Source organism: Bacillus sp. FSL W8-1141 (genome assembly GCF_038593205.1).
Taxonomy (GTDB): domain Bacteria; phylum Bacillota; class Bacilli; order Bacillales; family Bacillaceae; genus Bacillus; species Bacillus altitudinis.
Map to the genome: position 1 here is coordinate 1,596,324 of NZ_CP151973.1, position 461,373 is coordinate 2,057,696.

A 461,373-nucleotide genomic window follows, 5' to 3' on the forward strand; every position below is an offset into this window, starting at 1 on the left:
CACGGGATTGAATCACCAGAAGAACGTGTGAAAAAAGGCAAACCAGAAAAAGGAACTGTTCTTTTAAAAGCATATCATAGCGGAAACCATGTCTTCATTGAAGTAGAAGATGATGGCGGCGGGATTAACCGTAAAAAGGTCCTTGAAAAAGCATTAGAGCGCGGAGTTATTACAGAAAGAGAAGCGGAAACGCTTGAAGATCACCAAATTGATTCATTGATCTTTGCAGCAGGGTTCTCTACAGCGGATACGATTTCTGATATCTCGGGCCGGGGTGTAGGTCTTGACGTTGTGAAAAACAAGCTGGAATCATTAGGTGGTTCTGTGAGTATTAACTCAACAGAAGGTCAAGGCTCACTGTTCTCAATTCAGCTTCCACTCACATTATCGATCATTTCCGTACTTCTTGTGAAACTAGAGGAAGAAACATTTGCTATTCCGATTTCTTCTATTATAGAAACAGCTGTCATTAAGAAGAGTGACATCCTTCAAACGCATGATCGTGAAGTCATTGATTTCCGTGGATTTATCGTACCGGTTGTGTACTTGAAGAAACAGTTCAACGTACCAAATGCGAATGATTTAGAAGAAGAACTGCACATTATTGTTGTCCGTAAAGGAGACAAGCTAACAGCATTTGTGGTCGATTCGTTTATCGGTCAGCAAGAGGTTGTATTGAAATCACTTGGAGATTACCTACCAAACGTATTTGCGATATCAGGCGCAACAATCTTAGGTGACGGTCAGGTTGCACTCATCGTTGACTGTAATGCACTGATTAAGTAAAAAACAATAGAGGAGCGGTCTGAAATGAGTACAGATATCAAAACTGGCGAAAAGATGATTGTGTTTATCGTAAACAAAAAAGAATACGCCATTTCAGTATCAGAAGTAAAGTCCATTGAAAAATGGCAGCAGCCGACAAGAGTTCCTGGCGTTGCCCCTTATATATGCGGTGTCATTAATCTACGTGGTGTCGTGACACCTGTCATTGACCTTAGAGTGAGACTTGGATCAACTGACAACGAGATTACAGACGAAACAAGAATGATTATTGTACAAGTTGGTGACATTGAAGTCGGCTGGATTGTTGATGAAGCAAATGATGTCATTACTGTTCATCAGGAAGAGGTAGAAACTTCTACTGATTCAGCTGAAAAAGAAGGACTGTCATGGGTGACAGGAATTATTAAGCATGATCAGCGTCTATTCAATATCATTCATGCTGGTGCGGTCCTCGACAAGAGCGTGCAAGATGCACCTGTTCATTAAGGGGGATGTGAGATGAGCATTTTCAATGAAATTAAAGATGAACAGCTAGATATATTAAGTGAGGTTGGGAATATCGGAGCAGGCCATGCAGCGTCTGCTCTTGCCAGCCTATTGAATCGCAAAATTGATATGGCTGTTCCTTTTGTCAAAGTTCTCTCGTTTGAAGATTTAATGGATTTCTTTGGTGGAGCAGACCTTCCAGTTGCCAGTATCTTTTTGCGAATGGAGGGTGACCTTACCGGTTCAATCTTTTTCATTATGCCGTTTGAACAAGCTGAACAATTTGTAAGAGAGCTTGTTCAGGACCCAGCATTTGATATTGATACGATTCATGAACACATGCTAGGAACATCAGCGCTTCATGAGCTAGGAAATATTTTAGCAGGCTCTTATTTATCAGCACTTGCCGATTTAACAAAACTGCAGCTTCATCCAAGTGTTCCAGATGTCACGCTCGACATGTTCGGGGCTGTCATTAGTGAAGGATTAATGCAGTTTAGCCCTCTCGGCGATCAGGCGATTGTGATTGATACATCGATTTTTGATGATCAAAATCAGCAAGAGCTGAAAGGAAATATGTTTCTATTACCAGACTTTGAATCGTTTGAAAAACTGTTCAAAGCATTAGGTAACCTATAATGAACGTGCAGATTCCGGCAGTTGTAAAGGTTGGTATAGCGGATGTTCAGCTTGTGAAAACACCGGACCGTATACGGACATCCGGTCTCGGTTCTTGCGTAGGACTTGTCCTTTTTGACCAAGAAAAAAAACTGGCAGGACTTGTCCATGTCATGCTTCCAGACTCCTCTCTTTCAAAAGGAGCGGTAGAGAACTTGGCTAAGTATGCAGATACAGGTGTCAAGCATACAATTGATCTGCTCTTAAAAGAAGGAGCGCGCAAACATGCGCTAAAAGCGAAGCTTGCTGGCGGCGCAGAAATGTTTAAATTTAAGTCAACCAATGATCTGATGAGAATTGGACCTAGAAATGTATCAGCTGTGAAAGAACATCTGTCTCTTCATCATATCCCGATCATTAGTGAGGACACGGGCGGAAACAATGGACGCACGATTGAATTCGATCCGCTTACAACAGAACTTGAGATCCGCACTGTGAAACAAGGCATTATGAAGATATAACTAAGGAAGTATAGGGGGAGAAAGATGCAATCCTTAAATTACGAAGATCAGGCGCTATGGGCTAGATGGAAAGAGTGGAAGGACCCAGCTGCTGGAGATGATCTTATGCGCCGCTATATGCCGCTCGTCACATATCATGTTGGAAGAATTTCCATCGGTCTCCCGAAGTCAGTGCACAAAGAAGACTTGATCAGTCTAGGGATGCTCGGTTTATATGATGCCCTTGAAAAATTTGACCCCGGAAGAGATCTGAAGTTTGATACATATGCATCCTTCAGAATTCGCGGGGCCATCATCGACGGTCTTCGTAAAGAGGACTGGCTGCCTCGTACATCAAGAGAAAAAACAAAAAAAGTAGAAGCGGCAATTGAAAAGCTTGAACAGCGATATTTACGAAATGTGACACCAACAGAGGTTGCTGAAGAACTCGGCATGAGTGAACAAGATGTGGTCACAACGATGAATGAAGGGTTCTTTGCGAATTTGCTCTCGATTGATGAGAAGCTGCATGATCAAGAAGACGGAGAAAACGTTCAAGTCATGATTCGCGACGAAAAGACTGTGACACCTGAAGAGAAAATGCTGAAAGATGAATTAATTGAACAGCTTGCTGAAAAAATGACAGAGCTTTCGGAAAAAGAAAAGCTTGTGATTAGTCTTTTCTATAAAGAGGAATTGACGTTAACGGAAATTGGTCAAGTGCTTAATTTATCGACCTCCCGCATTTCGCAAATTCATTCAAAGGCATTGTTCAAGCTTAAGCATCTGCTTGATAAAGCCATTCAATCTTAAAGAGTTAGTGAGTGAAAAAATATGCTATGGCTGATTAGCTTTATGCTTCATGCTGCACTTATTTATTTTGTGATCATTTTATACACGAGAATGAATTCGCTGAAGGCAACAGAACAAAAGCAGCGAGAGCTTTTAGAAGAAACGGAAAATACCCTGGCTGCATTTTTGATGGAAGTCAAAGAAGAGAATGAAAAACTATCAAAAGCTGCAGCCACTTCCCCTGATTTTTCTGCTGAAGAGCTGAAATCGGATCTTCAGACACCAAAGCAGCCACAACCACCAATTGAATCCCAGCAATCGGTAGAAAGTGAAGATCCAGTTCCAGAGCACCTGTCGGCTCTCCTTAGCGAAGTTGAGGTGCAGGAAGAGAAGGTAAACGAACCCGTTTCAAGTCTCGAAACAGAAGCTTCTGCGCCTTCTGAAAGTGAAAGAGAAGAAACATTCGAGGATCAAGTAAAGGCCTTATATGATCAAGGGCTATCATTAGAAGAAATAGCGAAAGAATTAAAAACGGGCAAGACAGAAATCGAGCTTTTATTAAAATTTAGCGGAAAGCTGTAAAGGATTCTTGATTGTCAGTCCATCATGTGTTATATTATTTCTTGGTGTTAAATACACACGCTTAATGATTCGTATGAAGGTGCTGCCGTGGCGCAGTTTTATGTGAACATGACTTAAGCGGAGGAAAAAAAACCATTATATTAGGAGGCAACAACATGTCAGTTATTTCTATGAAACAATTGCTAGAAGCTGGTGTTCACTTCGGTCACCAAACACGCCGTTGGAACCCAAAAATGAAGCGTTACATCTTTACAGAGCGTAACGGTATCTACATCATCGATCTTCAAAAAACGGTGAAAAAAGTAGAGGAAGCTTACAACTTCACGAAAAACCTTGCTGCTGACGGAGGAAAAATCCTTTTCGTTGGTACGAAAAAGCAAGCACAAGATTCAGTGAAAGAAGAAGCAATCCGTTCTGGTATGTTCTATGTAAACCAACGCTGGCTTGGTGGAACGTTAACAAACTTTGAAACAATCCAAAAACGTATCAAACGTTTAAAAGATATCGAAAAAATGCAAGAAAACGGTACGTTCGAAGTTCTTCCTAAGAAAGAAGTCGTTCAACTGAAAAAAGAATTAGAACGTCTTGAAAAATTCCTAGGCGGAATCAAAGACATGAAGGGTCTTCCAGATGCACTTTTCATTATCGACCCTCGTAAAGAGCGTATTGCAGTTGCAGAAGCTCGTAAATTGAATATCCCAATTATCGGTATCGTTGACACAAACTGTGATCCAGACGAAATTGATGTTGTGATCCCTGCAAACGATGATGCAATCCGTGCTGTAAAACTTCTAACTGCTAAAATGGCAGATGCGATTCTTGAGTCTAAACAAGGCGAAGAAGAAGCTGTTGTAGAAGAAACGACAGAAACTGAAACAACAACTGCGTAACCTATTCAAAAGGTGATAAGAGGGAACTGCCTTTTATCACCTTTTTTTCACCTAGTAATCCGTGTTTTAACATAGAAGGAGGAAATGTAAAATGGCAATTACTGCTCAATTAGTAAAAGAACTGCGTCAAAAAACTGGTGCAGGTATGATGGACTGTAAAAAAGCGTTAACAGAAACTGATGGTGACATCGACAAAGCAATCGATCTTCTAAGAGAAAAAGGGATCGCAAAAGCTGCGAAAAAAGCAGACCGTATTGCGGCAGAAGGATTAACTCTTATTAAAACTGACGGCAACACTGGTGTTATCCTAGAAGTGAACTCTGAGACTGATTTCGTTGCGAAAAACGAAGGATTCCAAAATCTTCTTAACGAACTTGCTGATCATTTACTTGCTGCGAAACCTGCAACAATTGAAGAAGCACATGCTTCTAAAATGGAAAATGGTTCAACAGTTGAAGAACATATTACTTCTGCAATTGCGAAAATCGGAGAAAAAATTACACTGCGCCGTTTCTCAGTCATCACAAAAGAAGATAACGCTGCATTCGGTTCTTACTTACACATGGGCGGACGCATCGGTGTATTAGCGGTTCTTAACGGAACAACTGATGAAGAGCTTGCGAGAGACATCGCAATGCACGTTGCTGCTGTAAACCCTAAATACATTTCTCGTGACCAAGTGTCTGAAGAAGAAGCAAACCGTGAGCGTGAAGTATTAACACAACAAGCGCTTCAAGAAGGAAAGCCTGAAAATATCGTTGCTAAAATGGTAGAAGGCCGTCTAAACAAATTCTTCGAAGAAATTTGCTTACTTGACCAAGCATTCGTTAAAAACCCAGATGAAAAAGTGAAACAAGTTGTAGGTGCGAAAAACGCAACTGTTCAAACTTATGTTCGCTATGAAGTGGGCGAAGGTATCGAAAAACGTCAAGACAACTTTGCTGAAGAAGTCATGAGCCAAGTGAAAAAATAATGTTTGAAAAGCTCTCTGGGGCTTTTTTAGGGAGCACAAGCACTGTGTTCCCTATTTTTTAGAGGATATTGATTTACAAAAGACGGTTTCTTACGCATAATAAGAGACGGTATAGTTTACACTTGGAGGTTATCATGAGCAAACCGAAATATAATCGCATTGTACTGAAGCTAAGTGGAGAAGCACTAGCTGGTGATGCTGGAAATGGAATTAACCCAACTGTCATTCAATCAATTGCAAAGCAAGTAAAAGAAATTGCAGAACTTGATGTTGAAGTTGCAGTCGTTGTAGGCGGAGGAAACCTTTGGCGTGGTAAGACAGGCAGTGACTTAGGAATGGACCGGGCAACAGCAGACTATATGGGAATGCTTGCAACAGTGATGAATTCATTGGCATTACAAGACAGCCTAGAAACGCTTGGCATTCAGTCTAGAGTACAAACCTCTATCGAAATGAGACAGGTTGCAGAGCCATACATAAGAAGAAAAGCGATCCGTCACCTTGAGAAGAAACGTGTCGTGATTTTTGCTGCAGGTACTGGTAACCCTTATTTCTCTACTGATACAACAGCAGCACTTCGTGCAGCTGAAATTGAAGCAGATGTCATTTTAATGGCGAAAAACAATGTAGATGGTGTCTACAGTGCTGATCCTCGTACAGATGCGGATGCAGTAAAATATGATAAGCTTTCATATCTTGATGTACTAAAAGAAGGGCTTGCTGTAATGGATTCTACTGCGTCCTCATTATGTATGGACAATGACATTCCATTAATCGTCTTCTCTATTATGGAAGAAGGAAATATTAAACGTGCCGTCAATGGCGAATCAATCGGAACGATCGTGAGGGGGAAATAACGTGTCAAAAGAAGTGTTGAACCAAACAAAAGAAAAAATGGAAAAAGCCGTTCAAGCATACGGACGTGAACTAGCAACTGTCCGTGCGGGCAGAGCTAATGCTTCCCTTTTAGACAAAGTAACAGTGGATTACTATGGTGCGCAAACACCACTAAACCAAATTGCGTCAATTACAGTGCCAGAAGCACGTATGCTGATTATCACACCTTACGATAAAACAGCGATCGGTGATATCGAAAAGGCGATCCAAAAGTCTGATCTTGGTATCACACCAACAAGTGACGGGAACGTGATCCGTATTGCGATCCCAGCACTAACAGAAGAAAGACGTAAAGAACTTGTAAAAGTTGTGAGAAAATACTCAGAAGAAGCAAAAGTAGCTGTTCGTAACGTTCGTCGTGATGCAAACGATGAATTGAAAAAGCTAGAGAAAAATGGGGAGATCACTGAAGATGAATTAAGATCATCTACAGAGGATGTTCAAAAATTGACAGATGAATATGTCGCTAAAATTGATGAAGTGACAAAAGATAAAGAAAAAGAAATCATGGAAGTTTAAGAAAAAACTATGTACAATAGATAATAGTGAAAAGACCCTCTTCATGTTTACAGGGGGTTTTTTTGTTAATACTGTTGAGGACTATATTATTAGCGGGAACGCAACCTTTTTGGGTGATGGAGGAATCTCATGCTCAATATACTCAAAAATTGGAAGAATCAGCAAACAGCAGCTTCCAACTTAGAAAGCCTGACAAAAGAAGACATATTAAATGGAGAAATTCCTGAACATATCGCCATTATCATGGATGGGAATGGAAGATGGGCGAAGAAACGTGCACTTCCACGGGTAGCAGGACATCATGAAGGAATGAAAGTTGTCAAGCGCATGACCAAGCTTGCAAATGAGCTGAATGTCAAAGTGCTGACTTTGTATGCTTTCTCTACAGAAAATTGGAAACGTCCAAAACTAGAAGTAGACTTTTTAATGAAGCTTCCTGAAGAGTTTCTAAACATCTATCTGCCTGAACTCATCGAGGAAAATGTCCGTGTACGTTTAACAGGTGATCCAGACGGCCTCCCGCAGCATACGAAAAAAGCGGTAGAGAACGCAGTGAAGAGTACGGCGAATAATGACGGACTCATTTTAAATTTTGCGCTCAATTATGGAGGACGGACAGAAATTATTTCTGCATGCAGACAAATTTCTGAAAAAGTCAAAGAAGGCAAGCTTCGAGCAGAAGACATCACAGAAGAGATGTTTTCAGCGTATTTAATGACAGAATCTCTTCAAGATCCGGATTTGCTTATTCGCACGAGTGGAGAAATTAGATTAAGCAACTTTATGCTTTGGCAAATTGCGTACAGTGAGTTTGTCTTTACGGATGTGCTTTGGCCTGACTTTTCTGATGAGCATCTCATAGGCGCTATCGGAGAGTACCAGCGCCGCGGCCGGAGGTTCGGTGGAATTTAGAGGGTGGTGCAGATGAAACAAAGAATTTTGACGGGTGTTCTGGCAGCTGCAGTGTTTTTACTTGCAGTGATTTATGGACAAATGCCGTTTACCCTGCTGATTTATTTAATGGGAAGTGTCGCTCTCTTTGAGCTTCTTAGAATGAAAAAGATTTCGATTTTCAGCTTTCCTGGCATTGTCAGCTTAATATTGCTTTGGCTTTTAATGGGCGGAGAAAATAGCTTCTTCCCGAACGTAGACGCATCAAAAATGCAGATTGCTTTATTTGCAGTCTTAATCCTTTTAACTTATACAGTTCTGAGCAAAAACTCTTTCACATTCGATGAGGTTGCTTTTGTTATATTAGCCACATTATATATTGGCGTTAGTTTCTATTATTTTATTCAAATTAGAGGCTTGTATGGCATGAGTGCGATCTTCTTCGCAGCGGTGATTATTTGGTCCACTGACTCAGGTGCCTATTTTATTGGGAAATCTATGGGGAAACGAAAGCTTTGGCCAGAGATCAGCCCAAACAAAACAGTAGAAGGATTTATCGGCGGAATCGTCACAGCGGTCGTGCTGTCACTTGTGTTCCAGGCGGTTACAGGATTTTTGCCATCATATCTGCTTGTTATGTTTATTACTCTTTTGCTCAGTATTTTTGGACAGCTTGGCGACCTTGTGGAATCTGCTTTAAAGCGTCATTACCATGTGAAGGATTCAGGGACAATACTCCCAGGTCATGGCGGAATTTTGGACAGGTTTGACAGCTTTTTATTCGTTCTGCCGTTTTTATATTTATTGCTGGCCACGTTTGCTAGCTAACCTCATAGAAACTAATTGAACGAGAGAAGGAGTGGCAATTTGAAATATATTTCGCTATTAGGCGCAACAGGATCAATTGGAGAACAAACATTAGATGTGATCAGGCAGCATCCAGACAAATTCAAGTTGAAAGCGATGACGTTTGGCAGAAATATAGACAAGGCCATCCCTATCATTGAACAATTTCAGCCTGAATTTGTTGGATGTGTAGACGAAGCGACCTATCGCACGTTAAAAGGTCATTCATTTCAATACGATGTCAAAATGGCTGCGGGTGATGAAGCAAACATCGAAGCAGCGACCTATGATGCAGTGGATGTTGTGGTCAATGCACTAGTAGGAAGTGTCGGACTTGTGCCGACATTAAAAGCCATTGAACAAAAAAAGACGATCGCACTTGCAAATAAGGAAACACTTGTGACAGCTGGTCATATAGTAAAAGAGTACGCCAAAAAGTATGACGTGCCTTTACTTCCTGTCGATAGTGAACACTCCGCTATTTTTCAATCCCTGCAAGGTGAACAAGCTAAAAACATTGAACGCTTAATCGTCACAGCTTCAGGCGGCAGTTTCCGAGATAAAAAACGCACGGAGCTTGAAGGTGTAACGGTAGAAGAAGCGCTGAATCATCCGAACTGGTCCATGGGCGCAAAAATCACGATCGATTCAGCGACCATGATGAATAAGGGGCTTGAGGTGATTGAGGCGCATTGGCTGTTTGATATCCCATACGATCAAATTGATGTGCTGTTACATAAAGAGAGCATCATCCATTCCATGGTGGAATTCCATGATAAAAGTGTCATGGCTCAGTTAGGTACACCTGACATGAGGGTTCCGATTCAATACGCGCTCACTTATCCTGATAGAGCGCCATTAAAAGAAGCGAAATCATTAAACCTTTGGGAGATTGGACAATTAAATTTCCAAAAAGCGGATTTTGACAGGTATCGCTGCTTACATTTTGCTTATGAATCAGGTAAAATAGGAGGGACAATGCCTACTGTGCTTAATGCAGCCAATGAAATAGCTGTTGATGCATTTTTAAAAGGCAAAGTAACGTTCCTGCAAATTGAAGAATTGATTGAAAAGGCACTGAACAGACATCATGTGATTTCAACGCCTAGTTTGCAAGATATCCATGAAGTGGACAAAGATACACGAGACTTTGTTCAATCAATCCTCGCATAAGGTGGTATGTTCGTGAATACAGTGATTGCGTTTATTATTATTTTTGGAACGCTCGTTTTTTTCCACGAGCTTGGCCATTTAATTATGGCGCAGCGCGCAGGCATTTTATGCCGCGAGTTCGCAATTGGTTTTGGACCGAAGATTTTCTCCTTTAAACGAAAAGAAACCGTCTATACCATCAGACTTCTGCCAATCGGCGGATTTGTTAAAATGGCTGGAGAAGACCCTGAAGTCATTGAAATTAAACCGGGTCATACAGTGGGGCTCTTATTCAATGAGCAAAATGAAGTAGAAAAAATCATTTTAAATGATAAAGAGAAATATCCTGATGCACTTGTCATTGAAGTTGAACAAATTGATTTAGATCATGCGATGAGAATTTCAGGATATGAGGCTGGAAATGAAGACATTCTGACTGGCTACAATGTAAGCCAAACAAGCTTCTATATTGCAGATGGTGAAGAAATTCAAATTGCGCCATACAACCGTCAGTTTGGTTCAAAAACAGTATGGCAGCGTATTAAAGCCATTGCAGCTGGACCGATTATGAACTTTATCCTGGCATATGTGATTCTAGTGGCTTTAGGATTTATTCAAGGTGTAACCGTGGATGATCCTGTACTTGGTAAGCTGACAAAAGACGGCCGGGCAGCGCAAGCTGGGCTTATGCAGGGAGATCATATCGTTTCAATTAATGGGGATAAAATGAATTCTTGGACAGACGTTGTTCAAACGGTTCAAAAGAACCCAGATAAAAAAATGAATGTCGTCATTGACCGAGATGGTAAAGAAAGCACCATTCAAGTTGTACCGGAAGCTGTGAAGGCCGAAGGAAAAACCATTGGCCGTTTTGGCTCTTACCCGCCAACAGAAAATGGCTTTCTCAAAGTCATCTCATCCTCAGGAACGACAGTGATATCTACAGCAGGTCTTATCTTAACGAACTTGCAAAAGATTGTCACAGGACAATTTTCATTAGATATGCTTGCAGGTCCTGTTGGAATATATGACATGACAGGAGAAGTAGCGAAACAAGGTGTGTTAACATTAATGCAGTTTGCTGCGTTTCTTAGTATCAACTTAGGGATCGTGAATTTATTACCGATTCCTGCATTAGACGGAGGAAGATTACTTTTCCTATTCGTTGAAGCCATTCGCGGCAAACCAATTAATCGTGAGAAAGAGGCACTTGTTGTCTTCATTGGTGTTGCGTTCCTCATGCTATTAATGCTAGTAGTGACATGGAATGACATCCAGCGATTATTTTTATAAAAACCAATGTCTCTTGTTTCTCATTCTGGGAAACAAGAGTTTTTGTGAGAAGTCCTATTTCTTAAATGAGGTGTAACGACATGAGACAATCCCTGACTTTCATTCCAACTCTTCGAGAGGTGCCGGCAGATGCTGAGGCAAAAAGTCATCAGCTATTAGTAAGAGCTGGATTTATTAGACAAAACACGAGCGGTATCTATCATTATCTGCCGCTAGCACATAAAGTGATTCAGCACATTCAATCCATTGTTCGCAAGGAAATGGAAAAGGCGGGTGCAGCTGAGCTGTTAATGCCAGTGCTGCAGCAAGCAGAAATGTGGCAAGAGTCAGGAAGATGGTATACATACGGTCCAGAACTCATGCGTATGAAAGATCGCCACGGCCGCGAGTTTGCACTTGGCCCAACACACGAAGAAGTGATCACATCACTCGTACGCAGTGAAGTCAAATCGTATAAAAAGCTTCCTTTGACACTTTATCAAATCCAATCTAAATTCCGTGATGAACAAAGACCTCGCTTTGGGTTATTGCGCGGACGTGAATTTATTATGAAGGACGCCTATTCATTCCACTCTTCACCAGAGAGCCTTGATGACACATACAACAAAATGTTTACAGCTTACTCGAATGTCTTTTCAAAAGTAGGTCTTAACTTTAGACCCGTCATTGCCGATTCTGGGGCAATGGGAGGAAAAGATACACATGAGTTTATGGCACTGTCAGAAGTAGGAGAAGATACAATCGCATACTCTGACACATCTTCCTACGCTGCGAACATTGAAATGGCTGAGGCTGTGTATCACGGAGAAGAAGCAAACCCTGCGGACTTCAAAGAACTCGAGAAAGTACACACGCCGCAGGTGAAGACGATACAAGATGTTGCGTCATTCTTAGAAGTGGATCCTTCTACATGTATCAAATCTGTCTTGTTTAAAGCGGACGATGCGTATGTACTTGTCCTGACAAGAGGCGATCATGAAGTAAATGATGTGAAAGTGAAAAACTTAGTTGGAGCACAGCTTGTAGAGCTTGCTTCACGTGAGGAAGTACTAGACGTGATCGGAACAGAACCAGGATTTGTTGGACCAGTGAAGCTTGAAGCGGAAGTAACGATTTATGCAGACCACGCTGTAAAAGGAATGACAAATGCAGTTGCAGGTGCAAATGAATCGGATTATCACTATGTCAATGTTAATCCTGCTCGTGATCTATCAGTGAAGGAATATACAGATCTTCGCTTGATTCAAGAAGGAGACGTTTCTCCAGATGGTGAAGGTACAATCCAGTTCGCAAAAGGAATTGAAGTAGGACAAGTCTTTAAGCTAGGCACACGTTATTCAGAGGCAATGGATGCAACATACCTCGATGAAAATGGACGTGCGCAGCCAATGATCATGGGCTGCTATGGCATCGGAATTTCTAGAACCCTTTCTGCGATTGTTGAACAACATCATGATGACAAGGGGATTATTTGGCCAGAAACAGTTGCGCCATATGATCTTCATCTACTTGCCTTAAATATGAAAAACGATGCACAAAAGGAACTGGCTGAAACGCTGTATGAGCGTTTACAGGAAGAGGGCTATGAAGTCCTTTTCGATGACCGCCAAGAGCGTGCAGGCGTCAAATTTGCCGACAGTGACTTAATTGGACTGCCAATTCGCATTAGCTGCGGGAAACGTTCAGAAGAAGGAATTGTCGAAGTGAAATTCAGAAAATCAGGTGAATCACACGAAGTATCTGTTGATGAACTGATTTCATTTATACGCCAAGCATAAAAAACGAACAAAAAAATGAAGGTACCTCCTGCAAAAAAGAGGTACCTTTCTGATTTGCAAAAGGAGGGTCCTGTCTTGGATGAACAATTACCGATTACCCGGCGGCAATTTCATATATTACTCAATCAGATTCAAATGACAGATGATGACCTCAGCCGTTACTTTGAAGAAGGCGAGATCGTCAAATTGACGGTGCATAAGGCGGCAAAAACGTGGCATTTTCTTTTTAAATTTAAGGCACTTTTGCCTTACAAAGTATATGCAATGTTTTTAAGCAGGCTGACAAATGCATTTTCTCATATCGCACAAGTCACTTGTACGATTGAAGTCAATGATCCGCACATATCTGAAGAGCTCGTTCAATCGTATTGGTCACATTGTGTGGAAGAGCTTCAAGGAATTTCTCCCCCAATCATCAGCTTGCTTCAACAGCAAAAACCAGTGCTGTCTGGACATAAGATCATCATCAAAACAAAAAGCGAAACTGAGGCTCTGGCCATCAAGAAGAAATATAGCCCAATGCTTCAGGCTGCATTTAAACAAGTCGGTTTTCCAGAACTTCAATTTGATACAGAAATTTTTGTATCAGATCAAGAGATTCAGAAGTTCAGAGAACAAAAACTTGCTGAAGATCAAGAAAGAGCCATGCAAGCCCTTGTTGAGATGGAGAAGAAGGAAAGTGAGGATCAAGAGGAAGCTCCTTCTGGCCCACTGATGATTGGCTATCAAATCAAAGACAATGAAGAAATACGTACGCTTGATAGTATTATGGACGAAGAAAGACGAATCACCGTCCAAGGATACGTGTTTGATGCAGAAACGCGCGAACTAAAAAGCGGCAGAACCCTTTGTATCTTTAAAATTACCGATTATACGAATAGTATTTTGATCAAAATGTTTGCGAGAGAAAAAGAAGATGCTCAGCTCATGAAATCCTTGAAAAAAGGGATGTGGGTCAAAGCAAGAGGAAGCATTCAAAACGATACGTTTGTGAGAGATCTTGTCATGATCGCAAATGACGTCAATGAAATGAAACCTCAGCTGAAAGAAGATACTGCACCAGAGGGAGAAAAGCGTGTTGAGCTTCATTTGCATTCGCCAATGAGCCAGATGGATGCTGTCACTGGCATCGGTAGACTTGTTGAACAAGCAAAAAAATGGGGGCATGAGGCCATTGCCCTGACAGATCACGCCGTTGTACAATCCTTTCCAGATGCGTATGCAGCAAGTAAAAAGCATGGCATCAAAATGATGTACGGGGTGGAAATCAATTTAGTCGATGACGGGGTGCCGATTGCGTATAATCCAGAGCACCGCTTGTTAGAAGATGCGACGTTTGTCGTATTTGATGTTGAGACAACGGGACTCTCTGCTGTGTATGATACGATCATTGAGCTTGCAGCTGTGAAAATCAAAGGCGGGGAAATCATTGACCGCTTTGAGGCATTTGCAAACCCTCATCATCCGTTATCAGCAACAACCATTGAACTAACCGGTATCACGGATGACATGGTGAGAGATGCACCAGATGTGGTCGATGTTGTTCGAGATTTCAAAGAGTGGATTGGACAAGATATCCTTGTTGCTCACAATGCGAGCTTTGATATGGGCTTTTTAAATGCAGCATATAAGCGCCTGTTAAAAACAGATAAAGCGTCAAACCCTGTCATTGATACACTAGAACTCGGCCGATTCCTTTATCCTGAATTTAAAAATCACCGGCTGAACACGCTGTGTAAAAAGTTTGATATTGAACTCACGCAGCATCACCGGGCGATTTATGATGCAGAAGCAACTGGTTACCTCATGCTGAAGATGCTAAAAGATGCGGCTGAAAAAGAGATTGCTTACCACGATCAATTGAATGAAAACATGGGACAGTCCAATGCGTATCAGCGCTCACGTCCTTACCATGCAACCGTGATTGCACAAAATGAGACGGGTCTAAAGAATTTATTTAAGCTTGTTTCACTTTCTCATATTCATTATTTCTACCGCGTGCCGCGTATCCCTCGCTCACAGCTTGAGAAATATCGAGAAGGTTTAATTGTTGGGTCTGCTTGTGATAAGGGTGAAGTGTTTGAAGGGATGATGCAGAAGTCACCTGATGAGGTAGAAGACATTGCCGCATTTTACGACTATTTAGAAGTTCATCCGCCAGAAGTGTATCAGCATTTACTCCAGCTGGAGCTTGTTCGGGATGAACGTGCATTAAAAGAGATCATCACAAACATTGTGAAACTTGGTGAAAAACTGAATAAACCAGTCGTGGCGACTGGAAATGTGCACTACCTGCATCCAGAAGACAAAATTTATCGCAAAATCTTAATTTCATCACAAGGCGGGGCGAATCCGCTGAATCGTCATGAACTGCCAAAAGTTCATTTTAGAACAACTGATGAAATGCTAGAAGCATTCTCTTTCCTTGGAGACGAGAAGGCGAAAGAGATTGTCGTGACGAATACGCAAAAAGTATCTGAGATGGTCGAAAGTATTAAACCAATCAAAGACGATCTTTATACACCAAAAATCGAAGGTGCAGATGAAGAAATTCGGGAAATGAGCTATAACATGGCTCGTAGCATCTACGGTGACGATTTACCGAAAATTGTAGAAGACCGGATTGAGAAAGAATTAAAGAGTATTATTGGTCACGGTTTCGCTGTTATTTATTTAATTTCTCATAAGCTTGTTAAGAAATCACTTGATGATGGATATCTAGTTGGTTCAAGGGGATCAGTTGGTTCATCTCTCGTTGCGACATTAACAGAGATTACAGAAGTAAACCCGCTTGCGCCGCACTATGTATGTCCAAGTTGCAAGCACTCTGAGTTCTTTAATGACGGATCGGTTGGCTCAGGATTTGACCTTCCTGATAAAGACTGTCCTGAATGCGGGACGCCGTATAAAAAAGACGGACACGATATTCCGTTTGAAACGTTCTTAGGTTTTAAAGGAGATAAAGTGCCTGATATCGACTTGAACTTCTCAGGAGAATATCAGCCGATTGCCCATAACTATACGAAAGAGTTGTTTGGTGAAGAGTATGTATACCGCGCAGGTACAATCGGTACCGTTGCAGAAAAAACGGCATATGGTTATGTGAAAGGCTACGCAGGAGATCATAACCTTCATATGAGAGGTGCTGAAATTGACCGGCTCGTACAGGGCTGTACGGGCGTCAAACGGACAACAGGCCAACATCCAGGCGGTATTATCGTCGTGCCGGATTATATGGACATTTACGATTTCTCACCAATACAATATCCAGCAGATGCGACAGGTTCTGATTGGAAAACGACGCATTTTGATTTCCATTCAATCCATGATAACTTGCTGAAACTAGATATTCTTGGACACGATGATCCAACGGTCATTCGGATGCTTCAGGACTTGAGCGGAATTGATCCAAAAACGATTCCGACAGATGATCCTGAGGTCATGAAAATCTTCCAAGGAACGGAACCTCTCGGTGTCACAGAAGAACAAATTGGATGTAAAACGGGAACACTTGGGATCCCAGAGTTTGGCACAAGGTTTGTTCGTCAGATGCTTGAGGATACAAAACCGACCACCTTCTCGGAGCTTGTTCAGATCTCTGGTCTATCTCACGGTACAGATGTATGGCTCGGCAACGCCCAAGAGCTGATTCATAATAAAACGTGTGAACTAAGCGAAGTGATTGGCTGTCGTGATGATATTATGGTCTATCTGATTTATCAAGGTTTAGAGCCGTCACTTGCCTTTAAAATCATGGAATCTGTTCGTAAAGGGAAGGGACTTCCTCCTGAATGGGAAGAAGAAATGAAGAATAATAACGTACCGAACTGGTACATTGATTCTTGTAAAAAGATTAAATACATGTTCCCTAAAGCCCACGCGGCTGCTTATGTATTAATGGCCGTTCGGATTGCTTATTTCAAGGTGCACCATGCACTTCTGTACTATGCGGCTTATTTTACCGTTCGTGCTGATGATTTTGATATCGAAACGATGACAAAAGGATCGAATGCGATTCGAGCGGTCATGGACGATATTAACTCAAAAGGTCTTGATGCATCACCGAAAGAGAAGAACCTATTAACTGTACTAGAGCTTGCACTTGAAATGTGTGAAAGAGGCTATCACTTTAAAAAAGTAGACCTATACCGGTCAAGTGCCACTGAGTTTATCATTGATGGAGACGGGCTAATCCCGCCATTCAACTCCATCCCTGGACTCGGAACAAACGTTGCGTTAAATATTGTACGCGCACGCCAAGATGGTGAATTCCTTTCAAAAGAAGATTTACAAAAACGAGGAAAAGTGTCTAAGACCATCCTTGAGTATTTGGATCGTCAAGGTTGCTTAGAAGCACTTCCTGATCAAAACCAGCTTTCTTTGTTCTAATGTGAAAAATGAGGAGCGCCCTTAAAGGGCGTTCTTTTTTGTATATACAATAATATTATTATGTTAACTAAATATTTTAACTGGAATTATTTTCTTGTTGTTTCATATATCTTGATTTAACGTCGTGTTTTGAGAGAAGAGATTGTATGTCATTCTTTCTACCCAAATAGAGCAAAAAAGAGAATTTAGCCGTCTGAAATGTTCTCATACGACATATGATCATTTTGGGTACAGTCACATGAAGAATCAGGAGAAAACCACCCTCGGTGAGCGTCAAGCTGATGGCTGTTTACTATGCACATTTTTGAAACACGCTTGATTCTTTTCAACACTGTACAAAACACGAACGGAATAAAAAGGAGGTGGTCATTTCTTGTTCAATGTTTCACGTTTAAGAAAAAAGAAGGGGTGAGAAGTAGGTACATGTCAGATTACAACTATGTAGAGGTGCTTCAAAAATCCATTTTGTTTTACGAAGCCCAGCGTTCCGGAAAGCTTCCTGAAAGCAATCGTCTTAACTGGCGAGGGGATTCTGGACTAGAGGATGGGAAAGATGTTGGTCATGATTTAACAGGCGGCTGGTACGATGCTGGTGATCATGTGAAGTTCGGGCTTCCGATGGCTTACTCTGCAACCGTGCTTGCATGGACAGTCTATGAGTACCGAGAAGCTTACGAAGAGGCAGAGCTGCTTGATGATATGTTAGATCAAATCAAGTGGGCAACCGATTATTTTTTGAAAGCCCATACAGGTCCAAATGAATTTTGGGCACAAGTAGGCGATGGGAATGCGGATCATGGCTGGTGGGGTCCAGCAGAAGTGATGCCGATGAACCGGCCGGCATTTAAAATTGATGAACATTGTCCAGGAACAGAAGTAGCCGCCCAAACCGCAGCCGCTTTAGCAGCAGGTTCAATTATTTTTAAAGAAACTGATGCGCCTTATGCAGCAAAACTTCTCACCCATGCAAAGCAGCTTTATGCATTTGCTGACCAATATCGCGGTGAGTATACAGATTGTGTCACCAATGCGCAGCCATTTTATAACTCTTGGAGCGGCTATATTGATGAGCTCATTTGGGGTGGAATATGGCTGTACTTGGCGACAAATGACCAGACCTATTTAAACAAAGCACTAAAAGCAGTAGAAGAATGGCCGAAGGATTGGGACTATACGTTTACGATGTCGTGGGACAATACCTTTTTTGCTTCGCAAATTTTACTTGCGAGAATCACAAAGGAGAAAAGGTTTATCGAATCGACGGAGCGTAATCTCGATTACTGGTCGACGGGTTTTGTTCAAAATGGAAAAGTAGAAAGAATCACTTATACGCCTGGCGGACTAGCGTGGTTAGATCAATGGGGTTCACTTCGTTATACAGCAAATGCTGCATTTTTAGCGTTTGTTTACGCAGATTGGGTCTCTGATCAAGAAAAAAAGAATCGATACCAAACATTTGCGATCAGGCAAACACACTATATGTTAGGGGATAATCCGCAAAATAGAAGCTATGTCGTTGGGTTTGGCAAAAATCCGCCGATGCATCCACACCATCGAACTGCACATGGCTCATGGTCTAATCAGCTGACAACTCCTTCTTCTCATCGGCACACGCTTTATGGAGCGCTTGTTGGGGGGCCTAATGCACAGGATCAGTATACCGATGACATCTCTGACTATGTATCAAACGAGGTAGCAACAGACTATAATGCCGCCTTTACTGGAAATGTAGCCAAAATGGTGCAGCTGTTTGGTCAGGGGCAGTCAAAGCTGCCGAATTTTCCGCCTAAAGAAAAAGTGGAAGATGAGTTTTTTGTAGAGGCAGCTGTCATGAGTAACGATACAACATCTACTCAGATCAAAGCCATTCTATACAATCGATCAGGCTGGCCGGCCAGAAGTAGTCAATCACTTTCTTTTAGATATTATGTCAATCTAAGCGAGATATTTGCGAAGGGATTCACTGATAAAGATATTCAAGTGACAGCTGTCTACAATGAAGGCGCTTCCTTATCTCCGTTAACGGTGTATGACGCATCATCCCATATCTATTTTACAGAAATCGATTTTACTGGCGTAGCTATTTTTCCAGGAGGCGAATCGCTTCATAAGAAGGAAATACAGTTCCGGTTATCTGCGCCAAATGGTGCGAATATATGGGATGCCTCAAATGATTATTCCTTTCAAGGATTAACATCCAATATGCAAAAAACAGCGAGAATTCCTGTTTTTGATCAAGGTGATTTAGTATTTGGTACGCTTCCGAATAAATAAATATAAAGGGTGAGGACATGACAAATAAAGAACGGTTTTTAACACTTTATCATCAAATGAAAAACGAGACGAATGGATATTTTTCAAAAGAAGGCATTCCGTATCATTCCGTTGAGACACTCATTTGCGAGGCACCTGATTACGGACATATGACAACTTCAGAAGCTTACAGCTATTGGTTATGGCTTGAAGCATTGTATGGTCATTACACAGGCGATTGGAGCAAACTAGAAGCGGCTTGGGATAATATGGAGAAGTTTATCATTCCAGTAAACGAAGATGGACATGACGAACAGCCGCATATGAGTTCTTACAATCCATCCAGCCCAGCCACATACGCTTCAGAAAAACCATATCCAGATCAATATCCGAGTCAGTTGACGGGTGCTCGCCCTGCTGGTCAAGATCCAATTGATCATGAGCTGAGGTCAACTTACGGAACGAATGAAACGTATTTAATGCATTGGCTTCTTGATGTAGACAACTGGTATGAATATGGGAATTTGCTCAACCCATCACATACAGCCGCATATGTAAACACATTTCAGCGGGGTCCGCAAGAATCCGTATGGGAGGCCATCCCTCATCCATCACAAGATGATAAAACAGCCGGAAAGCCCAATGAAGGTTTCATGAGCTTGTTCACAAAAGAAAATCAAGCGCCCGCCGCCCAGTGGCGCTATACAAATGCGACGGATGCTGATGCGCGTGCAATACAGGCGATGTATTGGGCAAAGGAACTTGGCTATAATGGGTCAGTCTATCTTGATAAAGCGAAAAAGATGGGTGATTTCCTTCGTTACGGAATGTACGATAAATATTTTCAAACAATTGGAAGCGGCAAGCAAGGTAATCCGTATCCTGGAAATGGAAAAAGTGCATGTCATCACTTAATGGCATGGTACACCTCTTGGGGCGGGGGACTTGGAGAATATGCGAATTGGTCATGGCGTATCGGAGCGAGCCATTGTCATCAAGGGTATCAAAACCCAGTCGCTGCCTACGCTTTATCCTCAGATAAGGGAGGCTTAAAGCCATCGTCACCGACTGCTGCAAGTGATTGGGAAAAGACGTTAAAGAGACAGCTTGAATTTTACGTCTGGCTTCAATCAAAAGAGGGAGCGATTGCAGGAGGTGCTACCAACAGCTGGAATGGAGACTATAGCGCTTATCCAGCAGGAAGAAGCACATTTTATGATATGGCTTATGAAGATGCGCCTGTTTACCATGATCCTCCGTCCAATAATTGGTTTGGAATGCAAGCATGGCCGATTGAGCGTGTAGCAGAGCTTTATTATATCTTTGCAAAAGATGGCGACAAAACATCTGAAAATTTCCAAATGGCCAAATCTGTCATCACAAAATGGGTCAACTATTCACTAGATTATATTTTTATTGGCACGCGTCCTGTGTCGGATCAAGATGGGTATTTTTTAGATGGTCAGGGTCAAAGGATTCTAGGGGGGACAAATGTTGCTGTTGCTACGACGAGTGCACCTGGAGAGTTTTGGATTCCTGGGAATATAGAATGGAGCGGCCAGCCTGACACTTGGAGCGGGTTCCAATCTGCAACAGGTAATCCAAATTTAACGGCAGTTACAAAAGATCCTACTCAAGATACTGGTGTACTGGGCAGTCTAATCAAAGCACTCACATTCTTTGCTGCTGCAACAAAGAAAGAGACAGGAAACTACACAGCGCTTGGCATAAGAGCAAAAGAGACAGCGGCACAGCTCCTTGAGGTCGCTTGGAATTACAATGATGGTGTAGGGATTGTGACAGAGGAAGACAGAGAAGACTACCACCGTTTCTTTAAAAAAGAAGTGTACTTCCCAAATGGCTGGAATGGAACATTTGGTCAAGGAAATCAGATTCCTGGTTCCAGCACCATTCCTTCTGACCCGCAGCGAGGAGGTAACGGAGTGTATACGAGCTTTGCAGATCTTCGTCCTAAAATCAAGCAAGACCCAGCTTGGTCAGCTCTGGAGAGTAAATATCAAGCATCTTTTAATGAAGCGACAGGTAAATGGGAAAACGGAGCGCCAAGTTTCACCTATCATCGTTTCTGGTCGCAAGTTGATATGGCTACCGCTTATGCAGAATACCATCGTCTCATAAACGAATAGAACCTAGTGCAGCTGCCGGCTTTTTTAGCCGGCGGTTTCCTAATAAGATAAATGAAATGAAAGCAAAGGTGATGTCATCATGGTTAATAAGAAAGAATTTATGAATCATTCATCGAATGGCGGATCACAGGAACAAGAAAATCAAAGCTGGAGAAAAGAAGCAAATAATCGAATCTTACAACATAGACAAAGAGAGCTTGTCATAAACGTCATCAATAAGGAACAAAAGCCAGTTGCAGGAATAGAGGTAGAAATAAAACAAATCAGACATGAATTTGCATTTGGTTCAGCAATGAATGACCAAGTACTATTCAATCAAACGTATGCTGATTTTTTTGTTCAACATTTTAATTGGGCTGTGTTTGAAAATGAGGCAAAATGGTATGCAAATGAGCCTGAAAGAGGGAAAATAACCTACGAAAAAGCAGATGCCATGCTGAATTTTGCCAATAGACACCAAATTCCAGTGAGGGGGCACGCCTTATTTTGGGAGGTAGAGGATGCCAATCCAAACTGGCTGAAATCATTACCGAATCATGAAGTATATGAAGCCATGAAAAGGCGGCTTGAGCATGCAGGCAATCATTTCAAAGGGAAATTCCGTCATTGGGATGTAAACAACGAAATGATGCATGGTTCATTTTTTAAAGACCGGTTTGGGAAACAGATTTGGAAATGGATGTATGAAGAAACGAAAAAAATTGATCCTCAAGCCTTGCTGTTTGTCAATGATTATAATGTAATCTCATACGGCGAACATCACGCATATAAAGCACATATCAATGAACTTCGTCAGTTGGGGGCACCAGTTGAGGCCATTGGAGTTCAAGGTCACTTTGAAGATCGAGTGGATCCAGTCGTTGTAAAACAAAGACTAGATGTGCTTGCTGAGCTTGGTCTACCGATATGGGTGACAGAGTATGACTCTGTTCATCCGGATGCCAATAGACGAGCGGATAACTTAGAAGCTTTATATCGGGTTGCCTTTAGTCATCCAGCCGTAAAAGGTGTGCTGATGTGGGGATTTTGGGCGGGTGCTCATTGGAGAGGTGAGCACGCAGCCATCGTGAATCATGATTGGTCGTTAAATGAAGCAGGCAGGCGTTATGAAAAGCTTCTACAGGAGTGGACGACACAAAGAGTGGAAAAAACAGATGCGAATGGCCAAGTGACATGTCCAGCGTTTCACGGGACGTATGAGGTTCGAATTGGTGAAGAAAGTAAAATGTTGCAGCAGCAGACGATTGAACTTGATTCAACTAAACAAACACCGCTTCAATTAGATATCATCGTACCAGTAGAATAAGAGATTGTGAGGAGGAGAATGGAATGAAAAAATGGGTTCAACGGGTGGCTTGTTTTATGCTGCTGATCACTTTATGGGCGGGTTGGTTCACTCTGACTGTAAAGGCCTCCTCCTATGTGCAAACATCTGGTACACATTTTGTATTGAACAACCACCCATTTTACTTTGCTGGCACAAATAATTATTATTTCCATTACAAATCAAAAAAGATGGTAGATGCTGTTTTTGACGATATGAAGGCAATGGATTTAAAAGTTATTCGTATTTGGGGATTTCACGATGGTACCCCTCAAGAAAACTCAGTCTTACAATCTCGTCCAGGTGTTTATGAAGAATCCGGTTTTCAAAAACTAGACTATGCGATTTATAAAGCAGGGCAGGAAGGAATCAAGCTGGTCATCCCGCTCGTGAACAATTGGGATGACTTTGGCGGGATGAATCAATATGTGAAGTGGTTTCAGGCAGGATCACATGATCACTTTTATACAGATTCTCGGATTAAAACAGCTTACAAAAACTATGTGCGCTATGTATTAGAGAGAACCAATACGTACTCAGGTGTTCAATATAAAGATGATCCTGCTATTATGACATGGGAGCTCGCCAATGAGCCGCGCGCTCAGTCAGACCCTTCGGGAGATATACTAGTAAACTGGGCAGATGAAATGAGTGCATGGATCAAATCAATTGACTCGAATCACCTTGTTGCAGTAGGAGACGAAGGGTTCTTTCGCATGACAGGTCATGACGATTGGTTTTACAGTGGGGGAGAAGGTGTTGATTGGGATCGTTTGACTGCTCTCCCTCATATTGATTATGGAACCTATCATTTATACCCTGATCACTGGAATCAGTCTGCTGCATGGGGAGTGAAATGGATAAAAGATCATATCACCCGAGGAAACGCAATTGGAAAACCTGTTGTATTAGAAGAGTTTGGCTATCAAAATCAAGCAGCCCGTCCTGATGTATATGATAGCTGGCTGAAGACAATTGAACAGCTCGGAGGCGCAGGTAGCCAATTTTGGATTTTAACAAGCATTCAAGACGATGATTCCCTCTACCCGGATTATGACGGTTTTCGAGTTTTAAAGGAGAGCCGGGAGGCAGGAATCATTCGTGAACACGCCAAAAGAATGAATGAAAAGAACTGATCAAGAATGCCTGTTTATAAGGAACTTCATTTGCATAAAAAAATTGGATATGGTATAGTTTTTATGGAAATGCTAACGATTACCGAGACAAGAGTGGGGAAACCCGCTCTTTTGTATTGAACAGGCAATTTTTGTCTCGACATTATTCATCCGTTTTCTGCTCCCCCTGCTCACAATAAAGCAGGGTTTTTATGCAGAATGATTGATAAGAGCGTTTATCGAAAGCACAAGGAGGAAGAGAATGAGCAAAAAAGTAGTGGACATCGTAAGCGACATGGTACAGCCAATTTTAGATGGCTTACAGCTTGAACTCGTTGATGTTGAATTTGTCAAAGAGGGTCAAAACTGGTTCCTTCGCGTATTTATTGACTCTGACAAAGGCGTCGATATCGAGGAGTGTGCCAAAGTGAGCGAAGCCTTGAGCGAAAAGCTTGATGAGGCAGATCCAATTAGCCAAAACTACTTTCTTGAAGTGTCCTCTCCTGGAGCGGAGCGCCCATTAAAGAAAAAAGCTGATTTTGAAAAAGCACTTGGAAAAAATGTTTTCATGAAAACATACGAACCAATTGATGGTGAAAAGGCATTTGAAGGTGAGCTTACAAGCTTTGATGGTGAGATTGCAACAGTGACAGTGAAGATCAAGACAAGAAAGAAAGAGATCAATATTCCATACGAAAAAATTGCTAACGCAAGATTAGCAGTTTCGTTCAATTAACCTTTTCATTGATATAAGGGGGAACCATAAAAATGAGTAGTGAGTTGTTAGATGCCCTGACTGTTCTTGAGAAAGAGAAGGGCATTAGTAAAGAAATTATTATTGAAGCGATAGAAGCTGCACTCATTTCTGCATACAAGCGTAATTTTAACCAAGCACAAAATGTGCGTGTTGATTTAAACCGTGAAACGGGAACGATTCGCGTATTCGCAAGAAAAGATGTTGTAGATGAAGTGTATGATTCTCGCCTTGAAATCTCAGTAGATGATGCAGCAAATATCAACCCGAATTACATGGTTGGTGACGTGGTTGAAATTGAAGTCACACCAAAAGATTTCGGACGCATTGCAGCTCAGACAGCGAAACAAGTCGTGACGCAGCGAGTGAGAGAAGCAGAGCGAGGTGTGATTTACACTGAGTTTATCGATCGTGAGGAAGACATCATGACGGGAATCGTTCAGCGAATTGACAGTAAATTCATTTACGTGTCACTTGGCAAAATCGAAGCCCTTCTTCCGGTCAATGAACAAATGCCAAATGAGGACTATAAACCACATGACCGCATTAAAGTGTTCATTACGAAAGTAGAAAAAACAACAAAAGGACCACAAATTTATGTATCAAGAACACACCCAGGTCTTTTAAAGCGTTTATTTGAAATCGAAGTGCCAGAAATTTATGATGGTACTGTAGAGCTTAAATCTGTCGCTAGAGAAGCAGGGGACCGTTCTAAAATATCTGTTCGTACAGATGATCCTGATGTTGATCCAGTTGGTTCTTGTGTAGGACCTAAAGGTCAGCGTGTACAAGCAATTGTCAATGAGCTGAAAGGCGAAAAAATTGACATTGTTCATTGGTCTAATGACCCGGTTGAATTTGTTGCCAATGCGTTAAGTCCATCAAAAGTTCTTGATGTCATTGTAAATGAAGAAGATAAGGCGACAACTGTCATTGTCCCTGATTATCAGCTGTCATTAGCCATTGGTAAAAGAGGTCAAAATGCGCGTCTTGCAGCGAAACTAACGAGCTGGAAGATTGACATTAAAAGCGAAACAGATGCAAGAGAACTCGGTATTTTCCCAAGAACTGAAGACTCTGAATCTCTTTTCTTAGAGGCTGAACCAGTAGCTGAGGAATCTGACGAATAAGAGGTGATATAAAAGGTGAAAAGCCGAAAAAAAATCCCGCTTAGAAAATGCGTCGTGACGGGAGAAATGAAACCAAAGAAAGAACTGATTCGCGTTGTTCGTTCAAAAGAAGGTGAAGTGTCTGTTGACGCAACCGGAAAAATGAACGGGCGCGGCGCTTACCTTTCTCTCGATAAAGAAACCATTCTTGCGGCGAAGAACAAACGTAGTTTACAGCAGCAATTTCAGACACAGATTGACGAACACATTTTTGAAGAATTACTAGAACTAGCTGAAAAGGTGAAAAAACCTAATGACTGAATCTGAATGGTATCCTTTGCTTGGTCTAGCAAATCGAGCTCGTAAAGTCGTGTCAGGAGAAGATCTGGTGATCAAAGAAATTAGACATGCGCGTGCTAAGCTGGTTCTTCTTGCAGCAGATGCCTCATCCAACACAGAGAAAAAGGTATCTGACAAATGCAAATTTTACAATGTTCCGGTTAGAAAAGTTGAAGATCGTTCCGTTCTCGGACGTTCTATAGGGAAGGAAGCTCGCGTAGTTGTCGCTGTCACTGACCAAGGCTTCGCTAAGAAGCTCATAAGCTTGCTCGATTAATTTATTTGGGGGTGAACGAATGGCTAAAGTGAGAGTATATGAATACGCAAAAGCCATAGATGTTTCAAGTAAAGATATTATAGCAGCGCTTAAGGATATGAACGTGGAAGTGAACAACCACATGGCGACGCTTGAAGACGACACTGTGAAAAAGCTAGACGCTATCTATAAAAAAGCCAAAGCAAAAGAGACAGCTAACGAGAAACCCGCAGAACAAAAAAAACAATCATCTAACAAAAACAATGATAGAAAGAAGAATGACGTGCAGAATAATCAATTTAATAAAAACAAAAAAAACAACAACCAAAACAAAAACAAAAATAAACGTGGCGGCAACAACAAGGCGCAGCATCAGCAAGCAAGACCTGTGAAGCCGAAAAAAGAGCTTCCTGAAAAAATTGAATTTACAAATTCAATGACAGTCGGCCAGCTTGCTGACGAGCTTGGCAAAGAAACTGCTGAAATCATCAAAAAACTGATGATGCTTGGTGTCATGGCTACGATCAACCAAGAGCTCGACAAAGATACAGTTGAATTAATTGCTTCTGAATATGGTGTTCCAGTAGAAGAAGTGATCATTTTAGAAGAAACTGAACTTGAAAAGTATGAAGTTGAAGATAAAGAAGAAGATATGCAAGTACGCCCTCCAGTAGTAACGATCATGGGACACGTTGACCACGGGAAAACAACGCTTCTTGACAGCATTCGTAAAACGAAAGTTGTTGAAGGCGAAGCGGGTGGAATTACGCAGCATATTGGTGCATACCAAATTGAAGAAAACGGCAAGAAAATCACGTTCCTTGATACACCAGGACACGCAGCTTTCACTACGATGCGAGCACGCGGTGCTGAAGTAACAGATACGACGATCTTGGTCGTTGCAGCAGATGACGGTGTCATGCCGCAAACGATTGAAGCGATCAACCACGCAAAAGCGGCAGAGGTGCCAATCATTGTGGCTGTCAATAAAATTGACAAACCAACAGCGAACCCTGACCGTGTGATGCAGGAGTTAACTGAGCATGGTCTTGTACCTGAGGCTTGGGGCGGCGAAACGATTTTCGTTCCACTATCTGCAAAAACAGGTGAAGGCATTGACGAATTGATCGAAATGATCCTTCTTGTCAGCGAAGTAGCAGAACTAAAAGCCAACCCAAATCGTGCGGCAAAAGGAACTGTGATCGAGGCTGAGCTTGATAAAGGAAGAGGTTCTGTTGCAACCCTTCTCGTTCAAACTGGTACACTTCAAGTAGGTGATCCAATCGTTGTCGGAAATACATTTGGCCGTGTACGTGCAATGGTCAATGACATCGGACGCCGCGTGAAAACAGCAGGACCATCTACACCTGTTGAAATCACTGGTTTAAATGATGTACCGCATGCAGGGGATCAGTTCCTCGTATTCAAAGATGAAAAAACAGCTCGTCAAGTCGGTGAGGCGCGTGCGTCTAAACAACTTGATGAACAGCGTTCAGACAAAGCGAAATTATCTCTCGATGACCTATTTGAGCAAATCAAACAAGGTGATGTGAAAGATATCAACTTAATCGTAAAAGCAGATGTACAAGGTTCTGCTGAAGCACTGACGGCAGCTCTTCAAAAAATTGAAGTAGAAGGCGTCAAAGTGAAAATCATCCATACGGGTGTTGGAGCGATTACAGAATCTGATATCATTTTAGCAAGTGCTTCTAATGCGATTGTGATTGGATTTAACGTACGTCCTGATGGCAATGCGAAGAGCACAGCTGAAACAGAAAACGTAGATATCCGCTTACACCGCATCATCTACAAAGTCATCGATGAAATTGAAGCTGCGATGAAAGGGATGCTTGACCCTGAATATGAAGAAAAAGTCATCGGTCAAGTTGAAGTTCGTCAAACGTTCAAAGTATCAAAAATCGGTACAATTGCTGGTGGCTATGTCACTGAAGGTACCATTACTAGAGACAGTGGTATCCGCTTAATTCGTGATGGCGTCGTTATCTTTGAAGGTGAAGTCGACGTATTAAAACGATTCAAAGACGATGTGAAAGAAGTTTCACAAGGCTATGAATGTGGTATTACCATTAAGAAATACAATGATATCCGTGAAGGTGATGTCATGGAATCATTCGTTATGCAAGAAATCGAAAGAAAATGATCGGTTATACCGAGTGTGAGTGTATGATCTATGATGCATCCTCACTGAAGGAAAAACGTGCGGTTCTGCAGCGTATCATGACAAGAACACGCCATAAATTCAATGTGACCATTGCTGAAATGGATTATCAGGATACATGGCAGCGTACTTCGATCGGAATCGCCGTCATTTCCTCCTCCCGGGTTCAAGTGGAAAAGGAACTTCAGCGTGTGTTAAGCTTTATTGATTCTTTTCCGGAAATTGAACGAACGATCACGAAAACTGAGTGGTTTTAACTAGAGGTGATAAGATCATGAGTATGAGAGCAACCCGTGTGGGTGAGCAAATGAAAAAAGAATTAGGCGACATCCTTGGCAGAAAGCTAAAAGATCCAAGAATCGGCTTTTTGACTGTAACGGATGTTGAAGTATCCGGTGATTTGCAAATTGCCAAAGTCTACATTTCTGTTCTTGGCGACGAGAAGAAAAGAGAGGAAACCTTAAAAGGCCTTGCAAAGGCGAAAGGGTATATCCGCTCTGAAATTGGCAATCGAATCAGACTTCGCAAAACACCAGAGCTTCACTTTGAATTCGATGAGTCTGTAGATTACGGTAACCGAATTGAAAGCCTGATTGCTGAACTAAACACAAAAGATCACGAATAAGACGTTGAAATAAGGATAGGCGATGATCGTCTGTCCTTTTTCATCGTTTATGAAAGGAGAGAACGCAGGTGCAAAACGGTGTTCTTTTATTACATAAAGAAAGAGGCATGACCTCTCACGACTGTGTGTTTAAAGTGAGAAAGATTTTACACACAAAAAAAGTGGGACATACAGGGACACTCGATCCAGAGGTTTCAGGTGTTCTGCCTATTTGTATTGGACGAGCGACAAAAATTGTGGAGTACTTAACAGATAAATCGAAAACGTATGATGCGGAAATCACCATTGGATTTTCTACAACGACAGAAGACCAAACAGGTGAAGTAGTAGAAGAAAAAAAGGTGCCGGTACCGATGTCAGAAGATGACATTGATGCTGCGTTGAAACAATTTGAAGGAACCATTGAACAGATCCCCCCCATGTTTTCTGCTGTGAAAATTGGCGGAAAAAAGCTCTATGAATATGCAAGGCAAGGCATTGAAATTGAACGTCCAAGCCGTGAAATTACCATTCATCGTATCGAACGGACAACACCTGTCACATTTGAAAATGGAAAGGTATCCTTTAGATTCACCGTCCTGTGTTCAAAAGGCACATATGTGAGAACGTTAGCCGTCGATATTGGAAAAAAACTTGGGTTTCCAGCCCACATGTCTCACCTCATTCGCATAGGATCTGGTGACTTTACGTTAGATGAATGTATCACTCTTGATGAGTTGCGGGAGATCAGCGAGGAAGGAACGGTTGAGGAACATCTTGTGCCGATCGAGCGTGCGCTCAATCATTTGCCGAAATGGGAGATAAATGATACATTAGCAAGTAAAGTGGAAAACGGTGCAGTCCTACCTATGCCTGATGAATTTGCTCATTTTGCAGAGGAAGATCGTGTCGCTGTCTTTGCTCCTTCAGGCCGTTGTATGGCGATTTATATGAAGCACCCGACCAAACAGAACCTGATGAAGCCGGCGAAGATTTTATCACAGGACAAGCAATCTTAAAGAAAAGGTGACCATCTCGTGAAGACTATACATATTTCACACCCACATACATTGAATCAAAAGGATCAAGTCCCGTCTGTGATGGCTTTAGGGTATTTTGACGGTGTTCACCTCGGACACCAAAAAGTGATTGATGCAGCGAAAAACATTGCGGAAAAAGAGGGTTTAGCTCTAGCTGTCATGACTTTTCATCCGCATCCATCACATGTTCTGCAAAAAGCACGTGAACCAAAAGACTTAATCACACCGCTTGAGGATAAGATTGATTTTATCGAACAATTAGGTGCTGACTACTTATACATTGTGCAATTCAGCGAAAACTTTGCAGCACTGTCTCCTCAAGAGTTTGTCGATCAATATTTGGACGAACTGAATGTGAAGCATGCAGTCGCTGGTTTCGATTTTACCTTCGGCCGGTTTGGTGCAGGCACAATGGAAACGTTTGACGAATACGGGAAAGGGCGGATTGCTGCGACCATTGTACCTAAGCTTTCCAACCAAGACCGAAAAGTCAGCTCGACCCTTATACGTTCCGCATTGAAAAATGGAGACGTTGAATATGTGAGTGAGCTTTTAGGGAAACCGTATCAGCTGCGCGGCATTGTGATTCATGGAGATAAACGAGGACGCACGATTGGCTTTCCAACCGCCAATGTTGGTTTATCTGCTGAATACATCATCCCGCCAACAGGCGTATATGCAGTGAGAGCGGAAGTGAAAGGCAAGGTGTATGACGGTGTTTGTAACGTTGGCTACAAACCAACATTTTATGAAAAACGTCCTGATCAGCCTGCGATTGAAGTGAACCTTTTTGATTTTAACGAAGAAATTTATGGTGAACCGATTAAATTACAGTGGTACAAACGGATTCGCAGTGAACAAAAATTTAACGGTATCCAAGAATTAACGGCTCAAATTAGTCAAGATAAAGAAGAAGCGATTCAGTTTTTTCAAGATCATCTTCATTAAACAAAAAAATCGCAGAAAAACCGCTCTATCATTTGCAAAATCGGCATATTTTTAGTATGATAATTCCTGTAGCTTTAAAACCACTTACTTGGCAGGCCGACTTCACCGACGGTTGCGAGGTAGATGGGGCTAACATGATTTGGAGGTGAAACAGGATGGCTATTACTCAAGAGCGTAAAACTCAATTAATTAATGAGTTCAAAACACACGAATCTGATACTGGATCTCCAGAAGTTCAGATCGCTGTCCTAACAGAATCAATTAACAACTTGAACGAGCATTTACGTACTCATAAGAAAGATCACCACTCACGTCGCGGTCTTTTGAAAATGGTAGGTAGACGTCGTAATCTTCTTACGTATCTACGTAATAAAGACGTAACTCGTTACCGTGAGTTAATTAACAAACTAGGCTTACGTCGATAATCGTAAAAAGCGGGAGGATTCCCGCTTTTTTATCGTATAATCACTAATATTTTATGGTTAAAATGTTGAAAGAATGGCAAAAACCCTTCTACATACAGCTTTCACATTGATATGTGAAAATCATTTTGTTCATAATAAGAAATAACCTAAAAACTTTACGACAAGAGAGGAGTTTATCTCAGAATGGGACAAGAGAAACAAGTCTTCACCATAGACTGGGCTGGACGTCAACTGACAGTTGAAACTGGCCAGCTTGCAAAGCAAGCAAACGGAGCGGTTCTCGTACGCTACGGAGATACGGCTGTGCTTAGCTCAGCAACAGCTTCTAAAGAACCAAAACCACTTGATTTTTTCCCGCTCACTGTAAACTACGAAGAAAGATTATATGCAGTTGGTAAAATTCCTGGTGGTTTCATTAAAAGAGAAGGCCGCCCAAGTGAAAAAGCAATCCTTGCGAGCCGCTTAATTGACAGACCGATCCGTCCACTATTTGCAGACGGATTTAGAAATGAAGTACAAGTCATTAGTATTGTCATGAGTGTGGATCAAGATTGTTCATCTGAAATGGCTGCAATGTTTGGCTCATCTTTAGCTTTATGTGTGTCTGACATTCCATTTGAGGGACCAATCGCTGGCGTGACAGTAGGACGAGTAGATGGAAAACTCATCATCAACCCAAATGTTGAGCAGCTTGAACAAAGCGATATCAACCTTGTTGTAGCTGGAACAAAAGATGCAATCAACATGGTAGAGGCTGGTGCTGATGAAGTACCAGAAGAAACAATGCTTGAAGCCATCATGTACGGCCATCAAGAGATCAAACGCTTAATCGAATTCCAAGAAGAAATTGTGAAAGCTGTCGGTAAAGAAAAAATCGATATTCCTTTATATGAAGTCGATCAAGCATTAGCAGAGGAAGTAAAACAACTTGCTGAAGCGGATTTACTGAAAGCGATTCAAGTACATGAGAAGCATGCTCGTGAAGATGCCATCAGTGCTGTGAAAAAAGCTGTTGTTCAAAAATTTGAAGAAGAAGAGCGTGACGAAGCAACGATTAAACAAGCGAAGGATGTCTTAAATAAGCTTGTGAAAAACGAAGTTCGCCGCCTTATTACTGAAGAGAAAGTACGTCCAGATGGACGCGGCGTCGATCAAATCCGTCCACTTTCTTCAGAAGTAGGACTTCTTCCAAGAACGCACGGTTCAGGATTGTTTACAAGAGGCCAAACACAGGCACTCAGTATTTGTACATTAGGTGCACTTGGTGATGTACAGATTCTTGATGGTCTTGGTGTTGAAGAGTCTAAGCGATTCATGCACCATTATAACTTCCCGCAATTCAGTGTTGGTGAGACCGGCCCAATGCGTGGTCCAGGCCGTCGTGAGATTGGACATGGTGCGCTAGGCGAACGTGCATTAGAGCCAGTCATTCCATCTGAAAAAGATTTCCCTTATACGGTTCGTCTTGTGTCTGAGGTGTTAGAATCAAACGGTTCTACTTCACAAGCAAGTATTTGTGCGAGCACACTTGCGATGATGGATGCAGGTGTTCCAATTAAAGCACCAGTTGCAGGGATTGCAATGGGACTTGTTAAATCTGGTGAATACTACACAGTGCTGACAGACATTCAAGGAATGGAAGATGCACTTGGAGATATGGACTTTAAAGTAGCAGGTACATCTAAAGGTGTAACAGCGCTTCAAATGGACATCAAAATCGATGGTCTATCAAAAGACATTTTAGAAGAAGCACTTCAACAAGCGAAAAAAGGAAGAATGGAAATTTTAGATAGCATGCTGTCAACGATTCCAGCTTCTAGAGGAGAATTGTCACGTTATGCACCAAAAATCTTAACGATGACAATCAATCCAGATAAAATTCGCGATGTCATTGGACCAAGCGGTAAACAAATCAATAAAATCATTGAAGATACCGGTGTGAAAATTGATATTGAACAAGACGGTACAATCTTTATCTCTTCTACTGAAGAAGACATGAACCAAAAAGCGAAGAAAATCATTGAAGATCTTGTCAGAGAAGTTGAAGTTGGCCAACTTTACTTAGGCAAAGTGAAACGAATTGAAAAATTCGGTGCCTTCCTTGAAATCTTCAGCGGCAAAGATGGACTTGTTCATATTTCTGAGCTTGCACTTGAACGTGTTGGCAAAGTAGAAGATGTCGTGAAGATTGGTGACGAGCTACTCGTCAAAGTCACTGAGATCGATAAACAAGGCCGTGTAAACCTTTCTCGTAAAGCTGTTTTACGTGAAGAAAAGGAAAAAGAAGAAAAGCAGTCTTAATGAGAACAAATAAAATGTGTTAGAAGCCAGGTATCCGTGCCAGGCTTCTTTCTTTTCTTGCGCTTAACAATAGTTCTAGCTTGTTTCCCCCCATCATAATTTGTGGTAAAGGGGAGGGACAACCATTGAAAAAAACGATACCATTCTTTGTGTTTGTATTTTTACTGCTCGTGTCATATCAAACGATGAAGCAGCCGGCTGCTGTTACATATATGAATTCAATGAAAGAGCACGCCGAGGTAGCATCTGTTTCAAAAGATATTCTGTATCAAGAGATCGAATCGAAGTCTTCTGACTATGAAGAGAAGCCGCAAAATGCTAAGATTGATAAAGTGTGGAAAAAGATGCCTGGTTTAAATGGACAGACAGTCGATATCGATGCTTCTTACGAAAAAATGAAAAAACAGGGCTCTTTCGATGAAAAGCTGCTTGTTTTTAAAGAAACAAAACCATCTGTCCATTTACATGAACTTGGTGCTGAACCTATCTATAAGGGACATCCAGACAAAAAGATGAATGCATTCCTGATCAATGTAGCTTGGGGCGACGAGCATTTAACAAAGATGTTGAATACACTAGAAAAGCATCAAGTGAAGGCAACCTTTTTCTTAGAAGGCAAATGGGTGAAAAACAGTCCAGACCTTGCTAAAAAAATCGTGGCAGATGGTCATGAAATTGGAAATCATTCATACAATCACCCGGATATGCGCACACTGACAAGAGAACGAGCATTAGAGCAGATGATTAAAACAAATCGCCAAATTGAAGAATCCCTTGGGAAAAAACCGATATGGTTTGCCCCTCCAAGTGGCAGCTTTAAAGAAGAAACAGTAAAGCTTGCGAAACAAGAAGGAATGGAAACCATTATGTGGACAGTAGACACGATCGACTGGCAAAAACCATCACCAGCTGTATTACAAAAACGAGTGCTTGGGAAAATTCACAATGGGGCGATGATATTAATGCATCCAACAGACGCAACAGCGAGAAGTCTTGACGCACTTATCACTCAAATCAAAGAAAGAGGATATGAATTAGGAACGGTTTCTGACCTCCTAAGTGAAAAAAGACATCCGTGATGCGATCTGTTTGTTGAATAGGAGGAGCAAAACTTGGTCAAAACGTATACATGCCAAAACGGAGTAAGAATTGTACTTGAAAACAATCCCACTGTAAGGTCTGTCGCAATTGGCGTCTGGATTGGAACAGGTTCTAGACATGAGACACCAGAAGTAAATGGGATCTCACACTTTTTAGAGCATATGTTCTTTAAAGGAACAAAGACGAGATCTGCACGTGATATCGCAGAATCCTTTGACCGCATTGGTGGTCAAGTGAATGCCTTTACGTCAAAAGAATATACTTGCTATTATGCAAAGGTACTTGATTCACATGCTGGCTATGCCCTCGATGTATTGAGTGACATGTTTTTCAACTCTGCTTTTGACGAAGAAGAGCTGAAGAAAGAAAAAAATGTGGTCTATGAAGAAATTAAAATGTATGAAGATACTCCTGATGACATCGTTCATGATTTGTTAAGCAAAGCCATTTACGGTGATCATTCATTAGGTTATCCGATTTTAGGGACAGAGGAAACACTCTCTACTTTTAACGGTGATTCCCTTAGAAAATATATGGACGAATTCTATACGCCGGATCGCGTCGTCATCTCTGTAGCAGGGAACGTCGATGACACCTTCATTCGTGAGGTCGAAACATTATTTGGCTCGTATGAAGGAAAGGGGAAAAAGCAGCCTGTCGAAGCCCCGCAATTCCACTATGACAAACTGACACGCAAAAAGGAAACAGAGCAGGCGCATCTTTGCATGGGCTTTAACGGACTTCCTGCTGGAGATCAGGGCATCTATGACTTAATCGTCTTAAATAATGTTCTAGGCGGTAGCATGAGCAGCCGGTTGTTCCAAGACGTAAGAGAAGATAAAGGACTTGCGTATTCTGTATTCAGCTATCATAGTTCATTTGCAGATAACGGAATGCTGACGATCTATGGTGGAACTGGAGCGAAACAGCTGAATCTGCTATCTGAAACCATCTTACAAACATTAGACGTCTTAAAACGTGAGGGAATTACGCAGAAAGAACTTGAAAACTCTAAGGAGCAAATGAAAGGCAACCTCATGCTTAGTCTTGAAAGCACAAACAGCAAGATGAGCCGAAATGGTAAAAATGAATTACTCCTTGGCAAACATCGTACGCTTGATGAAATTATTGATGAAATCAATCGCGTCTCATTAGACGGCGTGAACAATTTATCGAAAAGAATCTTTACAGAAGATTATGCCCTCTCGCTTATTAGTCCAACGGGTGATGTACCTTCTGCTTAATCAAAAAAAGGCATGTCTTTTAAAAGAGATGCCTTTTTTTCATGTCTAAAGATTAATCAGCTAACTTGTTTTGCAGCTGATGAACAATTTTATTGATTGTCGAAAAGTGCTCGGTCAATAGTTCCTCATCTGCAAATTGAATATCAAAAACCTCTTCTAATTCCAAAATGAGTGAAACTGCTTTAATTGAATCGAGACCGTGATTTGTTAACTCTTCATCTGCACCAATAGAAATCTTGCTATCATCGTCCAAAGAACGCAGGACCAAATCCTTTACTTGACTTGATAGTGAAAGGGCATCCGTCGTTTCATTCATCTGCAACGCTCCTCTTTACAAATTTTCTATTCTTTACATAAATTAACTATATTAGAATGGAAAAACATTGTAAAGTAGTTTCGATATAAATAGGAATTGTTGATCATTCTCTTCAAATGAAAAATTTGGTAGAGTGAGAAGAAAAGAGACTGGGAAGGATGGATCAATCCATGAATAAAACAGACCTTGTGCAGCACATTCCCTTATTAAAAAAAGCGATCTCCACAGACCAGATTGATAAAGGCTATTCTCGAGATGAAAAATGGGTCGTGACGATGTCATCAGGTGAAAAGTATGTCCTTCGAATCACAGATCAAGACCAATATGACAAAATAAAGACGCAATTTGAGCTCCTTTCCCAATTAAGACGTCACGGTGTTCAGTGTGCTGATCCAGTGAAAATGGGCGTTCTAGATGAAACACAGCAAGTGTACTATATTTTATCGTTTGTAGAAGGTCAAGAAGCAAAAGAAATCATGAGTCATTTAACAGAAGAACAGCAGTATGCGATCGGGGTAAGTGCAGGACGGGATTTACGAAACATGCATACATATCCAGCGCCATCACATATCGAACCTTGGGAAGAGCGTGTTGTGAAAAAGCATCATCGATATTTAACTGCTTATCGGGAAAGCGGTATCTCCATAGAAGGGGATGAAAAAGTTGCGCAGTTTATCGCACAGCACATCGATAAGGTGAAGGGAAGGCCTAACCAATTTCAGCACGATGACTTTCATTTAGGGAATATTATTATAAAGAATGATAAATATGCAGGCGTTATTGATTTTAATAATTTTGATTGGGGAGACCCCATTCATGATTTTTATAAAGTAGCTCTTTTCAGTAGAGAAACAAGTGAAGCCTTTGCGGCTGGTCAAATAAATGGGTATTTTGATGGTGAAATACCAGCTGATTTTTGGCAGCTTTACTCTGTATATGTCGCAATGAGCATCTTTTCATCGATTATGTGGGTCATTAAATTTGATCCAGGTCAAATGGATGAGATGATTGAAAGACTAGAAAATGTATTAAAAGACCATGATTATTTTCGTCAAATAGAACCTCATTGGTATACGCGTATCACTAGATAACAGTGAAATATAGGACGATTAGGCGGTGATGGAAGTCACTGCCTTTTCTGTTATAATGATACAAATTACACATTGTCATGAGTAGAAACATTTTATATAATCCTAACAAGGATCGAAAAAGTTGTAAAAAAATTCCGTTTTTTGTTGAAAAAGAGCAAAAGGCTGGTGATGGATTGAAACAAATCGACAAAGATTCAAAGCAGTTATGGCGTGTATATTTATGGACACTCTCATTTTTAAAGCCTTATACAGGTAAAGTGATTCTAGTCATTATGAGTGGATTCGTTATTACCTTGAGCGAACTCATTATACCTAAATTTATTCAATATTTTATTGAAACTATTTTGCCAGCAAAAGACTTTTCTAAAATGAATGGATTATTGTTAGGTCTGACTGGCTTGATAGCACTTGGTATTATACTGACAGCTGCACGAAATTTATGGCAAAGAAAATTAATCGAACAAGCCTCAAGAGATTCACAATTTGCTGCCTTCCAGCAAATCCGTCAACTCGGTTTCTCATACTACGAACAACATTCTGTTAGTGAAACACTCTCCTTTGTTAACACACAAACACGAGCTGTACAAGAAATTTACAGACGATACTTCCCACAATTTATCAATCAGACACTATTTATCGCCATCTCACTATACTTTATGATACAAATTTCTATCTTACTCACTCTCATCATCATTCCAAGTTTTATTCTCTACTATATCTTTGGACCTTGGCTTGAAAAGAAGGCAACGATCTACGGAAGACAAAGTGCAGAAGGTTTTCGTGCGTTGCAAACAAAATTATACGAAAGTCTTGCTTCAATGGAAGAGCTTAGAATTTTAGGTTATATGAATTGGGACATGGAGCGGATTCAAAAGCTGCATGAACAGGTCCGCCAAGATCATGAAAAAAATGTTTTTTTCGCTTACTTACGAGGAAGCAACCGCAGGCTCACTTATTATATTGGTGCTCTAGCTACATTTGCTCTCGGCATCTACCTTGTAAATAATGGCCAGCTGACGACAGGCGGTTTTGTGGCATATATACTATATTATTTTTCAGCAATGCATATGCTTACTTCTATTGTCACACTTCTAACAGAACAACGAATCTTAACCTTTCAAATTGAACCTTTATATCATTTTATGAAAAAAACACCCGATATTAGAGAGCCTCGTCAGCCTATGTTGCTTGATCAAGTCGAAGGCGATATCGTGTTTCATGACGTTGATTTTCATTATCCCAATCATCCTCCTTTATTAAAAGGGATGAATCTACATATTCGGCGTGGTGAAAAAGTGGCGCTTGTCGGTACGAGCGGTGGAGGGAAAACATCGCTTCTTAAATTAATTGGACGCTTTTATGACCCCTCATCTGGGATGATTACACTTGATGGAGTTGATTTGCGCTGTTTATCTACTAGTCAAATAAGAGGTGCGATGGGGTTTGTTTTTCAAGAAACGTTTTTATTTAATATGAGTGTAAAGGACAATATTCGTTTTGGAGATACAAGTCTTTCAGATCAACAGATCATTGAAGCCGCTAAAAAAGCTGATTGCGACTCATTTATAAGAGAACTAGAAAACGGATACGACACCATACTTGGGGAAAGAGGATTAAAACTATCTGGTGGTCAAAAGCAAAAGATCGCCATTGCCCGGCTATTTGCTAAGAATCCAAGTGTTGTATTACTCGATGAAGCAACAGCATCTCTTGACAGTGTCAGCGAGCAAAAAGTCCAGCAGGCATTACATCAAACATTTAAGGAATCTACTGTTATTGCAGTCGCTCATCGTTTATCTACTGTAAGACATTTTGACAGAATTATTTTGATAGAAGACGGTCGTATGTTAGAAACTGGACATTTTAATGAATTGATGAGAAAAAAGGGACATTTTTATCAATTGGCGTCTGACCGCTCAGAAAAGGAGGCAGGTGTAACATGAGGAAAAATTGGCTGTTTCTTTTGATCACAAAGCAAAAATGGATGCTCATCCTCGCTCTTTTACTCGTTTTGATTGAAGCAGCAGCTAATTTAGCCATGATTGGGCTGCAAAAGTGGCTCATTGACGATGTTCTTTTGAATAGCGGAAATCAACATTTCCCCCATATCTTGATGCTGTTTGCCATCATTTTTCTTGTCTATGTTGTCATGTTTGTCGCCAGCCCATATGTGATGCACAAAAACTACCTTACCATCCACCATTCATTACAGAAAATGATGTTAGATCAGCTTCAGCAAGTATCGATGAGATCATATAAAATTCATCCAGTCAGTTATTATCTACACAAGCTTAACCAAGATGTAAAGACAGTCGCTGTCACAGCTGCTTTACATATACCGAAGATTGTACAAACCATTTTTATGGCCGTTGTTTTATCGATCATTTTACTATCTGTGAGTCCTGTATTATTTTTCTTGCTTATTTTTGCAAGTACGTGTTATTTCATTGTCGGTAAAAAAATGGCGGAAACGGCAACAAACATCGCAAAAGAAGTGCAAGAGAGAAAGTCAGATCTATTCGTGCATGTCGAAGAAGGAATTTCTTCTACAAGAGAAGTGGTTGCATTTGATCGACGTAAATGGGAAATCGGTTTGTATGAAAAGCTATTTAACAACATGATGGATCGTGTCATAAAAGAAGGTAAGTTTCAAAATAAGCTTCTATTTTTAACAGAACCATTGAAATGGTTTGGAATACTATCTGTGCTTGTGTTTGGCACATATCAAGTAGCAGCAGGAAACATGTCAATCGGCTTGTTTGTCGTCATTTACCAATATGCTTCTCAATTAATGAAAAGTTATCAGGAGTTATTCCAGTATGTATTTGAATTTTTCCAGCAGCGTGCATCTGTTCATCGAATTGCAGAAGTACTGCAAATAGAAAACGAAGAAAAAGGAACGAAGCGAATACATTCTGTGGAAGATGTGGTGTTTGAAGATGTTTGTTTTTCTTATGAACAAACATCTAAAGGGGCTTTAAACGACTTGAATCTTCATATTCAAAAAGGAAAAAAAGTGGCCATTGTTGGAGCGAGCGGCAGCGGGAAATCGACTATCTCAAAGCTGGCACTGGGACTTTATCAACCGGATAGCGGAAACATTTTAGTAAATGGCGTTGAACGATCAGAGATAGAGCCATCTCATTTCTTAAAAAAGGTAGCCGTTGTCCCGCAAGAACCCTATTTCTTCCCAGACACCATACGCCTCAATCTCATCATGGGATTAACTGATATTACTGAAGAACAACTTGAACAGGTTTGTGAGATTGCACAAATTCTTCCCTTCATTAAAGGACTTGAAAAAGGATTTGATACAGTCATTGGAGAGAGGGGAATCTCCTTGTCAGGGGGACAACGACAGCGTTTAGCTATCGCTAGAGCGCTTTTAAAACAGGCTGATTTCTTGATATTGGATGAGGCGACATCGGCCCTTGACCGGCAGACAGAAAGGCAGGTTCAAAAAGGGATAGACGATACAAAAGGAGGAAGCACATTGCTTGTGATTGCACACAGATTATCGACCATACAAAATGCAGATATGATCTATGTACTTGCAGACGGTGCCGTTCAAAGCTGCGGTACTCATGAGGAGCTGATGGAAGCCTCCTCGCATTACCGCTCTTTATTTATGGCGCAGGTCATCACAGCGTCTTAGTCAGTTTGGTTTTGACCAAAGTAAAAAGTCGATCTAAGGTGCGGAAGTGGTCAGGGTGTAATTCTTCGTCTTCAAACGCAATGTGAAAGGTGTCCTCTAATGAAATAACAAAAGAGACAATTTGGACAGAATTTAATCCTAAAGCTTTTAAACTATCATCAAGGCCTGGCTGCTCAGTGAGCGACAACTTATTCATCACAAGTTGGACAATTTTTTCTTCAACTTCTGTTCGTGTCAGTTCATTCATGTCGTGGCTCCTTTCTAAAAGATTAATATGTGTTATATTTTGGTGGATTAAGGAGAAAATTGCAATTGTTTTTATCAATCTATCATAAGGGGTGGCATTCATTGTCATATGTAAGCTATCAAAAAAATAATGTTCGTGTGGTATTAGGGGCAGATGAATCAGTTCAGAATTTAGTCATCAGTAAAGTACATCCCTATGTTGAGTGCAGCAAAATAACAGACAGACTTGAAGGAGACGTTTGGACGATTTTAACCAGCAAATATGCACAAGACATTCAAACAGAAGTGCCACTTGAAGAAGTCTTTTATCAAACCAAGATGGAACCTCGCTGCCGCTACCTGTATCACGGAGAGAAGAAAATCGTTGTAATAGATGAACCAAAAGATGTCAGATGGACAGCCCAACACGCACTGCGTTTAATAAGAGTATTGCTTCGCCTTTTGTGTTATCAGGATGGACTTGTTTATTTGCATGGCGGCATGATGGAGATGAATCAAAAAGGGATTGCACTAGTAGGCGGATCAAGAGCGGGCAAAACATCTACCATTTTATCCTTGTTATCATTAACCGATGCAACGTACATCACAAACGATGATATAGGGATTTCATATACGAACAACGAGTATAAAGGAACTGGTTGGCCGAGATCTATGAGTATTCGGAAAGATTCTTTTGAAGCCATTGAAAAGCTTGGTTCACCATATAGGCTTCAAACATCGAGTCACCCATTTAATGAAGATGATAAGAACTACCATTTCGTCTATCCGGAGGAATTAGAAAAATGGTTTTCACGTGAAGTCAAAACAATGGGGAAAATCGATGTCATGGTGTTTCCTGAGTTCTTACCTCATGGGCAAACGGGCGCCACACTTTCGAAAATCAGTCCACATGAAGCAGCGGAACGTCTAAAGGAGCACACAGTCATCAATCCTGGAAGACATAATGAATTCCTCTTACCATATTTCACATTACCGACACCCGAAGCGCTAGAACCATTTCTTGAACATCTAGCGGAAAAGATCCCTTGTTATTCATTAAAACAGGCATTTACTTCTTTAGAGAAAGGAACCTTTCTCATTCAAGAGCTTCTTGAACAATCCGATATGGTCGTGTAAGACGTTTTGGAGGTGAGTCATGGTTGAGCAGGAATATAAATATTTGTTGTCACAAACAGATTTTCAACACATCTACAACATGTTAAGTCAAAATCATCAACCTACTTATTTAATGAACTTCAATTACTATTACGACACCTCAGATTTTTTATTAAAACGATATGGCTATACCGTACGGGTCCGTCAAACCAGCGGCAAACGAACACTTGAGATCAAATGTCCCAGTCAAACGTCTGGTTATAAAAGAGTAAGAGAAGAAAAGTCATTTCCTATTGAGGATCTACCGCAAAAGCTAGATGTACAGAACATCGTAACGTCTTTACCTTTTACAATGACTGAACAGCCAGAGTTGTTAGGACTATTGGTTACTGAACGAACTACCTTTTATATCGAGACAGGCATCAAAGTGGATTTGGATCAAAGCAGCTATCTTGGCATCACAGATCATGAATTAGAAATTGAATATGACAGTGAAAAAGCATATGAGGCAGCTCAATGGTTTCATAGACTAACGGATGATTTGGACATACCAGTCAATCGAAAAGGGAAACGCTCTCGATTTATCACTAGATTTAAATCACTATACGGGAAGGAGTAATCCACATGCGGGCTGTTTTGGATCAATCCACTCTCTCAAATGAAGAGAGGCTACTATTACTTGGCTCACGTATTCAATTAAATGAAAAAGAAGAAGAGTTGATGAGAGATGTATTAAAAGATGGCATCGATGTACCTCAATTGATTGGACTTGCATCAAGACATAAGGTACTTCAACTGATGACGCCTCATTTGATTCGCCTTGATGATGAAAAAAAAATTACGACAACCTACAAATTTTTACTTCATTATCATTATATCGGGAATCGTCAAAAAAATATGGAGAGATTCAAGGAATTAAAGCGTCTTTTACAAACATTTCGAAAAGCAAAGCTGAAAGCAGTCCCTCTTAAAGGAGCCATTTTAACGCCTCTTGTTTACAAAGATTATGGACTCCGAATGATGTCAGACATTGATTTCTTAATTCATCCAGATGATCGAAAAAGAGCTTCTTCATTGCTCAAGGAGGAAGGGTTTATCATCGGGAAATATGACTGGGCAACCGATCAAGAAATACCGATTTCCCGAGAAGAAGAAATGATGTGGAGAATGAATGCCGGGAATCTTTATTCACATATTAAACGGAGCGGAGAAGACTTTTTGAAGGTTCACCGTGTTGATTTTTCATACGATGTTGAGCTGAAAAAAAACTACGACGCGACAAATGCCTTGCTAGATGCTGCTAATGAAAAGTCATTTTTGCAAACGGATACTTATATGCTTGAACCTTTAGATTTTCTCATTCATCTTGCTTTCCATTTATACAAGGAAGCAACAAATGTGCAGTATGTCTATTTACATGCAGATCTCAATTTGATTAAGTTTTGCGATGTAAGAGAGTACGTCAAGTTTGCTGAAGAGCAAAACCAACTTGATTGGCATGCTTTGCAAGCAAGAGCGAAGGAATTAGGGGCCGAGAAAGCACTTTTTTACACGTTTACGTTTGTAGATTTATTGTATCAAACGAACTATATCGATCAATTGCAGCAGTTAGACATGAGTGACCAATCGTTCTTAGAAACCTATGGAGAAAATGATTTTGGTTCTTCGAAAATGTGGAAGAAATCTTTTGTTGAGCGTTTTTTCAGCTTGGATAATCGTGATGAGCTTGAAGAGGAGCCTGTCGTACAGCTGTTCCCTGAAAGGCAGTAGCAAAATGAAGAGGAGGATTCTATATGGAGATAAAAGCGCTTTTTGAAAAGCCAAAGAACGATTTTCCTTTTGAAAAATCATTTGTGTTTGCAGGTATTCATTTTCACATTTTATCAACCGAATCGCTGGCAATTGAAGATATCGAACATTATATCCCGAAAGAACCAGACAGCCATGTGGGGGATATGCCTTCACAGATTGATATACGGTTCATCATTGATCCCGACCTTGAACAGTCCGTTCGCAATGCGTGCTTTCAAAAGGGTGAAACGATTACAGCAAAAAGGAAGTTTACTTACAAACGATTGAAATTAGACGATCAAGTATTGTTTGCCTCGCATGAAGGTGACGAGCCGCACAGTGTGGCGGTCTTTAAAGGGCGTTACGCTGTGATTGGAAAAAACAATAATGAATCTGCGATACGCTGTCCACTGCGAATCGTTCGAGAAATTGCCCTTAGAACATTAGAAAACCAAGGTGGATGCTTTACGCATGCAGCGGCTGTCTCTTTTGAAGATGGCCAAAAAGGAGCGCTCATTATTGGCGATAAAGGTGCCGGGAAGTCAACCACTATGTGGCAGTTTTTGCATCATGGAGGAGCAGATTTTATCACAAATGATCGTTCCATTTCAGTGCTTGAAGATCAGGAGCTTACTGTGTATGGATGGCCGATGTGCTTAGCGCTTGGAGTAGGAACCGTCCAAGCCACAACAAATATACAGGAATTGAAAAACAAAAAATTCAGCCGGTCTCAAGATCAAAGAATATGGGATGAAACCATATCAACAGAGGAAGAAGCAAAAGAAAAATGGGCGAGCGGCTGTAAGTTTGAAATTACACCAAAAGAAGCTGCTGACATGACAGGAACAACGATTCGGAGCTCTACGAAAGTAAATATGGTGATTTTCCCTTCACTCAAAATAGGATCAGGTGAGATCAGGCTTGTACCAGTAAAAAAAGATGATCAGAGAGCAAAAGATATCATGGTCGCCAATATAAGAGAACCAGAAGATCCTGACTATTTAAAAGGCTGGCTCGGCCTTCGGCATGTGTCAGATACCTTTCTGGAACAAAAGGCATCTGAGCTGATCCATCATTTATTCAATATGCCATGTTTTTATTTAGAGGGTGATCCACGGTATCTGCAGGACGCGATTCCAGATTTATTAAACAAAAAAGTGAGTTCCATTTAAAGAGACGATTGTCTAAACATTCGTTTGAGCCGGTCTTCACGCTTTTTCATCAGTTCGTGATCTGCTGGCAGCATGATTTGAAAGAGCATGTCGGCAATCGGCCGAGCGAGCCTTTCGTCAGAGTTTAAGAGAATACAAACACCTAATTTACGCTTTGGAATGAAGCCAATATAGGAGGTGAAGCCTTTAATTTCTCCGCTATGTTCAGCTAAGGTGAATCCGTTAAAAGGTCTCAAAAACCATGAAAGACCAACACCTCTAGTGAAATCTTCTTCAACCATAACGGGGCTTTGCATTTCTTTTAGCGAATGCTGATGAAGCAGACGGTTTCCGTCGTATTGAGCTTGAATGAATCGAATCAAATCGTCTGCTGTAGAGAATAGTCCGCTTGAACCGTCCTCCCAAGATGGTGTTTCAGCACTTGGATAAGATATGCCGGAAAGACCAGAGGAAGAAAGGGTATACCCTTTGGCTGTGGATGCTGTTTCAATAAATCCAGTTTGCTGCAAATCGAGCGGTTCTAGTATGTGGGTATGCACTAATTCTCTAAATGGCTGTTGACTCACTTTTTCTAGTACTTTACTTAAGATTGAATAGCCAAGACTGGAATAATTGATGATAGACCAAGGCGGTGTAAAAATAGTCAGTATTTCCATGCACTGAGCTAATGTCATATCTCGCAGATGAGTTGTTTTATCGAGTGTTTTGGGCAGGCCTGAGATATGAGAGGCAATCATTCGGAAAGTGAGTGGAATTGGTTCAGATATGTGACTTTTTATGAAAGAAAGTAAAGGTTCGTAAGTATGAATAGGCTCATCGAGTTGAATCAATCCTTCCTCTCGTATTTTCATCATGACCATTGCAGTAAAAGGCTTAGTCACAGAACCAATTCGAAAGGTTGTGTCTTTTGTAACAGGGGTGCCGCTTTCAATATCAGCTAGGCCCTCATGCCACGACCAAATGTGCTTATCTTCATGAGAAATACAAATAGAGCAGCCAGGAATTTGATGTTGATTCAATAACTTCTTAATATCAGTGGTTGTATCTTGCAAGCGTTGTAGGATCGATTCATTGATCAAAATAGACACCTCTTTCATACAGAATATATATATATTACCAAATGTTTCATGTTGTTTTAAGGTAAAGGATCAATATTTTTATATTTTAAAAGAGAGCGGGCGATTGATAATGAAAACAATTCAAAAAACCATTCTTGATATTTTAAAAGGTGATGGCCAGGATATCGAACAAATTCCATATGAGCTTGTAGAACGTAAAGGAGTAGGGCATCCAGATACGATGTGTGACGCCATCGCAGAAAGAGCTTCTCAATATTATTCTCAATATTGCATGGAGCATTTCGGCAGAGTAGCACACCACTGGTTTGACAAAGTGATGCTTCTTGGCGGAGATGCTGATGTATCGTACGGAAAAGGAACAATGGTCAAACCTTATCAAGTTGTGTTTGCTGGAAAAGGGGCATATGCATACGGTGATGAGCCGATTCCTCTTAAAAAGATTCTTTTCGATGCAGCCAAAGATGTGTTATCAGAGGTGACGACCGGATTTGATGCTGACGAACATCTCATCATTGATTGCCGGATTGTTGATCATCAAGGGGCAGGCCGTAAAAATTCAAGATATCGTCCGATGGTTGAAACAGACATGATCGAAATCGGGGATCCAAAGCTTGTTTCAAATGACTGTAATTTACTGCATGCTCATGCCCCGTTAAGCCGTCTTGAGAAACTCGTTCTCTATACAGAGCGTTATGTGAATGGACCAGAATTTAAAAAGGTGAACCCAGATACCGGCTGGGATGTGAAAATATTTGGAAGCAGACGTCATGAAGATTTCAAACTCATAGTAAACATGCCTTTTCTAGCAAAAGATATTCATAGTCTTGAGGAATATTTTTCCCGTAAAAAAGAATGTCAGGATCAAATTGCTCGCTATATTCATGAAACGTTAGGACTTACGCCTGATCTTATGCTGAACGCAACAGATCGCAATGGTCGCCCGTACTTAACAGCACTTGGTTCTGTAGCAGATACAGGCGATGTAGGTGTTGTTGGAAGAGGAAATCGATTAAATGGATTGATCACCCCAATGCGGTCTATGAGTATTGAAGCGCCGGCTGGTAAAAACCCGCTTGATCATACAGGGAAATTGTATGGAGTGCTCGCACAACGATTGGCAGATCAAATTTTTGAGACCATTCAAAAGCCAACAGAAGTGCATATCTTTACTTCAAAAGAAGCACCGCTCCACAACCCTGATGAAATTGCCGTCCGTATTGAACAGTGGGATGGAAATGAAGTGGATAGAAAGAGAATTGAAGACATTGTCATGAATGCGGTCCATTCGATGGGCGATGTGACAAAAGATTTAATTTTTAAAGGCGTGACAATGTGGTAATAAGGATGAAAGAAAAAGTCATTGATGCCGTTCATGCATGTATTCATACAAAAGAACCCATGGCAGTGACCATTCATCCATATGAAATTGAAAAACACCAACAATTGAATCAACATCATCTTCTATTGATGCTAAAGCCTGAATTAACGAGTATCCACAAAGGTGTACAGCTTGATCGAATACTAGATGAACTTCTCCTACGCTTAGATAATCATGATGTAGAAATAGGAGCCGTGCGCGTTGTATCATCCTTATATTTGAAAGAAAAGAAAATAATAGAAAAACAATATGGGATGCTGAACAAAATCTCTAAAAACGGTCTGAGTGAATTGTCAGATACGGCAAAAAAGATGCTGTTCTTTAAATATCCAGAGTTTAAACAGAAGGAACATTTCATATATGGAGGCCATCAATTTTTACAAAAGTACGAAGAGCTTACGCCATATGGTTTAGAGCTTCTTACACGGAACATGAAGGTGGACAAGCTAGGTGCGGGCACATACGCCATAAAGGCCGAGGTGGATGGAGAACAGATGCTTCTGCTCAATTCATTCCACCCTTGTCAAATTGAGTGGTTCACTGCACCTGCAAAGTCTATTATCGTCATGGAATGTTTTTCAAAGAAGCCTATGAGGATGTTAAGAGAAGATTTTATCGGTGCAACGGACCCTAAAGAGGCAAAAGCAGGTTCTTTTAAACACATGCTGCTGTCGGAGCAAAAGCGGTTTGGTTTAACGAACGTGTGTACTCGATTTAATGGCATTCACTTGTCACCAGGACCTGTAGAAGCAATGGCGGGAATGATTCACTATTTTCGTACACCTGAAACAAGGCTGACTCCGGCACATACACTTTTTGGCCAGTTGTTAAAGAAAAATGGCTTTTCGGAGGAATCACTAGATCTGTTATGTGAAGATGTGTCCATTCATTCAAGCGAAGTACCAGTATTTGAATTAACTGAAAACCTCAATTGGGATGAATCATTAGATCTGTTAACAAAAGTGAGAAACGACATTCAAAAGCATGAACGTGTTCTGTAACAGGGGGGGAACCACTTGAATAATGAAGGAGCTAGCCAGCGAATATGGATTGTTGGTCCACCTGGATCTGGAAAAACGACCCTTGCCCATCACTTGAAACAGGAATTCATGTTACCTCACTATGAGCTCGATGCCCTATTTTGGCAAGCGAACTGGAAAAAAACAGATCGGAAGTTGTTTATCGATAACGTCCATGAAGTTGTTAAACAAAAGAAATGGGTGATTGATGGTCAATATTCATCTGTTCACCATATCTTGACTGAATATGCTGATACGATCATATGGCTTGATGTGAAGAGAAGGAAGACATTCCCCCGTCTCATGAAAAGGACGTTCAAGCGGCTCATGACAAGGGAAAAACTTTGGAATGGAAATAAGGAGCGACTAGGGAATGCGCTCCAATTTTTCTCATATGCCTTTCATGTGTATCCAGAGGTGCTCCATCAAAACGAGAAGCTTTTTCATAAATTAAAAAAAGAATCACGTGTGAAATGCCTGCGCATAGACAAGCAGGAAGCAGCAGATCTGGTACTTAGGAAAATCAAAAACCTTGAGAAAAAGGGGTGAGGACATGATGAAATCTGATGATGCTGATAATGTCTTGAAATATTGGTTTTCGGAACAGCAAATCCGCTTAACACCTTTAAACGGAAGAAGCCCTAATGAAGGCTGGCTTGTAGAGGATGCTAAAAACCGCTTTGTCTTAAAAAAATGTGCGAGAAATCATGATGCAAAGTGGCTTCAATATTTAGAAGATTTAACAGATGCTTTGCTTGATCATGGTTTCCCGATTCAACCAATGATAGAGGCAGAGAACGGTCGTAAAACCATTTTATTCAAAGAACATTTTTGGCAGTTGCGGCCCTATTTTGAAGGAAGGCCATATGAAATGGGAAATCGTTCAGATGAACAAGAAGCCATTCGGGTATTAAGACAACTTCATTCATTAAAGAACTTACCGAAAGGGCCTGTGAACCCAAACTGTGAATTGAAAAACTGGATAACTTCACCGGACGAAACACTGGATAAGACGGCAAGTGTATTAAAGAAAGTCGTTTCTTCTAAAAAGGCTGCTTCTTTGCTTAAAGTGTATGAACAGGAGCTGATGAATGTACTCACGCTGCTAAATCCTAGTCTGTATGAGGCATTACCACATGCTGTCACACATGGTGATTTTCATTCTGGCAACCTGCTCATCCGTCATAAGAAGCTCGCCATGGTTCTTGATTTTGATACAGCAGGTTATAGACCACGAATTTATGATGCAGCCATATCTGCTTTTTTGTTAACGAGAATCAAGCGGGGAACATTTCAACTAGATATTGTGAAAACGATTCAATTTTTAAAGGCATATGCCGATGACCTATCTGAAAACGAGTGGCGTTCTATATCTGGTTTTATCAGACTATTATATATTCCGACAGGGCGGTATTTAACACTTCTGCATACTTACACACCTCACTTATTGAACTGGTATATTGATTGGTCCTTGGAAGCACTAGAATCTGCATCAAGCCAGCTGAAAGAAGAATGGTATCTCCAAAAGGAGATGAGGATTTGAAGGTTGCTGTTGTCACTGGTGGAAATAGAGGCATTGGAAAAGAAGTGTGCAGACAGCTTGCGCAAGATGGCATGCTTGTCATTTTAACAGCACGGCAGATTGAAAATGCTGAATTAGCTGCTTCTGATATAAATGAGCAGGTTGTGCCATACCAGCTGGATGTGACAAACGAAGAGTCGGTTGAACGTCTGTCGGCTTTTATAAAGGATTCGTACGGAAGAGTGGATGTGCTGATTAATAATGCGGGAGTCTTTCTTGACAACATAATGGATGACGCCTTTCCATCTTTTTTAGATCTTCCTGTATCGACACTTCAAGAAACGATGAATGTCAATGTGTATGGCGCAGCCAGAATGACCAAGGCGGTTTTCCCTTACATGAAAGAGGCTGGATATGGACGAATCGTCAATGTATCTAGCGGCATGGGAAGGCTCTCCGCCATCTCCGCTTCAAACGATGTTAGGCGTGACGGAAAAAGCGGTCCTTACTACAGGATGTCAAAAGCGGCTCTGCACGTTCTGACAAAAGTCACGGCTTTAGAGGGGGCGCCATTTTCTATTCTTGCGAATGCGGTTTGTCCTGGCTGGGTACAAACGGACATGGGGACATCAGAGGCTGTTAAAACTGTTCAGGAAGGTGCATCAGGAATCGTATGGGCGGCACAGCTCCCCCGAGATGGACCAACAGGAGAGCTACTAAGAGACGGTAAAAGACTTCAGTGGTAAGAGGAGGCAGCTACATGCGAGGGATGAAAGAAAAGACAGTGATTGTGACAGGCGGGGCGCAGGGGATTGGATATGCGGTCGCAGAACGAGCAGCACAAGAAGGGGCGCAAGTCGTCATTGCTGATCACCATGTAGATTACGGATTAGCAGCAGAAAAAAGGCTCAAAGAAATTGGATATGATGTGTTGTTTATAGAAGCTGATATTGCTGATGAGGCAGCCATTGTCTCAATGGTAGAAAGAACAGTCGATCATTTTGGGAAAATTGACATGCTTGTGAATTGTGCAGCCGTTTTTATCATGCGTGGCCTTGAAGCTACTGTTGAAGAATGGCGGCGCATCATGGACTTAAATATTATGGGGCAAGCCCTATGTGTCAAACACACGTCACCTTACATGGAGAAAATAGGAAAAGGATCCATTGTAAATATTGCCTCCATTTCAGGTCATATTGCCCAGCCGAAATATTTAACATACAACGCGACAAAAGCAGCCGTTGTGAATATGACGCGATGCATGGCAATGGATTTGGCGGATGCAGGTATTCGTGTGAATGCAGTGAATCCCGGTACGGTGTGGAACAAAAATAACGAACGATTTCACTTGGAAGAACTTGGGTTGACAAGAGAGCAAGCAAATCAGCACCCTGATATTGGAGGGATGCACATGTTAAAACGAACAGCTGATCCAGAAGAGATCGCATCTGCTGTCATCTTTCTTCTCTCTGATGAAGCGAGTTTTATCACAGGAGAAAATTTAATGGTTGACGGCGGCTATACTGCCATGTAGAGGAGTAAACATTTTGATGAAATTTGATCTGCACACACATCATCAGCGCTGTGGTCATGCGGAGGGAAACATCAGAGAATATATCGATGAGGCTGTCAAACTAGGTCTAGAATGTATCGGAATATCGGATCATTCCCCGTTTTTTGGTGAAGAGGCTGATCATTTTAAACCATGGGTAGCGATGGCGAAGAGTGAATTTCAATCATATGTAGAGGAAGTCCAGCAATTGAAAAAGGAATATGAGGGGAAAATTCACGTGCTATTAGGTGTTGAATCTGATTATTTTCCAGAACACGAAGCCCTCTACCGAGACGTGTATCGACATTATCCATTTGATTATATCATTGGCTCGGTTCATGTCAGTAATGGATACGATCTATTCAACCGGAAACGCTGGGAACGAATCACAGAGCAACAAGCCATCATTGAAAAAGAGACATATTACCAGTTGATTAAGATGTCTGCTGAGAGTCAAATGTTCGACGTTTTAGGGCATATTGACGCCTTAAAAGGTTTTTATCCAGAAATTGCTCATCTCAAAACAGAAGCTGTCGATGATGCGCTAAAAGTCATTGCGGAGAGTGGTTCTGTGATTGAAGTGAATACCTCTGGCAAAACAAAAGACTGCGGCGGCTGGTATCCATCAATGGATCTATTAGAGCGAGCCAAATTTTATGGTGTGGAAGTCACGTTTGGCTCAGATGCTCATCAGCCCGCCCGCGTGGCAGATGATTGGCTGAAAGTGAAACAAACGCTAAAGGAATTAGGTTACCAGGAATGGTGTATTTTTCAATCTCGTCAAAAGCGAAAATTGGCTCTATAAATTCATAAAAAAGGGGTTATGAAAATGACAAAAGTTCGTGTAGCAATTGCAGGAGTAGGATCATGTGCGTCAAGTATCGTTCAATTTGTTGAGTTGGCTAAGGAAAAGAAGGATACGCTCTCTGGTGTTATGCATGACGTCATTGGAGGCTATCAGTTATCTGATGTCGAATTTGTTGCAGCTTTTGAAGTAGATCAAAATAAAGTCGGAAAAGACTTATCAGAGGCCATTTTTACTAAACCAACAGCTGCAGTGAAACATATCGATGTTCCGTTTTTCCAAGTAACCGTCGAAGCAGGTCCTTTATGTGATGGACTTGAAGGAGATTTGTCCAACTGCATTCAACCACATGAACATTCACTGAATATGAAAACACATGAAGTAACGCAAAGGTTAAAAGATGTTCAGGCAGATGTACTCGTCTGCTTCTTACCAACAGGTTCGTTTGAAGCAGTTCGTGTGTACGCAGAGGCGTGTGCACACGCTCAAACAGCCTTTATTAATGCGACACCTGAACCGGTGGCAAATGATCCTGAGTTTGTCAAAATGTTTGAAGAGTCGGAGACCCCGCTCCTTGGAGACGATTTAAGAAGTCACTTAGGTGCAACCACACTGCATACAGCCTTAATTGAACTATTAAAATCCCGCGGGATTGATATCACCAATACGTACCAACTAAATGTTGGAGGGAATACGGACTTTTTAAACCTAGCCAACCCTATGAGATCAACGAGTAAGCAAAAATCGAAGAGAAAAGCATTGTTCGCTTCGGGGATTGATGCCAGTGAAGTGGCAGCAGGTCCAAATGGTTATGTCAGCTACTTAGGGGATCATAAAGTCTGCTTCTTGCGATTAGAAGGGAATTCGGTTTTAGATTCTGACATTTCACTTGAAATTCGTTTACAAGTAGAGGATAGTCCGAATTCAGCTGGTGTCATTGCGAATGCGATGCGTGTTGCAAAAGCAGCTAAAGATATGAATCATAGCGGTGTCATACATGACGTCTGCCCATTCTTATTTAAGAGTCCACCAGTTGGACAAGTCGATTCAGAATCATTACGTCTGTTCAATGAATATGTGGCAAATGCTGAGCTGAAAAAGGTGTAACCAGTGGAAGCGGAACTCAATCTTCGCAAGATAAAATTTGCCGCTTTTGACTTGGATGGAACATTAATTGATGACAGAGGCGAGCTTATTGGTGATGTCCATGGCGCAGTGAACATGCTGCGCCAGAGAGGCATTATACCCATTATTGTGACAGGAAGAACCTATGATTCTTTCTTCTCTCTGGATTTAGATCGATCTCTACTCGCCTTATTTCATCATGATGTTTTGCTGAATGATGGGAATGTCATTTGTCATCATGAAAAGAAAACATTTGAGGTTAAGCGGTATGTAGATGCAGCTTTATGCCAACAGATCATCACATCACTTGATGGAAAAGCTGAATTTGTCATGGAATCTCATGGGAAGCACGTGGCATCAAGTAAAAGTGCTAAGTTGAAATACTGCATGCTATATAGCTTTCCACGAGAAAAAATAGAGGTTGGTCACAAGAAAGAATTCAACTTTGACCATGTAACTAAACTATTTATTTTACCAAAAGAAAAAGTGGATCTTGCTCAACAATTAAAAAATTGTCATTGCGACGTAGCAGATGCCCAGTTTTTAAATGCTCAAGTCATATCTCCAAAAGGGATTTGTAAGGCAGACATGCTTGAGCACTATTTATACGATTGTTTTGGAGAAAGAGATTTAGATCGTGTGATTGCCTTTGGAAATGGTCATAATGACAGGCTGATGCTGAAGAAGGCCAAGTGGGGGCTAGCCGTTCAAGATAGTCATCCGTCGGCGATTGAGTTAAGTGATGTTCATTTACAGGAGCCTATTTCTGATTATCTATTTAAAGTTTTACAATCATTTGAAACGCCGCACGTTATCAATGAAAAGGGAGGTATTTAGTTGAGGACCCTTCAACTGCCTTTACCAGAAGCATTAGAAGATACAATGATATCGGATTTTATGGAAAGAGTTTCATTTTTATCTGCTCATATTGTGCACGTGGCTCTTAACGAAGAGGAATCTATGATTGAAGTAACCGTAGATAAAATGGGAGACAAAGAGGCAATATCAACTGCGTTTTCGAATCTATCGTCAAATATCGCACAGCTGCGGAGATTTCGTGAAAAAGAAATAAAATCAAATATTCATTTATCTAGTGAGCCTGTTCATTCGAAACTAAGCGAGGAAGATCAGAAAAGAACTTTCTATGATGAAGTTGAATTGGAACTTTCAAACTACTTTGATCAATTATTTTTAAATATAGGGATTTCACTTGGAGCGAAAGTAAGGCGATACCCTTCGACGATCAGTAAAGATTTAATGGAAAAATGTAAGTATCATACGAATTTTCCGCAAAATATTTATTCTGTTTTTGAGATCCCTCATGATTATCAAATCATTGATGATATTCGAGAAAAGCATCATGGTTTTCAGCATGAACACTTCCAGCAGGCAGGCCGTTTTTTACAGCCGTGTATTTGTTATCACTGCTATGAGGAATGGGAAGGGAAGACGTATACAGACAATCAAATGATGACAGCAGCGGGGCAATGTTTTAGACATGAAATCTCTTGGAAAGTGGACCCTCTCAGGAAAATAGAATTTAGTATGCGCGAAATTGTCTTTATTGGTCATCAAGAATTTATCAATGAAACGAGAAAAGCACTCCTTGAGAACACATGGGAATGCTTTCATCAACTTGGTCTAAGTGGAAAGGTCACGACCGCAAATGACCCTTTTTTCTTTTATGATGATATAGATAAAGCGAATTATCAATTAATGGCTAATAGCAAATATGAATTAGTCGCTGTGACAGAAAAGAAAGACGTTTCAATCGCTTCTTTTAACGACTGCGGAGAGATGCTTTGTGAAAGGTTCCATATTAGCGGAGAAGATGGTCTGCCGCTTTATTCAGGTTGTGCGGCATTTGGGATCGATCGTTGGGTTCAAGTGTTTTTACAAACATACGGTCGAAATCGAAAGGATTGGCCGAAAGACATGCTTCATTTAAAGGAGGAGCGCTATGCTGCAAAGTAATCTGACTCAAGAAGAACATACAGCTCTCACTTTATCCACTCCTTTTTTAAAAGCGAGTCAAATTGAAGAGATGCAGGAGCTTTTGTATAAGCAGCAAGACTGGAATGTCATTCTCGGAATGCTGCATGTTCACCGGACAGCAGGAATTGCGTGGAAGAATATTAAACGTTATGCCATTCATTTAAGAAAAGAGTTTAAAGCGACTTATTTTTTAAAGTCATTAGAGATTATGTATAAGGGTCAATTAGAAACGGCTCGAGACAATATCAAGTTAAATGATCAGTTATTTCAAGCACTTGATCAAAAAGGAATTGAATATGCCATTGTAAAAGGAAGTGTGATTGGCCAGTGGGCATACGGTGATGTTGGGCTTCGCTTGTTTGGGGACAACGATCTCTTTATCTCACAAGATCAGCTGCAAGAAACTGGACACGTATTAAACGAATTAGGCTATATTCAAGGTTCTTGGAACTATGAAACGGAGACAGTCACACCTGCCAAACGCAAAGACATCCTTTACCTCATCATGAACTCACATCAAACCTACACCTATATGAAACCTACACCAGATTGCCGCTTTATTGATTGTCATAAAATTGATGTTCAGTTTTCAGTTGACCTCATGACAGGGAACCGAACGGATTCAATCGTCAAAGAAATGCTGTCTAGACGAATTCAAACGTCTGTTGACGAACACCTTGTATGGTCTTTAAAAGAAGAGGATATGCTTCTTTTCCTATGTATTCATTTTTATAAAGAAGCGATTTATTTAAATGAAGTGGAGTCAATGAAAGATTTACTGCTTTATAAACTGCTAGATATATATGGCATGTTTATGAAGGAAGACCTACTCGATGTGGATTTGTTTGTCCGCCAGACGAAAGCGTATGGCTTTGAAAAGATGGTCTATTTTGCTTTTCATTATGTGAATGAGGTCTTTCCTCAAACGATTCCTGAACTTGTCATGGATGCACTTCAGCCTGAATCGCTTACTTATTTATCCGAAGTGCTGGATGCAAATGATGTCGTTCATACTTGGAATCAACCAATTCGTAAACGATTCTTTCATATTAATCGATCTTTAGATATTAACAAGCATTCTGTGCATAAGGAGTAGTGTCATGAAAGATCCGGCCTCGCTATTTGATTTTAAGGGAAGAAATGACGTGATATGGTATGGAAATATGAATCAAGAACAAAGCTGGGATCAAACAAGAGCTTTACCAGTCATGACAGACCATGTTCAAAATGATCTGGTTCTTCAGCAAGAACAACAACTGCTTTTGATTGCATCTAAAGAGCATCATGTCATCTTGCATCATCAGCCTGATAAAGCTTTTTTAGCCTATTTGGAAAATCAAGGTGTCCAGCTTCCGCATATGACTCAACTAGACCAAGCATTTAAATTAAATGGACTGATTGTACCGTATCTTTTAGATGAATCCCTTGAAAAAGAAGCATTGATTGAAAAAAGAACGATATACGGCTCAAATGCTACACTCGTAAAGCGGTTCAATCATAAGATTTCTACTAGAAGATGGGCAGAAGAACATCTGTTTAACGTCACATGCGGCGCTATCTGTCATCATGCTGACGAATTAAAACAGACGTATGAAGAATTAAAGGCGAAGAATTTCTCCAAAATGGTTCTGAAAATACCTTATGGATCATCTGGGAAGGGGCTGCGTATTTTAAAAAATGACCGAGAATTTATGCAGCTGCTGACCTTTATTGAAAGAAGGAATATCGAAACGGATTTGCTCTTAGAGGGATGGCATCCGATTAAACGGTCCTTAAATGCCCAATTGCTCATTCAAGAGGAGGGGTCACACTTACTCTCCATTACAGAGCAGAAAATCAATGAGGACGGCATTTACTTAGGGACGGATTTTGCGCCTGTGTATGAATTGGACAAAAAACGTGAATACGAAGCAAGCATGCATCGAATCATAGAGCTTCTTTATGATGAAGGGTATCGTGGTGTGGTTGGTGTCGATTCAATTATTGATGAAAATGAACAGCTCATACCGATCATTGAAATAAATGCCCGGTTCACACAGGTCACTTATTTACTCCCACTGATTTGTCGTTTTTTTTCAACCTACGAATATATCGAAAGCCGCTTTAAACGATTCTCATGCCGCGCTGACCTGCCATTTGAAGATGTCCTAACGGAGGTAACAGAAGCACTCAATCCGGGAGAAGATGGCGGGTTCTTTATTTATACTTTTGGTAAGACGAGATCTGATGATACGTGGCACTATCGATTGTTTATCTTGTTTTACCATATGAAGAAGGACAAGCAGATTCATATGCTGACCATGTTTGATGAGATGGAATTTTCATCAGAAAGGAGGAGGAGTAGTGCTGGAAAATGACTTTACGCTCTTAGAGAAAGCGAATCGTTATGGGACGCCGATGTATGTATACGATGGAGATGCATTGAAAGAGCACTATGAGCACATTACATCATGGCTCCATCAAACAGCTGAGGTGTTCTTTTCATTTAAGTCCAATGGAAATGTCTCGATTGCATCATTGTTACGGTCTTTTGGAGCTGGTATAGAAGTGGCTTCTGAAGGAGAGCTTTTCATGGCGATAAAAGCAGGTTATTCACCGCAGCAAATCATTTTTTCTGGACCGGGTAAGCAGAAGGAAGAGATTGATACCGCTGTTCAGCATGAGATCTATTGTATTATCGCCGAATCTAAGGAAGAACTGACCTACATCGCTGAGTCTGCAAAACGTCAAGACAAGCAGGCATCAGTAGGCATTCGGATCAATCCAGAATCAATTGAATCACGAGCCAAAATAAAAATGGGCGGAGTTCCAAGTCCGTTTGGAATAGATGAATCTAAACTGAATGATGTATTTGATCTGTTTCAGAAGTATGTTCATTCGCTGCTATTTAAAGGTATCCATATGTATCTGGGGACTCAAGTTCTTGATGAAACATCGCTTTTATCATCGTTTGAATACACACTTAACACAGCTGTTCGAATCAAGAATGAATATGGACGAACATGCCAGATGGTTGATTTAGGTGGCGGTTTTGGCATTCCGTATTTTCAGCATGAAACCCCGCTTCATGCTGAAAGGCTATTTCAACACGTAGCGGATTTGATTAGATCATATGAAACTGAGCTTGAATTTCCGAGGTTTATTATAGAAATGGGGAGATTTCTTTTAGCAGAATGTGGTGTTTATTTAACAACCATACAATATGTAAAAGAATCAAAAGGGCAGCCGTTTTTAATAGCAGATGGCGGGATGCATCATCATCAAGCGATGACGTTTAGAGGCAGACTGCTCCGCAATAATTACCCTATGCGGCTTATTAAACATTCCAGCAACACCGCAGACGTAGTGAAACAATCAATTGTTGGTCCGCTTTGTACACCAGAAGACTTAATTGGCAGGCAGGTGGAGCTTCCGCAAGGGGAAGTAGGGGATCTTCTTTGTATTGAGAAATCTGGTGCATATGGACTGAGCTACAGCCCTACCTTATTTTTAGGTCATTCTTCTCCGCTTGAGCTACTGTTGTTTGAGGGGAACGATTATGTTGTGCGAGATAGAGGGACCCCGGAAGATCTCTTATGGAAACAAAATAGATCACTCTTTAGACAAAGGAGGGGTGGAAATGAAACTGACAGAGCTTCGACAAGAAACGATTGATCGTCTCATTCTCCAATTTTCAGAAAGAGCAGGGCAGCTGGATGCCGAATCTCGGTTCCCACATCAGAATCTAGACGAGCTGATTGATTGTGGATTACATGTCGCCAATATGCCAAAACAAGACGGAGGTCTTGGATATGGATTTGAAGAAACGATCACCTTGTTGTCACACATATCTAAAGGGTGTGCGTCAACAGGCCTCATTATGGCGATGCATTACTATTCGCTCGGCGCATTTTCTGAAGTGCTGACAAGTGAGCAGCAGGCTTCGGTATTTGACGATATTCGGCATTCAGGAGAGTTCATCGCTTCTGTCAGCGACCCGAATGTGATTTTTATTTATCAGCGAAAGCAAATGGAGGGAATTCCAACCATCACCGCCGAAAAAACAGATGGCGGATATCTTGTGAGTGGAACTAAGTTTACTGTGACAGGTGCACCGCGCATTAAATATTTGCCAATCTATTGTGAGTATGCCCCGTCGTCATGTACATCTCAATATGGAATGACGGCGCTTTTAATGACATTACCGAGTGAAGGTGCTGCGGTGGAGGAATCGTGGAATTATTCGGGAATGAGAGCATCGATGAGTCATCACATTCATTTTGATCAAGTGTTTATACCCGATCATCAGCTCATCGGGCGGGAAGGCTACGCAATAGAAGATACTGAACATTTAATCTATTGGTTTCGTTTAGCTGTTACCGCTGTTTATTACGGGATTGCAAAGGCAGCATATGAACATGCCCTCGGTATGGCATATAAAAGGAATGATCGAATTTCTAAGAAAAAATCAGCCTTTTTACCAGGTCAACAATTTCGTATTGCAGATATGAAAATGAAATTAGATGTAGCACATTCTCAGCTCATAGCCTGTGCCCAGCAAGCAGATCGAGAAAAGAAACAAACTCATTACTCGAGTGAGTTGTATACGAAGACGCTGATTACTAAACACTTTGTGACGCAGGCGGCAGAAGAAATCGTGGAACTGGCTTCTCAGGTCGAGGGTTTTTCTTCATTACAGCAAGGATCTTTGCTCGAGCGCTTAAGCCGAGATGTGAAAGCGGCAAAATTTCATCCGCCTTCAGAAGATGTATTAAAAGAAGTGATTGCGAAAAAAGAGCTGGGCATTATCCCGTTAAAAAATCGCTGGGTATGATGGCGTAAAAAAGGAGGAGACAGATGTGGCTACTGCAGCACCTATTTACCGAAACAATTATTTAAACTGTTCTCAATTAACGATTGCAGCCATGCTTCTTAGACAAGGAATTCAAATCGACAGGATTTGGAGGCAAGCTGGTCTTGTTTATAGATCTCAAGACCAAGGATTTGTTTTGATCGGTTCCTTTAAACATTTTCGTGAAGATATTCTGCATCATAATGGCATTCATTTAGAAGAAATTTTTTACACCGAAGAGGAATTAGACCTCTATATGAATCGGGTATTTAAACAGCATCCTGAGAGAGGCACTGTGTCTGTTTCTTTAGATATATTTGAATTACCGTACTGTCCATTTTTTGAAAGAGAACATGGATATCATACATTGGAAGTACTTGAGGTGAATGATGATCATGTAGTGATCAGTGACCATGCTTATTCCTATCATGGCACATTGAGTAAAGATCATTTGATGAAAGCCGCACGCTCTGTCTACGAACATACGCCTCGAACCGAAAATCGTTATAAATGGATCAAACAGGTTGATCTTGAGAAAGAACCGGATGTAATGAAAGTTTTAAAAGAGCATGTCGCCATATTAGAAGGTGCACCGCCACATTTTGAATTGCCTGGAGCTATCACAGGACTTGACGCAATTTCAGTCATTCAAAGAGATTATATAGATAGTATCAAAGGTGATGAAAATGGTAATTTATTAGACAATGTTTATTTTGAAGGACTAAAGGATGTCGCCAACTCCAGAAAACATATGGTGACATTTTTATCATCATATGAAAATGAGCATTTACAACCCCTTATTCAAGCATTTGAAGATGCTTATCAAAGCTGGACAGTGCTTGCTAATTTTACAGCTAGAGTCGGCCTCAGCAAAAATCCTCGCAGTATGATTGAAAGAACGTCGAATCGGTTTCAAAAAACATTAGAAGTGGAGACAAGCCTTCTCACGCAACTAAAAGAGGTGATTCAAAATGAAAACCTATCAACCCCTCACTCTTCATGATTATGTCAATAACAGAGGCATCACATATCAAAATGAATATGAAAAAGGCCAATTAACCATTGGCGGGGCTTCTTTGCCGGCTGAGTTGGTCATGAACGTGAAAGACTCTTTGGTCGAAGGCATTCCTTTTCAGTTCATTTATCAAGATCAAGGAGACAATATTGAATTAGAAGGTCAGTCTATTCAACTTCAGGCAGTTGAAGCAGAAGCGCTCCATGTCGTTGGCTGTTCATCTAATGGTAATCTCTACGAAAAGATGACATTATTACGAGAGGGGACCGTTGTCTTGGAATCTCGTCTTTCATTAACCGATGTGATTGAACGTGAACCTGCATTTGATGATCGATTGGCTTATGCATTTGATTATATTCATACGGTAGCCGGCATCAATCATCATTTGACATCAAACCTATGGATTGATTCGCTTTCCTTCTCGCAAAAAATCGTTTTTGATGAAATCCGCTTTCAAGATAATCCATTTATGCATATTTTCGCAATGACGATCCAGCAGTCAGATCAGTGATGGAAGGGAGCCATGTCTATGTGCGGCATTGCAGGTTATTGTCATTTTAACAAAGCACCACTTGATCCACACATCTTACTGAAGATGAAAAACGTACTTAGTGTGCGTGGACCTGATGATAGTGGTGTATATCAAGACGACTCAGTTGGTTTGGTTCATACGCGGCTTTCCATTATCGATATTCAATCTGGGCCGCAGCCAATAACAAATGAAGATGAGTCTATTTGTGTGATTTTAAATGGCGAGATATATAATTTCCAAGAACTAAGAGAGGACTTATGGAATAAAGGTCATACGTTTCGTACGCTGACAGATACAGAAGTACTTGTTCATGGCTATGAAGAATATGGTATTTCTTTTATTGAGCAATTAAATGGAATGTTTGCAGCTGCGATATGGGATCAAAAGAAGAAAGAATTCTTTTTATTTAGAGACCGGTCTGGGATTAAGCCGCTTTATGTTTCAGAATGTAGAGGAGGGCTTATTTTCGGATCGGAAATGAAGGCTCTTCTTCAGCATCCAGATATACAAATTGCCATTCAGCCTGAAGCTGTCCTTAGTTATTTATCCTTCCGTTATGCGATCGGCGAGCAAACTTTCTTTCAAGGAATTCAAACATTACCCCCAGGGGTCATCTTGAAAATAGATGAAACAGGAATGACAAAAGAGGCCTATTGGCAATATCCTTTCCCATCTGATGGAATTGACAGGGGAGAACGTTATTATCAAAAGGGATTGTTTGAATTACTTCAAGATAGTGTCCAAAAACAAATGATGTCTGATGTACCTGTAGGAGCTTTTTTGAGTGGAGGAGTGGATTCGACTTCCATTGTTGCTTTGATGTCCAAATATGCGAACGAGAATATTCACTGTTTTTCGACCAGCTTTGAAGAGGAAGGTTTTTCTGAAGAAAGCTATGCCAAGCTCGCAGCAGAACAATACAACGTCAAGCTTCACTCGCATCGAATGAGTGAAGAAGAGTACTTTCAATTATTGCCAGAAGTTGTGAAGCGAAGAGATCATCCTCTTTCCATTCCTCATGAAGTCGCTTTTTACCATATGTCACGTGAAGCAAAAAAGCATGTAACGGTTGTTTTGTGTGGTGAAGGAGCGGACGAATTGTTTGCAGGGTATGGACGTGTGTTTAGGAGTCCTTCAGATTGGCGTAAAATTTTATGGCTTCAAAAAAACCGAAAGCTGTCATCCATCCTTTCAAAGGTATTATTTGAACCGTCCTTTCAGCAACAGGTGCATCAATTTATCCATCTTGATGGGGAAATGGAACATTATAAAAAAAGATATGCTTGGTTTACGGATAGCGAAAAAGAGCAGCTCTTAGGTCAGCACGCTCATTCAATTGATTCTGCTGATTTGCACATGAATCAGTTGATCGCCCATTGCTTTAAAGAGATGGAAGGGGCGTCGTATGAAAACAAACTGCTCTATTTATTTCAACAAATCCATTTACCCAACTTGTTAGACCGGCTTGATATAATGACGATGTCACACGGACTAGAAGCACGTGTACCGTTTCTTGATCATCGCATCATCCAATTTGTCAACGATATGCCTTTCAAGTACAAACTTCCTTATAAAGGGCTACCTAGCAAAGTGCAAGCATTTTTCCAATCGAGCCTTAAAACAAGTGAGGTCCAAGATATTCCGAAATATATGTTGAAAAAGACAATGGAGCAAACGGTGGATAAGCGTATATTATATAGAAGAAAAATGGGTTTTCCTGTTCCGGTGTATCATTGGATGAACAAAAGAATGGGAGAAATCGAAGAGAAACTTCTGGATCAACAAAGCTTTGCAACACAATTATTTCAAAAGGAGCCGCTAGAACAATTTTTGCGACATCATTCGAATCAGAAGAACAAAAATGGAGCGGACCAAAAAGTGTGGATGCTTTACAACTTGGAATTATGGCATGATCACTATATCAAAGGGGCGCGTCTTCCGCTCCAAACTAGTCATTAAGAGGCCCGGTCTATTCACCATCCCTGCTGCATATATGATATGGAAGGGGAGTGATGCGATTTTGAGGCTGAGTGAGCTGTCAGGAAAAGAGATCGTCGATATTAAAAGAGCGGAGCGGCTTGGCGTGCTTGGACAAACCGACCTTGAAATAAATGAACAGGACGGTCAAATTACAGCACTCATCATACCTTCCGTCAAATGGTTTGGCTTTCGAAAACAAGGAAATGACATCCGCGTTCCGTGGAATCACATTCAAAAAATAGGATCAGATATGATCATTCTCGATGTGCCTGAAGAACTTCAGCCGCACGGAGAAAAAGAGCACCCATCATAAAAGGGTGCTCTTTTTCTTTTCTCTCTCCGATTTGTTCACAGGCTGAATCCTCTCCTCATATGCTGAAAGGGAGATTCGGAAAATATTACAGACTTTTTTAAATAAAGAAGGTGAACGGTCAGTATGTTGAGCGGTTTAACGGTTGCGGTGATCGGGGGAGATGCTAGGCAGCTTGAAATCATTCGCAAGCTGTCACAGCAGCATGCCAAAGTGTTTTTGGTCGGATTTGATCAGCTGGATCATGGATTTATTGGTGCTGAAAAGCTGAAAATGTCAGAGCTTCCATTTGAACAAGTGGATAGTATGATTCTTCCGGTATCAGGTGCTACAGACGAAGGGGTCGTTGCTACCGTTTTTTCAAATGAGAAGGTCGTGCTAGAAGCTAAATATTTAGAAAGAACCCCTGCACATTGTACCTTGTACTCAGGTATTTCTAATATGTACTTAGACAATATGGCAAAGCAGGTGAACCGGAAGCTTGTGAAGCTGTTTGAGCGAGATGATATTGCCATATATAACTCTATTCCAACAGTTGAAGGGATTATCATGATGGCCATTCAGCAAACGGACTATACGATTCATGGGTCACATGTCGCTGTTCTCGGACTTGGTCGAACAGGGCTCACCATTGCCCGCACATTTCGGGCGCTAGGTGCGGAAGTGAAAGTTGGTGCTGCGGATACAGCCCATTTAGCGCGAGCCTTTGAGATGGGACTTGATCCATTTTCAATGGACCGTTTAAAAGATGAAGTAACGGATGTCGACATCATCATCAATACGATTCCAAGCTTAGTATTAGATTCATCTGTCATCGTCAGCATGACACCAAAGACACTCATTTTGGATATCGCCTCCCGCCCAGGTGGAACAGACTTTGACTTTGCACAAAAGCATGGAGTGAAGGCGCTTCTTGCACCAGGACTTCCAGGGATTGTGGCACCAAAGACAGCCGGGCAGATCATTGCAAAAGTGCTATCTGGTCTCTTATGTGAACTTGCGGAGGAAAAAAGGGGGATGGAATCATGACTACACTAAAAGGGAAAAGAATCGGTTTTGGTTTAACAGGTTCTCACTGCACGTACGAAGCTGTTTTTCCGCAAATCGAATCACTCGTGAAAGAAGGGGCAGAAGTGCGTCCTGTCGTGTCATATACGGTGCAAAATACGAATACGAGATTCGGAGAAGGAGCGGACTGGATTGAGCGGATTGAGAAGCTGACAGGATTTCAAGCGATTGACTCAATCGTCAAAGCAGAGCCGCTTGGACCAAAACTTCCACTTGATTGTATGGTCATTGCGCCTTTAACAGGCAATTCAATGGCGAAATTTGCAAATGCACTAACAGACAGTCCAGTCTTAATGGCTGCTAAGGCGACCATTCGTAATCATCGCCCTGTCGTTTTAGGCATTTCCACCAATGATGCATTAGGTTTAAATGGTACAAATCTCATGAGACTCATGTCGACAAAGAACATTTTCTTTATTCCATTCGGCCAAGATGATCCATTCAAAAAACCGACTTCCATGGTAGCGCATATGGATCTACTGACGAAAACAGTAGAAGAGGCGCTCCAGCATAGACAAATTCAGCCCATTTTAATTGGATCAAACGAATAATAGATTCACTAGAAAATCATGAAAGATTCAAAAAAGGTACTTCAAGCCTTGCTTTTCTATGGTAAAATAAAATGTAAAAAGTCATAGGATGGCCATCCGAAAGAAAAGAATCATGGATGGGTCGGAAGGAGTTTTACTGATGGGAAGAGGATTGCATGTAGCTGTAGTTGGAGCGACTGGAGCTGTCGGTCAACAAATGTTAAAAACACTAGCTGACAGAGATTTTGAAATGGATACACTTACTCTACTATCCTCAAAACGTTCTGCTGGAACAAAAGTGACATTCAGAGGTCAAGAGTATACCGTTCAAGAAGCAACACCTGAAAGCTTTGAAGGGGTCAATATTGCACTATTCAGTGCGGGAGGAAATGTTTCCAAAGCGCTAGCTCCTGAAGCAGTCAAACGAGGTGCAATTGTTGTCGATAATACAAGTGCTTTTCGTATGGACGAAAATACCCCTCTTGTCGTACCAGAGGTAAACGAAAAAGATTTACATGATCATCAAGGGATCATTGCAAACCCTAACTGTTCAACGATTCAAATGGTGGCGGCGCTAGAACCGCTTCGTCAAGCGTATGGCATGAAAAAAGTCATTGTGTCTACTTACCAAGCAGTATCAGGTGCAGGACATGAAGCCATTGACGAACTGTACAGCCAGTCGCAAGCCATTTTAAATAAAGAAGATGTGAAACCAGAAGTCATGCCTTATCAAATTGCCTTCAATGCGATTCCGCAAATTGATAAATTCCAAGACAATGGCTATACATTTGAAGAAATGAAAATGATCAATGAAACGAAAAAAATCATGCACTTGCCAGAGCTGGAAGTAGCGGCAACATGTGTGAGACTACCAATTGAAACGGGTCATTCAGAATCGGTTTACGTTGAACTTGAATCAAATGACGCAACGGTTGATGACGTCAAGTCCATCCTAAAAGATGCACCAGGCATCACATTACAAGATGATCCGTCTCAGCAAATTTATCCAATGCCTGCAGATGCTGTTGGTAAAAACGACGTATTTGTCGGCCGCATTCGGAAGGATTTGGATCGTCCAAATGGCTTCCATATGTGGATTGTATCTGATAACCTGCTAAAAGGCGCTGCATGGAACTCCGTTCAAATTGCAGAAAGCTTACGAGCATTAAAATTAGTTTAACATTCAATGGATGATGAGGACGAATAGAAGAGAGTTAGGCATCTTTCGCCTGCTCTCTTCTGTTACGTCAGAATGAACTTGGAGTGAAAACAGTGAAAATAATTGTCCAAAAATTTGGCGGTACATCTGTCAAAGATGATCAAGGGAGAAAAAGGGCACTTGCACATATCTTATCTGCAAAAGAGAAAGGCTATAAATCGGTCGTTGTCGTGTCTGCGATGGGACGAAAAGGCGATCCTTATGCGACAGATACGCTGCTTGGTCTGCTTTACGGCAGTGCGCAGCATATGACAAACCGAGAAAAAGATTTACTCGTGTCTTGCGGAGAAAATATTTCAGCTGTTGTTTTTTCAAGTATGCTGAATGAAAACGGGCTAAAGGCTGTAGCGATGACTGGATCACAGGCAGGCTTTGTGACAGATAAAGAACATACAAATGCGAAAATTATTGACATGAAGTGTGAACGTCTTGAGGCGGCACTTTCAGAGCATGACGTGGTTGTCGTTGCTGGATTCCAAGGCGCTGCAAAAAATGGAGACGTGACAACAATCGGACGAGGCGGCAGTGATACGTCAGCTGCTGCGTTAGGCGCTGCATTGCAGGCAGATTTCATCGATATTTTTACAGATGTAGAAGGGGTCATGACAGCAGATCCACGTATCGTAGAAAATGCAAAACCACTGAGAGTCGTGACATACACAGAAATTTGTAACCTCGCATACCAAGGGGCAAAAGTCATTCACCCTAGAGCTGTTGAAATTGCCATGCAAGCAAAAGTACCAATGAGGGTCCGTTCAACATACTCTGATGATGAGGGCACACTCGTGACATCACACTACTCAGATAAAATGAGTCATGATGTGTATGACCGCCTGATTACGGGTATTGCACATGTCAATGATGTCACACAAATCAAAGTCCCAGCTAAAGAGGGACAGTACAGCGTACAAACAGAAGTCTTTAAAGCAATGGCAAATGCCCAAATCAGTGTCGATTTCTTCAACATTACACCAAGCGAAATCGTCTATACGGTGACAGGTGCAATGACTGAAAAAGCAACGGCGATCCTAAAAGATCTAGGCTATACGCCGATTGTCACGACAAACTGTGCAAAGGTATCAGCTGTTGGAGCAGGCATTATGGGTGTACCAGGTGTCACATCTAAAATTGTATCTGCACTATCTGAGCAAAATATTCCGATCTTACAGTCCGCTGACAGTCATACGACGATTTGGGTGTTAGTGAACGAAGAAAACATGAGAGCGGCTGTTAATGCCCTTCATGAAGTGTTTGAACTTTCAAGATAAATGTGATTGAATCATGATGAGGTGAAAAAAATGAATTTCGGAAATATCGCAACAGCTATGATTACACCTTTTGATAAAAAGGGCAACATTGATTTCCAAAAGCTATCAATTCTCATTGATTACTTGTTAAAAAACGGCAGTGACTCTTTAGTCGTTGCAGGGACAACAGGCGAATCGCCAACTTTATCGACTGAAGAAAAAGTCGCTCTTTTTCAGCAATCGGTGAAATTAGCAAATGGTCGTTGTAAAATCATTGCAGGAACAGGCAGTAATAACACAAATGCGTCTATTAAACTAACGAAAAAAGCAGAAGAAGCGGGCGTTGATGCAGTGATGCTTGTCGTACCTTACTACAACAAGCCATCACAGGAAGGCATGTATGCACACTTTAAAGCAATTGCCGAGTCTACATCTCTTCCTGTCATGCTTTACAATGTACCAGGAAGAACGGTTGCTTCATTAGCACCAGAAACAACGATTAAACTTGCGCAAATACCGAATATTGTCGCAATCAAAGAAGCAAGCGGTGATCTAGATGCCATGACAAAAATCATTGCAGAGACACCAGAAGATTTTGACGTTTATTCTGGTGACGACAGCTTAACGCTTCCTGCGGTTGCGGTTGGTGCAAAAGGAGTCGTCTCAGTGGCTTCTCATATCGTAGGCCTTGATATGCAGCAAATGCTAAAAAGCTACGCCTCAGGACAAACAGCGAATGCGGCATTGATTCATCAAAAGCTGGTGCCGATCATGAACCAGCTGTTCTCAGCGCCAAATCCAACGCCTGTCAAAACAGCTCTTCAGCTGAAAGGATTAGATGTCGGATCTGTTCGACTCCCGCTTTTACCTTTATCAGAAGAAGAGAGACTGAATTTAAGCAGCGTATTAAACAGCTGATCAAAACAAAAAAATTCGTAAGCGGTCATTCTCAGATGTCCCTGAGTATGACCGTTTTTTATACATAAACACTTTCTTAAAATGTGACTTCATCTTGTTTTCTAAAATTAGATTCAGTTATAATAGCATTAAGCGATGATGGACGGGCTTGAGACTAGGAGGATAAGAATTTTGAAAAAGAAAAATACAGAGAACGTAAGAATTATTGCACTGGGAGGCGTTGGAGAAATCGGGAAAAACTTATATGTCATTGAGATTGATTCCGACATATATGTTGTAGATGCAGGACTCATGCATCCAGAAAACGAAATGCTAGGCATTGACGTGGTCATTCCTGATATCTCTTATTTAACAGAACGAGCTGATCGGGTGAAAGCAATTTTTCTTACCCACGGACATGATGAAGCAATCGGAGGCGTATTCCATTGCTTAAGCAAATTGTCTGTACCAGTTTACGGCACGAAGCTGACCCTTGCGTTACTTCGAGAAAAGTTAAAGCAATACGGCTTCAATCAAAAAGCTGATTTGCGAGAGGTTCATGCAAAGTCAGTCATTACATTTGAAACAACAAAGGTATCGTTCTTTAGAACGAATCACAGTATTCCTGATTCAGTCGGAATCAGCTTCAAAACATCTCTTGGTTCAATCGTATGCACAGGTGATTTTAAATTTGATCAAACCCCAGCGCTTAACCAAGCCTGTGACATCGGAGAGATTGCGAAAATTGGAAACAATGGCGTTTTAGCACTTCTTTCAGACAGTGCAAATGCTGAAAAACCAGGCTATACACCTTCTGAGGCGCTCGTCCAAGACGAAATCTCAAATGCGATGTACAATGCTGAAAATCGTGTGATTGTCGCTGTATCTTCATCAAATATTAACCGTGTACAGCAAATCATTAATGCCACAAACCAAAATGGCCGTAAGCTTGCAGTAGCAGGGAAAAATATGATGACAACTCTTCAGCTTGCGATCAAACTTGGTTATGTGACAGCAGACGAAGAATTATTTGTTCCAGTCCAAGAAGTGAAAAAAATGGCGAAAAACAGTGTGGTCATTCTCACAGCAGGAAGCCACGGTGAGCCTCTCGCTGCTTTAACAAAAATGGCGAAACAAAATCACAAACAGCTTCATATTGAAAAAGATGACACGGTTGTGATTGCGTCTACACCTCTTCCAGGACAAGAACTCACCTATTCAAAAACGGTGGATTTCCTTACAAGAAGCGGAGCACAAGTGATTTTTGCTCAAAAACGTGTGCATGTATCTGGACATGGCTGTCAAGAAGAGTTAAAGCTCATGCTGAACTTACTGAAGCCAAAGTATTTAATTCCAGTAAACGGCGAATATCGCATGCAAAAAGCACATTCTCGTATTGCTGAAGAAGTGGGCATGAAACGAAGCGACATTTTCTTAATTGATAAAGGGGATGTTGTGGAATTTAGAGGTCAAAACGTCAAAATCGGTGAAAAAGTACATCAAGGGAACATTTTGATCGACGGTCTTGGTGTTGGTGATATTGGGAATATTGTCTTACGTGATAGACGCCTATTGTCTCAAGATGGCATCTTAATTGTGGTCATTACGCTCGATAAACAAAAGAAACAATTAATTTCTGGACCTGAGATCATCACAAGAGGATTTGTTTATGTAAGAGAATCCGAAGAGCTGATTGTGAAAGCAACAGAAATGGTCAAAGGGATTGTGAAAGAGCAAACGGAAAACTCAATTGTTGAATGGTCAACACTGAAACAATCCATGCGCGATGTACTAAATCAATTCCTATATGAAAAAACAAAACGTAAGCCAATGATCATTCCAATTATTATGGAAGTGTGATGAGAAAAGTCCAAAGAGCACAAGCTCTTTGGGCTTTTTTGATGTGACATGATGAATGCGGATGGAATGTGACGATCTTGTTCATAATAGGAGGAGAGTTTTTAGGAAAGGATGGAGACAAATGGACGAACAGAATGAACAGCAGCCTGAGCGAAAACCAGAAGAAAAAGATAGCATTATGAGCAAAATACAACAGCTTGGTGAAACAGCCGTCCCGCAGTTGTCACAAGATACAAACATACATTGCCTGACTATTATTGGACAAATTGAAGGGCACATGCAGCTGCCGCCACAAAATAAAACAACCAAATACGAACATGTCATTCCACAAATCGTAGCAGTTGAACAAAACCCAAAAATTGAAGGGCTTCTAATCATTTTAAATACAGTGGGCGGCGATGTAGAAGCAGGACTAGCCATTGCGGAAATGCTCGCTTCTTTATCCAAACCGACTGTATCCATTGTGCTTGGCGGCGGCCACTCTATTGGGGTCCCAATCGCCGTATCGTGTGATTATTCATACATTGCCGAAACAGCAACGATGACCATTCACCCTGTACGCTTAACCGGTCTAGTCATCGGTGTTCCGCAAACCTTTGAATACTTAGATAAAATGCAGGAAAGAGTCATTAACTTTGTCACGAGTCACTCAAACATTACAGAAGAGAAATTTAAAGAGCTTATGTTCTCTAAAGGCAATCTAACAAGAGACATCGGGACAAATGTCGTTGGCCATGAGGCGGCGGAATACGGGCTGATGCATGAAGTCGGCGGCGTTGGACAAGCGATTAAAAAGCTGAACGAGCTTATTGGAGAACGGGCTGCACAAAACGAGGGGCTGATCCAATGATTTTATATACACCTATGCCTTATGAAGCCATTTACGCTGAGGAACAAGGAGAACGCAAACTCCAGCAGGTAAACATTCAGGGCGTGCCAGTGATGGTTGAAATGAAAGAAGATGAAGCGGAAATCGTTCAAGTAATGAGTACGAATCCAATGGACTTTTTGAATCAGGAGCTTGCACCAGGTAAGCGATTGAAGTTACATTTAGGCACCAATCAAACCGACTCATATGAATGATTCTATGCTATAATAAAGGGAAAACTTACAACAAGATGCAGCCAAAACCAGGCTGCTTTCTTTCTGATCTTTTCGTAGGTTATATTTTCTTTTGTAGTAAGGTGATGAGTATGGCGAAAAAGAGAAAACGTAAAACAAGAAAAAAACAAAATAAACAGCTAAAACTGAAATATGAATTAAATGGGTTAGTCTGTATTGCCATAGCGATCATTGCCATTTTACAGCTAGGTGTAGTTGGACAAACCTTTGTACATCTATTCCGATTCTTTGCAGGTGAATGGTTTATTCTCTGCCTTATCGGATTATTTCTTTTTGGTGTAACGATTTTTTGGAAAAAACAAATTCCTGATTTACTGACAAGAAGAAAAGCAGGTTTATACTGCATCATTGCGAGTATCTTGCTTTTGTCCCATGTGAAGCTTTTTCAGCATCTTTCAGCTGCAGGCGTGATAGGCTCTCAAAGTGTAATCAGAAATACGTTTGAGTTATTCTTAATGGATATGAAAGGTGAGACAGGCTCGCCCGATTTAGGAGGCGGTATGATCGGTGCTGTATTATTTGCGGCCTCCTATTTCTTGTTTGCACAAGCAGGATCTCAAATCATGGCCATTGTGCTAATGCTGATCGGCATTGTTCTGATCACTAACCGGTCACTGCAAGAAATGGTCAAAAAAGTGACGCTACCTGTATCACAATTTTTGGTGAAGCAGTGGAAAGCATTTATTGAAGATATGAAAGGCATAAGGCAGGCGAAAAAGAATGCACCTGCGCAGAGAACAAGTGAAAAGAAAAAACGTTCACGCTTGCAAGAAGAGGCCGAAGAAGATCATGATCAAATCTTGATCGAGGAAGAAGAGCAGGCTTCTGACAATCGTCAGCCGATTATCTCAAGTTTTGCTGATCGAGATGACATGCTCACACCGCCGGTTCAAAAAGATCAGCCGGTCAATGAGCCAGATCCTCTTCAAGAAACTGTACAAGGCACTCCGTCTCATGATACAGGGGATGAACCGAAAGAAGCTCCGCCTATGACGTTTACGGAGCTTGAAAATAAGGATTATGAGCTGCCATCGCTTGATATTTTAGCTGAGCCGCAGCATTCAGGTCAGCAAACAGATAAGAAGAATATTTATGAAAATGCAAGAAAGCTTGAAAAGACCTTCCAAAGCTTCGGTGTAAAAGCAAAAGTGACACAAGTTCATTTAGGGCCGGCCGTCACAAAATATGAAGTATACCCTGATGTCGGCGTGAAGGTAAGTAAGATCGTCAACTTGAGTGATGATTTAGCCCTTGCATTAGCAGCAAAAGACATTCGAATTGAGGCGCCGATTCCTGGTAAATCCGCCATCGGAATTGAAGTTCCCAACGCAGAAATTGCGATGGTTTCTTTAAAAGAGGTTTTAGAATCGAAACAAAATGACCGCCCAAATGCCAAGCTACTCATCGGACTGGGCCGAAATATTTCTGGTGAAGCTGTGCTGGCTGAAATGAACAAAATGCCGCATTTACTTGTGGCTGGCTCGACAGGAAGCGGAAAAAGCGTATGTATCAATGGCATTATCACAAGTATTCTCATGAGAGCAAAACCTCATGAAGTAAAGATGATGATGATTGACCCGAAAATGGTTGAATTAAATGTTTATAACGGCATCCCGCATCTGTTGGCTCCAGTTGTGACCGATCCTAAAAAAGCCTCACAGGCACTTAAAAAAGTGGTTAGTGAAATGGAGCGCCGTTATGAATTGTTTTCTCATACGGGCACAAGAAATATTGAAGGGTACAATGATTACATTAAACGAATGAATCAATCAGAAGAGGCGAAGCAGCCAGAACTACCTTATATTGTCGTCATTGTAGACGAGCTTGCTGATTTAATGATGGTTGCTTCCTCTGATGTGGAAGATTCCATTACAAGGCTTTCTCAAATGGCACGTGCTGCAGGGATTCATTTAATTATCGCCACACAGAGACCTTCGGTTGATGTCATTACTGGTGTCATTAAAGCCAATATTCCATCCCGTATTGCATTTAGCGTATCGTCACAAACCGATTCAAGGACCATTCTTGATATGGGAGGCGCAGAAAAATTGCTGGGCAGAGGGGATATGTTGTTCTTACCGGTCGGTGCGAACAAACCAGTTCGTGTACAAGGCGCCTTTTTATCAGATGAAGAAGTGGAACATGTCGTTGATCATGTCATCACACAGCAAAAAGCACAATATCAAGAAGAAATGATCCCAAGTGAAGAAACGCAAGATCAGCTTGGGGCTGTGGACGACGACTTATATGATGAAGCAGTTGAACTGATCATTGGTATGCAGACGGCCTCTGTTTCTATGCTGCAAAGGAGGTTCCGCATCGGTTATACTCGAGCTGCACGTCTTATTGACGCAATGGAAGAGCGCGGGGTTGTCGGACCATATGAAGGAAGTAAACCGAGAGAAGTCCTCCTCTCAAAAGAACAACATGACGAGCTCTCTTCATAATTCGAAGAGAGCTTTCCTAACATAAAGTTAACGATATATTGATTATGTTAACTGGATGTCAGACTATTTATTTATTTGCAAAAACATGATATAGTTATGTTCATCTTATCTCGGAATAGAGATTTCTCATCTTATCATTTGCATTGATTAGACGGAGGGAAAACATGTCGACCAAAACAGACAATCGCCATTTATATTTGAAAGTGATTGACCGTATTAAAGAAGATATTCAAACAGGCGTATATGCCGAAAAGGAAAAGCTGCCTTCTGAATTTGAGCTCTCAAAGCTTTTAGGCGTGAGCAGAGCGACCCTTCGTGAAGCCCTTCGTATATTAGAAGAAGAGAAGTATTTAATTCGAAGGCATGGTGTGGGAACTTTCGTCAACTCAAGACCGCTTTTTTCTACTGGCATTGAACAGCTGACAAGTGTCACAAAAATGATTGAACAGGTCAATATGACGCCAGGTACCATCTTTTTGTCCTCACAAGAAGGGGAGCCGACGGAGAATGATGTCATTCGTTTTCAGTGTGATGAATCCGAGAAGGTTTTTTCAATGGAACGCGTTCGAACAGCAGATGGACAGCCAGTCGTCTATTGTTTAGATAAAATTCCGGTCAAACATCTTCCCGCTTCTTTTACTCACGAGGAAGAGTCGCTTTTTGAGCTGTTTGGGAGAGAACCGCACAGCGGAATTAAATATGCCGTGGCAGACATCGAACCGATTGGTTATCACGATCAGGTTTCACCGATACTAGAATGTGACCCAGAAACAGCGTTACTATTACTGAAACAAATGCACTATGATCAAGACGATCAGCCGGTCTTATACTCGCTCAATTATTTTCGAGCGGATAAATTCAGCTTTCATGTCATACGTAAACGATTTTAAAAAGCAGTCGCTTCCATAGGCGGTTGCTTTTTGTTTGTCTATACATAAAACCCGTGAAACGTGCCACACTAATACGTAACAGTATATAGAATTGGGTGAATGATGTTGGGCGAGAAAACAGTCAGTAAAAAGAATATTATTGCATTATCATCAGTGCCTCTAATCATGACGCTTGGGAACTCGATGCTAATACCCGTATTACCAGAGATAGAAAAGAAACTCTCAATCACTTCCTTTCAAGTGTCACTCATTATTACGGTATACTCCGTTGTGGCGATTTTGTGTATTCCGATTGCCGGTTATTTATCTGACCGAATTGGGCGGAAAAAGGTACTTTTACCGTGTCTTTTAATCGCAGGGCTTGGAGGAGCTGTGGCAGCTGTTGCCTCAACCATCATGAAAGAACCGTACATGTGGATTCTATTTGGCAGGGTCCTTCAAGGTGTTGGTTCAGCTGGAGCAGCACCTGTCGTTATGCCGTTTATTGGCGATTTGTTTCACGATGATGAAGAGGTAAGTGCGGGACTTGGAGCAATCGAAACCTCTAACACAGCTGGAAAGGTACTCAGTCCTATTATTGGGGCACTTCTCGCTTCTTGGTTTTGGTTTGTGCCGTTTTGGTTCATTCCATTCTTTTCAATCATCAGTTTTGTGATGGTTCTGTTTATGGTTGAATCCGCAAAGAAAGAGGAAGATCCGCCTACATTTAAAGAGTTTTTAAAAGCAACAAAGACGATTTTTAAACATGAGGGACGCTGGCTTTATGCCATTTTTGCTATTGGCGGTTTTATTATGTTTCTTCTTTTTGGCGTGCTCTTTTATTTATCAGATAACCTAGAGGCAGCGTATCAAATAACGGGTGTCAAAAAAGGCTTGCTGCTAAGTATCCCGCTCCTTTTCTTATCAATCAGCTCGTATATTGCGGGGAAAACAATCGGGAAAGAAAAGGGGAAAATGAGGATATTTCTCATCGTTGGTATGGCTCTTTTATCACTTTCGTATATATTTTTATGGTGGAATCACAGTTTTTACGTGTTGTTTGTCTGCTTAAGTATTGGCGGCGTAGGGATCGGCATTGTGCTTCCAGCACTTGATGCGTTGATAACAGAAGGGATTGAAAAAGAGCAGTGCGGAACCATTACGTCATTTTATAGCAGTATGCGGTTTATCGGTGTTGCTTTAGGACCTCCAATTTACGCATTTCTTATGGATAAAGGAGACGCCATCGTTTTTATTCTATCGACCATATGTAGTCTCATTTCATTATTTTTGGTCCTCTTTTTCATCCAGCCAGATGAAAAGGATGAAAGTGAACAATTGAAAACGGTTTAAACATAGAAAAAAGACGGTATTTTGCCATCTTTTTTCTTTTTTATAAATTGACATGTAAAATTTTGATAGTTAAACTAATGTATAGTAATATCTTTTAAATTATCCCAAATAGGAGGTGTTCAAAAACATTCATTTTCTGTCTTTGTTTTAAGGCAGAAATTGAGCTCGTGGCTGATGATGGATATGCGTTTCTTCAACACGAAAGGACAATTGAATAGGTCATCCTGCCATTAGCACGTTGAAGGAGACGAAGTCAGCACTTCAGACACGCTCAAAAACAGCAAATTGATTGATGAACTAGAAGGAGCTTGAAGCAGCTATGTTGCAAATAATTAAAGCAAGATGGATTGTATTAATGGTGTGGATGATAACAGCTGTGATTCTGTTTATTACTGCGCCCGATTTAGAGGAATTAACAAGAGAAAAAGGGCAGTTAAAGGTTCCAGAGGGGACACCAACAGCTGAGGCACTTCACTTATTGGATAAGCTTTCAGATCATAATGGGAAAAAAGATACTGGTGTGATTGTATTCTCCGAACAACATTTGTTCCCTGCCAAAGAGCAGGAATTAAAAAAGGCTTTAGCTGCACTCATGACACATGCCCCAGAACTCCACATTGACGGAATTACTTCGTATTTTCATGTAGATCGTGACATTCAAAAACAACTTTTATCAAAGGATAAAAGTACACTTCTTGTTCCATTCAAATTCGACCACTACGAAACAAAAGCTGTGAAGGTTAAAGAACGAATTGAGGAAGTTTTAAAGCCCTACAACGTCTCATATGAAATGACAGGTCAAAAATTTGTGGACTCAGATGTCATTAAAAGCTCTCAACAAGGTCTGAAGAAAACTGAACTTATCACGATGATTTTTATTTTCTTTATTTTAATAATTGTATTCAGATCGATACTGGCACCTGTTGTTCCGCTTATTACGATTGGCATTTCTTATGCTGTCAGCCGGTGTATTGTGGCTTTTCTCGTAGAATATACACCATTTCCTATTTCTAATTTCACTCAGATTTTTATGGTAGCTATTATGTTCGGTATAGGAACGGATTATTGTATATTACTTTTAAGCCGTTTTAAAGAGGAGATTGGTCAAGGGCGTGATGTCAAAGAATCGATTATCATCACGTATCAATGTGCAGGGAAAACAGTCTTTTTCAGCGGCTTAGCTGTGTTAGTCGGCTTCTCAAGTATTGGTTTCGCAAAATTCCAATTGTACCAATCAGCCGTCAGCGTTGCCGTAGGCGTTGGCATCCTGCTCATTGCACTTGTCACAATCGTTCCCTTTTTTATGTCGGTTTTCGGAAAATCCCTTTTTTGGCCGTCTAAAAGAGAAAACATTCGTCATCCACAAAGTAAGATTTGGGAATGGGCTGGGCGCTTTTCATTTAAAAGACCGCTCATCAGCTTAGGTGTAGTTGCACTCATCACTGTTCCTCCGATTCTGATGTATGACGGCACTCTTTCTTATAATAGTTTAAATGAGATTGGGACAAAGTATGAGTCAGTGTCTGCATTTAATACGATATCTGAGCAATTTGGCTTTGGTGAAGCGCTGCCGCTGAATGTGCTTGTCGAAAGTGACAATGAGCTCGATAATCAAGAAAAGATTGTCATGATTGAAAAACTGACCCGTAAGTTAAATGACATTGAGGAAGTGAAAGCGGTTCGCAGTGTCACTCGCCCAGTTGGAGACGGGTTAAGTCAGCTCTACGTTACCTCTCAAGCGAAAGAGCTGGGAGGAGAGCTTGGGAAAGGTCACGAGGGCATCGGGAAAATTACAGATGGCTTGACCGAAACAAACTTAGCACTACTCAAACAAAAACCAAAAATTGAAGAATCCGCTAAAGGGATTGATCAATTGATAGATGGGACAAAAGCCATCAAAGGCGGTATCGGAGAAGTGAGGAAATCACTCATTTCTTTAGAGGATGGTGTGAGGCGCAGTAAAGAGGGCGTAGGAACCATTCGCACTGAAATCAAACAAGCGAAAAAAGAATTAGAGCAAGAATACCGCAGAAGTGAAACCATGATTCAAGATCTTGAACGAGTCGTAAGCACACTGGAAGGTCACGCAACATCAAATGAGCAACTGATGACAACGATTAAAAAAGTGAAACAATCCTATGAAAACGTATCATTTGAAGGGCTTGAAAACCGGCTTCCAGAAATCAAAGACATGAATGAATATAAAGAAATCAAAAAAGTATTCAAAGACACAAAAGGAATGCTCGATCAAGCTGGAGAGCAAATGAGTGTCTATGAAGAGGAAGCATCTGCCTTTAAACAAAAGATCAAGAAAGCAGATCAAGTCATTCAAACGTTCTCAAGCAAGCAAAAAGAAATCAAACAAGAAGTAAAGGCGCTGATGACAGGTCTAGATCAAATTTATGATGGTCTTGATGAAACGAATAAAGGCCAAAAACAGCTCATCAAAGAAATGCCTAAAATTGAAGATGGCGCAGATCAGCTGACAGATGGCCAAAAAGCCGTGAAAAAAGGGTTTAACCAGCTATCATCTAAACTCTCACTATTAACAGATGGATTAGATGAAAGTATTTCCGGACTTGAGCAAGTAAAAAGCGGCTTTACCGAGGCAGACAGCTACTTAAAACAGCTTCAGGAAGCACCAGATGAAGAAGTAACGGGCTGGTTTATACCAGAAGAAGTATTGAAACGCCATGAGTTTAAGAAAATATTTAATACGTATATGTCCCCAGATCGCAAATTAACAACCTTTGAAGTAATTTTAAATGTAAATCCATACAGCAATGAAGCAATGAAAGGTGTAGCAAAAATCGAAGAAACCCTTGATCAATATTTACCTGTAAGTGGTTTGAAAAATGCCAATTACGGTGTATCTGGTATCTCCAGTTTAAATGTTGACTTAAAAGAAACGTCAGACGGTGACTTTATCAGAACGGTTATTTTCATGTTAATTGGTATCTTTATTATTTTAGTTTTATTACTAAGGTCAATCGTCATGCCGATATACTTAACACTTTCACTCATATTAACGTATTTTACATCCATTGGCTTAACAGAATGGATTTTCAAAACATTCTTTGGCTACGATGGTGTCAGCTGGGCTGTTCCATTTTTCAGCTTTGTGATCCTTGTGACCCTTGGCATTGATTATTCGATCTTCCTGATGGATCGCTTTAATGAATGGAAGGGAGAGCATGTTCAAGCATCCATGATATCAGCGATGAGAAATATGGGGTCCGTCATTATTTCAGCAGTTGCTATTTTAGCGGGTACTTTTGCTGCGATGCTGCCATCGGGTGTATTATCATTAGTTGAAATTGCAACGGTCGTACTCATTGGACTTTTATTATATGCTTTTGTTGTTCTACCACTCTTTATCCCGGTCATGGTTCGCATCTTTGGAAAATGGAATTGGTGGCCGTTTAGAATGAAATAACAACCTGCGTCTCTGCTTTTAGCAGAGGCGTTTTTATTTCCTATCCTTTCCTCTGATTGATATAATGACTATTAAATGGCTGTTTCACGTATATATCAGCTATGTTCTAATACATAATAAATAGGATGAACAAAGGAGGTTTCTCATGACGTACTTACAAGAGAAGACATTTGATACACCTGGTCTTCATACTCATATTGTCAAAACAGAAAAATTTAAAACCGTGACGATCCTTTTTAAAATGCTTGCGCCTTTATCCAAAGATGACGTCACCATGCGTTCCCTTTTCCCGCATGTGCTTTTAAGAGGAACAGAAAAAATGCCGAAAACGGGAGAGCTTCGTGCATATTTCGACGAGCTCTATGGGGCGACCGTTTCCGCAGACATGGCGAAAAAAGGTGAAAATCACATCATTACCTTCCGTCTAGAAATGGCGAATGAAAAATATTTAAAGGATCAAACCCCTTTACTAGAAAAAGGGATTGCCTTACTTTCTGAACTATTATTCCACCCGTACGTGGAAAACGGGGTATTTCATGAATTGTACGTTGAGCAAGAAAAACGAACATTGAAACAGCGCATTCAAGCCGTTTATGATGACAAAATGCGCTATTCAAACTTAAGACTTGTACAGGAAATGTGTAAAGGTGAGCCATATGCACTGCACGTTAATGGTGAAATGGAAGACGTCCAAGCGATTACGTCAGAAGCGCTCTTTAAAGCATACGAGCATGCACTTCAGTCCAACCAGCTGGATCTCTATGTTGTGGGAGACGTTGATGAACAAGATATCAATCGAATGGTCTCGCAATACTTTAAAACAAGTGAAAGAGATCCGGTCAAACAAAATACCGAATCATCAAGATCACAAATAGAGCCAAAAGAAGTCATTGATGAAGAGGACGTAAAACAAGGAAAGCTGAACATTGGCTTTCGCACACATACAACGATAGCTGATGAAGATTATCCGGCGCTGCATTTGTTTAATGGCATATTCGGCGGCTTCTCTCATTCAAAGCTATTTATCAATGTGCGGGAAAAAGCAAGTCTTGCGTACTATGCTGTCTCTAGACTTGAGAGCTTTAAAGGTTTGATGATGGTCATGTCAGGAATTGAAGTCGGTAACTATCAGCAGGCAGTAGACATCATCAAAGAACAATTTGATGCCATGCAAAAAGGCGATTTTTCTGATGAAGCAATTGAACAGACAAAGGCTGTCGTCAAAAATCAGCTGCTCGAAACCATTGATACGTCTTATGGAACAGCGGAATACTTATATCAGCATGCCGTCGTGCCAACAGGGGAGAGCCTCGATTCCTTTTTAGAAGCGTTAGACAGAGTGACAAAAGAGGACATCATCAAAGTGGGTCAAAAAATCGAATGGGATACGACCTATTTTCTTAAAGGAACGGAGGGTGCTTCATGACAGTGAAAACAATTCAATTCGATCAGCTGCAAGAAACGGTCTATCACGAAAAAATGGAGAGCGGACTTGACGTCTATGTACTGCCAAAGCAAGGGTTTAACAAAACATATGCAACCTTCACAACAAAATACGGTTCTGTCGACAATGAATTTGTGCCGCTTGGCAAAGAAGACATGATCCGAGTGCCTGATGGAATTGCCCATTTCTTAGAGCACAAGCTGTTTGAAAAAGAAGATGGAGATGTGTTTCATACATTTAGTAAACAAGGAGCATCCGCAAATGCTTTTACGACATTTACGAGAACAGCTTACTTATTCTCAAGCACCTCAAATGTCGAACAAAACCTTGAGACACTCATTGATTTTGTGCAAGAACCTTATTTTACTGAAAAAACAGTCGAAAAAGAAAAGGGCATCATTGGTCAAGAGATTAACATGTATGATGACAATCCCGACTGGCGTTTATTCTTCGGTTTGATTGAAAATCTATATCAAGAGCATCCTGTGAGAATTGATATAGCTGGAACAGTAGAAAGCATCGCTCCGATTACAAAAGATCATTTGTATGAATGCTATGAAACGTTCTATCACCCAAGCAATATGCTTCTATTTGTTGTCGGTCCCGTTGATCCGAAGCAAATATTAGATCAAGTTCGAGCGAATCAGGCGAAAAAGCCATTTACAGACCAGCCAGAGATCAAACGAAAAGACATCAATGAGCCTGAAGGTGTGTACCGAAAAGAATACGAACTTCCAATGAACGTACAAGGCTCAAAATGTATGTTTGGATTAAAAACAAAGAATCCTCATAAAAAAGGCAATGAACTGTTAAAACATGAGCTCGGAATGAATCTCATTTTAGAGACGCTGTTTGGTAAAAGCTCCTTACAATATGAACAGATGTATGAAAAAGGCTTAATTGATGAGACCTTCAGCTACGATTATACGGAAGAAGGCGGTTTTGGCTTCACTTCAGTTGGTGGAGATACAAATGACCCTGATCAACTCGCAGATGAATTAAAAGAAACGCTTCTTCAAGCAAAAAGCCTGATCACAGAAGAAAAGATTGAACTTGCTCGCAAGAAAAAAATTGGCAGCTTTTTAAAAGCAATGAACTCCCCGGAGTACATCGCCAATCAATTCACTCGATACGCATTCTTAGAAATGAGCTTATTTGATGTCGTGCCAGTACTGGAGCAAATCCAATTAACAGATATTCAGCAAATCTTAGACGAAGAAATTGATGAAGAACGAATGTCAGTTTTTAAAGTCGTACCGAAAACAAAATAAATGAAAAAAAGACAAACTCAACGTATAAGAGTTTGTCTTTTTTGTGTCCAATGGAAGAAAGCGCTTTATATGCGAAGATATTGATTGACAATTGTTTCGGTAATTAGTTAAACTCTTTAATAGTTAAACAATCAAACTAAAGGAGCAGCATATGGTACAAAATAAAATTGCCCAGCTCATCCAGAGATATGCGGACGTCTATCTCATGATGGAGAAAAAAGTATCGAGTATGATCACGGAAAAGCTCGATAAAGAACTGACACTTGATCAATATTACTCGCTTCGATACATCAATTTACACCCAGGATGTACATCAACAGACCTAGCCATCGAATGTAATGTCAATAAAAGTGCTGTGACATCCATGACCAATCGTCTTTTTAATAAAGATTATATTTATCGAGAGCATGATCAAGCTGATCGAAGAAACGTTCATCTTTATGTGACACCCGAAGGAAAAGAAGTGGTCAGCCGAATGGAAAAGCAGCTTCAGGATCTTGTTCGGTCATATTTAGAAAAATTTGATGAAAAAGAAATCGAATCATTTATTCAAACATATGAAAAGATTTATCAAATTATCATCGAAGAGGAGGCACAACATAGTAATGAGAGCAATCATAAAGGGTAGATGGCTGATTACGATCCTTTGGGTCGTACTAGCGGCTGTATTATTAATCACCGCTCCTAATATGGCGCAATTAACAAAAGAAAAAGGGCAGATTTCTGTTCCAGATGGTTATCCTTCTTCCTACGCCGATCAATTATTAAAGAACATGTCTGAAAATGGGGATACGGAAAAATCGATCGTCATTGTCTTTCAAGGAAAGGATATCGTCAAAGAAAGAGAAGCCTCTTTAAAGAAAGCGATGGAGATTTTAGAAAAGGATCAAGATCTCCATGTTGAAGACATCACTTCTTATTTTGATGCAAACAAAGATATTAAAAAACAGATGCTCTCTAAAGATCAAACAACACTTCTTGTTCCAGTTACATACGACTCGAACAAAATCAAAGCATCCGATTTTAAAGAAAGAGTCAATGAAAAGCTTAAGAGCCTGAACCTGAAATTTGAAATGACAGGTCAGCCGCTAATCGACGATGATGTCATCACAAGCTCACAAGAAGGTCTGAAAAAAACGGAATTCATTACAATTGGGTTTATTTTAATTGTTCTTGTGCTTGTCTTTAGATCCGCAGTGGCACCGTTCGTTCCTTTAGTGGCTGTGGCGCTTTCCTATTTGGTCAGCCAATCCATTGTGGCTTACCTAGTAAAGTATGTTGATTTTCCGCTCTCAACCTTTACCCAAATTTTTATGGTCGCCATCATGTTTGGGATTGGAACCGACTACTGCATCCTGTTGCTAAGCCGGTTTAAAGAAGAACTATCTCACGGAAAAGATAAGATTGAGGCGATTATTACAACATATAAGACGGCAGGTAAAACCGTTTTATTCAGCGGAATTGCTGTTCTCATTGGTTTTACGTGTATCGGTTTAGCCCAATTCCAACTGTATAAATCAGCTGTAGCCGTGGCGGTTGGTGTCGCCGTGTTAATTGTGGCACTGCTCACTGTCGTTCCATTCTTTATGGCGGTTTTAGGAAAAGTGTTATTTTGGCCGATCAAAGGCGATATTGCCCACCCGCAATCGAAAATGTGGGAAACAGCCGGTCGTTTTTCATTTAAGAAACCACTTCTCAGCTTGCTAATCGTTGCAATTATTACCCTTCCAGCGATTCTTATGTATAAAGGAACACTTTCATATAACAACCTAGACGAAATCGGCAATAAATACGAATCCGTCAATGCATTTAATACGATCTCTGACAAATTTGGACCAGGTGAAGCCCTTCCAGCAACCGTTGTCGTGAAATCATCCGATCTTTTAGACAATAACGAAGGTCTGATTGCTGTTGAAAAACTAAGCCGCGCCATTGAACAAACAGATGGCGTGAGTAAAGTAAGAAGTGCGACACGCCCTGTTGGAAAAGGACTGAATGATCTGTACGTGAAATCTCAAGCCAAAGAGCTAAATAGCGGGCTTGATAAAAGTAACGAAGGGTTGAAAAAGATCCAAGATGCTCTTACAACCATGAGTAAGTCCATCGAGGATCAAACACCACAAATTAAATCATCTGGAAAAGGCATTAACAAATTGATTTCTGGAACCGAATCCGTAAAATCAGGTATTCAAAACGTCGAAAAAAAGATGAGAGATCTGCAAAACGGAATTGATCAAAACAAAAAAGGTGTTTCTGAAATTAAAGAAAGAATAAAGGGTGCGAAAAAGGAATTAACAGATCAAGTCGCACAAGTGAATCAGCAAGTGGCACTTTATAAAAGCATTTCCAAAGAATTAAAAGCCGCATTGGCACAAGTCGATACTTCATCCTCTGCCGCAGCGGATGTGAAAGCTTTGATCAGTCAAGCGAATAAACAGTTCAGTACACTTGAAGAGCAAATTCCGCAAGTGAAAGAAAATCAATCATATCAAGCCATCAAAGCTTCATATAAGGAACTTTCTACTACCTTGCAAGAAGGAGCCAAACAGGCTGACAGCTATGCAAAACAAGCAAAAGAAGCAAAAAAACAGCTTGAAGCAGCAGATGCTTTTATCGCAAAAGCTTCAGAGCAGCAAAAAGTGTTTACAAATCAAATTGATGAGCTGATTGCTGGCTTAGAAGCCATTGAAAACGGGCTAGATCAAACGTCTAAAGGCCAAGGACAGCTAGCTGATAGTATGCCTAAACTTGCAAATGGAGCCGGCGACATCATTAATGGTCAAAAACAAATGAAAGAAAAAATTGGCGGCTTTGGTGACGATCTGACCAAGCTGACAGATGGTCTAAACAAAAGTGTCGACGGTCTTGAGAAAATTTCAAACGGCTTAATGGGTGCAGGAGACTACTTAGATGAACTGAAAAACGCACCAGATCAAGACATGGCCGGTTGGTTTATTCCAAAAGATGTCCTAAAAAATAAAGCTTTCAAGCAAGTGTTCGATTCCTATATGTCGGATGACCGCAAGATGACAAAGATTGACGTCATCTTAGAAGACAATCCATATGGAAACGACGCCATGAAAACGATTAAACAAGTAGAGGCTTCCGTCAAACGTGCACTTCCTGAAACAAACTTAAAAGATGTTTCATTTGGCGTATCTGGTGTATCAAGTATGAACGCTGATTTAAAACAGCTGTCAGACCAAGACTTCAATAAGACGGTTTTTTACATGATGATCGGTATTTTCTTAATACTAGTGATTCTCTTCCGTTCTCTCGTGATGCCGCTTTACTTAGTTGGATCGCTGATTTTAACGTACTTTACCGCCATTGGTGTAACAGAATTTATTTTCACCCATTTCTTCGGATATCCGGGCATCAACTGGGCTGTTCCATTCTTTGGCTTTGTCATCTTAATGGCGCTTGGAGTCGATTATTCGATTTTCTTAATGGAACGTTTCAATGAATACAAAACGAAAGACATTCAGTTTGCCATGACTGAATCAATGAAAAATATGGGATCTGTTATTATGTCTGCTGCCGTCATTTTGGCAGGAACATTTGCAGCGATGCTGCCATCAGGTGTATTGTCACTCCTACAGATTGCAACACTTGTTCTCACAGGGCTTTTATTGTATGCACTCGTTGTGCTACCATTGTTCGTACCTGTGATGGTCAAATTGTTCGGATCAGCGAATTGGTTCCCATTTAAACGAAAAGAATAAGGATTCCATAAAGAAAGTAGGAACAAAGTATGAGTCGTTGGGCACTGATTACTGGTGCCAGTGGCGGAATTGGGCAGGCGACAGCCAAAAAGCTTGCCCAAGAAGGCTGCCATCTGATGCTCCATTATCATCAAAATGAACAAGCGGCTAGCCGTCTTTCCGCTGATCTCAAAGAAACATATCAAGTAGAAACGTACGTCATCCAAGCTGATTTAGCGAAAACAGGCGGAGCAGCAGAGCTTGTCAGCCGCCTGCCGCTTGATCCAGATATTCTTGTTTTAAATAGCGGAAAGAGTCATGTTGGTTTAGTGACAGATACTGAAAAAGAAGATCTAGCCAGCATGGTGCAGCTTCATGTGACAAGTCCATATGAGCTTACCCAATCTATTTTGCCTGCCATGATCCAAAAAAAGTCAGGCCATATTATTGCAGTTAGCTCGATATGGGGGGAAACGGGTGCCTCGTGTGAAGTACTGTATAGTATGGTCAAGGGTGCTCAAAATGCTTTCATTAAAGGGCTTGCCAAAGAGCTTGCCCCAAGTGGAATTAGAGCAAATGCAGTCTCACCAGGTGCGGTTCAAACTGATATGATGAAAAGCTTCACACAAGAAGACCTTGCGATGATGGAAGAGGAGATTCCACTCGGCCGTCTTGCCGCACCTGAAGAGATAGCCGATGTCATTTGGTTTCTCGCCTCAAAGCAGTCAAGTTATATGACAGGTCAAATTTTATCCGTTAATGGCGGCTGGTACTGTTAAAAACGTGTATAATTCGTCACTCCATGACAAAAGCTATGGCTGTAATTCATCTTTTCGAATGGAGGAATCGACATGTCAGTACTTGAGAACTGGGACCATTGGAAAAACTTTTTAGGAGACCGTTTAAATCATGCGCAGGATAAAGGCTTAAAAGATGATACTATCAATAACCTTGCGTATGAAATTGGCGGATACCTGGCTAATGAAGTTGAAGCAAAGAATGAGCAAGAAAGAGTACTTGCTGACCTTTGGAGCGTCGCATCAGAAGATGAGCAGCGCGCAATTGCCAATATGATGGTCAAACTGGTTGAAAATAATAGCTCGCACTAAACAAAAAGAGGGGTCGTTTGTGCCTCTCTTTTTATTTTAACTGTTTCACAACATTGTGCTTTCTAAAAATGTGAAAATGCTTTATGATAAAGGAAGGTAAAAATTTGCCACAATGAAGGGGGTAATATCATTTGGCAAAGCTCGAATGGTATTTTGAATATGAGATACAGGTGAACCGTCCCGGACTTTTAGGAGACATTTCTTCTTTAATGGGGATGCTTTCAATTAATATTGTGACAATTAATGGTGTTGATGTATCAAGACGCGGCATGCTTCTTCGATGTGACCACACAGATCAAATTAAGCGGCTTGAATCAATTTTAAATACAATGGAAACGATAAAAGTAACGAAACTAAGACAGCCAAAACTTCGTGACCGTTTAGCTGTTCGTCATGGAAGATACATTCAGCGTGATGCGGATGACAAAAAGACGTTCCGTTTTGAAAGGGACGAGCTTGGTCTACTTGTTGATTTTATGGCTGAATTATTTAAAAAAGAAGGACATAAATTGATTGGAATTCGCGGAATGCCGCGGGTTGGAAAAACAGAATCAATTGTTGCTTCAAGTGTATGTGCAAGTAAGAGATGGCTGTTTGTATCGTCGACTCTTTTGAAACAGACCATTCGCAGTCAGCTGATTGCAGATGAATACAGCCCGGATAACGTCTTTATTATTGATGGGATTGTGTCGACAAGAAGAGGTTCTGAGAAGCACTTGCAGCTTTTAAGAGAAATTATGAGACTGCCTGCTACAAAGGTTGTAGAGCATCCAGATATCTTTATTCAAAATTCAGAATATACAATGGATGATTTCGACTACATCATTGAATTGCGTAATAGTGCAGACGAAGAAATTACATACGAGCACGCTGAAGAACCACAAGTGTTTGATCATTCTGGTTTTTCTGGCTTCGATTTTTAATATGGTAATGGTAGGTGTTTGTTTTGACTGAATTGGGAAAACGGCTCGTTGAGGCCAGAGAGGAAAAAGGGATGTCGCTGGAGGATCTGATGGCGGCTACCAAAATCCAAAAGCGCTATTTGCTAGCAATAGAACAAGGAAATTATGATATCATTCCAGGTAAATTTTACGTCAGAGCGTTTATTAAACAATATGCCGAAGCCGTTGGACTGAATCCTGAACAATTGTTCGAAGAGTTTCGTAAAGATGTACCAAGCACGTATAACGATGAAGTGTCTGATAAATTATCAAATATTAAACCGCAAAGAGAGCTGCCAAAGCCTGCCTCAAAGGTACTGGAGCTGCTTCCGACGATTTTAATCATTGGAGGGATCCTTGTGGTGATCGCTATCATTTATGTGATCGTTCAAGCGGTTAATCATGATAGCGGACAAAAAAATAATCAGGCGGCTCCTCAGCAATCAGAATCAAAATACGAAGTGTCTGAGGATTCATCGCTTGCAAAGGATCAAAAGAAAAAGGAAAAAGCTTCGTCAGATGATCAAGAAAAATCATCTGAAAAAGACGATTCCTCAAAGGATTCATCTAAAGACGATGAAGATGTTTCTTTGAAGGCGACGAATACAGAGGGTTCTACGACAACGTATGAAGTATCAGGTGCAGAAAAGATGGAGCTAACCATTTCTGCCTCACAAGCTTCATGGCTTCGTGTGAGAGACGAATCTGGAAAAGTGCTGAAGATGGGTGAATTGAAAGATGGCGAATCGTTTAAAACAGACTTAACTGATCTTTCCCAAGTCGATATCCGCTTAGGAAATGCATCGGGAATCGATATCAAAGTCAATGACGAAACGCTGAAGTACGAATTAGACCCTAAAAACACCATGACACAAAACATTGTGATTGTGAATAAAGGAAAGGAAAAGTCATCTTAAGCAAGTAGATGACTTTTCTTTTGTTCCTACTATTATATATACATAAAAAAATGGCTTATTGGAGGATTGAAATTCATGTTTAACTTACCGAATAAAATAACTCTTTCTAGGATCGCCTTGATCCCTGTTTTTATGATCATTATGCTTGCTCCATTAGATTGGGGTGTTGCGCGCTTTGGTGACGTCAGCATTGAAGTCACTCACCTTGTTGGAGCGATCTTGTTTATTATCGCTTCGACAACCGACTGGATTGATGGTTACTATGCACGTAAGCTCAATTTAGTCACAAACTTTGGTAAATTTTTAGATCCGCTTGCAGATAAATTGCTTGTTTCAGCGGCTTTAATTATACTTGTTCAATACAATCTCACACCGGCATGGATGGCAATTGTGATCATTAGCCGTGAATTTGCTGTAACGGGCCTAAGGCTTGTCTTAGCTGGAGGCGGTGAAGTGGTCGCAGCCAATATGCTTGGAAAAGTGAAGACGTGGGCGCAAATCATTGCGATTTCGGCACTTCTTTTGCATAACCTGCCGTTTGAACTTGTATCATTCCCTTTTGGTGATCTTGCCATGTGGGTAGCGGTGTTCTTCACTGTTGTCTCAGGCTGGGATTACTTTGCGAAAAACTGGGAAGCCTTAAAGAATTCTAACTAAAAAGGACGTGTACGCTTTGAAGTCAGAGAGAAAAGCAGAAATTATTGCAGTCGGTTCCGAACTTTTGCTAGGGCAAATTACGAATACGAATGCACAATTCATCAGCAAACAACTAGCTGAAATTGGTGTGAATGTTTATTACCACACAGCTGTTGGTGACAATCCAGAGCGTTTAAAAAGGGCCATTCAAGTGGCACAGGAAAGATCGAATTTTATTATCTTCTCAGGTGGTCTTGGACCAACGAAAGACGATTTAACAAAAGAAACCATTGCGAGTACGCTCGGTAAAGAGCTTGTGCTAAATGAAGAAGCATTTGAGTCTATTCAAGAATACTTCCGTAAAACCGGACGTGATATGTCGCCGAACAACCGTAAACAGGCGCTCGTTCTAGAGGGATCTGATGTGCTCGTAAACCGTTTCGGAATGGCACCTGGTATGTTTATACAAGAGGGAGATACGTTTTACATTCTGCTCCCTGGACCGCCAAGTGAATTGCACCCGATGTTTGAAAACGAAGCGAAGCCGCTTATTTCTGAAAAACTCGGCCTAAAGGAAAAAATCGTGTCTGTTGTCTTGCGTTTCTTTGGCATCGGTGAATCTCAGCTGGAAACAGATCTTGAAGATTTAATTGATGCACAGACCAATCCAACGATTGCACCGCTTGCAGCTGACGGGGAAGTGACGCTAAGGCTGACAGCCAAGCATGAGGATGAAAAAGAAACAGAGCGTCTGTTAAAAGAAACAGAAGCACAAATTTTAGAACGGGTCGGCGAGTACTTTTACGGATATGGTGATACATCTCTTGCCTTTGAAGCTTCAAAGGCCTTGCATGAACACGGGAAAACAGTAGCAGCGGCTGAAAGCCTGACTGGTGGTATGTTTTCAGAGTGGCTGACAGATCTCGAGGGGGCATCATCCATTTTAAACGGCAGTGTGGTTTGTTACACAAATCAAGTCAAGCAGCAAGTGCTGGGCTGCCGTGAAGAAACATTGTCTTCTCATGGTGCTGTCAGCAAAGAGTGTGCGTTAGAGCTCGCCGAAGGCGTTAGAAAACTGACGGGAAGCGATATCGGTATTAGCTTTACAGGTGTGGCAGGTCCTGAACCACACGAAGGACAGCCGGTTGGAAAAGTATTTATCGGGCTATCGACAAAAGACCAGACAGACGTGTTTGAATGGATGTTTACTGGCAGTCGATCAGGCATTCGCAAGCGTGCTGTGAAATATGGTTTGCACCACCTTCTCAAATTATTAAAAGAAAGTTAATTTTGTTTTTTATGAGGTTTACTCCTTTATAAAAGAGCGTTTTTTCTAATAGAAACAGCTCTTTTCTTAAATAATCTGCCAAGAAAAAATCGAATATGTGTTCGTTTTTTTCTTGGCAAATGACGTGAAACAAGGTATAGTATAGATAGTGGAATTGATAAAGGAGGAAACAATAGAATGAGTGATCGTCAAGCAGCCTTAGATATGGCTCTTAAACAAATAGAAAAACAGTTTGGTAAAGGCTCTATTATGAAACTAGGAGAGCAAACAGATACACGTATTTCAACAGTACCTAGTGGTTCGTTAGCACTTGATACTGCGCTTGGAATAGGTGGGTACCCTCGCGGCCGTATTATTGAAGTATATGGTCCAGAGAGTTCTGGTAAAACGACAGTAGCACTTCATGCGATTGCTGAGGTTCAGCAGCAGGGAGGACAAGCTGCATTTATCGATGCGGAGCATGCGCTAGATCCAGTTTACGCTCAAAAATTAGGTGTCAACATTGATGAGTTGTTACTTTCTCAGCCGGATACAGGAGAACAAGCACTTGAAATTGCAGAAGCACTTGTTCGTAGTGGTGCAGTTGATATTGTTGTCATTGACTCAGTAGCTGCTCTTGTACCAAAAGCAGAGATCGAAGGAGACATGGGAGATTCACACGTTGGTCTTCAAGCACGTTTGATGTCTCAAGCACTTCGTAAACTATCTGGTGCTATCAACAAATCAAAAACAATTGCGATCTTTATTAACCAAATTCGTGAAAAAGTAGGGGTTATGTTTGGTAATCCTGAAACAACGCCTGGTGGACGTGCACTTAAGTTCTATTCATCTGTTCGTTTAGAAGTACGCCGTGCTGAACAGTTGAAACAAGGGAACGACATCATGGGGAACAAAACGAGAATTAAAGTTGTGAAAAACAAGGTGGCACCGCCATTCCGTATTGCCGAAGTAGACATTATGTACGGTGAAGGTATCTCGAAAGAGGGAGAAATCATTGACCTTGGAAGCGAACTAGATATCGTACAAAAGAGCGGGGCTTGGTATTCTTATCAAGAGGAACGTCTTGGACAAGGACGTGAAAATGCGAAGCAATTCCTAAAAGAGAATAAAGACATTCTTCTTATGATTCAAGAGCAAATCAGGGAGCACTACGGTTTGGATACAAACGGAGTGAAATCAACTGACGAAGAAGGACAAGAAGAATTGGAATTGAATGACTAAAAAGACGCTGAAAAGCGTCTTTTTTTTACAATTACATAACAGCTAGCGGGTCAAAAGTTCTGTCTTTGCTTGAAATAACGACTTACGCCTTAGTCTGACTAGCTTGACAAGTATTTCCGACACAATTACAATGGGAATGTATCACTTGTTTTTCTTAACATGATTGATAACTAATTTAAACTTGACAAGGGCAGTGAGGATCTCATTCCCTGTGAAGGCCCTGTATGTTGAGACACAAAACAATGTACATGCCGACACTTTATTTGTAAAACCAAGTTCATAGCAAGAGGAGGTGAAAATATGTCGCCTACGATGTTTACGATCATCTCCATTTTGCTGAGCCTAATCTGTTTAGTTGTTGGCTACTTTGTTCGTAAAACCATTGCAGAAGCAAAAATATCCGGCGCAAGAAACATGGCCGAACAAATTGTTGAGGATGCAAAGCGTGATGCGGAAGCATTGAAGAAAGAAGCGCTCTTAGAAGCGAAAGATGAAATTCATTCGTTTCGTGTAGAGGCGGAGCAAGAAGTTCGTGAAAGACGTAATGAGCTTCAAAGACAAGAAAACCGTTTACTTCAAAAAGAGGAAAACCTTGATCGCAAGGACGAATCTTTAGATAAACGGGAGTCCCTGTTGGAGAAGAGAGATCATTCTCTGAATGAACGACAACAACATATTGAAGAGATGGAAAGCAAAGTGGATGATATGATTCGTTTGCAGAAAGCTGAGTTGGAGCGTATTTCTAGTCTAACTCGAGATGAAGCGAAACAAATCATTCTGGATCAAGTTGAAAATGAGCTTTCCCACGACATTGCAGTCATGACGAAAGAATCTGAAAACCGGGCGAAAGAAGAGGCTGATAAAAAAGCGAAAAACATTCTTTCACTTGCGTTACAGCGTTGTGCAGCTGATCATGTAGCTGAAACAACAGTATCTGTAGTCAATCTTCCAAATGATGAGATGAAAGGTCGTATTATCGGGCGTGAGGGACGAAATATCCGTACGTTAGAAACGTTAACAGGTATTGACCTGATCATTGATGATACACCTGAAGCTGTCATCTTATCGGGCTTTGATCCGATAAGACGTGAAACAGCGAGGATAGCTCTGGACAAGCTAGTCCAGGATGGACGTATTCATCCTGCACGAATTGAAGAAATGGTGGAAAAATCACGCCGTGAAGTCGATGATTATATCCGCGAGATGGGTGAGCAAACGACATTTGAAGTCGGAGTTCACGGTTTGCATCCGGATCTCATCAAAATTCTCGGTCGCTTAAAATTCCGTACAAGTTATGGACAAAATGTCCTGAAGCATTCAATTGAGGTTGCACATCTTGCAGGTCTCATGGCTTCAGAGCTTGGAGAAGATGCAAAGCTTGCAAAACGAGCAGGTCTTCTGCATGACATTGGAAAAGCCATTGATCATGAAGTAGAAGGAAGCCACGTGGAAATTGGCGTTGAGCTTGCGACGAAATATAAAGAGCATCCTGTTGTCATCAACAGTATTGCATCTCACCATGGTGACCAAGAACCGACATCTATTATCGCTGTTCTTGTTGCGGCAGCCGATGCATTATCTGCAGCACGCCCTGGTGCAAGAAGTGAGACGCTTGAAAATTACATTCGGAGACTTGAGAAATTAGAAGACATCTCTGAATCTTATGAAGGTGTTGAAAAATCGTTTGCGATACAAGCTGGACGTGAAGTGCGTATTATGGTGAAGCCAGATTCAATTAATGATCTTGAAGCTCACCGTCTAGCAAGGGATATTCGTAAGCGGATTGAGGACGAGCTCGATTACCCTGGTCACATTAAAGTGACAGTTATTCGAGAAACTCGCGCAGTAGAGTATGCAAAATAGAGCGGTGCGCTTAGCGCCGCTTTATTTTTTTGTGTAAATATGCAACACTGATAAGAAGATCATTTTATAAGAGAAAGGGTTCAAAACGTATGAAAATATTATTTGTTGGAGATATCGTTGGTTCACCTGGCAGAGATACACTGAAAGAATACTTGCCAAAGCTAAAGAAAAAATATCAGCCACACTTTACGATTGTCAATGGAGAAAATGCGGCTCATGGGAAAGGGCTTACTGAAAAAATCTATCACGAGCTGCTTCAAGCTGGGGCTGATGTGCTCACGATGGGGAACCATACATGGGATAAAAGAGACATTTTCGATTTCATCGATGATGCACCCCATATTGTTCGTCCGGCAAACTTCCCGCAAGGTACACCAGGGAAAGGTCTCACTTTTATTAAAAAACAAGGTAAAGAACTAGCTGTCATCAACTTGCAAGGCCGCACATTTTTACCTCCGATTGACTGCCCATTTCAAAAAGTAGATGAGCTCATAGCAGAAGCTTCAAAACGTACACCGTTTATTTTTATTGATTTTCATGGTGAAGCCACAAGTGAAAAGCAAGCAATGGGTTGGTATACTGATGGCCGTGCATCGTGTGTCGTTGGAACGCATACACATGTTCAAACAGCAGATAACCGTGTCTTGCCAAAAGGAACTGCTTATATTTCGGATGTTGGCATGACTGGTCCTTATGACGGTATTTTAGGTGTTGATCGGGAAACGATTATTAAACGATTTAAAACGAGCCTCCCTGTCCGTTTTGAAATTGCAGAAGGCCGCACGACATTAAGTGCAGTGATCGTAGAAATTGACGAACCGTCGAAAAAAGCTGTCAAAATTGATCGAATTTTGATAAATGATGACCATATTTTCTTTGAATAAATATTCACATATTTATTTCAGAAAAATATTAATCAGAAAGAAGGAATATGCGCCCTCTATCGTGAATATAGTAAAAATGGTAGGTAGCCTGCTATTTTTGAAAAACATTTTGGGGATGGATTTTCAAAAAAATAGCAACATCTAACAAAGATTGTTCTAATGAACACTCACTTATCCATTGTAAATTTAAGGGGGAGCAAAAATGGAAATTTTAAAAGTTTCAGCAAAGTCAAATCCAAATTCAGTAGCAGGAGCATTAGCCGGCGTTTTACGTGAACGCGGTGCAGCGGAAATACAGGCTATCGGCGCTGGAGCACTGAATCAGGCGGTCAAGGCTGTCGCCATTGCAAGGGGATTTGTTGCGCCTAGCGGAGTGGATTTGATATGCATTCCAGCCTTTACTGACATTCTTATCGATGGAGAAGAAAGAACAGCAATCAAACTGATTGTTGAACCACGATAATTCTAATTTTATTATTTTCAACCTGCTTACATCATGTAAGCAGGTTGTTTTTGTTTACCGCTATACATTTCTCATATAACATATTTCTTTCACAAAATAGATAGAAAATGACATATTAGAGCTTGCATTTTTTCACCATGATGATAAATTAAGATTAAGTTGAAAATACTTCATCAAAAATAAATATTTAAGTAGGTGAAATAATGATCGAAGCTTTTTTAAAAAGAGGAAAGCTTGTTTTTATTTTATTTTTTATCGTTCTCATTGCTGGAGGTTATTTGTTTACACAGCTTCCTAAACGAGAACTGCCAGAGTTTCAAGCAAATATTGTAACCATTTCGACTGTTTTCCCTGGTGCTGATGCAAAACAGGTAGAAAGTGATGTCACCAATAAGCTCGAGTCGGCCATTTCTGATATCAATGGTGTAGAGAAGACAAGCTCTGTTTCTGCTATTGGTTTCTCAAATATTGTGCTTGAAATTGATGATCAAGCCGATTTTCAAAAGGTGGCAAGTCAAATCAAGAGTGAAACCACAAATGCCGCCTCTTCTTTTCCAGATGGTGTGATGGAGCCAGATGTAAAGGATGAGTTTGGCAATGTGCCAGTTGGTTCTTATATGATTGTAGCAAGTAACTCATCTGATTTAGCAAAAAGTCAGGAATCGCTGCGTGCATTAAAAGAAAAAGTGGAGGACATCAAAGGTGTTGATGGTGTCGTCATCAAAGGGTTCAATGACAAACAAGCAATATTGAACTTGGATTCAAGTAAACTGGAGGATAACGGGTTAAAAGTGACCGATGTCACAAATGCCATCAATCAAGAATTTGACACATCCCCTCTAGGTGACGTCCAGGCAGATGGAGAAAAGGTCAAGCTGTCCATTGATGCCTATGATCGTTTAGATCAAATGAAAAAGATTGAGATTTTCTCAAAAACGAGCCGAGAGCCTGTTACAATCGGTGAGCTTGGTCGTTTAAAAGAAGTAGAAAAAGAGAAAAGTGATATCGTTTCATATAACGGAAAGCCAGCCTATTCATTTACAGTCAATATTAAGCCAGGACTGGATATTCCTAAAATGTATGACAAAGTCAGTGCGGTCATTGAAAAAGAGAAAGAGCTGCCAAATGGTGTGGATTGGATAGACTACTATTCACAAAAAAGTGAAGTAGATGCCATTTTTAACGATTTAATCAAAGAAGCGATCGTGGCCGTCATCGCCGTCATTGTCGTCACCACACTTGGTCTAACTATTGGTGGTGCGTTTATCGTTTCACTTGCGATTCCGCTATCCATAACGATCGGAACCATCCCGCTGCCGTTTTTACAAGTGGACCTTAATCAAATTTCAATTATTGGCTTTATCATTGCGCTAGGGATACTTGTAGATGACGCCATTGTCGTCAACGATAATATTTTGAGGCAGATGAAAAAATACGAAAGTCCGCTTAAAGGAACAATTGCAGGTGTAAAAGAAGTGGCTGGATCCATTTTGACGTCAACACTAGCTGTTGTCTTTGCCTTCTTGCCGCTTGTTTTCCTTTCTGGTGCGAACGGTTCATTTATTCGAGCGTTACCGTCTGTTCTAGTCACAACTGTACTTGCGTCAATGGTCATTTCATTGACACTTGTGCCAGTGTACCAATATACAGCAAACCGAAAAAGAAAGAACAAGAAGATTCAAAAAGAACCGGGCTTTTTAGGCAAACCATTAAAAAGGTTAGCCGATTTTTATGCAGATCGAGTACTGACAAACATCGTGAAGCGACCACTTCTCATTGGATTAAGTGGTTTGCTCGTTGCCACACTTGCCTTTTTGCTTATTTTCGCCACACCATTTGAGTTTTTCCCTGCGGCGAATAAGAAAGAGGTGGTTGTCACTGTGACACTGCCAAGTGAAACAACCTTAGATAAAACGAATGACACATTAGAGAAAATAGAACAAGAGATCAAACAGCAAAAAGGCATTGAAGAGACGGCCATTTTTGCAGGCGGCGGTGTGCCGAACTTGTTTAATGAAAGTATCTCAAACGCAAGTGATCATACGGGTCAGGTTGTTGTCAGAGTAGACAATGAACAGATGACAAGCAAAGCATTGATCGATCGTATGACAGAGCCATTGCGAAAGAAATTTAAAGATGCTGATATCTTTATGAAAACCATTGTTCAAGGACCGCCAATTGGGGCGCCTGTGACCGTAACCATTGCAGGAGAACAATTTTCAAAGCTCGTGGATGTGAAAGAGAAGCTCACAAAAGAAATGAAAGAAAGCGGAGCAAGTCTGATCACAGACGATGTCAATCAACCGGTGAAAACCATCTCATTTGAATTGAATCGTGACCGAATGGCAGAGGACGGGCTCACTGCTCAGTTTGTCAGCAGACAGCTTGGTCTTGTCACAGAAGGAATTCCATTAGGCACCTTTAAACAAGGAACAGATGACATCGACCTCGTAGTGAAACAAGACATGACCACACATCAAAACGGACTGAAGTTAAAAGACATCAAGGTGCCTGTGAGTACAAATGAGGGGGGAATGCCTCAACTTGAGCCGCTTAGCCGATATGTAAAGGAAAAAGAAACAGAGCAGTATGAAAGCATTCCGCATGAAAACGGGATGCCGACGATCACGCTAAAGGCATATCCTGGTACATCAGATACGTTTAAAGACGATATGACAGAAGTCATAAATGAAGTTGGGAAAAGCGATGCAACGAAGAATTTGACCATTTCTCAGGGCGGAGAAAATGAAGATCAAACCCAATTCTTTATTGAAATTAGTCTCTTATTTGGGGTAGTCCTGCTGCTCATTTATGTGACCATCGCTTTCCAGTTCAATTCACTCATGCTGCCGCTTTTAGTTCTTGGAACGGTTTACTTAGCGATATCCGGAGCCATTATTGGACTATTTGTCACTCAAACGCCATTTAGCTTTATGGCCACAATGGGGATTGTCTCATTGGCAGGTATTGTTGTCCGAAATGCGGTCGTTTTGTTTGAATTTATTGAACAGAGGCGCAAGCAAGGTCTCGATCAACAGGCAGCTGTGATTGAAGCGGGGAGGGCAAGGATTAGACCTATTTTGCTGACAGCATTTACAGCACTTGTCGCTCTTATGCCCGTTGCTTTAAGTAATGACCCACTCTTTAAGCCGCTAGCGATCTGCATCGTATCAGGTGTCTTTTTCTCAACGATTCTGACACTACTGATTGTGCCGGCTTTATATGTAGCCGTTTCAAAAAAACGCTGACAACTTAAAAGCAAATCTCCGAATAAAAGGAGATTTGTTCTTTTTTTTTTAGAAAAATATCTAAAAAAATATGTGGAGTGTTCATTTGTCTTTTCCTGAAAGACAGTGGTATTTACGTCTAAAATAAGACATGATAAGATCGGATTGGGAGAAGTTTTTTAACAAAGGGGTTGTACGTCATGTGTGGAACGATGAAAGCGATTGTTAAAAAAGAAAGCGCTTACGGAGCGACGATGATGGAAATGCCGATTCCAGAAATAAGTGATCATGAAGTGCTCATCCAGGTAAAGGCTACATCGATATGCGGAACGGATGTGCATATTTATAATTGGGATGATTGGGCGAAGGGGAGAGTCCAAGCACCGTACATTTTTGGTCATGAATTCACAGGGGAAGTTGTCAAAACGGGGAACCAAGTCTCACGAGCAAAAGTAGGGGATTTTGTATCGGCTGAGACGCATATTGTCTGTAATCAGTGTTATATGTGTTTAACAGGTCAGCAGCATTTGTGCAGCGATACGAAAATTTTAGGGGTAGACATTGATGGCTGTTTTGCTGAATATGTCAAAGTACCAGAACAAAATGTGTGGCATAATCCAGCTCAAATGCCAGTGGAACTTGCATCTATTCAAGAACCGCTTGGAAATGCTGTTCATACAGTTCTGCATACACCTGTTTCAGGAAAGTCAGTGGCGATTTTTGGCTGTGGTCCCATTGGTTTAATGGCGATTGCGGTTGCAAAAGCCTCCGGGGCTGTCCAAGTGTTCGCTGTTGATAAAAATGAATACAGACTGGATCTTGCCCGTAAAATGGGTGCAGATCATATCGTGGATATCGGAAAAGATGATCCTGTTGCCATGATTAAGCAGCTCACGCGGATGGAAGGGGCAGACGTGATGTGTGAGATGTCAGGACATCCCGTTGCAATTAATCAAGCACTCGAAGCTTGTGCAAATGGAGGGAAAGTGAATATACTAAGTTTGCCAGAGCGGCCAGTAACCATTGACATTACGAATCAAATTGTTTTTAGGGGATTAACCGTGCAAGGGATCACGGGAAGAAAAATGTTTGAGACGTGGCGTCAAGTATCCGAACTTTTAAGAACGAATACCATTGATGTACAGCCGGTTGTCACCCATACGCTGCCATTTGAAGATTTTGAAAAGGGATTTGAACTCATGAGAAATGGTACGTGCGGGAAGGTCGTACTGATCATGCCATCATATCAAAGGGGGACGAAATGATGAAAGAATTTACGTATTTACAAGATGAATTGGACACAATGAAGCAGCAAGGCACCCATCAAACACTGAAAGAAATCGATTCCAAACAATCTTCCACGGTGACATTAAATGAACAATCCGTCATACAACTCTCTTCAAATAACTACTTAGGTCTCACCTCACATCCAAGGCTGATGAAAGCGGCAAAAGAGGCGATTGATGAATTCGGTGCTGGAACAGGATCTGTACGAACCATTGCTGGAACGATGACAATGCATGAACGGCTTGAAAAAAAGCTCGCAGCTTTTAAAAAGACAGAGGCAGCCCTCGTATTCCAATCAGGCTTTACGACCAACCAAGGGGTCTTATCCAGTATTCTCACAAAAGATGATATTGTCATTTCAGATGAGCTGAACCATGCCTCAATCATCGATGGGATTCGCTTAACAAAGGCAGATAAAAAAGTATATGCTCATTCTAATATGGAAGAGCTTGAGAAAATTTTAAAGAAATCGATGAATTACCGCGTCCGTCTTATCGTGACAGATGGTGTGTTCTCAATGGATGGAGATATTGCACCGCTTCCTGAGATTGTAAGACTTGCAGAAGCATATGATGCCTTTGTGATGGTAGACGATGCCCATGCGTCTGGAGTACTTGGTGAAAATGGGCGCGGAACAGTGAATCATTTTCAACTTGACGGCAGAGTGCATATTCAGGTTGGCACACTTAGTAAGGCAGTTGGTGTGCTAGGCGGTTACGTCGCCGGTTCTGCCGTTTTAATCGACTATTTAAAGCATAAAGCAAGACCGTTTTTATTCAGCACCTCACATCCGCCGGCTGTCACAAGAGCCTGTGAAGAAGCCATTGAAGTGCTGTTAGACGAACCGGGGCGCATTGCAACACTTTGGGAGAACGCGGCCTATTTTAAAGAAAAAGTCATCGGTCTTGGATTTGAGGTGGCACCAACAGAAACGCCTATTATTCCGATGATGATTGGAGACGAGGCACTCACTTTCCGTTTTTCAAAAGCATTAATCGAGCGCGGCGTTTTCGCTCAAGGCATTGCTTTCCCAACTGTAGCGAAAGGAAAAGCGAGAATTAGAGCCATCATCACAGCAGAGCACACAAAAGAAGAGCTTGACCGTGCACTGACAATCATCGAAGAAGAAGCAAAAAAACTGAATATACTTGATTGAGAGAGCTGAGGCTCTCTTTTCTTTTGATCAAGAGTATTGATGACTGTCCAGATGAATAGACATTTTTCATAGAAAAAACACATATGAATTTATTTTCAATTCACGACAAAATAGTCTATACTGTAGGGTGGAGCTTGGTTTGAAAGGAGTACAAATTCATGAATGAAGAGCAGAGAAAAGCGAGCGGACAAGTAAGTTCATCGGACAAAAAATCCGAGAAGGACTACAGCCAATATTTTGAAGCTGTGTACATTCCGCCTTCCTTAAAAGATGCAAAAAAACGGGGTAAAGAAGAAGTCGAATACAATCAATTTCAAATTGACGAGCGGTTTCAAGGATTAGGGAACGGCCGCAAGTTTTATATTCGCACATATGGCTGTCAAATGAATGAGCATGACACAGAAGTGATGGCTGGTATTTTTATGGCGCTTGGTTATGAACCAACAAATTCGACTGAAGATGCGAATGTCATCTTATTAAACACTTGTGCCATTCGTGAGAATGCAGAAAACAAAGTGTTTGGAGAGCTTGGTCATTTAAAAGCATTAAAGCGTGAAAAGCCAGATTTAATCTTAGGCGTCTGCGGATGCATGTCGCAAGAAGAATCTGTTGTTAACCGTATTTTAAAGAAACACCCATTTGTTGACTTGATTTTCGGTACCCACAACATTCACCGCCTGCCAGAGCTATTATCTGAATGCTACCTTTCAAAAGAAATGGTCATTGAGGTTTGGTCTAAAGAAGGCGATGTGATTGAAAATCTTCCGAGAGCCCGCCAAGGAAAAATTAAGGGCTGGGTGAATATTATGTACGGCTGTGATAAATTCTGTACATACTGTATCGTCCCTTACACGCGCGGTAAGGAAAGAAGCCGCCGTCCGGATGAAATTATTCAAGAGGTCAGACGCTTAGCAGCAGAAGGATATAAAGAAATTACCCTTCTTGGTCAAAACGTGAATGCGTATGGAAAAGATTTTGAGGACATGGAATATGGTCTTGGTCACCTAATGGATGAGCTGCGTAAAATCGATATTCCACGTATCCGTTTTACAACAAGCCACCCGCGTGACTTTGATGATCACTTAATTGAAGTGCTTGCCAAAGGCGGAAACCTTCTCGACCATATTCATTTGCCGGTTCAATCAGGAAGTTCTTCTGTGCTGAAACTCATGGCAAGAAAATACGACCGTGAACGTTACCTTGACTTAGTGCGTAAAATCAAAGAGGCAATGCCAAATGCTTCATTAACAACGGACATTATCGTTGGGTTCCCAAATGAAACAGATGAGCAGTTTGAAGAGACGCTTTCCCTCTATCGTGAGGTTGAGTTTGATGCGGCTTATACGTTCATTTACTCTCCAAGAGAAGGAACACCAGCAGCCAATATGAAAGACAACGTGCCAATGCGTGTAAAAAAAGAACGTCTGCAGCGCCTGAATGCACTCGTAAATGAAATTTCTGCGAAAAAAATGAAGGAATATGAAGGGCAGACTGTCGAAGTATTAGTAGAGGGTGAAAGTAAAAACAACCCTGAGATCCTAGCCGGATATACAAGTAAAAGCAAGCTTGTGAATTTTAAAGCACCAAAAGAAGCGATTGGCAACATCGTCAAAGTGAAAATCACACAAGCCAAAACTTGGTCTCTTGACGGAGAAATGGTTGGAGAAGCTATCGAGGTGAATTAAAATGACGCTTTATTCAAAGAAAGAGATTGTCGAGCGCGCAAGAGAGCTCGCAAAAATGATTTCTGAAACAGAAGAAGTTGATTTCTTCAAAAAAGCAGAAGCGCAAATCAATGAAAATACAAAAATTGCAGCGATCATTAATCAAATTAAGGCGCTTCAAAAGCAAGCTGTGAATTTAAAGCATTATGGCAAACATGAAGCCTTAAAACAAGTGGAAGAAAAAATTGATGCCCTGCAAGAAGAACTGGATGAGATCCCAGTGATTCAAGAATTCAAAGAATCACAAACAGAGGTTAATTCCCTGCTTCAGCTTGTAGCGCACACAATTTCTAATCAAGTAACGGATGAAATCATTCTTTCAACCGGCGGTGACCTCTTATTAGGAGAAACCGGTTCAAAAGTGAAAAACTCATCCCCAAGTTGCTCCATTAAATGAGAAAACCCCGCAGATGCGGGGTTTTTTGTTTTCTGATGTAAGAATTGCATACCTTCTTTCTCCTTCAGCTTCCATCAACCCCAATCTCTCACTCTCCAACTTTTCCAATTTTCAAGGCAAGTTTATGGGCGACCATGCATACACTGAAACAGAAATGAATTTAATTGAACATGAGACTCAAAATCGTGACACACTAGACGAATGCCCAGCATAAGATAAAACGATCAAGAACAAGGAGGCATGCCGGAATGTCTGAATACAGAGAAATTATTACAAAAGCGGTGGTTGCAAAAGGGAGGAAATTTACCCAAAGCACACACACCATTTCTCCATCGCAAAAACCAACCAGCATCCTAGGCGGTTGGATCATTAATCATAAGTATGATGCTGAAAAGGTCGGTAAAACAGTTGAGATTGAAGGTACATTTGATATTAACGTGTGGTATTCTTACGCAGACAACACGAAAACCGAAGTGGTCACAGAACGTGTAAAATACGTAGATATCATCAAACTGAGATATAAAGATAAAAACTTCCTTGATGATGAGCACGAAGTGATTGCGAAAGTCTTACAGCAGCCCAATTGCTTAGAAGTCACCATTTCTCCAAATGGCAATAAAATTGTCGTTCAAGCAGAGCGTGAATTCATTGCTGAAGTAGTAGGGGAAACCAAAATTGTTGTAGAAGTCAATTCAAGCTGGAAAGAAAAAGATGATCACGAGTGGGAAGAAGAAGTGGATGAGGAATTAGAAGATATTCATCCAGAATTCCTCGCGGGTGATCCAGAAGAGTAATTGATGACTAGGGCGCATATCCCCCTAGTTTTTTTGTGCCTTGATCTAGGGAAAAAAGGTGAATTTTTATGCTATAATGAAAGATGGTATGAATTCGAAAGTAATATAGTGAGGGATTAGAAATATGGCAAGTTATACGCCCATGATACAGCAATATTTAAAGATCAAGGCAGATTACCAAGATGCCTTTTTATTTTTTCGCTTAGGCGATTTTTATGAAATGTTTTTTGATGATGCAAAAGAAGCAGCACAAGAATTAGAAATTACGTTAACAAGCAGGGATGGCGGCACGATTCCAATGTGTGGAGTTCCATATCATTCTGCGTCTGCATACATAGAACAACTGATAGAAAAAGGCTATAAAGTCGCCATTTGTGAGCAGGTGGAAGACCCTAAAACGGCAAAAGGTGTGGTCAAAAGAGAGGTCGTTCAACTGATTACACCAGGTACGGTCATGGATGGCAAAGGACTGAATGAAAACGAAAATAACTTTATCGCGTCTGTTTCCAGCTTTCAAAATGGCTACGGTCTTGCGCTTTCCGATTTATCAACAGGTGAAAACATGGCGGCTTTCATTGAACGGTTAGATGAAGTTGTGTCTGAAATTTATTCTGTCGGTGCAAAAGAGATTGTGGTATCAAAGAAGCTCGATGAAGAAACGGTGAAAACCCTGAAGGAACGCTGCCAAGCGACCATCTCATACGAAGATAGCGATGAATTAATAGATGAAGCTGAACGACTCGTTTCTCATCTTGACGAGCATCTGAAAATAGCATTTTTAACACTCTATGCATACTTAAGAAGAACGCAAAAAAGGAGTCTTGATCATCTTCAGCAAGTTCAAGTATTTGAGCTTGAACAAACGATGAAAATTGATCTTTACTCAAAAAGAAACCTTGAATTAACAGAAACCATCCGTTCAAAAAGCAAGAAGGGTTCTTTATTATGGCTCTTAGATGAAACAAAAACGGCAATGGGCGGAAGATTGCTGAAGCAATGGATTGATCGTCCGCTCATCCGCCTTTCACAAATCAAAGAACGCCAGGAAATGGTGCAAATTCTGATGGAACATTTCTTTGAACGAGAGGATCTGCGAGAACGTTTAAAGCAAGTGTATGATCTTGAACGTCTAGCGGGCCGTGTGGCATTTGGAAATGTGAATGCCCGTGATCTTATTCAATTGAAAGAATCTCTCAAGCAAGTGCCGGCTATTAAAGAGCTTATCCATTCTCTCCCAGAGGATATGGCGAAATCTAGAGCAAATAACATTGACCCATGCGGTGATTTACTGGATTTATTAGAAGATGCTCTTTATGAGAATCCGCCGATGACGTTAAAAGAAGGCAATTTGATTAAAGACGGCTACAATGCAAAATTAGATGAATATCGTGATGCGAGCCGAAACGGAAAAGATTGGATCGCTCGTCTTGAACAGCAAGAAAGAGAATATACAGGCATTCGATCGTTGAAAGTCGGCTTTAATAAAGTGTTTGGCTACTATATCGAAGTGACCCGTGCAAATACGCATTTATTAGAAGAAGGCCGTTATGAAAGAAAACAAACCCTTGCCAATGCAGAGCGGTATATTACACCTGAATTGAAAGAAAAAGAAGCCCTTATTCTTGAGGCGGAATCAAATATTAGTGAATTGGAATATGAACTATTTTCTGCGCTTCGGGAACAAGTAAAAGCCTATATTCCTAGATTACAGTTGCTCGCAAAACAAATGAGTGAGCTTGATGCGCTGCAATGCTTTGCGACTGTGAGTGAAAAGCGGCGTTATGTCCGCCCTGAATTTTCATCAGATGAAGTGGAAGTCATTGATGGTCGTCATCCTGTTGTTGAAAAAGTGATGGATCATCAAGAGTATGTGCCGAATGACTGCCAAATGGGCAAAGGGAGACAAACCTTGCTCATTACTGGTCCGAATATGTCAGGGAAAAGCACATATATGAGGCAAATGGCATTGATCTCGATTCTTGCGCAAATTGGCTGTTTTGTGCCAGCATCAAAGGCAACCCTTCCAATTTTTGATCAAATCTTTACACGTATTGGGGCGGCAGATGATTTGATTTCTGGTCAAAGTACTTTTATGGTAGAGATGCTCGAAGCAAAAAATGCGATGGTGCATGCGACAAAGAACAGCTTGATTTTATTTGATGAAATTGGACGCGGGACAAGCACTTATGATGGAATGGCTCTTGCACAGGCTATCATTGAATTTGTGCATGATCATATTGGAGCCAAAACGCTTTTCTCTACCCATTATCATGAACTGACGGTACTGGAATCCCAATTAAGCGAACTGAAAAATGTCCACGTACGAGCAGAAGAACATGAAGGGACAGTTGTTTTCTTACATCAAATCAAAGAAGGAGCAGCGGATAAAAGCTACGGCATCCATGTAGCGCAGCTTGCTGAACTGCCTGATGCGATCATTGATCGAGCCCAGACCATCTTAACAGAGCTTGAGAGCGGATCACATGAAGTGATTCCGCGCGTCTCTAAAGCTCCGAAAAAAGAAATGGCTGAGGAAAAACAGCAGCTTTCTTTCTTTGAAGTGGAAGAAAAACCGCAAACAAAACCTGTGCTGAAAAACAAAGATCAAGCAGTGATCGAAGAATTGAAGTCATTTAATTTAATGGATATGACACCGCTTGAAGCGATGACAAAGCTATATGAATTGCAAAAGAAATTATAATGTAAGGTGAGGTGAGCAAGAAATGGCAAAGATTATTCAGTTATCCGATGACCTATCAAATAAAATTGCAGCTGGTGAAGTGGTCGAACGTCCGGCTTCTGTTGTGAAGGAGCTCGTGGAAAATGCAATCGATGCTAGTAGTACTGTCATTGAAATCGATGTAGAAGAAGCAGGACTTTCTTCTATTAGAATTATTGATAATGGGGTGGGAATCGATGCTGAAGATTGTAAGCTCGCCTTTCAGCGTCATGCGACGAGTAAAATCAAAGATGAAAATGATCTGTTTCGTGTCAGGACGCTCGGTTTCAGGGGGGAGGCGCTGCCAAGTATTGCCTCCGTCTCTCACTTAGAAATGAAGACAAGTACCGGTGAAGGTGCTGGAACACACTTAGCTCTCCAAGGCGGGAAGATCATTTCGGAGAAAAAAACCTCTGGCCGTCGCGGCACGGAAATTGTGGTCACCAATTTATTTTATAATACGCCAGCCCGTCTAAAATACATGAAAACTGTTCATACGGAGCTTGGCAACATTTCTGATGTTGTGAACCGAATTGCACTTGCTCATCCAGAAGTGTCGATTCGTTTGCGACATCAAGGAAAAGTGCTGCTTCAAACAAATGGAAACGGAGATGTGCGGCATGTGCTTGCGGCCATTTATGGAACGGCAGTGGCCAAAAAAATGCTGCCACTACATGTACAATCACTTGATTTTGAAGTAAAAGGCTATATTTCCTTACCAGAAGTGACAAGGGCATCACGTAATTATATGTCTTCTGTTGTCAACGGTAGATATGTCAAGCATTTCCCACTGGTGAAAGCCGTTCATGAAGGATACCATACACTGCTCCCGATCGGACGCCATCCGATTACATTTATTGAGATGAAGATGGACCCAATTTTAGTCGATGTGAACGTACATCCTTCTAAACTTGAAGTAAGACTAAGTAAAGAGCAGGAACTTCATGAATTGATCAAACAAGGGATTAAGGACGTCTTTCAAAAGCAGCAGCTCATTCCAAGTGCTACAGTGCCAAAAAAAGCACCAATGCCAGCAGTGAAAAATGAGCAGCAGTCCTTATCTTTTGATTCTAAACAAACAATGAATAGCCGAATGGAAACACCTGTTTCCTATGAGCCGGACTCGCTCGAATCGGCTGTATACGAGACCAGTCAGAACGACACATACGGGGTGCGTGAACCGGAAAGTACGGAAGCGACTTTACCAGCATCGTCTGAAGAAACGTTTGACCATGTATATGTAGAGGAATCTGCAGTTTCGCATGAACAACATGACGAAGGGATACTGGAAGAGAGTGAAGCCCAGCATCAGGCTGAAAGTGAACGTGTCCCTGTGATGTATCCGATTGGACAAATGCACGGAACGTATATTTTGGCTCAAAATGAACGCGGTCTTTATATCATCGATCAGCACGCTGCCCAAGAGCGAATCAAGTATGAGTACTTTCGTGAAAAGGTAGGAGATATTGAACAGGAAGTGCAAGAAATGCTTGTTCCATTAACCTTTCACTACTCAAAAAATGATATGTTGATTATTGAAGAGCATATCGATATTTTAGCAAAAGTAGGGGTCTTCTTAGAGCCATTCGGATCAGGCAGCTATATCGTTCGATCGCATCCGCAATGGTTTCCTAAAGGAGAAGAGGCTGAACTCATCGAAGAAATCATTCAGCAAGTACTTGATGAAAAGCGTGTGGATATCAAGAAACTGAGAGAAGAAGCGGCGATCATGATGAGCTGTAAAGGCTCGATTAAAGCAAATCGTCATTTGCGTCACGATGAAATCAAAGCCTTATTAGATGAACTCCGGCAAACACAAGACCCATTTACATGTCCGCATGGCAGGCCGATTATGATTCATCATTCCACATATGAAATGGAGAAGATGTTTAAGCGGGTGATGTAGCTAGGTTTGAGATGGTGGGTGAATCGGTTTGCCCACCAATTAATTTTTCAATCCGATAGTCTGTTTCGTGTTGTTGTGATGTGAAGATAAACATCCGCTGTCATGTTGTAAGGATAACCCCTTTCCTCAAATGGATAGGGGTTTTTGTTATTTGGTTATACGATTAGGTGAAGCGTGATATGATTGTAAAAAGGAGGGAATATGATGACATTTAAAAAAGCGTTCAATATAGGTTACTTTGTTTTGCTTTTATCTTTTTTTGTCGTATATTTTTTGCTTCCAGTCGATCAACTATTTACCGCAATTATGATCCTAACCTTACTATTTGGCGTATATCAATTTGTGATTTTTAAAAAACTAAAAGAGCAAAAATAACAATAAAAAACGCCATATATGGATTTGCCAACTAAATGATGACAGACCATCATGAGATATGGTGTAACAATTATATAAAATGCAGTAAGCACAGCGGCAAGACATGTGATAAATGAGAAAAAGCGCTCTAAGAGCGCTTTTTTGTTTAGCATCCGCAAGGATTTGGCGGTGTGACGACAACTGGCCGTTTATTAATATCAATCGTATCCTCTGCATAAAATGTGGAACCGATGCTGATCGCACGATTTTCTGCGCGGAACGTATATGTACCTGCAGCAGGAAGTACTTTATGAGAAAGTTGTAATGTATATTGGGAACTTCCGAATAAATCGAAACGAGCTGGAATGCGGACAGTTTTTCCATTGTTCAAAATGTAACTGTCTTTTAAAGCTTTTCCATTGATAATATCCTTTGTTGTGGCTTGAAAACCTGCTGGTAAAGTAAATTCAACTGCACCAATACTTAGAACAGAATTTGGACGGTAAGTCAGGTCAATGTCAGAAAAAGACCATTCTTGTTTACTTGCTCCTGTGATTTTTGCATAAAGGGCAGCTGGCCTTGCATTCGTTGAAGCTTTGCTTTCCTCTGTTTTAGCCCCTTCAGCTGATGCGGCTAGCGGTACTGAGAGTGCCATGACCAATGTAAGCATCCCCATCATAATCATTGTCCATGTTTTCTTCATTTCTTCCTTCCCCCTTGGTTGATTATAGGTAAATAATAGATGATTACATCCATTATTTACCTATAAGGTTACCATATTCCTATATGTCATTAAATGGTATTTTATACCCTTATTTTGCTTGTTTTTTAGTAATAACGGGGTAGGAATGCATTTGGTTGGTTCATTCCGTAAGCATTTCCTGTCATATGATGATTTGCAGGCATCATTATATGCATATCATGATAGCCGTTTGGATGGTAGGGAGCCATACCATAACCGCCGTAGTGACCGAAGTGATGGTGATCGTTCATTTGTACGTTTGAATAGGGTTCATACTGCTTCGTAAAAGGGGAATAGGCTGAATGATGATGCGGATGGTGTCCGCTATAAGCATCTTTTTTACCGGTATGATAATGATTTGGCATATTCATATGGTCATGCATGTTTGGTGCAATCATATGCTCATGATTGGCTGTATACACATTTTCAAACGTGTGATAGGGATTTCCTTGATGGTAATGGTTGGTTTGGTTATTCATATTATTCATTTTGTATCTCATCCTTTTTTTCAGGTTGCCATATCTTATGAGCTGCACCTGTTTCATGAGCCTATCCATATGAAAGAAAAGAACGACATGTAACAAAAAAACCGGCTTTTCAGCCGGGAAAACAAAAAGCAGGTGCAGCGTCAAACACTAAAATGAGAAGCTATGTCTTTTTCTGCGACGCTTCTTACATCTGCTGCAGACACTTTTAGGAAAATAATGGGGGTCGTAGCTTCTTGACGTATCCCAAAAATCGCTCTCAAACCAATCATCTTTTTTATGATAAAACTTCTTTTTTTCACACGGATCAATATGGTGATGATCGTCATGCTTTTTATAGCATTTTGAGTGGGAATGTTTGCTCTTGCATTTGCACATTGTCATCCCTCCTAAATGTGACTCAATGCTAGTATATGCAAGAAAGGTGTACGAGGACTGGATGGTGGCGCTCCTTTTGTAAAAAAAGGCTAATTCTTTAAAAACTCAAATAAAAAGAATTGACTAGTGCTAAATTAACATGATAAAATATAAATTTTTATCCTCTGCTGAAATGTGTTATAATGATATTGTGAATACTTTCGGAGGTGGCGGATTTGTTTCAAATAGGTGATAAAATTGTTTATCCAATGCATGGAGCCGGTGTGATTGAAGGAATGGAAGAAAAAGAGATTTTAGGTAAGACGCAGGAATATTTTCTGATTCAAATGCCGAATATGCAGATGATGGTCCCAAAAGGCAGAATCAATCAACTAGGTATACGTCCGGTAGCTGATCAAGCTACGCTGAAAGTTGTGATGAACAATTTTGCAGAAGAAACAAACGACGACACGCTTACTTGGAAGCAAAGATATGATGAAAATCTGAAAAAGCTAAAAACAGGTTCGATTGAAGATGGTGCAGACGTTGTCAAAGATCTGATGAGACGTAATCAGAAAAAAGCCTTAAATTCTAGTGAAAAGAAGATGCTTGAAGATGCACGGGGCATGTTAGTGAGCGAAATTTCACTTGCACAAGGCATGTCGCAAGATGAAGTGCTGACAGCATTAGAGAATGAATTAAGAGTTTAATGCTGGATATACAGAGACTGGCTGTAAACAGAAGGAGATATTCCTTTTGTTTACAGCTTTTTTATTTAAAAAGATGAAAATTCCCAATTTTGTAGGTGTTTTTGACTAAAACAAAAATGAGGTCATAGGATTTAGTTTTTACTTGCACATGAACCGTTTTAAAGAAGCCGAAAATACCTAGGGCAACATAAAAAAACAGGTAAGTTCTCCTGATTCATGAAAAGGAGCCGGACATTCTTTGAATTCTTTTAGCGATTGATAGTAAAATAATGCGATAAGATGACATCGAAGAGAACGAAAAGGAGCGATGAAATGAAAAGACTACTCATAAGTGGATTCATCTTTCTCATCCTGTGTGCTCTTTTAATGGTGAAATGCAGCCATTCTATCCAAGAAAATAAAGAGCAAAAACAACATCATGAAGAAGTAGAAAAGTATAAGAAAGAGCGAAAAAAAGGGGATCAATATGAAAGTTTTAAACAGCTTATACGGCATGAAAGAGACGGCTATGAGATAGAGTTTCATGAAAAAGGGGGAAGTGACTTACTTGTCTTTTCTCCTCACGGCGGCGAAATTGAACCAGGAACAAGTGAAATTGTAGAAGCATTTGAAAAGAAGTACTCTACGTATTTATTTGAAGGGACAAAACAAGACAACAATCGTGACTTGCATATCACTAGTACAAAATTCGATGAACCGATTTTGGTTCAAATGATTAAAACATATCCCTTTTCTATATCTATCCACGGCTATAAAAGTGATAGAAGACATACACTTGTGGGCGGGACAAACGAAAAAATGCAAGAAGCGGTTGTGCGAGAACTAAAAGACCGGGGCTTCTCCGCAGAGCTCGTGCAAAAAGGCGAGCGCCTCTCCGGAACGGATCCAAACAACATTAATAATCAAAATGCCAGTGGCGAAAGCGTCCAGTTAGAAATTAGTACGGCGCAGAGAAAAGCCTTTTTTGACAACTTTGATACGAGAAAAGGAAAGAAAAAAGCATTTAGTCGCTATGTCAGTGGTTTAAAAGAAGTGCTTAGAGAATTCGACCCTTCTTCGTAGAAAAAAGGTTTTGATGGGCAAAAGTACTCTCTTTAAACTTGGTAAAAAAGATAGAAATGTGCAAAATCAACATAAAATATGAAATAAATGACAATTTGCCTTAAAATCATAAATTATGTAAAATAATAGTTATCAGTTTGATATGATAGAATGGGGCTGAAGTGGATGGCACACAAAATACCATCTTCCGAAGTAGGTGTAAAAATCAATCAATGGTACACACATATTTGCAAATTTGAAGTTGATCAGGCAAACGATATGAAGCGCCTTGTTGAAGAAGACATTCATGAGATGGAAGAAGATCAAGATTTATTACTCTATTATTCTCTCATGGATTTTCGCCATCAAATGATGCTTCAGCACTTAACGCCAGTCCATGCAGGGAATGAATCGCTTCAAGCGGTTTCTTTTCCAAAAGAAATTGAAGAGGCAGAAGATGAGATGACGGGTTTATTGGGCTATTACTTTCATTTTTTCCATGGAATGTATGCATTTACCCAGCACCGGTATATCGAAGCCATTTCCTATTATAAGCATGCGGAACATCAGCTGATCTTAGTGACAGATGAGATCGAAAAAGCGGAATTTTATTATAAAATTGCTGAAGTATACTATCATATGAAACAAACCTATTTTTCTATGCATTATGCGAAAAAAGCGAGAGACATCTATAAGAAACATCAGCTTTATGGAAAAAGAAGCATTCAATGCGATTTTGTGATGGCAGGTAATTGGATTGATGTAAATCAGCATCAAAAAGCGCTCCCGTATTTAGAAAAAGCTTTAAAAGTGTGTGAAGCAATGGAAAGAAAAGAATGCACATCTTATTTTAAGGCGATGGCCCTCAATAACTTAGGAACTTGTCATTATAGTATGGGAACCTATCATACAGCGACTGTCTTCTTTGAACAAGCCATTTCACTTTATCAAAAAGATCAAGCTGCAACGATGATCAAATCATTGTTTTCACTGGCTCTTACTTGTTTTAAACTCGAAGATATGGAGCGAGCGAGTGAGGCTATAAAGGAAGGCATGAATCAGGCCTCTATATTGGGAGATGAAATTTATCAATTGAAATTCCAATTTTTACAGGCACTCTATATAGAAACAGACAGCTCTGAACAATTGAGATCAGCCCTTTTGGGACTACGAAACAAAAAAATGTTTGCTGATTTAGAGGAATTGGCACTTGATGCGGCTAATTATTATAAGGAACGCGACATGTACAAGGAATCTTCCACTTTTTTTGAAATTGTGATCGAAGCGCGTACGCACATTCAAAAAGGAGATGAGATGTATGAGAACGAAGCATAACATGTCAGCTGCTCAAGTAGAAGAAAGACTTCACACATAAAAACAGACAAAACAACACCCTTTACGAAAAACGTAAAGGGCTTTTTTATTTATTCTTGGATTGCTTTTTCTGCGTCGATGGCACCTGCTCCGTAAATCATTGGGTCCTCTCCAGACCACTTGCTTGTATTTTCTTTTAATAAGGCTTTGACTTCATCAGGTGTTAAATCTGGTGAATGCTCTAATAATAGTGCGCAGATACCGGCACAAATGGGTGTCGCCATCGAAGTGCCAGATAACGTCGTATAATCATCATCGACTCTACTTGATTTATCTAGTTTATCTAGGAATGATCTTGGTGATCTAAGAGAGACGATATTGACTCCTGGTGCGAGGAGGTCGGGCTTTGTTTCACCGTAGACCGTTGGACCTCTGCTCGAAAATGGTGCCACGACATCGTCACTTGATTCTGGCGTATTTCGATCATCATAGGCTCCGACTGTAATGACTTTTTGACTCACGGCAGGGCTTGCGATCGTTTGACTGTTAGGACCGGAGTTACCAGCAGCAACGCATACGACAATCCCTTGATCCCAAGCTGCATTGACAGCGCGCACCATCGGATCGTCTTGTTCGTCATCATAACGCTGCGCATCGCCGCCAAGCGACATACTGATAATGTGAATTGGGTCATCAGGATGGTCTTCGTTGAATTGTATGCACCACTCAACACCTTCTATAATAGTAGAAAGTGATCCAGCGCCTTGTTTATTTAACACTTTTACCCCAATGATATTGGCTTTTGGAGCGGGTCCTTTGTATAAGCCGTCTGAAGCAGCTCCGTCTCCAGCCACATCCCCAGCGCAATGCGTTCCATGACCGTTATCATCATAAGGTTTCGTTTTTTGTTTGACTAAATCTACAAAGTCGCGAATTCTTCCATCTAAGTCCTCATGTGGGTATACGCCTGTGTCAACGACCGCAACCGTAATGCCTTCACCGGTTAAGGTCGTGCCATTTCGGACGACTTCATCCGCATGACTTGATTGTGTTGCCACATCCAGCAGTGCATGTACCTGTCTGTCTAAATATATTTTGCGAATATGCTCCCCATTTGCTAAGAGTTCCTCTAAAGCAGCAGGGGTAAGATCAGCAGCGCAGCAGTTAATATGTGAAAAATGTTTTTTGATGTTTGTTTTTCTGCTTTTTTTCATTAGCTGCTTTGTGCTTTGAATACCTGCTTCAACTGCATCTTCTTTAAATTCAATGATGACCCGAAGCTTCTTGCTCTTCTTTAACCTTCCTTCAAAAAAACGATGAAGAAAACAAGGCGTCCACTTAAAAGGCTTATAGAGGTGAAGGACGGTCTCTCTTAAAGGCTGATCCAATTTACTAGCATGTGTTCTGACCATTTGTACCATGGAAAATCCAAACATGTGATGCCCTCCATTCTAGCTATCCATTCTCGTACACTCTTACGTTATGAACATGACAGCATCTTTGTTCGGATTCTTGTCCCTTCTTTTGTTCATATTGGCGGCTGACTCATTTCCTTTAAAAAGAAAAGCGCTTACATTTTGTAAAATAATAGAAAAAGGTGGAAATCATATCAAAACTGCCGATGATAGGTGGGAGAGTTCTTCTTAGAGAACCAGTAAAACAGAGGATTCTGCAGAAAAAAGGGGGTTCTAGACAGGGTCAATGCTCATACAAATGTGATTCATTCCAGATGAAAAAAATCAAATTCGCATAAAAAAAAGACGAATTAAAGAAAACAGACTGGGTAGGACTAGGTCATTTTAAACATAACTTCATTTGTTTGTCATACTATTCTAACTCTGTTTTCAATCAGGAGAGGCGTTTCTGTGTATATAAATGCAATTATCTTATTTTTGAGGAATCTCATGATCTAGAGTGTTATGATCAAATTTGAAGAGAAAATGTGGAAAAAATGAAAAGAAATGATGATTCAATATTAATCATAGAAACGGCTTAGAAATCTGTTAAAGGAGAACGGGAATGAAGAAGTTTTTTGCTTTGCTTCTCCTGCTTGTCATCGGATGGGGCGTCTATTATACCATGCAAGCACAGGAACATGATGAGCCAGTGTCATCAGGTGGAGAAGACGAAAGCGGTTCAAATGATATGTATCGCAATTTTAAAGAACTGGAAGAGAATGAATCAACAGATCATTATCAAATTACATCCAATCCAGTGCCCGGCAGCCGTCTTCTAGTGATGTCGCCTCATGGCGGGAGAATCGAAGGCGGCGTTAGTGAGATTGTCCATTTTTTTGATAACGATTTTTCTACGTACTTATTTGAAGGTTTGAGAGAAAATGCATCAGAACTTCATATTACAAGTACAAACTTCGATGAACCAATCGGAGTCGCACAGGCAAAAGCACATGATTATGTCTTAGCTGTTCATGGTTATAAAGGGGAGCCGGGAATTGATCACACCCTTGTTGGCGGAACAGACTATAACCGTGCTGAGAAAATTGTGAACTCATTAGAGCGCAACGGTTTTTCTGCTGAACTTGCAGTTGCACACGCAACCCTAAGCGGAACAAGCAATCATAATATTAATAATCTTACAAAAACAGGGCAAAGTGTACAGCTTGAGATTAGTAGAAGTCAACGGGAAGCGTTATTTGACAGTTTCGATTTTCGGCAGCGGTCGAGTACAAAAAACGAGAGGTTCTACCGGTATGTCAGGGCGATTCGAACGGTGCTGGATGAAGAATATACGTAAGGATGGTGCACATCTTAAGACAGCAAGATGAATTCTTGTTACACTATAAAAAGTGATAACAAAAGGAGAGACAGATATGGCGCGTCATCATTTTCATCTTCAGGCAAACTGGCCTGGTCTGCGTAACGATGTGGGGACAATCGAATGTGAACAGTTAAAGACGGAGATTTCCATTCCAAAAGAAATGGATGGACCGGGTATTGGAACAAATCCAGATGAGATGCTCCTAGGTGCAGCGGCCACATGTTATATCATTACACTTGCAGCCATGATGGAGCGGAGTCAATTAGAGAAAGAGGATTTATCGATGAGCTCTGAGGCAGTTGTCGATGTGACAAACGGTGTGTTTACATATGAGAAAATCATTCACCGTCCTGTCATCATTCTCAAAGAGTCGGCTACAGCACAGGACATAGAACGAGCTCGTAAGCTTGCACATAAAGCTGAAAGCTCATGTATGATCTCTAGAGCTGTGCAAGGGAATGTCCATATTTCCTTAGAAGAAACCATCAAAGCTGGTTATTAAGTAAAAAAGTCATTTTCTCTTGATTAATGGAGAAAATGACTTTTTTTATGACGTCCATTCGGTTTGATCGAATGGTTCTTTCTTTTCTTCCTTTTGTTTTTTGGATTGATTTAAGACAATGACGCCGCATATGACAAGTGCAAGACCAATGAATCCTTTCATATGAATGGTTTCGTTAAATAGCACGAGGCCCACAAGAGCAGTAAGTGCTGTACCGACCCCAGACCAAGTGGCATATGCAGATGACAACTCAATTGTTTTGAGTGCCAAACTGAGAAAGGTAAAGGCACACCCAAATCCGATCAGCACTCCCATACTCGGCAGCACCTGTGTAAAACCTTGCGAAAGCTTCAGCATCGTACTGCCAAAAACCTCTGTCAAAATGGCTCCTGTTAAATAAAGCATTCCTTTCATATCACTTCACATCCTTTAAGACATATTTAATAGTACGACCCCTGAAACAAGCATTGCCATTCCAATAAGTGCTTGACGGTTCAAGGTTTCTTTGAAAAAGAGCACGCCAAAAAAAGCCGTGAGGACGGTACCGACCCCAGACCAAGTGGCGTAAGACATGCTAAGTGGAATGATATTAAGGGTCAATGACAACATGTAAAAAGCAAGTGTGTAGCCAGCGACAACGACAGCGCTAGGTTTAAAGCGTGTGAAACCATTTGATAGTTTCAGCATCGCTGCCCCGATTGCTTCTGAAAAAATGGCGATAGCCAAAAAAAGATATCCGAGGATCATCATCATCCCTCCTCTAAAATGTGTAAAATCCGATGAAGTAAAAGGGTTTTTTCCTCTCGATTCAATGGTTCAAGCTGAAACATTTCTGAAAACCATATACCATCACAGGCAAGACGGATCAGCTGGCTAAGTGCAGGGTCATTGATTTCCTCGGTTGCTTTTTCTTTAAATTCCGCATAAAAATGACGCCAAGGATTTAATAATGCTTCATCAAATGACATGGTAGCCAGCATGCTTGTACATAGCTGTGTGGTGTTTTGTCTATCAAGGTCATTTAATGTGGCCAATATATAGGCACGTACATAAGGTGCCTTTTCGTTTTTGTATGTTTCCTGATACGTGTCAAGCTGCTGACGAAAAGAGGCAACCGCATGCTCATTCATTTGCTGGATCAGGTCTTCCTTGCTCGAAAAATGATACAGTAGCCCGGCTTTGGTCATATTTGCATGTTCTGCCACCTGCTGAAGGGTGAGCTGACTCAATCCTTCTTTTAGAATGGTGTGAGCTGCTGCCTCAAAAATTTGTTCTTTTTTCGTTTTAGACATAAAAAAAACACCTACTTTACTGAACGGTCGGTAAAGTAAATGTTAACCTATGAAAAACAAATGTGTCAATCGATTCATTTTATAAGAGGATGTTTTCACTAAATCGTCATATTTAATAATAAGGGTATGGTCCATATGGCGGGTATGGCGGTGGATAAGGATAACCATAGCCATATCCTGGAGCAAGAAGCGACCCAGCTAAAAGCCCTCCAGCAAAACCACCTAAAAATGGCGGTCCAAAAAATCCAGGTCTCCCATAGCCAAAACCAGGGCGCCCAAACCCAAACCCAGGTCTTCCAAAACCAAATCCAGGGCGTCCAAATCCAAAAGGTCTTCTCATCTCATCTTGAACAAACGGTGCGTCAAAATAATTCATAAAAAAAGACTCCTTTCACATAAAATCACTGTAACTGACATCAGTGTATTCGAGTGGCCCACTTGTGTTTGGGTGAATGCCTAAAATAAGGAGGAATGTAAAAAATGGGCCTGTATCCGTCTGATTGGGCTAAATGTCCACCTCATGCACATGCTTATAAAGCGCGAACGGATGTAACAGAAGAACATTATCATTTAATAGAAGGTATTTCTCAGCCTGTGAATGGAAGCAGTACCGACAGACATACTCATTATTACCGGGGGATCACGTCATTTGAAAGAGGGCATTTTCATAGATATTATGGCGTCACTGGACCTGCTATCCCAAGAGTGGACGGGACGCACTACCATGAAATTGAGGAAGTCACGTTTTCTGCCTATACCGACTCTGTCCCGATTCCATACGGGGGAGTCGTTTACAGTCCAGATGAAGAAAGGCCAACGCATAAGCACCGTTTAAAAGGAAAGACATATGAAGTGGTCGGGAATGAACCACTTGGCTGGTGACAAGGAGTATATAGGAGAGAAAGAGAAGTTATGCTATACTGTAGGCAGTTTGTAAAAGAGAGTGATGTTATGAAAAAACAACCAGTGATTGTATTAGTAGGTCCGACGGCTGTCGGAAAAACAAAGCTGAGCATTGATATAGCGAAAGCATTTAATGGAGAAATTATCAGCGGAGATTCCATGCAGATCTATAAAGGGATGGATATTGGCACAGCGAAAATCACCCCTGAAGAAATGGATGGCGTACCGCACCATTTAATCGATATTAAACAACCGGATGAATCGTTTTCTACAGCTGAATTTCAGCAGCTTGTCCGCTTAAAAATCAAAGAGATTGCTGCGAGAGGGAAAACGCCCATGATTGTTGGTGGAACTGGGCTATATATTCAGTCTGTTTTATATGATTACACGTTTACTGATGAGAAAAGTGATCCTGCTTTTAGAGAAGAGATGACGCTGTTTAAGCAGCAACATGGACCGATCAAGCTGTATGAAAAGCTAAAAGAAGCCGATCCTGACGCTGCAAAAGCGATTCATCCGAATAACGTCCGCCGCGTGATCAGAGCGCTTGAAATCATCCATACAACAGGTCAGAAAATGTCTGATATGCAAAACGGGCATCAAGAAGTTCCTCTTTATGACACTGCCTTCATTGGGCTGAAAATGGACCGAGAGCTTTTGTACGAGCGCATTCATCAAAGAATTGATATGATGTTAGATGAAGGCTTAATTGAAGAAGTGAGCGCACTTTATCAATCTGGTTTGAAAGATTGTCAGTCTGTTCAAGCGATTGGTTATAAAGAGTTGTATGCCTATTTTCAAGGCGATTGCTCACTTGATGAAGCCATCCAGCAATTAAAACAAAATTCCCGCAGATATGCGAAGCGTCAGTTTACGTGGTTCCGTAATAAAATGGATGTCACCTGGTTTGATATGACACCACCTTGCCACTTTTCGGACAAAAAAGAGGAAATTTTCGCATATATAGCAGGAAAGCTTGGACTTAAAGCGAAACTGTAGTTATCAGAATCAAGGAGGACGAAACATGAAACCGATTAATATTCAGGACCAATTTTTGAATCAGATCCGCAAAGACAATACATTTGTCACAGTATTTTTACTGAATGGCTTTCAGCTTCGCGGTCAAGTAAAGGGATTTGACAATTTCACGGTGCTGCTTGAGACAGAAGGGAAGCAGCAACTTATTTATAAACATGCGATTTCAACATTTGCTCCTCAAAAAAATGTAAATCTTGAATTAGAATAAACACCCGTTTTCACCAATAGCCCCATGCAGCTGCGAATAAACCGGCCGAAACCCGCTACGTTTTTTGTCAGTGCAGAGGGGCTATTTTGTATGCCATGAAACTTTTCTGTCCAAGTTGCGTATAAATCCTTATTGGACATTTAAAAGGTGAGGGGATTTATATGGAAAATGCAGAGCTTGAATTGAGAAGGATTCGAGTGATCCTTCTTTTGATTGGAATCGTTGTCTTATTTGGATCATGCGCCATCTCGAACATCGAAACGAGACAAGAAAGTTGGCATAACCATTCTAGTGAGCATGATGGGAGCCATGTTGATGGTCTTTTACCATCATCTGTTGCGCTAAAAAATAATCACATTGCTGTTGTGAAAGATGATGAAGTACATGTATACCGGTTTGATGAAAAAGAAGGAGAGCTGACGCTCATTACGACAAAGTACATAGATGAATGGGATGAAGGTGATGGTGATAGTGAAGACTTTGATGAAGAGTAAGCACGTAAATTTACAAATGAATGTGAAGTCGCTACACTATAAACATGCATTAGACATCTAGGCAGAAAAGGATGAGTTCATGACACACAAAATTAAAATTAATCATTGGGAACAAACTTGTGAAGATGACTCCTGTTTCGAATATGGAACAAGCGTTTCTGTAAACGGGAAAGAGTTAGTAAGAGAAGCTTCGATCGTCTCTGCGCTTGAAGCGGTGCTCAAAGAATTAGGTGTTGAAGTGGAAATAACAGAAGTGTCAGAAGATTTACAGTGCGATGCCTACAAAAAATAAAACAAAAAGTCTAGTCTACTAAGCGATTTTTTTTCGTGTTATGATAGATTTCGGTTTCAGTTGAATAGGGAGTAGGGCAGTCTATTTTTAGAACCTGCTCTGCTCTATTTATTTGAACGTACGAGTTCGGCTATGAATGTTCGGCCGGGTTGGTTGATTTTTTTCGTTTCGAGTATCTATATGTTGTGTTTTGAAAAAACATAGTATACTATATATAGTGAATAACGGAATGATCAACAATACTAAAAACTAGGTCGTGATGGAATTGATTCAAATCGTATTTGATTCAAAAACAGGAAATGTTCAACGCTTTTTGGACAAGACCCCTTTTACAGACAAACGAAAATTGACTGGAGAAGAGTTTTTGGATACGCCGTTTATTCTCGTCACCTTTACGACAGGATTTGGACAAGTCCCTGGTACCACTCAGTCATTTTTAGAGAAAAATGCGCACCTTTTACTAGGTGTAGCGGTGAGTGGGAACAAAGTGTGGGGAGATAACTTTGCCAAAAGCGCCGATACGATTTCTAAACAATATCAAGTTCCTATTTTGCACACCTTTGAACTAAGCGGAACAAAAAGGGATGTTGAATTGTTTACACAGGAGGTAGAAAGAATTGTCACAAAATCAGGTTCCAAAGTGGATACAATTAAATAACGAGATTATGATTCAAAAAGAAGGAAAGTTTCAGTTCGACAAGGACAAAGAAGCTGTACATAGTTATTTCGTAGATTATATTAATCAAAACACGGTCTTCTTTCATAATCTAGAAGAGAAGATTGATTACTTAATAGAAAACGACTACTATGAGGAAGAATTTTTAAGACAATACAGCATGTCAGATATTAAAGAAGTATTTGAAGCTGCATATGCCAAGAAATTTAGATTCCCATCATTTATGAGTGCGTTTAAGTTTTACAATGACTATGCACTGAAAACAAATGACAAAAAGAAAATCCTTGAACGCTATGAAGACCGCATTTCAGTTGTGGCTCTTTTCTTTGCGGGCGGAGACAAAAAGAAAGCACTTGAGTTTGTGGAACTGATGATCAACCAAGAGTATCAGCCAAGTACACCAACATTCTTAAACGCAGGCCGTAAAAGACGTGGTGAGCTGGTGAGCTGCTTCTTGCTTGAAGTGAATGACTCATTAAACGATATCTCAAGAGCCATTGATATTTCCATGCAGCTGTCTAAATTAGGCGGCGGAGTCAGCTTGAACCTTTCAAAGCTTCGTGCGAAAGGTGAAGCAATCAAAGATGTTGAAAATGCGACCAAAGGTGTCGTAGGCGTCATGAAACTTCTTGATAATGCATTCCGATATGCAGATCAAATGGGACAAAGACAAGGTTCAGGCAGTGCCTACCTGAATATTTTCCACAGAGATATTAATGATTTCTTAGATACGAAAAAAATCTCTGCGGATGAAGATGTTCGTGTAAAAACACTTTCGATCGGTGTCGTCATCCCAGATAAATTTATCGAGCTTGCTAGAGAAGATAAAACAGCTTACACATTCTATCCTCATACAGTTTATAAAGCTTATGGACAGCATCTTGATGAGATGGATATGGAAGAAATGTATGACGAGCTTGTAGAAAACCCGAAAGTCAAAAAAGAAAAAGTCAATCCGAGAAAACTTCTTGAAAAATTAGCTGTTCTGCGCTCAGAATCAGGCTATCCATATATCATGTTCCAAGATAATGTGAATAGAGAGCACGCTCTGAACCATATTTCACGTGTGAAATTCTCAAACCTTTGCTCAGAAGTACTTCAAGCTTCAGAAGTCTCTTCTTACACGGACTATGATCAAGATGATGAGATCGGACTTGATATTTCTTGTAACCTTGGTTCTTTAAATATCATGAACGTGATGAAAAACAAATCCATTGAAAAAACAGTCAAGCTTGCAACGGACTCACTTACACTTGTGTCTGAAACAACAGATATCCGCAATGCACCAGCTGTTAGAAAAGCGAACAAAGCGATGAAGTCAATTGGACTTGGTGCGATGAACCTTCACGGGTATTTAGCTCAAAATCAAATCGCTTATGAAAGTGAAGAAGCAAGAGATTTCGCTAATACGTTCTTTATGATGGTGAACTATTACTCCATTAAGCGTTCAAGTGAGCTTGCAAAAGAAAAAGGGGAAACATTCCACCGTTATGAGGGCTCTGGTTATGCAACAGGAGAGTACTTCAATAAATACGTAGAAAATGATTTCACTCCAAAAACAGAAAAAGCTGCTGCGCTATTTGAAGGGATGCACATTCCAACAAAAGAAGATTGGGCAGCACTTAAAGATTTTGTAGCGGAAAATGGCATGTATCATAGCTATCGATTATGTATTGCGCCAACAGGTTCTATTTCGTATGTTCAATCGGCAACAGCGTCTGTGATGCCAATTATGGAACGTATCGAAGAAAGAACATACGGAAACAGCAAAACGTATTATCCAATGCCAGGACTTTCAGCACAAAACTGGTTCTTCTATAAAGAAGCATACGATATGGACATGTTTAAAGTGGTCGATATGATCGCAACCATTCAGCAGCACGTCGATCAAGGAATCAGCTTTACATTATTCCTAAAAGATACGATGACAACGCGTGACTTAAATCGCATCGATCTTTATGCACACCATAAAGGCATTAAGACACTTTATTATGCAAGAACGAAGGATACAGGGCAGGAAGGCTGTCTTTCTTGTGTTGTTTGATTAAAGGAGAGTTTAACGTGACAAAAATTTATGATGCAGCCAACTGGTCAAAACACGAAGACGATTTTACACAAATGTTTTACAACCAAAACGTCAAGCAATTCTGGCTTCCAGAGGAGATTTCCTTAAACGGGGATCTCTTAACATGGAAATATTTAGGTGAAAAAGAGCAGGATACGTACATGAAGGTACTGGCTGGACTGACGTTACTTGATACAGAACAAGGAAATACAGGAATGCCGATAGTGGCTGAACATGTGGACGGTCATCAGCGTAAAGCCGTGTTAAACTTTATGGCCATGATGGAAAATGCAGTGCATGCAAAATCATACTCAAATATCTTCATGACGCTAGCACCGACTGAAACGATTAGTGAAGTATTTGAATGGGTCAAGAAAAATAAATTCTTGCAAAAGAAAGCAGATATGATTGTAGGTCTGTACCGTTCCATTCAAAAGGATGACCCAATTTCCTTATTTAAAGCAATGGTTGCTTCAGTGTATTTAGAAAGCTTCCTATTCTATAGCGGCTTTTACTACCCGCTATATTTCTACGGTCAAGGAAAGCTCATGCAAAGTGGTGAAATCATTAACTTGATTTTGCGCGATGAAGCGATTCACGGTGTGTATGTTGGATTGTTAGCACAAGAAATTTACAACAAACAAACACCTGACGTGCAAAAAGAGCTTTATGATTTCTCTATCGATCTGCTTAATGAGCTTTATGAAAATGAACTTCATTACACTGAGGATATTTATGACCAAGTCAATTTATCGCATGATGTGAAAAAGTTCATTCGTTACAATGCCAATAAAGCGTTAATGAACCTTGGATTTGCCCCTTACTTTGAAGAAGAAGAGATCAACCCAATTGTATTGAACGGACTCAATACAAAAACAAAGTCACATGACTTCTTCTCAATGAAAGGGAACGGCTACAAAAAGGCAACAGTTGAGCCGTTAAAAGATGACGATTTCTTCTTTGGAGATGAATCATAAGGAAAGCATAAAAGTCAAAACGCATCACTCGTTTTGGCTTTTTGCCATTTCTAACAATGTGTTACATACTGGAGGTTACCGAACATGGGAAAAATGGACGAAATGATTTTAGTTGCACCGCGCGCACGCGTGTTCCAAAACGAAACACTTGCGTTTAATGGTGTGAATAGTGAAGAGAAAACAATCAGCACCATTATGAAAGAAATCGAAGAGCACTTCGAGCAGATGCGAAGAGGCGATGCAGAAGAAAATCCTGACTTCAAACAGCCGATACCTTATGTCGTGATTAAGCGTGAGGACGAAGTGTATGTATATGAAAGACTTCAAGGCGGGGGAGAGACGCGCTTACATCATAAGTTATCTCTTGGCTTTGGGGGTCATATGAATTTCATTGAAGGAAAAAAATTTGCTGAGATTCTAAAAGAAAATACCGATCGTGAACTGGACGAGGAACTTTCAATCCAAGAAGAAGACAAACTTGAGATGAAAACCCTTGGACTCATTAATGATGATGACAACAGTGTCGGCCGTGTGCACATCGGACTGTTATCAGCCCTTGAATTATCGCCGGGTGCTCATGTAGAAGTAAAAGAAACAGATCAAATCTCAGGTAAATGGATGAAAGTAACAGATTTGAAAAAGCCTGAGTATTTCGATCGTCTTGAAACATGGTCTCAATTTGTCGTGAACATTTTGGCATAATTGGATAGACAACAAACCGGCTCTAAAGATGACTTGAGCCGGTTTGTTTTTTAAATTATTGAAAAACGAATGCGTCGTGACCGGCCTGCTTTAATCGAGCGACGAGGTCATCTGCATTTTGCTTTGAACGGAAAGCGCCAGCTTGGACTCGGTACATGCCGCTATCCAGTACGACCAGCGCTTCAAATCCTTTGGATCTGAGTGTAGCTGCTAGTTCATCCGCATTGGCTTTGACCTTGAAAGCCCCTGCTTGCACTTTATATAGGTTACTTGCTTTTTTTTTCAATTGAAGGGCTTTTTCTAATCCAGTGGCATGAGCACGAGCGATCCCTTGAAGGAAAGTAGCGTTACGGAGCTTATTTGCATCAGCTACCGTATCAATGAAACCGTTTTCAGTTAAAATGGCAGACATAGAAGTTTCCCGCAGAACGTGGAAGTTCGCCGTTTTCTTGCCGCGGTCGGCAAAATCAACAGAGCGGACAATCTCATCATGAAGGGCATTGCGATACGTGGTGGTTGGTGCTGAAACGCCAGGGTACACATAACTTTCAAAACCTGTGCCTCCGCCAGCATTAATATGAATAGACACGAAATAGTCAGCTCCCCAGCTGTTTGCCGCATTCGTACGCTGGGATAACGTGACGGATTGGTCAATTGAACGACTTAAGCGGACGGAAACCCCATCATATTCACTAATCAACATATCTCTCAGAAAAAGCGCAATTTGCAGTGTGATATTTTTCTCCAAAAGTCCATTAGCAGCAGCTCCAGAATCTGTTCCTCCGTGGCCAGGATCAATAAAAATTTTCACCATCTATTCATCACCTCGTCTTTATTTTATGAGGAAATAGAAAAATTGCCTGTACAAAATGCGGAAATCATTGAGACTCTTTTCTGCACAATTTGGGAAGAAAAAGCGCCATTTTTCTAAGAAAAAACAAATTGTTGGTTTGTCCGCCCGAAATGGATGAATACAATGGAAATAGCACATCATTTCCTGGGAAACCGCACAATCCCCTACAATAACCGGTATCTCGGGTCATTTTGACAGTAAACCGATGCTAGTGCGGGCGATTGTCACGATTACAGCTCCACCCGAATAGATTAAAGAGAGAAGAGCGAGAGGTGAATACGTTGGAGCGAGCTGTCACATATAAAAATAACGGCCAAATCAACATTATACTTAATGGACAGAAGCAAGTATTGGTTGATGCAGATTCAGAGGCAGAATACTTAGAGGCCTTGCAAAAAAATGAGGCCAAACACAGCATCTTACGAGAAATAGAACGAGAAATGAACAGCCTTGTCGGGATGGAAGAAATGAAACGAAACATAAAAGAAATTTATGCTTGGATTTTTGTCAATCAAAAAAGACAAGAACAAGGATTAAAGGTAGGAAAACAAGCGCTTCATATGATGTTTAAAGGAAATCCTGGCACAGGGAAAACAACGGTTGCACGGCTTGTCGGGAAGCTTTTCTTTGAAATGAATGTTCTTTCAAAGGGGCACTTAATTGAAGCAGAACGAGGAGATCTGGTTGGAGAGTACATTGGACATACAGCTCAAAAAACAAGAGATTTGATTAAAAAATCACTAGGCGGCATTTTGTTCATCGATGAAGCCTATTCTCTTGCCCGCGGAGGAGAAAAAGATTTCGGGAAAGAAGCCATTGATACCCTTGTAAAACATATGGAGGATAAGCAGCATGAATTCATCCTCATCTTAGCTGGATACTCCAAGGAAATGGATCATTTTCTTTCTCTAAACCCTGGTCTGCAATCGAGATTTCCGATCAATATCAACTTCCCTGATTATACGGTCGATCAGCTGATGGATATTGCAAAACGAATGATGGCTGATCGGGAATATGTCTTTACCCAAGAGGCAGAATGGAAACTGCGAGACTATTTAATGCACATCAAGAGCACAACGAGTCCTGCCAAATTCAGCAACGGCCGTTTTGTGCGAAACACCATTGAAAAAGCGATTCGAACTCAGGCGATGAGGCTGCTTCTTGTGGATCATTATGATAAAAAAGACTTACTTACGATTAAAAGCCATGATCTGCAAATGAAAGAGGATACGCCTTCTTGAAATGGCGTATCCTTTTTGTAAAGAGACAAGAAATTAAACCTTCCGAATGGTGGTATACGTGTGGTGTGTTTGGTATGATGGTACTACTGAAACTTAAGTACAGAAAGGAAACAACTGACGTTGAATGAACATGAAATGATCGAAAAAGCGATCCTTGTCGGCTGTCAACTGCCGCATATAACGGATGAACGCTTTCAATATTCTATGGAAGAATTAGCTTCCTTAACCAAAACAGCTGGCGGTGAAGCTGTCAGCATCATGACGCAAAAAAGAAATAGACAAGACAGCGCGACTTACATCGGGAAAGGGAAAGTGGAAGAGCTTGAAGTGCTTTGCGACGAGTTAGACTGTGATGTTATTATTTTTAACGACGAGCTTTCGCCTAGCCAGTTAAAAGCTTTGGCGACTGCCTTAGATGTGAAAATCATTGACCGTACGCAATTGATTCTAGACATCTTTGCCAAAAGAGCCCGTACAAGAGAGGGGAAGCTGCAAATAGAGCTTGCCCAGCTTCAGTATGCCTTGCCAAGACTAAGTGGACAAGGGATCAGTCTTTCAAGACAAGGCGGCGGAATTGGCGCAAGAGGTCCAGGTGAAACAAAACTTGAAACAGACAGACGTCATATTCGAAACCGCATACACGAAATTCATGGACAACTGTCTGCAGTCAAAGAACATCGCACGAGATACCGGGAACGACGGAAGAAAAATGGCGTATTCCAAATCGCTATTGTCGGGTACACAAATGCCGGGAAATCAACATTGTTTAACCAGTTAACAGAAGCGGATAGCCATGAAGAAGATTTGCTGTTTGCCACACTTGACCCAATGACGCGTAAAATGACACTTGAATCTGGCTACAGTGTACTGATTTCCGATACAGTTGGTTTTATTCAAGACCTTCCAACCACACTGATTGCAGCATTTCGTTCCACTCTTGAAGAAGTAAAAGAAGCAGACTATTTGCTTCATGTGATCGATTCTTCGAATGAGGATTATGAAGGGCATGAACGAACGGTTCATAAGCTTTTAGAAGAATTAGAAGCTGACCGTATTCCGATGCTGACAGTCTATAACAAAAAAGACCAAATCCGGCCGGATTTTATCCCTTCTTCAAAGCAGCGCCACATTTTAATCAGTGCTAGGCGCGAGGAAGATGTGAAGCGGTTAAAAGCGGATATCATGGCTGAACTGAAAAAAGATTTTTTAAAGCCATATCATGTAAGGATTCCGGCATATGAAGGGAAACTCATATCTACCTTAAAGTCAGAAACCTTGGTGGAATCACTGGAATTTCAAAAGGAAGCAGAGCTTTATGACATCACTGGATTTAGTGGTGAGGAGCAAACCGTATTAGGACAAATCAAGAAGTATATGTTGTAGGAAAGGAATTAAATCACGATGTTTCACACTTTAAAACATGGCACCATTTTAGAAAAAATAGCAGCAGAAGCAGAACAAGACATTTCACAAATACATCAGCAAATTGATCGAAAGAGCGAACGAAATGAGTGGCGGGTTCTTGAAAGCTACCGGAAACATAAAGTCAGTGACTCTCATTTTAACCCGACAACTGGTTATGGTTACGATGATATGGGAAGAGACACGTTAGAAAAGATCTATGCGGATGTATTTGGAGGGGAAAGCGGTCTTGTACGCCCGCAGATCATTTCTGGAACACATGCCATTTCCATCGCATTATTTGGTGTGCTAAGACCTGGTGATGAATTGATCTACATGACGGGGAAACCTTACGATACCCTAGAAGAGATTGTCGGGATTCGCGGCAAAGAAGGGACAGGCTCATTAAAAGATTTTCAGATCGATTACAAAGCCATTGATTTGCGTCAAGATGGATCTGTCGATTTCGACAAAGTCAAAGAATCTATTTCCCCAAAAACAAAAGTCATCGGGATTCAGCGTTCTAAAGGCTATGCGTCAAGACCATCTTTTACAATAGAAGAAATTGAACAAATGATTTCATTTGTGAAAGACATCAATGAGGAAATCATTGTGTTTGTTGACAACTGTTATGGTGAATTTACTGAATTACAAGAGCCGTGTCATGTGGGTGCAGACCTTATGGCAGGTTCGCTAATTAAAAACCCAGGCGGCGGCCTTGCCAAAACGGGCGGCTACATTGTTGGAAAAGAAAAATGGGTAGAAGCTTGTTCTTATCGAATGACATCTCCAGGCATCGGCAGTGAAGCGGGTGCATCGCTGTATGCGCTCCAGGAAATGTATCAAGGATTTTTCTTAGCACCGCATGTTGTTGCACAAAGTTTAAAAGGCGCCGTGTTTACAGCGCGTTTTCTTGAAAAACTCGGGTTCCAAACAAACCCGGCGTGGAATGCGAAAAGAACCGACTTGATTCAATCTGTAGAATTTGGAGACCCTAAAAAAATGATTGCATTTTGTCAGGCCATTCAATATGCATCACCGATTAACAGTCATGTCACACCGCATGCGAGCTATATGCCGGGATACGAGGACGATGTTATTATGGCAGCGGGCACATTTGTCCAAGGAGCCAGCATTGAATTATCTGCCGATGGTCCGATCAGACCGCCGTACACAGCCTATGTTCAGGGCGGTCTCACGTATGCCCATGTGAAAAATGCCATTTGCAGTGCTGTAGACGCCTTAATAGAGCAAGGTTTTATTGAAGTGCCTGCTCGATAAAAAATCCATGTTAATATTCCTAACATTTCGTTGACACATAATATAACATGACATATAATAAATTTAAGCAAAGAGGAGGAGACAGTTGAGATGAGTGATAACATTCGCCGCTCAATGCCTTTATTCCCAATTGGGATTGTCATGCAGCTAACAGAATTATCTGCAAGACAAATTCGCTATTATGAGGAAAATGGTTTAGTATTTCCAGCTAGAAGTGATGGGAATCGCCGATTATTTTCTTTCCATGATGTTGATAAATTACTAGAAATCAAAAACCTCATCGAACAAGGTGTAAACATGGCAGGAATCAAAAAACTTTTTGCCAAAGCTGAGGCAGAAAATCCATCGTCTGAAACAAAGACAGAGGAGAAAACCACAGCGAAGCACAACTTGACAGATGATGAACTCAGGAAGCTACTGAAGAAGGAACTCATTCAGGCTGGACGTTTCCAACAAGGAACGACCTTTAGGCAGGGGGACATGTCAAGGTTCTTCCGTTAACCAATTAGCAAAAGCATTGCTATACACATTTTACCTTTTGTAGGGGAGGAGTTTTACGAAATGGCAAAGTACACAAGAGAAGATATCGTAAAATTAGTAAATGAGGAAAACGTAAAGTACATCCGTCTGCAATTTACAGACATTCTCGGAACAATTAAAAATGTTGAGATTCCTGTGAGCCAGTTAGAAAAAGCTCTCGATAACAAATGTATGTTTGATGGTTCATCTATTGAAGGGTTTGTACGTATCGAAGAATCAGATATGTACCTATATCCAGATCTAAACACGTTTGTTATTTTCCCTTGGACAGCAGAAAAAGGTAAAGTTGCACGCTTTATTTGTGATATTTATAAGCCAGACGGAACACCATTTGATGGAGACCCTCGTAACAACTTAAAGCGTATCTTAAAGGAAATGGAAGAACTAGGATTTAGTGATTTCAACCTTGGACCTGAGCCAGAATTCTTCTTATTTAAATTAGACGAAAAAGGCGAGCCAACGCTCGAACTAAACGATAAAGGTGGATACTTTGACCTTGCACCAACAGATTTAGGTGAAAACTGCCGCCGTGACATCGTGCTTGAGCTTGAAGAAATGGGCTTTGAAATTGAAGCTTCTCACCACGAAGTAGCACCTGGTCAGCATGAAATTGATTTCAAATATGCAGGCGCCATCCGTTCTTGTGATGACATTCAAACGTTCAAGCTTGTTGTGAAAACAATCGCTAGAAAGCACGGTCTTCATGCGACATTCATGCCAAAACCATTGTTCGGTGTAAACGGATCTGGTATGCACTGTAACCTATCATTATTTAAAAATGGTAAAAACGCATTCTTTGATGAGAAAGCAGACTTACAATTAAGCGAGACGGCTAGACACTTTATCGCAGGTATTGTGAAGCACGCAACAAGCTTCACAGCGGTCACAAACCCGACGGTGAACTCTTACAAACGTCTTGTTCCTGGCTATGAAGCACCTTGCTACGTAGCATGGAGTGCACAAAACCGCAGCCCATTGATTCGTATTCCAGCATCACGCGGCATTAGCACACGTGTAGAAGTACGCAGTGTAGACCCATCTGCAAACCCATACCTTGCACTAAGCGTATTACTTGCAGCAGGTCTAGACGGAATCAAAAACAAACTAGACGCACCAGCGCCAATCGACAGAAACATCTATGTCATGGACAAAGAAGAGCGCCTTGAAAACGGCATCGCTGACTTACCTGCAACACTTGCAGAAGCACTTGAGCTGCTCAAGTCAAACGAAGTCATGATCAACGCACTAGGCGACCACTTATTCGAGCACTTCATCGAATCAAAAGAAATCGAATGGGATATGTTTAGAACCCAAGTACACCCATGGGAACGCGATCAGTATATGTCTCAGTATTAATAAAGAAAACCCCTTGGAGCCATTGGCTTCAGGGGGTTTTTATTTAATTAGTTGGTCTTGTGATATTTTCATGCATATTTCACTTTTAATAATCGAAAGAGCCACTTCTTATGCAGAAGTGGCTCTATGTTATTTATGACTAAAATAACTCAAGGTACTATTAATAATTAAGGTGATCACAGATGCAATCAGTAAAGATATACTGATTGCACCCAGTCCTAAACCTTCCCACTTTCCTACGAAAAAACTTATTAATAATAAGATAATACTGATGAGAATGAGAATCGATGGTATTCCATACTGTAAAGGTGCATTCTTTCTTTTAAAGATCAAAGAAACACCCAATATAACAATCGTAAGGATAACTGTTAGCAGCCAAAATGATGACATTTATTGACCTTCCTTCTTTTAAAAATATATGAAATTATTTTATTTCCTCATCCATTACTTTCTTATACTTTTCAAATTCAGCATCTTTCATTTCACCGTTCATTTGTAATAAAAAGTTTCCTTTTGAATAGGTGTGAGAGAAGAACATAGATCCAGCATTGCCTAACTCATCATAATAAGATTTCGCCTGCTGTAAATCAGTTTCATTTCCAAATTTAAAAATCCGTCCACCAGCATTTTCACCTAAGGAAGGAACGAGAATTCTTTTTCCTTCTTCTCTTATATTTCCAAACTCTTTTTGTTTAAGATCAGATGGTTTTTCTGCTTCAAGCCCAGCACTTTTAAAAGCTTCAATAATATTGGCTGTCGTGAGCTGTTTTTCATTTGATGCTGTGCTACTGCAAGCTGTTAGCATCATTAAACAAATAAAAATGAATATAGATAATTTCTTCATATTGGATCCTCCTGATTTTTAGGTGCAAAGGAAATTTTACATGAAGTACCTTCTTTTTACTATCGTTTCGACAAAAATAGACATTGCGAATGACTAAGTAACAAATATTCTTCTTTTATTTTGACTAAATTGTCAAATATACTCATCAAGATGGTATACTTATGTGCATATTTTACTAGGAGGCATCACCTTGAAATTATTTTGGGAAATAGACGAGGAAGGTTACTATACGTTAAAAAAGATCAACGAAGCAGAAATAGCTAAAGCTGAAAAGAAACTTGGAATCACTTTGCCAGATACATATAAAAAGCTCATATTAGAACAGAATGGTGGTTATACCATTCATAATGCTTTTCCAACCACTCACTCTAATTCATGGGCTGAGGATCATATTCAATTTAATCACCTGCTGGGAATTGCTGAAGATGAAGGAATTATGGAGAGTGCCTATTTGATAAAAGAGTGGGAGCTGCCAGAAGGGCTTGTTTTGATCAACGGGGATGGCCATACTTGGGTAGCGATGGATTATCGAAAAACGAAAGAGAATCCTACAATTCATTATTTTGATGTTGAGATGGAAGAAGACTTTAAGTTAGCAGATTCCTTTGATGAATTCATTGAGGGGCTTTATACAGCTGAGTACAGTGTTGATGAGGAAGCAGCAGAGGGTGAATACGAAGAAGAAGAGGAGGAATATATAACTAAAGCAGAACTTGAAGCGATCTTAGAGAAAGAAGCAGCTAATCCAGCCGATATTCATCAAATTACTAAATATCCGTTACAAGATTTAGAAGAAGTAGAGTGGTTCTTTAAAAGAATAAAAAGTTACATTGAATCTGTTAAAGATGAAGACGTTCTTTTTGAAGTAGCTAGAAGCATTGAAACAATCCTTATATTAAGAGTATATACAATGCCAAGTAACGATATTATAAAAAAGACATTATTTGAAATTGTAGACATTTTTGAAAAAACTAAAATTCCTCAGATAACTGTAACAGCTGGAAATTTCGCTGTTAATATTGATTTTTTAGATTAAGGCAAAATTAGAGCATGTAGAGTATACTGTATAGGTTGAATTTTCAAAGAGTGAATGAGAACGGATGTTTAATTATCTGTTTTGATTTCATTATAATATAATTTAGATTGACCCCTTCATGAACCTGGCTGAAACTCAGTCAGGTCTTTTTATATCAATTTCAAAACAATATTTTGTGAATTTCTTTTTAAAAAATGAAGGTGGTCAATAAAAGAAATAAGTATCAAGTCCTTTCTGGCTACTCTCTCTTTTAACCAACTCTTATAATTGCATACCATTCAATTATTATCATATTTGCGGGATACCGAAAATTTCTATTATGAGCAGATTCACTTTACATATGTTGTAAAATGCGTGTTAGAATTATACTAGGGATTTGTTTAGAAGGGGGTAAAGGAATGTCAGGATTAATTGCCTCTCAGGAGGTAGGGAACATGTTAAACACTTGGAATCTTGCGATACAAAAAGGGGATTTATCGGCAGCTATAGAAATGCAAGATGACATAGACAGGGCAATTGATTTAATGGAAGAAAATCAAGATATTCTTTTGTACTATCAACTTTTGAGCTTTAGGCTTAAGCTGAAACTTCAGAATATTAGCAGAAATTTAGATAAGCCATTCTTTCAGCGGAATGCTCCAGACGAAAAAGAAGAAAAAACAAATAAACTCATGTCATATTACTTCTACTTTTATAATGGGATCTATCATGACTACTTGCAAGATTATGATAAGGCATTAAGTTACTTCAGAATAGCTGAAAAAAAGTTGGCTTATGTTGATGATGAAATAGAAAAAGCTGAATTTCATTATAAAATCGCAGTTCTATTTTATGATTTGAAAATGACCTTTTTATCAAAATATCATGCACAAATTGCGTGTGACACATTTAATGCGCATGAAACATATATCAAAAGACAGATTAACTGTAGGATGCTACATGCGTTAAACTTAATTGATCAATTTGAATATGATAAAGCAAGAGCTCTTTTTAGTGAAGCTGAGAATATGATCGAAAGTATTAATGACAATCATTTAATCATTCATCTATATTACAATATGGGTTTTCTAGAAAGCAAAAAAGAAAATTTAGAAGAAGCATCAGCACTATTTAGGCGCACGTTGAGTTATAAAGAGATCGAAAATCAAGATTTATTGAAGATGAGATGTTTATATGAACTTTCTAGAATAGAAATCTCCAGTAAAAGTAATGACGCGATTGAATGGATTGATCTAGGCATTTCTTTATCAGAACAAGTCAACCATAACGTTTTTCAAATAAAATTTAAATTGTTAAAAGAACTATTGTATGAAAAAAATCAATCTCAATTGAACAATATAAACAATCTGTGTTTAGAGCTTGAAGAGAAAAGAGTATGGGTTGATTTAGAGGAGATTCTGGTTGATGTGGCGAAATATTTAGAGGGGAGAGGCTTGCTGAAACAGTCATTAAATTACTATAAAAGAGCCTTACTCGCAAGCCAGTATGTAGGAAAAGGAGTGAATTAATTGAAGAAGTCGGTTTTTATTACATTTTCACTAGCTGTGGTAGCTCTAGGTACACTTTTCTTTACAAACGGTTTGACTCAACCTCTACATGAAGATGTCCAAACAGTTGCATCAAGAGGTAGCTCTGGAGGTTAATTGGTTAAAAAACAATAAAGTGGATTAAAGTGTCAGGCTCCTTATGGTATTCTGGTAAAAGAATATGCCATAAAGGAGTCTATTTTATATTAGGTGCTCCATTTGCTTTGATGGCAGCGTATAGAGATACTAAAAAAACAAATGAATTAATTAAGATTTTTGAAGAGGAAACTTTCAGTGTCCGTTAGAGGAACTCTGGGTATTACCCAATTTCACTGTATATATTTATGCGAGAGCTGTATAAAGCATGGGATTCTGAAAAAACGAAAAAAATTTATGAAGAATTTCAGGATGTTTTTATGAAGAAAGAGAAGAAAACAATTTGAGATAAAAATAAATATAGTACATACTTTCAATTTTGTTACTTAAATCCTAAATATGGAACTGACTGTAGAATGTTAAGACTGATTGTTTTATAATTTCACGGTAACATAACGTAATTAAAAGTATAAAACGTAAGTGAAAGTATATCGGGGGATTTGGATGATAAAAAAAGAAGTTTTTCAAATAGTTTTGTTTACAGTCCTTTTGGCAATTTTTCTTTATCAAGGTGTACAAAGAGATTTTCCTTTTGAATATCTGATTACCTTAGTTGTGTGCTATGTTGCTGTAATAGTTTATAGAATTATAAAAGTAATGAAATATAAAAAGGAGCAAAGTACAGTTAAGTAGTTTGAGCTATTTTTGTTTGCGGTGTCCGCAATCACTATTTGGATCAGACGTTTGAGGTCATGGCTCTTTGGCATGTTGACATTAAGAATTATATAATGAACTAAATTTAACTTCGGAGGTGCTTTTATATGTCTATTCAAGTGGAGGATGATGATGTTTTAGAGATGTGTAATATATATGCTCAAGAAACTCATCACAGAGAAGCATTGATTTTAGGAAACAGGAAGGGTCTATTGGAATTAAAAAATGCGATAGATCAGGCTTTAAAAAACGGCAGTGCTGTTGCAAATTTATACCCATCTGATTTTGAAGGGTATGAAACTTGTATTGCTCTAGTGGATGATGAAAAGCAGTTTGAGAAATTAATTACTCCTTATGTAGAGGAATATACACAAGATGATGATGCGATTGATCCAATTGATATTATTAAAGAGTACGATTCCAAAAAAGAAAAACCCTTATAATAGGGTTTTTCTTTTATTATTTATTGGAGTATAGTTTCACCTTTCTTAGCTTTGTGTCTACTTGGAGTAAGGTGTGGAGAAAGTTCTTTCTTCACATGTAGGTGTGAAAATAAATGAATGGTAAACAGAATATTACAGGGTGGCATTACAACCCCAAGTGATTTGAGATGCAAAATATTAATAAGTGTCTTAATGATTGCTATCATAATTTGATGAAGTTGTGATGGAATTTGAACGTGAAAGTAATCTATTTGAGTACTGTCTACCGAAGTGTAGACTATAAGAGCAACTTTGCTAAATCATTTTTGAAAGGTCTTAAAAAATATGATATCGTTGAGAAAAAATTGTTGGGGGGATGTATATGAAAAGCACATTATACATGTTGTTAGGAGCCATCATTTTAACATATTTTACTTTGATTTTACCTTTTTCAAAAATATACAACAGTGGACTGTTTGAAGTATTGTCTTTTTGGTTCATTCTAATCTTTGTATTTTCTTATAATAATAAAAACCATACTTGAGATATTTACTGGTTTTTCTTTATATGGTAGTGTGTGGGCGGAGGTGTTTGGGATGAAAATCAGGTTCATACTCATTTTACTAGCTTTCGTATTCTCATTGACAATGTTTGGGGGTATTTCAAGTGCAAAAAGTAAGGAAACTAAAAATAATACAAGCCAAGAACATTCAGTCAAACTTGAAGTTGTCAAGTCTACTACATATTATAATTCACTAGATGGAGAACGAATTGAATATAATTCTGAGAATGAAAAGCGGATTGCAAAAACAAAATTAGAGGACATAAAGAAGTATAAAAAGCTCACAGGAAAAAGTATTTCATACGAAGATGTAGGGTTGAAAGATAATGGTGATTTAGGAGAATCTGATAAAATACATACCTTATCATCTTTACCGCCAACCGATCCGGCAACAAATAGCAAACTGCTTATTTCTCAACAAGTTTTTTATAAAGGTACATCTGGAACTAATTATAAATATCAATATCATTCTTATGCCGAATGGTTTAAAAAGCCTGTTAACCATAAAAAAGATGCGTTTGCAGTAGCTTGGGATACATCTGCAGTCCCTTTATCAGGTACTTTTGAGGGGTATTGGCAGCAACAAAAGGCCGTTGCCGACGGTAAAGGTGGCCTCACACATGTAACAGAAGATAAACAACTATCAGCTGATACAGACTCATACAAAAATTATGGTCATGGAGTTATTCTTTCACCTGGCTATGGAGATACTCAATTTATAACAATGGATAGAGATGTACTCGTTCCAACGTCTAAAAAAGGAGATCCTGCAAATATTATCACAAAATATCATCACACTTATGCAACGATAAATGGTATTTCGATTAGTGTTGGCCCAGCTTCAATAAGTTTTAGCGATAGTTGGGGAGATGATTTAGTTACAGAATATAGCTTTGTATATGGAGATAGATAAGAGAAGAGTGAAGCCCTTCTCCTTATTAGGATTCCTTATTAGGATTCCTTATTAATTCCTATTGATAACAGCATCTCATTCAATGAGTATGTTCAAACCCTTCAAAATTGGTTAAAAAACGATAAAGTGGATTAAAGTGTAAGACTCCTTATGGTATTCTAGTAAAAGAATATGCCATAAAGGAGTCTTTTTTATATGAAAATATTAGATGCTCCATCTTTACTATCAGCTGTAGAACAGAGATCAAAGGCCTATCATGAGCTTCAAGAAGAAATGAAAATTGTGAAAAAAGCATTAAAAAGTGTGTCGGGATTAGGTGATGAATTTACTGGAAAAGGTGCAGACAATATCAAATCTTTTTATGAGGATCTTGCGCTGTACACAGACACTTATCTTGATTTTATCGATATGCAGAAAGCTTTTTTAGATGGAGTGAAAGGAAAGCTGGATGATGAATCATTAGGCGGGAGTACATTTATTGATGAGCACTTCCTAGATGCTCAATTGAAGCAAGGCATTCAGAACAATAAAGATATGGTCAAAGAACAAAAAGAGACACTTTCCACTATTTTTGACGATATCAGTGATTTAATTGAATTACATACATTTTCAAGTAAAGAGGTCAATGAACATTTAGACGATGCGAACAAAAAAAGAAAAGAGACCATTGAAGTTTTACATCAAATAGACAATGATTTAAAAACGGAATACGCAAAGTCAGAAGCGGTTGAGAACCACCTCAACACTTTTTATGCAAAGATGATGGCTGCTACTGGAAAAGGAAAGAATGCTCAGCCAATGTATTATGATGCAAAAGCATTTCATGAGACAGATGTGTACAAGAACCATGATAAAATCGATGCACAGGTGAAAGCCTATTTAAAGGTGAAAAAAGAAGAAAAAGAAAAACGAAGAATCAAAGAATTGAAAGAAAAGCTCAATGATCCTTCGTGTCTATCAGAAACGAAGTACTTTGAGATTGTAGATGAGATCGGTTATGAGAATCTCACATATGATCAAAAAATGTATTACAGCCAGCTTCTCCAAATCAAAGCACAGGAAGAAGCATCGGAGGTATTCGTTGATAGTGTAAAAGGTGCTGCAGTGGGTCTATATGATGTAGCAAAAGATACAGTAGTTGGTATCTACGATCTTGTGACAGATCCTGGAGGTGCCGTTGAATCGGTCGTAACGGCTGTTTCACATCCAATTGAAACATCGAAAGCGATTGGAAAATCGATTTCAGACTCATTCCAAAAAGAAGTCATAAATGGTGACGCGTATTCACGGTCACACTGGTTCGCCTATGCGACTGGTTCTCTTGCAGAAATTGTCTTTGGTTCTAAAGGGGCAGGAGCCATCACAAAAACAGGGACAACAGCGGCCAAAACAACAGTGAAGAAAAGCCTTGAACAAGGAGCAAAATCATTAGATAGAGTCTCTATTCCGAATCTAATGCCATATTCACCAAAGTTTCAACTAGCAGGTGGAGGGAAACTCCCTTATAACGTGTTTGACGGAGAAAACCTCAAAAATAAACTCCTCTCCATGGCAAAGCGTCTAGACAACAACTCAGGATACGGTATCTCTCAGACAGGCAGAAGATTACCAGCACCCAAATCACCACCGACCGTTGTCAGTTACGGAGATCATTATGTGAGATGGAAACGTAAAAAAGTGCTAAAGCCTAATGTTGTCTATTCAACCAAACAAGGTTACACCTACACAACAGATCACTATGGCCGCATTGTCAAAGTCGAAGCAAGTGATTTAAAATATGGAGAGATGAAAAGAAACCAATATGCTCAATCCAATTCAGGAAAGCCGGATCGATTGCTGGATGATGATGGTGGTCATTTAATTGCGACTATTTTCAAAGGTTCTGGTGATATTGATAATCTGGTGCCGATGAATTCGCAGATTAATCGTAGTGGCGGGAAATGGTATGAGATGGAACAGAAATGGAGAAAAGCATTAGCATCTGATCCCCCAAAGCGTGTAGAAGTTATAATTGAGCCGAAATATTTAAATGATTCAATTAGACCCTCTGAGTTTGGTGTGTTTTATAGCATAGAAGGAAAAGAAAAGTATCTAATTATTGAAAATAAAATCGGAGGGTGAATAATATGGAAAACATAACAATAGATTCTATCTATCAAAAAATAGCTGAACTTATTCATGATAACATTCCAGTTGAATGGGAAAAAATACGAATGTATACGGAAGTGGTCAAACACGAAGCAGAAATAACTTTTTACTTTAGAAAAAAGGGGGATAAGGAGTTTATTTACGGGCACAATATACCTAAATTATTTAATATCAGTAGATCAATATATATGGATTTTTTAGTTGAATTAACACGATTATTTAGACAGTTAAAAACATTTTATGAAAAAAATAATTATGGTTCATGGACTAATCTCACGCTTGAGATGGAGCATTCAGGTAAATTCTCGATTGAATATGGGTATGAAGATATTTTCTCATTAGGTATTGATGGTGATCAAAGAATAGCTGTTTGGGAATACGAAACGTTCGGATTTCTACCTGAAGATGAGGAAGATAAAGAAGCTGTGCTAGATTATTTGAAAAATAAAGAAGAAAATAGAAAATAGCAAATGACCCTCCAAATAAATGAAGGAGGGTTTTTGTAATTCATCAGAATTTCTCATTTTACCTATTTAAACCGATAAACCGTCACTTCACACTCACCAAGGACCTCTTCTATCATCTCTTGAACAATCGTCCAATCGCCACCTGCCAAGCCGCAGCCGATCCCATAAGGAATGGCGATAGAATGAAGGGGATTCTCTTCATTTAGATTTGTCACTGTCTGTTTTAGATGTTCAAAGCAGCTGCGTAATGCGTCGTCATCTGTTTGTTTTGTTTTTCTTCCGTATCCAACTTGGGCGAATAAGTTGGCAATGGTTTTTCCGTCGCTCGTTGTGATGAACTGGACGGAGCTTAATAAATCATCTCCTTGTTCTGCGCATAAACGTTTATAGTCTTTATACACATTTGGGTATTTGCTTTTGATTTGCTTTGCTAATCCTGCTCCCATGACACCCTTACAGTTCACCTGATGACAGATGATGTCTTCTTTTGCCTCTAAGATGTTGCCTTCTACCGTTTTAATCATTTTAAGTCATCCCTTTTTGATAAAATAGAAACTTATGTTCTATTATAGCAGTTTTGATGACGTTATTTCATTGCAAAATGCACTTGGACTTTTAAAAATAAGTACGGTCAGAGTGTCAAAAACAGTGCATGCCATCTAAAAGAGTCAAAGATAAAGAACAAACAGTCAGGAGAGCCTTGTGGATAAGATAGAAACAAATTGGTTAATTCTTAGACGGTTTATTGGCCGCTATCACAAAAGGGCGTTAGACTGCTTCTGTCAGGCTATGAATGGGTGGAGCAGAAATGGACAGGAGAGAGAACCAAATAATATGTAAGTCCATGAAAAAACACCCCAATCTGTTATGAAATCAGATCGGGGTGTTTATTATTTTCGCCAAAATGTGGAACAATCTGCTTTGTCTTCAATGTTAAATTCGATGATTTTTTTTAACAGAGGATAGTCAATCGGTAAGCTTTCCTTCATCCGAAACATCTTTTTTCCATGGTCATAACCAGCTTGTACAATATCTGCTGAAAAGTGATCAATCCCTTTTCCTTCTGGTGCGACAGAAATGTGGTGTTTTGCGACGCTAAATCCGATAATAAATGTGCCATGATCTGTGAACATGGGCTGATTCCAAGCAATTCTTGGCTCTAATTGAGGGAATGTGTCTGAAATCCATTGTAAGATGTCTTGCATGCGCTGTTTCAGCTCTGGATGACCGATATTGCTTACATATTCTTCAAAAACCTGCATTGTTTTCATCCTCCATATTCATCAAGCCTCAGACGGGATTCGAACCCGCACTCCTTTCGTAAGCATAGGCTAGGGGGCAACACGCTTCCCTACGGAATTTCACCGACAGGAGTTTCACCTGTCTCAGCTCATTTGCTTTTCGGTGCTTCTGAAACCCTTGCCTTGCGACCCGCTAGCTACAATTGTTTTACGGCGCTCTTCCCTTCTAGAGCTACTGAGGCACGGAAGTTCTTGTTCATATTATATAAAGAAACTTGAAAAATGAAAAGCTATGCTCATCATCTAATTCAATCGCACAAAATAGTCAAAGGCACATATGATAAAAGACCATATAGTTATGTATACAGCATGGAATTGGGCTGATTGTAAGTGACAAACCTGTTGATGAGTAAACTAAAAGAGATAAACAATCAAACAAAATTAGAAGGCTTTACTCACAAACGTTCGATGAGTTCTCCCTTTTTGCTCACCATGGAAGATGGGGAACCTTTTTACTCATGGGTGTTTTTTGAAAGAAGTGTGTTTAAGACTTGCTATTTTTCTTTGAGCTCTATCAATGAAAAGCAGAATTGTGTGGTGTTGGAACTTCTTGTACCGTGCTGCAATAGATCAACATGCTGTCAAAAAGTTTTGTATCGATCCAGTTCGAAAATTCTTGTAGATCTTTCTTTTTTATGTGGAATCATTGAAGTAGAGCTTCCTGTATATGATGCGCTTATTTTAAAAAACATAGAATCTCACCACATCTTTCTTTGTTTTTCCACAACGCCCAGTTCGGTGGAAGTATGGCGGAATGGAACAAAATTTCTCAATACGGCAACTGTTGTGTTGCATCATCAAGATCATCAGGATGTACCAGTCGCAATTAGGATTCAAACTGGTACATTTTGTTATGATCTTCTTGTCCAAAAAGGAGAAAGTCGTGCGATTACTGTGAAAGATGTGAAATTTATCTTGAAATCTCCATCAACTGAAAATGTGCAAGCACGATTAGACATGCAAATCAACATGGTGCAAAGAAGAAAAATAAAGCTTTGAAGCTGTGATAATCGCACAATCATCCAATATCAATGGATCATAGTCTATCAAGACTAGGTTGAAGGAGGGTTAAAATGGCTATTTTAGGCGGATGTAGTAATGAACAAGCGGGCTTTGTAAATGATGCAGTATGCTTCACACTTGATTTAGCAGCAGCAGCTGATGCAGTTGTCGTCTGGACAGATGGAACACCTTATGTCATAAACGGAACCATCATGGTGGAAAACAATGGGATTGTGGCTGTAGCACCTACTGTGGCTTTAGAGGTAAACGGTACAGCAGTTCCTGATTTCACGGTACCGCCAGGAGAGAGTCGATCCATTACGCTCAGTGATCTGAACTCGATTGGGATTTTAGCTACTGGTGGAACCTCGACTGGAAGTATTGTCGTTTCGTTTTCTCTCAATTATCAGTATTAGTGTGTATGTCTTGAAGATTCCACAGTTTGAAAGTAGTGAGAGACATGTGCGCCCAACTTAATATGTGTGGAGGAATAACCGGCCCGACTGGAGCCACTGGTCCAACGGGAGTAACTGGCGCGACCGGTGCAACTGGAGCCACTGGTCCAACGGGAGTAACTGGCGCGACCGGTGCAACTGGAGCCACTGGTCCAACGGGAGTAACTGGCGCGACCGGTGCAACTGGAGCCACTGGTCCAACGGGAGTAACTGGCGCGACCGGTGCAACTGGAGCCACTGGTCCAACGGGAGTAACTGGCGCGACCGGTGCAACTGGAGCCACTGGTCCAACGGGAGTAACTGGCTCAACAGGAGTAACTGGTCCAACGGGAGCCACGGGTTCAACTGGAGTAACTGGCCCAACGGGAGCCACAGGTTCAACAGGAGTAACTGGCCCAACGGGAGCCACAGGTTCAACAGGAGTAACTGGTTCAACAGGAGTAACCGGCGCAACCGGCTCGACGGGTCCAACAGGAGTAACTGGCCCAACGGGAGCCACAGGTTCAACAGGAGTAACTGGCCCGACTGGAGCCACAGGTCCAACGGGAGCCACGGGTTCAACCGGAGTAACTGGCCCAACGGGAGCCACAGGTTCAACAGGAGTAACTGGCCCAACGGGAGCCACAGGTTCAACAGGAGTAACTGGCTCAACGGGAGTCACGGGTTCAACAGGAGTAACCGGCCCAACGGGAGCCACAGGTTCAACAGGAGTAACCGGCCCAACGGGAGCCACAGGTTCAACAGGAGTAACTGGCCCGACTGGAGCCACAGGTCCAACGGGAGTAACTGGCCCGACTGGAGCCACAGGTCCAACGGGAGTAACTGGCGCAACCGGCTCGACGGGTCCAACGGGAGCCACGGGTTCAACGGGAGTAACCGGTCCAACCGGCTCAACAGGAGTAACTGGTCCAACGGGAGCCACGGGTTCAACCGGAGTAACCGGGGCAACAGGAGCCACGGGTTCAACCGGAGTAACTGGCCCAACGGGAGCCACAGGTCCAACGGGAGTAACTGGCTCAACCGGAGCAACAGGTGACACAGGTCCAACCGGTACTAGTTTAACAACTAACTCGATGTACGCATCCAATACGTCGGGAAGTACGGTGCTGGTTGTTTTAGGCGGAACGGCAGTGACGCTGCCTAATAACCAAAGTTTAGATGGATTTACCGTAAGTGGTGGTAATACGGTGTTTACTGTACCTGTTTCAGGGCGGTATTTTATCACGTATCAAGTAAATACAAGCGCTGCACTTCTGGCAGGAACAAGGGTGATTAACAACGGAACACCCATAGCAGGGTCTATTTTAACACCTGCTTTATCTACATCTACCTACAATGTATCTCTCATTACAACACTTGCAGCAGGGAATCAAATTTCTCTTCAAATATTCGGTTTAGTCGCAACCGTAGTATTACTTGGCGGGGGATCTGTTGGAGCGGCATTAACCATTATCAGATTGGAATAAATCCAAAAAGCCCAATAAGGGCTTTTTTTCAATTCAACCGTGTCCTTTAGTAGAAAAAAGACGGAATTTTTAGTGTATACATCATTGACTAGGAGAAAGAAACGCAATAACAAAGGAATCGGTTATTGAAGATTCAAGTGATTCATATTAAAATGATGTCAAATGGACGAATTAGCAATTGCTAATAGAAGTTCCATATTTAGTGAAATCATGTGGTGTAGCTGAAGGTGATTGGGGGTGTAGAATGAGCAAAGTTCCTGTGGCGGAATTGGCATCACTATTAAATGACTGGAACATGGAAATCAAAAAAGATCATGCAGATGAGGCAGAACGGCTATTTGCTAAAGCGAAACAGGCAGTAGAGGAAATTGATGATGCTGACATCCTCATGTATTATTCTCTTCTAGAGAAAAGGCATCATATTCTGATGTACAATTTAAGAGGGCAAAAGGGCAATGTTTCAACGAAAAGTATAGAAGGCCATTATGGGAAAAAAGATGATGATTTGTCTAATCGCCTTGCTTATTATTTTGATTTTTATGAGGGTGTGTATGAACAGCATCAGGGGAATTATGAGGTTGCATTACAGATGTATCAAAGTGCGGAAAAGCTCTTAGATAAAATTCCAAGTGAAATCGAACGCGCTGATTTCGATTTTAAGGTCGCGTGGCTTTACTATCGCCTGAGTCATATTATGCTTTCATTAAGTTATATTCGTAGGGCTCTACACGTCTATAAACGTCACAAGCAATATGAAAGAAGAACTGCACTTTCATATTCTCTTATTGCAGCCAACCTTACAGAGATTGGCAGGTACGAAGAAGCGCTTGAGAATTATCGTTTAGCGGAAGAGGTGTTGACTAGCGAACAGGATGATTTTATGCTGGCTCAGCACCACCATAATGTGGCCATTTTATATTCATTTTGGAATAAACCGAAAGAATCTATACGACATCTTGAAAAAGCATTGTCTCATCAAGAGTATTATGATTCAGATTTCTTTTTCCATTCTACGTATCTGATCAGCCGGGAACTCTGTGTGATTGGTGAAAAGCAGCGTGCAAGTCAGTATATAGAGGCTGCATATGCCCGAATGAAAGAAGCTACTCATGAAGTGTTTCAGCTCAAAATAGGCATCGTACATGATCTTTACTTAACGAATGTGCCACAAAGATTTCAGCAAATTAATGAGAAATTAAGAAAGTTAGAAGAAAAGAATGAATATCATGAAGTGAAAGAGCTTTCTCACTTTGCTGGAAAGTATTGTGAAAAGCAAGCACTTTATGAGCAGTCTGTTTTTTACTTGAATAAAAGTTTAGAAGCGGATTTACATATGAAAAGAATGGGGTTGATATAAGATGAAAACAGGATTAAAAGTATTATTCGTTGTAGGTTTAGCGGTCGCTGCGGCTGTTTTAACTGAAAATGTAGCGGGTTCTTTCGAAGTAGCAGAAAAAATCATTGGTGGTTAATCACCCAATCATATCCTCGCCCTTGTTGAGAATCATCAGCAAGGGTTTTTTATATGGCTGAAAATAGGCTCTTCTTATTAAACGCTGCAAGAACGTTTAATAAGAAGAATTCGCAACAAAGGGGGTGTGCAAATTTGTTACCTGCTCCATTATTCTAAATAAACATGGGGCAGAGCAACAAGTTAAAAAGGTCACCTTTCTTTGCTTAATTTAATTTTTTGCAGGACTTTTCATTCAAATTTCATCAAATTGGTCTATTGTACATAGAAATTGTTACAAAAGAGGGAACACCGCTCCATTTGTCACGCATATGATGAGATGAGGTGTAAGTTGAAGGCAGGTGATTGTATGGATTCACGGGTGTATGGAGGCTTTCATGGCGGCGGTTTTAGCGGCGGAGCAGTGGGACCTCATATTGGCTTTGGCGGGTATTATGTGAGCCCTGGCGTGTTCTCGGGCTTAGGAGGTTACCCTGGATATGGGGGGTTCGGGACGTTTTCTGGATATTCTCCATATGGCTCCACATTCATTATGGGGCGTCCTCCTGGTTTTTATGTAAGAAGTTATTAATGTTTCATCACAGTGATTGAAATAGCCATCTAAGATTGGCTATTTCAATTGGTGAAAGTGCTTAAATGTAGCTGTGATCACAATAACCCCTAGGATGCAAATAGGCAGCCAAATGATGATAAACGGATCGTAAGCATCTGTATACGCAGCTAAAGCAGCTCCTAGGCAGTAAAAGACAATAGAACCGATTCGCAGCAAGCTCACATGTTGAATAGGGGCTTTTCTTTTTTCCCGATTTGATAAGCGCTGCGCCAAATCTTCAAATAAGTTAGCAAGTGTACTCGTTAAAACTGTTGTAGAAATGCCAGCGACATTTAATTTGCGTGCGGCCGCCGTTTGCATGCCCATCGCCATACTTAAAAGGATAATCAGCATAAAATAAGCACCTTGCGTATAAGGAAAAATGGTCATAAGAGCAAATAGAAGCAAGATGATGACTTCTATGATAAAGATGCGTGTAACGGCTTTTGGCCAAAATGTTTTTTCTTGTTTTCCACCTATGACAACAGCTAGTAAAACACCTAGAACAAATCCACTAAGTGCCGTGATGGAATGAAGAGCGGTTAACTGCAATGAACTGCCTGCTGCAATGCCAAGCAGTACAATATTTCCCGTCATATTTGCTGTAAACACATGCCCTAGGCTTAAATAGCCGATAACATCCACTATTCCTGCGGTAAGACATAAGAACATCAGGGCAATGTTTCGTATTGAGTGTGCGGTCAAAATGGTCATCCCTTTCTTTCTCTCTAATGAATAAGTGTAACGCTTAATGACCGCTTATGTCCATTTTATGAGCTGGTAACATGTCCTGCAGCTGATATAAAACTTGTCGAAAAGAATCATCATTCACATGGTGCCTCATTTGCCGGAATGGGTCGCCTTTTTCCTTTAGACGTTTCATAACAGCCGGCATCGTAAATAAAGAAGGGTGACATTCTTCGCTGTTTAATTCTTCCCATTCGATCGGTGTTGCAACAAGTCCGAGCTCGTTTCCTCTCGGGGAATACGGGGCGATGATTGTTTTTCCAGCATCATGTTGAAGGTAGTCTAAATATAAACGGTTGCCGCGGTTTTTCTTTAGACGCTCTAGCGTAAACAGCTCGGGTGCTTGTTCACATAAAAATTGGCAGATGAACGCAGTGAATTGTCTAGTTTGTTCATATGTGAAGGCATTTTTCTTCAATGGGATATAAACTTGCAGCCCTTTCCCACCACTTGTTTTAATAAATGCGGTGAGAAAGAGTCCGTCTAAAATGACCTTGATTCGTTTGGCTGCTTCTATTGCTAGGTGAAACTCTTTAACAGAAGGCGGATCTAAATCAAATACAATTTCTACAGGCCGATCTGTATCTCGCGTTTCAAAAGGAATATGAAACTCCATCGCCAGCTGGTTACCAAGCCAAAGCAACGTGTCAGGATCATTACAGATTGTGTAAGTAATATCGTGCGCTTGATCTGTCTCAACAAAATCAGGCGCATAATCGGGCGTTGCCTTTTGATAAAAAGATTCTCCACCAGTGCCATGAGGAAAGCGTATTAACGTAAGACGTCTTTCACGTAAAAAGGGTAATAAATAGGGAGCGGCTTGCCTCAAATAAAGTAAGTAATCTGCCTTTGTGATATGAAGGGCAGGTACAACCGGTTTCTCTGGGTGGGTGACGTCAATCATAGCTGGGAGCGGATAAAGCTGTTTGAGCATGTGTTGAAAGGTACACGTTGATGGGTCTGCATCGAATAAAAACGAAGAAAACCGGGGCTCTCGTAAGGCTGATCCATCAAAAGAGATACAGGCAATCTTTGCGACAATGGATGGTGGGATTTCATAATGTGATGCTCCAGTCATTTGACCTTTGGTTAGAAATAAGGTGCGCAGGGTTTGTTCTTCTTCTTTAGAAAAACCATGCTTAAATTGGACAACCTCTATGAGATTCGTTTCTTGATAAAGGCATCCTTGAAAATAGCCATTGTCTTTATCAAAACGAGTCACGATGACAGATACATACCGCCAATTTTTGATTTTGAGCCATTCTTTCGAGCGGGTATGCTCCTGCCATTTACTCATCTTCTTTTTAGCAACTAATCCTTCCGCTAAATAGGTCAGCATGATTTTTTTCATGTCATCAGGGCTGCTATCGGTTTGGATGATTTGAAGAAGAGAGGGGTGATTCAGCTGAACGGAGGGAGGAAGATTTGCTTCTTGGAACACCTCATGCAGCTCAGCTTTTCTTTCAATCAGCGGTAAATCAACGAGGGATTTCCCTTTAAATCTCAATAGATCAAATGCAATCAAATGACATGGAAACCGCTTAGCCTGGCGTTGAATGGTTTCTGTGTTTTTCAGGCGGCCTCTTTGCTGAACCTTTGTAAAGTCGCTTTCTTGTTCACTCAGTAAAAAGACCAATTCTCCATCTAGGGTCAGCGGTAAAAAAGGTGCAAGCTGCTTTGTTAGTTGCTGGCACTGATCAATGACTTCAGGGAATTGTTCATTTAATCGCTTTCCGGCTCTGCTCACTAAATGGATGGTGTCTTTTTCCCAAATAAGAATGACCCTGAAGCCGTCATATTTTAATTCATACAGCCAGTCTGCTCCAACAGGAATATCATGTGCAGACGTTAAACGCATCGGTTTCATTGTGTTTTTCACTTCCTTACATCATGTGTTCTTAGAGTGGGATGAAATTTTCATAAACATACATAACTCTGATGAAAACATTACATAGTAAGGAGAAAAGAACGGAGGCGTTACGATGCATACAGTGTGGAAGGGTGGCATTAGCTTCGGACTGGTGAATATTCCAGTCAAGCTGTTTACCGCTACAGAAAACAAAGATATTAAATTAAGACAGCTTCATAAAGAATGCCATACGCCGATTAACTACAAAAAGGTTTGTGCTAACTGCGGCGAGGAGGTAGCGCCAGAGCAAATTGTAAAAGCGTACGAGTACGCCAAAAATAAATTCATTGAATTGGATGAGGAAGAACTCGAAAGGCTGAGAAAAGAAAATGAAGAAAAAGCCGTCGAAATTATTGATTTTGTGAAGATAGAAGAAATCGATCCCATCTATTATGAAAGAAGTTATTTTCTATCTCCAGATACTGGCGGAGCAAAGGCTTATTCATTATTAAGAAAAGCGTTGCAAGAATCAGGGAAAATCGGTGTAGCCAAGATCATGATTCGCTCAAAGGAGCAATTAGCGATTGTTAGGTGCTACGAACATATTTTACTAATGGAAACCATTCATTTCCCTGACGAAATTAGGCAAGTGTCAGACGTCCCAAATATCCCGCAAGAGGAAAACATCGTGAAGAAAGAGTTAGATACGGCACTCCTTTTAATTGAGCAGCTGACCACCACATTCGATCCAGCCGCTTATCGCGATGAATACAGAGAGCAGCTGATGAATGTAATTGGAGACAAAATCTCTGGAGAACATACCGTTCAACCAGCAACGACAGGTAAAAAAGAGGCTTCATCCAATGTCACCGATTTGATGGCCGCTTTGCAGGCTTCTATCGATCGATCAAAACCAGAAAAAACGAAAAAAGCAGCACCTAAGAAAAGAAAAGCACCCGCTAAAAAAGAAAAGAATGCATAAAGAAAAGACCGCTCGCCAAAGGGCGGTCTTATTTTGGCTTCACCACATCCTGAATCGTCCCGTCTGTTCGGTGGATGACAACTGCTGTTCCTTTTTTAGATGAAATCTCTTTCGCGCGGTCGATGGCTTCCTGTTTCGTTTCTTTTACCTCACTTGCACGCTTCGCTTTTTCAGTTTGAACCGCCCAGCCTTCATCATGTTTCACGACATGCTGCGCATGATCCATGAGCTCAGGTCGTGCAGAGCTGCTTTTCTTAGAAGGAGTCACAGAACCATGAGAGTGAAAGTCCTCCATTTCTTTTTCCGTCGCATTCTTTTTCCACTCTTTTGCTTGATTGATCGCAATTGGAATCGCTCTACCTTCTTCATAGCCTTCCTGCACCATTTTGTTGGCAATCTCAAGTGCTTTTTTTCGAATGACTTTGTCTAGTGATTGGAATGAAGCTGGATAATCTTCCATTGTCCAAGGCATATTGAACGCTCCTTTCTTTTATTTGAACACCTTCCCCCATATGCAATGGATCAAACATTTCACCATCTCAATCCAATGGCTTGGTTGAAATACATCGTTTTGCTGAGGAAGAATGTTTTCAATTCCTGCACAATAGAAGATAGTAAAGGAGTGATTGAAATGATGATGAAAGGCTTGTATGAAGCACATTTACCTGTGAGTGATTTGAAGGCATCCATTTCTTTTTTTGAAAAATTGGAATTAACGCTTGCTCATGAAAATGAACGAGTGGCCTTTTTATGGATTGAGAAAGGAAAGAGCTGGCTCGGCCTTTGGAAGGTTGATATGTCCACTGTTCCATATCACCCAGCGACGCGACATGTGGCCTTCCAAATAGAAACATCCAGCATTGACCAGATCAAAGAATGGCTGATAGAAAAAGGGATCAGCATACATCCGATGTTTGGCTTTTCGGAAGAGCAACAGCCTTTAGTACTTGATAATCCACCACAATTTCATGCCGCCATTTATTTTCTTGATCCCGATGGGAATCTGCTTGAATGTATTGCACCGCTAGAAATTGATGCAGCAAAACATCATGAGATGATGACATTTGAAGATTGGGAAAGAAAGAAAAATCCGTTTATTGATTGACAAATCCATTCATTGTAACTATATTGATTACAACGGTGGTGAAGGAATGTGAAACAAATTAGCAGCAGGTATACCATTGCTGTTCATATCTTGTCTTTTATTGCGGGTGTTTCAAAAGAGTGCACAGGGGATTTTATTGCAGAAAGTGTCAATTCAAATCCAGTCATTATCAGAAAAATGATGGCTATGCTCAAAAAGGCGGATCTCATTGAGATTCGCCGAGGAGTTGGCGGTGCTTCCTTAAAAAGGCCGGCAGAGGACATTACTCTACTAGATGTGTACCGGGCTGTGGATGTAAGCGCAGATGAAGAGTTATTTAACTTTCATCAACCAGTCATTGCATGTCCAATTGGTCAAGCCATGGATACGAGACTGCGGCAAGAACTTAAAGAAGCACAGTCCGCACTTGAGCATCACCTTAAACAAGTGACAATTAAGCAATTATTAATCGAGGCAGAGTAGAAAAAGCTCATACATAGAGCTTTTTTTACCCCTTCGTTGTAACCGTTTTGATTATAACGGATGATCTGATGTAAGAAACCAGCTGCTTCATACATGAAACATCACCGTTGAACGAAAAATGAGGAGGTCAAATCAATGACATTATTAGTGACAGGTGCAACAGGACAACTTGGATCGCTCGTCGTCAAACATTTGCTCGCAAAAGTACCAGCTGAACAAATTGCGGTCAGTGTTCGAGATCCACAAAAAGCAGTACATTTGAAGGAAGCTGGGGTGGATGTGCGCAAAGGAGACTTCACACAGCCGGATACACTTCAATCAGCGTTTCAAGGGATTGACCGTCTTTTGATCATTTCGTCTGGGGATGGAGAACGAGTGAAGCAGCATCTAAATGCCATCGAAGCAGCGAAAGCAGCGAATGTGTCATTTATTGCTTATACAAGTGTTGCCAATGCAAGGGAAAGTCAGCTTAACCTAGCACATGACCATGCAAAAACAGAAGAAGCGATTTTGGCCTCTGGCATCCCCCATGTTTTTTTAAGAAACAATTGGTATGTGGAAAATGAAAAAGATACGATTCTGGCATCAGTCAACGGAGCGCCGTTTATCAGTCCGATTGGTGAAGGTAAAGTCGGCTGGGCAACAAGAGATGACTATGCAGAAGCAGCAGCAAATGCGTTAACAATGCCGGCACATGATCAGGAAATCTATGAATTGTCAGGACCGCTTCGCACACACACTGAACTTGCACAAATGGTTAGCAACGTGAGCGGGAAAGAAATCAAAGTAGAACACATGGATGTAGATACATTTGGAGAATTTTTAGCGTCAAATGGTGTACCGAAAGAAGCTGTTCCATTTGTCAAAGCGATGCAAAGCGGAATTCGCGATGGGGCATTAGCAGTCGAAAGCCATGATTTCGAAAAACTATTAGGCCGTTCTTTAACACCTATTGAAGATAGAATACGAGAAATGATATCAAACTAAACAATTAAAAACGCCCTGTAAAAGGGCGTTTTTTCTATCCTTGTTGATCCGTTATTTTGAAAAAATAGGTGTAATGTCCATTTTGTCGTACATATTCTTGTATGTAGATGTTAGAATTTTATGAGATGATTCCAGCAAATGAATGACGCTTACTTTATTATGAAATACATTATTCAAGATATTCATTTTGTTTTAATCCTATTAAACAGCAGGATGTGATGACATGTTACGCAAAGCCTTCCTCTCTTATTTGACTGCCAGTATGATCACAATCATCGTCATTATGATTGAACTCGGTTTTCGTTCAGCCGTTGTTTCACCATTTGTTTTACTTGATTCGAACGAAGAAAGCAACCCAAAAGTATTCGTCGCTCATTCGCTATATCAGGGTGACGTTTTATTAACCTATCAAGACGGTTCTTTCAATGGCCCTTCAGAAGCATCCCTTCAATTAAGTGGAAAGAACATAAATCTCACACAGATCCCATCTGCGAATGGAATCAGTATGATTGAAACAGACAAAATAATGAATGATAAGGCATTGGTTTTTCTAAGAAAAGGTTTTGTACCTATCCATGATGAGACGATCATGATGGAACAGGTAACGCAAAATCCCTTCTTTTCTACATACAATCTAACAAATCTAACAGAAACAACTAAGATCAACACAAACTTTAAGTATAGCATCACATTTGTTACATTCATGACTTTAATGGGAATTCTTTTGCCCGCTTTTTTATTTTTCCTTTTTAACCTTCATGAATCGATGAAAAACCTATTCACATTATTCATTCCCTTTGTTCTAGCCATTTTTCTTCCCTTGGGATTAAATTATTATTTTTTAATGGGATACGTGCTATCAGTTACAGGATCTTATGTATTGAGTATGATTTTCTCTATACTTGTGCCTAGTTTCCTGTCAGTCTTATTGACAGCTTATTCATTTGAGTACGTGACAAAAGATTCTTTTGATGTATTAGGAGAAAATGATGACACTTTAGGAAATTCATTCTTCCTAAACGTTAGGGAGCAAGCCGTTTTATTTGGTGCTATCACATTATCCTTGATATATTTCGGCTCTTATTTAGCCATGCCTTTGGCGTTTCAAGCGAAGGTTATGGATCATCTTTTTCTATTTTGTGCTTGGTATTTCGCCCTAGTCATCTTATTTATTATGGGTTACTCATTCATTCAAAAAATGATAAATAAGTATGAAGTCTTACGGACGGACGAATTCATAAATATTTGCACAGATATTGAGCATCAAACGAACCAAAAGGTAAAAATATGGGTAAAAAAAGACTCACGACATGATGTGAATGCCTGGATATATTCATTTCAACTTCCATTTAGAAGAAAAGTCAATCTATATGTGACGGAAGGGTTATTAGATAAGTTTGATACAGAGGAAATTCGTGCGATCTTATTCCATGAAATGGGACATGTGAAATTAAAACATGCGCATTTCACCATTTACCTCACTGTGATTGTCACCTTACTTATGGGAATCAGTATGTATAATGCCAGACAGGTGATGCTTTCCAATGGTTGGTGGCAATATATTTTGTTGTTCCCAGCAGGGATATTGATCATGATATTTATGACGGAGTGGCTGCCAAAGAAAATGAGTCGGTTATTTGAGATTCAGGCGGATCGCTTTGCTGTTCACCATCTTGAGAATCAAACTCTATATCTCAATACTTTGATAAAATTAAGTCATTTGATTGAAGAAGATGGAGATGACGGAAGAAAATCTGAATGGCGTGAAAGTCATCCTTCTTTTGAAAAACGAATTCATCACATAAAGAAAATCAAGAAGTGAAGGCGGTTTGTGTGAAAGACGACACTTCCTTCGGTAGTATGAAGAAATAAAAACATGAATGTTCTCAAACGCCCTGTAAAAAGGGCGTTTTTTTCATGTACCTTCACAAGCACAATATCCAAATTTTAAACAAATCCGTTCGTTGAAATTTCAGAAATTTGGGATTAAAATGAAATGAAGGTCCATTATTTAGTCATCAGATGACCAGATATAAATCAAGGTGCAGCAAAAGAAAGGAAGTTCGCCGATGAGAGTCAGTTTATTTGTCACCTGTATCATTGATACGATGCAGCCACATGTAGGAAAGGCGACTGTCGAGGTGTTAGAGCGGCTCGGTGTTGAAGTGGAATTCCCTGAGGCACAAGTGTGCTGCGGGCAGCCCGCCTTTAACAGCGGCTATACAAAAGAAACAATCAAAGCGGCCAAAAATATGATGAAAGCCTTTGAATCAGCTGAATATGTCGTCACACCATCAGGTTCTTGTAAGGCCATGTTTTTAGAATATCCGCACCTTTTTAAAGAAGACCGAGCGTGGTTCGCCCGTGCTCAGGCACTTGCTGCGAAAACATATGAATTAACGGAATTTATTGTTGATATATTACATGTAACAGATGTAGGAGCGAGTTTGAAAGGAAAAGCCACCTATCATACCTCCTGCCATATGACGAGACTGCTTAGAATTAAGGAAGCGCCTTTCACACTGTTGTCAAATGTCAAAGATTTGGTGATGGAACCATTGCCTCGCGCTGAAAATTGCTGCGGATTTGGAGGAACTTTTTCAATCAAAATGACACCCATTTCTGAGCAGATGGTCGATGAAAAAGTACAAAGCATAGAGGAGGCAGGCGCTGAATATATCATCGGTGCTGACTGTGGATGTCTGCTCAATATCGGAGGAAGGCTGAATCGTCTTCATAAGCCAGTTAAAGTGATGCATATCGCAGAAGTGTTGAATAGCCGCTGAAGCTAAGAGGGGGAACGGCACATGAGTATGAAAATTGGAGAGAAGGCTTTTAAAGAGCGGATCGGCGAAGGATTAGAAGACGCTGTGATGAGAGGAGCTGTTTCCTCGGCACAGGAGCGTCTGTATAAAAGGCGGATGACCGCAAGTGAAGAGCTTGGAAACTGGGAAAAGTGGCGGGAACTTGGAGAGGACATCAGGCAGCATACACTTGCCCATCTTGATGACTACTTATATCAATTAAGTGAGAGCGTGAGTAGACGTGGAGGTCATGTGTTTTTTGCAAAAACAAAGGAAGAGGCATCGGCGTACATCCAAGATGTAGCACAAAAAAAAGCAGCAAAAAAAATCGTGAAATCAAAATCAATGGTCACAGAAGAAATTGAAATGAATGAAGCGCTAGAAGAGATTGGCTGCGAGGTAGTTGAAAGCGATCTTGGAGAATATATTCTTCAAGTTGATGACCATGAACCACCTTCACATATCGTGGCACCAGCCCTTCATATGACGAAAGAACAAATACGGGAAGTTTTTCACGAAAAGCTTGGATATGATATGTCAGAGACTCCTGAAGAAATGACCAAATTTGTAAGAGCTTTGTTACGAGAAAAATTTCTTGAAGCGGATATTGGTGTGACGGGCTGTAACTTTGCTGTGGCTGACACAGGATCGATTTGTCTTGTGACGAATGAAGGGAATGCGGATCTTGTCACGTCTATTCCAAAGACACATATCGCAGTCATGGGGATGGAGCGGCTTGTACCAACGATGGAGGAGCTCGATGTTCTTGTCGGTCTATTGTGCAGAAGCGCAGTCGGTCAAAAGTTAACAAGCTATATCTCTGTCGTGGGACCAAAAGGAGAAGGAGAGGTCGATGGACCAGAAGAGTTTCATTTGGTCATTGTGGATAACGGACGGTCAAATATATTAGGGACGGAATTTCAGCCAGTTTTGCAATGTATTCGGTGTGCAGCCTGTATCAATGTGTGCCCCGTTTACCGGCATGTTGGCGGTCATTCGTACGGATCAATTTACCCGGGTCCGATTGGCGCTGTTCTTTCGCCGCTACTTGGAGGATATGACGACTACCAAGAGCTTCCTTTCGCCTCAAGTTTATGCGCAGCCTGTACAGATGCTTGTCCAGTGAAAATTCCACTTCACGAATTATTAATCAAACATCGACAAGCCATCGTTGAAAAAGAGGGGAGAGCGCCTAAAGCGGAAATGATGGCAATGAAAATGTTCGGAATGGGCGCATCCACTCCTAGAATGTATCGATTTGGAACAAAAGCAGCCCCTGTGCTCTTGAAACGTATGGCTTCAAACGGACAGATTTCAAAAGGTGCGGGTCCTTTAAAGAATTGGACAGAAATTCGTGACCTCCCAGCGCCAAGCAAAGAAAGGTTTCGGGATTGGTTTAAAAAGAAACAAAAGGAGGAGCGGCAATGAAAGGAACCATTTCTCATCGAGATCCATTTTTAGCACATATCCAGCAACAATTAGGCAAAAGCTCCTCCAAGCCTGCATCTATTCGGCGTCCGGCTTGGAAGAATCGAGTCAATTGGGAAACAAATGAAGGTCTGTCGAAAGAAGAATTGGTAGAGCAATTGAAGATGCAATGTCAGCAAATTCATACGAGAGTGGTAGAAACAACGCCAAAAGAAGCACCCTCAACGTTACGATTATTGATGAAAGAGTATGGAGAAGGTCCTGTGATGACTTCGAGCGATAGACGTTTTGTACAATATGAATGTCATCCTATGTTTCAAGCCTTGCGGAAAGAAGGAATCTCAGTCACTAGCTGGAAGGCAGATACATCAAGAGAAGAAAATATAAGGCAGGCAGAACAAGCGAAATATGCAGTGGTATTCAGTGATTACACACTTGCAGAATCCGGAACGGTTGTTCTTTCCTCCCATCAAGGTCAAGGGAGAGCACTTCATTTTTTACCGATGATGTATATCGTATGTATTGAAAAAAGCACAATTGTCCCGCGGATGATTCATGCTGCTTCAGCTCTTCATCGCTTAGTAGAAGAAGGAGAGCAGACGAAAGGCGCCATTCATTTTATATCAGGTCCAAGTAATTCTGCCGATATTGAAATGAATTTAGTGGTTGGTGTTCATGGGCCGGTGCGGGCTGTTTATGTATTAATAGATGATGAATGAGGCTTTCGTGAAGAAAGCCTTTTTTATGTAAACATTCTTAAAATTCATCTTGCTTCTAGGCGAATAGTCATAGTAAGATGACGTCATACAAGATGAGAAGCTCATCTACTGCTGATGTAAAGGAAGCTGCTAATGGAAATGAAGACAAATGCTCCAAAGAAGTCGATTGCGGTGCCGCTTGTGATCTCAATCATTGCGATTTCGTTTTCGGCCATTATTGTGAAGTGGTCAAGTGCGCCTGCTGCTATTTTAAGTATGTATCGAATGATATTTGCGGCGGTTTTGATGCTTCCGTTTATTCTGCCGCGTCAAAAAGAGCTTGTCTCGTTAAAGTGGAGAGACTGGTTTTTCTTATGTATGTCAGGTTTCTTTTTAGGGCTCCATTTTGTTTTGTGGTTCGGCTCATTGAAGCTCACCACAGTGGCGAGCTCTACAATCATCATTGCACTTCAACCGATGGTGTCATTATTAGGCGGATTTCTCATTTTTCGTGAACGAACAACGAAGTCAGCCATTTTCACAATGTGTGCGGCGATTGTTGGTGCGCTCATGATCGGATGGGGGGATATCGGACATAGCCAAGACGCCATTATAGGAGACATTTTATCCTTTTTCAGTGTAATCGCTGTTGTTTGTTATTTATTAATCGGTCAACAAGCTGTGAGAAAGATATCTCATTGGATTTATAGTTTTTGTGTATTTGGTTTTGCCGGCTTTTTTTTAATTTTATTTAACCTTATACAGCAAACGCCTTTTGTAGGCTATTCGGGTAAAGAATGGGGGATTTTCTTACTGCTCGCCATTATCCCTACCATGTCCCATGTCATTAACAACTGGCTGTTAACCTATGTGAATGCGACAACTATTTCAATGAGTATTCTAGGCGAACCTGTTGGGGCAACGATACTCGCTGTTTTACTGCTTGGAGAGAAAGTCACGCTGCTGCAAATGTTCGGTGGTCTTCTTGTCCTTTTAGGTGTCTTTTTCTTTTTGATGCAGCAGCGACAAGGAATCGTGATGAAAACAAAAAAATCCGGTTAACTCCCGGATTTTTTTACTCTTTTAAATGATTTTTTTCAATTACTTTGTTTAATCTAGCCTCGACTTTCTTCAATTCCACTTGTTTTCTTCTTATCATTCGAATTCCGATGACAACGATGGTCACGATCAATGCAATGAATAGAAGAGAAAATGCTTGGAATACGATATCCCCAATGTTGAATGCAGTATTCGCTTCTTTAGGCATGTGTAACCCTCCTTATATCTATATATTACCATAATCAATAAAAGATTGAGATTTATCCATAATTTATCTATAATAGGTAAAATATCACTCATTAAAGGAGAACCATTATGAGAACTTTAGTCCTTTTACGAGGTCTCCCAGGTGCAGGTAAATCAACTTGGATCAAAGAACAAGGCTTAGAACCATATACATTATCAGCGGATCAGATCCGTCTGTTAACCCAGCCTCCGCAGTTATCAGTCAATGGGAAACCGGAAATTTCAAGCAAACATGATCATAAAGTCTGGTCTTTATTATTTGAACTCCTCACAGCCCGAATGGAACGAGGAGACTTTACTGTCATTGATGCAACACATGTCACAAGTAAGTCCATTTCGCAGTATAAATCATTAGCTACTTCATACCGCTATAGAGTGTATGTCGTCGATTTTACGCAAGTGCCTCTTGAAACAGCCCTGCTGCAAAATCGCGGTCGAGAGCCGCACAAAGTAGTGAAGGAATCTGTGTTATATCAAATGAATGAACGGTTAAAGACAGAGAAGGTGCCTTCATGGGTAACCGTTTTGACGCCTGAGGAATATCCAGCCATTATGACTTATCAGCCCAGGTCTTTTGATCAGTATGAGGCCATTCATGTATTCGGTGATATTCACGGCTGTTACACAGCTCTAAATACTTATTTGCAAGGAGACTTGAAAGAAAACGAGCTTTATATCTTTGCAGGTGATTTGCTTGATAGAGGAATAGAAAACAAGGAAGTTTTAGAATGGATGCTGGCACATAGAGAATGCCGCAATGTGATCGTCATTGAAGGAAATCATGATCAGCATCTTTACAAATATGCACATGAAGAAAAAGTGAGAAGTAATATGTTTAACCGTCATACTGCGCCTGAAATTGCGGAAGCAGGTTTTGACCTAAAAGAGTTAAGGAAGTTTGTCAGAACATTTCATCAGCTCACCTATTTTACGTATCATGGTCAGACATTTCTTGTCACCCATGGTGGGCTTGCCCATTTGCCAGAAGAGCTTCTGCATGTCTCAGCGCAGCAGCTTATTCACGGAGTAGGTGAATATTCAGATGACATTGACCACTTATTTGTCCAAAACACTTCTGGATTAGATATCATTCAAATTCATGGTCATCGCAATTTATATAGACTGCCTATCCAAGCGGCGGAAAGATCTTATAATCTCGAAGGTCAGGTTGAATTTGGCGGACAGCTGCGTGTGTTAAAAATCACAGCAGGCGGGATTGAGACACATGAAATTGACAATCCTGTCTACAGAGCTTCTGAAAACAAGCAACCGGTCTTTGTTCAGCCCAATGTGACGCTGGATGATTTTTTAGCCCATTTAGATCAGCATGAATATGTACAGGAATTAAAGCTGCCACACGATATTTCATCTTTTAATTTCACGAAAAAAGCATTTAGTGAAAGACAATGGGATGAAATAAATGTCAAAGCAAGAGGGTTGTTTATCAATATGACTTCAAAGCAGATTGTGTCTAGAAGTTATAATAAGTTTTTTAATATTGATGAACGTCCTGAAACCAGAATGCAGCATTTAGTGAATCATCTTCAATTTCCTGTGACGGTCTATGATAAAGCAAATGGATACTTAGGTACGGTTGGGTTTAACGACATAAAAGATGAGCTGGTGTTTACGTCCAAATCGTATACGTCACATGTGAAGCAAAATCAGCATGCTGCTTGGGTCGAAGAGCTATTTTATGCGACCTTTGACGATGTGCAGGTCGATTACATCAAATCATATGTACGCGACAACCATGTATCCCTTGTATTTGAAGTCATTTTGCCAGAGAAAGACCCGCATATTATCACATATGATCATGATCAACTCATTTTACTTGATATCGTGAAGCGTCAGCTGAACTATGAAAAAGAACCATTTGCTGAAGTAAAAAGGCTCAGTGAACAGCTTGGCATGCGGTGCAAACAGCAAGTGGCAGTGTTTCATGATTGGACCTCTTTCTATAAATGGTATCAATCTGTATCACATGATGACACAATCAAAGAAGAAGGCTATGTCATTGAGGATAACAGTGGCTTTATGACCAAGTTAAAGCTTCCTTATTATCAATTTTGGAAGCAGATGCGATCCATTAAACAGCGTGTTGCAGATAAGCGCTCCACCCAAAAATATATGCAGGCTTTGCAAACAGCAGAGCAAGCAAGATTTTATACATGGCTGCTCGAGCAAGATCCAGTAAACGTGAGAAACTGCTCAATCATTGAGCTGCGTTCACAATTTGAGCAAACGGAAGCGGGCCATTTGAATAATGACGGAATAAATGCATAGTCTAACAAAGAGTCTTTTCTAAAGAAAAGGCTTTTTTTCATGAAATCGAAAGGTGGAAGCTGAAATGCCAGATCATATTGAAGTCATTCTTCGAACCATATTTGCTTTTGCTATTTTATTCGGCGGTGCCCGTCTTCTTGGAAAGCAAACCATTGCGCAAATGAATATTTTTGATTTCATTGCAGCGATTAGTCTAGGTTCAATTGCGGCGAACCTGGCGTTTAATACTACGCTTCCGCTTCATCACACAACCATTTCTTTTGTGACACTTGTGATCATTATTTATGTGATTTCTTTACTTGCTTTAAGAAGCCGGAAGGTGAGAGGATTTATGGCCGGTAAACCAACGCTTGTGATTCAAAATGGCAAAATCCTTGAAGAGAATATGAAAGGAATGAGGTATACACTAGATTATTTAAATCAACAGCTCAGAGAAAAGAATGTGTTTGACATTAGTGAAGTTGAATTTGCAATGATTGAAACAGATGGACATATGTCAGTGAAAAAATACCCTTCATTTGATTATGTCACGCGAAAAGATCTTAACCTGTGGATGCAGGCAGAGCGTTACATGCCCATTGAAGTCATTATGGACGGAAAGCTCATTTTGAAAAACCTTCATGAAAACCAATTAACGGAGCAGTGGATATATGAAGAAATTCAAAAAAGGCAGCTGTCTTTAAAAGACATTGTTTATGCGGTTCGTTCAAGTAATGGCAGTTTATACATTGATACATATGACGATCACATCCATTCTCCAATTGACCAAGAATGAACATATAGTTCAGACGACACCTACGCGTCACAGAACTGCCAATATTTATAAGTCGTTTGGATGTCATGTGACTAGGTATCATTTCTCAATTATTATTATTTTCAGAAAATGTGATGACGGAGAAAAATAAGTATGTTTAAGTATAAATAGATGAATTTAAAATATTAATATAATATACACCAAGCGGAATGAACATTCATTCCTAATAAATCGAAAGGAGAGGATGAAATGCCCGCAGCAACTACTGATAAACAGGAGCAGATTATGAAGGCTTCTCTGGACTTATTTATTGAACGGGGTTTTGACGGTACAACGATGCCGATGATTTCGAAAAGAGCCAATGTTGGAGCAGGAACCATTTATCGTTATTTTGATAGTAAAGAGGCTCTTGTGAACATTTTATACCAGCGAAGCCTGACTGCATTTATCGACAAGGTGAATACAAACAGTCCAGACCCTAAAGCAAGTATCAGGGCTTATTTCAAACATGTCTTTTATTGCTTAGTGCTCTTTACAAAAGAGAATCCAAGTGGTCTGTACTTCTTAGAAATTGACAAACGCTCACACTATTTAGATGAGACAAGTAAAGAGAAGATGCAGCAGCTATTAAATGAGCTATTTCATATTTTTGAAGAAGGCAAAAAGGATGGAATTCATCCAAATCTTTCAGGGAGAACGATTTTATCCATTGTATTTGGAGCGTTCGTTCAGCTTCATAAACAGATTTTAGCAGAGGAAATTGAGCCAACGATTGAATTTTTAGAAGATATTGAGCAATGTTTATGGCGTGCCATTAGCGTTGCATCATAAAGAAATAAAGGGAGTGGGCACATGCAACAAACATCAATCATTCCAAAACCAAAAACATACGGACCTTTAAAAAATATTCCTCATATCAAAAAAGGAGAGCTTTCTCAAACCTTTTGGCGGCTGGCAGATGAATTAGGGCCGATCTTTCAGTTTGAATTTTCAAAAGCAACAAGTATTTTTGTTTCCAACCATGAACTTGCCAAAGAAGTATTTGATGAGAGACGTTTTGATAAATTCATTGGAAGCAGTCTCAATAAAGTGAGAACATTTTCAGGGGATGGGTTATTCACAAGTTGGACAGAAGAGCCGAATTGGAGAAAGGCTCATCACATCTTGATGCCGGCGTTTAGCCAGCAGGCCATGAAGGGCTATCATGAGATGATGCTCGATATTGCCACACAGCTTGTACAAAAATGGCAAAGAACGGGCCGTGATGAAGAAATTGAAGTAGCAGAGGATATGACAAAGCTCACTTTAGATACGATCGGGCTATGCGGTTTTGATTTTCGATTTAACAGCTTTTACAAAGAAAATCAACATCCATTTATTGAAAGCATGCTGAATGGCTTAAATGAAGCGATGGATCAAGCAAGCAGATTGCCGGTCGCAGATAAATTAATGATCAAAAGAAGAAAAGAATTTGAACAAGATGTTGAATTTATGAAGAAATTAGTAGATGACATTATTCAAGAACGGAAAAAACAAGATAAAACGGGCAATGATTTACTTTCTCTCATGCTACATGCAAAGGATCCTGAAACAGGTGAACGCCTGTCAGATGAAAATATCCGTTATCAAATCATTACCTTCTTAATAGCAGGTCATGAAACAACAAGTGGATTGTTGTCATTTGCGATTTATTTTTTACTAAAGAATCCAGACAAATTAAAAAAAGCCGTACAAGAAGCAGACGACGTGCTACAAGGCGGACTGCCGACATTTAAACAGGTTCAAAAACTAAGTTATACGCGTATGGTCTTAAATGAAGCACTTCGCCTCTGGCCGACGGCGCCTACGTTCTCTCTTTATGCGAAAGAGGATACAGTCATTGGAGGGAAATATCCGATCAAAAAAAACCAAAGTGTCAGTGTGTTGCTTCCTAAAATACATCGGGATCAAGCGGTTTGGGGGAAGGATGCAGAAGAATTCAAGCCTGAACGTTTTATGCATCCTGAAAAGATTCCACAGCATGCCTATAAACCGTTCGGAAATGGCCAGCGTGCATGTATTGGGATGCAATTTGCCCTTCATGAAGCCACGATGGTTCTGGCGATGGTTCTGCACAACCTTGAACTGATTGACCATACGTCGTATGAACTGGATTTAAAAGAATCCCTGACGATTAAGCCGAATGATTTTAAAATCAAAGTGCGGCCAAGAAAGCAGCAATTCTTTATGACGCCTCCGAAAGAAGAAGTGAAGAAAAGCACGGCATCTGATGAAGTGAAAATAGCGAGTCATGGAACACCGCTATTGGTCTTGTATGGATCAAATCTGGGCACAGCAAAGCAGATGGCAAACGAATTTGCTGAAGACGGGAAAGCAAAAGGGTTTGACGTGACAACGGCACCGCTTGATGATTATACTCGAAAGTTACCAGAGTCAGGCGCAGTTTTAATTGTAACGGCTTCATACAACGGTCATCCGCCTGATCATGCGAAACAGTTTGTGGATTGGGTAACGCAGGATGAGGAGCAGGATCTATCAAATGTGACATTTGCAGTCTTTGGGTGCGGGGATCGAAATTGGGCGAGCACGTATCAGCGTATTCCTCGTCTGATTGATGAAGCACTTGAAAGAAAAGGGGCGAAGCGTGTAACGGATATTGGTGAAGGCGATGCGGGCGGTGATATGGATGAAGATAAAGAAACATTCCAGAAGACAGTCTTCAATGAGCTTGCAAAAGAATTCAAATTAACCTTGCAGGAGAAACGTCAAGAAAAGCCAAACCTATCCATTGCATATACGAATGAGCTAGTGGAACGTCCTGTTGCTAAAACATACGGTGCCTTTTCAGCTGTTGTATTGAAAAATCAAGAATTACAATCTGAAAAAAGTACCCGCCAAACAAGGCATATCGAACTTCAATTACCTGAAGGCAAGCACTATAAAGAAGGAGATCATATCGGAATCGTGCCAAAAAATAGTGCAACACTCGTTCAGCGAGTGACCGATCGTTTTAAGCTGGATCCAGAGCAGCATATGATACTCTCTTCGGAAAAAGAAGCAAGTCATTTACCATTAAATCAGCCAATTCAAGTCGGAGAATTGCTGGCGTCACATGTAGAGCTACAAGAGCCTGTGACACGTACTCAGCTAAGAGATCTTGCAAAATATACGGTATGCCCACCTCATCGTATTGAACTTGAACAAATGGCGGGAGAAATTTATCAAGAAGCTGTATTAAAGAAGCGTGTGACCATGCTTGATTTACTAGAACAGTACGAAGCATGTGAACTGCCATTTGATCATTTCTTAGCCCTTTTACCAGGATTGAAGCCTCGTTATTACTCGATCTCCAGTTCGCCAAAGGTGGATGAAAAGAGGCTTAGTATCACAGTAGCTGTTGTGAAAGGAAAATCATGGAGCGGACGCGGTGAATACGCAGGCGTCGCATCAAACTATTTATGCGGACTGCAAGAAGGAGATGAAGTGGCCTGCTTCCTTCATGAAGCTCAAGCAGGATTCGAATTGCCGCCTTCTCCTGAAATACCAATGATCATGATTGGACCAGGAACAGGTATCGCCCCGTTTAGAGGGTTCATTCAGGCAAGGGAAGCATGGCAAAATGAAGGGAAGTCGTTAGGTGAAGCCCATCTTTATTTTGGCTGCCGCCACCCGCATGAAGATGATCTGTATTATGACGAAATGCAGCTTGCACAAGAAAAAGGAGTCGTCACCATCCACCGTGCTTACTCTCGCTACGAGGAGCAAAAAGTGTATGTCCAGCACTTCATTAAAAATGATGGAGCCAAGCTCATTGAATTGCTCGACAAAGGCGCCTACCTGTATATTTGCGGGGATGGAAAGGTCATGGCACCAGATGTCGAGGCAACACTTATTGAACTGTATCAGACTGAGAAACAGTGTGCGAAAGAAACAGCTGAACAATGGCTGACATCTTTAGCCAATGACAACAGATATGTAAAAGATGTATGGAGCTGATCATGTTGAAAAGAAGACAAAGGGCTAAAATAAATCACATTTTAGCCCTTCGTCAACAATCTTGAAACCGCCAAAATGGCGGTTTTTTCTTTTTTCATAGAGAGATCGCTAGAATAAATATTTGGAAGATACGAAACACCTAATTTACAAATGAAATATTTTGTAAAAAATAAGAATATTCTCTCATTTACTCCAATATGAAACAATCGTATCATTTTTGATATAGGACATAAAGGAGGAATATGATGAAAAAGGTGAAAAAATTAATCCCTTCTCTACTCGTTTTTGGTGCTTTAAGTGTGCCTAGTTTTGCCCATGCAGCATCTGATTCAGTACTTACGTCTGATTATGACATGGTGACTTCTGACGGAAAGGTGATTTCTTCAGCTGACTTCCACAACGATATGAAAACCCCCTCATCCTTTGACAAAGTGGATGATCTCTCTTCTACTATTGGCGAAAAAGTAAAACCACTCACAACATATTTAAAAGACTTTCAAACAAAAGTAGTCATTGGAGACGATGGTAGAACAAAAGTGACGAATACAAGAGTAGCACCCTATAATTCTATTGCTTATATTACATTTGGTGGATCTAGCTGCACTGGAACACTCATTGCTCCAAACAAAATATTGACAAACGGACACTGCGTCTACAATACAGCCACAAGAAGTTATAGTGCAAAAGGGTCTGTCTACCCAGGCATGAATGACAGCACGGCTGTAAACGGCTCAGCAAACATGACCGAATTCTATGTACCAAGCGGATATATCAACACGGGGGCGAGTCAATATGATTTTGCCGTCATTAAAACAGATACGAACATTGGAAATACGGTCGGCTACCGCTCTATTCGTCAAGTGACAAATCTAACAGGTACAACGATTAAAATTTCTGGATATCCAGGTGATAAAATGAGATCGACTGGCAAAGTGTCACAATGGGAAATGTCAGGTCCAGTCACGAGAGAAGATACGAATCTCGCATACTATACGATCGATACATTTAGCGGAAACTCAGGCTCTGCGATGCTAGATCAGAACCAACAAATCGTCGGGGTCCATAATGCGGGTTATTCAAACGGAACGATCAACGGCGGACCAAAAGCGACGGCTGCCTTTGTTGAATTTATCAACTATGCGAAGGCGCAATAAAAAATAGAACAATCAGCTTGTTTCCTTTACAGGGGACAGGCTTTTTTTATCGTCAAATGCAGAAAAGTTTCTTTTTTTGTTCATCACTATTTCATATTTACAAGCTATGCTGAATGAAATAAATGAAAAAGAAAGAAGAGATATGAGTGAAAAATAAAAAAATAGATATGATATTGTTGTTGATTTTACTGATTGCAGCTTTTCTCTACACTTATCAAATTTGGCAGAATGACAGTGCCAATCAATATTATTTAGCTGCAGTCAAAAGTATGTCCAAAAGCTTCCATCACTTTTTTTATGCCTCATTTGATGCAGCTGGATTCGTATCAATTGATAAACCACCCGTCGTTTTATGGATTCAAACCATCAGTGCACTTATTTTTGGCTTTCATACATGGAGTGTGATATTGCCGCAGGCACTTGCTGGAGTGGGGTCTGTTCTTCTTCTTTATCTCATAATAAAACCGGCTTTCGGTCAAGGTGCTGCAAGGGTGTCAGCGGCCGTTATGGCTCTCACGCCAATTGCCGCAGCTGTGAGCAGAACAAACAATATAGACAGTATGCTCGTCTTCACATTACTTGCGGGTACGTATTTCTTAATGCGTGCTGTAAAAAGCGGAAAGATGCGCTGGCTTCTTATGGCCTTCGCTTTGGTAGCGGTAGGATTTAATATGAAGATGCTGCAAGCGTTTATGGTCGTTCCAGCATTTATTTTCTACTATTTCATTGCTGCTCGCGTACCGTTAAAAAAGAAAATTTTCTCTCTCTTATGCTCGATCGTCGTATTAGTCTGCTTATCTCTATCGTGGGCAGTTGCTGTAGATATGACAGCTGAAAGTGAGCGTCCTTATGTGGGAAGCAGCCAAACAAATTCAGTGTTAGAACTTGCCTTCGGGTATAACGGCACGGAACGGCTGCTTGGTCAGACGACAGGGAAATCCTTTGGTGACATGAACCAGCAAGCAGGTATGATGATGCCAGACAATTCTGGATTAGGGAATTCGTCAGAGGATCAGTCAAACAGAAATCAGCCGCCTCCATCCCAAAATCAAATGATGCCACCTCAACATGGTCCAGGTGGTGGTTCTCCGCCTGGAAGTGCTGTAGGTCAACAAAGTATGAATATGTATGGCACTGGGAATCCCGGTATATTTCGTTTATTTCAATCTGCATTGTCAGGTCAAATCAGCTGGATGTTGCCGTTTGCTTTGTTTGGGCTTTTAGGGATGATCATCAGCTGGTGGAAGGAGAGAAAAGCTCAATTAAATGAATGGAAACAAACGATGTTTTGGACAGCATGGTTGATTCCTGCTGCCGGATTCTTTAGTATTGCGGGTTTCTTTCACCATTACTATCTCATTATGCTTGCCCCGCCTATTGCAGCACTATGCGGCATAGGAGCTAAGAAGATGGGAGAGTTATTTAAGGCAAACAAAGGAATATCTGCGTATTTGCTTCCAGCAGCAATCGCTGTTACAGCCATCTTCCAAGGGTATATTTTGAGTAACTATACGACTCAAATCAGTAGTATTTGGATGTATGCCATTGCCATTGCGGGAACAAGTATCGCTATCCTATTGCTGATGTACAGAGAAAAACAATTGATCATGAAACGACTGCTCATCACTGCTTTGACAACGCTGTTACTGTTTCCAGGTTTTTGGTCCGCCACCCCAATCATATATGGTGGAAATGCTGTTCTTCCAGAGGCAGGTGTACAGCTGGCTAGTTCACGAGGTGGGAACATGTTTACATCTAGTGTCGATCAAGGCTTACTCACTTATTTAAAGGCTCATCAAACAGGTGAAACGTATTTATTTGCAACGCTTACAACTGTTACCGCAGCGCCATATATCATTGATGAAGATGAGAATGTCATGGCTTTAGGCGGTTTTAATGGGACAGATCCTATTTTGAATGTCAACAAATTAAAAGCACTTATTCAACAAGGAAAGGTGAAATACTTTTTATTACCAGACAATCAGTCATCAGCTAACAGCAAATTGGTTAGCTGGATTAAATCACATAGTACAGTCATCTCATCTGAAGAATATAAACGATCCACATCAGCTGAAGAGGGGATGCCATCCGAGATGTCTTCACAAAACGAAACATTATATAGAGTAGATGAAATATCTTAAGTAGAACAAGGCGAATGATGAAGAGATCATTCGTTTTTTCTTATGGATCAGTATCCAGGAAGATTCAGCTCATGTTTTTCACATGTCATCACTCAGCCACTCATACATTAAAAATGACTCATTCCCTTCAAGTCAACATCATTTCATCAAAAGTATGAGGAGGTCACGAGCTTTTGAAGATGAGAAAAGGCTGGATCGCTGCTGTCGTTCTTTGTTTTGTCATTTGGATGGGTGTGTTATTAGGTGGTTTTGGAGAGGATCGTTCCGCAAAAGGAGCAGATCGTTATGATCATGTGATTCAATTTCCTAAGGAACGGTATCCTGAAACAGGCAGTCATATTCAAGAAGCTATTCGAAAAGGGCACTCAGACGTGTGTACCATTGACCGAAATGGGGCAGATGCCCGCAGGCAAGAATCATTAAAAGGAATTCCCACAAAACCTGGTTTTGACCGGGATGAATGGCCGATGGCGGTGTGTCTTGAAGGAGGAAAGGGGGCGAGCGTTCAATATGTCAGTCCATCAGATAATAGAGGCGCTGGTTCATGGGTCGGGCATCAAATCAGCGGGTATCCTGACGGGAAACGAATTTTATTTATTGTTAAATAAACATAGACAAGAGGCTCCTTGAGAGGGGCTCTTTTTGTTCAACAGGAGCGTATTCGAGCTAGCAGGTACAAAAGATTCAATGGTACAATCAATCCATCAGGTACAAAGACTGACAAGTAGAAAATGTGAAGGGACATATGCTTATGGAAAAGAACCGTGCATTATACGATTTTTTCATGCAACATGCAGAGAAACTGACTGAAACATGGTATGAATCAATTGAGGATGATGATCCAGAATCCATTTATCGTTCAACAGATTCCAGCATCATAGCAGAGCTTAAACGGCAAAATCAAGATTATTATCAGCATTTTATCCGCGCACTTATTGAAGACAAGACGTATTTACATACGAAATTTAAAAAATGGTCTGAAGACTTGGCAAGTGATCCGAAGCACTTGAACACACCATTAGATTACGTCGTGAGAGAATATATGTCCAATCAAAGAGTGGTTCTTCATTACTTAAAAGAGTTTATAAAACAGCATCAAGGTGATATTGACATTGATCGAATATTTTATTGGTATGATTTGATATCTGAGGCATTTAACATTTCAATTCATGTCTTTATTCAGCAATATGTGAAAAATACCACCAAAAAACTCGTTGCACAAAGAGACATGATTTATGAGCTGAGTTCCCCAGTCATTGTGTTAAAAAGTCATGTTGCTTTATTGCCTTTAGTTGGAGATATTGACACTGCGCGAGCAAAGATTATCTTAGAAAATACATTAAAACAGTGTTCGCAAAAAGGTGTTCAACATTTATGTATTGATTTATCAGGTGTCGTCATCATTGATACGATGGTAGCACATCAAATCTTTGATCTTGTCACGTCACTTCGGTTAATTGGGGTTGATACGACCATTTCAGGGATTAGACCAGAAATTGCTCAAACGGCTGTACAGCTTGGACTTCCTTTTAATGAATTTCAAACGGCTTCATCACTTGCTCACGCTTTAGATCGTATGACTGAATTTTCATCCATATAAAAACCAGGCCTAGTAAACGGCCTGGTTTTTATTTAGATCACAGCGTCAATTTTTGTTACTTTCCACTCGTTTTGTACTTTCTCGAAAGTGACAGTACGTTTTACTTTGCGTCCATCAAGTGTTGGAACTGTGAATTCGTATGTGCGGATTGTACTTTTCTTAGAGACGAGTTTAGGTGTTGCCTTATCCCAATTAAGCATATTGTCTCCATCACCAACTGGCACAGCCATTTTTCCTTTATGAACGATGAACTGATAGTCTTTTAAACCGTGAGTAATGGCATCTTTTGTGAAAACTTGAGATAGATAGCTGTTTAGTTTTTTCTTTGTGTCAAATGTTTTAGACAGGTAGTTGTAAGTCATATCTTTATAAGTAAATGATTTTAATTTGTAATCTGAATGCTCTTTAATGTTGTAGCCTGACATCGCACTCCAAAAGTGTTCTCTTGCATCAAGGGCAATATGTAACGCTTCTTTATTTGTCAAAGCGGCTGATTTTTTGGAAGCGGCCAGTGTTGTTGTTTGTAATGAGATCATAAGCATAATAGCGGTTAATAAAACAAATAATTTTTTCAAGGCGATTGCCTCCTTTTCTCAATGAAAACTTCTTATGTTACAAATGTTACAATAGTTACAGAGGTATTACAAGTATTAAATCTAAATGTTTTTTATTTCTTTTCTTTCTACATATATAACGTTTGAGGGAGACAAAAAGTTTTCATTTTTTTATTTTTTTCTTCCTCATTAATATTTAACCGTTCTAAAGAAGAATAAAACGTCTTTTGGAAAGATTTCTATTTGTCTCCTCAACACTCTTTTTTTATGTATGACATATACTGTCGTGATGAATGTCTAAGAAAGTGGTGTTTAGTATGTATAATCCATATGAAGGTACGTGGAATGGGCACTTGTACGATCGGCAGGTACAAAGCATGCCGGCGTTTCCTATTTCTCAAGTTGGAGGATTTCCCGGATTGCCATTCGGAGGGACTGGGCAAGGGCAAGGTGCAGGAGGACAGTCGGTCCCGCCAGCCCCGCCGCAGCATATCATCTCGCAATATCAACAAGCAGTTTCTCAGCCTCAAAGTATGCAGCCGCTCATTGCAGGGCAGAGTGTAGGCGGAAGCCAGCAAACGGTTCAATTTGCAGCTGGATGTAATAGAAGGTGGACCATTGTGTTCCTTAGAAACGGTCAAGTATTTCTCATGTATGTTCTTTCCTCGCAGCCTTTTGGCCGTACAACGGGTTTCATATGGCCGAACTTTACATTTGGCTCGTTCCCAAGCTCTAGTATTCTTGCATATTCTTGTTCATAAAAGAAAAAGCCGGCTCTCATCAGCAATTGATGAAATACCGGCTTTTTTTAATGAATATTTCTAAATACGCCAATCACTTTACCTAGTATACTCACATTCTGTAAAATAATCGGTTCCATTGATGGATTCTCGGGCTGTAATCTAAAGTGTGTATCTTCCTTATAAAAACGTTTCACTGTTGCTTCATCTTCTTCTGTCATAGCCACCACAATATCTCCATTGTTGGCAGTGCTTTGCTGACGCACAATGACGTAGTCTTTGTCCAAAATACCTGCATCAATCATACTTTCTCCCATAATTTCAAGCATAAATACTTGTTCATCTGGCGCTGCAAAAGTTTCTGGAAGTGGGAAATATTCTTCTACATTCTCAACAGCCGTGATAGGCAAGCCTGCTGTGACTTTTCCGATGACTGGAACATTCATTACAGCGCTTTTTGGAATATTCATTTCCTCTTCATCTAGTACTTCGATCGCTCTAGGTTTCGTTGGATCTCTTCTAATTAAACCTTTCGTTTCTAGTCTAGCTAAATGTCCATGGACAGTTGAACTTGATGCTAGACCGACAGCTTCACCAATTTCACGAACGGATGGGGGATAACCCTTGCTTTTTACTTCTTCTTTTATGAATTTCAGGATATCGAGTTGTCTTTTTGATAGCTTCGTCATCTTTTGCACCTCAAAACGTCAATTTTAAAGAAATTATAGCATGTTTTTCCTAACAGTACAAACATAGGTTCGAAAAAAACGTTTGACAGAAACGTTTGTTCGTATTTATAATGAGTGTCAGAAAGAACGAACACACATTCTATTAGGAGAGATGACATTATGAGGTTAAAGGAATCTATTATTTTTATTGGGCTATTCTCATTCATCGTTGGCATATTTCTCTCACTTATTGCAGTCACTAGCCATAATGATCCAAATCAATATGTTAAAATAGAGGTTCAATCAGGTGATACTCTTTGGGGATTAGCTGATCAAGTAAACGACAGTAAATCAATCGATAAAAATGCTTTTATTGACTGGGTAACTGAACACAATGATCTCGCTTCAACTGACATCCAGCCGGGAGATATCCTTGTAATTCCAGTTAAAAAAGAGCATCCAGTCGTATATCAACTTGCAACAGTACAGTAGAAAGGTCGATTGAAGACATGAATGCAATCATTTATGCGAGAGTAAGTACTGCCAAAGAAGAGCAAGAAACCTCGCTTAAAAGACAAGAAGAAGAACTGCTTGCTTTAGCTGCAGCGCACAAGATGAATGTAGTCAAAGTGATTAAAGAAAAAGCGAGTGGATACGATCTTGATCGTGACGGTGTTTTTGACATGCTGGCTGCGCTGAAAGAGGAAGAAATCGATGCTGTTCTCATTCAAGATGAGACACGCCTTGGAAGAGGGCAGGCGAAAATCGCTCTTCTTCATTGTCTGTTTAAAGAAAAAGTCAAGGTGTACAGCGTATTTCATAGAGGAGAGCTTGAGCTTTCAGAAGCAGATGAAATGGTCATTGAAATTGTAGGCGTTGTAGAAGAGTATCAGCGGAAAATTCATAATTTGAAAATTAAGCGTGGGATGAAAAAAGCTGTTGAGCGAGGGTATCAACCCGAACTAAATTTAAAACACCAAGAGCAAGCACCTGGCCGCGAACGTATTGAAGTACCGATTTCTGAAATTGTTCGATTAAGAAAAAACAACATGACATTCGCTGAAATTGCAGTGACATTGCAGGCACTTGGTTTTGACATTTCAAAAGCAACCGTCCATAGAAGATACCAAGAATATGAAAAAGGGCTTGCGACTTAAAGCGTGATTTGTTGTAAAAATGACTGATATTTAGTAGTATGTAGAGAAAATGTTTTAAAGGAGTTTGTCATGATTTCTAAAGAACAGCTTGCAAGAATCAATGAGCTTTCAAAAAAGTCGAAAGAGGCCGGTTTGTCGGACGCTGAGAAAGCAGAACAGAAGCAATTAAGAGAGGAATATTTAAAGGCTTTTCGTTCTTCTATGAAAAATACACTCAAAACCGTGAAAATCGTCGATCCAGAAGGAAACGATGTCACACCAGAAAAATTAAAAAGAGAAAGAGACCAGAATCTTCATTAAAGGTCATCATTTCTTTATTTTTGAAAAGATGGGAGGAATATTCTCATCTTTTTTCATATTTGCATAAGTTTTTAGGTGATCGATAAACTAAATGTGACAAAATCCTTCTTTTTCGGCGTGAAATAGTTGTGAAAAAAGGACAGTAGATTTATGATAATGGTGTACACAAGATACGGAAGGGGATTTATATGGAAACGATTGAATTGAAATCTATTGCAACAATACGTACTCTCTCCATAGACGCAATTGAAAAAGCGAATTCCGGTCACCCTGGAATGCCGATGGGCGCTGCACCAATGGCATACGCTTTATGGACGAATCACTTAAACGTAAGTCCGCAAAATCCAAATTGGTTTAACAGAGACCGTTTTGTGTTATCTGCGGGACATGGCTCTATGCTTTTATATAGCATGCTTCATTTAAGCGGATACAATCTAAGCATCGAAGATTTAAAACAATTCCGCCAATGGGGAAGCAAAACACCTGGACATCCTGAGTTTGGACATACAGAGGGTGTAGATGCGACAACAGGTCCTTTAGGACAAGGGATTGCGATGGCTGTAGGAATGGCACTTGCAGAAAGACATCTTGCAGAAACGTATAACAAAGATCACTTTAATGTTGTGGATCACTATACATACAGCATTTGCGGAGATGGAGACTTAATGGAGGGCATTTCCTCTGAAGCTGCTTCACTTGCTGGTCATTTAGGCTTAGGCCGTTTAATTGTTCTTTATGATTCAAATGACATTTCTTTAGATGGCGACCTCGATCGTTCTTTCTCTGAAAATGTGAAGAATCGTTTTGAAGCGATGAATTGGGAAGTTCTTTATGTAAAAGACGGCAATAACATTGACGAAGTGACGGCTGCCATTGAAAAAGCCAAACAAAGTACAGACAAACCTACACTTATTGAAGTGAAGACGACAATCGGTTTCGGATCTCCAAACCGTGCGGGAACGTCTGGGGTGCACGGTGCACCGCTTGGCAGTGAGGAAGCGAAGCTAACGAAGGAAGCTTATTCTTGGACGTTTGAAGAAGATTTCCATGTACCTTCTGAAGTGTACGATCATTTCAAAACAGCTGTTAAAGACGCTGGACAGAAAAAAGAAGCAGCGTGGAATGAACTGTTTGAGCAATATGAAAAAGAATATCCAGAACTAGCAGCTCAGCTGAAGCTTGCGATTGAAGGAAAACTTCCTGAGAATTGGGATCAAGAGGTTCCTGTTTATGAAGCAGGTTCAAGCCTTGCCTCTCGTGCTTCTTCTGGAGAAGTATTAAATGGCATTGCAAAACAAGTACCATTCTTTATTGGCGGGTCTGCTGACCTTGCTGGATCAAATAAAACAACAATCAAAGATACAACTGACTTTGGCAGAGAGAATTACGCTGGCAGAAACATTTGGTTTGGTGTGAGAGAATTCGCAATGGGTGCAGCATTAAACGGTATGGCACTTCACGGCGGACTTCGTGTATTCGGCGGAACATTCTTTGTTTTCTCAGACTATTTAAGACCTGCCATTCGTCTTGCTGCATTGATGGGACTTCCTGTCACTTATGTATTTACGCATGACAGCATTGCGGTTGGGGAAGATGGACCAACGCATGAGCCAGTTGAACAGCTCGCTTCATTACGTGCGATGCCTAACCTTTCTGTGATTCGTCCAGCTGATGGAAACGAAACAGCTGCAGCATGGAAAATTGCTGTATCTTCAACGAATAAACCGACAGCGCTTGTTCTTACTCGTCAAAACCTTCCAACGATTGATCAAGCACCAGAGAAGGCGTATGAAGGCGTAGAAAAAGGTGGATATGTCGTCGTTGAAGCAGCTGATGCACAGCCAGAAGCTCTTCTACTTGCTTCAGGATCTGAAGTAGGTTTAGCCATTGAAGCGCAAAAAGCACTTGAAAAAGAAGGCATTCGCGTTTCTGTCGTGAGCTTACCTGCATGGGATCGCTTTGATGAGCAGTCAGACGAATACAAAGAGTCCGTTCTTCCTAAAGCAGTGAGAGCACGTGTTGCAATCGAAATGGGTGCTTCACTTGGCTGGGAACGTTACACTGGCCTTGATGGCGATGTGATTGCGATTGATAAATTTGGCGCTTCTGCACCAGGCGAAACCATTATTGAAAAATACGGTTTCACTGTCAGCAACGTGGTGAGCCGCGTAAAAGCAAAGCTGAATAAATAATCAGTCTCCAAGCATCATGCTTTTTTGCAGTCGGTTTGCAGAGCTTTTCACTATGCTCTGCAAACTTTTTTCTTTTTTCTTGTTTTTTTGACAAAACTAGTTTCTTCTTGCTTCATATATAGACAATTCTTTCTTTCACATTTTTGTATAATACAAGCAATAAGCGAGATTGACGAAATGTGAAAGGAAGGGATAGACATGGAACGCCATTATTATATTTATTGGATTGAGGATGAGTTTGCTCATCATTATTTTGGTAGAGAATCTATTTTGTTTCATTTGTTTGAATCGTTACACTGGACGAACCGCAGTGATGACGAATTAGTCATGCTTGTTAAGCAAGTGGATTATGTAACGAAACGAATCCCTGCTTTTCATATGCACCAGCGTTTAATGAACAATTTAACCAACATTCACTATACACAAATAGGCTCAATATACAGTGCATCGCTGCCAGATGGAAAAGGCACAGCCGCATTCATTATAAAAGACCGTTACATTCAAATGTCTGCCACAGGCAGTTATGAGGCAGAAGCGGTGTTTTTTGAAGTACTCAGAAAAATTAGTCCTTGTTTCCTGGCTATGGACTTTGGATCAAAGAAGCATGGGTGGCTCAATCCGGTAAAAGTGATGAATTTTGTTTAAAAAAATAAAATTGAACGTGAAATGTTGTATAATAGCCTTTTGTTTAGTACACTTTATACGAGACAACATGAAGGAGGAAGAATTATGGATTTATGGGTTGTCATCCTTGTAGGCGTTGTTGCACTGCTTGCAGGAGTTGCACTCGGATTCTTTATTGCTCGTAAGTATATGATGAGCTACTTGAAAAAGAATCCACCAATTAATGAACAAATGCTTCGAATGATGATGATGCAAATGGGCATGAAACCGTCCCAAAAGAAAATCAATCAAATGATGAAAGCCATGAACAACCAAGCGAAATAATACGTACGTTATTATGATCATAGATGGAACATGGTCCCTAAAGATTGGACAAGCGATGTCCTTTCTTTATTGAAGTCACCTTCATCAGACGCATAAAACCACTGTACTTGCATGAATAAAGCAGGGAAAGTGGTTTTTATTTTGCCGTGAACCGTCCGTTAAAGACAAAACAAAAAACCCCTTGTGAGCAGAGGTTTTTGTTTCTTTTATTGTCACACATATCAACTTTTCTAAAATCGTGCGGCATTTGTTTCTATCTTGAGATATCATTAGTTGGCTGAGTTTGAGTGTAAGTGTCGTTGATATTGTAAGAGGAGATGATCTAGCTGCTGGCTATGTTCGATGGTCACTGTTGATGTCATCCCATTATGCAAGACAACTTTCATCAACTCTTCTCTTTTTTCTTCAATTTGAGTTAATAATGATGTTTTTACCAAAGTCATGTTCCTTTCATGCAAATCTTGATAAAAAGAATCGGTTCTATTATATCCATTTTAAGGTTTATTTTCAAATTTAAAGGGTTTGATATCTTGATGTCAAATTAAATTATATAAGGTTTTAAGAGATTAGACCATCTTTATTGAGATGATGTAAAAAAAATGAAATGAATTTGTCATCTCTTATTGTATATTGTAAGAAGGGGGTGTTCTTTTGTCAGATTTGAATTACTTTTTAGCGTTTGGAGCAGGGTTTCTTTCTTTCATCTCACCGTGCTGTCTGCCACTTTATCCAGCCTTTTTATCCTATATTACGGGCGTTAGTATAGATGAAGTGAAATCTGAGAAGGTGATGCTGAGAAGGAGAAGTCTTCTTCATACATTATTCTTTTTAATTGGGTTCTCTCTCATTTTTATTGCCATTGGATTTGGGACATCGTTTGTTGGGAAGTTTTTCATTGAATATCAAGATGCGATTCGTCAAATTGGTGCCATTCTCATTATTTTCTTTGGCTTTATGATTCTTGGTGTATTTCAGCCTTCTTTTTTAATGGGAGAAAAGAGGTTGCAGTTTAAAAATCGTCCAGCCGGTTTTTTTGGATCGATTCTCATTGGAATGGGTTTTGCTGCTGGTTGGACACCATGTACCGGCCCGATTTTATCAGCTCTCATCACACTTGCCAGCAACAAGCCAGAGTCCGCTGTGACCTACATGATTGCGTATGTATTAGGTTTTGCTATCCCATTTTTTGTTCTTTCCTTTTTCATCACAAAAATGGCTTGGATCAGAAAGCGCCAGCAGCTCATTATGAAAACTGGCGGGATTATTATGATCGTGGTAGGAATCTTGCTGTTCTTTGATCTTCTGACGTGGATCATTATTATGTTCTCATCATTATTTGGAGGATTTACTGGTTTTTGAAATCGTTTTCTACAGTCGCGGCGAATGGTTTTTTTTCGTCAATTGGAGTATATTATACATAGGCTGACCTTAAAGAATAAAGGAATGATTTGATATGATGATCATAATTTCTTCTATAGTGGCGGTATGTATGGCGGTAGCCGTCATGTTTATTCGCATTAAATCATCTGCAAAACCTGCAACCGCGAAAAAAATTATTTTACCTCCTATCTTTATGAGCACTGGTGCACTGATGTTTTTTGTGCCAATGTTTCAAGTAACTGGAGCTGAATTTTTAGAGGCGATTACTGTAGGGATGTTTTTCTCTATCTTTTTAATTAAAACATCGAAATTTGAAATTAGAGGCAATGAAATCTATTTGAAGCGTTCAAAAGCATTTGTGTTTATTCTCATTGGGCTTCTTGTCCTTCGTATCGGAATGAAGACGATTTTAAGCTCTTCCATTGATTATGGTGCGCTTAGCGGGATGTTTTGGATTCTAGCCTTTGGCATGATTGTCCCTTGGCGTGTTGCGATGTATTTGTCGTTTAGAAAGATGTCTAAACAATTAGATGTGCAGCAGGCCCAAATAAATTAAACCTCCTTTTTAAAAAGGAGGTTATTTTAATAAAGATTCATATGGTGAATGGTCGATCTTTTTTTCTTGAAGGCGCTTTAGTAGAAATTTATGATCCCGCTTCGGTGTAGCGATAATATAGCCGCGAATGATTAAGTCTAAATTAATGCTGGCCGCTTGTTCTTTAAGTGCCAGCTCGCCAATTTTACCGGCGATTTTTTCTTTGGCGACATCTCTAAACAGCTCTGGAACCGGTAATACTAGCTCATTTAATAGCTGTTTGTCTTCATCGCGCCATAGGTGCAGGCTCTTTTGAATATATTCATCCTGCCAATCAAGCTCTGATTTCCCGTCTTCTTTCGGCAATCGTTTTAAAAACTTGCGAAACATAAAAAAGCCACCGATTGCTAGTAATCCAATCATCACTGTACCCCAAAATAAAATGAACCACAAAAACCAGCCGCTTAACATGTTCTCACTCCCTATATCCCTTCTCTCTATTCTATTTTACATGAAGGGAAGGTAGAAGAAAATAACAAAAATGTATGTGTTTTTTCTCTAAAACGCCTTTTTTGATCAAGAGGCGCCCATTTACTAGAATGACCCAAACCATTTAGTAGAAAAGGAATACATTATTGTATAGCGACTCTACTATTTGGCCATGGTGGTTCGCACAAGGTATTGACTTGAAACGAACGGAAGAGAGCCCGCCTGTATACAGGCGGGCTCTTAATGTTTGAAGTGTGGCATTTGAAAGGAAAATGCTCCGTCTTGCCGATGGGCATCCTTTTTGATTTTGATTGATATGATTCTGTTTTCGTAATCTGTATCAATGTCTTTGTCATTCAAATAAAAAGGGAGCATGACACTTTTTTCAATCGGCTGTTCTCTTTCATCAATCAAATAAGCGAGGATGAGCTCACATCCGGAAAAGGTCAGTTTTAAATCAGTGATCGATAGGGTGGAGAGGTCGATCTCAATAATATAATCACGGCTCGTTTCATAAAGATCGATTGGGAGCTGTTCGTCATACCATGCAAAAGGATCGTCCATTAATACATTCAGCCAATCATCTATTTCAAGAAAATCAGAGGAATTCACTTGCTTTTCATTCTCCATAAACACTCCTCCATCACATCTCATAATAAATCATATGATAAAAGCTGAAATGTGTGAAAGACCTAAAACATCCCGTTTGGTCACGGGCTTAAGAGAGAATGTTTACATATCATGATGTGAATTGTGCTTTTGTCTTGTATGGTTGCGATTTTTCACTTTTTTACTGCCTGATAGTGGCTCAGGCTGCCCGCCTTGATGCTCTTTAGGAGAGTTTTGACGTATGTCTTTCCCTGTGTTTTTGTTCGTCATCATTTCTCACTCCTTTCTTATTGGTTTTTTTTACGCTTTTTATTGTTTTGCTTTTGTTCTTCTGTTAAAACGAGCTGATCATTTTCTATATAACCTGCACCATTTCCTTGGCTTTTGGCTGCGTTCATGCCGTCAATGACATGATTTGCTTTTCTTTTTGTCATGTTCTATCACCTCAGCATTAGTATGAACCCATGCTACTCAGTTTATGAAGAGTAATCATTTCCTCATGATAAGCTAAACTTATTGAATTTAATAAAAGCATTGTTATTTACTTATGTATGAATTTGTTTTAAGATGAAATTGTGAGAAAATTGTGGTGAAATACGACGATTTTTCTGAGAATTGAAATTGATCTTGATCATCAAAAGGGGGATTTTGGACATGTCGAAACAGCAGCAAGTCGCTAAACAAGACGCTTTTCAATCTAGAAAAACGTTTTCGACAAATGGGAAAACGTATCACTATTATTCGTTAGAAGCACTCGAGAAACAAGGAATCGGAAATGTTTCTAAATTGCCTTATTCCATTAAGGTACTATTAGAATCAGTGCTTCGCCAAGTAGACGGTAGAGTGATCAAAAAGGAACACGTTGAGAACTTGGCAAAATGGGGAACTGCCGAGGTAAAAGAAATTGATGTTCCATTTAAACCTTCTCGTGTTATTTTACAAGACTTCACGGGTGTGCCAGCTGTCGTTGACCTTGCTTCTTTAAGAAAAGCAATGGCAGATGTGGGCGGAGACCCAGATAAAATCAACCCTGAAATTCCAGTTGACCTGGTCATTGACCACTCTGTACAAGTCGATAAAGCTGGAACTGAAGATGCATTAAACATTAACATGGATTTAGAATTCGAACGTAACGCAGAGCGTTATAACTTCCTTAGCTGGGCAAAGAAAGCGTTTAACAATTATCAAGCTGTTCCGCCTGCAACAGGGATCGTTCACCAAGTGAACTTAGAGTATCTTGCAAGTGTTGTTCATGCAATCGAGGAAGATGGCGAGATCATCACTTACCCAGATACATTAGTTGGTACTGACTCACATACAACAATGATTAACGGTATCGGTGTACTTGGATGGGGCGTTGGCGGTATCGAAGCAGAAGCTGGAATGCTCGGTCAGCCTTCATACTTCCCAGTACCAGAAGTCATTGGGGCTAAATTAGTTGGAGAGCTTCCAAACGGAACAACTGCAACTGACCTTGCCTTAAAAGTGACACAAGTTCTTCGTGAAAAAGGCGTAGTGAACAAATTCGTTGAATTCTTCGGACCTGGAGTTGCACAGCTGCCGCTAGCGGATCGTGCAACGATTGCAAACATGGCGCCTGAATACGGTGCTACTTGCGGATTCTTCCCAGTAGATGAGGAAGCTCTTGCTTACCTTCGCCTTACTGGACGTGATGAAGAGCAAATTAATATCGTTGAAGAATATTCTCGCGCAAATGGCTTATTCTATACGCCAGATGCAGAAGAGCCAATTTTTACAGATGTTGTGGAAATTGATCTTTCTCAAATTGAATCAAACTTATCTGGTCCAAAGCGTCCACAAGATTTGATTCCACTTTCTAAAATGAAAGAAACGTTCCATCAGCACATTGAAAGCCCAGCTGGTAACCAAGGGTTTGGCTTAGAAAAATCAGAGCTAGACAAACAAATCGAATTTGATCTAGCAAATGGTGAAAAAGCTGTGATGAAGACAGGTGCGATTGCGATTGCAGCGATTACGAGCTGTACGAATACATCGAACCCATACGTCTTAATCGGAGCAGGTCTTGTTGCGAAGAAAGCAAGTGAGCTTGGCATGAAGGTGCCAAACTACGTGAAAACGTCACTAGCGCCAGGTTCTAAGGTTGTAACAGGATACCTCGTGAACTCAGGACTTCTTCCATACTTAAGAGACCTCGGATTTAACATCGTTGGGTATGGCTGTACAACTTGTATCGGAAACTCAGGACCGCTTGCACAAGAAATTGAGGATGCTGTCTCTGAAAATGATCTGCTGATCACTTCTGTTTTATCAGGTAACCGTAACTTTGAAGGACGTATCCATCCGCTTGTGAAAGGAAACTACCTTGCATCTCCACCATTAGTTGTGGCGTATGCACTTGCTGGTACGGTCAATATTGATTTAACAAAAGACCCTATCGGTGTCGATAAAAATGGTGAGAACGTTTATTTCAATGACATTTGGCCATCAATGGACGAAATCAACAGTGTTGTGAAAAGCACAGTTACACCTGAACTCTTCCGTTCAGAGTATGAAACTGTATTTGACAGCAATGACCGCTGGAATGAAATTAAAACGACGGACGATGCATTGTATAAATGGGATGAAGATTCCACATACATTGCAAACCCGCCATTCTTCGAAAACTTATCAGTTGAACCTGGTAAAGTTGAACCGCTTAAAGGATTGCGCGTCGTTGCCAAGTTCGGTGACTCTGTCACAACAGACCATATTTCTCCTGCTGGAGCGATTGGTAAAGACACACCTGCGGGTAAATACTTGCAAGAAAGAGGCGTATCGCCTAGAGACTTTAACTCATACGGATCTCGCCGTGGTAACCACCATGTTATGATGAGAGGTACTTTTGCAAACATCCGTATTAAGAACCAAATCGCACCAGGAACAGAAGGCGGGTATACAACGTACTGGCCAACTGGTGAAGTGACATCCATTTATGATGCATGCATGCGTTATAAAGAAGATGGAACTGGTCTTGCGATCTTAGCAGGTAAAGATTACGGAATGGGCTCTTCTCGTGACTGGGCTGCAAAAGGAACAAATCTTCTTGGAATTAAATTCGTTCTAGCGGAAAGCTTTGAGCGTATCCACAGAAGTAACCTTGTCTTCATGGGCGTACTTCCTTTACAGTTTAAAGACGGTGAAAGTGCAGAAACTTATGGACTAACAGGAACAGAAACATTCGAAGTAGATGTTGATGAAACAGTTCGTCCGCGTGATCTTGTCACTGTAAAAGCAATTGATACAGATGGCAACGAGAAAACATTTGAAGTAATTGTTCGCTTTGACAGTGAAGTCGAAATTGACTACTACCGTCATGGTGGTATCCTTCAAATGGTCTTGCGTGAAAAATTGGCAAGCAACTAATAAAGCAAAGAAGAGAAGGCGATTAGACAGCTTTCTCTTCTTTTTTAACATAGTGGAGGATCAATCATGTGGAAAAAAGGAATGGCAAGCGCTGTTTTACTTGTGTTGATTGGTTTACTTGCATGGAATGTATTCGGACCAAAAGAACCTGCCATCGGTCTTGAAACAGGGGACAAAGCCCCTGATTTTGAGCTCAAAACCCTTGATGGCAAAACGGCATCGTTATCTGATTATCGAGGGAAAAAAGTACTCCTCAATTTTTGGGCGACATGGTGTAAGCCTTGCCGAACAGAAATGCCAGATCTAGACGCAATTAGAAGTGAAAATGACCAAGTTGAGGTACTAGCGGTGAATTTGACGAACACTGAAAAGAGTGTGGATCACGTCGCCTCATTTATTGATGAACTTAAAGTCAGTTTTCCTGTTTTATTAGATCAAAAAGGTATTCAAGCAAGATATCAGGTACTTTCCTATCCGACGACATACATACTAGATGAAAAAGGGCGTATCCTGTCTGTAAAGCATCAAATGCTCACAAAAAAAGAAATTGAAAAAGAGCTGGATCTATAATGATTCAGCTCTTTTTTGCTTATTTTCTAAATGTTTTGGCGAAAATGGTATGAACAGAGTGGAGGTGGTGATAGACATGAGAAGAAGAAAGCGCCGTACATTTGAAGAACTTGTGCTTGAAAATAAAAAAGAATTATTAAGCAATGAGGAATTTTTAAACCAGCTTGAAGAAAAGTTGGAAGAGCGATTTAGACAAAAATAAGTTATGATTTGTCCTTTTTCGTTCATCCTAAAGAAGAGGGAGGGATGAATGATGGGTAGAGAGCATGATAAACAAGCGCAGTTTACACCAGACCATTTAGGGACAAAACCTGTAGCATACAAACGAAATAAAGGTAAAAAGATGCATAATAAATCGAATGAACAGCCTGATGTGATACAGACGAAGGGCGAATAATAGGAGGGAAGCATGATGAATGACAAGTCATATCAATCCAATCCAGATGATCGTTCTGACAATGTTGAGAAGCTGCAGGATATGATCGAAAACACACTTGAAAATATTGATGAATCTGAAGCAGCAATGGGTCTTTCAACAGAGGAAGAAAAGCAGATGATCAAGCAAAAAAATGAAAACCGTAGAACAAGTATTGACGCAATGCGTTCTGAAATAAAGGACGAGGAAGCAGCAAGAAAGAGCGGTTACACTGAATAAACCAGGGATTCCTGGTTTATTTTATTGCCTCTTTTTAGAAGAACCATTTGGAATGTGGTAAAATGTCAGAGACGTTAGGTTTTGATAGGAGAGCGATGAAAACGTGTATGTATCTAAAAAAGAAATAGAAGTCCGTTATGCAGAAACAGATCAAATGGGCATTGTGTATCATGCCAACTATTTAATTTGGATGGAAGTCGGCAGAACAGCGTTAATTAAAGAATTAGGCTTTTCCTATGCCCAGTTAGAGGCAGACGGTGTCCTTGCACCTGTTGTCGATCTTCAGGTTCAATATAAGAAACCACTACTGTACGGTGAAACGGCTACAGTTCACACATGGATAGAAGAATATAACGGCGTGAAAACAGTGTACGGCTATGAAATACAAAAACCTGATGGACAAACGGCTATTACAGGGACCACCTCACATATTTGTGTGGACAAAGAAACCTTTAGACCGATTCAATTTAGAAAAGCTTTCCCTGCATGGCACAGCGTATACGAACAGTCCAAGAAGCAGGTTTGATTCATGGCCTTTGGAATTAAAAGAAGAGATTTGAATGCTTGGAAATCAGCTGTTCGGCAAGGGAATGTGGCCTTTTTGACACACTATTGGCTTGATGACCGTTTTCCGCATGCGAATACTGTCACAAAGGCAGCCTGTCAGGATATGGAGCAATTAATCGCTTGGGGACAAAAGCATGGATTAAAGAAAGAATGGATCCATGTTCGCGAAGGTTTTCCTCATTTTGATCTCATCGGTGATTCGCAAAAACGGATTTTGCAAAAAGAGCGGTTGTTAGGAAACATTCAGGAGTATGGACTTTATATTGAGTGATAAACAAAAAAGATACCCGAGGGATGAGGTATCTTTTTTGTTTATTCATAATGAAATTCTGGTTCTTTCACGGACTCGTTATAATCAATATGCAGATCATGGTTGTCAAAATACCAAATATCACTTTCTTCCACGAAGAAAGTAATGCCTTCTACTTCAGCGGTTGCGCCGGCATTTTGAGGTTCATCTTTTGCGACGCCGAGAGAAAAGCCTTTTTGTACATTACTGCACCCGCCATATCTGACAAAAAAGCGAACATGATCACCTTTTTCTAAATCCAGTTCATTCTTGTACCAATTGAGTGCATCATCTTTTATCGTTAATTTCAATGTGATCGCCCCTTTTTGAAGTCATGCTGTTTTTAAATGCAGGATGCAAAAACAGCTTTTCTTTACTTTTACCACATATTTAAATTGATGAAACGGCTAAAGCCATTTGATTTTCGGTTCAGTTTTGTTGAGAATTCGTTTGAGGTTGGCGATGTGTCTGAAGATCACAAAGCCAGCAAGAACAGCAACAACAATAATTAAAAATAGATCTTGGGTGAATATGCTGTAAATGAATGTGTAGATCCCAGTCAGCATAGATGATAATGAAACATATTTACTAATGTATAAAAATAAGAAAAAAGCAGCGATCATCGTGATAAATAAGAACGGGGCATAAAATAACAGCACGCCGCCTGATGTAGCGACCGCTTTTCCCCCTTTAAATTTTGCAAAGACAGGAAAGCTGTGACCGATAACAGCAGCAACTCCTGCTAATAAGGGATGAATGTCCAGTTGCATGAAAAACGGTAAAGCCGAAGCAAGAGTCCCCTTTAAAATATCAGCTGTGATAACGATGGACCCTGCTTTCACACCTAGTGTACGGAATGCATTCGTCGCACCTAGGTTCCCGCTGCCATGTTCACGGATATCGATTCCCTTTGCAGCTTTCCCGACAATGAGACCTGATGGAATACTGCCGAGAAGATAAGCCAAAATAAACATCAAAGCAATTAACATCTGCATAACTCCTTTATATTCTCCCTCTTGTCTTACATTTTAACATGATCTTATGAAAAACATGGCGATCTTTTTTTGAAAAAAAACGATGGCCGATGAATTCAGCTTTGTTTTTAACAAGAAATTCGCTAAAATAGAAGAAAAGGAGTGTCTGGATGAATCATCCTTCAAAACAAGAAATTGGGCGTATATTAAAAAGCAGTAAGCGAATTGCAGTTGTAGGTTTGTCAGATCAGCCGCACCGAACGTCCTATATGGTTTCAAAAGCCATGCAGGATGCCGGTTATGACATCATTCCTGTCAATCCAACGATTGATGAAGCACTTGGGGTAAAAGCGGTCGCCTCTTTAAAAGACATAAAAGAGCCTGTTGATATCGTCAATGTCTTTAGACGTTCTGAGTTTTTGCCTGAGGTGGCGAAAGAATTTCTTGAAATAGACGCACCTGTTTTTTGGGCGCAGCAAGGCGTATATCATGAAGAGGCAAAAAGGCTGATTGAGGAAAATGGCAAGGTCGCCATCATGGACTTATGTATCAAAGTGGCTCATGCGATGACAAAAACTCATTAAATCGTCAAAAATCCTTGGTTTTTCAAGGATTTTTGCTTTTTTGTTGCAGAAATATATTTGCGATTCTAGAAGAAAGCGATAAAATAAGGCGACAGGGACCTATCGGTGACCTTGCATATCGAGAAAAAGAGCGATAAGATAAATATAGAACATTTGTTCTGTTTTGCTAAAACCATCATATGATTGCATTTGGCTTATGAAACAGTCTTGTTTATAATGGACTTCTAGTTCTGATTGCAGAATGTAGAACATTCTCATAACCGTGCAAAAGAGCATGTATCGCTGAATCACACATGCATGGTGATGATGCAGCTTATTAAAGTGGACAGTAATGAGCAGCATGATCATCATTAAAATCTAGAGAGATCATTGATGATTAGCCGGTTATGTTTGTTAGTGAAAGGGGATTAAGCATTTGGTTAAAAAGCAGCAAGTAGATTATAACGATGATTCTATTCAGGTGCTAGAGGGGCTTGAAGCGGTCCGTAAACGCCCAGGGATGTATATTGGATCGACGGATTCACGCGGTCTTCATCACCTTGTCTATGAGATTGTAGACAACTCTGTCGATGAAGTGCTCGCTGGCCATGGAGATCATATCATTGTCAAAATACATAAAGATAACAGCATTTCCGTCCAAGATAAAGGGCGCGGAATGCCTACTGGTATGCATAAGCTTGGAAAACCGACACCAGAAATCATTTTAACGGTCCTGCACGCAGGCGGAAAATTTGGTCAAGGTGGTTATAAAACAAGTGGTGGACTTCACGGGGTTGGGGCGTCCGTTGTGAACGCACTTTCAGAGTGGCTCACCGTGACGATAGAACGCGATGGATTTATTTATCACCAGCGCTTTGAACATGGCGGAAAGCCAGTCACATCACTTGAAAAAATCGGGAAAACGAAAAAGACCGGTACACTGATTCATTTTAAGCCAGATCCAACGATGTTCAGTGTCACCACCTATAATTTTGATACATTATCAGAGCGTTTAAGAGAATCAGCCTTTTTATTAAAAGGGCTAAAAATAGAGCTGATTGATGAGCGCCATGATGTGCAGGAAACCTTTTATTATGAGACAGGTATTGAAGCGTTCGTTGCTTATTTAAACGAGGAAAAGGATGTACTTAGTGAAGTCGTTTCGTTTGAAGGCGAACATCAGTCCATTGAAGTCGATTTTGCCTTTCAATTTAACGACGGATATTCAGAAAATATTTTGTCGTTCGTCAATAACGTAAGAACCAAAGATGGCGGTACGCATGAGTCTGGTGCAAAAACGGCCATGACGAGAGCCTTTAATGAATATGCACGCAAAGTGACCCTTTTAAAAGAAAAAGACAAAAATTTAGAAGGTACAGATATTCGTGAAGGCCTGTCAGCTGTTATTTCTGTCAGAATTCCTGAAGAACTTCTTCAATTTGAAGGACAAACAAAAGGAAAGCTTGGAACGAGTGAGGCAAGGTCAGCTGTTGATGCCGTGATTTCTGAAAAATTGGCTTATTTTCTTGAAGAAAACCGCGAAACGGCGACACTGCTTGTGAAAAAAGCGATTAAAGCGCAGCAGGCAAGAGAAGCGGCTAGAAAAGCAAGAGAAGAAGCAAGGAGCGGCAAGAAACGGAAAAAATCTGAAGCAACACTCAGCGGAAAATTAACACCTGCTCAATCTAGAAACCCGGCAAGAAATGAACTGTATCTAGTAGAGGGCGACTCTGCTGGTGGATCAGCCAAGCAAGGACGTGATCGAAAATTCCAAGCGGTGCTACCGCTTCGAGGAAAGGTCATTAATACAGAGAAAGCAAAGCTTGCGGATATTTTCAAAAACGAAGAAATCAACACCATTATCCATGCCATTGGCGGCGGGGTTGGTGTCGATTTTAATGTAGAAGACATCAATTATGACAAAATTGTCATCATGACAGATGCTGATACAGATGGCGCGCATATTCAGGTTCTATTGCTTACATTCTTCTACCGCTATATGAAGCCGCTGATTGAGCATGGCAAAGTATTCATTGCCCTTCCGCCTTTATATAAAGTTAGCAAAGGCTCAGGGAAGAAAGAAGTCATTGAATATGCTTGGTCTGATGAAGAAATGGATGACGTGTTAAAGAAAGTTGGAAAAGGATATACGATTCAACGCTATAAAGGTTTAGGTGAAATGAATGCCGACCAGCTATGGGAAACGACAATGAATCCAGAGTCGAGAACGCTTGTCAGGGTGAAGATCGATGATGCTGCACGGGTGGAGCGCCGCGTCACGACACTGATGGGTGACAAAGTAGAACCACGCCGTAAATGGATTGAAAAGAATGTCGCCTTTGGACTTGATGAGGAAAGCAACATTCTTGAAAATGAAAACTTGTCGCTAGCTGAGGAGGTTTAAACATGGCACAACAAGAACGATTTCATGATTTACCGTTAGAAGAAGTGATTGGGGACCGTTTTGGTCGCTATAGTAAATATATTATCCAAGATCGTGCACTTCCAGATGCACGTGATGGATTAAAGCCTGTACAACGAAGAATTTTATATGCAATGTATGCGGAAGGAAATACACAAGATAAAAACTTCCGTAAAGCTGCCAAAACAGTCGGTAACGTAATTGGTAACTATCATCCGCATGGTGATTCTTCTGTTTATGAAGCAATGGTGAGAATGAGCCAGGATTGGAAAGTGCGAAATGTGCTGATTGAGATGCATGGAAATAACGGGAGTATCGACGGAGATCCTCCTGCTGCCATGCGTTATACGGAAGCAAGGCTTTCTGCAATTGCATCAGAGCTTTTAAAAGACCTCGACAAGGAGACAGTCGAATTTGTCGCGAACTTTGATGATACAAGCAAAGAGCCTGTTGTCTTACCAGCGATGTTTCCCAACCTTCTTGTGAACGGGTCAACAGGGATTTCAGCCGGTTATGCGACTGATATTCCGCCGCACCACCTAGGAGAAGTGATTGATGGCGTGATTAAGCGAATTGAACAGCCGCATTGTACGGTTGAAGATTTAATGACAGTCATCAAAGGGCCAGATTTCCCAACAGGCGGGATCATTCAAGGTGTGGATGGTATTAAGAAGGCATATGAAACAGGAAAAGGAAAGATTATGATTCGCGGAAAAGCGGAGATTGAAACCATCCGCGGTGGACGCCAGCAAATCGTGATCACAGAAATTCCTTATGAAGTGAATAAGGCCAATCTTGTCAAAAAGATGGACGAGTTCCGCATTGAAAGAAAAGTAGAAGGGATTTCTGAAGTTCGGGATGAGACGGACCGTACCGGCCTTCGGATTGTTGTAGAGCTGAAAAAAGAAGCGGATGCGAATGGTGTCTTGAATTTCTTATATAAAAATTCTGATCTGCAAATCCCATATAACTTTAATATGGTCGCGATACATAACAGAAGACCGACTTTAATGACGCTTACAACTGTACTAGACGCTTACATTGCTCATCAAAAAGAAGTGGTGACGAACCGCTCAGCATACGAGCTTCGAAAAGCAAAAGAACGTCATCATATTGTAGATGGATTAATTAAAGCTCTTTCCATTTTAGATGAAGTCATTGCGACGATTCGTTCGTCTAATGATAAGCGTGATGCGAAAAACAATTTGATGGAGAAATATGATTTTACAGAAGCTCAATCAGAAGCGATTGTTTCTCTCCAGTTATATCGTTTAACAAATACAGATATCACTCAACTAAGAGACGAAGCAAGAGAGCTTGACGTGCGAATTGCAGAGCTTGAAGACATTTTAGCGAATGAGAAGAAGCTGTTTAAAGTCATTACGAACAACTTGAAGAAGTTGAAAAAGACGTATGCTGATGAAAGACGATCCGTCATTGAGGAAAAAATTGAAGAAATTAAGATTAACCTTGAAGTGATGATCGCATCAGAGGACGTGTACGTCACAGTCACAAAAGATGGATACATCAAACGGACAAGCCAGCGTTCCTATGCTGCATCAAACGGTAAGGACTTCGGTATGAAGGATACAGACCGACTGATTCACCAGTTTGAAATGAATACAACAGATGTTCTTCTGCTATTTACGAATAGAGGGAGCTACATTTACTGTCCAGTTCATCAGTTGCCAGATATACGCTGGAAAGACATGGGGCAGCACATTACGAATATTATTTCGATTGATCGCGATGAAACCATTCAAAAAGCGATCCCAATTAAAGAATTCGATGAATCATCGTATCTCCTGTTCTTTACAAAAGGCGGTATGGTGAAGAAAACAGAGCTTCTCCAATATAAAGCGCAGCGTTATTCAAAACCGCTTGTCGCCTTGAATTTAAAAGGTGATGATGAACTTGTAGATGTTCATGTCACAACAGGTCAGCAAGAATTGTTTATTGCAACGAAAAATGGCTATGGATTATGGTTTGATGAAGAAGAAGTGAGTGTGGTCGGTCCGAGAGCGGCTGGTGTGAAAGGCATCAATTTGAAGGACGGAGACGAGGTGGTCTCTGGACAAATCATTGATCCGAAGAACAATGTGCTTGTTCTTACGACACAAAGAGGTGCTGTGAAGCGGATGAACCTCTCTGAATTTGATAAGACATCAAGAGCAAAACGTGGAGTGATCATGCTAAGAGAATTAAAGAAAAATCCTCACAGAATTGTTGCTGTGATTGCTGCTTCACTGCACGATACACTTGAGATTGATACGGAAAAGGGTGCCACGATCCCGCTCGATATTTCCACACTAAGGGCAAATGATCGTTATAGCAATGGATCGTTTATTTTAGATGAGGAAGAGCAGGGAGAAGTAACTCAAGTTCTTTTATCACCTGCTGCATCTGACCAAGATGACAATAAATAAGCAAAACGAAAACCCCCTGCCTTACGCAGGGGGTTTTTTATATTGAGGTCAATTTAACTCTCGTGATTGCCAAACATGCTTGTGATGGCATGCACTACTTCAATTCCTTGGTAAACGAAAAGAGAAAGTGAAGTGACAGAGAATAGACCTAGAATGAATACTCTTAAGAAAAATAACATCGTGTAAAACCTCCCAATTTTTGTTTGATTTAAATGGTTGGGTTAACACGAGCTACTCGGAAATTCGAAGACTGGTAGAACACTGCAAGTAAATGCTTCTTTTTCCGGTCAAATCGATCAGTATAAGTGATGCGTGCAAATCCAGCTGCCATACTGCCAATGACTAGCAGTGCTGTAAATGCCGCAAATACTGCGTTCACATGTTTTTGTTTCTTTTCATCGCCTGCTGTCTGAACGATTTTCATTTCATGTGATTCTTGATCAGCAACCACCTTTGCATGATGGTATACCTGAACGGAATGAGGCATTGAGAACAAATGAAAACTTGCAAGTGCTATGAATAAGACTGCTAATTTTAAAAGCATATTTTTTTTCATTTTTCTCACCCCTTCCTGTTTATTTTCATGATCTTACCACGTTTTCAGTTATTTGAAAAGTCTTATTTTTTTACTTTCCCTCTTTAAAAAAGCGATAAACATCAAGACATCTATAGGACTGTTTCACTTCATGAAAGGTTTCAATTTTATTTATTAAATTTAAAAAAGTACCGAGATCAAAGATCTGGCACTTTTCAAAAAGAATGTATTGATGTCGGTTTTGCAACAGCTTTTGTAAAGATTCCTGCAATACAAATGGCAAACAGAACAAAAATAAACGCATGAAGCAGACCGACTTGATTGGCGAGCAGTCCTAAAACAGGGGGCCCTGATAGAGAGGCTGTATACCCAGATAAAGTGACGATACTGACACGTTTGACAGCATAGCGGCTATCATCACCAGCTGCTGAAATGGTCAGCGGGAAGCCTAAGGACGCGCCAAGTCCCCATAAAAAGATAGATATCATACACACGACGAGTGAAATCTTTAAAATCACCAAGAATAGTCCGGCGGCAGCAGATAAGATCGCGACTCTTAGCAACAGCACCCTGCCAAAGCGATCAATGAAACGTCCGCTCAGTAATCTGCCACTAATCATCCCGCACAAAAATAATGCATAGATGACCGTACTCATTGAATGAGAAACCTGATAGCCATCAACCATTGCTAGTGGAATCCAATCATTTGCAGAACCTTCTACAAATGCGAGACATAAGGCAATCATCGCTAATGAGATCGTCCGTTTGTTCAGCCATGATGTTTGAGAAGCCTCAACTGATTCTGTCTGCGTCTTATCCGGATCTTTTCCTGTCCCGTGCGGAATAAACCGTGTACAAATCAGGATGCTGAGAAAGAAAAGGAGTGCAATGGTGAGAAGGTGAATGAGGACAGACACACCTAAATAAATAAAGAGAATTCCGGCACCTGCACCAATTAACGTTCCAATACTGAAAGAAGCATGCAAAATCGGCAGGATCGTTCTCTTGATCTGATACTCAATCTCCGTTCCTTCTAAGTTCATGGCTACATTGCACATGCCTGAGCCTGAACCAAAAAGAAAAAGACCAGCAGTGACAATCAGCGTAGAAGAGAGGGCGGCGCCGATTGCAAGGGTTGAGAATCCAATAAACATCAAAAAAGCGCTGACCACAATCGCCACTCGGCCGCCTTTTTTGCGAACGAATACATTGGAAAGAATCAGCCCGACAATGGAACCTACAGATAAGCCGAGTAAAATGAGTCCCATTGTGCCTGTATCTGCTTGTAATAAATCTCTCACTTCTGGTGTTCTTGAAAACCAAGTGGAGATGGATATCCCAGACATCGTAAAAATAACAATAATCGCTTTATACCACTTTAATTTCATCTAATCCCTCATATCTATGTAGTCATACAGAACAAATCTACTCGATTATAAAGGAGACTTCTTGATTCGTAAATAACATGAGGGAGGATCATCATGAAGAAAATATTCCAACTTCATCATTCTTTGATAGAATAAAGACAAAAGGGGCGATACATATGTCATATCGAATAGGTATTTTAAAGGGAGACGGGATTGGACCGGAAATTGTTGATTCTAGTATGCGTATTTTAAAGACAGCGTTGTCACAGTTCAATGAACCATTTGTGGAATTTGTAGAGTGTCCTATCGGTGCTGAAGCCATTCATTCTCATCAAGATCCAGTGCCAGCTTCTACTATAGCCGCCTTGAAAAAATGCCATGGCTGGATATTAGGACCTCATGATTCAGCTTCATATCCTGATCAATTGAAAGAAAGAAGAAATCCAAGTGGAGAACTGCGTCATACATTTGATTTATTTGCAAATATTCGTCCATCGCAATCGCTGCCAGGTGTGAAAAGCGTTGCTAGTGGCGTCGATCTGGTCATTTTTCGAGAAAATACAGAAGGCTTTTATCCAGACCGGAATATGTATCAGGGGACAGGAGAGTGGATGATTACACCAGATGTCGCCATATCTACAGGTGTGTTTACAAAAAAAGCAATTACCCGTATTGCCCACGCAGCCTTTCAACGTGCAGTGGAGAGGAGGGGGAAAGTCACCATTGTTCATAAAGCGAACGTGATCAAATTAGGATCTGGCTTGTTTTTACGAACATGTCAAGAGGTAGCGAAAGCATATCCACAAGTGGAGGTTGAGGATATTCATATTGATGCGATGGCTGCTCATTTAGTGAGACGTGCAGGTGATTTTGATGTGATTGTGACAGAAAATATGTTTGGCGACATTTTATCTGATCTTGCAGGGGAACTAGTCGGCAGTTTAGGAATGGCACCCTCATTAAATTGCAACGAAAATCAAGCGATGGCACAGGCGGCACATGGTTCAGCACCTGATATAGCTGGTCAAAATACCGCCAATCCAATGGGCATGATTCTTTCTACAGTGATGCTTTGTAACTGGCTGCATGTGAAATATCAAGATGAAAGATTAAAACAGACAGCCAGTCTGATCGAACATACTCTTGATGAGACCTTAAAAAAGAACTTGAAAACGAAGGATTTAGGAGGAAATGAGACGACAACACAATTCACCGAGGCATTCATTCAAACGATGAATGAATTTTCAACAAAAGGGAGATGAACATGAAAACAGAAAAAGAAAAGATGATCAAGGGAGAATACTATCATCCAAATGACCACACATTGATGGCAGATCGAGCAAAAGCGCGACAATTGACATTTGCCTATCAGCAAACAAATGAGCCATCACAGAGAAAGGCCATTTTAAAGGAGCTTTTAGGCGCTTGCGGAGAAGATGTGGTGTTTGAAGGCAGAATACAATGTGATTATGGATACAATATCGAGATCGGTGAGCATTTTTTTGCAAATTTTGATGCTGTGTTATTAGATGTTTGCAAGATTACAATTGGAGATCATTGTTTGTTAGGTCCGAATGTACATATATATACAGCTGGACATCCGTTAAATCCAGAAGAACGTCAAACAGGTATTGAATTCGGCAAACCAGTCACAATTGGACATCATGTATGGATTGGCGGCGGCGCCATTATCAATCCAGGTGTGACAGTCGGAGATCATGCTGTCATTGCATCAGGAGCCGTTGTGACAAAAGATGTTCAGGCAAATGTGATTGTTGGCGGGAATCCCGCAAAAATCTTAAAACATTTAGAGGAATGAAAATCTGACGAATCAACCGTTGGATTTTCATTTTTTGTTTTTATCTCAATAAGATAAGTATACTTAATAATGAGACAAAGAAAATTCAATTATTGTTTAACTTCCTAGAATATATATTATGTAAACTAGATATTAATTAATGCAAAAAAGAGAACCTTTGACTTGATCCTCTTTATTATTAGATTTTATATTCAATTGACTCAAAAGCAGCATTATTTTCCAGTCTCAGCAAACTGTTTCAAAAATAGGTCATAAAGGTTTTTGGGGTAATTCCATTATTTGAATCTCCATCCCCCATGAAGTTGTGATATAGAAAAATCCAAGAGGGCTCAGCTCTCTAACTTTAACATCAGACTGTTCTGCAAAATATTTTAAAGCCTCTTCTATATTGGTAACTGTAATAGCTAGATGGGCTACACCGATATCACTGGGTTTTAGGTGAACATTCTGTTGATCTGGCGTCGACCATTGAACCAGTTCAATCTTTCTACCGCCATATTGCAAAAATGCCGCCCCTTCTACAATTGACTGTTCGTGAACCCCAAAGTATCTTTTTAAACTATCGTCCTCAAACTGCATCCGTCCTGGCCGGAACAAGACTTCAAAACCCAAAATATGAGTGAAGAATTCAACTGCTACTTCGATATCGGGTACTACAAATCCTGAATGCTCGATTGTGCCTTGGAAAATTGTATTTTTCATATCGCTAAACCCCTTTGATTTTTTGGAAGTAAATGATTCATAATAAAGTGGTATTTAAAGCAGCTATATCACACGAGCACCAATTAGGTTCAATACAAGTCAACTGATGTTGGCACTACTGCAAGATTTAGAACAACAATACCTGAGCCTTGAAATACTATAATATTCTTTTGTGATTTCTGAATCTTTTTTGAATATTCATTAAGATTTACATGTTCCATCTGAACAATCATCATCGAGCGACGACTCTAATTTATGCTCTTCAACCTTACGATTCGCGTACTCTTCTTTCCATACCTGTTGTAATGTTTCTAAAAATACTTCACTAGGCTGTGCTCCTGAGATGACATATTTATCATTCACAACGTAAAAGGGAACGCCCTGAATCCCAATTTTTAATCCCTCGGCTCTATCAGCTGCGATATTCTCGCTATATTGATCATTTGATAAAACATCCATAGCTTCGTTGCCATCAAGCCCTATTTCACTTGTAAGTTGAGCAAGTGTTGCGTGATCACCGATATCTAGTGAATCCGTGAAATGAGCTTTCAAAATACGCTCCATAAACTCCCGAATCTTCCCTTTCTCTTTTGCATAATAAGAAAGACGAAGTGCATCATATGAATTTGTAGGAATCATTGTATCAAATTGATAATCTAACCCAACCTCTTTTGCTTTCTGTTTCAATTGATTGTTCAGTACTTTTGCTTTTTCATATGGGACACCATGCTTAGAGGATAATACTTGATGGATATCCATTCCTGTATTTTTTTTCGCATATGGATCTAATTGAAAATGTCGAAATACGACTTCTACCTCTTCTTTATGTTCAAACTGTTCTAACCCTATTTCAAATTGACGTTTGCCAATATAACAAAACGGGCAAACAAAATCAGACCAAATTTCTACTTTCATCATATGTTCCCCCTTTATGATTTTGATGAATGTATTTTGTCTATTCTTCTTTATTACGCTTTTGAACGTGCGAGGTGGGATGATGTTAATTAAAATCTTTTTAACTAATCCCACCAATGCTTTTTTTAAAACGTTCGTGCTACCTCTTTTGCTTTTTCAATTGTTGAAGTAACAATTTCTTCTTCTTTAGTTGGATCATAGTCAATACCTTCAACAAAAATCGTTGGTTCCACTTCAATTCCAACAAACTTCAGCGCACCTCTTACGTAAGAATCAGAATGTTCCATTCCAATTGCCTGCGAATAAAATCCTCCCATACCATGAATATGGATTGCTTTTTTCCCTTTCATCAATCCTTCTGGACCTTCTGATGTATATTTAAACGTTTTTCCAGCACTCATGATGGTATCAAAATAGGCTTTTAATAAAGGTTGGATTCCTAAATTCCACATTGAAGACTGAATGATGTATTTATCTGCTTCCATAAATTGCTTTGTGAATGCATTCACTGCTTCTATTTTTTGTGCTTCAACATCTGTTAGCACTTCCCCACTTCTTAACTTCTTTTGTCCAGTTAAAAAATCAGCATCGATTAATGGCACATTTGCATAATAGACATCTACTTCTATTATTTCATCTGTTGGATTTACTTCCTTATATTCATTGATAAATGCTCTAGCAACTTGCGTACTTCTTGATTGTTCCTCACTTTGAGGTGTTCCTTTAACAAATAATACTTTTGACATGATCATTTCCCCTTTATGATTTTGATTTTGAATACTTATAAAAAGAATTCACACGCAATATTTTGGTATGACTCTAAATGATTCCTATAATTTCTGCTGAATCAACAACCTCATACAAAAAGCTCATTTAATGATTATAAACAATGGGCATTTTTCCGATTAATTGGGGTTGCCTAGCAGCGTCATACATGAGTTTAGCGACATTTTCCCTAGATACGGACATTTTAGCTGGCTGATCGCCGAATGAATAACCGTAAGATTGCCCGTTGTATTTGATATTAGGATTAATGATTCGAACGACTGTCCAATCCAGGTTCGATTGTTTAATCAGTTCTCCTATCTTCTTCATTTCGGCATAACCATTTGGCATGAGAAGTTTAGGCAATATTCTTGGCAATATCGTCGATAAGCTTTTCTTATCGTCTTCAGATTGCAAGGCTGGCGTCGCGAGTGTAATCAACCTTTTTTTGGTGAATTTCTTCATCGCTTTGACAATTCGGTTATGTCCGTCGGCGATCGGTGTACCTTTTTGTTTTCGAGACAAATCAATGCCGGGACCTAAGGTGCTTATCACGACATCAGCTTCTGAAACTGCCGTTTCAATAGCTGAAGTGTTCGTTAGTTCACCCGTTACAATGCGTAAATTCGAATGCTTTTGCTTGATTTTCTCAGGGTTTCTAACATATACCGTAACGAAATCTCCGTTTTCTAATGCAAACTGTGTTAAAAGTTGACCGATTGCACCAGTTGCCCCAAAAATAGTGATATTCATGGTCGTCTATCTCCTTTTGTTATTCAGAATGATCACAATGATTTCCTTGATCAAAAATCTTTCGTGATAACATGTGTTATTTAAGCAACGCGCGTTGTATAATTGATGATAAGATGAAAAAGAATAATAAACAATAATCAAAATAGCCAATATGTAGTTTACGCAACACTTCTATATGTATTGTCGTTTTTAGACAAGATGATGAACCCTAAAAGGAGAAGAAAAAATGATTATGCCAAAAAAAGATCCGAGAATCCTTCGTACAAGACAGTTGATTGTAGACTCTTTTCTTTCGTTAGCTAGTGAAAAAGATTTCAACCATATAACGGTACGTGATATCACAGAAAAGGCTACTATTAACCGGGCTACATTTTATGCGCACTTTGACGATAAATTTGATTTGTTACATTCTACAATCACCAATACATTTACAGACAAATTGAAAAAAAGACTCAATGATCACGATGGATTCAATGAAAAAGTCATTGCAAATATTTTTCTAGCCATGTGTGATCACCATAAAGAGATAAGCGACCTATGTCCCAAAGGTTATCATTCTTTAGGAACTATTATCGAAAGTAAAATTAAAGAGGAGTTACAGAAACTAATAGCTGATCTTATGCTAAAAGGAACTAACAACATCATCGAATTAGAGGATAAACAAATGGTAACAACCCTATCTACTATGCTAAGTTGGGGGATATACGGAGCTGCATACACATGGAATAAGGATGGAAGACTTATTTCATCAGAAGAGCTAGTGACTAAGACCCTGCCTATCTTTAGAAATGGTATGAGTCAGTATTATTTTTAATGAAAATGATGTTAACAATCTGCTTGAGCCGGCAGTGCTATAAAAAATATTAAAAAAACACAGAAATGGTATGGATTTAAATAATGGGGTATTTGGAGGAGTGCAAGAGGTCAATTAGGCAGGCTCGATTTGTTGTTGCTTAAATGACTGGTGATAAAGAGTCTGCTGAAACGTGTAGCACTAAAGTTATAAAGCTTTACTTTAAATAGTGGGATTCTTATACGGCTATTGTATATCAGATCATACAATGGATCTACATTTACCTTCTTGTACAAGTCTATCCTTTTGTTTTTCAAAACTTCTACGACCTTCTCAATAAATTAAATCGGTCGTAGAAGATGGGCCTTATTTGTTGTACTGTAAATCAAATATTCTGGGATATTTCTTTTAAAAATTGCTTTCTCTTTTCATCTGTTGTTAAGTTCACTCTAGAAAAATGAATCCATTTCGTGGATTCATTTTTCAATCCCAAATCAGCTAGCGTTCTGTTAATAAAAACGCTTTGAATGGCATTTCCAGCTTCCGATTCAATATAATCCTTATCTGTTGTAGATGTTGAGATCACGGTTGTTTTTTTTATATTTGTCAATAAACCTTTCAAAGCACCAGTGTGTTGATCTTCCGTAAATGCGAAACCCCTTAACATCACTTTATCAATAAATCCTTTTAACATAGCAGGTAGATCCCACCACCAGACTGGGAATATAAATACCAATTCTGTTGACTGTTTTAATTTTTCTTGATAATCCTTCACTAATGAATAAGGCGTTTCTCCTTTATGAAAATGCTTTAATTCTTCAGCTGTAAAAACAGGATTAAATCCATCTTTATATAAATCGATTACTTGAAACGGTTCTCTCTTTGTTTCTAATTTTTCTGTTATGGAAGTCAAAATGGCATGATTATAGCTTCCATCCCAAGGATGTGCATAGACAATCGTTTTCATTATTCATTCACCCTTTTTCTGAGTTTTGCATCATTTTTTGATGTACATTGATTTTATTGTGTGCTATAACATACTACAAGTACGGTAATCAAAGTGCGATACTAACCCAAAGGAGAGTATAAAATGAATGAGGAGTCCTTCCAGACGAAAGCTGAGCTAAAAGATACTGGTTTTGGGTATACTTTGTCATTAATTGGTGGGAAATATAAAATGCCAGTTCTGTATGCTTTATATTCAAACGATGGTCCTGTTCGCTATAATCAGCTGAAACGTCAGCTCGGAACGATTTCTTTTAAAACATTAACCAATACACTAAAAGAGCTTGAAGCGGATCACTTAATTCATCGTAAAGAATATCCCCAAGTGCCTCCAAAAGTAGAATATAGTTTATCTGAAAAGGGTTTATCACTGATGCCTGTATTAGATGAGATATGTTATTGGGGAGAGGAACAAATGAAAAATAATTAGGTAGAGTGGAAAGAAAGCTACTACGGTTTAAACACGCTTTCTAAAGTAGCTTTCTTCTCATCTTATATCAATCCGATTGGCTCATTTTGTTGATGCGCTAACTCCATTCCTTCTGCCAGATAGAGAGCGTTCTTTTTATCTATATCATCATCAGGCCAATTGTGAATCAGTTGACGTAATCTAACTGCAACGGTCTTACAAACATCTTTCTACCAGAGTCCTAAGGTTATTTTGATTTAATCCCTGCCCCACAAAGAGGTATGATAATGGTTTCTTCTGATTCCTTTTGATATTTCATGTAGCCAGCAAAATTGATGGCAGATGTCACTTCGACATAAAATCCTTTCTGACTCAGTTTAGAGCGTGCATGTATAATTTCTTCTTCTTCAATATCAATAAACGTACCATTCGTCTTGTATACAGCTTCTAAAATTTGTTTGGAGCGAGCCGGGGCAGCAATAGCGATCCCTTCTGCTACGGTCCCTTTATTTGTGACAGGTGATGCTGATTCTTCTTCATTTTGATAGGCTTTCACAAGGGGTGCGCAGTTTTTCGCTTGTACAGCAACAATTTTCGGTATTTTATGAATGAGACCATTTTCGAATAACTCTCTAAAGCCATAATATGCACCGAGCAGCAGAGTGCCGTTTCCAACCGGAATGATTAAAGCATCCGGTGCTCCTTTTAGTTGCTCATAGATTTCATAGGCGTATGTTTTTGTACCTTCGAAAAAATAAGGGTTATAGACATGGCTTGCATAAAAAACGTTTTCCTCGTCTACTGCCTTTTGGGCCGCAGCTGCAATGTCCTCTCGTGTACCATGAATTTCTTTAATCGTTGCTCCGTGGGCTTTTATTTGAGCGACTTTTTTAGGTGATGTTTGATCACTTAGATAGATGTCACAGGCAATACCACAACGCGCAGCATACGCAGCAATTGCCGTTCCTGCATTCCCGCTGCTATCAGCAATGACTTTTGTTACCCCTAATTCCTTAGCTTTTGTCATTAACACAGCTGCTCCACGGTCTTTAAATGATAGTGTCGGCATCATATAATCAACTTTTACATAAGTGTTTGGCTCATTAGGATCTAGAACGATTAAAGGAGATTGGCCCTCGCCCATTGTCACAGTTTCCCACGTCTTAGAATCTTTTGGAAATGGCATGGTTTCAACATAACGCCATAATGAATTTGGATAGTGATCCCAAGCTGCGACGTCTATTTTCGGGGTATCTTTCACTAGATTTAATACTCCACCACAATCACATTTCCATAGAGTTGGTGTCATCTCATATTTTTCCCCGCAATGGTTACAACTTAATTGATTCATTCTTCATCTGCCCCTTTGAATATTTTTTTATACAAAATATAATTTTTTATATAGGGTGGTCAAAAAAATATTCTAAATATATGCAATGGCATCCATTTCAATTTTGAAACCAAAATGTAATTCATTCGTTGGTACAATCGTACGTGCTGGTTTATGTTCACCGAAAAATTCGGTATAAACCGCATCTACTTTGTCCCATAATTCAATATCTGAAATGTATAATGTCATGCGCAAAATCTTTTCTTTTTGACTTCCAGCAGCCTCGACAATCATCTCTACATTCTTAAGCGCTTGTAATGTCTCTTTTTCAATGGGGCCGAACTCTTTTTCTGTCGTTTCAGGATTGATGGCAAATTGTCCTGACACATAGACCGTGTTTTGATGAATGGTTGCGAATGCATAGTGTCCGTTTGATTTTAGATTTCCTACCTCGAGTATGCTTTCCATTTTGACACTCCTTACCTCGATTTATTTTTGATTTCATCCAAATAGCTATAGACGGTTACTTTGGAAATACCTAACATAGATGCGACCTTCTCAACAGATCCTTTCATTAAAAAAATGCCCTTTTCATCCATAAATTTGATTAGTTCAATTTTTTCATGACGTTTCATGACTGGGTGAACACTGTTTTGAATGATTTGTTGAATCAATTGATCTACTATTTCTTCCACATTTTCAAGATCATCATTTGATGTTGTTTCTTTCTCTTGAGCTTCCACCTGTGTAGTAAGAAAAGTATCCATAAATTGCTGCATTTGATTCAGTGCTTCAACATCAAAATTGATACAGAAAGCACCGATCACTTTTTGCTTTGAATCACGTATTAATGAAGTCGAAGAACGAATCGTACGCTTATCTTCTGTTACAAATGTATAACCAGCCAGATAATCTTCTTTAAAATCTTCTGATTGTAATACAGTCTTGACTAGATGATCAAATGATTGGCCGATTTCTCTTCCTGTCACATGGTTATTTACTGTAAACATGACAGATGCTTGAGGATTCGTTAAATCATGAATCACCACTTCACAATTTGGTCCAAACATTTTTGCAGTAGATTTTGCTAAAGGAATATAACTCTCTAATAACTTTTTAATATGTTCCATGCCTAAGCACCTCATTTTTTTATTCCACTAGATTATATAATTTTTTATATATAAAAACAATATATAGATTTATTTATATATTGTAATGCTTACAAGGTCACAAATATGAAAATCACCATATAAAAAAAGCAGCCATTGACTGCTTTTTGCTTATGCTCCTTTCTAATTGTCTTCCTGCTGGATTCCATACAAAATGACGTCAATTCCCCATCGGAACCGTTCCATTGATACGGTATCACCTGCAAACATTTCTTCTTTTACACGATGAATGAAAGGAAACTGCGTTTTGTTTGCTTGAAGAAATGCTTTTTTTGTGTCTGAAATCTGTGAAGAGCCTTGTTTCTTCCAAGAGACCTTTTCGTAAGCTACAGAAGATACGTATAACAGCAATAGGTCTACTCCCCATGCTGCAGATGTAGATTTGATCCCGCCTTCATGCAATGCAGCGAGAATACGTTCGGTCAACTGAAGAAAGTTCGTTCCTTGTGGAATGGTGGAAAGAGAAATTTCAGCGAGACCCGGTTTTTCGAATAGCAGTAGGAAATAAGTATGCAATATGTCGAATAACTGTTCTTTCCATGTGCTATCCTTTGAATCTGGATAAACCATTTGTCCGAGACCATAATCCAATACGTAAGCACTGAGTTCTTGAACATTGTTCACGTAGACATACAAGGATGCAGGTCCCGTATCCAATGCTTTAGCCACCTTACGCATACTCATGCCCTCTATTCCTTGCTCCTTAAGAAGCTCATAGGCCGTTTTCACAATAAGCTCACGGCTTAAGGGTTCTTTAGCCGGCCGAGACCGGCGACTGATCATACGACGATTTGAATTGTTCATACTCTCTTTATAACATGTCAAAGTAAAATAGTAAATTGAGCATCAATCATCATCCTTTTGAAAAGAATTCATCATATCTGCAAGCTTGACCGCAGCGTCTTTTGAAAAACACAGTTTTAAACTATTCTCCGATTCATGCGCTTTTTCCGATGAATATTCATACATCATGTCTTCGTATTCTTCAATCGCCTTTTCAATATGATGAGGATGTCGGACAATAGCAAGTGCTAGCTCCCTTGCATCAAACATCGCCATGTTCACACCCTCGCCTGCGAATGGTGACATGACGTGAGCTGCATCACCGATAAGCGTTACTCCTTTATGACGATTCCATTTAAAACTGGTAGGAAGCGTATAGATCCGCCTTGGAATGATGGCATCTTCTGCATAACGAATATAGTTTTTCAGCTGATCATCCCAATCACTAAATAACGCTAATAATTGTTCTTTTGCTTCTTTCGCTTGATGAAACGGTATGCCACAAGTCTCGATCCAATTGCGTTCTACCATGAAGCTTGCGTACACTTTGATTCGGCCATCTCCGTTTAACTGCCCAATCAGTCCTTTGTGGTCTGCCAAAGCAAACATCTTACCTCGTTTATTAAATTCAGCTAAATCAGGGTGGTTCTCCTCTACGCTTATGACATTCAGTTCTAGCATCGTGAGCCCAGAGTATTCAATCTCAATATCTGTTAACAGAGGACGCACACGAGAAAAAGCACCATCAGCCCCAATCAAAAGGTCAACTGTTTCGACAACTCCGTTTTCAAAATGAAGCTCGGTCATACCACTTTCTAATGAAACGCATCTTTCTAGTTTATATCCATATTTGATGGTTTCAGAATCAATTTGTTCTAATAGTAGTTCACATAACACACCACGATCAATTTCCGGGCGAGTACCTTTTTGATCTGATTCCGTTTCTTCATCTAAATAAATTCTTCCTGATTTATCAAGTAATCGGAAATCTTCCCCTTCATAGCGGGCATTCCTTTGAAATTTCTCATAAACTCCTGCTTCTTTTAAGGCTTTTTGACCTGTTTCTTCGTGAATATCTAGTGAGCCCCCTCGTTCAAGGCTCTTGTCATGCATCTCCCGTTCATAAATGGTTGTTTGTATACCGTAATTTTGCAAAATTAAGGCAAGTGTTAGTCCCCCAGGTCCTCCTCCAATGATAGCGATTTGCTTTTGATTCTTAGATAATGACGTCATCTTCTGCATCTCCTCATCCCTTTGTGGAAAGCGTTTTAAATTTCATTTCATTTATATTATAACGAACAACGTTCGTAAAGAACAGTGTTCGTTTAAAATTGTTTGTTGTACGATTGTGTTTTCATGAAAAAAAACAATCTCCTACCATCATATGATACACTCCATTAAGGACGGTTAAAGGTTGTCGAATCATAACAATGATACTTAGATCAGTAGGTCTCCATTGTTCTCACTCTAAGTGTAAGAGGTGTTTCTATGAATAAATTATTGGCCATGTTGATATTAGGATTGAGCTTTAGTGGTGCTGCGCTCATTCTTTCAGTCCCTTTGTTATTCAAACCGAAACCAGAACAATTTGAGCTGGTGTTTGCTGCTGGATCAGCGGGCGCTTTCGCAGTATTCGCTGTCTCATGCCTAGTTCTTCGAAAACGATTCAATCGCTAAAAAACCTAAACAAATACCCATTGTTTATGACGGTGGATTTTGTTTAGGTTTTTGTGATTTACCTTAGTGTTCAGTCAAAGAATGTATACAAGCTGACCCCGATAGGGAATCTACTTATTCAAAACAAAAGAAACCGCTGAAACATATCACGATATGCACGCTAAACGAATCACTAGCTTTGGCATAATAGACATCAATGCGAAAATCTTTAATATGAATTCTGACATTCCTCATATCACAAAAGGTCCATTAAACGCATATCGTTTTGTGATATAATCTTGAGTCAAAGACAAGCGCTAAGAGAAAATGAACTGGCTGAATGGACATCATGATTGTGAAAAATTCTGAAGAAATGATGGGGTGATAGCGATGAGAAGACTTGAGTCTGGTATATCAGTAGATAACGAAACATTTTCTGATGTTGCCAGGTATGAAAACGAAACAATCAGCAGAACGACGATCATCAACTCAAATGTTCGTTCTCCTATTTTTTGGAGCTGTCACTTGGATCATCTTGTATTTGATACGTGTGATCTGACGAATGCGAGATTTTTTGCCGGTAGTACGATTGATCATTGTACTTTTAGTCGTTCAGACTTGCGCTCTGTGGGCATTGGCAAAAACGAAGCTGTCTTCACCAATTGCGAATTTTCTTCTTGCGATATGAGGGGAATGACATTGGAGAATGCTACGTTTATTGATTGTACTTTCTCTAATTGTAGATTCAATGACCGTGTTTTACAGGCAGCGAACATCGTCAATTGTACCTTTGCTGGTAAGCTAATAGATATAACGTTTGAGGGAAATGGCAAACAAAAGCTGATCGCCAATTTTGAAAACTGCACCCTTGATGGTGTTCGTTTTATAGGCTGTGACCTAGCGGCATGTATTCCGCCAGCATCCAAACACCATTTATATGTTGAACATGTATCTGCACGAGTGAAAAAGGCCTTAGAGAAGATAGATGATGATCCTACTCTGTCTGACCATGATCGGAAAATACTAGTGCGGAGTCTGCGGAAGCTTGAACAAATGGAACAGTATATTTTTAACACGAAATATATGGAGAACATACATGGGGCCGCTTTTGTTGAACGCTTTTTCAGTCATCTTGGATGTAGCAAGGATCACATGTAACGTTTGCTACATCCCTTTTCCTATTTTATCTTTATGTGGTGCATCAGCTTCGAGTATATTTGAGCGGAATGAGTTCTTCGATTTTCACCTTGACCAGCTTCCCATCCATATCAAGAATGACAAAACATGTTGGCCCAAAGTCTGAAATGAGCTCTCGGCAGATGCCGCAAGGGCTGACTACCCTAATTCTTCTATCTTCTTCATCTGAATAAGGGTGTCTCACTGCAACAATTGTATCAAAATCTTTGTATCCATTCGATAAAGCGCTACCAATCGCAATGGCTTCTGCACAAACAGTTACCCGTCCGATATAGGCTTCTATATGGACAGCTGATATGATTTCTCCTGTTTTCATGCGGATCGCTGCCCCTACATGATGCTTGTCATCTTCATAAAGACTGATAATCTTCTTTTTTGCTTCGTCTATTAATTCGATATCTTCTTGTGATAGATCAATCGTTTTCATTGCGTTCCCCTTTCGCCTCACTGCTCGTATGTATTATACCAAACATGAGGTGATGAACTGAACTTCACTCTCCTTTACAAACCAGCCAAAAGACCGTTTAATCTGTAGTGCATTGCCATTTTGAATGTATTTCATATTCAATTGAAAAAGGCTGCTTTCAAATAAGCAGCCTTTTCGCCTATTTACATCAGAACATGTACCCTTTCTAGGTGTGAACTGAATCCCTAACGATTGATCACTTGAATGATTTTCTTCAGAGCATCTGCCGCTTCTGGAATTGGCATGACAACAAACACATGCAGCATTTCAGGATAAACAAAGGTTTTGATGTCCATTCCTTGTTCTGATAGTTTTTCATCTAGCTTTATGGCATCTGGATATAACATATCATGTGTTCCGATAAAATGAGTGATCTTCCCGAGCCCTTTAAAGTCACCGTAAATGGGACTAATCAATGGATCTGTGAGACTTTGATCAGCTGCCCACATTTTTGTGATGACTTCCATTCCTTGATGACCTAGAATCGGATCCTTTTTTGCATATTCAAATATGAGAGGGTTGCTCATGCTCATATCCACACACGCAGATAGTAACACGATATCCTTCGGCTGCGGCAGATCCTCTTTCTTTAAAAGGTGCGCAAGACCAAGTGAGATGTTTCCTCCAGCTGAATCTCCCATGATCGTCAATTGATTGGCACTTCCGGCAGTTTTCAGAAGGTCTTTATATAGGTTAAGCATTTTCGGATACGTATCCTGATTGCTATAATGAGGTACTTTTGGGTAAATAGGAGCGACTACTTTCGCACCTAGTGATTGCGCCATTTTATCCATGAACCACCAATGGACATTCAAAGGCTGATTTGTCCACGCGCCACCATGTAGATAGAGAATGACTTTTTGATTTTGTGATGCTTGTTCATTCAATGTGAAAACTTGGATGCCTTCGAATGTCTGCTCTTGTACCTCACTGATTAACTTCACATCATCCCCAATGGCATAAGGCTGCGTATTTTCAATTCCTTTTTGCTCAAGAAATTTTTTTGTCTGTTCGATACTAGAAAAACTCTCTTTATTACTTTGCGAAGCGAATAATGTTTCAAATTGAATACTTTCTTTAGACCGTTCACCATGATACATTTCTACACTCATTTTTTTCTCTCCTTCACTCAATAGGTTTATTGATCATCCTGCTTCGGAACACGAAATGATTCCAGGTAGACTTGTACTTTTTTTTCAGGGGTTTTTAATAAGTTAGATAAAAGGTCTTGAATGAGACGAAGGCTTTTAATTTTCTTTTCAATTTCTTCATGTTTAAGATGGACAATTTGTCTTAGGGTATCAAGGTCTATGTCTTGACTTAGCATGTCCATAATTTCAGCTATTTCCTTTAATGAATAACCGAGCGTTTTCGCATCTTTGATCAATTGAATTTTCACAACATAGTCGTCTGTATAGAATCTGTAACCGTTTGAACGTCGTCTTGGAACAGGCAATATGTTGTGCTCTTCATAGTAACGAATTGCGGCAGGACTCACTCCTGTTTTTTTGGCAAGTTCTCCTCTAGTCATCAACTCCATCGTTACTCCTTTTTTATTATTTTGTTTTACTATATGTACATTATAAAGGTTGAACTACACTTCAAGGTCAAGGTGAAACATTTTTCGGCTAACTTTTATTATCAAATGATTGTAGCGAAGAGATCTCTAGTGCTTGCTATGACATCATTAAGGTTACTTTTCGGTAAACAAATAAAACACCATCGCACCCGGCCAATTAAGGCGGATGCAATGGTGTCATCATTATTCCATCTGGATTATGATAAATCTTCCCCATTTGTTTCAATCACTTTTTTGTACCAGTAGAAGGAATCTTTTTTGTAACGATTTAATGAACCATTCCCTCTGTCGTCTTGATCTACATAGATCAAACCATAGCGCTTACTCATTTGAGATGTTCCGCAGCTAATTAAGTCAATACAACCCCATGGTGTATACCCCATTAAGTCGACACCTTCTTTGACTGCTTCTTTCATCTGTTCAATATGTTGTTTTAAATAATCAATTCGATAATCGTCGTGAATTTCTCCGTCTGGTGTCAATGTATCTCTTGCGCCAAGTCCGTTTTCACAAACAAATAAAGGTTTTTGGTATCTGTCATACAGTTTAATTAATGAAATGCGCAGACCCATAGGATCAATTGGCCAATCCCATTGTGATAACTCCAAATGCTCATTTTTGATTGGACTATCAAATGTACCCGCTAGCTCAGCTGCATCTTCTCGCGCTTCTGCTACGTGCGACATATAGTAGCTGATCGCCACAAAATCAACAATGCCCTCTTTCAAAATTTGCTCATCCTGCTTTTCGATATCCAGCTTTATGTCGTTATCAGCAAAATATTTCACCATGTATGTTGGATATTCACCTCTAGCTTGAACATCCGGATAGAACATATTCAATTGGTTCGATTTTACCGATTGCAGCTGGTCCTCTGGCTTCGTTGTTTTTGCATAGGCTTCAATTTGGTTAATCATACAGCCAATTTGTGCATGTGGAATGATTTCTTTTGCAGCCTTCACTGTGAGAGCGCTGGCGATAAATTGGTGATGTGATGCTTGATACGCAGCCTGTAATTTATGGTCTACTAGGTCCTCTAAAATTCCAGCACCGGTGTAAAGGCTGTTGAGGTTCATATTCATTTCATTGAATGTAATCCAATACTTCACTTTATTTTTATATCTTTCTAAAATGGCACGGGCATATTTTTCAAACAACGGGACAAGCTCTCTACTCATCCAGCCATTATATTTCTCTGTTAAAGTAATCGGCATTTCGTAATGAGACATCGTGACTAGCGGTTCAATTCCATATTTCGCACACTCATCAAATACGTTATCGTAAAAAGCCAATCCTTCTTCGTTCGGCTTGTCTTCTAAACCAGTTGGAAAGATTCTTGCCCATGAAATAGACAAGCGAAACACTTTAAAGCCCATCTCTGCAAATAGTGCAATATCCTCTTCATATCGATGGTAAAAATCGATTCCGCGTCTTTTCGGGAAATCAAATTCATCGGGTTGTTCCTTGTATCTTGTTAATTCAGCTGAACTCACATCGAAAGTAAAGTTGTTCACTTTTCCTTTTTCATAAGGATCTTTATATGCAGCAAAGTCTGACGTCGACAGGCCCTTGCCACCTTCTAAGTATGCGCCTTCTATTTGATTGGCAGCAGTTGCGCCACCCCATAAAAAATCATCTGAAAATCCTTTTTTTACATTCTTCATTTCAATCATCCCTTCTCTTTATATTAGTGAATAAGCATTAAGAGCTTATTTTGACCTGCGGTGACATGAGCGTCACCTGTATGAATCACATCAAGGTATTGCGTTGAATTTGTGACGATAATAGGTGTCACTACATCTAAATGGTTTGATTGAATCCCTTCTATATCAAACGATAATAAATGATCCCCCATCTTCATTTCATCGCCCTCTTTTACGAGTACATCAAAGAATTGGCCATTTAGGCTGACGGTATCAATCCCCACGTGGATCAATAATTCAATCCCATCATCTGAAACGAGTCCGATGGCATGTTTAGTAGGTGTAACAGTCACTACTTTTCCTGAGAACGGTGCTTGTACCACCCCCTTATCAGGCAAAATTGCGACTCCCTTCCCCATCATTTCACTTGAGAACACGGAATCATTCACTTCAGATAAAGGAATGATCTTTCCACTCATAGGTGCTTGAACTTCATAAGGGGTTGTTTGCTTAGATATTTGTTGATTCTCTGTACTCTCAGTGTGATTTGGCTTTTCTGCTGTTTGCTCGTTAGCGGCCGTGACAGACTCCTGAAATCCAAGGAGAATGGTGATGAGAAGTGACACGATGAAGCTAAGGGCGATTCCAATCAGAGCCAGCTGAAAATTATTTGTCCCTTTCATAATGTAAGTTGGCAGTGAAGTAATGCCTGGGATCGAAAAGGCTGTCGTTTTAACTGAAAATAAACCGTAAAAACATCCACCGACTGCGCCGCCAATTAATGAAGCATAAAAAGGTTTTTTTAGTCTAAGTGTGACTCCATAAATGGCTGGTTCTGTGATCCCGAAGAAACTAGGAAGCAATGTTGAAAGCGCTAATGACCTTGTTTCTACCCGCTTGGTGCGGATGATGACACCTAACACAGCGCCTGCTTGTGCCATATTCGCAATGAAATTCATCGGAAGCAGCATGATATCGTAACCCACTTTTTCAAAGCTGGCTAACGTGCTTGGGAAGAATGCGTAATGCATTCCAGTTAACACAATGAGTGGCATCAAGCCTCCCATTAATAAACCGGCAATCGGACCAGCGAAATTGAACAAAGAAGTGAAAAAGATTTCTAAATATTGCCCAGAAACGTTCCCAATAGGAGCGATAAAAGCCAGTGTAAGAGGAGCTGTGATCATCAGGCTCAGTACCGGTGTAAATACGATACTTAAGGATTTTGGGATCACTTTTGTTATCCACTTATCGACAAAACTTAGTAATAGCACACCTAAAATAATAGGTAATACAGAAGATGTGTAATTATTTAGTGGAATACTTAATCCTAAAAAACTTAACGGGTCTGCTCCTTTTGCTGCACCTTCGAGCATCGTTGGATATAGTAAAATTCCTGCTAATGCGAGTGCGAGAGATTCTCGCGTTTTAAATTTCTTCGCTGCCGAATAAGCAATGAGGAAAGGTAAAAAGTAAAAGACAGCATTTGAAAAAATTTGAAGTACTTGATAGGTAGAGCTTGTCTCCGCCAGCCAGCCTAAGCTAACGAACAGTGCCATGATCCCTTTGATCAATCCACTACCAACAATCGCTGGCAAAATAGGTGTGAAAATCCCGCTGATCACATCGAATACGACTTCAATTGGATTCAACTTTGACGTGTTTTTAACAGGAGCCGAATTATTGCTGCTATGACCTGCCAGATGATCGATTTCCTCATAAACCTCTGCTACCTTTGCTCCAATAATGACTTGGAACTGTCCACTTTGGAATTGAGCACCTAAAACACCATCTAATGTTTTCAGCTCATCTACTTTTACCTGTCTTTCATCGTTGAGATTAAATCTTAGCCGTGTGATACAATGCCAACTTTGAGATATATTTTCGGTTCCGCCAATTAATTTCACAATTTTTCCAGCCAATTCTTTGTTTTTCATGCCTTCACCCCTTCATTTTCACAAAAAAAACCTAAACAAAATCCACCATAGAAAAGATCATTCTTTCTCATGGAGATTTGTTTAGGTTAATGCTTTTTCATAACACGCCTAAATGAAATTATTTATTTTTTTGGTGTTCCTTTGTGATTCTCTCAATATGGATGACTAAAAAAACAAGTTCGTCTTCTGTCACATTCCAATTGAATTCTCGTTTTAACATTTCTTTGATGATCAATCCGCAGGCATAACTCTTCATATAACGATCCTGTATTAATTCTTTTAACGAGTCATCCATCTGCTGCGGTGGTTGATTGGTTTCCTGCCTGACAATAAAATATCTCAAGTGGGTAATAAACCTCGAATAATGCATGGATGATTTATCCAATATCATCTCGAAAATATTTTGAATAATTTTGACGATTTCTTTCGTAAGGTGAGTCATCTTAATGGTGTCTCCCATAGACTGACCATCTATTTGAGCGTTTACAAAATGCAGGGCAATGAGTGAAGCTTCAGTATCTTCAAAAGAAATGCCCATCATCTTTTGAATAATTGTCAGTGCTTTTTTCCCGACTTGATATTCTTGAAAATAGAGATGTGGAATTTCCCACACAATGGGGTTTTCATACGCCATTTTTTCTTCGTGTCTTTGAATAGCGAAAGTGAGATGATCGGATAGCGAAAAGAGCACGCTGGAACCTAACTTCTTATTCAACATCTCTTCGCCTACGCGAATGATTTTTTCAGTTAATAAAAGGATATCAGTTGGGATAGCGGCAAGTTGAGATTCTAATGGAGACGTCTGATCAGAATAAAATGTCTTACTGACAGCGCTCTCATCAAGGGTATCACCTTTCTTCTTTTTAAAACCTATTCCTGTTCCAAACACAACGACTTCATTTTGAGCCTCTGTTAGAGCTAATACAATATTATTATTTAAAACTTTAACGACGGTGAACATCCTCATCCCACCTTACCTAAAATGCTAAAAAAAGCATAAAAAAACACCAAAATCTCAGCAAACAACGTACAAATGTACAATCTGTTTACCTGACTTGGTGGTGCCTGATCATATCAGTAACACTCCTGCATCGGTTACGACTTTATTTTATACAGAGGGAATGACTAAAGTCAACTATTTTTTCAGAAAAAATAGATTGAAATACCTATAATGATTTTACCTTGCATTGATCATTCTACAGTTTAACAAATTTAAGGTTGCTGTAAGGTTCGGATTAATACGAGTTAAGGTTGAGGTTGTACAATGAGTTTGTAAGGAATTGAGGGATGAGTCAAATGGTCCCCTCTTCTAAATCAATCATAGAGGTGAAAAGCTTTGAGAGAAAATAAAATTTTGTCTTCATTATGTTACTTCAGTATCTTTTTTGCACCGTTTCTATTTCCGATTATCGTTTATTTCTTAGGAAAAGACGAAGTGAAATACCATGCGAAAAAATCACTATGGACACATATTATTCCTTATTTGATTTTCGGTCTTGGTATTGCCGGTTCAGGTTTACTTGGCATGAACGATATCAGTCATGCTGGTCCGTTCTTAATTGCAACGTATGCTGTGACATTCCTTGTGGCGATCTACTTCTTCATTTGGAACATTGTGAAAGGCATTAAAGTGTTTTCAGAATAATAGATGGAAAAACGGTTCTGTGATTGAGCAGAACCGTTTTTTTTGTATGTCCGTTTAAGCGGGTAATTGGATATCAATCGTTGTTCCTTCTCCTATCATACTTTGTATTGTAATATCTCCCCCGTGTTTTTGGATGATATCTTTTGCAATCGCCATTCCAAGACCTGAGCCTGCATGTGTCCCTCCTGTATTCGTCCCTCTATAGTAGCGGTCAAACACTTTTTCTAGTTCTGCCTCTTCAATTCCTTTGCCGTTGTCTTGAATGGTGATGTGGGTATGTTCTTTTTGTTCAAGCTGTACAATGATTTTCACATCAGCATCATTGTGAACAAGGGCATTTAAGATGAGATTGGTGACCGCTCTTCGTATGAGGATCGTATCAATATTCAGCATAAGCTTGTCTACATTCGTTTGCAGCTCAATGGTCTGATCTGCATATCTCGAATCGTTGAGGATATCAATTAACGTTTCACGCAGCAATGGCACAATGTTCACAAGCTCTTTATGCAGCATCACGTCGTTATTTTTCAGCCTTGTTGTTAAATTTAGATCCTCCATCACATCTTTGATGTACAATGATTTATTCTCAATGATGTCAGCGTAATGTCTGATATCTTGTTCTGAAAGAGAATAATTTGGATCTTTCATGATTTCTGCATAGCCTTGAATAGAGGATAATGGTGTTTTAATATCATGAGAAATATGACTGATCCACTCTTCCCGCATTTGCTCTAATTTGTCTTTTTCTTTTTGACTTGAAGCGAGCTGCTCGGATAAGTGATTGACATTATAAAACACATCTTTATATATTCCCTTAGTTGGCAGATTCGTCGTATAATCTCCGTTTGCGAGCCGCTGGATGCCGTAAATGGCACGGCCGAGCGGTTTGATGAGTTGCCGGCTGAATAAGTATCCAATGAATAAGGCAATGATGGCATCAATCGATAATAAAATCATCGTCCCGATATTGAATTGCGATATTAATTCTTTCGTATCAAAAGAAAATAAATATTTTCCGATGGAAGGGTCCTTAAATCCGATGAAGTAGCTGTATTCCTTACCCTTTCCATTTTTCCCCCCAGCATAGATCGTCGACATCAATTGCTTATCTTTATATTTATGTAAGTTTACAATTTCTATAGGTGTGTATTTGCTCTTTAAGCCTTTAGGTGCTAATGCATGATAGACGTCTTGTCCATTATCGTCTAATATTTGAATCCACGCATTTTGTTGTTTTAAGGCTTGCTGTCCTTCTTTACTCACAGTGATATTTTGATCAGACAAGGTGATGTATTGTTCAAATGTTCTTGTGAAGGTTTCCGGCGTATTTCCTTCGTTTTGCTGACTGCTTGCTTGTAGTACAAGCCATATCATGAATCCAAATAAGTTAATAAAGACCGTGATAATGGTCACGATAATGACAGAGACCATGTATCTGCCTGTTAATCGCCATTTCATCTTTACGCATCCTTTACAACAAATTTATAGCCAAGCCCTTTGACCGTCACGAGAAATTCTGGTGTAGATGGGGAATGTTCTATTTTTTCCCGCAGTCTTCGTATATGAACCATTACCGTATTATCAGAACCGAAGAAATCCTCTCCCCAAACCGTTTGATAAAGCGTTTCTTTACTGATTACGCGATTCGGATGCTGCAAGAAATAAGTCATCAACATAAGTTCTTTCGGAGTGAGCTCAATCGCCGCTCCGTTTTTCGTCAGTTCGGCTTGCTGCTCGTTTAACTCAAATGGGCCTTTTTTGATCACGGGCTCCGCTTGAGAAGGCTGTAAGTAGGATGACCGTCTTAGCTGGGCTTTTACACGGTAGGCGACTTCTTTTGGACTGAACGGCTTTGTAATATAATCATCACCGCCAATGGCAAGTCCTACAATTTTGTCTGATTCCTCTCCTTTTGCTGATAAAAAGATAATCGGAACATGCGAGACATCTCTGATTTGTTTGCAAATATCGTAGCCTTCTCCGTCTGGCAACATAATATCCAGTATGACGAGATCTGGTTGTTCTTGATGAAATTGCGTGAGCCCATCACGGGCAGTTGAAGCTGTTAACACCTGGTCAATGCCTTCTCTTGTTAATACGGTATGGATTAATTCTAAAATTTCTTTTTCGTCATCTATAATCAATACTTTGCTTTGAACCTTTGGCATGATGATCACTCTCCTGAAGTCATTGTTATTATTATACCCAAAGTGTTGACGTCGTGAAAAATCAACTTTCTATTTACACAGAAAAAAGCCAATTTTCTTTTTTAATGAGAAAATTGGCTTTTCGTGTTTCTTTAGCGTTTGACCACAAATGTTGTCACACTTTGAGCCGGGAGATGAGCCCAAAATTGATTTCCTGATATGTTTAAGTCAGTTCCAGGCTGAAGGTTGCTGCTGCCGCTCGTCACCCATCTAGACGCCTGAGAAACAGAGCCATTTTGCACGACGAAGTGTTGATTGACCCCTGCATTGTTTTTATTAATCGCGACAATGACGACCTGATTGTTTCCTTTATAGGCTGAGACGAAAACATTCGGTTCAGGGCTTTTCGTTGCATCAATCCTGACGTACCCTGGACGCACAAACTTGGAGAAGTGCGCCATGTTGTATCCACGTTTGCTAATCATTCCATCTTCTTTCATAGGACCGTATGATCTCCGGATGTACCACCACACATACGCCTGAAAGTCCCCTTCCACCATTGAATGGTGAATATGCTCTGATACCCCTAATGCCTCAGGCCAGCGGTCCGCTGAATTGTTATCACTATTCGGATAGTAGACCTCTGTCATCCATAGCTCTTTCCCTGCCCCTTTTTGTTTGAAAAGAGGGTACGGAAGCTGGCTAATTTGGGTTCCGTATAGATGTGCGCCGAGAATGTCCATATTTCCAAGCGCCTGCGGATCGTTTAAGATAGGATCTGAGATATTCTTAAGGTATTGAAACGATTCTGGTGCAATCACACGTGCATTAATGGAGCCGGCATTTTCTCTCATGAATCGCAGGATTTCCTGAGGTGTCCACCATGTCCATTCGTGTGCATAATCGGGCTCGTTTTGAACAGAAATCGCATAAAGATTGACTCCGTTGTTTTTCATGTAAGTGACAAAATCATTCAGATGCTGAGCATATGCTGCGTATTGATTGTATTTAAGCCGCTTGGCAGGTGATCCATTCCGGTTGAATGTTTCAACCATACTGCTTGGAGGATTCCAAGGGGAAGCAATGACTAGAGCACCATGCTCGATCGCTCGTTTGGCCGTCGCGACTTCTCTGCTCCAATTGTTTCTGTTTTCGTCTACATAAATTCTAAGAATGGAAAACCCTAACTGATTTTGTCCATTGCCAAAGGCGGTTTCCCTTTGTGGTGCTGTCAAATCACCAATCCAAGCTGGATGGTTCATTCCGCCAAAACCACGAATCACTTGTCTTTCTGCGTTGAGGTTAATGTTTGCGTCAGCTGCTGATACTTCAGTTACTCCGGGGCCTATGAACATGACAGACAGCATGGTGAAACACACCAATAAAGCAAGCATTGGTTTTTTTATACTTGACATCAAATTCCCCACTCCTCTATCAAACATTTAAGCACCTTTATTCGCTACCTTTGAGTAAACTGCCAAGAATCAAATTGGAATAGATTTCCCCCGCCTGTTCCGGTAAAGACAAAAAATACGTTGTGCACTCCGGATGCGCCGTTAATCGATGTTTCTATTTCCCGCCAGTTTTGTGTTCCACCGGTGGAAGGGACATTCAGTGTACCGACCAGTCTGCCGTTCGCGCTGCCAAGGCGTACTTCTATTTTCCCGCCTACTGTCGATGCGACATTGGCTTTAAATGTTCTAGCGCCATTTGAACCAAAGTCTACATTCCCTAAAGCGACCCAATCGCCATTTTGAATATTGGTGACATGCTGGTTATTCACTGGTCCTCCGGGTGCTGACGAGGCTTCTGTCAAAATGCGTCCATTCCAAGCGAATGTTTCAGCTTCAACACGTTGATATGGATTCAGATTAGATAGCTGTTTCACTCCTTCATAATTGGCTGCTACTTCTCGAAGGGAGCCATCTGCATTATGAACCAGCTTGTTAATATGTGGAGAGCGATAGCCTTTGCCGCTTCCGTATAATGCAGAGCTAACGGTTTGCGTATGATACACCACATACCACTCATTTTTAAAATTGAACACCGCATGATGGTTGTTACCGCCGCCACCAAAAAAAGCACCCGGATTTTTCAGAAAGTGTCCTTTATACGTGAACGGTCCCATCGGACTTGAGCTCGTCATATAGCCGATTTCACCAGGTGGTTTATCAGCAGGATGTGAGCCGCCAAAATTGATGCAATAGGAATAGTAATAGGTTCCGTTATACTTATGCATCCCTGAGTCTTCAAACATAAAAGGAGCATCAATGGTGGATGCGCTACTGGCCACACTTGTCATATCAGCACCTAGCTTCAAGACTCTTGCTGTTTTAGGATTTGCCCATTGTCCCTGCGTTGGATTGGAACCGCCTGGAACGCCTCCGCCGGCATATAGATAGCCAGTGCCGTCATCATCTACAAATACGGCCGGATCAAAAAGCCATACAACTCCGGACATGCCAGGTGTACTTGGCGTAACGAGTGGTTTTCCAATCGGATCAGTCCATGGGCCGATCGGGCTGTCTGCTGTAAGGACACCTATCCCTCCGCCGCTGTTAGCGAAATAAAGGAAAAATTTATCCTTTCCGTTGATCTTCTTTACCGCTGCTGATGGGGCCCATGATGCGCCTGCCCATTTGGCAATGCCTCTGCCGCCGTTTGCCCCATTTGCCCCCGCTACTGGAATCGCTCCGTGATCGGTCCAGTTGACCATATCCGCCGAAGAGATGACGAATACTCTATTCAGATTTGCAAATGAATTGTCCTTAATCGTTCCGTTGCTTTGATATTCATAGTCATCACTCGACATATAAAGGTACACTCTTCCGTTATAGGTAAGCGCAAACGGGTCTGCTCCTAAGTGATGGTCAATGAGCGGGTTTGCATTTCCTACTTGCTTGGCAATAGGAGTGCTTGCCGCATTCGCTTTATATACCGGCAAACAACTCAGTACCAAAGTGAAGATCAATAAACAAACGCTGCACTTCATCCTCGTCCTCATCGTGTCATTTCCTCCTGTTTTCATCTTCCTGATATTGGGGTTTAGGCCCAATTTCAAATTATGTTGATGTTTCGTGATGAAGAATGAATACAAAGAATGATTTCTCCCTGTGAATCCTTGTAAAGAGTGCGATGAAAACCCTTACTTTTTAACTAGAAGACAACAAAAAAATGCAGTCTCCATTTTGGAGCTGCATTCTTCCTAAATGTTCAATAAATGTAGGCTACATATACCGAGCGGTCACCATTTTCTTTCTCGTGTAAAACTCTACTCCGTCTGTTCCATTGGCGTGCAAGTCTCCGTAGAAGGAATCTTTCCAGCCGGAAAATGGGAAGAAAGCCATTGGAGCAGGAACACCAATGTTAATGCCTAACATGCCGGCTTCGATGTTTTCACGAAATTCTCTTATGCTTGAAGCGCTGTCTGTGTATAGGCAGGCACCGTTTGCGAATTTTGATTGATTGGACAGGTCGATTGCTTCTGCGAGTGATGAGACACGGACAATGGATAAGACTGGGGCAAAAATCTCGTCCTGCCAGATTTTCATTTGATTTGTGACATGATCAAAGATCGTTGGTCCGACAAAATACCCTTCTCCATTTGTTTCGTTATCTTGTCTGCCATCACGAATCAGGCTTGCGCCTTCTTCAATTCCTGATTGGATATATTGAAGAGTTCGTTCTTTATGCTCTTTCCGAATGACTGGTCCGAGAAAGACATCTTCATTTATTCCGTTTCCGATGACAAGCTGGTTGGATTCATCGACCAATTGTTGAATCAAGTCGTCCGCCACGTCTTCTTCCACTGCGACAACGGCTGCTGCCATGCAGCGTTCACCTGCTGATCCAAAAGCAGCGCCAATGATCTGTTTTGTTGCCGATTCTAAATCAGCATCTTTCAAGACGATGGAGTGATTTTTTGCACCGGCAAGTGCTTGTACACGTTTACCATGTGCTGTCCCTTTTTTATAGACGTATTCTGCGACTGGCTGAGAGCCGACAAACGAAATGGCTTTTACCTTTTCATGTTCAAGTAGACCGTTTACTACATCGTGAGCGCCATTGACAATGTTGAGCACACCTTTTGGAAGTCCCGCTTCTTCAAATAGTTCTGCTAACCGTGCAGCAAGGATTGGCGTCCGTTCTGAAGGCTTTAAAACAAATGTATTTCCACAAGCGATGGCAAGCGGGAACATCCAGCATGGGACCATCATCGGAAAGTTAAACGGGGTAATGCCGCCGATGACGCCAATTGGGTAGCGGTACATGCCAGACTCTAGACCAGTCGCAATATCAGGCAGTTGTTTCCCCATCATTAAGGTTGGTGCACCAGCGGCAAATTCCACACATTCAATTCCTCGCTGCACCTCTCCTTTTGCTTCTGTTACACTTTTTCCGTTTTCCAGCGTGACGAGTTCAGCCAACTCATCCCATTTCTCAACGAGTAACTGTTGGTATTTAAATAAAATACGTGCCCGCCGGGGAACAGCTGTTTTAGACCAAGTGGTGAACGCTTCTTGTGCTGCTTGGACTGCATGTTCTACATCCGTTTTTGTTGAAAGCGGTACTTCTGCGATGACTTCGCCAGTAGCTGGATTATAAACAGCTTCCGTTTGGTTCGTTTCGGCGTCCACCCATTGTCCACCAATATAATTTTTCAACGTTTGTACATCTGTTTTGGTCATGTTCCCTCTCTCCTCTTTGTTTGGATTGTGATGCAATCGTGTGTTGATTTATCGTCATTGTCTCATCTAAGGGGCCTTCATCTGTATACACTCTTTGTCAAATGAAACCACAGTTTTGCTTTACGTTCTGATAAAACATGTGAAGTCTATCGCTTTCAGCTCTTTTGGTTCCGCAGATCTGTCCCCCCTTTTAGGTCGTTTTATCTGTGTGTCATGTGGCATGATCATGTTAACTAATTTACGGTGTATTTTTGGTTAACTGTTGGTTAACTTTAGAAAAATCATAATATTAAAAACACTTCCAGTCAATGATCAGTTTGTTGATCTAAAAAAACCTGATGCCAAGTGCATCAGGCTAAGACTATTTATGTTAGTTATTTAGAAGAAATTGCGTATTGACTCGGCTCTGTATAAGCCGGGAGCATCTCCCCGTGTGCTTCAATTAATTCATTACATAGTTTGATGGTGTCATCAATTGATAATTCAGCACTTGTATGCGGGTCTAATAATGCCGCTTGGTAAATGTGTTCTTTTTTGCCGCTGATTGCAGCTTCAATCGTCATGAGCTGTGAGCTGATATTGGTCCGGTTGAGTCCAGCCAATTGTTCAGGTATCTCTCCGATATAACATGGCATGATACCGCTCCGGTCTGCAACACATGGCACTTCGACACAGGCTTTTTCAGGAAGATTGTGAATGAGTCCACCTGTGTTCAGTACATTTCCACCAAATTTAAAGGGAACGTTCGTTTCAATCGCTTCAATGATACGTGAACCATATTCTTTAGAGCGCGTATGCGTGATCTGTGTGTTTCCCACAAGGTCATGTTTCATCGTATTCCAATTGTTGATTTGTTCCTCGCAGCGTCTTGGGTATTCATCGAGCGGAATGTTAAACTGTCCAATCAGTTCTGGATAACGAGATTTGATAAAATACGGATGATATTCTGCATTGTGCTCTGAGGATTCGGTGACATAGTAGCCGAATTTATCCATTAGTTCAAAACGAACCATATCTGGATGCCGCGTTTTTTGTTTTTCTTTTGCTCTTGCTTTGATTTCTGGATACAAGTCTTGACCGTCCCGTTTTACTTCTAATAACCATGCCATGTGATTAATGCCGGCAATTTTTTCTTCAATGCCTTCATGGTCCATTTCAAGTGATTGAAATAAATCTTTCGTACACACCTGTACGCTATGGCAAAGACCAACCGTTTGAACCCGAGTATAACGGAGCATAGCGCCAGTCAGTGTGGCCATTGGATTCGTGTAATTTAATAATAAGGCGTGTGGACACACCTCTTCCATATCCTTTGCGAAGTCCAGCATCACGGGAATGGTTCGAAGTGAACGGAAAATGCCGCCGATGCCAACTGTATCCGCAATCGTTTGTCTTAATCCATATTTTTTTGGAATCTCAAAATCAATGACAGTGCTTGGCTGATAGCCTCCCACCTGGATGGCATTGATGACATATTTCGCATTCTTTAAGGCTTCTTTCCGGTTGTGATACGACTGAATAGTCACATGTGCACCGTAGTTCTCTTTTAAGTGACGCAGCATCGTTTCTGATTCTTTCAGCCGGTTGTGGTCGATATCATATAACGCAAATTCAAAGCCGGCAAGTGCGGGAACGAACAGACAATCTCCTAATATATTTTTAGCAAACACGGTACTTCCTGCACCGATAAATGTAATTTTAGACATAGACGACACTCCTTTTTACATCAAGGTTGGATTACCCTTTAACAGAGCCTTGAGACAGCCCTGCGATAAAGTATTTTTGCAAAAGTAAAAACATCGTGACCATTGGCAGCATCGCAATGAGAGCAGCGGCGCCAACGAGCTGGAGCTGGTGTTGATTTTGACCAAAGAAATTGGATAAGGCGACTGTCAGTGTATGCATCTCTTTATCTTGCAAGAAGAAGATGGCAAATTGATAGTCGTTCCAAATATACACACAGGCAATGATTAAAACAGAAGCGGTAATCGGCTTCAGCAGCGGAAAAACGACGGTGAAAAAGACTCTAAGTGTTCCCGCACCATCAATACGAGCGGCTTCTTCAAGCTCCTTTGGAATCGTCGACCGGATAAAACCGGCATATAGAAAAATCGTCAGTGGCAAAAAAGCAGCAACATTGTTTAAAATAGCGATTTGATAAGTATTCATCATGCCAATTTGTACAACCATTTTGTATAGCGGGACAAGGGCGGTGAGCGGCGGTATGACCATAATGGCAATGAATAAGAGATACACCGCTTGATTCAGCTTTGTTCCTCTTCTTGCGAGTGGATAGGCGGCAAGTGATCCAAAGATGATGAGTAGGGCAGCGGAGCTGAACGTAATGATCACTGTATTCAAAAAGGACTGGCCAAGCTGAGCATCTGTCCATGCCATGCGAAAGTTTTCAAAATGAAGCGTTGATGGGAACAACCATTTTGAGCTAAAATCTCCTATCCCCTTTAGAGAGGTCGTGACTAAAATATAAAATGGAATCAGGTGCAGCAATGTTATCAAAAGGGCGAGTAAGGAGTACCATCTTTTCTTTCGTTTATAGGCGTTATCCATCACACCTCGGTCTCCTTTCGTTTGAAATAAATAAGCGCTGCAACACTAACGACAAGGATGATGACAGCCATAAAGACACCTTGCGTCGCTGCATAGCCTGCATCCTGCCGTTTGAAATACAAATCGTACATAAAAGTCGACATCGATTGCGAGGAATCTCCGGGTCCTCCGCCAGTGAGGGCGACAATGACATCAAATAATTTAAGTCCACCGATCACATTGAGCACAACATTGATGGTGATAGATGGCATTAAAAGTGGTAATGTGATTCGCCAAAATTGCTGAAGACCTGAAGCTCCGTCGAGTTGTGCTGCTTCATAATAATCTTTAGGAATGCTTTGGAGTCCTGCTAAATAAATGATCATGGCAATCCCGACGAATTGATACGTGTTCACAAACACGATGATCCAAGTGTTTAGCTGCGGATTACCAAGTGCGTTCATTGGATTAAATCCAAAAAGGGTAACTACGTCGTTTAAAGCACCACCTTGGTACGCAAATACAAAATACCAAATATAGCCCATAGCAATCGGGCTGATCATGACGGGTAAATAGATCACCGTTCTTGTGATGGCTCTCATTTTTAAACTTTGATTTAATAAGAGTGCATATCCAAGACCAATCATATTTTGTAAGATGGTGCTCCCGATGCCGTAAAGAAGGGTATTTTTCACAACAAGCCATGTGGTTGGATCTTGCAGTAGACGTTTGTATTGATCCAGTCCGATCCACTTATACTGTTGTGAGAAACCGTTCCAATTTGTAAAAGAGAGCTGAATCCCGTTAAAAAAGGGATAAATGATAAAGGTACTGACAACGAGAACAGCAGGCAGATACATCCACCAAAGTGAAGAATTTTGGCTATTTTTCATCTTCTGTTTTGGAAAAGAGGTAAATGTCGCCGCCTGTTTTTCTTTTGTGATGTCACTCATTGGCTTCACTCCTGTTTCAGCATGAGCCTGCTATTGTTTTTTCAGGCGCTTATATTCCTCTTCCATTTTCTTCGATAGTTGTTCCGGTGTGATGGAGCCTGCTAATAATTCTTGACCGGTCGTTGCCATGACAGCCCACATGCCGCTCGGTAAGTATTTCCGATCAAAATATGGTTCAATTTTAATATCTTCATATTGCTCGTAAAATGTAGAGTAATAGTTTTTGGCTTTGACTTCTTTTAAAGCCGTTTCAGAGGAAGTGCCCTCTGCGATTTTCTTTGCGTTTTCAGGCTTTGCTAGAAAGTCAATGAATTGTTGTGCTTCTTTTAGATGCTTTGAGTCTTTCCATGCCGCAACAGTAAAGCGTTCCCCGCCAATCCAGCTTTGCTCATCTCCTTCATGAATCGCTGGTACGGGCATGGTGCCTACTTTGATCGATTGATTGAGTTCAGTCGCCTCAGGTCCTAAAGATCCTCCCACAAAGGTGAAAGCAATTTTGTTTTGTGCCATCAGCTCAGGTGCTTGGGATAGTTTCGCAGTGAGTACATCTTTGTTTAAAAGGTCTTGATCTTTCAGCCCCTTCATAAACTGTGCAAGCGGTGTATAGTGAGACCAATCAAATGATCCATTTTCAAGGTCTTTTCCGTATTGATGTTTTTGATCGGTAATGAGTAAAGGCGTTGCCAGCTCATCAAAGACTTGGGCAATATTAGAATTATCGCCTCCTGGTATCCAGAGCGGCACAACGTCTCCTTTACTTTTTTCTTTGACAGTCTGTAAAGCACTTTTCAGTTCATTCAGTGTTTTAGGAACTTTTATGCCATATTCTTTTAATAGATTGGCATTAAAGCTGAGTCCGTCTTTTGCTTGATTCAGCGGATAGGCATAGACTTTGCCATCTTTGTCTTTTAAAATTTGATCAAGTGAAGGATCGAGTTGTTTTACCCAGTCCATCTCCTTTAGATCAGCCACGTATTCGCTATATCGCAGCTTGGCCCAGCCGTGTGTATCAAATAGGTCTGGCATGTCGTTTGCGCCCATTTTGACGCGTATCATATCTTCATAGCTGTTGCCAGGGAAGTTGGCATCAATTCGGATGTTTTGATGTTCTTTTTCAAAGTCACGGATCACTTCTTCAAATGCCTTTCTCTCCCCGCTGTTGCTCATTGTAGAGAATAGAGTCAAGGTCACTTTTCCGTTTGCTTCAGACGCACCGTTATTGCCACAAGCAGACAAGATCATCGACAAAACTAGAGCTGCACACAGCATCAAATTTTTTTTATTCATCGTTTCCTCCTTTTGATCACTGAAAATTCAGACGATTATTGCTAGAATTCATGCAGTTGCGGAAACAAAAGAAGTCCATTATACTGGAATTCTATTCTTTTCAAAGAGATAAGAGAGCAATTGGGTGAACTGCGTTGTTTTCAGCATGATCTGGCCATCATGCTCAGCAGCTCCCTTCCTGCTTTTTTGTCTCTTTTTTGTTTACTGAAATGCTTATTCACCCCCTTTCATGGATTGGGCATGTGCTGCCTCTTCGCATGAGCTTTGTTGGCACGACAACTTTTAGGGGAAGCTTTCTGCCTTCTATCCGCTCAAGCAAAAGCTTTAGACCTACTTCCCCCATTTCTTCTGTATATACTTTGACCGTTGTGAGCGGCGGGCTTGAAAAGGAAGCGGCTTCGATATCATTAAACCCCACGATTGAGACATCTTGAGGTACACGAAGACCGGCTTCATGTAGCGCTCGCATAGCGCCTATTGCCATAGAGTCACTTCCGATAAAAAAGGCTTCTGGAAGCTTTCCTTTCTGAATGGCTTTTTGCATAAGCGAGTAGCCTTCTTGCATCGAATATTCGCCTATGTGGATGTCATTCATATGAAGGGTTCCCGCTTCTTGCATTCTTTTGATAAAAGTTGTTTGTCTTTCGTCCTCAATCACAGCATTTCCTTCGAAATAATGCTCCCTCTCTTTCCCGCCAATATAGCCTAGATGTGTGTAGCCGAGAGATTGCAGATGACGAATGGCACGATCTGCCGCTCTGACAAAATCCACATGTACACAATCATACAAATCTTCATCCGCATAATGATTGATAAAAACGATATGTTCCATTCGGTTTGTCATCTTTTCAACCGTATCAGGGCTGATTCGTCCAATGACAATCAAACCGTCAATATCCTTTAGTATCGCCCCTTTATCCATGTTTCTTAGGCGAAAGGTATGGAGAGTAGACAGACCTTGTTTGGCATATTCTTTTTCAATTCCTTTTCGAATCGATGAAAAAAAGGGATCATTTAATTCTTCGTCAATGGATTGGGCGACAACGACACCGATGACTGGGGATGCGGGTGGGCTTTTTACTTCTGCTTGATCGGCTTTTCTTGCTCTGACTGGGGTATAGTTTAATTTCTTGGCTATGTCGAGGATGTTTTGTCTTGTTGCGTGTGAAACGGCAAGCGTTTGGTCGCCATTTAACACACGGGATACAGTAGAGACGGATACTTTTGCATCATGAGCAATATCTTTGAGTGTAGTCATAGGCAAACTCCTCATCATTTTTGACTAAATGTTTACTAAAGATATTTGAAGAATAACACATAAATAAAGCGCTTTCAATTATAAATTTGTGCTTTTATGAAGTTTTTGAGTATGTTTTGATAAGGAGATAGTTCGTTTAGTAAAATTGCGTAAAAAAGAGGATGGGCTTCATCCTCCTTTTTACTAAGGTGATTTCATTGTGGCTGTTTCTTTTGCGAACAATTGCTTCATTATTTCCCATGCTTTATCTAATTCTTCGTGAAGTCCAAATAAACCTGAGGTGCCGATGATGTAAATTTCATTTCCTGCCTCAGCAAGCAGCCGGAACGTGCTTTCATTACAAGAGCCGTCTACCTCAATTGAAAATGAGTATCCCCCCTTCTCTTTGATTTCTTTCACCTCTTTCATTTTCGGAAGCATTTCTTTGATAAAAGGCTGACCCGCAAACCCTGGATCAATTGTCATGATCGTCACCCGGTCTATTAAATGAATAAAAGCATCTAATGCTGCAACTGGTGTGGTGGGATTGAGAACAAAGCCGACCTCACACTTTCTTTCGTGGATATGCCGAATGATTCGAAAAACGTCTTTTTGCACCACTTCTGGATGTAAACAAATCATCGTTGCGCCTGCATCAATACATGCATCAATTAAAAATTCCTGAGGCTGTTCGGCCATTAGATGAACATCAATCGGAACGTCTGTCAGTTTCCGAAGTTGTTCAATGAAAAAGGGTGATAAGGTCATATTTTTTACATAATGACCATCCATGACGTCGACATGATAACGATCTGCCCTTGTGTTCAGAAGCTGAATTTGTTCACGGAAGTGCGTTAAATCCATGCACATCAATGAAGGTGAGAAAATAGCTGTCATCCTGAAATGCCTCCTTTTTAAAGATGAAATATAAATTTGATCAATCCAATCAAGATTCCGATGATACCGAAGTCTGTATCGCCAAATGTTGTCCCTTCAAAGCCAAGAGTGCCTAACACAGGAAGTAAACAAGCTGGTAAAAATGAAAGGAGTATTCCATTCACAAAGGAACCGGCGACTGCACCTCTCACTCCCCCTGTTGCATTGCCATATACGCCCGCTGTCGCACCGCAGAAAAAGTGCGGCACAAGTCCAGGAACAATGACAGTTAAACCAAACAAAGGAAGAAGGAAAATAGACACGATGCCTCCAGCAAAACTGCATAAAAAACCGATGATCACTGCATTTGGAGCAAATGGGAAAACAGTTGGCGCATCAAGTGCCGGCTTTGCCCCTTTGACGAAACGATCGGCAATCCCTTTGAAAGCAGGCACAATTTCCCCGATTGCCATCCGTACACCTGCTAAAATAATGTACACCCCAGCAGCAAAGGTAATGGCCTGAATGAGAATGAAGACAGCAAAGTTCGTACCACCACTAATGTTTTCTATATATGAAATTCCCGCAAACGGTGCAATCGCAAAGAAAAGCAAAGCCATCGTAATGGAGATGGCCACCGATGTATCTCTTAGAAAACCGAGTGATTTAGGCACTTGAATGGTTTCCGTTGATTTCTCTGGGCGCCCGACCCATTTGCCGATCATTCCCGCTGTAAAATAGCCGAACGTACTGAAATGACCGAGTGCCAGATCATCACTTCCAGTGACTTTCCTTGTAAACGGCTGAAGGATTGCGGGAGCAATGACCATCGCTGCACCTAATACGATTGAACCAGTGGTGATCAGCAGCGTTCCTTGCATGCCGGCTGTTGACAGAACGACTGCAAGCATAGCCGCCATATATAGCGTATGATGCCCAGTTAAAAAGACGTATTTAAAGGGTGTGAATTTTGCCAAAAGCAAATTGACCACCATACCAAAAATCATAATGAGCGCTGTCTGTGTACCGAATTCCTTTTGGGCAATGGCCGCCATGGCATCTGTATTTGGGACAACCCCTTGAATGTGAAAGGCTGCTTCAAACATCTTCCTGAAAACCCCAAGTGAATCAGATACGACTGTGGCGCCCGCTCCTAATATTAAAAAACCCATTGTTGTTTTTAAGGTGCCTGATACAGTATCGGCAGCTGACTTTTTCTGCAAAAGTAAACCAGCCAGTGCAAACAAACCGATGAGAATTGCGGGTGTGCCCAATATATCGTTCATGATCAGTTCTATCATGATGTGAATCCCCCTTTTTCCGTCGATTATATGTGTTTACGAAGGACGTCTTTAATGGCTTCCTGGTCTAACAAGTTATTTAATCCAGCGACCTTTCTTGTGCCGTCATCCAGCTGATCGATAATGTCTGTTGCTCCGATATAGAGGTCTGCTTGTTCATTTTTGCTTGTACTGAGATCGGTGTGATCCACTTCCGCTAAAAGTCCTAATTCTTCTAAAGCCTTTTTGACATTCATTTCAACAATAAAGCTGCTTCCTAAACCGTTTCCGCATACAACTAGAATTTTTTTCATTCTCTTTTTCCTCCTTTATACTTGTGAAAATTGATTGATTAGTTGTTGGATGGTTGCTAATTCCTCTGCTTCAATCAATTGTCTCACCCGTTTTTCTTCACTTAACAGCATCGTCAGCTGTTTGAGTGCTTTCAGGTGGGTCATACTGTCAATGGCAGCTAATACAATGATGAGCCGAACTTGCTTTTTTCCATCCTTTGAAAAGAAAACGGGCTGATGACATGACATAAGTGACATGCTTAATTTGTTCACGCCATCCTCTGGCCTGGCATGCGGAATCGCCACTTGTGGCGCAATCACAATATAAGGGCCATTTTGATGAACAGACTGGATCATCGCTTTCACATAACTTTCCTGAATCGCTTGTTGATCAATTAAAGGCTGCGCTGCTTTTGTAATGGCCTCCTGCCATGTGTCTGCTGTTTGCTGGAGCTGAATGGTTTCTTCTGTTAATAAATCGTTTAACACTGGTTTCCACCCTTTCTGGTGTGATACATATGTGGAATGAAGCAGCTCCTTCAAGTCATGAAGCAATGCTTTTTCATTTTGAACGATGGTATGCTGCTGAATGATATTGAATAAAGCATTCACATGTTGCTCATCAAGCTTAGGTTCTGAGCCTTCTCCATATTGAAGCAATGTTTTTTTCTCATAAGCAGTGAGAATAGGGTGAACGAGATGAACAGGTTTTCCTTTAAACGAAATAGGTGTCGTTGACACAACAAAGTCGGCATCAATGGATGTTAATTCTTCATATGAACGTTTTGATAACAGTCCGCGTATGTCGATGTAACCGATTAATTCAAGAAGCTGCGTTTTCAGCATGTGACTTGTGCCAATTCCTTCTCCGCAGACAATGTAAATAGAACGTTTCGCAATCGACGAAATCCCTTCTCTTCTCATCCAGCCGCCAAAATGCATCGCCACATAGGCAATTTCATGATCGCTCATCTTTGAACAGGTCGCCTTCTCTAAATGGCAAGCAACCTTTTGCGTGATGTCAAACACCTCTGGCTGTGCATGTTTCATGGAATCTGTTAATTCATTGATGATATCAATGTGATAGATGAGCCTATAATAGGCAGGAATTAAATGCATGGTTAAGTTTTGTTCCAAGACTTCTACTTCCTGGAAGGAAATACACGCATAACGCTGAAAGTCAATGATCATTTGTCTCGCAATGGTTCGAATGAGATGTTCTTCTGGTTTTTGACTTGTTGGAAGTTTTTGTTTTTTGGCACTGAGCCATAGCGTACTAAGAAAATAGATTTCATCATCATGAACCAAAAGACTGGTTTCTTTTTGAATTTGCGCCATGAAACGAATAGCAGCCAAGCATTCATCTGTTTCCTGCAGTGTCCGTTTTTCTTCTGTTGAAATGTGTACAGCACGTCCTAGCTTCATCCGTTTAAAGTAGAAAAAGAGATCCATAGACAGCTGATCCAGCATGTCATCTGCAAACTCAAGCTTCAGATCTTGTTCGGACTGTTGAAGGAGAGCATGTATTCTCTTATATGAGATAGGACCCTTTAACCAAACCGATGGAAATGTTTTTTCATTTTTTATCATGTTGCGAATGAAATGAATATGAGGTTTCAGTGCCAACCGAATTGTTCTTTCTTCTCCTGAAATTAAATAGCCACTGGCCGACTGATAATGAAGTGTAAGCTGCTGTTTTGAAAGTGCTTCTTTTAGTTGTTTCATATCTTCAAGCAGTGTATTGCGGCTTACCTTCGTCATCTCCATAAAATCATCAATTTTTAGATGCTTCTCACTGCATGCAATGGATAGGAGCAAGATGGCACGTCTTTCTTTTACACATGGTTCATAGTCATGACCGACAAGAACGGTGTCAGCTTTTTCGATAATGACTTCTTTCTCGTGTGAATTTAAATAGTAGCCTCGTTGATCTTTTCGCTGGACGCCACTAAGCTGATGGGTTTCCAGCCAACTATTCATTCGCTTAATTTCAGCGTAGACCGTTCGAGTAGAGACATTCAGTCGATTCTGTAAATCTTCAATTGATAGATAAGTGGTCGTGTGAAGCAGCATCGATAATAAAGTCGTGCCCCTCTTGGTTAAGTGCAGTTGGAATCCCTCCCTTCTTCCCTTTGGTTATAAGTCTAATCAACTTGCATGCGCCAAAGAAGTCCAAATGTCTTCAGTAAGTATTGTGCAGCTTTTGGGTGCTTCTTTTGCCTTAAGAAATAGCACACTCAAGCGAGTGTGCTTTGAGATTTGTATAAAAAGAACCCTTTTTCTGCTTTTAATTGCCTTGCTATGTGATCAGCTTCCGAATGCCCCATTGAGCAATTTCAACCGCCTCTTGACTCAACAGATTGTCGATAGCTGCTCTCTGGCATTTTTCAATTCAGTTAAGTTAGCAGCTGAAAACTTTCTACCTGCTTTTGCGACTTCTTCAGGTGGATCAGTTTGGATCACCGCTAAGTAAGTCATCAGTAAGCAAAATCTCCTGTGTAATTTCCACAAAACCTCACCTTGTCAGGATCATTCTCCAAGTCTTCATCGGTGTAGGAATCCCATTTAAACAAAACGAAATTCAGCGCATCTTGTGCAGCCCAAAACTCACGACGCATGCGGTCTTTGTCGTATCTGTTCTTTACTTCTCCTTTTGATAAAAAGAAGTTTTTAAGCAAAGAAAAAAGCCCCTTCTCTTCAGAAGCTGGCTCACACTCTTGTTTTCCTATGTCTGCTGTTCCGGCCATTGAATATCCGGTGATCTCACCCTTTTGAATCTGGTTCCAAATATCTTCGGAAGCCTTTGTAACAAGGACCCACGATCCTTTCTTGATAATCTCCTCGCCCATTTCAAAGTCAGACGGAGCAATGTACGATTCAACGACTTCTCCGACACCACCTTGGAAATCATGCTGCTTATCGATCTCACGTGCATCTTTCAGGAACCCGTGAGCGGCTTTCTCGATTTCTTCTGGTGTCATATAATCCCCATGTGCATCAGCTACGTTTGGTTCGTATACAATTCCATACACAAGACGCTGCGAATCATCAGCCTTTGCAATGACCTTGATCTCTTTTTGAAAGTCTGGCTGCTTTTCTGATTTCATAAAAAAGAACTGCTTTTGATTAGCAGCCTTGTCTACGTATGAAACGTGTGTGATCTTCGCATTTATCAATTCGCGTGGCAATTCATTCACCTCCTTTCAAAAAAAAGCCCTCACTATGAAGGGAAGGACTCTGATTGAAATTCTTTTATTTTGTTATCTAGCACCGCAATTATCTTAGTAGCATTTCTCTTAAATTTTATCTTGGTATCTTTATCAACTTTATTTATATTAATGTTGTTATATAATTCCTTCCAGTCGTTAATTGCCGCACTCAATTCTGGTGTAATAATATTTTTAACAAGTAAATAACTGGTTGTATAATATGTTGCATTTTTTGGATCGAGTTGATGAGAAGGCTCATTCATAGAAAGATCTCTTCTAGCATCTAGTGAAACAGAGTACAAATCTAGAATCTTTTTATCTAATTCTTTATTGAGCTGTTCTATAGATTTATAGTTAGAAAACTCATCCCTCAATTCTTTTAATTCAACTGACTGTCCTGAAGTAGCAACCGCATTATTTGTATTTTCATTTAGAACATCAACTTTTTCACTTATTAAAAATTCAAGACCTTTGTACTTTATCTTTGCTATGTTTTTAATAAGATCAGTAATAGGTGTTTTCAGCATAACCACTACAATAATAATAGCGATTGGCCATACCATTGCTGTAAAAATAGTTATAAATCCATTAAACATAGAAGATATTAATTCATAAACATTCATAATTTCCCCTCATTCTCAAAGTAATGAGAGTATTATACTGTTTTATTCCATGTTTTGTAATACTTTTCTTCTAATCTCTTCTTTTTTCTCAGCTGTCAACCCTAAAATGACCGACCAATCGTACAAAGAAAAAGACCTCTTTTAAGATGAGGTCTTTTCAGCATGTTTTATAAATTCTAAATATTTCTCATCAAGATGTTCCCTTACTTTTTTACAAAGCAATATATATTTATACTCTACCTCTTCAGAAATGGGTTCTACCATATAATTAGGTATAATTGCTACCATCTCCATCATTATTGAAACAAGCTCTTCACTGATAATGTTTTTTTCTCTTAAATAAAAGATCATGTTTGGTATTTCAATTTCGCTAATTACTTCAGACCAATTAGTTTTTCCTTTGTTTTCATCAAATCTTTCGTAAGTACAGATGTACAACTTCTGAATTGTTTCACTTAATTCATTTAAACTTCTTTGAAGCTCTTTGCCAACATTCGGATTTCTTATTGATTTCCTTTTTATTCTTTTGAGATATTTGAATTTATTATTCGGGAGAATATTTGAGTTATCACCAGATTCTGTTTGATGTCTATCTTCTTCCAATTCTACTATTTCATCAAATTGATCCAGTTTCTGATTAACTTTAAATTCTAGTTCCCATTCTTTAAACTTAATTTTTGCTAACGTACTAATCAGTTTAGTTAATGGTTTTTTAAAACTCAATGCAACTACAAGAGTTACTAATGGCCATGCGTTTGAAGTAAAGAAGTGAGACACATCCACAGTAAAACCACCAACAACATCAAAAAAAGTTTTAACCCAATCCCAATTCATTAATTCCCCTCATTCCCAAAGTAATGAAGATATTATACTATTTTATTCCATGTTTTGTAAGACTCTTCTTCTAATCTCTTCTTTTTCCTCAGCTGACAATCCTAGAATAACAGGATCAACCACAGGACCAACCGCACAATGACAATTTACTCGCTCTTTTGGTGTGAGCTGTGTATCTCTCGGAAACATACACCGCTCTCCGCTGCCCGGTATCTGAAATTCCTCATCGAGTGGAATGATCGTGCCGTCAAGCTGCACATGACTTTCTCTCGACTGGTTCTTTTTCCCGCCGCTGTGCTTCCACTTCTTCCCCGTTACTGCTGGGGATTGGACGTAGGATTCATGTTGAGCGGCTGAAGAAGCGGTCAACACTTCAGTGACAGCTGTCACACGTGCGCGCTTCCGGCTGAATTCAGGAAGGTCCTTCAGCTCCAGTTCAATCTCTTGAATAGAGCGGCCTTCTTTTATCCCCTCTTTCAGCGTTTGTTCTATGGCTGCATGAGTATTCAGCTTCATCAGCTGCGCCAACTCCTGCGACCATGATTCAATCCACTGTTCAGTTTTCTAAGAAAGCACCTTAAAAGGAATATCTGCATCGATGGAATGCATGATCTTCTCGGCTAACTGCGTGACGGTAAGAGTCAGAAAGACAGCAGTTTCTTTTCCAAACAGCTCCGCAAATTCATCAGCTGCAAACAAGTCATTTTGGAAGAACGCTAGAATTGATTCTAACGTCTCTGAATCGTCCTTGGATATAAAACAAAACCATTCAGAGCATTTAAAAACGTCCTGCGTTGCAATCTGAACAATTTAGCGGTGATTTTCTCGTATTCTTCTATCAAAGAAGGAATGTCTTTTAATTCAGGGAAATCTGCTACAGCTGCTTCAAGTTCCTTGACCTCATCTTCCTCCGCTTTTTGCACAAAGGTATTGATGTTTTTTATCAGCTTATCAATCTTGCTCATTTGCGGATCTCCTCTAGTTCATCCCTAAGGTCTTTAAGGATCGATACCAATTCATTCTGAGAACCTGCTGACTTCTGAAACACCGTATCAAGTAAGCTAGTTGATGCCTTTGGCTTCGCCTCAATTGGTCGGTGATATTCTTCCTCTGGCCATTCTTCTAAAGTTTTTCCTAGAATACGGCCAGCCAGATCACGAAGGTCATTCGGTGAAACCGCTCCTGCTTGAATAAACGGTGTAAGAACCTTAGCAATTTCGAGCGGATCACGAAAGTCAGGACCATTTAATATAAGTCGTCCATGCCAGAGATCGAGATCAGGAAGAAAGAGTGTGTTGAACTTGCCAGTGATGATCATTCTTTCGGCTGAAATACCTGCTCTTCCGTTGTCTTTCGAGCGGTATCTGCTGTAGCCTTGTTATAATCCTTTGATTCGCCTGTGTAGATCGGCGGCAGACGGAAAGAAGAACGTATCTTGTTTCTCGTCTTCTCGTCGTATTCAAGAAACAGCGCATCCTCCTGAAGAATCTCGGCCAGTGATTTTATTTCAACTTTCACAGGTGCAGGGTCTTCGTCATTGCTTACTTCGTCCTTTTTCTTTTTAGGAATTCCTTCGACTTCAAGCAAAAGAAACTTATGTGCATTGTCTGAACCTTCAATGCCGTTCATGTACTCTTGCAGCTGCTGATAGGAAGACTCAGACAGCATTCCATTTTCCACTGTAATAGCTGCCGGCACATGCCGACCTTGTTTAAAGTACAGATAGTTCAGTTCTTCTGCCTTGCGTGCTCCGTACATATTGACGATGTTACCAATCCAGCGAGGAACACCATATGTACCGCTGCCGCTCTGCTTGAAGTCCAATAACACCAAAAACCTTGAAAGGTATTAAGCCATTCAAGGTTTTTTTGTATAATCTCATTAAAAATGAACTAATTTGAATTCATTTTTGAAAGGAAATCTTGAAGAACTAATTTTACTGGTGAATTCGCAGTAGTAGCCAACACATTATTTACACGTTCTAAAATTTGAGGATGCTCCAATATCAATTTTTTGCCTTCCTCAATTGGAAAACTTCTCAATGTATCAATACAGATCTCAAATAGTTCTTTATCATTAGTATTCAACAAATCCATTAAAATTTTCAACTCATATTCATTGCACTCATTATCCAGACAATACGCAATTTTCCGCTGCCACTCTATTGGCTTATTGCGCACCTGATTTGATAATTCTTCCCAATCGTTCAGGCTAAAATCCGAGAGAATCTCACTAGCAATCAAACACCCGTCGTCATACCACGAATCTACCGTTGTATCAGCAGATAAAAGATTATCTAATTCCTTAAACACATTTAATACCTCCATTTAAATTAAAATCCTGATGGGCGTAAAGCATTTTCTGTACCTGTCGGATACCCGCTAGTTACATCTTTCCCCACTTTAATCACATCAATTTCTACACCATCAATACGTGCTCTATGCCAAGTTGCTCTATCTCTTAATCTTGATGAAATAGCTGCTGTATCTCCAACGTCGGTAATACTTTTGAGAATTTTCTCATCCTTCCAAGAATCAGGAAAGAGCGTGCTTTTTTTAATCTTAGAGATATTTCCATCAGAAAACTGTTTTGTAAATACAACATTTTTTGTACCATCCGCATTTGTTGATAATACTTCAACTGCAAATTTTTCATTATCATTATTAATTCTAGGCGAATGTCCACCTATTAACTGATTTTTGGGGACCTTCCGTTGTCCTTCTAGAATCTTAGCTTCAATTTCTGGACTAATTACAGTTCTTCTAGCAGAATGTCCACCTGCACCCTGAATTCCCACCTTTCCATGAAACCCTTTCGCCCCAAACGGCAAAAGCATTCCAAGCGCCGCATTCATACTCGCCTCCTGCTGTTCTTTCGAGATCTTATTCCCAAACATATCTCTACCAGTAATCGCTTCGCTGAAGCCGTTGGTGGCGGTGAGGCCATATAAGCCTTTTTGAGATATTTTTAAGGCATCAAAGGACTTTTGGGACGTCTTGTAGATGTCGACTGCCCTAACTGCGGCTGATGTGGCTTGGGTGGTTTTATAGACGGCTTTTCCGCCTTTGAAAATACGTCCTGCCCAACCGACGATTGGGATGTATCCTGCTGCTGCCATGCCGCCTGCGGCGACTCGTTGGCCTGCGGTGAGTTCTTCACCTGTGATCGGATCGACACCTGTTGCGGCACGTTTTGCATCGTTCACGCCTGTCAGTTCATTGACGATATTTCCTCCGTAATCAAGGGCTTTTTCATACCAAGGACGGTTGGCTAACGCTTCTTGTTCCTTTGCGATCTTGCGGGCTTCTTCTTGATCTTTTTTGATTTTTAGATATTCAGAAGTTTGCTTCTCAATATCGCTTTTTGCCTTGTAGATTTCGCTATTTTGATACGCTTTCTTGTCAAAATTCATAGGCAAAATGGATTTTCCGTCATTTGTCGCATTCATCATTTCTGCGTACAATGCCATTGTAGCCTTCTCCTCAGTCTCTGACAAAGCATATTCATCTTTTAGATTTTGATCAAGTTCTATTAAATCTTGAACCGTTTTCTTCCGTTCATCTTCCGCATCTGCAATCTTTTCGTCAAAGGTTTTACTATCAAATACCTCCAGAGAAATGAGGTCATCAATATCTTGAAAAATCGTTTTGAGTGCCTTTTTTTGATCCTTCACGATGCTTTTGGCATTCTTGATTCCCATATGTACAGCGTTGTCTAAAAAGTGTTCTTCTACAAAGGTGTCGCCGCCAAAATTTGTATCATCAAGTGTCCCAGAAACACCTTCATGAAAGGCTTTTTGTTTATCAATGAAGCTAATAAACATGTCCACATTTCCGGCGAGTTCTTTGTAGAAGCTTTTAATGTTATCGGCACCTTTTCCAGTGAAGTCGTCACCGAGGTTGGCAACACCTTGTAATGCCTTTTTTAAATCTATCATTTGTTCGCGGAGTTCCTGATAGTGTTTCGCCCTTGTATCCATTGCACTTGTTAGTGCTTTTGCATCAAGTATCTTCCCCAGAAGAAGTCACTCCCTCCTATTCATTGACAAGGTCAATTTTACCAACACGAAGTTTGTCATTAAATAGGAATAAAGATACAAAAACAGTACTTAATATGTAAATGATCAGAAGCATATCCTCGCTATTTTATTTTTCAAAGAAAAGCACCCCCTTAACATTGTGCTCTCTTAAGACTTAGACTTAAGCAATTGTAGCTCTTGGTCCATAATATCTGCTGCTTCGTTAATAAATTGAATGATCAAGTCTAAATCTTCTCGTTTGTATTCGTTTGTGAGCTGTTTAGTTGATGCCGATAAAGATTGAAAGAGTTCCTTCACTTGTGATTTCCCAGCCGTTAATGGAACAATGATGACCCTTCGCTTGTCTTTTGGGTCCTTCTCCCTTTTGACGTAGCCTGCTTTTTCTAACCGGTCAATGAGAGCGGTGACCGCACCTGAGCTAAGACCGGTTTTTTCACTTAATTCACCTGCTGTGAGTGGTCCAAGTTCGTTTAACAAATCTGCTGATTTGAGATCTGTTGGGAAAAGGCCGAGCGATTGAGCGGCTGCTTGGTGAAATAGGACTGTTCGTGTAGCAAGGCGTCTCATCATATGTATGATCTGGTCCGCTCGATCTTCTGCCTCGTTCTTTGTTGACAACTTGTTCTCCTCCCTTTAAAATCAATTTATCTTGATCATCAAGATAAATGTTCTCTTACTTTATAATTAACTTGATCATAGCAAAAAAGTGAAGAGAACGTAAGCAGGGGGTAAATGAAATGAATAACGTGGATCATAAAGGCAAGGCATCCACTCGCTTTGTTGTCATCGGTTTGCTGTTAGGGATTTTTATGGCAGCGATGGACAACACCATTGTCGCAACAGCAATGGGAAGCATCGTCGCCGACTTGGGCAGTTTTGATAAATTTGCTTGGGTGACTGCTTCTTATATGGTGGCAGTGATGGCCGGTATGCCGATTTATGGAAAGCTTTCAGATATGTATGGTCGAAAGCGTTTTTTTCTGTTTGGACTTATTTTCTTTTTAATTGGATCTGCGCTGTGCGGCATCGCACAAACAATGGATCAGCTTATTATTTACCGTGCGATTCAAGGACTTGGAGGCGGTGCTCTTCTTCCGATCGCTTTCACGATTATCTTTGATATCTTCCCGCCAGAAAAGCGCGGGAAAATGTCCGGTATGTTTGGTGCAGTTTTTGGTCTATCCAGTGTATTAGGACCGCTGTTAGGAGCAATTATTACGGATTCGATCGGCTGGCATTGGGTGTTTTATATTAACGTACCAATCGGTATTGTCAGTGTGTTCTTGATCGCCAAATTTTATCAAGAATCGCTCGAGCATCGTAAGCAGAAAATTGACTGGTCAGGTGCCATTACACTTGTCGTTGCGGTTGTCAGTTTAATGTTCGCTCTTGAGCTTGGCGGTAAATCGTATGCATGGGATTCTGTTCAAATCTTGACACTATTTGCTGTGTTTGTTGTCTTTGGCACCATCTTCTTCATTGTTGAACGGAAGGCAGAAGAACCGATTATTTCATTTTGGATGTTTAAAAATCGTCTGTTTGCGACATCTCAAATCTTGGCGTTTTTATATGGCGGGACGTTTATTATTCTAGCTGTCTTTATTCCTATCTTCGTCCAGGCGGTGTACGGTGAATCTGCAACAAGTGCCGGGTTCATTTTAACACCGATGATGATTGGTTCCGTGATTGGCAGTATGATTGGCGGAACGATGCAGACGAAAGTACCTTTTAGACGATTAATGACCATCTCTGTGATTTCATTTTTTGCTGGGATGCTGCTGCTTGCCAATATGTCGCCTGATACAGCAAGATTGTGGCTTACGCTCTTTATGATGATTTCAGGTTTTGGCGTTGGATTTAGCTTCTCCCTTCTGCCATCTGCTTCAATGAATGATCTCTCTCCGCGCTACCGCGGCAGTGCTAATTCTACCAATTCGTTCATGAGATCACTTGGGATGACTTTAGGCGTGACGATTTTTGGAACGATTCAAACCAATGTCCTGACAAATCGTTTAGCAGATGCTTTTAGCGGAATGAAAGGAGCTTCTTCTCAAGTTGGTGATCCACAAGCCATTTTCCAAGAGGGGGCACGCTCACAAATTCCGCCTGATATTTTAAATAAAGTGATTGATGCGATGTCACAAAGTATTACGTATGTATTTATGATTGCTTTATTCCCGATTGCACTTGCGGCGATTACGGTCGTATTTATGGGAAATGCACGAGTACGTACATCAAATGAAATGAAAGAAAGCGAATAATGTGAAAAAAGCAGAGCGATGCGGCTCTGCTTTTTTTCATCTTATTGATATAAAAGTTGGGCTTTTCCTTCACTGCCAACGATCTTTATTTTAGATGTGACCATGTCTTTGGCTGCTTGTTTTGCTTTTTGTAAATACATACGCGGATCTAAGCTTTCAGGTTCGTTTGAGAAATGATCACGAATCGCTTCAGAGTATGCATTTTTCAGTTCAGTGGACACATTGACCTTTGCCATACCGAGTGCGACACATCTTTTGACATCCTCATCTGGTACAGCTGAACCACCATGAAGGACAAGCGGAACATCGACAAGCGCTGCAATTTGTTCAATGCGGTCAAAGTCGATATCCGGCACCCCTTTATAAATGCCGTGTGCCGTGCCGATCGCAGGTGCTAAAGTAGGTACACTAGTTTCTTCTACAAATTGACGGCATTCTGATGGAATGGCTTTTTGAGCATCCTTTTCATCCACGACAATATCATCTTCTACCCCGCCTACCTTGCCTAACTCAGCTTCTACATTCACACCTACTTTTAAGGCAAGGTCAACCACTTCTTTTGTGCGGCATACATTTTCTTCATATGAATGCATGGAAGCATCGATCATAACGGATGTATATCCTGCTCGTATACAAGTAAGAATCACATCAAAATCAGTGCAATGATCGAGATGAAGGCCGATTGGTATTTGATATTGATCAGCTGCCGCCTTTACTGTATCTGCAATGGCTTTTGCGCCAAGCGATTGGACCGTACCAACCGTTGTTTGCAAAATGACAGGTGATTTTAATTCAGCTGCCGTTTCGAGTACCCAGTAAATACTATCAAAGGAATGTACATTGAATGCGACAATTCCGTATTTTTCTTTTTTTGCTGCTTCAAGCATAGGTGTTGTGGAAAGTAAAGGCATGGTCAAACATCCTCTCTCGTCAAAATATCTGTTTTTAATACAGCGAGCATTTCTTCATTTGTTCTTGTTTCGAGCAGTTTTTGCCGTTTCGTTTCATCCATTAATCCGCGTGAAAGAGCAGAAAGTGCTTGTAAGTGAGTGGTTCCTGCTTCACTTTTTGGAATGAGTAAGGATAAGAAGAAAAAGCAAGGCTTTCCATCAAAAGCGTCCCATTCGATTCCGGTTTCTGTGCGGACGATGACGAGTGCCGGTTTTGTGATGGTGTCTGACTGTGTATGCGGAATGGCAAATCCATCTTGAAAGCCGGTTGTACTCAGAGCTTCTCTTTCAGCTAGTCCTTTTTTGACAGCCTCAGGAGATGTACAAATCCCTGCTTCAGAGGCAATGTCAGCTATGGCTGCGAAAACGCCAGCCTGTGAAGAAGCTGTTTCATGTAGATTCATATAAATATGTTCCATCATTTCTCTTCCTCCCTATTAAACTGCGGGTTTGTCTATTTTCTTGCGGTAAAGCCCGTATAAAATCGCACCTACAAGTGAGCCGATGAGTATGGATAGTACCCACTGAAATGCGCCTGTGACGACTGGAAGGACAAGGAATCCACCGTGTGGAGCAGGAACCTGTACGCCAAAGAGATACGTCAATATAGCAGAGATGGCGGAACCAAACATGATAATTGGCAGGACAACGACTGGGTTTTTTGCTGCAAATGGAATGGCTCCTTCGGTAATATGAGTCGCTCCGAGAATATAGTTGATCATCCCAGCATTTCGTTCTTGTGGTGTGAAATGTTTTCGGAAAATCGTTGTGGCAATCGCAATGATAAGCGGCGGTGTGATACATGCTGCTGACACCCCTGCCATGAAGTAAAGGTTACCTTCTGCGAGTAAAGCCGTTCCTGTGACATAGGCTGCTTTGTTAAAAGGTCCTCCCATATCAAATCCACACATGGCTCCAACAATTAAACCTAAAAGCAATGGATTTGTGGATTGAACTGAGGAGAGAAAATCCATTAATGAATTATTTAGCCCTGTAATTGGAACTAATAGCGGGGCCATGACAGCCCCAATTAAGAAAATACCAATGACAGGATAGATGAAAATTGATTTTAATCCGTCAAGTGATGCTGGTAATTTTTGAAGCAGGAATTGAAGAAGTACGATGATATACCCTGCTGCAAAACCTGCGATAATACCACCTAAGAATCCAGCGCCTCCATCGTTTGCAAGCAAGCCGCCGATAAATCCGACAACCATCCCTGGGCGTTTGGCGATTGAATCAGCGATAAATGCTGCTAAAATAGGTACCATTAAGCTAAAGCCGAGTCCGCCAATGTTTTTCAAGTAGGCAGCAAACGGATGATACGTTTCATGTTGAGGATCAGCTGAGTAAATACCGAATAGAAAAGATAAAGCAATTAAGACCCCGCCTCCAACAACAAATGGAAGCATGTGTGATACACCGTTCATTAAATGTTTGTAGATGGTGTGTATCCACTTATTCGCTGACTTTTGTTGAGCTGATGAAGGCGCAGATGGTTTTTCTGTTCCAGAAGCTCTTCCTTTCACTTGATGAACGGGGGCTTCTCCATTGATAATGCCTTGAATCAGTTCGTTTGGTGTGCGAATACCCTTTGCTACAGGCACTTCAATGAGTGGTTTGCCGTGAAAGCGATCTGTATTCACATCTTTGTCAGCAGCGACAATGACCCCATCGGCCTCCAAAATGTCTTGATCCGTTAAAGCGTTTTCAATTCCTACTTGACCATGCGTTTCAACTTTGATGTCGACCCCTAATTGCTCAGCTGCGATTTTTAATGCCTCAGCTGCCATAAATGTATGCGCAATGCCTGTTGGACAGCCAGTGGCAGCGACAATTTTCTTGCGGCTCATGTGAACTCCCCCTTATATGTTCTGAATGTGTATTTGCTCAATTAATGAATCAATGTCATGTAAATCACTTAACCCTTTTGAAAAGGCGGTAGATGCCCCTGTTGCAATGCCGTAGCGTAAGCATTCTTCATGAGGTTGTCCTTCCAGCTGTTTACTTAGGAATGCAGCGAGCATGGCATCACCAGAACAAGCCGTGTTTACGACCGTTCCTATTGGTGCATTTCCTTTTAATACGGCTTCGTTTGTAAGGAATAGAGCTCCTTCCCCTCCTCGGGAAATGAGTACTTGCTCTGCACCCATCTCGATCAGCTTTCGTCCTGATTCAACGAGTTCTGTTTCTGATAAACGGTGGGTTTTTCCAAAAAATGCGGCTATCTCTTCTTCATTTGGTTTTAGTAAATATGGTTTGTATTGAAGTGTTTCTAAAACCGCTTTAGAGCTTGTGTCTAAAATAAATTTCACGTTGTTTTGATGACAAATAGCGGCTATCTCTGAGAAAATGCTAGCAGGAACGCCTTTAGGCAGACTGCCTGACATAATGAAGATGCTGCCTTTTGGAATGGTCGAGATTTTTTCGCGAAACGCATCAAGCGCTTTTGCCTCAATAGCAGGTCCTTGATTCACAAGTTTGTATTCTTCCGTTGTGTTAATAAATACATTAATGCGTGTAATCCCATCCACTGGGATAAAATCGGTTTGAATGGAGAGATCGTTTAACGATTGTTCAATATATGAACCTGAAAACCCAGCAATAAATCCTAATGCAGTGCTGGTGAAGCCATATTTCTTTAGCATAATGGACACATTAACACCTTTTCCATTCGGCTGATAATCCTCATCTTCCGTGCGGTTGACTGTATCTGCCCGCATTTCTTTTAATGCAATATATAGGTCAATAGCAGGATTTAAGGTGCAGGTATAAATCAATTGGTTTCACCTTCTTTCTTTTCTCTAAAGAAAGTATCTCATACGATTCAGTGAAAATGTTTTCAGATTGTGTAAAGGTTTTCACGGTAAAAAGCCCCCCATCATAAAGTGTGGAAGGCTTTTTGAGTGTTTATTTCATCCGAATCACATAGGCGTCTAGTAAAATGCGGGCAATGACATGAAGCGACAGGCGGGACCTGACTTCATAATCTGGGAAGAATGATTGTTCCCCTTTATATCCGACAAGTGTCATATCTGATATTTTACTTAATGTAGAATCAATTCTAGTTGTGACCGTAATGGTCGTGACCTGCTTCATACTGAGGTTTTGGCAGGCTTCCACTAGTTCTGACGTTTCTCCATTTAATGAAACAAAGATGGCAAGTTCGTTTTTATCAATGTCACGCGATTTGAGCCGAATGATATTCGGGTCGTCATGAACTTCACATGTTTTTCCGATGAGCTGCAATTTGATGGTCATCTCTTTGGCGATCATCTCTGAAAAGCCTCTGCCAAAAATATAAATTTTGTCCGCATCATGGATCTTTTGAACCGCATCCTCAATTTGCCCAATACTTTGCAGTTGAATCGTCTTTAAGACCTCTTCTTCATTTTTTCGAATGGCTAGTTTGATGTCTTCGTCAATATTTTTTAGTTGATCACTATCATCTGTCATTTTCTTTTCTTGTTTCAATCGATATTTAAAGGATGTATAGCCGTTGTATCCGATTTTCTTCATCAGTCTGACAATGGTCGCTGTCGACACGTTGGCTCTTTCACTTAATGTGACGATGGATAAGGTGGAGATATCCTCTAAATGCTGGTGAATATAATGCAGTAAATAACGTTCTGTTTCACTTAACGTTTGGTACACATCACTCGGTATATTAAATAATGGTTCATTCAATGCGATTCCCCCTTACTCATTTCATACTATAATTAAATGCCCTATGAAAACAAGGTGATTCTTTTATCCTGTATTTTTCATTGGGAAAGCTGGATGAGTGAAATTTTGTTTTTAACATAAACTAAGAAAAAGAACGGTTTGTGTGAAAGGAGTTGATCACTGTGCTTCAATTCTTGTTTTTTCTGATCCTTTTATATGTGGTGTATGTATTTTTGACCGCATTTGTCTTGTTTTATTTACCGTTTCAAAAAACATGTAAAGAACATTGCATCTATAAAGCCTCTTCTATCTCAGGAGACGACCAAGGCATAAATCAAGTCATGCTGCTTGATGACGGATTTGAATCAGGTCAAGTGAGAGTTCAAATGATTCGAGAGGCTGAAAAGAACATTCGTTTGAGTTATTATTCCATTCAAAAAGGAAAAACCGCCGAATGGGTGCTTGGTGCTTTAATTGAAGCGGCTGATCGAGGAGTAAAAGTTCAGCTGTTGTTAGATGGCATTTGCCATAGCCTGCGTGGACCGCTGAAGCATTTGCGTTATGCTGTGGCGAATCATCCGAATATGGCCATTCGTTTTTATGAGCCTTTTCGTTTGTTCAAGCCATGGACGTGGCATAACCGCCTTCACGATAAGCTTCTTTTGGCAGATGGCAGGGTCGCTGTCATGGGCGGCAGAAATATTGGTGATAAATACTTTGCAGATCAGCCGCCGAAAGACTTTGCGTATGACCGAGATGTGCTGCTGTACAACGCCAAAAAAGGAAAAGTATTAGATGAAATGGAGCAGTATTTCGTTTATTTGTGGAATCATGATTTTACGAAAAGAACAAAAGATGTATTTTCCAAGGCAAAAGCGAAAAAAGGAAAAAAGTTAAGAAAACAGCTGCTTCGATCTTATCAGGAAGCCATTCGTACAAAAGAACCCTTTGTCATGTCCACATATGATTGGGCAAAAGACGCCATTCGTGCAAAACAGATTGCATTTTTCACAAATCCAGTGGAACGCTTAAATAAACGTCCGCTCGTCTTGAAAAAGTTAAACGATCTCGCACAGCGGTCAAAGCGTTCGGTTCTTATCCAGACGCCTTATGTCATACCGACACGGCCAATGAAAGACGGACTCACGCCATTACCAAGTGATATTCAAACGACGATCGTGACGAATTCTCTTACAGCGACACCAAACCCTTTAGCATTTGCAGGATATTTAAGCACGAAAAAGGAATTGATGAAAACAGGTGTTCATTTGTATGAATATCAAGGTCCGTATTCAATTCACGCCAAATCAATGGTCATTGATGATAACTTAAGTATTATTGGAACATATAATCTAGATGCAAGATCCAGCTTTTTAAATACTGAATCGATTTTGGTGATTGATAGTGCACCATTTGCGTTATCTCTTACGGAAGCAATCGAACGAAAAATCGCTTATAGTGTTCTCGTAGCGAAAGATCGAACAGAATATAAAGCAAGCGACTATGGACAGAAAAAAAAGCCTTTCATGAAAAGGCTCCTTTTAACTGGTTTATCTACCATAACGGTTTTATGGCGGCGGTTGATTTAAATAAAAGGGCAGCTACTTTTGTGGCAGCCCTTTTTCTCTGGACTGCTCCTCTTCTATTGGTTCAAGCTTGGTTAACTTAAATACGAGGATTCCTGCCACAATGACAAGTACACCTAATAATTTTGTAAAAGAAAATGTTACTTTTTCTAACCCAAGCCAGCCAAGCGAATCAAATAGAAGCGCACAACCTAGCTGGGAGGTGAGAACAATCGAGATTCCATAAGTGGGACCGAGACGTTTGATGCTCTGAACAAGACAGATGACAACGCCTACCCCGATGGCTCCGCTTATCCAGTACCAGGCTTCCATATGCCTTAATTGAAACATGCCGGTTCCTTCTAACAAAAGACCCATCAGAAGTGAAGCGATAAAGCCCATTCCTAGAACTAGCGTCGTTGTTGACCAAGAGCCTGTATGCTCATTGACTTTACTATTAAAAATGGTTTGTAAGCTGACAAGTGCCCCAGCAGTGACAGCTAATATTATTCCTATGATCATATATAAGTCCCTTCGTTTCTTCTATTCATAAATGTTGTGTTCTGCTATTTCTAAAAGCCCTTTTTGATCACAAATCGTAATCTTTCCTCTTCGCCTTTCAATCAGCCCTTTTTCTTGGAACTGCTGAATGACCCGATTAATATGGCGGTAGCTTGTTCCAATTAAGCTCGCTGCATCCGTGAGGCGAAGCGGCCGTGCGCGTGCGTCATCATCACTTGTTAAAACAGACAATAAATAGCTTGCAAGCCTGACCTCTACAGGGTATAAAAGGTGAAAGCTTAAATCATTTGATTTTGTATAAAATTTGTTTGTGATGCCCTTGAGCAAAAAGGTTAAAACTCGAGGATCGTCCTTTGCATGCCGCATGAGGGCTTGATGAGAAATCCTGAGCATATGTACTTCTGTAACGGCTTCAACTGTATTGACCATATCTGTCTGCTGAACGTATTCAATATCTCCAATCGCTTCAAGAGGGTTTTTAAAGCAAAGAATAAATGTTTTTCCTTCCTTTGTGGTGGTGAAAATCTTTAATTTTCCTTTCACCAGCAAGTACATATACTCCCTTTTATCCCCTTTTGAACAAATCAGCTCACCTTGCTGATAGCGCCACAAGCTCACATGTGAGATGAGTTTTTGATGAAAGACATTCTGTAACTGATGCGTCTTCATATAAGAGGAAAAAAGAGATTCATCATGCAGCTCCTCCATCTGATGCCCTCCTTTATAGTTTTAAGATGATGACGCCTGCAATCATTAAAAAGATGCCTGCATAATGGGGCCATTTCATTTTTTTCTTCTGAACACCAAACCATCCTTTTGCATCGATGGCAAAGGTAAACGCAAGCTGTGCGATAAGTAAAGCAGCGATGGTGAGTGTCACACCAATGATTTGAATGGCAGTGACCTCATTAAAGATAATAATGGCTGCAAATGCACCTCCAATTAAATAAAGCGGCTGCACTTTTTTGTATTCCTTAAAGTGGCCATCCCGTACGATGAGTAAAATGACGAGAGAGATGATAAACCCTGTCAGCTGCGTGATCGTTGCCGCCTGCCACGTCCCGATATCTTGACTAATTCTGGCGTTGGCTACGCCTTGCAGTGTAATACAAGCTCCTCCTAATAATGCAAAAATAACACCTTTCATTCGTTCAAAAGCTCCTTCTTTTTTCAGTCTAGTTCCATTAAATGATAGATGCCCTCATGTTGAAAAGGACATATGTCCCACTTTGCGTATTATATCAGAAACTTTTTCTCATGCAGTTTCTCTGTTTTAGATTTTTCACAGTGGGTACAGTTTTATATGAGCTGAAAACAGAATATTGGATTGAATCACATATAAAAAGGAGACATGGCAGAATGAGAAATCAAGAGAAACACTTTATTAATGGAGAATGGGTCGCATCAACAGGAAACGAAACGACGGAGGTCATTAACCCTGCGACAGAGGAAGTCATTGGCACCATTAGTTTAGGAACGAAAGAAGATTTAGATCAAGCTGTCAAAGCAGCTCGAGCCGCCTTCCCTTCTTTCTCAAAAACATCTCGAAATGAACGAGTAGAAATGCTGGAAAACATTGTGCGCGGGTACGAAAAACGCAAGGATGAACTTGTAGAAGTGATGACAAAAGAGCTTGGTGCACCGCTGAAAGTGTCCGAAGAAGTTCATTACAAAATGGGTTATGAACATTTTTCTAAAGCAGCGGAAGCACTGAAATCTTATACATTTACCGAAGACCGCGGTGGACATACGATTATAAAAGAGGCGATTGGTGTCAGTGGATTGATTACACCGTGGAACTTCCCGACGAATCAGACATCTCTTAAAATTGCGGGTGCCATTGCGGCAGGCTCAACAGTTGTCTTAAAACCAGCGGAAATTACCCCTTTTGCTGCGATGATTCTTGCAGACATTATTGATGAAGCAGGTGTACCGAAAGGAGTCTTCAACTTAGTAAACGGAACGGGTGACGTGATTGGTGACGGCATTAGCTCACATCCTGATATTGACTTCGTTTCATTTACAGGATCAGGTGCCGTCGGCTCTAAAATTATGGAAAACGCAGCGGACAATGTGAAGAAAGTAGCACTTGAGCTTGGCGGAAAATCCCCTCTTATCGTCTTAGACGATGCAGATGTGGACGAAGCAGCAGAAACAGCCATTCATCATATTGCGATGAATACAGGTCAAGTGTGTTCTGCAGCTACACGTGTGCTAATTCCAGAATCAATGAAAGACAAGTTTGAAAAAGCGCTGCTGAACGCCCTGCCGAAGTTTACAGTTGGTGATCCGAGAGAAGATCACGCTACTGGCCCGCTTGTTTCTAAAAAGCAGTGGGATACGGTGCAATCTTATATTGAAAAAGGAATCGAAGAAGGTGCTACCCTTCTTGCTGGGGGAACTGGAAAGCCAGACGGAATCGATAAAGGATATTTCGCCAAGCATACCATTTTCACCAATGTGAAAAATGATATGACCATTGCGCAAGAAGAAATCTTTGGGCCAGTCATGAGTGTGATCACGTATCAAGACCTCGATCATGCCCTTGAGATCGCCAACGATACAGTGTATGGTCTTGCCGGGTATGTTGTTGGTCAAGATGAAAAAACGTTAAAATATGTCGCTGAACATATTCGTGCCGGTCAAATCACCATTAACAATGCTGAAACAGATTACTTTGCCCCATTTGGAGGCTTTAAGCAATCAGGTATCGGAAGAGAATGGGGAGACTTCGGTATCGAGGAATATTTAGAAGTGAAAGCTGTGATGGGACTTCCAACGGCGTAAGTCAGGCGAAAAAGAGGAAAACGGTGATCCGTTTTCCTTTTTTTGTGCCCTCTCCCCTATTCATCCGTGTTTTGTCATTAGAAATCTTAATCATGACAATCAATATTATATATTTTACTTAATGGCAAACTTTCGGTAAAGTTCAAATTGAACCTATATATATAATTCCTATCGAATTAATCTATGTTTATATTCCTTGTGAGGTGGATATTGTTGCAACTTCATGTATTGAACAGTCCGTTTAGCCAGGAGCAGGCAGAGTTACTCAATCAGCTGCTTCCGACTTTAACAGATCAGCAAAAAATTTGGCTTACTGGTTATTTATCAGCGCAGGCAGCGCTTGCCGGCTCAGAAGCTGTCACTCCGGTGCCTTCTGCCGCAGCATCTGCCCAGCCTGTGAGCAAAGATGTGACCGTGCTTTATGGGTCGCAAACAGGCAATTCCGAAGGGTTAGCAAAAAAGACAGCCCAGCATCTTGAAGAGAAAGGCTTTCAAGTGACGCTCTCTTCTATGTCCGATTTTAAACCGAATAATCTGAAAAAAATAAACAATTTACTGGTCATTGTCAGCACACATGGCGAAGGAGATCCGCCGGATAATGCCCTTTCGTTCCATGAATATGTTCACGGCAGACGTGCGCCAAAGCTCGATCATTTAAGCTTTTCTGTCCTTTCATTAGGTGACAGCTCATACGAATTCTTCTGTCAAACAGGAAAAGAATTTGACGAACGCTTCGAAGAGCTTGGCGGTACACGCCTGTTTGACCGAGTGGACTGTGACCTTGATTATGATGAGCCGTTTTCAGAATGGCTTCAAGGTGTTGCCTCTTCTTTGAGTGAAGGTGAAGCTGTCTCACTGCCGCAAGAATCAGCGGGAGCTAACAATCAAGCCGTTTCTGAATATTCAAGAACGAATCCTTTTTATGCTGAAGTTCTTGAAAATATCAACTTAAATGGGCGTGGATCTAATAAAGAAACACGTCACTTAGAGCTTTCGCTTGAAGGTTCAGGTCTCGTGTATGAGCCAGGTGACAGCCTTGGCATTTACCCGACAAATGATCCTGCGCTTGTCGACGAACTGATTCAAACATGCGGGTGGAATGCAGAAGAATCCGTCACCGTTCATAAAAATGGAGACACTCTTCCTTTAAAAGACGCACTCACCTCGCATTTTGAGATCACGGTTTTAACAAAACCACTTCTTCAAAAGATCGCTGAACTGACAAAAAGCGAATCCTTGCATGCCCTTTTAGAAGAAGGAAACGAAGAAAAACTGAAAGAATATATCGCAGGCCGGGACTTAGTAGATGCGGCTCGTGATTTCGGTCCTTTTGAAGGAACCGCCGCAGATTTCACGTCCATTTTAAGAAAAATCCCTGCACGCCTTTATTCCATTGCAAGCAGTCTCAAAGCAAATGACGAAGAGGTTCATTTGACGATAGGGGCTGTCAGATATGATGCGCACGGCAGAGAACGCCAAGGTGTCTGTTCGATTTTATGTGCAGAGCGCCTGCAGCCAGGTGATACGTTACCTGTTTATATTCAGCACAACCAAAACTTTAAGCTTCCTCAAGATCCAGATGCACCGATCATTATGGTAGGACCAGGCACAGGCATCGCCCCTTTCCGTTCATTTATGCAGGAGCGTGAGGAACTGGGTGCAAACGGAAAGTCATGGTTATTCTTCGGTGATCAGCATTTTGTGACGGATTTCTTATACCAAACGGAATGGCAAAAGTGGTTAAAGGATGGCGTCTTAACGAAAATGGACGTGGCTTTTTCAAGAGATACTGAGGAAAAAGTATATGTCCAGCATCAAATGAAGAAACAAAGCAAAGAATTATTTGAATGGCTTGAGCAAGGTGCTTACGTGTATATTTGCGGAGATGAAAAGCATATGGCGCATGATGTCCACAATACCCTTCTATCCATTATTCAAGAAGAAGGTGCGATGAGCAAAGAAAAAGCAGAAAGCTATCTTGCCAACTTACAGCAGCAAAAACGCTATCAGCGTGACGTTTATTGATTTGATGCTTGAAAGAAAGGAGCTTTTACTTACATGGTGAAGACAGCATTAACAGCGCCGGATGGACCTCCGAGCGACGTAGAGGAAATCAAAGAAAAAAGTGATTATTTACGGGGTACGTTAAAAGAAGTGATGCTTGATCCGATTTCAGCGGGAATTCCGGATGATGACAACCGTCTGATGAAGCATCACGGCAGCTACTTACAAGATGATCGTGATCTGAGAAATGAACGACAAAAACAAAAGCTTGAGCCTGCCTATCAATTTATGCTGCGTGTCCGTCTGCCTGGCGGAATCGCCACATCTAATCAGTGGCTTGTGATGGATGAGCTTGCTCACAAATACGGAAACGGTACGTTAAAGCTGACGACTCGTGAAACCTTTCAGCTTCACGGTATTTTAAAATGGAATATGAAAAAAACCATTCAAGACATTCATTCTACTATGCTTGATACAATTGCTGCTTGCGGCGACGTGAACCGGAATGTCATGTGTACATCAAACCCCTATCAATCAGAAGTGCACCATGATGTATACGAGCTGGCGAAAAAATTAAGTGATGACCTGCTCCCGCAAACAAGAGCTTATCACGAAATTTGGCTTGATGAGGAAAAGGTTGCGGCAACGCCAGATAAGGAAGTTGAACCGATGTATGGTCCGCTTTATTTGCCAAGGAAATTCAAAATTGGTGTGGCGGTCCCTCCTGCTAACGATATTGATGTCTTTTCGCAGGATTTAGGCTTTATTGCCATTATCGAAAACGATCAACTGGTCGGTTTTAATGTCGCAATTGGCGGCGGAATGGGTATGACGCATGGTGATACAGCGACTTATCCGCAGCTTGCAAAGGTCATCGGCTTTTGTACACCTGAACAGGTCGTAGAAATTGCCAAACAAGTCATCACCATTCAGCGTGACTACGGAAACCGTTCCGTGCGAAAAAATGCCCGCTTTAAATATACGGTGGACCGCCTTGGTCTTGAGAATGTAAAAGAAGAGCTTGAGCGCCGTCTTGGGTTTACTCTTTTAGAGGCAAAGGATTATCACTTTGATCATAACGGTGACCGTTATGGCTGGGTAAAAGGCATTAATGGCAGATGGCATTATACGATGTTTGTAGAAGGCGGACGCATCACAGATTATGATGATTATCCGCTGATGACAGGCATCCGCGAAATCGCCAAGGTTCATACAGGTGACTTCCGTTTAACAGCCAATCAGAATTTAATCATTGGGAATGTGACAACTCATAAAAAGAAACAAATCGAACAGCTCATTCAGAAGTTTGGTTTATCAGACGGCCAGCAGCACTCTGCCCTGCGCCGCAGCTCAATGGCTTGTGTATCTTTGCCAACTTGCGGCTTAGCGATGGCTGAAGCAGAGCGCTACCTTCCTCGATTGATTGATAAAATCGAAGACATCGTTGAAGAAAACGGATTAAGTGATAAAGAAATCACCATTCGAATGACTGGTTGTCCAAATGGCTGTGCTCGTCATGCGCTTGGAGAGATTGGATTTATCGGAAAATCACCTGGTAAGTATAATATGTATCTTGGTGCCGCATTTGATGGCAGCAGATTAAGTAAATTATACCGTGAAAATGTGGGTGAGGAAGACATTCTAAAAGAACTTGGCTCTATTCTCCCCCGCTACGCAAAAGAACGAGAAGAAAATGAACATTTCGGCGATTTTGTCATTCGGGCAGGGATTGTGAAAGAGACAACAGATGGAACGAATTTTCATGTGCAATAAAAAGAGACAGGAGCCATCCTGTCTCAGATTGTTGACAAAGGGCTAAAATGAACTTTATTTTAGCCCTTTGTCTTCTTTTCAGCGTGATAGAAAACCTTTGCAGCCCTAGGAAGGACGAGCATCGGCGCGGAGCGAATTTGACATTCGTGAGCACCGAAGCGCAGGACTGACACCGAATGCGAGGGTTTGTCTACACGCTGAGACAGGAACCATCCTGTCTTTTTTATTTTTTCTGTTTCTTATTCAAGTATTCGGTCAGACTCTTATATACATTTGGATTGTCTAATGAAGATAGATCGGGTGAAAGCTGCTCTTCATACGCCCCTTTAAGTAAACGTCGTACGATTTTTCCATTCCTTGTTTTCGGCAAAGCTGAAATGAGATGAACTTCTTTTGGTGTGAGCGCTTTTCCGGCATGTGAACCAACATGGGCTGAAAGCTCTTGGATAAGGGCAGCTTCTTCAAAAGCATGCGGACTGGTCACGATGAAACAGACGAGCGCCTCCCCTTTCACCTCATCCTTTACCCCAATCACAGCGGCTTCATGCACGGCAGGATGCCAGGTAAGGATGGATTCAATTTCAGCTGGCCCGATGCGTTTCCCTGCTGTATTAATGACATCATCCGATCTGCCGGTGATGTGGAATTCTCCGTCCTCTGTTTGCATGACCCAATCTCCGTGTGTCCATACACCGTCAAATCGTTTGAAATACGTATCTTCATAACGCTCCGGTTCGTTCCAAAAACCACATGTCATGCCGACCCATGGCTTTTTCACCACAAGCTCCCCTACTTCATTCATCACGCTTTGCCCAGCTTCATTGTATACATCTGCCGCCATTCCTAAGATCGCCGCATTAAAGAGAATCGGTTTGATGGGGCGAAGCAGCGTACTGCCTACAATGCCACCAGAAACCTCGGTTCCTCCTGAATAATTTAAGATTGGAATGTTCTTTTGACCAATGGTGTGAAATAACCATTGCCACGGAGCTTCATTCCATGGTTCCCCTGTAGAAATAATGGCTTTGACATGCGATAGTTCGACCCCATCAATCGTTTGCTGCATCGCAGAACGAACAAATGTAGGGGAAAGCCCAAAATGAGTGACTTTCTTCTCGTGGATGAATGACCAGAGCTGCTGCTCATCTGGATAATCGGGAGCGCCGTCATATAAAACGATGGTAGCTCCATTGATCAAGCCGCCAAAGACGAGGAATGGCCCCATCATCCAGCCCATATCAGTCAGCCAAAACAGCCGGTCTCCTTTTGCCACATCCATACATAGCCCGGCATCAAAAGCTGCCTTTATCGGAAAGCCTGCGTGTGTATGAACGGCTCCCTTTGGTGTGCCGGTTGTGCCTGACGTATACAAGATCATCAGCGGGTCTTCATTTGTGACATAGGTCGCGCCGGTGAACGGCTGTTCTTTTAACAAATCATTCAGCAGGACATCGTCCTGATATCCGGTATGAGAGGAAGTGTGCACAATCACTTTTTGCACAGTTGTGGTTTTGTTGATGGCATCAGCCACACATTCCCGCATGTTGATCGTTTTCCCTCGCCGCATCATTTCATTCGCTGTGACGACAATGGATGCGCCTGACGCACGAATGCGTACAGCGAGTGGCTCGCTTCCATAGCCTGAGAAGACTGGGCTGAAAATAACACCAATCTTTGCAAAGGCAAGCATGACGGCGACCGTTTCTGGAAGCATTGGCATATAGATGATGGCTACATCCCCTTTTTGAAGTCCTTCTTTCAAAAAGCCAGTTGCAAGACGGCTCACTTTCTCTTGAAGTTCGAGAAATGACCATCTCTTTTCTTCACCGGCTTCATTGCTCCAAATGATGGCGAGCTGATGCCTCGTCTCTTCTTTTTCTGCCCATTTGTCCACAGCCGTTTCGGTGATGTTTAGTGTGCCGCCCTGATACCATTTCGGCCACATCAATGAGTGGTGACCTAATGCCGCTTCATATGGTTTTTTCCACTGAATGCCGACTGCCTTCTCCGCTTCTCTCCAAAACCAGTCTGTGCGATCAATACTGGCTTGATAGAATGAGTCATACGTAGAAAAACCAAGAGATTTCATCCACTGATGCAAACGTGTTTTTTGGCTCTGCTTTTCTTCCGGTATCCACTCTGGTTTCTGGTTGATCATGAGGTCTGCCCCCTTTAGACCGGATAGACCGGATGTTTTCGTTTCGTAAATGTCATGTCTTTCGATGAGTAGGCTAGTAATCTATGACAAAGTTCCGTTCTTAGACGGTCAAATGGGATGACGCCATCGACGATCATTTCAGAGGCAAGCTCATAGATATTCATATCTTCCTGGTATTCCTTCCGTTTCTCTTGTATAAATGAAGCCCTCTCTTCGGGCGGGAGTTCTGCAATTTTATTTGCATAGACGGCATTTACAGCGGCTTCTGGACCCATCACAGCGATTTGCGCCGATGGAAGAGCGAGACAGCAGTCTGGCTCAAAAGCAGGGCCTGCCATTGCATATAGTCCTGCTCCGTATGCTTTACGGACGATGACGGATATTTTCGGAACGGTCGCTTCTGACATAGCGGAGATCATTTTTGCCCCATGACGAATAATGCCGGCTTGTTCCACTTTTGTTCCAATCATAAATCCTGGTATGTCCGCAAGAAAGAGCAGCGGGATATGAAAGGCATCACAGAGCTGAATAAACTTGGCGGCTTTATCAGCTGAGTCGTGGAATAATACGCCGCCTTTGACCCTTGGCTGATTGGCAATGAGACCGATAGGCTGACCGTTCATTCTGCCAAAGCCGGTAATTAACTCTGCGGCAAACAGCTTTTTGATTTCAAAAAATGACCCTTCATCAATCAGTAAATCGATGAGTTGATACATATCAAATGGGGTATTCTGGCCTTTAGGGATTAAGTCTTTGATGGTGGTTTCAGATGGTTTAGGTGCTTTTGCTACTGTCGTTTTTGGTTTTTCTGTATAGTTGGCAGGCATATAGGTTAAATAATCACGTGCAATTTGAATAGCCTCTTCCTCTGTTTTGGCTAATATATCTCCGCATCCAGAAATGCTGCAATGCATTTTCGCACCGCCCATTTCCTCAAGTGATACTTTTTCACCGATCACCATTTCAGCCATTCGCGGCGAGCCTAAATACATAGAGGCATTTCCTTCGACCATGACGACAATGTCACAAAAAGCAGGGATATACGCACCACCGGCTGCAGATGGACCGAATAGTAAACAAATTTGAGGAATGCGCCCAGACAGCTTGACTTGGTTATAAAAAATGCGCCCTGCTCCTCTTCTGCCTGGGAACATTGCGATTTGATCAGTGATTCTTGCACCCGCAGAATCGACTAAATACAGCATAGGACAATTGAGCTTCTCGGCCGTTTCTTGAATTCGAATGATTTTTTCTACTGTTTTGACACCCCACGATCCTGCTTTAACCGTAGAGTCGTTTGCCATGACACAAACAGTCTGCCCATTCATACGACCGGTTCCGGTGACGACACCATCTGCTGGTAAGTGTTCATCTTTGCACTCTGCAAACATGGCATCTTCAATGAAAGAATCCTCATCTAATAACAAATGGAGGCGATCACGGACAAATAATTTTCCTTTTTCTTTGTTTTTTTGATGGTAGCGTTCTGCCCCGCCCTTTTCAATTCGTTGTTTTTTTAATTTATATTCTTCGATCATAAACATTCCCCTTTCTTGCTATTTCCCTCTGTAATAAGGCGTTCGTTTTTCTTGAAAAGCCTTGAGACCTTCTAGTCGATCTTCTGTATGAATAAGCCGCAGATAAGCTTCGTATTCTTTCGTCAGCCCTGTTTGTAAATCGTGATCAAGGCTGGATTGAATGGCTTGTTTTGCTTCTTTTAAAGCGATCGGTCCATTTTTGGTGATTTGTTTTGCGAGTGTGATGGCATCATTCATCAGTGAATCGGCTGTAGAGATACGTTCAATCAGCCCAATTTGAACGGCTTCTTCTGCTCGTAAAGAAGTGCCTGTGAAGATCATTTCTTTCGCTTTCCCGGGTCCGATCAGGCGCGAAAGTCTTTGTGTGCCCCCTGCTCCCGGCAGGATAGCTAGTCCTGTTTCCGGCAGGCCGAGCGCTGCACCCGCTCTTGCGATGCGGAGATCACAGGCGAGCGCGAGCTCAAGACCTCCGCCAAGTGCGTGTCCGTTTATCACGGCAATGACAGGAACAGGCAAAGATTCAATGTCTGTAAAGGTTTGCTGAATGGTCAGAACGGCTTCTTTGGCTTCTTGTTCTGTCATCAATCGCCGTTCTTTTAAGTCTGCTCCTGCGCAAAAAACTTTAGCGCCAGCTCCTGTCATGAGCAAACAGCGGATGTTTGCATCATGTTTGATTTCTTGAATCGTTTGGTTGATTTTCTCTAGCATAGCAACGGAGAGAGCATTGGCTTGTGCTGGTCTATTTAATGTCATGATGCCAATGTGATCTTGTATTGAAAAATTGATCAATGAAGTCATGTGATTCACCCTTTATCAAGTAGTGTGAGACTGAAAAGCGCGTAAACAGTGACTTGGCAGGGTTCGATCCACTTTTGCTTCAATCCATTCAGCCGCTTTAATCAAGCAAGGGAGGTCGACATTTGTTTCGATCCCGAGTTTGTGAAGCATGTGCACCACGTCTTCTGTCGCCACGTTTCCGCTGGAGCCAGGTGCATAAGGACAGCCGCCAAGCCCCCCGCTAGAGGCATCAAATATGGTGATGCCGGCTTTTAATGCTGTATAAATATTGGCAAGCCCCATTCCTTTCGTATCATGAAAATGAAGTGCGATTTTATCAGCAGGAAAGCGTTCAAGTAAAAGGTCTAACCGTCTTTCTACTTGCAGCGGATGGGCTTCCCCAATGGTATCCCCAAGTGATATTTCATCAATGCCGAAGGACAGCAGCTGTTCCGTTAATCGCAGCACTTGGTCCATCGGCACTTGTTTTTCATAAGGACATCCAAACACGGTTGAAATATAGGCCCGCGTTTGCCGTCCTTCTGCTTTTAAATCGGCTGTCATTTGTTTGATCACAGGCAGTGTTTCCTGTATAGATCGATTCATATTCTTTTTGTTATGTGTCTCACTCGATGAGATAAACATAGCCCCTACCTCAAGGTTTGCTTCAAAAAAATGAGCTAACCCCTTTTCATTTGGGATGAGTGCGGCATAGGTGATATCCTCTTTTTTGTTTAATGATTGGGCTAATTCTTTGGCGTCTTTTAAGGCTGGAACCCATGTCGGATGAACAAATGAGGTGACTTCAATATAAGGAAGATGGGCTTCTTCGAGTAAATGGATCCATGTTCGCTTCTTCATTGTGTCCAGCCAAACGGATTCATTTTGTAGTCCATCGCGCGGGCCGACCTCTCTAATGAGCACATTTTTTGGTAATGCCATGCGGCTTTCCCCCTATTCTGTCAGCTCCAAAAGTACCTCTCCCTCGTCAACAAATTCCCCCTCCGCCTTATACACTTTACTGATCACACCTGCTTCTTCTGCAACAATGGGAATCTCCATTTTCATCGATTCTAAGATGGCGACTTCCTGTCCTTTTTGCACATCATCACCCTGTTTCACAAGAAGCTTCCATAAGTTTCCGGCCATTTGTATCGTGACAGTTTTCATGAACGGTTTTCCTCCCTTTTTTTCATCAGATAATCGGTTGTGATGCGGCCATGTAAAAAGGCAGTTGATTCGGCCATTTCCTTTAAAAGCGGTACATTGGTTTTGATCCCTTCTATTTCATATGCTTGTAATGCTGCTTTTAATCGTTCTATGGCGAGTTTTCGAGTATCACCGTACACAATCATTTTCGCAATCATTGGATCGTAAAATGGGGTAATGACACTTCCGCTCGTGACGCTTGACTCATGACGGATATATGGGGCATCAGGTGTAGAAAGCCGAGTGATCGTGCCTGGCGAAGGGTAAAATGTCACAGGGTCTTCAGCGTATATTCTAACTTCAATCGCGTGCCCAATTTGATGAATATCCTCTTGGCTGAAGGACAGGGGCTCTAATGCGGCAATTTTTAGCTGCTCCTCGACAAGGTCAATCCCGGTAATTTCTTCTGTGACAGGGTGTTCTACTTGCAATCTCGTATTCATTTCTAAGAAATAAAATTGCTGGTTTTGATCGACTAAACATTCAATTGTGCCCGCATTTTCATACCCAATTGCTTTGGCAGCTTTGACGGCCATCTGTCCCATTTGCTGTCTCACCGTTTCTTCAAGACAGACGGCTGGTGCCTCTTCAACAATTTTCTGATGTCTTCTTTGGAGTGAACAATCTCTTTCAAATAAGTGAACGCCGTGACCGAACGAATCAAAAAGAACTTGAATTTCGATGTGCCGTGCGTGTTCAATCACCTTTTCCATGTATAAAGTTCCGTCTTGAAAGAAACTTTGTGCTCTTTTTTGATTTCCTTCAAACGCTCGATGCAGTTCTTCGTCGTTGCGGACGAGCTGCATACCAATCCCGCCGCCACCGCTCGATGCTTTTAGCATAATGGGATAGCCGAGTGTCTGTGCTTTATGAACACCTTCGTCTGCATCATGGAGTGGGGCTGAAACACCAGGAACGATTGGGATGCCCGCTTGTTCCATCGTTTTTCTCGCTTCAATTTTATTTCCCATCTGCTGAATGACTTGTGCAGATGGTCCAATAAAGGCAATGCCCTCGCTCCGGCAGCGCTCAGCAAATGCCGCATTTTCTGATAAAAGACCATACCCCGGGTGGATAGCATCAGCATTTGTTTGTTTGGCAACCTTAATGATCGCTTCCATGTTTAAATAGCTTTCAGAAACTTTAGCGCCGCCGATATAATAGGCGCTGTCTGCTTCTTGCACATGAAGTGCATGTTGATCAGCCTCTGAATAAACGGCAACGGTTTTGATTCCGAGCCGTTTACATGTCCGAATCACTCTACGGGCAATTTCGCCTCGATTGGCGATCAATACTTGTTCAAACATCGCTGCCTTCACTCCTTTATTAGATCAAGCGCCTGCTTTTTCAAGCGGAATTTCTGAATTTTGCCTGAGGCTGTCATTGGGTACTCATCTGTAATGAAAAAGTATTTCGGGATTTTGTAGCGTGCCATTTGCGACTGACAATAGCTCGTTAATGTCTCAATTGAGACCGACTTCCCTTGTTTCAGCCGAATGAATGCGGCTGCTTCCTCGCCGTATGTCTCGTCGGGAATACCAACGACCTGTGCGTCAAGAATGGCAGGGTGAGTGTATAAGACATCCTCAATCTCTTTTGGGTACACATTCTCTCCGCCTCTGATGATCATATCTTTGAGCCGGCCTGTGATTTTCACATAACCGTCATGATCCATCTCAGCTAAATCCCCTGTATGAAGCCATCCGTCCTCATCAATGACTTCATTTGTTGCTTCTTCGTTTTTATAATAGCCCTTCATGACATGGTAACCTCTTGTACAAAGCTCCCCTTGCTGTCCTCTTGGCACTTCTTCTGACGTTCCTGGTAAGGCAATTTTGACTTCAATTTGAGGAAGCGCACGTCCGACCGTTTGAACGCGTCTTTCAAACGAATCATCGGTTCTTGTTTGGGTAATGACGGGTGAACTTTCGGTTTGACCATAGGCAATCGTGAGCTCTCTCAGTCCCATTTTTTCAATGACTGCTTTCATGACGTGGGATGGGCAGAGTGAACCGGCCATAATCCCCGTTCGTAATGTGGACAGGTCATAGGAGTGGAAATTTGGATGATCAAGCTCTGCGATGAACATGGTTGGTACACCGTGAAGAACGGTGCATTTTTCTTTTTCTACTGTTTGAAGGACTCGTTCTGGATGGAATGATTCAAGTGGAATGATCGTTCCCCCTTTTGTGAGACAAGCAAGTACACCAAGAACAGAGCCGAAGCAATGAAAAAACGGCACTGGGATACACATACGGTCCTGCTCTGTTAATTTCATACAATCTGCGATCTGACTCGCATTACAGACGATGTTTGTGTGGCTGAGCATGACGCCCTTTGGATAGCCGGTTGTGCCTGAAGTGTACTGCATATTAATAACGTCATCAGGCGTGAGCTCATTCATTCGCTTCTCCCATTCATGATCTTCGGTTCTTTTGGCTGCCACTTGAAGACGATCCCAGCTGAGCATACCGTTTGGTACATGCTGACCGATATAGATACATCTTTTTAAATAAGGAAATTGTGTGGAAGTGATCTCCTCTTGATGAGCGGTTTGAAGTTCTGGAATTAGCTCTTCAAGCATGTTGACATAGGACGTTTCTTTAAAGCCGTCTACAATAAACAACATTTTGCTGTCAGAATGCTTGAGTAAATAGGCGAGTTCCTGTGATTGAAAATTGGTATTCACAGTGACAAGAACAGCACCAATGGAGGCGCAGGCAAATTGAAGAATGAGCCATTCAGGTATATTTGGTGCCATAATGGCGATGTGATCTCCCTTTTGAACCCCTAATGCCATGAGACCTTTACCTGTTTCCTTGACCTCTTGATAAAACGCTTCGTACGAATAACGCAAAGAACGTTCTGGGTAAACAACGGCTTCATGTGCTGGATGCTGTTCTTTTTTTTCTCTTAATAGGGAGCCAATCGTTTGCGGGTGAATCGACATCATTGCTTTCCTCCCTCATGTGTAGTAAGCGTTTTCATTAAGGTATTACGCTAACAACTGTCTTGCGATCACGAGCCGCTGAATTTCAGAGGTTCCTTCTCCGATTTCCATGAGCTTGGCATCTCTCACAAGCCGTTCAACACCGCATTCTTTCATATAGCCTGTTCCGCCATGAATTTGGACAGCATCAAGACTTGCTTTTGTAGCCATTTCTGAAGCAAACAGTTTGGCATAGGCCGCTTCTTTTGTAAATGGTTTTCCTTGATCTTTCAGCCAAGCGGCTTTCCAGACCATTTGTCTTGCAAGCTCTATTTGCATCGCCATATCCGCCAGCTTAAACTGAATGGCCTGGAAGGATGAGAGCGTCTTTCCAAATTGCTTTCTTTCTTTTGCATAGGAAAGTGAAGCATCAAGTGCAGCTTGTGCAATTCCGACAGATAAGGCTGCAATGGAAATTCGTCCGCCGTCCAATGTATATAAAAATTGCTTGAATCCTTTCGATTTGTCTCCCAATATATGATGCGCTGGTACACGCACTTCGTCTAAAATGATTTCAGCCGTATCTGAACCGCGAACCCCCATTTTGTCATATGGATTTGTAATTGAAAGTCCCTTTTGCCCTTTCTCCACAATAAAGGCGGAGATGATTGGACGTCCGTTTTCATCATGATCTGTCACAGCGGTGACAATAATCGTTCTGGCATAATTGGCATTTGTGATCCAGCACTTTTCCCCACTGATGACATATTCTTGTCCGTCTTTAATGGCTTTTGTTTTTGTTCCTTTTGCATCTGATCCGGCATTTGGTTCTGTTAATCCGAAGGAGCCAAGCGCTGTTCCAGAGGCTAATGGAACAAGATGGTCCATCTTTTGCTCCTCCGTGCCGAAGTAATAAAGTGGACTTGCGCCTAAGGAAACCGCTGCGGCATAACTTAAACCTGTACTGGCACACTGCTTGCCAATTTCCTCGACTGCCAGTGCATAAGAGATCGTATCTCCTCCAGAACCTCCATATTTCTCTGGAAAGGGTATACCCATAAAACCGAGCTCCCCCATTTTTTGAAATGTGTTCACCGGAAATGCTGCCTGTTCATCAACTGTTTGGGCGTGTGGTGCAATTTCTGTTTTTGCAAATTCTTTGACCATCTGACGGATCATTTGCTGCTCTTTCGTTAATTCAAAATCCATTTTGCTTCCCCCTTTGGCGCTTTTCTATCATATTTATTATTGAAATAGCTTCTTCATGCCAAGCTTGATTGAATTCAGAAAATTAAAATAAAAATAGTAGAAAAATAGAGAAAGCAAAAAAGCATAAACGGAGGAAACCCCTCATTTATGCTGTCTTTGTTATTTTACTGTTTTTGTAGAAGGTTTGCTTTCATGATGAAGGCGATTGAGTGCCGTCACTTTATAGGTATAGCTCTTCTTTTGATTTGCTAAAATGTCTTTCGTTTGTGTGAAGGAACCTGTTTCTTTTCTGACCGTTTGCATAAATTCGTATGTCCCTTTATGCGACAATCGATAGACTGCATAATAGGATGCACTAGAGCGCGGATCATTTTGTATCTGTAAAACTGCACCATCCTCTGTCTTTTTCACAGATTGAATGATTGGTTTTTTTGGCGCTTTTTGATGAAGCCATGGCATCTCTGGTATGATAGCCGGTTTGCTATAGGTTTCTTCTATTAATCGTTTCTTTACATTCAAGGGATTCCGATTGATATCTTTCAGACTAAAATGCATGCTTCCTTGTACGAGCTGTGACTGCCTGTTCAGCTCGATCTGGCGAAAATACTCCTCGGGATCAGACCAAGCAGGATCACTGTTTTGATTGATTTTATACGTCGCTTGGCCAATGTACAAGTGAACAGGCTGCCCCTTCACTTCATTTGACCACCATTTCGTCAGCACATCATAGGCAGCGGGCTGAAAGCCGATACTCCAATAAATTTGCGGGGTGATATAATCAATATGGTGCTGCTGTATCCACTCTCTTGTATCAGCATACAAATCATCATAATTGGTCATCCCTGCAGTTGTGTTTGAACCGGTTGGGTCATCTTTTATGTTGCGCCATACACCAAATGGGCTAATACCAAATTTCACATACGGTTTTTCTTTCTTAATGGTGTCATTGATCTGCTTCACTAGCTCGTTCACATTATCCCTTCGCCAATCTTCTATATGAGTGAACTTCTTCCCGTAAGTTTCATACGTTTCTTGATCTGGAAATGGCACACCAGCGATTTTATTCGGGTAAAAATAATCATCCATATGCACCGCATCAATATCGTAGTTTTTCACTACTTCCTCTATCCCGTCAACAATGAAGTCCTGAGCATCAGGAATGCCTGGATTAAAGTAAAGCTGATTTCCGTAGGCGATGGTCCAATCAGGGTGTGCTTTTGCAGGATGATCGGCTGATAACCGGTTGAGATCGGTATGATTCATGGTGATTCGATAAGGGTTAAACCAAGCATGAAATTCAAGGCCACGTTTATGTGCTTCTTCTATCATAAATTCAAGCGGGTCATATCCAGGGTCTTTCCCTTGTGTACCAGTCAAATATTCAGACCATGGCCCGAATTTCGATGGATAAAAGGCATCTGCTGTTGGTTTAATTTGCATGATGAGGGCGTTCATATTCATCGCTTTGATATCGTCTAACAGTTGAATGAACTCTTGTTTCTGCTCATCTGCGGGCAGTCCTTTCTTTGAAGGCCAATCTAAGTTATAAACTGATGCGACCCACACTGCACGCATCTCTCTTGTGCTCTCAAGCTTCCCTTTTGGCATCGAACGAGCTAGACTGCTAGACGGAATCAATAAGAAGACACCCATGAAAACTAGTGTCAGAACCGTTATACTGATCTTTTTCAGCATGTTTTGCATCACCTCATATTAAGTTTATTCTGCGTTTTGTGATGGAATGCCAGCAGATGGTGTAAGCAAGATGTTTTTTACTTTAAGCAGCTGAGCTTTAGGGACGTCGCAGGCATCTACTAAATACCGCTCTGCATTTCCGTATGTATCCATCATCTCATTCAGTACATCTTCAAGATAATCTTGCTGCACACCGAGCAGGGGCTGAATTTGTTCTTTTGACACCCGATATAAACTCATCATGCGAACAAATCGTTCTTGTCTTTTCACTAGCATTTTCACGCCTTCATTGGAACGCATGTATTCACTTAAAACGGTATGCACCGGCACACCCGCTGCTAATTGAATAAGAGCAGATAAAAAGCCTGTACGGTCTTTTCCGCTTGTACAGTGAAGCATAAGCGGATAATTTTTTTCATCGGACAGTAATGTAAACAATTGCTGAATCTCTTTTTTTCGCTCATAGAGCATGCTTTGATATACTTCTTTCATGATCGGTGTAAAGGATAGAGATTTTCCTTCTGCTATCAGCATACGAAACATGGTCCATTTGCTAGGCATCATGCTGTCAGGCTGCATAGGGATATGAACAATTTTGTCATGTTCCATGATCTTTGGCGGGTGTGATTTTCGTTCTGAGCTTGTACGCAGGTCACAAATCGTTTGAATTCCAAGTGTTGAGAACGTCAATATGTCTTGCTTCGTGAGACGTGATAAATCGGCAGAGCGATAAATCATTCCTTGTTTGATGACCATCTGATCCGTTGTTTGGAGTCCCCCTACTTCTCTAAAATTTGCAAGCTTTGAAAATTGTATGTTGTGTTGATTCATAGAAGTGAAAATCCTTTCTATCCTCTTTTCTCTATCATACGCTTTTATGAAAAATGAGAAAAGATAAGAGAAAAAGATCATTCGATTCTCCCATGTTGATCAGTGACATCTTTTACGTGGAATTATTGTTATAATAGAATCAGCATATTCGTATTGATTGGAGATTGTAGCATGATAAAAACAAAACGTATTCAGCAAATAAAAGAGTATGTATTTGACCGGGAATCTGCCTCTCTTGATGAGCTTGTGACGCATTTTGGCGTCTCAAAAAACACCATACGCCGAGATGTACAAGCATTGGTAGAATCGGGCGTGCTAAAGAAAGTGTACGGCGGCGTCGCTGTGAATCACTCAACATTGGTGGTGTATCAGGAGCGAAAGACTCGTCAGCTGAGTAAAAAACAATTGATCGGACAGGCTGCCGCTGCTTTTGTTGAACATGGTGATATGATTTTTGTTGATTCTGGTACAACGACACTGGAGATGCTTCCCTATTTGAAGGAGAAACGGATTACCGTTGTGACAAATAACGTGGATTTCATTACACAGGCTATGCCTTATGAACACCTCACCATCTTTTCAACCGGCGGTATGCTAGAGCGAAAAACAAATTCTTTCGTTGGTTATCAAAGTGTTGAGCGTCTAAAAGCATACAATGTCAATAAAGCATTTATTGCATCAACTGGTTTATCCATTGATCATGGCGTCACGAATTCCTCCCCGCTTGAGACAGATATTAAAAAAACGCTCGTTGAAAAAAACGCCAAAACCTTTTTATTAGTCGATGATAGTAAGTTCGACCATTATGCCTTAACCACGTTTTGTGACTTAAAAGACATAGACATCGTCGTGACGAATGAACAACCAAATGAAGATTACCTTCAATATGGAAAAGAGCATGATGTGAAATTTGTCACGCCTTAGTCCAGAGCAAAAAAGCCAAGCGCCAATGTTTTGGCTTTTTTCTTATGCGCAAAAGAGTGAAACGGCGAAGTGTTGGTTACATTATGATTGTACATTTAACACATGTTTGGAGGTTGACCTGATGCCGTTGTTACGTTTTGACGTGATAGAAGGACGTTCAAAAGAGGAATTAAAAAAACTGCTGGACACTTGCCATGAAGCAATGGTTGATGCCTTTGGGGTACCTGAACGAGATCGCTATCAAATTGTTCATCAGCACCGCCCTGAAGAGATGATCATTGAAGACACTGGGCTTGGTTATCCGAGAACAAAGGATCTGGTTGTCATTAGTGTTGTCAGTAAACAGCGGACGAAAGAGCAAAAGGAACAGCTTTATGCACAAATCGCAGAACGTATAGAAAAAGAATGCGGGATTGCCAAGACGGATGTGATAATCTCCATCGTGGAAAATGGAGACGCCGATTGGAGCTTCGGGATGGGTGAGGCTCAATTCATAAGAGGATGGCTCTAAAAAACGGCTCAGGAATGTGAGCCGTTTTTTGATTCATTCATTTTCAAGCTGCATGAGCAAGTTGAATAAATAGCGGTACACTGCTGAGATCACACCAATTAAAGGCGTATCTTCTTTGATGTCTTCTAGTTCAAGAAGCGGAATGTTGATATCAAATAACCCGTCTTGTCCATTAAATTGAAGCTGAGCACCATTTAATGTTGAGAGCATCTCTTTTAGTAATCCAGTATCTTTTTTAGGACGCTTCAATCCGAATAACACGGTATACGTCTGAAATACTTCATCCCATTCTATGGCAAGTCCGTCGGCTCTCACCACATCAAACCACTTCGACTCGATATAAATGAATTCTTTTTGTTGTTTTTTTACGTATGTAAGAGGTGTATTTAAAAAGGAAGCATTTTCTGTTTGAATCATTTCCTCCGATTCCTTGTCTACACGTTCTATATAAACATCAGCAAAGCGTGCTTCTTCTGTCATTTTTGCCCCTTCTAGCGGCCAATTTTGACTTGCGGCTTTGTTATATTCAAAGTCGGTGAGCGCCTGCCCTTCTTTCAATAAATCTTGTAAGCGATTTTGCAGTGACATGACTGTATCTCCTTTCATCTACTTCATATGCGTTTTTTATTTTAGCATAACACATGAAAAGAAAGATATGCCTGAGCATATGATGGTATGATAGTGTAAAAAGAAACATCTCGGAGGGGACCGTTTTGCTCACAATGACACTGGCAGAAAAAATCGTAGATGAGGTCAAAAAGGTACTGACGGAAGAAATCATCATCACACAAACAAACGGTACCATTATTGCTGCAACAGATCCAGCACGCATTGGTCAATTTCATGAAGGAGCATATGTCACATCCTTAGAAGGGCAGAAACGAATTCTCACAAAGGATGATGTGATGCAGATGAAAGGCGTCAAAGCCGGTATCAATCTGCCTATTTATTTCAAACAAGAAGTCATTGGGGTCATTGGAATGACAGGTGATCCAAGGCATGTCTCCCCTTTTGGCGACATTTTACGTAAAATGACGGAGCTGCTCATTCAAGAGCATGAATTCTTTCAAGAAACGGAAACAGATGAACGGCAGCTTGAAGCCTTTGTATTCGACTGGCTTCATCTGCCAGAGACAGCGGCTGGTATGACCGAGAAGGCGCAGCGGCTAGGCTTTGATGTCAACAAGCAGCGTGTCGCTATTCTCATTGATTGTCAAGACGAATCGTTTATGAAGCAGGATCAATACAAACTGATGAAGGACAAATTGCAACTCACCAATCAGGAGATCATTGTGCGCTGGGGGCATGCACGTTTTTTGCTCATGCTACAAGCCACACCAGATGGTCGAGAAACATGGCACAAGCGCTTGTTCCATATTCATGCTGCGCTCACAGCGCTGTCACCATCGAGGATTTTAATGGGGGCAGGAAAACCAGCAGCTTCTCATGTCATGAAGCAGTCCTTTCATCAAGCTTTTCGCGCTTTAAAATTGGCGCATGCTGAAACACCGATTGTGTTTGATGAAGATTTGACGCTTGAACTTTTTATGGAGGAAATCAGTCAGGAAACAAAAGATGCGTTTCTTGATCGAACGATTGCGTCCCTTTTCCCCTATCCTGAACTAGTGAAAACATTGCGGGTGCTCATCGCTTCGGATTACTCATTGAAACATACAGCAGAAACTATGCATGTCCATATTAATACACTTCATTACAGATTAAAACGGATCCAGGATTTAACGACACTTGATCCAAAGCGCATGCAAGATGCGATGCTTTTTTATTTAGCCTTGCTGCTTTTAGATCATGATACAAAAAATACGATAAAACAGCCTGATATTTTGTAGAATCGTCTATAGTCATGTGGCGGTTCTTTTTTTATACTTGTAGAAAAGAGACGTTAAATGAGCGGGAGTGATTGCATATGCTAGATTCAGAATTTTCAAATCAATTAAAAGAGATTGTCGGTGCGCCCAATGTCCAAGACAGCAAGGCGGATCGTCTTGCCTACTCTTATGATGCGACACCAAATTTTCAACAGATGCCAGATGCCATCGTGACACCTCGCACAGCAGAAGAAGTGCAGCAAATTGTGAAACTGTGCGCCTCTTACAAAGTGCCGATCGTCCCAAGAGGCTCAGGGACGAATCTGTGCGCAGGAACATGCCCTACTCAGGGCGGATTGGTGATTCTCTTTACTAGAATGAATCAATTATTAGAAATAGACGAAGAAAATTTAACCGCAACGGTGCAGCCTGGCTTAATTACGCAGGAATTGATTCATCAAGTAGAGGAAAAAGGTCTCTTCTACCCGCCTGATCCAAGCTCTATGAAAATTTCCACATTAGGCGGCAATATTAACGAAAATTCAGGGGGACTGCGGGGGTTAAAGTATGGAGTGACAAGAGATTATGTCCTTGGGCTTGAAGTGGTTTTGCCAAATGGTGATATCATCAAAACAGGCGGAAAGCTTGCAAAAGATGTCGCTGGGTATGATTTGACTCGATTGTTCGTTGGTTCAGAAGGAACAATCGGGATTGTCACAGAAGCGGTGCTAAAGCTCCTGCCGCTTCCAGAAACGAAACAAACAATGCTTTGTTTATACGAAAGCCTTGAAGAAGCTGCGACTTCTGTATCGGCCATCATTGCTGAGCGTATCATTCCTGCTACATTAGAATTTATGGATCAGCCGACCCTTGAAGTCGTTGAAGATTTTGCAAACATCGGCCTGCCCACCGACGTTCAAGCTGTGTTATTAATTGAACAGGACGGCAACCCTGAAGCTGTTTCTCGTGATATCCAAAAAATCGCAGAAGTCTGTGAGCAGCACGGGGCTAAAAGCGTCAAGATTGCACATTCAGAAGAAGAGGCAAGTGCGCTCTTAACAGCGAGACGCTCTGCTTTATCTGCCCTCGCTCGATTAAGTCCTACAACGATTTTAGAAGATGCTACCGTTCCCCGGTCTGAAATTGCCAATATGGTTCGTGCAATCGAAGACATTGCACGAAAGTACGAGGTGAACATTTGTACGTTTGGTCATGCAGGTGATGGCAACTTACACCCCACTTGTGCGACAGATGCAAGAAATGAAGAAGAAATGAAACGTGTAGAAGCTGCCTTTCAGGCCATTTTTGAAAAAGCCGTTGCACTTGGCGGCACGATTACAGGCGAACATGGCGTGGGTCTCATGAAAGCCCCCTATTTGGAGCTGAAGGTCAAAAAAGAAGGAATCGCTGCCATGAAGGCGATTAAACAGGCACTTGACCCAGCAAATATCATGAATCCAGATAAAGTGTTTGGAAAAGCCTCAAGAAAGCGAGTGGTGGTCTCATGAGTTCTTCTTCTAAGCAAAAAGAGATCCAGCAGCAGTTTCAGGAGCAAATGGATGAAAAGGAGCTGCTTAATTGCATGCGCTGCGGCTTCTGCCTCCCTTCCTGCCCTACCTATATTGAATCTGGACAACAAGAAACGCACTCTCCTCGGGGCCGAATTGCGTTAATGAAAGCTGTAAGAGATGGCGTCATTGAGCCAGATGAAGATGTTGAACATTCCCTTAATCTTTGTCTTGGCTGCCGTGCATGTGAACCAGTCTGCCCTTCTGGCGTCAAGTATGGACAGTTGCTAGAAGATGCCAGAGACATTATTCAACAACATAAAAAACAATCATTTCCTGTCAAATTGATGAGACGTGTTGTGTTTAAAGGTCTCTTTCCGTCACAAAGTCGTATGCGACAAGCTGCTAGTTTTCTTCGATTTTATCAAACATCTGGTCTGCAAACAGCCGCCAGGAAGACGCGCATACTGAAGCTGCTTCCCTCCCATTTACAGTTGATGGAACAGGCACTTCCAAAGGTACCGCCTCAAAAGAAAAAACGTTTGAATGAATATAAAGCCATTGGTCAGGCAAAAAAACGGGTGGCGTTTTTTACTGGCTGTTTAATGGATACAGTTTTCTCAAACACAAACAAAGCGACCATTCATCTCTTACAGCTGGCAGGCTGCGATGTGATCGTTCCTCCTATACAAACGTGCTGCGGCGCGCTACATGGTCATAGCGGAGAAAAAGACCAAGCAAAACAGTTAGCCAAGCGGAATATTGAAGCATTCGAGGAAACAGATGCCGATGCGATTGTCATGAACGCGGGCGGCTGCGGTGCCTTTTTAAGTGATTACGGTCATTTGCTTCAGGATGACCCAGATTTTCAAAAACGAAGTAAAGCTTTCTCACAGAAAATAACAGATATATCAAGCATCCTTGTGGAGCTGGAGTTTCACCGCCGCGTGCCACTGGTTTTGCCAGCGCAAGTGATCACCTATCAAGACTCCTGTCATTTACGAAATGGGATGAATGTACAACAGGCGCCGAGGGTGCTCATGAAAGCCATTCAAGGGGTAACGTTTAAAGAAATGAAAGATGCCGGCCGCTGCTGCGGATCTGCAGGAATCTACAATATCTTGCAGCCAGACATGTCGATGCAAATTTTAGATCATAAAATGATTGAAGCGAGCAACACAGCTGCAGCTGCCATTGTGACGTCGAATCCAGGCTGTCAATTACAAATGGCAGCAGGCGTCAAAAAGGCAGGACATATGCCTAGCATGAGAGCGATTCATCTGGCTGACTTTTTATTAGAAGCCGTTCAATATGGAAAAAAAGCGTCCAGCTCATGAAGCTGAACGCTTTTTTTATGCATATCTTCAGACGATTGGTTGGATAATAGAGGAAAATCGCGGAAGGAGATGGTTCAAGTGCTGAAGAAAAACAAATCAAAACAGAAAGACCCGAATTCAGTATTTGAGGCACTATCGCGTTCCTCTGATTTTATCAATGAATTATCAAGTTCCGGAGGTTTCCTTTATAGAATTTCTTTTTTTCGTCCTTTAATTAATGGCAATCTCCTTCATGAACAAATCTTGCCTTTTATTCAGCAATTGCATCTGACACCCACCCTTGAAGAGCTGAAAGAACACATCCCAATCGAACAAGCTGTGATTACGAGGGACCTTCAAAAAGTGGAAGAAGCTCTTCATCGAGGCAGTATTGCTGTTCGAATTGAGACAGACTGGGGCAAAGCGCTCCTTTTGCCGATTGAAGAAAAGAAAGGCAGACAAGTGAGCCAACCTGAGATTGAATTCGGGATTATCAGTGCGCAGGAAGCCTTTGTGGAAGGGCTGGATACAAACTTAAACTTGCTCAGACGCAGGCTGCCCACTCCTGACCTTAAAGTAGTTGAACACACAGTTGGTACCCTTTCTCAAACGAAAGTAGCCGTTGTATACATAGAGGATATCGCCAACCCGCAGAACATTGAAACCGTTCTTCAGCGGATTCAAGATGTTGACTATGACCAAATTCTAGATTCTAATTATCTTGCGCAAATGCTTTATGATGTGTCCAATACAATCTTTCCATTGTTTTTAAATACAGAACGGCCAGACAGGGTTTCCTCAGGTTTAACGGAAGGAAAAATAGCCATTATGGTTGACGGTTCGCCTCATACCCTGCTTGCACCTACAATTTTACTCGAGTATTTTTCTACAATGGAAGACTATAACATGTCTTGGATCGCAGCATCCTCCTTTCGGCTGTTACGCATTTTTGCTGTGATTTTTTCTATTTTTGCAACCCCTTTGTATGTAGCTGTTTTAACGTTTCACTATGAACTGATTCCTAAGGACTTATTAGAAACGATAGTAGCATCACGCTATCTCGTTCCCTTTCCGCCTATTATTGAAGCATTATTTTTAGAGATATCGATTGAGCTGCTTAGGGAAGCCGGGTCTCGCCTTCCTGCAAAAGTCGGACAGACGCTCGGGATTGTTGGAGGTATTGTGATCGGACAGGCTGCGGTTGCAGCGGGATTAACAAGTAATATCCTACTCATTATAGTCGCATTATCAGCTCTTGCCTCTTTTGTCACCCCTATTTATAAAATGGGGACAACCATTCGTCTCTTACGTTTCCCATTCCTTTTTGCTGCACAAGTGTGGGGAGCGCTAGGGATTTCGCTAATGGGGGCTTTTCTTCTTACACATTTAATGAAATTAACGTCTATAGGCCAGCCCTACTTAGAGCCAATCTTTCCACTTCGATTGGCCGATTTAAAGGGTAGTTTGATTCGGCCACAACTCCGCTTTTTGAAAAAGCGTCCAGAAAATTTACGCCCGCAAAATGAAACGATACACCGCCAAAAGCCAAAGCAAGGCCGTAAGGGGAAAAATGATTTTTATGAATAAGGAAGTGAAGGCATGAGCTCTTCTTCTGTGAAAGAAAAATTTCAAGTATCCCCTTTTTTTGTGTTTTTTCTGATCAATGCCAATCAAGTAGGTGTTGGTATTTTAAATTTCCAGACGAATCTTGTCCGGACGATTAATAATGATGGGTGGATTGCCATTTTAATTGCTGGTGCTAGCGTCAATTTGATGATTTTCCTCATTTACTTTTTGTTTAAAAAAGCACCTACTGACGAATTTAGTGACATTACGCAATCTGTGTTTGGTAAATGGCTTGGACAATTCATCAACATTCTCTACATTTTGTATTTTTCTTCATTATCTTTGATCGTGCTTGTTCATTATATGGATGTGATCCATGTTTGGCTGTTTAAAGAAATTCCTGGTCTTTTATTTGCATCAGTGCTGCTCATCCTCGTCTATTACATTCACACAGGCGGATTTAGAACAATCGCTGGCTGGGCATTCTTTAGCATTGTCCTAACGTACTGGATGACTTTTATCTGTTTTTATGTCATGAAATATAGTCACATCCGGTTTATGTTCCCAATGTTTGATCATTCATTTTCACAACTCATGATGGGGGTCAAAGATGCCTCTTTATCCATGTTTGGTTTTGGAACATTGCTTGTCTATTATCCCTTTATTAAAAAAGCACAAACGTCGCAAAAATTTGCACATATGGGAGTTTTGCTAACTACATGCCTGAATTTGCTTGTATTTCTCGTATCTATAGCGTACTACTCAAGTGCTCAGCTCGAACTAACGAAATGGCCAACATTGACATTAACCAGCATTGTCAAACTTCCGTTTATCCAGCGCTTTGAATTTATTGAAGTGTCGCTATGGCTTTTGCTTATCGTTCCAAATATCGCTATTCCATTATGGGCAGCCAGCAGAATGGCAAAACAAGTGTTTCACACGAGCCAGCGCACCACGTTAATAGTTCTCAGCCTTCTCATTCTCGTTATGTTTTCATTTTTTATTAGAGCTACCTCATTTGAGACATTTAATAAATGGGTGGAATATAGCGGATACATCCTCATCTATGGATTGATTGGATGTATGATCATTGTGCTGCTGCTGAAAAAAAGGTGGGTGAAAAAACGAACATGAAACATTATATTCTGGTGTGTCTCATGTTATTGAGCCTTTTCTTAACGAGCTGTGCACAGCCTCGTCTCTTAGATGAATTAAGTATCTCGCAGGCGGCGGGATTTGACTTATTGGAAGATGGAGAAATGAAGGGCTTTTTTGTTTTCCCTGTTTTTAAAAGCGAAGAACAAGGAAGCTATCAAATTGTAAGTGCTAAGTCAAATACCATTAGTAATATTCAGTTTCTTGTTTCGGAAAAATCGCCTTTCCCCGTTGTCATGGGACAAGTACTCGTGATTTTAATAAGTGAAAAGCTGGCGAAAGAAGTGGGTATGATTGATTTGATGAATTACATCTATCGTGATCCGATCATTGGGTCTCGTCAAGTATTTGCCATAGTAGACGGAGAAGTTGAAGATTTATTGCATACAAAAATGAATCAAACCAACTTAAATATCGGTGTATATCTTTCAGATTTACTGGCTCAAAACATGCGAAACGGCAATCAACCTGTGACCAATCAGCATATTTTTATGAATCAGATGATGGCAAAAGGCGTGGATGCCTACCTCCCTTACATTAAAAATACAAGCAACTCTATTAAAGTGTCAGGTGTCGCTCTTTTTGATCAAGAAAAAATGGTTGGGCATATTCCAGGGGAAGATACATTTACGTTTAAAGCGATGATTGAAAATCATAAAAATGGGATTTATGAGTTTCGATTTAATGACAAAAAGAAAACCCATGTTGTTATTGAAAATATCAAATCACATGTGTCTTATCACATTAAACCAACTGAAAACCTTTCAAAAAAGCCTCATATCACCATTGATATCAAGCTGAAAGGTGAGTTAAAAGAATTCATGAAATCAAAAAAAATCGATACGCCTTCTATCTTGCAGCATGTTGAAAAAGAAGTGGAGAAGCGTGTGGCCCAGCAAGGAAGAGACCTTGTTCAATCCTTTAAAAAGCAAAAAATTGATCCACTTGGACTTGGTTTGAGATATCGCTCTAAAGATAAAGCCATGACACCGGAGAAATGGCAAAAACTCTACCCAGATGCAGATGTTCAAGTGAATTGTCATATGAACATTGTTCAAACGGGTGTCAGCCAATAAAAAAGACTGTTCGAAAAGGTTCTCCCTTCTCGTACAGTCTTTTTTAATCTTCATCTTTTACGTCCGGGTCCTCAGGGATTGGTTCATTTAAGATGTCTTGAATGAGCTCTTTATATTGTTCTAGCTGTTTCATATGGGTTTGAAACTGCCCTTGATAAATGAGATACGATTCCCCGTCAAATACGTAACGAATCTTTTTTTGCTGGATTAATTTTTCAACATATGCTTCTGATACTTCTAAGTATTCAGCTGTTTCTCCAATTGTTAAATACATGCATGTGCACCACCGTTCGTTTCATCTTACAAATTATATCACGAGCTGGTGAAAAAACAGATATCGCTTGTTCATGTTTTTTTCATCTTTTCTTCACTGATTCGTCAACTCGCTTTTGTACAGTATTCATACACCCACTCAAACACTAGGAGGTGATGATCCTTCGCATGACAAAGAAAAATATTCGGACCTATGTCACATTTTTAACTATAGGCGCAAGCAATACGATGATTGACTTTCTGTTCTTCTTTTTTTTCACTGCTTGCTTTGTTCCCTCTTTTCTTGCACAGTGCCTGTCCTATACAGCAGGAATGCTGAACAGTTATGTTTGGAATCGAAAATGGACGTTCCAAGTAAAAAAGAAAGCGGATAGGTGGGAATGGATCAAGTGGGCCACAGTCAACGGCGTCGCGTGTCTCCTCACCTATGTTGTCTTATATGTCATGCAGCAAGCAGGCTTCTCATTATTCATTAGTAAAGCGATTGGTACCCTTCTTGGCATGATGATCACTTTTACTGGAAGCCGCCTATGGGTGTTTCCATCAGAAAACAAACGATCAGAAATGGAGCGATGATTCAATGAACATCAAAAAAGCCGTTATACCAGCAGCCGGATTAGGCACACGTTTTTTACCCGCAACGAAAGCACAGCCAAAGGAAATGCTGCCGATTATCGACAAACCCGCCATTCAATACATAGTTGAGGAGGCTGTTCAATCAGGCATTGAAGATATACTGATTATCACAGGAAGAAATAAAAAATCGATTGAAGATCACTTTGACCGTTCGATTGAGCTAGAACACACGTTGCTTGAAAAAGGAAAAAAAGAACAGCTGGCTGAAATCAAACATATTGCGGATATGGCCAATATTCATTATATTCGTCAAAAGGAGCCCTTAGGTCTTGGACATGCGGTATTATGTGCACGCCATTTTACTGGCAACGATCCTTTTGCGGTCCTTTTAGGTGATGATGTCATGGTGTCAGAAAGACCTGCACTCTCTCAGCTCATGGAAGTCTTTGAAGACAAACAAAGAGAGGTCATTGGCGTCCAGCAAGTGGATCGTCTAGATGTCAGTAAGTATGGTATGATAAGACCAGCTAGAGTAGACGGTCAAGTGTTTGAAGTCACAGACTTAGTGGAAAAGCCAGCTATTCATGAAGCTCCTTCCGATTTAGCCGTGATGGGCAGGTATCTGTTAACACCATCGATTTTTCCTATTCTACAAGGAATTGAAAGAGGTGCTGGGAACGAAATCCAGCTGACAGATGCGCTGAAAATCATTGCACATGAATCACCCATTTATGCAAAACAATTAGATGGGATGAGATTTGACGTTGGTGATAAGCTGGGCTCATTTAAGGCAGCGGCTGAAATTGGATTAATGCGTCATGATATGCGGCCAGCCATGCTAGCATATATGCAAAGCATACTCATGAGAGAAGCAAAACAAGCATAGGCTCTTATAAGGATGCTTGAAGAAAATTCGTATTTAAAGGCAGAGTGAAATGAATGGGAACCTTGTTTAATGAAATTTTAACCTGGCTGACAAGCCTTGGTTACGCAGGTGTTGCACTTGGACTGATGATTGAAATTATTCCGAGTGAAATTGTACTTGCCTACGGCGGATATATGGTGTCAACAGGAAGCATTGGATTTGTTGGAGCCGTCATCGCTGGGGTTATTGGAGGAACACTTGCCCAGTGCTTTATTTACTGGATCGGCCTTTACGGCGGAAGACCTTTTTTAACAAAGTATGGGAAGTATTTATTCATCCATGAGCATCATATTGCCACGGCAGAACGCTGGTTTGACCGATATGGAACTGGTGTCGTATTTACAGCTCGTTTTATCCCAGTCGTGCGCCACGCGATCTCGATTCCAGCTGGTATTGCAAAGATGCCATTTCTCAAATTTGTTCTTTTGACCGGATTAGCCGCCATCCCTTGGTCCATTCTATTTATTTATCTTGGAATGCAGCTTGGGACAAAATGGGACCACATTCAAAGTGTCGCTCACACGTATACAACACCAATTATGGTCATTGCCATCGTTCTGATCGTACTGTACTTCGTTTTGAAAAAAATTCGCACAAATCGAAAACGGACAATCTAACAAAAACGCCTTTCACTCGTCATGTGAAAGGCGTTTTTTCTATGCGTGCGTCGATTGTTTTTTCATATATTGAGATAATTCCATAATCATTGCACCCATTCTTTCAAGTGATGGGGCTAGAATGCGGCTTATCCCCTGTTCTTTTAATGCTTCAGCTGTGACTTTTCCAACAGCTACAGCTAATACATGCTGCTCGAATAGATGTTGCAGTTCTTCTTTTTTGCCCCATTCTTCTGCTAGTTTGAAAAAGGCATGAACCTGAACAGCGGTTGTAAAACAAACGGCATGGACCTTCCCTTCTTTCATTTCTTGAAGCAAAGTGTCCGCCGCCTCTGGTTCAGGGGGCGTGTGCTGATATGGCATGAGCTGCAAAACGTCTGCTCCCTTGTGATGTAAAAAATCAATGAGAGCTGGTGCATTTTCGCCGTGAAGCTGTACCATGACCCGTTTACCTTGAAGTTCTTTGTCTTCTAACTTTGAAATGAGGTCACGAACGGTTCCATCTTCATCAGAAACATCTGGCTGAATGCCGTGTTTTTTTAGAGCCGCGAACGTTTTGTATCCTCTTGAAGCGATATGGGCAGTTGATAAAATGTTCATAAAAGCTTCTCCAAGCTGCAGCTCTTCTGCACTTTCAATTAATGTGTCTGTGCCGATACCCGTTGTTAAAATGACCCAGTCAGCTCCCTTCTTTACAAAGGTTTCTATGCCTGGCTTCAATTCCTCTTTGGCTAAAAATACAGTGCCCTGAAGAGAACGAATAACAGCTTGTCCTCCTTGCTTTTCAACAAGTGTACGCATTTCTTCTGTTTTTCTTGTTCCGCATATGGCAATGGTCTTTCCAGCTAAGCCTTTACTCATTCTCATCCCTCTTTTTCTATCACATGTATGATGTATTGTATTAAATATAGATTTATTTGGAAGACGTTGCAAGTGTCTACTAAAAAAGAGCTTGACGTTTCTATCGAATTCGAGTATCTTTTGTAAGTGCAAATTGTAGGAGGTCATTATGGAAAAACAGAATGTTCAAGCAATTCGATTATCAATCGCAGACCCAACACCACTTGGTTTGTTTGGTTTAGCAATGGTGACGCTTGTTGCGTCTTCACAAAAACTAGGAATCACAGATGGCACATCCCTTATTTTACCTTGGGCTATCTTCCTTGGAGGAATCGCGCAGCTGATTGCGTCCATACAAGATTCAAAGCATCATAATATTTTTGGAGCCACTGCCTTCGGCGCATTCGGTCTTTTTTGGATGGGCGTTGGAACCACTTGGCTCATTCAAGCGGGCGTTTTTGGGAAAACGCTTGCGGGAGCTGCGGACCCAAAACAACTAGGTTTTGCTTTTATTGGTTATTTGATTTTCAGCTTATTTATGACGATCGGTGCAATGGAAACACATAAAGTATTGTTTTTGATTTTCGTCTTTATTGATTTCTTATTCATTGGCCTGTCCCTAAGCTCGTTTGGTGTGATGTACGATGTGACTCATACGATGGCTGGTATTGCAGAATTGATTATTTCTCTTCTTTCATTTTATGGTTCTGCAGCTGTTGTGCTGAATACACATTTTGGTCGTACAGTACTGCCAGTTGGACAACCATTTCGCGTGTTTACTAAAGCATAAATAAAAAAGAACTGCTCTTGGCAGTTCTTTTTTTATTCTTATTTTTCTTGTTCCTCTTGAAATATCTCTGCAATGATTTCATAAGAACGCATTCTTTCTTGATGGTCAAACATATCAGAATTAATCATGACTTCATCTGCTTGAGTCGCCTCAATAAAGGCTTCTAACTCTTTTTTCACCTTTTGTTTATCCCCGATCATCGTCGAACTTAATTGTTCGTCCACCATCGCCTTCTCATATGGACTCCATAGCCCATCCATACTTTCAACAGGGGCTTTGAGTTTTCCTGGTGTATTGCGAATGAGGCTCAAGAAGCGCTGATAATGAGACGTCGCCAAATATTCAGCCCGCTCTGTTTGATCAGCAGCAAAAACCGTCACACCAACCATCGCATAAGGTTCTTTTAACACATCTGAAGGTTGAAATGCCTGTCTGTATAATTCTAAAGCAGGAATGGTATTTTTAGGGGAGAAATGTGCCGCAAAGGCAAATGGCAGTCCCAGTTCTCCTGCAAGCCTTGCACTAAAACCACTTGAACCAAGAAGCCAAATTGGTATATCCAATCCTTCTCCCGGAACGGCTCTTACATGTTTTTTGACCTGACCAGTCGGTTTGAAATATTGCCGAAGTTCTTCAAGCTGCTCAGGGAAATCCTCTCCATTATGAAGATTACGTCTAAGTGCCCTTGCCGTTAACTGATCTGTTCCGGGTGCCCTGCCTAGACCTAAATCAATTCTCCCTGGATACAAAGTCTCCAGTGTTCCAAATTGTTCTGCAATAACGAGTGAAGAATGGTTTGGAAGCATAATCCCCCCAGAACCAACCCGGATCTCTTCAGTCCCTCCAGCAATATATCCAATTAAGACGGATGTTGCTGAACTCGCAACCCCTTCCATATTATGATGCTCCGCAAGCCAATACCTATGGTAGCCCCACTTCTCAGCTTTTTTTGCTAAATCCATACTATGTTCAAATGACTCTTTGATTGTACCACCTTCTGTTACAGAGGATAAATTTAACACGGAATATGCTGCACGTTGTAAAACTGATTGACTCATACATGATGCCCCATTTCTTTCAAAAATCATACTAGTTTCATTCTTTCAACACCATAACATAAAACGATTTAACTTTTAAATGATTTGATTCGATGAACTTCGAACTAAAAAATATCATTTAGCTGAATTCCGCTTTTTAAATTTCCACATAGAATAAAATATTAACTTTTAGGAGATGGGGAATTTGTATAATCAGTACGATAACAAATGTCCCTTTTGCGGAAAAAAGCATGATTGGCAACCTCATTACAGAAAATCTCGTCACGATAGACCTTTATTTGATGATTGCCCTCTTCTTAAACGAGAATGTAAAAAGAAAAAAGTTGTTAAACATCACAACACTTGTGCTAAAGCAAAAGGACGAAAAAAAACAAATACTAAGATTGTAAAAAGAGGTCCAACTGGTGCAACTGGACCTACCGGAGCTACTGGTGTTACTGGAGATACCGGACCTACTGGTGCGACTGGTGTAACTGGTGATACCGGACCTACCGGAGCTACTGGTGTAACTGGTGATACGGGTCCAACCGGTGCGACTGGTGTAACTGGTGATACCGGACCTACCGGTGCGACTGGTGTAACTGGTGATACGGGTCCAACCGGTGCCACTGGTGTAACTGGTGATACGGGTCCAACCGGTGCGACTGGTGTAACTGGTGATACGGGTCCAACCGGTGCCACTGGTGCAACCGGAGATACTGGGCCTACCGGTGCGACTGGTGTAACTGGTGATACTGGACCTACTGGTGCAACCGGTGCGACTGGTGTAACTGGAGATACTGGTCCGACTGGAGCCACTGGTGCAACTGGAGATACCGGACCTACTGGTGCTACTGGTGTAACTGGGGATACCGGACCTACCGGTGCGACTGGTGTAACTGGTGATACTGGTCCTACCGGTGCGACTGGTGTAACTGGAGATACTGGTGCGACTGGAGCCACTGGTGCAACTGGAGATACCGGACCTACCGGAGCTACTGGTGTAACTGGAGATACTGGCCCTACTGGTGCAACTGGAGATACCGGACCTACTGGTGCTACTGGTGTAACTGGAGATACCGGACCTACCGGTGCGACTGGTGTAACTGGTGATACGGGTCCAACCGGTGCGACTGGTGTAACTGGTGATACGGGTCCAACCGGTGCCACTGGTGCAAATGGAGATACCGGACCTACCGGAGCTACTGGTGTAACTGGAGATACTGGCCCTACTGGTGCGACTGGTGTAACTGGTGATACTGGTCCTACCGGTGCGACTGGTGTAACTGGAGATACTGGCCCTACTGGTACGACTGGTGTAACTGGTGATACTGGACCTACTGGTACGACTGGTGTAACTGGAGATACCGGACCTACCGGTGCAACTGGTGCAACCGGAGATACTGGGCCTACCGGTGCTACTGGAGTAACTGGAGATACCGGCCCTACCGGTGCAGGATTAACAGGAATTGAAGCGTTTGATCCGGTAGTAAGTCCTACTTACCCGGTAGGGCAAGTAGTGACCTTTAATGGCAGTACGTATGTAGTAAATACTGCACCACCGACAGGTACACCAGATACTTCCCCAGACTACACATTGCTGGCTGCAGCAGGATCAACTGGAGTAACTGGTGATACTGGTCCGACTGGAGCCACTGGTGTAACTGGTGATACCGGACCCACTGGTCCAACCGGTGCAACTGGTGTAACTGGAGTAACTGGAGCCACTGGTGTAACTGGAGATACCGGACCTACCGGTGCGACTGGTGCAACCGGAGATACTGGGCCTACCGGTGCAACTGGAGTAACTGGAGATACGGGTTCTACCGGTGCGACTGGTGCAACCGGAGATACTGGGCCTACCGGTGCAACTGGAGATACGGGTTCTACCGGTGCGACTGGTGTAACTGGAGATACTGGGCCTACCGGTGCAACTGGTGTAACTGGTGATACTGGAGCCACTGGTGCAACCGGAGATACGGGTTCTACCGGTGCAACTGGTGCAACCGGAGATACTGGGCCTACCGGTGCCACTGGAGTAACTGGAGATACGGGTTCTACCGGTGCAACTGGTGTAACTGGTGATACTGGTCCAACCGGTGCTACTGGAGTAACTGGAGATACCGGACCTACCGGTGCAGGATTAACAGGAATTGAAGCGTTTGATCCGGTAGTAAGTCCTACTTACCCGGTAGGGCAAGTAGTGACCTTTAATGGCAGTACGTATGTAGTAAATACTGCACCACCGACAGGTACACCAGATACTTCCCCAGACTACACATTGCTGGCTGCAGCAGGATCAACTGGAGTAACTGGTGATACTGGTCCTACTGGAGCCACTGGTGTAACTGGTGATACCGGACCCACTGGTCCAACCGGTGCAACTGGTGTAACTGGAGATACTGGACCTACCGGTGCGACTGGTGCAACCGGAGATACTGGACCTACCGGTGCCACTGGAGTAACTGGAGATACCGGACCTACTGGAGCCACTGGTGTAACTGGAGATACTGGTCCTACTGGAGCCACTGGTGTAACTGGAGTTACTGGACCTACCGGTGCTACTGGAGTAACTGGAGCCACTGGTGTAACTGGAGATACCGGACCTACCGGTGCGACTGGTGCAACCGGAGATACTGGGCCTACCGGTGCAACTGGAGTAACTGGTGATACGGGTTCTACCGGTGCTACTGGTGTAACTGGTGATACGGGTCCAACCGGTGTAACTGGAGATACTGGTCCTACCGGTGCAACTGGTGTAACTGGTAATACTGGACCTACCGGTGCGACTGGTGTAACCGGAGATACTGGGCCTACCGGTGCAACTGGAGTTACTGGAGATACCGGACCCACTGGTCCAACTGGAGATACTGGGCCTACCGGTGCAACTGGAGATACCGGACCTACTGGAGCCACTGGTGTAACTGGAGATACTGGTCCTACTGGAGCCACTGGTGCAACTGGAGTTACTGGACCTACCGGTGCTACTGGAGTAACTGGAGCCACTGGTGCAACTGGAGATACCGGACCTACCGGAGCTACTGGTGTAACTGGAGATACTGGTCCTACTGGAGCCACTGGTGCAACCGGAGATACGGGTTCTACCGGTGCAACTGGTGCTACTGGAGTAACTGGAGCCACTGGTGTAACTGGAGATACCGGACCTACCGGTGCGACTGGTGCAACCGGAGATACTGGGCCTACCGGTGCAACTGGAGTAACTGGTGATACGGGTTCTACCGGTGCGACTGGTGTAACTGGTGATACTGGACCTACTGGTACGACTGGTGTAACTGGTGATACGGGTCCTACCGGTGCGACTGGAGTAACTGGTGATACGGGTTCTACCGGTGCGACTGGTGTAACTGGTGATACGGGTCCTACCGGTGCCACTGGTGCAACCGGAGATACTGGGCCTACCGGTGCGACTGGTGTAACTGGTGATACTGGACCTACTGGTACGACTGGTGTAACTGGTGATACGGGTCCTACCGGTGCGACTGGAGTAACTGGTGATACGGGTTCTACCGGTGCGACTGGTGTAACTGGTGATACGGGTCCTACCGGTGCCACTGGTGCAACCGGAGATACTGGGCCTACCGGTGCGACTGGTGCAACCGGAGATACTGGGCCTACCGGTGCTACTGGTGTAACTGGTGATACTGGACCTACTGGTACGACTGGTGTAACTGGAGATACTGGGCCTACCGGTGCAACTGGAGATACCGGACCTACCGGTGCCACTGGTGCAACTGGAGATACCGGACCTACTGGTGCGACTGGTGTAACTGGTGTAACTGGAGATACCGGACCTACTGGTCCTACTGGAGCCACTGGTGTAACTGGAGATACGGGTCCTACCGGTGCAACTGGAGATACCGGACCTACCGGAGCTACTGGGCCTACCGGTGCGACTGGTGATACTGGACCTACTGGAGCCACTGGTGCTACTGGTGTAACTGGAGATACCGGACCTACTGGTCCAACTGGAGCCACTGGTGCCACCGGAGATACGGGTCCTACCGGTGCGACTGGTGCGACTGGAGTTACTGGTGCTACTGGTGTAACTGGAGATACCGGACCTACTGGTGCGACTGGAGTTACTGGAGATACTGGACCTACCGGTGCGACTGGTGATACTGGTCCTACTGGTGCCACTGGTGTAACTGGTGCTACCGGACCTACTGGTGCGACTGGAGTTACTGGAGATACTGGAGTTACTGGTGCTACTGGTGATACTGGTCCAACCGGTGTAACTGGAGATACTGGACCTACCGGAGCGACTGGAGTAACTGGAGATACTGGACCTACTGGAGCCACTGGTGTAACTGGAGATACGGGTCCTACCGGTGCGACTGGTGCAACTGGAGATACGGGTCCTACCGGTGCGACTGGTGCAACTGGTGATACCGGACCTACCGGAGCTACCGGTGCAACTGGAGATACTGGACCTACCGGTGCGACTGGTGCGACTGGAGTAACTGGTGCTACTGGTGTAACTGGAGATACCGGACCTACTGGGCCTACCGGTGCAACTGGTGTAACTGGTGCTACTGGGCCTACCGGTGCAACTGGTGCAGGATTAACAGGAATTGTAGCCGCTGATCCGGTAGTCAGCCCTTCTTACCAAGTAGGGCAAGTAGTGACCTTTAATGGCAGTACGTATGTAGTAAACACTGCACCACCGACAGGTACACCAGATACTTCCCCAGACTACACATTACTGGCTGCAGCAGGATCAACTGGAGTAACTGGTGATACGGGTTCTACCGGTGAGACTGGTGTAACTGGTGATACTGGACCTACTGGTGCCACTGGAAGCACTGGTGCCACTGGAGCTACTGGAAGCACTGGTGCCACTGGAGCTACTGGAAGCACTGGCCCAACTGGAGCTACTGGAAGCACTGGCCCAACTGGAGCTACTGGAAGCACTGGTCCAACTGGAGCTACTGGAAGCACTGGTCCAACTGGAGCTAGCGGAAGCACTGGTCCAACTGGAGCTAGCGGTCCAACTGATACGGCACTTTATGCTGGAAATACAACAGGTCCTACAATCATTACTATTGCTGGTGGTACGAACATTGCTTTACCAAGTAATCAAAATATTAATGGATTTACACCGAATGGTTTAAATGATACATTCACAGTCCAGCAAACAGGTAAATACTATATCACATATCAAGTAAATACCACTGCTGCACTTTTAGTCAGCACAAGACTATGGTTGAATGGATCAACTGCTATTCCAGGTTCAATTCAGTCGTCTGCCGTATCTACAACTTTTATGAGCAATACAGTTATTGTCAATTTAACAGCAGGAAATACAATTTCATTACAATTTTTCGGAGCGGTTGTCACAGCCATTCTAATAGGTGGTGGTGCAACCGGTGCATCGCTTACCATCATCAGACTCAGCTAAGCGAAACTAAGCTAAAAAAAGAAAGGCTCTGTCAGCCTTTCTTTTTTCTATCTTCAATTACGTTTATACAATGGTCAATATCAGGAGATTGCAAAAGGTGAAAAATAGACTGTATGATCGAAAACTCTAAATTCCACCATTCTAACAACTGAAGTTTTTCAATGATATCAGAAGAAAACCGATATTTCATGAGCCGCTGTGGGTTCCCTGCGACAATCGCATATGGAGGCACATCTTTTGTAATCAGACTATTTGCTCCAATGACTGCCCCATTTCCTATCTGTACCCCTGACATGATTGTTGCTCCATATCCAATCCAAACATCGTGCCCTATACACACATCCCCTTTTGATCGTGGATGTCCTTCAATGTGGGCAGCATCTGTGAAAATTTGATTGAAGGGATATGTGGTGACCCAATCTGTTCGGTGTTCACCACCAAGAAAAACTTTTACTTCGTTTGCGATGGAACAAAACTTTCCTACATTCAGCGTTGTTCCTTCTCCCCACGTCAAGACTTGAAAATCTGGTCCAGCATAAGTGAAGTCACCGATATCATACGAACTGAGCTCACTTCTTTGGTTTAAAAACATAGAAGATCAGACCCCCTACAAAGTAATCGATCTTCGTATATATATGCCAGATGATAGGCTCACATTATGATTGGACAAGTGCAACGATCTGCTTTTTCTTCCATACCAGTCGATAATAGCCGTATTGGAGCAATAAGTTTACAAAAAAGGCTGCAGGATATCCTATCCAGATTCCTTTGATCCCAAGCGATGTATGGTGTGATAGCACATAAGCCACTGGTACTTCAACAAGCCAAATGGAACAAATACTAAAGATGGTCGGCCATAGAACTGTGCCGCTTGCTCTCATTGTGGCTGCAACGATTTGTGCTGTTCCGAAAATGAGATAGCTCCATAGGGTAATCACGACCAAACTATATGCAATGTCAATCGTTGCAGGATCTGTTAAAAAGATAGATAAAATTTGCGGTGCGAAAATATAGAGGAAAATAATAATCAATCCGCCTATTGCAAAGTTTAGCCCCAGCCCAATTTTAATGACATCCTTCAAACGATTCATGTTTCCTGCGCCAATGAATTGTGCGGCGAAGATAGAAACTGCAATACCAAGGCTCACTGCAGGCATCTGTACATAACTTACGACTTGATTGACAACGCCATAAGCTGCGGTCGCCTGTGATCCATAATCGTTGACAAAAGAAATGACAGCAATTTCTGATAAAGAAATGAGAATCATATTAATACTAGAAGGGATACTTAACTTTAATAGCGTTTTTAATAAATCCCCTTTCATCAATAAATGCTTTCTAACCGACGCATCAATGCGCAGCGGGTGCTTTGTTTTATAAAGATAGATATGAAGAATGATAAACGTAACGATTGTAGAAATCACAGAAGAATACGCAGCACCATATAAACCAAATGCCGGTAAACCAAGCCAGCCGAATAATAAAATTGGCAGCAATAAAATATTGGTTCCTGTACTAATCATTAAGAAATAAAATGGTGTTTTTGAATCTCCTGTTCCTCGCAAAAAAGTTGTATAAACAAAATAAAGAAATAAGATGGGCATGGAGATGAATAGGATTCTGGCATATGCCGCACTTTCCTCCACAATATTTGCAGGTGTCCCCATCAGATGTAAAATATCTGTGGCAAAAAAACCTCCAATGACAGCTAAAGAAAGTCCGATTAAAAAGGTAAACGAAAGCGTTGTACCGATAATTTCCTTTAACCTCTGCTCATTTTTTGCTCCGTATGCTTGTCCAATCAGGATCGAGCTCCCTGATCCAATCCCAATGGAAAAAGAAACAAGTAAAAAGAAAAGTGGAAAGAATGCAGATATCGCAGCTACTGCATCCTCTCCAATCCATCTACCGACAAGCACAATGGAAACAAGCTGTCCAATTGATTGCAAAATATTGCTTAATAAAAGTGGAATTAGAAAGATCGACATGGTTTTTACTAAAGATTGATTATTATCTAACGTCATGATGGTTCTCCTTCTCTGTCTAAAGATCCTCAGCTAACATGCTGACAATGCGGTCTTCTATCTCTTTTCCTTTTTCGTCATCAACGAGATGATTCAATAAGATGGAAAAAGCAAGCGTTTTTCCACTCTGCGTTTCAATATATCCAGATAGTGTGCTGACCGTTGATAGTGTACCTGTTTTTGCACGCACTTTTTCTAGTGTAGCTGGTTCTTTCAATCTATTTCTTAATGTACCTCCCACCATACGCTCACTTGCCCCAGCTAACGGAAGTGCATGGACATAGGTGTTAAACCATTTTTCCTTTTGAATGTTTGTCAAAAATAACGTGAATTGATTTGCAGAAACAAGGTTAATCGGTGATATGCCTGATCCGTCTCTTAACACAGTCATAGATGCATCTATGCCATAGGCAGGAAGACGTTCATTCAGCACGTCAAGCCCTTTGTCAAAACTCCCTTTGTTCTTTACCCGCTTCCCAAGTTCTTTTAACAGAATTTCTGCATGTGTATTGTTGCTTAATTTCATCATCGGAACAAGAAGATCGGATAAAGGCATTGATGTATGGGAAGCGATTTTTTTCGCTTTTTTAGGAACTTGTTTTGTTTTGAGTGGTCCTTTCAGCTGAATCCCCTCAGCCTTTAATGCTCGTTTCATTAAGTCTAAAGCATACGTTGTCGGTTCCCATAATGCGACCCATTGTTTAGACGAGGATGCTTTTAGCGGAATCGTTCCAGTCAGTGTAATTTTGTTTGTACCGTGAGAGCGTTTAAAAGATATTTTCTTCTTTCCGCCTTCTGGCACAGTTTTCACTTGATTGACAACTTGAGCGACGTCAGTCTTCGGGATCATCTCATAGCTGGCCTTCTGCCCTGCTTTCTTTCCCGGCTTAACTTCGAGAATGATCGTCCCTGCATCATAATCCTCATTCGGTGAAGCAGTAAGAGCAGATATTTGAGCGCCGTAATATTGATCTTCATCACTCCACGGCAGATCGATGGAATACCTTGTGTCATCAAACCAAGTATCATCAGCTGCAAGCTGTCCACGAATCGTATGTATTCCGGCCTTTTTGACTTGTTTGACTAATGCGGCAAAATCGCTTTCTAACAATGTCGGGTCTCCAGAGCCTCGGAGATAAAGATTGCCGTGCAATGTTTTTTTGTGAATTGAACCATCTATCCAAACGTCTGTTGGAAAAGTGTGTGTTTCACCCAGTAGATCGAGTGCGATAGCAGATGTGAGTAATTTCATATTAGAAGCAGGAGTCAGACGGATGTCCGCTTGATGTTCATAAAGAAGAGAAGTGTCAGAAGTATCGCGTACGCTGATGCCAGCAATTGCGCCCTCTAAATCAGGTGCTGTTCGAATGAATTCGTCTAAAGAAGTGATCCATTTTGATTGATCATCATGAGCTGTTAGTTGTTCATCTTTCACTGAAAAAGGGAGAAATAACATCGACAAAATACATAGTTGTAAAAACATGACCTGTGAGAAACGTTTCACGCAATCCCTCCTTTTTAGAAAAGCAGCCAAATTTAGCAGATTATGTTCATTATACACAAAAGAACGTTTGTTCTCAAAGGTTTTTTAAACAGAAAAGTCAGCTTTCTTTGACGAAAACTGACAAGCCTCTTTTACCTTTTTTCAGGATTCCAGCCATCGTTTCCGCTAAGTACGGATTGAACGGTGATTTGACTTGCTTCGTTTTTTGTTAATATCGTTGACCACTTCACCCGGTTTGCCACATGACTCCCTGCGCCCGTTGATCCATATTCTTGATATCTAGCCGTTCTTTCGTTGTCTTTGTTATCCCAGTTATGCCATCCCTCAGCTTTAATATGTTCATCCATTTTTGTTTGGAGGAACGTGACGGCCGAATGAGGTCTCCATGGACGGCCTAAGTACACAGATTGAGACGCAGCCGTTCCTTTATTTAATGTGGAATCAATAAAAACGTAGCCATACTTTTGAGCTTCTGTTGTGGATGCCGCTGTAATGTACCCGTTTCCAAGACTTTTTATTTCAGCTCTTTTAAATACAGCCGTTGCTGAACCAAAGATGAAGTCAACCGTGCCCTCGATATAGCAATCTTCATAATATTGTCTCCCTGTGCCTGTGGCATAAAGTGTATCTTGATAACCGAGAACACGTACGTGTTTAAACACAGCCCGGTCCCCGGATACATAAAGGGCAACCGCCTGCCCTGCGTTTCGGCCAGCTGTATTTTGAAACGTGATATTTTCTGCGTAAAAATGATTTGCCCGAATCATTGTACTTGAGCTATTGGTTGTGCTCCCGCTGCTTGCATTTGTATCATCATACGTCAGAATCGTCTGATACTGATTTTCTCCAATAAAGGACACATAAGGCTTATTTTGCGGAAGGAGAATCTTTTCTTTATACACACCATTTTTAATATATATCGTCGTTTGCTGTTGATTGTTCACTGGTATCGCATCAATGGCAGATTGAACCGTTCGAAATGTCCCATTTCCTTTTTGATCGACAATAAGTACGCGGTTTGTTTGATGGTTGTGTCCAGCTGCTTGCGCATAAGCTGAGTCAAAAAGCAGTAAGGCCAATACCATCATCAGCAGTCGTTTTCCATACTTCATCACACATCTCTCCCTTATATTGTGAACGTTTTCATTGACGTATTCTTTTTGATCCTATTCAGTTATAAAACAAAAAAACACAAAAAAACATCCACTGTGTTAGGTTGTGGATGTTTTTTCATATTTCATCGCATAAATTCCTTCATTTTCAATCCATTCACAAAATAGGACGTCTTTATAAGAGGAAATGTGCTGCTTTTTCAATTGCTCTCGCAGCCACGTTTCATCAAATCCAGCTTCCTTTAAATCTTTTCTTAAAATCTCCCCGTCGATAATAAACGTTCTAGGCAATGTGACTTCTTTTCCTTTCACGTTCACATCTTCGGCTGTAGCTGGTGCATATTTCATTTTCGGAAGCACACTCACAGACCCATCCGTTTCCAAAATGGCAAATTCAATTTCATTAAGAGCAAAATGCCCTTTCGCTCGAATCAGCGTCTGCAACTGATTTAAATCGAGCATATTTTTCTTTAATCGATTGTAGTGAATCTTTCCTTTATCAATCACAAGAGTGGGTCTTCCCTCTAAAAAAGCGCGAATGGATTTGAATTTTTGTGAAAGCCATTCAACTGTGTAGATTAAAACGCCCCAGACTGCAACTGCAAAAAGGATATGTAGCACGCTGACTTCTGGATCAAAAATGGCGTTACCGACCATCTCCCCTAAAATCAGTGCAGAAATAAAATCAAACGGCGTGATTTGTGCAAATTGTGTTTTCCCTAATAGCTTTGTAATGGAAAATAAAGCGAAAAATCCGATAAAGAGTTCAATCAAAATATTAAAAAATGGCACACATATACCTTCCTTTCTCACTGCATGTACTTACAGCATGTACAGGAAAGGAAGGTTCTAAACCATTTATGAAGGCAGTAAAATAAAGACGTCGTCTCCCTCAACCAATGCTTCATATGTTTTCACGCATCCATGATCTGGTTCTTGAACATTTCCTGATGAAAGATTGATTTTCCAATCATGCATTGGACAGAAGACATGATCTCCGCTCACCATTCCTTCAGCTAGTACACCGCCTTTATGAGGACAGCGATTTTCAATGGCTTTGAACTGCTTGTTAGAGGTTTGAAAAACAGCTAATTCAAGTGGACCGGCTGCGACTGTTTTCCCTAGCTGCAATGGAAAATCTGATATTGTACCAATATGAACTTTTACAATTGAAACTGTCATCTGATCTCATCCCTTCAATTGATTTAGACGGAAGCAGTTGCCTTTTGAAATAATTGTCTTGTTTCTGTTTCGTTCTCTCGAATCTCCTGCCAAGGTTCCTCATAAGTTGAAAGTGCGATGTCCATTCTTTCGATGAGTGCTGCACGTTTCTTGTCATCTAGCAGTACCGTTTGGATATGATTCAATCCAAGCCGTTCAACCCAAGCGGATGTTCTCTCTAAATAATTTGCGGTTTCTCTGTAATATTGAAGGTAGGCTGCGGCCATTTGTTCTACTTCTTCTGCTGTACTTACTTTCATTAATAAGTCTCCAGCTCGTAAATGTGTCCCTCCATTCCCGCCAGCATACAATTCAAATCCCCCATCGATACCTACGATGCCAAGATCTTTAATCCCAGATTCAGCACAGTTTCTTGGACAGGCTGATACGGCCATTTTGACTTTGTGCGGTGTGGCAAGTCCTTCAAATTTCTTTTCAAGTGCGATCCCAAGAGAAATGGAATCCTGCGTTCCGAATCTGCAAAATTGTTCTCCAACACAAGTTTTGACGGTTCTTAATGATTTTCCGTAAGCATAACCAGACGGCATATCTAAATCAGCCCATACTTTTGGTAAATCTTCTTTTTTGACACCTAAAAGGTCGATTCGCTGACCTCCAGTCATTTTCACAAGCGGTATCTCATATTTGTCAACGACATCCGCTATTTTTCTCAGGTCATTAGCATTAGTCACGCCCCCGTACATACGTGGAACGACCGAATAGGTACCATCGTTTTGGATGTTGGCATGCATTCGTTCATTCACAAATCGCGAGCTTTTTTCATCTTTGTAGTCAAGCGGATACATCATCCCTAAATAGTAATTCAGTGCAGGCCGGCACTTTGAACAGCCTTCTTCTGTTTCCCAGTCAAGTACATTCATCACTTCTTTGACATGCTGCAAGCCTTTCTCTTTGATTTCATGTATGACTTCATCTCTTGATAAGGTGGTGCAGGCGCAGATGGTTTCTTTTTGCGCAGTGCGGTTTGCATCATCGCCTAAAGTGTGCCATAAAATCTCTTCCACAACAGGTTGGCAGCCTCCGCATGATCTAGAAGCACTTGTACATTGCTTGACCTCTTGTATAGTCGTCAGGCCTTCTTTTTGAATAGCTGCCACTATTTGACCTTTTGAGACACCATTACAGCCACAAACGATATGGTCGTTTGCCATTTGTTCAATCGTGTTTTCTTGCGCCAGCTCATTTGATGTTAAGACAGATACTTTTTCCATATCTGACATATCAACACCTTCTCTAATGTACGAGAATAAACGTGGTCCATCGCTTGTTTCTCCAAACATGACGGCGCCGACTAATCGGTTTTGCTGGAAGACTAGTTTTTGATAAATACCTTGCTGTTCATCAAAAATTTTAATCGCTTTTTTCTCATCGTTTTCTATAAAATCTCCAGCTGAAAATACATCAACCCCTGATACTTTTAGCTGTGTCGATAGTACAGATCCTTCATAAGGCGTCGAGGCCATATCACAAACATGCTTCGCAAGCACGTTTGCTTGATCGTATAATGGCGCAACAAGACCGTACGTTTGTCCTCTATGTTCAACACATTCTCCGACTGCGTAAATCCGCGGGACACTTGTTTCCATGAAATCATTGACGATAATCCCCCGGTTCACTTCAATGCCGCTCGTTTCGGCAAGCTTGTGATTCGGTTTAATTCCTGCTGCCATGACCACCATATCTGTCTCTAATGTAGAACCATCTGAAAATGTTAGCCCTTCTACTCTTGTATCTCCTAAAATTTCATTTGTCTGTTTTCCTAATAAAAAGCTCATGCCTTGTTTTTCTAAAGCTGCTTGCAGAAGCTGACCTGCCACCGGATCGAGCTGACGGTCCATTAAATGAGAGCCAAGGTGAATGACGGTCACTTCCATACCTAAGTTTAATAGACCACGCGCGGCTTCAAGTCCAAGGAGCCCGCCTCCAATGACGGCTGCTTTTTTGTACATCATAGATGCTTTGACCATTTCCTCTGTGTCTTGTAATGTACGAAAAGCTGTTACCCCTTTTTTATCGCTCCCTGGAATGGGCGGGATGAACGGGAGTGACCCTGTCGCTAAAATTAAACGGTCATAATGCACGGTCCGTCCTTGATCACTCATAACGGTTTGATTGTCTGGATCGATCTTCACAATGGTCTCATTTGTAAACAGCTGAATATGATGTTCCTTGTACCAATTCCAATCGTTTAACGTAATATCCTCTGTCTTTGTATCCCCTTGGAGAACTTTCGATAAAAGAATCCGATTATAGTTAGGATACGGCTCAGTTCCAAATACAGTCATGTCGAATCGTTCATTGTCTGTTTTTAAAATGTTTTCGAGCGTTCGGATACCAGCCATACCATTCCCTACTAATACGAGTTTTTCTTTCATGAAAAACACCCCTCATGTGATCGTTTTTTAGAAAGTACCATAATCTAAACAAAGATGGAAAATACATGTTAAAATTTCTCACATAATTTTCAATTCTTGTAGGCTGACAGCTGTACAGGACAATATTTAAAACCTGGCATTTTACTGTGTGGATCTAACTGTTTACCAATTAATAGGTTAATTGATTGATGTTTGTTCCAGTGAAACGGAACAAACACAGTATCTTTTCGGATGCTATCTGTTATGTGGCACCTCATGATGACACTACCTCGTTTTGACTGGATGGTGACGAGCTCCCCGTGCTGAAGTCCATAAGCTTCGGCTGTATCAGGATGAAGCTCTGCATAAGCTTCAAACTGCCGGGCAACAAGAGAGGTGCTTTTTCTTGTTTGAACGCCCGTTTGGTAATGAGCCATCACCCTGCCGGTCGTTAAATAGAGTGGATATTCTGGACTGACTGATTCTTTTGCACCCTGTTGTCCATGTGCAACGACTGCAAATTTTGCTAATTGATCAGGATGTGAGAATTGATGCTCAAATAGTCTTTCTGTTCCTCGGTCTTCCAAATGAGAGCAGGGCCATAATATGCCTTGCGTCTTCCTTAACCTGTCATAGGTCATACCGGAATAATCGGCTTTGGCTCCTTTCGTTGCTGTTCTCAATTCCTCAAAGATGTCTTCTGCAGATGAAAAAGAAAAAGAGCCGCCTTTGCCTAATACTGCTGCTATATCACAAATGATTTGCCAATCGTGCTTTCTTTGGTGTTTGAGTGGATAGGTTGCTTCTCTCAGCGTAACGCGTCCTTCTATGTTCGTCATGGTCCCTTCGTCCTCTAAATATGACGAAGCTGGTAAAATAACATCTGCGAGTGCAGCCGTCTCAGAGATAAATAAATCAATTGCGACAAAAAAGGACAGCTGCTCGATGGCTTTTTTGATAAAACTTGCATGCGGACCTGATTGAACGGGATTAGAACACATTAAAAAGAGCGCTTTTATCTCTCCTTTCTGCATTTTTTCAAACATTTCAAAAGCAGATACACCTTTTCCAGGAAGTTCTTTTTCATCGATCTTCCATATTTCAGCCATTTCTTTTCTATGTACTGGGTTTGTGATATCACGGTAACCAGGAAGCTGATCTGCTTTTTGTCCATGCTCTCTTGCACCCTGTCCATTTCCTTGCCCAGTAATGGCACCATAGCCACACCCAATCCGGCCAATTTTCCCAGTAACAAGCAGAATATTCAGGAAATTACGAACGGATGCTGTCCCGTCTATTTGCTGCTCAATGCCTCTTGCAGTCAGAATCATGCCTGTTTTTTCGTGGGCGAATTTTCTCGCTATTTTTTGAATGACTTTCATCGATACACCGGTTTGCTGCGTAATGTCTTGCAGGGACATGTGTGAAATATGCTGTTTCATTTCTTGAAAACCTGATGTTCGTTTTTTAATAAATTCTTCGTCTAGTAACTGTTCATGAAGCATGACGTGTAAGATTCCATTTGCGAGTGCAGCATCTGACCCAGGCCTTAAGCTGACATGTAAGTCAGCTAGTTTGGCTGTTGCTGTTTTTCGCGGATCGATCACGATGAGAAATGCCCCGTTCTTTTTAGCTTCTTCCAAGTACGGTATGAGGGTCGGCTGACATTCCGCTATATTGGTTCCAACCAATAGTAAAACCCGGGCATGCTTGATGTCACGAAGCGGAAAGGTTAGACCCCGATCAAGTCCAAATGTTTGGTTAGCTGCTGTTGCTGCTGAAGACATACACAGTCTTCCGTTGTAATCAATGTATTTCGTTTTAAGGGCGACCCTTGCAAATTTTCCGAGTAAATAAGCTTCTTCATTTGTAATCGATGCACTACCATACACACTGATAGCATCGTGTCCATGCGCCGCTTGAAGGGTTTGAGTGCGTTTTTTGATTTCATCAAGAGCCTCCTGCCAAGTCGCTTTGACAAATTGACCGTTTCTTTTGATGAGGGGGTGATTTAATCGTTCCTTGTGCAGTGCGTGCTGGTGGGCATGCTGCCCTTTCATACAGATCCTGCCGAACGTGGTTGGATTATGAATACCTATCGTCTGGTAGCGTGTTCGCCCTTCTGCGTGCTGCTCGACTAATTGCATTTTGCACTGCATACTGCAAAACGGACATTGAGATGGGAACACCCTTTTTCGCTCTTGCTGCTCTGATGTTTGCTGCACATATTGTAAGAAAGATTGATTCATACATTCACACCCTTTTGTCTACTTTGCTCAAATTGCTCGCAGAGCTCTTCTCTCATTTCCTCATCGAGCAATTTTTCTCGGATGGAAATGATGCCGTTTTTTTGGATCCAGTCTCCAATAGATTCTTGAAAATATGCACGTTTTCTATAGTCTTCAAGCAGTGCTTTTAAAAAAGGAATCAGCTCATCCGTTCGGCTCACAGAATAAAAAAGCTGACCTGCCTTAGGTTGATGTATGCTGCCTCCTATATAAATGTCCCATTCATCCAGCTGCTTCTTGATGCAGATGTCATAGATGGGGCTGAAATGACATACGCAGGAAGGACCAGCGATATGAATCGATGTGACTGCAGGTAAAAGCGTGTTTTCTAGTTGTCTTTCGATCTCCATGACAAGTGTTGTGACAGATGGATCGTGACGACAATCACATGAAAGAACATGAGAAAGTCTCTTGCTTTCTTGTGGCATGATGTGTCCATGTTCTTTTACAATATGGGCGGCCTCTTGTGAAATACCGATCAGCCGAATTCGTTTATTCTCCGTTAGTTCTACGTGCTGAATTTGCTTTTGCTCAAACAATCCGGTTATCATCTGTAAAAATGTCAGATCAAGACGGCCACCATATAACTGAGGCATTAGTATGTGCTCATGATCTGATGGGCTGTCTTTTACGAAAAGATCTTGAAACTGCTCAAGATAGTATGGAATGGCTGCTCGGCACTTGTCACAGCCGTTATCTGTCATCCAATCAAATTGTCTTCTTACTTGCTCTTCATTCAGCGGCTGCTGATTTTTTATATACGAAAAAATGGTCTGTTTCTCTACATTTGTGCACGAGCAAAACGTGTCCAGTGCTTCCGTTAGCTGATTTGATGAGACATGGCAGCAGGCACGAACAAGCTCTTGACAGCCTCCGCAGCCCGTTGCGGCCCCTGTCTGTTTTTTTATCTCTTCTAAATTTGTCAGCTGATGGACCGATATGCTTTTGAATATCGCTCCCTTCGTCACCGTGTGGCATTGGCAGATGAGATCCTCTGCTTTTAATGAATCTAAAGGGGATATCTGCTCTTCATTCAGTGATTTCATGACTACGCTTTTATCACGCCCCACTTTTACATCCTGCAAAAGCTGCTCAGCTCTCTCAAGTTGACCAACTAATACAACGCCTGTGAGCACATCATGTTCAAACACTAGTTTTTTATATACTTCTTGTTCTTCATCTAAGTAAGTCACCACTGAAGCGGAGGGGGATCGGTTTACAATACTGCCAGCAGAATAAATAGATATGTCATTTGCTTTCAATTTTGTTGAATAAATGGCAGGAGGTAAATTCGTGACCAGTTCATCTAATAAATGATTCGCAAGCACGTTTGCTTGTTCATAAATAGGCTGCACAAGACCGTGCACCATCCCCTTATGCTCTGCACATTCTCCAATAGCATAAATATTCTCAACGTTTGTCTGCATGACATCATTTACAACAATGGCTTTTCTTGTATGAATGCCGTGCTGTTTTGCAAGCTCTATATTCGGACGGACCCCTGTTGTGAAAACCACGAGATCAGCATCCACGATGTCTCCACTCTTTAACAGAACGCCTTCTACTCTCTCGTTTCCTAAACATGCAATCGTATGAGCATTTGTTTTTACCTGAATCCCCTTGCGACTTAATTGTTGAGACAAGAGCCCTGCAGCTGTTTCATCTAATTGGCGTTGCATAAGCCAATCCGTGTGATGAATCAAGGTTGTCTTCAGTCCAGCGATCTGTAAACCAGCGGCCACTTCCACACCAAGTACACCACCTCCAATGACTGCTGCACGCTCATAGCGTAAAGAATCAGCGTAAATGGCCTCATAATCGTCAATCGTACGAAAAGCATAGACCCCTTTTTTGGATACGCCTTGTATAGGCAGAAAATGAGGCGATGAGCCTGTGGCGATAACCAGTTTGTCATACGGGATATTCCGGCGTGCTTCTGTCATGAGCAATTGACGCTTTGTATCGATGTGGACAACTGCTTCGCCTGTTTGGATGGTGATGTCATGTTTGGTGTACCATTCTTTTGGCTTTAGTTCAATCTGAGACAATGATTCACTTTTTTGTAAAACCGATGAAAGTTTTATTCGATTGTAAGCTGGGTGCTTCTCTTTTCCAATGATTGTGATGGAATAGCGTTCTGGCTGTTTCTTTACAATATGTTCGATACATTTCATACTCGCCATGCCGTTTCCGATAAACAAGAGTTTACGTTTTGCCATGTGAGATCAACCTTTCTAGCTTTTTGCGCCAAAGCAATGTTTGCCTAGATTATGGCACACATTTGTAAAAAAGTGTTTATCCATGTCATTTTTTCTAACACAATACTTCCATTCCTTCTATCAACTCGCTATCTTTAAGTCAGAAAATTCAAAATAAAGGAGGGGTTTTGTGAAACTCTCAGAATTGACTTCTAGTGGTCACCCTAAGACATTGTTTGGTTCATTTTTATATTTTGACGTGAGTTTCATGATTTGGGTTTTGCTGGGGGCACTCGGTGCTTTTATTGCACAAGATTTTGCCTTATCGACAATAGAAAAAGGCATGATTGTAGCCATTCCGATTTTATCCGGATCTTTTTTTCGAATTGTGCTAGGCCTATTAACAGACCGAATGGGACCTAAAAAAACAGCGATGATGGGCATGATTTTGACCACCATTCCGCTCATATGGGGGTTTTTCGGTGGTACAACCCTTTCAGAGCTAGTACTGATCGGGATTTTATTAGGGGTTGCAGGTGCGAGTTTTGCGGTCGCTTTACCGATGGCAAGCCGCTGGTACCCTCCTCATTTACAAGGGGTAGCGATGGGAATTGCCGGCGCCGGAAACAGCGGAACACTGATCTCGACACTCTTTGGACCAAGGCTTGCGGAGATGTATGGCTGGCATACAGTGATGGGGCTCGCTCTTATTCCTTTAAGTTTCGTCTTTTTGTTTTTTATTTTCACAGCAAAAGATGCACCAAACCAGCCCGCCCCTCAGCCGCTTCGGTCCTATTTTTCAGTCTTTCAAGTGAAAACAACGTGGTTTTTCTGCCTGCTTTATGCGATTACATTCGGTGGTTTTGTCGGCCTTTCAAGTTTCTTGAGTATTTTCTTTGTGGACCAATATGCGATTTCAAAAATTCATGCTGGTGATTTTGTGACGCTTTGCGTGGCGGCAGGCAGCTTCTTTCGACCAGTTGGCGGTTTGATTGCCGATAAAATTGGCGGGATGAAAGTACTGCTCGGTTTATTTGCTTTGATTGGTATCTGCTTAGGGGCAGTGAGTAGTCTACCTGCTTTACCAGTGGTCATTGCGCTTTTATTTGTCGGAATGATGTGTCTTGGTATGGGGAATGGGGCGGTGTTCCAGCTTGTGCCGCAAGTGTTTCATAAGGAAATTGGGATTGTGACTGGAATTGTAGGGGCTGCAGGAGGCATTGGGGGATTCTTTTTACCAAACGTTCTTGGCAGTTTAAAAGAAATGACGGGCTCCTATACGTTTGGTTTTTTGACCATTTCTCTTTTTGTTCTTGCTGTCTTCCTCTGTTTGGTTGTCTCCCAGTTCAAACGTAAAAAAGTCATTATCCAGCCAACCATGTCTGAATCATAAAAAGCCATGACCACTCTTTGGTCATGGCTTTTCTCTATATATGGTAAACACCCTTTGTTTGACCTATTTTGGCAGAACCGAACTCCCCATTAAATAACGGTCTACCTCATGCGCCACTTGTCTGCCTTCGTTAATTGCCCAGACAATCAAGCTTTGACCGCGTCTTGCATCTCCCGCTGCAAATACGCCTTCTACATTCGTTGTATATTCCCCATATTTTGCGTCAATCCGATTGTTTTTGCTGTCCACGCCAAAGTGTTTCACTAGCGGCTGTTCAGTTCCCTCAAAACCAATCGCAATAAAGACTAGCTGAGCTGGCCATACCTTCTCTGTTCCTGGAATCTCATGAAATTCAAACTTCCCTTGTTCGTTTTTCACCTTTTCCATTTGAATGGTATGAAGCTCTTTTAACTTCCCATTTTTATCAGCCACAATCTTTGTGGTTTGAATCGAATATTGGCGCGGGTCTTCTCCAAATTTTGCTTGTGCTTCTTCGTAAGCATAATCTAGAGAGAAGACATAAGGCTGTTCTGGCCACATGTTATCCCCTACACGTGTATCTGGAAGCTTTGGATGCTTTCCGAATTGAACAACACTTTTTGCTTTTTGGCGAAGTGCAGTTGCGACGCAGTCAGCGCCTGTATCTCCTCCGCCAATCACAATGACGTCTTTCCCTTTTGCGTCAATAAAGTTTTTATCTTTGAATCCTGAATCAAGCATGCTTTTTGTTGCGAGTGTTAAATAATCCATTGCCAGATGAATCCCTTTTGCTTCCCTGCCTTCAATTAACAGGTCACGCTGCTTTTGTGCACCTGTACAAAGGATGACTGCATCAAATTGCTCTTTCAGTTCATCAGCCGTGATATCCACACCAATTTCTGTATTGGTCACAAAGTCAATCCCTTCTTGTCTTAGAAGTTTAACTCTGCGCTCAACGACTTCTTTGTCGAGCTTCATATTCGGAATACCATAAGTGAGCAGTCCGCCTAGACGATCAGATCGTTCAAACACGGTTACAGCGTGTCCTGCTTGGTTTAGTTGGTCTGCACTTGCCAGTCCTGCTGGTCCTGATCCGACAATAGCGATCTTTTTCCCTGTACGGCTTGAAGGAATTCTTGGTGTAATCCAGCCATTTTCAAAACCTTTATCAATGATCGTCCGTTCGATATTTTTAATCGATACTGCTGGATCATTGATCGCGACGGTACATGAGCCTTCACAAGGTGCTGGACATACTCTTCCAGTAAATTCAGGGAAATTGTTCGTTTTTTGTAGTCTTTCAAGCGCTTCTTTCCATCTGCCCCGGTAGACAAGGTCATTCCATTCTGGAATTAAATTGTAGATCGGGCAGCCAGAAACGCCGCCCCTGATCTCCATTCCAATTTGACAAAACGGTGTTCCGCAATCCATACATCTAGCACCCTGCTGTTTCAATACCTCATCTGTATAAGGAGCTGAATATTCTTTCCAGTCATTTTGACGAGTGAGAGGGTCACGTTCATTTGGCTTTTCTCTTTTATAATCCATAAAACCTGTTGCTTTGCCCATTGTCCTCTCCCCTTTCTTAATGAGCGACGGCTGCTTTTTGCCCGTTTGCCGTTTCTTTATTTTTCGGTTTTGTGTTTGCTTCAAATGCGAACATAACAGCTTCCTCGTGGCTGAGGCCTGCTTGTTTTTGTTCCTCAATGCTTTGAAGCATCATTTTGTAATTTCTCGGAATGATCTTAATGAATTGATTCTTTTCTTGTGCCCAGTTCTCTAGAAGCGCTGCTGCTTTTGAGCTGTTTGTATAATCAAGGTGTTCCTGAATCATTTGCTTCACTTCTTGTTCTTCTTCGTGATCTGTGAGTTTTTCAAACATGATCATTTCCATGTTACACATTCTTTTGAACTGTTTTGCATCGGATGTATGCACGTAAGCGATACCGCCAGACATCCCTGCGCCAAAGTTTTTCCCGACGTCACCTAAAATGACAACACGTCCGCCAGTCATGTATTCACAGCCGTGATCACCGATTCCTTCAACGACCACATTGACACCTGAATTACGCACGGCAAAACGTTCACCTGCACGACCGTTAATAAACGCTTTTCCGCTTGTCGCGCCGTAAAATGCAACGTTACCGACAATCACGTTCTCATGTCCATTTTGTACAAAGTGATCAGATGTTTTGACAGCAATTTTGCCTCCAGAGAGTCCTTTGCCGATATAGTCATTTGAGTCACCTGTTAAATATAAAGACATCCCCTTTGGAACAAATGCGCCGAAGCTTTGTCCAGCTGAACCAGTGAACCGAAGTGTGATCGTATCCTCTGGCAGACCTTCTTCGCCGTAGCGCTTAGACACTTCACTGCCCGTAATCGTTCCAGCTACACGGTGAATGTTGCGAATGTTTAGTGACAGATCAACTGGTGTTTGATGATCGAGCGCTTCCTGTACATAAGGGAGAATCTCATTCATATCCAGTGATTCATCAATTTTATGATTTTGCGGCGTTCTGAATGTGCGTGGTCCCTCTGGCTGATAAAGCAGGGTTTCAAGGTTCAGCTGTCCTGCTTTCCAGTGTGCTTTTGCTCTTTCACTTACTGATAAAACATCCGTACGCCCAATCAATTCATCCATTGATGTAAAGCCAAGTTCAGCTAAAATTTCTCTTACTTCCTCTGCAATAAACATCATGAAATTGACAATGTGATCAGGGTCACCCATGAATTTTTTGCGAAGTTCAGGGTTTTGAGTAGCGACTCCGACTGGGCAAGTATCTAAATGACATGCTCTCATCATGACGCATCCTAATACGACAAGTGGAGCTGTCGCAAAGCCGTATTCTTCTGCTCCTAAAATCGCAGCCATGACAACGTCGCGTCCTGTCATTAATTTGCCATCCGTCTCAAGAACGACTCGCTCTCGAAGGCCGTTTAAGACAAGGGTTTGATGCGCTTCTGCCAATCCAAGCTCCCAAGGAAGTCCTGTATGTTTAATACTTGTTTTCGGAGAAGCTCCAGTACCGCCATCATATCCACTAATTACGATGACATCAGCTGTCCCTTTTGCTACACCTGCTGCAATCGTACCAACGCCAGCTTTAGAAACTAACTTGACACTGATGCGTGCATCACGGTTTGCATTTTTCAAATCATGGATCAATTGAGCCAAATCCTCGATTGAGTAGATATCATGGTGAGGCGGTGGTGAGATTAGGCCAACACCTGGCGTAGAACCACGTACGTCTGCGACCCAAGGATATACTTTATTTCCTGGCAGCTGTCCGCCTTCTCCAGGCTTTGCACCTTGCGCCATTTTAATTTGCAGTTCATCTGCATTGACTAAATAATGACTTTTCACGCCAAAGCGGCCAGAAGCAATCTGTTTAATCGCACTTCTGCGATCATCCCCGTGCTCATCTACTGTGAAGCGTGCAGGGTCTTCCCCGCCTTCTCCGCTGTTGCTTTTGCCGCCAATTCGGTTCATCGCAATCGCTAGTGCTTCATGCGCTTCTTTACTTAGTGAACCAAATGACATCGCACCTGTCTTAAAGCGGCGTACAATGGATTCAGCAGATTCAACTTCTTCTAGACGAACTGGCTTTTGTTTTGAACGAAAAGCAAATAGATTTCTAAGGAAACCAATTCGTTCTTCATCCGCCGCCTTCGTATATTGCTTAAATAGATCATAATCTTCGTTGCGGCATGCCCACTGAAGGGTATGAATGGTTTTTGGGTTAAAGGCATGATGCTCTCCATTTTTTCTCCACTGGAACTCACTGCCTGATTCTAGCGTTTGATCAGTTGATGCCTGATACCCAGCCTCATGACGAAGCTTTGCTTCACTTGCAATGGTGTCAAGATCAATACCGCCTAGCTGAGAAGCTGTTCCTGTGAAATACGCCTGGATGACATCTTCACTAATGCCGACTGCTTCAAAAATTTGTGCGCCTCGATAGCTTTGGACAGTGGAAATTCCCACTTTAGACATTACTTTAACTACGCCCTCAGTCACACTTTTCCCAAACTTTGTGACAGCTTCATCAAAGCTAATCGCAATCGCTTCTTCAGCAATAAGCTGTTTGTATGTTTCGTAAACGAGGTACGGATGGATCGCATCTGCACCGTAGCCAATCAGTGCGGCAAAATGATGAACCTCTCTTACTTCTCCAGATTCGACGATTAAGCTCACCTTTGTTCGTAAGCCTTGACGCACAAGATGCTGATGAAGTGCACTCAATGCAAGAAGTGGTGGAATCGGCACTTTTTCTTCCGTCATGTCACGATCGGAAAGAATTAGTAAAGATACCCCTTCACGAATCGCTTTTTCTGCCTCTTCAAACATCGCATCAAGACCACGTTTTAGGTCATCAGTGAAAAGTGTATGAATCGTTTTGCTTTTAAAGGCGTTATGAACAATCGTTTTCAAGCCGTTGAACTGCCCGCTTGTTAAAACAGGTGTATAAAGTTTAATTCTTCGGCATGAATATTCATTTGGATGTAAAATATCTCCCTCAGCACCTAACCAAGTCATGGTCGATGTAACGAGCTGCTCACGAATGGCATCAATTGGCGGGTTCGTGACTTGAGCAAACAGCTGTTTAAAATAAGAAAACAGCGACTGCGCACGATCTGATAACACAGCAAGCGGTGTATCACTTCCCATCGAGCCGATTGGGTCCTTTCCTTCTTCTAGTAAAGGAATTAAATACTTTTGAATGTCTTCGTACGTATAATGGAAAGCACGCTGACGTGTTAACAAATCACTCATTATACTAGAATTTTCTGAATTTTCTTCAGAGCGATTGACGTGAACCATTTCTTCATCGAGCCATTTTTGATAAGGAAGTTCATTCGCAATCGAAGATTTCACTTCTTCATCCGAAATAATGCGTCCTTCTTCTAAATCGATTAACAGCATTTTACCTGGTTCAAGACGGTCTTTATACTTCACATCTTCTTCATTTGTGTCGATGACGCCGACCTCAGATGAGAAAATGATATGATCGTCATTTGTTACGTAGTATCTCGCGGGTCTTAATCCGTTCCGATCTAAGATGGCGCCGATTTGTTTACCATCCGTAAACGAAATCGCTGTCGGGCCATCCCACGGCTCCATTAACGAACTATGATATTCATAAAATGCCCGTTTCTCTTTAGACATGTGCGTATTCTCCGTCCACGGCTCAGGAATCAGCATCATCGCTGTATGAGCAGGAGTACGCCCTGCAAGCACGAAAAATTCAAAGGCATTGTCTAAAATGGATGAATCACTTCCGTCTGCATTCAGCACTGGCAAAATCTTGTCTAGATCTTCTCCGAAGGCTTCAGACACGAATTGTTGTTCTCTTGCTCTCATCCAATTGATGTTTCCTCTTAATGTGTTGATTTCTCCGTTATGAATTAAGTAACGGTTTGGATGCGCTCGTTCCCATGTCGGGAATGTATTTGTACTAAATCTTGAATGAACAAGTGAAAATGCAGAAACAAATGTTTCATCCTGTAGATCAAGATAAAAAGCATCAACTTGATCTGATGTTAAAAGCCCCTTATATACAATGGTTTGACTAGACAGACTGACAAAGTAAAATTGTTTTTCCTCTGCTGTTCCCCAGTTTTCAGCCTGCTTACGGATGACATATAATTTTCGTTCAAATGACAAACGGTCTGTTACGTTGTCGTTTGCTCCGATGAACACTTGCCGGACAACCGGACAGCTCTTCGCTGCAACCGTTCCAATTTTCCCAGCATCAACAGGGACCGTTCTCCAGCCAATTAATGTTTGCCCTTCTTGTTTAATGAAGCCATTGATCTTTTGTTCGATCGCTTGACGCGTTTTGGCATCATCATCTTTTGAAAAGAACACCATTCCTACCCCGTAACGGCCCTTTTCAGGAAGTGCAAAGTCTTGACAGTTCTTTCTAAAAAAAGCGTCTGGCAGTTGTACCATTAAGCCGGCACCATCACCTGTATACGGATCACTGCCTTGCCCGCCGCGGTGATCAAGCTGGCACAGCATTTGCAATCCCTTTTTGACGATGCTATGTGTCGCCTCCCCTTTTAAATGGGCGTACAGTCCGATTCCACATGCATCATGTTCAAATTCAGGACGGTAGAGACCTTGTGGTTGTGGTAGTTGATTATAAGTCATCGTTTCTCTCCCCCGTTTAAAAGATCCGTTTTTTCACAGTAATAAAATCTCACAAACTCTGTAACTTATTTTAAGTTTTCAAATTAATATAAACAATATATAATTTAGATCAAAACAATCTCTTTTTGAGATAGATGGGTGTGAAGTGCAAAAATGGAGCTTCGTCAATTACGTTATTTTGTAGAAGTTGCTGACCGTGAACACGTGTCAGAAGCGGCTGAAAACTTACACGTTGCCCAATCTGCCATCAGCCGGCAGATTGCCAATTTAGAAGAAGAACTTGGAGTGGCTTTATTCGAACGAGAAGGACGAAATATCAAATTAACGAAAATCGGCAGACAATTTTTGGACCATGTCAGAACCGCCCTAAAAGCGATAGATTACGCCAAAGAACAAATTGATGAATACTTAGACCCCCACAAAGGGACAGTGAACATTGGATTTCCTACAAGTCTAGCAAGCCAAGTGCTCCCTTCTGTCATTTCCGCATTTAAGCTGGAATATCCAGAGGTCGATTTTTTACTTCGTCAAGGTTCCTATAAGTTTCTGATTGAAGCTGTCAAAAATCGAGACATTGATCTTGCCTTTTTAGGACCCGTCCCGACAAACGATCCTCAAATAGAAGGAAATATCTTGTTTTCCGAAAGCATTTATGCCCTTTTACCTATTAGTCACCCCTTTAGCGGGCAAAGAAGTATTCATTTAAGTGATTTGAGAAAAGACCATTTCGTTTTATTTCCTGAAGGATATGTGCTGAGACAAATTGCGGTTGATGCCTGTAAGCAGGCTGGCTATGAGCCAACTATCTCATCTGAAGGAGAAGATTTGGATGCCATTAAAGGTCTTGTGTCAGCGGGTATGGGCGTTACTTTATTACCCGAAAGTGCTTTTTATGAAACAACACCGCGATTTACAGTGAAAATTCCCATTGATTTCCCTCAAGTGAGAAGAACGGTCGGAATTATTGCGTCTAAATCGAGAGAGATGTCTCCTTCTGCCCATGATTTTTATATGTTTGTAAAGGACTTCTTTTCAAAAATTGAACAATATAAATAATTCATTAAAACAAGACATTTCATTTGTAGAAATAATCCCTCTTTGTATATGATGAGTTACAGAACAACAGACTATATGGAAGAAAGGTAATCGTATGAAATCAATTTTATCGTTTTTAAAGCCCTATCGGCTATCCGTTGTGTCCATTGTGATTCTCACCTTTTTAAGCAGTATGCTCCAGCTGTATTTACCGACGCTTACGGCAGATATCGTTGATGTCGGGATCGTCCAAGGAGATGTCGCTTATATATGGAAAGTTGGGGGCTGGATGGTGGGTTGTTCTTTACTTGCCATCTTGCTCACGATTTGGAAGTCCTACTTGTCATCTAAGACAGCTCTAGGCTTCGGGCGTGATATGAGAAGACAGCTGTTTGTGCATGTCGAACAATTCTCATTAGAAGAATTTCAAAAAATCGGGACATCTTCCTTTATTACAAGATCCACAAATGATGTGAAACAAGTTCAAGATGTCACGATCATGATCTTACAAATGATGACACGGGCGCCTCTAATGCTCGTTGGTGGAATTATTTTGGCTGTATCTAGAGATGCTGTGTTATCTCTCATCTTTTTAGCAGCTCTTCCCCTTCTTGGCGGGTTCATTTATTTGGTGTCAAGAAAAGCGATCCCCCTCTTTGGCCAGCTTCAGAAAAAAACGGACCGGCTGAACTTGATTATGAGAGAGTCGCTTTCAGGCATTCGGGTCATTCGAGCGTTTAACCGAGTAGATGACGAAAAAGAACGTTTTCAAGAAGCCAATACATCGTATAAGGATACTGGCCTTAAAGTCAATCGATTAATGGCGTACTTGTTCCCTTTTATGCTCATTATCATGAACTTCACGAATATCGGCATTGTCTGGATTGGCGCTAATCGGATTGATGCCGGACAGATGGAAGTCGGGAATCTGATCGCCTTCATTCAATATGCGATGATGATTTTAATGGCACTCATTATGCTGTCTATGAGTTTTATTATGGTGCCTAGAGCTCAGGCATCAGCTAAACGGATGAATGAAGTGTTAAATCTAGAACCAAAAATTAAAGACAAAAAAGAAGCTGTCACTAAACTTGATCAGCCAGCCCAGTCCATTCGCTTTGAGAATGTGTCATTTTATTATTCAAATGCTGAAAAACCAGCCGTTCAAGACATGACGTTTGAAGCCAAAAAGGGTGAAACGACGGCGATCATCGGCAGTACAGGTTCCGGGAAAACGACCCTTCTTCAGCTGATGACACGTTTTTACGAGGCAACAGAAGGAAAAATTACATTAGATGGTGTCGATATTAGAGAATTGCCTCAAGAGAAACTGAGAAGTCAGATGGGTTATGTTTCTCAAAAAGCCATTTTATTTAGCGGAACCATTGCTGATAATGTGCGCTTTGGCAAACGAGATGCTACAGATGACGAGATTTGGCAGGCACTGCGGACAGCACAGGCCGAAGAATTTGTTTTGCAAAAAGATGGCGGAATTCACGCAGAGATAGACCAAGGGGGTTCGAATCTCTCTGGCGGTCAAAAACAACGTCTTTCGATCGCAAGAGCACTCGTAAGAAAACCTGCATTCTACCTGTTTGACGATAGCTTCTCTGCCCTTGATTACAAAACGGATGCAAAACTTCGGTCAGCGCTAGAAGCTGAAAAAGAGCATGCTGCTTTGATTATTGTGGCTCAAAGAATCAGCACAGTGAAGCATAGCGATAAAATCATTGTGTTAGATGATGGAAAAATAGCAGGTATCGGTACACATGAACAGTTACTGAAAGATAACCTTGTCTATCAAGAGATAGTCGCATCACAGGAAGGTCAGGAGGTGGAGCAAGGATGAGTAAAAAAATGTCTACTGGAATGGGACATAAAGGCGGTCACCCAAGGGGCCCAGTACAAAAACCGAAGGAATTTAAAAAAACACTTCTTCGTTTAACGGGCTATTTAAAACCGAGGAAATTTCAGCTGATCATCGTCCTGATTGCAGCGATCGGTTCAACCGTTTTTAATGTCGTCAGTCCAAAATTACTTGGGGATGCCACCTCTTCCCTATTTGAAAGTTTTACACAAGGAACTGGCGTTCAATTCGATGTCATTTCACGCATTTTATTGCTGCTTGTTCTATTATATGTCGTAGCATCTCTCTTCTCATTCGTGCAGCAATATGTAATGGCGGGTGTCTCGCAGCAGACCATTGCTGAATTAAGACAAGAAGCAAATGACAAGCTCACACGTCTCCCCCTTCGTTATTTTGATAAAACAACACACGGAGACACGCTGAGCCGGGTGATGAACGACATTGATAATATTAATACTTCTTTACAGCAGGCACTCACGCAAGTGATCACATCTGTCATTACAGTCATTGGAATTGTCGTCATGATGCTTTTCATCAGTCCGCTACTGACGCTGCTTGTTTGTTTGACGCTGCCTCTTAGTTTGTTTGCGATTCGAGGCATTACATCATTTTCGCAAAAGCATTTTAAAGCACAGCAAAAAGAACTAGGGATGATCAATGGACATATTAATGAAATGTTCACAGGACATCAGACGGTTCGTGCGTATGGCTATGAAAAGAAAGCCATTGATACATTTGATCAATTAAACGAACAACTATATGAATCTTCAAGAAAAGCACAGTTTATCTCCGGCTTAATGATGCCGATGATGACCTTTATTGGGAATCTTGGCTATGTGGCGGTAAGTGTTGCTGGCGGAATTCTTGTCATTAATGGGAATATTCGTGTTGGGGATGTGCAAGCATTTATCCAATACACACAGCAAATGTCGCAGCCGCTTGTGCAAGCATCCAGTGTTGCAAACTTAGTTCAATCTGCTATCGCTTCTGCTGAACGGGTGTTTGAAATTCTGGATGAAGAAGAAGAACATGCGCAAGAAGATGCAGCGATTGATCTTAAATCCCTTTCCGGAGATGTGGCCTTTGAGCACGTTCACTTCGGTTATGAGAAAGATCAACCCATTATTAAAGATTTGAATTTACAAGTCCGAGAAGGACAAACGGTGGCCATTGTTGGGCCAACAGGCGCTGGAAAAACAACGATTATTAATCTGTTAATGCGCTTTTACGAGCTAGATCAAGGCTCCATTCGCATTGGCGGCGTAAAAACCACCGACCTCAGCCGAGAGCAAGTGCGTGACTTATTTGCGATGGTTCTTCAGGATACATGGCTCTTTGAAGGCACAATTTATGACAACATCGCATATGGCAGACCAAATGTTTCAAAAGAGGATGTGTTGAAGGCCGCTAAACATGCCTATGCAGACGATTTCATCCGCACCCTTCCAGATGGATATGACACACTCTTAACAGAAGATGCCGGCAACCTCTCACAAGGTCAGCGTCAACTGTTAACCATCGCCCGTGCCATCTTATCTGATCCGAAGATATTAATCTTAGATGAAGCAACAAGCAGTGTCGATACACGGACAGAGATGCATATTCAAAAAGCGATGAATGAATTAATGAACGGCAGAACAAGCTTCGTCATTGCACATCGACTTTCAACGATTAAAGATGCCGATCTCATTTTAGTCATGAAAGATGGCACGATCATTGAAAAAGGAACTCATCGTGAGCTTTTGAAAGAAAAAGGCTTTTATGCAGACCTCTATATGAGTCAATTTGCCGAAAACCAAGTCGGTTAAACAGCACCAAAAAGGATAGACAGCATGTAAAAATGCCTGTCTATCCTTTTTGTGATGCCTTAAGCTTCCCGTTTTCTGACTTTCACACTAAGTTTCGTCATGTAATCCGCTTCATTTTTAGACATCAGAGAATGAAGTAAATACTCCTCAAAGACATCTCCATCCAGTATCATATCCTCTGCTTCGATTCGATCTAATAAACGTGAATAGGCAGTCTCCATCTCTTCATATGTTCCTTGTTGATACATGACTGCATATAGACCCGCAGGCTTTTTGACTGCATCCGGCCCTTCCATTCGGCAAAACAGCCTATCAGACTGATGATAATGACGCTGCAAAAACTGCTCCTTGTTTAAAACAGAACCATTTGCCGCGGCACCTTTAATACCAATCCCTTTCAGAAATTCTCCTACAATTCGAGAAATTTCTTCTATAGGTGTGTTTGAATCAATCGGGTTTGATGTACTGAGGACGATCGGTTCTTCTGGCAGTTCTTGAAACAAGACCTCCCCTGTTTTCACTGATGATAATTCATTCGTTGTCTCGATCACACGAAAAAGAAAAGATTGAATATCCTGTAGTTTTTGGATCTCCTCCCCGACCTTTTCTGCTTGCTCAACCGCCAGGCTTTGCAATTTTTCCTGAGAAGGCTCAGTAAAGTATTGTTTTAATTGCTTGATCGGAAATTGAACAGCACGAAGAGATTGAATGGCCATGAAATGATCAAACTGTTCAAATGTATAATAACGGTACCCATTTTCCTGAACACCTGCCGGCTTAAACAAATCGATCTTATCATAATAGAGCAGTGTATCTTTTTTCACTTCAAATAATGCCGCAAATTCTCCAGTTAAAAATGTTTTTTGAACATCGTTCATCATTTTTAGGGCTCCTTTCTTGACTATGGAGTTACTCCATCCTTTATGATAACATGCAGAAACACCACATATGTGGAGAAAGGATTTACACATGAACAAAATCGCACAAGATCAAGTCACATTATCACTTGCAAATCAAGAAGACTTCCCTTTGATGAAAAAAGAACTGCAAGATGCTTTCACAGCTGGCATCATTGATGCATTTGGCGATGCAGAAGGTGGACCAATTCCTCCTGATGAGTCGATTGATGAATCTTTTTATTCGACTGAGAACCTTGTCTATCATATTTTACTAAACGGTCAAAAGGCAGGAGGGGTTGTTTTAAAAATCAACCCTCTCACACACCGCAATTCGGTGGACCTATTATACATTTCTTCATCATCTCACAGCCGAGGCATTGGTCAGGCAGCATGGAAAGCCATTGAGGCGCAATATCCAGAAACGAAGGTGTGGGAAGTTGTCACTCCTTATTTTGAAAAGCGCAACATTCATTTTTATGTGAACAAATGCGGGTTTCAGATTGTTGAGTTTTATCACTTGCACCATCCAGATCCGAGCTTGCCTCATGAGAACGATCAAGAAAATGACCCTTTAGCGCCTGAGACATTTGAATTTTTCAAATTTGAGAAAGTCATGAAAAAAGACCGTTCAAGTTCATAAAAAAACTCCCCCTCATATGGGGGAGTTTCAGCGTGTAGACAAAACCTCGCATTCGCCAAGAACAAAAGCTGGTTATTTGAAAAGAATGAATACGTGTATGATGCATATTTTGATTGTTACATTTGCCCCAACGGGCATTATCGTACAACGACTAGAGAAGGCTATAAGCAATATGCGTCTGATTCAGAGATATGCAAGTCCTGCTCGTTTTTAGATAACTGTACACAAAGTGAGACATGGAAAGGACCATGTCCAGCCTAAGTCAACAGATAAATTTTATTAAAATCAGTGAAAACCCCTCATCTGGGGAGTTTTTATTTTGATATAATGTGAGGCCTTTCATCCGTCGCAAGAATCGCAAACAAATAATGATCTTTCCACTCCCCATTGATTTTTACATTTTGTCTAGATAGACCTTCTTTTTGAAAACCTGCCTTTTCAAGTACTCGTATGGAACCTATATTATGAGGCTGAACACCTGCTTCAATTCTGTGAAGATCCAGCACATGAAATGCCTCATCTAGCATGAGGGCAATTGCTTCAGTTGTGTAGCCTTTTCCATTATGTTTTTGATCAAGTCCGTATCCAAGCCAGGCGCTTTGAAGAACATCTCTGACAACACCAGATAATGTGATTGTGCCAATGAGCTGATGTGACGCGCGGTGGAAAATTCCTTTTGCATATGTTTCGTCTTTTTGGCGGCTTTGCTGAAATGTCTGAATTCGCTTCAATTGTTCGGGGATGGTGTAAAAATCCTCTTGTCTAAATGAAGTAAATGGCTGAAAGAACTCGCGATTTTCATATTCAAGTGTTGCCAGTGCTTCAGCATCGCTTTCTTTGAAATCTCTTAAATAGATCGATGTGTTGATCGTTTCCATGTCGTTCCCCCTTTTTTCTCTCTTCTTTTATCATACACTAAAAAAACACTACCCCAAGGAGAAAGGTAGTGTTCGTTACATTCATTCTAGCTTCTAATCTGACCATCACCAGACAGAAGAAGCTTTGTTGTTGTCAGTGCAGGAAGTCCCATTGGCCCTCTTGCGTGCAGCTTTTGAGTAGAAATGCCAATTTCAGCGCCATATCCTAGTGCACCGCCATCTGTAAAACGTGTAGATGCGTTATGATAAACAGCGGCCGCATCGACTTCGTTTAGAAAGATTTGTGCGTTTTTTTCATCCTCTGTTACGATGGCTTCTGAATGTTTGGTTCCGTACTGATCAATGTGGTGAATGGCGTCCTCAATTGAGTCAACGACTTTCACCGCAAGATCAAGACTTAAATACTCATCTGTCCAATCTACTTCCTCCGCAGGAACCGCTTCGGAAAAGAAAGATTGAGCGTCTTGATCTCCATGCACAGTGACATGATGCTGAAGGAGTACTTCATTCAATGCTGCACCATTTTTTTTCAGCCAATCGCGATGAACGATCAGAGTCTCAAGCGCATTACAAACGGCCGGACGATTTGTTTTCGCATTGATGACAATCTGAATGGCTTTTTCTACATTCGCTGTTTGATCAATAAAGATATGGCAGTTCCCTGTCCCTGTTTCAAGAACTGGAATGGTCGATTCTTCTACAACTGTTTTGATTAACGAAGCCCCGCCTCTCGGAATTAAAACATCGATCCATTCTTTTAGATGAAACATCGCTTGAACCGATGAACGGTCTGTTTGTTCAATAAACTGTACCGCATCACGAGGGATCTTTGTTTGATCCAATGCCTCATGAATGACGTGGACGATGGCTTTGTTGGAAGAAATAGCGGAGGAACCGCCTTTTAAAATCACTGAGTTGCCTGCCTTGAGGGCAAGCCCTGCTGCATCGACAGTGACATTCGGTCTCGCTTCATAGATCATCCCGATCACGCCGAGCGGTACTCTTCGGCTTTTCACATGTAAGCCGTTTTCAAGAGTCCATTCATCCAATATTTCTCCAACAGGATCTGTTAATCTCGTCACAAGCCGCAAACTTTCCGCAAACTCATGAATTCTCTCTTCATTTAACATTAATCGATCCATTAATGCTTCAGAGAAACCCTTTTCTTTTCCTGCCTCTAAATCCTTTTGATTTTCCTGTAAAATAAAATCACTTTGCTGTTCGAGTGTTTCTGCTATTTTCAGCAACGCCTCATTTTTTTCCTCTGTTTGAAGTAAACCTAGTTTTTTTGATACGTGCTTTGCTTTTTTCGCTTTTTCTTTGACCGATGTGACAACTTCAGCTGTCAGTGTCATGAAATTCCTCCCTTATGATTAGCAAACTGGTATTGATAAATCTAAATGACAAACAAATGCTTCAAGATCTACGACATGCACCACTTCATCCTGTAGCAAGTCACCGTTCAGTGCGAGTTCGTCGGACGCATAATTGACAATGCCAAGCCCTATTTCTCTTTCATCTTGATCTAAAATACGGACAACATCGCCTTTTTTAAACGAACCCTTTACATCGACTATGCCGTCAGAATCCAGACTTTTCTCACGATGCATGAGAAGCTCCTGTGTTTTCTCTTGAACAACGATTTCGCCTTTTGGGCCAGAATGAAAAGCAATCCACTGTTTTTTATAATTCAGCGGCGCTAAATTTTCGTCAGCTGTAAAATAAGTGCCGTCCTCTGTCCCATTAATGGCTTTGTCTAAAATGTGAGGCGTATCGGCTTTTCCCAAAAAGCCATTGATGCCTGAGGCCATTGAAATTTTAAAGGCGTCGAGTTTTGATTTCATTCCGCCTGTGCCAACGCTGCTTCCCGCATCTCCAGCGGCTGCTTCGATGTCTTCTGTGATTTCTGTGACTTCTAGAATTCTCTTCGCATTCGGATTTGTATGAGGGTTATCTTCATACAAGCCGTCAATATCAGATAAAATAGCGAGGAAATCCGCATCAATCAGTCCAGCTACTTTTGCAGACAATGTATCATTATCTCCAAATTTCAACCGATTGATCGTCACTGTATCATTTTCATTAATAATCGGGATGATCCCTCGATCTAATAACACATTCATTGTATTTCGCACATTTTGATAGCGCGTTTCATCTGAAAAATCGCTTCTTGTAATTAATAGCTGTGAAGCAATATAACCGTGCGATAAAAATAAAGTAGAATATGACTCCATTAAAAGCCCTTGCCCTATTGAGGCAGACGCCTGTTTTTCTGGCAGTGTTTTCGGTCTATCAATAAATCCTAATTTTCGGTAACCAGCTGCAACCGCACCAGATGAGACCAAAATGACTTCGTGTCCTTCATCTTTGAGTTTTACAATTTGATTGACGAGGTTTTCTAGTTTTTTTAAACTAATCTCACCTTGAAAGCTAGTAAGAGAGCTGCTTCCGATTTTCACAACAATTCGTTTTCTCTCTTTATCTGCGTACACCTTATCACTCCTGTATTGAGGCTCTATTTATATCGTTACTTTTTGTTTTTGCTGTTCACTTATTTCTTTTGATCGATTGGCAGCATGTTTGACAGCCTGTTTGATGGCTTCTCCTCCGCCAAAATCATCTAATGCATCTAGTCCTGCAGCAGTTGTTCCATTAGGTGACGTAATTTTTTCTCTGAGGACAGAAGGATTTTCAGCTGTTTCTTGCAGCATCTTCGCTGCACCGAGAAGTGTCTGTGTACCGATTTGACGGGACATTTCTTTTGATAAGCCAGCTTCTTCTCCAGCTTCTTCGATTCTTTCCATTAAGAAATAAAAATAAGCTGGACCGCTTCCGGCAATTCCTGTGAAAATATCCATTTGCTCTTCCTGAATGGTATACACTTCTCCCATTTCAGATAAAAGAGCCCGACTCATGCTTACATGTTCATTTTTCACATAACGTCCAGCAGATAAAGCGGTCGCCGACGCCCCAATCGTACTTGACGTATTTGGCATTACTCGCATAACAGGCTGCCCATCATGCAGCATGTCTTCAATATACGATGATTTCACACCTGCAAGTACAGACAGGATGAGCTGATCTTTCTGAATATGAGGTTTTAATGATTCAAGTGCTGTTTCAGCATCCTTTGGCTTCATTGCCAGGATCAACATATCCATTTCTTCAAAAGGAAATGAATCCATTGTGGCTGTTTGGATTCCGTAGCGTTTCGTTAGTTCGTTTAATCGCTGCTTATTTTGCTTGTTTGTTGCGTAAATTTGGCTGAGCGGCATCTGACCTGATCGCACAATACCTGCAATCATTCCTTCCGCCATAGAACCTGCTCCAATGAAAGCAACTTTCTTTTGATCAATGATATTGATCCTCTCCCTTGTTCGCTTTTTGTTCGTGTTTTTCGCACGTTAGTTATCGTAACATGATGAGAAATCGTGTCAAGAAAGAGCCAGCGCTTTTCAAAAGTCCCGAATACACGCTGAACAGCTTGCGGTATATATGTTAGCCGTGTTTTTTAAAATCATTAATTTAGATCAAAAGAACTATACAGATTTGAATCATAGTACCCTTTCGTTCGACTGAATTCACCATTTTATTTTTGGTTTCGGTGACTTCAATTCTAGTTTTTAGAAAGCGCTATCATTTTGATGACTTTCTATTTTCCTATAGGAAGAATGTGTTTGAATCTTTCGATTAGACTATTGACATATTTTAGAAAACATGTCCGTTGAAATGCGTTTTTCGTGGTGATACCGTGAAAGGGAATCAAGAGAAAAAGGAGCGTTCATAATGAAAGTAAAAGAAAATTACGTCAATGTCATCCCAATGAAAGAAATCCGATCTACAGATGACCTTCTTTTCCCATTCCCTATCTACAATGAATTACGATCGCAGGGTGATATTCGATACGATGAAACGAGAAAGTGCTGGGATCTCTTTCGATATGCTGATATTCAGTCCGTTCTGAAGCAGCCAAAAGTGTTTTCATCACAGCGAGGAAGAAGTACATCTAAAACGAGTATTTTAACAATGGACCCTCCAAAACATACCAAAATGAGAGCACTCGTCAATAAAGCCTTCACGCCAAAAGCGATCAAACAAATAGAAGAAAAGATCAAAGACTTGACCCATGATCTATTACATCAAGTAAAGGATCAACGGACCTACGATATTGTGCAAGATCTGGCCGCTCCCCTACCTGTCATGATCATCGCCGAGCTTCTCGGTGCAGAAGTGAAAGACAGAGAGCTGATCAAAAAACATTCAGATGCTCTAGTTGCAGGAGCCAAAGATGATTCAAAAGAAGCTGTTCAAGCCGTTGTCGATATGCAAAAACAAGCAGAAAAAGAGCTGTCAGAGTACTTTGCTCATTTGATCCAAAAACGAAAAGAAATGCCAGCCGATGATTTAATCTCTCTTCTCATCCAAGCGGAAATTGACGGTGAGCGTTTATCAGAAAATGAACTGCTTGGCTTTTGTATACTCTTACTCGTTGCTGGTAATGAAACAACAACGAATTTAATCACAAATGCCGTACGACTTTTAACAGAGCAGCCGCATATCGCCGAATCAGTGCGGCAAGACCTGTCTCTCATTCCTCAATTGACAGAAGAAACGCTACGCTATTATCCGCCTGTTCAAGCGATTGGGCGAGTTGCAGCAGAGGATGTTCAGATTGCCGGTTCTCACATTGAAAAAGGAGACTATCTTATCAGCTGGGTGGCATCTGCGAATCGTGATGAACGGAAGTTTGACGATCCAGATACGTTTCGTCTTGACAGAAAATCAAATCCACATCTGAGCTTTGGCTTCGGCATCCATTTTTGTCTTGGTGCCCCTCTCGCCCGGCTTGAGGCTCATCTAGCACTTGAGGTTTTACTCCGTACGTTTCGAGAAATCACCTGTGCGGCAGACCAGCTGAAACCGATTCAAAGCACGTTTGTGTTTGGGGTCAAAGAATTCCCTGTGCAGGTCACCCGTTTTTAAAAGTCCCTTTCACTAGGGGCTTTTTTTCATATGCTTATCCTTACCTTCCTCGTCTGAACATGCTAAAATAAAATCCATATGTACAGTGATCACGGAATTTGGAAAGGAAGCTAAACGTATGACCGATTACACAGCAATGAAAGACGGAATATTCAAATCAGTTTGTTCGTTAGATTGCCCTGATCAGTGCGGTCTTTTAATACATAAAGAGAACGGAAAGATCGTTAAAGTTCAAGGAGATCCAGATCATCCAGTCACTCAAGGAAACATTTGCAATAAAGTGCGGAATGTCACAGCTCGTTTATATGATGAAAAACGTCTGACAACACCATTAAAACGTGTAGGTCAAAAAGGTGACCGGCAGTTTGCTCCAATTACGTGGGAAGAAGCGATTGAAACCATTCGTCAAAAATGGACAAAGCTGATCGAAGAAAAAGGACCAGAAAGCATTTTGCCTTACAGCTTCTATGGGAATATGGGAAATCTCAATGCAGAAGGAATGGACCGCCGCTTTTTCTATCGACTTGGCTCAAGTCAGCTAGACCGAACCATTTGTCAGTCAGCTGGAACAACTGGCTATAAATATACAATGGGCGCAAGCATCGGGACAGACCCAGAAGAGACCATTCATACGAAACTATTTATCTTTTGGGGCATCAATGCGGTTTCAACCAATATGCATCAAATCACGTTGGCACAAAAAGCTCGAAAGCAAGGGGCTAAAATTGTCGTCATTGATGTGCACAAAAACCAAACGGGCCGGATGGCAGATTGGTTCATTCCGCTTCGCCCTGGCACTGACAGTGCGCTAGCTCTTGGGATCATGCATGTCCTTTTTAAAGAAGACCTCACAGATACGTCATTTTTAGAGGCTTACACGGTCGGTCACAATGAACTTCGCGAGCATGTGAAGCAGTACGATCCAGAAACGGTTGAACAAATCACGGGTGTCCCGAAAGAAGACATCATCACACTTGCGAGAATGTACGCAGAGACATCGCCGTCTCTCATTCGTATTGGCAATGGGCTACAGCATCACGATAATGGCGGTATGAGTATTCGAACCATCTCCTGCCTCCCTGCCCTCACCGGTCAATGGCTGCACAAAGGCGGCGGTGCGATGAAATCGAACTCTTCTTTTCTTAGTTATAATGAAATCGCTCTTCAGCGGCCGGAATTATTAAAGGAACGCAAACCTAGAACATTTAATATGAATCAGCTGGGCAGCGTGCTAACGAACGCAGAACCTTCTATTGATTCTCTTTTTGTCTACTCTTGCAACCCGGCTGTTGTGACACCTGAAGCAAATAAAGTAAGAGACGGTTTGATGCGGGAAGACTTATTTACGGTTGTCCATGACTTGTTCATGACAGAGACAGCCTCTTATGCGGATATTGTTCTGCCAGCGACCTCTGCCTTTGAAAATGAGGATTTTTATACTTCTTACTGGCATCATTACATTCAAATTCAAGAACCTGTTATAGAACGTTATGGAGAAAGCAAATCAAACACAGAAGTGTTTCGTCTTTTGGCTCATGCGATGGGCTTTGAAGATGAAGCCTTTAAAGACACAGATGCGGAACTAATGGAACAAGCTCTTCATCATCCTGAAAATCCGCACTATGAAAACATTTCATATCAAGCGTTAAAAGAGAAAAAGTGGATCAAAGCAAAACGAGGGCCTTTCGAAGATTTAAAGCTCCCTACCCCAAGCGGGAAAATCGAGCTTTACTCTGAACAAATGAAAAAAGATGGATATCCAGCCCTTCCAACCTATGTACCTTTATTCAAGGAAAGTGATTATCCACTGACGTTTATACCGGGACCAAACCATAATTTTCTTAATTCCACCTTCTCTCTTCATGAGAAGCATCAAAAGCTTGAGAAATTTCCGAAGCTTCATATGAATGAACAAGATGCAAAAGAAAGACAGATTGAAGATGGGGACATGGTTCGTGTGCTGAATGATCGAGGAGAATGCGAGCTCATCGTGTCAGTCGGACAAAATGTGTTATCTGGCGTTGTTGTCAGCCAGGGATTATGGGCAGACCAAAAAGGCAAAAAACATTTGGTGAATGGCCTCACACCTGATCGTTTGGCAGATATGGGCGGTGGTGCGACGTTCTTTTCCGGCAGAGTCGAAGTTGAAAAATTATGATAGAAAGAGCCAGGCGTTTTGCTCCCGGCTCTTTTCTTTGACTTTTTTAGTTGCCAATAAACAGCTGATTGGTCATCACATTTGCACTTCCGCTGCTTTGGTAGCCTTCTACAGTAAATGCCGTTTCATACATTTTCCCCATTGGCATCCCTAAGCTTTCCCATTTTTTAAAATGCGCACTGACGGAGACCGTTCCGCTTGTACGTTTCGTTTGACGTACACTCCAATATTGCTTGAAGGTTGCGATCCCGATAATGGAAGGCTGATTGACACGGGTTGTTTCATAAATGTCATATGTGCCCCCGTCTGCATAAAATGTTCCTTTATGTGTGCCTGTTGGACGATATGTGCCCCATGAATCAACAATGTAGTATTCTGCTAATGGAGATTGTGTCCAGCCATAGACACATAAATAGGAATTCCCGACTGGGTTAAAGCTTGCGTTGTAATTGATGGAGATGTTGCCAAGTTGATGGTGAGTTCTAGTGGAATCAAACTTTTTTCCTTTTCGAAATAAAGCATTTCCGATATTGTTCCAGCCTGCACTAAATGCCCCGCCGTTATTGAGTGTCATCGAGGTGTTTCCATAATCCTTCCATAATTCATAATCGTACCCGCTATGGTTACCCATTTCATTATTCGTAATGGTTCTCGCATGGGCTGGTACAGCCGTCAGTATAAGCGTCAGTCCAATACACATCACAAACAACAGTCTTAATTTTCTCAAATTCATCTTCCATTCCTCTCCTTTTTCATCCTTTTGATTCTGTCATCTCTAAGATGAAACGAATTCATCACCTCCTTTCATGCCCCTACTCACTACTAGATTATCGATACTGTGCTAGACCCGCATGAATGTCTCTTGTGTTTGTATAAATGCTTTGATACAAACGAAAGAGATGATCATATACATCGACATGCTGTTGATTTGGTGTAAATACGGCTGCTTGATGGATAAACTGATCCGCGCACGCCTCAAGTGACTCGTACCAGCCGCATCCAACTGCTGCAAGCATCGCTGCACCTAACGCAGGCCCTTGCTCATTTTCAAGCTGAATCACCTTAGTTTGAAAAATGTCTGCCTGCATTTGAAGCCATGTATGACTTCTCGCACCTCCACCTATGGACACAATAGCATCTATTCTTTTTCCGGCCTGCCTGAATAAAGCGATCGATTCATTTAATGAAAAAGTGATTCCTTCGAGCACAGCTCTAACCATATGCGCTTTTTCATGCCGGCTGTCTAATCCAATGAAGCTTCCACGAATGAGTGAATCTGCATGAGGCGTTCTTTCCCCAACTAAATATGGCGTAAACAGCAATCCATTTGCGCCAGGCGCTATATCCTTTGCTCCGGCTAAAAGGGCTTTAAACGAATCATTTGGAGCAAGTAAAGATTTAATCCAATCGAGGCTATAACCTGCTGATAAAGTGACTCCCATTGTATAAAAAGCGTCTTTTTTTGCATGATGGAATAAATGCAAGTTTCCATTCAGCTCTCTGTTATGATTTTCTTCATAGGAAAGAATGACACCTGATGTGCCAATGCTGCATAGTGTGTGACCTGATGATAAAATGCCGGCACCAATGGCACCGCAAGCATTATCCGCTCCACCCGCAAAAACCTTCGCATCTTCTGTCATCCCGTTTTCCTTTGCGATCTGCGGCAAAAGTGTTCCAACCTCCGCCTCCGATGAAACGAGCGGCGGGCAAATACGAATCGGAATATCAAAGGTTTGACAAATCTCCTCACTCCATGTTTGTTCTCCAATATCCAACAGTAACGTACCAGCCGCATCAGAATAGTCCATATGAATAGAGCCGGTTAATCGATATCTGACATAATCTTTTGGAAGTAAAAACAAATGGATTCGCTGATCAATTTCTGGTTCATGTTCCTTTACCCATAACAACTTTGGCAGTGTAAATCCTTCTAACGCCTGATTTTTTGTGATCTCTTGCAGCCTGCCTCCTAGCTTTTCTGTCATGCGCACGCATTGCGGTGTTGTTCTTGTGTCATTCCACAAGATGGCAGGCCTGAGCACCTGAAGGGATTCATCCAATAAAACAAGTCCGTGCATTTGTCCAGAAAAACTGATGCCTTCTACCTGCATTGACTGAACAGGCCTTCTCTCCATAAGTTCTGTCATCGCGGCCATCGTCTGCTCTACCCAGTCTTCAGGATTTTGCTCACAATAACCTGGTTTGCTTTGAATGAGGCGGTAAGATTTAGTCGTCTCGCAGCATACCTTCCCGCTCTCATCTACTAATATCGCTTTGACTCCGCTCGTTCCAAGATCAATTCCCATCACATACTTCATGTGTTCACTCCTTCAAAACAGCAGCCCGCTCCATTAATCTTCTAACAAATATTGATTCAATCTGGCTTTCAGCTGTTCCTCTCTGCCAGATTCGTTTCTGATGAGCGGATGTTTCAGTGCATATTCTTCTAATGTATGAAAGTTTGCCGTTCCTTCTGAAATCTCCCGCCCAATTCCTTCAGAAAAACTACGGTACCGGTGCTTGATCACATCTTCAAACACACGGTCTTCTATGAGTCTATGAGCCACCCGCAGCCCTTTTGCGAATGCATCCATCCCCGCAATATGGGCATACAGAAGATCTTCCAGTTCAAAGGAGGCTCTTCTGACTTTTGCATCAAAATTGAGACCGCCTGTTCCAAGTCCGCCATTTTGCAAAATTTCATACATGGCGAGTGTTGTGGCATATAAATCCGTTGGGAATTCATCTGTGTCCCAGCCTAGAAGGGAGTTTCCTTGGTTGGCATCAACGGAACCGAGCAGTCCATGAATTCTTGCTACACGCAGCTCATGCTCAAACGTATGACCCGCTAATGTCGCATGATTGGCCTCGATATTTAATTTAAAGTGTGTATCCAATCCATATTGTTTTAAAAAGGCGATTGATGTCGCTGCATCCGTATCATATTGATGAGTTGTCGGTTCCTTCGGCTTTGGTTCAATTAAAAATTGACCTGTAAATCCAATTTCTTTTGCATAATCCACCGCCATATGCAAAAAGGTCGCCAAATGGTCAAGCTCTCTTTTCATATCTGTATTCAGTAGTGTGTCGTAACCTTCTCGTCCTCCCCAGAAAACATAATTTTCTGCGCCGAGTTCCTTTGCTGTTTCGATGCCCTTTTTCACTTGTGCGGCTGCATAGGCAAATACATCTGCATGACAGGATGTCGCTGCACCGTGAACAAATCTTGGATGCTTAAACATATTAGCCGTGTTCCATAGAAGCCGAACCCCGCTTTGCTGCATGTAATCTTTCATTCTTTCTATGATGATGTCTAACTGCTGATTGGTCTCTTGGAGCGTGTCGCCCTCTGGTGCAATATCACGGTCATGGAATGAAAAATACGGAACATCCAATAGATCAAAGAGCTGAAAAGCCACTTCCAATCTAGCTTTCGCCAAATCCATTCCACTATAAGAATCCCAAGCTCTTTTCATCGTGCCAGTTCCAAACATGTCTGTTCCATCAGCAGTCAGTGTATGCCAATAAGCGACGGAAAATCGCAGGTGTTCTTTCATTGTCTTTCCGCCAATCATTTCGCTCGGATTATAATATTTAAATGCGAATGGGTTCTTTGAATGTTTTCCTTCATATTGAATGTTGCCAATCCCCTGTAAACTACTTAACGAAGTCATATTTGATTTGACCATAAGTGATTCCCCCTATATATTCACTTAGTAAGTTGATTCAACAAACGAACGAACGAGTTTACCAACTAATCTCTTTGAATTTTCCATATTTTTTAGTTTTTTAGAAATATTTTCGTTATAATAAAATGAAAAGCATGTTTTATAGAGAATGAACACGATAAAAAGTGGCTTTTCTTCACTTAATCTAAAGACGAAACAAATGGAGTGGATACAATGGATATTGCGGATCAGAACTTTGTGAAAAAAATAAATCAAAAGCTATTGCTAAACGAAATTCTGCACCATGCACCAATTTCCAGAGCAAAATTATCTGAACGCACTGGGTTAAATAAATCGACCGTTTCTTCTCAAGTGAGTACATTAATGAAAGAACATCTTGTTTATGAAATCGGTCAAGGCGAATCTAGCGGCGGAAGAAGACCCGTGCTCCTCATGTTTAATAAACGTGCAGGTTACTCTATCGGCATTGATGTCGGTGTTGATTATGTCAACGGCATTTTAACAGACCTTGAAGGGTCGATTATTCATGATGAGCAGCTTAAGCTCCCATCCAGCACACCTGATGTGACCGTCCGAATATTAATTGAATTGATTCAGCAGTTACGTTCACACATTCCTTCTTCTCCATACGGGCTGATTGGTATAGGGATTTGTATACCAGGTCTGGTCGATGCAGATGAACAAATTGTGTTTACGCCTCATTCAAAATGGAAAAATGTCGATCTGAAAACAAGTCTCCAAGACACATTCCAAGTACCGGTTTTTATCGAGAATGAAGCAAATGCCGGTGCGTACGGTGAAAAAATCTTCGGTGCTGCTAAACATTATGACCATCTGATCTATGCAAGTATCGGCACTGGTATTGGAATAGGCATCATTATCAATCATCATTTATATAGAGGCACAAACGGTTTTTCTGGTGAAATGGGACATATGACGATCGACTTTAATGGACCGACATGTAGCTGCGGAAATCGTGGTTGCTGGGAACTGTATGCATCTGAGAAGGCACTGTTCCAATCGCTCCAAACAGATGGTCAGCCATTCACCTATCAAGATATTGAGCGGCTGGCGAAGTTAAATGATATGAAGACACTCAATGCCTTGCGTAACTTTGGCTTTTACATTGGGGTAGGTCTCACAAACGTTCTGCATACCTTCAACCCACAAGCCGTTATTTTACGAAACAAGGTCATTGAATCTGAGCAGGCCGTTCTGAGTGTCATTCAAGATGAAGTATCCTCTAGAATGGATGCACAATTCAGCTCACGGGTGGAGCTGCTTCCTTCGTCATTAGGACAAAACGCACCAGCCTTAGGGATGACATCTCTTGTCACTGAAGCTTTTTTGCGTGATGTCACGCCTTCACCATAATGGAATACATGTTAAAGAGAGACAGCCTTTAGAGTGTTGTCTTTTTTTATTCAGTTGTTTCTTCGTATCGAAAATACTTAAAATCGGCAGGCAGACGTTCGCCGCTTGTGTCTTGGCACTGCATTCCGACAAAAGCCCCTGTAAAGAACCCCCCTCCTCGAATAAAATCATCTGATAAATGAGTCGATTCAAGCGGTATATCTATTTTTTTCCACTCTTGTTGATCAAAAGAATAAGAATACGTGTACGTCTCTCTCTGAACGGTCACTTTTAAATACACATACGGAATCTCGTCTGGGATGATGATTTTTTTAATTAGCGGCTGAGAAAAGGCCAGATTTTCACACACAGATAACTCAAGGATACGGCCAAGCGCCTCGTCATAAGTCACCTGAAGTGCAGTCCAATTTTCCGTATTATAATAATTCACAAGACCTGCCGCTTGCTGAAAGTTTTTCGGAAAGAAGGAAACCGCTGTCTCTGCTTCAAAATAAAAGCTTTGCCAGCGCCTCGCAACAAACGCTTGGGTAAATTTAGACGTTAAAGATTCCTGCCCATACAGCCTTAAATGATGAGGATTTTCCGTCACTGAACCAATCTGATCCGTAAATGGGATTCTTAATGTTTGAAAATGTCTATTTAACGATGAATCTTTAAATTCATCGACTATGTGATAGGTTGGAGAGAACTCTTTTACGCTCATCGCAGGCGCTTCAACCTCTAGGAGCCCCTCTTTTCCGCCTACCACATACGGCCAGCCATCTTTCCATTCAAGCTTTTGTATGGCTGTCTCTCTTCCTAAAGGGCACCAGCCTCTTTGCTGAAAAATGGATTCCTTCCTTGAATGAATTGGGCGGCCAGTCAGATGAGCCATATACCATTCATTTGTATGCGTTTGTACAATGGAAGCATGCCCGCATTTTTGTAGTGGATGGCTAGGCGCGTGAAAAGCCGTTAAAATTGGGTTGTCAGGATGAACCTCGTACGGCCCATCAATACGCGAGGAACGGGCGATTGTGGCTGCATGTTCGTAACGTGTTCCCCCTTCAGCTGTTAATAAATAATAGACATCATTGATGTAATAAAGATGCGGGGCTTCTGTCAGTTTGATTGGCGTGCCTTTAAAAATGACCTTCCGCTCACCGACCAGTTTTTTTTCAGATACACTATATTCCTGCAAGGCTATACCTGCAAAGGAGTGATGTTTTTCTCGATGGTCCCACAGCATATTCAACACGTATTTCTTTCCGCTTGGATCATGGAACAAGGAAGGATCAAACCCAGAACTATTGAGCCGAACCGGATCGCTCCACTCGCCATCTACTTCGTCAGCTGTGACCAAATAATTATGACCATCCTTAAACGGACCATCTACTACTTTAATATCTGAATAAATGAGCCAAAACTGACCATCCGCATAACTTAAACACGGCGCCCAAACCCCGCCGGAATCAGGATTTCCTTTCATATCGAGTTGAGAAGTTTTTTGCAAGGGACGCGCGGCGAGCCGCCAGTGGACGAGATCCTTCGAGTGATAAATTTGCACCCCCGGGAACCATTCAAATGTAGAAACCGCCATGTAATAGTCCTCTCCCGCACGGCAAATACTTGGGTCAGGGTTAAACCCTTTGAGCACTGGATTAGTAATCTTCAATTGAACTTCCTCCTCTTTCAGAGAACTACATTTTAAAGTCGTCCATATGATCGATATACACCTTGTCTCTATTCTCAAGCTCTCGTACGACTTTTTTATGTTTTTCTTCATCTAGGTTATAAAAATTAATATCAACCATCGCTAAAATTAGTAAGCATACAGGAATCACCGTTGTCGTGATTAAAATGCCCAGTAAAGCTTCTGGTGTTTGCACTTGATTTGCAATATAACCAAATCGGTCAAGGACAAGCCCTGGAACGATGCCGCCTAAGGCCATCCCAAATTTAAAGAAGAAGCCAATCACTGCGTAGATCAGTCCACCCATTCTTTTCCCTGTTTTATATTCACCATATTCAACGGTTTCAGGAATGAGTGCCCACATGTAAGCACCTGCTGTAATACTCCCTGCAGCCGCAACGAGCCTGAAAACAAGTATTAAAGTGATTTGACTCGGCGGGATCACAAGTAATGCAAGAAGGCCAACAATATTCAGCAATAATGAATAATTCAGCAGCTTTTTCTTTCCTAACAACTTGTGCAGCTTAGGAATAAACGGCAACACCATTAAAGCTGGCAGACTGCCAATCAGGCCGTACCACTTCACTAAATCTTCTCTGCCGAGGTTATACGTCACATAATAGATACCGACTGAGTTGCTGATCGAGTTCACACCAAAGATAATGATAAAGAAAATGCTTAGCACAACAAGCGGACGATTCACTCGTAACTGGACAAAGAGATCACTGAACTTGATCTTTTCCTCTGGCTTTTGAAGCGTGACGCGCTCATTCGTACTTTTAAAACAGAAAATCAATAATCCGCCCCCAAGTACACCGAGAAATGCCATCGTGATCTGCCAGCCAAGTGCTGTATTTCCTGTTGTATCACTCAAAAACGTCGCAAGAAACGGAACAAAAAAAGCAACAACTAAACCACCGAGATTTGCAAAAAGCATACGAACAGACGTAATACTGACGACCTCTTGGTTATTTCTTGTCATTGCGGAAGTTAAAGCACCATAAGGAACATTGATGAACGTGTATGTAAGCGATAAACCAACATACGTGATGTACGCATAAATGAGTTTTCCCATTTCGGAAAAATCCGGTGTCGTAAAACAAAGAATGGCAAGAACGGCAAAAGGTAACGCACCAAATAACAAATAAGGTCTAAACCGGCCAAAACGGCTGTTCGTTCGGTCAACCATCGCCCCAATAAACGGATCTGCAAGCGCATCGATGGCCCGAACCACCAAAAACATTGTCCCTGCTGCTGCTGCTGATAATCCATAGACATCCGTATAAAAAAATAATAGATACGTAGAGACAGTTGCATAAATTAAATTACATGCGAAATCTCCTGAAGCATACCCCACTTTTTCAGACATACGAATCTTCTTTAAATTCTCACTCACCATGAGTTTTCTCCCTTCTTCACTTAGCCTCTTCTAACGGACAGATGGTGCAGGGCAGCAGCAATCAATAGGTCGAAAATAAAGCGCTTTCAATTCGTTGTAAAAATGAAGCTGAACATCTCTTTCTTTCAGCTTAGCCCACATAGCAGCAAATCATTCGCTTTACACAATAGATCAATAGATGATCGACATCTTAGTTTATCGATTAAACAAACTAAGATGAATTCATTTTATAAAATATGATCTGACTTTTCAATATTTTTTGAAAAAATAATCCAAATAATTGATTTCTTGTCATTTTTTCTATGATATGAGGATATGAACCTTCTTTTTTTCTTCCAAAAACAAAGAGAACTCAAATAATGGTTGCATTCATACCAATCCCATGCTATATTAATCAAGCGATGAGCTGAATTGTGTAAGTCGGGTAACACGTCTCTTTGAGACACACACGAATGTGGCGTGTGGTTATTCCGCCTCAATACGCAAAAGACATCTTCTGATGAAGATGTCTTTTTTCTTACCCTATTTTGGTGCCATTTTCAACCGGCTCATCGGTGGCAAGCAGGACAACGTCTTCTTTTGACGGCATGCCTCCTAAGACAAGCACCTCTGATTTAAACCCGGCAATTCTTCTTGGCGGGAAATTGACCACTGCAATAATTTGTTTCCCAGTGAGATTCTCAGCCTGATAACGTTTTGTCAGCTGTGCACTAGATTGTTTTATGCCAATCTCATCCCCAAAGTCAATCTTCAGCTTGAAAGCAGGCACTCTTGCTTCTGCAAAAAATTCTGCTTCTACTATCGTCCCAACGCGAATGTCTAACGCTAAAAACTGTTCAATATCTGCCATTAGAATCTCTCTCCCTTTCAATCTTTCATAAAAAAGGTCACATTTTTCTTCTGCTGGATGACCACTTGTCTTCCACTAATTTCTTTATTGTAGCACACCCTACTCTTCTAAAAGAAAGGGTTAAAAAGCCTATTCATTGAAAATCCTTTTTAGTTTACATAATGATTTTATAGTAGTCTATTAAATATTTGCATCATGAAAATGAATTCGGTAAAATGGCAAATAATCCTACTGCTTCCTCTCGAATATTTCAGGGAGGGTTAACACTTGTTTACATTATCAGATATGTGGACGTTTTGCTGGTCGTTTTTCGTCATTCTTCCTATCGTTGCCATCTTGCATCAGCTGGGTCACATTGTAGTCGCCTGGCTGTTTGGAGCAAAGGTTTCGTTTGCGCTTGGCAGAGGCAAAAAAGTATTGAAAATAGGCGTCGTTGAAATTAGAAGAATCTATTTTCTAGATGCATTTTGCCACTATGAAGAAATGAGGAGAAATAACCGTTTCTCACACATTCTTGTCTACTTAGGCGGATCATTATGCAACCTGCTCAGTGTTCTCATATTGAACACAATGATCGCCAACGATTTCCTGCCAGAACATCAATTTTTCTATCAATTTGCTTACTTCTCAGTCTACTATGTATTTTTTGCTTTACTGCCAGTACAGTATGCAGATCATCATCCGAGTGATGGGCAAGCGATTGTGAACATCATTCGGCACGGTGAACCATGTGACATCATTGATTAAGATGAGTGGCTTTCACTGTCGATTTGATACTGAATCGTTAAAAAAGGAATACCGAATAGCTTCATTTGATGAATTGCTGTGAGACTTTTTTCCGTCTCCGGTTTCATATGAAAGCTTTCTTCCATTGGCAGTTTCATGGTGATGAAAGACGTATGCAAATACAATCCTTCATCACCCGTACTGCCTTTTGGACTTTTACTTTTTAATAGAAAATCTTCCTTTTCATTCAAAGGTTTTAAAATAGCCGTAAGCTGTGAAAAAGGAAGCGGCAAAGCAATATTCATATAGACTGTCTCTTCATCATGGTGCTGAGCATAGAGCGCATAAAAGACTTGCTCGCCTTTCTCATTGCGCCTGATCCACACACGTACATTCTTCCTTTCTTCAAGAGGATGTTGAAATCTTGAAAGACTCCCCGGCATTTCATATGGCATTCGTGATGACCCTAAATAGAGCTGTCCTATTTGTCTAAAAACAGGTTGAAGCAAAAAGACAAACGGCCTTACCCACCAATGAAAACAGACGGCTGCTTTTAACGTAAAGGACATCGGGTCCTCATAAAATCTGCGAATAACCGGTGACACACTCTCTGCTGAAAATGCCTTTCCATTTAATTGGTCAAGAGAATCGACTAAACCAATCTTCTCATCATGCTGCATGTCGTCATGTTGAAAAGACATGATCTGAAAACGACCGTGAACTCTCGATACCGGAAAATCCTTCTGTTTCAATCGATCAGCTGGTCTTTCAATCAACCATCCAATGAGGCCTGGTAAAATAACCAAACTTGCATTGATACTGCCATGAAACCAAATCATTTGATCCATGCTGATGTAGGTAACATGTAAAAGCATTCCGGCAGAATAAAGGAATGATAGGACGATCGTTCCCATTAACATGATGCTAGAAAACACAACAAACCCTTTTGCGACAGTTGAACGAAAAGAAGTTTTCATACACAAAATTCCATACAAATAAAGTGCGATCACATACAAAATGACGCTGAACGTATCAAACAGGCGAGAATAGCTGATTCCAACAGCTATCATCACTGGCGACAGTAAAATAACCCAGCCACCCACTTTGTATAGCGTCGTCTCTTTTTTCCGCTGCCTTCCTAATAAGCCATAAAAGATTGGGATAAAAAAAGCCGAATAATGAAAATGAATAGCTGTCAAAAGAACAATCATCGGTGAAAATGTCATCACTTGTATATCTGCTATGTACAGCCAGAACCAAAGCCCACCTAGAGCGATATACATACATGCGCCATCGATCATCAGCTCATGAAGCGGATGAGCCCCTCTTTTCAGCAAACGGGTGAAACCAAATAAAGCCAGAATCATTGTAAAGAAAAGCCATCCCAATGCAAGCCAAAGAGAATGATAGATGAATGCGCCTGTTGCACATAGAGCTGCTACTGGAAAGGCTTTCATTATGAAACCGATCAGCCCCTTCTGCTGCCGTTTCTTCTCTTCCTGATAAAAAAAGTGTAAGAAAGCGGGAAGAAAAAATAAAATCGCAATCAAAACAAAAAATTCTGGTATGGGAGCTGTCGTCAAACGTGTAAAGAGAAAGCAGGACATCAACACGATGCTACACATCAAATGCCATTTATTCATAAGGTGACACCCTTTCCGTAAACCGGCCCTTATAAGTAAAAAGAGTGCCAAAAAGGCGATTTTTCACTTGAACATCAATCGTATACTCACCTGCACGCTCATCGTACCCTTCTGTTACATCAGATTCACCATAAAGCCAAGAAGGGAGCGGCCACTCCCGCCCAAACAGCAAAAACTTTTGCTTACCTGATTGAATGTGCAAGAACCCTTTTTCCGTGACTGTAAAATGAAGCTCTGACACAAGAAGCCTAGGTTTTCCAAAGTAGTCCAGTACTTGATGGCTCTTCTGATCAATGATCATATCTGCATCAAAATGTCTTTCCTTGTCAGGAAAATAGAACGTTCGAAACCAGTGCATCCCTTCTTCTCCCTTACTTGTCGTAAAAGGCTTGTTCACAATTTGGAAGGGAATATTTCGCCCTCTTTCAGGAAAAAAACAGCGAAACAATGGGCCGATTTTGAATAACAATCGGATGAGCTTTGTCCCGCCTCCTATTTCCTCCATGATGCCTTCGGCCGTAAACGCGCGGTTATAACGTTCTTTTAATGTTGGATGCAGCTTATCGTAGTCCTTTACTTGATGATGATGAACGACCATGTCTACCCCCCCTTTTTCGTTTGATCGAAAACACATCTACACAATCTTTTAAGTTGATCATTCCTGCAACAGATAAAATCAAAAATGCACTCAGCACCAGCGGCTCGTGCAGAGTCGTTTCTGGCGATAAAATCCCTATACCAAGCATCAGCAACAGAAAGATGCTTTGAAGGATGAATATATATTTCTTTGGCAGTTTAGGCATGAGCCATGATACACCTAATAGCGCATAAAACAATCGAAATCCGGTGCTATGTTCAAAAGCAGAAGGTGAAAAAGGAATGATCGCTTGACATAACCAGACGATAGCAAACAACAAACAAATGCCATAATGGGCAAGTGTTCTCTCTAGCAGCAACCGGGGATGCGTGCCCTTTTCAAGCCACGTCTTTAATGCGCCAAAGCTAAAGGCAGTCATAAACCCCATCATTGGTCGAAAAAACAAACGGTCTGCCCATTTCCACCCTTTTCCTTCCTTTGTTTCATAATCAAATTGCGTTTGAAACACAATGTGATCATTCGTTTTCATGTATTTCCAATACCCTCCGCCTTCTTTGATGAAAGACAAAGGGTGTGATGATTTAAATTGAAGTGAGGATGCTCTTTCATGACGCTCATCCTTCACGCTCGTTCGATACGCTCCTGTCCCAGTTACACTAATGCCGAATCCAAGGTGTTTCTCATACAAAAAGGATTGGGGCTGTTCATCACTAGGTCCATTTAATGAAATGGTCGAAAATCGCAAATCCCATTGTTCATGAAGCTTTGGATTTTGCGTATACTCCCATACTTTTTCAATAGGTGCTTGAATGGTTGTTTCCACATAAACAGGCTTTCTTTTCATCTGCCTCTACTCCTCTATGTGAATTATTTCACATAATAAGCATACCATGTTTCACAAAACTGTCAAATCTTTATTGGTTTTTTGCCCAAAAAATGTTTTGATTTGTTTACATCTCCTTCATCATATCGGTTCGATACATAAAAAAGACCTGTCAATGAGACAGATCTTCTTGCTCTTTGATGCCTGCAATATAAAGACGGACCGCATAGCTCACACTATCTTCAAGCTGTTCTTTCCGTTGAAATCCTTTTTTGTTTGAAATATCTCCAAAACCGTGCAGTAAGCTTCTGAGCCCTCTCACGACATGCGTCATGTCCTCTTCTTTTACACCAAAACGAGACATGATGGATTGGACAAAATCAGCAAGATTCTCTGCAGCCACACTGACTTCTTTTTCATTCATATGTGAAAAAGCAGCCTCATAAAGACCGGGATGCTGACGAACAAATTGAACATATTGTCTTGCAAATGCTAAAACAGCGTCTTCTTTTTCCAGCCCCGCTGTTACTTGTTTGCCGGCCTCACAAAGCATTGTCAGCCCCTTGACAGCAAGAGCTGCCTGTATTTCATGAAGACCAGATATATGGTTGTAAAGAGATGGTGGTCTGATGTTAAGCCGTTTGGACAATGTAGCAATAGTCAAAGCGGAAAAGCCCTCTTCATCGACAAATTCGATGGCAGATTCAACAATTTTTTCTTGTGTGATACCCATTCTTGGAGACATGGCTTACTGTCCCCCCTTTTGTAGCTGCTGCTTCCTTTTTTCGATAGCGGCTCTGAGCTTTGCCTCAGGCTCTATGATGAGATCACCATGCCCTGCTGCGAGACAAGACAAGGGAAGTGCCAGTAATTTTTCAGCGCTTTTTAGTGCTGTTTCTGCATCCCAAGTGGCAAAAGCCGGGAATGGGAAGGTGAAGCGAAACTCACCCGTTACAAATAAACCGCCTTTTGTCACAACTGCATCACCCGCAATGACAACCCCTGACTTTTCATCGTATAAAGAGATGCTTCCTGGTGTATGTCCTGGTGTGGCAATGACTTTCAGGGACCCAATCTCGTCCCCTTCTTCAACAAGCACGTCTGGTTTTGTGTGAATGTCTTTTGAAAAACTGCCTTTGACTTTTTTCTCTGGCTCACCAGGAAGTAAAGAGAAATCGCCAGCAAACAGGCGAGCATCTCGTTTCGATAAATAAACAACTGCCTCTGGAAAAGCCTTTTTCACTTCATCTAGTGCGCCAATATGATCCATATGACTATGAGTCAGAATAATTTTTTTAATGGGTTTGTTTAATTGATGTGCAAATTCAATTATCGAGCTTGCTGCCATTTTCAAAGCTGCATCAATTAAGATGAGTTCATTCTCTTCCTCAAATACATAACAATTTACCGGAAAAATACGCGGCATTAATGTAAGCTGGTGCAAACGGTCAAATGTTGTCAATCTCATCTTGTTTTCCCCCTAAAACTAATGTCGTTAGTTTTATATTAACTAATATCATTAGTTTTAGCAACTATTTTTTCATCGACAGCAATATAAATATCAATTTGCGCTTCTTTTGGATCAATCGATCGTTCGTCGTACCATTCAAAATCGCCAGTATATGTTCGCAAATAACGCTGATCCCAACTCCAAATCTGCTGCCATGTTTCAAACACAACCTCTTCAATCGGGCCCTTTCTCGTTTGAAATCTTGCGTAGGTGGAGCCTGGAATCTCTTTTGCATCTTGTGCTAGCTGCTGGTCAACCAATTGCCCCGCTGTGAACAAATAAGCACCATTTTCATCCTTTTCATAATCTGAATACAGCCCTATGACTGGCGCATGTCCTCCGCGAAGCTGCTGCGTGAAAAATTGCTGCCAAAGCGGTGCAATCTTCCGCTCGTTTGTTTGCTCCATTTCGTTTGTTGTTCGAACAGATAATCCCTTGATCCATTGTTTCTGTAAAATCACGATATCGTACATACATTCTCATCTCCTTTTTTCCATCATATAAAAAGAAACCTGACAACATTGTGTCAAGTTCCTTTTGGTTTTTGAAATTGTTTCAACTTGAGATCAAACGCTTCCCGAACGGATGGCGGAGAGACAATCTCGATATCTGGCCCTAAATAAAAAAGAAAGCTATATAACCAATCATCCTGAGGCAACGTGATTGTGGCAAGATACGTACCATCTGCACATACGGTGAATTCATTTTCATCTATCCATTCCTTCACTTTACCAACAGAATCTTCAGTCAACCTGAGCGTTAGTGTACTGACGGAAGGTTCTTCGTGCCAAGAATCATTCCAAGGCTTTTCTTCATTTTTTATTCGTTTAGAAAGAAAGGATACTGAATGCGTGATAAGGTCTGACATTCTTTTGAGTTTAAACAGGCGAAACGCTTTTTTCACGCAGCAATACGCATACAAATACCAGTGTCTTCCTTTTAAGACAAGTGTATAAGGCTCTACTTTTCTAGGAAGTGTTTCGCCTTTTGCATTGCGATAGGTGAACTGGATATATTGATGCGCTGTGGCAGCGGTATGAATGAGCTGGAGCTTCTTTTCTAAATAGCTGTCTTTCCCCCAAGAGCTTAAATCAATAAATACATGTTGCTGTTTTTCATTTTGAGGCGGGATCAGGGATTTCATTTTCTTTAGTACATGTTCACTTTCTTTAAAGGTGTATGCACTCGTAATGCTTTCAAGAGCTGTTAAAATCAGTTCAATATCATCATCAGTGAATAATTTTTTCTCTAGACGATAGTCGTCAACGAGTGAAATTCCACCCCCTGCACCTTGTTTTGTGACAACTGGAATCCCCGCTTGATTGATCGTATCAATGTCACGGTATATGGTTCTCACGCTCACTTCATGTAGTTCAGCTAGGTCTTTCGCCTGTACTTGCCGTTTGCTAATCAGTATCATCACAATGGACAAAATGCGATCAATTTTCATGACTTTTCCTCTTTTTCATAAATATAGGTTTTGATTTGATAAAAAAAGAAAGAATGGTAATGATAAGTAACAGCCAGCATTCGTTTACATCCCTGCCTGTGCAGGAGGAGGTTGCATCATGACACATTACGTATGGCAGTTGTTCATGATCGGGATCGTCATGCTCGTCTGGATCATCATTCGAATGAATCGAATGAGACGCTATCAGCTTGTGCGCCCGGTAAATCTTTTCATGAGAATGTATGTATTTAGTCTCACTGCCCTTATTCTCTTATCAGAAGGATGGCAAAATCACAGTATTTTTATCTATGCCGTCATTGGCATGATCTTCGGGAGCAGTCTCGCCATTCACGCCTATCAGACGATTCAGATGAAATTAGAAAATGGCCGGCTGTATATGAAAACAAGTAAATGGATTGAAAGCTTTATTTTATGTTTGTTTTTATCTAGGCTTGCATTTAAATCGGTCAATCTCACAACACATGCGATCACCAAAATGGATATCGTTGAATTGTATCAGCATATTGTCAGCGATGATGCGCTGACAATACTCAGCTTTTTCCTTCTAGCGGCTTACTATATTGTGTTTTCTTATCAAATGATGAAAGCAAATAAACGATCAACCCAAGTACATCATGCATAAAAAACCTTCCTATATAAAAGTAGGAAGGTTTTTTCTCAATCATGCTGTGCATGGTGTATCATTTGTTCAAGCACTTCCATCACATGCTGATCTTCAGGACTGTAAAAAATCGAGGTCCCTGCTCGTCTAGATTTCACGAGACGAAGATTTTTTAAAAAGCGCAGCTGATGAGATACGGTTGATTGCATAAGGTTTAGTGTTTCTGCTATATCATTTACTGAATGTTCACCTTGAGACAGCAAATGCAGAATACGAATACGCGTCGGATCAGATAAGGCTTTAAATGTTTGGGAGACAAGAAATAGACTTTCTTCGTCCAGCTCCATCCGTTCCTGTTCTTGATTTGTATTCAGTTCTTCCTTCATTTCGCTTCACCTTTCTTGTCAGTCAACTCACGACTTATTCTATGTATCATCATATACCAAAACGTGTAGCATGCAAAGCTTCCACACCTTTTGAAAAAAGATTTATTCAAATAGCATTGACACGTGGTAGCATTCTTTTTAAAATGAGCATTATTTATTCATTTTTTTAGAGGAGCTGATAGGCAAATTGACTGAAGAGCCAAGACTAAAACGCAGCCTGACTGTTTTTCCACTTGTTGTGATCGGGCTTGCTTATATGGACCCACTTGTCGTATTTGATTCATACGGCATTGTTGCTCAGCTGACGAAAGGACACGTTGCTGCAGCTTATATCTTTACTTTACTGGCATTACTATTGACAGCGCTTAGCTATGGGAATATGGTGAAGGCTTTTCCAAAAGCAGGATCTGCATATACATACGCGCAAAAAAGTATTCATCCTCACGTCGGTTTCCTTGTAGGCTGGACACTATTGCTGGACTATTTATTTTTGCCTATGGTGAATTTTGCAATCGGAAGTGCATATTTAACCGCAGCCTTTCCTGATGTACCTCATTACATTTGGATCATCATACTTGCTATCGCCATAACGACTGTCAATGTGATCGGTATACGTCTTACAGCCAACATTACAGCGCTATTTGTGACCTTTCAGGTGATTGTCGCTGTGACATTTGTTGGGTTTATTATTTATGGGCTCACGCAGCATGCAGGCACGGGAGAGATACTGTCAACCCGTCCGTTTTATTCAGCGAGCTTAGATCCCGCCCTTATTTTTTCCGGCGCGACGATTTTATGTTTTTCTTTTCTAGGATTTGATGCGATTTCGACCATGTCTGAGGAAACAATTAAACCAAAAAGAACAATTCCTCTCGCCATATTTTTAACGGTCGCTATTGGAGGTGTGCTGTTTACCCTCACCTCTTATTTTTTACAGCAGGTGTTTCCAAATTTTCAACAGTTCAAGCATCCAGATGCGGCATCACTTGAAATTGCAGAATTTGTGGGCGGCGCGTTTCTCCACTCATTCTTTTTAGCCGGCACCATGGTCGCTGTCATCTCTTCCTCCCTATCATCACATGCGAGTGCCGCAAGACTCTTGTATGCGATGGGAAGAGATCAATCATTACCAAAGCGTTTCTTCGGTTATATTCACCCAACATTGAAAACGCCTGTATTTAATATTTTATTAATTGGTGTTTTTTCGTTAACCGCAGTTGTTGGTGAGCTTGAGGTCATTTACTCGTTTATCAGCTTCGGGGCATTAATTGGATTTACGTTTGTTAACTTGTCTGTTTTCGCTTACTATTTCATCAAACAAAAACAAAGAGGTGTATTAAACACACTGAGGTATGCCATCATCCCTCTTTGCGGAACGGCTTTTTGTATTTGGCTCTTAACAAGCATCAGTACAAATGCATTAATCATCGGCATGGTGTGGCTCATGATCGGTTTTGTTTATTTCTGCTATAGACTGAAAACAAGAACAGAATTTACGTTTGGCTATGATTGAATATAAGGTTTTCACTTGGTATCCTGTGCAGGATATGGCATAATATAAAGGCTGTACTTCCCTTTTAAAAGCGGGGCAAAACAGGGGTGAACTGACCTTGAAAAAGAAAAAAACAGGATGTTTTGCCATTTCAGGCTGTTTCACGATTTTTCTGTTTGTTTGCGTATTAGCGGCCATTGTCATTTCCTTTAATCAAAAGGAGTTAAAAAAGCTGCCGATTGATACGGAATCAATTGTTTTGTCGAGACTGGATGATTACAAACCGCTTGTAGAAACAGAGTTAAGAGATCAAGATTTAGATCAATATACCGCGTTAATTCTCGGTATGATGTATCAAGAATCAAAAGGCAGAGGCGGAGATCCAATGCAGTCCTCTGAATCTCTTGGTTTGAAACGAAATGAAATCAATGACCCTCAGAAAAGCATTAAACAAGGAGTCCATCATTTTTCAACCATGTACAAGCATGGGAAGAAAAAAGGCGTTGATTTGGAAACCATTATTCAAAGCTATAACATGGGAATCGGCTATATTGATTTTGTTGCAAAAAACGGGGGAAAACATTCCGAAAAATTGGCAAAGCAATACTCCAAAAAGCAAGTGAAGCGAAACCCTGAAGTCTATACATGCGGGGGCGACAAAGATAACTTCCGCTATCCGTATTGCTACGGTGATTTCACTTATGCTGAAAAAGTAAAAGAAAAAACGAAAACAGTTGAAGAAAAGATGAAATTGGCTTCATCATCCACACCATCATCGTAAAAAAAGCACTTCCGTTTAGGAAGTGCTTTTCATTTTATGAATGCTCTTTCCCGATTTCCGGCAGGATCGTTTTGGCTAAATGCTGATCCATTTCTTCATATTCATCATAATGAATCGTTTCATATAGCTCCTTTCTCGTTTGCATGTCCTCCAGCATCCCCTGCTGCGTCCCCTTTTCTTTAATCTCTATAAATAAACGCTCATACGCTTTTGCAGCAACTCTCAGGGATGACACTGGATAAATCACCATTTGAAAGCCAAACATAGAAAATTCGTCTGCATGATAATAAGGTGTTTTTCCAAACTCCGTCATGTTTGCAAGAAGCGGCCCTTTTATATTGTTTGAAGCATACGTGAAATCTTCTGCTGTAATCAGCGCTTCAGGAAAAATGGCATCTGCTCCTGCTTCTAGATAGAGATTCGCCCGGTGAATGACATCCTCCATCCCGTTTACTGACTTCGCATCTGTTCTTGCGATGACGAGAAGTGTAGGTGCCGCTTGTTTGATCGCTTTGATTTTCGCCATCATGTCTTCTACAGAAACGAGTGATTTTCCGTTTAAATGTCCGCATTTCTTCGGCATTTGCTGATCTTCAATTTGAACAGCCGCTACCTTGCTCTCCACCATTTCTTTTGCTGCCCTGGCTGCATTTAATACCCCGCCATAGCCAGTATCCATATCAACTAAAAGAGGCAGCTGAGAAGCTCGAATGATTTCCTTTGCCTTTTCCGCCATTTCAGTGGAATGAATCATCCCGAGGTCAGGAAGCCCTTTGCTTGCGCAAAAAGCGGCACCCGATAAATAAAGCCCTTGAAATCCCATTTTCCTCGCATAGAGCGCAGACATTCCATCGTGAACGCCTGGAATTTGAAATAAAGCGGATTTGTGCATTTGCTCTTTAAAAGCTGCGGCTAAGTCAGCTTGATTTACTTCATCATTCACGATCCACACACTAGCTCCCCCTTATATGACAAATAAATCCATAAATGCTGGTACTGTCGTTGTTTTTAATTGATTTGGATTTTGGCAAAGTGAAACAATTTGATCGACTTGTTTTTGTGGAAATCTCGTTTTCAAATGATATGCCCATTTCTTTTCAAGCAGCGGGATCCCTTCCTGCCTTCTTCTGCGATGACCAAGCGGATATTCAATTTCAATTCGATCTGTCATCGTTCCGTCTTTAAAGAAGATTTGAACACAGTTTGCAATTGATCTCTTTTTCGGATCTAAATAGTCTTCTGTATACCGTTTATCTTCTTTGACGATCATTTGATCACGCAAACGGTCAATGAGCGGATTCTGCGCCGTCTCTTCTTCATAATGATCAGCAGTCAGCTCACCATAGATTAACCCAATGGCCGTAATATACTGCAAGCAATGGTCACGGTCTGCCGGGTTGTAAAGCGGTCCTTTTTTATCAATAATTCGAATGGCTGATTCATGTGTCGTAATCTCAATCCTGTCAATCTCATCTAAACGGTCTTTTACCGCATCATGTAGAATGACAGCGGCCTCAGCGGCAGTTTGCGCATGAAATTCTGCTGGATAGGCAATTTTAAAGAGTACATTTTCGATCACATATGACCCGAGCGGCTGGGCAAGTGTGAGTGGTTTTCCTTTCATTAACACATCTTCAAATCCCCACTTTTCTGCACTGAGGGGCGTCTGATAGCCCATTTCTCCTTTCAATGTCATCATCGCTAGTCTCACTGCACGGCTTGTGGCATCCCCTGCTGCCCACGATTTCCTTGATCCTGTGTTCGGGGCATGCCGGTACGTTCTAAGCGGTGAATTATCCACAAATGCTTGCGATAACACATGCTGCACATCTTCTTTCGTTCCGCCAAGCATTGCACAAACGACTGCACTTGATGCCACCTTGACAAAAAGAACATGATCCAAGCCATTTCGATTCAAACAATTTTCTAAAGCAAGCACACCTTGTATTTCATGTGCCTTTACAATCGCATGCAGTACGTCATTCATCGAAAGCGGTTCTTCTCCGTTTGCAAGCCTCGTTCTGCTGATATAATCACTTACAGCCAATATCCCGCCCAGGTTATCTGAGGGATGTCCCCACTCCTGTGCAAGCCACGTATCATTATAATCTAACCAGCGGATCATACATCCTATATTAAAAGCCGCTTGAACAGGATCTAATACAAATGAAGTGCCGGGCACTCTTGCTCCGTTAGGGACAACAGTTCCAGGTACGATGGGTCCAAGATGCTTCGTGCATTCTGGAAAGTTGAGCGCCAGCATACCGCAGCCAAGTGTATCCATAAGTACATACCGAGCTGTTTCAATGGCCTCTTTGCTCGTAATCTCGCCATCTACGGCATAGGCAGCAATCTCTTCTAATAGTTGATCTGTTTGATTAGCTACTGCTGTTTTATTCATATTCATTCCCCCGTTTTTCCATCATCATTTGAGACTTTTAATCCTCTTGGTCCTAAGTACCTTACTCTCGGTCTAAAAATCCGATTGTGTGAATGCTGCTCGATGACATGCGCTGCTAATCCGCTTGCTCTCGCAGCAAAGAAAATCGGTGTATAAAGTGAAATAGGAATGCCGAGCACGTAATAAATAGGTGCTGCGTAATAATCAAGGTTTGGATAGAGGTTTTTCTTTTCTTTCATGTATGCCTCGCCTGCGACGCACATGTCATAAAGCGTCGTGTCTCCTTTTGATTCGGTAAGCGTTTTCAACGATCGTTTTAAAAGAGCCGCTCTTGGGTCCATTTTTCTCATGTATACCCGGTGTCCAAAGCCCATCATTTTTTCTTTTGCGGCTAATTTACGTTCGATGAGCGCAAGGAAACCTTCTGTTGTTTTGCCTTCGAGCAGCATGTGCATGACTGCTTCGTTTGCGCCTCCGTGTAAGTCACCTTTTAATGAAGAAATCGCTCCAGTAAAAGCACCATACATGTCAGAATGAGTAGATGCAATGACTCTTGCTGCAAATGTTGAATTCGGCAGCTCATGCTCACTATAAAGCGTGAGCGTTTGGTCAAATGCTTTGATTTCGTCTTGTGCCGGAGTGCGGCCTGTTAACATCGCTAGAAAGTTTTCAGTGTAGGATTTGGTCTGGTCTGGAGTAGGTGTGGTGTCTTGTGTGAGAATATGATAGCTTCCCGCAACAATCGCTGGTAGCTGGCCAAGTAATCGAACGGCACGCGCTTGTTGGCATGCTTCTGATCGATCATTCAGTTGTTCATCGTACCCTGCAAGAGCAGATAAACACGTTCTCATGGCATCCATTGGGTGAGTGGTTTTTGGCAGTTTTGTCAAAATGGTTTGAATGGTTGGATGTAAGCTTGTTTGTGAGGAAATATCTTGCTGAAATTGGTGATATTCCATTGCATCTGGTAATCTTCCATAAATGAGCAGATAGGCTGTTTCTAAGTACGTCTTGCTTTGTGCCAGCTCGATGAGGTCATAACCGCGAATCACAATTTCTTCTTGCTGGACATCTAGGAACGAAATTGACGTTTCGCTTGCCACAATGTCTTCAAGCCCTGGTTTGTACTGCAATTGTTCAGTCATCATATAACCCCCGTTTCGTTCAATTGTGTTCTCCAAACGAGCAAACGGCCAGACATGATGTGATTCTATAGGTGGGAAGATACCGTGCAAGTCGGATACCCAATTCCCATTTTATCCAAAGCACTTCATCTTGTAAATAAAAGAACGTATGCCCAGATGGACATACGTTAGCTGTAGTATGGAGAAATCATGATATATACGATGACACCTGTTAGACTGACATAGAGCCAAAGAGGCATGGTCCATCTGGCAATTTTACGATGTCGTTCGACTTGCATTTGTGCGCCTCTAAAGAGAGTGATCAGTGCAAGCGGTACAATGACGGCAGATAAGACGATATGTGTGATGAGAATAAAGAAGTAAATCGGACGAATGATTCCTTCTCCCCCGAAGTGTGTATCAGCTGCCATTGAATGATACGTCACATACGAAATTAAAAAGACAAGTGTTGTTGAAAAAGCCGCAAAGATAAATCGTCGATGGGCTTTAATGTTCTTTTGTTTAATCATAATGAGCGCTGAAAGTAAAAAGATAAACGTAAAACTGTTCATCACGGCATTCAGTAACGGCAGAAATGTAATATCCAGATGACTAAATTTATCTGTTTTTGGCATGAAAAATAATAAAGCAATTAAGCCGTTTATGGCAATTGTTAAAAAGACAACAATGCCGGTGAAATTTTTCGGTTTTTGATTCTGTTCGTTCATGTTTGAAAACCTCTCTTTATTAGTTCCGACTAAGAGTATGTTATTTAACTTTGTCTCTAAAGTCAATGAATTCGCTGTCTTCGTCGAATTTTAGACAAACTTGCCGATTGCCTGCCTTCTAGCGGCTTGAAAGATCCACTCACTTCCTTTAGAATGGGAATTTGTGTGGTTTTTATCAACTCTTCTATGAAAGGAGCAATAGACTTGTCAATCTTACAGGAAACAACAAAAGATGTGAAGACATTAGAGCAAGAATTACAGCAGTTGCAGTTCCAAATGTATCGAATGCAAGAAAATATAAAAGATATTTCAAAAAAAGCTAAGATTATTGGCATTGATCAAGCGAAGGAAGATGAATGGATGATCGTCTCTGCAATTGAGAATGCAGATACGTGCAAAATCATGTTAAGCGATTGTGAAAAAGCTTTTCGCGGACAATCTGATTTTTCCTTGATCGCGGAATATCCTGAAGAAGGAAAGATTCACATTGCCGATATTAAAGGCCCGCCTGATAATGGCTATGGATCCATTTGTATGAAGCATTTAAAAGAAATCGCAAGAGAGCAAAACATTCCAGTCATTACTGGGGATCTCGTCAAAAGAGATTGGAACCATGTGGACCGCCTGATTCATTTTTATGAAAAACACCATTTTGATGTCCAAATTAATTGGAAAGAGCAAAGCGGAGAAATTTATTGGGTGGACAGCTAACGACACAAAAACCAGCGTTGAGATGGACTTATACGCTGGTTTTTGTCGAAAATGCGAATTTTTCAGAAAAATATGTGTATTTCCGGCCAAAAAAAGGTATAATAAAAGCATCAGGCCGCCACCTGATGCTTTCTTCCAAAAACAATAGACTACTAGTTAAGTACTTTCACTTTGACTGATTTTACGCCCCAATTTTTAGCTTGGGATTTGCTTGGTACGTGTACATCAATTTTGTTACCTTTAATTGCGCCGCCAGTATCTGCTGCGATGGCTTCACCGTAGCCTTCAACATAAACCTTACTTCCTAATGGAATGACATTAGGATCTACTGCGATTACTTTTGCATTTGGGTTTTTGTTTAAGTTTACCCCTGTTGCAGTGATACCTGAGATGCCACCATCATTTGCTGTATAAGCCGTAGCCGTTACAGTCATTTCTTTTTGAACACTTTGACTAGCAGAAGATGATTCTGCTTTAGCTGTTTCCTTTTTAGGAGCAGCTTTTTTCGTTGTTTGCTCTTTTTGGACAGGTGCCTGTTTTTGAACAGGTTCTGAGCTTACCGGAGCTGAGCTTTGACCAGCAACACTTAGTGTTGAGCCAATCATAATTATATCTGAGTTTAAGTTATTCCAAGACTTAATATCGCTAATTGACACATTGAATTTTTGAGCGATTTTCCAGAGGCTGTCCCCCTTCTGGACTTTGTACTGCTCCTGAGTTTTCTCTTTTGAAGAGATTGTCAATTTATCTCCTACATAGATCATGTCTGTAGATAAATTGTTCCAACCCTTTAGGTCCTTTAGAGACACATCATTTTTTTGAGAGATTCCCCAAAGTGTATCACCTTTCTGTACAGTGATTTCCTTTGCAGAAGCTTGCTGTGCTCCTAATGCTGTTGTTGAGATTGCTGCAACAGCAACCAAGGACATAATAGTCTTCTTCATAAAGTAAATCCTCCCTTGTTAGCTTTTTATGGCGGCTAACGAGTGCTATCGTAACATATGTAAATGTCATTTCAATAACAAAACGATATGTTTTAGATTACAGTTCCTTTACATGAAACATCTCTCTCCATTGGTAAATCAGCCCACTAAATGGCTCAATTCCGCATCATATCAAGGTTTTGTAGGGATGGAAATCATCATGATGAAAACGCGTCCAAGTGAAACGAAAAAAATTTATTTTCCTTCTTCAAACTCTTTATTTTTTCTCTTTTTCTATAAATAAACGAATTTCTTCTAAAAAAACATCTCCATATTTCTCTCTTTTTTGTGCACCGACACCTTTAATATTTAAAAGTTCTTCTTCTGTTTTAGGCTCTACTGCTGACATTTCCTTCAATGTTTGATCAGAAAAGACAACAAATGGCGGAACGCCCTGCTCTCTTGCCAACTTCATTCTGACCATTCTTAACTGCTCAAATAATGCATCATTTTCTTGAATAGCCTCTGCCTTTATCGCCTGCTTTTTATAGACGGTCTCCTGCCCCACTAGCACTTTCTTTCCTTTTTGTGTCACTTTTAGTGTTGGAAAAGCTCCTTCAGACATGTGTAAATACTCTTCCGTAATTAAAAATTCAATGAAATCACTGATATGTTGGGCTGAATGCTGTTTCATTAAAGCATAAGTAGGAAGCCGGTCGAAACCAAAATCAAGCACTTTTTTGTTTTTAGAGCCGGCTAATACTTGAGCTATCATCATTTTTCCGAATCGTTCGTTCATTCTAACGGTACACGACAAAACCATTTGTGCTTCTCTCGTGACGTCTTCACGCTCTCTCTCGTCTAGACAGTTGCTGCATTTTTGACAAGGGGCACTTGATGATTGGTCAAAGTAATCCATCACAAATTGCTGAAGGCACTGTTCCGTATGACAGTAGTCTACCATTTGTCTCAGCTTGAGCAATTCATGCTGATACCGCAATTCATCTTCTGTTGATTGTTCAATGAGAAAGCGCTGCACGCGTACGCCTTGCGGTGAAAACAGTAAAATGCATTCACTTTCAAGCCCGTCTCTCCCGGCACGTCCTGCTTCTTGGTAGTAACTTTCAATATCTCTTGGAATTTGATGATGAATGACAAAACGTACATTAGACTTATTAATCCCCATACCAAATGCAGATGTAGCTACCATTACTTGAATATCATCATTTAAAAAAAGATTTTGCTGTTCTTCTCTCACTTCATCATCTAATCCTCCGTGATAAACACCCGCTTTGATCTTTTGCTTTTTTAGACGATGATAAATTTGATCTGCTTCTTTTCGTGTGGCTGTATAAATAATGCCTGACTCAAGACTGTTTTTCTTCATATATTGTGTGATGAATTGGTCGCTGTTTTGCCCTTTCACCACTTGAAAAGACAAATTTTCTCTAGCAAAACCAGTAAAGATTGTTTCTTCTTCGTCCATGCCAAGTTGCTCACATATATCCTGTTGGACCTTCTTTGTAGCAGTGGCTGTTAATGCTACAATAACAGGCCTTTTTGAAAGCTTGTTTACACATTCTTGTATAAAGCGATAGCTCGGTCTAAAATCATGTCCCCACTCAGATATACAGTGCGCTTCATCAATAGCCATTAAAGGAATCGTCAATCGATCAAGCAGCTGAAAAAAACGTTCATTTTGTAAGCGTTCAGGGGTGATATAAAGCAAATCATACTCCCCCTGTTCACATTTTTTCAGCCTTGTATTCATTTCACCTGCTGAAAGTGTACTATTTAAAAAGGACGATCGTATTCCCATCTCATTTAACGCATCAACCTGATCTTTCATTAAAGAAATAAGCGGAGATACAACGATTGTCGTTCCTTCCATCATAAGGGCAGGAATCTGGTAGCAAACCGATTTCCCTCCGCCTGTCGGCATAATGCAGACCGTATCCTTCCGTTTATTCACAATCGATTCAATGGCTTGTTTTTGTCCTTGTCTAAAAACATCAAAGCCATAATATTGTTTAAGAAGTGCTTCTGCTTGTTGTAACATCCAATTCCCTCTCCGTCGTTTGTTTTGTCTATTTTAACATACATTTGTACATCCACATTCGGTCTGTTCAAAATCGTATTTTGGACAAAATAAAAAGCCATTTTCCAAAAATGGAAAATGGCTTGAATCATCCTAGGAAAAGCTGCGGATGCCGTAATCTAAGTAAGAAAGTTTTAAACCACCACTCCTCAAAGTGGGTGTTTGCAGAAACGTTCCTGTCTTCCTCTCGAAGGAGGCGTGACATTCCGGCTTCAATATAAAACTCCCTATTACAGCTTAAAGGTTAAAACTTAATTAACATTACGCGCATCGCAGCCTTTAAACTATACTACACGAAAGTTTATTAAATTTCAAGATATGTTTTTTCTAAAAAAAATACTCATGTATACAAGATTTTTGTCCATGTAGACGTGGGAAAACATTATGTTGAGAAAACATAAATTCCTCTCATCATGTTATTTTCCCTCATCTACATCAACATCTTGCTCTTCTTCTAGCCTTTCATACGTATCTGAATGTAATTGATCCATTGTTTCTCTATTTGTTAAATCACGCATTTGCTCAGAGAACGAACGGTCAAATTCATTTGGATCTTGATTGGTTTCTTCATTTTTCTTTGCATCAATTGAATAACGAGTATAGGGTACTGCTTTCAAACGGTCATATGGAATGTCTTTTCCTGTTTTTTCACAAATTCCATATGTTCCGTCTTCCATCCGCTTAAGCGCCGCATCAATTTCACCTTCGATCTGATCATCGACTTGATCCAGCGTCTGTTCGGTCATGCGATCTAAATAGATGCTTCCGTGATCTGCGATATGGTTTCCAACACCATTTGAAATCTCATTCGATTCGACCAGCATGGATTCTTCTTTCTTTTTTGATCCTTTCACATCTTCTTTTAATTGAATAAGTCTTTCATATAAATCAGCTTTTTGCTCTTTCGTTAAGCTCACGGTCAATCACTCCTTTCTCTTTACCTTCCCGCTCCATGCGAAATGAAAACATCAAAAAAAGCCGCCGCCTTTGGCAGCAGCTTTCTTCATTTAAAGATTGCGAAGTGCTTCTTCTACTGGTGTATCACCTTTGATTAAGTCAAAGGCTTTATTTTTCACATTGGATTCCGTTAAGCTTTCCACTAAGACAGTGGCTACATCTTCTCTTGAAATCTCAATGTCACGATCGTCTGGAATATGAGCAGCCGCTTCTATTTTCCCTGTCTTCTCCTCATGCAGCAGTGCTCCTGGCCGCACAATGGTGTAAGAAAGACCAGACTGTTTTAAATGTTCATCGGCTTTTCTTTTCGCTTCATAATAAATCTCCATACTGCCTTGTCCTTTTCCTTGATGAGGATCGTCGGCATTATAAGAACTCAGCATCACAAAATGCTGAATATTTTCTTTTTTGGCTGTATCAACGAGGCGTTTTGCCCCCTCTTGATCAACAGCGATGGTTTTATCTGCACCTGTTTTTGAGCCTGAACCAGCTGCAAAGATGACAGCTTCTGCTTGCTTCACAGCATCTGTCACATCCTTTTCAAGATCACCGATGACAGGCGCTGCTCCAAGTTCTTTTAGCGCATCTGCTTGTTTTTCATCTCGAATGAGAGCAAGCGGCTCATGTCCTTTTTCTTTTAAATATCGAATGACAAGTCTCCCTGTATGTCCGTTTGCTCCAGCAACTAATACTTTCATTGTTCATTCTCCTTTCTGTATCTGTTTCATCTTTATCCTTTTTTGATGTGATTCAAACACACGAATAGAAAAAAGCCTTCCCCACTGTGATGGGAAAAGCTCAAGGGATATGCGATAGATAAAAATAAGAACAAAGAATGAGAAAAGTGCATGTGATCTATGTAATCGCATCGTTGATCAGCAAAGATGTTTTGTTAAAATGGCCTGCACGTCACTCAAATCTGTATCTTTAGAAAAATCGAGTTCAAATACTTTTGAGCTTGTAACAAGCAGCATACCAGTGTCCTGATCAAACACGCCAGCTTCTTGAATGGCAAAACTTTCAATTGATCGATACGGCAAGGAGACCCTGACTTTCTTTTTAGAAAATACGCGGTTATCGCCAAAGATCAGTCGTTTATTGGTGAAACAAATTTGGTCGTGACGCAGTCTGTAAACAGCCTCAATTCTTTCTCCTTCAATTAATAAGGATTCGAATTTTTTATGATCATTTTGTTTACTGACAGAAAAAATACCCACGTAAACCCCCTCTTCCTGCATCAAATTCCTTTATGACAAAACGGCCACACGGCTCTGTGGGTACGTTTTATTCTCACTTATAGAATACGCTATAAATCGTCGTTATTCCATTACGAATAGATTAAATTTCATTTAACTTTTTCTTTTTGATCCGATGCTCTTTCCTCTACTTATTTAGACTGTTAAAGCAGGAAAAAAGTTTCAGGTTTTTCAAGAAATCATTCGTTATGAGACCATAAAAAAACAGTGATTATGTAAAATCACTGTTTTAAATGACTATTCATCTTTCGGGGTATCAATCGTTCCTTCGGCATACACATCAGAAATTTGCTCAAGTGTAATCGCCATATCAGCATCTTCATTGTCATGCCAAGCATTTTGATGTTTCTGCTCTTCTTGCTGCTGCTTTTTCATCATCATCACCCTTTACTGTTTTTCTTAGTATGAGTGATGACCATCAAAATCATTCAGCAGAATTGTCTTCGAAATACTCTTTGTAATACCCGCCTACTTTACCCGTATTATCAACGACAAAGAGAAATTCCTCTGTTTCATTTTTCACATCATATGTGTGTCCAACCGTTAATGCCCGGTCAACCATATATTTTTTCGCATTTGTATGTACACATTTTACTTGTTTTACCGTTTCAGCCGTTTGCCAGTTTTGATGGATCATGATTTAAAAACTCCTTTTTTCATCTATACATTTATTGTAGCCAATTTTTCGTGAAATGCAATGAGTGTTATCGATTGCTTTCAAAGATGTCGTGTAATATGATAAATGTATACGTTTACATGTGTGTGCGTATACAAATGGCTTCATGTCCACTTTTTCCACCTAGAACTCGCAGAACAACCCATATCTTTAAGGAGGTTTGTTTATTTATGAGCTCTACAACACTTCAAATCAGTTCAAAACTCGAATCTTTTCTCCAAGGGACGAAAAAACTCTACATTAACGGTCAGTTTGTCACAAGTCATGATAACAAAACATTCTCTACGCCTAACCCTGCCACAGGAGAAACCCTTATTGATGTATATGAAGCAGGTGCAGCCGACATTGATGAGGCAGTAAAAGCTGCTAAAAAGGCGTTCCATGGACCTTGGCGTTCTATGTCTGCAGCCGAACGTGCCCGCTTGATGTTTAAGCTGGCAGATTTAATGGAAGAACACCAAGAAGAACTGGCTCAGCTGGAAACACTTGATAATGGAAAACCAATTAATGAAACAACCAATGCGGATATCCCTCTTGCCATTGAGCACATGCGCTATTATGCAGGGTGGACCACAAAAATGACTGGACAAACCCTTCCTGTCAGCCAGGGATATTTTAATTATACCCGCCATGAGCCTGTGGGCGTTGTGGGACAAATCATTCCTTGGAACTTCCCGCTGCTCATGGCCATGTGGAAAATGGGTGCTGCACTAGCAACAGGCTGCACCATCGTTTTAAAGCCAGCTGAACAAACGCCACTATCTGCTTTATATTTAGCTGAATTAGTGGATAAAGCCGGATTCCCAGAAGGCGTGATTAACATCGTTCCTGGATTCGGTGAAACAGCCGGTGAAGCATTAACCGATCACCCTGATGTCAATAAGCTGGCTTTCACTGGATCAACAAGTGTTGGGAAATTGATCATGGAGAAAGCAGCCAAATCCATCAAGCGTGTTACTTTAGAGCTTGGCGGAAAATCGCCGAATATTATTTTACCAGATGCCGATTTAAAGAAAGCCATTCCAGGTGCATTAAACGGCGTGATGTTTAACCAAGGTCAAGTGTGCTGTGCAGGATCAAGGGTCTTTGTGCACCGGAGCCAATATGATGAAGTCGTCGATCAAATGGCTAAATATGCGACATCATTAAAACAAGGAGCTGGTCTTCATCATGATACCCAGATTGGGCCTCTAGTGAGTAAAGAGCAGCATGAACGTGTGTTAGGTTACATCGAAAAAGGGAAGTCAGAAGGTGCAACAGCCGTAGTCGGTGGTGACTGCCCTTATGAAGCAGGCTATTTCGTCTCCCCTACTGTCTTTAAAGATGTAGAAGATGAAATGACAATCGCAAAAGAAGAGATCTTCGGTCCAGTTCTATCTGCGATTCCTTACGATTCCATTGATGAAGTGGTCGAACGGGCCAATCAATCTGACTATGGGTTAGCGGCAGGACTTTGGACAGAAAACTTAAAGCATGCTCACGATATCGCTGCACGCCTAGAAGCAGGAACCATTTGGGTCAACTGCTATAATGTCTTTGATGCCGCCTCCCCGTTTGGCGGATATAAACAGTCAGGCCTTGGCAGAGAAATGGGATCATATGCCCTTAACAACTATACAGAAGTCAAAAGCGTGTGGATTAATCTGCAAGACTAATCACGCTAAAGCCGGTGACGATGTCAACGGCTTTTTTTGTGCTGGCATGTGACAGGCCGACTCCTGAATATAGTGATAAAGGAAAGGAGCATGGCCGAATGCAAGATTTTAAAACGAGAGTCAACGAATATATCGATGAACTGCACATGCAGGTAGAACGCAGACAAAGAGAAGATGGCGCATTTATTTTCTGCTTTGAAGGACCTATGATGACAAATGCTTTTTTCATTATGCTGTTAAAAGCCGTTGGTGACCCCGATCAGCAATTGATCCATCAATTGGCCGAAGCAATACATGCCAAACAAAATGAAGATGGTTCCTTTTCTTTGTATCATGACCAGTCGGGACATCTCACAGCTACAGTACAAGGTTATTGCGGCATGCTCGCATCTGGCAGATTTCAAAAAGACGAGCCCCATATGGAAAAAGCAGCACAATATATTCGCTCAAAAGGTGGCCTAAAGAACGTTCATTTTATGACAAAGTGGATGCTTGCCGTAAATGGCATGCACCCTTGGCCCTACTTCTATGCACCTCTTTCCTTTTTACTCATCCCTACGTCTTTTCCACTGCACTTCTACCACCTTAGTGCCTATGCAAGGATTCATTTTGTACCCATGATGATCGCACTGAACAAACGGTACACCTCTCATGCTGCGTTTCCATCATTAGCCCATCTTGATGAAAACATGTCTAAAAATCCATTTGACTGGTTTATGGCAAGAGAAGAACGTTCGACTGATGACTTCCTCATGTATATGCGGTCATATACAGCCCTCGACAGCCGGCTCGACTTTTTCGGATATGAAGCGGCAAAGCGATACATGTTTGACCGTCTTGAAAAAGATGGGACGCTGTATAGTTACTTAAGTGCAACCATCTTTATGGTCTATGCCCTCATGAGCCTTGGGTACTCCCCTGGACATCATCTCATCCAAAAAGCAGTCAGAGGTATGAAAAGGCTCGTCACCTCCTGTCAAGGCAAGATATATGCTGAGAATTCCACCTCGACTGTGTGGGATACAGCGCTTGTCAGTTACGCTTCTCAAAGAGCAGGAAGAAAACGAGAAGATCCCATGATCATGAATTCCTTCACCTATTTGCTGGACCGGCAGCAAATGAAGAAAGCGGATTGGGCAGTTCATAACCGTCATGCTGCTCCCGGGGGCTTTGGTTTCTCACATATCAATACGAATAATCCTGATTGTGATGACACGCAAATTGTGTTAAAAGCCATCCCAAAAGAATACGCTCCACTTCAGTGGAAACGAGGATATGACTGGCTTCTCTCCATGCAAAACCGTGATGGCGGCTTTTCTGCTTTTGAAAAAAATCAAGATCACTTTCTACTTCGTCACCTTCCGCTTGAATCTGCGGAGGATGCGGCGATTGATCCGTCAACTCCTGATATTACTGGTCGTGTGCTCCATTTGATTGGTTTAGAAGAAAAAGATACTGCTTCACCCTCGATTCTCAGGCAAAAAGATCGATGTGTAAAATGGCTCATTGACCACCAAGAGAAAAACGGATCATGGTTTGGCAGATGGGGTGTTTGTTATATTTATGGAACTTGGGCGGCGTTAACAGGACTGAAAGCGGCCGGCGTTCCCTCCTCACACCCTGCTGTGCAAAAAGCGTGCCGTTTCCTAAAGCAGATTCAGCTTGAAGATGGCAGTTTCGGAGAATCGTGTAAAAGTGCAGAACTGAAAACCTATGTCCCGCTTCCCTTTGGCACAGTGGTTCAAACCGCATGGGCGACCGAGGCGCTCCTCCAATATGAGAAAGCAAATAACGCAGCCATTTTGAAAGCTGTCTCCTTTTTAGTGAACCATCACCATACTGAAGAAGCCATGTACTATCCAGTCGGCATTGGACTGCCAAAACAATTTTACATCACCTATCATAGCTACCCATTTGTGTTTCCGATGATGGCTTGTTCTACATTTTTAAACGAAATGAGGCGTATACATGAATAAAGAAGAATATCGCTCACAGCTCAAAGAGTGGCTTAGCACGATCCAACATGTGTGGCAAGATGATAAAATTCATCGAAAAGTGGAAAATTTACGACTCAAAATGGAGGATGATCATTCGAGTGAACAAGAATGGTACGAACTAGCCGAAAGGATTGCAGAAGACATGCAGCCACACGAAGAAGTGCGCGATGTAGCAGCTGGAAATCATCAGTTACCACCACTGCCTTATCGGTATGACGCGCTCGAACCTTATATTTCAAAAGAAATTATGTACTTGCACCATCAAAAGCATCATCAAACTTATGTTAATGGTCTAAATCAAGCTGAACTTGCGCTAAAAAAAGCAAGAAGAACCAATGACTTTACGATGATCAAGCATTGGGAACGTGAACTTGCCTTTCATGGGGCAGGACATTATTTACATTGTATCTTTTGGTTTTCAATGAGTCCTTCAGGAAAAAGAAAACCTACTGGTCAAATGCTTCGTCTCATTGATCAATCATTTGGCAGCTATGAGGCGTTCAAGTCACATTTTTCAGCTGCTGCCAAACAAGTAGAAGGTGTCGGATGGGCGATCCTTGTATGGTCCTCGCGATCTCAGCGTTTAGACATTTTACAAGCAGAGCGCCATCAGTTCCTCTCGCAGTGGGACATCATCCCCCTTCTTGCTCTTGATGTGTGGGAGCATGCCTATTACCTCCAATATCGAAATGAGAAGGCGCAATATGTAGACCAGTGGTGGAATGTCGTTGACTGGCGTGAGCCAGAAGCAAGACTAAAACAGGCTCAACAAGTGAAATGGACACCTTTTTGATCGCATACTCCACATAGTTCATGTACTATGTGGGGTTTTTTATTAGTTTACATAATAATATTATGAGCACCAGATGCAAAATCATAGGTTGTTTTTTCAGAAAATTCATTTAAAATAGAAAAGATATGAAAAGAAAGAGAGTTGAAAGATAGTATGAACACCCTTTTACACATTAGTCACTTTGCGGGAAGAACATTTGCTATATGGGTCATTGTCTTTGCTTGTCTAGGTTTTACTTTTCCTGCGGCATTTTCTTTGATTGGACCTTATATCCCTTTTTTACTTGGCATTATTATGTTTGGCATGGGGCTGACGCTGTCTTCTGAAGATTTTAAAGAGCTTTTTAGAAAGCCTCTTTATGTATTGATCGGGGTTTTAGCGCAGTATACACTGATGCCACTCATTGCATTTTTATTGGCCTATGGGTTACATTTGCCTTCTGAAATCGCTGTTGGTGTCATTCTCGTCGGCTGCTGTCCAGGCGGGACTGCATCCAATGTAATGACCTTTTTGGCGAAAGGAAATACGGCCTTATCCGTTGCCGTGACAACGATCTCGACCCTACTTGCTCCCATTTTGACCCCTGTTTTCATTTATATCTTTGCAAAATCTTGGTTATCTGTATCACCGGGTGCTTTGTTTTTGTCGATTGTCCAAGTTGTCTTAATTCCGATTATTTTAGGGGTCATCGTCAAATTGTTTTTAAAAAAACAAGTGACGTATGCTGTACAAGCACTCCCGCTTGTATCTGTGGTTGGCATTGTCGCCATCATTGCAGCTGTTGTCAGCGCAAATAAAGAACAGATTCTGCAATCTGGACTGCTTATTTTTGCCGTTGTTGTTTTACATAATGCTCTTGGTCTATTATTGGGTTACCTCATTGCAAAATGGTGTAAAATGGACATTCCTTCTCAACGAGCAATTTCAATAGAAGTAGGGATGCAAAATTCTGGACTTGGCGCAGCCCTTGCAACCGCACATTTTTCTCCACTTGCCGCCGTTCCCAGTGCCATTTTTAGCGTATGGCATAATTTATCTGGCTCTTGGCTGGCAACATTTTGGTCAAAAAGAGGCTACCCAGAAAATAAAGACCAAAAAAGCTAGTACCCTCATCGGTACTAGCTTTTTCTTTCGATTATCCTTCAAGCAATAGCTGTTCAGGATCTTCAAGTAGATTTTTAATCGTGACAAGGAACCCAACAGCTTCTTTACCATCGACAATACGGTGGTCGTATGAAAGAGCTAAATACATCATTGGACGGTTTTCAAAGCGTTCTTCATCAATTGCAACAGGACGAAGCTGAATTTTATGCATACCTAAAATTCCAACTTGAGGACTGTTTAAAATTGGTGTTGAAAGCAGAGAACCAAATGTTCCTCCGTTTGTGATCGTGAATGATCCACCTTGTAATTCATTGAGCGATAATTTGTTATCTCTTGCTTTTTTCGCAAGATGACCGATTTCTTTTTCAATTCCAGCAAACGATAGTCTGTCTGCATCACGGACAACTGGTACCACAAGCCCTTCATTGGCGGCTACAGCAATACCGATGTCATAGAATTTTTTAATGACAAGCTCATCACCTTGAATTTCTGCGTTGAGAAGTGGATATTTTTTAAGTGCTGCTACCACTGCTTTTGTGAAGAAGGACATGAAGCCCAGTTTCACATCGTTTTGTTCAAGGAAGGCATCTTTGCGACGCTTTCTTAGATCCATGACAGCTGTCATATCGACTTCATTAAATGTTGTCAGCATCGCTGCCGTTTGTTGAACTTCAACTAAACGTTTTGCAATGGTTTGTCTGCGGCGTGACATTTTTTCACGCTCAACTGGTTTCCCTGCTTGATCATTTTGCACCGCAGCATTTGCTTTTGGCGCAGCTTTCGGTGCACTTGCAGGAGCTTCATTCTTTTGGTAAGAAGCTACATCCTGCTTTCGTACCCTGCCCAGCGGATCTGCGGTTGGAATCTCAGATAAGTCTAACCCCTTCTCTCTTGCTAGTTTTCTAGCTGCTGGAGAAGCGATCGTTCTGCCATTACCAGATTTCAGCTCTTCTTTTGCTGCCTCTTCTTTTTGTTCAGCTGCTGGTTCTTCTTTCGAAGCTGGTGCAGAATCTTGCTCAGGTGCTGGAGCTGCGGACTCGCTTCCGCCAGCTTCACCTGCTGCAATCGTTCCGATGACTTCTCCAACTTGGACAGTGTCACCAGAATCTTTCAGTACTTCTTTTAGAACACCAGATTCTTCAGCTGTCAATTCGACATTGACTTTATCTGTTTCAAGTTCTAACAGGTATTCCCCCTGCTCAACATAATCGCCCGGCTGTTTTAGCCACTGAGCAATTGTTCCTTCCGAGATTGATTCCGCTAGTTCAGGTACTTTAATTTCCGCCATTTTTCATTTCCCCCTTAGTTTTTGCGAGTCAAGCTATCAGATACAATTCGTTCTTGTTCTTTTTTATGAACAGTTGGATCACCCTCAGCCGTACTTGAACGTCTTCTGCGGCCGATGTAACGTACTTTTACTTTTTCAGATGCAATTTCACGTAAATATGGCTCAATATATCCCCAAGCGCCCATATTTTGCGGTTCTTCTTGTACCCATACGATTTCTTCTAAGTTCGTCAGTTTTGATAAAATGGCTTTAATATCTTTGGCTGGGAATGGATATAATTGTTCCACTCTCGCAATATGAAGCCAATCTTTTGAGTCTTCCATTTGAGTAAAACGATCACTAATATCGATCGATACCTTCCCGCTCGATAGCACAAGGCGTGTTACTTTTTCATGATCATGCACAAGGCCCGGCTGTTCAAGAACTGGACGGAACTGTCCATCTGTTAGTTCTTGGACTTCGGATAATGTGTTCGGGTTACGAAGCAGACTCTTCGGTGTCATGATGACAAGAGGACGAATCTCTTCACGAAGCAGCATTTTCGCCTGTCTTCTAAGAATATGGAAGTATTGAGCTGCACTTGTCAGATTCGCAACTGTCCAGTTATTCTCAGCAGCTGATTGCAAGAAGCGTTCTGTTCTTCCACTAGAATGTTCTGGACCTTGTCCTTCATATCCATGTGGCAAGAGCATCACAAGCCCTGACTTTTGTCCCCACTTGGCGCGGCCTGCTGAAATAAATTGATCAAAATACACTTGAGCCGCATTTGCGAAGTCTCCAAATTGAGCTTCCCAAATCACTAATGTTTCAGGAGAATAGACATTATAACCATATTCAAACCCGATGACAGAGCCTTCTGACAGTGGACTATTATGGACTGTAAATGATGCATTTGCATCACTCAGTTCATGAAGAGCAATGAATTCATCTCCCGTTTGACTGTCGTGAAGAACAAGGTTTCTTTGAGCAAATGTGCCTCGCTCAGAATCCTGTCCGGTCATTCGAATTGGCGTACCGTCTTTTAATATAGATGCAAATGCCAGTGCTTCACCAAGTGACCATTCCACTTTGCGATCATCTGTAAACACTTTTGCACGTTTTTCAAGGATCCGCTTTAGCTTACCGAATACTTGGAAGTCTTTCGGCCAGCTAATTAATTCTTCATTCAGCTTTCTTAATACATCAAACTCTACAGATGTATCAACTGCAGGGAAGCCGTTAGATACAGGCTCTGGCAGTTCGATTTCTTGAATCGTATGTTCTTTCTTTGAAGGCACTTTTTTATAAGCTTCTTCAATTTTTGCCGTGACAGCCTGCTCAATTTCTTCTCTTTGTTCTTTTGACAGAAGGCCCTCAGTGACAAGCTTATCTGCGAAGATATTCTTGACCGTTTTGTGCTTTCTGACCGCATCGTACAGCATTGGCTGAGTAGTAGATGGCTCATCCATTTCGTTATGGCCATATCTGCGGTAGCCAATCAAGTCAATTAAGAAATCCTTTTTAAACCGTTTACGGTATTCTACCGCCAGCTGAACAGCTGCTAAACAAGCTTCTGGATCGTCTGCATTGACGTGAACAATTGGAATCTCGAAACCTTTTGCAAGGTCACTAGCGTATTTTGTTGAACGAGATTCATTGCTTTCTGTGGTAAATCCAATCATATTGTTGGCAATGATATGGATCGTTCCCCCCACTTGATAGCCAACTAATTGACTTAAATTTAATGTTTCTGCGACAATTCCCTCTCCAGGAAATGCAGCATCCCCATGAATTAAGATGGCTAACGCTTTTTCAACGTCTTGAACTGGATAGCCTTTTTGAGTACGCGATTCTTGAGCTGCACGAGTGCTTCCTTCAATAATCGGGTCAATAAATTCCAAGTGACTTGGGTTATTGGCAAGTGTGACTCTTGCACTCTTTGTATCTTCATCTTTGATTTGGCGGTCAGCACCGAGATGATATTTTACATCCCCTGTCCATCCGTAGCTGATGCCGATAGAGCCTTCTGATGGTACAAGCTCTTTATTAGGCGCATGCTGGAATTCCGAGAAAATGATCTCATATGGCTTTCCTAACACATGTGCTAATACATTTAAACGGCCTCTATGTGCCATTCCAATGTTAATATTTGAAGTCCCTTGTGTAACAGACTCGGATATAATTTCATCAAGTACTGGAACAAGTGCGTCTAATCCTTCAATAGAAAAACGCTTTTGTCCAACAAATGTTTTATGAAGGAACTGCTCAAATTGCTCAACTTCTGTTAATCTTTTGAATACAGAAACTAGTTTATCTGCTGGTTTTTTCTTAAATAATTCGCCAGACTCAATAGATTTAGAGAGCCAGTTGCGCTCTTCGAAGTCATGTACGTGATCAAACTCAAATGAAATGGTACGCTTATACGTATTTCTCAAATGGTTAATGGCTTCTATGCCGTTTGAAATGTGTTTAGGTGCATCTGGACTAATAATTGATATTGGAATATTCTTAACGTCTTCTTCAGTTAAACCGTATTCCTTTAATGGAAACAGCTCTTGTAATTCCTTTTCTTTGCGAAGAGGATTGACGGAAGCATTTAAATGGCCATACGTTCTGATGTCTTCTGCCAGTTTAACGACTGATGCTATCTTTTGGATTTGTTCAGAAGTAACTACGCTATTTTCTTTTTTCCCAATTTCCTCCTTCATTTCACTCGGTGGTGCACCAAGTTCATCAAATATGCCTCTTATGTCTTCATCAACACTAGTAGGATCCTGGACATATTGATCGTAGAGCTCGAGCACGTAGCCGAGGTTCGGACCATGAAATTCTTCCCAACTCAACGGTTGTTTCACATCATTTTGAAACATTTTGAACACTACCCCCAACTTTGATCATCAAGTGATTGAACACTATCTCGATATAACTTCCAGAACACAATGACCAAATTTATGTAATAAAACGCTTCCAATCATATTCTACCACTGTTTCGGATTACTTTCTACATTCTTTGTTCAATTAAAGATAAAAAATTCAAAGAAAAACAAAAAATTTAAATCATTCCGAAAAATATTTTAAAGAAAGGGGCAAAACCTTATGCCCCAATGCTTTTATGCAGCAATTTCTTGAGTAATGGATATAGCACATCTGGCAATGTATCGACATCCGGTACAAAAATGCTGAACTTGCCATACATATCTTGGATCGTTTTCATCTGCGCCTCTTCAATCGGAGAATTGGATAAAAACACATTGATCACTTCAATTCCCTTTTTTCTCGCTTCGAGAACCGCTTCATGTGTATCCACGATCCCATTTTGTTCGTAGCTGAATGCAGCCGGCTCTCCGTCTGAGAAAACAATGAGGAACTTTTGCTCTTCTCTTCGTTTTAAAATCATTTTTGTCATTTGGCGAATCGCATAGCCGTCCCGGTTATCCTCTTCTGGCTCAAGTGACATAATGGATGGTCCTGCGTCAAATAAGGAATCTTTGAACGATACGACGGTGTTAAAGTAGTTCGGCTGACTTGTTTCAGTTGCGTCATTTGTATCTTCCCAGAACCCTACAATTTGATGAGGTACCTGCACTGATTTTAAAGCTTCATGAAACAGAACAATCCCTTTTTTTGTCTCATCCATCTTGTCAAACATACTCGCAGAACAGTCAACTAATAAAGTGAACACAGCATCAATTTGAGAAGATGGCGCTTGTTTTTTATAAAATAGTCGAGGATTGGACTCTGTAAAATAACGAATGAGCTTTTTACTGAGACGTCCTGCATGAAGATCTGTTTTTGGCCATGTTTTTTTATGCTCAAGTGTTTTTTGAATCATTTGTTTTAAGCGTTTCTGATAAGGCTCGATTGCCTTTGCGTGCTGCTTGTACACATCTATTTGCTCTGGTGAAGGAGGTTCTGGTGAAATCATGACTGGAAATGCATATTTGTTTTCTTTTCCATTCTCATGCGCATCTGCCCCGCTTTCTTCTCCTTCTGCCTCTTCTAGTGCTTCAAGCTTTGAATAGTCTTTTCGATGGGTTTGTTTGGCTGAACCTTGAACCGTTCCAAGCGCCTGATCTCCATCGTCACCTTCTCTTGCCGCATCTTTACCGAGATCGCTTTTACCACCGTGTTCTAAATCAAATTGAAGGAAACTTTTAGATGGTGCTTCCGTTTCTCTATGCCATACTTCCATATATTCATTATGGATGTCTTCATCCCCCTCTTTTTCCCGATCGACTTTTATATCCTCACTTAACTTAGGCTTTCTTTTGAGGTCATGGAAAAGCGGTTCTTTTGCCGCTTTTTCATAGTCCAATTCTGGGAAGAAAAAGTATGTGTTCAGCATATCCTTTTCAAGGAGCTCATCGAAGCCTTCTGTCAATTCCTTCACAATGATGGCGATATCAGATGTCGAGCGTGCGTCATATACACGTTCAAGACTTGACTCAATAAACGGAATCATTGGATCTATCCGCTCATGAAGGGGTGGAATTTCTTCAAGCGGAGATTCGGCTGTCAGCTTCACGTATATCGCACAAAAGAGTGCATCTGTTAAAATACTGCGCTCTTGGTTAATCGTTAATTGTGTTTTAAAGTGACGTCTGTAAAGCTCTCTTCTCCGTTTAAATACCTTTTTTGTTCCTGGGCGGTCACGTTTAATCCGCTCTTCAATGCGGATATCTTCAAACAGCATAAACAATTGTTTGCACACATCAGGAATGGATAATGTGTGGGCATAGCGAATGATGTCTTCAAATACTGTAAGATCGCTATACACCGTCCCTACTGCTCGCAGGAACACATCACTTTTTAGGCCTGCCATCATATCCTCTTGATGACGATCATCCCAAAAATGGCTGATGAAAATTTTCTTTTCAAACGGTTCATAGTACGACTGAACACCGTATTCAAGCTCCACATCATCACTTTTGGCAAGTGTTTTGGCTAAATCCGTTAATTCCATAAATAGAAATGAATCGATTCTGCTGTCATTAAATTTGATGAATTTCAAAAGTCAGAACCTCACTCGAATAATGTTTGAGCGATATTTCTTACCGCTGCTTTTTCCCGGTCATCTTCTAGCTTCTCTACAATTCCTCGTTCAATTGCACGAAGCGGCGGGATATATTGCGCAAGATCACATGTATCTAACAGTGCGCGAATGGATGCGGCTTCTTCACTGACCTGTCCATTATGTGCTTGGACGATGAGATCTGATGAGAGCTGTACGAATTGATCGATTAAACGCTCATCCTTTAATACAGATTGAGTGTGCAGTACTTCTTTTAAAATGCCACCGCCAATGTAAGGAACTTCAATGACGACAAAACGGTTTTTCAGCGCTTCATTGAGCGGCACTGTCCCCACATACCCCTCATTGATTGCTGCAATCACGCCAAAGCCTTCTTCTGCTCTAACGACTTCACCTGTAAATGGGTTTGTCATCATTTTTCTGTAATCAAGCACACCGTTTAAAATAGGCAGTGTTTCTGGTTTTGCCATGTTGATTTCATCAATATATAAAAGGTGTCCTTTTTTCATTGCTTTTGTAACGGGTCCTTCAATGAATTCTATAGAAGCAACTTGTCCATCATTATGGATGGTTTTATAGCCAATTAGACTTTCTGCATCAAGGTCAACTGAGCAGTTTACACTGTGCATCGGCTGTTGAAAAAACGCGGATAAAGTTTCTGCTAGTTTTGTTTTACCTGAGCCCGTCGGTCCTTTTAACAGAACATTTTTTCCTAGGGCAAGTGCAATCATGGCATCTTGAATAATAGACGTATCTTGTGATTCATAGCCGCTTGTTCCGATAAGCGGACGAAATTCTTCTTCGAGAACTTTTCCTTTTGCTTCGATCATTGCTTGAATTTCTTCTGGGAGTGCTGGTTGGTTAAACATATATGATTAATTCCTCTCTTCGATCATTTTCCTCACCAAGTATACTAAAAAAACCTTTATGCACTCAATACATAAAGGTTCGTCTTCTGTTATTTTACCATTTCTTTTGTGATGGCTCCGCAAGCAATGCGTTTCTCTGAGTTGCCAGAAGGGTTGCTTAAGTAATCATCTGCTTCTGCATGGATGATGAAACTTCGCCCGTTTTGATCAACCAATTGATTCGGGCCTCCTTTGACCGTCACATTCGGAACATTCACAACGACGTCAATTTGACCATCTGCCCCTACTTCTAAATTAGGCATATCTCCAGTATGATGCCCTTTTGGGTTGTCGAAGCCATGCTCTCTATGAGTCGGATTAAAGTGAGCCCCTGCCGTTTCAAAATCTGGCGTTTCACATATTCCTGTTTCATGAATATGAAAGCCGTGAGGACCTGGCGGCAGTCCTTTCGCTTTCACATGCAGATCCAGCCCATTTTCTGAGGACTCTCTTATTTCAATGCTCCCTATTTTTTGCCCGCTTTCGTTTATGAGTGACGTTGTGACTGGTGCTTGTTTAGGTGCGGCAACTTCTCTTGTTTCTTCTGTCGTTTCTTTTTTCGGCGGTGCATGACATGCTGATGCGGTAAAGATCAAACATATCATGATCATCCACACTGACTTTTTCATTTATGACTGCCCCCTTTTGCTATCAGTATGGACAAACTGATGAGAAGGCAAACAAAAAAAGCCGAAAATCGGCTTTTTTAGAAGAAACGTTTCGCACCTAGATAGGCTTTTTTCCAATAAGGATTGCTTAAGTTTGAAATTCCTACTCCGCTGTCACTTGCATGAAGGAAATCTCCTCCACCTAGGTATAGTCCCATATGAGAAGGACCTGCTTTGTACGTTGTGAAATAAACAAAATCTCCAACTTGTGGTGTGCTGACAGGCGTCATCATATTCCAGTATCCTGCTGTACTCAATCTAGATACTGATGAAACCTTATTAATGAGATAGTAAACAAAGCCGCTGCAATCAAATCCAGCTGGTGTATTGCCGCCCCATCTGTAAGGTATGCCTGTGAGCTTTTTACCTTCTTGAATCATTGTCGTGATTTTTGCATTCATTGGAACGTCATTTTTATTATTGTTGACCGGTGTTGTTGAACCATTTGACGTAGAACCATTAGATCCAGTTGAACCGGAAGCTGTTCCGTTGATTTTTAATACTTGTCCAATTCTAAGCACATCACTTTTCAAGCTGTTTGCTGTGCGGATTGATTGAACCTGCACCTTAAACTGATTCGCAATTTTCCATAATGAATCACCTGATTTAACCGTATAAGATGTGGTTTTACTACTTGAAGACTGATTGCTGTTTGAAGGCGTGCTAGGTTGAGCAGGTGCTTTCGGCTGACTTGGTTTTGACGTCACCGTTCCTTTTACCTTCAATACTTGATTTGGATAAATCGTATCAGATTTTAGCGAGTTCAATGTTTTAATTTCACCAATCGACATATTTAACGAATTGGCAATTTTCCAAAGTGAATCGCCTAATTTCACTTTATATGTACTAGATGCTGACGACGAACTATTAGAACTCGTTGATTTGTTACTTGAGCTAGAATTAGATGTTGAGTTTGAATTTGAGGACTGGCTGCCGCTCGTTTTCGCTGTTCCAGACACTTTCAGCTTTTGTCCAGGACGAATGAGGTCACTGTTTAAGCTGTTCAAACTTTTCAAACTTGCAACTGACATTTTGTGATTCTTCGCAATCAGCCATAATGAATCCCCAAGCTTGACTGTATAGCTAGATGTTGTTGAAGCACTTGATTTCGTTGCTTTTGAACTTGTTGATGAGCTGGATTTTGAACTTTTTGCACTAGGAATCTTTAAGCTTTGTCCTGCAAAAATCATCGTCGTTTTTAATTGATTAAGAGATTGAAGTTCCGAAATACTTGTGTTGTACTGTTCGGCAATCTTCCAAAGTGAGTCACCGCTTTTCACCTTGATCGTCTGTGCTTCTGCCGGTGCAGCAATAACAGCTGAGCCTGCGATCGCTGAAACTGTGAGGCCGGTTACTACTTTTTTCTTCATAGATGAATCTCCGCCTTTCATGATTTCGTACCATAAGACTTATGTACTAGTTTTGAGTTTAGCATTTAATGGTTCTGCTTCTCTTGCACTATTTTATCTTTATTTCTATAATATTACTCGACATGAAGACGTTGGGCAATACTAAATAGGTTTTAGAGCAGCAAACTCAAAATGCTAAAACAAAGCCATATCGTTTCTATCGGCTGTTTGCTGTATTTATAAACATTTTTTAAGGAATTTTTAAGTTGACGTTTAGAAATTTGTCAAAACAAGCACGTTGCTAGTTTCATAGTTCTATTCTACATGACAAATTTTTCTGTATCAAATGACTTTTTACTTAATTGCCTGTTTTTTCTCCTCAATAAAAAAAGCACCCTTCCCAATGAAGAATGCTGTGTTCATGTTTACTTTCTGATTTCTTGATCTTTTACAGTTAACGGATAGAGGACGCCTTCTTTCGCAAACGACATTTTCCCTGTTTCTTCTGATACCACAAGAACAAGGGCATCGGTCATGCCAGAAAGTCCAATGGCTGCCCGGTGTCTTGTGCCTAGAGAAGGGCTGACTTTTTTCGAGGTGAGCGGTAGGACGTTTGCAGCGGAAACAAGCGTGTTTTCTTTCACTAAAAGGGCGCCATCATGAAGTGGGTTTCCAGGATAGAAAATGCTTTCTATTAATGATGCGCTAATTTTCGCATGGAGGTTTGTCCCTTTTTGTATATAATCCTCCACCTCATCTCTCCTTTGAATCACAATCAGTGCGCCATGCTTTTGTTTTGATAAGTTCTCAATGGCTAAAGAAAATTGAGCAAAACCTGGTGTGAATTCTTCCATATATGCTTGTAAATAAAATGAGGAAGCCTCTGCATGCATTTCATTAAACTGATCATGCAATGATTCGAGTTCACAAAGAAGGCATTGTTCCGTCTGGTCAAGTGAATCGACGATTTTCCTTGCATCCATCATAATTTGCGTTAAATGAGATTTCATTTCTAACTTAAACATCGCTTCTTCATTTGTGCGATTGATCATCTCACCATGTCCCTCCTTCTTTCGCTTGTGTCATAAAATAACAAATTGTGCACATTCTATTTGTATGGAGGTGAATTCAATATGACCATTCAAAAAGTGATTCAATATGCTTGCAGCATTTTAGGTGTTGTCAGTCTTTCTTTTATTTATGCCCAAATGTTCAAAAAAACGAAGCCCTCAAAGAAAAATAATCCGACGGAGAATTGATTTTTTTACATAGCGTGATATAATTCCTCTCGTTATTTCTGTTCAGAGAGGAACTTATGATGAGAGAAACGAATAGTATTCGAGCAAAGTTGGCACAATTTTTAACCATATTGATTCCGATTTTAATTACACAAGCAGGTCTTTCGCTCATCACATTTTTAGACACGGTGATGTCTGGAAAAGTGAGTGCAGAAGACCTAGCAGGTGTAGCCATCGGTTCGAGCATTTGGACACCTGTTTATACTGGTCTCGCTGGTATTTTAATGGCTGTTACCCCTATAGTGGCTCAGCTGATGGGAGGCGGCCGCAGGGAAGGTGTTCCTCGTGCAGTATTTCAGGCCATTTATTTATCTTTTCTTTTAAGTATCGTGGTGATTGTCATTGGATCGTTGTGTGTTCCTTTTATTTTAGGGAGACTTGGGCTTGAACCATCCGTAGAAATCATTGCCCGTCATTTTCTCAGCTTCCTTGCTATTGGGATCATCCCGCTTTTTGGTTATTCAGTCATGAGATCGTTCATTGATGCATTAGGAAAAACACGTGTGACGATGTTCATTACGTTAACCGCACTTCCTATTAATTTTGTTTTAAATTATCTCTTTATTTTTGGAAACTTTGGGTTTCCAAAGCTAGGCGGTGCAGGGGCAGGTCTTGCATCTGCGCTGACGTATTGGGCGATTTTCATCATGAGTATTTGTATTGTCATCAAAGCCGAACCGTTTGCATCCTTTCGGTTGTTTCAGACATTACCTCGCTTTAACGTTTTCCGAATGGGTCAAATACTGAAAATCGGTATCCCTATTGGGTTTGCGATCTTTTTTGAAACAAGTATTTTTGCAGCTGTCACGCTCTTAATGGGTCACTTTGATACCGTGACAATCGCCAGTCACCAAGCAGCGATGAACTTTGCTTCTATTTTATATATCCTGCCGCTTAGTATCTCAATGGCTTTAACGATTGTTGTAGGTTTTGAAGCCGGTGCCGTGCGGTATAAAGACGCAAAAAGCTACAGCTATATTGGCATTGCAACAGCTGTTTTGTTCTCATTATGTACCGCAACACTCATCTTGTTATTTAGACCTGAGATCGCTGGTTTATATACAACTGAATCAGCTGTTTTACAAATGACACAGCACTTTTTGATGTATGCGATCTTTTTCCAGCTGTCAGATGCGATCGCCGCACCAATTCAGGGAGCTCTACGCGGGTATAAAGATGTGAATTATACACTGATTGCTGCGTTTGTCTCTTACTGGGTCATCGGCCTTCCAGCTGGCTACTTGATTGGCACGTATACCTCATTTGGAGCGTTCGGTTATTGGATTGGTCTGATTACTGGGCTTGCCGCAGGTGCCATCGTCCTATTTGTTCGTCTCAGGTTGATTGAAAGACGTATGCATTCTGCAACAGGAAAAGGCAGCTGACTTCAGTCAGCTGCCTTTCATTTAGTCATTCCATTGATACGTCCAGAAAATTTCTTCATCAAACCATTTTTGAACGACTGGTTCTTTGTTTTTCAACTTTTGTTCAAGCTCTCTTAGCATGCCTTCTGTTTGTGTTCTATGCGCTCTTAGTGCATTTAATTTGATATCGGCTACATCCGTAATATCAATCACAATATCGGCATTTCCTAGCACTTCTTCTCGATTTTTCGTAATGGCCATACAGTATGTGACGGGACGGTCTTCTTTTTTCTTTCGGTATAGAGCACGAATGACCGCTTCACCTGTCGCGTCATGATCAGGGTGTACGCCATGACCTGGATAAAATGTGACAATAAGGGTTGGTTTCACTTCATCAATAATACTTTCCATCACATCCGCTAAATACTCATCATCTTCAAATTCCAACGTTTTATCCCGAAGACCAAGCATTCGCAAGTCTGTGACATCCATTTCTTTACATGCATTGATTAATTCCTGTTTTCTTAATTCAGGGAGTGTCTCACGGTTAGCATATGTTGGACTTCCCATATTTCTTCCCATTTCTCCAAGTGTCCCGCATGCATACGTCACTGGAATTCCACGTTTTCTGCTTTGCGCGATGAGCCCTGCGACCCCGAAGGATTCATCGTCGGGGTGAGGCAGCATCACAAGTACATGTTCGTTCATCACTGTTCCCCTCTCTCCTACACCTGAAATGGTGTTTCACTAATTTGTAATGAGATCGCTAGTTTTCCGTCTGGCAGATGTCCTGCTAACAGCAGGCGGCCTTGTTCATCAAACACGTAATCGGTTAAACCTTCTGCGTAAATCCAGCCATCTTCTGTTTTCATCCCGACACGGTATGGACCTTGTCCTTTTATTTTCGCCTGTGAATAGACGACTTTTGCGTTGCGGATATACGCCACGACCGTCATATTTTGCTCATTCACATGAGCTGAATAAGAACCAGTTGTCGTTTCAAGATGAACGAAGACTGGCCGATTTAAAAACGATTCAAGATGTGCTGTGACATCTTCCGTTTGAATTGGTTTCATGAGTGGTTCCTTCCTTCATTTTGAATTAGTTCTCGCAGCTTTTTCGTATGTAAGCTGATCAGCTGTAGTTGATGACCCTGTTCAATCGTGCTTTCTAAAATTCTTTCCACAGCGAGTACATACTTTTGATGCAATGACTTTCTTGCGCGAGGATGGGTGCGTGCATCAAGCAAATCATCTCGTATCGCCTCGTGTAATGAAGTCATATCCACTACATCAAGCTGCCGATTTTTCCATAAAGATTGATAAGCGTGTGCAAGCTCATCGACTGATGACATGTGATCACCTCTACAGTTTTGGTAACAACTTATTATGACATGATCCGCCTGCAAAAAAAAGCAAACTGCTTCGTCTCTTTAATGAGAATTCGCTGTTTTTTTCATTCGCAGTTGAGAGGTTGTAAATAGTAAAATCGCCACCCAAATACAGAGGAATGTCACGATTTTTGCTGCAGATAAGTGTTCGTGATACACAAATAGCCCCAAAAAGAGTGTAATGGTCGGTGCAATATACTGCAAAATACCAACTTGGTATAAAGGAATTCTTTTGGCTCCTTCAGAAAATAAAAGAAGCGGTACAGCTGTAAAGACACCTGCAAAAAATAATAGCCCAAGAGAGCCGAAGCTGCTCGGATTCATCGTGACAACAGGTTCTTTTAAGAAGAAGAATAAGTAAACAAGCGCAGCTGGTGCAAGAAGCAGTGTTTCAATGGTTAATCCAATGGCACTCGTAAAACTCATTCTTTTTTTAATCAGTCCATAAAACCCAAAACTAAAAGCCAATACGAAAGCCACGACAGGAAATGAGCCGTACTGAACAGTTGAGATGATGACCCCAGCTGCAGCAATGAGAATGGCGGTGGTTTGCATTTTATTCAGTCGTTCTTTTAAGAAAATGATGCCTAGTAAAACTGATACAAGCGGATTAATATAATACCCTAAACTCGCTTCCAGCATAAGATCGTGATTTACAGCCCAAATGTATACATACCAGTTGACCGAAATTAAAATAGCCGATAAAAGTAATGAAAAAAGTGCTTTTCCATCTATCATCAGACCTTTCACAGTCTGCATCGCTGGACGGACTTGCTTTAAATATAAAAGAATACCGCACATAAAAACAAAGGACCATACTATTCTGTGCGCTAAAATTTCGCCTGACGAAATATGCTCCATCAGTTTCCAATATAATGGGAACAATCCCCATAATGTAAAAGATGCAGCCGTATATAAGACACCTTTTGATTGTTGTTCGTTCAATCTAACCATTCCTTTCTAAACCTATCGTATATTATAGCACGCACATCACTTTATGGGCATATACTAATTCAGGGCATTTAGAAAGGATGATTTGCATGTTTGACTGGAACCGATTATTTCCTTTTCAAAAGCAATTTTCAAAAGAAGCGTTAAAAAATTCAGATCCTAAAGACGTTGAGCAATATGTCAATCAAGTCATGGAAAGTGTTTTCGGCTCCAATTATTCTGCTCAATTCCCCTTTCAGGATCCGCTGTCTCAGCAGCAGAAAACAAGAGAGACAGACGATAAAAAAAAGAAAGAGCCGAATGTTGAAGTATTTGAGACGACAGATCACGTGTTTGTCAAAATAGAGCTAGATCGTCCGAACACGGAAAAAGTAAAAATTAAACATACAGCCAATCTGCTGTTTATTGATCATTTTCCTGAAGAGAATAAACAAAAGAAGGTTGTCCTGCCTGCTGCTGTGAAAAGAAAAGGAACGAAGGCTTCGTATCAAGATGGCATTTTAGAAATTATGTTTTTAAAGCATGATGATCCAGGCATTTCTGAAATTGATATTCCATTATAAAAAGCCTGCTTTGAAATGGAAGCAGGCTTACTCTTTTTTCTTAATAATATGGTGGATATCCGCCGCCATAAGGTGGTGGAACAGGCGGTGGTGGTGGCGGGTAATATGGACGAGGATAATTAAAAATCGCACTTCCTAGAAATCCGCCAAGCAGTCCGCCGACTAAAGGAGCGCCAAAACCAAAAAACAAAGGGACTCTAGATTCATATGGCGGAATGCCAGGGGCACCGCCTCGAAAATACGGAGTATGAGGGTACACGCTTTTCTCCTCCTTTGTCATGTGCCTAACATCAGCATATTCATTAGGAGACAAAACGTTTGGGCAAACCTAAAACTAGGCTTGCTCCTTTTTCACATGAGATCCAGCATACTCCCCTGCCCAGCGCGATACTTCTCCGAACACACCATGTAATGCACTCCCTTTTTCGGTTAGACAATAGATGACTTTAACTGGCGTTTCAGGAAGTACAGTGCGCTTTATGATTCCTTCTTGCTCAAGCTCTTTTAAGCGTTCTGCGAGCATTTTTTGACTGATGGATGGAATAATGTCCGTCAGGTCTTTAAACCGCTTCGGACCATCAAGCAATACATGAATGATGAGACCATTCCACCTTTTGCCAAGAAGCAAAAAAGCTTGCTGAATGTTTGGACATAATTGAAATTCCATATATTTCAGCCTTTCTTTTCATAATCGTTTGACAAACTAACGGTATACAATTTAAAATATATCTCTAGTTACAATAAGTAAGTTTCTCACTTTTTTATTTATTGTACCATACTATTTGCAAAAACGGGAGGAAATATCCATATGGCGAGCGATCAAAAAACGATTGACATTTTAAAAGAAAGAGCTTCAGTAAAAGAGTATGATACAACTCATGAAATGACAAAAGAAGAGTTAACAGAGCTTCTTGATATCACAACAAAAGCACCATCTGCTTGGAACCTTCAGCATTGGCATTTCACTGTTTTCCATAGTGCTGAATCAAAAGCAAAACTTCTTCCAATTGCTTACAACCAAAAACAAGTCTCTCAAGCATCAGCTGTGATTGCTGTGCTAGGTGACCTTGAAGCCAATCTAAAGGGTGAAAAAATCTACAGTGAGCTAGCAGAACAAGGCTTCATCACAGAAGATATTAAAGAAACACTGATGACGCAAATCAATGGTGCATACCAAAGCGAGCAATATGCACGTGAAGCTGCGTATTCAAACGCTTCGTTAGCTGCTATGCAGTTAATGATTGCGGCGAAAGCAATGGGATATGATACATGCGCAATGGGCGGTTTCAGCAAAGAAGCGTACGTAAAAGAATTCAATGTGAGTGGTCGATACGAACCAGTGATGTTGATTTCTGTCGGGAAAGCAGCAAAAGAAGCTCACAAAAGCAATCGTTTTGACATCGAAGAAGTATCTGATTTCCTATAAAAAACGGCACAGTCTCAGCGTCATGCTGGGGCTTTTTTATTTGCTCTAAATATTATTTTTCCATACTTATTTTCAAGTCTTCCTTTCTCATTCTTCAGTATTTACCTCTTTTTAAAAATGAAAGCGTTATATTAGTATGATATTCATAAAAATGATTGTTTTTTCTGAAAATGGTCTTGTGATCTAATCTGACAACTGCTATTATTATGAAATTACAAAATATTAGAGGAGGAAAACATGAACAAAAAACTGATACTGGCGCTACTCATCGCGATTCCATTCATAGGACAGCTTGCACTGCTCCCCTTTGTGAATCGTATTCATCCATTTGTCATCGGGCTACCTTTTTTCCACTTCTGGCTCTTACTATGGATTGTACTCACACCCGTTTGCACATTTATCATTTACAGGATGCAACATTCAAATGGAGGAACTGACGAATGCAAGGAAACTTAACAGCTTTATTGATTACTGCAAGTATCATTTTCATCGTCGTGGTCATCGGTTTTGCCGCTGGTCGTGATAAATCATCAAGACAATCAGTCGAAGAATGGTCTGTTGGCGGGAGAAAATTTGGCGGGCTTCTCGTCTGGTTCCTTGTTGGCGCAGACTTATATACTGCCTATACCTTTTTAGGGCTCACAAGTACAGCTTATACAGCGGGAAGTGTTGCTTTTTTCGCTATCCCCTATTCCGTTCTTGCTTATTTTATTGCGTATTTCTTCTTACCAAAACTTTGGACGGTTGCAAAAAATCACAAGCTGACAACACTTGCTGATTATGCACGTGAGCGATTTGACAGTAAACTGTTATCCAGTTTGATTGCCATTGTTGGTGTACTTATGCTCATTCCATACATTTGTCTTCAGCTAAGCGGGATTCAAGATACGTTAACTGTCGCTGGAACGAGTTATATTAATGTGAATGCAGTGGTTATGATTTCATTTATTTTAGTTGCACTTTATACATTTTTCAGTGGTATTAAAGGTCCTACATATACAGCCATTATTAAAGATATTCTTGTTTGGGTGATCATGCTCTTTATGGTCGTTTCCCTCCCGATTATTCATTTTAACGGCTGGACACCAATGATGAATACGTTAGCTAAGGAGGCCCCACAGCTTCTGACGATTCCTGAAAGCGGCCCTAAAGGCATTTTGTGGTTTATTACCGCATCAGGTGTTTCTGCACTCGCATTATTTATGTGGGCTCATGCAGCAACTGGTGTTTTCACAGCCAAAAGCGCAGATGCCATCCGTAAAAACAGTATGTTTTTACCTCTTTACAACATTGTATTGATTTTGGTCATCTTCCTTGGCTTCATTGCCTTTTTAGTCTTACCGGAAGATACAAATCCAAGATTTGCTCTTCTTCATTTAATTCAGACGTCATATGGCGGCGTGATGCAGGGGCTTGCGTATTCAACGATTGCACTTGCTTCTCTCATTCCATGTTCGATCATGGCCATTGGGGCGTCGAATTTATTTGCCAATAATTTGTACCGTGATTTAATCCATCCAAATGTGTCACCTAAACGGTTAACGATCATTACACGTTCGATGGTATTTATCGTGATCGGGCTTGCTCTTTTATTCGGTATGCTGTTCCCGACTGCGCTTGTCACGCTTCAGCTGATCGGTGTTTCTGGAATGGTTCAAATTTTCCCAGCCATTGCCATCAGCTTGTTCTGGAAAAAACAATCGAGAGAAGCAACGATTGCGGGGCTCATCGTAGGAATTATCGTGACCTTTACAGCGAATATGACACAAATGACATTCGGCCTTTATGAAGGCTTTCTCGGTTTACTAGCAAACGTTGTGGTCATCCTGATTTTGAATCCATTCTTCCAGAAGAATGTCACATCTAATTCTGTGACAAGTGATTTGTTTGAAAAGAATGGGAAAACAACGGAACCTGTGGCTAACAAAGCGTAACACAAGAAAAAAAGCAGTCCCCTGATGAGGACTGCTTTTTCTATTTCATTTCTTTTTTCAACACTTCAATGGCTTTTTTCATTTGCGTATCATTTTTCTTGAGCTTATCTTGGATGTTTGTCATCAGTACCGTCGTTGTGTCCCCTGTCAGAATACCATCAGCCTTTAGATCGTGATCTGATTGGAACCTTTTCACGACCGACTGGAATGCTTGATCATATTCTCCATTGGCTTTTGCTTTGTAGCCAAGCGCTTGGAACATTTTTTGAGCCGCTTTGACTTCATCTCCATCATCATTCAGTTGATACGTCTTTTTCGGACTTAAATATGGCAGCTTCGCATAACTCGGCAGAGATGCTTTCACCTGTGGCTCAATTCCTTTTTTGTGAATCCAAGACCCGTCTGGTGTCAGCCACTTGGCAATGGTTAATTTCACACTAGAACCATCATTGTAGCTTTGGGCATTTTGAACAGTCCCTTTACCAAATGTCTTTTCTCCAACAAGTTGAATGCTGGAGGATTGGTGCAGAGCTGCCGCCATGATTTCAGCAGCACTCGCTGAACCGCCGTTTACAAGAACAACTGCCGGCTGATGAACTTTGCGTTCTTTTTCCGCTTTGTACACTTGTTTCTTTCCTTTTTCCTCAACCTGCATAATGACTTTTCCTTTATCGATAAAGTCATTGCTCATTTCAATTGCTTCTGTCATAATGCCGCCTGGATTATCTCTCAGATCAATGACAAAACCTTTTGCCCCTTTTTTCTCGAGGTCATCAATCGCTTTATCTAACTCTTTAGACGTCGTTTCAGCAAAAGACGTGATTTGGATTTCGCCAATTTTATCTTTTGTTAATTTAGCATACACCGTTTCAAGCGGGATGGTATCTCTTGTGATTGTCACATCCACATTTCCAACACCTTGTCGGTTCAAATGCAGTTTGACATCCGTTCCTTTTTTCCCTCTGATAAGAGAAACAGCTTTATTCACTGACATGCCTTTTGTACTTTTACTACCCACTTTTAAAATACGATCATGAGGTTTCAAACCAGCTTTTTCAGCAGGAGAGCCTTTAATCGGTGCGACAATTAAAATTTGTCCATCCTTCTCTTCTACTTGTGCACCAATTCCTTCAAATGAAGATGAAATGGTGTTGTTAAACCCTTCGGCTTCCTCCTGATCCATATATGTAGAGTATGGATCATCAAGTGATGCAATCATGCCTTGAATCGCACCGTCTACTAGTTTTTGATCATCCGTTTTTTCGTAATACTCGTTTTTTACCTTCGTATATGCAGCCATGAGTTTACTAAACTTCTCATCTCCTGAAACGCTGACAGCACCTTGTTTTGTGATCACAAATGTAATCGCTGAGGAAAGTGCTGCTGTCACCAGAATGGCTATCACGAACTTGAATTGTTTTTTCAAAAAAACACCACCTTTATCTCCTTTCATTATTATCAAGGACGATTCTTCATCCGTCAACCAAAGGATCAAACTTCTATTTGAAAAGATAAGCCATTTAGCCCTGCAATGCATAATCTTTAGAGAGAAACATGATAAAGAAAGAAGGGATTCCATGAGTGACTATGTAGAAATGCTTGCTTATTTTGGTGTATCAGGTGCCCATCCTGGTGGAATTGAGCTAACAAAAACGATGATTGAGCATCTTAACTTGGCGTCTGACGATCGTATACTGGATGTTGGATGCGGCACAGGACAAACAGCAGCCTATTTAGGACATTTAGGTTATGAAGTAGAGGCGATTGATACACACCCTTTGATGATTGAAAAAGCCAATCTGCGATTCGAGCGGGAACAACTACCTTTCCGTGCACAGCAAGCATCGATCGAACACCTGCCATTTGCGGATGACTCGTTCTCTCTACTGATCAGTGAATCTGTTTTAAGTTTCACCCATTTACCTGCTGCGATTGCTGAGATAAAACGGGTGCTTGCTCCTGGAAAACAATTGATCGCAAATGAGGCTGTGTTAAAAGTGCCGATTTCCTCAAAAGAACAGGCAGCCATTCGGGAGTTTTATGGGTTTCACTCCCTCTTTTCATTTTCTGAATGGAAAAGGCAGTTAGCGTCCGCAGGATTCCGTGACATTCAGATTCTCTCATTCGATGAGCACATGGTGCAGGAGGAGCCGACCGAAATGGAATTATCAGATGAAATACCACCTTCTCTTTATGATACATTACAGACACACTATGACCTGATTCAAACACACCGAGAACATCTGAGTCACCTTGTATTTGAATGCACAGTATAAAATGAGCGAATCTCCTATATGTTTTGTCCAAACTCTATGAAGTCTTTCGCATAGGATAAGAGTGAAAAGAGTTTGTCATAAGGAGGAAAAACATGGAGCGCTACTACAAACTTTGTCAGCAGCATATGGGGAAAGTAGCTAGAATTACTGATCGTCATGGCAGAGTACATGTTGGACGTATTGAGCGGGTGACAAACCGCAAAGTTTATATCCGACCAGTCGGCGGGTCCCGCGGGGGCTTAGGATTTGGCTATTACGGAGGTTATTACGGAGGCTATTATGGCTGGGGTCCAGCTTATGGCATTGGACTCGGTTTTATTACCGGCTTCGCATTAGCAGGTTTGCTCTTTTTTTAAAACGGCGTATAAAAGAAGGCCTCCCAGCTTCGGGAGGCCTTTTATTTGTTTATATTTTCTTCACTTTGTTCATGTACTCTTCGAATGTTAAATCATGATCATGCATCGCTTTTGCAGCTTCTTTCCCTACATAGCGCAGGTGCCACGGCTCATATTCATATTTCGTGATGTCTTCTTTCCCTTTTGGATAACGAATGATAAAGCCATATTTATAAGCATTTTTGGCTACCCATTTACCATCAGGTGTTTCACCAAATTTTTCAGAGATTTCAAAGCCGGCACTTTTTGAGGAAATATCCATAGCTAGACCTGTTTGATGTTCACTTTCGCCTGGTAAGGCTACGGCTTCTTGGGCTTTTTCTTTCCCTTTTAGTTTCACTTCACTATCAAAAATGACTTTTTGACGATCATAGGAACGATAGCCAGATACTGCAGCAAGCTCAAAGTTTTCCTTTTTAGCACCTTTGAATAACTTCGCAAGTGCCTCCGCTGCTTCTTTTCGAATATATCGTTTTTCAATATCCTCTGAAAAAGAGAATACCACTTTTGGTACAACGAGATCAGAAGGTTTATAGGTTCCTGGCAGTGCATATTCTTTGTTCACTAAAGCAAGCACATTTTCAGGGTTTTGAATGGTCTTCAGTCCGCTCACTACCTTGATGTCATTGAAATATTCACTCTTTAACGTCAGCTCTTGATTAGATGAATCTGCCGTATCGTTTGAGTTTTGCTGGGGTGATGAACTTGCTGCGTTCTTTTGTTCGTTTGTTTTGTTAGATTCAGTGGTACCGCTTTTCTGATCCAGCAACTGGCAGCCTGATAATGCGGCCGTCAAACCAAGAATCGATGCGATTGAGAGTATTTTATAGCTTTTCTTCATGACATACCTTCCTTTTGCTCTACTAAAAAAATAAAGATGCGCTACATCGTAGCACACCCTTTATACTATTATAAAACAGAATCTAGTGCAATTAAGATCATTTCGTCAAATGTCGTTTGACGCTCTTCAGCAGTTGTTTCTTCTCCTGTTAGCACATGATCACTCACTGTCAGAATCGACAACGCTTTTCTGCCAAATTTTGCAGCAAGCGTATAAAGAGCCGTTGTCTCCATTTCGATCGCTAGAATTCCATATTGGTCCATCAGCTCAAGTGGTTTTTCATTATAAAACTGGTCTGCTGTAAATACATTCCCAACACGCACAGCTACATTTTTCGCTTCTGCTGTGTCGTAGGCTTTTTTCAGTAAACCAAAATCAGCACATGGTGCGTAATCAATCGGTCCAAATGCCACACGGTTCATTTGAGAATCTGTTGATGAGGTTTGAGCTAAGATGACGTCACGTACATTGACATCTTTTTTGATCGCTCCGCAAGAACCAACACGGATTAAGTTTTGAACATCATAGCTTTGGATCAGCTCATTCACATAGATCGAAATAGACGGTACGCCCATTCCAGTACCTTGTACAGAAATGCGTTTTCCTTTATATGTTCCAGTATAACCATACATGCCGCGCACTTCGTTATAGCACACAACATCTTCTAAATATGTATCTGCAATATATTTCGCACGAAGCGGATCGCCTGGCAGCAATACCGTTTCTGCAATTTGTCCTTTTTCTGCTCCAATATGTACACTCATTTTTTAGCCTCCACTTACGTTTAACATGTGTTTAGTCCCATTTATTATAAACGATTGAGATCAAAAAAGAAAATACCAGCTGAAAGTAAAGCTGGCATCGTCGTTTATATTTAACTCATCGTCATTAGGCGTTCACTGCGTTTCCATCCTGCCGGAAAGAGCTGGTAGTAGCACTTCCCTTTTTTCTGGTCATCAATCACAACGATATCCCCTGTTGTGATAAACCGTGCATTGTAATCATTAGGGACTGTATCTTGTACATTAAATGTCGAGAATGCTTTTTCCAGTACATCAAGGTGTGTCCTGCCGCCAATCTTTGTCCGGTACACAGGCTGATGTCCGCTTTCTGCACCATATTCAGGTGTTTGATAAATGGTTAAGTGATAAGCTGAAGGTTTCTTTTGAAAAAATCTCAACGTCAATTGCATTCAAATCCCTCCCCTTTTATATAAAATTGGCTGGGATCTATGAATTTCCTTCTTCTATTTTTGTCGAATGACGGACAATTTTTCGTCAATCTTTTTACATATGAGAAATAAAGCTAGTCCTATCGCAAAGCCCCCTGCTACATCAGTGACATAATGAACACCGATATACAGCCTGCTGATGCCGATCATCAGCACACAACATCCTGTCACCATGTAGACTGCTTTTTGTCTCTTTTTCAGCCACGGAACCATTTCAATTAATAGATAGGCGATAAATGGATAGATCGTTGCTGCATTCATAGAATGACCGCTCGGAAAGCTGTAATAGGTCTCATTCACTAGATGATCAAAGCCTGGACGCTCTCTAGCAAACAGTCCTTTCAGTTCATGATTGACCGTTTTTTCTGCTATATATAGTAGAAAAAGCAGCATAATAGAGTGATAGCGTTTATACATAAACAGCACCACGCTAAAGATGAGCATGATTGGGACAAGCAGCGCACTGATACCAAAGTCAGTCAAAGTCAGCATGACATCATTTAAAAAAGGAAGTCTGATGTTTTCAAACGATAAGATGATCTGGTTGTCCAACTCCTGGAACATGCCAGACACCATAAGCGCTGCGATGGCGCCAAACAAAAGGAAAAAAATGATGACATACACGCGAAACAATTCCCCTCCCTTTCTACTCAGAATCTCTTCAAAGTATAGTGCCTACCGCGCCTCTTCTTCAACTATCATTGCTTTCCTCAGCATATATTCAAATGTAATATCGGCAAGCTCAAACGTTTCCAGCTCAGATGGTATGTACCCTCTTTTGACCAGCTCCGTGTAGAAGAATTCTGCAATTTCCTCTGTATCAATCACCAAATCTGCTTCTTTCATTGCTTTCCGCCTCCTTTTTTATGATGTATGAACGCTGCCTTATTTTTATTACAGTTTGTCATAATGGCTCATTCCATACATATAAATGCAGTAAACGAAAAGAAAAGGGGCATGAGGCAATGAAATGGTTAAGCATTTTAGATGGACATACTTTTGATCAGGTGATGGGCCGTATCTTGAGGGGATGGTTTTATGTGATTGCTTTTTTCTGTGTTCCTTACTTTTTATTCGTATTAGGACAAGTCTTCTTTTAACCAAAATGCTCGTTTAAACTTTCCAAAATAAAGTCCATCATATCCTTATATTCTGGGTCTTTGAAAAATTCATAGAGAATTTTATAATCATTGTAAATATCAAGAAGCTCATCCACTATAGATACAGCTAGAAATTCTAGTGATGCTTCGCTTTCTTGTTTCTCTTCTAACTGTAATAGAGCGGTTTGCACCATATCTTCCTCTATTTCTTTTGAGGTTTCTCCAACGTAATGCACAAAAAGAAGCTGATGAACAAACTGATCCATCTCATATTTCCTTAGGACAAGCGTCAAGTCTTCTTCTTCTGTTTCCAGCCATTCTCCGTCTTTTAACCTTGTCAGTTCATAAATGACATCTTCCCAGCCATCTTCAAGGTAGCGCCATATCTCAGTCCGATGGCCAATGATTTTAAATAGCTCTTTCCCGTAATCCTTTACATATACAACATCGCCAATGAGGAACTCATATTCAATGTCCAGCTTTTCTGTATCTACAATCACCCCGTCGTACTCATCGTAAAGCTGAAGTGATGTTTCAAAATAAAGCACCTCATTATGATTGACCTCATATAGATAATGTTGGTCAATTTGATGGACTTTTGTTATCGTTCCAACTGTGCCGTACATGACAACGACGACAATATCCCCTACTTTATATTTTGGTGCTTTCGCCTTCATTCTGTCTCCCCCTTGCCCGACTTTTGGTCTTAACGTATCGTATGCCGGCGCAAGGAATTCTGCATGGGCAACCACACCATGCAAAACGCCATTTTATTTCTTCATGAAAAAACCGCTTCTTCCATACGGAACAAGCGGGTGTGTGTTATTTTTTTTTGACTTCTACTTCGTATTGCTCAAAAGCCTCATCAAATGTCGTCATGGAGCTTAAATAGTCCCCATTTAACTCTAAATAGGCACATAGCTCATGATAATCAGTGGATGCTTTAGGAAAGCTGTGATCTTCATAAGCAGCATTTGCAAAATGACTGATTTCATCCTTCGGTTTTGGATGTCTGTACTTCATTAAATAATGGTAAAACGACTTCACCTGTTTTTTCCCTCCGCGACACTCTATTTTGTTGTTATATTATACAGGAATTTGATGACTTGTATAGGCGGAGGTACAACTTATGAAGAAAAATCAAAGTAATTACGCTTTAATAACCGCTCCATGCTCATTAATTCTTCATATGAGATTTTTTCTGGAAGTTTTGTTTGATCGACTAAAATTAATTGATCTTCTATCTCTTTTACTGTCTCATCCTTCTGATACGTCATCCCGCAATGCGTGCAAGAAATCGAAGGCGTTTCCAAAATCTCAATCGATTGTGTGCCCGTGATGAGTTCCCAATAGACTGTGGTCTGTCCTGCGTTCGCTTTCTTCTCCTCACACCAATCACATGTCAGCAACGTTATTTCTCCTCCTTTACGGTTTGTTCTTTTTTGAGCTGGGCTTGATATTTCTTCTCTTTTAATTCATCTCGTTTTTCGCGTTTGTTTTTGAGCGTATCATGTTCAGGATTCGTTTCATAAGACTCTCTTCGTTTCATTCGGCTTAAATTTTCAGGCGTAAAGGATCTTGCTTCGTCCTCAAATAGAGCTGTTATGCCAATGGCGGGTTCTTTCTTTTCTTCATAGATTTCATTAAAATACGCATCTGCTTGGCCTGCGACGTAATGTTCCGGCTCTGGATAAGAGGTGATCACACCTTCAAAGTTACGCAGGACCACTTTCTCTGGGCTTTGAGATAATAAATAATTTGGCTGTAAGGTGATCTTACCTCCTCCGCCTGGTGCATCTACAACAAAGCTTGGCACAGCATAACCACTCGTATGTCCTCTTAAGCCTTCAATGATTTCAAGGCCTTTTGAAACCGGTGTTCTAAAGTGGCCGATCCCCTCAGATAAATCACATTGATAAATATAATAAGGTCTGACGCGAATCATGACGAGATCATGCATCAGCTTCTTCATAATTGGAACACTGTCGTTAATTCCTGCTAGGATCACCGCCTGATTACCAACAGGCACGCCAGCATTGACAAGTCGCTCACACGCTTCTTTCGCTTCTTTTGTGATTTCAATGCTTGTATTAAAGTGAGTGTTCAGCCAAACAGGATGATATTTTTTTAAAATCTCACACAATTCATCTGTAATTCGCTGTGGAAACACGACCGGCGCACGTGTTCCAATTCGAATGATTTCAACGTGAGGAATGTCTCGTAAGTTTTTCAAAATGTATTCAAGCACTTGATCATTAATTAACAGCCCGTCACCGCCTGAAATTAACACATCCCGCACTTCAGGGGTTTCTCTAATATATCCAATGGCGGCATCTAATTGCTTTTTCGGCACACCCATCCCGATCTGACCGGAAAAGCGCCTTCTCGTACAATAGCGGCAGTACATGGAGCACTGATTTGTGACAAGAAACAGCACACGATCTGGGTAGCGGTGCGTTAAACCTGGAACAGGTGAATCCTCATCTTCATGGAGCGGATCTTCGAGGTCATATTTTGTTTTATGAAGCTCCTCTGCAATCGGTACAGACTGCATACGAATTGGGCATCTTGGATCGTCTGGATTCATCAGTGAGGCATAGTAGGGTGTAATGTTGAGTGGAATGGTTTTCGTAGAAATCTTCACCCCTTCTTTTTCCTCTTCTGTTAAGTTCACGACTTTTTCTAAATCTTCAAGCGTTTTGACCGTATGCGTCAGCTGCCAAATCCAGTCGTTCCACTTTTCCTCGGGTACGTCCTTCCAAAGTTCAATGTCCTTCCAATGTCGCGCAGGTTGATACAGTTTTTGATTCATATCCATTCCCCCTATCAGCATTCACTTTATACTATGCAAGTTATGTGCCAACATGGGAAAATGCCCCTATTCTTTACAAAAGGAGCTTTTCCGTCAAATTCACCTGTTTGAAGTGCCTACTTTTCGGCATCTGTATATTTTTTTAGTTTATACTGCAATGTTTGTCGAGGAATTTTTAAAGCGGCTGCCGTTTGCTTAATATTCCCTGCGTGCTGTCTTAAAGCTTCTTGAATCAGCGTTTGTTCAAATGACGTCACTTGACTTTTTAATGAGGACTCTGGCGGATGACTTTCTATCTGATGCGTCCGCAAATGAGCAGGGAGATATGCTGGGGTGATTTCTTCTGCTTCCTTCGGCATCATCAAGACGGCATGCTCGATCGTATGTTTTAATTCTCTGACATTCCCTGGCCACTGATGGGCCATAAATACTTGGACGGTTTCTTCAGAAAGGCGGTTGACGTTTTTAGAAAATTGCTGATGATACGTTTGAATAAAGTGGCGGGATAACAGCTGGATATCATGCTTCCTTGTGCGAAGCGGCGGGATATGAAATGATGACACATGCAGTCTATAAAATAAGTCTTCTCTTAACATTTGTTTTTTAACGGCTTCAAATGGGTCGATATTGAGGGCAGTAATCACTCTGACATTTACTTGAACCGCCTTTGCATCACCTATCCGGCGGACAACACCATCCTCTAACACACGCAGTAATTTTGTTTGAAGCGTAAGCGGCATGGCTTGCAGCTCATCAAGAAAAAGCGTACCGCCATCTGCTAACTCAAACAGCCCCTTGCGATCTATTGCGCCCGTATAACTTCCTTTGACAGACCCGAATAACAGACTTTCAAGCAGCGATTCTGGAAGAGCAGCGCAGTTTTGCGGGATAAAGACTTGATCTTTCCGATCAGATGCATGAACAATCGCTTGTACGAGTACCTCTTTTCCTGTCCCAGTTTCCCCGAAGACCATAACCGATGAAGGATATGCAGCAGCTTTTTTCGCTTTTTCCAGCATCTCTTTTAAGTGTGGATCATTTGTTAAAAATGAAGAAAAATCGAGCATTTGAGTGGTCTCCGCGGCACCATCCGTTCGTTTTTTTTGATCTAAACGATTCGAAAGCGCCGACAGCTTCGACACATCCTTCGCTACTTCTACCGCCCCAATTAACTTGCTGCCTTCCATAATGGGCAGTGTGGTGTTGACAGTCTCAATTTTTTCTCCATTTTTATTCAAATAGGTTTGCAACGAATGATAAATGGGTTTTCCTGTTCTAAGTACATGCATGAGTGTACTTGTCTTTTCAGTTAATGAAGGATACACATCCAGTATGTACTTGCCAATCACCTCTTCTTTCGCTAAACAGTCGAACTTCGCTGCATTATGATTATAAAAGATGGTGACCCCTTGATCGTCTACAACGTGAATCGCTTCATCGATAGCTTCTAAAATTAATTCAAACCAATCCGCTCTTTCGACAACCTTCCCCACTATTTCCCCCTCACTTTCTATGCCGAAAATCCGGCACAGTATTGCCCAATTTTCAGCGGTTTGATGATATTCAACGTGTTCCCCTATCCTTTTCACGTTTCGCTTTTTCCTTTCGATCTCCTGCTTTTTTCGTCAATTCTAAAAAAAAGCACCCCTCTTATGAGGAGTGCTTTCGTCCTGACATCTGATAAAGAGACAAGTCAAATTCCTGAAGAGACTCCATATACAGCGGCACAATTGGCTTTCCTTCTTGAAAAAATGCAAATTGAGAAGGTTGTAGTTTGATTGGCTGATGGTAAAACGCAAATATTTTCACTACCTCAGGAACAATTCGGCAAAAGGTATCATGCACAAATAAATAGACATCTTGTTTCCATTTAAACAGCCGTCTATTTGGCGGGCTGAATATAGGAGATACTTGAATGATCTTGCCATCCTCAAACGTCTCCAGCTGCTGTTTTGTGACCGTGTATATCTCCTTTTGATGAAACTGAAAATATTGCACATCACGTTTTGAATCAAACCGTCTTTTTGTCTGATGTTCAATATAATAAAATGTTCTGCCGTTATCTGCGGTGACGACTGTATAATTTGGGACTGTCAGCGGCTCGTTCATTTCATATTTCATCGCACATAACGAGGGAACACGAATCGCACGCCTGTTCTTTTCATTCACCCAGCGCCTGTCAATGCGATGAAGATATCCGCTAGCGATTTGATAATAAGCACCTTCTCTGTCAATCACAGCTCCGTCAATTAAATCGTAGGGCATACTCGCAAACATATGATGGAATGATTGTGGCGTTTTATATGTGGTATCAAGTACTTCTTTTAATGGAAAGAACGCAGCAAAATGATTCAGTCTCATCCAAAACACAGAGTCAGCATGATGCCAATGTTTTGGTTCGTCGGCCCAGTATTGTCCGTATTTTTCACGAATAAGCGGAAGCAGCCGGCTTCTATGCATAACAGAGCAATGGTCGACTTGAAAGGATGCATGCTCCAACACTTGATCTGCTTCTCGAACGAAGCTCGCCGTTTCCACCAAATGCTGATTCACATGCACGACACGCTGCGAGGAATAGACGATATCTATGTGAGGCTTCGATTGAAAAACCTCGACCATTTTCTCTAAACGATCTTTTCTGTAGACTGTATCATCAGTTACATAACAAACCAGCTCACCTGTTATACGTGTTAATGCTTCATTAATTAGCGTTGCATAACGTACAGTCTTCAGCCGGTTTGCAGGATGAATTTGATGAGAATACAATTGAATGCGCTTATCCACTAAATAAGGCTGCATCTTTTGGATCGTTTCTTGTTCAGAGCCATCATCCATGATCAAAAGCTCCCAATGCTGATACGTTTGTTCTACCACACTCTTTAGCACACGTTCAATGAAATCAGGTTTGTTGTAGCTTGTTAATATCACTGATACTTTCATGACCATTATCCTTTTTTAAATAGATTAAAAAGCCCCCCAGCTGACAATGTTCACATAAGGAACACTTACTCTTAGTTGATTTGTCGCATTTTTAAAGACTGCTACTGAGTCAAACAATTGTACGACAACCACGTTTTGCAGCACATCTCCATTGACTAAATGAACACGCGGCAGCGGAATGCCGAGCTCAAGCCACGGGCGCAGCAATTCTTTAATCTCTGACGCACTCCCTTCCTCACTTTCCTCTAAAAGATGAAGAAGAAGTATAATCAACACAACTTCAAGTATTCCTTCTGTTTCTAGTAATTCTTCGTTCCAGCCATTTAATAGTTGTTCAAATTCCATTCAGATTCCCTCTTTCTTCTCGTTTGATCTTTACTAGAGTATGAGGATCACTTCATTTAGCATCAGCATTTGAAAACATTTTTCAAAAATGTGTGAAGTCATTAAATAAAAAAAAGAACAAGGAATGAGCATTCTGCTTATACCAAAAAAAGAGAACGGCATATACATAGTGGTGTGTTTGAATGGATGAAGAAAGGATGGGGAAAACATGAGCGAAAAGCGTGCCGAATTAAAAAAAGAGCTATTAAAGCTGTTTTTCAAACCGCTTAGTCATGCGTTAACAGTTAATCTCGAAGAAGGAGGAGTTCAAGTGGAAGAAAAATTGAACGATTTATTTAGTGAGGTAGCTGCTGAAGCATCACCTTCAGATTCTGCTACAACACTCGACGTATCTCAACCAGCAAGATGGATTTTCGCAAGACTTGCACCTGGAACAGTCATTAGCATTGTCATGGACTCAGGTGACTTAATCGGACCCGTACAATTCGTATCATTCGATGCTTCAACAGGTGTTGTTTTCGTCACACAAGAAAGCTCTGTGACACCTACAGGCTCTGCAACGACTCTATTAGATGTAGATAAAGTAGAAAGTGTTACGTTCACATCTTAATGTGAGAGGGCCATCATGAAGCTTCTTTATATCAGCTCTGGCTACGGTGGAATCTATCGGATGTTCGATCAATGGATAGAAGATAGCTTCATTGATTCCCCCTTTTCATGCGTCAAGGTGGATAGGGAAACTCTACCCGCTCATATGCACAAAATCCGGACATTTTCTCCGGATTTTGTTTTCATGATGATCGGTGATCATATTCCAACAGAACTGCTTCATCAATTCAAACAAGAAAAGATCCCCGTTGTACTTTGGATGACAGAAGACCCTTTTTATATAGATGTGTCAGCTGCATGCGTAAGTGATGCACAGCTGATCTTAACGATTGACGAAGGTGCTTTGTCATTTTACAAACAAATGGGCGCTGATCACACGCACTACTTTCCCATTCCGACCAATACACACGTATTTCAGAAAAAAGAATCACCACATGAGTCGTGCATCTATGACATTGCACTCATTGGCTACCCTTATCCAAACCGCATTAAAGCCATCAATACACTCTTACATCAAAACAAATGGCGCATTCTCGTAGCAGGAAAAGAGTGGCATCGCGTGTTGAATAAATCACGCAGACGATATCGCGATCTCACACTGATGACCCACTGGCTGAGTCCCGAGCAGATGGCAGACATCTATCAAACATCAGCCATTGTTCTGAATCCGCACAGGCCTGCGCAATTTGCCTATAATCAAAACAAAGCCAATGTTCAAAATATGAGCCTCAACAACAGAGCATTTGATATCGCTGCAAGCGGAGGCTTTCAGTTGACAGATCTACAACCGTCACAGGCATTTTCAAGCTTCGCTTTTTACACACATGAAAACGATTTGATTAAGCAGGTCGAGCACTATGTAAAAAACCCTCAACAAAGACAATCGGTTGCAGAGAACAATTACGAGCAAGTCGTTCGCTGGAACACATTTGATACGCTGCCTTACAGACTTTATGAAATAGTCAAAAGCGCCCTATGACCGGGCGCTTTTTCTAATTGCCATCATCTTATGCCGTTCCTTCTGCATCTTGTCGAGCCAATAAAATCTTCTCTGCCTTTTTCCGATCTTCCTCACTTTTCACAACAAGCGATTGCGCATGATCCATCATATATGCACCAACAGATCCTTCTAAAAAGGAATGAATGCATTCTTTTGCATATGGAACATGAAACGCATAGACAGCTCCATTTAAACGTCCATACGTATAAGGGTGCTCCTGAGTTGGTACAAAAAAATAATGATTGTCCTTATACAGGCTGGCTTCATTGGTGTCATGAAGTGTCCAAGTTTCATTTGGATTTTCTAACGCCTCTGTAAAAGAAGCCGCACAATCATATCCCCCCTCTACTAGAAGCTGCAAGCAGTTCTCAATATCTGCCGTCTGCCTTAGTGGTGATGCTGGATGCAAATACAAAACAATATCAAACGTCTTTCCCTCTCGTTCTAAATAAGCAAGTGCATGCTTTACAGCTACTAAAGAAGGTGTTTGTTCCGTCACATGTGTGCTTGGCAGTTCAATCACATTTGCTCCATAGTGGGACGAAATGATTTGAGTATTCACATCCTCTGAAGATACGATGACTTCATCTAATTCAATCATTTGTAATAATGGCTGAATGGTCCAATAGATCAGCGGCCGCTCCGCCAATACGCGAATGTGTTCAGCATGATGTCCCTGCTTGCTGCTAAAAGCTGGTATCATAGCTAAAATACGATTTCCCCTATACATGTATGATCTTCTCCCCTCGCGCAGCTCAGTATCAGAGAATAAATTCTGAGAGCTGAACTGATCACCGTACTGAAGTTCTTTAGGTGCCTCGCTATTCTACTTAATCTTCTATCTCTACATATTCTATTAAGTCGTCAAGCAGATGGTTATAATTGGTTCACCTAATTTATGCATGAAGTGGTTCTTTTCCTCAAACGTCTTCCACTCTTTCACATATGATGCAAAGTAGAGAAATGAGAGTTGGGGGATTAGATATGTCCAAACAAATAGAAACGAGTTTGAAGACCTTTTTTCGTGACAAAATCATCTTGGTCACAGGCGGTACGGGTTCGATTGGCCGGCAGATTGTGAAAAAATTAACAGCCTGCTCTCCTAAAAAGGTCATTGTCTTCAGTAAAGATGACAGTAAACAATACATGATGAAAAATGAATATGCGGCAAATCCAGAGGTTGTATTTGCACTTGGAGATGTGAGGGATGCCAGCCGCGTCAGGCAGCTTGTCAAAGGGGTAGATATCATCTTCCATGCAGCTGCACTCAAACAAGTACCCACCTGCGAAGATAATCCGTTTGAAGCTGTCCAAACCAACATCATCGGCGGACAGCATGTCATTGAAGCAGCACTTGAACATGAAGTTAGTCATGTTGTCAACATTTCAACTGACAAAGCGGTTTCTCCGACAAATGCCATGGGAGCTACAAAATTAATTTCAGAAAAATTGTTTTTTCAAGCGAATGAAAGTATTTCAAATCAGAAAACGAAGTTTTGCTCTGTCCGGTTTGGCAATGTGCTTGGATCAAGGGGTTCCGTCATCCCCATCATGCTTCAACAGTTGTTAAATGAACAACCTCTAACTGTAACTGATCCTAAGATGACACGCTTTTTTATGTCTATCGAAGAAGCTGTATCTCTCACGCTTGAAGCAGCTATCATGATGAAAGGCGGCGAAACATTCATCCTCAAGATGGAGTCATTACAGCTGGCTGATCTATTGAAAGCATTTCATGAATATGCCGGTCTGATCAATGTTCCTTCTCCTGATATTCTCGTTGTCGGAAAAAGACCTGGAGAAAAACTTCACGAGGAGCTCACATTCCCTCACGAGGCAGATGCACTGTTTGAACATGAACAATTTTATGCCATTTTACCAAGACCACATCTTCACCCTCATTTTCAAAAAGTTCATTTGACCCATTACACATCAAACGAAGCACCGCTCATTACAAAAGAGAAGCTGTTTCACATCATTGAACAATTACATCATACCCACCATAAAAAATAAAAAAATCGTCACACGGAAGCAGCTGACTTCCATGTGACGATTTTTAAAATCAATTATTGAAAGATGTTTTTCAAATGACCATAGCCTTCTTTTTCAAGATCATCCTTCGGGATAAACTTTAAAGCGGCAGAATTAATACAATATCGAAGACCGTTTGGCCCTGGGCCGTCAGGGAATACATGACCAAGGTGAGAGTCGGCCGTCTTACTGCGAACTTCAGTCCGCACCATGCCATGGCTCGTATCTACTTTCTCTTCTACCTCTTGATCTTCAATCGGCTTTGTAAAACTTGGCCAGCCGCAATGGGCATCAAATTTATCTAAAGAAGAAAACAATGGCTTGCCTGAAATGATATCTACATAAATGCCCTCTTCCTTATGATCCCAAAATTCATTTTGAAATGGCGGCTCAGTGCCATTATTTTGCGTCACTTCGTACTGCATTCGGTTTAATTCTTTGATGCGCTGCTCTTTTTCGTTAGCCATTATTTATCACTCCAATGAGATTGAATAAAACCTGCTCTGCCCGAACCGACATGGTATCGTTCGTAGTGCATTTTGTTCTTTTTATAATAATGCTGATGATATTCCTCAGCAGGATAAAAAGGACCAGCCTCTAAAATTTCTGTCACGATTGGCTTTTGGAAAATTCCGCTTTGGCTCAGCTGCTCTTTTGATGTTTCTGCAAGTTGCCTTTGTTTTTCATTGTGGACATAAATCCCTGTACGGTAGGACTCTCCTCTATCACCAAATTGTCCTCCATCATCTGTTGGGTCTATTTGCTGCCAATATAGTTCTAATAGCTTCTCATACGGAAAAACGTCTGGATCAAAGGTAATTTGAACGGCTTCTCTATGGCCTGTCGTATTTGTACATACTTCCTCATAGGTTGGATTCACTGTATGTCCGCCAGTATACCCTGATTCAACTTTGATAATGCCTGGCTGTTCATCAAAAGGTTTAACCATACACCAGAAACAGCCTCCAGCAAATGTGGCTAATTCTTGTTTTTCAGACATATTAGTGCCCCCTTCATTTAAAAAATGGTATCATCATATTATAACATGATAAAAAATAATGAAAATGATACGACTTGTATACCTAAAAACAAATGAAAGCATTCTGTCGTATCTTAAAATATAATGGGGGTTTAATGATTGGAACAAAGAAAACAAATGATGTATGAAATGGATACTTTACTGAGAACCGTATTTAAGCAAATACGTTATGAAATTAACAGCTTGCTTGAAAACGAATTATCTCGGAATGAATTTCTCATTTTAAATCTGCTGCGTGAACAAGGCGCAAAAAAAGTAACGGAATTCGCCTCAATTCTCGGTGTATCAGCAAGCCATATTACAGCTGTAACCGACACGCTTGTAGAAAAAGGCTGGATCACTCGTATCCGTTCAAAAGAGGATCGACGCATCATCAAAATCCACTTAACCGATAAGGGTAAGGAAATTACTGAGCATTTTGAGAAAAAGAAAACAGAATACTTCATGGAACGATTTGAATCATTTGATGATGAAGAACTGAAAACGATGATCAAGTTATTTAAAAAGCTGGATAAAAGTCAAAAGGATGAAGCATAGATTTTAGCGTGGAGGACATGCTACGGATAAAAAGGTGGAATGAACCATGACAAGTCCATATCTTTGTCCGAACTGCAAAACCAACAGAACGCGTTTTAACCTCATCGAGCAGCATTCAGAACCTGTGAAACTTGATCCAGCAACTGGAGCTATTGTCGAAACATATGAAGGAGATCAGCTTTCTCCTTTTCACATGAACTATCAAGGACCGAAAATCAAAGTCCAGTGCGGCGTTTGCGGATTAATTGAGGATGAAAAAACGTTCATTAAGTTGGCTGAATATCATCAATATTCATCTCCTTCTTAATACGAGAGCCTGACACTTTTTGTCAGGCTTTTTTCTATGTTTCTTTTGCCTATACAGATCGTCCCTTTCTTGCATACGCTACAAAAAACACATTGCAGAGAAAGAAGGGATAAAGACGTGCAGCAGCTCTACGAGATGAATCAATTTCTATATCGTCCATTAGCTACCTTTCCCCCATACCATCCGAGAAACACCATTTCCAAAGCTGTTATTCGATTATTTCACGCTGCACCGGATTTAAGTGAGCTTGCTGTATTTGTAAATCAGCAGCCAATCCAAAAAAAGCTGCCATACGGTCAGCTGTCTGCTTATATGGAATGGGATGAGGGTGTTTATGAGATAGAAGTATTTAAGCTGGCTACAAAAGAAAGAATTCTTTCTTCTCGTATGATGATTAATGGAAACGAGACTTACACGCTATGTATCACAGGAGCTCGTACCGGCTTTGCGCTGCTCACAGAAAAGCAAGACTCGCTGATTAAGCAAGATGAGCTATCAGCACTCACGTTTATCCAGCTGTCACCAGACCTCCCTTTCATTGATATATATGAACGAGATCAAGGCATCTTATCAAAGGAGCTCGGATATGTAAACGGCACCCAAACCCACCACTTCTCTCCGAATAAGTATCACTTTGAATTAAAAGCTGCCGGTACTCAAAGTGTACTGCTAGATATTCCGAAAGTTCACCTGCAAACAAAGCGGGCCTATCTTATTTTACTTCATGGATTTGCAAACGGAGAGCCAGAGCTAATGGCAAAAGTCGTCTTGTCTCACCAAATGTAAAAAGAGCCTTTCCAAATGGAAAAGGCTCTCAGCGTGTAGACAAAGCCTCGCATTCGGTGTCAGTCCTGCGTGCCGGTGCTCACGAATGTCACATTCACTCTGCGCCAGTACTCGTCCTTCCTAGAATGCAAAGGTTTTCTATTCCGCTGAAAAGAAGACAAATAGCCTTTCCAAATGGAAAAGGCTATTTACGAGACATCTTCAGCTTTTTCTTGTTTTTGAAAATCAAAAGCAAGAATCATGGTACCTAAAAATAATGCACAATAGGCGATATTTAAGTAAAACTGGTCGATATTTTCTGCTTTTAAATGAGAGGCAGCTGTCATGCCAAAGTATGCAGCAAATAAGAGCGACAGTAAACTAAAATATTGATAGACTCGCTTCATAGTTTCACTCCTGACTTACACGTTCTATTGCTTTGGATGATAATATGAGAATTCAATTTCATCATTCTCAAGATCAATTTTGTTCGCTTTGACATACATATCATTCGTCAGCGGCATTTCTGAAAGGCGCACTTCCACTGTTTTTTGGTCTGGTTTCACATGAACGAAATCAGGCAGTTCATAGAATTGACCCATGTAGCTTAAAACAAAACTGATTGGGATGCTTAATTGTCCAATTGAAAAGTCATCTACTTTCAGCAGAACATCCCCATTATCTTCAACAGATGGTGTAAATGATACATTTGCATTAATCGTTGAAGAAAAAGCTTTGATTGCACCTGTTACTTTCACATCTTGGTCAATCGCAACATGAAAGTCGGGCATATCGCTTGATCCTTGGTTTTTCAAATAATCATTGACAAAGCTGGTAAGCGACTCTTTTGAACTAGAAATGTTAAAAGCATACTCGCTGTTCACTTCTTTTTTCGAAGCGGATTGATCGCTTGGCAGCAGCATGAAAATACCGCATACAAGAACAATCAATAGATTAATTGACAGTAAAATAAAAAATAAACTCTTCCATTTTTTCATCTTTTCACCCTATTCCTTCGGCAGTCCTTCTTTTTTCACTTCTGAGAATAAACGATTTGCCATAAGAGAGTACCCCTTTTGGTTTGGGTGGAAATCATCATCTGCCAGTAATTTTTCATCTTTATCATCTTCAAATAAATCTGCTACATCGATCATATCAGCATTGCCGTCTTTTTTTAGTTCTTTTTCGGCAGCAGCATTCCAGTCTTTGACGACCTCATCAATATCTCTCAGCTCAGACAAGCTGAATTTAAAAGGATTGTACATACTGACATACATGATCTTTGCATGGTCATTATGCTCTCTTAATTGAGCAAGAATGGTCTTAAAACGCTCTTCAAAAGGACCTTGCTCTTTTTGAAAAGGAGCAAATGTCAAGTTGAGCACATTTTGACGGACGACATGCATTAAGTCATTTCCGCCGATCGTAAAGAAAATATAATCAGCGTCTTTCAGTCCATCCTGCACTTTTTTTTCTTTTAATCTTTTTAATAAATCTACCGTTCTACTGCCTTTAATGGCATAGTTTTTTAATGTAACAGACTGTACACCGTCCACTGCTTCTATCTTGTCACGGGTGATGCCGGCATACCCTTTTTTATTTTGATCTCCGATTCCTTCTGTTAAGGAATCTCCAACCGCTGCGATCGTAATATGTTCTTTTACGTTTTGTGTGTCTTCTAGTTTATCCTTTATGCCAGCCTCTTGTGCGGAACATGCAGAAAGAACAAAAGCTAGAGACATCACAATCAAAATCAAACGAGCCTTCAAACGATGATGTCCCTCCTTTTTCTGATTAAAAAAGTGTATCATGTTTTCACTCATTTGAACATCCTTATGCTAGCTTCGACTCAGTGTTTTGATGTCCTTGATGATTTCATCATATGGCGTATTTTGAACACCATCATAGTTTTTCATCACTTTTCCTTCTTGATCAACGAGGAAAAACAGAGATTGGTGTATCACTTGGTCTTCGTCTTCAGGTTTTTTCACAATCGTCTTAAAGCTTTTCATTGCAAATTTTTCAATCGCTGACTGCGAGTAACCAGTGAGAAAATCCCAATTTTTAAAGGATAATGGATATGCTTTTGCAAATTCCTTTAGCTTTTTCGGTGAATCCACCTCTGGGTCGACGCTAAATGAAATGATGTGCGCATCCAATTTTTCTTCTTTTAACCGTTTTTGTAGCTCTGTCATATGTGCGGTCATCGGCGGGCAAATCGTTTCACAGCTTGTGAAAATAAAATCTGCCACCCAGACTTTCCCCTTTAAATCGTCGAGCGACACCTTTTGACCATCTTGGTTTTGATACTCAAACGGCTGGATTTGATAATTTAATGCATCCTTGATTTGTCCATTTGAACATGAGACTAAAAGAAGCACGCTTATAATCGTAAGCGCACCAAATAAGGCTCCCCTTTTTGTATACATGACAATTACATCCCCTTTTCAATCAATCGGTATAAAAAGTAAAGCCTATAGCGCCCTTACCAGTATGACAGGAAATAATCGGTGTTGTATAAGCGATGTCAACTAGTGCATCAGGTGTGTGATCAAGCAGTGCTGCTTTAAGCTTTTCTGCAAGTTCTAATGCGTCTGCATGTGCAATCCCAATGGCCTGAACGGTTTTCCCTTTCACCGCCTGTACATACTGTTTTGTCAAATAGCGGACAAGAGCGGAGTAACTTCTCACATTCGCTTCTGGTGTGTATATGCCGTCTGTTAAGCTGGCAATTGGTTTAATATGAAGAAGTGAACCGATCAGCGCCTTTCCTCTTCCAATTCGTCCACCTTTCACGAGATTTTCTAATGTATCGATTGTGACAAATAGCTTTGTTTTAAGACGAATTTTGTCCATTTCTTTGAGGATGTCATCACGGCTTGCCCCTTTTTTTGCAAGCTCTGCTGCTTTGGTGACTTGAAACCCTAAACCATAGGAAATAAAATTCGAATCGATGACAGTGATATGTCCGTCTACCATTTTAGAAGCGCTTTCAGCAGTTTGAACCGTACCACTCATCCCACCAGTTAAATGGATACTAATGACTTCGCTTCCATCTGCCGTCAGTTTTTCATATAATTCGACGAATTGACCGATGGCAGGTTGAGACGTTTTCGGCAGTTCCTCAGCGGCCTCCATTTTTTCAATAAATTCATCTGGCTGTATGTTCACTCGGTCAATATAATCAACCCCAGAAATGGAGATATTGAGCGGAATGACATGAATGGAAAGATCATTGATTTTTTCTAGCGGAAGGTCCACAGTTGAATCTGTTACAATTTTAATTTGTTTCACTATCGTCTCATCCTTGCTGTCTTAGTCTTTACATATGATATTACCTTATTTCGTGCATACTTGAAAACAACTGTCAGAACGTTTTTGAAATTGTCACATTTTCTTCTTTTCATGTAAAAAATCCTTGCCAAGATGAGTAGCCGCCATTTGAAAATGGCCACTCACTCTCTTTGGCAAAGATTCCAATTTACGCATTGTGTTTTAGTGTAGGCTCTTGGTAGATCTGTTCATATGTGCTCCACTTGACGTTACGTTTCACATCCTCCCTGAAAGAGTACACATGCCTCTTTCCCTTAGATACATAGACTTTTTTCAAGAAAGCTTCAAGTCTAAAGGTGAGCATGAAACCATAGGATTCATCTCCCTTTAAAACAGGGACTTCTGTTACCTTGATCTGAGCTCCATCCATCCGTCTAAAACATATTGTTTTGAGCAGCACAAACGATCAATCCTCTTTTCCAATTATCTGTTAAGCCTAAATAAATAGGTGGAATAAATCTTGATCTTTATTCACTTCAACATAGTGAAAGCCTTTTTTATTCATTCGGTCAATCAGCGCTGCATAGTCATCTCTTTCTTTCAATTCGATCCCAACAAGCGCAGGTCCTTTGCTTCGGTTATTCTTTTTCGTATATTCAAAGCGTGAGATATCATCATTTGGCCCTAACACTTCATCTAAAAATTCCCTGAGAGCACCTGCTCTTTGCGGAAAATTGACGATGAAATAATGCTGGAGTCCTTCATAAATCATGGAGCGTTCTTTGATTTCTTGCATTCGGCCAATGTCATTATTGCCTCCGCTGACAATACATACGACATTTTTCCCTTTAATCTCCTCACGATGTGCATCTAAAGCTGCGATCGGTAACGCACCCGCTGGCTCAGCTACAATAGCACATTGATTATACAGCTCTAAAATGGTTGTACATACTTTTCCTTCTGGTACAAGACTAATCTTATCGACAACAGACTGAAGCGACGTAAACGTCTTTTCACCAATCCGCTGAACCGCTGCTCCGTCTACAAACTTATCAATTGAATCAAGTGTGACAACCTCCCCTTTCTCGTGGGAAGCATGAAGTGAGGCGGCACCAAGCGGCTCGACTGCAATAATTTCTGTTTCTGGTGCGATATTTTTCATATACGTGCCAACCCCAGATAACAAACCTCCGCCCCCAACACTTGCAAATAAAAAGTGAGGCTCCACTTCGATATCATTTAATATTTCTACAGCAGTTGTTCCTTGTCCTGCCATGACATCTAAATCATCAAATGGATGGATAAATTCCCGCTTTTCCTTATCTCCGCATTTGACTGCTTCATGATACGAATCATCAAAGGTATCTCCGGTTAAGATAATGTCAACATATTCTTTTCCGAAAAGCTCCACTTGCGATACTTTTTGCCTTGGTGTGGTAGCAGGCATAAAGATTTTCCCGTGGATACCTAAATATTTGCAAGAATAGGCAACGCCTTGTGCGTGATTTCCTGCACTGGCACAAACAATGCCGTTTTCTAGTTTTTCTTTTGGCAACTGGCTCATTTTATTAAAAGCGCCTCTTAATTTAAAAGAACGAACAACTTGCAGGTCCTCTCTTTTTAAGTAGACATTACATTCATATCGTTCAGAAAGTCGCTCATTTTTTTGAAGTGGTGTATGAATCACTACATCCTTCAAATTTTGATGGGCTTTTAAGATGTCTTTCACTTGAATTAGCGTGTTTTCTTTGAGCAACGGTTTCATGTACAAGATCCTTTCTCTTTAACCTTATTTAATTTGTCATTATAACATGAATATTCAAAAAATAAACCAATAGATCATGGATCGGAGATAAATTTCATGAACTTTTTCGTTTTTCTATACATTTGTTCTAATTGGGTGTTATAATAAAACCAATTAGAACCAAAAGAAAGGAATCGCTCGATGACCACACATCCGTTTGCTAATATATATGGAGAACACCAAGATATAAAACACGCCATTCATTTGGCAAAACAATTCACGAAAAACGATCAGCCTGTGTTGATCACAGGTGAAATTGGAACAGGCAAATCACGCTTTGCACAAGAAATGGCCCATTCATTTGCTGCGCAGGCTTCGATGAAATATATCTATTGCCCCATTGTAGATGAAGTGACTTTGCAGGAAGCATTTACTCATGCGGCAAATCATGTGCTTTATTTAGACGAAGTCAGCGCATTTAGTATTCCTATGCAGCATCAGGTCATTCGTTTTCTCGAAGATTCTCCTGCAACAAAAATCATTGCTTCTTCGTCTTTATCATTAGAGGCGATGAGCGTTTCGTCCAGTTTTTTACCTGAGCTGTTTTATCGGCTCAATGTGCTTCATATCCCTCTCCCGCCTTTAGAAGATCGAAAAACAGATATTCCTATTTTAACCGCTGCTTTCTTTCGAGAACTGAACATGACGCCTGATATCGACTCAAGTGTGTGGGAAGTCTTACAGCAATATTCGTTTGAAGGGAATGTCCAGGAGCTCAAAAATATCGTTCATTATGCAGCCGCGATTCTCGAAGGGCAAACAGTTTTCTTGCATCACTTGCCACCTTTTGTATTATTACCTCAACAAACAGCTGGTAAAGGAAAAAAAGAAGAACACCAGCTCACGCTTATGGAGAAACAAGAATTTGTTTTCTTACTCGAAGCCATTAAGTCTCTAAATGAAAAAGGAGAAGCAGCCAGCAGACGTATCTTGTCTGAGTTAAGCAAACAAGGCGACATCCCGCTGACCCCTCAGCAAGTCAGGAGTCGATTAGATGATCTTGAGAAAAAAGCCTATGTGACGAAAGGGAAAGGCAGAGCTGGAACGAAGATTACACTTGAAGGTCTCTCATTTCTGAAGTCGCTTGATGGTTATATACCGGTTCAATAAAGGAGGACATCCATTGTTTACTGTAAAAGAAGAAATTGCCAACGCAATTACACATGGCATTGGCGTCATTTTATCCATTCCCGCCATTGTTTTTCTCGTTTTATTCGCTGTTCAATACGGCACTGTCACTGACATTATTAGCTTTTCGATATTTGGCGCGTCGATGCTGCTGCTTTATTTAAGCTCTACTTTGCTTCATAGCATTCGGCACAAAAAAACAAAAGATGTATTTGAAATCCTTGACCACTCTGCGATTTATGTATTGATTGCTGGTACATATACGCCATTTTTGCTTGGCCCATTAAAAGGCGCACTTGGCTATACTCTTCTTGCAATCGTATGGGCGCTTGCTGCAGGCGGTATCGTTTTTAAAATCTTTTTCGTCAAACGGTTTATCATTGTATCCACCCTTGTTTATTTATTAATGGGCTGGATGATTATCATCGCAATTAAACCTCTGTACATTCAATTAACAGGAGCTGGATTCAGCCTCTTACTATTAGGCGGTATTTTGTATTCAGTCGGAACGATCTTTTATATTTGGCGGAAAATTCCCTATCATCATGCGATTTGGCACAGCTTTGTTCTCGGCGGAAGTGCATCCATGTTCTTCTGCATTCTATTTTATTGTGTCAACATCCCAGCATGATCAAAAAACCAGCATCCACATTCGGATGCTGGTTTTTTCTATGCGCGCTTTTGTGCGTAATCACTCATCTTGACCGGTGCTTTTATATGGATATCGACATTAACTGGACGAAGTCTTTTGACGATCTTCCCTGTTAAAAGACGGTCTGTGCCGCTTGTTTCAACCGGAACAAGTGAGCAGTTACATTCTTCAGCAAGCGTTTCTGCCATGACACGATACTGTTCAGAAAGCAACAGACTCTGGCCAGATAGAACTCTTTCTCTTGCTTCTTCTAATAACGCCTCATCAGATTGATTCTGCTTGATCACCGCCATCTTCTTCAACCATTGTTTTAAGATGGGATAGCGAAACAGATGCGGTTTTGCCATAAAAGCAAATGGCTTCTCTAAGTGACCAATCAGCAATGTCGTCGTCACTGGATGATGTGCTTCTGTGACATAAATAACAGGACCATCTGGCAGCTTTTTTTGCTGATGAATGGTCATGACCGATCCTGATTGATCAATACACCCTCTAGCAAACCTTTTTGCATGCTCATGAATGAGATGCATTCGTTTCGTATAGGAAATGCGTGGATCCGTTAATTCATGATCATACAAATGCCTTATACTTTTAAAAAAGGATACAACAACATAAATCGTTAAAAACCAATAACGAAACAACCGTACTCCTCCTACTCACTTATCCTTCTTTTCTGTCATAGACGACAAATTCATAATTGTAGGGGTTCTTTTCGTCACGATGGCCTTTTTCACGTGATACAACCGTCCAATTCTCTTCATCGTAATAAGGGAAGAAACGGTCGCCTTCAAATGAATGATGAATGTGCGTGATATATAGACGATCTGCATATGGCATCATTTCCTCATACAGCTTAGACCCGCCAATGATCAATAATTCTTCCTCGGTCTTCGCAATGGTTAAAATATCATCGATTGAATGGACCACCTCGCATCCTTCAGCTTGAAAAGAAGAACTTGTGGTCAACACGATATTCCGGCGGTTAGGCAGTGCTCGTCCAATTGATTCAAACGTTTTTCTGCCCATGACAATGGTATGGCCACTTGTGACTTTTTTAAAATACGCTAAATCAGCGGGTAAATGCCAAGGCATTTGATTATCTTTGCCAATGACTCTGTCTTTTCCTGTCGCCACTATCATGGAAATCATACACTGACTTCTCCTTTAATATGCGGATGTGGATCATAGTTCTCGAGCACAAAATCATCAAACGTAAAATCAAAAATACTTTTGACATCTCTAGTGATGCGAAGCTGCGGAAGTGTGCGCTCCTCACGCTCTAATTGCATTTTGACCTGCGGAAGATGATTTTGATAAATATGAGCATCTCCTAGCGTATGAATAAACTCTCCTGGCTCAAGGTTGGTCACTTTGGCAATCATCATCGTTAGAAGTGCATACGAAGCAATATTGAAAGGCACACCTAAAAAGATATCTGCCGAACGTTGATAGAGCTGGCACGATAATTTACCGTTTGATACGTAAAATTGAAACAAGCAATGACAAGGAGGCAGCGCCATCTGATCAATTTCTCCTGGATTCCACGCACTGACAATCAATCTTCTCGAATTAGGATGATTCTCAATATCATGGATCAGCTTGCTGATCTGATCTACTGTCTCTCCGTCTCCACTCGCCCATGATCTCCACTGCGCACCATACACACGCCCTAGCTCTCCATTTTCATCTGCCCATTCATTCCAAATACGGACACCATTTTCTTGAAGATATTTGACATTTGTATCACCTTTTAAAAACCACAGTAACTCATGAATGATTGATTTCAGGTGTAATTTCTTTGTTGTTAATAAAGGAAACCCTTCCTGTAAATCAAATCTCATTTGGTAACCGAATGTGCTGATAGTGCCTGTTCCTGTTCTGTCACCTTTTTCATCCCCGTGCTGTAATACATGACGGCATAACTCTTTGTATTGTTTCATTTTTTTCATCCTTTATTTATGTTCTTGTTGTAGTTTACCTTATTTCTGCTTTTGTTGAAACCAAAAAAACATGTCTGCAAGATGAGCAGACATGTTTTTCTTTTTATGCTTGATTCACTCGATCCTGCTCTTCGTCCTTAATATCTTGGTGAGAGTGAGCTATGCGACTTGCTGCTGCAGCGGCAAGCGCAGCGACAAGGTCATCAAGGAAGGTGTGTACTTCACCAGGACGACCTTCATCTAATTCTCTAATAATACCAAATTTCTCTTTGTCTAGATAACCGAAGTTGGTCAAACCGATTGATCCATATACATTGACAATGGAAAGCGGAATAATCTCATCAATTCCATATAGCGGTTCATCTGTTTCAACTAAATGCTGCAAAGGTTCTGGCAAAAGCTTTTTTTCTGCCAGCTGATCAAGAGCAAGTCCTGTCAAAACTGCGTGGACAATTTCCCTTTTATTCAGCACTTTTTCAACATTTTCAATGCAGACACTAAGTGGAAGATTTGGGTTGTATTTCTCTTGGAGTTTCAGCACAATGTGTGCAATATCTTCTATTTTCACTCCACGCTCGTTTAACATCTGTTTTGTAATGCGAACCATTTCGTTCATTGTATACTTTTTCAATTGGCATGACATCTCCTTCTAGTGGCTCATCCAGCTCGGCGGGGTGTTTTTATCCCAATAAATATTACCGAGTTCATGATGCGTCTGGAATCCATCTTCTGCTGTATGGTAGTGAAAGTTAAACCAATATCCGCTGTGAGGCGGCTGATCTCTCCTGACATGAAAACGAAGCAAATCTTCTCCAGTCTTTCTATTATATATGTGGAAGATTTTTTCCCCATTTCCGCTTGAAGGCTGATCAGTTAAAACAACATCTTGAAATTTTTCGTCATCTTTGAAATTTGTTAAAAAGTCGGTTAACACTTGTTCAATTTTTGGTTGAATCTCTTCTCTATACTCGTCCTCAATGACAGGTGTGATTTTACGACCAAATTTGAGAAAGGATTGGTTTTCTGCACTTGATAGAACCTCTTGCTTATATTGCTCAAAGGGGTCTACCCGCTCTTTGTTGTCTTCTTGCGAAAATTCCCAGCTGCGCGTATCATCTGATGTATCATAAACTGCTGTATAAGGTGATTTATCAGATGAAGAAAGTTCAGATGGCTTGTCTGTCATCAAAGCTGATGGAGGAGAGATTAAACCAAAAGTCGCAATCGTAAAGAGTGCAACGAGCGTTTTTCTCATCCACATTTTCATGATATCTAATTCCTTCCATAAGTTATCATACTGCTATTCTAGCATATAATGAATTTTCAGTCATTCTATTTGGTCATTGAGTTGAGACTTTCTTTTTCATGATAAAACGTTTACAATGACAGTAACGACGACTAAAATTTGGGAGGAATGGATATGCTTGAAGGGTTTTTCATCACAGCTTCCTTGCTGACGTTATTTTATTTTGTCTATATGGAGATCACCGATTAAAAGCCCTGAAATAGGGCTTTTTTAATTGTTAAGAGTGATTAAAGTTTTGTTGATTTGTCTTCTTCTATTGAGATATATCCGTAATGGAATTGGGCGGTTTTACGTTTCATCACCTGAAATTGATAGGAATCAGTGGTAAATCGTGTGCTTTTCCAATGATCTTTTAAAACCACTCTTTTTCTAGCCACTCTCATTGCTTCTTTCACAGCGGTTTCATGGTCAAAATGATGCTCAGCTGCATGACGAAGCGGCATCATACTAGCAGACTCTTGTATGGTTTCTTCAAACATTGGGTCAAAATAGACGATATCATAGGATCGATCAGGGAGCTTCTTTAACTGCTCAATACTATCCCCGCTGATGACAGATATCCGTTTCATCGCTTCGTCTGCCTCTTTCACACCCGTTTCCCATGTGCTGAGTCCTTCTCGAACAAGCAATGCCGTCATTGGATTTTTTTCAATACCGGCCACTTTTCCATTGGCTCCTGTAGCGCAGCTTGCGGTAATCGCATCAGATCCTAAGCCAAGCGTACAATCTAAAAAGGAATCGCCCGGCTTTAATTGTGCTGCTTCTATTAATGGATCTTTTTCCCCTCGCAGAACCCGCTTCACCCTAAACATCGCTGAGCTTGGATGGAAAAAGAACTTTTCACCATTTGGCTGATACCATTCAAATCGTTCTTTCCCAACAACCAGTACATTCCCCCGCTTGATCGCAAGCTGTTTGACAGATTGTTTGCGCCGCTCGATATACTCACCATGCAAGTCCTTTGCAAGGGCCTTTGCCGTTTCAATTGTTTGTTCATTTGCTCTAAAGCTTGTTGTAATGAGCATGTCGTTCCTCCATCATAATCAAGAAAAAATGCCCTGATGGATCACAGGACATTTCAACATTTGTATTAGCAATGTTTTTCAAATGCAGATAAGACGTTCTTCATAATATCTTCCATTTCATGACCTTCAATTTCGTCACGCGGGATAAAATGAACAAGTTCATTTCCTTTTAAAAGTGCCATAGATGGAGAAGATGGCTCCTCACCTTTGAAGTATTCTCTCATTTTAGCCGTTGCTTCCCGGTCCTGACCAGCAAAGACCGTCACCATTCGATCTGGTGCTTTTTCTGCTTTCATGACAGCTTGAGTAGCAGCAGGACGTGCTAAACCGGCAGCACATCCGCATACGGAATTGACGACAACAAATGTTGTTCCTTCTGCTTCCTGCATCGTTTTTTCTACTTCTTCTTCAGTCGTCAATTCTTGAAACCCTGCACTTGTCAGTTCTTGGCGCATTGGTACGACGAGCTGACGCATATATTCTTCATATGCCATTGACATAAAAAAGCCCCCTCTATAATCCTTATGTTGTGAATAAAGGATACTATAGAGAGAGCCAATTTTCAAATGTTCAATTTCACATTAAATTTTCATGATTCCGCCTGTATTGGCTGATGTCACAAGTTTTGAGTATCTGGCAAGGTAACCTGTTTTTACTTTTGGCTCAAAGCCTTTCCAGTTTGCTTTTCTTTTTTCCCATTCTTCTTCCGGGACATCTACGCTTAAAATGCGTTTTTCGATATCGACAACGACATGATCACCATTTTCAACAAAGGCAAGCGGGCCACCTTCTGCTGCCTCTGGAGAGACGTGTCCAATAGACAATCCGCGAGAAGCACCGGAGAATCGTCCGTCTGTAATTAAAGCAACCTTTGGACCAAGTCCCATTCCAACAATTTGTGAAGTTGGTGCAAGCATTTCAGGCATGCCTGGACCGCCTTTAGGTCCTTCATAACGAATAATGACAACATGTCCTGCTTCTACTTTTCGATTAATGATTCCTTCAAGTGCTTCCTCTTGGGATTCAAATACGATCGCAGGTCCTTCATGACGCGTAATGCCGTCTTGTACACCGCCTGTTTTAATGATCGCTCCATCTGGCGCAAGGTTTCCAAATAAAACGGCTAAACCGCCCTTTTCAGTAAATGGCTTGTCAATTGGATAAATGACGTTATAATCTTTTACCTCATGCCCCGCGATGTTCTCACCTAACGTTTTCGCTGTGACGGTCATGGTATCTAAATGAAGAGCCCCCTCTTTTTTGGACAATTCATTTAGTGCAGCGGTCACTCCGCCAGCTTCATGTAAATCTTCAATATAAACATCTGAAGCTGGAGCAAGTTTCGATAAATGCGGCACTCGTTCTGCGACTTCATTGATACGCTCAAGTGAATATTCAACGCCTGCTTCATTTGCAATCGCCAATGTATGAAGAACTGTATTTGTTGAACCACCAAGTGCCATATCTAAAGCAAATGCGTTATCAATCGCTTTTTCGGTGACAATATCACGTGGTTTAATGTCTTTTTTGATCAGCTCCATCAATTGTTTTGCTGATTTCTTCGCAAATTCTCTTCGTTCTGGTGAAGTCGCCAAAATGGTTCCATTTCCAGGAAGAGCAATCCCTAGCGCCTCTGCTAAACAGTTCATTGAGTTTGCTGTAAACATACCAGAGCAAGATCCGCATGTTGGACAGCCAAATTGCTCTAATTCGTTTAATTCCTCTTCATTAATTTTCCCTGATTGGTATGCGCCTACGCCTTCAAAGACAGAAGAAAGAGAAATTTTTCTGCCATCACTTGTTCTCCCAGCTTCCATCGGTCCACCACTGACAAATACAGTTGGGATATTCACACGCATAGCAGCCATCATCATACCTGGCGTGATTTTATCACAGTTCGGAATACAAACCATGCCATCAAACCAGTGTGCAGACACCACCGTCTCTACTGAATCAGCAATGATTTCACGGCTTGGCAATGAATATCTCATCCCAATATGCCCCATCGCAATACCATCATCTACCCCAATTGTATTGAATTCAAATGGAACACCGCCAGCTTCACGAATGGCTTCTTTCACAATTTTCCCGAATTCCTGAAGATGGACATGCCCTGGGACAATATCAATATAGGAATTACATACGGCAATAAACGGTTTGCCAAAATCCTCATCTTTTACCCCAGCTGCTCTTAGTAAGCTTCGGTGAGGTGCTCTGTCAATTCCTTGTTTAATCATATTACTGCGAAGTTCTGCCATCTGTTTAAAAAGCCTCCTATACTACTAGTCTTGTTGACTGTATGATTTTGAGTTCATTTTATTTTACAAATTTTCTGTTTATTTAGCCACCTATAATAGATAGTGACTGATTTCTCTGCTGAAGCAAGTGCTCAGCAAGGATTGTGTCATAAAATCTGACCTCCAATATTCTATATTGGTACTACTATATAGAGTTTTTTCTCATATTTCAACAATATTCAAAATAATTTTTCTAAAAAAATTTTTCTGCCAATAAAAAAGCCATTTTCAGAAAACAAGCTGCCTTTTATTGGCAGCCCGCTCGTCTTTCTTATGATTCTGATGCATTTTTTCTACTTTCTGTCATTTGCTTCCACACAGAGCCTTTTGCTTCTTCTCCGTGCTCAATTCGTTCGATGGCCATTTTCACTTGAAGACTCACTTCAAATTCAGGGTCCTGCTCCGCTTCTTTTAAAGCTTCTAGTGCTGTTTCGTCACCTTCTTCATAAAGGAACATGGCCGCACGCCAGCGGACAAGCTTACTTGGGTCCTTTAAGGCTTGGATCATCGCTTCAATCGCACTAGGATCACCAAGATCCGAAATACAATCTCCAGCAGTTCTTCTAACCGTCACTGTTTTATCTTCAAGCCCTTTATACAAAATAGGCAAAATGGCTGGATCTTCAATCATGCCAGCATTCACAACAGCTTGTCTGCGAATCGATGTTTTTGGATCCTCCATCGCTTTCATTAAAACAGGTATATCTTTTTTCTCTGGCTGCATTTGCTCTAAATGAGCAAAACGTTTCTTCCAATCTTCATCGCGCAGCATCTCTTCTGTCACATCATATGCTTTTCGGTTCACTTGTTTATCTACAGCCTCTTGACCTTCCTTCACTGCCTCTGTTAAACGGGATAAACGCTCGTCGTCATATGCAGCTTGCAGCTCTTCTGTGACTTCTTGACCGATATCAGCAAATTCTCCAAAACGTACGCCATGTTCTTTCCACACACGTTCAAATACAACATTATCTGAACTGCTTCTTAGCTTTAAAATCGCTGCCTGGAAACGTTCAGGCATTCCAAATCGTTCTTCTCTTTCACCGTCTGTCAGCTTCACCTGCATCGGAATCCCATTAAACATTTGAACAAACACTTTGACTTCTCCAAATGTGTCATCACCTGACTGCGATTCTCCCTGAAGCCCTTCTGTTTCTTGTCCAAAGGCTTCTCTGACTTGCTGTAAAATACCTTGCCAGTCAAATTTCGCATTACGCTCAACCGCTAAGAAATCGGCTACATGGTAAACACCTTTTACACCTTCAATGGTTAAAATGCGCTTGATCATCTCTGGCGCTTCGTCTTTTTGATCTTTTTTGTAGTTATTGCTTTTACCGCCTGCAAGCGCTTCTGTCAAAATGACTTTCATTGTATTCGGGCTTGGCGTTGGTTCTATGGCAGTTATTTTCATCTATACATCCTCCTTACACACATAAAGACCCTACTCATCTGTAAGGCCGCATTCTTCTTTCCATGTCTTAATAAATAGACACATAAACTCATGTCGCTCATGAGCCAGCTGCTTTCCAGCACGTGTGTTCATCAAGTCTTTTAATTGAAGCAGCTTTTCTTGCATATGCAAAAGTACTGTGCCTTGGTGAGCACCCTCTGTATAGTGAGGCTCCCCTTTTGCACCTGCATATGTAAACACCCTTGCAATTCCGGTTGCACCTATTGCATCCAGTCGATCTGCATCTTGAACAATGGCCCCTTCTAATGTCACTGGCTTATGTTGCATATGCCGGTGACGAAAAGACATCGTTGTAATGATATCCATGATATAGCGAATATCTCGCGTGTCCACTTCCCACAAAAGGAGCTGCTGCTTGAGATCATGCGGTGAAAGCTTCCATTCACTAGACAGCTTGTCATCAATTACATCATGGACAATCGCTGCCATTTCAATGACAAAAAGCGCCCCGCCCTCCTGTTGTGCAATATGGACGGCAAGCTGGCGAACACGATTGATATGAGCTTCATCGTGTCCAGTCGGTTCATTCTTTAGCTGTTTTGAAACAAAGGAGGCAGCTGCCTCCAATTGTTCTTGCTGCTTACTCGAATACATGCTTATTTCTCCAAAAGAGCGATAATGGAGCTTTCTAATTCTTTTGGTGGTGTTTTAGGAGAGAATCGTTCAGTCACTTCTCCGTTTTGGTCAACGATAAATTTTGTAAAATTCCATTTCACCGTTTTTGTACCAAGCACACCTTTCGCATGACTCGTTAAGTATTTGAAAAGCGGATGCGCATTGTCACCATTGACATCTACTTTTGCAAACATCGGGAAGGTCACACCATAGTTTAACGAACAGAATTCTTGAATTGCTTCTTCCCCTTCTGGCTCTTGATTCATAAATTGATTGCACGGAAATCCTAAAATTTCAAGGCCCTTTTCATGATATTGATCGTATAACTCTTGTAATTGTTTAAATTGAGGGGTCAGTCCACATTTGCTCGCTGTGTTCACGATGATCAGTACTTTCCCTTTGTAATCTGCCATTGATTTTTCCTGACCGTTAATGGTCTTGACCTGAATATCATAAATTGACATCTCATAGCCTCCTAGGATTCACTTTTTCCTATCGTAACATGCTTCTTTTAGAAAATCGCTTTTTATGCTTCCTGCTAAAAGAGTCCAGTCACACTGCCGTCTTCTAATAAATCCATCTCAAGTGCCGCAGGTTTTTTAGGGAGACCTGGCATGGTCAGGATGCTTCCCGTTAGTGCAATGATAAAACCTGCTCCTACAGATGGTTTTAACTCCCGAATCGTAACGGTGAAGCCTTTTGGTCTGCCGATTAAAGCCGGATCATCCGATAGTGAATATTGCGTTTTTGCCATACAAACCGGCAAATGGGCCCAGCCATTTTTCTCAATTGCAGCTAGCTGCTTTCTTGCTTTTGATGTAAGGTTGATGCCGTCTGCACCATAAACCACTTTGGCGACTTTTGACAACTTTTCTTCAATGGAATCTTGCTCCTCATATAAATAAGAAAAGCTGTTTTCATTCTTTTCAATGAGTGTCGTGAGCTCTTCGGCAAGTGCTACGCCGCCAGCTCCCCCTTCTTCCCATACATTGACGGCTTTGACTGGATGTCCATTCGTTTCGCACCAGTTTTCTATTGCTTGAATTTCTTCTTTTGTATCGGTAATAAAACGGTTCACTGCAACGATGTATGGTAGACCGAAGGCTTGCACTGTTTCAATATGCTTCTCTAAATTATGTATACCTTCTAATACAGCCTGTGCATTTGCTTCCTTGAGCTCTGTTTTCTGCATTCCGCCATGCATTTTTAGCGCCCTGACAGTTGCTACAATGACAACAGCGCCTGGTTTAAAATCACCGGCTCTTGTTTTGATGTGAAGAAATTTTTCCGCGCCGAGGTCTGCACCAAATCCCGCTTCTGTTACAACGTAATCTGCTAGTTTTGCCGCCATTTTTGTGGCAATTAAACTATTGCATCCATGTGCAATATTGGCAAAAGGACCACCATGAACAAGGGCTGGAGTTCCTTCAATCGTTTGAACAAGGTTTGGTTTCAGCGCATCTTTTAAAAGCAAGGTTAATACGCCTTCATATCCTAGATTTCCAACTGTGACCGGTTCACCTTCTTGATTGTAGGCAACAACAATAGAAGAAAGACGTTTTTTTAGATCGTTTAAGTCGTCTGCTAAACAGAGGATGGCCATCATTTCGGATGCAACCGTAATATCAAACCCATCTTCTCTAGGGTACCCATTTAATTGACCGCCAAGTCCTACGACCACTTGTCTTAGAGCACGATCGTTTAAATCTAACACTCGTTTCCATACAATTCGGCGTGCGTCGATCCCAAGCTCATTTCCGTGATGGATATGATTATCAATAAAAGCAGATAAAGCGTTATGTGCAGATGTAATCGCATGAAAATCCCCTGTGAAATGAAGATTGATTTCTTCCATAGGTAACACCTGTGAATATCCGCCGCCAGCTGCACCACCTTTAATACCCATTGTGGGACCTAGTGAAGGTTCACGCATGGCAATGATCGCTTTTTTCCCAATTTTCTCGAAGGCTTGACCGAGGCCAACTGTTACGGTGGACTTCCCCTCACCTGCTGGCGTTGGGTTGATCGAAGTCACAAGAATCACATTTCCTTCTTTTTGTTCCTTCAAACGGTCAAAAATAGTCAAAGATATTTTCGCTTTTGTGAAACCATAGCATTCTAATTCTTCGTCATGTATTTGTAATTTTGCTGCGATGTCTTGAATCGGTCTCAGCTTTGCCTTTTGGGCAATGTCAATATCTGATAAATGCTTTGTGATCATGATTAATGGCCTCCTTTTTTGACAGAAACAGCTTTCTTTTTTGCTCTATTTTTCATTGTAACATAATTGAAACATTGAAATATCGCCAGAAAGTTCCTATAATGAAGTGAAATTAGCTTTGGTTCAGGGGGTGGCGAGTTGCCTATTAACATACCAGTTCATCTGCCGGCAAAACAAATACTAGAGAGCGAAAACATTTTCGTCATGGATGAGACAAGGGCATTCAAACAAGATATCCGTCCTTTGAATATCGTGATCTTAAATTTAATGCCAAAAAAAATACAAACTGAAACGCAGCTGCTGAGAATGCTCGGAAATTCTCCATTGCAAGTGTATTTTACATTTTTGATTCCAAGTACACATACACCGAAGAATACATCGAGAGAGCATCTAGATGAATTTTATACGACCTTTGACTCGATTCGCCATAAAAAATTTGATGGCATGATCATTACAGGTGCACCAATTGAGCATTTAGCTTTCGAAGAAGTTTCCTATTGGAAAGAACTGCAGGACATTTTGGACTGGAGTAAAACGAATGTGACGTCTACTCTCCATATATGCTGGGGGGCACAGGCTGGTCTTTATCATCATTATGGCATTGAAAAAATCAAGCTTCCAGAGAAAAAATTCGGTGTTTTTGAGCATCTTGTCAAAGAGAAAAAAGAAAGATTAGTAAGAGGTTTCGATGAAGTATACTATGTCCCACATTCTAGGCATACAGATATTAATACAGAACAATTAAAAAACACGCCGAATCTAAAAGTATTGAGCACGTCTGAGGAAGCTGGTGTTTGTTTAATTGTTTCAGATGATGATAAACAAGTATTTTTAACTGGACATCCTGAATACGATACAGATACATTGAAGCAGGAATATGAAAGAGATTTGTTGAAACATGATACAGTCAAAAAACCCGTCCACTATTTCATCGAAGATGGAGACACATTAGTTCCAGTGAACCGCTGGAAAGCCCATGCTACTTTGCTGTTTATGAATTGGCTTAATTACTATGTTTATCAAGAAACACCATATGTGTGGGAATAAAATAGACTGTAGTCTGATGATAAATGCTTAAAATGTGTTAAAATACAAATGGCTCTGTCTTCCATTATCAATTTAGTCTGTTTGTTTTTTAAAATTAGTTTAATTCTTTCGTAACGAATGATATGCTCTCGCTGTTTATATGTTATCTTTATGTATATGTAGACCTATGAGATTTATAGTTTCGTACGAAGTTTTGTTGTTGTTGATTACATTTGAGGTGAATATTCTTGAATACCAATAAAAAAATATTAATCTTGACCGCAAATTATGGAAATGGACATATGCAGGTTGCAAAAACACTGTATGATGAATGCAAATCCCAAGGGTTTGAACATGTGATAGTTTCTAATTTGTATCAAGAATCAAATCCCATTGTGTCCGAAGTGACTCAATATTTATATTTAAAGAGCTTCTCCATTGGGAAACAATTTTATCGCTTGTTTTATTACGGTGTAGATAAAATTTACAATAAACGCAAATTTAACATTTATTTAAAGATGGGAAATAAGCGTCTTGATGAATTAATTCAATTACACAATCCGGATATCATCATCATTACATTCCCGATGATTGTTGTACCTGAATACCGAAACAAAACAGGTAAAGTCATTCCAACATTTAATGTGATGACAGACTTTTGTCTTCATAAAATTTGGGTACATGAAAACATTGACCGATACTATGTTGCAACCGATTATGTGAAACAAAAGCTAGTAGAAATCGGCACACATCCAAGCGATGTCAAGGTAACAGGCATTCCGATTAGACCACAATTTGAAGTAGACGTGCCTAAATCGATCATCTATAAAAAATATGGATTATCATCAGACAAAAAAGTCCTTCTCATTATGGCGGGTGCCCATGGTGTACTAAAAAATGTGAAGGAACTGTGTGAAGCACTACTTCTTGACAGTGAAGTACAAATTGTTGTTGTGTGCGGTAAGAATGCAGCGCTGAAGCAATCGCTTAGCGAACTTGAACAAGCACACCCAAATCAATTGAAGGCGCTTGGATATGTGGAACAAATTGATGAATTGTTCAGAGTAACGGACTGTATGATTACAAAACCGGGCGGAATTACATTAACAGAAGCAACAGCAATTGGTGTCCCAGTTATTCTTTACAAACCTGTTCCAGGACAAGAAAAAGAAAATGCTCTTTTCTTTGAAGATTACGGTGCTGCCATTGTCATCAACAGACACGAAGACATTTTAGAATCTGTCACCAACTTGTTGCAAGACGAAGAAAAATTAGAATCCATGAAACAAAACATCAAAAAATTACACTTAAAACAGTCTTCTCAAACCATTTTAGAAGATATCGTCGAACAATCAGATCTGATCATGAGCAACAAATCGTATGCTCAAGCATTATCATAAAAAGGTGTCCGTCATTGACGGACACCTTTCTTCTTTTAACCTTGATTCCCATTCGTTGTATACACTTCTTCAAACGGCTGCACGACAACAAAGCCGCTTCCGCTAAACTTCATTTGAATGGACTCTCCGCTTCCCCTGCCAATAAACGTTTTGAACGATACATCTGTCACAAATTCAGTCTGCAAATTTCCTGACCATGCGACCGTCGCATTCGGATCTGTATAAACAGAATCACCTGGCTGAACAATCAGCGTCAGCGGTTCGTAATGACTTGTGATTGCCACAAGACCTGGTCCTTCAAGTTTGACATTAAATAATCCGCCTGCAAGCATGCCAGACACCTTTTTCATTAATTTAATATCCCACCGAACAGACGGTTCAAATGCGAGCAAGTCGTTTCCATTAACGAAAATAGACTCCCCTTGAGCCAATCGAAGAATCGAAATTTTTTTCCCTTGGTCTGCTACATATAATTTCCCATCACCTGTGGCCTTCATCAAAGAAGTTCCTTCTCCTGATAACATTTTTTTGAACATCTTTGACACACCGTGTTCAAACACACCTTCACGTTCAAACTTTATTTTCCCGCGATATGAAACCATGGAGCCTGTCTTTGCCCAAATGGTATCCGTTAAATTAATTTCTAACAATCTTGGTGTTTCAAGTTCAAAGACCCCTTCCCCTTTGTCTTCTTGCTGCGTATTCTGAACAAACTCCTCAATTGTGTAACGATTCATGACGCACCTCTTTCTGTATTTTTACTATATACGGACAGGTTATACGTTAGGTTTCATGAGATTAGGACGTTTTATAGATAAATGTCATTCACTAAAAAAACAAAAAAATCAAACATTCTGCTCAAAATTTGGCTTGCCTGCTTGACGCTTTACTTTTGATGGTGTATAGTGGAACCATCATTTAACAACTTCTTAAGTCGTTAGGTGATGAAAAATTTTTTTTAGTATGCCGAAAGGTGTGCTACAGTACTAGGAGGAAAAAGCAATATGCAAAACGGTAAAGTAAAATGGTTCAATAATGAAAAAGGTTTCGGCTTCATTGAAGTTGAAGGCGGAGACGACGTATTCGTTCACTTCACAGCTATCGAAGGTGACGGTTACAAATCTCTAGAAGAAGGACAAGAAGTTTCTTTTGAAATCGTTGAAGGTAATCGTGGACCTCAAGCTGCAAACGTAACAAAAATCTAATCAACTCAATCAATGATGAAACGACAAAATAAAGAGAGGCGTATGCCTCTCTTATTTGATTTTCAGCTGAATTTCAATCGCTAAAATATTTTGCTTTAATCTTTGTTCAATTTCAGAGATATCTTTTTCGAGAAAAGGTCTTCCCTTCTTTGCTACATCTACCAGTTGCTCTAGATCACTGTACACCTCTTGAAATGTCCGATGTAATACCGTTTCAAAATCCTTATTATCCATGCCGGCCTTCCCCTTTTCCTCTATTATCCGTCACTTAGTCAAAAAGTAACTCAACCAAAACTTTCTATAGTTATATCGGCTCATTTTTCAGAATATGTTCTTTTTTTACACATTCTATTCGTTTTTTTTTCGTGAACGCGTGATACATCTAGGGGAAAACCGGAGTGTACGCTTATTTTTTGAGTAATTCATTCCCGTATTGTTTGATCTTCTCTCCTACCGTGCATTGCTGTATACAAAAGGAGTGGGCGTATTTTTTGCCAAATTCTTTACGAAAGTGCTTTTTAATCAAGCAATCTGAACAATACGTGTCTTGAAGATCTGTTAATTCTTTTACTGCTGTTTTTTTATCCACTTTATTCAGCTCCGTCTGCTTCTAATTTCAACTTACTTTCGATAGGGACGTCTGCAAGTATCTGTCTGGCAAGCTGATCTGCTTCTGCATTTTGTTTACGATCGATGACTTCATATGTTGGCGTGAGCTTCAGCTCTTTGATCGCAGCCTCAATTCGGTCGAGCCATTTGTTATGTATATCATCATAACAAGGCCATTCCCCTTTGAGCTGATTCATCACAACAAGAGAATCTCCTCTAATCGTAACAGAGTTTCTGCTGGCTCCCAGTTCTTTTAAAGCTTTTACCGCTTCAAATAAAGCCGCATACTCTGCCTCATTGTTCGTGGTGCTCTGAAAAGGCTGATTCTTCCTTAATCGGTATGCATCCTGTCCGAGCTGATAATACACGACAATTCCAAGCCCAGCATCACCTGTTTCTTTGCGAAAACTCGCATCAAAATAGACCTGAAGCTGATCGGGTTCAAGCCTAAGTTCTTCGTTTAGCTTTTCAAGTTCTTTCATCGACCACATCGCACCCTTTTCATCTTCAAATGATAGAAGTGACTGCGGTTCTTTTTTGTCTATATGTTTTGCTAAAAGCAAGGCCTCTTTGAGCTCCATCCAATCTTCTTGGAAAAAAGCAATGGACCCAATCGATTTCACTTTCATTGTATAGTGCGCTCTTAGTTTCATTGATCACATCGCCTTCCCATACTTTTAAGGTAAACGTTCGTTATGCTATAATCAAAAAGTTACATTTTACATTTAGAAAGGAAGTTCATGTCACTTGTTTAATGAAGGTATTTGGATCTTATTTGCGATCATTAATTTTATCATTGTTCTTCTATTTTATAAAGGATTTGGCAAGATGGGGCTTTTCGTATGGATTGGTTTTGCAACAGTTGCTGCCAATTTACAAGTGGTCAAAACCGTTGAATTATTTGGCTTAACAGCAACACTTGGCAACATTTTATATGGCAGTGTGTTCTTTGCAACGGACGTCCTCAATGAAAAATATGGACAAACCGAAGCGAAAAAAGCTGTCTGGATTGGCTTTGCCACCCTTTTAACATTAACTGTTGTCATGCAGGAGGCTTTGCTTTTCCATCCCGCTCCATCTGACATTTCCCAATCATCATTAGAAACGATATTTGGCTTTATGCCAAGGGTCGCTCTTGGTAGTCTTGCTGCTTATATCATCAGTCAAATGTTAGATGTTTATGTATATTCGTTTATTCGCCGGATATTTCCTTCAGATGGTGCGCTCTGGCTGCGAAATGCGGGGAGTACAATGATTAGCCAGCTACTTGATACACTCGTTTTCACAACCATTGCCTTTCTTGGGACCTACCCATTCCATATATGGATCGAAATTTTCATCACGACTTATGTGATTAAATTTATCGTCGCTGCCATTGGCACACCTTATGCCTATGCGGCGAAAAAAATGGTTCCGATTGATGAAAGGGGGAAATAAATTGCCAGCTGAAATATATATTGACGGTGCTAGTGCCGGAAACCCAGGTCCATCTGGCATCGGCATTTTCTTGAAATATGACGGAAAAGCTGAGTCTTTCTCCATTCCTCTTGGCATCATGAGCAATCATGAAGCAGAGTTTTCCGCGCTCATTGAAGGCATGAAAATTTGCGTAGAAAAAGGATTACGGACCGTTTCATTCCGCACTGATTCACAAGTAGTAGATCGTGCAGCCAATGCAGGATTTGCTAAAAATCCATCTTTTCGTCATTTTATCGAAGAAATGTTGCAGCTTCAAAGCGAATTTGATTTATTTTTCATTAAGTGGATTCCGAGCAAGGAAAATCAAGTGGCTGATCAGCTCGCTAGAAAAGCGATTCACCTTTCAAAAGGATGAATCGCTTTTCTTTTGGTTATGCTAATGTGTGAGGTGATACGAATTGGATAAAGAGAACAGAGGCCGTGTCACAAACGGAACGACTCCTCAAGGTGATGCGCAGACAAAAGATAAACAGCCAATATCGCAATTAGAAAATAAGGCGAAAAAAAGCAACACAAAGGGCTAATACATGTAGCCCTTTGTTTCTTTTCTACATAAGAACAACCTTAACTGATTCCTAATTGACTTAAGCGGTTAACCATTGGTTCGATCCCTTTAATTTGATGCAAGCGAAGCATTGTCGCTGCCCGCTCTGGGTCCATTTTTATTTTTGTTTCGTCAATCGGACAGCTGAGTGGTACATCACATTTAATTTCTGCCAGTATACGAGAAAGCTTCAGATCTTCTAATCCTGCTTGCATTTTCTTTTGCTGAGCTGCCGTTAATGCATGAACATTTTCTAACAGTCGATCAATCGTTTCATACGTTTGAATAAATTTCAATGCTGTTTTTTCGCCGATTCCTTTTACACCAGGGTAATTATCGCTAGCATCACCCATCAGCGCTTTCATATCAATCAGCGCCTTTGGAGATATGCCCATTTCCTCTTCAAAAAGGGCTTTTGTATAATGCTTATAATTCCCGATGCCTTTTTGCATTAAAGCCACGGTCACTTGTTCATTCAAGATCTGCAGCAAATCTTTATCTCCTGTTAAGACGGTCACATGTGCTTCGTTTTGATAGATTGATGCAAGCGTTCCAATACAATCATCTGCTTCAAAACCTTTCACACCAATGTTCATGATCCCCAGTTCTTCTGTCGCCTCTTTTGCTAAATCAAACTGTGGGATAAGCTCAACAGGCGCCTCGCCTCGATTGGCTTTATAATCTTGAAACAATTCGTTCCGGTATGTCTGGCTCCCCATATCCCAGCAGCATACGATATGAGTCGGTTCAAATGTTTGGACAGCTGTTAACAAATGCTTCAAATAACCATTCACTCCATTTGTCGGCACACCACGATCATTTATCATAAAATTACGATGGACAGCTGTCGCATAAAACGACCTAAAAAGAAGTGCCATTCCATCTACAAGTAAGACGTGTTTATTCATTCATCTAAACTCCCTTTTTATAAACAATACTCCTATTCTATCATAGAACATCGAAACGAACATAAAAAAGGCGCCTTCTTCTTTTGATAAAGAAGAGGCAGCCCGATTACTTTTTACCATATTGCATTTTTTTCGTTTCCGCTTCTGCGTAGGATGGCATGCCTTTTTCCTTCGGCATGCGCTCCTTCTGCTGCTTTACGTTTTGCTTTTTTGCCATGATCATTCCCCTTTCTGGTTCATTTGTTAAGATGACCAAAAATGAGAAAGTTACTCTTTAATTCTGTTTACGCTGGGTGTATTCCTCCACCATCTCAATCGTGACATGTTTACGAAGCGGAACAATTCCGCCTCGGGCAAGCTCATTCATTTTAGACGTAATGGCATTGATCTCATCTGTTGAAAATGGTTCATTGTGTTCACATTTTTTCACAGCCAATTCAATCGCCTGCTCTCTTTTTTGTTCAAGTGCAAGAAAAGATTGGATATGGGCATGTTGTTTCTGTGAATGTGCAGAAATTTCTTCGTGTACGCTCGTCATCGTCTATCAACTGCTTTCTTTTTTATATAGTCTATCATGAATCATATCGTTTTCAACTGGTTCTTCCATTCATTTGTTTGTTCATAAACTTGTTCAATGATCGCCTGTTTTTCAGCATCTGTTGTAAGGCTTGTCATAAATGTCTGTTTTTGCTCATTGAGCTGTTGGAGAGCATCTTGTTCGTACCTTTCCGTATAGGTCTTCACTAGCTTTTCATATCTGCTCAGCAACTCTTCTTTTTCGTTATCTGCCCAACGTGTTGTCATTTGATGTAGAACATCTCGAATGGCTTCAATAAACGTAGCCTTTTCATTTTGTTCAAAGAAGGCTTTCGCTGATTTTTGTTTCTTTAAAAGCGGCTCAAATGGTGTAATCTCTGCTTCAACTTCAATTTGTTTTAGCTCAGCATTTTTCTCCTCAGGGGCTGACAGGCTAAGAGAAAAGTAAGGATCTTCCGCACATGCAGCCTGCATCCCTTTTTCCCACTCCTCCTGGAAATAATGATGGATAAACGATTCCATTCGGATATCAAGTGCCTTGAGCTCCTGCACAAATTCAAATTCATACTCCTTTAACGCTTTCTCAAGTGCCTTTTTTAACTGCTGACCAAAATTCCCTTGAGATATGCCAGGATAAAAAGCCGACTTTAATAGATCATTCGCAAATAATGAAAGCCGCTGTACAATATGATAGAGCTGTTCATGCACGTCTTTTTTTACGCTTTCGGTCACAAGTTTAGACCGTTTCACATCTTGCATTTTTTCGAGAATGGCTTCATAGGATGTCTTGATGTTTTTCTTTTCAGCTTCTTTCTCATCTTCTGATTGATGCAAGGTCGCACGTAGTCTATCGACCGTTGTACATAATGTATTAGCTTCAAAATGCAAAAGTTCAATGGCATCTTTCGTTAATTCTTCCTCAATAAAATAGTCGAGCTGTTTTCTCAGTGTTGCATATTGATTATAAGATGTCGGCTCTTTCCCTTCGATCTCTTCCTTACTAGACACATGATGCAGGTTTGGATTGCGGATGCCTTCTTTTGTGAGCTCGCTTCGTACATAGTCAAATACGGTTTCAAGCTCTGCTTGATCCTTAGCCAAATCAGCCGCATTGATGATAAAGAACATTTTATCCATGCTAAAGGAATCTTTTACGAGTCCAAGCTTCCGTAAAAATGAGCGATCAGCTTTTGAGAAAGAATGCTGATAATACGTTAAATAAAGAAGGGCGTCTGCATCCTTCATATACTGGAAGGCGATTTCTGTATGACGCTTATTCATACTGCTTGCACCTGGTGTATCGACAATCGTCAGCCCTTTATCTGTCAGAGGTGTACTTAAATACACCGTCACTTCCTTCACCACACAAGAAACAGATTCTTCCGCTACATAAGGCTTTAATTCTTGAAGTGTGACATGTAAATTGGTTTGGTTGTCAATGTCATCATGAAACTTGGCATAGGCTTGTAGAAAATGTTCTACAATGATTCGGTGATCCTGTTCGAGCTGCCGTTTTTTCAGCACTCTTTCCAGCTTTGCCTTAAACGAATCTCCTTTTTCTGTTGTGATCGAAAATCCAAGAATCTGATCGAGTTCCTCTAGAATGTCCTGCTTGGTTTTAAACACCACTTTGACACTTTCATGAGGATGATCTTCCGTAGGTCGTGTCAGTTTGTTAATTGTTGCAGTTGTTGGCGTAGGAGATGATGGTAACACCTTCCGTCCAACAAGCGCATTGGCAAAAGAAGATTTTCCAGAACTAAAAGCGCCAAATAAAGCGAGTGTAAATTCTTTTGCCTGTAGCCGTTCTGTTCGTTTTTCAAAGGAATCTCTTTGAGACTTTAGAATATCTAAAGGCGATAAAATGCGGGAAAGCTCTTTAAATTGTGCAATCGATTGTGCTGTTGTTAAATGCTGTGATTGGCGGTATTGATCGCGCTTTGTCCGTTCAGCAGCTTGATCGCTCTCTTCAACATGAATTGATGCGCGATTCTTCTCCAGCTGGTCGTGCTGCATCCATTGCTTTTTCGCATAAAACCAGTCGCCTGGGATATGCTCATCCGTTCCGTTTTGCCAAATATCCCATAAATGCTGAATATCCTGTCTTATTTGTTCATTTTTTTCGTTATACTCCTCAAGGCTCTGAAGCTCTTGTTTCGCTTGCTCCCATTTTTCCTCTTGCTTCTCCTGTTCATTCTTGAGCTGGTCTTTCAAGGTTTCAATCATCTGTTCAATCAATTGAAGTGCTTGCTGTTTCGCCTGTCTTTTCAATGCTTCACCAGCATCTTTCGCATATTGAAGAACGTATTCGTTAGAAAAAGTTGCCCCTTGGTGAATGACCTTTTCAAGCAAGGATTCTTCAACAGGTGTCTCAAATGCCATGGCTTTGTCTAATAACACTTCCCCAAGCTGATGCTGTTTTATTTCTTTTTTGAGGAGCTCGGCAATGTGCCAGTCAACTTCCGCTTTCATTCTCTTTTTTACATCTGCTAAGAAATCATTTGCCCGCTTTTCCTTTTCCTGCTCGGTTTTATTTTTGGCAAAAAGTAAACCCACTTTAAAGCCAGGTGCTTTCGATTCGATATAGTCACTTGCAAGCTCTCGCATCTTAAATGGCGTGAGGTTTGCATTTTTTAAGATGTTCTCTACTTCAGAAGACACTTCATCTTCTACCTGCTTTGCACCATTTTCAATAAATCGGCGTTTCTCTTCTAGTTCTTTCACTTCATTCCTTTTTTCTTGAAGCTGCGCGTCAAGGTCCTCTTCATGCAGTTCTTCTTTTAACGAGTCTATATGTTCTTTTAAAACATGTTCGATTTTCTGCTCTGTATAGGCTCGAAGTGATGCTTTAGGCATGGTTTGTAATTCTTGTAGTTTCTTCACTAAACGGATCATTTCGTTTTTTGGGTGTGCCTCATCCGTCACGGAAGTAAAATATAGATGTTCTTCTTCAATGCCTTCTTTTAAAAGCATCTCAACGACTTGTTTTTTGTAGTTTTCAAAAGTTGTCTCTTGTTCATCATGCCGATCCACTTGATTGACGATGAAATAAAGATTGGGCACTTTCTCTTTAATCGAGCGAATGAAGCGAATGTTTTCTTCAGAATGGACATGGTTATAATGAACGACATAAAAAAGAGCATCCGCTTGATGAAGAATAGAAGCAGCGGATAAAAAGTGCGCATGATCCGTTGAATCAATTCCCGGCGTATCGATGAGTGCCACTTTTTCTTCAAGTCCACTATAATCACCGCTAATTTCCACCATCTCAATTTGTTCCCCATCTTTACAAAAACGCTGCACCGCTTTTTTATCATAAGAACCGCTCATTTTTGCAAAACGTCCATCAGACGTATGGAGCTGAACTTCACTGACCCCTTTCCTGACAACAACCAAGTTTGCACTCGTTGGAATTGGGCTTGTGGGCAGGATGTGATCATGAAGAAGATGATTCACTAGTGATGACTTACCAGCAGAATAGTGGCCGGTAAATGCGATATATACTTCTTCTTCAGCTTCCTTTTTCATAATAGATGCAAGTTTGGCTGCGCGCTCGTGATCATCCCTTTTCAGAAGGCTTTGATATAAAGCACCTGTAGTTTGAACGAGCGAATCTCGAATAGACAAGTCTTTCATGACGATAAACCCCTTTGTTTTTAGAAAAGTCAGTTATGTATGTGTACCATTTTACACAAAATAAAGAGATTTTTCTTCTGATCTGAGGAAATAAAAAAATCTGCTACCCGATCAGTCGCAATGGACTGCAATCAGGAAGCAGATTTTTTTGAAACACCTTTTAATACGAAGCCAATCAATAAGCTGTATACACAGACCGTACCGAGTAAGAAAATCATTGTCATGTGATCACCGTCCATCCTTCATGATTGAGAATGTTTATCATTAATGAAAGTGTAGCACAATTGATAATGATTTTCAATATTAATTTAGTAAATACTGATTAAGTGCTTTTTCTTCTGTTTGAATTCTGACCATCATCATCCATCCATTTAAACACGTAAACAAACTGGCAGTAATAAATGCGTTAAATAGCAGCGGAATGAACATCAGTTCAATCGCCACCACCACATAGTTAGGGTGCTTTAACCAGCGATACGGCCCCTTTTTCACAATCATCGCATTTGGAACGACTAAGATTTTTGTATTCCAAAACGTCCCAAGTGAACATAGTGCCCAGTACCGAATCACCTGGGTAGCAAGCAGAAACACAAGCAGCAATAGGAAAAAACGAGACGGTTGACGATGCAGCAACCATGTCTCTCCAATAAGCGAGAGGAAAAAAGCTGCATGCATAGCGACCATATAAGGATAATGGCTTGCACCAAATTCAATTGCTCCAATCGCCTTCACCTTCTTTTCATTTCTTTTCGCCACAAGCACTTCAATGAGGCGCTGACAAATGAAAATGCCAATCACTATCCAGAAAATCATCACGAGAGCCCCTCCCATTTCATGAGCAATAATTCTGATGAAAAGCCTGGACCAAGTGCTCCGCAAAGCCCCACCTGTCCTGCATCTAGTGACTGATGTTCAAGAAAATGCTTTATCACATATAAAACGGTGGCAGAGGACATGTTTCCATGCTTTTTCAGAACCTCTTTTGAAGAAAATAGCTGATGCTCTTGTAAAGATAGGCTTTCAAGATAGGCATCAATCACTTTTTTTCCTCCAGGGTGAGCAAGAAAAACGGATACATCCTCTGTTGAAAATCCTAGCTGATGTAAAAATTGATCCACTTGCTCTTTTAACCACCCAGAAATGATGGACGGAATGTCACGTGAGAAGATAACCCGAAATCCGTCGGCGGTAAAATCCCATCCCATCACATCCTCAGAATCTTTCATGGTCACTGACTGCGTGCCAAGCACTTTAGGTACTGTTTTTAACCGCGTATACTTAGAGGCAGCCTTTTCTCCAGTTAAAAGAACGGCCGCAGTCCCGTCACCGAACAGCGAGGTTCCAATTAAATTGCTTTTTGATTGATCTTGCGGCTGAAAAGTGAGGCTGCAAAGCTCGCAGGCAACAACGAGCACTTTCGCTTCTGGATACGCCCTGATGTATTCATAAGCTCGGGATAAGCCTGCCGCCCCGCCCCCGCATCCTAACCCCCAAATTGGCACTCGTTTCGTATAAGGAGAAAATGGAAGAACATTCATCAGCTTTGCATCAAGACTTGGCGTTGATAACCCTGTACTAGAGATGAAAAACAAAGCATCAATCTCATCAAAAGGAACTGGCTTTGTAAGAAACGCTGTTTCATGCAGACAGTGAAAAACGGCTTCTTTCGCATGAGCCAATGCTTTTTCGATATAGAGGTCGTTTTTCTCTTCAAAAGAGTGATGTTCTTGATACCAATCAATAGGCTGTACAAACTGCCTGCTCTCTATTTCGCCATTATTAAAAGCTTTTAATAGCCGATCAATATCTTTAAACGATCGTTTAAATTGAGACCTTGCAAAATGAGCAGCTGCTTGCTGATTCACATGATGTTTTGGCAGACTTGTTCCAACTGAAAGAATGTATGCCATCGGCTTCACCTCTTTTTTCGGTTAATATCCCCAATCAAAAAAAGGATATACATGCCAAAACGACACAATTCAGTCAAAATATTTTCCTCCGTCTAACTTTTTGTCTTGACGACAATTGATAAATATTGGATAATATAGGTGAAAACATGATGTAGTTTTCCTCCTTCACAGGTTCGTTCCAAGCCAAGCGAACCTGCTTTTTTTTATGCAATTTTAATAGAATTATTTAACATAGCTTTATGCAAAAAAACACCTCTCAAATGAGAAGTGCAGACCGTAGACAAACCCCACCTTTACTTCAAGTAAAAGTGCTGTATGAAAGGAATAAGCAAATGACTTTTCACGTACACCTTTTACATAGTAGCCAATCTCTGATTCAGTTGTACTGACTTTGCTTTCTTTTGTTTCTTCTTTATTTTGTACGGTAAGAGCTTTTCTCTATGTATTTCGCGATTGATAGCCTCTATCTCCAATATCCACATGAGCATCCTTTTTTTCAATGAAATCGGCATTTTACAACACTTTCATACGGAATCTCCTTTCACTTCGCATTAATGGTTAAATCTGTTGCTATCTTAGCGTATAAATACCAACTTTTCGATCACTATTCAGAATTATTTCATTTAAACATGAATGGATCACCTTTTTTTCTGATCAACACAAATAAATAACCATAAAATACTAATTTATTTGATGATTATATATGAAAAGGGGTTTTTTTCCTGTATACTTAATCAATATGAACACCATGAAAAACAGTGAAAAAAGACAGAATCTACTACATGATTCGGCACAAAATTTAATTGACTGGAGTGATTGTCATGAAAAAGGTGTCCAAAAAACAGACACCCTACAACACGATATTTCTCTCGAAGATAATTGGTTTAGTGCTTCTTACACTGTTTCTCGTTTTTATCTGGGATATGTCTAAACCCCATTTGCAGGCGACAAATGGGCAAGCAAAAATTGTTACTAGCAGTGACTTCCGAGACACAAGTATCAGTCTGAAAGCAAAAGATCATTCTACAAGAACATTGGATCAACAATTTAAGACCAATCCAAACCAACAGGCAACGAATAAAACGGTCTTTTTAACATTTGATGATGGCCCTTCTGCTACATCAAATCAGCTGTTAAATGTCTTAAAAGCACATCAAGTGAAGGCGACATTCTTCATGCTTGGACCGCAAATCCAAGCTCACCAAGCAGCGGTGAAAAGACTTTATCAAGAAGGACATCAATTAGGGCTTCATGGCATGACGCATGATATAAACCGCTTTTATCAGAACAGTGAGTCTCCCGCAAATGAAATGAGAGAAGCTCAGCTCATTCTTGCTTCTGTTACAGGCGTTTACACCCGTCTTGTGAGAACACCTTATGGCAGTGTTCCAAATTTAACATATGATCAAAAAGTACGTTTAAACCAAAATGGCTTTATTTACTGGGATTGGACGATTGATAGCCTTGACTGGAGATATAAAAATTCACAATATGTTCCAGAGGTATTGAATCAACTGCAAATGTTTGAGAAAAATAAACCATGGGAACCAAAAGTTATTTTAATGCATGATCAACCCTCTACCACGAACTATTTAGATAGCCTGATTACACAACTAAAAGCAAGGGGCTATACATTTGCAGTCATTAACGAAACAATGCCGCCGGTACAACATTAATAGCACTAATCACAACAAGCCCGTATCCAAAGGATGCGGGCTTTCACCTCTCCAAGAGAAGTGTTTACATAACAGATTGCTTAGGTTCTTCCATTAGCTCCTGCTCTGTTTCTTTTTTAAAAGGAATCATGTGATAAATAATATGAAGCAAAATAGCGGTAAAGCTTCCGGCGACAATTCCGTTACTTGTTAACAATTTAATCGATTCTGGCAAATACTCAAACATTTGCGGCACAACCGTTACTCCGAGCCCGATGCCAACTGAGCATGCGACAATGAGTAAGTTTTCCTGTTTGGCAAAATCGACGCGTGAGAGCATTTTAATCCCGTACGCAATGACCATGCCAAACATGGCGACCATTGCACCGCCTAGAACGGATTTAGGAATAATCGTTGTAAATGCCGCGATTTTAGGAAAAAGGCCAAATACCATTAATAATACCCCTGTCACCACAATGACCTGATTTTTCTTCACACCTGTTAATTGGATCAATCCAACGTTTTGGGAGTAGGCTGTGTATGGAAAAGCGTTGAAGATACCGCCTAATAAGACGGCAATTCCCTCTGCACGATATCCCTTTGCTAAATCCTTCTCTTTTAATGAACGATTCGTTAAATCTCCGAGCGCAAAGTATACACCCGTTGATTCGACTAATGACACAATGGCAACTAATGTCATCGTCATGATTGGTGCAAACTCAAAAGTAGGCAACCCAAAGTAAAAAGGCTCAATGATGCGGAAAACTTGTGCATTCGCCACTTCTGCCGTCTCCACCTTCCCTAAGAAAGCAGCAACTGCTGTCCCAAGTAGAATGCCGATTAAGATGGCAATGGCTTTCATGAATCCCTTTGTAAATCGATAGAGAAGGACAATAATAAACAACACTAGAAAAGCAAGTCCAAGATTCTCAAAAGAACCATAGTCTGCACTTCCTTCACCACCTGCCATATTGTTCATGGCTACCGGAATTAAGGTAATTCCAATGATCGTGACGACGGAACCTGTGACAACGGGCGGGAAGAATTTCACAAGCTTCCCAAAGAAAAATGAAAGAGCAATGACAATACACCCTGCGGCGATAATACTTCCATATATAGATGAAATTCCATATTTAGAGCCAATCGCAATCATAGGAGATACCGCAGTAAATGTACAGCCTAGTACAACAGGCAAACCGATGCCAAAAAAGCGGTTTTTCCATACTTGAAGCAGTGTGGCGGCACCGCACATGAAAATATCTGCCGAAATTAAGTACGTCAGCTGGGCTGGCGTGAGCCCAAGCGCATCTCCAACAATGAGCGGGACAAGAACCGCACCTGCATACATTGCCAGTACATGCTGTATCCCTAGCGAAAGGGTTTTGGCTTTTTTAGTGGCACTCATGATTGTACCTCGCGTACAAACGTGACTTTTCCTTCCTCAAGCGATTCGATACGTGCGAGTGACTCGACTCTATAGCCCATTTGCACAAGCTCTTTTCTTCCAGGCTGGAATGATTTCTCGATAACAATTCCAAAACCAGCTACTTTTGCTTTCGCTTGCTTTGCGATTGCAGCTAGTCCCTTAGCGGCTTCTCCATTTGCTAAAAAGTCGTCGATGATTAACACACAATCATCCTCACTAAGGTGCGTGTTAGAAACAGCGATCGTACTTTCTACTTTTTTGGTAAAAGAATACACACTTGCTGTCAAAAGGTTATCCGTTAAAGTCAGTGATTGCCGCTTTCGGGCAAAAACAACTGGCACATGAAGGGCAAGTCCAGCCATGACAGCAGGTGCAATACCAGAAGATTCGATTGTGATAATTTTAGTAATTCCATCATGCTTAAATAATCTAGCAAACTCTTGACCGATCTCATGCATTAACACAGGGTCAATTTGATGATTTAAAAAAGCATCTACCTTTAGCACTTGATTTGACAGAACGATTCCTTCGTTCTCGATCTTTTGACGTAACAATTCCATCATTCTTCCTCCCAGCATATTAGCAACTTTCATTTTTTTGCATAAAAAAAGCATTGCTGTCCATTAAGGAGCAAGCAATGCGAAAACGATCCACGGGATCTTCAGCTCATACAAAAGCTGTTTCATTTTGCTCACTCATAGTCGGACGGTATCGGTGTCCGGTAGAAACTTGCGTGCCTTCATCACGCGATTATATGAGTGTTTCATAGTGTTCAAATTATAACAAGATTTCAGACGCTTGGAAAGCACTTTTCTAGAAAAATACCGAACTTAAATAATCATTAAGCTTTAAACGTTCGTTTTTAGAATATTCAACCAGCAAAAAAGCACCCTTCTGATTAAAGGGTGCCTCAGATTGTTGACAAAGAGCTAAAATGAACTTTACTTTAGCCCTTTGTCTTCTTTTCAGCGTGATAGAAAACCTTTGCAGTCTAGGAAGGGCGAGCACCGGAGCAGAGCGAATTTAACACTCGTGAGCACCGGCGCGCAGACCCTGACAACGAATGCGAGGGTTTGTCTACACGCTGAAGCACCCTTCTGATCAAAGGGTGCCTTTCATTTATGATAAATATAGTTTCGTGTACTTATCTGTTAAATAATCAATTAAGTATTGAACATTTAATTCTTCACCAGTTGCGTCTTGAATGATTTCAGATGGCTTTTTCCGTTTTCCATGCTTGTGGACATGTTCCGTTAGCCATTCTTTTATCGGTGCAAAAGACCCATTTTGAATCAGTTCATCAAAATTCGGTAAATCTTTGATCATTTGCTGCTTTAATTGCGCCGCATACATATAACCAAGTGCATATGAAGGGAAATAACCAAAACTACCATCAGACCAGTGAACATCCTGCAAAATACCAAGCGCATCGTTAGGCGGCGTAATGCCAAGATATGCTTTATATTTTTCATTCCATAACGCTGGCAGATCTTCAACTGCTACTTCTTCATTGAAAATGGCTTTTTCAATTTCATAGCGAATAATAATGTGAAGTGGATACGTGAGTTCATCTGCTTCAATTCGAATGTAAGTCGGCTTCGATTCATTCACCGCATGCACAAATTCTTCTAAAGTGACATCTTTAAATTGTTCAGGAGATGCTTCTTGCAGTTTTTGATAATACGTTTTCCAGAAATCTTCATGTCTGCCGATAAAGTTCTCAAAGAAAAGAGACTGTGATTCATGAATACCCATTGATGTCCCGTCACATAAGAGCGTTCCGCTCAGTGCCTCATCAATATTTTGTTCATAAATGGCATGGCCGCATTCGTGAATGGTGCCAAAGATCGCCATGCGAAAATCGTGCTCATCATAACGCGTCGTCACACGTACATCCCCTCTGCTTAATGTCACAGCAAATGGATGAACCGTTGTATCAAGTCGTCCTGCGTCAAAGTCATACCCTAACTCTTTTAAGAAAAAGAGACTCAGCTCTTTTTGTTTGTCGATCGGGAAGCTTTTCGATAAAAACGAAGTATCCGGTTTATTTGGCGAAGCTTCAATTTTTTTCACGAGAGGAACGATGGCATCTCGAAGTGCACCGAATTTTTGATCGAGTTGTTCAACCGTCATATCCGGCTCATAATTATTGAGCAGCACATCATATGGTGTTTTTTTCACGCCCCAGTACTGAATGAAACGCTTGTTAAAATCAATCAGCTGTTTTAAATAGGGTGCAAAGAGTGAAAAATCTGATTTCTCCCTTGCTTCTACCCAAACATGTTCTGCTTTTGATTGAAGAATGGAGTATTCTTTAAATTCTTCTTTTGGAATTTTACTGTTTTCATCATATTCTTTTTGCGATAATTCGAGTGCCTTCTGCGTGTCTTTTGACAGCTTTTCTTTCTCTTTATTTAATGCATCAAGAAGATCTCTCATTTCATCAGAAGTCTTCATATTAAAGATATCGCTGGATAATTGACCGATGGTTTCTGCTCTGAAATCAGCGCTTTTTTTAGGCGCTTGTGTTCGAGAGTCCCAATAAAGTAAATGAAGCGCCTCTGTATAATGGGCGATTTTTCCTAGTAATTGATAAAACGCTTTCTCTTTTGATTCAAGACTCATGCGTTCGTTCCCCCAATCAATAAAATATGTATGTACGTTTCAAGGCTACTTCAATAAATGTTCTTTTGTCAATGAAAAAGGAGGATACGCTGATCGTATCCTCCTCTTATTGAATGGTTTTCTATCATTAAGAGATCACTGGCTTTACTGGAAGAACGGATTCAATTTTACTTTGCAGCTCAATATCTTTCTGACTGCCAAAGTAAATATGAATGCTGCCAGCATCTCGGCTTGTCCGAATCAGTCTCCCAATGCCCTGCCTTAGACGAAGCAGCATGTACGGAAGGTCTACTTCAGTAAATGCATCTTTCGCTTCATTCCGTTTTGCTTCAAATACTGGGTCATGCGGTGGATATGGAAGTCCCCAAATGACCACATTTGTTAGAGACTGTCCTGGAATATCCAGCCCTTCCCACAAGTGAACGGAACATAACACAGATGTTTCATCCGCTTGGAACTTTTGAACAATGGTACTGATCTCCTCGTCTCCTTCAAAATACACATGGAAAGGCAGTGATTCATTTGATGCATCGAGCTGCTTTCTAAATACATGCAGTTCATCAAATGAAGGGAATAAAATAAGAGATCGACCGCCATTTTCTTTTACCTGAGATAGCACGTGCTGACCTTTTACAGCTGACTCTGTCATTGGCTGCTGAATTCCATGGAAATACATTTGCATTTGCTCCTCATAATCATACGGCGAAGCCACACTCATGGATAAATAATCTTTGATCCCAAGGCTTTCAGCTAAATAATCAAATGATTGATTTTCAGACAACGTAGCAGATGAGAAAATATAAGGGATTTTTTGCGAAAATACCTTTTCACCGAGAACTTCTGCTACCGTTTTTGGCATGACGACAAAGGTGGTATCTAATTCCTGCTTCTCCAGCCAGCTAATGGCATTTTTCTGATAAAGCGACAGAGAATACGCCATCTGCTCAATGTACTCTTCCACAACAGACAATTCGTATTGATCAATTGTGTACATCTCTGATTCAAATACGAGCGCTTCTCCAATCTTCTCAAGCAAATCACATAATTCACTTGCTGAACGCTTTACCTCATCTACACGACCAATTTCAAGACGGTGTGATCCTTTGATTTCTTTGGCATTCGTTTTTAAGAGATAAAAGAACTGATCGTTTGTTGCAAGTGCATCTTCAACAAGCTCTGCAAACTCTTCACGAATATCATTTTGCAAAAGACGCTCCAAAAACGTCTCAAGTGTTGATTGCTTCACTCGGTATGTTAGCGCTTTTTGTGCTGCAAACTCAAGAAGATGTCCTTCATCAAATACAACAGAGCTATGCTCAGGAAGGAGCGGCAGCTGTCCTTCACGTTTACGTGACTCCTTTGTCCATACATGCTCCATGTAAAAGTCATGAGAACAAATGATGAGGTCTGTTGCTTTTCGGTAATGGTCTCTTGATAAATTCAAGCCACAGCGGTGCCGCATGTCGCACGTTAAGCAGTCCTGAAAAGAGTCATAACCAATTCTTGACCACTCATCATTTGTTAATTCTGGATACTCTTTTCGATCACCATACGGATAAAATGTCTGCATCCCATGAGATTCATGAACAAATGAAGGAAGCGATTCATAAATGTCGAGCCACTTCTCATCATCTTCACGTTGCATCGTTTTCTCTAGTTTCTTTAAGCATAAATATTGATCATGCGATTTACTTAATCTCGCATCTATTTGAATATCAAGGTGATTGGCAATTTTATAGATATCACCTTCTTGTTTGACCAGCTGTTCAATTAACGTTTCGTCTGCACATGCAATGATCGCAGGTTTCCCTGTATATCTTGCATATGTGACCGCAAATAAAAGATAAACGATTGTTTTGCCTGTGCCTACCCCAGCTTCGGCAAACATCACACTTTTTTCTTTAAAGGCTCTTTCTAACTGAAAAGCCATAAATATTTGTTCATCTCGAAGATCAAAGCCCTTTTCTGGCAAAATGTCATAAAACACATCACCAATCCAGTTGCCCAGTTCTTCGTAAAAATTATGTTCTTTTGTTAATGAAAAAGGCAAACGAGATGCTGTCACCTGCTTCAACCCCCAACTTTTGAATCATTCAGACATTCAATAGTAACATTTATGCTGGGGTATGACAATCTTTTTTTAAGAGCGCAGGCGATGCTGGTAGCTTTCCTTCATTAAAAATGCGTGCTCTGAATGGTCTATGTAGTTTTGAGCCATTGCTAAGTTCTCGATGGCTGCCGTAAGTTTAGCAGATTGTCCCGTTTCAATCCCTTCTATTTCTCGGGCTGTTGAAGCGAGTGCTTTTTGAATTAACTGAAATTGATCATAATGAATCATGAAGACACCTCTTTTTTTAAAATCAAGTTCAGTTTATTCCGTCCCGTCAAGACTTATACCTTTTTAGCATAAAAAATCCACACCTTCTCGTGGTGTGGACATTTGTTACGATTCAGTTGTTTGCTTTCTAGGCCGGCGTTTTCCCCAGTATTGATAATAGTCTGTTTTAATAAATCCATTAAACAGTTTTCTCTTTTTCGTCGCTTTTCTTCCGAAACACTCTTCGAATTTTTCATGTGACGTTAAAATGTAAATGGACCACGTATCTAGATTTTTCAATGCTTCGCCCATGCCTTGATACATTTTTTCCACAGCTGGCTTATCGCTGAGACGTTCACCGTAAGGCGGATTTCCGACAATCACACCATACTCATCTTTTGTTTGAAAGTCCTTCACTTGCATTTGCTTAAATTGAATCAGTTCACTAAGTCCAGCTTCTTCTGCGTTCAGTTTCGCAATCTCTACCATACGATGATCGATATCGCTCGCGATAATGTGAAGCGGCTGATCATAGTTCGCCTTTTCTTCTACTTCAAGACGTGCTTTGTTCCAAACGTCCTCACCGATCCATTCCCATGATTCAGATGCGAACTCACGGTTAAATCCAGGGGCAATGTTTTGTCCAATCATCGCTGCTTCAATAGCAATTGTTCCTGATCCGCAAAAAGGATCGACAAACGGACGGTCAGGTGTCCAGTTCGTTAATAAGACAAGCGCCGCTGCAAGGGTTTCTTTAATCGGCGCGCCCCCTTGATCTGCACGGTATCCACGTTTATGAAGACCCACACCAGACGTATCAAGCGTCAGCAATACTTTATCTTTTAAAAGCGCTACCTCGATTTTGTATTCAGGGCCTGTCTCTTCTAGCCATTCAGACTGTATGTTGTAAGACGATCTAAGTTTTTGCGCGATAGCCTTTTTGACGATGCGCTGACAATCCGGCACACTGGCAAGCTGAGATTTAACAGATTTACCAATGACGGGAAATGTGCTATTTTTCGGTAAAAATGTGGCCCAGTCAATGGCTTTAGTCTGTTCAAAAAGCTCATCAAATGTTCTAGCCGAAAATTCAGCAACTTGGACCTTGATCCGGTCTGCTGTACGCAGCCATAGATTCGCACGGCAAATGGCAAGTGCATCTCCTTGAAAAATAACTTTTCCGTTATCTACGGTGCACTCATACCCGAGGTCTCTTACTTCTTTTGCAACAATCGCTTCAATTCCCATTGGCGCTGTTGCGATGAGTGTATAGGTTTTCATTTGTTTATCACCTGTTTTCTCGTTCTTTTCTTAATCAAGATAAAAGCTCTCCATATGTAGAAATAGGAGAGCTTTGATTTCATCATGTTTATGATAACGGATATAACGTTCTGTAAGCCATGTTTTGTTCCATCGTACTGCAAACGGCAAAAGCCTCGTACTCAGGTGGTAATCATCTATCTACAGAATTCTCTGTCCTTCTCTCCGTTTGGTTCCTTTGAGAAAGTTCCCCTACCAAGTTTGGGTTTCTCGCTCGAGGGGTTTACCGCGTTCCACTCTCACCATTTCTAGTGAGACTTCGTCACTGTGGCACTTTCAAGGATACTTTGCCATATCCTAAAAGGACGTAGGCATTTTTCCTGCCGTCAGCCTTTCCCAGGCTGCCCTGGCTTATTTTTTCGCCAGGCACGAACACTACGGGCATCTCAGCACCGTGCGAGCATGGACTTTCCTCTGCAATGTCAAAGCATTACAGCGATTACCCGAACGTTAATCAACATGCGTTATTATAAACGACAATGTCATCTGACACAAGCTTTTTTGGTATTACTCAATCATAAAGTTTGCTGCCGAAAACGTGTTTCTCAAGATTAGATAGTCTTTTTAAAATATCAAAGTTTGTTGTATTGGACTGTGCAGGCTGTCTTTTCCCTTGCTCAACCGCTTCTTCAAGCTGTTTTGACAAGTGAAGGTTTTCTTGTTGGAGTTTTTCAATTTCTTGATGGAATGTCTCATAGTCTTTAATGACCATATCTAGAAATTTATCGACTTCTTCTTGTTTATACCCTCGGACACCTGTTTTAAATTCTTTTTCTAAAATTTCTTTCGCAGAAAGCTTTACTTTATCAGCAAGCATCTTTTTCACCTCATATCGTGAATTCATAGTATATTTTTTCAGAAATACGTGACGTTGTCAAATTTTCTCTTGCTTTTAGTCAAAAAACGGATCTTCCGCCTCAACCTGTGCTCTTAAATCATCCATTGTGATATACATAATTGGGTAATCGGTATAGGTTTCAGCTTCTTTGATCATATATTTTGGCGAGCCTTCGTGCTCGGGATCATATAAGACGAGAAGGCCGTCCGTTTTTTCAATAAAAAAGCGGTTCTTTTGTTTAAATTGTGCCGGACTTTCATACGGTCTATGCGTGACACTTTCTACAAAATCAGCTTGTGCAAGAACGCCTTCATACAGCTCTTTATTTTGTTCATTCCAGCGCTCTTCCTGTTCATAAAATGGTGTAATGACAGCAAGTTTTAAATCTGGAAACTCCTCTTGAAGCTCAAAGACCACTTCAGCTGTCCATATTTCTGCCCCTAACTGACCTGAAATGAGCACCCATTCCAGCCCGTCTTCAATGAGTGCCGTCAGCCTTTTCCGAAGTTCCGCTTTTATGTATTGAAGTGCAGGCTCGTCTTGTTTGAAGATCCCAAGCTCAAATGGCTTGTACCCTGTGACAGCAATAATTTTCATTTTTTCACCTGCTTTTAAAAAAAGGGACTTATAAAAGTCCCATTTCACTTTATCTGTTACAGCAAGGTCCACCGCAGTTAAAGTGTTGATGTGTTGCCGGGTCCACCTGAGAAAACGTATGCGGGAAGTAGTGAACATGTTGGAAATTTTGGTGATGAACATTTGTTACATGCTGCGGGTGGATGTGCGGCACAATTGTAGTTGACTCACTGTGCGTACAGCAGTGATTCGTTGGATGTACAATTGGCTGTGTAACATTTGGATTGCAATGATGATGATGGTACATGTAGCATTCCCCTCTCCTTGATTTTCTTACATTAACAATGTATGAATCAAGAGGTGTACATGTACTAATGCATTAACCTATTTTAAAAGTTTGCAAGAAAAACATCTTTATAGTTTGAAAACACAAACGCGACCAATATGACAACAAGAAAAAACAAGTAGAAAAGACCCTTATACATGCTCTACGCTCCTCATTCAATATCTAACGTTATTTTACAGGATTCGTGACTTTTCTACAATAAAAGTGCTAAACAATTTTTATTTTCGGCCGAGAGCCGAACGTTGTCATTTTTTGCGCTTTCCCAGGCAATAATTTCATTGCCCAGCTTTTCTTAAGAGCCGCTTTTCTCGCTTGTCAAGTTCCACAATGTCTCGTTCACTTAAAGACGATCGTGATAACAATGTTTGGGTAATGGAAAGGGCTGCTTTTGGATCTTTTTGACGGTGTTCTTCATACTTTGCAAGCTCTACACCCGCTTTTAATCCTAAATGAACATCACTTGATTCAAATAGACGTCTCCATATGCATGCCGCTTCATCCCATTGTTTTAATCGCTTGTACTGTAACGATAGATCATAAGCTGCTTGATCCGCATGCTCAAACGCTGCTCCCGTTAATTCTTGCAGGTGCTTTGTTGCTTCCTGCACATCACGGTGAGCAAGATGCCACTTAGCTAATGCATATTTCTCATCGTCTTCCTTCACCGCATCTTTGGATAAGATTTTTTTAGACAAATGAATGTAGAGACTGATTAACGATAAGACATCAAGTTCATTGTGAGTCAAAATTCCTTCAATCAGTTTCGGGTTCTGTTCCTTTAAAAAGTGAAAATAGATCATTGGTGCGAGGAACCCCGGTGTATCTCCCTCTCGATTGACGTGCAGTTCCTCTTTTTCTACAACCGAAAGAGCCATACGCTCATATTTATGTTTCCACAATCTCCTTGACCCATGCAGAAGGTCAAAATGACCAAATTCAGGTAAAGCAGGTATTTGATCGCGTAATAATGTATGCCTCGTTTTGACTTGAGGCCAGTCAAATGATTTTCCATTATATGTCACGAGTGATTCGACATCCACCTCACCAAGAAAGCTTTTGTAAAGTGCCGCTTCATTTCCTGGATTCGTGAGCAGATGTTGTTTTACCACCACTTTATCTGAATAAACTCTCGCATGCCCAAGTAGAAAAATCATATTTCCCGTTCCGCCAGATAGTCCTGTTGTTTCTGTATCGAAGAAAAATAGCTCGTGAGGCTTGTAGCCTTTTGCAGAAAGAGAATGCTGAATCTCACTTTTGTTCCATGCACTCACCATCTCCGGCAGTTCTGCAAATGAATATCGCCCATGCTGATGGTCAAGTGGATAGGTCACTTCCCGAATGAGGCAGAAAGAGTCTTCAAAGTAGTAAGGAGTTGCACTTAATTCCCCCCACTCTTTTAGAAATGGTATGGTTTCAGCCGTCACAGTGTGCGTTTTTCCCTCTTTTACTGCCCCACGCTTTTCATCTGACTGATTGTGCGACAGGTGTTTTTTCATTCTGTTTAATTTTCCTTTTAATGACATAAGTAAGTCTATTCCCCCTTCCCTTAAAATCCTGCCATCAATTGAATGATACTGCTTTTTCCATCGATCTCTTTCATTTCCATGCCAATACAAGATGGACAGCCGTTTTCGCAGCTGCATCGCTCAATCAGCTGAGTGGCTGCACGAGCAATTTCATCAAAGCGAGCATGGACCTCTTTACTTAAACCGATTCCACCTGGGTAATGATCATATAAAAATACGGTCGGTTTCCCGGTATGGGCTGCCTTTATTTGAGAAATGACATGAATGTCTGAACGGTCACACATGACAAACGCCGGAACAATATGCTGAAGAACATTGGCAATACCGAGCAAGAGCTGTTCAAGTGTTTTTTCTTCAAATGTCCGCTCTGCTTCATGTAATTCAAACCAAGCAGCACTCGTATGAATCTCTTCTTCAGGTAAGTGAATCGGGCCGGAACCGATATTTTCCCCGGTTGATAATCGAATTTTTTTGAAAATAGTCGGCATTGCATTGACGGTCACATCACCGTAGTGAACAGATACCGCCTCTTTTTCTGTTGTTTGATCAATTTCAAGCACCTTGAGCTGAACTGCTAAATTCGCATCTGTATAATATTCTACATCGACTTGTTTCACATAAGCCTTAAGATGCTCATAATCTAGCTTTTCCACTTGATACTGAACCCCTTCATGTAAATAAATCGCTTCATCATGAAGTAAAGTCATCGCACTGAATCGATCCATCTCCCCAATAATTCGAACGTTCGCTACATCGGATTGATCGACAATGACGACATTTTCCTGACTTGCAGATCTCAGACTGATGCCATGAGCCGGGAACGATTGATCTGACCAATAATAACGGTTCCCGCTGAAATGAAGAACCCCTTCTTCATGTAAGTATTGCAAGATTTCTTCTACTTCCATACCGCCAAACTGTTCATCTTCTCGAAACGGTAGCTCGTAGGACGCACATTTTAGATGATCGACTAGGATGATAAGGTTCTCAGGATTGATTCTTGCCGATTCAGGTGGTCTGTTAAAGAAGTATTCAGGGTGTCTGACAATATATTGGTCAAGTGGCGATGAGCTTGCGACCATGATAATGAGTGCTTCCTCATGACGCCTTCCAGCTCGTCCTGCCTGCTGCCACGTACTCGCTACACTGCCAGGATATCCGGTCATGATACAGACTTTTAGCTGTCCAATATCTACTCCTAATTCTAGTGCGTTTGTGCTGACAACACCGAGAATGTCTCCTTCCCTTAAGCCTTTTTCAATCATGCGCCGCTCTTTCGGCAAATAGCCCCCGCGATAACCACGGATCGATTTAGGACCAATTTCTTTTTTCACTAGTTCTTGAATATGACTTAGGATAACTTCAACTCTTACCCTACTTCTTGCAAAAACAATCGTTTGAATTTTTTCTTTTAAAAATGTTTTAGCGAGCTGATTCACAACAGTGGCCGCACTTTGTCTAATATTTAAAGGCTTATTGACGACTGGCGGGTTGTAAAAGACAAAATTCTTTTTACCGCTAGGTGCTCCGTTTCGTTCAATGAGATGCACCTTGCTTCCGGTCAGCTGCTCTGCAAGCTCTTTCGGATTCGCAATGGTCGCTGATGTACAAATAAAGGTCGGGTCACTTCCGTAAAATGCACAAATTCGCTTTAGTCTTCGAATGACATTGGCGACATGACTGCCAAACACGCCTCGGTATGTATGAAGTTCATCAATGACAATATACTTTAAGTTCTCAAATAAACTGACCCATTTCGTATGATGAGGCAAAATCGCTGAGTGCAGCATATCTGGATTTGTGATGACAATATGTCCTGCCTGTCTGACGCGCTGGCGAATCGCTGGGGAGGTGTCCCCGTCATAGGTTTCACTGTGAATTGGAACATCCATCTCATGAATGATTTCGTTTAATTCACTTTTTTGATCTTGCGCAAGTGCTTTTGTTGGAAATAAATAGAGGGAGCGGCTTGTCTGATCTTCTGCGATCGACTGAAGAACTGGCAGATTGTAGCAAAGCGTTTTACCTGAAGCTGTAGGTGTCACAGTCACCACATTCTCACCATCCATCACACGTTCAAAGGCTTCCTTTTGATGAATGTACAGTTCGCTCACACCTCTTTTTTCAAGCGCCACTTTGAGCCTGTCATTTACTCTTTCAGGAATTGGAGAAGTCAGTGCAGGCTTCGCTTCAATTTCATGCCAATGCTCGATCTGTTCATCTTTTTTTAAATCTTCTATGAGTTCGTTCATTGTTTTCTTCTTCATCTGGTATCCACCTCTCATTCTAGTGTACCGAATATTTGTTTGCATGACTAGGCGGCAATTTTTTGATGCACCGCTTGTGAGCAAATATTTTGATGTGTTGTAACAATATCTATTACACTTCTATAGTGAAATGATTTTATCAAGGAAGAAGATGATCAGATTGAAAAACGAATTTAAGCCTTTATTTGAACCTTTTACATTCCCAGGGGGTGCCTCTATTGATGGCCGTTTAGTCGTTGCACCAATGACACACTTCGGTTCTCATGAGGATGGCACGATCTCAAAGGAAGAAATTGATTTTATTACCGCTAGATCAAGCGAAATGGGCATGGTCATCACCGCATGTGCAAACGTGACGCCAGATGGTAAGGCGTTTGAAGGACAGCCTTCTATTGCAAGGGATGAAGATATACCTGGCCTTCAAAAGCTTGCTTCTGCGATTCAAGCGAAAGGAACAAAAGCCATTATGCAAATTCATCATGGCGGCTCTCAGGCTCTCCCTCATTTAGTCCCAAACGGTGATGTCGTTGCACCAAGTGATGTATTTAAAGATGGAAAACAAATTGCGAGAGCTTTGACAGAAGAAGAAATACCTCACATCATCGACTCATTTAAAGAAGCAGCAAGGCGCGCAATCCAAGCAGGATTTGATGGGATCGAAATCCATGGAGCGAACGGATATTTATTACAGCAATTCTACTCCCCACATAGTAATCAGCGTACAGATCAATGGGGCGGAAGCGAAGAAAAACGTCTCGCATTTCCAATTGCAGTTGTAGATGCGGTGAAAGAAGCAATCAAAGAGCATGTAACAAAACCATTTATCTTTGGGTATCGATTATCACCTGAAGAACCAGAAACACCTGGTTTAACCATGACAGAAACATTTACTTTAGTGGACGTACTTAAGACGAAAAACCTTGATTACTTGCATATTTCTTTAATGGAGATTGACGCTAAGGCAAGACGTGGTGCTGATACAAGTAAGACGCGGATGGAGTTATTAAAAGAGCGCTGTGGTGACACGCTTCCACTCATCGGCGTCGGTAGCGTCATTACAGCTGAGGATGCACTGAATGCATACAATCAAGGGATTCCACTCATCGCTGTTGCAAGAGAAGTCATTGTTGATCCCGATTGGGCAGTAAAGATTAAAGAAGGCAGAGAAAACGAGATTGAAACCGTCATTAAACGCAGTCAAAAAGACAAGTACATGATTCCAGAGGGTTTATGGACTGTCATGGAAGCAAGTAAAGGCTGGGTTCCAATGGAGGATTAATGTCCTCAATAAAAAAACTACCCTATCAACTCAGGGTAGTTTTTTTGGATTATTTCATTTTCACTGTAAAAAGCTTGGACGTCTGCTTTTCTACAGAGCCCTTAGGTTCTTTGTCAAGATGTTCTACTAAATCACCATTCATGATGACAATTGGTGTCACTGTGCTTGCCGCTTTTTCTTCAATCAGCGCTAAATCACATGTAATGAGAGGATCACCTGCTTTCACTTTATCCCCTTCTTTTATGTGTGCTTCAAAGCCTTCACCATTTAATCCAACCGTTTCAAGTCCGATATGAATCAGAAGCTCAAGCCCCGAGAGTGTTCGAATCCCAATTGCATGTTTTGTATGGAAGAGTTGAATAATTTCACCATCTACTGGCGACACAATGGTTCCGTTTTTTGGTTTTACAGCTACGCCGTCTCCCATCATCTTTTGAGAAAAAACGGGATCTGGTACATCGGTCATATCCATTAACTCACCATCAACTGGAGAATAAATGACTTCTTCCTTTACATCATCTTGGTTTTTTCCGAAACCGAATAATTTTTTCAGCAATGTTCATTTGCTCCCTTCAAGCTTTGCTTCTAGATCTATTCAGCGTATAAACCTTCCCGCCCATACACCTTGCTTCATTCAACACTATTTAATCATAATTTTTTCCTCTCATCAATTGATAACCGCCTGAGCCCCTTTTGCATAGGCTGTAGATGAGAGGTGATTCAAATGAAACATGAAAGTGAAAAGAAACACGAGTTGTTAGCAAATGAAGACATTCTATATGAAGCGATTGAACAATTTTTTGCATCATCGCCGTTTCACGACATTTTAAATAGTGCAGAGGCGCTGATGACCACGAGCCATTCACTTGCATCCATTACAACCGATGTGACAGAAGATGATCAATATGTATATATTGAGATTCGATTTCCAGACCATTTTGTCGAAGGTGATATCGCACTAGAAGTGAAAGCGCAATATTTACACTTATCGGTACAGGAAAAAATCAAAACAGACACGACTTCCTCCTATTCGAGCTTTACCAAAACCATTTTAATGCCTGCAAAAATAGATGAAACCAATATGAAGAGCGTTTGGAAAGATCAATCACTTCGTGTGACTGCGCCAAAACAAACAACCCAATAGATGTATATCTATTGGGTTTTGCTATGCTTTAAAAATACTAGTAAATCCTTTCGCCAATGAGCCCACTTGATTCATTGTACTCATCATTTGTCCAGCAGTATCAAACATTTTATTAAAATCGTATTGCCCATTCGTTTTTTTAAATTGTGACAGCACACTTTTAAATTGAGATGATTGCTGTTTTTGCGGCCTTGGCAAAGGATAAGGATTCATAGGCTGCTGCATAGGCATCATGCCCGGCGGCTGCATTTGCGGCTGATTCATTGCTTCAGGCTGCGGCTGATAAGGCTGGAAGTTTTCCTGATATCCAAAAGGCGGCTGATAACCTGCAGACGGCGGCTGGTTCATTTCACCTTGATATGGGGGCATGAAATATTCTGGAGGCTGCGGAGGCTGCTGCATATCTGGATACGGAAAAGGCCGTTGCTGAAATTGATTCATTTCATAAGATGGCTGGTTTGAATAAGGGAACATGTATCTCGCTCCTCTCGCTCTGAAAACATATTGAAGTCAATGATATATTATGTTCAGGAAGCAGAAGATGTGCCTACAGCAGCCATAAGAAAAACGCAGGCTGTTTCATCAGCTGCGTTTGTTGATTTCTTCTATTAAAAGATTCAGTGTATAAATCACTGACTCAACTAAATTTTTCACACGAGATGCATGCTGTTTGCCAAAATAAGATTGCAGCACAACCTCTTTTCCATTTTCTTGGACGGCTTCAAGCTGTTCTTGATGTAAGTATCTAGGTTTGGCCTGATGAATAAATGAGGTAGCAGCAGTAAGCCACTCTTCCATTTGCTGATCAAATTTGACAACGGCCGGTTGAATATCGTTGTAAAAATCATAAACTGGGTATTCCTCTTCTGCCTTTCCCTTTAGGTACTGCTCGTATGCTTCTTCGATCCACGTGATCAACTCTTGTGTATGTTTAAGTAATGTTTGATTATCCAAAGTGTTCACCTCTATGAACCATCCTATCAAACGTTTACTTATTGCTCAAATAGAAAAGCTATCCGGCGTGATATGCGGGTCTTGCCTGCAGCTTATACTCTGCTGCATGAATTTTCAATTCACATTCCTTCACTTCAGATTCAAGACGGTCAATGATTTGTTCTTGCTCCTCTACGGCAGCGTTTTTTGTTTTTTTGACAGCTAAAGACAGTTCTTCTTCCACCGCATCAATCTTTCGCTCAATTTCCTCTAACAACTGCATAATGGATTCTTTTGATACAAATTCGCTCATCATCAGATTCCTCCTTTATCATCTCTCGTTACATTCTCTTTTCTTTTGCCCCCTCCTTCATACATGACAAAACTAGAACTAAATCGCCAATCTAAGTGAAGATAAGCGCAATTTCTTCCATTTCGACACGTGCTTGTCCTTCTTTGTATGATCGCGTCCGATTGTGTAAATTCTAAGGACAAAGGAGGTAGATGTCATGAAAAAGCAGCAAGCACCAAAAGAGCAAAAAACAAAAGGGAAAGAAAATAGTACAGATCAGCTTGATAAAAAGCTCGGCGGCCCTAACCGTCCATCCACGTAAAAAAAGCAGGTACCCCCTGCTTTTTATTTATGCAAAAAATAGTGTTCTAATGAGAAAAGAAAACGAAGCTGCCTTTTTTTATGAAAATACCAGTCGGTCAACTCAATTTGTTTTGGTAAGCGCTCTACTTCAAACAAGGATGGACTCAATTTCTTTTGAAACCAATCTTCCCTTTGATCGTCTAATGAATGTGTCATGACTGGATACACCGTTCTGAGGAAAGGGCTTGACCTTCGCGCAATCCCTAAAAACGGTTCAAAATCAAATCGAGATCCCGTATGCGGCACGGTATGCAAAAAGTGATAAAAATCCGAAAACAAATCGGCTCGAAACAATAGTTTTGCTAGCTTTTTCCCTAACGTAATGCGCTCTTTTACTTGGGAAAACTTTCGTATGGTTAACCCATACAAATGCCCGTCTACTGTCGGAAAAACGACGGTTTGAAAATGTGCCCACTCGCTGAAAAGATATTGAATCGAGTGAAAAACATTCTTTTTCAGGAGAGGATTTTGTATAATAGGAGATTGTATAGTATATTGTTCATTTATGATGAGTGCATGCAGCAGTCGCTCTGTGTCACGCGTTTGCCAAAATCGTTCCCACTCAGCGCTCATAAAACGAGACACACCGAAATGGGGCAGCAGATGAAATAAAGGTTTACGGCACCTTTTTGACCATTCATACAAGAGAAGCTGCGGGTAAGCATCTGAAAAGATCAGCCAATTCGCTCTTTCATATGCTGTAAAGAACAGATGCCCTTGCTGATCCGTTAAACCCGGATGAAAGAGCTCGCCTTTTAAATCTGTCATCGACCATCCAGCATTTCTGGAGACAAAAGAAGCAAGCAGAGACCATTTCATCTCTGGATGACGGTCATAAAAGCGCTTGTACGCATTTGTCCTTGTCAGATTGTCCTTATTTTTCGCTTTCGTTTCATGTAAAATATGCTGGGTAATCATGTGCTCTTGTTGTGACAACATGGTGATCTCTCCAATACAAAATGCATTAAAAGGAGGCTGAAACTTGATGATTCGGTATCCTAACGGAAAATCGTATCAGCCCATTCAACAAATTGGGACAAAAAAAAGAATCAGCGGCGAATCATCTTATAGTAACCGCGGGATGACGCTTGAAGCTGACTTAAATGAAACGAACCAGTACTATTTGGTCAACGGGATCGCAGTCATTCATAAAAAGCCTACCCCTGTTCAAATTGTCAATGTGGATTATCCAAAAAGAAGCGCTGCTGTCATTAAAGAAGCCTATTTTAAACAATCCTCCACAACAGACTACAACGGGGTATACAAAGGACGCTATATCGATTTTGAAGCAAAGGAAACCAAAAGCACCACCTCGTTTCCGCTCAAAAATTTCCACGACCATCAAATTGAGCATATGAAACAGGTTGAAAAGCAAGGCGGTATTTGTTTTGTTATTATATCCGCATTTGGTTCCGTTTATTATTTGTCCGCTACTGACCTCTTCTTCTTTTGGGAGCGGCAGCAGCAAAACGGCCGTAAATCCATTAGCAAAGATGAATTAATGGAAGCAGGTCACCTCATGACACTTGGATATTCGCCAAGAATTGATTATATTAAAGTAGTGGAGACACTTCATTTTTCGGATGACAGCAAGCAACATTTACGTTCGAAAAAGGTTTAACACGAAAGGTTGAGATGTGATGTCTGATCAATTTACAAGTCGTGAACAGCGACGTAAAGCAAGTCAAGAAAACAATAAGAAGCAAAAGAACAAAAAAGGCAAAAAGAAAGCAGGTCTATTTAAAAAAATATTTTTATCTTTACTCGTGATCGGTCTTCTTTGTTTAGTAGCCGGAATCACAACTTTTGCCGTTTTTGCATCAAGCGCTCCTTCTATTGATGATAGCAAGCTAAAAACGCCGTATTCTTCAAAACTTTACGATAAAGACAAAAAAGTCTTTGCAGAAGTCGGGGCGGAAAAAAGAACGTATGTCTCGATTAAAGATATACCCGACGTGGTAAAAGACGCGTTTATTGCAACTGAAGATGCACGTTTTTATAAACACCACGGGATTGATCCTATCCGTATTGGCGGTGCTCTTGTCGCAAACGTCGAGGACGGTTTTGGAGCAGAAGGTGGAAGTACGATTACACAGCAGGTTGTGAAGAACTCCCTGCTTAACAATCAAAAGACGTTAAAACGTAAAGTACAGGAAGTATGGCTCTCGATTCAGCTTGAGCAAAAATACTCTAAAGATGAAATTTTAGAAATGTATTTAAACCGTATTTTCTTCTCTCCTTATGCTTATGGTGTTGGGAAAGCGGCTGAACAATTTTTCGGAGTGACAGATTTAAATAAACTAACTGTTGCACAGGCTGCCACACTTGCAGGTATGCCGCAAAGTCCATCTGCCTATAACCCAGTGAAACATCCAGAGGCAGCGGAAAAACGCCGTAATATCGTTTTAGGCCTAATGAAAAAACAAGGCTATATTTCAGAGAAAGAGTATGAGGAAGCAAAAGCAACACCTGTCAGCAAAACAGTTGTTTCAGCTGATAAATATAAGAGTCAAAACTCAAGTAAGTACTCTGCTTATATTGAAGAAGTCATGGAAGAAGTACAGAAAAAAGCCAAAGTAGATGTATCAACAGATGGATTAAAAATCTATACTTCTCTTGATCGAAAAGCTCAGGATCATCTGGATGACATCATCAATGGGGATTCAGCCGGATTTACGAAAGGTATGCAAGCTGGAGTCACCCTGCTGGATACAAAAAATGGTGAAATTCGTGCCATTGGTGGTGGTCGTGATGTGCCAGCCGGCGGCTTTAACTATGCCACTGATGCAAAACGCCAGCCGGGATCTACAATTAAACCAATTTTAGATTACGGTCCTGTAATTGAAAACAAAAAATGGTCAACATATCAGCAAATTGATGATGCGCCTTATACGTACTCTAACGGTACACCTATTAACAACTTTGACAGAAGACACTTAGGGAAAATGTCGATGAGAAGTGCTTTGGCACAATCACGAAACATCCCTGCTTTAAAAGCTTTCCAAGAAGCTGGTACAGATAATGCTGTTCAATTCGCCAATAACTTAGGTTTGGACTTACCTTCTGACATTCCTGAGTCTTACTCAATCGGCGGATTTGACGAAGGTGTCTCATCTCTTAAAATGGCTGGTGCATTTAGTGCATTCGGTAACAACGGATACTATAATGAACCGCATGCCGTAACGTCTGTTGAATTTAATGACGGGACGAAGCTTGACTTAACGCCAGATTCTAAAGCAGCCATGAGTGATTACACTGCATTTATGATCACAGATATGCTGAAAACTGCTGTACAATCTGGAACAGGTACACTCGCACAAGTACCGAATGTTCAAGTAGCTGGTAAAACAGGTACAACCAACTTTACACAAGATGATATTAATAAATACAACATCCCTTCTGGCGGGGCGAAAGATTCATGGTTTGTCGGTTACACGCCGCAATACACAGCAGCTGTGTGGACCGGAATCGGCAACTCAAAAGATGCAGACGGCAAAATGTGGCTCACGGATTATGAACAACGTGTTGCCAAAGTTGTCTTCCAGAAATTAATTTCTCAAATTGATGATGGAAGCGGCTCATTTGAAAAGCCAGACAGTGTCGTTGAAGCAACGGTTGAAAAAGGATCAGATCCAGCGAAGTTAGCTGGACCAAACACACCAAGTGATAAGAAGACAACGGAATACTTCGTCAAAGGAACTGTCCCAACAAAAGTTTCTGACACATATGAAAAGAAAGAAGCTGACAAACCATCTGACTTAAAAGCGGTGTATGATGAAGAGAAAAAATCGATTACACTCACTTGGGGTTATGATGACGATGCAGATGCAACATTTAATGTGAAGCAAGCGGTCGATGATGGCGGCTATAAAGACATTCAAAACAGCTCTTCTAAAGAAGCCGTCATCTCTGATGTGAAGCCAGGATCCACCTATAAATTCCAAGTGACAGCGACTGTAGACGATGTCACAAGTAAAGCTGCTTCTACCTTCCTCACCATTAAAGATGACGAAGAAGAGGAAGAAAAAGCAGATGATGAGAACAAAGAAGAAGAAGAGCCACAGCAACCTGATGATGAGCAAACAGATCAAACAGATGATAATCAAAACCAAGGCGGCACTGATGAGCAGAAGCCTGATGATAAAAAAGATCAAGGCGGAAATACCGAAAATGGTGATGGCTCAGACAGTACAAATGGAAACAGCAACTCACAGAGCGATGCCAATAAAGATAAAAAGAAAGACGACGAGAAAGCCAATTCTCAAAGCTCAAATACTCAGTCAAATTCTACTTCTCGCAAAGAAGACGAATAACAAAAAAGCACTTGCCCTATGTGGCAAGTGCTTTTTTAACGATTTTGTTTTAACTTTCTGAGTGCTTCATATTTTCCATACTGCTTTTTGAGCTCTGTGTATAACTCGTCCAATTGAATAAAGCAATGATATTGAGTAGGTTTAAGCAAAATAAACTCTAATCGTTCTGTCCAGTTAATGGGGGCTACTGGAAACGTCTGTTGTTTAATTTCCTCCCAATCAACGGTTTGAAGCCTCTCTCCTTTGATCCAGTAAAACATTGCAATCATACTGACAATGCCTTGCAGCATATCATCCTCTTCACACCGAGATTTTCTCGTTTGAAAGCGAGGAAGCATGTTGTCTTTTAATTCATTCCACAGATCAAACATCAAAGGAACAAATTCTTCCGTTTTCTGCCACGGTTGCTCATCTAGTAAAGGTTCTGAAGATAGATCAAATGCGAGTGGATTGATTCTTAATATATCCTTTTTTTCGCCGCTTATCTCTACCTTTTTCTCTTTTAGCTTTTCGACATATGAGGTGAAAACAGCTGCTCCGCTCATGCCAGCTTCACCAGCCCTTTTTTCAGCCTCTTCTGCCCTTCTCTGCACATATCAAGAAGTGGACAAGATTCACACTGTGGCCGCTGCGCCTTACAGTGATATCTGCCGAAAAAGATGAGACGATGATGGGTCACGGACCAATCCTCTTTTGGCACCTTCTTCATTAAGGTTTGCTCTACCTCAAGAACAGAATCCTTCCAGCGGCAAATCCCAAGTCGTTTGCTGACGCGCTCGACATGTGTATCTACTGCAATGGCGGGAATTCCAAAAGCGACAGATACAACGACATTTGCTGTTTTCCGTCCCACCCCTGGGAGCTTGATTAGCTCATCTCGATCTCTTGGCACTTCACCGCCATAATCTTCAATCAGCATTTGGCTTAATTTTTGAATGTTTTTTGCCTTATTACGATAAAGACCGATCGAACGAATATCCTGCTGCAACTCTTCAAGCGGCACACTTAAATAGTCTTCTGGTGTTTTATATTTTTGAAATAGATGTTTGGTCACTTTGTTCACTAGAACATCTGTACATTGCGCTGAGAGTGCGACAGCAATCACTAGTTCAAATGGATTGGAATGAACAAGCTCACACTCAGCCTCTGGAAACATATCTCCTATAATATCTAAACATTCATTGATTTGTTTTTTTGATAACATGCCTTCTCCTTTATTGGTTATTGTTCCAGCCAATTATAAAAAGGAACTTGTCTTTTATATGAAGATGTTTCTTCTTTTGAAGGTGGGGCTTTTTGCTGCGAACGGAAATGCTGGCTATGCTCTTTCGCTTCTTCAGCTGTTTTCAGCCCTTTCTTTTTCCACTCAAACAATATTCGATCGATATAGCGAAAATTTAATTTCCCTGATAAAACAGCTTCTCTTAGAGCAAGACGAATCATCTCAGCATCATGATGGTCTTGGTCCATCCAGATCGAGAGTGTCTCCCCTTCAAGAGGAGAAAGTGGTCTGCCAAACTCATCTTCAAATAGCGCATATAAAGATTTTTCAGCCTGCACATGATTCTTTTGCAGGTCTTTCGCCTGTTTTGCTTCTAAAAAGTCATACAGCACACCCCATAAGGGTTCTACCGAGTAACGGTCATGCTGAATACCAGACCTGTCTTCAAACGGCTGGATCGAAATAAACCCTTTTTGAATCAAATACTGCACCATATAAGCACATTCTTCGGCCGAAATGGTCATACCATGTGAAAGCTCTTCAAATGTTTGAAAAAAGACGCCTTGTTCTTCATTCATTTTAATCTTTAACATGACCATCATTTGTGATTCATTCAGTCCTAATTGCTCATAATGGGCAATCAGCAAATTAGGCAAACTGGTCGAACCCATTTTCTGCATATCTATAAATTGCTGCCTTTTCATCGGATACACCTCTTCACTTTCAGTATATCACGTTTTCTCATACGTGCTGCCCTTAAGACGTTTGAAAAAGCCTCCATATGTTGGAGGCTTTCACGTCTTAAGGATATAAACGGTTTAATAATCTTGGGAATGGAATTGTTTCACGCACATGCGGCGCTCCGCTAATCCAAGCAACTGTTCGTTCAAGTCCAAGACCAAAACCTGAATGTGGTACAGAACCATACTGTCTTAATTCTGTGTACCATTTGTACGTTTCTTGATCTAACCCATGTTCTTTTAATCTTGCTTCAAGCAGATCTAAATCATGAACACGTTCAGAACCGCCGATAATCTCTCCATAGCCTTCTGGTGCAATTAAATCTGCACAAAGGACGACATCATCACGGTCTGGTGCAGGCTGCATATAAAATGGTTTTAATGAGGTTGGGTAATGAGTGATAAAGACTGGTTTATCATAGCTTTCGGCGATCGCTGTTTCATGCGGCGCACCGAAGTCATCTCCCCATTCAATGTCATCAAATCCTTTATCCTGCAAGAATTTAATCGCTTCATCATATGTGATGCGCGGGAATGGTGCTTTGATGTTTTCTAATTTTGCTGTATCACGGCCAAGTGTGTGCAGTTCTACTTTACAATTTTCAAGTACACTTTGAACAACGTGAGACACATAATTTTCTTGGTACTCAAGGTTCTCATTAAATTCAACAAATGCCATCTCAGGCTCGATCATCCAGAACTCGATTAAATGACGTTTTGTTTTCGATTTTTCTGCTCTAAATGTTGGACCGAATGAGAATACTTTTCCGAGTGCCATCGCAGCAGCTTCCATGTAAAGCTGTCCACTTTGAGAAAGGTAAGCATCTTCATCAAAATATTTAGTAGCAAACAGCTCTGTTGTTCCTTCTGGAGCACTTCCTGTTAAGATTGGCGGATCCACTTTCACGAAGCCTTCTTGATGGAAAAACTCATATGTAGCACGAATAATTTCGTTACGGATTTTCATAATGGCATGCTGTTTTTTAGAACGCAGCCATAAATGACGGTGATCCATTAAGAATTCTGTTCCATGTTCTTTTGGTGTAATTGGGTAATCTGTTGCTTCGTGAATCACTTCAATGGATTTCACTTGTAATTCAAAACCAAGTGGTGAACGTTCGTCTTTTGTTACTTGTCCTGTGACATAGACCGATGTCTCTTGTGTCACTGATTTCGCAAGCTTAAAGACTTCCTCTTCCACCTCTGCTTTTACAACGACTCCTTGAATAAAGCCTGTCCCGTCGCGAAGCTGCAAGAATGCAATTTTCCCGCTTGAACGTTTATTGGCAATCCATGCGCCGATTGTTACTTCTTCATCGACGTGTTTGAACACTTGATTAATAGTTGTTTTCAACATATTTCCCTCCAAAGCCAGAAAGAAACTCACCTTGTTAGATAGGTGTGATTCTTTTTTCATACATTTTATTATAACCGTTCTAAATCAGCATGGTCAACGCAAGACAGAAGAAACTATGGTGTTAAATTTTTTTCCACTCGTCCTGTCGTAAAATCAACATAGCTGAAACTATATTGGTTGTTCTCATTTAAGTACGTTACTTCCCAAAGGAGGACGTCACCTTCTCTTGCTAATTGAACATTTTTCAGCTTAGAAATGGTGTTCTCCTTTTGAACGGCTTGTACTGCTTGGGTTGAAGTAATGCCTTCTTTTGCTTTTTTAGCAATGACTTTTTCTTTTTTGCTGGCAGGTACCCACACATAGATCGCTTCGTTTTGTTTGTTTTTACCTTCCACAATAAATTGCTTTTCTTTCCCAACAAAGGTATCCACTTGCTCTACTTGTTCTATTGATGCTTGCTTTTTTGCTCGTTCAATCGCTGCCTCATGACCTTCTTCTTTTTGTCCCATGGCAATTTGATAAATCCACGAAAAGCTAATGATGCCAATGAGTAAAACGAGCGCAGCAATGGATGAAATAATCCAAACTATTTTTTTCATGTCAAGCTTCCCCTATGTGCGATATATGGTAAATATCGCTTGATTTTGATCTTCTTGATCTAATGCTAATCCAAACATAAGATCTTCCCTTTTAAGCGTTCTGTTCAGCAAATCGACGATTTTGTATAGGTCTTCTGAATGCTTAATTTGAACAGTTGAAAGTACCTCTATTTTACTTTCCACTTCTAATTCCTCCTCGGTACGTAAATATTGTTAGTCATACTTTTCAATGTGAGAACCGATACTATTTTTACAACGGAACATAAAAAGCCGTTACGATAAATTAACTCCAAACCCACACCAGTGAAAGGCCGCTTATGACAGCGGCTTTTCGTTGTTAAGCTTTTCTATATACGCCTCAAGCGACTCTTTGGACATCTCGTGAACTGGCGCATGATGAAGTGATTCTAAAAATAGTTTTCCATACGAAGCGGTTTTCACTCGGCGGTCTAAAATCAGCAATGTTCCGATGTCTTTTTCCGAGCGCAGCAAGCGGCCTGCTCCTTGCTTAAACGTTAACACAGCTTCCGGGAGAGCGACGGCTTTAAAGGGATTCTTCCCCTGTTTTTTTGCAGCTTCACATTTTGCTTCAATGAGCGGTGAATCGGGCGGTCGGAAAGGAAGCCTTGCCATAATGACGGTCGTTAGCTCTGAGCCAGGAAAATCCACACCTTCCCAGAAACTCCCTGTTCCTAGCAAGATGGCCTGCTTAGCCAATTTGAACATTTTTGTCAATTTTACAGGACTCCCGCCTGTCAAACCTTGAGCAAACAAGGCCGATTGCATACCTTCTGATTTCAGCTCTTCATACACTGCTTTTAACATCTCATGTGAATTAAATAACACCAATATTTTCGCTTGATCCTGCTTTTCCATGATCTTAATATATTTTGCAGCTTGCTTCACATATTCGCGTTCATCACGGTTTGTGATCGGCGGCATGTCAGCAGGTACAACGACCTTAAGCTGTTTTTCAAGTTCAAAAGGTGAATCAATTTGGACAAGGTGTGGGTAAAAATCTTGCAGTCCAAATCGTTCCAAGCAATAATCAAAGCGTTGATTGATGGTAAGCGTCCCTGATGTGAGGACAACGCTTTTTTTGTTCATAAAGAACCGATCAGCTAGCAGCTCCCCTGTATCTAGCGGCTGCGCGTGCATAAAGACAGCATTCTTAGCACCCTTTGCATCAATCTCAATCCAAACGGTTTCATCATTGTTTGGTTCAAAGATAAACCGGTACAGCGTACTGCAGAATGTCTGCATAAATGACATCACTTGATCGTATTCTTCTGCTTCAAATGCAAACTGCTCTATGAACTGATCACTTTTGTGAAGCAACTCATTTTTTTGCTGCTCATACAGTTTCTCACAAGCAATCAATAATGAACAAAGCTTACTCGCTGATTCTTTAATTCGGACCCACTGAGCATGTTTTGAATGATGACGGACTCTATGAATGAGACGATTGATGTCCGCTTTTGGTTTTGTCCTTTTGACAAAAGAATGTACGGTACTAAAAAATGCGTCACTTTCCATCTGAAGCTGCTGAAGATACTCGTCCATTTCAATAAAGGTGTCAGTTGATAAACCTGCCCCATGAAATCTCTTTTTCAATTTCTTAAGCAGCCCGCCATGCAAAGAGCCAAGCTGCGTTAATTTCGCATGAAGCTGGATATAAGACGCACTGTCACCTAGCGTTTCATTGGCTGTTTTTTCAAATTGGTGGGCCTCATCAATCACATAGACATCTGCATGCTGAAAGATAGAAGCTCCTTCTGTTTGAGATAAAAGCAGACGGTGATTCGTCAAAATTAAATCAGCGGTTTGAGCCTTTCGTTTAGCCCGTTCATAAAAACAATGTTCTTTAAAACGGCGTTTTTTCGATGTAAATGGCATGTGCACACAAGAGATACGGTCTTTTATATTTGCAGCTCCTGACGGTAAATTCAGTTCAGACAAATCACCTGTTTCAGTGACAAGAAGCCACATTAAAATTTGTGCTTTTGTTAAGACAACATCATAGTTATCATCTTCCTCATGCAGCACATGCTCAAACTTATCTAAACAAATATAATGTGCCCGCCCTTTAAACACACAGGCGGCTGGCTCAAATGGGAGCAATTGCTTGAGTAGCGGAACATCGCGCTGAAGCATTTGCTGCTGCAGTAAAATTGAATATGTACTGATAATGACAGGTTTTCCTGATTTCTTTGCTTCTAAAGCAGCTGGTATAAGATAAGCGAGTGTTTTCCCGATTCCTGGCGCCGCTTCAATTAACGCATAAGCTCTTTCATGGAACGCATCTCTTACTTTGTTCATCATCGTGAGCTGGCCTTCTCTTACTTCATAGCCTTCTAATGTTTGAGGAAGTTTCTCTTTTATCTCCTCAAACAGTTGCTCATCGTCAGCGCCTACTGCATATGTCGATTCAGTGATAGGATTGGTCACATCTTTCACAGCAAAAGATCCTACTTCTACAAGCGAATCATCCTGACTAGAGTGATTGGTTTCAAGCTGCTTAATTAAAAGTCCTATATCACTTAGAAGATAAGAGGATAATCTGCGCAGCTGTTTTAACACATTTGGCGGTGTATTCCTTAATTGATGTAATAAGGTTAAAAATAACATGGCAGTAACTTCCGCATCACTATCCGCTCTGTGCGGGTGGTCATGTGGAAGCATGAGCTCTTCGCTTAATTCAGTTAGCTTATAACCTTCAAGCTCAGGATAAAGAATTCTAGAAATTTCAACCGTATCAATCGCTAGCACATCCAGCTCATTTTTCCCGCATGCTTTTAGTTCATCGTTTAAAAAGTTCAAATCAAAATGAACATTGTGCGCAACAAAATAAGCGCCCTGTATGAGATCATATACCTCTTGGGCAATGTCCTCAAAAAACACCGCGTCATCAACCATGTGCTGCTTAATACCTGTCAGCTGTTCAATAAATCCAGGAATCGTTTTCCCTGGGTTCACATATTTTGAATACCGTTCGACAATTTGTCCATTTTCAATGACCACCGCAGCAATTTGAATGATTTTATCACCTTTTTTTGGTGAATTCCCGGTGGTTTCAATATCAACGACAACAAACCTTTGATCGGTCATAAAATGGACACCTCAATTCCTCGTTCCACTCATAGTGAAACACACTCTGGGCAATATAGCTGAAACAGAACAGCTTCCTTATGATGAAACTGTTCTGTTTCCATGTGAGCGTGCGTTATAAAATCGTTCTCGCAGGCTCTTGCCCAATCATTTGTTCAATTTGATTTTGTTTATTTAACACGACCACTTTAGGTGTGTGCGATTGCGCTTCTTCCTCTGACAACATCCCATAAGCGATAATAATGACTTCATCTCCTGGCTGAACCAATCTTGCTGCCGCACCATTTAAACAAATGACACCGCTCTTTCTTTCTCCAGGGATGATATATGTTTCAAGTCTAGCACCATTGTGATTATTGACAATTTGCACTTTCTCATTTGCCATCATGCCTGCCGCATCAAGCAAATCTTCGTCGATGGTAATACTGCCTACATAGTGTAAGTTTGCTTCAGTCACTGTCGCTTTATGAAGTTTCGAGGTCATAAAAGTTCTATACATGTTTTTCACCGCTTTCAGGAACATGGAAAATCACATTATCAATTAGTCTTGCCCGGGAGAACTTCACAGCAGTGGCAATGATCACTTGGCCCGTTAAGTGCTGAAGAGGTTCAAGCTCTGGGTAGGAGTAAATGTCAATATAATCGATTTCTCCACTCGTTTGAAGAATCTCTTCTTCCACTAATTGATAAATACGATTTACATCATGTTCACCATTTTCTACAGCTGTCTGTCCTTTTTTTAATGCCCGGTATAAAGCAGGTGCTTCTTGCCTTTCTGTTTCAGACAGATACACGTTCCTTGAACTTTTCGCTAAACCGTCTTCTTCTCGAACAGTAGGAACAGACACAAGGTGAAGATCAAAAAAGAAATCCTTGATCATTGCATCGATAACAGCGACTTGCTGTGCATCCTTTAGACCAAAGTATACATTGGTTGGTGCGACAAGGTGAAACAGCTTTGTCAGCACCGTGACAACGCCGTCGAAGTGTCCTGGGCGTTTCTTCCCGCATAAGACGTCTGTACGCTTTTGAACAGTCATCGTAATCGATGGCTCATCTTTGTACATTTCCTTCACACCAGGTGTAAATAATATATCTACTCCAGTTTCTTCGGCAAGACGCTGGTCTCTTTTCATATCTCTTGGATAGGATTCAAAGTCTTCATTCGGTCCAAATTGCAATGGATTAACAAAGATGCTCATCACTACGATGTCATTTTGATCTCTTGCTTCTTTTGCAAGCGTAAGATGTCCTTCATGAAGGAAACCCATTGTAGGGACAAATCCAATGGAATGCTGCTTCTTTTGATGCTGCTTGATCATTTCTTTTAGTTCATGAATATGGGAGACAACCTTCATTCCTTGATCCCCCCATATAAACCATCAAGGACTTCTTCTTTCATATGAAAGGTATGAGCATCCTCTGGGAATGTGCGTGCTTTTACTTCTTTTGTATATTGTATGAGCGCTTCTTCTAATACAGCATCGATTTGCGCGTATTGTTTCACAAATTTAGGTGTTCTAGACACGCCGTACCCTACCACATCATGGTAAACAAGAACTTGTCCATCTGCTTCAGCCCCTGCCCCAATTCCGATCACAGGAATCTTTAGCATGTCAGTAATCCGTTTTGTCAGTTCACCAGGTACACACTCTAACACAAGAGCGATGGCGCCTGCTTCCTCACATTTCAGACTATCTTCAATCAATTTCTGTGCACTCTCTTTGTCTTTTCCTTGCACTTTATAGCCGCCAAGGACACCGACTGATTGAGGGGTGAGCCCTAAATGGCTTACAACAGGAATACCGCCTCTTGTAAGTGCTTGGATGGATTCAAATACTCCGTCTCCACCTTCAAGCTTTAAGGCATCAGCACCGCTTTCTCGCATAATGCGTGCTGCATTTTTCATCGTTTCTTCTAATGAATAATGATAAGACATAAATGGCATATCCGTCACAACAAATGTGTCTTTTGCGCCTCTTTTGACTGCTTTTGTGTGATGAATCATATCATCCATCGTCACTTGCACTGTGGAATCAAGTCCAAGGACAACCATCCCAAGTGAGTCACCAACTAAGATCATGTCGACTTCCGCTTTTTCCGCTTGCTTTGCAGCTGGATAGTCGTATGCTGTCAGCATCACAATAGGTTCGTTTTGTTCTTTCATTTTGAAAAAATCTAACTTTGTCTTCATTTGTTCCTCCTCATTCTGGAGAGGAGATGGCTTGTCTGATCTCACACGCTTTTATCTCTCATGTGCAGACGAATCATCCCTCTGTCCAAGTCCCTTAGGATCAAGGCAGAAATTTATCGAATTTTTCTTCCTAACAGGTACAGTTCTTTTTCAGATACTGCCCACACGAAGTATATCAAAAATGTGCCGGGTGTTCCACTTAAGTTGACTTGATCTCAATGTCAGCGGAGTAGATGTTTTGGATTCCGTCTTCCGTTTCGAGTAAAAGAACGCCTTCATCATTAATCCCAAGCGCCGTTCCAGCATATTGCCCATTGACGGTGCGTGCGATGATACGCTTTCCAATGGTCATCGCATACGATTCCCATAATTGTTTGATCGGAGCAAAACCATAAGTCATATATTCATCATACCTTTTTTCAAAGGTGGACATGATGGTTTGAATCAATGCCGCTCTGTCTACCTTTTCACCCAGCTCCATTTGCAAACTCGTTGCAACATCCTTTAATTCTTCTGGAAAATCATTTGCCGTCTGATTCACGTTAATGCCTGGACCAATAATGACTGCGTGAACTTGGTCAGCTTCTGCTTTTAATTCAGTCAAAATACCAACGACCTTTTTTCCGTTTAGCAAAATATCGTTTGGCCATTTGATTGATGGACTGAGACCCGTTTGCTGCGCTATGGCTTCAGCGATGGCGACAGATGCTAAAAGCGTCATTTGCGGCGCTTTGTGCAGCGGTATTTCCGGCCGGAGAATCAAACTCATCCAAATGCCTGTCCCATTTGGTGAATGCCACGTTCTTTGAAGGCGGCCTTTTCCGTTTGTCTGATGATCACTGACAACAAGCGAGCCGTGCGGGGCTCCTTTATTGACGAGGTCATGGGCAATGAGCTGAGTTGAGGTGACTTCTTCTTGAAAATAAATATGCCTGCCAAACAGCTCTGTTTCCAAACCAAACAGAATTTCGTCTTCACTAATTTTGTCCGGTTTACGAAGCAGCCGGTATCCTTTTCTTCTGACCGCTTCGACCTCATATCCCTCTTTTCGCAAATCCTCTATATGCTTCCATACTGCCGTTCGGGAGCAGCCAAGCTCATCACATATTTGCTGGCTTGAGACAAAATCTTGCTCAGATGCTGTAAATAGTTCAATTAATCGTTTTCTAATCGCTGATCGCACGCTATGAGCCACTCCTCTATGGCTTCTTTTCGGTTTTCAAGCTGGTTTTGCAAAACGGCTTTTTTCACAGAAGCAAGCTCTTCTGCAATCCATTTACCAGCTGGCTTTTGCCGAAAGGCCATCAAATCTTTTCCTGACACTGCAAGGTCTTGAAGCTGTTTAATCGGCAACGCATCATATGAACGTTTCGCCGCCTCCAGCTCATCAAAGAAAATGCGGCGCTCATGTTTGAGCTGCGTGATTTTCATACTAGAAAGCAGGACATGTTCACCAGCTTCAAACATTTTTTCCGCATCCCAGTCACAATCAACATATTTGCTAATGGCAACGGCTTCTTTTAAAAGTTTCGTTGATAACTTCCATTCTTTTAAAAAGGACACCGCCTCCGCCTCATCTAGACCAAGTAAATGGATAAAGGCTCCCCACACCTCATCTAACCCATCCAATAAATAATACGGGAAAGCTTGGAACGTTTCATTCAGCTGATACTTGAGGCCGGGCAATTCTTCATACAATTTGGTGGAGATGAGCACCTTGATGGCTTGCTCACAGTAGCGGCCTTTTAAAAGTTTTTCCATTTCGATTTTTTTGCGTTCAACAGATATGTTAGCAAGCAGATGTTTATCTTTTTTCATTGCTTCTTCCGTCTCTTTAGAAAGCTCAAACCCGAGCTGGCTTAAAAACCGCACCGCTCTCATCATCCGAAGCGCATCTTCTTGAAAGCGGCATGCAGGATCTCCAACCGTTTGAATTCGTCTCCGCTTAATATCCCGCTTGCCGCCCACATGGTCAATGATGTCACCATGAATATCCATGGCCACTGCATTGATCGTTAAATCTCTTCTTAAAAGATCTTCTTTTAGTGATGAAATAAACGCCACTTCTTTAGGCCGTCGAAAGTCTTCATATTCTGATTCAGTCCGAAACGTAGTGACTTCATAGCTGACCCCGTCAAGTAACACAATAACAGTGCCATGCTCTTTGCCGACATCTACTGTTTTATCAAATAAAGACTCCACCACATCAGGTGTGGCATCTGTCGCAATATCGATATCCCCAATTTCCCTGCCTAAAAGGACATCCCTCACCGCACCGCCGACAAAATAAGCTTGATACCCATGTTCATGCAGTGTATGTAAAATAGGGATCGCATGTGTGAATGGTTCATTCATCTTCAACATCACCTTCGATCAATTCTAAGTAAAGCTCTTCATACTCTCTCACAATTTTGTCAGAAGAGAAATTGGCTTCAACACTAGACTTGGCTGCCATCGATATTTGCTTATGGAGCGCATTGTCTTTCAGAATAGAGATAGCATGTTTTGCTGCTCCATCT

447 protein-coding genes, 2 other RNA genes, 6 pseudogenes and 1 riboswitch (2 of these 456 running past the window's edge) are annotated in these 461,373 nt (G+C 41.0%); of the genes and pseudogenes, 232 read left to right on the forward strand and 223 right to left on the reverse strand.

Annotated elements, in window-relative coordinates; genetic code table 11:
* The 33 genes from NSQ52_RS08105 to NSQ52_RS08265 form a co-directional block, all read left to right on the forward strand.
* Positions 1–786, forward strand: the 3' end of a protein-coding gene (locus NSQ52_RS08105) for a chemotaxis protein CheA (protein WP_024720362.1). It extends 1,242 nt beyond the left edge of the window; the window shows 786 of its 2,028 coding nt (coding positions 1,243–2,028); its start codon lies beyond the left edge, outside the window; it ends in the stop codon at positions 784–786.
* 24 nt (positions 787–810) lie between these two features.
* A complete protein-coding gene (locus NSQ52_RS08110; protein WP_045034266.1) occupies positions 811–1,272 on the forward strand; it encodes a chemotaxis protein CheW in 462 nt (153 codons plus the stop codon).
* A gap of 12 nt (positions 1,273–1,284) precedes the next feature.
* Positions 1,285–1,911 carry a chemotaxis protein CheC gene (locus NSQ52_RS08115; RefSeq protein WP_007499567.1) on the forward strand — a complete coding sequence of 209 codons (627 nt, stop codon included), beginning with the start codon at positions 1,285–1,287 and terminating at the stop codon, positions 1,909–1,911.
* Complete coding sequence (locus NSQ52_RS08120) at positions 1,911–2,411, forward strand: chemotaxis protein CheD (RefSeq protein ID WP_007499566.1); 501 nt, start codon at positions 1,911–1,913, stop codon at positions 2,409–2,411. The genes NSQ52_RS08115 and NSQ52_RS08120 overlap by 1 nt, the downstream gene beginning before the upstream one ends.
* Positions 2,412–2,435: 24 nt before the next feature.
* Positions 2,436–3,203 carry a FliA/WhiG family RNA polymerase sigma factor gene (locus NSQ52_RS08125; RefSeq protein WP_007499565.1) on the forward strand — a complete coding sequence of 256 codons (768 nt, stop codon included), beginning with the start codon at positions 2,436–2,438 and terminating at the stop codon, positions 3,201–3,203.
* A gap of 21 nt (positions 3,204–3,224) precedes the next feature.
* A complete protein-coding gene (locus NSQ52_RS08130) occupies positions 3,225–3,764 on the forward strand; it encodes a hypothetical protein (RefSeq protein ID WP_045034267.1) in 540 nt (179 codons plus the stop codon).
* 155 nt (positions 3,765–3,919) lie between these two features.
* Entirely contained in the window at positions 3,920–4,654 is a 735-nt protein-coding gene (gene rpsB / locus NSQ52_RS08135; protein ID WP_007499561.1) for a 30S ribosomal protein S2, read from the forward strand.
* A 91-nt stretch (positions 4,655–4,745) separates the two neighbouring features.
* Positions 4,746–5,627, forward strand: coding sequence for a translation elongation factor Ts (gene tsf / locus NSQ52_RS08140; RefSeq protein WP_007499558.1), 882 nt, complete (start codon positions 4,746–4,748; stop codon positions 5,625–5,627).
* 134 nt (positions 5,628–5,761) lie between these two features.
* Complete coding sequence (pyrH, locus tag NSQ52_RS08145) at positions 5,762–6,484, forward strand: UMP kinase (RefSeq protein ID WP_008344767.1); 723 nt, start codon at positions 5,762–5,764, stop codon at positions 6,482–6,484.
* Between the two features lies 1 nt (position 6,485).
* On the forward strand, positions 6,486–7,043 hold the full coding sequence (frr, locus tag NSQ52_RS08150) for a ribosome recycling factor (RefSeq protein WP_008344764.1): 558 nt from the start codon (positions 6,486–6,488) through the stop codon (positions 7,041–7,043).
* A gap of 129 nt (positions 7,044–7,172) precedes the next feature.
* On the forward strand, positions 7,173–7,955 hold the full coding sequence (locus tag NSQ52_RS08155; protein ID WP_007499552.1) for an isoprenyl transferase: 783 nt from the start codon (positions 7,173–7,175) through the stop codon (positions 7,953–7,955).
* A gap of 12 nt (positions 7,956–7,967) precedes the next feature.
* Entirely contained in the window at positions 7,968–8,762 is a 795-nt protein-coding gene (locus NSQ52_RS08160; protein ID WP_007499550.1) for a phosphatidate cytidylyltransferase, read from the forward strand.
* A gap of 39 nt (positions 8,763–8,801) precedes the next feature.
* Positions 8,802–9,953 (forward strand): 1-deoxy-D-xylulose-5-phosphate reductoisomerase, encoded by a 1,152-nt coding sequence (dxr, locus tag NSQ52_RS08165; protein ID WP_017359078.1) that lies wholly within the window; start codon positions 8,802–8,804, stop codon positions 9,951–9,953.
* 6 nt (positions 9,954–9,959) lie between these two features.
* Positions 9,960–11,225 (forward strand): RIP metalloprotease RseP, encoded by a 1,266-nt coding sequence (rseP, locus tag NSQ52_RS08170; protein ID WP_007499546.1) that lies wholly within the window; start codon positions 9,960–9,962, stop codon positions 11,223–11,225.
* An 80-nt stretch (positions 11,226–11,305) separates the two neighbouring features.
* The gene (locus NSQ52_RS08175) at positions 11,306–13,003 is read left to right on the forward strand and encodes a proline--tRNA ligase (protein ID WP_327878335.1); all 1,698 of its coding nucleotides are present in this window, start codon (positions 11,306–11,308) and stop codon (positions 13,001–13,003) included.
* Positions 13,004–13,138: 135 nt separating this feature from the next.
* On the forward strand, positions 13,139–17,392 hold the full coding sequence (locus NSQ52_RS08180) for a PolC-type DNA polymerase III (protein ID WP_253718760.1): 4,254 nt from the start codon (positions 13,139–13,141) through the stop codon (positions 17,390–17,392).
* A gap of 423 nt (positions 17,393–17,815) precedes the next feature.
* Complete coding sequence (locus NSQ52_RS08185) at positions 17,816–19,666, forward strand: glycoside hydrolase family 9 protein (RefSeq protein WP_342474045.1); 1,851 nt, start codon at positions 17,816–17,818, stop codon at positions 19,664–19,666.
* 17 nt (positions 19,667–19,683) lie between these two features.
* The gene (locus NSQ52_RS08190) at positions 19,684–21,792 is read left to right on the forward strand and encodes a glycoside hydrolase family 48 protein (RefSeq protein ID WP_340936461.1); all 2,109 of its coding nucleotides are present in this window, start codon (positions 19,684–19,686) and stop codon (positions 21,790–21,792) included.
* A gap of 79 nt (positions 21,793–21,871) precedes the next feature.
* Positions 21,872–23,098, forward strand: a complete 1,227-nt coding sequence (locus NSQ52_RS08195; protein WP_041507294.1) for an endo-1,4-beta-xylanase — start codon at positions 21,872–21,874, stop codon at positions 23,096–23,098.
* A gap of 23 nt (positions 23,099–23,121) precedes the next feature.
* Positions 23,122–24,252 (forward strand): cellulase family glycosylhydrolase, encoded by a 1,131-nt coding sequence (locus NSQ52_RS08200; RefSeq protein WP_168948683.1) that lies wholly within the window; start codon positions 23,122–23,124, stop codon positions 24,250–24,252.
* 241 nt (positions 24,253–24,493) lie between these two features.
* On the forward strand, positions 24,494–24,967 hold the full coding sequence (gene rimP, locus NSQ52_RS08205; RefSeq protein WP_008344744.1) for a ribosome maturation factor RimP: 474 nt from the start codon (positions 24,494–24,496) through the stop codon (positions 24,965–24,967).
* Positions 24,968–24,999: 32 nt separating this feature from the next.
* Entirely contained in the window at positions 25,000–26,115 is a 1,116-nt protein-coding gene (gene nusA, locus NSQ52_RS08210; protein ID WP_007499530.1) for a transcription termination factor NusA, read from the forward strand.
* 15 nt (positions 26,116–26,130) lie between these two features.
* Positions 26,131–26,415, forward strand: a complete 285-nt coding sequence (locus NSQ52_RS08215; protein ID WP_008344742.1) for a YlxR family protein — start codon at positions 26,131–26,133, stop codon at positions 26,413–26,415.
* Entirely contained in the window at positions 26,408–26,710 is a 303-nt protein-coding gene (locus tag NSQ52_RS08220) for a YlxQ family RNA-binding protein (RefSeq protein WP_007499528.1), read from the forward strand. Before NSQ52_RS08215 ends, NSQ52_RS08220 begins: the two co-directional genes overlap by 8 nt.
* A 19-nt stretch (positions 26,711–26,729) precedes the next feature.
* Positions 26,730–28,850: a translation initiation factor IF-2 gene (infB, locus tag NSQ52_RS08225; protein ID WP_007499526.1), complete on the forward strand. Its 2,121-nt coding sequence runs from the start codon at positions 26,730–26,732 to the stop codon at positions 28,848–28,850.
* Complete coding sequence (locus tag NSQ52_RS08230; protein WP_017359071.1) at positions 28,847–29,125, forward strand: DUF503 domain-containing protein; 279 nt, start codon at positions 28,847–28,849, stop codon at positions 29,123–29,125. The genes infB and NSQ52_RS08230 overlap by 4 nt, the downstream gene beginning before the upstream one ends.
* Positions 29,126–29,142: 17 nt before the next feature.
* On the forward strand, positions 29,143–29,493 hold the full coding sequence (gene rbfA, locus NSQ52_RS08235; protein WP_007499525.1) for a 30S ribosome-binding factor RbfA: 351 nt from the start codon (positions 29,143–29,145) through the stop codon (positions 29,491–29,493).
* Positions 29,494–29,561: 68 nt separating this feature from the next.
* Positions 29,562–30,491 carry a tRNA pseudouridine(55) synthase TruB gene (gene truB / locus NSQ52_RS08240; protein WP_024720372.1) on the forward strand — a complete coding sequence of 310 codons (930 nt, stop codon included), beginning with the start codon at positions 29,562–29,564 and terminating at the stop codon, positions 30,489–30,491.
* Positions 30,492–30,509: 18 nt separating this feature from the next.
* Complete coding sequence (ribF, locus tag NSQ52_RS08245) at positions 30,510–31,460, forward strand: bifunctional riboflavin kinase/FAD synthetase (RefSeq protein ID WP_178930143.1); 951 nt, start codon at positions 30,510–30,512, stop codon at positions 31,458–31,460.
* A 155-nt stretch (positions 31,461–31,615) separates the two neighbouring features.
* On the forward strand, positions 31,616–31,885 hold the full coding sequence (rpsO, locus tag NSQ52_RS08250) for a 30S ribosomal protein S15 (protein WP_008354438.1): 270 nt from the start codon (positions 31,616–31,618) through the stop codon (positions 31,883–31,885).
* Between the two features lie 183 nt (positions 31,886–32,068).
* Positions 32,069–34,186, forward strand: coding sequence for a polyribonucleotide nucleotidyltransferase (gene pnp, locus NSQ52_RS08255; protein ID WP_007499522.1), 2,118 nt, complete (start codon positions 32,069–32,071; stop codon positions 34,184–34,186).
* A gap of 185 nt (positions 34,187–34,371) precedes the next feature.
* Positions 34,372–35,265, forward strand: a complete 894-nt coding sequence (locus NSQ52_RS08260; protein WP_223255630.1) for a polysaccharide deacetylase family protein — start codon at positions 34,372–34,374, stop codon at positions 35,263–35,265.
* Between the two features lie 33 nt (positions 35,266–35,298).
* On the forward strand, positions 35,299–36,531 hold the full coding sequence (locus NSQ52_RS08265; protein WP_041090488.1) for a pitrilysin family protein: 1,233 nt from the start codon (positions 35,299–35,301) through the stop codon (positions 36,529–36,531).
* A 52-nt stretch (positions 36,532–36,583) separates the two neighbouring features.
* Here the strand turns inward: NSQ52_RS08265 and NSQ52_RS08270 are convergent, their stop codons facing one another.
* Positions 36,584–36,847 carry an acyl carrier protein gene (locus NSQ52_RS08270; RefSeq protein WP_052463354.1) on the reverse strand — a complete coding sequence of 88 codons (264 nt, stop codon included), beginning with the start codon at positions 36,845–36,847 and terminating at the stop codon, positions 36,584–36,586.
* A gap of 170 nt (positions 36,848–37,017) precedes the next feature.
* On the opposite strand from NSQ52_RS08270, the gene NSQ52_RS08275 reads away from it, so the two are divergent.
* From NSQ52_RS08275 to NSQ52_RS08285, 3 genes are all read left to right on the forward strand, one after another.
* A complete protein-coding gene (locus tag NSQ52_RS08275) occupies positions 37,018–37,938 on the forward strand; it encodes an aminoglycoside phosphotransferase family protein (RefSeq protein WP_342474046.1) in 921 nt (306 codons plus the stop codon).
* 173 nt (positions 37,939–38,111) lie between these two features.
* The gene (locus NSQ52_RS08280) at positions 38,112–39,881 is read left to right on the forward strand and encodes an ABC transporter ATP-binding protein (protein ID WP_342474047.1); all 1,770 of its coding nucleotides are present in this window, start codon (positions 38,112–38,114) and stop codon (positions 39,879–39,881) included.
* Positions 39,878–41,593, forward strand: a complete 1,716-nt coding sequence (locus NSQ52_RS08285; RefSeq protein WP_342474048.1) for an ABC transporter ATP-binding protein — start codon at positions 39,878–39,880, stop codon at positions 41,591–41,593. The genes NSQ52_RS08280 and NSQ52_RS08285 overlap by 4 nt, the downstream gene beginning before the upstream one ends.
* On the opposite strand, the gene NSQ52_RS08290 is transcribed toward NSQ52_RS08285, so the two are convergent.
* Positions 41,580–41,840 carry a phosphopantetheine-binding protein gene (locus NSQ52_RS08290; RefSeq protein WP_041507289.1) on the reverse strand — a complete coding sequence of 87 codons (261 nt, stop codon included), beginning with the start codon at positions 41,838–41,840 and terminating at the stop codon, positions 41,580–41,582. The two genes, NSQ52_RS08285 and NSQ52_RS08290, sit on opposite strands and share 14 nt — an antisense overlap.
* Before the next feature lie 101 nt (positions 41,841–41,941).
* Between NSQ52_RS08290 and NSQ52_RS08295 the strand changes: the two genes are divergently transcribed.
* From NSQ52_RS08295 to NSQ52_RS08310, 4 genes are read left to right on the forward strand one after another with little or no spacing between them, the layout of a single operon-like run.
* The gene (locus NSQ52_RS08295; RefSeq protein WP_163116170.1) at positions 41,942–42,955 is read left to right on the forward strand and encodes a hypothetical protein; all 1,014 of its coding nucleotides are present in this window, start codon (positions 41,942–41,944) and stop codon (positions 42,953–42,955) included.
* Between the two features lie 19 nt (positions 42,956–42,974).
* On the forward strand, positions 42,975–43,553 hold the full coding sequence (locus tag NSQ52_RS08300; RefSeq protein ID WP_096881410.1) for a CYTH domain-containing protein: 579 nt from the start codon (positions 42,975–42,977) through the stop codon (positions 43,551–43,553).
* A gap of 5 nt (positions 43,554–43,558) precedes the next feature.
* Positions 43,559–44,704 (forward strand): nucleotidyltransferase family protein, encoded by a 1,146-nt coding sequence (locus NSQ52_RS08305; RefSeq protein ID WP_148780414.1) that lies wholly within the window; start codon positions 43,559–43,561, stop codon positions 44,702–44,704.
* A gap of 23 nt (positions 44,705–44,727) precedes the next feature.
* Entirely contained in the window at positions 44,728–45,897 is a 1,170-nt protein-coding gene (locus NSQ52_RS08310) for a hypothetical protein (RefSeq protein WP_335352761.1), read from the forward strand.
* Here NSQ52_RS08310 and NSQ52_RS08315 read toward each other — a convergent pair.
* The gene (locus NSQ52_RS08315; protein ID WP_335352760.1) at positions 45,894–46,976 is read right to left on the reverse strand and encodes a serine hydrolase domain-containing protein; all 1,083 of its coding nucleotides are present in this window, start codon (positions 46,974–46,976) and stop codon (positions 45,894–45,896) included. The two genes, NSQ52_RS08310 and NSQ52_RS08315, sit on opposite strands and share 4 nt — an antisense overlap.
* 109 nt (positions 46,977–47,085) lie before the next feature.
* Here NSQ52_RS08315 and NSQ52_RS08320 point away from each other — a divergent pair, with 109 nt between their 5' ends.
* From NSQ52_RS08320 to NSQ52_RS08580, 53 genes are all read left to right on the forward strand, one after another.
* The gene (locus NSQ52_RS08320) at positions 47,086–48,315 is read left to right on the forward strand and encodes a methionine adenosyltransferase (RefSeq protein ID WP_327862086.1); all 1,230 of its coding nucleotides are present in this window, start codon (positions 47,086–47,088) and stop codon (positions 48,313–48,315) included.
* A gap of 5 nt (positions 48,316–48,320) precedes the next feature.
* Entirely contained in the window at positions 48,321–49,355 is a 1,035-nt protein-coding gene (locus NSQ52_RS08325) for a hypothetical protein (protein WP_335352759.1), read from the forward strand.
* Positions 49,356–49,370: 15 nt separating this feature from the next.
* Positions 49,371–49,922 (forward strand): AAA family ATPase, encoded by a 552-nt coding sequence (locus tag NSQ52_RS08330; RefSeq protein ID WP_052472184.1) that lies wholly within the window; start codon positions 49,371–49,373, stop codon positions 49,920–49,922.
* Positions 49,923–49,926: 4 nt separating this feature from the next.
* Positions 49,927–50,916 (forward strand): phosphotransferase, encoded by a 990-nt coding sequence (locus NSQ52_RS08335; protein WP_160757693.1) that lies wholly within the window; start codon positions 49,927–49,929, stop codon positions 50,914–50,916.
* A complete protein-coding gene (locus tag NSQ52_RS08340; protein ID WP_041507281.1) occupies positions 50,913–51,641 on the forward strand; it encodes an SDR family NAD(P)-dependent oxidoreductase in 729 nt (242 codons plus the stop codon). Before NSQ52_RS08335 ends, NSQ52_RS08340 begins: the two co-directional genes overlap by 4 nt.
* 14 nt (positions 51,642–51,655) lie before the next feature.
* Complete coding sequence (locus NSQ52_RS08345) at positions 51,656–52,429, forward strand: SDR family oxidoreductase (protein WP_058337328.1); 774 nt, start codon at positions 51,656–51,658, stop codon at positions 52,427–52,429.
* Positions 52,430–52,445: 16 nt separating this feature from the next.
* Positions 52,446–53,252: a histidinol-phosphatase gene (locus NSQ52_RS08350; protein ID WP_144678989.1), complete on the forward strand. Its 807-nt coding sequence runs from the start codon at positions 52,446–52,448 to the stop codon at positions 53,250–53,252.
* Between the two features lie 24 nt (positions 53,253–53,276).
* Positions 53,277–54,359 carry a myo-inositol-1-phosphate synthase gene (locus NSQ52_RS08355; RefSeq protein WP_045034284.1) on the forward strand — a complete coding sequence of 361 codons (1,083 nt, stop codon included), beginning with the start codon at positions 53,277–53,279 and terminating at the stop codon, positions 54,357–54,359.
* Positions 54,360–54,362: 3 nt separating this feature from the next.
* The gene (locus NSQ52_RS08360; RefSeq protein ID WP_160757692.1) at positions 54,363–55,214 is read left to right on the forward strand and encodes an HAD hydrolase family protein; all 852 of its coding nucleotides are present in this window, start codon (positions 54,363–54,365) and stop codon (positions 55,212–55,214) included.
* Complete coding sequence (locus NSQ52_RS08365) at positions 55,215–56,351, forward strand: aminoacyl--tRNA ligase-related protein (RefSeq protein ID WP_342474049.1); 1,137 nt, start codon at positions 55,215–55,217, stop codon at positions 56,349–56,351. It begins immediately after the preceding gene.
* Positions 56,338–57,468, forward strand: a complete 1,131-nt coding sequence (locus tag NSQ52_RS08370) for a nucleotidyltransferase family protein (RefSeq protein ID WP_041507277.1) — start codon at positions 56,338–56,340, stop codon at positions 57,466–57,468. Before NSQ52_RS08365 ends, NSQ52_RS08370 begins: the two co-directional genes overlap by 14 nt.
* A gap of 4 nt (positions 57,469–57,472) precedes the next feature.
* The gene (locus NSQ52_RS08375) at positions 57,473–58,729 is read left to right on the forward strand and encodes an ATP-grasp domain-containing protein (protein WP_096881423.1); all 1,257 of its coding nucleotides are present in this window, start codon (positions 57,473–57,475) and stop codon (positions 58,727–58,729) included.
* Complete coding sequence (locus NSQ52_RS08380) at positions 58,716–60,026, forward strand: type III PLP-dependent enzyme (protein WP_342474050.1); 1,311 nt, start codon at positions 58,716–58,718, stop codon at positions 60,024–60,026. Before NSQ52_RS08375 ends, NSQ52_RS08380 begins: the two co-directional genes overlap by 14 nt.
* Positions 59,992–61,185: an acyl-CoA dehydrogenase family protein gene (locus tag NSQ52_RS08385; RefSeq protein ID WP_216895133.1), complete on the forward strand. Its 1,194-nt coding sequence runs from the start codon at positions 59,992–59,994 to the stop codon at positions 61,183–61,185. The genes NSQ52_RS08380 and NSQ52_RS08385 overlap by 35 nt, the downstream gene beginning before the upstream one ends.
* Before the next feature lie 25 nt (positions 61,186–61,210).
* Entirely contained in the window at positions 61,211–62,206 is a 996-nt protein-coding gene (locus NSQ52_RS08390) for a hypothetical protein (protein ID WP_058337322.1), read from the forward strand.
* On the forward strand, positions 62,175–62,729 hold the full coding sequence (locus NSQ52_RS08395) for a hypothetical protein (RefSeq protein ID WP_058337321.1): 555 nt from the start codon (positions 62,175–62,177) through the stop codon (positions 62,727–62,729). Before NSQ52_RS08390 ends, NSQ52_RS08395 begins: the two co-directional genes overlap by 32 nt.
* Before the next feature lie 12 nt (positions 62,730–62,741).
* The gene (gene asnB / locus NSQ52_RS08400) at positions 62,742–64,709 is read left to right on the forward strand and encodes an asparagine synthase (glutamine-hydrolyzing) (protein ID WP_096881427.1); all 1,968 of its coding nucleotides are present in this window, start codon (positions 62,742–62,744) and stop codon (positions 64,707–64,709) included.
* Between the two features lie 61 nt (positions 64,710–64,770).
* Complete coding sequence (locus tag NSQ52_RS08405; protein WP_008344726.1) at positions 64,771–65,043, forward strand: YlmC/YmxH family sporulation protein; 273 nt, start codon at positions 64,771–64,773, stop codon at positions 65,041–65,043.
* Positions 65,044–65,166: 123 nt separating this feature from the next.
* Positions 65,167–66,069 (forward strand): dipicolinic acid synthetase subunit A, encoded by a 903-nt coding sequence (gene dpaA / locus NSQ52_RS08410; RefSeq protein WP_017359065.1) that lies wholly within the window; start codon positions 65,167–65,169, stop codon positions 66,067–66,069.
* Positions 66,066–66,659, forward strand: a complete 594-nt coding sequence (dpaB, locus tag NSQ52_RS08415) for a dipicolinate synthase subunit B (RefSeq protein ID WP_017359064.1) — start codon at positions 66,066–66,068, stop codon at positions 66,657–66,659. Before dpaA ends, dpaB begins: the two co-directional genes overlap by 4 nt.
* Before the next feature lie 139 nt (positions 66,660–66,798).
* A complete protein-coding gene (asd, locus tag NSQ52_RS08420) occupies positions 66,799–67,818 on the forward strand; it encodes an aspartate-semialdehyde dehydrogenase (protein WP_017359063.1) in 1,020 nt (339 codons plus the stop codon).
* Between the two features lie 92 nt (positions 67,819–67,910).
* Positions 67,911–69,125, forward strand: a complete 1,215-nt coding sequence (gene dapG, locus NSQ52_RS08425; protein ID WP_025207348.1) for an aspartate kinase — start codon at positions 67,911–67,913, stop codon at positions 69,123–69,125.
* Between the two features lie 30 nt (positions 69,126–69,155).
* Positions 69,156–70,022, forward strand: coding sequence for a 4-hydroxy-tetrahydrodipicolinate synthase (gene dapA, locus NSQ52_RS08430; protein WP_008344717.1), 867 nt, complete (start codon positions 69,156–69,158; stop codon positions 70,020–70,022).
* Between the two features lie 171 nt (positions 70,023–70,193).
* The gene (gene rnjB, locus NSQ52_RS08435; RefSeq protein WP_008344715.1) at positions 70,194–71,861 is read left to right on the forward strand and encodes a ribonuclease J2; all 1,668 of its coding nucleotides are present in this window, start codon (positions 70,194–70,196) and stop codon (positions 71,859–71,861) included.
* Between the two features lie 121 nt (positions 71,862–71,982).
* A complete protein-coding gene (locus tag NSQ52_RS08440) occupies positions 71,983–72,711 on the forward strand; it encodes a ClpP family protease (RefSeq protein WP_008344713.1) in 729 nt (242 codons plus the stop codon).
* Positions 72,708–72,944 carry a YlzJ-like family protein gene (locus NSQ52_RS08445; protein ID WP_008344712.1) on the forward strand — a complete coding sequence of 79 codons (237 nt, stop codon included), beginning with the start codon at positions 72,708–72,710 and terminating at the stop codon, positions 72,942–72,944. The genes NSQ52_RS08440 and NSQ52_RS08445 overlap by 4 nt, the downstream gene beginning before the upstream one ends.
* Before the next feature lie 110 nt (positions 72,945–73,054).
* Complete coding sequence (locus tag NSQ52_RS08450) at positions 73,055–75,430, forward strand: DNA translocase FtsK (RefSeq protein WP_217967195.1); 2,376 nt, start codon at positions 73,055–73,057, stop codon at positions 75,428–75,430.
* 164 nt (positions 75,431–75,594) lie between these two features.
* Positions 75,595–76,320 carry a GntR family transcriptional regulator gene (locus NSQ52_RS08455; protein ID WP_008344706.1) on the forward strand — a complete coding sequence of 242 codons (726 nt, stop codon included), beginning with the start codon at positions 75,595–75,597 and terminating at the stop codon, positions 76,318–76,320.
* A 99-nt stretch (positions 76,321–76,419) separates the two neighbouring features.
* A complete protein-coding gene (locus tag NSQ52_RS08460) occupies positions 76,420–77,652 on the forward strand; it encodes an MFS transporter (protein ID WP_173408013.1) in 1,233 nt (410 codons plus the stop codon).
* A gap of 319 nt (positions 77,653–77,971) precedes the next feature.
* A complete protein-coding gene (locus tag NSQ52_RS08465; protein ID WP_342474051.1) occupies positions 77,972–81,088 on the forward strand; it encodes an MMPL family transporter in 3,117 nt (1,038 codons plus the stop codon).
* Between the two features lie 145 nt (positions 81,089–81,233).
* Positions 81,234–82,514 (forward strand): pitrilysin family protein, encoded by a 1,281-nt coding sequence (locus NSQ52_RS08470; RefSeq protein WP_342474052.1) that lies wholly within the window; start codon positions 81,234–81,236, stop codon positions 82,512–82,514.
* Positions 82,511–83,803, forward strand: coding sequence for a pitrilysin family protein (locus NSQ52_RS08475; RefSeq protein WP_039166628.1), 1,293 nt, complete (start codon positions 82,511–82,513; stop codon positions 83,801–83,803). Before NSQ52_RS08470 ends, NSQ52_RS08475 begins: the two co-directional genes overlap by 4 nt.
* A 151-nt stretch (positions 83,804–83,954) precedes the next feature.
* Positions 83,955–84,431, forward strand: coding sequence for a MarR family transcriptional regulator (locus NSQ52_RS08480; RefSeq protein WP_024720380.1), 477 nt, complete (start codon positions 83,955–83,957; stop codon positions 84,429–84,431).
* On the forward strand, positions 84,409–87,528 hold the full coding sequence (locus NSQ52_RS08485; protein WP_284725251.1) for an MMPL family transporter: 3,120 nt from the start codon (positions 84,409–84,411) through the stop codon (positions 87,526–87,528). The genes NSQ52_RS08480 and NSQ52_RS08485 overlap by 23 nt, the downstream gene beginning before the upstream one ends.
* 29 nt (positions 87,529–87,557) lie before the next feature.
* Positions 87,558–88,286, forward strand: a complete 729-nt coding sequence (locus NSQ52_RS08490; protein WP_039166622.1) for an SDR family oxidoreductase — start codon at positions 87,558–87,560, stop codon at positions 88,284–88,286.
* Positions 88,287–88,358: 72 nt separating this feature from the next.
* Positions 88,359–88,616: a DUF3243 domain-containing protein gene (locus NSQ52_RS08495; protein ID WP_003211590.1), complete on the forward strand. Its 258-nt coding sequence runs from the start codon at positions 88,359–88,361 to the stop codon at positions 88,614–88,616.
* Positions 88,617–88,747: 131 nt separating this feature from the next.
* On the forward strand, positions 88,748–89,539 hold the full coding sequence (locus NSQ52_RS08500) for a DUF3388 domain-containing protein (RefSeq protein WP_003211480.1): 792 nt from the start codon (positions 88,748–88,750) through the stop codon (positions 89,537–89,539).
* 23 nt (positions 89,540–89,562) lie between these two features.
* Entirely contained in the window at positions 89,563–90,474 is a 912-nt protein-coding gene (locus tag NSQ52_RS08505) for a helix-turn-helix domain-containing protein (RefSeq protein ID WP_335352771.1), read from the forward strand.
* Between the two features lie 75 nt (positions 90,475–90,549).
* Positions 90,550–91,131: a CDP-diacylglycerol--glycerol-3-phosphate 3-phosphatidyltransferase gene (gene pgsA / locus NSQ52_RS08510; protein WP_070325845.1), complete on the forward strand. Its 582-nt coding sequence runs from the start codon at positions 90,550–90,552 to the stop codon at positions 91,129–91,131.
* A gap of 16 nt (positions 91,132–91,147) precedes the next feature.
* Complete coding sequence (locus NSQ52_RS08515) at positions 91,148–92,398, forward strand: competence/damage-inducible protein A (protein ID WP_007499480.1); 1,251 nt, start codon at positions 91,148–91,150, stop codon at positions 92,396–92,398.
* Positions 92,399–92,575: 177 nt separating this feature from the next.
* Positions 92,576–93,619 carry a recombinase RecA gene (gene recA, locus NSQ52_RS08520; protein ID WP_007499478.1) on the forward strand — a complete coding sequence of 348 codons (1,044 nt, stop codon included), beginning with the start codon at positions 92,576–92,578 and terminating at the stop codon, positions 93,617–93,619.
* 300 nt (positions 93,620–93,919) lie between these two features.
* A complete protein-coding gene (rny, locus tag NSQ52_RS08525) occupies positions 93,920–95,482 on the forward strand; it encodes a ribonuclease Y (protein ID WP_003211958.1) in 1,563 nt (520 codons plus the stop codon).
* Between the two features lie 89 nt (positions 95,483–95,571).
* Positions 95,572–96,366 (forward strand): TIGR00282 family metallophosphoesterase, encoded by a 795-nt coding sequence (locus NSQ52_RS08530; protein WP_019744184.1) that lies wholly within the window; start codon positions 95,572–95,574, stop codon positions 96,364–96,366.
* Positions 96,367–96,568: 202 nt separating this feature from the next.
* A complete protein-coding gene (gene spoVS, locus NSQ52_RS08535; RefSeq protein WP_003211281.1) occupies positions 96,569–96,829 on the forward strand; it encodes a stage V sporulation protein SpoVS in 261 nt (86 codons plus the stop codon).
* A 203-nt stretch (positions 96,830–97,032) separates the two neighbouring features.
* Positions 97,033–100,077 (forward strand): efflux RND transporter permease subunit, encoded by a 3,045-nt coding sequence (locus NSQ52_RS08540; RefSeq protein ID WP_342474053.1) that lies wholly within the window; start codon positions 97,033–97,035, stop codon positions 100,075–100,077.
* A 179-nt stretch (positions 100,078–100,256) separates the two neighbouring features.
* Complete coding sequence (tdh, locus tag NSQ52_RS08545) at positions 100,257–101,321, forward strand: L-threonine 3-dehydrogenase (protein WP_041507262.1); 1,065 nt, start codon at positions 100,257–100,259, stop codon at positions 101,319–101,321.
* The gene (locus NSQ52_RS08550; RefSeq protein WP_335352735.1) at positions 101,321–102,499 is read left to right on the forward strand and encodes a glycine C-acetyltransferase; all 1,179 of its coding nucleotides are present in this window, start codon (positions 101,321–101,323) and stop codon (positions 102,497–102,499) included. The genes tdh and NSQ52_RS08550 overlap by 1 nt, the downstream gene beginning before the upstream one ends.
* A 158-nt stretch (positions 102,500–102,657) precedes the next feature.
* Positions 102,658–104,184 (forward strand): tRNA (N6-isopentenyl adenosine(37)-C2)-methylthiotransferase MiaB, encoded by a 1,527-nt coding sequence (gene miaB, locus NSQ52_RS08555; protein WP_007499471.1) that lies wholly within the window; start codon positions 102,658–102,660, stop codon positions 104,182–104,184.
* Position 104,185: 1 nt separating this feature from the next.
* Positions 104,186–104,620: a RicAFT regulatory complex protein RicA family protein gene (locus NSQ52_RS08560; RefSeq protein ID WP_008344661.1), complete on the forward strand. Its 435-nt coding sequence runs from the start codon at positions 104,186–104,188 to the stop codon at positions 104,618–104,620.
* A 248-nt stretch (positions 104,621–104,868) separates the two neighbouring features.
* Positions 104,869–105,414 (forward strand): outer spore coat protein CotE, encoded by a 546-nt coding sequence (gene cotE / locus NSQ52_RS08565; RefSeq protein WP_007499466.1) that lies wholly within the window; start codon positions 104,869–104,871, stop codon positions 105,412–105,414.
* 124 nt (positions 105,415–105,538) lie between these two features.
* A complete protein-coding gene (gene mutS / locus NSQ52_RS08570; RefSeq protein WP_342474054.1) occupies positions 105,539–108,115 on the forward strand; it encodes a DNA mismatch repair protein MutS in 2,577 nt (858 codons plus the stop codon).
* Positions 108,116–108,137: 22 nt separating this feature from the next.
* Entirely contained in the window at positions 108,138–110,039 is a 1,902-nt protein-coding gene (gene mutL, locus NSQ52_RS08575) for a DNA mismatch repair endonuclease MutL (RefSeq protein WP_058337310.1), read from the forward strand.
* Positions 110,040–110,243: 204 nt separating this feature from the next.
* Positions 110,244–110,414 carry a hypothetical protein gene (locus NSQ52_RS08580; RefSeq protein ID WP_167493203.1) on the forward strand — a complete coding sequence of 57 codons (171 nt, stop codon included), beginning with the start codon at positions 110,244–110,246 and terminating at the stop codon, positions 110,412–110,414.
* Between the two features lie 145 nt (positions 110,415–110,559).
* On the opposite strand, the gene bslA is transcribed toward NSQ52_RS08580, so the two are convergent.
* Complete coding sequence (gene bslA / locus NSQ52_RS08585) at positions 110,560–111,096, reverse strand: biofilm surface layer hydrophobin BslA (RefSeq protein WP_024720390.1); 537 nt, start codon at positions 111,094–111,096, stop codon at positions 110,560–110,562.
* A gap of 125 nt (positions 111,097–111,221) precedes the next feature.
* Positions 111,222–111,623, reverse strand: a complete 402-nt coding sequence (locus tag NSQ52_RS08590; RefSeq protein WP_342474055.1) for a hypothetical protein — start codon at positions 111,621–111,623, stop codon at positions 111,222–111,224.
* A 590-nt stretch (positions 111,624–112,213) separates the two neighbouring features.
* Between NSQ52_RS08590 and NSQ52_RS08595 the strand changes: the two genes are divergently transcribed.
* The 3 genes from NSQ52_RS08595 (at position 112,214) to NSQ52_RS08605 (ending at position 115,063) form a co-directional block, all read left to right on the forward strand.
* Complete coding sequence (locus tag NSQ52_RS08595) at positions 112,214–112,687, forward strand: CarD family transcriptional regulator (RefSeq protein ID WP_007499456.1); 474 nt, start codon at positions 112,214–112,216, stop codon at positions 112,685–112,687.
* A gap of 312 nt (positions 112,688–112,999) precedes the next feature.
* Positions 113,000–113,749, forward strand: a complete 750-nt coding sequence (locus NSQ52_RS08600; protein WP_008344021.1) for a poly-gamma-glutamate hydrolase family protein — start codon at positions 113,000–113,002, stop codon at positions 113,747–113,749.
* Between the two features lie 165 nt (positions 113,750–113,914).
* Positions 113,915–115,063 (forward strand): Rap family tetratricopeptide repeat protein, encoded by a 1,149-nt coding sequence (locus NSQ52_RS08605; protein WP_056704766.1) that lies wholly within the window; start codon positions 113,915–113,917, stop codon positions 115,061–115,063.
* An 89-nt stretch (positions 115,064–115,152) separates the two neighbouring features.
* Here NSQ52_RS08605 and NSQ52_RS08610 read toward each other — a convergent pair whose 3' ends face one another.
* Positions 115,153–116,478: a S8 family peptidase gene (locus NSQ52_RS08610; protein WP_056704767.1), complete on the reverse strand. Its 1,326-nt coding sequence runs from the start codon at positions 116,476–116,478 to the stop codon at positions 115,153–115,155.
* Positions 116,479–117,061: 583 nt separating this feature from the next.
* Here NSQ52_RS08610 and NSQ52_RS08615 point away from each other — a divergent pair.
* A complete protein-coding gene (locus NSQ52_RS08615) occupies positions 117,062–117,796 on the forward strand; it encodes a poly-gamma-glutamate hydrolase family protein (protein ID WP_342474056.1) in 735 nt (244 codons plus the stop codon).
* A 76-nt stretch (positions 117,797–117,872) separates the two neighbouring features.
* Positions 117,873–118,322, forward strand: a complete 450-nt coding sequence (locus tag NSQ52_RS08620; protein WP_058213761.1) for an OsmC family protein — start codon at positions 117,873–117,875, stop codon at positions 118,320–118,322.
* 45 nt (positions 118,323–118,367) lie between these two features.
* Here the strand turns inward: NSQ52_RS08620 and NSQ52_RS08625 are convergent, their stop codons facing one another.
* The 4 genes from NSQ52_RS08625 to NSQ52_RS08640 form a co-directional block, all read right to left on the reverse strand.
* Positions 118,368–118,736, reverse strand: a complete 369-nt coding sequence (locus tag NSQ52_RS08625) for a multidrug efflux SMR transporter (RefSeq protein ID WP_007499443.1) — start codon at positions 118,734–118,736, stop codon at positions 118,368–118,370.
* Positions 118,737–118,751: 15 nt separating this feature from the next.
* Entirely contained in the window at positions 118,752–119,069 is a 318-nt protein-coding gene (locus tag NSQ52_RS08630; RefSeq protein WP_017367286.1) for a multidrug efflux SMR transporter, read from the reverse strand.
* A 2-nt stretch (positions 119,070–119,071) separates the two neighbouring features.
* Positions 119,072–119,614 (reverse strand): TetR/AcrR family transcriptional regulator, encoded by a 543-nt coding sequence (locus tag NSQ52_RS08635; protein WP_041507251.1) that lies wholly within the window; start codon positions 119,612–119,614, stop codon positions 119,072–119,074.
* A gap of 112 nt (positions 119,615–119,726) precedes the next feature.
* Positions 119,727–119,990, reverse strand: coding sequence for a hypothetical protein (locus NSQ52_RS08640; protein WP_017359036.1), 264 nt, complete (start codon positions 119,988–119,990; stop codon positions 119,727–119,729).
* 104 nt (positions 119,991–120,094) lie between these two features.
* On the opposite strand from NSQ52_RS08640, the gene NSQ52_RS08645 reads away from it, so the two are divergent.
* From NSQ52_RS08645 to NSQ52_RS08685, 9 genes are all read left to right on the forward strand, one after another.
* A complete protein-coding gene (locus NSQ52_RS08645; protein WP_007499437.1) occupies positions 120,095–120,496 on the forward strand; it encodes a YmaF family protein in 402 nt (133 codons plus the stop codon).
* A 69-nt stretch (positions 120,497–120,565) separates the two neighbouring features.
* The gene (gene miaA, locus NSQ52_RS08650; protein ID WP_065460384.1) at positions 120,566–121,516 is read left to right on the forward strand and encodes a tRNA (adenosine(37)-N6)-dimethylallyltransferase MiaA; all 951 of its coding nucleotides are present in this window, start codon (positions 120,566–120,568) and stop codon (positions 121,514–121,516) included.
* A gap of 25 nt (positions 121,517–121,541) precedes the next feature.
* Positions 121,542–121,763, forward strand: a complete 222-nt coding sequence (hfq, locus tag NSQ52_RS08655) for an RNA chaperone Hfq (protein WP_003211269.1) — start codon at positions 121,542–121,544, stop codon at positions 121,761–121,763.
* Between the two features lie 161 nt (positions 121,764–121,924).
* Positions 121,925–122,257, forward strand: coding sequence for a YmzC family protein (locus tag NSQ52_RS08660; protein WP_342474057.1), 333 nt, complete (start codon positions 121,925–121,927; stop codon positions 122,255–122,257).
* A 79-nt stretch (positions 122,258–122,336) separates the two neighbouring features.
* On the forward strand, positions 122,337–122,549 hold the full coding sequence (locus tag NSQ52_RS08665) for a hypothetical protein (protein ID WP_003212415.1): 213 nt from the start codon (positions 122,337–122,339) through the stop codon (positions 122,547–122,549).
* Positions 122,550–122,814: 265 nt separating this feature from the next.
* A complete protein-coding gene (gene nrdI, locus NSQ52_RS08670) occupies positions 122,815–123,207 on the forward strand; it encodes a class Ib ribonucleoside-diphosphate reductase assembly flavoprotein NrdI (RefSeq protein ID WP_017359034.1) in 393 nt (130 codons plus the stop codon).
* Complete coding sequence (nrdE, locus tag NSQ52_RS08675) at positions 123,167–125,269, forward strand: class 1b ribonucleoside-diphosphate reductase subunit alpha (RefSeq protein ID WP_017359033.1); 2,103 nt, start codon at positions 123,167–123,169, stop codon at positions 125,267–125,269. Before nrdI ends, nrdE begins: the two co-directional genes overlap by 41 nt.
* Before the next feature lie 17 nt (positions 125,270–125,286).
* Positions 125,287–126,267: a class 1b ribonucleoside-diphosphate reductase subunit beta gene (gene nrdF / locus NSQ52_RS08680; protein ID WP_024720404.1), complete on the forward strand. Its 981-nt coding sequence runs from the start codon at positions 125,287–125,289 to the stop codon at positions 126,265–126,267.
* Between the two features lie 84 nt (positions 126,268–126,351).
* Positions 126,352–126,969: a hypothetical protein gene (locus NSQ52_RS08685; protein WP_007499431.1), complete on the forward strand. Its 618-nt coding sequence runs from the start codon at positions 126,352–126,354 to the stop codon at positions 126,967–126,969.
* Between the two features lie 55 nt (positions 126,970–127,024).
* Here NSQ52_RS08685 and NSQ52_RS08690 read toward each other — a convergent pair whose 3' ends face one another.
* On the reverse strand, positions 127,025–127,783 hold the full coding sequence (locus NSQ52_RS08690; RefSeq protein ID WP_008344009.1) for an N-acetylmuramoyl-L-alanine amidase: 759 nt from the start codon (positions 127,781–127,783) through the stop codon (positions 127,025–127,027).
* A gap of 320 nt (positions 127,784–128,103) precedes the next feature.
* Here NSQ52_RS08690 and spoVK point away from each other — a divergent pair, with 320 nt between their 5' ends.
* The 5 genes from spoVK to glnA all read left to right on the forward strand — a co-directional run bounded on the left by spoVK (position 128,104) and on the right by glnA (position 133,641).
* Positions 128,104–129,063 carry a stage V sporulation protein K gene (gene spoVK, locus NSQ52_RS08695; RefSeq protein WP_041507247.1) on the forward strand — a complete coding sequence of 320 codons (960 nt, stop codon included), beginning with the start codon at positions 128,104–128,106 and terminating at the stop codon, positions 129,061–129,063.
* Between the two features lie 120 nt (positions 129,064–129,183).
* On the forward strand, positions 129,184–130,446 hold the full coding sequence (gene hflX / locus NSQ52_RS08700) for a GTPase HflX (RefSeq protein WP_218646132.1): 1,263 nt from the start codon (positions 129,184–129,186) through the stop codon (positions 130,444–130,446).
* 18 nt (positions 130,447–130,464) lie between these two features.
* Entirely contained in the window at positions 130,465–131,745 is a 1,281-nt protein-coding gene (locus NSQ52_RS08705; RefSeq protein WP_342474058.1) for an aminotransferase class I/II-fold pyridoxal phosphate-dependent enzyme, read from the forward strand.
* Positions 131,746–131,835: 90 nt separating this feature from the next.
* The gene (locus NSQ52_RS08710; RefSeq protein WP_007499423.1) at positions 131,836–132,246 is read left to right on the forward strand and encodes a MerR family transcriptional regulator; all 411 of its coding nucleotides are present in this window, start codon (positions 131,836–131,838) and stop codon (positions 132,244–132,246) included.
* 60 nt (positions 132,247–132,306) lie between these two features.
* Positions 132,307–133,641 (forward strand): type I glutamate--ammonia ligase, encoded by a 1,335-nt coding sequence (glnA, locus tag NSQ52_RS08715; RefSeq protein WP_007499421.1) that lies wholly within the window; start codon positions 132,307–132,309, stop codon positions 133,639–133,641.
* 129 nt (positions 133,642–133,770) lie between these two features.
* Here glnA and NSQ52_RS08720 read toward each other — a convergent pair whose 3' ends face one another.
* A complete protein-coding gene (locus NSQ52_RS08720) occupies positions 133,771–134,031 on the reverse strand; it encodes a YesK family protein (protein ID WP_024720407.1) in 261 nt (86 codons plus the stop codon).
* Between the two features lie 34 nt (positions 134,032–134,065).
* Entirely contained in the window at positions 134,066–134,485 is a 420-nt protein-coding gene (locus NSQ52_RS08725) for a hypothetical protein (protein ID WP_041507242.1), read from the reverse strand.
* Positions 134,486–134,675: 190 nt separating this feature from the next.
* Here NSQ52_RS08725 and NSQ52_RS08730 point away from each other — a divergent pair, with 190 nt between their 5' ends.
* From NSQ52_RS08730 to NSQ52_RS08755, 6 genes are all read left to right on the forward strand, one after another.
* Positions 134,676–135,521: an SMI1/KNR4 family protein gene (locus tag NSQ52_RS08730; protein WP_342474059.1), complete on the forward strand. Its 846-nt coding sequence runs from the start codon at positions 134,676–134,678 to the stop codon at positions 135,519–135,521.
* Positions 135,522–135,919: 398 nt separating this feature from the next.
* Complete coding sequence (locus NSQ52_RS08735; RefSeq protein WP_039166523.1) at positions 135,920–137,029, forward strand: RapH N-terminal domain-containing protein; 1,110 nt, start codon at positions 135,920–135,922, stop codon at positions 137,027–137,029.
* 935 nt (positions 137,030–137,964) lie between these two features.
* Positions 137,965–138,300 (forward strand): hypothetical protein, encoded by a 336-nt coding sequence (locus tag NSQ52_RS08740; protein WP_268363704.1) that lies wholly within the window; start codon positions 137,965–137,967, stop codon positions 138,298–138,300.
* 575 nt (positions 138,301–138,875) lie between these two features.
* Positions 138,876–139,754: a hypothetical protein gene (locus NSQ52_RS08745; RefSeq protein WP_178896747.1), complete on the forward strand. Its 879-nt coding sequence runs from the start codon at positions 138,876–138,878 to the stop codon at positions 139,752–139,754.
* 195 nt (positions 139,755–139,949) lie between these two features.
* Positions 139,950–141,875, forward strand: a complete 1,926-nt coding sequence (locus NSQ52_RS08750; protein WP_342474060.1) for a T7SS effector LXG polymorphic toxin — start codon at positions 139,950–139,952, stop codon at positions 141,873–141,875.
* A 5-nt stretch (positions 141,876–141,880) separates the two neighbouring features.
* Positions 141,881–142,369 (forward strand): immunity protein YezG family protein, encoded by a 489-nt coding sequence (locus NSQ52_RS08755; RefSeq protein ID WP_144665464.1) that lies wholly within the window; start codon positions 141,881–141,883, stop codon positions 142,367–142,369.
* Positions 142,370–142,431: 62 nt separating this feature from the next.
* Here NSQ52_RS08755 and NSQ52_RS08760 read toward each other — a convergent pair whose 3' ends face one another.
* Together NSQ52_RS08760 and NSQ52_RS08765 are read right to left on the reverse strand one after the other, a co-directional pair.
* Positions 142,432–142,893 carry a macro domain-containing protein gene (locus tag NSQ52_RS08760; RefSeq protein WP_342474061.1) on the reverse strand — a complete coding sequence of 154 codons (462 nt, stop codon included), beginning with the start codon at positions 142,891–142,893 and terminating at the stop codon, positions 142,432–142,434.
* Between the two features lie 366 nt (positions 142,894–143,259).
* Positions 143,260–143,631 (reverse strand): iron chaperone, encoded by a 372-nt coding sequence (locus tag NSQ52_RS08765; protein WP_008343954.1) that lies wholly within the window; start codon positions 143,629–143,631, stop codon positions 143,260–143,262.
* A 384-nt stretch (positions 143,632–144,015) separates the two neighbouring features.
* Here NSQ52_RS08765 and NSQ52_RS08770 point away from each other — a divergent pair, with 384 nt between their 5' ends.
* The 5 genes and pseudogenes from NSQ52_RS08770 (at position 144,016) to NSQ52_RS08790 (ending at position 148,635) form a co-directional block, all read left to right on the forward strand.
* The gene (locus tag NSQ52_RS08770) at positions 144,016–144,669 is read left to right on the forward strand and encodes a CotZ-related putative spore coat protein (protein ID WP_342474062.1); all 654 of its coding nucleotides are present in this window, start codon (positions 144,016–144,018) and stop codon (positions 144,667–144,669) included.
* Between the two features lie 74 nt (positions 144,670–144,743).
* Positions 144,744–145,088, forward strand: coding sequence for an S-Ena type endospore appendage (locus tag NSQ52_RS08775; protein ID WP_008343952.1), 345 nt, complete (start codon positions 144,744–144,746; stop codon positions 145,086–145,088).
* Positions 145,089–145,159: 71 nt separating this feature from the next.
* A pseudogene (locus NSQ52_RS08780) lies at positions 145,160–146,593 on the forward strand (hypothetical protein); the annotation flags it as partial.
* A 244-nt stretch (positions 146,594–146,837) separates the two neighbouring features.
* Positions 146,838–147,950: a tetratricopeptide repeat protein gene (locus NSQ52_RS08785; protein WP_342474063.1), complete on the forward strand. Its 1,113-nt coding sequence runs from the start codon at positions 146,838–146,840 to the stop codon at positions 147,948–147,950.
* A gap of 463 nt (positions 147,951–148,413) precedes the next feature.
* Complete coding sequence (locus NSQ52_RS08790; protein WP_024719106.1) at positions 148,414–148,635, forward strand: hypothetical protein; 222 nt, start codon at positions 148,414–148,416, stop codon at positions 148,633–148,635.
* A 39-nt stretch (positions 148,636–148,674) separates the two neighbouring features.
* Here NSQ52_RS08790 and NSQ52_RS08795 read toward each other — a convergent pair whose 3' ends face one another.
* Together NSQ52_RS08795 and NSQ52_RS08800 are read right to left on the reverse strand one after the other, a co-directional pair.
* A complete protein-coding gene (locus tag NSQ52_RS08795; RefSeq protein WP_008343947.1) occupies positions 148,675–149,370 on the reverse strand; it encodes a YoaK family protein in 696 nt (231 codons plus the stop codon).
* A 34-nt stretch (positions 149,371–149,404) separates the two neighbouring features.
* Positions 149,405–151,270 (reverse strand): DNA ligase D, encoded by a 1,866-nt coding sequence (locus NSQ52_RS08800; RefSeq protein ID WP_342474064.1) that lies wholly within the window; start codon positions 151,268–151,270, stop codon positions 149,405–149,407.
* A gap of 115 nt (positions 151,271–151,385) precedes the next feature.
* Here NSQ52_RS08800 and NSQ52_RS08805 point away from each other — a divergent pair, with 115 nt between their 5' ends.
* Positions 151,386–152,234 carry a Ku protein gene (locus NSQ52_RS08805; protein WP_007499384.1) on the forward strand — a complete coding sequence of 283 codons (849 nt, stop codon included), beginning with the start codon at positions 151,386–151,388 and terminating at the stop codon, positions 152,232–152,234.
* Positions 152,235–152,262: 28 nt separating this feature from the next.
* Here NSQ52_RS08805 and NSQ52_RS08810 read toward each other — a convergent pair whose 3' ends face one another.
* Entirely contained in the window at positions 152,263–152,706 is a 444-nt protein-coding gene (locus tag NSQ52_RS08810) for a DUF2188 domain-containing protein (protein ID WP_007499382.1), read from the reverse strand.
* 159 nt (positions 152,707–152,865) lie between these two features.
* Between NSQ52_RS08810 and NSQ52_RS08815 the strand changes: the two genes are divergently transcribed.
* The 8 genes from NSQ52_RS08815 to NSQ52_RS08850 all read left to right on the forward strand — a co-directional run bounded on the left by NSQ52_RS08815 (position 152,866) and on the right by NSQ52_RS08850 (position 160,780).
* Positions 152,866–153,339, forward strand: a complete 474-nt coding sequence (locus tag NSQ52_RS08815) for a VOC family protein (protein ID WP_342474065.1) — start codon at positions 152,866–152,868, stop codon at positions 153,337–153,339.
* A 48-nt stretch (positions 153,340–153,387) separates the two neighbouring features.
* Positions 153,388–153,801: an Rrf2 family transcriptional regulator gene (locus NSQ52_RS08820; protein WP_008343943.1), complete on the forward strand. Its 414-nt coding sequence runs from the start codon at positions 153,388–153,390 to the stop codon at positions 153,799–153,801.
* Between the two features lie 135 nt (positions 153,802–153,936).
* Entirely contained in the window at positions 153,937–154,788 is an 852-nt protein-coding gene (locus NSQ52_RS08825) for an SDR family oxidoreductase (RefSeq protein WP_342474066.1), read from the forward strand.
* 505 nt (positions 154,789–155,293) lie between these two features.
* Positions 155,294–156,610: a M48 family metalloprotease gene (locus tag NSQ52_RS08830; RefSeq protein WP_342474067.1), complete on the forward strand. Its 1,317-nt coding sequence runs from the start codon at positions 155,294–155,296 to the stop codon at positions 156,608–156,610.
* 247 nt (positions 156,611–156,857) lie between these two features.
* The gene (locus tag NSQ52_RS08835; protein ID WP_041092692.1) at positions 156,858–157,574 is read left to right on the forward strand and encodes a (Fe-S)-binding protein; all 717 of its coding nucleotides are present in this window, start codon (positions 156,858–156,860) and stop codon (positions 157,572–157,574) included.
* A 21-nt stretch (positions 157,575–157,595) separates the two neighbouring features.
* On the forward strand, positions 157,596–159,020 hold the full coding sequence (locus NSQ52_RS08840) for a LutB/LldF family L-lactate oxidation iron-sulfur protein (protein ID WP_039167696.1): 1,425 nt from the start codon (positions 157,596–157,598) through the stop codon (positions 159,018–159,020).
* Positions 159,017–159,739, forward strand: coding sequence for a lactate utilization protein C (locus NSQ52_RS08845; RefSeq protein WP_342474068.1), 723 nt, complete (start codon positions 159,017–159,019; stop codon positions 159,737–159,739). The genes NSQ52_RS08840 and NSQ52_RS08845 overlap by 4 nt, the downstream gene beginning before the upstream one ends.
* Before the next feature lie 132 nt (positions 159,740–159,871).
* Entirely contained in the window at positions 159,872–160,780 is a 909-nt protein-coding gene (locus NSQ52_RS08850) for a DMT family transporter (protein ID WP_327862040.1), read from the forward strand.
* A 13-nt stretch (positions 160,781–160,793) separates the two neighbouring features.
* Here the strand turns inward: NSQ52_RS08850 and NSQ52_RS08855 are convergent, their stop codons facing one another.
* Positions 160,794–160,985: a hypothetical protein gene (locus NSQ52_RS08855; protein WP_342474069.1), complete on the reverse strand. Its 192-nt coding sequence runs from the start codon at positions 160,983–160,985 to the stop codon at positions 160,794–160,796.
* A gap of 107 nt (positions 160,986–161,092) precedes the next feature.
* On the opposite strand from NSQ52_RS08855, the gene NSQ52_RS08860 reads away from it, so the two are divergent.
* From NSQ52_RS08860 to NSQ52_RS08895, 8 genes are all read left to right on the forward strand, one after another.
* The gene (locus NSQ52_RS08860; RefSeq protein ID WP_342474070.1) at positions 161,093–163,309 is read left to right on the forward strand and encodes an RNA ligase; all 2,217 of its coding nucleotides are present in this window, start codon (positions 161,093–161,095) and stop codon (positions 163,307–163,309) included.
* A 64-nt stretch (positions 163,310–163,373) separates the two neighbouring features.
* Complete coding sequence (locus tag NSQ52_RS08865) at positions 163,374–164,084, forward strand: DUF421 domain-containing protein (protein ID WP_017359590.1); 711 nt, start codon at positions 163,374–163,376, stop codon at positions 164,082–164,084.
* Between the two features lie 228 nt (positions 164,085–164,312).
* On the forward strand, positions 164,313–164,894 hold the full coding sequence (locus NSQ52_RS08870; protein ID WP_007499369.1) for a TetR/AcrR family transcriptional regulator: 582 nt from the start codon (positions 164,313–164,315) through the stop codon (positions 164,892–164,894).
* A 21-nt stretch (positions 164,895–164,915) separates the two neighbouring features.
* Complete coding sequence (locus tag NSQ52_RS08875; protein ID WP_342474071.1) at positions 164,916–168,059, forward strand: bifunctional cytochrome P450/NADPH--P450 reductase; 3,144 nt, start codon at positions 164,916–164,918, stop codon at positions 168,057–168,059.
* 245 nt (positions 168,060–168,304) lie between these two features.
* Positions 168,305–169,213, forward strand: a complete 909-nt coding sequence (locus NSQ52_RS08880; protein ID WP_045034804.1) for a trypsin-like serine protease — start codon at positions 168,305–168,307, stop codon at positions 169,211–169,213.
* Positions 169,214–169,359: 146 nt separating this feature from the next.
* Positions 169,360–171,354 carry a glycosyltransferase family 39 protein gene (locus NSQ52_RS08885; protein WP_342474072.1) on the forward strand — a complete coding sequence of 665 codons (1,995 nt, stop codon included), beginning with the start codon at positions 169,360–169,362 and terminating at the stop codon, positions 171,352–171,354.
* 227 nt (positions 171,355–171,581) lie between these two features.
* Complete coding sequence (locus NSQ52_RS08890; protein ID WP_234891323.1) at positions 171,582–171,962, forward strand: NucA/NucB deoxyribonuclease domain-containing protein; 381 nt, start codon at positions 171,582–171,584, stop codon at positions 171,960–171,962.
* Between the two features lie 143 nt (positions 171,963–172,105).
* Positions 172,106–172,954 carry an STAS domain-containing protein gene (locus tag NSQ52_RS08895; protein ID WP_017359585.1) on the forward strand — a complete coding sequence of 283 codons (849 nt, stop codon included), beginning with the start codon at positions 172,106–172,108 and terminating at the stop codon, positions 172,952–172,954.
* 32 nt (positions 172,955–172,986) lie between these two features.
* Here the strand turns inward: NSQ52_RS08895 and NSQ52_RS08900 are convergent, their stop codons facing one another.
* A complete protein-coding gene (locus NSQ52_RS08900) occupies positions 172,987–173,529 on the reverse strand; it encodes an IseA DL-endopeptidase inhibitor family protein (RefSeq protein WP_017359584.1) in 543 nt (180 codons plus the stop codon).
* 296 nt (positions 173,530–173,825) lie between these two features.
* On the opposite strand from NSQ52_RS08900, the gene NSQ52_RS08905 reads away from it, so the two are divergent.
* On the forward strand, positions 173,826–174,269 hold the full coding sequence (locus tag NSQ52_RS08905) for a hypothetical protein (protein WP_144678736.1): 444 nt from the start codon (positions 173,826–173,828) through the stop codon (positions 174,267–174,269).
* A gap of 47 nt (positions 174,270–174,316) precedes the next feature.
* Here the strand turns inward: NSQ52_RS08905 and lexA are convergent, their stop codons facing one another.
* Entirely contained in the window at positions 174,317–174,937 is a 621-nt protein-coding gene (gene lexA / locus NSQ52_RS08910) for a transcriptional repressor LexA (protein WP_007499350.1), read from the reverse strand.
* A gap of 159 nt (positions 174,938–175,096) precedes the next feature.
* Between lexA and yneA the strand changes: the two genes are divergently transcribed.
* The 6 genes from yneA (at position 175,097) to NSQ52_RS08940 (ending at position 179,513) form a co-directional block, all read left to right on the forward strand.
* Positions 175,097–175,408: a cell division suppressor protein YneA gene (yneA, locus tag NSQ52_RS08915; RefSeq protein ID WP_007499348.1), complete on the forward strand. Its 312-nt coding sequence runs from the start codon at positions 175,097–175,099 to the stop codon at positions 175,406–175,408.
* Positions 175,409–175,425: 17 nt separating this feature from the next.
* Positions 175,426–176,073, forward strand: coding sequence for a recombinase family protein (locus tag NSQ52_RS08920; protein WP_017359583.1), 648 nt, complete (start codon positions 175,426–175,428; stop codon positions 176,071–176,073).
* A gap of 69 nt (positions 176,074–176,142) precedes the next feature.
* A complete protein-coding gene (locus NSQ52_RS08925; RefSeq protein ID WP_061419189.1) occupies positions 176,143–176,373 on the forward strand; it encodes a DUF896 domain-containing protein in 231 nt (76 codons plus the stop codon).
* A gap of 188 nt (positions 176,374–176,561) precedes the next feature.
* Complete coding sequence (gene tkt, locus NSQ52_RS08930) at positions 176,562–178,565, forward strand: transketolase (protein ID WP_047946227.1); 2,004 nt, start codon at positions 176,562–176,564, stop codon at positions 178,563–178,565.
* A gap of 198 nt (positions 178,566–178,763) precedes the next feature.
* Positions 178,764–179,210, forward strand: coding sequence for a sporulation inhibitor of replication protein SirA (gene sirA / locus NSQ52_RS08935; RefSeq protein ID WP_041507216.1), 447 nt, complete (start codon positions 178,764–178,766; stop codon positions 179,208–179,210).
* 84 nt (positions 179,211–179,294) lie between these two features.
* Positions 179,295–179,513 (forward strand): YneF family protein, encoded by a 219-nt coding sequence (locus NSQ52_RS08940; RefSeq protein ID WP_003212379.1) that lies wholly within the window; start codon positions 179,295–179,297, stop codon positions 179,511–179,513.
* A 269-nt stretch (positions 179,514–179,782) separates the two neighbouring features.
* On the opposite strand, the gene NSQ52_RS08945 is transcribed toward NSQ52_RS08940, so the two are convergent.
* Positions 179,783–179,950 carry an aspartyl-phosphate phosphatase Spo0E family protein gene (locus NSQ52_RS08945; protein WP_008343814.1) on the reverse strand — a complete coding sequence of 56 codons (168 nt, stop codon included), beginning with the start codon at positions 179,948–179,950 and terminating at the stop codon, positions 179,783–179,785.
* A 214-nt stretch (positions 179,951–180,164) separates the two neighbouring features.
* On the opposite strand from NSQ52_RS08945, the gene NSQ52_RS08950 reads away from it, so the two are divergent.
* Together NSQ52_RS08950 and NSQ52_RS08955 are read left to right on the forward strand one after the other, a co-directional pair.
* Complete coding sequence (locus tag NSQ52_RS08950; RefSeq protein ID WP_342474073.1) at positions 180,165–180,872, forward strand: cytochrome c biogenesis protein CcdA; 708 nt, start codon at positions 180,165–180,167, stop codon at positions 180,870–180,872.
* Between the two features lie 94 nt (positions 180,873–180,966).
* A complete protein-coding gene (locus NSQ52_RS08955) occupies positions 180,967–181,449 on the forward strand; it encodes a cytochrome c biogenesis protein CcdC (protein ID WP_039167726.1) in 483 nt (160 codons plus the stop codon).
* Between the two features lie 21 nt (positions 181,450–181,470).
* Here NSQ52_RS08955 and NSQ52_RS08960 read toward each other — a convergent pair whose 3' ends face one another.
* The 4 genes from NSQ52_RS08960 to sspO all read right to left on the reverse strand — a co-directional run bounded on the left by NSQ52_RS08960 (position 181,471) and on the right by sspO (position 182,960).
* On the reverse strand, positions 181,471–181,899 hold the full coding sequence (locus tag NSQ52_RS08960) for a DUF2621 domain-containing protein (RefSeq protein WP_007499335.1): 429 nt from the start codon (positions 181,897–181,899) through the stop codon (positions 181,471–181,473).
* A 258-nt stretch (positions 181,900–182,157) separates the two neighbouring features.
* Positions 182,158–182,547, reverse strand: a complete 390-nt coding sequence (locus NSQ52_RS08965; protein WP_025207398.1) for an Hsp20/alpha crystallin family protein — start codon at positions 182,545–182,547, stop codon at positions 182,158–182,160.
* 102 nt (positions 182,548–182,649) lie between these two features.
* The gene (locus tag NSQ52_RS08970; RefSeq protein WP_003211331.1) at positions 182,650–182,796 is read right to left on the reverse strand and encodes a small acid-soluble spore protein P; all 147 of its coding nucleotides are present in this window, start codon (positions 182,794–182,796) and stop codon (positions 182,650–182,652) included.
* 17 nt (positions 182,797–182,813) lie between these two features.
* Entirely contained in the window at positions 182,814–182,960 is a 147-nt protein-coding gene (gene sspO, locus NSQ52_RS08975; protein WP_017359581.1) for a small acid-soluble spore protein O, read from the reverse strand.
* 220 nt (positions 182,961–183,180) lie between these two features.
* On the opposite strand from sspO, the gene acnA reads away from it, so the two are divergent.
* The 7 genes from acnA (at position 183,181) to NSQ52_RS09010 (ending at position 187,973) form a co-directional block, all read left to right on the forward strand.
* The gene (gene acnA, locus NSQ52_RS08980; RefSeq protein WP_039167737.1) at positions 183,181–185,910 is read left to right on the forward strand and encodes an aconitate hydratase AcnA; all 2,730 of its coding nucleotides are present in this window, start codon (positions 183,181–183,183) and stop codon (positions 185,908–185,910) included.
* A gap of 66 nt (positions 185,911–185,976) precedes the next feature.
* A complete protein-coding gene (locus NSQ52_RS08985; protein WP_008343807.1) occupies positions 185,977–186,480 on the forward strand; it encodes a TlpA disulfide reductase family protein in 504 nt (167 codons plus the stop codon).
* 76 nt (positions 186,481–186,556) lie between these two features.
* A complete protein-coding gene (locus NSQ52_RS08990; protein ID WP_003211002.1) occupies positions 186,557–186,682 on the forward strand; it encodes an FbpB family small basic protein in 126 nt (41 codons plus the stop codon).
* A 51-nt stretch (positions 186,683–186,733) separates the two neighbouring features.
* Positions 186,734–186,877, forward strand: coding sequence for an acid-soluble spore protein N (locus tag NSQ52_RS08995; RefSeq protein ID WP_008357830.1), 144 nt, complete (start codon positions 186,734–186,736; stop codon positions 186,875–186,877).
* A 15-nt stretch (positions 186,878–186,892) separates the two neighbouring features.
* Positions 186,893–187,135 carry a small acid-soluble spore protein Tlp gene (tlp, locus tag NSQ52_RS09000; protein ID WP_017359579.1) on the forward strand — a complete coding sequence of 81 codons (243 nt, stop codon included), beginning with the start codon at positions 186,893–186,895 and terminating at the stop codon, positions 187,133–187,135.
* A gap of 103 nt (positions 187,136–187,238) precedes the next feature.
* On the forward strand, positions 187,239–187,661 hold the full coding sequence (locus NSQ52_RS09005) for a thioesterase family protein (RefSeq protein WP_008343800.1): 423 nt from the start codon (positions 187,239–187,241) through the stop codon (positions 187,659–187,661).
* A 3-nt stretch (positions 187,662–187,664) separates the two neighbouring features.
* A complete protein-coding gene (locus NSQ52_RS09010; protein ID WP_277518434.1) occupies positions 187,665–187,973 on the forward strand; it encodes a hypothetical protein in 309 nt (102 codons plus the stop codon).
* A 41-nt stretch (positions 187,974–188,014) separates the two neighbouring features.
* On the opposite strand, the gene NSQ52_RS09015 is transcribed toward NSQ52_RS09010, so the two are convergent.
* Entirely contained in the window at positions 188,015–188,302 is a 288-nt protein-coding gene (locus NSQ52_RS09015; RefSeq protein ID WP_008343795.1) for a HesB/YadR/YfhF family protein, read from the reverse strand.
* A gap of 96 nt (positions 188,303–188,398) precedes the next feature.
* The gene (gene plsY, locus NSQ52_RS09020) at positions 188,399–188,980 is read right to left on the reverse strand and encodes a glycerol-3-phosphate 1-O-acyltransferase PlsY (protein ID WP_008343794.1); all 582 of its coding nucleotides are present in this window, start codon (positions 188,978–188,980) and stop codon (positions 188,399–188,401) included.
* Positions 188,981–189,135: 155 nt separating this feature from the next.
* Between plsY and NSQ52_RS09025 the strand changes: the two genes are divergently transcribed.
* From NSQ52_RS09025 to parC, 3 genes are all read left to right on the forward strand, one after another.
* A complete protein-coding gene (locus NSQ52_RS09025; RefSeq protein ID WP_007499324.1) occupies positions 189,136–189,549 on the forward strand; it encodes a CoA-binding protein in 414 nt (137 codons plus the stop codon).
* A gap of 415 nt (positions 189,550–189,964) precedes the next feature.
* Entirely contained in the window at positions 189,965–191,932 is a 1,968-nt protein-coding gene (gene parE / locus NSQ52_RS09030; RefSeq protein ID WP_007499323.1) for a DNA topoisomerase IV subunit B, read from the forward strand.
* 2 nt (positions 191,933–191,934) lie between these two features.
* On the forward strand, positions 191,935–194,376 hold the full coding sequence (gene parC / locus NSQ52_RS09035; RefSeq protein ID WP_217967110.1) for a DNA topoisomerase IV subunit A: 2,442 nt from the start codon (positions 191,935–191,937) through the stop codon (positions 194,374–194,376).
* A gap of 53 nt (positions 194,377–194,429) precedes the next feature.
* Here parC and NSQ52_RS09040 read toward each other — a convergent pair whose 3' ends face one another.
* From NSQ52_RS09040 to NSQ52_RS09050, 3 genes are all read right to left on the reverse strand, one after another.
* Positions 194,430–194,555 (reverse strand): hypothetical protein, encoded by a 126-nt coding sequence (locus NSQ52_RS09040; protein ID WP_008343787.1) that lies wholly within the window; start codon positions 194,553–194,555, stop codon positions 194,430–194,432.
* 29 nt (positions 194,556–194,584) lie between these two features.
* Positions 194,585–194,932 (reverse strand): hypothetical protein, encoded by a 348-nt coding sequence (locus NSQ52_RS09045; RefSeq protein WP_008343786.1) that lies wholly within the window; start codon positions 194,930–194,932, stop codon positions 194,585–194,587.
* A 194-nt stretch (positions 194,933–195,126) separates the two neighbouring features.
* Positions 195,127–196,299: an MFS transporter gene (locus tag NSQ52_RS09050; RefSeq protein ID WP_025207405.1), complete on the reverse strand. Its 1,173-nt coding sequence runs from the start codon at positions 196,297–196,299 to the stop codon at positions 195,127–195,129.
* A 77-nt stretch (positions 196,300–196,376) separates the two neighbouring features.
* Between NSQ52_RS09050 and NSQ52_RS09055 the strand changes: the two genes are divergently transcribed.
* Positions 196,377–197,540: an isocitrate/isopropylmalate dehydrogenase family protein gene (locus tag NSQ52_RS09055; protein WP_178896731.1), complete on the forward strand. Its 1,164-nt coding sequence runs from the start codon at positions 196,377–196,379 to the stop codon at positions 197,538–197,540.
* A gap of 2 nt (positions 197,541–197,542) precedes the next feature.
* Complete coding sequence (locus NSQ52_RS09060) at positions 197,543–198,097, forward strand: sugar O-acetyltransferase (protein ID WP_144665506.1); 555 nt, start codon at positions 197,543–197,545, stop codon at positions 198,095–198,097.
* 249 nt (positions 198,098–198,346) lie between these two features.
* Here the strand turns inward: NSQ52_RS09060 and NSQ52_RS09065 are convergent, their stop codons facing one another.
* The 4 genes from NSQ52_RS09065 to NSQ52_RS09080 all read right to left on the reverse strand — a co-directional run bounded on the left by NSQ52_RS09065 (position 198,347) and on the right by NSQ52_RS09080 (position 201,232).
* On the reverse strand, positions 198,347–198,799 hold the full coding sequence (locus NSQ52_RS09065; RefSeq protein ID WP_039167759.1) for a VOC family protein: 453 nt from the start codon (positions 198,797–198,799) through the stop codon (positions 198,347–198,349).
* A 201-nt stretch (positions 198,800–199,000) separates the two neighbouring features.
* On the reverse strand, positions 199,001–199,714 hold the full coding sequence (locus NSQ52_RS09070; RefSeq protein WP_342474074.1) for a DsbA family oxidoreductase: 714 nt from the start codon (positions 199,712–199,714) through the stop codon (positions 199,001–199,003).
* Between the two features lie 125 nt (positions 199,715–199,839).
* Positions 199,840–200,460: an NAD(P)H-dependent oxidoreductase gene (locus NSQ52_RS09075; RefSeq protein ID WP_058337567.1), complete on the reverse strand. Its 621-nt coding sequence runs from the start codon at positions 200,458–200,460 to the stop codon at positions 199,840–199,842.
* Between the two features lie 127 nt (positions 200,461–200,587).
* The gene (locus NSQ52_RS09080; protein ID WP_113747409.1) at positions 200,588–201,232 is read right to left on the reverse strand and encodes an NAD(P)H-binding protein; all 645 of its coding nucleotides are present in this window, start codon (positions 201,230–201,232) and stop codon (positions 200,588–200,590) included.
* 226 nt (positions 201,233–201,458) lie between these two features.
* Between NSQ52_RS09080 and NSQ52_RS09085 the strand changes: the two genes are divergently transcribed.
* Positions 201,459–202,046, forward strand: a complete 588-nt coding sequence (locus tag NSQ52_RS09085; RefSeq protein ID WP_243173138.1) for a TetR/AcrR family transcriptional regulator — start codon at positions 201,459–201,461, stop codon at positions 202,044–202,046.
* 364 nt (positions 202,047–202,410) lie between these two features.
* On the opposite strand, the gene NSQ52_RS09090 is transcribed toward NSQ52_RS09085, so the two are convergent.
* On the reverse strand, positions 202,411–202,992 hold the full coding sequence (locus NSQ52_RS09090) for an NAD(P)H-dependent oxidoreductase (protein ID WP_144680408.1): 582 nt from the start codon (positions 202,990–202,992) through the stop codon (positions 202,411–202,413).
* Between the two features lie 123 nt (positions 202,993–203,115).
* Here NSQ52_RS09090 and NSQ52_RS09095 point away from each other — a divergent pair, with 123 nt between their 5' ends.
* Entirely contained in the window at positions 203,116–203,460 is a 345-nt protein-coding gene (locus tag NSQ52_RS09095; RefSeq protein WP_144680410.1) for a helix-turn-helix domain-containing protein, read from the forward strand.
* 226 nt (positions 203,461–203,686) lie between these two features.
* On the opposite strand, the gene NSQ52_RS09100 is transcribed toward NSQ52_RS09095, so the two are convergent.
* The 5 genes from NSQ52_RS09100 to NSQ52_RS09120 all read right to left on the reverse strand — a co-directional run bounded on the left by NSQ52_RS09100 (position 203,687) and on the right by NSQ52_RS09120 (position 207,954).
* Complete coding sequence (locus tag NSQ52_RS09100; RefSeq protein WP_342474075.1) at positions 203,687–204,790, reverse strand: threonine synthase; 1,104 nt, start codon at positions 204,788–204,790, stop codon at positions 203,687–203,689.
* Positions 204,791–204,862: 72 nt separating this feature from the next.
* Entirely contained in the window at positions 204,863–205,237 is a 375-nt protein-coding gene (locus tag NSQ52_RS09105) for a RidA family protein (RefSeq protein WP_017367342.1), read from the reverse strand.
* An 11-nt stretch (positions 205,238–205,248) separates the two neighbouring features.
* Complete coding sequence (locus NSQ52_RS09110) at positions 205,249–205,899, reverse strand: PAS domain-containing protein (RefSeq protein ID WP_046343659.1); 651 nt, start codon at positions 205,897–205,899, stop codon at positions 205,249–205,251.
* Positions 205,900–206,061: 162 nt separating this feature from the next.
* A complete protein-coding gene (locus NSQ52_RS09115; protein WP_039167775.1) occupies positions 206,062–206,721 on the reverse strand; it encodes a TetR/AcrR family transcriptional regulator in 660 nt (219 codons plus the stop codon).
* Between the two features lie 63 nt (positions 206,722–206,784).
* A complete protein-coding gene (locus NSQ52_RS09120; RefSeq protein ID WP_342474076.1) occupies positions 206,785–207,954 on the reverse strand; it encodes an NAD(P)/FAD-dependent oxidoreductase in 1,170 nt (389 codons plus the stop codon).
* Between the two features lie 255 nt (positions 207,955–208,209).
* Here NSQ52_RS09120 and NSQ52_RS09125 point away from each other — a divergent pair, with 255 nt between their 5' ends.
* The 3 genes from NSQ52_RS09125 (at position 208,210) to NSQ52_RS09135 (ending at position 209,535) form a co-directional block, all read left to right on the forward strand.
* Positions 208,210–208,398, forward strand: coding sequence for a hypothetical protein (locus NSQ52_RS09125; RefSeq protein WP_024719068.1), 189 nt, complete (start codon positions 208,210–208,212; stop codon positions 208,396–208,398).
* A gap of 108 nt (positions 208,399–208,506) precedes the next feature.
* On the forward strand, positions 208,507–208,674 hold the full coding sequence (locus tag NSQ52_RS09130; protein WP_139241398.1) for a YdhR family protein: 168 nt from the start codon (positions 208,507–208,509) through the stop codon (positions 208,672–208,674).
* A 93-nt stretch (positions 208,675–208,767) separates the two neighbouring features.
* The gene (locus NSQ52_RS09135; protein WP_342474077.1) at positions 208,768–209,535 is read left to right on the forward strand and encodes a pentapeptide repeat-containing protein; all 768 of its coding nucleotides are present in this window, start codon (positions 208,768–208,770) and stop codon (positions 209,533–209,535) included.
* A 43-nt stretch (positions 209,536–209,578) separates the two neighbouring features.
* Here NSQ52_RS09135 and NSQ52_RS09140 read toward each other — a convergent pair whose 3' ends face one another.
* The 6 genes from NSQ52_RS09140 to NSQ52_RS09165 all read right to left on the reverse strand — a co-directional run bounded on the left by NSQ52_RS09140 (position 209,579) and on the right by NSQ52_RS09165 (position 216,160).
* On the reverse strand, positions 209,579–210,001 hold the full coding sequence (locus tag NSQ52_RS09140) for a cytidine deaminase (RefSeq protein ID WP_096881476.1): 423 nt from the start codon (positions 209,999–210,001) through the stop codon (positions 209,579–209,581).
* A 224-nt stretch (positions 210,002–210,225) separates the two neighbouring features.
* Entirely contained in the window at positions 210,226–211,152 is a 927-nt protein-coding gene (locus NSQ52_RS09145) for an alpha/beta hydrolase (RefSeq protein WP_096881477.1), read from the reverse strand.
* Positions 211,153–211,178: 26 nt separating this feature from the next.
* The gene (locus tag NSQ52_RS09150) at positions 211,179–211,580 is read right to left on the reverse strand and encodes a MerR family transcriptional regulator (RefSeq protein WP_060832372.1); all 402 of its coding nucleotides are present in this window, start codon (positions 211,578–211,580) and stop codon (positions 211,179–211,181) included.
* A 236-nt stretch (positions 211,581–211,816) separates the two neighbouring features.
* Positions 211,817–213,292 (reverse strand): family 1 glycosylhydrolase, encoded by a 1,476-nt coding sequence (locus tag NSQ52_RS09155; RefSeq protein WP_342474078.1) that lies wholly within the window; start codon positions 213,290–213,292, stop codon positions 211,817–211,819.
* A gap of 14 nt (positions 213,293–213,306) precedes the next feature.
* Positions 213,307–215,199 (reverse strand): beta-glucoside-specific PTS transporter subunit IIABC, encoded by a 1,893-nt coding sequence (locus NSQ52_RS09160; RefSeq protein ID WP_342474079.1) that lies wholly within the window; start codon positions 215,197–215,199, stop codon positions 213,307–213,309.
* 118 nt (positions 215,200–215,317) lie between these two features.
* Positions 215,318–216,160: a PRD domain-containing protein gene (locus tag NSQ52_RS09165; RefSeq protein WP_342474080.1), complete on the reverse strand. Its 843-nt coding sequence runs from the start codon at positions 216,158–216,160 to the stop codon at positions 215,318–215,320.
* Positions 216,161–216,535: 375 nt separating this feature from the next.
* On the opposite strand from NSQ52_RS09165, the gene NSQ52_RS09170 reads away from it, so the two are divergent.
* Positions 216,536–216,844, forward strand: a complete 309-nt coding sequence (locus tag NSQ52_RS09170; RefSeq protein ID WP_007499277.1) for a DUF4870 domain-containing protein — start codon at positions 216,536–216,538, stop codon at positions 216,842–216,844.
* Between the two features lie 54 nt (positions 216,845–216,898).
* On the opposite strand, the gene NSQ52_RS09175 is transcribed toward NSQ52_RS09170, so the two are convergent.
* From NSQ52_RS09175 to NSQ52_RS09285, 23 genes and pseudogenes are all read right to left on the reverse strand, one after another.
* Entirely contained in the window at positions 216,899–218,302 is a 1,404-nt protein-coding gene (locus NSQ52_RS09175; protein WP_144680424.1) for a HAMP domain-containing sensor histidine kinase, read from the reverse strand.
* Between the two features lie 2 nt (positions 218,303–218,304).
* The gene (locus NSQ52_RS09180) at positions 218,305–219,012 is read right to left on the reverse strand and encodes a response regulator transcription factor (RefSeq protein WP_008343743.1); all 708 of its coding nucleotides are present in this window, start codon (positions 219,010–219,012) and stop codon (positions 218,305–218,307) included.
* A gap of 131 nt (positions 219,013–219,143) precedes the next feature.
* Positions 219,144–220,409 carry a glucuronoxylanase gene (locus NSQ52_RS09185; RefSeq protein WP_342468056.1) on the reverse strand — a complete coding sequence of 422 codons (1,266 nt, stop codon included), beginning with the start codon at positions 220,407–220,409 and terminating at the stop codon, positions 219,144–219,146.
* A 41-nt stretch (positions 220,410–220,450) separates the two neighbouring features.
* On the reverse strand, positions 220,451–221,995 hold the full coding sequence (locus tag NSQ52_RS09190) for a glycoside hydrolase family 43 protein (protein WP_144680429.1): 1,545 nt from the start codon (positions 221,993–221,995) through the stop codon (positions 220,451–220,453).
* 223 nt (positions 221,996–222,218) lie between these two features.
* Positions 222,219–223,679 (reverse strand): CoA-acylating methylmalonate-semialdehyde dehydrogenase, encoded by a 1,461-nt coding sequence (locus tag NSQ52_RS09195; protein WP_041092751.1) that lies wholly within the window; start codon positions 223,677–223,679, stop codon positions 222,219–222,221.
* Positions 223,680–224,053: 374 nt separating this feature from the next.
* The gene (locus tag NSQ52_RS09200) at positions 224,054–225,385 is read right to left on the reverse strand and encodes an alpha-glucosidase/alpha-galactosidase (protein ID WP_007499268.1); all 1,332 of its coding nucleotides are present in this window, start codon (positions 225,383–225,385) and stop codon (positions 224,054–224,056) included.
* Positions 225,386–225,416: 31 nt separating this feature from the next.
* On the reverse strand, positions 225,417–226,247 hold the full coding sequence (locus NSQ52_RS09205) for a carbohydrate ABC transporter permease (RefSeq protein ID WP_039167804.1): 831 nt from the start codon (positions 226,245–226,247) through the stop codon (positions 225,417–225,419).
* The gene (locus NSQ52_RS09210) at positions 226,247–227,179 is read right to left on the reverse strand and encodes a sugar ABC transporter permease (RefSeq protein ID WP_058337207.1); all 933 of its coding nucleotides are present in this window, start codon (positions 227,177–227,179) and stop codon (positions 226,247–226,249) included. The genes NSQ52_RS09205 and NSQ52_RS09210 overlap by 1 nt, the downstream gene beginning before the upstream one ends.
* A gap of 30 nt (positions 227,180–227,209) precedes the next feature.
* A complete protein-coding gene (locus tag NSQ52_RS09215; protein ID WP_342474081.1) occupies positions 227,210–228,466 on the reverse strand; it encodes an ABC transporter substrate-binding protein in 1,257 nt (418 codons plus the stop codon).
* Between the two features lie 217 nt (positions 228,467–228,683).
* Entirely contained in the window at positions 228,684–229,724 is a 1,041-nt protein-coding gene (locus NSQ52_RS09220) for a LacI family DNA-binding transcriptional regulator (RefSeq protein ID WP_327862022.1), read from the reverse strand.
* 183 nt (positions 229,725–229,907) lie between these two features.
* Positions 229,908–230,600, reverse strand: a complete 693-nt coding sequence (gene alsE / locus NSQ52_RS09225; RefSeq protein WP_058337206.1) for a D-allulose 6-phosphate 3-epimerase — start codon at positions 230,598–230,600, stop codon at positions 229,908–229,910.
* Between the two features lie 17 nt (positions 230,601–230,617).
* On the reverse strand, positions 230,618–231,880 hold the full coding sequence (locus NSQ52_RS09230; protein ID WP_058337205.1) for a PTS ascorbate transporter subunit IIC: 1,263 nt from the start codon (positions 231,878–231,880) through the stop codon (positions 230,618–230,620).
* A gap of 26 nt (positions 231,881–231,906) precedes the next feature.
* A complete protein-coding gene (locus tag NSQ52_RS09235; protein WP_017359544.1) occupies positions 231,907–232,173 on the reverse strand; it encodes a PTS sugar transporter subunit IIB in 267 nt (88 codons plus the stop codon).
* Between the two features lie 15 nt (positions 232,174–232,188).
* Positions 232,189–234,261, reverse strand: a complete 2,073-nt coding sequence (locus NSQ52_RS09240) for a BglG family transcription antiterminator (RefSeq protein WP_342474108.1) — start codon at positions 234,259–234,261, stop codon at positions 232,189–232,191.
* A 243-nt stretch (positions 234,262–234,504) separates the two neighbouring features.
* Complete coding sequence (locus NSQ52_RS09245) at positions 234,505–234,630, reverse strand: hypothetical protein (protein ID WP_342474082.1); 126 nt, start codon at positions 234,628–234,630, stop codon at positions 234,505–234,507.
* Positions 234,631–234,797: 167 nt separating this feature from the next.
* A pseudogene (locus NSQ52_RS09250) lies at positions 234,798–235,340 on the reverse strand (XkdF-like putative serine protease domain-containing protein); the annotation flags it as partial.
* Positions 235,341–235,372: 32 nt separating this feature from the next.
* Positions 235,373–235,984 carry a hypothetical protein gene (locus NSQ52_RS09255; RefSeq protein WP_058337203.1) on the reverse strand — a complete coding sequence of 204 codons (612 nt, stop codon included), beginning with the start codon at positions 235,982–235,984 and terminating at the stop codon, positions 235,373–235,375.
* 141 nt (positions 235,985–236,125) lie between these two features.
* Entirely contained in the window at positions 236,126–236,818 is a 693-nt protein-coding gene (locus tag NSQ52_RS09260) for a hypothetical protein (protein WP_342474083.1), read from the reverse strand.
* A 42-nt stretch (positions 236,819–236,860) separates the two neighbouring features.
* A pseudogene (locus tag NSQ52_RS09265) lies at positions 236,861–237,783 on the reverse strand (phage minor head protein).
* Positions 237,780–238,624, reverse strand: a pseudogene (locus NSQ52_RS09270) (phage portal protein); the annotation flags it as partial. The pseudogenes NSQ52_RS09265 and NSQ52_RS09270, both read right to left, overlap by 4 nt.
* Positions 238,625–238,710: 86 nt before the next feature.
* Positions 238,711–239,130, reverse strand: coding sequence for a hypothetical protein (locus tag NSQ52_RS09275; protein WP_017367369.1), 420 nt, complete (start codon positions 239,128–239,130; stop codon positions 238,711–238,713).
* A 20-nt stretch (positions 239,131–239,150) separates the two neighbouring features.
* Positions 239,151–240,836 carry a T7SS effector LXG polymorphic toxin gene (locus NSQ52_RS09280; RefSeq protein ID WP_342474109.1) on the reverse strand — a complete coding sequence of 562 codons (1,686 nt, stop codon included), beginning with the start codon at positions 240,834–240,836 and terminating at the stop codon, positions 239,151–239,153.
* 168 nt (positions 240,837–241,004) lie between these two features.
* Positions 241,005–241,427 (reverse strand): MarR family transcriptional regulator, encoded by a 423-nt coding sequence (locus NSQ52_RS09285; RefSeq protein WP_342474110.1) that lies wholly within the window; start codon positions 241,425–241,427, stop codon positions 241,005–241,007.
* Between the two features lie 167 nt (positions 241,428–241,594).
* Here NSQ52_RS09285 and NSQ52_RS09290 point away from each other — a divergent pair, with 167 nt between their 5' ends.
* Positions 241,595–243,118: an MDR family MFS transporter gene (locus NSQ52_RS09290; RefSeq protein WP_017359534.1), complete on the forward strand. Its 1,524-nt coding sequence runs from the start codon at positions 241,595–241,597 to the stop codon at positions 243,116–243,118.
* Positions 243,119–243,159: 41 nt separating this feature from the next.
* Here the strand turns inward: NSQ52_RS09290 and NSQ52_RS09295 are convergent, their stop codons facing one another.
* The 5 genes from NSQ52_RS09295 to NSQ52_RS09315 all read right to left on the reverse strand — a co-directional run bounded on the left by NSQ52_RS09295 (position 243,160) and on the right by NSQ52_RS09315 (position 247,755).
* Entirely contained in the window at positions 243,160–244,029 is an 870-nt protein-coding gene (locus NSQ52_RS09295) for a class II fructose-bisphosphate aldolase (protein WP_342474084.1), read from the reverse strand.
* A 2-nt stretch (positions 244,030–244,031) separates the two neighbouring features.
* On the reverse strand, positions 244,032–244,490 hold the full coding sequence (locus NSQ52_RS09300; protein WP_160757622.1) for a fructose PTS transporter subunit IIA: 459 nt from the start codon (positions 244,488–244,490) through the stop codon (positions 244,032–244,034).
* A 15-nt stretch (positions 244,491–244,505) separates the two neighbouring features.
* Positions 244,506–245,921 (reverse strand): PTS fructose transporter subunit IIBC, encoded by a 1,416-nt coding sequence (locus tag NSQ52_RS09305; RefSeq protein WP_342474085.1) that lies wholly within the window; start codon positions 245,919–245,921, stop codon positions 244,506–244,508.
* 12 nt (positions 245,922–245,933) lie between these two features.
* The gene (gene pfkB, locus NSQ52_RS09310; RefSeq protein ID WP_041092776.1) at positions 245,934–246,848 is read right to left on the reverse strand and encodes a 1-phosphofructokinase; all 915 of its coding nucleotides are present in this window, start codon (positions 246,846–246,848) and stop codon (positions 245,934–245,936) included.
* Positions 246,849–246,978: 130 nt separating this feature from the next.
* Positions 246,979–247,755: a MurR/RpiR family transcriptional regulator gene (locus NSQ52_RS09315; protein ID WP_007499235.1), complete on the reverse strand. Its 777-nt coding sequence runs from the start codon at positions 247,753–247,755 to the stop codon at positions 246,979–246,981.
* A gap of 161 nt (positions 247,756–247,916) precedes the next feature.
* Here NSQ52_RS09315 and NSQ52_RS09320 point away from each other — a divergent pair, with 161 nt between their 5' ends.
* Complete coding sequence (locus tag NSQ52_RS09320) at positions 247,917–249,323, forward strand: phospholipase D family protein (protein ID WP_144680445.1); 1,407 nt, start codon at positions 247,917–247,919, stop codon at positions 249,321–249,323.
* Positions 249,324–249,335: 12 nt separating this feature from the next.
* Here the strand turns inward: NSQ52_RS09320 and NSQ52_RS09325 are convergent, their stop codons facing one another.
* The 3 genes from NSQ52_RS09325 to NSQ52_RS09335 are packed head-to-tail and all read right to left on the reverse strand — an operon-like array spanning position 249,336 to position 250,968.
* Complete coding sequence (locus NSQ52_RS09325) at positions 249,336–249,821, reverse strand: DMT family transporter (protein ID WP_039167841.1); 486 nt, start codon at positions 249,819–249,821, stop codon at positions 249,336–249,338.
* 21 nt (positions 249,822–249,842) lie between these two features.
* The gene (locus NSQ52_RS09330) at positions 249,843–250,529 is read right to left on the reverse strand and encodes a Crp/Fnr family transcriptional regulator (RefSeq protein WP_144680446.1); all 687 of its coding nucleotides are present in this window, start codon (positions 250,527–250,529) and stop codon (positions 249,843–249,845) included.
* 13 nt (positions 250,530–250,542) lie between these two features.
* Positions 250,543–250,968, reverse strand: a complete 426-nt coding sequence (locus tag NSQ52_RS09335; RefSeq protein ID WP_008343684.1) for a DMT family transporter — start codon at positions 250,966–250,968, stop codon at positions 250,543–250,545.
* A 212-nt stretch (positions 250,969–251,180) separates the two neighbouring features.
* Here NSQ52_RS09335 and NSQ52_RS09340 point away from each other — a divergent pair, with 212 nt between their 5' ends.
* The 3 genes from NSQ52_RS09340 to cysI all read left to right on the forward strand — a co-directional run bounded on the left by NSQ52_RS09340 (position 251,181) and on the right by cysI (position 256,385).
* Positions 251,181–252,608 carry an aldehyde dehydrogenase family protein gene (locus NSQ52_RS09340; protein WP_135008810.1) on the forward strand — a complete coding sequence of 476 codons (1,428 nt, stop codon included), beginning with the start codon at positions 251,181–251,183 and terminating at the stop codon, positions 252,606–252,608.
* A 213-nt stretch (positions 252,609–252,821) separates the two neighbouring features.
* Positions 252,822–254,633, forward strand: coding sequence for an assimilatory sulfite reductase (NADPH) flavoprotein subunit (locus NSQ52_RS09345; RefSeq protein WP_144680448.1), 1,812 nt, complete (start codon positions 252,822–252,824; stop codon positions 254,631–254,633).
* A 33-nt stretch (positions 254,634–254,666) separates the two neighbouring features.
* Entirely contained in the window at positions 254,667–256,385 is a 1,719-nt protein-coding gene (gene cysI, locus NSQ52_RS09350) for an assimilatory sulfite reductase (NADPH) hemoprotein subunit (protein ID WP_326242467.1), read from the forward strand.
* Between the two features lie 223 nt (positions 256,386–256,608).
* Here cysI and NSQ52_RS09355 read toward each other — a convergent pair whose 3' ends face one another.
* The 10 genes from NSQ52_RS09355 to NSQ52_RS09400 form a co-directional block, all read right to left on the reverse strand.
* A complete protein-coding gene (locus tag NSQ52_RS09355) occupies positions 256,609–258,543 on the reverse strand; it encodes an AMP-binding protein (protein WP_342474086.1) in 1,935 nt (644 codons plus the stop codon).
* Between the two features lie 14 nt (positions 258,544–258,557).
* Positions 258,558–260,081 carry an acyl-CoA carboxylase subunit beta gene (locus NSQ52_RS09360; protein WP_342474087.1) on the reverse strand — a complete coding sequence of 508 codons (1,524 nt, stop codon included), beginning with the start codon at positions 260,079–260,081 and terminating at the stop codon, positions 258,558–258,560.
* A gap of 18 nt (positions 260,082–260,099) precedes the next feature.
* Entirely contained in the window at positions 260,100–260,879 is a 780-nt protein-coding gene (locus NSQ52_RS09365; protein ID WP_342474088.1) for an enoyl-CoA hydratase-related protein, read from the reverse strand.
* Between the two features lie 15 nt (positions 260,880–260,894).
* The gene (locus tag NSQ52_RS09370; RefSeq protein ID WP_144680456.1) at positions 260,895–261,800 is read right to left on the reverse strand and encodes a hydroxymethylglutaryl-CoA lyase; all 906 of its coding nucleotides are present in this window, start codon (positions 261,798–261,800) and stop codon (positions 260,895–260,897) included.
* 12 nt (positions 261,801–261,812) lie between these two features.
* A complete protein-coding gene (locus NSQ52_RS09375; protein ID WP_017367387.1) occupies positions 261,813–262,028 on the reverse strand; it encodes an acetyl-CoA carboxylase biotin carboxyl carrier protein subunit in 216 nt (71 codons plus the stop codon).
* The gene (locus NSQ52_RS09380) at positions 262,025–263,374 is read right to left on the reverse strand and encodes an acetyl-CoA carboxylase biotin carboxylase subunit (protein ID WP_041507175.1); all 1,350 of its coding nucleotides are present in this window, start codon (positions 263,372–263,374) and stop codon (positions 262,025–262,027) included. Before NSQ52_RS09380 ends, NSQ52_RS09375 begins: the two co-directional genes overlap by 4 nt.
* An 8-nt stretch (positions 263,375–263,382) precedes the next feature.
* Positions 263,383–265,020 carry an AMP-binding protein gene (locus NSQ52_RS09385; protein WP_039167865.1) on the reverse strand — a complete coding sequence of 546 codons (1,638 nt, stop codon included), beginning with the start codon at positions 265,018–265,020 and terminating at the stop codon, positions 263,383–263,385.
* A 42-nt stretch (positions 265,021–265,062) separates the two neighbouring features.
* Positions 265,063–266,205, reverse strand: coding sequence for an acyl-CoA dehydrogenase family protein (locus NSQ52_RS09390; protein WP_039167867.1), 1,143 nt, complete (start codon positions 266,203–266,205; stop codon positions 265,063–265,065).
* Positions 266,206–266,364: 159 nt separating this feature from the next.
* Positions 266,365–267,900: a family 10 glycosylhydrolase gene (locus NSQ52_RS09395; RefSeq protein WP_342474089.1), complete on the reverse strand. Its 1,536-nt coding sequence runs from the start codon at positions 267,898–267,900 to the stop codon at positions 266,365–266,367.
* Between the two features lie 24 nt (positions 267,901–267,924).
* A complete protein-coding gene (locus tag NSQ52_RS09400) occupies positions 267,925–268,812 on the reverse strand; it encodes a tyrosine-protein phosphatase (RefSeq protein ID WP_342474090.1) in 888 nt (295 codons plus the stop codon).
* 90 nt (positions 268,813–268,902) lie between these two features.
* Here NSQ52_RS09400 and NSQ52_RS09405 point away from each other — a divergent pair, with 90 nt between their 5' ends.
* Together NSQ52_RS09405 and NSQ52_RS09410 are read left to right on the forward strand one after the other, a co-directional pair.
* Entirely contained in the window at positions 268,903–269,655 is a 753-nt protein-coding gene (locus NSQ52_RS09405) for a DeoR/GlpR family DNA-binding transcription regulator (protein ID WP_017359514.1), read from the forward strand.
* A 121-nt stretch (positions 269,656–269,776) separates the two neighbouring features.
* Entirely contained in the window at positions 269,777–270,166 is a 390-nt protein-coding gene (locus NSQ52_RS09410; RefSeq protein ID WP_342474091.1) for a tautomerase family protein, read from the forward strand.
* A 33-nt stretch (positions 270,167–270,199) separates the two neighbouring features.
* Here NSQ52_RS09410 and NSQ52_RS09415 read toward each other — a convergent pair whose 3' ends face one another.
* The gene (locus NSQ52_RS09415) at positions 270,200–270,754 is read right to left on the reverse strand and encodes a hypothetical protein (protein WP_017367394.1); all 555 of its coding nucleotides are present in this window, start codon (positions 270,752–270,754) and stop codon (positions 270,200–270,202) included.
* Positions 270,755–270,879: 125 nt separating this feature from the next.
* Here NSQ52_RS09415 and NSQ52_RS09420 point away from each other — a divergent pair, with 125 nt between their 5' ends.
* The 6 genes from NSQ52_RS09420 to NSQ52_RS09445 all read left to right on the forward strand — a co-directional run bounded on the left by NSQ52_RS09420 (position 270,880) and on the right by NSQ52_RS09445 (position 278,613).
* Positions 270,880–272,013 (forward strand): sugar diacid recognition domain-containing protein, encoded by a 1,134-nt coding sequence (locus tag NSQ52_RS09420; protein WP_163116381.1) that lies wholly within the window; start codon positions 270,880–270,882, stop codon positions 272,011–272,013.
* Between the two features lie 77 nt (positions 272,014–272,090).
* Positions 272,091–273,500, forward strand: coding sequence for a glycolate oxidase subunit GlcD (glcD, locus tag NSQ52_RS09425; protein WP_342474092.1), 1,410 nt, complete (start codon positions 272,091–272,093; stop codon positions 273,498–273,500).
* On the forward strand, positions 273,497–274,837 hold the full coding sequence (locus NSQ52_RS09430; RefSeq protein WP_342474093.1) for a (Fe-S)-binding protein: 1,341 nt from the start codon (positions 273,497–273,499) through the stop codon (positions 274,835–274,837). Before glcD ends, NSQ52_RS09430 begins: the two co-directional genes overlap by 4 nt.
* A gap of 78 nt (positions 274,838–274,915) precedes the next feature.
* The gene (locus NSQ52_RS09435; protein ID WP_041507167.1) at positions 274,916–276,403 is read left to right on the forward strand and encodes a spore germination protein; all 1,488 of its coding nucleotides are present in this window, start codon (positions 274,916–274,918) and stop codon (positions 276,401–276,403) included.
* 12 nt (positions 276,404–276,415) lie between these two features.
* The gene (locus tag NSQ52_RS09440) at positions 276,416–277,516 is read left to right on the forward strand and encodes a GerAB/ArcD/ProY family transporter (protein WP_096881506.1); all 1,101 of its coding nucleotides are present in this window, start codon (positions 276,416–276,418) and stop codon (positions 277,514–277,516) included.
* Entirely contained in the window at positions 277,513–278,613 is a 1,101-nt protein-coding gene (locus NSQ52_RS09445; RefSeq protein WP_326111960.1) for a Ger(x)C family spore germination protein, read from the forward strand. Before NSQ52_RS09440 ends, NSQ52_RS09445 begins: the two co-directional genes overlap by 4 nt.
* A gap of 43 nt (positions 278,614–278,656) precedes the next feature.
* Here NSQ52_RS09445 and NSQ52_RS09450 read toward each other — a convergent pair whose 3' ends face one another.
* On the reverse strand, positions 278,657–278,887 hold the full coding sequence (locus NSQ52_RS09450) for an excisionase family DNA-binding protein (RefSeq protein ID WP_008346618.1): 231 nt from the start codon (positions 278,885–278,887) through the stop codon (positions 278,657–278,659).
* Positions 278,888–279,042: 155 nt separating this feature from the next.
* On the opposite strand from NSQ52_RS09450, the gene NSQ52_RS09455 reads away from it, so the two are divergent.
* From NSQ52_RS09455 to NSQ52_RS09465, 3 genes are read left to right on the forward strand one after another with little or no spacing between them, the layout of a single operon-like run.
* Positions 279,043–279,462: a GtrA family protein gene (locus NSQ52_RS09455; RefSeq protein WP_144680472.1), complete on the forward strand. Its 420-nt coding sequence runs from the start codon at positions 279,043–279,045 to the stop codon at positions 279,460–279,462.
* A 4-nt stretch (positions 279,463–279,466) separates the two neighbouring features.
* Entirely contained in the window at positions 279,467–280,348 is an 882-nt protein-coding gene (gene galU / locus NSQ52_RS09460) for a UTP--glucose-1-phosphate uridylyltransferase GalU (protein WP_039167895.1), read from the forward strand.
* Positions 280,349–280,401: 53 nt separating this feature from the next.
* Positions 280,402–281,004 carry a DedA family protein gene (locus NSQ52_RS09465; RefSeq protein ID WP_007499192.1) on the forward strand — a complete coding sequence of 201 codons (603 nt, stop codon included), beginning with the start codon at positions 280,402–280,404 and terminating at the stop codon, positions 281,002–281,004.
* Positions 281,005–281,043: 39 nt separating this feature from the next.
* Here NSQ52_RS09465 and NSQ52_RS09470 read toward each other — a convergent pair whose 3' ends face one another.
* On the reverse strand, positions 281,044–281,865 hold the full coding sequence (locus NSQ52_RS09470) for a uroporphyrinogen-III synthase (RefSeq protein ID WP_144665570.1): 822 nt from the start codon (positions 281,863–281,865) through the stop codon (positions 281,044–281,046).
* A 148-nt stretch (positions 281,866–282,013) separates the two neighbouring features.
* Between NSQ52_RS09470 and NSQ52_RS09475 the strand changes: the two genes are divergently transcribed.
* Positions 282,014–282,634 carry a GPR1/FUN34/YaaH family transporter gene (locus NSQ52_RS09475; RefSeq protein WP_007499188.1) on the forward strand — a complete coding sequence of 207 codons (621 nt, stop codon included), beginning with the start codon at positions 282,014–282,016 and terminating at the stop codon, positions 282,632–282,634.
* Positions 282,635–282,672: 38 nt separating this feature from the next.
* Here the strand turns inward: NSQ52_RS09475 and NSQ52_RS09480 are convergent, their stop codons facing one another.
* Complete coding sequence (locus NSQ52_RS09480; protein WP_342474094.1) at positions 282,673–283,692, reverse strand: LLM class flavin-dependent oxidoreductase; 1,020 nt, start codon at positions 283,690–283,692, stop codon at positions 282,673–282,675.
* A gap of 175 nt (positions 283,693–283,867) precedes the next feature.
* Between NSQ52_RS09480 and NSQ52_RS09485 the strand changes: the two genes are divergently transcribed.
* On the forward strand, positions 283,868–289,090 hold the full coding sequence (locus NSQ52_RS09485) for a hypothetical protein (RefSeq protein WP_342474095.1): 5,223 nt from the start codon (positions 283,868–283,870) through the stop codon (positions 289,088–289,090).
* A 31-nt stretch (positions 289,091–289,121) separates the two neighbouring features.
* On the opposite strand, the gene NSQ52_RS09490 is transcribed toward NSQ52_RS09485, so the two are convergent.
* The 9 genes from NSQ52_RS09490 to nirB (NSQ52_RS09530) form a co-directional block, all read right to left on the reverse strand.
* Entirely contained in the window at positions 289,122–289,682 is a 561-nt protein-coding gene (locus tag NSQ52_RS09490) for a CatB-related O-acetyltransferase (protein WP_135009143.1), read from the reverse strand.
* Positions 289,683–289,746: 64 nt separating this feature from the next.
* Positions 289,747–291,114: an MATE family efflux transporter gene (locus NSQ52_RS09495; protein WP_342474096.1), complete on the reverse strand. Its 1,368-nt coding sequence runs from the start codon at positions 291,112–291,114 to the stop codon at positions 289,747–289,749.
* 19 nt (positions 291,115–291,133) lie between these two features.
* Entirely contained in the window at positions 291,134–292,618 is a 1,485-nt protein-coding gene (gene dacB / locus NSQ52_RS09500; RefSeq protein ID WP_342474097.1) for a D-alanyl-D-alanine carboxypeptidase/D-alanyl-D-alanine-endopeptidase, read from the reverse strand.
* 131 nt (positions 292,619–292,749) lie between these two features.
* Positions 292,750–293,730 carry a pectinesterase family protein gene (locus NSQ52_RS09505; RefSeq protein WP_057079440.1) on the reverse strand — a complete coding sequence of 327 codons (981 nt, stop codon included), beginning with the start codon at positions 293,728–293,730 and terminating at the stop codon, positions 292,750–292,752.
* Positions 293,731–293,829: 99 nt separating this feature from the next.
* The gene (locus NSQ52_RS09510) at positions 293,830–294,522 is read right to left on the reverse strand and encodes a DUF421 domain-containing protein (protein ID WP_144665578.1); all 693 of its coding nucleotides are present in this window, start codon (positions 294,520–294,522) and stop codon (positions 293,830–293,832) included.
* Positions 294,523–294,588: 66 nt separating this feature from the next.
* Positions 294,589–294,912 carry a nitrite reductase small subunit NirD gene (nirD, locus tag NSQ52_RS09515; RefSeq protein ID WP_008346593.1) on the reverse strand — a complete coding sequence of 108 codons (324 nt, stop codon included), beginning with the start codon at positions 294,910–294,912 and terminating at the stop codon, positions 294,589–294,591.
* Between the two features lie 23 nt (positions 294,913–294,935).
* On the reverse strand, positions 294,936–297,347 hold the full coding sequence (nirB, locus tag NSQ52_RS09520; RefSeq protein WP_342474098.1) for a nitrite reductase large subunit NirB: 2,412 nt from the start codon (positions 297,345–297,347) through the stop codon (positions 294,936–294,938).
* Positions 297,348–297,436: 89 nt separating this feature from the next.
* Positions 297,437–299,575, reverse strand: coding sequence for a nitrate reductase (locus tag NSQ52_RS09525; protein WP_342474099.1), 2,139 nt, complete (start codon positions 299,573–299,575; stop codon positions 297,437–297,439).
* The gene (nirB, locus tag NSQ52_RS09530; RefSeq protein ID WP_342474100.1) at positions 299,572–301,833 is read right to left on the reverse strand and encodes a nitrite reductase large subunit NirB; all 2,262 of its coding nucleotides are present in this window, start codon (positions 301,831–301,833) and stop codon (positions 299,572–299,574) included. The genes NSQ52_RS09525 and nirB (NSQ52_RS09530) overlap by 4 nt, the downstream gene beginning before the upstream one ends.
* Positions 301,834–302,002: 169 nt before the next feature.
* Here nirB (NSQ52_RS09530) and NSQ52_RS09535 point away from each other — a divergent pair, with 169 nt between their 5' ends.
* Complete coding sequence (locus tag NSQ52_RS09535; protein ID WP_008346586.1) at positions 302,003–303,205, forward strand: nitrate/nitrite transporter; 1,203 nt, start codon at positions 302,003–302,005, stop codon at positions 303,203–303,205.
* A 63-nt stretch (positions 303,206–303,268) separates the two neighbouring features.
* Here the strand turns inward: NSQ52_RS09535 and gltD are convergent, their stop codons facing one another.
* Complete coding sequence (gltD, locus tag NSQ52_RS09540; protein ID WP_024718332.1) at positions 303,269–304,753, reverse strand: glutamate synthase small subunit; 1,485 nt, start codon at positions 304,751–304,753, stop codon at positions 303,269–303,271.
* 16 nt (positions 304,754–304,769) lie between these two features.
* Positions 304,770–309,341 (reverse strand): glutamate synthase large subunit, encoded by a 4,572-nt coding sequence (gene gltB, locus NSQ52_RS09545; RefSeq protein WP_159159710.1) that lies wholly within the window; start codon positions 309,339–309,341, stop codon positions 304,770–304,772.
* A gap of 153 nt (positions 309,342–309,494) precedes the next feature.
* Here gltB and NSQ52_RS09550 point away from each other — a divergent pair, with 153 nt between their 5' ends.
* From NSQ52_RS09550 to NSQ52_RS09560, 3 genes are all read left to right on the forward strand, one after another.
* Positions 309,495–310,397, forward strand: coding sequence for a LysR family transcriptional regulator (locus NSQ52_RS09550; RefSeq protein WP_024718330.1), 903 nt, complete (start codon positions 309,495–309,497; stop codon positions 310,395–310,397).
* Between the two features lie 94 nt (positions 310,398–310,491).
* A complete protein-coding gene (locus NSQ52_RS09555; protein WP_039169673.1) occupies positions 310,492–312,225 on the forward strand; it encodes an ABC transporter ATP-binding protein in 1,734 nt (577 codons plus the stop codon).
* Positions 312,222–314,051, forward strand: a complete 1,830-nt coding sequence (locus NSQ52_RS09560; protein ID WP_335350693.1) for an ABC transporter ATP-binding protein — start codon at positions 312,222–312,224, stop codon at positions 314,049–314,051. Before NSQ52_RS09555 ends, NSQ52_RS09560 begins: the two co-directional genes overlap by 4 nt.
* 59 nt (positions 314,052–314,110) lie before the next feature.
* Here NSQ52_RS09560 and NSQ52_RS09565 read toward each other — a convergent pair whose 3' ends face one another.
* Positions 314,111–314,932 carry a MerR family transcriptional regulator gene (locus tag NSQ52_RS09565; protein ID WP_129548335.1) on the reverse strand — a complete coding sequence of 274 codons (822 nt, stop codon included), beginning with the start codon at positions 314,930–314,932 and terminating at the stop codon, positions 314,111–314,113.
* An 88-nt stretch (positions 314,933–315,020) separates the two neighbouring features.
* Between NSQ52_RS09565 and NSQ52_RS09570 the strand changes: the two genes are divergently transcribed.
* Both NSQ52_RS09570 and NSQ52_RS09575 read left to right on the forward strand, forming a co-directional pair.
* Positions 315,021–315,590, forward strand: coding sequence for a GNAT family N-acetyltransferase (locus tag NSQ52_RS09570; RefSeq protein WP_058336761.1), 570 nt, complete (start codon positions 315,021–315,023; stop codon positions 315,588–315,590).
* A 55-nt stretch (positions 315,591–315,645) separates the two neighbouring features.
* A pseudogene (locus NSQ52_RS09575) lies at positions 315,646–315,824 on the forward strand (IS5/IS1182 family transposase); the annotation flags it as partial.
* A gap of 80 nt (positions 315,825–315,904) precedes the next feature.
* Here the strand turns inward: NSQ52_RS09575 and NSQ52_RS09580 are convergent.
* From NSQ52_RS09580 to proC, 4 genes are all read right to left on the reverse strand, one after another.
* Positions 315,905–316,468 (reverse strand): GNAT family protein, encoded by a 564-nt coding sequence (locus tag NSQ52_RS09580; protein WP_178896681.1) that lies wholly within the window; start codon positions 316,466–316,468, stop codon positions 315,905–315,907.
* An 86-nt stretch (positions 316,469–316,554) separates the two neighbouring features.
* A complete protein-coding gene (locus tag NSQ52_RS09585) occupies positions 316,555–317,823 on the reverse strand; it encodes a glutamate-5-semialdehyde dehydrogenase (protein WP_342473272.1) in 1,269 nt (422 codons plus the stop codon).
* A gap of 18 nt (positions 317,824–317,841) precedes the next feature.
* Positions 317,842–318,960 carry a glutamate 5-kinase gene (proB, locus tag NSQ52_RS09590; protein ID WP_008346569.1) on the reverse strand — a complete coding sequence of 373 codons (1,119 nt, stop codon included), beginning with the start codon at positions 318,958–318,960 and terminating at the stop codon, positions 317,842–317,844.
* A gap of 27 nt (positions 318,961–318,987) precedes the next feature.
* Complete coding sequence (gene proC, locus NSQ52_RS09595) at positions 318,988–319,833, reverse strand: pyrroline-5-carboxylate reductase (protein WP_072368378.1); 846 nt, start codon at positions 319,831–319,833, stop codon at positions 318,988–318,990.
* 421 nt (positions 319,834–320,254) lie between these two features.
* Here proC and NSQ52_RS09600 point away from each other — a divergent pair, with 421 nt between their 5' ends.
* Both NSQ52_RS09600 and NSQ52_RS09605 read left to right on the forward strand, forming a co-directional pair.
* Entirely contained in the window at positions 320,255–321,451 is a 1,197-nt protein-coding gene (locus NSQ52_RS09600) for a cytochrome P450 (RefSeq protein WP_342473273.1), read from the forward strand.
* Positions 321,452–321,569: 118 nt separating this feature from the next.
* Positions 321,570–323,609: a molybdopterin oxidoreductase family protein gene (locus tag NSQ52_RS09605; protein ID WP_342473274.1), complete on the forward strand. Its 2,040-nt coding sequence runs from the start codon at positions 321,570–321,572 to the stop codon at positions 323,607–323,609.
* A 46-nt stretch (positions 323,610–323,655) separates the two neighbouring features.
* On the opposite strand, the gene NSQ52_RS09610 is transcribed toward NSQ52_RS09605, so the two are convergent.
* The 3 genes from NSQ52_RS09610 to xylA all read right to left on the reverse strand — a co-directional run bounded on the left by NSQ52_RS09610 (position 323,656) and on the right by xylA (position 327,301).
* Positions 323,656–324,342, reverse strand: a complete 687-nt coding sequence (locus tag NSQ52_RS09610) for a glycoside hydrolase family 11 protein (protein ID WP_008346560.1) — start codon at positions 324,340–324,342, stop codon at positions 323,656–323,658.
* Between the two features lie 94 nt (positions 324,343–324,436).
* Positions 324,437–325,930: a xylulokinase gene (gene xylB, locus NSQ52_RS09615; RefSeq protein WP_342473275.1), complete on the reverse strand. Its 1,494-nt coding sequence runs from the start codon at positions 325,928–325,930 to the stop codon at positions 324,437–324,439.
* Between the two features lie 33 nt (positions 325,931–325,963).
* Positions 325,964–327,301 (reverse strand): xylose isomerase, encoded by a 1,338-nt coding sequence (xylA, locus tag NSQ52_RS09620; RefSeq protein WP_268360963.1) that lies wholly within the window; start codon positions 327,299–327,301, stop codon positions 325,964–325,966.
* Between the two features lie 213 nt (positions 327,302–327,514).
* On the opposite strand from xylA, the gene NSQ52_RS09625 reads away from it, so the two are divergent.
* Positions 327,515–328,675: an ROK family transcriptional regulator gene (locus tag NSQ52_RS09625; RefSeq protein ID WP_035703222.1), complete on the forward strand. Its 1,161-nt coding sequence runs from the start codon at positions 327,515–327,517 to the stop codon at positions 328,673–328,675.
* A 46-nt stretch (positions 328,676–328,721) separates the two neighbouring features.
* On the opposite strand, the gene NSQ52_RS09630 is transcribed toward NSQ52_RS09625, so the two are convergent.
* From NSQ52_RS09630 to csaA, 3 genes are all read right to left on the reverse strand, one after another.
* Positions 328,722–330,329, reverse strand: coding sequence for a glycoside hydrolase family 43 protein (locus NSQ52_RS09630; RefSeq protein WP_159145746.1), 1,608 nt, complete (start codon positions 330,327–330,329; stop codon positions 328,722–328,724).
* Between the two features lie 25 nt (positions 330,330–330,354).
* Positions 330,355–331,746 carry an MFS transporter gene (locus NSQ52_RS09635; protein WP_024718316.1) on the reverse strand — a complete coding sequence of 464 codons (1,392 nt, stop codon included), beginning with the start codon at positions 331,744–331,746 and terminating at the stop codon, positions 330,355–330,357.
* A gap of 517 nt (positions 331,747–332,263) precedes the next feature.
* The gene (csaA, locus tag NSQ52_RS09640; protein WP_017367427.1) at positions 332,264–332,596 is read right to left on the reverse strand and encodes a chaperone CsaA; all 333 of its coding nucleotides are present in this window, start codon (positions 332,594–332,596) and stop codon (positions 332,264–332,266) included.
* 267 nt (positions 332,597–332,863) lie between these two features.
* Here csaA and NSQ52_RS09645 point away from each other — a divergent pair, with 267 nt between their 5' ends.
* On the forward strand, positions 332,864–333,343 hold the full coding sequence (locus NSQ52_RS09645) for a hypothetical protein (RefSeq protein WP_007500681.1): 480 nt from the start codon (positions 332,864–332,866) through the stop codon (positions 333,341–333,343).
* On the opposite strand, the gene NSQ52_RS09650 is transcribed toward NSQ52_RS09645, so the two are convergent.
* The 7 genes from NSQ52_RS09650 to NSQ52_RS09680 all read right to left on the reverse strand — a co-directional run bounded on the left by NSQ52_RS09650 (position 333,340) and on the right by NSQ52_RS09680 (position 339,346).
* Positions 333,340–334,965, reverse strand: coding sequence for a YndJ family protein (locus tag NSQ52_RS09650; RefSeq protein WP_268440219.1), 1,626 nt, complete (start codon positions 334,963–334,965; stop codon positions 333,340–333,342). The two genes, NSQ52_RS09645 and NSQ52_RS09650, sit on opposite strands and share 4 nt — an antisense overlap.
* The gene (locus NSQ52_RS09655; protein ID WP_135009153.1) at positions 334,958–335,563 is read right to left on the reverse strand and encodes a DUF4166 domain-containing protein; all 606 of its coding nucleotides are present in this window, start codon (positions 335,561–335,563) and stop codon (positions 334,958–334,960) included. Before NSQ52_RS09655 ends, NSQ52_RS09650 begins: the two co-directional genes overlap by 8 nt.
* Positions 335,526–336,407 carry a hypothetical protein gene (locus tag NSQ52_RS09660; protein WP_058336751.1) on the reverse strand — a complete coding sequence of 294 codons (882 nt, stop codon included), beginning with the start codon at positions 336,405–336,407 and terminating at the stop codon, positions 335,526–335,528. The genes NSQ52_RS09655 and NSQ52_RS09660 overlap by 38 nt, the downstream gene beginning before the upstream one ends.
* Positions 336,408–336,558: 151 nt before the next feature.
* Positions 336,559–337,131, reverse strand: a complete 573-nt coding sequence (locus NSQ52_RS09665) for a TetR/AcrR family transcriptional regulator (protein ID WP_008346533.1) — start codon at positions 337,129–337,131, stop codon at positions 336,559–336,561.
* A 3-nt stretch (positions 337,132–337,134) separates the two neighbouring features.
* Positions 337,135–337,854, reverse strand: a complete 720-nt coding sequence (locus NSQ52_RS09670; RefSeq protein ID WP_160757594.1) for an MBL fold metallo-hydrolase — start codon at positions 337,852–337,854, stop codon at positions 337,135–337,137.
* A gap of 38 nt (positions 337,855–337,892) precedes the next feature.
* A complete protein-coding gene (locus NSQ52_RS09675; RefSeq protein WP_046526860.1) occupies positions 337,893–338,369 on the reverse strand; it encodes a GyrI-like domain-containing protein in 477 nt (158 codons plus the stop codon).
* 53 nt (positions 338,370–338,422) lie between these two features.
* Positions 338,423–339,346 carry a YafY family protein gene (locus tag NSQ52_RS09680; RefSeq protein WP_342473276.1) on the reverse strand — a complete coding sequence of 308 codons (924 nt, stop codon included), beginning with the start codon at positions 339,344–339,346 and terminating at the stop codon, positions 338,423–338,425.
* Positions 339,347–339,464: 118 nt separating this feature from the next.
* Here NSQ52_RS09680 and NSQ52_RS09685 point away from each other — a divergent pair, with 118 nt between their 5' ends.
* Positions 339,465–339,989, forward strand: a complete 525-nt coding sequence (locus NSQ52_RS09685; RefSeq protein ID WP_144665611.1) for a mother cell-specific membrane sporulation protein — start codon at positions 339,465–339,467, stop codon at positions 339,987–339,989.
* A 35-nt stretch (positions 339,990–340,024) separates the two neighbouring features.
* On the opposite strand, the gene czrA is transcribed toward NSQ52_RS09685, so the two are convergent.
* Complete coding sequence (gene czrA / locus NSQ52_RS09690) at positions 340,025–340,354, reverse strand: Zn(II)-responsive metalloregulatory transcriptional repressor CzrA (protein WP_007500691.1); 330 nt, start codon at positions 340,352–340,354, stop codon at positions 340,025–340,027.
* 187 nt (positions 340,355–340,541) lie between these two features.
* Between czrA and NSQ52_RS09695 the strand changes: the two genes are divergently transcribed.
* A complete protein-coding gene (locus NSQ52_RS09695; protein WP_017359483.1) occupies positions 340,542–341,867 on the forward strand; it encodes an APC family permease in 1,326 nt (441 codons plus the stop codon).
* 97 nt (positions 341,868–341,964) lie between these two features.
* Positions 341,965–342,627 (forward strand): lysozyme family protein, encoded by a 663-nt coding sequence (locus NSQ52_RS09700; RefSeq protein ID WP_017359484.1) that lies wholly within the window; start codon positions 341,965–341,967, stop codon positions 342,625–342,627.
* 34 nt (positions 342,628–342,661) lie between these two features.
* On the opposite strand, the gene prpB is transcribed toward NSQ52_RS09700, so the two are convergent.
* From prpB to NSQ52_RS09720, 4 genes are all read right to left on the reverse strand, one after another.
* Positions 342,662–343,579: a methylisocitrate lyase gene (gene prpB / locus NSQ52_RS09705; protein WP_047946562.1), complete on the reverse strand. Its 918-nt coding sequence runs from the start codon at positions 343,577–343,579 to the stop codon at positions 342,662–342,664.
* 12 nt (positions 343,580–343,591) lie between these two features.
* Positions 343,592–345,028: a bifunctional 2-methylcitrate dehydratase/aconitate hydratase gene (locus NSQ52_RS09710; protein ID WP_072368427.1), complete on the reverse strand. Its 1,437-nt coding sequence runs from the start codon at positions 345,026–345,028 to the stop codon at positions 343,592–343,594.
* A gap of 2 nt (positions 345,029–345,030) precedes the next feature.
* Positions 345,031–346,173: a citrate synthase gene (gene mmgD / locus NSQ52_RS09715; protein WP_019743303.1), complete on the reverse strand. Its 1,143-nt coding sequence runs from the start codon at positions 346,171–346,173 to the stop codon at positions 345,031–345,033.
* Between the two features lie 167 nt (positions 346,174–346,340).
* Positions 346,341–346,880, reverse strand: coding sequence for a DUF420 domain-containing protein (locus tag NSQ52_RS09720; protein ID WP_008346516.1), 540 nt, complete (start codon positions 346,878–346,880; stop codon positions 346,341–346,343).
* Positions 346,881–347,084: 204 nt separating this feature from the next.
* Between NSQ52_RS09720 and NSQ52_RS09725 the strand changes: the two genes are divergently transcribed.
* Positions 347,085–347,591 carry a GNAT family N-acetyltransferase gene (locus NSQ52_RS09725; RefSeq protein WP_008346514.1) on the forward strand — a complete coding sequence of 169 codons (507 nt, stop codon included), beginning with the start codon at positions 347,085–347,087 and terminating at the stop codon, positions 347,589–347,591.
* A gap of 152 nt (positions 347,592–347,743) precedes the next feature.
* Here the strand turns inward: NSQ52_RS09725 and NSQ52_RS09730 are convergent, their stop codons facing one another.
* From NSQ52_RS09730 to NSQ52_RS09765, 8 genes are all read right to left on the reverse strand, one after another.
* Positions 347,744–348,535, reverse strand: a complete 792-nt coding sequence (locus NSQ52_RS09730) for a 3D domain-containing protein (protein WP_007500712.1) — start codon at positions 348,533–348,535, stop codon at positions 347,744–347,746.
* 256 nt (positions 348,536–348,791) lie between these two features.
* The gene (recQ, locus tag NSQ52_RS09735; protein WP_138278629.1) at positions 348,792–350,573 is read right to left on the reverse strand and encodes a DNA helicase RecQ; all 1,782 of its coding nucleotides are present in this window, start codon (positions 350,571–350,573) and stop codon (positions 348,792–348,794) included.
* Positions 350,574–350,708: 135 nt separating this feature from the next.
* Positions 350,709–350,894: non-coding RNA, 6S RNA (gene ssrS / locus NSQ52_RS09740), on the reverse strand.
* 134 nt (positions 350,895–351,028) lie between these two features.
* The gene (locus NSQ52_RS09745; RefSeq protein ID WP_342473277.1) at positions 351,029–351,529 is read right to left on the reverse strand and encodes a TraR/DksA C4-type zinc finger protein; all 501 of its coding nucleotides are present in this window, start codon (positions 351,527–351,529) and stop codon (positions 351,029–351,031) included.
* Positions 351,530–351,619: 90 nt separating this feature from the next.
* Positions 351,620–352,267 carry an SDR family oxidoreductase gene (locus tag NSQ52_RS09750; protein ID WP_017367442.1) on the reverse strand — a complete coding sequence of 216 codons (648 nt, stop codon included), beginning with the start codon at positions 352,265–352,267 and terminating at the stop codon, positions 351,620–351,622.
* A gap of 177 nt (positions 352,268–352,444) precedes the next feature.
* A complete protein-coding gene (locus tag NSQ52_RS09755) occupies positions 352,445–352,786 on the reverse strand; it encodes a PH domain-containing protein (RefSeq protein ID WP_008346505.1) in 342 nt (113 codons plus the stop codon).
* Between the two features lie 276 nt (positions 352,787–353,062).
* The gene (locus NSQ52_RS09760; protein ID WP_017359491.1) at positions 353,063–353,200 is read right to left on the reverse strand and encodes a YozQ family protein; all 138 of its coding nucleotides are present in this window, start codon (positions 353,198–353,200) and stop codon (positions 353,063–353,065) included.
* A gap of 49 nt (positions 353,201–353,249) precedes the next feature.
* On the reverse strand, positions 353,250–353,462 hold the full coding sequence (locus tag NSQ52_RS09765; RefSeq protein WP_017367443.1) for a DUF6501 family protein: 213 nt from the start codon (positions 353,460–353,462) through the stop codon (positions 353,250–353,252).
* 209 nt (positions 353,463–353,671) lie between these two features.
* On the opposite strand from NSQ52_RS09765, the gene NSQ52_RS09770 reads away from it, so the two are divergent.
* The 4 genes from NSQ52_RS09770 to NSQ52_RS09785 all read left to right on the forward strand — a co-directional run bounded on the left by NSQ52_RS09770 (position 353,672) and on the right by NSQ52_RS09785 (position 359,050).
* A complete protein-coding gene (locus NSQ52_RS09770; protein WP_019743300.1) occupies positions 353,672–355,156 on the forward strand; it encodes an aldehyde dehydrogenase family protein in 1,485 nt (494 codons plus the stop codon).
* 98 nt (positions 355,157–355,254) lie between these two features.
* A complete protein-coding gene (locus NSQ52_RS09775) occupies positions 355,255–357,132 on the forward strand; it encodes a prenyltransferase/squalene oxidase repeat-containing protein (RefSeq protein ID WP_326241562.1) in 1,878 nt (625 codons plus the stop codon).
* Positions 357,125–357,946 carry a superoxide dismutase gene (locus tag NSQ52_RS09780; protein WP_178930268.1) on the forward strand — a complete coding sequence of 274 codons (822 nt, stop codon included), beginning with the start codon at positions 357,125–357,127 and terminating at the stop codon, positions 357,944–357,946. The genes NSQ52_RS09775 and NSQ52_RS09780 overlap by 8 nt, the downstream gene beginning before the upstream one ends.
* Positions 357,947–358,099: 153 nt before the next feature.
* Positions 358,100–359,050 carry a bile acid:sodium symporter family protein gene (locus tag NSQ52_RS09785; RefSeq protein WP_342473279.1) on the forward strand — a complete coding sequence of 317 codons (951 nt, stop codon included), beginning with the start codon at positions 358,100–358,102 and terminating at the stop codon, positions 359,048–359,050.
* Between the two features lie 31 nt (positions 359,051–359,081).
* Here the strand turns inward: NSQ52_RS09785 and odhB are convergent, their stop codons facing one another.
* The 7 genes from odhB to cdaS all read right to left on the reverse strand — a co-directional run bounded on the left by odhB (position 359,082) and on the right by cdaS (position 369,326).
* On the reverse strand, positions 359,082–360,338 hold the full coding sequence (gene odhB / locus NSQ52_RS09790; RefSeq protein WP_342473280.1) for a 2-oxoglutarate dehydrogenase complex dihydrolipoyllysine-residue succinyltransferase: 1,257 nt from the start codon (positions 360,336–360,338) through the stop codon (positions 359,082–359,084).
* 14 nt (positions 360,339–360,352) lie between these two features.
* Positions 360,353–363,187, reverse strand: coding sequence for a 2-oxoglutarate dehydrogenase E1 component (sucA, locus tag NSQ52_RS09795; protein ID WP_017359494.1), 2,835 nt, complete (start codon positions 363,185–363,187; stop codon positions 360,353–360,355).
* Between the two features lie 224 nt (positions 363,188–363,411).
* On the reverse strand, positions 363,412–365,328 hold the full coding sequence (locus tag NSQ52_RS09800) for a VWA domain-containing protein (RefSeq protein ID WP_047946568.1): 1,917 nt from the start codon (positions 365,326–365,328) through the stop codon (positions 363,412–363,414).
* A gap of 11 nt (positions 365,329–365,339) precedes the next feature.
* On the reverse strand, positions 365,340–366,218 hold the full coding sequence (locus tag NSQ52_RS09805; protein ID WP_008346487.1) for a MoxR family ATPase: 879 nt from the start codon (positions 366,216–366,218) through the stop codon (positions 365,340–365,342).
* Positions 366,219–366,307: 89 nt separating this feature from the next.
* Entirely contained in the window at positions 366,308–366,886 is a 579-nt protein-coding gene (locus NSQ52_RS09810; protein WP_342473281.1) for a superoxide dismutase family protein, read from the reverse strand.
* A 77-nt stretch (positions 366,887–366,963) separates the two neighbouring features.
* Positions 366,964–368,295 (reverse strand): peptidoglycan endopeptidase, encoded by a 1,332-nt coding sequence (locus NSQ52_RS09815; protein ID WP_144679481.1) that lies wholly within the window; start codon positions 368,293–368,295, stop codon positions 366,964–366,966.
* Between the two features lie 404 nt (positions 368,296–368,699).
* Complete coding sequence (cdaS, locus tag NSQ52_RS09820) at positions 368,700–369,326, reverse strand: sporulation-specific diadenylate cyclase CdaS (RefSeq protein ID WP_024718575.1); 627 nt, start codon at positions 369,324–369,326, stop codon at positions 368,700–368,702.
* Between the two features lie 81 nt (positions 369,327–369,407).
* Between cdaS and NSQ52_RS09825 the strand changes: the two genes are divergently transcribed.
* Together NSQ52_RS09825 and NSQ52_RS09830 are read left to right on the forward strand one after the other, a co-directional pair.
* Positions 369,408–369,533, forward strand: a complete 126-nt coding sequence (locus NSQ52_RS09825) for a hypothetical protein (RefSeq protein ID WP_003215647.1) — start codon at positions 369,408–369,410, stop codon at positions 369,531–369,533.
* A gap of 59 nt (positions 369,534–369,592) precedes the next feature.
* Positions 369,593–370,957, forward strand: a complete 1,365-nt coding sequence (locus tag NSQ52_RS09830) for an MATE family efflux transporter (RefSeq protein ID WP_342473282.1) — start codon at positions 369,593–369,595, stop codon at positions 370,955–370,957.
* Between the two features lie 21 nt (positions 370,958–370,978).
* Here the strand turns inward: NSQ52_RS09830 and bshB2 are convergent, their stop codons facing one another.
* From bshB2 to rarD, 4 genes are all read right to left on the reverse strand, one after another.
* Positions 370,979–371,644, reverse strand: coding sequence for a bacillithiol biosynthesis deacetylase BshB2 (gene bshB2 / locus NSQ52_RS09835; RefSeq protein WP_024718573.1), 666 nt, complete (start codon positions 371,642–371,644; stop codon positions 370,979–370,981).
* A gap of 17 nt (positions 371,645–371,661) precedes the next feature.
* The gene (locus NSQ52_RS09840; RefSeq protein ID WP_008346474.1) at positions 371,662–372,012 is read right to left on the reverse strand and encodes a YojF family protein; all 351 of its coding nucleotides are present in this window, start codon (positions 372,010–372,012) and stop codon (positions 371,662–371,664) included.
* Positions 372,009–372,290: a hypothetical protein gene (locus NSQ52_RS09845; RefSeq protein WP_008346472.1), complete on the reverse strand. Its 282-nt coding sequence runs from the start codon at positions 372,288–372,290 to the stop codon at positions 372,009–372,011. Before NSQ52_RS09845 ends, NSQ52_RS09840 begins: the two co-directional genes overlap by 4 nt.
* Before the next feature lie 78 nt (positions 372,291–372,368).
* Positions 372,369–373,271 (reverse strand): EamA family transporter RarD, encoded by a 903-nt coding sequence (gene rarD, locus NSQ52_RS09850; protein ID WP_024718571.1) that lies wholly within the window; start codon positions 373,269–373,271, stop codon positions 372,369–372,371.
* 95 nt (positions 373,272–373,366) lie between these two features.
* Between rarD and NSQ52_RS09855 the strand changes: the two genes are divergently transcribed.
* The gene (locus NSQ52_RS09855; RefSeq protein ID WP_024718570.1) at positions 373,367–373,840 is read left to right on the forward strand and encodes a spore gernimation protein GerT; all 474 of its coding nucleotides are present in this window, start codon (positions 373,367–373,369) and stop codon (positions 373,838–373,840) included.
* A gap of 40 nt (positions 373,841–373,880) precedes the next feature.
* Here the strand turns inward: NSQ52_RS09855 and NSQ52_RS09860 are convergent, their stop codons facing one another.
* Together NSQ52_RS09860 and NSQ52_RS09865 are read right to left on the reverse strand one after the other, a co-directional pair.
* Positions 373,881–374,099 carry a hypothetical protein gene (locus NSQ52_RS09860; RefSeq protein WP_003215921.1) on the reverse strand — a complete coding sequence of 73 codons (219 nt, stop codon included), beginning with the start codon at positions 374,097–374,099 and terminating at the stop codon, positions 373,881–373,883.
* A 75-nt stretch (positions 374,100–374,174) separates the two neighbouring features.
* Positions 374,175–374,507, reverse strand: a complete 333-nt coding sequence (locus tag NSQ52_RS09865; protein ID WP_008346466.1) for a winged helix-turn-helix transcriptional regulator — start codon at positions 374,505–374,507, stop codon at positions 374,175–374,177.
* A 141-nt stretch (positions 374,508–374,648) separates the two neighbouring features.
* On the opposite strand from NSQ52_RS09865, the gene NSQ52_RS09870 reads away from it, so the two are divergent.
* From NSQ52_RS09870 to NSQ52_RS09880, 3 genes are all read left to right on the forward strand, one after another.
* Positions 374,649–375,266 (forward strand): nitroreductase family protein, encoded by a 618-nt coding sequence (locus tag NSQ52_RS09870; RefSeq protein ID WP_017359679.1) that lies wholly within the window; start codon positions 374,649–374,651, stop codon positions 375,264–375,266.
* Positions 375,267–375,503: 237 nt separating this feature from the next.
* Positions 375,504–375,722, forward strand: coding sequence for a DUF3311 domain-containing protein (locus NSQ52_RS09875; protein ID WP_017359680.1), 219 nt, complete (start codon positions 375,504–375,506; stop codon positions 375,720–375,722).
* The gene (locus NSQ52_RS09880) at positions 375,707–377,200 is read left to right on the forward strand and encodes a sodium:solute symporter (RefSeq protein WP_041507073.1); all 1,494 of its coding nucleotides are present in this window, start codon (positions 375,707–375,709) and stop codon (positions 377,198–377,200) included. Before NSQ52_RS09875 ends, NSQ52_RS09880 begins: the two co-directional genes overlap by 16 nt.
* Positions 377,201–377,240: 40 nt before the next feature.
* On the opposite strand, the gene NSQ52_RS09885 is transcribed toward NSQ52_RS09880, so the two are convergent.
* Entirely contained in the window at positions 377,241–378,626 is a 1,386-nt protein-coding gene (locus tag NSQ52_RS09885; protein ID WP_116307015.1) for a S41 family peptidase, read from the reverse strand.
* A 151-nt stretch (positions 378,627–378,777) separates the two neighbouring features.
* Between NSQ52_RS09885 and NSQ52_RS09890 the strand changes: the two genes are divergently transcribed.
* Positions 378,778–379,476, forward strand: a complete 699-nt coding sequence (locus NSQ52_RS09890) for a class I SAM-dependent methyltransferase (protein ID WP_342473284.1) — start codon at positions 378,778–378,780, stop codon at positions 379,474–379,476.
* Between the two features lie 92 nt (positions 379,477–379,568).
* Positions 379,569–379,832 (forward strand): hypothetical protein, encoded by a 264-nt coding sequence (locus tag NSQ52_RS09895; protein WP_024718566.1) that lies wholly within the window; start codon positions 379,569–379,571, stop codon positions 379,830–379,832.
* A gap of 49 nt (positions 379,833–379,881) precedes the next feature.
* On the opposite strand, the gene NSQ52_RS09900 is transcribed toward NSQ52_RS09895, so the two are convergent.
* The 5 genes from NSQ52_RS09900 to NSQ52_RS09920 all read right to left on the reverse strand — a co-directional run bounded on the left by NSQ52_RS09900 (position 379,882) and on the right by NSQ52_RS09920 (position 382,789).
* Entirely contained in the window at positions 379,882–380,712 is an 831-nt protein-coding gene (locus tag NSQ52_RS09900; RefSeq protein WP_342473286.1) for a M15 family metallopeptidase, read from the reverse strand.
* Positions 380,713–380,780: 68 nt separating this feature from the next.
* Complete coding sequence (deoD, locus tag NSQ52_RS09905) at positions 380,781–381,476, reverse strand: purine-nucleoside phosphorylase (protein ID WP_007500754.1); 696 nt, start codon at positions 381,474–381,476, stop codon at positions 380,781–380,783.
* A 110-nt stretch (positions 381,477–381,586) separates the two neighbouring features.
* The gene (locus NSQ52_RS09910; RefSeq protein ID WP_007500756.1) at positions 381,587–381,904 is read right to left on the reverse strand and encodes a hypothetical protein; all 318 of its coding nucleotides are present in this window, start codon (positions 381,902–381,904) and stop codon (positions 381,587–381,589) included.
* A 54-nt stretch (positions 381,905–381,958) separates the two neighbouring features.
* Complete coding sequence (locus NSQ52_RS09915; RefSeq protein WP_268360931.1) at positions 381,959–382,567, reverse strand: phosphatase PAP2 family protein; 609 nt, start codon at positions 382,565–382,567, stop codon at positions 381,959–381,961.
* Positions 382,568–382,618: 51 nt separating this feature from the next.
* Complete coding sequence (locus NSQ52_RS09920; RefSeq protein ID WP_008346445.1) at positions 382,619–382,789, reverse strand: YozD family protein; 171 nt, start codon at positions 382,787–382,789, stop codon at positions 382,619–382,621.
* A gap of 119 nt (positions 382,790–382,908) precedes the next feature.
* On the opposite strand from NSQ52_RS09920, the gene NSQ52_RS09925 reads away from it, so the two are divergent.
* Positions 382,909–383,043 carry a hypothetical protein gene (locus NSQ52_RS09925; protein WP_017359686.1) on the forward strand — a complete coding sequence of 45 codons (135 nt, stop codon included), beginning with the start codon at positions 382,909–382,911 and terminating at the stop codon, positions 383,041–383,043.
* Here NSQ52_RS09925 and NSQ52_RS09930 read toward each other — a convergent pair.
* The 7 genes from NSQ52_RS09930 to cgeC all read right to left on the reverse strand — a co-directional run bounded on the left by NSQ52_RS09930 (position 383,040) and on the right by cgeC (position 389,140).
* Complete coding sequence (locus NSQ52_RS09930; protein ID WP_008346441.1) at positions 383,040–383,720, reverse strand: hypothetical protein; 681 nt, start codon at positions 383,718–383,720, stop codon at positions 383,040–383,042. The genes NSQ52_RS09925 and NSQ52_RS09930 overlap by 4 nt on opposite strands.
* A 145-nt stretch (positions 383,721–383,865) precedes the next feature.
* Complete coding sequence (locus tag NSQ52_RS09935) at positions 383,866–384,090, reverse strand: YozE family protein (RefSeq protein ID WP_003215834.1); 225 nt, start codon at positions 384,088–384,090, stop codon at positions 383,866–383,868.
* A gap of 80 nt (positions 384,091–384,170) precedes the next feature.
* The gene (locus tag NSQ52_RS09940; RefSeq protein WP_024718564.1) at positions 384,171–384,452 is read right to left on the reverse strand and encodes a YokU family protein; all 282 of its coding nucleotides are present in this window, start codon (positions 384,450–384,452) and stop codon (positions 384,171–384,173) included.
* A 2-nt stretch (positions 384,453–384,454) separates the two neighbouring features.
* A complete protein-coding gene (gene ablA, locus NSQ52_RS09945; RefSeq protein WP_008346434.1) occupies positions 384,455–385,855 on the reverse strand; it encodes a lysine 2,3-aminomutase in 1,401 nt (466 codons plus the stop codon).
* 116 nt (positions 385,856–385,971) lie between these two features.
* Positions 385,972–387,348 carry a sigma-54-dependent Fis family transcriptional regulator gene (locus NSQ52_RS09950; RefSeq protein WP_024718563.1) on the reverse strand — a complete coding sequence of 459 codons (1,377 nt, stop codon included), beginning with the start codon at positions 387,346–387,348 and terminating at the stop codon, positions 385,972–385,974.
* Between the two features lie 157 nt (positions 387,349–387,505).
* Positions 387,506–388,801 (reverse strand): glycosyltransferase family 2 protein, encoded by a 1,296-nt coding sequence (locus tag NSQ52_RS09955; RefSeq protein WP_144679469.1) that lies wholly within the window; start codon positions 388,799–388,801, stop codon positions 387,506–387,508.
* Positions 388,802–388,819: 18 nt separating this feature from the next.
* Entirely contained in the window at positions 388,820–389,140 is a 321-nt protein-coding gene (gene cgeC / locus NSQ52_RS09960; RefSeq protein ID WP_007500768.1) for a spore maturation protein CgeC, read from the reverse strand.
* A 208-nt stretch (positions 389,141–389,348) separates the two neighbouring features.
* Here cgeC and NSQ52_RS09965 point away from each other — a divergent pair, with 208 nt between their 5' ends.
* Positions 389,349–389,750, forward strand: coding sequence for a hypothetical protein (locus NSQ52_RS09965; protein WP_007500770.1), 402 nt, complete (start codon positions 389,349–389,351; stop codon positions 389,748–389,750).
* Between the two features lie 183 nt (positions 389,751–389,933).
* Positions 389,934–390,728: a DUF3880 domain-containing protein gene (locus NSQ52_RS09970; RefSeq protein WP_342473287.1), complete on the forward strand. Its 795-nt coding sequence runs from the start codon at positions 389,934–389,936 to the stop codon at positions 390,726–390,728.
* A gap of 28 nt (positions 390,729–390,756) precedes the next feature.
* Here the strand turns inward: NSQ52_RS09970 and NSQ52_RS09975 are convergent, their stop codons facing one another.
* Entirely contained in the window at positions 390,757–391,479 is a 723-nt protein-coding gene (locus NSQ52_RS09975) for an N-acylneuraminate cytidylyltransferase (protein WP_017367462.1), read from the reverse strand.
* Between the two features lie 254 nt (positions 391,480–391,733).
* Here NSQ52_RS09975 and NSQ52_RS09980 point away from each other — a divergent pair, with 254 nt between their 5' ends.
* Complete coding sequence (locus tag NSQ52_RS09980) at positions 391,734–392,762, forward strand: SDR family NAD(P)-dependent oxidoreductase (RefSeq protein ID WP_045035060.1); 1,029 nt, start codon at positions 391,734–391,736, stop codon at positions 392,760–392,762.
* Between the two features lie 53 nt (positions 392,763–392,815).
* Here NSQ52_RS09980 and msrB read toward each other — a convergent pair whose 3' ends face one another.
* Complete coding sequence (gene msrB, locus NSQ52_RS09985; RefSeq protein WP_342473288.1) at positions 392,816–393,247, reverse strand: peptide-methionine (R)-S-oxide reductase MsrB; 432 nt, start codon at positions 393,245–393,247, stop codon at positions 392,816–392,818.
* Positions 393,247–393,780: a peptide-methionine (S)-S-oxide reductase MsrA gene (gene msrA / locus NSQ52_RS09990; protein ID WP_017367464.1), complete on the reverse strand. Its 534-nt coding sequence runs from the start codon at positions 393,778–393,780 to the stop codon at positions 393,247–393,249. Before msrA ends, msrB begins: the two co-directional genes overlap by 1 nt.
* A 138-nt stretch (positions 393,781–393,918) precedes the next feature.
* On the opposite strand from msrA, the gene NSQ52_RS09995 reads away from it, so the two are divergent.
* The 3 genes from NSQ52_RS09995 (at position 393,919) to NSQ52_RS10005 (ending at position 395,449) form a co-directional block, all read left to right on the forward strand.
* Positions 393,919–394,356, forward strand: a complete 438-nt coding sequence (locus NSQ52_RS09995; protein WP_087977978.1) for a MarR family transcriptional regulator — start codon at positions 393,919–393,921, stop codon at positions 394,354–394,356.
* A 46-nt stretch (positions 394,357–394,402) separates the two neighbouring features.
* On the forward strand, positions 394,403–394,663 hold the full coding sequence (locus NSQ52_RS10000; protein WP_008346413.1) for a hypothetical protein: 261 nt from the start codon (positions 394,403–394,405) through the stop codon (positions 394,661–394,663).
* A 117-nt stretch (positions 394,664–394,780) separates the two neighbouring features.
* Positions 394,781–395,449 carry a DUF4397 domain-containing protein gene (locus NSQ52_RS10005; RefSeq protein ID WP_212357240.1) on the forward strand — a complete coding sequence of 223 codons (669 nt, stop codon included), beginning with the start codon at positions 394,781–394,783 and terminating at the stop codon, positions 395,447–395,449.
* A 188-nt stretch (positions 395,450–395,637) separates the two neighbouring features.
* On the opposite strand, the gene ypmT is transcribed toward NSQ52_RS10005, so the two are convergent.
* From ypmT to ilvA, 7 genes are all read right to left on the reverse strand, one after another.
* Entirely contained in the window at positions 395,638–395,835 is a 198-nt protein-coding gene (ypmT, locus tag NSQ52_RS10010; RefSeq protein WP_008346409.1) for a protein YpmT, read from the reverse strand.
* Between the two features lie 24 nt (positions 395,836–395,859).
* A complete protein-coding gene (locus tag NSQ52_RS10015; RefSeq protein ID WP_024718556.1) occupies positions 395,860–396,426 on the reverse strand; it encodes a YpmS family protein in 567 nt (188 codons plus the stop codon).
* 9 nt (positions 396,427–396,435) lie between these two features.
* Complete coding sequence (locus tag NSQ52_RS10020; protein WP_017359696.1) at positions 396,436–397,197, reverse strand: SGNH/GDSL hydrolase family protein; 762 nt, start codon at positions 397,195–397,197, stop codon at positions 396,436–396,438.
* Between the two features lie 69 nt (positions 397,198–397,266).
* A complete protein-coding gene (locus NSQ52_RS10025) occupies positions 397,267–397,857 on the reverse strand; it encodes an SCO family protein (RefSeq protein ID WP_035391723.1) in 591 nt (196 codons plus the stop codon).
* 22 nt (positions 397,858–397,879) lie between these two features.
* The gene (locus NSQ52_RS10030; protein ID WP_342473290.1) at positions 397,880–398,722 is read right to left on the reverse strand and encodes a DegV family protein; all 843 of its coding nucleotides are present in this window, start codon (positions 398,720–398,722) and stop codon (positions 397,880–397,882) included.
* Between the two features lie 187 nt (positions 398,723–398,909).
* Positions 398,910–399,161, reverse strand: a complete 252-nt coding sequence (locus NSQ52_RS10035) for a YpmP family protein (protein ID WP_008346400.1) — start codon at positions 399,159–399,161, stop codon at positions 398,910–398,912.
* Between the two features lie 36 nt (positions 399,162–399,197).
* On the reverse strand, positions 399,198–400,466 hold the full coding sequence (gene ilvA, locus NSQ52_RS10040; RefSeq protein WP_008346398.1) for a threonine ammonia-lyase IlvA: 1,269 nt from the start codon (positions 400,464–400,466) through the stop codon (positions 399,198–399,200).
* A 180-nt stretch (positions 400,467–400,646) separates the two neighbouring features.
* Between ilvA and NSQ52_RS10045 the strand changes: the two genes are divergently transcribed.
* The gene (locus tag NSQ52_RS10045) at positions 400,647–401,615 is read left to right on the forward strand and encodes a sigma 54-interacting transcriptional regulator (RefSeq protein ID WP_047946650.1); all 969 of its coding nucleotides are present in this window, start codon (positions 400,647–400,649) and stop codon (positions 401,613–401,615) included.
* 13 nt (positions 401,616–401,628) lie between these two features.
* Positions 401,629–402,264: a hemolysin III family protein gene (locus NSQ52_RS10050; RefSeq protein ID WP_008346394.1), complete on the forward strand. Its 636-nt coding sequence runs from the start codon at positions 401,629–401,631 to the stop codon at positions 402,262–402,264.
* A gap of 38 nt (positions 402,265–402,302) precedes the next feature.
* On the opposite strand, the gene NSQ52_RS10055 is transcribed toward NSQ52_RS10050, so the two are convergent.
* The 12 genes from NSQ52_RS10055 to NSQ52_RS10110 form a co-directional block, all read right to left on the reverse strand.
* The gene (locus NSQ52_RS10055) at positions 402,303–402,926 is read right to left on the reverse strand and encodes an acyltransferase (RefSeq protein WP_035703293.1); all 624 of its coding nucleotides are present in this window, start codon (positions 402,924–402,926) and stop codon (positions 402,303–402,305) included.
* A gap of 19 nt (positions 402,927–402,945) precedes the next feature.
* Positions 402,946–403,434, reverse strand: coding sequence for a type 3 dihydrofolate reductase (gene folA, locus NSQ52_RS10060; RefSeq protein WP_024718553.1), 489 nt, complete (start codon positions 403,432–403,434; stop codon positions 402,946–402,948).
* Positions 403,431–404,225, reverse strand: coding sequence for a thymidylate synthase (locus tag NSQ52_RS10065; RefSeq protein WP_017367468.1), 795 nt, complete (start codon positions 404,223–404,225; stop codon positions 403,431–403,433). Before NSQ52_RS10065 ends, folA begins: the two co-directional genes overlap by 4 nt.
* Before the next feature lie 103 nt (positions 404,226–404,328).
* Positions 404,329–404,856, reverse strand: a complete 528-nt coding sequence (locus NSQ52_RS10070; protein WP_008346387.1) for a phosphatidylglycerophosphatase A — start codon at positions 404,854–404,856, stop codon at positions 404,329–404,331.
* Between the two features lie 18 nt (positions 404,857–404,874).
* Positions 404,875–405,492 carry a YpjP family protein gene (locus tag NSQ52_RS10075; RefSeq protein ID WP_047946652.1) on the reverse strand — a complete coding sequence of 206 codons (618 nt, stop codon included), beginning with the start codon at positions 405,490–405,492 and terminating at the stop codon, positions 404,875–404,877.
* Between the two features lie 266 nt (positions 405,493–405,758).
* The gene (locus NSQ52_RS10080) at positions 405,759–406,556 is read right to left on the reverse strand and encodes a class I SAM-dependent methyltransferase (RefSeq protein WP_342473293.1); all 798 of its coding nucleotides are present in this window, start codon (positions 406,554–406,556) and stop codon (positions 405,759–405,761) included.
* 65 nt (positions 406,557–406,621) lie between these two features.
* A complete protein-coding gene (locus tag NSQ52_RS10085; protein ID WP_081114625.1) occupies positions 406,622–407,056 on the reverse strand; it encodes a BrxA/BrxB family bacilliredoxin in 435 nt (144 codons plus the stop codon).
* Between the two features lie 81 nt (positions 407,057–407,137).
* Positions 407,138–408,814 (reverse strand): dihydroxy-acid dehydratase, encoded by a 1,677-nt coding sequence (gene ilvD, locus NSQ52_RS10090; RefSeq protein ID WP_007500822.1) that lies wholly within the window; start codon positions 408,812–408,814, stop codon positions 407,138–407,140.
* A 310-nt stretch (positions 408,815–409,124) separates the two neighbouring features.
* Positions 409,125–410,264: a conserved virulence factor C family protein gene (locus NSQ52_RS10095; protein ID WP_017367471.1), complete on the reverse strand. Its 1,140-nt coding sequence runs from the start codon at positions 410,262–410,264 to the stop codon at positions 409,125–409,127.
* Positions 410,265–410,294: 30 nt separating this feature from the next.
* Positions 410,295–410,918 carry an HD domain-containing protein gene (locus tag NSQ52_RS10100; protein ID WP_144665659.1) on the reverse strand — a complete coding sequence of 208 codons (624 nt, stop codon included), beginning with the start codon at positions 410,916–410,918 and terminating at the stop codon, positions 410,295–410,297.
* A 2-nt stretch (positions 410,919–410,920) separates the two neighbouring features.
* The gene (locus NSQ52_RS10105) at positions 410,921–411,403 is read right to left on the reverse strand and encodes a glutathione peroxidase (RefSeq protein WP_007500827.1); all 483 of its coding nucleotides are present in this window, start codon (positions 411,401–411,403) and stop codon (positions 410,921–410,923) included.
* Between the two features lie 74 nt (positions 411,404–411,477).
* Positions 411,478–413,160 (reverse strand): formate--tetrahydrofolate ligase, encoded by a 1,683-nt coding sequence (locus tag NSQ52_RS10110; RefSeq protein WP_326378871.1) that lies wholly within the window; start codon positions 413,158–413,160, stop codon positions 411,478–411,480.
* A 138-nt stretch (positions 413,161–413,298) separates the two neighbouring features.
* Between NSQ52_RS10110 and metA the strand changes: the two genes are divergently transcribed.
* Positions 413,299–414,207: a homoserine O-succinyltransferase gene (metA, locus tag NSQ52_RS10115; RefSeq protein WP_008346374.1), complete on the forward strand. Its 909-nt coding sequence runs from the start codon at positions 413,299–413,301 to the stop codon at positions 414,205–414,207.
* A gap of 227 nt (positions 414,208–414,434) precedes the next feature.
* Positions 414,435–415,586, forward strand: coding sequence for a diglucosyl diacylglycerol synthase (locus NSQ52_RS10120; protein ID WP_007500831.1), 1,152 nt, complete (start codon positions 414,435–414,437; stop codon positions 415,584–415,586).
* Between the two features lie 35 nt (positions 415,587–415,621).
* Here the strand turns inward: NSQ52_RS10120 and NSQ52_RS10125 are convergent, their stop codons facing one another.
* Positions 415,622–416,323: an AIM24 family protein gene (locus NSQ52_RS10125; RefSeq protein ID WP_342473294.1), complete on the reverse strand. Its 702-nt coding sequence runs from the start codon at positions 416,321–416,323 to the stop codon at positions 415,622–415,624.
* Between the two features lie 267 nt (positions 416,324–416,590).
* Here NSQ52_RS10125 and cspD point away from each other — a divergent pair, with 267 nt between their 5' ends.
* Entirely contained in the window at positions 416,591–416,791 is a 201-nt protein-coding gene (gene cspD, locus NSQ52_RS10130; RefSeq protein WP_003215784.1) for a cold-shock protein CspD, read from the forward strand.
* Positions 416,792–416,842: 51 nt separating this feature from the next.
* Here cspD and NSQ52_RS10135 read toward each other — a convergent pair whose 3' ends face one another.
* The 3 genes from NSQ52_RS10135 to NSQ52_RS10145 all read right to left on the reverse strand — a co-directional run bounded on the left by NSQ52_RS10135 (position 416,843) and on the right by NSQ52_RS10145 (position 418,053).
* Positions 416,843–417,025 carry a hypothetical protein gene (locus NSQ52_RS10135; protein WP_008346368.1) on the reverse strand — a complete coding sequence of 61 codons (183 nt, stop codon included), beginning with the start codon at positions 417,023–417,025 and terminating at the stop codon, positions 416,843–416,845.
* A gap of 172 nt (positions 417,026–417,197) precedes the next feature.
* Entirely contained in the window at positions 417,198–417,380 is a 183-nt protein-coding gene (locus NSQ52_RS10140) for a zinc-finger domain-containing protein (RefSeq protein ID WP_008346366.1), read from the reverse strand.
* 1 nt (position 417,381) lies between these two features.
* Positions 417,382–418,053, reverse strand: coding sequence for a ribonuclease H family protein (locus NSQ52_RS10145; RefSeq protein WP_017367474.1), 672 nt, complete (start codon positions 418,051–418,053; stop codon positions 417,382–417,384).
* A 94-nt stretch (positions 418,054–418,147) separates the two neighbouring features.
* Here NSQ52_RS10145 and NSQ52_RS10150 point away from each other — a divergent pair, with 94 nt between their 5' ends.
* From NSQ52_RS10150 to NSQ52_RS10160, 3 genes are read left to right on the forward strand one after another with little or no spacing between them, the layout of a single operon-like run.
* Complete coding sequence (locus tag NSQ52_RS10150) at positions 418,148–418,837, forward strand: queuosine precursor transporter (RefSeq protein WP_007500834.1); 690 nt, start codon at positions 418,148–418,150, stop codon at positions 418,835–418,837.
* A gap of 1 nt (position 418,838) precedes the next feature.
* Positions 418,839–419,234, forward strand: coding sequence for a reverse transcriptase-like protein (locus tag NSQ52_RS10155; RefSeq protein ID WP_017359712.1), 396 nt, complete (start codon positions 418,839–418,841; stop codon positions 419,232–419,234).
* A 43-nt stretch (positions 419,235–419,277) separates the two neighbouring features.
* Positions 419,278–419,403 (forward strand): hypothetical protein, encoded by a 126-nt coding sequence (locus NSQ52_RS10160; protein ID WP_008346357.1) that lies wholly within the window; start codon positions 419,278–419,280, stop codon positions 419,401–419,403.
* 40 nt (positions 419,404–419,443) lie between these two features.
* Here the strand turns inward: NSQ52_RS10160 and NSQ52_RS10165 are convergent, their stop codons facing one another.
* From NSQ52_RS10165 to NSQ52_RS10195, 7 genes and pseudogenes are all read right to left on the reverse strand, one after another.
* Complete coding sequence (locus tag NSQ52_RS10165) at positions 419,444–420,331, reverse strand: 5'-3' exonuclease (RefSeq protein WP_045035052.1); 888 nt, start codon at positions 420,329–420,331, stop codon at positions 419,444–419,446.
* A gap of 274 nt (positions 420,332–420,605) precedes the next feature.
* Positions 420,606–420,869, reverse strand: a complete 264-nt coding sequence (locus NSQ52_RS10170; RefSeq protein WP_135009182.1) for a YpbS family protein — start codon at positions 420,867–420,869, stop codon at positions 420,606–420,608.
* A gap of 41 nt (positions 420,870–420,910) precedes the next feature.
* Positions 420,911–424,504 carry a dynamin family protein gene (locus NSQ52_RS10175; protein ID WP_342473295.1) on the reverse strand — a complete coding sequence of 1,198 codons (3,594 nt, stop codon included), beginning with the start codon at positions 424,502–424,504 and terminating at the stop codon, positions 420,911–420,913.
* A 131-nt stretch (positions 424,505–424,635) separates the two neighbouring features.
* Positions 424,636–424,743, reverse strand: a complete 108-nt coding sequence (gene fbpC / locus NSQ52_RS10180; protein ID WP_306172627.1) for a Fur-regulated basic protein FbpC — start codon at positions 424,741–424,743, stop codon at positions 424,636–424,638.
* Positions 424,744–424,807: 64 nt separating this feature from the next.
* Entirely contained in the window at positions 424,808–425,317 is a 510-nt protein-coding gene (locus NSQ52_RS10185; RefSeq protein ID WP_342473296.1) for an isoprenylcysteine carboxylmethyltransferase family protein, read from the reverse strand.
* Positions 425,317–426,414: a 3-oxoacyl-[acyl-carrier-protein] synthase III C-terminal domain-containing protein gene (locus tag NSQ52_RS10190; protein WP_342473297.1), complete on the reverse strand. Its 1,098-nt coding sequence runs from the start codon at positions 426,412–426,414 to the stop codon at positions 425,317–425,319. Before NSQ52_RS10190 ends, NSQ52_RS10185 begins: the two co-directional genes overlap by 1 nt.
* Before the next feature lie 309 nt (positions 426,415–426,723).
* Positions 426,724–426,887: pseudogene (locus tag NSQ52_RS10195) on the reverse strand (IS5/IS1182 family transposase); the annotation flags it as partial.
* Positions 426,888–427,235: 348 nt separating this feature from the next.
* On the opposite strand from NSQ52_RS10195, the gene NSQ52_RS10200 reads away from it, so the two are divergent.
* Positions 427,236–428,090: a polysaccharide deacetylase family protein gene (locus NSQ52_RS10200; protein WP_342461739.1), complete on the forward strand. Its 855-nt coding sequence runs from the start codon at positions 427,236–427,238 to the stop codon at positions 428,088–428,090.
* Between the two features lie 64 nt (positions 428,091–428,154).
* On the opposite strand, the gene pbuX is transcribed toward NSQ52_RS10200, so the two are convergent.
* The 12 genes from pbuX to NSQ52_RS10260 all read right to left on the reverse strand — a co-directional run bounded on the left by pbuX (position 428,155) and on the right by NSQ52_RS10260 (position 441,310).
* Positions 428,155–429,474 carry a xanthine permease PbuX gene (gene pbuX / locus NSQ52_RS10205; protein ID WP_342473298.1) on the reverse strand — a complete coding sequence of 440 codons (1,320 nt, stop codon included), beginning with the start codon at positions 429,472–429,474 and terminating at the stop codon, positions 428,155–428,157.
* Complete coding sequence (gene xpt / locus NSQ52_RS10210; RefSeq protein WP_008346333.1) at positions 429,471–430,055, reverse strand: xanthine phosphoribosyltransferase; 585 nt, start codon at positions 430,053–430,055, stop codon at positions 429,471–429,473. The genes pbuX and xpt overlap by 4 nt, the downstream gene beginning before the upstream one ends.
* A gap of 118 nt (positions 430,056–430,173) precedes the next feature.
* A riboswitch (purine riboswitch) is annotated at positions 430,174–430,273 on the reverse strand.
* 341 nt (positions 430,274–430,614) lie between these two features.
* Positions 430,615–432,120 carry a carboxypeptidase M32 gene (locus tag NSQ52_RS10215; RefSeq protein ID WP_024718539.1) on the reverse strand — a complete coding sequence of 502 codons (1,506 nt, stop codon included), beginning with the start codon at positions 432,118–432,120 and terminating at the stop codon, positions 430,615–430,617.
* Positions 432,121–432,247: 127 nt separating this feature from the next.
* Positions 432,248–434,185, reverse strand: coding sequence for an ATP-dependent DNA helicase (locus NSQ52_RS10220; protein ID WP_024718538.1), 1,938 nt, complete (start codon positions 434,183–434,185; stop codon positions 432,248–432,250).
* Positions 434,186–434,260: 75 nt separating this feature from the next.
* Positions 434,261–434,458 carry a hypothetical protein gene (locus NSQ52_RS10225; protein WP_017359721.1) on the reverse strand — a complete coding sequence of 66 codons (198 nt, stop codon included), beginning with the start codon at positions 434,456–434,458 and terminating at the stop codon, positions 434,261–434,263.
* A 105-nt stretch (positions 434,459–434,563) separates the two neighbouring features.
* Entirely contained in the window at positions 434,564–435,718 is a 1,155-nt protein-coding gene (locus NSQ52_RS10230; RefSeq protein ID WP_342473300.1) for a class I SAM-dependent RNA methyltransferase, read from the reverse strand.
* 108 nt (positions 435,719–435,826) lie between these two features.
* An RNA gene (rnpB, locus tag NSQ52_RS10235) (RNase P RNA component class B) lies at positions 435,827–436,208 on the reverse strand.
* A 60-nt stretch (positions 436,209–436,268) separates the two neighbouring features.
* Positions 436,269–436,574: a cell division regulator GpsB gene (gene gpsB / locus NSQ52_RS10240; RefSeq protein ID WP_008344631.1), complete on the reverse strand. Its 306-nt coding sequence runs from the start codon at positions 436,572–436,574 to the stop codon at positions 436,269–436,271.
* Positions 436,575–436,649: 75 nt separating this feature from the next.
* The gene (locus tag NSQ52_RS10245) at positions 436,650–437,192 is read right to left on the reverse strand and encodes a DUF1273 domain-containing protein (protein WP_202394241.1); all 543 of its coding nucleotides are present in this window, start codon (positions 437,190–437,192) and stop codon (positions 436,650–436,652) included.
* A gap of 49 nt (positions 437,193–437,241) precedes the next feature.
* Positions 437,242–437,478 (reverse strand): spore coat protein CotD, encoded by a 237-nt coding sequence (gene cotD, locus NSQ52_RS10250; RefSeq protein ID WP_072368252.1) that lies wholly within the window; start codon positions 437,476–437,478, stop codon positions 437,242–437,244.
* 314 nt (positions 437,479–437,792) lie between these two features.
* A complete protein-coding gene (locus tag NSQ52_RS10255) occupies positions 437,793–439,040 on the reverse strand; it encodes a ribonuclease H-like domain-containing protein (RefSeq protein ID WP_342473301.1) in 1,248 nt (415 codons plus the stop codon).
* 23 nt (positions 439,041–439,063) lie between these two features.
* Positions 439,064–441,310: a DEAD/DEAH box helicase gene (locus NSQ52_RS10260; protein WP_342473302.1), complete on the reverse strand. Its 2,247-nt coding sequence runs from the start codon at positions 441,308–441,310 to the stop codon at positions 439,064–439,066.
* Between the two features lie 160 nt (positions 441,311–441,470).
* Between NSQ52_RS10260 and NSQ52_RS10265 the strand changes: the two genes are divergently transcribed.
* A complete protein-coding gene (locus NSQ52_RS10265; protein WP_024718533.1) occupies positions 441,471–442,589 on the forward strand; it encodes an NADH-dependent flavin oxidoreductase in 1,119 nt (372 codons plus the stop codon).
* Between the two features lie 49 nt (positions 442,590–442,638).
* Here the strand turns inward: NSQ52_RS10265 and NSQ52_RS10270 are convergent, their stop codons facing one another.
* Positions 442,639–443,145: a PTS glucose transporter subunit IIA gene (locus tag NSQ52_RS10270; protein WP_008344623.1), complete on the reverse strand. Its 507-nt coding sequence runs from the start codon at positions 443,143–443,145 to the stop codon at positions 442,639–442,641.
* A 168-nt stretch (positions 443,146–443,313) separates the two neighbouring features.
* Here NSQ52_RS10270 and NSQ52_RS10275 point away from each other — a divergent pair, with 168 nt between their 5' ends.
* Positions 443,314–443,733 carry an Hsp20/alpha crystallin family protein gene (locus tag NSQ52_RS10275; RefSeq protein ID WP_007500867.1) on the forward strand — a complete coding sequence of 140 codons (420 nt, stop codon included), beginning with the start codon at positions 443,314–443,316 and terminating at the stop codon, positions 443,731–443,733.
* Positions 443,734–443,754: 21 nt separating this feature from the next.
* Here NSQ52_RS10275 and NSQ52_RS10280 read toward each other — a convergent pair whose 3' ends face one another.
* The 3 genes from NSQ52_RS10280 to NSQ52_RS10290 form a co-directional block, all read right to left on the reverse strand.
* A complete protein-coding gene (locus NSQ52_RS10280; protein ID WP_017359729.1) occupies positions 443,755–444,207 on the reverse strand; it encodes a YppG family protein in 453 nt (150 codons plus the stop codon).
* Positions 444,208–444,315: 108 nt separating this feature from the next.
* The gene (locus NSQ52_RS10285) at positions 444,316–444,696 is read right to left on the reverse strand and encodes a YppE family protein (RefSeq protein WP_301231523.1); all 381 of its coding nucleotides are present in this window, start codon (positions 444,694–444,696) and stop codon (positions 444,316–444,318) included.
* A gap of 49 nt (positions 444,697–444,745) precedes the next feature.
* Positions 444,746–444,979 (reverse strand): DUF5446 family protein, encoded by a 234-nt coding sequence (locus NSQ52_RS10290; protein ID WP_224558417.1) that lies wholly within the window; start codon positions 444,977–444,979, stop codon positions 444,746–444,748.
* Between the two features lie 196 nt (positions 444,980–445,175).
* On the opposite strand from NSQ52_RS10290, the gene sspM reads away from it, so the two are divergent.
* Positions 445,176–445,280, forward strand: coding sequence for an acid-soluble spore protein SspM (gene sspM, locus NSQ52_RS10295; RefSeq protein WP_017359731.1), 105 nt, complete (start codon positions 445,176–445,178; stop codon positions 445,278–445,280).
* A 23-nt stretch (positions 445,281–445,303) separates the two neighbouring features.
* Here the strand turns inward: sspM and NSQ52_RS10300 are convergent, their stop codons facing one another.
* Positions 445,304–446,260: a DUF2515 domain-containing protein gene (locus NSQ52_RS10300; RefSeq protein ID WP_041507037.1), complete on the reverse strand. Its 957-nt coding sequence runs from the start codon at positions 446,258–446,260 to the stop codon at positions 445,304–445,306.
* 46 nt (positions 446,261–446,306) lie between these two features.
* On the opposite strand from NSQ52_RS10300, the gene recU reads away from it, so the two are divergent.
* Together recU and NSQ52_RS10310 are read left to right on the forward strand one after the other, a co-directional pair.
* Complete coding sequence (gene recU / locus NSQ52_RS10305) at positions 446,307–446,942, forward strand: Holliday junction resolvase RecU (RefSeq protein ID WP_017359733.1); 636 nt, start codon at positions 446,307–446,309, stop codon at positions 446,940–446,942.
* 19 nt (positions 446,943–446,961) lie between these two features.
* A complete protein-coding gene (locus NSQ52_RS10310) occupies positions 446,962–449,634 on the forward strand; it encodes a PBP1A family penicillin-binding protein (protein ID WP_035702944.1) in 2,673 nt (890 codons plus the stop codon).
* Between the two features lie 35 nt (positions 449,635–449,669).
* Here the strand turns inward: NSQ52_RS10310 and NSQ52_RS10315 are convergent, their stop codons facing one another.
* From NSQ52_RS10315 to bshA, 13 genes are all read right to left on the reverse strand, one after another.
* Positions 449,670–450,179 (reverse strand): YpoC family protein, encoded by a 510-nt coding sequence (locus NSQ52_RS10315; protein WP_024718527.1) that lies wholly within the window; start codon positions 450,177–450,179, stop codon positions 449,670–449,672.
* Positions 450,176–450,838 carry an endonuclease III gene (nth, locus tag NSQ52_RS10320; protein WP_008344602.1) on the reverse strand — a complete coding sequence of 221 codons (663 nt, stop codon included), beginning with the start codon at positions 450,836–450,838 and terminating at the stop codon, positions 450,176–450,178. Before nth ends, NSQ52_RS10315 begins: the two co-directional genes overlap by 4 nt.
* Before the next feature lie 17 nt (positions 450,839–450,855).
* Entirely contained in the window at positions 450,856–451,560 is a 705-nt protein-coding gene (locus NSQ52_RS10325; protein WP_007500879.1) for a DnaD domain-containing protein, read from the reverse strand.
* A gap of 97 nt (positions 451,561–451,657) precedes the next feature.
* The gene (gene asnS / locus NSQ52_RS10330; RefSeq protein ID WP_024718525.1) at positions 451,658–452,950 is read right to left on the reverse strand and encodes an asparagine--tRNA ligase; all 1,293 of its coding nucleotides are present in this window, start codon (positions 452,948–452,950) and stop codon (positions 451,658–451,660) included.
* A 116-nt stretch (positions 452,951–453,066) separates the two neighbouring features.
* The gene (gene tseB, locus NSQ52_RS10335) at positions 453,067–453,552 is read right to left on the reverse strand and encodes a cell wall elongation/penicillin-binding protein regulator TseB (protein WP_072368280.1); all 486 of its coding nucleotides are present in this window, start codon (positions 453,550–453,552) and stop codon (positions 453,067–453,069) included.
* Positions 453,553–453,564: 12 nt separating this feature from the next.
* Positions 453,565–453,735 carry a YpmA family protein gene (locus NSQ52_RS10340; RefSeq protein ID WP_008344594.1) on the reverse strand — a complete coding sequence of 57 codons (171 nt, stop codon included), beginning with the start codon at positions 453,733–453,735 and terminating at the stop codon, positions 453,565–453,567.
* A 132-nt stretch (positions 453,736–453,867) separates the two neighbouring features.
* A complete protein-coding gene (gene dinG, locus NSQ52_RS10345) occupies positions 453,868–456,660 on the reverse strand; it encodes an ATP-dependent DNA helicase DinG (protein WP_342473305.1) in 2,793 nt (930 codons plus the stop codon).
* 115 nt (positions 456,661–456,775) lie between these two features.
* The gene (panD, locus tag NSQ52_RS10350; protein WP_058336709.1) at positions 456,776–457,159 is read right to left on the reverse strand and encodes an aspartate 1-decarboxylase; all 384 of its coding nucleotides are present in this window, start codon (positions 457,157–457,159) and stop codon (positions 456,776–456,778) included.
* A complete protein-coding gene (gene panC / locus NSQ52_RS10355; RefSeq protein ID WP_342473306.1) occupies positions 457,152–458,018 on the reverse strand; it encodes a pantoate--beta-alanine ligase in 867 nt (288 codons plus the stop codon). The genes panD and panC overlap by 8 nt, the downstream gene beginning before the upstream one ends.
* Complete coding sequence (panB, locus tag NSQ52_RS10360; RefSeq protein ID WP_041507030.1) at positions 458,015–458,854, reverse strand: 3-methyl-2-oxobutanoate hydroxymethyltransferase; 840 nt, start codon at positions 458,852–458,854, stop codon at positions 458,015–458,017. The genes panC and panB overlap by 4 nt, the downstream gene beginning before the upstream one ends.
* Positions 458,855–459,053: 199 nt before the next feature.
* On the reverse strand, positions 459,054–460,037 hold the full coding sequence (locus tag NSQ52_RS10365; RefSeq protein WP_327871820.1) for a biotin--[acetyl-CoA-carboxylase] ligase: 984 nt from the start codon (positions 460,035–460,037) through the stop codon (positions 459,054–459,056).
* Positions 460,010–461,209, reverse strand: a complete 1,200-nt coding sequence (locus NSQ52_RS10370) for a CCA tRNA nucleotidyltransferase (RefSeq protein WP_342473310.1) — start codon at positions 461,207–461,209, stop codon at positions 460,010–460,012. The genes NSQ52_RS10365 and NSQ52_RS10370 overlap by 28 nt, the downstream gene beginning before the upstream one ends.
* Positions 461,202–461,373 carry the 3' portion of an N-acetyl-alpha-D-glucosaminyl L-malate synthase BshA gene (bshA, locus tag NSQ52_RS10375; protein ID WP_024718520.1) on the reverse strand. The gene runs 974 nt beyond the window's last position, so the window shows 172 of its 1,146 coding nt (coding positions 975–1,146); its start codon lies beyond the right edge, outside the window; the stop codon is at positions 461,202–461,204. Before bshA ends, NSQ52_RS10370 begins: the two co-directional genes overlap by 8 nt.

Excerpts from the sequence above, each read along its gene's own strand:
- NSQ52_RS08110 (WP_045034266.1), top strand. The coding sequence starts at position 811 with ATGAGTACAGATATCAAAACTGGCGAAAAGATGATTGTGTTTATCGTA.
- NSQ52_RS08115 (WP_007499567.1), top strand. The coding sequence starts at position 1,285 with ATGAGCATTTTCAATGAAATTAAAGATGAACAGCTAGATATATTAAGT.
- NSQ52_RS08120 (WP_007499566.1), top strand. The coding sequence starts at position 1,911 with ATGAACGTGCAGATTCCGGCAGTTGTAAAGGTTGGTATAGCGGATGTT.
- NSQ52_RS08125 (WP_007499565.1), top strand. The coding sequence starts at position 2,436 with ATGCAATCCTTAAATTACGAAGATCAGGCGCTATGGGCTAGATGGAAA.
- NSQ52_RS08130 (WP_045034267.1), top strand. The coding sequence starts at position 3,225 with ATGCTATGGCTGATTAGCTTTATGCTTCATGCTGCACTTATTTATTTT.
- rpsB (WP_007499561.1), top strand. The coding sequence starts at position 3,920 with ATGTCAGTTATTTCTATGAAACAATTGCTAGAAGCTGGTGTTCACTTC.
- tsf (WP_007499558.1), top strand. The coding sequence starts at position 4,746 with ATGGCAATTACTGCTCAATTAGTAAAAGAACTGCGTCAAAAAACTGGT.
- pyrH (WP_008344767.1), top strand. The coding sequence starts at position 5,762 with ATGAGCAAACCGAAATATAATCGCATTGTACTGAAGCTAAGTGGAGAA.
- NSQ52_RS08155 (WP_007499552.1), top strand. The coding sequence starts at position 7,173 with ATGCTCAATATACTCAAAAATTGGAAGAATCAGCAAACAGCAGCTTCC.
- NSQ52_RS08160 (WP_007499550.1), top strand. The coding sequence starts at position 7,968 with ATGAAACAAAGAATTTTGACGGGTGTTCTGGCAGCTGCAGTGTTTTTA.
- rseP (WP_007499546.1), top strand. The coding sequence starts at position 9,960 with ATGTTCGTGAATACAGTGATTGCGTTTATTATTATTTTTGGAACGCTC.
- NSQ52_RS08175 (WP_327878335.1), top strand. The coding sequence starts at position 11,306 with ATGAGACAATCCCTGACTTTCATTCCAACTCTTCGAGAGGTGCCGGCA.
- NSQ52_RS08180 (WP_253718760.1), top strand. The coding sequence starts at position 13,139 with ATGACAGATGATGACCTCAGCCGTTACTTTGAAGAAGGCGAGATCGTC.
- NSQ52_RS08185 (WP_342474045.1), top strand. The coding sequence starts at position 17,816 with ATGTCAGATTACAACTATGTAGAGGTGCTTCAAAAATCCATTTTGTTT.
- NSQ52_RS08190 (WP_340936461.1), top strand. The coding sequence starts at position 19,684 with ATGACAAATAAAGAACGGTTTTTAACACTTTATCATCAAATGAAAAAC.
- NSQ52_RS08195 (WP_041507294.1), top strand. The coding sequence starts at position 21,872 with ATGGTTAATAAGAAAGAATTTATGAATCATTCATCGAATGGCGGATCA.
- NSQ52_RS08200 (WP_168948683.1), top strand. The coding sequence starts at position 23,122 with ATGAAAAAATGGGTTCAACGGGTGGCTTGTTTTATGCTGCTGATCACT.
- rimP (WP_008344744.1), top strand. The coding sequence starts at position 24,494 with ATGAGCAAAAAAGTAGTGGACATCGTAAGCGACATGGTACAGCCAATT.
- nusA (WP_007499530.1), top strand. The coding sequence starts at position 25,000 with ATGAGTAGTGAGTTGTTAGATGCCCTGACTGTTCTTGAGAAAGAGAAG.
- NSQ52_RS08220 (WP_007499528.1), top strand. The coding sequence starts at position 26,408 with ATGACTGAATCTGAATGGTATCCTTTGCTTGGTCTAGCAAATCGAGCT.
- infB (WP_007499526.1), top strand. The coding sequence starts at position 26,730 with ATGGCTAAAGTGAGAGTATATGAATACGCAAAAGCCATAGATGTTTCA.
- NSQ52_RS08230 (WP_017359071.1), top strand. The coding sequence starts at position 28,847 with ATGATCGGTTATACCGAGTGTGAGTGTATGATCTATGATGCATCCTCA.
- rbfA (WP_007499525.1), top strand. The coding sequence starts at position 29,143 with ATGAGTATGAGAGCAACCCGTGTGGGTGAGCAAATGAAAAAAGAATTA.
- rpsO (WP_008354438.1), top strand. The coding sequence starts at position 31,616 with ATGGCTATTACTCAAGAGCGTAAAACTCAATTAATTAATGAGTTCAAA.
- pnp (WP_007499522.1), top strand. The coding sequence starts at position 32,069 with ATGGGACAAGAGAAACAAGTCTTCACCATAGACTGGGCTGGACGTCAA.
- NSQ52_RS08260 (WP_223255630.1), top strand. The coding sequence starts at position 34,372 with ATGAAGCAGCCGGCTGCTGTTACATATATGAATTCAATGAAAGAGCAC.
- NSQ52_RS08270 (WP_052463354.1), bottom strand. The coding sequence starts at position 36,847 with ATGAATGAAACGACGGATGCCCTTTCACTATCAAGTCAAGTAAAGGAT.
- NSQ52_RS08275 (WP_342474046.1), top strand. The coding sequence starts at position 37,018 with ATGAATAAAACAGACCTTGTGCAGCACATTCCCTTATTAAAAAAAGCG.
- NSQ52_RS08285 (WP_342474048.1), top strand. The coding sequence starts at position 39,878 with ATGAGGAAAAATTGGCTGTTTCTTTTGATCACAAAGCAAAAATGGATG.
- NSQ52_RS08290 (WP_041507289.1), bottom strand. The coding sequence starts at position 41,840 with ATGAATGAACTGACACGAACAGAAGTTGAAGAAAAAATTGTCCAACTT.
- NSQ52_RS08300 (WP_096881410.1), top strand. The coding sequence starts at position 42,975 with ATGGTTGAGCAGGAATATAAATATTTGTTGTCACAAACAGATTTTCAA.
- NSQ52_RS08305 (WP_148780414.1), top strand. The coding sequence starts at position 43,559 with ATGCGGGCTGTTTTGGATCAATCCACTCTCTCAAATGAAGAGAGGCTA.
- NSQ52_RS08310 (WP_335352761.1), top strand. The coding sequence starts at position 44,728 with ATGGAGATAAAAGCGCTTTTTGAAAAGCCAAAGAACGATTTTCCTTTT.
- NSQ52_RS08320 (WP_327862086.1), top strand. The coding sequence starts at position 47,086 with ATGAAAACAATTCAAAAAACCATTCTTGATATTTTAAAAGGTGATGGC.
- NSQ52_RS08325 (WP_335352759.1), top strand. The coding sequence starts at position 48,321 with ATGAAAGAAAAAGTCATTGATGCCGTTCATGCATGTATTCATACAAAA.
- NSQ52_RS08335 (WP_160757693.1), top strand. The coding sequence starts at position 49,927 with ATGATGAAATCTGATGATGCTGATAATGTCTTGAAATATTGGTTTTCG.
- NSQ52_RS08345 (WP_058337328.1), top strand. The coding sequence starts at position 51,656 with ATGCGAGGGATGAAAGAAAAGACAGTGATTGTGACAGGCGGGGCGCAG.
- NSQ52_RS08350 (WP_144678989.1), top strand. The coding sequence starts at position 52,446 with ATGAAATTTGATCTGCACACACATCATCAGCGCTGTGGTCATGCGGAG.
- NSQ52_RS08355 (WP_045034284.1), top strand. The coding sequence starts at position 53,277 with ATGACAAAAGTTCGTGTAGCAATTGCAGGAGTAGGATCATGTGCGTCA.
- NSQ52_RS08370 (WP_041507277.1), top strand. The coding sequence starts at position 56,338 with ATGCTGCAAAGTAATCTGACTCAAGAAGAACATACAGCTCTCACTTTA.
- NSQ52_RS08375 (WP_096881423.1), top strand. The coding sequence starts at position 57,473 with ATGAAAGATCCGGCCTCGCTATTTGATTTTAAGGGAAGAAATGACGTG.
- NSQ52_RS08385 (WP_216895133.1), top strand. The coding sequence starts at position 59,992 with ATGAAACTGACAGAGCTTCGACAAGAAACGATTGATCGTCTCATTCTC.
- NSQ52_RS08395 (WP_058337321.1), top strand. The coding sequence starts at position 62,175 with ATGAAAACCTATCAACCCCTCACTCTTCATGATTATGTCAATAACAGA.
- asnB (WP_096881427.1), top strand. The coding sequence starts at position 62,742 with ATGTCTATGTGCGGCATTGCAGGTTATTGTCATTTTAACAAAGCACCA.
- dpaA (WP_017359065.1), top strand. The coding sequence starts at position 65,167 with ATGTTGAGCGGTTTAACGGTTGCGGTGATCGGGGGAGATGCTAGGCAG.
- dpaB (WP_017359064.1), top strand. The coding sequence starts at position 66,066 with ATGACTACACTAAAAGGGAAAAGAATCGGTTTTGGTTTAACAGGTTCT.
- asd (WP_017359063.1), top strand. The coding sequence starts at position 66,799 with ATGGGAAGAGGATTGCATGTAGCTGTAGTTGGAGCGACTGGAGCTGTC.
- dapA (WP_008344717.1), top strand. The coding sequence starts at position 69,156 with ATGAATTTCGGAAATATCGCAACAGCTATGATTACACCTTTTGATAAA.
- NSQ52_RS08440 (WP_008344713.1), top strand. The coding sequence starts at position 71,983 with ATGGACGAACAGAATGAACAGCAGCCTGAGCGAAAACCAGAAGAAAAA.
- NSQ52_RS08445 (WP_008344712.1), top strand. The coding sequence starts at position 72,708 with ATGATTTTATATACACCTATGCCTTATGAAGCCATTTACGCTGAGGAA.
- NSQ52_RS08450 (WP_217967195.1), top strand. The coding sequence starts at position 73,055 with ATGGCGAAAAAGAGAAAACGTAAAACAAGAAAAAAACAAAATAAACAG.
- NSQ52_RS08455 (WP_008344706.1), top strand. The coding sequence starts at position 75,595 with ATGTCGACCAAAACAGACAATCGCCATTTATATTTGAAAGTGATTGAC.
- NSQ52_RS08460 (WP_173408013.1), top strand. The coding sequence starts at position 76,420 with ATGATGTTGGGCGAGAAAACAGTCAGTAAAAAGAATATTATTGCATTA.
- NSQ52_RS08465 (WP_342474051.1), top strand. The coding sequence starts at position 77,972 with ATGTTGCAAATAATTAAAGCAAGATGGATTGTATTAATGGTGTGGATG.
- NSQ52_RS08470 (WP_342474052.1), top strand. The coding sequence starts at position 81,234 with ATGACGTACTTACAAGAGAAGACATTTGATACACCTGGTCTTCATACT.
- NSQ52_RS08475 (WP_039166628.1), top strand. The coding sequence starts at position 82,511 with ATGACAGTGAAAACAATTCAATTCGATCAGCTGCAAGAAACGGTCTAT.
- NSQ52_RS08480 (WP_024720380.1), top strand. The coding sequence starts at position 83,955 with ATGGTACAAAATAAAATTGCCCAGCTCATCCAGAGATATGCGGACGTC.
- NSQ52_RS08485 (WP_284725251.1), top strand. The coding sequence starts at position 84,409 with ATGAGAGCAATCATAAAGGGTAGATGGCTGATTACGATCCTTTGGGTC.
- NSQ52_RS08490 (WP_039166622.1), top strand. The coding sequence starts at position 87,558 with ATGAGTCGTTGGGCACTGATTACTGGTGCCAGTGGCGGAATTGGGCAG.
- NSQ52_RS08495 (WP_003211590.1), top strand. The coding sequence starts at position 88,359 with ATGTCAGTACTTGAGAACTGGGACCATTGGAAAAACTTTTTAGGAGAC.
- pgsA (WP_070325845.1), top strand. The coding sequence starts at position 90,550 with ATGTTTAACTTACCGAATAAAATAACTCTTTCTAGGATCGCCTTGATC.
- recA (WP_007499478.1), top strand. The coding sequence starts at position 92,576 with ATGAGTGATCGTCAAGCAGCCTTAGATATGGCTCTTAAACAAATAGAA.
- rny (WP_003211958.1), top strand. The coding sequence starts at position 93,920 with ATGTCGCCTACGATGTTTACGATCATCTCCATTTTGCTGAGCCTAATC.
- NSQ52_RS08530 (WP_019744184.1), top strand. The coding sequence starts at position 95,572 with ATGAAAATATTATTTGTTGGAGATATCGTTGGTTCACCTGGCAGAGAT.
- spoVS (WP_003211281.1), top strand. The coding sequence starts at position 96,569 with ATGGAAATTTTAAAAGTTTCAGCAAAGTCAAATCCAAATTCAGTAGCA.
- NSQ52_RS08540 (WP_342474053.1), top strand. The coding sequence starts at position 97,033 with ATGATCGAAGCTTTTTTAAAAAGAGGAAAGCTTGTTTTTATTTTATTT.
- tdh (WP_041507262.1), top strand. The coding sequence starts at position 100,257 with ATGTGTGGAACGATGAAAGCGATTGTTAAAAAAGAAAGCGCTTACGGA.
- NSQ52_RS08550 (WP_335352735.1), top strand. The coding sequence starts at position 101,321 with ATGAAAGAATTTACGTATTTACAAGATGAATTGGACACAATGAAGCAG.
- miaB (WP_007499471.1), top strand. The coding sequence starts at position 102,658 with ATGAATGAAGAGCAGAGAAAAGCGAGCGGACAAGTAAGTTCATCGGAC.
- NSQ52_RS08560 (WP_008344661.1), top strand. The coding sequence starts at position 104,186 with ATGACGCTTTATTCAAAGAAAGAGATTGTCGAGCGCGCAAGAGAGCTC.
- cotE (WP_007499466.1), top strand. The coding sequence starts at position 104,869 with ATGTCTGAATACAGAGAAATTATTACAAAAGCGGTGGTTGCAAAAGGG.
- mutS (WP_342474054.1), top strand. The coding sequence starts at position 105,539 with ATGGCAAGTTATACGCCCATGATACAGCAATATTTAAAGATCAAGGCA.
- mutL (WP_058337310.1), top strand. The coding sequence starts at position 108,138 with ATGGCAAAGATTATTCAGTTATCCGATGACCTATCAAATAAAATTGCA.
- NSQ52_RS08580 (WP_167493203.1), top strand. The coding sequence starts at position 110,244 with ATGACATTTAAAAAAGCGTTCAATATAGGTTACTTTGTTTTGCTTTTA.
- bslA (WP_024720390.1), bottom strand. The coding sequence starts at position 111,096 with ATGAAGAAAACATGGACAATGATTATGATGGGGATGCTTACATTGGTC.
- NSQ52_RS08590 (WP_342474055.1), bottom strand. The coding sequence starts at position 111,623 with ATGAATAATATGAATAACCAAACCAACCATTACCATCAAGGAAATCCC.
- NSQ52_RS08600 (WP_008344021.1), top strand. The coding sequence starts at position 113,000 with ATGAAAAGACTACTCATAAGTGGATTCATCTTTCTCATCCTGTGTGCT.
- NSQ52_RS08605 (WP_056704766.1), top strand. The coding sequence starts at position 113,915 with ATGGCACACAAAATACCATCTTCCGAAGTAGGTGTAAAAATCAATCAA.
- NSQ52_RS08610 (WP_056704767.1), bottom strand. The coding sequence starts at position 116,478 with ATGTTTGGATTTTCCATGGTACAAATGGTCAGAACACATGCTAGTAAA.
- NSQ52_RS08615 (WP_342474056.1), top strand. The coding sequence starts at position 117,062 with ATGAAGAAGTTTTTTGCTTTGCTTCTCCTGCTTGTCATCGGATGGGGC.
- NSQ52_RS08620 (WP_058213761.1), top strand. The coding sequence starts at position 117,873 with ATGGCGCGTCATCATTTTCATCTTCAGGCAAACTGGCCTGGTCTGCGT.
- NSQ52_RS08625 (WP_007499443.1), bottom strand. The coding sequence starts at position 118,736 with ATGAAAGGAATGCTTTATTTAACAGGAGCCATTTTGACAGAGGTTTTT.
- NSQ52_RS08630 (WP_017367286.1), bottom strand. The coding sequence starts at position 119,069 with ATGATCCTCGGATATCTTTTTTTGGCTATCGCCATTTTTTCAGAAGCA.
- NSQ52_RS08635 (WP_041507251.1), bottom strand. The coding sequence starts at position 119,614 with ATGTCTAAAACGAAAAAAGAACAAATTTTTGAGGCAGCAGCTCACACC.
- NSQ52_RS08640 (WP_017359036.1), bottom strand. The coding sequence starts at position 119,990 with ATGAATTATTTTGACGCACCGTTTGTTCAAGATGAGATGAGAAGACCT.
- NSQ52_RS08645 (WP_007499437.1), top strand. The coding sequence starts at position 120,095 with ATGGGCCTGTATCCGTCTGATTGGGCTAAATGTCCACCTCATGCACAT.
- miaA (WP_065460384.1), top strand. The coding sequence starts at position 120,566 with ATGAAAAAACAACCAGTGATTGTATTAGTAGGTCCGACGGCTGTCGGA.
- hfq (WP_003211269.1), top strand. The coding sequence starts at position 121,542 with ATGAAACCGATTAATATTCAGGACCAATTTTTGAATCAGATCCGCAAA.
- NSQ52_RS08660 (WP_342474057.1), top strand. The coding sequence starts at position 121,925 with ATGGAAAATGCAGAGCTTGAATTGAGAAGGATTCGAGTGATCCTTCTT.
- NSQ52_RS08665 (WP_003212415.1), top strand. The coding sequence starts at position 122,337 with ATGACACACAAAATTAAAATTAATCATTGGGAACAAACTTGTGAAGAT.
- NSQ52_RS08685 (WP_007499431.1), top strand. The coding sequence starts at position 126,352 with ATGGGAAAAATGGACGAAATGATTTTAGTTGCACCGCGCGCACGCGTG.
- NSQ52_RS08690 (WP_008344009.1), bottom strand. The coding sequence starts at position 127,783 with ATGGTGAAAATTTTTATTGATCCTGGCCACGGAGGAACAGATTCTGGA.
- NSQ52_RS08705 (WP_342474058.1), top strand. The coding sequence starts at position 130,465 with ATGTTTCACACTTTAAAACATGGCACCATTTTAGAAAAAATAGCAGCA.
- NSQ52_RS08710 (WP_007499423.1), top strand. The coding sequence starts at position 131,836 with ATGAGTGATAACATTCGCCGCTCAATGCCTTTATTCCCAATTGGGATT.
- glnA (WP_007499421.1), top strand. The coding sequence starts at position 132,307 with ATGGCAAAGTACACAAGAGAAGATATCGTAAAATTAGTAAATGAGGAA.
- NSQ52_RS08720 (WP_024720407.1), bottom strand. The coding sequence starts at position 134,031 with ATGTCATCATTTTGGCTGCTAACAGTTATCCTTACGATTGTTATATTG.
- NSQ52_RS08725 (WP_041507242.1), bottom strand. The coding sequence starts at position 134,485 with ATGAAGAAATTATCTATATTCATTTTTATTTGTTTAATGATGCTAACA.
- NSQ52_RS08735 (WP_039166523.1), top strand. The coding sequence starts at position 135,920 with ATGTCAGGATTAATTGCCTCTCAGGAGGTAGGGAACATGTTAAACACT.
- NSQ52_RS08740 (WP_268363704.1), top strand. The coding sequence starts at position 137,965 with ATGTCTATTCAAGTGGAGGATGATGATGTTTTAGAGATGTGTAATATA.
- NSQ52_RS08745 (WP_178896747.1), top strand. The coding sequence starts at position 138,876 with ATGAAAATCAGGTTCATACTCATTTTACTAGCTTTCGTATTCTCATTG.
- NSQ52_RS08750 (WP_342474060.1), top strand. The coding sequence starts at position 139,950 with ATGAAAATATTAGATGCTCCATCTTTACTATCAGCTGTAGAACAGAGA.
- NSQ52_RS08755 (WP_144665464.1), top strand. The coding sequence starts at position 141,881 with ATGGAAAACATAACAATAGATTCTATCTATCAAAAAATAGCTGAACTT.
- NSQ52_RS08760 (WP_342474061.1), bottom strand. The coding sequence starts at position 142,893 with ATGATTAAAACGGTAGAAGGCAACATCTTAGAGGCAAAAGAAGACATC.
- NSQ52_RS08765 (WP_008343954.1), bottom strand. The coding sequence starts at position 143,631 with ATGCAGGTTTTTGAAGAATATGTAAGCAATATCGGTCATCCAGAGCTG.
- NSQ52_RS08770 (WP_342474062.1), top strand. The coding sequence starts at position 144,016 with ATGAGTAAACTAAAAGAGATAAACAATCAAACAAAATTAGAAGGCTTT.
- NSQ52_RS08775 (WP_008343952.1), top strand. The coding sequence starts at position 144,744 with ATGGCTATTTTAGGCGGATGTAGTAATGAACAAGCGGGCTTTGTAAAT.
- NSQ52_RS08785 (WP_342474063.1), top strand. The coding sequence starts at position 146,838 with ATGAGCAAAGTTCCTGTGGCGGAATTGGCATCACTATTAAATGACTGG.
- NSQ52_RS08790 (WP_024719106.1), top strand. The coding sequence starts at position 148,414 with ATGGATTCACGGGTGTATGGAGGCTTTCATGGCGGCGGTTTTAGCGGC.
- NSQ52_RS08795 (WP_008343947.1), bottom strand. The coding sequence starts at position 149,370 with ATGACCATTTTGACCGCACACTCAATACGAAACATTGCCCTGATGTTC.
- NSQ52_RS08800 (WP_342474064.1), bottom strand. The coding sequence starts at position 151,270 with ATGAAACCGATGCGTTTAACGTCTGCACATGATATTCCTGTTGGAGCA.
- NSQ52_RS08805 (WP_007499384.1), top strand. The coding sequence starts at position 151,386 with ATGCATACAGTGTGGAAGGGTGGCATTAGCTTCGGACTGGTGAATATT.
- NSQ52_RS08810 (WP_007499382.1), bottom strand. The coding sequence starts at position 152,706 with ATGCCTTGGACAATGGAAGATTATCCAGCTTCATTCCAATCACTAGAC.
- NSQ52_RS08815 (WP_342474065.1), top strand. The coding sequence starts at position 152,866 with ATGATGATGAAAGGCTTGTATGAAGCACATTTACCTGTGAGTGATTTG.
- NSQ52_RS08825 (WP_342474066.1), top strand. The coding sequence starts at position 153,937 with ATGACATTATTAGTGACAGGTGCAACAGGACAACTTGGATCGCTCGTC.
- NSQ52_RS08830 (WP_342474067.1), top strand. The coding sequence starts at position 155,294 with ATGATTGAAACAGACAAAATAATGAATGATAAGGCATTGGTTTTTCTA.
- NSQ52_RS08835 (WP_041092692.1), top strand. The coding sequence starts at position 156,858 with ATGAGAGTCAGTTTATTTGTCACCTGTATCATTGATACGATGCAGCCA.
- NSQ52_RS08840 (WP_039167696.1), top strand. The coding sequence starts at position 157,596 with ATGAGTATGAAAATTGGAGAGAAGGCTTTTAAAGAGCGGATCGGCGAA.
- NSQ52_RS08845 (WP_342474068.1), top strand. The coding sequence starts at position 159,017 with ATGAAAGGAACCATTTCTCATCGAGATCCATTTTTAGCACATATCCAG.
- NSQ52_RS08850 (WP_327862040.1), top strand. The coding sequence starts at position 159,872 with ATGGAAATGAAGACAAATGCTCCAAAGAAGTCGATTGCGGTGCCGCTT.
- NSQ52_RS08855 (WP_342474069.1), bottom strand. The coding sequence starts at position 160,985 with ATGCCTAAAGAAGCGAATACTGCATTCAACATTGGGGATATCGTATTC.
- NSQ52_RS08860 (WP_342474070.1), top strand. The coding sequence starts at position 161,093 with ATGAGAACTTTAGTCCTTTTACGAGGTCTCCCAGGTGCAGGTAAATCA.
- NSQ52_RS08865 (WP_017359590.1), top strand. The coding sequence starts at position 163,374 with ATGCCAGATCATATTGAAGTCATTCTTCGAACCATATTTGCTTTTGCT.
- NSQ52_RS08870 (WP_007499369.1), top strand. The coding sequence starts at position 164,313 with ATGCCCGCAGCAACTACTGATAAACAGGAGCAGATTATGAAGGCTTCT.
- NSQ52_RS08875 (WP_342474071.1), top strand. The coding sequence starts at position 164,916 with ATGCAACAAACATCAATCATTCCAAAACCAAAAACATACGGACCTTTA.
- NSQ52_RS08880 (WP_045034804.1), top strand. The coding sequence starts at position 168,305 with ATGAAAAAGGTGAAAAAATTAATCCCTTCTCTACTCGTTTTTGGTGCT.
- NSQ52_RS08890 (WP_234891323.1), top strand. The coding sequence starts at position 171,582 with ATGGGTGTGTTATTAGGTGGTTTTGGAGAGGATCGTTCCGCAAAAGGA.
- NSQ52_RS08895 (WP_017359585.1), top strand. The coding sequence starts at position 172,106 with ATGGAAAAGAACCGTGCATTATACGATTTTTTCATGCAACATGCAGAG.
- NSQ52_RS08905 (WP_144678736.1), top strand. The coding sequence starts at position 173,826 with ATGTATAATCCATATGAAGGTACGTGGAATGGGCACTTGTACGATCGG.
- lexA (WP_007499350.1), bottom strand. The coding sequence starts at position 174,937 with ATGACGAAGCTATCAAAAAGACAACTCGATATCCTGAAATTCATAAAA.
- yneA (WP_007499348.1), top strand. The coding sequence starts at position 175,097 with ATGAGGTTAAAGGAATCTATTATTTTTATTGGGCTATTCTCATTCATC.
- NSQ52_RS08920 (WP_017359583.1), top strand. The coding sequence starts at position 175,426 with ATGAATGCAATCATTTATGCGAGAGTAAGTACTGCCAAAGAAGAGCAA.
- NSQ52_RS08925 (WP_061419189.1), top strand. The coding sequence starts at position 176,143 with ATGATTTCTAAAGAACAGCTTGCAAGAATCAATGAGCTTTCAAAAAAG.
- tkt (WP_047946227.1), top strand. The coding sequence starts at position 176,562 with ATGGAAACGATTGAATTGAAATCTATTGCAACAATACGTACTCTCTCC.
- sirA (WP_041507216.1), top strand. The coding sequence starts at position 178,764 with ATGGAACGCCATTATTATATTTATTGGATTGAGGATGAGTTTGCTCAT.
- NSQ52_RS08940 (WP_003212379.1), top strand. The coding sequence starts at position 179,295 with ATGGATTTATGGGTTGTCATCCTTGTAGGCGTTGTTGCACTGCTTGCA.
- NSQ52_RS08955 (WP_039167726.1), top strand. The coding sequence starts at position 180,967 with ATGATGATCATAATTTCTTCTATAGTGGCGGTATGTATGGCGGTAGCC.
- NSQ52_RS08960 (WP_007499335.1), bottom strand. The coding sequence starts at position 181,899 with ATGTTAAGCGGCTGGTTTTTGTGGTTCATTTTATTTTGGGGTACAGTG.
- NSQ52_RS08965 (WP_025207398.1), bottom strand. The coding sequence starts at position 182,547 with ATGGAGAATGAAAAGCAAGTGAATTCCTCTGATTTTCTTGAAATAGAT.
- NSQ52_RS08970 (WP_003211331.1), bottom strand. The coding sequence starts at position 182,796 with ATGACGAACAAAAACACAGGGAAAGACATACGTCAAAACTCTCCTAAA.
- sspO (WP_017359581.1), bottom strand. The coding sequence starts at position 182,960 with ATGACAAAAAGAAAAGCAAATCATGTCATTGACGGCATGAACGCAGCC.
- acnA (WP_039167737.1), top strand. The coding sequence starts at position 183,181 with ATGTCGAAACAGCAGCAAGTCGCTAAACAAGACGCTTTTCAATCTAGA.
- NSQ52_RS08985 (WP_008343807.1), top strand. The coding sequence starts at position 185,977 with ATGTGGAAAAAAGGAATGGCAAGCGCTGTTTTACTTGTGTTGATTGGT.
- NSQ52_RS08990 (WP_003211002.1), top strand. The coding sequence starts at position 186,557 with ATGAGAAGAAGAAAGCGCCGTACATTTGAAGAACTTGTGCTTGAAAAT.
- NSQ52_RS08995 (WP_008357830.1), top strand. The coding sequence starts at position 186,734 with ATGGGTAGAGAGCATGATAAACAAGCGCAGTTTACACCAGACCATTTA.
- tlp (WP_017359579.1), top strand. The coding sequence starts at position 186,893 with ATGAATGACAAGTCATATCAATCCAATCCAGATGATCGTTCTGACAAT.
- NSQ52_RS09010 (WP_277518434.1), top strand. The coding sequence starts at position 187,665 with ATGGCCTTTGGAATTAAAAGAAGAGATTTGAATGCTTGGAAATCAGCT.
- plsY (WP_008343794.1), bottom strand. The coding sequence starts at position 188,980 with ATGTTAATTGCTTTGATGTTTATTTTGGCTTATCTTCTCGGCAGTATT.
- NSQ52_RS09025 (WP_007499324.1), top strand. The coding sequence starts at position 189,136 with ATGAATCATCCTTCAAAACAAGAAATTGGGCGTATATTAAAAAGCAGT.
- parC (WP_217967110.1), top strand. The coding sequence starts at position 191,935 with ATGGCACAACAAGAACGATTTCATGATTTACCGTTAGAAGAAGTGATT.
- NSQ52_RS09040 (WP_008343787.1), bottom strand. The coding sequence starts at position 194,555 with ATGTTATTTTTCTTAAGAGTATTCATTCTAGGTCTATTCTCTGTCACT.
- NSQ52_RS09045 (WP_008343786.1), bottom strand. The coding sequence starts at position 194,932 with ATGAAAAAAAATATGCTTTTAAAATTAGCAGTCTTATTCATAGCACTT.
- NSQ52_RS09050 (WP_025207405.1), bottom strand. The coding sequence starts at position 196,299 with ATGAAATTAAAGTGGTATAAAGCGATTATTGTTATTTTTACGATGTCT.
- NSQ52_RS09055 (WP_178896731.1), top strand. The coding sequence starts at position 196,377 with ATGAGGGAGGATCATCATGAAGAAAATATTCCAACTTCATCATTCTTT.
- NSQ52_RS09060 (WP_144665506.1), top strand. The coding sequence starts at position 197,543 with ATGAAAACAGAAAAAGAAAAGATGATCAAGGGAGAATACTATCATCCA.
- NSQ52_RS09065 (WP_039167759.1), bottom strand. The coding sequence starts at position 198,799 with ATGAAAAATACAATTTTCCAAGGCACAATCGAGCATTCAGGATTTGTA.
- NSQ52_RS09070 (WP_342474074.1), bottom strand. The coding sequence starts at position 199,714 with ATGAAAGTAGAAATTTGGTCTGATTTTGTTTGCCCGTTTTGTTATATT.
- NSQ52_RS09075 (WP_058337567.1), bottom strand. The coding sequence starts at position 200,460 with ATGTCAAAAGTATTATTTGTTAAAGGAACACCTCAAAGTGAGGAACAA.
- NSQ52_RS09080 (WP_113747409.1), bottom strand. The coding sequence starts at position 201,232 with ATGAATATCACTATTTTTGGGGCAACTGGTGCAATCGGTCAACTTTTA.
- NSQ52_RS09085 (WP_243173138.1), top strand. The coding sequence starts at position 201,459 with ATGATTATGCCAAAAAAAGATCCGAGAATCCTTCGTACAAGACAGTTG.
- NSQ52_RS09090 (WP_144680408.1), bottom strand. The coding sequence starts at position 202,992 with ATGAAAACGATTGTCTATGCACATCCTTGGGATGGAAGCTATAATCAT.
- NSQ52_RS09095 (WP_144680410.1), top strand. The coding sequence starts at position 203,116 with ATGAATGAGGAGTCCTTCCAGACGAAAGCTGAGCTAAAAGATACTGGT.
- NSQ52_RS09100 (WP_342474075.1), bottom strand. The coding sequence starts at position 204,790 with ATGAATCAATTAAGTTGTAACCATTGCGGGGAAAAATATGAGATGACA.
- NSQ52_RS09105 (WP_017367342.1), bottom strand. The coding sequence starts at position 205,237 with ATGGAAAGCATACTCGAGGTAGGAAATCTAAAATCAAACGGACACTAT.
- NSQ52_RS09110 (WP_046343659.1), bottom strand. The coding sequence starts at position 205,899 with ATGGAACATATTAAAAAGTTATTAGAGAGTTATATTCCTTTAGCAAAA.
- NSQ52_RS09115 (WP_039167775.1), bottom strand. The coding sequence starts at position 206,721 with ATGATCAGTCGCCGGTCTCGGCCGGCTAAAGAACCCTTAAGCCGTGAG.
- NSQ52_RS09120 (WP_342474076.1), bottom strand. The coding sequence starts at position 207,954 with ATGACGTCATTATCTAAGAATCAAAAGCAAATCGCTATCATTGGAGGA.
- NSQ52_RS09125 (WP_024719068.1), top strand. The coding sequence starts at position 208,210 with ATGAATAAATTATTGGCCATGTTGATATTAGGATTGAGCTTTAGTGGT.
- NSQ52_RS09135 (WP_342474077.1), top strand. The coding sequence starts at position 208,768 with ATGAGAAGACTTGAGTCTGGTATATCAGTAGATAACGAAACATTTTCT.
- NSQ52_RS09140 (WP_096881476.1), bottom strand. The coding sequence starts at position 210,001 with ATGAAAACGATTGATCTATCACAAGAAGATATCGAATTAATAGACGAA.
- NSQ52_RS09145 (WP_096881477.1), bottom strand. The coding sequence starts at position 211,152 with ATGAGTGTAGAAATGTATCATGGTGAACGGTCTAAAGAAAGTATTCAA.
- NSQ52_RS09150 (WP_060832372.1), bottom strand. The coding sequence starts at position 211,580 with ATGGAGTTGATGACTAGAGGAGAACTTGCCAAAAAAACAGGAGTGAGT.
- NSQ52_RS09155 (WP_342474078.1), bottom strand. The coding sequence starts at position 213,292 with ATGATTGAAATGAAGAATGTAAAAAAAGGATTTTCAGATGATTTTTTA.
- NSQ52_RS09160 (WP_342474079.1), bottom strand. The coding sequence starts at position 215,199 with ATGAAAAACAAAGAATTGGCTGGAAAAATTGTGAAATTAATTGGCGGA.
- NSQ52_RS09165 (WP_342474080.1), bottom strand. The coding sequence starts at position 216,160 with ATGTTCACCGTCGTTAAAGTTTTAAATAATAATATTGTATTAGCTCTA.
- NSQ52_RS09175 (WP_144680424.1), bottom strand. The coding sequence starts at position 218,302 with ATGAAATGGCGATTAACAGGCAGATACATGGTCTCTGTCATTATCGTG.
- NSQ52_RS09180 (WP_008343743.1), bottom strand. The coding sequence starts at position 219,012 with ATGCCAAAGGTTCAAAGCAAAGTATTGATTATAGATGACGAAAAAGAA.
- NSQ52_RS09190 (WP_144680429.1), bottom strand. The coding sequence starts at position 221,995 with ATGAGGACGAGGATGAAGTGCAGCGTTTGTTTATTGATCTTCACTTTG.
- NSQ52_RS09195 (WP_041092751.1), bottom strand. The coding sequence starts at position 223,679 with ATGACCAAAACAGATGTACAAACGTTGAAAAATTATATTGGTGGACAA.
- NSQ52_RS09200 (WP_007499268.1), bottom strand. The coding sequence starts at position 225,385 with ATGTCTAAAATTACATTTATCGGTGCAGGAAGTACCGTGTTTGCTAAA.
- NSQ52_RS09205 (WP_039167804.1), bottom strand. The coding sequence starts at position 226,247 with ATGGATAACGCCTATAAACGAAAGAAAAGATGGTACTCCTTACTCGCC.
- NSQ52_RS09210 (WP_058337207.1), bottom strand. The coding sequence starts at position 227,179 with ATGAGTGACATCACAAAAGAAAAACAGGCGGCGACATTTACCTCTTTT.
- NSQ52_RS09215 (WP_342474081.1), bottom strand. The coding sequence starts at position 228,466 with ATGAATAAAAAAAATTTGATGCTGTGTGCAGCTCTAGTTTTGTCGATG.
- NSQ52_RS09220 (WP_327862022.1), bottom strand. The coding sequence starts at position 229,724 with ATGACTACACTCAAAGATATTGCTCATGATGCAAAAGTATCCGTCTCT.
- alsE (WP_058337206.1), bottom strand. The coding sequence starts at position 230,600 with ATGACAGCTATTTTCTCACCTTCATTGATGTGCATGGATTTAACGCAC.
- NSQ52_RS09230 (WP_058337205.1), bottom strand. The coding sequence starts at position 231,880 with ATGATAGAACTGATCATGAACGATATATTGGGCACACCCGCAATTCTC.
- NSQ52_RS09235 (WP_017359544.1), bottom strand. The coding sequence starts at position 232,173 with ATGAAAAAAATTCTAGTTGTATGCGGAAACGGTTTAGGAAGCAGCTTT.
- NSQ52_RS09245 (WP_342474082.1), bottom strand. The coding sequence starts at position 234,630 with ATGACTTACTTAGCGGTGATCCAAACTGATCCACCTGAAGAAGTCGCA.
- NSQ52_RS09255 (WP_058337203.1), bottom strand. The coding sequence starts at position 235,984 with ATGAATGTTTATGAATTAATATCTTCTATGTTTAATGGATTTATAACT.
- NSQ52_RS09260 (WP_342474083.1), bottom strand. The coding sequence starts at position 236,818 with ATGAATTGGGATTGGGTTAAAACTTTTTTTGATGTTGTTGGTGGTTTT.
- NSQ52_RS09285 (WP_342474110.1), bottom strand. The coding sequence starts at position 241,427 with ATGATGAGACGCCTTGCTACACGAACAGTCCTATTTCACCAAGCAGCC.
- NSQ52_RS09290 (WP_017359534.1), top strand. The coding sequence starts at position 241,595 with ATGAATAACGTGGATCATAAAGGCAAGGCATCCACTCGCTTTGTTGTC.
- NSQ52_RS09295 (WP_342474084.1), bottom strand. The coding sequence starts at position 244,029 with ATGCCTTTACTTTCCACAACACCTATGCTTGAAGCAGCAAAAAAAGAA.
- NSQ52_RS09300 (WP_160757622.1), bottom strand. The coding sequence starts at position 244,490 with ATGATGGAACATATTTATATGAATCTACATGAAACAGCTTCTTCACAG.
- NSQ52_RS09305 (WP_342474085.1), bottom strand. The coding sequence starts at position 245,921 with ATGAGCCGCAAGAAAATTGTCGCTGCCACTGGCTGTCCAACAGGCATT.
- NSQ52_RS09325 (WP_039167841.1), bottom strand. The coding sequence starts at position 249,821 with ATGATCATAGGAATAATATTAGCTGTCACTGCTGGGGCACTTGTCAGC.
- NSQ52_RS09330 (WP_144680446.1), bottom strand. The coding sequence starts at position 250,529 with ATGGAGGAGCTGCATGATGAATCTCTTTTTTCCTCTTATATGAAGACG.
- NSQ52_RS09335 (WP_008343684.1), bottom strand. The coding sequence starts at position 250,968 with ATGAAAGGTGTTATTTTTGCATTATTAGGAGGAGCTTGTATTACACTG.
- NSQ52_RS09340 (WP_135008810.1), top strand. The coding sequence starts at position 251,181 with ATGAGAAATCAAGAGAAACACTTTATTAATGGAGAATGGGTCGCATCA.
- cysI (WP_326242467.1), top strand. The coding sequence starts at position 254,667 with ATGGTGAAGACAGCATTAACAGCGCCGGATGGACCTCCGAGCGACGTA.
- NSQ52_RS09355 (WP_342474086.1), bottom strand. The coding sequence starts at position 258,543 with ATGATCAACCAGAAACCAGAGTGGATACCGGAAGAAAAGCAGAGCCAA.
- NSQ52_RS09360 (WP_342474087.1), bottom strand. The coding sequence starts at position 260,081 with ATGATCGAAGAATATAAATTAAAAAAACAACGAATTGAAAAGGGCGGG.
- NSQ52_RS09365 (WP_342474088.1), bottom strand. The coding sequence starts at position 260,879 with ATGACTTCATTGATCAATTTTTCAATACAAGATCACATTGGCATCATG.
- NSQ52_RS09370 (WP_144680456.1), bottom strand. The coding sequence starts at position 261,800 with ATGGCATTACCAAAAAATGTGCTCATTAGAGAGGTCGGCCCGCGCGAT.
- NSQ52_RS09375 (WP_017367387.1), bottom strand. The coding sequence starts at position 262,028 with ATGAAAACTGTCACGATACAAATGGCCGGAAACTTATGGAAGCTTCTT.
- NSQ52_RS09380 (WP_041507175.1), bottom strand. The coding sequence starts at position 263,374 with ATGTTTGAACAAGTATTGATCGCCAATCGAGGCGAAATTGCCCGTAGA.
- NSQ52_RS09385 (WP_039167865.1), bottom strand. The coding sequence starts at position 265,020 with ATGATGTCGATTCACCCGCAAACGATTGGCTCCCTATTAAGAGAAAAA.
- NSQ52_RS09390 (WP_039167867.1), bottom strand. The coding sequence starts at position 266,205 with ATGGATTTTGAATTAACGAAAGAGCAGCAAATGATCCGTCAGATGGTC.
- NSQ52_RS09395 (WP_342474089.1), bottom strand. The coding sequence starts at position 267,900 with ATGCTGAAAAAGATCAGTATAACGGTTCTGACACTAGTTTTCATGGGT.
- NSQ52_RS09400 (WP_342474090.1), bottom strand. The coding sequence starts at position 268,812 with ATGATCTTTTTCTCTTATCTTTTCTCATTTTTCATAAAAGCGTATGAT.
- NSQ52_RS09405 (WP_017359514.1), top strand. The coding sequence starts at position 268,903 with ATGATAAAAACAAAACGTATTCAGCAAATAAAAGAGTATGTATTTGAC.
- NSQ52_RS09410 (WP_342474091.1), top strand. The coding sequence starts at position 269,777 with ATGCCGTTGTTACGTTTTGACGTGATAGAAGGACGTTCAAAAGAGGAA.
- NSQ52_RS09415 (WP_017367394.1), bottom strand. The coding sequence starts at position 270,754 with ATGTCACTGCAAAATCGCTTACAAGATTTATTGAAAGAAGGGCAGGCG.
- glcD (WP_342474092.1), top strand. The coding sequence starts at position 272,091 with ATGCTAGATTCAGAATTTTCAAATCAATTAAAAGAGATTGTCGGTGCG.
- NSQ52_RS09430 (WP_342474093.1), top strand. The coding sequence starts at position 273,497 with ATGAGTTCTTCTTCTAAGCAAAAAGAGATCCAGCAGCAGTTTCAGGAG.
- NSQ52_RS09440 (WP_096881506.1), top strand. The coding sequence starts at position 276,416 with ATGAGCTCTTCTTCTGTGAAAGAAAAATTTCAAGTATCCCCTTTTTTT.
- NSQ52_RS09445 (WP_326111960.1), top strand. The coding sequence starts at position 277,513 with ATGAAACATTATATTCTGGTGTGTCTCATGTTATTGAGCCTTTTCTTA.
- NSQ52_RS09450 (WP_008346618.1), bottom strand. The coding sequence starts at position 278,887 with ATGTATTTAACAATTGGAGAAACAGCTGAATACTTAGAAGTATCAGAA.
- NSQ52_RS09455 (WP_144680472.1), top strand. The coding sequence starts at position 279,043 with ATGATCCTTCGCATGACAAAGAAAAATATTCGGACCTATGTCACATTT.
- galU (WP_039167895.1), top strand. The coding sequence starts at position 279,467 with ATGAACATCAAAAAAGCCGTTATACCAGCAGCCGGATTAGGCACACGT.
- NSQ52_RS09465 (WP_007499192.1), top strand. The coding sequence starts at position 280,402 with ATGGGAACCTTGTTTAATGAAATTTTAACCTGGCTGACAAGCCTTGGT.
- NSQ52_RS09470 (WP_144665570.1), bottom strand. The coding sequence starts at position 281,865 with ATGAGTAAAGGCTTAGCTGGAAAGACCATTGCCATATGCGGAACAAGA.
- NSQ52_RS09475 (WP_007499188.1), top strand. The coding sequence starts at position 282,014 with ATGGAAAAACAGAATGTTCAAGCAATTCGATTATCAATCGCAGACCCA.
- NSQ52_RS09480 (WP_342474094.1), bottom strand. The coding sequence starts at position 283,692 with ATGAGTCAATCAGTTTTACAACGTGCAGCATATTCCGTGTTAAATTTA.
- NSQ52_RS09485 (WP_342474095.1), top strand. The coding sequence starts at position 283,868 with ATGGGGAATTTGTATAATCAGTACGATAACAAATGTCCCTTTTGCGGA.
- NSQ52_RS09490 (WP_135009143.1), bottom strand. The coding sequence starts at position 289,682 with ATGTTTTTAAACCAAAGAAGTGAGCTCAGTTCGTATGATATCGGTGAC.
- NSQ52_RS09495 (WP_342474096.1), bottom strand. The coding sequence starts at position 291,114 with ATGACGTTAGATAATAATCAATCTTTAGTAAAAACCATGTCGATCTTT.
- NSQ52_RS09505 (WP_057079440.1), bottom strand. The coding sequence starts at position 293,730 with ATGAAGTATGGAAAACGACTGCTGATGATGGTATTGGCCTTACTGCTT.
- nirD (WP_008346593.1), bottom strand. The coding sequence starts at position 294,912 with ATGACAGTTTCAATTGTAAAAGTTCATATTGGTACAATATCAGATTTT.
- nirB (WP_342474098.1), bottom strand. The coding sequence starts at position 297,347 with ATGAAAGAAAAACTCGTATTAGTAGGGAATGGTATGGCTGGTATCCGA.
- NSQ52_RS09525 (WP_342474099.1), bottom strand. The coding sequence starts at position 299,575 with ATGAATCAATCTTTCTTACAATATGTGCAGCAAACATCAGAGCAGCAA.
- nirB (WP_342474100.1), bottom strand. The coding sequence starts at position 301,833 with ATGGCAAAACGTAAACTCTTGTTTATCGGAAACGGCATGGCGAGTATG.
- gltD (WP_024718332.1), bottom strand. The coding sequence starts at position 304,753 with ATGGGCAAAGCAACAGGTTTTATGGATTATAAAAGAGAAAAGCCAAAT.
- gltB (WP_159159710.1), bottom strand. The coding sequence starts at position 309,341 with ATGACTTATAATCAACTACCACAACCACAAGGTCTCTACCGTCCTGAA.
- NSQ52_RS09550 (WP_024718330.1), top strand. The coding sequence starts at position 309,495 with ATGGAGCTTCGTCAATTACGTTATTTTGTAGAAGTTGCTGACCGTGAA.
- NSQ52_RS09555 (WP_039169673.1), top strand. The coding sequence starts at position 310,492 with ATGAAATCAATTTTATCGTTTTTAAAGCCCTATCGGCTATCCGTTGTG.
- NSQ52_RS09560 (WP_335350693.1), top strand. The coding sequence starts at position 312,222 with ATGAGTAAAAAAATGTCTACTGGAATGGGACATAAAGGCGGTCACCCA.
- NSQ52_RS09565 (WP_129548335.1), bottom strand. The coding sequence starts at position 314,932 with ATGATGAACGATGTTCAAAAAACATTTTTAACTGGAGAATTTGCGGCA.
- NSQ52_RS09570 (WP_058336761.1), top strand. The coding sequence starts at position 315,021 with ATGAACAAAATCGCACAAGATCAAGTCACATTATCACTTGCAAATCAA.
- NSQ52_RS09580 (WP_178896681.1), bottom strand. The coding sequence starts at position 316,468 with ATGGAAACGATCAACACATCGATCTATTTAAGAGATTTCAAAGAAAGC.
- NSQ52_RS09585 (WP_342473272.1), bottom strand. The coding sequence starts at position 317,823 with ATGACACTGACAGCTGAAGTTGTCACATCGGTCAAAGAAAAAGCGAAA.
- NSQ52_RS09600 (WP_342473273.1), top strand. The coding sequence starts at position 320,255 with ATGAAAGTAAAAGAAAATTACGTCAATGTCATCCCAATGAAAGAAATC.
- NSQ52_RS09605 (WP_342473274.1), top strand. The coding sequence starts at position 321,570 with ATGACCGATTACACAGCAATGAAAGACGGAATATTCAAATCAGTTTGT.
- NSQ52_RS09610 (WP_008346560.1), bottom strand. The coding sequence starts at position 324,342 with ATGAATTTGAGAAAATTAAGACTGTTGTTTGTGATGTGTATTGGACTG.
- xylB (WP_342473275.1), bottom strand. The coding sequence starts at position 325,930 with ATGAAGTATGTGATGGGAATTGATCTTGGAACGAGCGGAGTCAAAGCG.
- xylA (WP_268360963.1), bottom strand. The coding sequence starts at position 327,301 with ATGGTCAAATCAAATATGACTTCGTTAAGTAGTTTACAGGGGATTGGC.
- NSQ52_RS09625 (WP_035703222.1), top strand. The coding sequence starts at position 327,515 with ATGGATATTGCGGATCAGAACTTTGTGAAAAAAATAAATCAAAAGCTA.
- NSQ52_RS09635 (WP_024718316.1), bottom strand. The coding sequence starts at position 331,746 with ATGGTGAGTGAGAATTTAAAGAAGATTCGTATGTCTGAAAAAGTGGGG.
- csaA (WP_017367427.1), bottom strand. The coding sequence starts at position 332,596 with ATGGCAGATATTGAACAGTTTTTAGCGTTAGACATTCGCGTTGGGACG.
- NSQ52_RS09650 (WP_268440219.1), bottom strand. The coding sequence starts at position 334,965 with ATGAATAAATGGCATTTGATGTGTAGCATCGTGTTGATGTCCTGCTTT.
- NSQ52_RS09655 (WP_135009153.1), bottom strand. The coding sequence starts at position 335,563 with ATGGTCGTTCATCATCATCAAGTAAAGGACTACGATAAGCTGCATCCA.
- NSQ52_RS09660 (WP_058336751.1), bottom strand. The coding sequence starts at position 336,407 with ATGAAAAGAAAGCCTGTTTATGTGGAAACAACCATTCAAGCACCTATT.
- NSQ52_RS09665 (WP_008346533.1), bottom strand. The coding sequence starts at position 337,131 with ATGTCTCCAAGAATGGGTATCACACAAGAAAAAATTGTTGAATCTGCC.
- NSQ52_RS09670 (WP_160757594.1), bottom strand. The coding sequence starts at position 337,854 with ATGAGATTGACAACATTTGACCGTTTGCACCAGCTTACATTAATGCCG.
- NSQ52_RS09675 (WP_046526860.1), bottom strand. The coding sequence starts at position 338,369 with ATGTACGATATCGTGATTTTACAGAAACAATGGATCAAGGGATTATCT.
- NSQ52_RS09680 (WP_342473276.1), bottom strand. The coding sequence starts at position 339,346 with ATGAAAATTGATCGCATTTTGTCCATTGTGATGATACTGATTAGCAAA.
- NSQ52_RS09685 (WP_144665611.1), top strand. The coding sequence starts at position 339,465 with ATGACACATTACGTATGGCAGTTGTTCATGATCGGGATCGTCATGCTC.
- czrA (WP_007500691.1), bottom strand. The coding sequence starts at position 340,354 with ATGAAGGAAGAACTGAATACAAATCAAGAACAGGAACGGATGGAGCTG.
- NSQ52_RS09710 (WP_072368427.1), bottom strand. The coding sequence starts at position 345,028 with ATGAATAAAACAGCAGTAGCTAATCAAACAGATCAACTATTAGAAGAG.
- mmgD (WP_019743303.1), bottom strand. The coding sequence starts at position 346,173 with ATGACTGAACAATTGCAGTACAAACCAGGGCTTGAAGACATTGTGGCA.
- NSQ52_RS09720 (WP_008346516.1), bottom strand. The coding sequence starts at position 346,880 with ATGAACGAACAGAATCAAAAACCGAAAAATTTCACCGGCATTGTTGTC.
- NSQ52_RS09730 (WP_007500712.1), bottom strand. The coding sequence starts at position 348,535 with ATGAAGAAGACTATTATGTCCTTGGTTGCTGTTGCAGCAATCTCAACA.
- recQ (WP_138278629.1), bottom strand. The coding sequence starts at position 350,573 with ATGTTACAACAAGCAGAAGCACTTCTTAAACAATATTATGGCTTTGAT.
- NSQ52_RS09750 (WP_017367442.1), bottom strand. The coding sequence starts at position 352,267 with ATGAAAGTATTAGTTGCTGGAGCAAACGGACATACAGGGAGACTTGTC.
- NSQ52_RS09760 (WP_017359491.1), bottom strand. The coding sequence starts at position 353,200 with ATGAAAAAGCAGCAGCAAGAAGAGCAGAAACATCAAAATGCTTGGCAT.
- NSQ52_RS09765 (WP_017367443.1), bottom strand. The coding sequence starts at position 353,462 with ATGATCCATCAAAACTGGCAAACGGCTGAAACGGTAAAACAAGTAAAA.
- NSQ52_RS09770 (WP_019743300.1), top strand. The coding sequence starts at position 353,672 with ATGAGCTCTACAACACTTCAAATCAGTTCAAAACTCGAATCTTTTCTC.
- NSQ52_RS09775 (WP_326241562.1), top strand. The coding sequence starts at position 355,255 with ATGCAAGATTTTAAAACGAGAGTCAACGAATATATCGATGAACTGCAC.
- NSQ52_RS09780 (WP_178930268.1), top strand. The coding sequence starts at position 357,125 with ATGAATAAAGAAGAATATCGCTCACAGCTCAAAGAGTGGCTTAGCACG.
- NSQ52_RS09785 (WP_342473279.1), top strand. The coding sequence starts at position 358,100 with ATGAACACCCTTTTACACATTAGTCACTTTGCGGGAAGAACATTTGCT.
- odhB (WP_342473280.1), bottom strand. The coding sequence starts at position 360,338 with ATGGCGGAAATTAAAGTACCTGAACTAGCGGAATCAATCTCGGAAGGA.
- sucA (WP_017359494.1), bottom strand. The coding sequence starts at position 363,187 with ATGTTTCAAAATGATGTGAAACAACCGTTGAGTTGGGAAGAATTTCAT.
- NSQ52_RS09805 (WP_008346487.1), bottom strand. The coding sequence starts at position 366,218 with ATGTTTAACCAACCAGCACTCCCAGAAGAAATTCAAGCAATGATCGAA.
- NSQ52_RS09810 (WP_342473281.1), bottom strand. The coding sequence starts at position 366,886 with ATGAAAAAGTCAGTGTGGATGATCATGATATGTTTGATCTTTACCGCA.
- NSQ52_RS09815 (WP_144679481.1), bottom strand. The coding sequence starts at position 368,295 with ATGAAGAAAAAAGTAGTAACCGGCCTCACAGTTTCAGCGATCGCAGGC.
- cdaS (WP_024718575.1), bottom strand. The coding sequence starts at position 369,326 with ATGATCAATCGCACAAATGAAGAAGCGATGTTTAAGTTAGAAATGAAA.
- NSQ52_RS09825 (WP_003215647.1), top strand. The coding sequence starts at position 369,408 with ATGACCATTCAAAAAGTGATTCAATATGCTTGCAGCATTTTAGGTGTT.
- NSQ52_RS09830 (WP_342473282.1), top strand. The coding sequence starts at position 369,593 with ATGAGAGAAACGAATAGTATTCGAGCAAAGTTGGCACAATTTTTAACC.
- bshB2 (WP_024718573.1), bottom strand. The coding sequence starts at position 371,644 with ATGAACGAACATGTACTTGTGATGCTGCCTCACCCCGACGATGAATCC.
- NSQ52_RS09840 (WP_008346474.1), bottom strand. The coding sequence starts at position 372,012 with ATGAAACCAATTCAAACGGAAGATGTCACAGCACATCTTGAATCGTTT.
- NSQ52_RS09845 (WP_008346472.1), bottom strand. The coding sequence starts at position 372,290 with ATGTCATCAGTCGATGAGCTTGCACACGCTTATCAATCTTTATGGAAA.
- NSQ52_RS09855 (WP_024718570.1), top strand. The coding sequence starts at position 373,367 with ATGTTTGACTGGAACCGATTATTTCCTTTTCAAAAGCAATTTTCAAAA.
- NSQ52_RS09865 (WP_008346466.1), bottom strand. The coding sequence starts at position 374,507 with ATGGAATTTCAATTATGTCCAAACATTCAGCAAGCTTTTTTGCTTCTT.
- NSQ52_RS09870 (WP_017359679.1), top strand. The coding sequence starts at position 374,649 with ATGGCGAGCGATCAAAAAACGATTGACATTTTAAAAGAAAGAGCTTCA.
- NSQ52_RS09875 (WP_017359680.1), top strand. The coding sequence starts at position 375,504 with ATGAACAAAAAACTGATACTGGCGCTACTCATCGCGATTCCATTCATA.
- NSQ52_RS09880 (WP_041507073.1), top strand. The coding sequence starts at position 375,707 with ATGCAAGGAAACTTAACAGCTTTATTGATTACTGCAAGTATCATTTTC.
- NSQ52_RS09890 (WP_342473284.1), top strand. The coding sequence starts at position 378,778 with ATGAGTGACTATGTAGAAATGCTTGCTTATTTTGGTGTATCAGGTGCC.
- NSQ52_RS09895 (WP_024718566.1), top strand. The coding sequence starts at position 379,569 with ATGGAGCGCTACTACAAACTTTGTCAGCAGCATATGGGGAAAGTAGCT.
- NSQ52_RS09900 (WP_342473286.1), bottom strand. The coding sequence starts at position 380,712 with ATGAAGAAAAGCTATAAAATACTCTCAATCGCATCGATTCTTGGTTTG.
- deoD (WP_007500754.1), bottom strand. The coding sequence starts at position 381,476 with ATGAGTGTACATATTGGAGCAGAAAAAGGACAAATTGCAGAAACGGTA.
- NSQ52_RS09910 (WP_007500756.1), bottom strand. The coding sequence starts at position 381,904 with ATGCAATTGACGTTGAGATTTTTTCAAAAGAAACCTTCAGCTTATCAC.
- NSQ52_RS09920 (WP_008346445.1), bottom strand. The coding sequence starts at position 382,789 with ATGAAAGAAGCAGATTTGGTGATTGATACAGAGGAAATTGCAGAATTC.
- NSQ52_RS09925 (WP_017359686.1), top strand. The coding sequence starts at position 382,909 with ATGAAATGGTTAAGCATTTTAGATGGACATACTTTTGATCAGGTGATG.
- NSQ52_RS09930 (WP_008346441.1), bottom strand. The coding sequence starts at position 383,720 with ATGAAGGCGAAAGCACCAAAATATAAAGTAGGGGATATTGTCGTCGTT.
- ablA (WP_008346434.1), bottom strand. The coding sequence starts at position 385,855 with ATGAATCAAAAACTGTATCAACCTGCGCGACATTGGAAGGACATTGAA.
- NSQ52_RS09955 (WP_144679469.1), bottom strand. The coding sequence starts at position 388,801 with ATGGTCATGAAAGTATCAGTGATATTAACAAGCTACAACAAACCTGAT.
- cgeC (WP_007500768.1), bottom strand. The coding sequence starts at position 389,140 with ATGGAATTTGAACAACTATTAAATGGCTGGAACGAAGAATTACTAGAA.
- NSQ52_RS09965 (WP_007500770.1), top strand. The coding sequence starts at position 389,349 with ATGAGCGAAAAGCGTGCCGAATTAAAAAAAGAGCTATTAAAGCTGTTT.
- NSQ52_RS09970 (WP_342473287.1), top strand. The coding sequence starts at position 389,934 with ATGATGATCGGTGATCATATTCCAACAGAACTGCTTCATCAATTCAAA.
- NSQ52_RS09975 (WP_017367462.1), bottom strand. The coding sequence starts at position 391,479 with ATGTATAGGGGAAATCGTATTTTAGCTATGATACCAGCTTTTAGCAGC.
- NSQ52_RS09980 (WP_045035060.1), top strand. The coding sequence starts at position 391,734 with ATGTCCAAACAAATAGAAACGAGTTTGAAGACCTTTTTTCGTGACAAA.
- msrB (WP_342473288.1), bottom strand. The coding sequence starts at position 393,247 with ATGGCTAACGAAAAAGAGCAGCGCATCAAAGAATTAAACCGAATGCAG.
- msrA (WP_017367464.1), bottom strand. The coding sequence starts at position 393,780 with ATGTCTGAAAAACAAGAATTAGCCACATTTGCTGGAGGCTGTTTCTGG.
- NSQ52_RS10000 (WP_008346413.1), top strand. The coding sequence starts at position 394,403 with ATGACAAGTCCATATCTTTGTCCGAACTGCAAAACCAACAGAACGCGT.
- ypmT (WP_008346409.1), bottom strand. The coding sequence starts at position 395,835 with ATGAAGCGAGTCTATCAATATTTTAGTTTACTGTCGCTCTTATTTGCT.
- NSQ52_RS10015 (WP_024718556.1), bottom strand. The coding sequence starts at position 396,426 with ATGAAAAAATGGAAGAGTTTATTTTTTATTTTACTGTCAATTAATCTA.
- NSQ52_RS10025 (WP_035391723.1), bottom strand. The coding sequence starts at position 397,857 with ATGTATACAAAAAGGGGAGCCTTATTTGGTGCGCTTACGATTATAAGC.
- ilvA (WP_008346398.1), bottom strand. The coding sequence starts at position 400,466 with ATGAAACCGTTGCTCAAAGAAAACACGCTAATTCAAGTGAAAGACATC.
- NSQ52_RS10045 (WP_047946650.1), top strand. The coding sequence starts at position 400,647 with ATGACCACACATCCGTTTGCTAATATATATGGAGAACACCAAGATATA.
- folA (WP_024718553.1), bottom strand. The coding sequence starts at position 403,434 with ATGATTTCCATGATAGTGGCGACAGGAAAAGACAGAGTCATTGGCAAA.
- NSQ52_RS10065 (WP_017367468.1), bottom strand. The coding sequence starts at position 404,225 with ATGAAACAATACAAAGAGTTATGCCGTCATGTATTACAGCACGGGGAT.
- NSQ52_RS10075 (WP_047946652.1), bottom strand. The coding sequence starts at position 405,492 with ATGAAAATGTGGATGAGAAAAACGCTCGTTGCACTCTTTACGATTGCG.
- NSQ52_RS10080 (WP_342473293.1), bottom strand. The coding sequence starts at position 406,556 with ATGCTCATTACAACAAGCTTTAGAGCAAATGAACAAACAATTGAAACG.
- NSQ52_RS10085 (WP_081114625.1), bottom strand. The coding sequence starts at position 407,056 with ATGTCAATGGCATATGAAGAATATATGCGTCAGCTCGTCGTACCAATG.
- ilvD (WP_007500822.1), bottom strand. The coding sequence starts at position 408,814 with ATGGCAGAACTTCGCAGTAATATGATTAAACAAGGAATTGACAGAGCA.
- NSQ52_RS10095 (WP_017367471.1), bottom strand. The coding sequence starts at position 410,264 with ATGAAAATAACTGCCATAGAACCAACGCCAAGCCCGAATACAATGAAA.
- NSQ52_RS10100 (WP_144665659.1), bottom strand. The coding sequence starts at position 410,918 with ATGTATTCGAGTAAGCAGCAAGAACAATTGGAGGCAGCTGCCTCCTTT.
- NSQ52_RS10105 (WP_007500827.1), bottom strand. The coding sequence starts at position 411,403 with ATGTCAATTTATGATATTCAGGTCAAGACCATTAACGGTCAGGAAAAA.
- NSQ52_RS10110 (WP_326378871.1), bottom strand. The coding sequence starts at position 413,160 with ATGATCACAAAGCATTTATCAGATATTGACATTGCCCAAAAGGCAAAG.
- NSQ52_RS10125 (WP_342473294.1), bottom strand. The coding sequence starts at position 416,323 with ATGAATCGTTACACAATTGAGGAGTTTGTTCAGAATACGCAGCAAGAA.
- cspD (WP_003215784.1), top strand. The coding sequence starts at position 416,591 with ATGCAAAACGGTAAAGTAAAATGGTTCAATAATGAAAAAGGTTTCGGC.
- NSQ52_RS10135 (WP_008346368.1), bottom strand. The coding sequence starts at position 417,025 with ATGGATAATAAGGATTTTGAAACGGTATTACATCGGACATTTCAAGAG.
- NSQ52_RS10145 (WP_017367474.1), bottom strand. The coding sequence starts at position 418,053 with ATGAAACTAAGAGCGCACTATACAATGAAAGTGAAATCGATTGGGTCC.
- NSQ52_RS10165 (WP_045035052.1), bottom strand. The coding sequence starts at position 420,331 with ATGAATAAACACGTCTTACTTGTAGATGGAATGGCACTTCTTTTTAGG.
- NSQ52_RS10170 (WP_135009182.1), bottom strand. The coding sequence starts at position 420,869 with ATGACGAGCGTACACGAAGAAATTTCTGCACATTCACAGAAACAACAT.
- NSQ52_RS10175 (WP_342473295.1), bottom strand. The coding sequence starts at position 424,504 with ATGAAAGACTTGTCTATTCGAGATTCGCTCGTTCAAACTACAGGTGCT.
- fbpC (WP_306172627.1), bottom strand. The coding sequence starts at position 424,743 with ATGGACGGTGATCACATGACAATGATTTTCTTACTCGGTACGGTCTGT.
- NSQ52_RS10185 (WP_342473296.1), bottom strand. The coding sequence starts at position 425,317 with ATGATTTTCTGGATAGTGATTGGCATTTTCATTTGTCAGCGCCTCATT.
- NSQ52_RS10190 (WP_342473297.1), bottom strand. The coding sequence starts at position 426,414 with ATGGCATACATTCTTTCAGTTGGAACAAGTCTGCCAAAACATCATGTG.
- NSQ52_RS10200 (WP_342461739.1), top strand. The coding sequence starts at position 427,236 with ATGAAAAAGGTGTCCAAAAAACAGACACCCTACAACACGATATTTCTC.
- pbuX (WP_342473298.1), bottom strand. The coding sequence starts at position 429,474 with ATGAGTGCCACTAAAAAAGCCAAAACCCTTTCGCTAGGGATACAGCAT.
- xpt (WP_008346333.1), bottom strand. The coding sequence starts at position 430,055 with ATGGAATTGTTACGTCAAAAGATCGAGAACGAAGGAATCGTTCTGTCA.
- NSQ52_RS10215 (WP_024718539.1), bottom strand. The coding sequence starts at position 432,120 with ATGAGTCTTGAATCAAAAGAGAAAGCGTTTTATCAATTACTAGGAAAA.
- NSQ52_RS10225 (WP_017359721.1), bottom strand. The coding sequence starts at position 434,458 with ATGATTCATTATGATCAATTTCAGTTAATTCAAAAAGCACTCGCTTCA.
- NSQ52_RS10230 (WP_342473300.1), bottom strand. The coding sequence starts at position 435,718 with ATGAAAACCTATACACTCATCGCAACAGCGCCAATGGGAATTGAAGCG.
- gpsB (WP_008344631.1), bottom strand. The coding sequence starts at position 436,574 with ATGCTTGCTGATAAAGTAAAGCTTTCTGCGAAAGAAATTTTAGAAAAA.
- NSQ52_RS10245 (WP_202394241.1), bottom strand. The coding sequence starts at position 437,192 with ATGAAAATTATTGCTGTCACAGGGTACAAGCCATTTGAGCTTGGGATC.
- cotD (WP_072368252.1), bottom strand. The coding sequence starts at position 437,478 with ATGTACCATCATCATCATTGCAATCCAAATGTTACACAGCCAATTGTA.
- NSQ52_RS10255 (WP_342473301.1), bottom strand. The coding sequence starts at position 439,040 with ATGTCATTAAAAGGAAAATTAAACAGAATGAAAAAACACCTGTCGCAC.
- NSQ52_RS10260 (WP_342473302.1), bottom strand. The coding sequence starts at position 441,310 with ATGAAGAAGAAAACAATGAACGAACTCATAGAAGATTTAAAAAAAGAT.
- NSQ52_RS10275 (WP_007500867.1), top strand. The coding sequence starts at position 443,314 with ATGAAACATGAAAGTGAAAAGAAACACGAGTTGTTAGCAAATGAAGAC.
- NSQ52_RS10280 (WP_017359729.1), bottom strand. The coding sequence starts at position 444,207 with ATGTTCCCTTATTCAAACCAGCCATCTTATGAAATGAATCAATTTCAG.
- NSQ52_RS10290 (WP_224558417.1), bottom strand. The coding sequence starts at position 444,979 with ATGAGCGAATTTGTATCAAAAGAATCCATTATGCAGTTGTTAGAGGAA.
- sspM (WP_017359731.1), top strand. The coding sequence starts at position 445,176 with ATGAAAAAGCAGCAAGCACCAAAAGAGCAAAAAACAAAAGGGAAAGAA.
- NSQ52_RS10300 (WP_041507037.1), bottom strand. The coding sequence starts at position 446,260 with ATGTTGTCACAACAAGAGCACATGATTACCCAGCATATTTTACATGAA.
- recU (WP_017359733.1), top strand. The coding sequence starts at position 446,307 with ATGATTCGGTATCCTAACGGAAAATCGTATCAGCCCATTCAACAAATT.
- NSQ52_RS10310 (WP_035702944.1), top strand. The coding sequence starts at position 446,962 with ATGTCTGATCAATTTACAAGTCGTGAACAGCGACGTAAAGCAAGTCAA.
- NSQ52_RS10315 (WP_024718527.1), bottom strand. The coding sequence starts at position 450,179 with ATGAGCGGAGCAGCTGTTTTCACCTCATATGTCGAAAAGCTAAAAGAG.
- nth (WP_008344602.1), bottom strand. The coding sequence starts at position 450,838 with ATGTTATCAAAAAAACAAATCAATGAATGTTTAGATATTATAGGAGAT.
- NSQ52_RS10325 (WP_007500879.1), bottom strand. The coding sequence starts at position 451,560 with ATGAAAAGGCAGCAATTTATAGATATGCAGAAAATGGGTTCGACCAGT.
- tseB (WP_072368280.1), bottom strand. The coding sequence starts at position 453,552 with ATGAAAAAAATAGTTTGGATTATTTCATCCATTGCTGCGCTCGTTTTA.
- dinG (WP_342473305.1), bottom strand. The coding sequence starts at position 456,660 with ATGACCGATCAAAGGTTTGTTGTCGTTGATATTGAAACCACCGGGAAT.
- panD (WP_058336709.1), bottom strand. The coding sequence starts at position 457,159 with ATGTATAGAACTTTTATGACCTCGAAACTTCATAAAGCGACAGTGACT.
- panC (WP_342473306.1), bottom strand. The coding sequence starts at position 458,018 with ATGAAGGTTGTCTCCCATATTCATGAACTAAAAGAAATGATCAAGCAG.
- panB (WP_041507030.1), bottom strand. The coding sequence starts at position 458,854 with ATGAAGACAAAGTTAGATTTTTTCAAAATGAAAGAACAAAACGAACCT.
- NSQ52_RS10370 (WP_342473310.1), bottom strand. The coding sequence starts at position 461,209 with ATGAATGAACCATTCACACATGCGATCCCTATTTTACATACACTGCAT.